This window comes from Pseudomonas sp. GV047 (assembly GCF_003058245.1).
GTDB lineage: Bacteria > Pseudomonadota > Gammaproteobacteria > Pseudomonadales > Pseudomonadaceae > Aquipseudomonas > Aquipseudomonas marginalis.
In genome coordinates, this window is record NZ_QCWA01000001.1 from 448,429 (window position 1) to 907,205 (window position 458,777).

The window sequence follows — 458,777 nt, forward strand, 5'->3', positions numbered from 1 at the left end:
CGTACGGCACGCGAGTTGGGGCTAGCACGCCGCACCCTGCTTTACCGCCTTGCACGCTTGAACATCCCTGGCGGCGATGTCCGAGGGGGACGCTGAATGGTGCACGTATGGCTTCCACTCTTCGCCGCCAGCCTTACTTTCATTGGAGATACCTGATGCCACTTCGTACTTGGAAATCCTTGGGGCTTGTCCTGTGCTTGTTGAGCGGCTGCAACGCCAATTACGTTTTTGATGACGCTGACTACCGTCCGCTGGGTGACCCCCAGGCGACACGTCGCAGCGATTGAACAGCGGAGCCTTGTCATGCAACTAGTGTTTGAGGTGTGCAATACCGGAAGCGGTGAGCCTGCATCCTGTAAGACATTCGACGGCGTCGGCGGCGTGATCGGCCGCGGGATCGGCTGTGACTGGGTCATCCCGGACGCGAGTCGCTTGCTCTCCAGTCATCATGGCCTGGTCAGTTACCGGGATGGCCAGTATTTTTTCACCGACATCAGCAGCAATGGCATTGGCGTGTCGGGCAGCGCGGAGCGCTTGTGCAAAGGGCAGGCACGACTGATCAGCGAGGGTGATGTCTACCAACTAGGGCCAGTGGATATCCGTGCACGACTTGTGGCGCCCGGGAGACAAAATGGCCGGCAGGTGTTTTTCGGCAACGATACGATTCCGGATGACGCGTTTTTGGTGCTTGACCCCTTGCGAGCACTCGATAGCGAGCAGGTGCATGGCAGCTCACCCGGGGATCCGGAGGCGCTGAAACTCTCGGCTGCGAGGGCGGCCTGCGCACTGTCCCACTGCCCCCTGGAACGGGATCACCTGATCGTGCCGAGATGGGCCGAGCCAGTAACGGAAGAGGCCTCGACTCAACCCGCCCAGGTGACTGCAGCCAGTCGTGCTCCATTCTGGTCGCAGTTCGCGGACGCGATGGGCGTGCCCCTGGATACGCTTGATACCCAGGCATGCGAAGCCCTGGCGATCAAGGTGGCTGGTCTGTTCAGGCAAACCATCGAAGGGCTGCAGCAGAGTCTGCGTACTCGCGATGAGCTGAACGGCGAGTTGAACCTCGGTTGGACCGTGCCTGCCATTAAGAGTCACAACCCCTTGAAGGATTGCACCGATACCCCGTCTGCCCTGGCCTCACTGTTGGGCCTCGGTGAGCCGGGCCCGCTGCCTGCAGAGGTAGCGGTCGCCCAGGCATTCCGGGAAATGCAAATCCACCAGCTGGCCTTGGTCGTGGCTTGCCGTGCTGCAATACGTGGCGCTGTGGAGGCATTTGCACCAAGCCATCTGTTGCTGTGCTTCGAGCGCCAGGACATGCCGGCCAGGTTCTCTACCGATGGAGCCCACTGGCGGGCCTACCAGCGCCATTACCGACACCTTATCGACGAGCAACCCTTGGGCGAGCAGCTGTTGCGTAACCAATTTTCCAAAGCCTACGCGGAGCAGGTGCGCCTGGTCGCCACGCTGCATGCGCCTTATCCGGGATGACTGTCATGTATCGAGCTGCCGTTCTGTCAATGCTGCTTGTACTCGGCCTGCTGACCGGGTGTGCCAGCGTGTCACCGTATTCAACCCTGACCAAGCTGGACCTGGCGTTGAGCGCCAGCGACGGCGTCAACCGCGACCTTCACGGTCGCCCGTCTCCCATCGTGGTGCGCCTGCTGGAGCTGCGGCACGCGGTGGCGTTCGAAAACGCTGATTTCTTCACCCTCTATAGCCGCGCAGAGCAGGCGCTGCCCAAGGACTGGGTCAACAGCGAGGAGTTGGAGCTGCGCCCCGGTGAGCGGCTGGCGCTGAAGCTCAGTGTCGAACCACAGAGTCGTTATGTCGGGGTGGTGGCTGCCTATCGGGACCTGCCCCATGTGCAATGGCGGCTTGTGCTGCCCGTCGCCCGGCAGCGCCTGACGCGTGTCGAGCTGATGCTCGACGAGTCCGGGGTTCGCGTCGTTACCCCTCAAGCCCGGAGGTCGGAGGATAGACATGCAGGTTCATAAAGTCGTGTGGCAGGAGGGCATGCTGCTGCGCCCCCAACACTTGCAGCACAACGACCGTTACTACCACCAGCAACTCAACCGTACCCGTTTGCTGGGCATTGATGGTTGGGGGTTCCTGACCCTTGATGTCGATATGCAGTACCTCAATCTGGGGAAGCTGGTCGTCAACCAGGCCAGCGGTGTATTTCCCGATGGCAGCTTGTTCGAGCTGAGCAGCGTGATGGAGCCACTGGCGTTGCAGGTTCCTGCCCACACCAGTGGGCAAGCCATTTACCTGGCGTTGCCGTTGGCCATCGGCAATCAGGTGGAAGTGCGCCAGCAGGAGCACAGTGATGTGCTGGCGCGCTACGTAAGCTGCGAAGCGGAGATCACTGATTCAAACGCTGGCTTTGATTCCCGTTGCCGGATCAACTGCGCACGCCCGGACCTGCGATTGCTGTTAGGGGAGCAAACCAGTGACACGTTGCAGGTGAAACTCCAGGTTGCCCGGGTGCTGGATTCGACCCGCGAGGGCGGCGTGCGGCTGGACGCGGATTTCGTACCGGCGTTTATCTATGTGCAGGGCTCAGGCTATGTCGCGTCATGTATCAAGGAAGTGCTGAGTCTGCTGGGCACCCGAGGCGATGCGATTGCCGCGAGGATCCGGGGAGGTGGCGGGGCGGAGGGGGCCCAGGTCGGCGATTTCCTGATGCTGCAACTGATCAATCGAACCGAGCTGGTGTTGCGTCACTTCCTGAGTCAGAGCCAGGTACGTCCGGAGGTGTTGTACAGGCAGTTGTTGTCGATCCTCGGCGAGTTGTCGACGTTCGCCACCGACAACAAACGCGCGCAACTGGAGACTCGTTACCAGCATGGTGAGCAGGGGGCGAGTTTTCGTGGGTTGATGGAAGGCATTCGCACCGTGCTGTCGTTGGTGCTGGAACAACACGCCACTGAGCTCCCGTTGGAGCCGCGACAGTATGGTGTGCTGGTCTGTCCGGTGAGTGATCTCAAACTGCTGGGTAGCGCAACATTCATTCTGGCGGCAACTGCCCAATGCGATTCGGAGGAGCTGCGCCACCGCCTTCCGGCGCACTTGAAAATCGGCTCCGTGGAACGCATCCGCGAGCTCGTCAATCTGCATCTGGCCGGCATCAAGGTCAAGCCACTGCCGGTGGCGCCCCGACAGATCCCGTTCCATGCCGGCAAGACCTATTTCATGCTCGAACTCAGTGCCCGTGATATCACGCAGCTGGAACAATCGGGCGGTTTTGCCTTCCACGCCAGTGGCGAGTTTGCCGAACTCAAACTCAATTTCTGGGCCATCAGGAACTGAATGCCATGACAATGGACAGCGAATACCCGCAGGACGAAAAAACTATCCTGCTTGACCTCGATGGTCGCGCGCCCGCAGGGGCGCCGGTGACGGACTTCCCATCGCCACCGCGCTTCGAACGGTTGGAAGACCGGATGATCTACACCGCCAGCCTGCAAGGGGCACAGAGTTTCAAGATCGGGCCCAACATCCTGGTGGCCGCCGCCTGGGAACTCCTGTCGCAGGTCGTTCGACTCAAGCGCAGTTCCGGCCGGGAAAGCTTGCAGGCCCTCAATGACCGGTTGTCGTCGGGGATCACGGCGTTTGAAGCGTATGCCTTGCACCAGGGTGCAGAGGACAGGCAGGTCATGTCGGCGCGCTATGTGCTGTGCAGCGTTATTGACGAAGCCGTGGTCACTACCCCGTGGGGCAGTCGCAGTGACTGGTCGAAATCCAGCCTGTTGAGCCGCTTTCACAACGAAACCTTCGGTGGCGAAAAATTCTTCCAACTGCTGGAGCGTTTATCCCGCGACCCCGTCAAGCACCTGGCAATGCTGGAGTTGATGTACCTGTGCCTGTCGCTGGGGTTTGAAGGTAAATACCGCGTCATGGAGCGGGGCGGGCCGCAGTTGGAAGCGGTACGCGATGGCTTGTATCGACAGATCCGGCATGTGCGCGGTGAGCGCCCGCCGATGCCTGTACCCGCTGCCGCAGCACAGGCACCGGGTGCCGGGATGCACATCTTTTCCCCTGCCGGGGTCGTCGTCTTCACGCTCGCCTGTTTGCTGGCCATGTACCTGGGTTTTGCCTGGGCATTGGGCAATGAACGCATGGCGGTGCTGCAACCTTTTCAATCTTTGGCGTCGGATCAGACACGGTCGCCGTTGTAACGCTGGGAGCAATGAATGAACGCATTCTTCAAGGGCGTGGGCACGGCGCTGCGCAAGACTTGGGTCTGGAGCCTGTTTGTGGTGTTCGCCAGCGCGTTGCTGGTGTGGTTTTTCGGGCCATTGCTGGCGGTGGACGACCACCGTTTCTGGCAGGGCGCTCCAGCTCGTCTGTTGACCATAAGCGGGTTATTCCTGCTGTGGGGGTTAGCGATGGTCATGGTCGACTCACGCCGTACCGCACGATTGAATCGGCGCCAGCACCAGGAGCGCCACCAACGCAAGGGGTTGATTGACGAAGAGCGGAGGCAGGTGCGGGGGCGTTTCAAGGAGGCGTTGCACACACTGAAAACCTCCCGTCGTTATGGCGAGCGCAATGAGCGTTGGCGCAACGACTTGCCGTGGTATCTGTTGCTCGGCCAGCAGGGCAGCGGCAGAACCCGTCTGCTGGTCGCCTGCGGATCGCAGTTCCCACTTGATCGGGAGGAAGCGATGGCACCGGGCGCAACCCAGTATTTTGATTGGTATCTCGCCGACGAAGCTGTCCTTGTCGAGAGCGCAGGGCGCTACCTGGCCCAACCTGACAGTGCCGTGGATGGGGCCGGTTGGGCGACGTTTCTGGAGCAGCTCAGATTGCGGCGCAGGGCTCGCCCCCTCAATGGCGTGGTGGTGACGCTGGCGGTGGAGACGCTGCTTGGCAGCAATGATCGCGACCTGGACATGCATGCGCGCCACGTGCACACCCGGTTGCAGGACGTACAGCAGATGCTGCATGTGGATGTGCCGATCTATCTGGTATTGACCCAGGCTGACCGGTTGCCGGGCTTTGTCGAGTTCTTCGATGCGTCCCAGGGCGACGGCGCCGAAGCCCTGCTCGGAGAACCCGTGGCAACAGGTCCGGCCGGTACCGCGATCACCCAGGTTCGCGAAGCGTTTGAGGCGTTTCTGCAACGCCTTGGAGCAGAGCTGATTGCGCGTTTGCATCAGGAACGCAATATCGAACGTCGCGGGCTGATGCTCGATTTTCCTCGGCAGGCTGCGCAAATCGGTGAACGTTTGTGCCTGTTTGTGGAGTCTGCGTTCTCCTCTCATCGCTTTCAGCGTATTAACGGATTGCGTGGCTTTTACCTGACGAGTGCGCAGACTGCCGACAGGCGTTCCTACTTCGTCCAGGGCCTGTTCAAGCGGGTGATTTTTGCCGAGGCCAATCTCGCCGGGCTGCAGACTCCGGAACGACAGCGTATCCGTCGACACCAAGGGTTGCTGGCGTTGGCCGCCTCCCTGGTCATTGTCGCGGCGGGGTGGCTGTGGGCACACAGTTATTCGATCAATCACCAGCGGCTGGTGCAACTGGCGCAACTGCTCAAGCCACAGCCGCCCGCGTCACCCGGTCTGGACGATACCCTGGTGCTCCTGCGTCTGCTGGACGACCGCCTGGCTGCGACCCAAGTGTTTCCAGCGTTGGCGGAGGCCCGTGCGGTGGAGCGGGGCGGCTTGTATCAAGGGGAGGCGAGTCGGCCACTGTTGGTCAGTGCCTATGAAGACTTGCTGCACCAGCAGTTGTTGCCGCTGGTATCTACGATGCTTGAAGAACAGGTACGGGCCAGCCTTGGCGACCGCGAGGGGCTTTTGGACATCCTGCGGGCTTACCTGATGCTCAGTCTTCGCGAGCGTCGCGATAAGGTTTGGCTGGCGCAGCGCGTGGCCGTTCATTGGGCTGTGCGCTATGCCGGGGATGCTTCGGTGCAGAAACGATTGAATGCACATTTTGCACGGCTGCTTGAGCGCCCCTTCGCGATGCCCTTGAACGTTGAGCTGCTCGCCGAGGCCCGCCAGGAACTGCGCGGCGAGTCGTTGGCGGGCGTGGTCTATCGGGTGCTGCGTGACCAGGCGCGTGACCTTGAGCCCTTGCGCCTGGCCGAGGGGAGGGGGTTCGCAGCGGTCGAGCAGCCCATCCCCGGCTTCTATACCCGGCGGTATGTGCAGTACTTCGAAAGGCAGGGCTCTCGGCTGGTGAATGCCATTGTTCAGGACAACTGGGTACTTGGGGAGGACGCAGACCTCAGCAGCCTGGATTTGCGCCAGTTGATGCTGGAGCTCGAGCAACGTTATTTCAGTGAGTACGCCGACACCTGGAGCCAAGCCATTGGCCAGGTGCGCCTGCAGGAAAGTGACAGCCTGAGCCAGCATGCTGACGGGCTTGCCAGCCTGGCGTCAGCGCAGTCGCCGTTGATGCAGCTGTTGCGACAGGTTCGGGAAAACACACGCCTGCTGTCGACCAACGATCCCCTTGAGGATTTCAGCCCGCCCTCCGGCGAGTTCGGGACCAGCGCTTCCAGCGTGCTGCCCAGCCAGCTGCATGGGCAGGCAAAGCCTGATTCTGCCCGGCGTGCACTGCAGCGTCGGTTCGAGCACCTGCATCAATTGCTGGACGCGGATCAGAACCCTGGAGCTGAACTGACGCAGGCGTTGCGGCTGCTCGATGAATGGCATCTGCAACTGGCGGCCCTTAACCGCGAAGCTACCCCAGGGCAGGCGGCATTCATGATGGCCAGGCAACGAATGGAAGGGCAGCAGCCATTGCTGGGGAATCTGCGGGATGCTGCCGGGCGCCTGCCGTTGCCGGTCAAGGGGTGGTTTGAAGGCATTGCCGATGACAGTTGGCGGCTGCTGCTCGATGATGCGTATGTGTATATAAATCAGCGTTACCAAAGTGAGGTCTATGGCTTTTACGCCAAGGCGATCCAGCGTCGGTACCCATTCAACCCACGGTCCGAGAGTGATGTTGCCCTTGGCGATTTCCAGGACTTTTTCAAGCCGCGGGGTGGCATGGCGCGCTTTTATGAAAGCTACCTGCGGGCCTTTGTCAGTGCCGAGTCCGGTCGCTATCGTCTACGCGGCCTGGATGGCCGTAGCCTGGCGCTGTCGCGCTCATTGCTGGACCAGCTGACGAAGGCCCAGGTGATTCGCCAGGGGTTTTTTACCGAGGACCAGGGTGAGTGGGCGGTTCGCTTCACGCTGGCGCCCTATAGCCTGGACCAGGCGGTCAGCCGAGCGATCCTGAGCATTGGTGATCAACACCTTGAATACCGCCATGGCCCGATCGTGCCCATGGCTTTCCAGTGGCCAGGCGAGGCGGACGATGGCCGTAGCAGCCTGGTGCTGGAGCGGGGGGCGGAGCGGCCGCTGGGCATGGAAAAAAACGCTGGTCCCTGGTCGTTGTTCCGGTTTTTCGAGCTGATGCAAAGTGAGCCTGGGAGCGGCCGGGGTTCTCGGCTGCTCAAGGCTGAGCTCGCTGGCACGCATGCCACCTTCCTGCTCAACAGCCATCGCAACCCTGGTCCTTTTCAGATGGCGAACTGGCGCACCTTCCGTTTGCCGGAGCAACTGTGAGGCAGGTGCATGCCGATGGGTGCAGCGCCGGGCGAACGGCGCGAGGCAAGACGCGCGCGCGTAATGAGGATGCGTTCCTCGACTGCCCCCGGCGCGGTTGTTGGGCGGTAGCGGACGGAATGGGTGGGCATCTGGCTGGGGATGTGGCCAGCCACTGGGTCATCAGCAGCCTGGCTTCGTTGCCCGACCAGGGCAGCTTTGACGAACGGATCGATGCCATACGATGCTGCTTGCGACGGCTCGACCGTCAAATGGGGCAAGCCACCACGGAACAAGCTGCCGACGGCATCATGGGCAGCACCGTGGTTGCGTTGCTGCTGGAGGGTAATCGCGCAGCCTGCATCTGGGTCGGGGACAGCCGTTGCTATCTTTGGCGGGGACGACGTTTGTACCAACTGTCGCGGGACCATTCCCTGTGGCAGCAACTGATGGACAAGCAGCAATTGAGCCTGGAGCAGGCCCTGGCGCATCCGGATGCCAGGGCCTTGACCCGTGCCATCGGTGGGCGGCAGCCATTGAGCCTGGCGGTGCTGGAGTTCATTACCCAACCTGGGGATGTGTTTTTATTGTGCAGCGATGGTTTGTATCAGGGGCTCAGCCATGGCGAGTTGGGCAGCACCCTGAGTGTGGGGCCGCCCCGCCAGGTAGTGGATCGGTTGTTTTCCGACGTGCTACGGGGGGCGGCCCAGGATGACCTGACGGCCGTGGTAGTCCAGCCATGAGCGAGGTCGCCGGCCCGCCGAAACTGCTTGCGGGACGCTATCAGCTGGATCGGTTATTGGGCAGCGGTGGCATGGGAGTGGTCTACCGAGCCCGGGATATGCTGCACGAGGCGTTCGGCGAGCCCGACGCGTGGGTGGCACTCAAGTTGTTGAGCGATACGCTTGCCGAATCTTCCGACGGCCATGTATTGCTGTACAGCGAGTTCGCCCTGACCCGGAGCCTGCGGCATGATCACGTGGTCAGAACGTACGCTTTCGAGGTCGATACTCCGCGTCAGGTGGCGCTCTTCACCATGGAACTGCTGCAGGGCAGGACCCTTGACCGCATCCTCTCGGAGTGCCCGGATGGATTGCCGTGGCGGGAGTTGCAACCCATCGCCCTGCAACTGTTGGATGCACTGGCTTATGCCCACAGGCGGGGCGTTCTCCATGGCGATGTGAAACCGGCCAATATCATGCTGGGCGAGCAGGGAGTGCGGCTGTTCGATTTCGGCCTGGGCCATGCCGAGGCGGAGCAGGCTGCGGGGCTGCCCACTTTGAGTCGCAGTCGCTTTAAGGCTTGGACGCCCGGGTATGCGGCGCCGGAACTGGTGGCCGGGGGGAACATCTCCGCCAGGGCCGACTTGTATGGCGCCGCCTGCGTAATCTATGAGCTCGCCCAGGGACGGCGCCCCGGCGAGCATCAGTCGGATCAGCCATTGTCCAGGCCTCGGCAATTACCTCGGCGGTGCTGGCCGGCATTGCGTTCTGCGCTGGCCCTGGACCCTGAGTGCCGAACCATTGCCATCGAGGAGTTGGGCGAAGCGATGAATAGACGACGGCGCTACTGGTTTGTGTAGTGGGGGTGTCAATCAGCCAAATCATGCAGTTGGCAGTATTCGGTCCAACTCAAGCCGGCCATCTGGGCAACTTCCTTGTGTACTTCCAGGCGCCGCGCCTCGAAGTCAGCAGGGGATTGGCTGGTCAGCCTGAGGGTCAGCTCCCAGGCAAACAAACCCAGGCGTTCTGCTTCCGCCTCGAAGGCTTCATGCAGCCGTTCGGCGCGGTACTGTGCCAGGGTTTCACCCTTGGCCTGAGCGGCCAGTGGGTTCAGGGTGTTCAGTTCGGCAGCCACATCGGGATGTTCGTTCAGGAATCGATCCAGCGCGAGCTGGTGGTTATCGCCGGGAGGTGACAAGGGCGTGCTCCAAATCAGGTGGGACCAGGCCTCGGTTTCTGGCCCGGGGCAAGCCGTGTGTGCACAAGCAACACGGATAACGGGTATTGAAGCAGATTCCAGGACCGGTCCAGACCAGAAAATTAAACTATTGGAGATACCCGGCTTTGACTGTCACTCATTGCTGGAAATTCACCGATACCCATGGCAAAGGACTTTCGCTCCCGGTGCCAGGACGTGTAGCGTTAGCCCCGGTGCTTCCGACCCTGCTTTCCAAGGGCAGCGGGCGATGGGCAGAGGGATGGGTCATGGCGCAAACGCTGTTCAAACTTTTCTTTACCCAGCGCCTGGCCGCTTTGGCCAGTGCCGATTCGTTGCGAGCGATCCGCGAAGGGCTGCTGTGGATCTTGCCGTGCCTGCTGGTGTCTGCGGCCTTTCTGATCCTGTCCGAATGCGCTCGGGTGTTGGGCTGCAGCCCGCAGGTGGTAAGCTTCCTGGCGGGGTTGCACAATCAGATCAGTTCGGTGATCCCGTGTCTGGTGGCCGCCTCCATTGGCTACATGCTGGCGATCCAGCACCGCCTGCCGCAATTGCCGGTGGCGTTCCTGTGCCTGGCCCATGTGGTCTTGGCGACGTTTATCCTGCGGGAATATCCCCGGGCATCGGCCACCTTCCTGCTGTTTATTGCTATTGCCTCGCCGCTGCTGAATGTACCGGCCTTGGCCTGGCTGCACCGTTTTCGCTGGACGCGCCTGGTTAATGAAGACCTGGTGGGGTACAACCTGCGAGGCACGATCAATATGGTAGTGCCAGGGGCTATTACCGCCCTGGCGCTGGTGGCTGCGCTGTCCTTGTTGTTGCAGATACCCTATGTGGCGCAGCTGCAGGGCCCCCAGGTGCTCGATGCGCTGGAGTCGCCCTACGGCAGCGGTTTGTTTGTCACCGTGATGAACTCGCTGTTGTGGTTTTTCGGGGTTCACGGCGTCTATGCCATGCAACCGCTGTTTGATGTGCTGGACCAGGCCGTGGTGCTCAACGGCGCCGCGTTGGCAGCGGGCGAGCCAATCAGGTATGTGCTGAACGGCGGCCTGTTGGGCAGCTTTGCCTTTATCGGTGGTTCGGGCGGTGCGTTGTGTTTGTTGATCGCAATCCTGCTGTTTTCCAAGAGCCAGTCCATGCGCCTGGTGGCCGTGGCGAGTTTGCCGCTCTCGCTGTTCAACGTCAGTGAGGTCCTGCTGTTCGGCCTGCCGATCATCCTCAACCCGCGTCTGTTCATTCCGTTTCTGCTGGTGCCTGCGTTGAACGCAATGGTGGCGCTTACCGTGGTGCAACTGGGCTGGGTATCCCCGGCGGTGGCCAGCGTCCCGTTTACCGCACCGGTGTTGCTCAATGCCTACCTGAGTACTCATGGCGACCTGGCGGCCGTCGCGCTGCAAGTGACGCTCCTGGGCCTGGGCACGCTGGTGTATGCACCCTATGTGCGCGCGATTCATCGCCAGGCTGCCGAAGGTGGCACGGTGTACCTCAAGTCCCTGGACATGACCTTCCGCGGCCTGGAAGAAAAAGGCCGGCTGCGCGAACTGGACCCGGTCCTGGCTTCCCACAAGGCGCTGGCGCGCCAGGCCAATGAACTGAATCGCATCCAGCAGATCAGCGATTATGAGTTCTACCTTGAATACCAGCCCCAGGTCTCGACCCGCACCGGGCTGTGTACTGGCTGCGAAGCGCTGATGCGCGCCCGCGATGCCCAGGGTACGGTGCATTCACCCTGGGAGTTCCTGCAATGGCTGGCCCAGGCGCGGTTGATGCCGGACGTGGATATGTGGGTGGCATCCCAGGCGATTCGCCAGTACCAGAAATGGCAGAAACTCGGCTTTACCCTGCCGATGACCATCAATATTTCCAGCGCCACCCTGACCGACGCCGCCCACGGCGAGCGCCTGGTGGAGATCCTCGCCCAGGCCCATGGCCAGGTATCGGTGGAGATCACCGAAGACGCGCTGGTCAGCGATATCCCTGCCACGCGCCAGAACATCCAGAAACTGCAGGGCATCGGCGCCAAGGTCTATATCGATGATTTCGGCACCGGGTTTTCGGCCTTGAGTTACCTGCACCAGTTCCCGGTGGACTTCATCAAGATCGATCGCAGTTTCGTGGTGGCGCAGCACGATCCCAAGGGCGCCCAGGTCCTGACCGGCATGCTGCGTTTCTGCGAAGCGCTGAACCTGGGCGTGGTGGTGGAGGGCGTGGAGACCGCCGAGCAGTTGGCCTTCTTGAACACCGGCGCCGAGCTGATTATCCAGGGCTGGTATTTCAGCAAGGCGTTGCCCGGAGATCAGTTGGAGGGCTTTGTGCGCCAGCGTGCGGCCATGGCGCAGGTCTAGTAGCCGCGCTGGGTCTGTTCGATCTCCTCGACCAAGCGATCGATACCCGCCAGGCGTGCACGGTTGTCGTGATCCCAGGGGTGAAAGCCGGGTTTGAAGTAGTGCAACCACGGCCTCAGCATGCGTGGGAAGACGCCCTTGGGGCCATAAAGAAATTTCAACATGCGCCAGAAGCCTTTGAGGTGCCCACCCGCCTTGCGGTCGGCAATCAACAGACGCACATGAAAATCCAGCACCACCAGCCAGAAAAACACCGTAGTTGTCAGCATGGTCCCGGTGCGCAGCAGGTAACGCTTGGGCCCGGGTTTGATCACCGTGTTCCACACATCAAAGGCCACGGCCTTGTGTTCGGTCTCTTCCAGGGCGTGCCAATACCACATCTGCTGGTAGCCCTTGAGCGAATCGCCAAAGCGCGACGGGTCACTCAGGAGGATTTCCGCGAGCATCGCCGTGTAGTGCTCAAGGGCAATGGTGATCGCCAGGTTGAACGACGGTGCGAAGTGTTTCTTCTGCAGATCGAGAATGAATTTAAGCCGACGGTCCAGGGTGTGCGCCGGAAGCCCGGCTGCTTGCATCAGGTCGTTATAGGCCACATGTTCGCGGCTGTGCATGGCCTCCTGGCCGATAAATCCCTGGATCTGTTTCTTTAGCGCCGGATCGTCGACGCGTTTGCGGTAGTGACGCACGCTGTCCATGAAAAACAGTTCGCCCTGGGGGAACAGCAGCGACAAGGCATTGAAGAAATGCGTGATGAACGGGCCCTGTTCGTGCCAGTCGGTGATGCGTTCGGCGGGCAGGGCAAAATGGAGGTCGCGGCGGATCGGCAACATGATTCGTGCTCCTGTTCAGAGACGGGGCTCGTCGTTGGTTTCAAACACTGGCCTGCGTTGCTTGGGGGCCATGCGCTTGCTGGCCAGCACCACCAGCGCTTGATAGGCCGCCGGCAGGCAACGGGCGAGCAGGTCGAGGAAATACGCGTCGCGGCCAATCAGCACGCGACGCTTGTTGTTGCGCACGCCTTGCAGGATCACCTTGGCGGCCTGGTCGGCATCGGTGATGAAGAGTTTTTCGAAGTCGGCGCGGGCCTGCTGTTCGCTGTGGATCAGGAAGCCGGTCATGTTCGCGTCGATGCGGCTGCTGCGGCAGATATCGGTGCGGATGCCGCCGGGGTGCACGCAGGTGGCCGAGACGCCGCAGCGTTGCAGGTCCAGCTCCTGGCGCAGGGCTTCGGTAAAGCCGCGCACGGCGAATTTGGTCGCGTTGTAACCGCTCATGCCGGGCTGGGCAAACAGGCCGAACACGCTGGACGTGTTGATCACATGGCCGTCGCCACTGGCCTTGAGGTACGGCAGGAACGCCTTGGTGCCGTGGACCACACCCCAGAAGTTGATGCCGACGATCCACTCCAGGTCGGCGTAGTCCACGCCTTCGACCGTACTCGACAGGGCCACGCCGGCGTTGTTGAACACCAGGTTGACCTGGCCATGCTCGGCCACGCAGCGCGCCGCCCAAGCCTCCATGGCCTGGCGGTCGGACACATCCAGCACCTGGGTGGTAATCGTCACCGGCGCCAGGGTTGAGGTCTTGATCAGTGCCAGGGTCTGCTCCAGGCCCTGGGCGTTTTTGTCCGCCAGTGCCAGGTGGCAACCTTCGCGCGCGAGTGCCAGGGCCAATGCGCGGCCCATGCCGGATGCCGCGCCGGTAATCGCCGCCACGCGGCCGTTGAATGACTTCATGAGAAACTGCCTTCTGCGGTGGAGTGGGGCGCCGTGGCCGGGCGGGTGGGAACAGTGAGGGGCAACAGGTCGACCGCATAGTCCTTGAGTGCGAACTGCCGGGTGACCCGCTTGAAGCGCCATGTCGAAGCGGGCCACAGGGTGGTGTTCTTGCCGGTACGCGGGTCGAGGTACCAGCTCTGGCAACCGCCGGTGTTCCAGATGGTGCGCTTGAGTTGGTCTTGCAATTGACGGTTGTAGGCCTGTTCCACCATCGGTTTGACGTCCACCGTGGCGATGCGATGGCGCTGCATCTGCCTGAGCGCGTCGAGGATGTAGGTCACCTGTGCCTCGATCATCAGGATCATCGAGTTATGGCCCAGGCCGGTGTTCGGCCCGATGATCAGAAACAGGTTGGGATAGCCCGGCACCGTGGTGCCCTTATAGGCGTGTGCACCGTCGCGCCAGGTGTCCATCAGGTCCACACCGTCGCGACCGATGATGCAGCCCCGGGGCAGCGGGTCGGTGGCCTGGAAGCCGGTGCCGAAAATCAGGCAGTCGGCCGGGTGCTTGATACCGTCGGCGGTGATCACACCGTCGGCTTCGATGCGCAGGATTTTGTCGGTCACCACCTCGACATTGCTGCGCGACAGCGCCGGGTAGTAGTCATTGGAGATCAGCACACGCTTGCAGCCGATGGTGTAGTCCGGCGTCAGGGCCTTGCGCAGGGAAGGGCGCGCCACTTGTTTGCGAAGGTGGCGCAGGGCGACTTTCTGCACCATTTTCATCAGCCGTGGGTGCAGCGCAAAGCCCAGCACGCGGCCTTCCAGTGCCCAGTAGAAGGCGCCACGCACCAGACGCTGGGTAACAGGCAGGTGCCTGAACAGCCAGCGTTCGAACGCTGAAATCCCGCGGTCGGGCTTGGGCATGATCCACGGTGGCGTGCGTTGGAACAGATCCAGGTGCGCCACCTGCGGCGCAATCTGCGGCACGAACTGGATGGCACTGGCCCCCGTGCCGATCACCGCCACGCGCTTGCCCTTCAAGGCGTATGCGTGATCCCACTGCTGGGAGTGGAAGCGCTTGCCCTTGAAGGTGTCCAGCCCCGGAATCTCCGGCAGCGCCGGGCGTGCCAGGGCGCCCATGCCCGACACCAGCACCCGCGCACTGACGTGGCGGCCATCGCTGAAACTCAACTGCCAGCGTTGTAGCTGTTCATCGAACACCGCGCGCTTCAGGCCCATGCCGAAACGCAGGTAGGGCGCCAATCCGAAGCGCACCGCGCAGTGTTCCAGGTAGGCGCGGATTTCCGCTTGCGGCGCGAACTGTCGAGTCCAGTCCGGGTTGGGTGCAAAGGAAAACGAATACACGTGGGACTGCACATCGCAGGCGCAACCTGGGTAACGGTTGTCCCGCCAGGTGCCGCCGAGGGTGTCGGCCTGCTCGGCGATAAAGAAGTCGGTGAACCCCGCTTCCTTGAGTTTGATGGCCATGCACAGGCCGGCAAAACCCGAACCGATGATGGCGATGTCGATGGAATCACTGTGGGCATTCATAGGCGGTCCTTCATGGGCATCGGATGTGCTCCTGTTTTTTGTTGTGTCTTTTAGATAGAACACCATTGCAAAGAAAAATTGAATTAATTATTTTAAAAAAGATTTTAAATAATCTACCTGAAAATAGCGCCTACGCTAGGACCTTGTGCCTTATGTGCGACTTGTCCGACGGACGAGCGTGGTACGCACGCCGTTCAGGTCCAGGGTGTGGACGTTGGCCGAGGCCTTGATCAATTCCGGTCAGGTCGCCGGTCACAGGGAAGCCGAGGACGAGCTATGGCTGTGCAATGGGTGACTGCTGCAGGTGTGCTGGTGGGGGCAAGTGCGGTGCTATGGGGTTTCAGCGCCTGGATGACACGGCGCATCGAAGCCGCTGTTCCAATCAACGGGCGCTTCGTGGAGGTGGATGGCGAGCGCTTTCATTATGTGGAAGAGGGCAAGGGCCCACCGCTGGTGATGATTCACGGGCTGATGGGCAGCAGTCGCAACCTGACCTATGCCTTGTCCGGCCAGCTGCGTGAGCACTTTCGGGTGATCACCCTCGACCGTCCCGGGTCAGGGTATTCCACGCGGCATAAAGGTACCGCTGCGGACTTGCCGGCCCAGGCGCGGCAAGTCGCGGCCTTCATCAACCAGCTTGGCCTGGACAAACCCCTGGTGCTCGGGCATTCCCTCGGCGGCGCGATTTCCCTGGCCCTGGCCCTCGATCATCCTCAGGCTGTATCGGGCCTGGTGTTGGTGGCACCGTTGACCCATCCCCAACCCAGGTTGCCGCTGGTGTTCTGGTCGCTGGCGGTGCGACCGGCCTGGTTGCGACGCTTTGTGGCCAATACCCTCACCGTGCCCATGGGCCTGTTGACTCGACGTTCGGTGGTCAAGGGCGTGTTTGCGCCGGACGCCGCTCCCGAGGACTTCGCCACCCGGGGCGGCGGCTTGCTGGGGATGCGCCCCGACAACTTTTACGCTGCCTCCAGCGAGATTGCGCTGGTCAACGACTGCCTGCCCGGGATGGTCAAGCGCTACCCCCAACTGACCCTGCCCATCGGCCTGATCTATGGCACGCGGGACAAGGTGCTGGACTTTCGCCGGCATGGCCAGGCCCTCGCCGATAAAGTGCCCGGCCTCAAGCTGCAAGTGGTGGAAGGGCGTGGCCACATGCTGCCGATCACCGCCACGGCGCGGGTGGTCGAGGCCGTGCTGCACGTGGCCAAGCGCGTGCGCCCGGTGGAAACGGCCACGGTCCTGCATCCGCCCTTTGCCTTGGCGAACAAATAATCGTGGCCCTCATTGTCGGGTCGAACGTCGCAAATGCCTGCCCTAGAGACCTGACCAAACAGCTGAAAAACAGACTGTCCAGTCACGTAAAAAAGGCCTCGAAAAAGTAGTTGACGACCTAACGATTCCGCGCTATTTATTTAAAAAAATATTTCAATATTTATTTTGAAATGATTTTTGAAATGCCTAAGAGCGAATAAAAATGAAAAAAACGTCTTTTATCGCATGGTTGATTTCCCGGAGCACCCAGCGCTCCCTGAACCTGTTTTCCGCCTGCCTGCCAAGGAGGCTGCCATGAACCGGACTCTGGCAGCGCCAAGCATTTGGACCGACGGCAAGCGCCACCTGTGGTGGCTGGGCATCCTGCCATTGGCTACTCCTCTGTTGTCCGGCGCCCTCGCCATTGCCACTGGCATCCAGCAACTGTGGTGGGTCGGTGTACTGGTGATCTTTGGCCTGATCCCCCTGATCGACGGGCTGCTCGGCGAAGACATCAGCAACCCGCCCGAATCCGCCGTCAACCACCTGGAATCCCAACGCTACTACCGCTGGATCGTCTACACCGGTGTGCTGTTCGTCATCGCGTCGGTGGTGATTACCGGATGGCTGGCCGCCGGCGGCATCGACTGGATCATCCGGGGCGGCCTGCTGCACGCCACCGCCAACCTTGAGCCTTCCAGCTGGCTGGCCCACGCCGCCGGTTACATCACTGAGCGTGCGCAACTGCATGGCCAACCAAGCTGGTTTACCTACCTGGGCATGGCCATGTCGACCGGCGCCGCCACCGGTATCGCGATCAACACGGCCCATGAACTGGGGCACAAGCCTAATGCCCTGGAAGTGTTCCTCGCCAAGGTCACCCTGGCGCCGACCTTCTATGGGCACTTCTACACCGAGCACAACCGTGGCCATCACGTGCGCGTCGCCACGCCGGAAGACCCGGCCAGCTCGCGGCTGGGTGAAAGTTTCTGGGCCTTCCTGCCGCGCTCGGTGTGGTTCAGCGCACACTCGGCCTGGAACCTGGAGCGCGAGCGCCTGCGCAAACTCGGCCTGCCGGCCTGGCATTGGAAAAACGCTGTGCTCAGTGCCTGGATGTACAGCGTGGTGTTGTGGGGCGCGATGATTGCCTGGCTGGGGGCTGCGGTGATTCCGTTCCTGGTTATCCAGGGCATCTACGGCTTCTCGTTGCTGGAAGTGGTGAACTATGTGGAGCACTACGGCCTTAAACGCCAGAAGTTGCCCAACGGTCGTTATGAACGGTGTTCGCCTCGGCACTCCTGGAACAGTAATCGGATTGTCACCAATATCTTTCTGTTCCAACTGCAGCGGCACTCCGATCACCACGCCAACCCGACGCGCAGTTATCAGTCGTTGCGCCACTTCGATGAGTCGCCGCAACTGCCTTATGGTTACGCGAGCATGATTGTCTGGGCCTATGTACCGTACTTGTGGCGGCGGCGCATGGATCATCGAGTCCTTAATCATTATGCCGGGAATATCACCCTGACCAATCTTCAACCTTCACAGCGTTTGAAGTACCTGGAGAAGTACAGCGGCAGTGCCAAGCCGTTTTGATCTGAAGTAACACTTAGTGTTGTCGTGTACTCGGGGCCTGATTGCCGCGCAGGATTTTATCGCCCCGAGAAAGTGCTTTGACCCGAACAACAATAATTAAAGGGAAGGACATACACCATGCAAACACCTGCCAAGTTCACCACCCATATCGTATTGGCCGTGCTGGGCCTGATCGCCTATCACCAGGCCCAGGCCGCGCGTATCGAACCGGCGGGCAGCGCCTTTACCGCCCAGGGCCCGATCAGCTTCTCCAAAGGCGCGCTGATCAGCGCCGATTGCACCATCAAGGTGGCCGGCAAGGTCGCTGCGGACGGTTCCTCGGTCAATGTCGACAAAGTCGAATTCGACGGCGGCCTCAAGTGCAGTCGCGTCGAAGCCATCAACTTGCCGTGGATCCTGGTCGCCAAAGATACCAGGAGCGGTTCCATGTCGAAGATCAGTGTGGATGTTCACGCCTTCGGCCTGGGCGGCAAGTGCGGGCCTTCTACCGCCGATGGCACCTGGGATAACGCCACCGGCAAGTTGGAAGCCGCCAATGTACCGATTGGCGAAGACTGCAAGATCAAGACGGTGTCGATCAAGATGCCGCCGAACTTCAAAGTTGTTGAATAGCGTGCTGCGGTAATTGAATTGAAATTTGGCTGGAAAGGGAAGTTCTGCAGTTTCACCGTGACCTCTCGTTCATGGCCATTACCCCCTGGCGAAATGACTCGCCATAACATGTGAGGAAAAACAATGAAAAGCTTGAAAACCCTCGTATCGTTGTCTGCTTTGGCTGTTTGCATGGGTGCTGCTTCGATGGCCAATGCCTATAGCATCACCCCGGTGAACTCGAGCTTCACTGCGCCAGGCACCATTTCGGTGAAGTCGCCATCCTCGTTCCAGGCCACTGTTAACTGCGGCGCAACTTTTACCGGGAACGTCGATGCCAGCGGTGTGGCAAAAATCACCGGTGTGGCGGTGACCGGCGGTGGTCTTTGTGCGCTGCCGAAAATCACCGGTCTGCCATGGACCTTGACCGCCACCGGTGCCGCTGCGGGCTCGGTCAGCAACGTTGGTTACACCATCGCCGCGTCGGTTCTGTATCCGGCGTCCAATTGCGGTCCATCCACCATCACCGTGGGCTACAGCGGGGGTGTGCTGACCGCCTCCAACCAGACCTTGAGCGGCAGCTGCACCGTGGTGAGCCTCAGCGTTACCCCAAGCCCGACATTTACCATCGTGCCTTGATGGGTAACTGACACACCGGGCTGATCACCTGTTGAAAGACTGGCGCCTCGATCGGGCGCCAGTTTGTGAACTGCCGGAAGCAAAACGAACCGGTGGGGCCGGCTCAGAGAAATAACAATAAGGAGTGCCGCATGAATAATAAGAAACAACACGTGCAGGTTTTGCTGGGGCTGGCACTGATAGGCGGGGCGATGGTGAACGCGCCTGCACAGGCCGGCGGTTTTTCAACTCCGACCTACGGTGCACCCGGTTGGGGCCGGGCATTTGCCGGTGGCTCGTTGTTCAAGAACGATCCCAGTTCCGCATACAACAACCCGGCGGCCATGGCGTTTGTCGAACACAACGTGGCGCAATTTACCGTCGACTACGCCCGCATCAAGATCAAATACAAAGGTGACGCCTCTGATTATGCAGGCAACCCGATTTCCAATACGCCCTTGGACGCCAATGGTTTTCCCGACGTCGCAGCGACCACGGTGAATAGCAACGACGGCGGTCAAGGCGGGTTCACTGCCTGGTTGCCAACCGGTTTCATGGTCATGCCCCTGGGGGATCGGTTTGCTTTCGGCCTGAGCCAGGTTGTGCCGCAAGGTATGCGCTCCACTTGGGATCAGGACTCGAAACTGCGCGACTTTGCAGTGGACACCAAAATTGAAACCGTAGGATTGACCGGATCCCTGTCCTTTAAGGTGAATGATCAATTTTCTATCGGCGGTGGCGTGATCGTGCAACACAGCAAGGGCTTCGTCAGCCAAAACGTGGACTTGTTGTCTGCCGCCGCGGTGTCCGATTCCGTGCTGGGCGGGATCAATTTTCCATCTGATGTCGGCAATGCCTTGATGCGTGTGAAGGTCGACAACATTTCAGCGGGCTGGTTTACCGGCATTGTTTGGAAACCCACGGAGCGAGACACCCTTGGCTTGAATTACCACGCCAAGATCAAGAACAAGATGACCGGCAAATACAATATTTACGCCGATCAGTTTTCCTACAACCTGATGACCCAGCCAAGTCCGTTTGGCGGTAGCGGTACGTTGGTGAATACCGCTTATCCAGGGTTAGAGCTGGCACCGGACGGCGCCCATGCCAGTGTCCAACTGGACATTCCTGCCACGGCCGGCCTGGACTGGGTGCACCAGTTCAACGATCGCTTCACGATGGGGGCCAGTGTGACCTGGACTGAGTGGTCCTCTTTCAAAGACCTGACGCTCGAGTCCGGTGGCACCACCATTGTGTCCATTCCCTACAACTACAAGAACACCTGGATGTACTCCCTCGGCGGTGACTACCGCTTGACCGATGAGTTGACCTTGCGTGCAGGTGTAGCCCTTGACCAGACACCTACACGCAATTCGACCCGCGACCCACGAATCCCGGATGGCGACCGTACATTCCTGTCGTTGGGGGCTGGTTACGATGTGAAAGCAATCAAGGGCCTCAGTCTTGACTTGGCCTATTCCCACCAGTTCGTGCAAGAGGTCAAGCTCAAGACTCAAAACGTCGATCGCCTGGGTGGCGCAAGCCTGAATGGCAAGGCGGAGTCGTCGGGCGATGTGGTGAGCGTGTCGGCCACCTACGCGTTCTGATATTTCATAGAGGGTGATGGAAAAGGCACCAGGCGCATCTTGATGCCTTCACCCTCATTCCACGTCAACAGTTCCTTGAGTATTGGCATTCCAGGCTGATTCATTCAGCCGCTATTTTTTCGCCCAGGCATTAAATAAAAATTTCAAAACAAAATTTGAATTTGTCTTTCCAAGTTTGTAGTGTGGCTTTACGCCGCAGGTCGATCCGACCTTTCGCACGTAAACCACGCCCTGAATCGAGTAGAGGTATCCCCATGGTTATCTGGTTATTGGTGGGTGTCGCAGCCGCGATTGCCCTGGCGTATCGACAAGCTGCCGCCACCCTGTGGCTGGGCGCTGGCCTGATCTGGCTGACAGCGGGTTACCTGTTCAATGGGGTGGCGGCTTTCGGCGCCACCGTCGCGGCCGTGCTGGTGGTATTGCCGGCGTTGTTGATGAGCCTCAAACCGCTGCGCCGCGCGCTGTTGACCGGCAAGGCCCTCAATCTGTTTCGCACGATCATGCCGGCGATGTCCGACACCGAACGCGCCGCCATCGAGTCCGGCACCGTGTGGTGGGACGCCGAGCTGTTCAGCGGCAAGCCCGACTGGCAGCGCCTGCTGCAAGCGGCCCCGGCGAGCCTCAGCGCCGAGGAGCAAGCCTTTCTCGACAATGAAGTGGAAACCCTGTGCGACATCGCCAACGACTGGGAAACCACCCAGGTCTGGCAGGACATGTCCCCCGAAGGCTGGCAGTACACCAAGGACGCCGGCTTCCTTGGCATGATCATTCCCAAGCAGTACGGCGGCAAAGGCTTCTCCCACTATGCCCATTCCCAAGTGGTGATGAAACTGTCGACGCGCTGCTCGGCGGCGGCGATTTCGGTGATGGTGCCCAACTCCCTGGGCCCGGCCGAACTGCTGCTGCATTACGGCACCGATGCCCAGCGCAATTACTACCTGCCACGCCTGGCCCGGGGCGAAGACATCCCGTGCTTTGCCCTGACCAGCCCGTACGCCGGCTCCGATGCCGGGGCGATTCCCGATCTGGGCATCGTCTGTAAAGGCACCCATGAAGGCCAGGAGGTACTGGGGTTTCGTGTGACCTGGGACAAGCGCTATATCACCCTCGGGCCGATCGCCACGGTGCTCGGTCTGGCGTTTCGCGCGGAAGATCCGGACGGATTGCTAGGGCCGAAGGGCTCTCTCGGCATCACCTGTGCCCTGATCCCCACCTCCCATCCCGGCGTAAACAGTGGTCGCCGGCACTGGCCGCTCAACGCGGTATTCCAGAACGGCCCGACCACCGGCAAGGATGTGTTCATCCCGCTGGAGTGGGTGATCGGTGGCCGCGAACAGGTCGGCAACGGCTGGCGCATGTTGATGGAGTGCCTGGCCGCCGGCCGCGCGATTTCCCTGCCGTCGGCCAACGTCGGCCTGGGCAAGGTCGCGGTGCGTGGTACCACGGCCTACGCGGCGATGCGCAAACAGTTCGGCTTGCCCATCGGCAAGTTCGAAGGGGTGCAGGCGCCGCTGGCGCGCATGGCCGGGCATCTGTATGCCTGCGATGCGGTGCGCAAGGTCTCGGTGGCTTCATTGGATGCCGGTGAGAAGCCCTCGGTGATCTCGGCCATCGCCAAGTACCACGTCACCGAACGCGCGCGGATGATCGTCAACGACGGCATGGACATTGTTGCCGGCAAGGGCATCTGCATGGGCCCGAATAACTTCCTGGCCCGTGCCTATCAGCAAAGCCCCATCGCCATCACGGTGGAAGGCGCGAACATCATGACGCGCTGCCTGATCATCTTTGGCCAGGGCCTGATTCGTTGCCATCCCTATGTGTTCCGCGAAATGGAAGCGGCGCGCAACCCGGACCGGCGCCAGGCGCTGGAAGACTTTGATAGCGCGATGTTCGGCCATGTGAGCTTTGTATTGGCCAACACCGTACGTGCGGCGGTGCATGCCCTGACCGGCGGGCGCCTGATTTCCGTACCGGCCAAGACCGACCCGGCGCTGGCGTCCTACTATCGCCAGGCCAATCGCCTGTCGGTGGTGCTGGCGCTGATCTCGGATATTTCCATGGGCGTGCTGGGCGGTGCCCTCAAGCGCAAGGAAAGTATCACCGGGCGTTTGGGCGATATTCTGTCGCAGCTGTACATCCTGTCCTGCGTGCTCAAGCGCTTCGAGGATGACGGCCGGCCCCAGGCAGACCTGCCGCTGGTGCATTGGGCGGCACAGGACGCATTGCTGCGTGCCCATGAAGCCCTTGCCGAAGTGCTGGACAACTACCCCTCCACAGCGGCGGCGGCGGTGCTGCGTGGCTTGACGTTCCCGTTCGGTATTGCGTTGCGCAAACCTTCGGATCAGCTGCTGGCCCAGGTGGCCGATGTGGTGCAGATCCCCGGCGAAACCCGCGACCGCCTGCTGGCCAATTCCTACATTCCGCGTCCGGAAATCGACAAGCTGGCCTACGGCGAGTTGGGCTTCCGCCTGCTGCCGCAAGTCGAGCTGATCGACGCCCGGCTCAAGCCGGCCATCAGGCAAGGCCTGCTCGAACCGATGCCGATTGCCGCCACGGCCTTTACCGCCTGGCGCGTCAAGGCGCGGGCGCTGGACCTGATCAGCGACGACGAAGACGCCTTGCTGGCGCGCTATGTGGAATACGCCGACCACGCTATCCAGGTGGATGACTTCCCCCAGGACTTCGGTTTGCTGGAGGCGTTGCAGCAGCGCAGGCAGGCGTTGGAACCGGCGCCCAAACGCCGAGCCGCCCAAGGTGAAAACGCCCCGGTCAACTGATGTGGGAGGGGGCTTGCCCCCGATAGCGATTTGTCTATACCCATCCTGTGGTCTGACACACCGCTATCGGGGGCAAGCCCCCTCCCACACAGACCGGGTTTACACGGCAAGTTTGTGTGGTGAGTGGATCTATCTATGAGTGACAGCTACCTATCGTTCGTCAATTCCCCCTGGGGCCGTCGCCTGGCCCAGGTGGTGGGCTTGCCCCAGCCCGTGCCGTTGCAGCGCCATCGCAGCGGTCAGCCAGGCCTGGCCAATCCGGTGATTGTCGCCGGGGCAGGGCGCCTGGCTGCGCAGGTGCAACAGGTGTTCAGCGCCACCGACACGGTCACCGCCACCCCGGCGACGCTCAAGGCGCCGTCCACGGTCAAGGTGCAGGGCGCAGTGTTCGATGCCAGCGGCATAACCGGCCTGCAGCAACTGGACGAGCTCTATGAGTTCTTCCACGCCAACGCCAGACGCCTGGGCCAACACGGCCGCGTTGTGGTGCTGGGCACCGCGCCGGAACACTGCACCGAGTTGCCCCAGGCCATCGCCCAGCGTGCGCTCGAAGGCCTGGTACGTTCATTGGCCAAGGAGTTGCGCCGGGCGATCACCGTGCAGTTGTTGTACGTGGCGCCGGGAGCGGAAGACGCACTGGACAGCAGCCTGCGTTTCTTCCTGTCGCGGCGTTCGGCCTATGTGTCGGGGCAGGTGGTGCGCCTGGAAAAACCGGTGGATGGGCCGGTCGCCGTCAATTGGGACAAACCCTTCGCCGGCCGACGCGCGCTGGTCACCGGCGCTTCCCGAGGCATTGGCCTGGCCATCGCCCAGGTCCTGGCCCGCGAGGGCGCCCATGTGGTCTGCGTGGACGTGCCCCAGGCCCAGGACTCGCTGCAACAGGCGGCCGCGAGTGTGGACGGTTCGGCGCTGCCGTTGGACATCACGGCAGCGGACGCCGCTGCCCAGTTGCATGCCCATGTCAGCCAATACGGTGCCTTCGATGTGGTGGTGCACAACGCCGGGATCACCCGCGACAAGACCATCGCCAAGATGCCTGAAGCGGCCTGGCGCAGCGTGCTGGCGGTCAACCTCGAAGCACCATTGCAGCTGAGCAACGCCTTGTTGGACAGCCAGGGCCTGAATCCGGGGGGGCGTATCGTGTGCGTGTCGTCGATCTCCGGCATTGCCGGCAACCTCGGGCAAAGCAACTACGCCACCTCCAAGGCCGGCGTGATCGGCCTGGTGCAAGGCCTGGCCCCGCGTGCGGCGGCGCAACAGGTGACGGTGAATGCGGTAGCACCTGGATTTATCGAGACCCAGATGACCGCCAAGATCCCGCTGATGATTCGCGAGGCCGGGCGGCGCATGAACTCGATGTCCCAGGGCGGGCAGCCGATCGATGTGGCCGAAACCATTGCCTGGCTGGCGCACCCGGCGTCGGGCGGGATCAACGGCCAGGTCGTGCGCGTGTGCGGCCAAAGCCTGCTGGGAGCCTGAGCCATGGACTACGTGACGCAGATCATCGACCCACCGCCATCACGCGCGCGCCTGTTGCTGGACGGCGTACGTGCCCTGCGCAAACCCAAGCTCGACGGCGCACCGCTGTTGCCCAGGGAGCGCCTGGTGCGCTCGGCGGCGGAATTGTCCGCTGCGGACATAGCGGCTTACGGCCGTGCCTGTGGCTTTCGCCGCGAACAGGGCGTGCCGCTGTCGTACCCCCATGTGCTGGCGTTCCCCCTGCACCTGATGCTGCTGACCCGTCCGAGTTTCCCGTATCCGGCCAGCGGCATGGTGCACCTGGCCAACCGCATTCGGCAGCACCAGCGCCTGCAGGAAGGCCAGGCACTGCGCCTGGAAGTCTTTTGCGAACGCTGGGTGGCCCATGCCAAGGGCCAGGCGCTGAGCATCGCCACCCGTGCCTACAGCAGCGGCAGCCTGGTGTGGGAAAGCGACAGCCTGTACCTGCGCCGCGAGGTGAAAGGTCCCGTCGGCGAGCCATGGGAGGACGCGCTGGCGTTGCAGGAGGAGGGCCTGTTACGCACCCAGCGCTGGATACTGCCTGCGGACCTGGGCCGGCGCTTCGCCAAGGTCTCGGGGGATTTCAACCCGATCCACACCTCGCTGATCGGCGCCAGGCTCTTCGGCTTTCGCCGCGCCATCGCCCATGGCATGTGGACCCTCGGCCGCGCATTGGCCGCTCAACAACCCCCCGGGGGCCTGGGTCAGGCCGAAGCCCATTGCGACTTCAAGCTGCCGATCTTTCTGCCCGGCCAGGTCGCCCTGTGGCAACACCCCGTGAGCGGCCCGCGGCGCGAATTCGAAGTGCGCAATTTCGCCGGCGACAAACCGCATATGCGCGGGCTATTTGTCTGGAATGAGAGCCCTACATGAGTGACTACAGCTTCAACCCGGCCCCGACCCGCCGCGTGGCGATCATCGGCGGCAACCGCATCCCGTTTGCCCGTTCCAACACGGTGTACGCCCACGACAGCAACCAGGACCTGCTGGTGGCGGCGCTGCAAGGCCTGGTCGACCGTTACAACCTGCACGGCCAGCGCCTGGGCGAGTTTGCCGCCGGCGCGGTGATCAAGCATTCGCGGGATTTCAACCTGGCGCGTGAATCGCTGCTGTCGACCACCTTGTCCCCGCAGACCCCGGCCTACGATGTGCAGCAAGCCTGCGGCACCGGCCTGGAAGCGGCCTTGCTGGTGGCGAATAAGATCGCCCTCGGCCAGATCGACGTGGGCATCGCCGGTGGCGCCGACACCACCTCCGACGCGCCCATCGGCATCAATGAATCCCTGCGCCACACCTTGCTCGCGGCCAACCGCGCCAAGGGCATGGGCGACAAGGTGAAGGCACTGCTGAAGGTGCGTCCGTCGATGTTGTTCAAGCCGCTGTTGCCGCGTAATGGCGAGCCGCGTACCGGTTTGTCCATGGGCGAACATTGCGAAGCAATGGCCCAACGCTGGCAGATCAAGCGCCTGGCCCAGGACGAGTTGGCCCTCACCAGCCACCAGCGCCTGGATGCCGCGTATCAGCGCGGTTTCTTCGACGACCTGATCAGCCCCCATCGCGGCCTGGCGCGGGACAACAACCTGCGCGCCGACGCCAGCCTGGAGAAACTCGCCGGCCTGTCCCCGGCCTACGACCGCCAGCACGGTACCCTCACGGCGGGCAACTCCACGCCACTGACGGATGGCGCCTCGGTGGTGCTGCTGGCCAGCGAAGAGTGGGCGGTGGCCCATGGCTGGCCGGTGTTGGCCTACCTGCGCACGGGCGAGACGGCGGCGGTGAATTTTGTCGACGGCAGCGAAGGCCTGCTGATGGCGCCGGCCTACGCCGTACCGCGCATGCTCAAGCGCGAAGGGCTGAGTTTCGCCGACTTCGATTTCTTCGAGATCCACGAAGCCTTTGCCGCCCAGGTGCTGTGCACGCTCAAGGCCTGGGAAGACGCCGACTACTGCCGCGAACGGCTCGGCCTGGAGGCGCCGCTGGGGGCCATCGACCGCGCCAAAATGAACGTCAACGGCGGTTCCCTCGGCTGCGGCCACCCGTTTGCCGCCACCGGTGGCCGGCAATTGGCGGCGCTGGCCAAGGCCATTCACGAGCGGGGCGGCGGTCGCGGCCTGATTTCCATCTGCGCGGCGGGCGGGCTGGGCATTACCGCTATCGTCGAAAAGTAGCCCCATCAATAACAACAATAAGGAGACTGCCATGAACGCTATCAGCCTGGAACATACCGAACGGGTCTGGTTGAACGCTTACCTGCCCGGCGTCCCGGCGGACATCGATGCCGGTATCGAGGACTACCCGTCGTTGCGCGAGGTGTTCCTGGAGCACCTGGAGAAATTTCGCGAGCGGGTCGCCTACGTCAGCATCGGCACCGAAATGACCTACGCCGACTGGCAGGTGCAAGGCATTGCGTTTGCCGCCTGGCTGCAGGGCCAGGGCGTACAGAAGGGCGACCGCGTGGCGCTGATGATGCCCAACTGCTTGCAGTACCCGATCTGCCTGCTGGGCACGATCCTGGCCGGTGCGGTGGTGGTCAACGTCAACCCGTTGTACACCGCCCATGAGCTCAAGCACTTGCTCAAGGACAGCGGCGCTGAAACCGTGGTGATCTTCGAAAACTTCGCCCATACCCTGGAAAAAGTCATCGCCGGCAGCCGCGTCAAGCGCGTGGTGGTGGCCGCCATCGGTGATCTTCTTGGCAGCTTCAAGGGCGCGGCGATGAACTTCATCCTGCGTCGCGTGCAAAAGCAGGTGCCGGCGTTCAACCTGAGGGGCTCGGTGCGTTTCAACCAGGTGCTGAAACAGGGCCGCGCGCTCAACCACTTCCCGGTGGACATGCACCTCGACGACCTGGCCTTCCTGCAATACACCGGCGGCACCACCGGGGATGCCAAGGGCGTGATGCTCAGCCATCGCAATATCATCGCCAACCTGTTGCAGGCCAAAGCCTGGGTCGGCGACCAGCTGGACCAGGACAAGCAGGAAACCAACGTCACCCTGCTGCCGCTGTATCACATCTTTTCCCTGACGGTGAACTGCCTGATGTTCATGTGCCTGGGCGGGCGCAACATCCTCATCGCCAATCCGCGGGACGTGAAGCGGGTGCAGATGATCCTGCGCAAGGAGCGCTTCAATGGCATTGCCGGGGTCAATACGCTGTTCAACGGCCTGCTGGAGAACAAGGAGTTCTGCGCCCGGGACTTCTCCGACCTGCGCATGGTGATCGCCGGCGGCATGGCCACGCACACGGCGGTGGCCAAGCGCTGGAAGGACGTCACCGGCCTGCCGATCATCGAAGGCTACGGCCTCACCGAATGCTCGCCGGTGGTGAGCATCAGCCCGATCGACATTGCGCGCATGCGCGAAATGGAATTCACCGGCAGCATCGGCGTCCCGCTGCCGTCGACCTGGGTACGGTTTATGCGTGAAGACGGCGAGCTGGCCGATATCGGCGAGCAGGGCGAACTGCAAGTGCGCGGCCCGCAGGTGATGCAGGGATACTGGAAACGTCCGGACGCCACCGCCGAAGTGCTCGACGCCGAGGGATGGTTGTCGACCGGTGATATCGGGGTGATGGATGAACGCGGCTATATCCGCCTGGTGGACCGCAAGAAAGACATGATCCTGGTCTCGGGCTTCAACGTGTACCCCAATGAAATCGAAGACGTGGTGGCGCTGCACCCGGGCGTCGGCGAAGTGGCGGCCATCGGCGTGGAAGACGGCGTGACGGGGGAAAAGGTCAAGATCATCGTGGTGCGCAAGGACCCGAACCTGACCCAGGAACAGCTCCTCGCCCATTGCCGGGAATACCTGACGGGCTACAAGGTGCCCAGGTATGTGGAGTTTCGCACTACCGAGTTGCCTAAAACGACGGTGGGCAAAGTGTTGCGTCGAGCCTTGCGCTAGAAAGGCAGGAACTGATTCGGACAGGCTTGCCACATAAGGACTACTTGCAACCCAGCGTTATCGCTGTGTATCTGCGTCCTGGTGCGACGCTGGACAGGCAGGTGAACACTTTTTGGCCAAACCGGACTGGAGACATCAAACGATGTTGGCGCCTGCTCTTGATAAACCTGTTACTTCCTCACGCCTGGACCCGGAGGTGGATCAGGGCAATAGCTCTTCCCCAAAACCAACGGCGAATGCGTCCGCCACTCCGCAAAAGAGCGCCTCAATCAGCTTTCAGTCGAGTGACACCCCGCGGTCGGCGGCGTTTTACGCGAACGCGGGTACCGCCGGCTTCGAGGCGCGTGACCGTGCACAGCAGATCAAAGCAGGTTATTGGCCGGCGGGGGTTATGAGCAATTTCAAGCAGTTCGTCCGTCACTGCTTTGGCGCCCATCGCCCTCCAAGGCCCGACCCGTTCCCCTGCAAGCCCTGCTACGGTTTTGGTAGCAAGAGCAATGCGGACCTATCACGCATGCTGCTCGACAGGTTCGATGACTTCAAGGCACCCCATGGGATCATCACCAAGGACGGCCTGAAGAATATGGCCGGCAAACCGCTGACCGGCGATTATGACAAAGACCAGAATATCCGCCTGGCACGGGAACTGATGAGGCGTGGAGACCTGGTCGACGATATGGACCGTCACCATATCACCGGCGGGCTGGATAGCCTGATCGATCGAAACAACCTCAACATCACGATGTTTAAAAACCAGAATGACAAAGAGTTGGCCCGAGAGCTGATGCGTGATTTCGATCTGTTCAAGGACCCGCAGTGGCCCATCCACCTCAGCCTCGAAAAACTGCATGAAGTTGCCAACTGGACCGTTACCAGGCATCCCTACTTCGGTCGCCAGGCCTGGCTGGCGAAGGAACTCCTCAGGCGTCCCGACATGCTCGACAGGCTTCACTTCCGCTGATTGAGAGGTGTGCAGGTGATCTGAAAGTTGGGAGGGGGCTTGCCCCTCCCACAAGGGTTTTGCATTGCGCTTCAGAGCGAGTTTAGGTTGACCCAGCGCTCTTCACGGGCCGCCACACGAATCGCCGTCGCCAGCCGTTCCACCTCCCACGCCGCGTCAAAGTCGGTGCCATCCGCGCCCTGGCCGGCCAGCGCCATGATCAACTCCTGCACCTCCAGGGTCTTCAGCTCGTTGTACCCCAGTTGATGCCCCGCAGCCGGGCTGAACGCCGCGTAGCCGGGCAGGGCAGGGCCTGCCAGCAAACGCTGGAAACCGTCCTGGCCGACACGGCACAGGCGCAGTTCATTCAAGCGTTCCTGATCGAACGCCAAGGTGCCCTTGGTGCCGCTGATCTCGAAACTCAGGTGGTTCTTGTAACCGTGCTTGAGCCAACTGCTGCTCACCGTGCCGCGCGCACCGTTGGCGAAGCGCAGCAGGGCGTGCACCTGGTCATCCACGGCGATGGCTTTCTGCTCGGCGCTGCCTTTGACGGCCGGGCGTTGGGCGTGGACGGTCTGGGTGTCGGCACACACGCCGGTCACATCGCCCACCAGGTAACGCGCCATCGACAGCAAGTGGCTGCCCAGGTCCGCCAGGGCGCCACCGGCATGCCCCACTTCACAGCGCCACGACCACGGTGACGCCGGGTCGGCCATGAAGTCTTCGCTGAACTCGCCCTGGAAGCTGATGATGTCGCCGAGGTCACCCTCGGCAATCAGTTGCCGCGCCAGGCCGATCATCGGGTTGTGCTGGTAGTTGTAGCCGACCCGCGTCACCACCCCGGCTTCGCGGGCGGCCTGGCGCATGGCATCGGCCTGCTCCAGGCTGACCGCCAGGGGTTTTTCGCAGTACACCGCCTTGCCCGCTGCAATGGCCGCCATCGCCATGGGAAAGTGCAGGTGGTTCGGCGTGGTGATGGCCACCACATCCACGGCGGGGTCGTCGATCAGCGCCTGCCAGTCGCCGTGGGCCTGGGCAAACCCCCAGGCCGTGGCGCAGCGCTGGGCGCGCTCGGTGTCGGCATCGGCCAGGGCGGCCAGCTTGAGGTGTACCGGCAGTTCAAATACCGTCCGGGCATTGTTGAATGCCAGGGCGTGGGCGCGGCCCATGAAGCCTGTGCCGATCAAGCCGATTCCGAGTTCACGCATAGCCGTGGTCCTTTGGATTATTGTTTTCAGGAAGGCTATTAATGGAATAAAAATTCCTAAATTTCAATAGATGGAATAAAAATTCATTAATCAGCCTGGTTGATACCCGCCTATTCAGGCATGGCCAAACGCCGTCAGTTAACAAAAGATAACGTAGCACCGATTGTCAGACGATTCGAAAGCCCGATAGGATGGCCCCTGCTTCCTCCAGGCGCTCTAGATTGCAGGTTTCAGGGCCCGGGAAGGCGAGACGACCTAACAATAATAAATGGGAGAAAGGTCTATGAGTGAGCCTGTCATGGGTTGGGTTGTTTGCCGCCCACGCGCCGCACGCAGGGTTGCGTTGCTGGCCGCAGCGCTCTCGCTGTTTGGGACTGTCGCGTTGCCGACCGTTGTCCAGGCCGCCAGCGATAGCTCTTTTGCGATTGAATCCCCCAAGGCCGCCAAGGGCCTGATGATCGATGTCGTGCATGCCGGCAAGCGCCTGGTGGCGGTCGGTGATCGTGGGCACATCCTCTATTCCGATGACCAGGGCAGCACCTGGACCCAAGCCAAGGTTCCCACCCGGCAACTGCTCACGGCGGTGTATTTCGTCGATGACAAGCAGGGCTGGGCAGTCGGCCATGATGCGCAAATCCTCGCCAGCACCGACGGCGGTGCCACCTGGACCCAGCAGTATCAAGACCTCAAGCGTGAAGCGCCGTTGCTCGACGTGTGGTTCAACGATGCCCACCACGGCCTGGCCGTGGGCGCCTATGGGGCGCTGATCGAAACCACCGACGGCGGCAAGACCTGGGAAGACGTCAGCGACCGCCTCGACAATGAAGACCAGTTTCACCTCAACGCCATCGCCCGGATCAAGGACGCCGGCCTGTTTATCGTCGGCGAGCAGGGCAGCATGTTCCGCTCCAGCGACGACGGCCAGACCTGGGAAAAACTCGAAGGCCCCTACGAGGGCTCGCTGTTTGGCGTGATCAGCACCGCACAACCCCAAACCCTGCTGGCCTACGGCTTGCGCGGCAATCTTTACCGCTCCACGGATTTCGGCAGCACCTGGGAACAAGTCGAACTCAATGCCGCACGCGGGGCCCTGGAGTTCGGCCTGTCGGGGGCCACCTTGCTCGAAGACGGTTCGCTGGTGGTGGTCGGCAACGGCGGCAGCGTGGTGGTCAGCCATGACGACGGCCGGACCTTCAGCGTGTTCAATCGCCCCGATCGTATTTCATTGTCGGCCGTCACGGCGGCAGGCAACGGCAACTTGATTCTGGTCGGGCAGGGTGGTGTTCGCGTCGCCACACCCACTGGCGCCGAACCGACAAAACAATAAGAAGGCGGGGAACGCATGAGCAGTCATCACAACGATAAAGCGACCTTTCTTGAGCGCCTGATCTTCAATAACCGCCCGGCAGTCATCGTGATCTGCCTGCTGGTGAGCATTTTCCTGTTCTGGCAGGCGACGTTGATTCGCCCGTCCACCAGCTTTGAAAAGATGATCCCCCTCAAGCACCCCTTCATCGAAAAGATGATGGAACACCGCAACGACCTGGCCAACCTGGGCAACACGGTGCGTATCTCGGTGGAGGCCAAGGACGGTGACATCTTCACCAAGGAATACATGGAGACCCTGCGCCAGATCAACGACGAGGTGTTCTACATCTCCGGCGTCGACCGCTCGGGCCTTAAATCGCTGTGGAGCCCCAGCGTACGCTGGACCGAAGTCACCGAAGAAGGCTTCGCCGGCGGTGAAGTGATCCCGCAGAGCTACAACGGCTCGACGCAAAGCCTCGATCAACTGCGCAATAACGTGCTTAAGTCCGGCCAGGTCGGACGGCTGGTGGCCAACGATTTCAAGTCGAGTATCGTCGACATCCCGCTGCTGGAGTCCTACCCGGACCCGCAGGACCAGGGCAAGCTGCTGGCCCTGGATTACCGCAAGTTCTCCCATGAACTCGAAGACAAGATCCGCGACAAGTTCGAAGCCCAGAACCCCAACGTCAAGATCCACATCGTCGGCTTCGCCAAGAAGGTCGGCGACCTGATCGACGGCCTGGTGATGGTGGTGCTGTTCTTCGGCGTTGCCTTCGTCATCACCCTGGTTCTATTGCTGTGGTTCACCAACTGCCTGCGCAGCACCATCGCCGTGTTGAGCACCACACTGGTGGCGGTGGTCTGGCAACTGGGCCTGATGCACTTCTTCGGCTTCGGGCTGGACCCGTACTCGATGCTGGTGCCGTTCCTGATCTTCGCCATCGGGATTTCCCACGGTGTGCAGAAGATCAACGGTATCGCCCTGCAATCCAGCGAGGCGGACAACGCCTTGACGGCCGCGCGGCGCACCTTCCGGCAACTGTTCCTGCCGGGGATGATCGCGATCCTGGCGGATGCGGTGGGTTTCATTACCCTGCTGATTATCGATATCGGCGTGATCCGCGAACTGGCCATCGGCGCGTCCATCGGCGTGGCGGTGATCGTGTTCACCAACCTGATCCTGCTGCCGGTGGCGATTTCCTATGCGGGTATCAGCAAGCGGGCCATCGCCCGGAGCAAGAAGGACGCGCACCGAGAACATCCGTTCTGGCGCCTGCTGTCGAAATTCGCCAGCCCCAAAGTCGCGCCGGTCTCGGTCCTGCTCGCGCTGGTCGCCTTTGGCGGCGGCCTCTGGTACAGCCAGAACCTGAAGATCGGCGACCTCGACCAGGGCGCGCCGGAGCTGCGCCCGGACTCGCGCTACAACAAGGACAACAACTTCATCATCAGCAACTACTCCACCAGCTCCGACGTGCTGGTGGTGATGGTCAAGACCAAGGCCGAAGGTTGCTCGCGCTATGAAGCCATGGCGCCCATCGACCAGTTGATGTGGAAGATGCAGAACACCGAGGGCGTGCAGTCGGCCATCTCGCTGGTGACCGTGTCCAAGCAGATGATCAAGGGCATGAACGAGGGCAACCTGAAATGGGAAACCCTGTCGCGCAACCCCGACGTGTTGAACAACTCCATCGCCCGCGCCGACGGCCTGTACAACAACAATTGCTCCCTGGCGCCGGTGCTGGTGTTCCTCAATGACCACAAGGCCGAGACCCTCGACCGCGCGGTGCATGCGGTACAGGACTTCGCCAAGGAGAACAACAAGGACGGCCTGGAATTCATCCTTGCTGCCGGTAACGCCGGGATCGAGGCGGCCACCAACGAGGTGATCAAGGAATCGGAGCTGACCATCCTGATCCTGGTGTACCTGTGCGTGGCGACCATGTGCATGATCACCTTCCGCTCCTGGGCGGCGACCCTGTGCATCGTGCTGCCGCTGGTGCTGACCTCGGTGCTGGGCAACGCGCTGATGGCGTTCATGGGCATCGGCGTCAAGGTCGCGACCTTGCCGGTGGTGGCCCTGGGGGTGGGGATCGGCGTGGACTACGGCATCTACATCTACAGCCGCCTGGAAAGTTTCCTGCGTGCCGGTTTGCCGTTGCAGGAAGCCTATTACCAGACGCTCAAGTCCACCGGCAAGGCCGTGCTGTTTACCGGCCTGTGCCTGGCCATCGGCGTGTGCACCTGGATCTTCTCGGCGATCAAGTTCCAGGCCGACATGGGCCTGATGCTGACCTTCATGCTGCTGTGGAACATGTTCGGTGCGTTGTGGCTGCTGCCGGCGCTGGCACGCTTCCTGATCAAGCCCGAGAAGCTGGCGGGGCAGAAGGGTAACTCGTTGTTTGCCCACTGAGCCTGGCTAAAGAGCAGCGAGCGAACTGTGGTGGCGAGGGAGCTTGCTCCCGCTGGGCCGCGAAGCGGCCCCAACAATGGGACTGCTGCGCAGTCCAACGGGAGCAAGCGCCCTCGCTACGGTCCTGTCAGCGGGCCAGCGGCAGGAACCAGCGCTGCGCCAGCGCCTTGCCGATCAAGCCACGATGCACATCCACCACGGCCTGTGGGCTTTGGGCCCTGGCCAGTTGCGAGTAGTAACTGACCCGGCGCTGTTCGCGGGTCTTCAGGTGGGCGGCGGTGTAGGCCTGCTTGGGCGTGTCGGCTGCCGGGTAGTGGAAGTGGGCGTACCACAAGGGGTAGCCACCCTGGTCGTTGATTGCGTATTCCTGGACAAAGTCCCGGCGGTCGCCGATCAGTTGAATGCGTTCGCCCAGCAGCGCCATGTTCGCGCGCTTTTGCTCGATCAGGAATTCCAGGTTGCCGTGGGTGGGGGGGAGCTCCAGGCACAGTTGAATACGCAGGGCTAGGCCGCGCTCGCTCAGGCGTGCCGCCGCCTGGCGCATGTCACGCTCCAGGTTCTGGTCCGCGAGCGTGCGGGCCTCGGCCGATTGGGCCTGGATGGCCTGATGCAGTTCGGTCGCCAACTTGTCGTAGCGCACCGACTCATACTGCAGCACCTCCTGGACCTCTTCCGGATGCCTGGAGATTTTCTTGTATTGATCGCCGCGTTTCAGGTGCTCTTCCAGCATGCCCAGCAGTTTGCGCGCTTCCCCCTTGACCAGGCTCAGGCTGCGGGGAGCCGGCGCGGTAGGTGAGGGCGGCGACTCCTTGAACTCGATCCATTGTTCGCCCCGTTGCGAGTAGGTGCCCAGCACCTCGCCCGTGACTTCCGAGCGAACCTCCACGGTTTCCAGCGTGCCCAGCGGTTTGACCTCGCCGATAAAGGTGCCTTTTTTCGAGGTGCGGATGACCTTTTTCTGCGGTCTCCCCACCGCCGTCGGGCTGCGCCGGCTCGGGCGCGGGGCGGGCAGGGCAAGCGGCTTGATTTCGCTGGCCAACTGACTGGCGGCCTCCTCGTACAGCGCCTGCACCAGCTTGACCAGCTTGGCGAAATAGTCGACATCGAACTCATCGGCGTTGACGATGCCAACCCCCTGCAACGAGTCCAGCCCCCGGCCATAGTGCTCCACCAGGCTTTCCAGCACGTTGACGCGTTCCTCTGCCGACAGTTCCAGGTCGTTCAGGTCGGCCTGGGTACGCAAGTGTTCCTGGAGCGGCTCAAGGATATCGATCAGCACCTCCACCAAGGGATGACCAGGGTGTTTATGGGTCATCAGTTCGTAGTTGCGCATCAGCAGGTCCTTGACGGCCAGCACGCTGATTTCCTGGGGGCGTTCCGCGGTCAGGCGAATGTAGTCTTCCGCGCTGGCAGTGCCGAGGTTGAACAGCTGCTCGAGGTAGCGATCGCGCAGTTCGAGCCAGCGCACCGAGCGCTCATTGATGGCAATCATTGCGCGAATGAACTGGCGGTAGGCCGGGAAATCGGTCAGCACCGCTTCGGCCAGGCGGCCGCCCTTGGTAGTGAAGTGAGGGTGGCTGCGGTAGAGCGCCGCGCGGTCTTTTTCGGCCACCACCACGTGTTTGCGCACGTTGTTGATGACATTTTCCAACAGGCTCGCCACCGACCGGGGCGGCAGGGCAATCCCCAGCCTGCTGCGTTCCGGCAGGCTGTCCAGTTGCTGCTGGTAGCCCTGGGTCTGTTCCTGCAGTGCGGTATCGAATCGTTGGCGACTGTCGGCGTGTTGCGCTTCGCTGAAGCGCGAGTCTTCGGCGGTTCTGGTCATCACCGCCAGGATCACGTCGAGCCGTCCCTGCATGGCCACCTGGCCCTGGATGAACTGTTCGAAACTCTTCTTCAGTTCGCTGATGCGTTGCGCCTGGCGCTGGCGTTCGGCGGCAATCCGTTTCGGCGGCATGCCGCCACGCAGTCGCAGGCGGGTGTCTACCGACCACTCCCCGTGGCCGTCGCTGCGCAAGTACGGGCCGTTGAGGCTGGCGTCGCCAGGCATCACCACGCGGATATCGCCTTCCGGCTCCAGGGCAACTTGCAGCCACTGGTTGTCCACCAGGGCATGCCAGCGGTTTTCGACGGGGTAAAGCCCCCGGCGCGGCCCGTTCAACACCGGTTGGGGCAGGGGCGTCGGGCGTGGGGTGCTGAAGCTGGCCAGGCGGCGGCGCTGGATCGTGGTCAGGCGCGGGCGAGCCTGGGTAAAACTCAAGTCCAGTACGGTGTTGTCCACCCGCTCCAGCGCACCGGGCAGGATAACCGCGCCTTCGCGGATGGCGGGCGGGGGCGGTTGCGGCCACTGCTCGGCGACCCACGGGGCCAGGGGCGGGGGCAACGCTTGGTCCTTGAGCCCCGCCGCCAGCGCGGGGGGCGCGGCGGTGATCGCGGGCACGGCTTCGAACAACAGCAACCCCAGGTTGAGCAGCAGGTCGACGCTGGCCAGTTCGCGCGCTTGCGGGTCTTCGGAGGCCAGTGCCGGAATGTCCTCGCCCAGGCTGGCCATCAGGCCCCACAGCCAGCCGGTCAGCATGGCCGGCCCACGCAGCAGCGGAAGCAACAGGTTGCCGAACAACAGGCTGCTGCCTTCGCGCAGCACCTGCCAGCGGCTTTCGCTGTTGGACACCGATTCGCGGTTGGCCTGTTCGATCAGGGCCCGGGCGTGATCACTGTACAGGTACGTCATCAGGCGCCCGGTCACCAGGCACTGCTGCAACTCGTCATTGATGCCATCGGCGGCCAGGGTGGCCGGCGCTGGCCTGTGCAAGGGGGCAAACTCGTCGCCCTGGCCAAAGCGCAATGAGTGGGGCTCGCGGAACCCGCCATTGGCGTAGATCGGCCGGGCCCTGTCACTCAGCCAGGTCAATACGCTGTCCTGCAGCGGCCCGGTTTCGGCGATGGCCTCCAGCAGCGCCTCACGGCTGGCAAATTCCTGCAGCGCCTCGGCGTACAGCGGGCGATACAACACATGGGGGCCGCCGCCGATGTCCTGCGGCTCGATCAGGTACATGGCGCTGACCGTGTCCGGATGGGCGCCGGGTGCCGACAGCAGGGCCAGGTGACGGATCACCACCGGCTGCTGGTCGACCTTCTGGTTGGCGGCTTCGGGCTCCATCAGTGCCGCCACCAGGCGTGCGCCCCGGGCGCTCAGGCCGGCTTGCTGCTTGAGGGCCAATTCCAGGGCCAGCAACGGCAACTGCACGGCCTGTTGTTGGGCGAACAGGGTTTCGCGCCGGAGTGCCTCGGGGCTTTCCCCCAGCCAGTGGGCCTCCAGCAGCCGCGGGTAGTGCTGGCCGATGTCCACGCGCGCCACCGGGCCGTCGGCTCCCATCAGGTAGTCGGCGGTCAGCCAGGCCGGCAGGGGCAGGCCGTGGCGGTGGGTGAGGGTCACGCTGCCGCTGGGACGGCTGGACAAGTTGTCGATGGCCAGGTCGGTCAGGCTCATGCGTTCATGGCGAATGATCCCTGACGTACCTGGGTAGCCGGCGGCAATGGTGAAGGTCAGTTGCAGGTCATCGGGGTGCAAGGCGCCGACGGAAGGCAATGCGAGGGCCGAGCTGCCCAGGGTCACGGCATCCTGCTGCAAGGCCTGCAACAACGCCTTGACGGTGTAGGTGCGCAGGTCATCGATCTGGCTGAAGGCCGTACGCCCCGCCGCGCGCCGTTTGGCGCCGGCCATGGCGAGGGCGTAGCGCCGGTACGTGGCCTGGTCGTCGGCATCGGCGTCGCGCAGCCAGGCCGGCAGGTGCTGGCGCAGGGTGTCCAGGGTCTGGGGCGGGGCGGTTGGCGTGTCGCGGAAAAACCGCCCCGGGTCGGTGATCTCGGCGTACAGCGCCTGCCAGGTACTGAACGGCTGGCCGGTGGGCAGGCGCAGGTTGCCGAGGTCTTCGAGCTGGCGATCGAGGATCATCGACGCCTGGTGCTCGAAGATATCGCCATCGGGCTCGTAGCGTTGAATCAGGATGTCGTCGACCTGGTACTGGCGGCCCAGTCGCTGGCCACAGGCCTGGATCAGGGCGTCCATGCTCGGGAAAACCTCGGCGGTGTGCTGCGGGTCACACAGCACCACCGAGACCTTGCTGTTGACGGCACGAATCAATGCCAGCTGCGGCCCCATCCGTGTGACCGAGCGTTCGGCGTGGGTGAGGGTGGCTTGCAGGGCGTAGGCAAACACCGCATTCACCCCATGCCGCGCAAGGCGGGCCTCGCGGTCAGGGCAGTCGATCAATTGTTCCAGGGTTTCCCTGGCGGGTTGGTCCAGGCCGGCCTGGCCCAGGGCGCCGATGCGCAGGGTGTCCCGCAAGACGCCGGCCAGCCAGTGCCAGGGGCCGGTGTCCCAATACGCCGCCAGCGCATTCTGCAGGGCGATGGGCAGCGTTTGCGGCAGTTCGCCGACCTGCTTCGCGATGACCTGCATGTCGAGTTTTTCCTCGGTCAGGCCGGGCAGTTTCAGGCGTTTGGGTGGCTCGTCCGAAAGGTACCAGGGCGAGCCGTTGACCTCGCTGAAATCCAATGGCGCACCACTGGCCAGGGCATCGTGGACCACCGGCATAAAGGGTTGCAGCAGCCAGCCGCGGCGTTGTGGCCGGGCCAGGCGGGTGCGGCGCAGGTCCAGGCTGAGGCTGGGGTACGTGGCGCCGATGGCCGTGGCGAGTTGCTCGCGAATCACGGTTTCCAGCGCCGGGCGCTGGGTGAAGCGTGCGCTGACGGCGTGGGCAATAGGGTCAGGTAGTTGCATAAAAATCCTTTTCAGGCGATGCCATGCATGGCGGGGGTTCAGGCGGGCAGCAGGCTCAGGAACAGACGCTGATCCAGCGGTGCCGTGATCGGGTTGTACAGGTCGCGCACGATGCTTCGGTTATCTGCCCCGGCCTGGGCGATCAGGTCCCGGAGGGTGACAAAACGCTGTTCGGGGCGCTTGAGGTGGGCCGCCGTATAAGCGCCCGGCGGGCTGTCGGCCTGGCTGTAGTGAAAGTGCGCATACCACAGCACCGTGAGGCGGTTTTTCTCGCGCACGGCGAACTCCGACACATAGTCCTTGGCGGCGGTGCGTTGCGGGCCGTGGACCAGGCCGATGTCGACGGCGGCATGGGCGCGCAGGAATTCGATGTTTTCCTGGCGCGGGCGCTGGGCCTTGTAACCCTCGATGCAATGCTGGCGGCCTTGGGTGCGCAAATCCTCGGCGCGCAGGCGCAGGCGCTCGACGGTTTGGAGCACGTCCGGCTTGTCGGCCGCGTGGCTGGACAATTCTGTCGCGACGCTGTCGAGGCGCTCGGCCTGGTGCGCGAGCATGTCGTGCCAGTCACGCGGGTTGAGGTCATCGCGACGCGTCGGGTCGCTGAGTTTGCGTTTCTGGAAGTCGATGGAGCGCTCGATGGCCGGCACTTCTTCCTGCAACCGTTGCGCCTGGGCGCGCAGTGTGGACAGCGCCGGTGCCTGGGGTGGCTCGGCGGGACGGCTGGGCCTGGCCTCGACAATTTCCACCCAACCCTCGTTGGGGTGCTCCATAAAGCGCCCGCTGACCTGCTGGGTAATGGGGTTGCGGGTCACGATGGTGGGGAAGGGCTGGTCACGCTGCGCCGGTTCCAGGTCACCCACCAGGGGGCCCTTGTCCCGCGACTTGAACACCCGTTTGGTTCTTGACGGAGCCTGTACCGGTTTGAAGGCCCCCGGTTGCGGCGGCAGGAATTCATCTTCGCGCAGCAGCGCCGCCAGGTCGGCCTCGGCGCTGTCGCGCACGGTGTTCAACCGCTCGATCAGCAGCGGCATGTAGCGCGGGTGCGCCAGGGGCGAATCGAGTTCCAGCAGGCTCTGGTAAATCTGCAGGCGCCGGTTGTAGTGCCTGACCAGGTTGGTCAGCACCTCCTTGCGTTCGGTCGTGGTGAAACCTTCGGTGGTCAGCAGGTCCAGGTGGGAGTCTTCCAGGGCAGACAGGGAGGATTGCAGGTGCCCATGGCGCGCGAGGAAATAGTGCTCCTGCGGGGTGCTGGCCGGGATCGTCCGGTCGATGCTCAACTCGGTGAGCACATCCAGGGATTCGAGGGTGGCATTGAGGCGGTTGTAGAACCGGCGCTTGGGATGCCCGTTGAGGTAATTCAGGCGCTGGGCCGCGCCGGTTTTCAAGCGTGCGGCCATCGCCTCCAGGGTGTCCTCGATGGCAATCATCGCCTGGGCATGGCGCTCGGACACGGCAAAGTTGGTTTCCAGCAGGTCGTTGACATAGCGCAGCGCCTGCACATCCTGGGCGCTGTCTTGCAGCTCGATCAGCGATTCGCCCTGCTCGGACACAAACGTGGCCAGGTACAGGGACGACAACTGGCTGACGCGAATTTCATCGGTGGCCAGGATCGACTGATATTGCTCCACACATTGCCCTTCGTAGTCGAAGCGGCTGTCCACGGCTTTCATCCGCCCGTAGGCCTCGATCAAGGCGCGCCGTTGTTGCAGCAACTCGGCGGCGGCCGCATCGAAGCGCTCCTGAAACACCTGGAACCCGGCCCTGGCCCGGGAGCGCTGGGCGACGCTGGCGAGGTGCTCGGCCACCCGCGCCGGGTCGTCGGGTGCGCTGCGCAAGCGGATGCGGGCCAGACCCAGGGCGTTATGGGCCTGCTCGAACTTCTGCCGGGCGGCATCCAGCACCTGGTCGATAGGCTGCAGGCGTTTGATCAGGCCGCTGACCTCATCACTGATGCGATTGATCTCCTCCGACGCTTGGGTGCGCTGCTGGTCGATGTGGGCCAGCTTGGCCTTGAGGCGGTTTTTCGGCCCGCCGCCGCGCAGTTTAAGACCCAGGTCCAGGCCCCATTGGCCCTGGGCATTGCGCACCAGCACGAAGCCTGGATGCTGCGGTTTCTGCGGATGGATCAGCCACACCTCACCCAGGTCCGCGGCGATGTTTACCCGAAACAGCAGGCCGCCCACCGAGGCATGCCATTGCTGGTCGATGCGATACAGCCCTTTGAACATGCCGGCGTCCAGCGGCTCGGGGGCCGGCACCGGCCATGGCACATGCAGTTCGCGCAGGGCTTCGAGCAGGCGCCGGCGGCTGGCGTCGCGGGCGTTGGAATGGACAAAGTCGACCAGGGTGCGGTCGCCGGCCGGCGGCTCTGCGGGCAGGCCCACCGGGCCCAGTTCCACAGGTGTGGCCGGACGGGGCGCAAGGCCTGGCGGGCGCTGCAGGGCCGCGAGGGTGGCCGGTAAGGCGGGCTCCGAGGGTAACTCGAGGGTCGGGTGTTGCCGGGGGGCCATGTGCAGCAGGATCAGGCCGATGTTGAGCAGCACGTCGACCCAGGCCAGTTCGCGGGCGGCGGCGTCGTCGCCGTGCAGGGCGGCCATATCGTGCCGCAGGCTGACCGCCAGTTGCACCATCCAGCCTGCAACCAGCGCCGGCCCGCGCAGCAGCGGCAAGAGCAGGGCGTTGAACAGCAGCCAGCCACCTTCGAGCAACACCGCCCAACGGCTTTCGGCATTGGACACCGCGTCGCGATCCGCCAGGTCCACCAGCGCCCGGGCGTTGCTGCCGTAGAGGTACTGGGTCAGGTTGCCGGTGGCCAGGCATTGCGCCAGGGAACCCTCGACTTCGCTGCCATTGAACTCCTGTACCAACTGCGCGGGCGGCGGCGCCGGCCACTGCACCGTGTCGTCGCCCTGGCCGAAGCGCAGGATATGCGGGCTGCGGAAGCCGCCGTGGCTGTAGATCGGCCGGGCCTTGTCGCTCATCCAGGCCAGCACGCTGTCTTGCAGTGCACCGGGCTGGGCGATGGCGTCGAACAGGGCCGCGCGGCTGGCGAATTGCTGCAACGCGTCAGAGTACAGCGGGCGATAGAGAATCGACGGCCCGGCGTCGATGTCACGGGGTTCGATGATAAACATGTTGCCGACGATATCCGGCACGGCAGCGGGCTTGCGGGCGAAGGCCAGCGGGCGCATCACGATGTCGAGGGTGTCGACCACGCGCCCCGCCGCGCTGGCGTGCAGCACCGCCTTGACGTAGCGATACCCCAGGAAGCTGAAGCCCTGTTGCCCGCGAATCGCCAGTTCCAGGGCCTGGTGCGGCAGTTGCACGGTCAGCGCCTGGCCGAACAGCGCCTCACGCCGGCGTACCTGCGGGTTGTCGCCCAGCAGCAGGTCGCGCAGCTGTTGCGGGTAGCGCCGGCCGATATCCACTTGGCGGATCAGGCCGGGCGTGCTGTGGAACAGGCCTTTTTCCCCGAGGATATAGTCCTCGGTCAGCCAGGCCGGGAGGGCGGCCCCGGACGTGTCCTGCAGGGTCATGCGGCCGTGCGGCGCGGCGGCGAGGTTCTTGATCGCCAGCTCGGTCAGGTCCAGGGTCACCGGTGCCAGGTAACCGCTGTGCAGGTCACCCACCGGGACGTGGAAGGTCAGCCGCAGGTTGTCCGGTTCCACGCTGGCGCCAGGGTGGTCGCGGCGCATCTGCTCGCGCAGGGTGCGGGAGGCAAAGGCCGGCAGGCTCTCGACCCCGTCCAGGAACGACGCCCCGGCCTGCAGGCGTTGCAGGCGGGCCTGTTCCAACAGCCCTTGGCGATAGGCGAAACGCTGCTGGGCATTGGCGCTCTGCAGCCAGGCGGGCAACGCCGTCTGGATGGCGTCCTGATGTGTCGGGTCGGGTGCCGGCGCAGCGACAAAGGCGGCGCTGGGGTCTGTCGCCAGGGCAAAACGCTGCTCCAGGCTGCGCACGCCGTCGGAGGCGGGCAGGGCGATGGCTTCGAGGTCATCCAGTTGCTGGTTGAGCAACAGGGCGGCCTGGGTATCGAAGAGATTGCCATCGGGCTCGTAGCGCCTGACCACCACCTTGTCGACCTGCAACCGCTGGCTCAGGCGCTGGCCCCAGGCCTGGGTGAAGACCTCCAGTGAGGCGAATGGCTCGACGCTGCCCGACGCCTGGCACAGCAAGGCCTGGTGGCCTTGCACCAACAGCAGGTCGCTGCTCAGCAGGCGGGCTTCACGGCCGTGCCGGATCACACAGGCTTCCAGGCAGTAAGCATGCACAAATCCGTTGGGCCCGGCCTGGCGTTCGCGCCGGTCAGGCTGGCGGGTCACGCTCTCCAGCATGTCTCGCGGCGTGCCGGCGCTTAGCAGGCTGGCGCTGCTTTTGAGGGTGTCCGCCAGTAGATCGCCAAGCCATTGCCAGCGGCTGCTGCCGGTGTCGGCAGCGCCGTTCCAATAGGTGGCCAGGGTTTGCTGAAAAGCGATGGGCAGGGTGAAGGCCAGGTCCAGGATCAGCCGTTCGATCACCGCCATGTCCGGCTCGCGGGGGCCATTGGCCTCATAGGTCAAGCGTGAGGGCGGGCGCTGGGACAGGAAGCAGCGGCGTTGGTCGACCACCTGCGTCAGGTTCAGGGCCGTACCATTGCCCAGGTGCTCGAGGACCACATCGGTCAAGCGCCTGAGGTCCCAGCCGCGCCGCTGGTTGGGGGTGGCCAGCTTGAGGGTGGCCAGGTCCAGGGGCAGCGCCGGGAACTGTTCCTGCAGGCGCTCGTGCAGGTGCCGTTCGACCACCTGGCGTAACGTCGGGCGTGTGGCGAACTGCTGGGCGACCGCCAGGGCCGGGGTGTTGCTGCGGTGGGCGAAGTGCAGCGGCCCCGCCGGCGGGGCGTTTGAAGTGTCTGGCATAGGAGATTCCATTCTGTGGGGAGTTCGCCCCCAGAATGGCAAGCGCCGGCCGCTGCCGTGCGGTAGCCCGCTATCGCGACACGACGGCGTGGCCGGATTGGCCTATCATCAGCGTTTTTTCCAGCGATGAATGAGCCTGATGACTGCCGCTTCCCTGCTTACTGAACTCCACACCAGCGACATGCTCGAAATCGATGGGCTGCATGCCTTTGATTTCAGCCTCGACGATCAACAGTTGCTGATCAAGAGCATGGACGGCCGGGCCGAGAAACGTTGGTCCTTCAGCCTGGTGCAGGTGCAGGCCGCAACCTTCGATGACGCCTTGCAAAGCTGGACCCTCACCGGTGATTCGGGCGAGCACCGCCTGGTGTGCATGGCCGCCTTCACCGGCAACAATAACGACGAGGAAGACGAGCATGATGATGCGTAAATTCTGGCCGCTGCTGATGGCCGGCAGTGTGGGTGCGATGTCGGTGCAGGCTGCACCGGCGGACACCTATGAGTTGCTGGTGGGCAGCTACACCGCCGGCTCCAGCGAAGGCATTTATCGCCTGCAATTCGACAGCCGCACCGGGCAGTTCCAAGGCAAGCCGGTACTGGCGGCGAAGTCCGCCAACCCTTCGTGGCTGACGGTCTCCAAAGACCAGAAGCACCTGTTTGTGGTCAATGAAAACGGCCCGGGCCAGCAAGACCCGGTCGGCCGCGTCAGCAGCTACCGCATCGACCCGAAGAATCATCAGCTCACCCTGGTCAATCAGGTGCAGAGCCTGGGCAACGAGCCGACCCATTCCAGCGTCGCGGCGGATGGGCGCTACCTGTTCGTCGCCAACTATTCGGTGCTGGAAGATCCGGGCGGCAGCCTGGCGGTGCTGCCGGTGGATGCCGAGGGCAAGCTGTCGGCACCGGTGCAGTTGAGTGCACACCCGGCCAGTCGCGTGAACCCTGAGCGCCAGGCCTCCAACCATGTGCATTCGGTGGTGTCGTCGCCGGATGGCAAGTACGTGTTTGTGCAGGACCTGGGGGCGGACAAGCTGTTCGCCTATCGCTACGACCCCAAGGCCAACCACGAGCTGCCGCTGACCCCGGCCGATCCGGCCTTTGTGCCACTGCCACCGGGCAGCGGCCCGCGTCACCTGTTGTTCAGCGCCGATGGCAAGCATGCCTGGCTGACCACCGAGATGAGCGCCCAGGTTGCGGTCTTCGATTACACCGATGGCAAGCTCAGCCAGACCCAACTGGTGGACTTCGCCGCCGGCCAACCGGTATCCGACAAGGCCGGCGCCGCACTGCACGCCTCCAGCGATGGCAAGTTCCTGTACGTGAGCAATCGCGGCACCGCCAACCAGATCATCGTATTTGGCGTGGACCCGGCCACCGCCCACCTCACGGAGCTGCAGCGCCGCAGCGTCGAAGGCGACCACCCGCGGGAGTTCAGCCTCGATCCGAGCGGCAAGTTCCTGCTGATCGCCAACCAGAAGAGCAACGAAATCGTGGTGGTCGAACGTGACCCCAAGACCGGCCTGCTGGGTAAAACCGTGCAGAAACTGCCGATCGATGCCCCCAGCGACCTCAAGTTCCTGGTGCGTCAATAAGCCACAGGCCCCGCCATGCGGGGCCTGACCCTTAGTATTAATTGTATTAATAGCGGCTACTGTTTCAAAGCATTTCTAAGGTTCAATCCTCGGGCGTAAGTTGGGTTCCAAGGCCTTCCCCGGCCATCCAACCGAACGAACACAAGGGTTACCGACATGAACTTGAATCTCTTCTCCGTCATCGCCGCCTCCGCCGTTTCCGCCACCGTCGCCCTGCCTGCCGCCGCCAGCGTGGAAGTCAGCGGCAAAAAATCCAGCACCAGCGCCTACACCCAGAAATACCTGCAACAAAGCGCCAACTTCTACGCCGCCCTGGATCACAAGACCCAGCAATGAGCGCTGATTGACCCTGCACACAAGCAGACGCCAAACCACTGGAACGTAAACGCGCGTTCGAGTGGTTTGGCGTTTGTGCAGCTGTCGAAGAAAAAAATGAGGTAATGGCGCATTGCCATGTGTTTAAATTGACGCTTAAATATTGACGCGCTCTTTCATGGAATCGACAGCATGGCACTTCGACTCGCCGCACTTATCCTCGCCCTTTATTCCACCCCGATCCTGTCATCCGTGCAGTTGACGGACGGCGAACCGGAGATCGCTCGCGAGCGGTTGTTGAGTCTGATCGAAGGCTAAGTCTTCGCCATCACGCCGATAAACAGGGGCGATTGCAGGAATTCTTCCAACCAGCGTTGCAACGCTTTGTACGGCGTACCGGCAAACCATTCGCGGTCCACGTGGGCAAACTGCCGTATAAACGGCGCGAGCGCCATGTCCGCCAGGCCAGGGTGGTCGGCCAGCAGATAGGCGCGCTGGGCCAGCAACCCCTCGAGCTTCTGCAAGAACACCTCGCCTTCGGCTCGATAGTGTTCCACCGGCTGCTCGGGATAGCGTTCGGGGTACTTGTATCGATTCAAGTGATGTTTAAAGGTTGAATCGTTCTCGGCGATCAGCTCAAGTACCGCCGGATCCCCCTGCAATAACCAGTTATCCGGATCATGCCGGGCCAAGGCCCATTGCATGATCGCCAGGCTCTCGTCGATCACCACGCCATCCACCACCAGCACCGGCACCGTGCCCTTGGGCGACAGTGCCAGCATCTCCGCCGGCTTGGCCTTGAGGCTCACCTCGACAATCCGCACCGCCACCCCCGAGTAGCGCAGCGCCAGGCGTGCGCGCATCGCATAGGGGCAGCGCCGGAACGAATACAGCAACGCCTCGCTCACTTGACCTCCAGGGTGCTCAGGCCATTGCCCTGGCGCTTGACCTGGATCTGCACCGGGATGCGCTCGTGCATTTCCTGCACGTGGGAGATCACCGCCACCTTGCGCCCCTGGGCCTGCAAGCCGTCGAGGGCGTCCATAGCCAATTGCAGGGACTCGGGGTCGAGGCTGCCAAAGCCCTCGTCGATAAACAGCGATTCGATCTTCAAGGTGCTGGACGCCATCGACGCCAGGCCCAAGGCCAAGGCCAGGGACACCAGGAACGTCTCGCCGCCGGACAACGAATGCACCGAGCGCAGTTCATCGCCCATTTCCGTGTCCATCACCAGCAGGCCCAACATGCTGCCGCCGCGCTTGAGACGGTAGCGGCGCACCAATTGGCGCAGTTGCACGTTGGCATGGTGCACCAGCAGGTCGAGGTTGTAGGCCTGGGCGATCTTGCGGAAGGTATCGCCGGTGGCCGAGCCGATCAGTGCGTTCAGGCGTGCCCAGCGTTGCCACTCGTCATAGGCCTTGGCGATCTGTTCGGCCAGGGCACTGTTGGCGTTCTGGCGACGCTGGTCTTCGGACTGGCGCGCGCGCAGTTCGGCGCAGTGTTTTTCGCCGTCGGCCAAGTGTTGATTGAGCGCAGCGAGGGCGCCGTCGAGTTGTTCGGCGTCCAGGTTGCCGTTGTGCAGGGCCTGGTGTTCGGCGAGGCGTTGTTCGCGTTCCTGCAGCAATACCTTGGCTTGCTCGACGGCTTTTTCGCTGCTGTGCAGATGTTCGCGCAGCGTGGCGATGTGTGTGTCATCAAACGCCAGCAGACGCGCCAGGCCCTCGTCATCCAGCTCGGGGTGCAGGGCGCGCCATTCGGTGGTGCGGGCATCGAGGCTGTGCTGTTCGGCTTCGAAAGCTTGCTCGCGCTCCTGCCGGGCCTTGAGGTCGGCGGCCAGTTGGATCAGTTGGTTGCGGATGTCCTGCAACTGCTGGTTGGCGTCCGTCTCGCTCTGGCGTGCCTGCTCCACGGCCTGTTCCAGTTGCTGTTGCCAGTGTTCGGCGCTGGCGTGCTCGCCCAGCAAGGCCCCGAGTTTTTCCTGGGCGGCCTGTTGCTGCGCGACCAGCTCGGTAAATTGCTGGTTGAGGGCCTCGAGTTGCTGTTGGCGATGCTGCTGGTGCGTGTGCTCTTTCTCGATGGCCTGCTGGCGTTCCTGCTGCTCGGCCAGCTCATCCTTCTGATGGCCCAGTTGTTCAAGGCGTTGGCTGACCTGCTGGTCCAACTGCATAAAGGTCGCGGCCGGGTCGCTGCGCAGGCCTTCCAGGGTGTCGGCGGGGAGCAGGCTGGCGAAGGCGTTGAGTTCTTCGTCGAGGCGCTCGCGGTCGTTGGACAGCTCGCGCTGCTGGTCCACCAGCAATTGGCGCGCCTGCTGGCTCGCGTCCTGGGCGGCTTGCAGTTGTTGCTGCAAGCGCCCGGCGTTTTGCTGCAGGTTGAGCAGGGCGCCCTGGCGCTGTTCGTCCTGGGTGATGCTTTGGCTCAGTTGGCTGAGTTGCTGGGCCAACCAATGGCTGCGTTTGGCTGCGTCCTGATTGAACAGCGAGGCTGCCAGTGGGTGCGCGTCCAGGCTGGGCTGGAGCGCCTGCTGTTGGGTGACCAGCTGTTCCTGTTGTTGCAGGAATTCTTTTTGCTGGGCGATCAGGCCGCCGACTTCACCGCGCAGTTCGGTGAGTTTTTCCTTGAGGGTATCGACCGTTTTCTGCGCCGTGGCCTCTTCGTTGTCGTCGTGGCGCCCGAGACTGTGCAGCAGGGCTTCGGGCTGGTGATACGGGTGCTCGTGGCTGCCGCACACCGGGCAGGGCTGGCCGTCCTGCAGCTGCTCGCGCAATTCCTCGACGCTGGCACTGCGGGCCAGGCGCTGGCGCTCCAAGAGTTGCTTGGTCACCGTCAGGGTCTGTTCAGCCACGGCCAGCTCGGCCTTGGTTTGCAGGCCGGTCTGGTTCAGTTGGTCGCGTTGCCGGGCGGCATCGGCGAGCTTTTGCGTGAGGGCGACCGCTTGCTGCTCCAGCTGCTGCTGGCTGTCCCACAGGCGTGACAGGTCTTCGAAGGCGCGCTGCTGCTTGCGATTGTCCTGCAACAGGCTGGCCAGCAGTTGCACCTGTTCGGCCACGGCATGGGGTTCGGCGCCGGCTTCTTGATACAGCAGGTCAAGGGCTTCGCGTTGCTGGGCAAATTTTTCTGCGGCGCTGGTAGCACGCTGTTCAAGGTCTGGCAGTTCGGCCTGGCCTTTTTTCAGGCGATTACCGATCAGCATCAACTGTTGCAAGCGATCGCGGTAGGCGTTCCAGGCATCGCCCAGCGGTGCGAGGGCACTGCTGCGCTCCAGTTCGGCGGCGAGGCGTTGCAGGCGCTCGTCGACTTGTTTTTGCTTGTCGAGCAAGCCATTCAAGTTGGCTTGACCTTCAGTGCAGGCGGTTTGCGCCAACTGTTTTTCAGACGCAAATTTGCCCAGGCTCTCGGTCAGGTGGGCGAGGGTGTTTTGCGCATCGAAGGCTTGGCGTAGCAGGGGCGCGGCGGCAGTTTGTTGCTGCTGTGCGTCAACCAGCGCCGTCTGGGCCGCGGTCTGCTGTTGTTGCAGTTGCGCCTGGCGGGTCTGCAGTTCAGCCTGTTGCTCGGTGTACTGCTGAATCTGCGCGGCCAGTGGCGTCAGCAAGGTGAGCAGTTCAGCCCTGCGCGCAAACTGATGGCGCTGCGGTGCCAGTTGGTCGAGGCGGCTCAGGTCCTGGCGCTGCGTGGCCTGGTTGTCCCACTCCGCTTGCGCACGCTGGAGCTGCTCGGTGGCACTGCGCTGGCGGTCCTGCCATTCGCGCAGTTCCTTGAGCCAGGTGTGCTGTAACTCCAATTGCTTGAGTTGGGCCTGTTGGGTCTTGAGCTGTTGCTGGGCCGCGTCGAATTGCCGGTCCAGTTCGGCGCGCGCCTCGGGGGCCAGGGGCACCACGCCGGTGGCCTGGTCCTGCAGGTGTTTGTGCGCGTCCTTGGCGTCCTTGGCCTTGTCGAACGCACGGCGGCCGAGCTGGGTGTACAGCGCGGTGTCGGTGAGCTTTTCCAGCAGTTCGCTGCGTTCGTTGTCGTTGGCCTTGAGGAAGGCGCTGAACTCACTCTGGGCCAGCAGCACGGCGCGGGTGAACTGCTCGAAGTTCAGGCCCAGGGCCAATTCCAGCTGGGTCTTGTATTCGGTCTTCTGGCTCGCCAGCAGTTGGTCGCTGTCCAGGTCGATCAGGCTCTGCCGACTGTTCTGCAATTTGCCGCTGGCCTTGTCGCGGGCGCGATTGGCTTCCCAGCGCGCCCGGTAGCGACGGCCGCTGACACCGACAAAGTCCACTTCGGCGTAGCCGCCACCGGTGCCGCGCCGGATCAGGGTGCGTGGATCGCCGATGGAGATATCGCTGTCGGCATCCGGCATCTTGGCCTGGCCGGTATCGCCCAGGCGTGGCACGGCGCCAAACAGCGCCAGGCACAGGGCATCGAGCAGGGTGCTTTTACCGGCGCCGGTCGGCCCGGTAATCGCGAACAGCCCGGCACTGGCCAGGGGCTCGGCGGTAAAGTCGATCTCGAATGGCCCGGCCAGGGAGGCGAGGTTTTTCAGGCGAATGGCAAGAATCTTCATGGCTGTTCACCTGCCTGTTGCACTTCCTGGAGCAGCACGGCGAAATCCTTCAAGGTCTGTTCATCCACTTCACTGCCGTAGCTGTCCTGCCAGGCACGGCTGAACAATTCCTGGGGCGTGAGCTGGTCGAGTTCGATCAGTGCGTCTTCGTTGCTGTCGTCGCGGCGGCCTTGGCCGGCGTATTCGGCGGCGATGCGCACCAGGCGTACGGCCTTGCCTTGCAGGGCGGTTTCGATTTGCTGGCGCAGGTCCGGTTGCGGTTCGTCGAGGCGTACGCGCACTTCCAGCCAGGGGTGGCGCTGGGTTTCGGCGAGCAGGTCGATGTCGGGCAGCGCCTCCAGGGCCTTGAGGATGTCCGCCAGGGGCGCGGCTTCCAGGCGTTGCAGGTTGACCGAGCGGGGAATCAGCAGCGGTTCGACGCTGACCAGTCGTTCGCCCTGGAACGTCACATCGAGGATCTGGTGCTTATAGCCAATTTCGGAAAAGGACAGCGGTATCGGCGAGCCGCTGTAGCGAATGCGCTCCTCGCCATTGACCTTTTGCGGCTTGTGCAAATGCCCGAGGGCAACATAGCCGACACTTTTGTCGAACAGTTTGGCCGGCAGCGCCTCGGCATTGCCGATGATCAGGCTGCGCTCGGAATCTTCCGACACCGAACCGCCGGCCATGTGCGCATGGCTGATGGCAATCAACGCCTGGCCTTTCTTGCGTTTGGCGTTGGCCGCCGCGATCAGCCATTCATGGACCTGGCCGATACCCTGCAGGTAGTCGTCACCCAGGTGGGCACCGGTGACTTCCGCCGGGCGCAGGAACGGCAGCGCCAGGCACCACGCGGCGACCTTGCCCTTGGCATCCGGCAGGGGAATCAGCAGGCGTTCGGCGTCCAGCTGGCCGTCGTCCAGCCACAGCACGCGGCCCAGCGCATGGGTGCGCAGGCGCCGCATCAACGGCGCGGGCAGCTCGATCCGCGAGCCGGAGTCGTGGTTGCCGGCGATCATCACAATGGTCAGCTTGGGGTTTTGTTCGTGGGCGCTGATGATGAAATCGTACAGGCGCTCCTGGGCCTTGAGCGGCGGGTTGACCGTGTCGAAGATATCGCCGGCGATCAACAGCACATCGGGTTGCTGGGCCGCGATCTGGCGCAGCAGCCACTCGAGGAAGCAGGCGTGTTCGAAGTCGCGTTCCTGGCCGTGGAGGTTTTGGCCCAGGTGCCAGTCGGAGGTGTGGAACAGACGCAAGGCGAACTCCGTAGAGGAAAAGAGGATGAATGGCCGCCGAAAACAAAGCAGGGCGATAAAGCCGGAGAGTTTACCTGTAAATACCCTGTTACCAGGCGCGCTTGGAACTGACCGCTGATGAACATGCACTCAAAACAGGTCCCAGCTGAAGGTGGGATACCTATGAACTGTTTGAAGGATAAATTGAATATGATTGAAACTAATCCCGGTGGTGATCACCTTCGTTACTCGTTCACCTTACCTCCCCTACATCATCAGACGCCGGAAAGAAAAAGCGAGTCAAAGGAAAAGCCAATGACTCCCAGGGAAGTGCTTGAAAGTGTGACCAATGGAAAGCGCGATCAAAAACTGGCTGAGGCTGGCGCTGATTACGCGCGGTTTATGGTCAACTGGTTCGATTCCGGAAAACCCACATCATAAGGAGCCGATGCAGGAGTGCTCATCGGCATTGTCTGCCAATCAGTAGGGCCTGCTTTAACGCCTTCGTGAACCTTTAGACGGTGGATGTCCTTTGATTGATTATTTCCACGCCCCACGCGGGAATATTCAAAGGAGGGTGTCCACCCTGGATGCGGCCCGCCGCTCCGTCGGCGAGGGTGGTGGCGTTGCTGATCAAATGCACGTCCTGCAATTTTAACGGGCTCTGGATTGCTGGCCTTTAACAATGCAGGTCCCCAGGCAGCACGAGTCAAATCTGGGAGGGCTTATTTGGGATACAGCGGCGGCAAACTGGTGGTGTCCGTCGCCGGGTCCTGCTCGCGCTCGGCCATGGGGATGGCCTTGACCGCACGCCACAGCTCTTCGCCCAGCCAGTATTGACCGCTTTCGCTGTACAGCGCGCCATTGAGCCCATCCAATGCATCCGACAACGGCACGAACCGTGCCGCCATATCCGCCAACGTTTCCGGCTGTTGCCGCGCCCAGGCATCCAGCGCCTGGCGGGTGGCCTGGGGGTCGTTGGCCTGGGTGGCACGCTTGAGGTCGTCGAGCAGGGTGCGCGGGCTCGGGCCGGTTTGCGTGGCGCGCAGTACCGCCGGTTGCCGACGGGCCCGCCACCACAGGCCGAAGCCCAGCAGGGTGGTGCAGGCCAGGAGCAGGGTGCTGAGTTGCCACAGCCACAGGCGGCTGTCGTCCGGTGCGGTGATGATGGTTGGGGTGGCCGGCGTGTCCACCGCCAGGCTGGGGTTGTTGGCCACTTGCAGGGTGCGGGCCGGCAGGCTGGTGCGTTCCAGATGGTCCTCGTGGGTGTTCCACCACACCACCTCGACGGCAGGCAGTTCCAGGGCGCCGACCCGGTTGGGCACCAGGGCCTCACGGTCCTCGCGACTGCCGATCAGGCCACGGTCACTGGTCTGGTTGCCGAGCACCGGCTGGTCCGGGTAGCGGCGCAGGCCGTTGATGTCGGTGCTGGGCAGGGCCGGCAGTTGGGCGCTGGACAGGCCCTCGGCCTTGACGGTCAGGCTGCGGGTCAGGGAGTCGCCGACTTGTACATGTTCCGGCTCCGGGTTCCAGCTCTCGGTGAGCGTGAGGCTGCGGGCCGGCAGCCAGGGGGCATCGACGGGGTACAGCGCGGGCTTGGGCTTGACCGCCAGTGGCAGCGCCGCCGAACTCACATGGATCAGCTTGCCGGGCTTGGTGCCCTGCAGCGTGTTTTCCTGGGGTGGACGCGACTCCACCAGCGTGGCGCTGAACGTCTGCGACGGAATCTCCAGGGTGCCGCTGTGCTGCGGGTAGATCGCGTAGCGGGTTTCGATCACGCCATGGCGGATGCTGTTGATGACCTTTTCGTAGGTGCGCGACTCGCCCAACTGTTCGACACGGGCATCGGGGATCTGCAACGGCGTGAGACTGCTGTCGTCATACAGCGACACCGAGTGGTACACGCGCACGGTCAACAATGCCTGGGCCTGCACATAGACGCTGGTCTGGTCGAGGTTGGCTTCGACAAACACCGGGGCCAGCTCGGCGTTGGTGTCCTGGCTGGTGGTTTCCAGCACTTGCAGGCTGATCGGCTGGGTCGTGTACTCACCCACTTGCAGTGGCGGAATCACCACCGTGCCGTTCTGCTTGGGCAGCAGGGTAATGATCCAGCGCGTGGTCGCATGGTTATCGCCACCCAGTGTCGTGAGTTGGTTGAGCTGGCGCGTGCCGCTGACTTCGAATTGCGCATCCAGGGGCGACAGGTCGGGCTTGCCGAACTGGGTGACATCGCTGGATTCCACCGTCAGTTCCACCGTTTCCCCGGAATTGAGACGGTTGCGGTCGACGCTGGCGACCAGGCTGGCCGCCTGGGCGTGGCCTGCCGACAACGCGAGCAGAAGCAGAAGGGTGGTGCGGCGGCTCATCGAGTCTTGTCCTGATGCTGTTGCTGTTCGTACCAGAATTTGCGTCGCAGCAGTTCGCCGGGATTGTCCGGGATCTCCTGCAGCCATTGTTCCAGGGCCTGGCGGTGTTCACCGTCGAGGTTGGCGTCGGCAGCAAGCAGCGGCGGGGTGGTGGTGTGCTCATCGCCCAACTCGCTGCCCGGCACGTCGTTGCCAGCGGCTGGCGGCGGGGTGCCGGCCTGGGTATCGCCGCTGCCGGCTTCGCCCTGGCCCTGGGACGACTGCTCGCCACCTGTGGCATTTTGCCCAGTGGCGCCCGGTTGCGCAGTTTGGCCGGGTTGGGTGGTTTCGTCATCCTCGTTTTTTGCCTGCGTTTGCGGCTCGGGTTCTGCCTGTTCCTGGATCAGGGCTTCTACCAGGGCCTTGTTTTTCAGTGCCGGTTGCAGGTCGGGCTGGGCTTCCAGGGCTTGTTCGTAGGCGTCGATGGCCGCTTCGAGTTCACCGGACCTGGCCAGGGCGTTGCCGCGATTGTAGTGGGAATAGGCGTCATTACCCTCGGCAAACCGCTTGATGGCCTCGGCATAGTTGCCGGCCTCGTACAGGGCGACGCCTTGCCATTGGGCATCCTCGAAATGTTCGGCGGCTTCGGCGGGGCGTTTCTGCTTGAGCAGGTATTGGCCTTGCTGGTCCGGACGCAGCCACAGATCCTGGAATTCAAAGGCATAGCTGGGTTGGGGCGAGCCCAACAGCAGCAGCGGTAGAAAGAACAACCAGCCGCGCCGCCCGGCGCAGGCGGCCAGCAGCAACAGCGGCAGCAGCAGCCAGTAACCCTGGTCGGCCCAGGTGTCGAGGTGCAGCAACTGGCCGTCATTGCGCAGGGCTTGGGGCGGGTCCAGCACGCCGAGCTGGCGCAGGTCTTTATCGTCCAGGCGTGCGGCCCGGTAGCGTCCGCCCATTTCGCTGGCGAAGGCCTTGAGCGTCGGGCTGTCGAGGCGCGGTACCAGGATTGCGCCTTGTTCGTCCTTGAGGAATTCGCCGCTTTCCTGGGTCACCGGCGTGCCTTCACGGCTGCCGATGCCCAGGATCGACAGGCTCGGCGCCTGGTTGCCCTGCAGCAGCAGGCGAATGCCCTGGCGTTCCTGTTTGGACAGCGATGAGCCGACCAGCAGCAGGCGACCCTGGCCCAGGCCGCCATGCTTGAGCAGGTCCAGCGCTTTCTCCACGGCCAGGTCGGCGCGGTGGCCGGACTCCGGCATGATCGAGGGGCGCAGGGCCTCGAGCAGGTTGCGGCTGGTGGCCAGGTCGTCCGACAGCGGCACCAGGGTGTGGGCGCTGCCGGCATAGACGACGATGGCGGTTTGCGCATCGCTGCGCGCCTGCAACAAGTCGTAGAGTTTGCGCCGTGCCTGTTCGAGGCGGTTGGGCGGGCTGTCGGTGGCGAGCATTTCCGGGGTCAGTTCGAGCAGCACCACCAACGGGTCGGAGGGTTTCTGGCTGGTTTGTTCAACCCGTTGCCAGCTGGGACCCAGCAACGCCAGCACCGCCAACAGCCAGGCGAGGCCCAGCAACACCCATGGCGATTTGCTTTCGCGCCCGCTGCCACCGCTGAGCAGTACGGCGTGGAAGGCCGGCGGCAGGATCATCTGCCAGCGCCCGGCGCGCTTTTGCCGGTGCCACAGCTGCCACAGCAACCAGCCAAGCAGCGGCAGCAGCAACAGCCACCAAGGGCGGAACCAATGCGGCCACAGGGCGATCATCGACGCCTCCGCAGACGCAGGCGTTTAAGGCGCTGGCGCCATTCCGGATGCTGTTGCAGGAAGATCCCCTTGCTCGACAGTTTGTTGAACCCGCGTTGCAGAGCGTTGTTCGGCCAGCGTTCGTGGATCACCAGCAACATGCTCAGGATCAGCGCCAGGGCCAGCGGTCCGCTGTACAGCGCCTGCGCCGGGCGCGCCTGGGTGGGTTGCTGTTCGACGGGCTCGAGCTTGTCCAGTGTCTGCTTGATCGCTTCCAGCTCCTGGCCATCGCGGGCACGGAAGTATTGGCCGCCGGTGGCTTCGGCAATCGCCCTGAGTGCCGGCTCGTCGAGGTCCAGGCTCGGGTTGACGCCAAGGATGCCCAGGGAACCGGTTTGCTCGGGGTCGGCACCGATGCCGATGGGGTAGATCTTCACCCCTTCTTCGGCCGCCAGGCGCGCGGCGGTCAGTGGGTTGATCTGCCCGGCGTTGTTGGCACCATCGGTGACCAGGATCAATACGCGGCTTTGCGCAGGCCGCTGGCGCAGGCGTTTCAACGCCAGGCCAATGGCATCGCCAATGGCGGTGTTCTTGCCGGCGATGCCGATGCGCGCTTCATCCAGCCAGGTGCGCACGGTGCGGCGGTCAAAGGTCAGCGGCGCCTGGAGATAGGCCTGGCTGCCGAACAGGATCAGGCCCACGCGGTCGCCTTCGCGGCCTTCAAGGAAGTCGCCGAGCAGGTGCTTGACCAGGTTCAGGCGGCTGACGTCTTCGTCCTGCCAGTGCATGTCGGGGAAGTCCATGGAGCCGGACACGTCCACCGCCACCAGCAAATCGCGGCCGCTGGCGGCAATCGGCAGTGGTTCGCCCAGCCATTCCGGGCGCGCAGCGGCGGTCAGCAGCAGCAGCCACAGCACCACGAAGGGCGCCTGTTGGCGCCAGCCCGGCAGGTTCACCCGCGCACGGCGGCGGGCCAGGCTTTCGAGATCGCCGAGGTAGCTGACTTTAAGGGCGGGCTCGCCGCTGTCGGCCGCCGGCAGGATGAACCGCATCACCCAGGGCAAGGGCAACAGGACGAAGATCCACGGCCAGGCGAACTCAAACATGTTTGCGAATCCAGGTGTCGACCGCTTGGGTCAGGCCGGCGATGGCCTTGTCGTCGAGTTTACATTCGGGTTTGTAGGCTCCCTCCACCAGCACCATCCAGCGCGTGAGGCCGGCGGCGGGGCAACGGTTGTCGAGGAATGCCAGCCATTTGCGGCCGTTGAGGGTATGGCTCTGGCTATAGGGATAGTCGTTGCGGCACAGGCGCTTGAGCAGGCCATTGAGCTGTTGCAGCCAGGCACCGGCGGGCGCGCCATCGTAGGGTTTGGGCATCAGCGCCAATTCCGCCAGGGCGGCGATGCGCAGCGGGTCCAGCGGTTGTTCGGCGCGGGCCAGGGGGCGTCGAGTCGGCAAGAAGCGGCGCAGCGACCACACCCCCCAACCCAGCAGCGGGATGACCAGCAGCAACAGCCACCAGCCCGGCGCGGGCGGCCAGAAGCCGATGGGCGGCGGGGCGATCAGCGGTTGCAGTTGGTCGAGGCTGCTCATTGCTTTTTAACCGGGCGTTGCGGGTTGAGGTATTCGCGCAGTTGTTCGACCATTTCGCTCTGGGTGCTCAGGGGCATCAACAGGATTCGCAGTTTCTGCGCGAGCAGTTCCCAGCGGGCGATGCGCGCTTCGGCCTGGGCCTTGTAGGCCTGGCGCAAATCGAAGTTCAGGGTATCCAGTTCCAATTGCGCCCCGCGCTGCGCAAAACGCAGCAGCCCGGCGGCAGGGAGCGCGTGGTCCAGCGGGTCGGAGATCGGCAACAGCAGCAAGTCGCAATGGCGTGACAGCAGGCTCAATTGCTGCTCGGCGCCCTCGGTGAGGGCACGTTCGTCGCAGATCACGATTACCAGGCTGCCGGGACGCAGCACTTCGCGGCCACGGCGCAGGGCCATGCCCAGGGCGTCGGCCTCCGGGCGGCTTTCGGTGTCCAGGCTCTGGTTGACGCGCACCAGGCGGTTGAGCAATTGCAGCAGGCTTTGCTTGCTGCGGCGCGGCTTGATTTCGTAGTGCTCGTTGTCGCCGAACACTAGCCCGCCGACGCGGTCGTTGTGCCCCAGCGCGGCCCAGCCGATCAGGCTGGCGGCTTGAGCGGCGAGCACCGATTTGAACATTTGCCCCGAGCCGAAAAACAGCCGGCAGCTTTGCTCCACCATGATGAAAATCGGTCGTTCGCGTTCTTCGTGGAACAGCTTGGTGTGCGGCTCCTGGGTGCGCGCGGTGACGCGCCAGTCGATGGTGCGCACGTCGTCGCCGGCCTGGTACACGCGCACCTGGTCGAAGTCGACACCGCGCCCGCGCAGCTTGGAGTGGTGCAGGCCGATCAGCGGGCTGCGCTGGCTTGGCGTGGAAAACAGCTGCACTTCGCGCACGCGGTGGCGCATCTCGATCAGCTCGCTGAGCGTGACGCGCACCCCATCGCTTGCGTTCATCGACTTCAAGCGACGGCAACGACGTCGAGAATGCGTTGCACCACACGGTCCTGGTCAATCCCGGCCGCTTCGGCTTCGAACGACAGGATGATGCGATGACGCAGCACATCGAACAGCACCGCCTGGATGTCTTCCGGGCTGACAAAGTCGCGACCGGCCAGCCAGGCATGGGCGCGCGCGCAGCGATCGAGGGCGATGGAGCCACGGGGGCTGGCGCCGTAGGCGATCCACTCGGCCATCTCGGGATCGAACTTGGCCGGGGTGCGCGTGGCCATGACCAGTTGCACCAGGTATTCCTCCACCGCATCGGCCATGTACAGGCCGAGGATTTCCTTGCGCGCGGCAAAGATCGCCTGCTGGCTGACACGGCGCTCGGGCTTGGTTTCGCCGTTGAGGGCTTCGCCACGGGCCTGTTGCAGGATGCGCCGTTCGACGGCCGCGTCGGGGAAGCCGATCTTGACGTGCATCAGGAAGCGGTCGAGCTGGGCTTCGGGCAGCGGGTAGGTGCCTTCCTGCTCGATGGGGTTCTGCGTGGCCATCACCAGAAACAGCGGGGACAGGTCGTAGGTACTGCGCCCGACGCTGACCTGGCGCTCGGCCATGGCCTCCAGCAGCGCCGATTGCACCTTGGCCGGGGCGCGGTTGATCTCGTCCGCCAGTACCAGGTTGTGGAAGATCGGCCCTTGCTGGAACACGAAGCTGCCGGTTTCCGGGCGATAGATCTCGGTGCCGGTGATGTCGGCGGGCAACAGGTCGGGGGTGAACTGGATACGATGGAACTGCGCTTCGATGCCTTCGGCCAGCTCTTTGATCGCCTTGGTCTTGGCCAGGCCCGGCGCGCCTTCCACCAGCATATGGCCGTCGGCGAGCAGGGCGATCAGCAGGCGATCGATGAGTTTTTCCTGGCCGAGAATCTGCGTAGAAAGAAAGGTTCGCAGCGCGAGCAGCGCTTCACGATGTTCCATCGATGACGGTTCCTGGAGAGATGAGCCTGTGCGTCATGTAACAAACGACAGCCTGGGGCGCCTACTTTAATGCATGGCAGGGGGTGGCGACTAACGGCACGCGGGGTATTTTTAGCAAAACTTGTAGGAAAATTGTGTGAGAGGCACAAAGGGCGGTGAGCAGGCGTGCCCGCTCACCGCCTCTGCTTCAACGGCAGGGCACCCCGGGATGCCAAGGCTGGCTGTGCACGGCAGAGTTGAGATCCGGGCGTTTACCGAGGCTGTAGAAGTTCTGTTTGTAGACCATGCCGTTGTACGCCACCGCCTCTGCGTAGGTTGAATACACCTTGGTGGGCGACCACGCCGGAATATCGCCACAACTGCCCGAAGGTGGCGGGGCCTTGACGGTGATCGGTTTTTCCAGTCGCAGCGTACCGCCGCGTCCGTCACTGACCACGACACTGACGATGACGCGGGTATCGCCGCTGACGGCAGGGGCGGTGAGGGTGACGCTGCGGGTATTGCCGATGGTGCCGGTGAAGCCGGTCGGGCGCGTCCAGGTGTAGCTCATCGGGTCGCCGTCAGGGTCGCTGGCGTTGGCGATGAAGCTCACGACCTGGCCCGAATCGACCGTTTCGCTGCCCTGCAGGCTGCCGACGGGTGGGCGGTTGGCGGGGGTGCCGGTGGTCACCGTGAGGGTGTGGCTGGCGGTTGCGCGGCGCTCGCGTTCATCGGTGACGGTCAGGGTGATGACGCGTGTTCCCGCCGTATTCGGGGCAATGAAGCTGCTGGACGCTTGCGCCGAAGAATCCGGGTTGAAGCCAGTGGCCGCCCAGGCGAAGCGCAAGCCTTGGCCCGTGGAGGAAGCCCCCGATAGCAGCACCGCCTTGCCGGCTTCAATACTGGAGGGGCCGGTGATCCTGGCGACCGGCAGCGCGCTGCCGCAGGTGCCCAGGCGCCGCCAGGGTTTGGCGGAGCCGGTTTCAACAAAGTTCAGATCGGGACGAGCGTTTTGCGTCCAGTGCGCCACTTGGTAGTTGTAACCGCTGTAGGAGACTTTTTCGCCGACCACGGCATACACCTTGCTCGCAATCCAGGGGGCGGCGCAGTCGCCGACCGGAGGCGCGTCAGGGGCCTTGATGGTGATGTTTTCCCTCAGGTTGAGGGTGTGGGTGCCGTCGGACACCGCCACGGAAATCGAGGTCAGGGTATCGGCGGTTACGGGCGGTGCGGTCAATGACAAGGTCGGCCCATCCCCGTCCGGTGGGGTAAACCCGTCGGCATTCCAGCGATAGGTCAGCGGTTTTTGCGTGGGCGATTGCGCATAGACATGGCCGTTGAACGTCTCTCCCGATTTGGCTTGCTCGGGGATGGCCAGCCGGCCCGTGGGCGGTTGGCCGGCGCCGTCGGCAAGCAGTTTGCGGATGGCGGCCTCCAGGTCCGGCTGCACGCCAATCTCGGTGCGGTTGCCGTTGGCTTGTGGATAGCCGGTTTCTACCAGGATCCTGCGCAGCTCCTTGGGTGCGAGGTTGCCCAGGCCATTGGCCCGCGCCACACCTTGCAGCGATGCCATCACCCCGGCAATGATCGGGTTGGCGGAGGAGGTGCCGCTGTAGGTGTGGGTATAGGCGCTGGTGGGGTTGGCGGTGGTCCAGGTCGTCGTGGTGACGGAGCCGCCCCAACTGAACAGGTCGACGCGTCGGCCGTATTGGGAGTAATAGGCTCTCAAACCGCTCGTGGGGTACACGGCGCCCGCGTAGATGCTGCCGGAATCGAATCTGTTGCGATCAAAGTAGCCGTTGAAGTAGGGGTGGTCCAGGTTGATATTGCCGTTTGCCGCAGCCAGTACGACATGCACACCTTTTTCCATGGTCAGGTAGGTAATGATGTCGCGTACCGTTCGGTTGTATTCCACGGGCATGTAGCAGTTCTGGCTGCAACCGACTGCTGGAAAGGGCGTGTAATTCATATGCACGCCCAATTGCACCACATCGCCGGGGCTCAGCAGTTCGGCGGTTTGCAGCAATCGGCTGGGGCCATATTGCGAATAACCCAGTTGTGCATGGGGCACGATGCCGGTGGTGCCGAAGCCATTGTCCCTGGAGCCGATGGTGCCGACGCTGGCCGTGTCGTGGTAGCCGGTGATGGCCCCTGCATCGACTTCCAGAAAAGGCTTGGGCAGGTCCACGTGGTTGTAGGCCCAATGATCGATCTCCGAAGAGATCACCCGCATGTTGTTGCCCTTGCCACCGGGTACGGTCCAGGCCTTCACCGCGTTTACACCGCCGATGTTGTAGGGCGGTACGGCTTGTCGGCCGAGCAGGTAGTACTGGCGTCCGGTATGGTCCGGTATGCCGCTGCGCGCACTGCCCGCGATGGGGTCGGCCTTGTCCTCGTGCATGCCCTCCACCACGGGTTCAAAGTCGACGTCTTCTATGACCGGGTCTTGCTTGAGTTGCTGGCGCAGTGCGTCAGCCTGCCTGTGGCTCAAGTGGCGGGTGTCGACGATGTAGTAGCGGTCCAGTCGATGCCGGCGCAGGGCTTCTACATCCGCCAGCGTGCGGGCCTTGCTCGGCGTTACCAGCGGCTTGATGTTGGGCACGCGGTGCTGGAAGGTGCTGGAGGGGTCGACGAGGTCCTGAAGATTTCGCGACCTGGATCCGTCATCTTTGATCAGCAGGATCAAATGTGAGTAGTCAATGTTGGCTGCGGATGCCGCCAGCGCTGATGAAGCCGTGGTCAAAAGGCCAATAGCCAGAAACTTGCTGATGGATTTCATCGAGGCACCCGTGCAGTCACCGTTGCTTTGCTCAGCTAAGGCCGGAAACACGGGGCCGGGTACTGTTAGAAATAACAGTACCGACCAACGGTCAAGGGCATCGGTGAAGGCTGCGCCAGTGCGATTCAGGCGCGGATGTAGGTGCCGGTGCCCTTGAGAATGTTCTGCAGGGTCTGTTCCACTTCTGCCATCTCCGCTGCGGCGGTGGCGTGGGTTATCTCCAATTGGTCCTTGCCGCCCAGTGCATCGGCATCGCCCGCCGCCAGCTCTACCCGCAATGTCGTATCGCTGAGGGTGACTTTCAGCCCATCCAGGGTCGACGGCTCGTAGTCCCAGGTCAGTTCCACTTCGTCTTCGTCGGGGTAGCGGGTGAGCATGAACATCTCGCCGTTCCTGCCGTGGCAGCAGAGCATGGCCATGTTGTCTTCTTCGTCGTCGCACGGGGTGGCCATCAGGGCGTCGGTTTTCAGTTGCAGCATGGGGAATCCTGTCTGGGGTAGGGCGTTGCGTAGGCAATTGTGCCATTGCGGCGAATTTTGTGCTGCTTCCTGTGTCAGACCCAGTGCATGACCTGTCGGGCTCTACCAGTCATTTTCGGTACTCGGTGGCGGAAAAATAGCCGGTTTTTCTACCGGAAATTCCGGGTTGCCCAAGTCGCAACCCCAAGCCTGCGTACCGATGACCGAATATGTCGCAGCACCGCAAGCACCCGGCTTCCCACACTCGTTAAGCTGCGCAACGGATGTGCACGTGCCAGGCGCCTGACCTGCCCGTCGTACCGTCACCCGGCAAGGTGCGCATCTTATGGAAGTTGTATGTGACCTCATTGTCTTGTCCAGCTTCACCCACCTGTCACCCTGATTCGTTTATGGTGCTTAACTCGTTACCTGCGAACAGAGCTGACGGTCTCCCCACCAGGGGATAACACGCGACGCTTCCATCAATAACAAGCCCAAGCGGAGTACCACAGATGGCGTTCTTCACCGCAGCCAGCAAGGCCGACTTCCAGCATCAACTGCAAGCGGCACTGGCGCAGCACATCAGTGAACAGGCACTGCCACAAGTGGCGCTGTTCGCTGAACAATTCTTCGGCATCATTTCCCTGGACGAACTGACCCAGCGTCGCCTTTCCGACCTGGCCGGTTGCACCCTGTCTGCCTGGCGCCTGCTTGAGCGCTTTGATCACACCCAACCGCAAGTGCGGGTCTACAACCCCGATTACGAACGTCATGGCTGGCAATCGACCCACACCGCGGTCGAAGTGCTGCACCATGACCTGCCATTCCTGGTGGACTCGGTACGCACCGAGCTGAACCGCCGTGGCTACAGCATCCACACCCTGCAGACCACCGTGCTCAGCGTGCGCCGTGGCACCAAGGGCGAGTTGCTGGAAATCCTGCCCAAGGGCACCCAGGGCGAAGGCATCGAGCAAGAATCGCTGATGTACCTGGAAATCGACCGCTGCGCCAACGCCGCCGAACTCAACGTGCTGAGCAAAGAGCTTGAGCAGGTACTGGGCGAAGTGCGCGTGGCCGTGGCCGATTTCGAACCGATGAAGGCCAAGGTCCAGGAGCTGCTCGACGGTATCGACGCCAGCCCGTTCGGCATCGATGGCGAAGAAAAAGCCGAGATCAAGAACTTCCTGGAATGGCTGGTGGGCAACCACTTCACCTTCCTCGGCTATGAAGAGTTCGTGGTACGTGACGAGGCGGACGGCGGTCATATCGAATATGACGCCAACTCGTTCCTCGGTCTGACCAAGCTGCTGCGCGCCGGCCTCACCGCCGACGACCTGCGCATCGAAGACTACGCCGTGTCGTACCTGCGCGAGCCGACCGTGCTGTCGTTCGCCAAGGCCGCGCACCCGAGCCGTGTACACCGCCCGGCTTACCCGGACTACGTGTCGATCCGCCAGATCGATGCCGACGGCAAGGTGATCAAGGAGTGCCGCTTCATGGGCCTCTACACCTCGTCGGTGTACGGCGAAAGCGTACGCGTCATCCCGTATATCCGCCGCAAGGTCGCGGAAATCGAGCGTCGCTCGGGCTTCCAGGCCAAGGCGCACCTGGGCAAGGAGCTTGCTCAAGTCGTTGAAGTGCTGCCCCGTGACGACCTGTTCCAGACCCCGGTCGACGAGCTGTTCAGCACCGTGATGTCGATCGTGCAGATCCAGGAACGCAACAAGATCCGCGTGTTCCTGCGCAAAGACCCGTACGGTCGTTTCTGCTACTGCCTGGCCTACGTGCCGCGCGACATCTACTCCACCGAAGTGCGCCAGAAGATCCAGCAAGTGCTGATGGATCGCCTGAAAGCCTCGGACTGCGAGTTCTGGACCTTCTTCTCCGAATCCGTGCTGGCGCGCGTGCAGCTGATTCTGCGGGTCGACCCGAAGAACCGCCTGGACATCGACCCGTTGCAACTGGAAAAAGAAGTGGTGCAGGCCTGCCGCAGCTGGCAGGACGACTACTCCAGCCTCGTTGTGGAAAGCTTCGGCGAAGCCCACGGCACCAACGTGCTGGCGGATTTCCCGAAAGGCTTCCCGGCCGGCTACCGCGAGCGTTTCGCTGCGCATTCGGCTGTGGTCGACATGCAGCACCTGCTCAGCCTCACCGAAGCCAACCCGCTGGTGATGAGCTTCTATCAGCCGCTGGGCCAGGTGTCCGGCCAGCGCGAGCTGCATTGCAAGCTGTATCACGCCGATACCCCGCTGGCGCTGTCCGACGTATTGCCGATCCTGGAAAACCTCGGCCTGCGCGTGCTGGGTGAGTTCCCGTACCGCCTGCGTCATGCCAACGGCCGCGAGTTCTGGATCCACGATTTTGCGTTCATCGCCGCCGAAGGCGTGAACCTGGACATCCAGCAGCTCAACGACACCCTGCAGGACGCGTTCGTGCACATCGTGCATGGCGATGCCGAGAACGATGCGTTCAACCGCCTGGTACTCACCGCCGGCCTGCCATGGCGCGACGTCGCGCTGCTGCGTGCCTACGCCCGTTACCTGAAGCAGATCCGCCTGGGCTTCGACCTCGGCTACATCGCCAGCACCCTGAACAACCACACCGACATCGCCCGCGAGTTGACCCGGTTGTTCAAGACCCGCTTCTACCTGGCGCGCAAGCTCACCGCCGATGACCTGGAAGACAAGCAGCAGCGCCTGGAACAAGCGATCCTCACCGCCCTGGACGACGTCCAGGTGCTCAACGAAGACCGCATCCTGCGTCGCTACCTGGACCTGATCAAGGCCACCCTGCGCACCAACTTCTACCAGACCGACGCCAACGGCCAGAACAAGTCGTACTTCAGCTTCAAGTTCGACCCGCGCGCGATCCCTGAGCTGCCCAAGCCGGTGCCGAAGTTTGAAATCTTCGTCTACTCGCCCCGCGTCGAAGGCGTGCACCTGCGCTTTGGCAACGTGGCCCGTGGCGGCCTGCGCTGGTCCGACCGTGAAGAAGACTTCCGTACCGAAGTGCTTGGCCTGGTCAAAGCCCAGCAAGTGAAGAACTCGGTGATCGTGCCGGTGGGCGCCAAGGGCGGCTTCCTGCCGCGTCGCCTGCCACTGGGCGGCAGCCGTGACGAGATCGCGGCCGAGGGCATCGCCTGCTACCGCATCTTCATTTCCGGCCTGTTGGACATCACCGACAACCTCAAGGATGGCGCCCTGGTGCCGCCGGCCAACGTCGTGCGCCATGACGACGATGACCCGTACCTGGTGGTAGCCGCGGACAAGGGCACCGCGACCTTCTCCGACATCGCCAACGGCATCGCCATCGACTACGGCTTCTGGCTGGGCGATGCGTTCGCCTCCGGTGGTTCCGCCGGTTACGACCACAAGAAAATGGGCATCACCGCCAAGGGCGCGTGGGTCGGTGTGCAGCGTCACTTCCGTGAGCGCGGCATCAATGTGCAGGAAGACAGCATCACCGTGGTGGGCGTCGGCGATATGGCCGGTGACGTGTTCGGTAACGGCCTGTTGATGTCCGACAAGCTGCAACTGGTCGCGGCCTTCAACCACCTGCATATCTTCATCGACCCGAACCCGAACCCGGCCACCAGCTTCGTCGAGCGCCAGCGCATGTTCGAGCTGCCGCGTTCGGCCTGGACCGACTACGACACCAGCATCATGTCCGAAGGCGGCGGTATCTTCTCGCGCAGCGCGAAGAGCATTGCTATCTCGCCACAGATGAAGGAACGCTTCGACATTTCGGCCGACAAGCTGACCCCGACCGAACTGCTGAACGCCTTGCTCAAGGCGCCGGTGGACCTGTTGTGGAACGGCGGTATCGGTACCTACGTCAAGGCCAGCACCGAAAGCCACGCCGATGTAGGCGACAAGGCCAACGACGCGCTGCGCGTCAACGGCAACGAGCTGCGCTGCAAGGTGGTGGGCGAGGGCGGTAACCTCGGCATGACCCAGCTGGGCCGTGTGGAGTTCGGCCTCAATGGCGGCGGCTCCAACACCGACTTCATCGACAATGCCGGTGGTGTGGACTGCTCCGACCACGAAGTGAACATCAAGATCCTGCTCAACGAAGTGGTGCAGGCCGGCGACATGACCGACAAGCAACGCAACCAGTTGCTGGCGAGCATGACCGACGAAGTCGGCAGCCTGGTGTTGGGCAACAACTACAAGCAGACCCAGGCCCTGTCCCTGGCTGCGCGCCGTGCCTACGAGCGTGCCGCCGAGTACAAGCGCCTGATGAGCGACCTGGAAAGCCGTGGCAAGCTGGACCGCGCCATCGAGTACCTGCCGACCGAAGAGCAGCTCACCGAGCGCGCTTCTACCGGCAAGGGCCTGACCCGTCCGGAACTGTCGGTGCTGATCTCCTACAGCAAGATCGACCTCAAGGAAGCGCTGCTCAAGTCGCTGGTCCCGGATGACGACTACCTGACCCGCGACATGGAAACCGCGTTCCCACCGAGCCTGGTGGCCAAGTTCGGCGAAGCCATGCGTCGCCACCGTCTGAAGCGCGAGATCGTCAGCACCCAGATCGCCAACGACCTGGTCAACCACATGGGCATCACCTTTGTGCAGCGACTCAAGGAGTCGACCGGCATGAGCCCGGCGAACGTGGCCGGTGCCTACGTGATCGTGCGCGACATCTTCCACCTCCCGCACTGGTTCCGCCAGATCGAAGCCCTGGACCACCAGGTCTCCGCTGACGTGCAATTGCAGTTGATGGATGAGCTGATGCGCTTGGGCCGTCGTGCCACGCGCTGGTTCCTGCGCAGCCGTCGCAACGAGCAGGACGCCGGCCGTGACACCGCGCACTTCGGTCCGCACCTGGCCGCGTTGGGCCTCAAGCTCGACGAACTGCTGGAAGGTCCGACCCGCGAAGGCTGGCAGACCCGCTACCAGGCCTACACCGAAGCCGGCGTGCCGGAGTTGCTGGCGCGCATGGTTGCAGGCACGACCCACCTGTACACCTTGCTGCCGATCATCGAAGCCGCTGATGTGACCGGGCATGACGCCGCCGAAGTGGCCAAGGCCTACTTCGCCGTCGGCAGCGCCCTGGACCTGCCGTGGTACCTGCAGCAGATCAGCGATCTGCCCGTGGCCAACAACTGGCAGGCCCAGGCCCGCGAAGCGTTCCGCGACGATGTGGACTGGCAGCAGCGGGCGATCACCATTTCCGTCCTGCAAATGGCCGACGCGCCACAGGACATGGAAGCCCGCGTGGCCCTGTGGCTTGAGCAGCACAAGGACATGGCTGATCGTTGGGTCGCAATGATGGTGGAAATCCGTGCTGCGGTCGGCACGGACTACGCCATGTACGCGGTGGCCAACCGTGAACTGCTGGACCTGGCGTTGAGTGGTCAGTCGGTGCTGCAACCGGCTTGATGCCTGGGTGAAACCAATGTGGGAGGGGCTTGCCCCCGATAGCGGTGGGTCAGTCATGTATGTGTTGACTGACACTCTGCTATCGGGGGCAAGTCGAATCGTCGCACCGCCCCTCCCACATTTGGATCTTTATTTATCTGGTGGTCAGTGGTGTTTGAGTAATTTGCTTTCCAGGTGATCCAGGTGCCGGGTCATCAAGCCCACCGCAGCAGTCACATCCCGCTGCTCAATCGCATCCACAATCGCCACATGCTCCTGCCACGCGCAATACGTGCAGGCTTTCGCTTCGTACTGGGCAATGATCAGCGACGTCAATGGCACCAGGCTGTTGAGAAACTGCGCCAACGGCGCGTTGCCCGCCATCTGCGCCAATTGCAGGTGAAACTCCCCTGACAACCGAATCGCCGGCCCACGCTGGTTGCGTTCCATACCGTCGCGTTCCCGTGCTATCAGCTCGCGCAGCTGGCGTATCTGCGTGGGCGTGGCCTGGGCGCAGGCCAATTGCACCACCGTGATTTCGGTCATGCGCCGCGCTTCGAGGATCTGCCGCGTCTGCTGGGCATCCGGCGCTGCGACCTGGGCGCGCTGGTTGGGGCGCAGGATGACCACTTGCTGGTGGGACAGCTTGGCCAGTACCCGGCGAATCACGCTGCGGCTGACGCCAAAGGTTTCGCCCAGGCCTTCTTCGGTAAAGCGGCTGGACGGGGCGATGCGCTGTTCGAGGATGGCGTCGAACAACCGTGGGTAGATGTCGTCCACCGAAGGCTTTTTACCGGCCACCAGGCGCAGGGCAGGAATGATCGGATCGCGTTGCAGGGCGTGGGCGGTCATGGCCTGTCTCCAAAAAATCAGTTGCCGAGATGGTCGTCCGGAATGTTCAAGTGAATGCCCATGCGCAGGCCTTCCTGGAGGATGTGCCGACGCATCTCGGCACTGGCCAGGGCGCTGTTCTTGTTGCGGATGGCGCGTACCACTGCTTCATTTTCCTGCAGGCGTTCCGCCAGGTGCTCGGGGGAATTGCGCAGTACCTGGGCGCTTTGCTTGAGGGCGGTGCTGGTTTGCTGCACCACGTTCTGGAAGATCGGGTTGGCGGTGAGCGCGAACAGTTCCTCATGAAAGTCGAGGTAAGCGTTCATGCCGGCTTCGGCGTCACCGGCATCCAGGGCTTCGCGCATGTCCATCAGGGTCAGGCGCAATTGGCCGACTTCCTTGCTGCTGATGGACTGGGCCACCAGGCCGACGATAAAGGGTTCGAGGGTGTAGCGCAGTTGCAGGATGTCTTCGAGGCTGGCATCGGCCACGGCGTCGCTCGATTGTGGTTCGCTGACGCTGGTTTCCAGCACGACCACACCTTTGCCGGGCATGGAGCGCACCAGGCCGAGGGTTTCGAGCACGATCACCGCTTCGCGCAGGCTGGGGCGGCTGATACCCAGCTGTTCGGCCAGTTCGCGCTGGCCCGGGAGCATTTCGCCCCGGCGCCACTGACCCTGCTTGAGTGCGGCGCGGAGTTTTTCTACGACTGAATTGACGACGGTTGAGGTGCTGATCACGTCGATGGTTCCTTGATGGGGCGAATCCAGTGTGGGAGGGGGCTTGCCCCCGATAGCGGTGGATCAGTTACAGATAGATCAACTGACCGTCCTCATCGGGGGCAAGCCCCCTCCCACATTAGCCAGTGTTGCCCATGAGACAGCATTAGAATTCCTGGTGGACCGGCACTACCGGCTTCCTGGCCTGGAAGGCATAGCCTTGCTGGCCGTCGAGCACCTTGTTGGCGCGTTGGATATCGATGTCTTTTTCCCAGCGGGCGATGGCCACGGTGGCGACGCAGTTGCCGATCAGGTTGGTCAAGGCGCGACCGATACCCATGAACCAGTCCACCGCCAACACCAGCACCAGGCCGACCACCGGAATCGCCGGGATCGCCGTGAGCGTCGCCGCCAGGATCACCAGGGCCGAGCCGGGAATCCCGTGGGCGCCCTTGGAGGTGATCAGCGACACCAGCAGGATGGTCAGCAGATCGGTCATTGACAGCGGCGTGCCGGTGGCATTGGCGATAAACACGATGGCCAGGGTCAGGTAGATCGAGAAACCGTCGAGGTTGAACGAGTACCCGGTGGGAATCACTAGGCCCACGGTGGAGCTGCCGATGCCCAGGTGTTCGAGTTTGCGCATGACCTGCGGCAGCACCGCGTCGGAGGAAGCGGTGCCCATCACGATCAGCAGTTCTTCACGCAGGTACTTGAGCAGCGGCAGCATGCGCAGGCCCGACAGGCGCATCACCACGCCGAGGATCAGCGCGACGAAGGCAAGGCAGGTCAGGTAGAACAGGCCCACCAGGCTGCCCAGGTGTTGCAGGGAGTCCAGCCCGTAGGTGCTGGTGGTGAAGGCGATCGCACCAAACACGCCGATGGGCGCCAGGCGCACGATCATGCCCATGATGCGGAAAATCACATGGCTCAGTTCATTGATCAGCCGAGTGATACCGGAGGCCGCTTCGCCCACCAGGTTCAACGCGCTGCCGAACAGCACCGAAAACAGCAGCACTTGCAGGACATTGTTGTCGGCAAAGGCGCCGATCACCGAGTTGGGGATCAGGTCCATCAGGAACTGGCTGGTGCCCTTGATGTGCTGGCCCTTGTCGGCCAGTTCATTGAGACCGGCGGAGGAGAGCTGTTCCAGATGGATATTGGCGCCGGTGCCGATCCCGGTGCTGAAGGCCATGACCAGGCCGATCACCAGGGCGATGGTGGTGAGCACTTCAAAGTAGATCACCGACTTGAGGCCGATGCGCCCGACCTTCTTCAAGTCGCCGGCCCCGGAAATACCACTGACCACCACGCAGAACACGATCAGGCCGATCAGCATCTTGATCAGCTTGATAAAGCCGTCACCCAGGGGTTTGAGTTGCGAGGAGAATTCGGGAAGGGCCAGGCCGCACACGATGCCGAGCATCAGGCCAATCACGACTTGCAGGAAAATCGAACGCGAGCACCATCTGAGCATGGGAGGGATCTCTATTCGGTGCCCCGGTGGTTCCAGGGCTTAATTGTTGTGGTCATACCGGTAAGTCCAGTGCGTCGCCAGTCTAGGCCAGGTATTTTTGAAATCACAAGTAAAAATTCGGCGGTTGGCAGGTCCCGGTCTGACCAGTTGGTCGCGAAGGTTGATGCTTGAGCGGTTGGCGGGGCGCAAATTTTTTCGCTTATCATCCGCCGCCTGGCACATGAGGTGATGGATGGACAAATCAGGACTGACCACCGACGAAGCAGGGCTGACCCACTGCACCTGGCGTACGACCGCACCGGAATACCCCCGTTATCACGACCACGAGTGGGGCGTACCGGTGGCGGATGATGTTCAGCTGTACGAGAAGATCTGCCTGGAAGGCTTCCAGGCCGGCATGGCCTGGATCACCATCCTGCGCAAGCGCGAGCCGTTCAGGGCGGCATTCGACGGTTTTGATTTTCGCCGGGTGGCGCAGTACGGCGAGGCAGATATCGCGCGGTTGATGCAGGATCCGGGCATCGTGCGTAATCGGGCGAAGATCGTTTCCACCATCAACAACGCCCGCCGGGCGTGCGAGCTGGTGGCTGAAACCGGCTCGCTGGCGCAGTGGTTATGGGCGTTCGAACCCGGCCCTGAAGAGCGCCCGGCAGTGGTGGACCTGGCTTACTGGACGGGCAATCCCATCTCGCCGGCCTCGGTGCGCCTGTCCAAGGCCTTGAAGAAACGCGGCTGGACGTTCGTCGGGCCGACCACGATGTATGCGCTGATGCAAGCGATGGGGATGGTCAATGATCACCTTGATGGGTGCGTGTGCCGCCCAAAGATCGAAGAACTGCGTCGCCAGTTCAAGCGCCCGTGAGCCGCTGACGGTGGGAGGGGGCTTCACCCATGCTGCTGATTGGTGATGAGGCCAATCCCATCAATGGTCGAACGCAAGCCGGCTCGCCAGGTTTGCCGAGGCCAGCTCGATAAAGCCTTGCAGGGCCGGCAGCCCGAAGTGTGCGTTGAGCGGTTCGGCACCGGCCCAGCAGCCATTGACGGTCCAGAGGTCGGGGTCCACCGGGCTGCGCTGTACGGCGTAATCGAGGCAGCCTGGGGTGGCGCGCACGAGCTCGGCGATCTGCCGCAGGCGCTCGCCCAGTTCCCTGGAGCGCCCGGCAGCCGCGCGGACATGAACAGTGTTGAAGGCACGGTCGGGCATGGCGATGGTCTCCGAGGTCGGGTGTCAGCGCACAGGCTAGAGCCTCGACGCGCCAGGACCAATGACCAATCCCTCGGAAAACCCCCTAGCCAATCTGCTGGAGAATATCGCACACCTTGTCCAGCGCCGGGTCGATGTCGAGGGTCTCGATGGCCCCAAACCCGATGATCAGGCCTGGGCGCACCGGCGTGTCGTGGAAGAACACGTCCAGCGGGTACAGGCCGACTTCCACCTGGCGTGCCAATTCCATCAGCAACGGGATATTCACCGGTACTTTGCACAACGCCGCCATATGGAACCCGGCGACGGTGGGCACCGCTTCGAACCATGGTGACAGGTCGCCCGCCAGGCGCTGCAAAATGCGCTCGCGGCGCCCGGCGTACACGGTGTGGCAGCGGCGAATATGCTTGAGCAAATAACCTTCGCTGATGAACTTGGCCAGTGCCCATTGCGGCAACGTGGAGCTGTGCTGGTCGGTCAATTGCTTGGCCTTGAGCACCGCGCCGTAGATCGCCGGCGGCAGCACCGCATAGCCCAGGCGCAGTTCGGGCAACAGGGTCTTGGAGAACGTCCCGACGTAGGTGACCACGCCACGGCTGTCCATGCTTTGCAGTGAGTCGGTGGGCCGGCCTTCGTAGCGGAACTCGCTGTCGTAGTCGTCCTCTATGATGATCGCACCCAGCTCGAAGGCCCGCGCCAGCAGCGCTTCCCGACGTGACAGGCTCATGGGCATGCCGAGGGGGAACTGGTGGGAGGGCGTGACGTAGATCAGCCGTGCGCCATCGGGGATCCGGTCGACCTGGATGCCTTGCTCATCGACGGGAACACCGATGACCCGCGCGCCCATCGCCATGAATAACTGGCGCGCAGGGCTGTAGCCGGGGTCTTCCATGGCGACGATGCTGCCCGGTTCCAGCACCACGCGGGCGATGAGGTCCAGGGCCTGCTGCGCGCCGTTGGTGACGACGATGTCGCTGTCGCGGCATTGGACCCCACGGGAAAACGCGATATGCCCGGCGATCGCGCTGCGCAGGGCCGGCAACCCTTCCGGCTGGCTGTAGAACCCGCTGTCCCGGGCGATGCGCCGCAACGCGTCCTGGGTGCAGCGCCGCCATTCATCCTGGGGGAACTGGTTGCGGCTGGTGGCGCCGCCGATAAATTCGTAGCGCAACGTGCTGTCGCGAGTGGGGTGGCGCATGGGCGAGGGCAGTGACTGCCACTTCGCCAGGTTGGCGGCGCAGGCCAGGTCGGTAGCAGTTTGCAGGCGCCCGGTCTGCGGCGTACGGGCGTTGACGAAGGTGCCGCGGCCGGTCTTGCCGACCAGCAGGCCTTCGTAGGTCAGGGTCGCGTAGGTGTCGGATACGGTCTTGCGGGATACCCCCAGTTGTTCGGCCAGCAAGCGGCTGGGCGGCAGTTGCGCACCGGCGGCCAGGCGCCCGGAGCCAATGGCCTCGCGCAACTGCTGGTACAGCTGTTCGGCCAGATCCTTGCGGCCATTGATGACGACGTGCAGTTCCATGTTTTATCCCGGGGTCTTCGCTCTGCGCCAAGGTTACTCGCTCGCGAGGTGCGCTCAAAATGGTCCCTGGGTAAACCGTCGGATTGGCTATAGGGCTGACACCGTGAGAGTTCTAGGCTGAACGGTCATTGCCCCGAGAGCTGCCCATGGAATCCCGTCTGGACTACTACACCGCGTCACCGCAAGCGCTCAAGGGCATGTTGCTGCTGGAGGCGAACACCTTTGGCCTGTCCATCGAGCGGCCGCTGCTGGAACTCATCAAGATCCGCGTTTCGCAGCTCAACCACTGCGGCTTTTGCACCGATATGCATTCGATGGCGGCGCGTCAGCGCGGCGAAACGGAGCGACGCTTGTTCGCGCTATGCGTATGGCGTGACTCGCCGTTCTTTACGCCGCGGGAGAAGGCGGCATTGGCCTGGTGCGAATCGGTGGCGATGCTGCCGACTTCCAGTGTTTCGGACGAACTTTTCAGCGCCGTGCGCGAGGAATTCAGCGAACAGGAACTGGTGGACCTGACCATGGCGGTCTCCAGCATCAGTGGCTGGAACCGCCTGGCGGTGAGTTTTCGCCAGCAACCGCCGAATGCTTGAGCGGGATATTCACCCGCGCTCTACCTATGCACCCCAGGTTCATCCCTCAACACTTCAGTATCGACGCAGTGCGCACACAGGGTGTTCGCGTTGATAACGACGAAGCGTGCTTCGTCAGTGACTGGAGTGCCGTAATGGAAGAGTTGCAGGACGACGGCGCGTCGGTCTTACCGCTGCGTCAACAGACCTTGATGGATCTGGATACCGCATGGGGCCCGATGGGTATCGGTGAGACTTCGGTTGGCCGCGTGGCCCTGGATAGCATGGGCGCGCGCCTGGAGGGCGCGGAACTTGATGTGGAGCGGTATCGCGTCAAGGAAGCTGATCAGGCATTGATCGATCAGATCACGTTTTCTGCCGTGCACCTTAAAGCGTATATGACGTCCGCCAGCGGTGAAAGCTGTGACCAGGCCACTGCCGCACTGTTTGAACTGGCGTCATTGCGTTCGGAGTGGGCGCCCGGCATGTTGAGCCCGCCGGATGCTTCGGACGAGGCGATTGTCAAACTCGATCGATTGCTGCGGCGGGTACAGAGCGTCAACCTCAACGACGTGAGTGCCATGGAAAGCCTGCCCGGCTGGGCCGATAAGCTCAGGAGCGGGAGTGCGCAAACCTTGGGAGTCGGGCTGCAGCTCTACGGTTTTTACAGTGCCATTCGAGGCATAGGCGAAGCGCTCAGAACGGGGGATACGGGCGAGCTGTTGTTCGAGGGCGGCGCCTTTTCCGCAGAAGTGGCGTCCCTCGGTGTGGAGTTGGCGTTGGAGCGTATCGGCCAGAAAATGATGAGCGCCGGCCATACGGTTTATCGCGGGTTCTGCGCATCACGCGCGGGGTTGCTGTTGCGCCGTGGTGCCGGATTGATCGCCTCGGTATTGACCGTGCCTTTTGATATTGCCCAGGCGCTCATTGCGCTTTCAAACGCGCTGAAAGCAAAAGGCAAACAGGCGCAGGATCTCTACGTCGAGGCCGGTTTCAGTCTCGTCAGCGCAACCCTCAGTCTTGCACTGGGCGTCTCGGCGTTGGCGGGCTTCGGCGCGGCCGGGCCCGTAGGCCTTATCGCCGCAGCGGTGCTGATTGTCGGCGCGCGGATTTATGCCGCGTGTCGAGTGGTGGATGAGATCGATGATTACATCGAGCTGAGCACCCTCGAGCGCCTGCGCACTGGCTGGTTCGCGTTTGCGGGCGTGGAGTTGGATGACAGCGTACTCGATCGCTACAAGACCAGCCGCGCGCGCACTGCCTACGCAGAAAGCCTCAAGGCCCAAGCCCGGGCATTGCTTGGCGCAGAGATGAAGAACAGTGTGCAGGCCATCGTCAATGGCAGGTTCGAGGTCCGCCTGCAGACGATACGGCACTGGAAACATCAATGGGATGAGCAGGCGGGTGAGGCGCCTCACACGCTGGTGCGTGAACCGGTCATCCATGAGGTGGATGACTACTTCGACGCGAGCAAGGAGGGGGCCGTCGATTTATTGCCCGAAGCCACCTGGGGGGCGAAGGGACCCGAAAAAGGTGTGCTCTGGCTGCTGGGTGGCGGGGATGACTCGGTGTTGGGCGTGCCGAATCGCCCGAACCACTTTCGCTATGGCGGTGGTCGCAAGCACCTGGTGGGCGGCAGCCAGGACGACGAATTCATGTTCGAGGTACCGCCGGATACTTTTTCTGGTGCAGAAGGGCGGGTGCCGATCTCGGTGTTGGTGGGCGGTACCGGGGCTGACACCCTGAGCTTTCTCGGCGAGACGCCGGGGCCGCGTGCGGCAGGCTTCAATGTCAATCTGGGGGCGGGCAGCGTGACGTTGATGACCGACAATGGCCGCGACGGTCTCAAGTGCATGGGGTTGTGGAGTATTGAAAATGTTGCGTCCCTTGCCGGCGCTTCCAGCGTGATTACCGGCAGTAACGAGGCCAACCGTATTGTCCTGAAGGGGGAGTACGACCAGGCCCACGCAATGGCCGGAGACGACCAGTTGTTGATACAGCGTGGCAGCGCCAGGGTGAATGGCGGGCCAGGTGCCGATTACTTCGAGATTCTTGAGAGCGCCAAGGACGTGGTTATCGAGGAGGACGGCCAGCAGCGCAGCCTCATCATGCTCAACTGGCCCTTCAGCCGGATTCAACGCTGGTGGATCTCGGGCAACGCTCTGAAGGTGGCGTCCACCCTGGGGCTGGACGGTGAACTGCCGGGCCCTTGTGTCGAGATCGAAAATGTCTACACGCTACGCGAGGGTAAACGGCACCTGGCCAACGCGCTTTTCAGCTTTCTGACCCAGGACGGCTATCGAATAGCGCCCTTGCTGCCTGAAACGTTGGACCCGACCGGGGAGCCGCAGGTGAGCATGGAAGTGCTGGCGCCTCCCGGCCCCAGGATCTCCCCGATTATTCTGGGGCCCGGTCAGTCGGTTGCCTTGGCGGCAGGCACGTCCAGTTACTTTGTCAGCCGCGGCCACGGGATGACGGTCATTGATGCACATGCAAGCCAGGAGCAGGGCCGATGCTGTGTGTATGTGGACTATGACAGCCAGGAATTGGCAGGGGTGTATACGACCTATCATGTGGTCACGCGACGCCGGAGCCACTTCGACTACCTGGATTACACGGGCGCGAAGATAAAGTTTGAGTGGGCTGATGGCCGCACGCTGTATCTCGACGAATACGCAGCGCAACCCTCAGCGACGTGGACGAGCGTGGGCGGTTCATTGCAGGCGTCAGCCTTGAAGTTGAAGGCTGAATTTGTCGTGGTGATGCGTGACGGTGTTTCGTACCGGCTATTACCGCCGGTGCAGTCTTACGTCAGTGATTTCGCCAGCCCGGGTTACAAAATCAAGGACGCAATGGCTTCGCTGAACCTGAGGTACGGGCACTACCCGTTCTTGAGGCCGCGCAGGCCTAAAAGCCTGAATCTGACCGCTCACTCACAACGGGTGCACCTGGGCGCGGCCCCTCACCTGGCAACCTGTGTGTTATGCGGACGGGGCGGGGTGTACGAAATCTATCTGACGTCCTGGGCGATCGTTGAGCTGTCAACACCGCAGGCGCTGAATAAAGAGTCCGATGCATCGACCTGGGACTTCTTTTGTACAGCGCTGGCGGAAGATATCCGGCTCGACAGCATTGTTGTCAGCCCCGGTCACATCAAGGTGGGCAGCGTGTCGATTCGGGTCCCCCGGTATGACGACCCCGACGTGCCCTTGGAAAACATCCGGATTCATTCAAAGGACGGCGGGCGTTTCGACGTCAGGCTGGACCTTGGCAAGGTGTATCTCGCCAGGGTCGCTGCCTCGGGCAATAGTTCGATTGCGCAACTGTTGAAGTCCTTGCGTCACCACCGGCAAAGAGCCGCCGTGTTTACGCCAACCATCAACGTGACCGGCATCGGCATGGCCGATGGGACAACGGGCACCGTTTACTACGACGTCATGGCGGATTGCTGGAGGCTGGAGGCTGACAGGCATCGGCGGCTATCCAGTGAGGAGCTGGCTGTTTCAACCTGAACCCATCAGCAGCCGAGGTGGTTCTGACGGGTGGCTGAACAACATAGTCCAAGGACATTCTATGAAGCAATTTACTTCCCCTTCCGTGCCACCGGTTACAGGGCGTCCGGTCGATCGCCCCAGCGGCGCAGCACCCAGTGCGCGTACCGCGTTTCCTGTGGTTGATTTTGCCGGCGGGCCCCTGCCGCCTGAAGCGATACCCGTGCGCAACACGCCATCCGCAGCGGTTCCGAGCGCGACTTATCAGCGCATGACTGATCTGCCCACGCCCCCCGCCGTCACCCGAGACGCCATTTTCGCCGCCCTGGGTGACCCCATACCGGCGCCTGATCCCGCTACGGGGTTGCGTGAATATGATTCGCGCACTTACCTGAACCTGGACGACGGCACCACCGTCCTGGCGGTGCGCGATCCGCAGACCGGGGAATGGCGTGAAAGACTGCCGGATTCGCGTTTGCCACAAGGCCCGGCACTGCACCGGGTGCCGCAGACGAACACCTGGCGCAGTCACTCTGCGGCCAGTTCGTCCTCGTCTTCCCCGAGCCTGAGTCATAGCTCATCGGCGTCGTCACTGAGCCACAGTGCTTCGTCTTCCTCGCTGACCGCCCCACTGAGCAGTGTGAGCTTGTCGGCGACCCAGCGTATTGATCCGGTATGGGACCTGGGGCTTTACACGTTGCCGGTGAGTCCGGCCCCCACCAACACCCTGGCGTTCCCGGGCAAGAGAGCCTTCATGATCGGGGCTGAGCAATATTTTATGGATGCCAATTATGGCAACCCATCAGGTGCCGTGCCGAATGCGCTACCCCATCTGTTTGCTGTGGGGGCGGGAGGCAATCTGGTAAACGCCGGGCGTATCGAACCGGATGGCCTGTTCAGGTTAAACGACAACCGACATTATTTGCCGGTGGACACCGGCTTTTGCTCCGTGAGCTTCGATAGTGCAAGGCTGCGTTGGAAGGTGATGGAGGCGGGCGGGCATGGCGGGGCAGGGATTTTTATTGAAATGGGTGGCGCGCCCGATAGCTGGGTGCCGATGCTGGCTGTCGATCAACTCTCGAATCTTTTTCAAGCGGCGCGGAATATCAAAGGTTATGCCGGGCGTGTGGGGGCAGTCGATCTGCCCAATAGCAGTATCGACCAGCGGGTTTATCACTACATGCAGGGCTACTTGCGGCAAATAGTCGGGTTTTGCGAGCCGACTGTCCGCAGTGCGCCAACCGCGCAAAAAGGCCGGCTGATCGATGCCTATATCTGGCGCAATGGTTACCCGTATGACTGTCTGGCTTCCATCTGCAGCGCCTTGGAAAGCCGACGCCCATTGCCGCCGGGGATGCCGATATACGACGGGTTTCAAGGTTTGGGCACGGTCAGTTGCTCAAAAGACGGTAACTTCAATGTGGCGCGTATCAGCCGAACGATGCAACTGCACTATCCCGACAGAAGACGGTCGGTGGCCGAAGAGAAATTACTTGAGACGTGGCGGGAAAAAGACGCTGCCCGGGACAACAAGCGCAAGGGCGAAGTGAACGAAGCGATGTATGAGGCCCGGTTGACGGAAGATGGCTATACGGTACTTCCCGGCGGAACCTACGGAGGTGGGCAGAATGGCTTCGATCGTGTGTTTGAAGGCCCGGCAGGCGATATCTACATTCTGGAAGCCAAGCATGTCAGTCATACCTCCGCCGGCGAGCTTGCCAACGTCAGCCTGGGAGGGACGACAAACTCACGTCAAATGACCGACAGTTGGGTGCGGCAAGTGCTGGCGTTATCCCAGCCCGATACGCCGGCGGCCAGGCGCGTTTCCGACGCGTTGTGGCGTGGCCAGTTATTCAAGTTATTAGGCGCGACGTCCAAGGACGGCAAACTTGTCATGTTCAAGATTGACATGAGCCCCGTGGACTTCTAGCCGTGCCGGTATGCCTGGGAGCAAGCGCCCTTGCTCCCAGGCACGTGTTCAGGACAGGAAGCCGCCATCCACATTCAGCGACACACCGGTGGTGTAGCTCGACGCATCGCTGGCCAGGTACAGCACCGCACCGGCCATCTCGCTCGGGTCGGCCACGCGCTTGAGCGGGATCTGCGCCAGGGCCATTTTCAGGATCGCGTCGTTCTTCACCAGCGCCGAGGCGAACTTGGTGTCGGTCAGGCCCGGCAACAGGGCGTTGCAACGAATGCCGAACTCGGCGCATTCCTTGGCGAACACCTTGGTCATGTTGATCACGGCGGCCTTGGTCACCGAGTAGATGCCCTGGAACACGCCCGGCGAAATGCCGTTGATCGACGCCACGTTGATGATGCTGCCGCCGCCGTTCTCGCGCATCAGCTTGCCGGCTTCCACCGACATGAAGAAGTAGCCGCGAATGTTCACGTCAACGGTCTTCTGGAAGGCGCCGAGGTCGGTGTCCAGCACGTTGCAGAACTGCGGGTTGGTCGCGGCATTGTTGACCAGGATATCCAGGCGGCCGAACTGTTCGCGGATGCCGGCAAACACCTGGGTAATCTGCTCCATTTCACCGATATGGCAGGCAATCGCCGTGGCCTTGCCGCCGTCGGCGATGATCGCGTCCGCCACGTGCTGGCAGCCTTCGAGCTTGCGGCTCGAGACGATCACGTGGGCGCCTTGCTGGGCCAGCAGCTTGGCGATGGCTTCACCGATGCCACGGCTGGCGCCGGACACAAAGGCAATCTTGCCGTCGAGGTCGAACAGGTGGGTCTTGGACATTAGCGATTCCTTAGAGGGCTGATTTACCGATGACATTCAGGCTCATCTGCTCCAGCAGCTTGTTCATGTGGATGAACTGTGCAAAGCGTTTGTCCTGGGTCTGGCCGTGGAAGAAACGGTAGTAGATCTGCTGCACGATGCCGGCCAGGCGGAACAGGCCGTAGGTGTAGTAGAAGTCGAAATTGTCGATCTGGATCCCGGCGCGCTCAGCGTAGTAATCCACGAACTGGCGGCGGGTGAGCATGCCGGGGGCATTGCTCGGCTGGCGGCGCATCAGTTGCACCGGCGCCGGGTCGTCGGCTTCGATCCAGTAGGCGAGGGTGTTGCCCAGGTCCATCAGCGGGTCGCCGAGGGTGGTCAGTTCCCAATCCAGCACGCCGATGATCTGCATCGGGTTATGCGGGTCGAGGATCACGTTATCGAAGCGGTAGTCGTTATGCACGATGCTCGAGGTGGGATGGTCGGCGGGCATCTTGTCGTTGAGCCAGGCACGTACCTTTTCCCAGTTGGGGGCGTCGGGGGTCAGGGCTTTTTCGTAGCGGTCGCTCCAGCCACCGATCTGGCGTGCCACATAACCTTCAGGCTTGCCCAGGTCGGCCAGGCCGCAGGCGCGATAGTCGACCTGGTGCAGTTCGACGAACTTGTCGATAAAGCTCTTGCACAACGCCTCGGTCCGGGTGGCATCCAGGCCCAGTTCGGCGGGCAGGTCGGAACGCAGGATGATGCCGTTGACCCGTTCCATCACATAGAACTCGGCGCCGATCACCGACGCGTCGGTGCAGTGCACATAGGCCTTGGGGCAATACGGGAAACCATCCTTGAGCCGGTTGAGAATGCGGTATTCGCGGCCCATGTCGTGGGCGGACTTGGCCTTGTGGCCAAAGGGCGGGCGGCGCAGCACGAATTCCTGGCCGGGGTATTCCAGCAGGTAGGTGAGGTTGGATGCGCCACCGGGGAACTGGCTGATCGTGGGCGTGCCGCTCAGGCCAGGGATATGGGCCTTGAGGTAGGGATCGATCAGGTTGGCATCAAGTTCTTCGCCTGGGCGAATCTGGGTCGATTGGTCGTTAAGCGCCATGCTTATCCCTTCTGCTTATTCTAAAGGCGTCGGACTATTTCCTAATCTAATGCGCACCACCGCCCAGCGACAAGGTCGGGGCGGCTTAATAGGTTAGCGTGTTGAAGGGTGATCAGCCTGCCTGATCGGTCATTTTTCGGGCGCGGGCAGTACGACCGGGGTAAGCACCGGACGGCCGGCGAAGTACTCCACCAGGTTGTCAGCCACGCGCTGCACGGTGTCGTGGGCGGCTTCCGGTGACAGCCCGGCTACATGGGACGTGAGCACGGTATTGCTCAAGCGCTTGAGGGCATCCGGCACCTTGGGTTCATCGTCGAACACGTCCAGCGCCGCGCCCCCGATACGGCGTTGTTCAAGGGCGGTGACCAGGTCGGCGGTGACCAGCACGCTGCCACGGCCGATATTCACCAGGTAACCGTTCGGGCCGAGGGCGTCCAGGGCGTGGCGGTCGATCAAGTGGCGCGTGCCGGCGCCGCCGGGCGTGGCCAGGATCAGGAAATCCGAGCTGCGCGCCAGCTCCACGGCCGTGGCGCAGTAGGTGTAGTCCACATCATCGCGCGGCTGGCGGTTGTGATAGCTCACTTCCATGCCAAAGCCCAGGGCCGCGCGCTTGGCGATTTCCAGGCCCACCGCGCCGAGCCCGAGGATGCCCAATTGCTTGCCGCCCAGGGACGGGCGCATGACCTTGGGCCATTCGCTGCGGCGTACCGCTGCGTCCGTCTGGGGAATGCCGCGCACCAGCGACAACAGCAGCGCCATGGCGTGGTCGGCCACCGACGGCGCATTCACCCCGGCGCCATTGGTGACCACGATGCCGCGATTGCTCGCCGCCTGCAGGTCGACATGCTCATAACCGGCGCCGATCACGCAGATGATCTCCAGCAGTGGCAGGGCGGCGATTTCCTCGGCATACAGGCCCAACGGGCCACGGGTCAGTACGGCCTTGATCTGGCCGCCGTGGGTTTTGATCGCCTGGGCGCGCTCGCTGGGTGTGGGCGCCAGGATCACATGAAAGTCGTTGCTCTCGATGATTTGCAGGTATTCATTGATGGTTTCAACCAGAACCAGAACAGTGGTGGTCATCGGAAGGCTCTTCCTGAAGGTTTTGAGGGCATCAGTATGCGGGATTTGCAGCAGGGCGCGTTTTGCCCGGGTAGAAAAAATCTACGACTGCAGGCGCAAGCACGCTTGCTCCTACAGTCTGTACCCGTCAGAACCGGACGTCAGCGGCTTTCACACTCAGCCCGAACGCCCCCGCCAGCGTGGCATTGTGATGCGCGATGATCGCCTCGGCCTTCAGCGCCGGGGTGTCCATGCAGGTATGGGCGTCTTCAGGCACGATCACCGAGAAGCCCAGCTCTACCGCCACGCGGCAGGTAGTGTCGATGCAGTACTGGGTTTTCATCCCGACGATCACCAGTCGATTAACTTCCAGGGCCCGCAGTCGTCGGGCCAGGTCGGTACCCAGGAAGCAACTGGGGCGGGTTTTGTCGAAGAGATGGTCGTGAGTCTCGTCTACCTGCAGCCCTTGCCACAGTTGCCAATTCGGACTGCCCGCAGCTATCGGCGAGCCCGCCGGGCCGGTATGGCGGGCGACCAGGATCGGCGCGCCGGCTTCACGGGCGCGGCCGATCAACGAGTTGATGGTGCCCAGCACGCGCTCCCGTTCAAAGGGTTTGTCGGGGCCATCGTACAGGCCGGTTTGCATATCGATGATCAACAGGGCGTCAGCCATGGTATTGCTCCTTGTGAGTGCCAGTCGACGGAGCAATAAAAAGGCCCCGTCCATTGCTGGCGGGGCCTTGGGTTGAATCTGGGTGGTGTCTAGCTCGAGCACCCACGGCAACCGCACGACCCGCCTGGAGCGGTCGTGGTGGTGGTGCGGGTGAGGAGCTGCTGGAAAAAGGTCATGCCTCGATCATGCTGGGACAGGGGCGAGGCTGTCAAATGCATCAGGTGCCGAAAAAGTTGCGCCCCAGCTGGAACAGGGGCGCTGCTGCCAGCAGGAGATCACTGCGGGGGGCTAAGTCGTGCCTTTTCCTGCTCGGCCTGAGCGATGGGCATGAAATTGTAGGTGGGGAAGAATTCCGTGGTGTAGACCCCCCATGCGGTGTTTTCAATCGCCAGGTTGACTTCCGCCAGGCGCGACGCTGGCAGGCGCAACACGACGACCTGCCCGATACCCATGGTGATGTTCCAACTCAGCACTTCCACCCCGGCAGGCGGGAACACCTTGTGAAATTCCTGCTTGGCCAGTTGTTGTTTCAATTCGCTCAAGGGGCGTGATTGATCGTGTTTAAGAAATACGGTCAACATGACGGCGTTGTCCGCTGTGGCAGCAGCGTTTTCTGCAGGAAGGGCTGTTGAAGTGTGTGCAATCGCTGCACCGGGTAACAGTGTCGCGGCCAGCAGTGCGGGTATTAACCGTTTGCGCATATTCATTATCAGGTGCCTTGTTTATTATTCGGTTTTATCACTAAACATGAGTGTTTAATCAGTTCGACATGACTGTCTTTATGGGGCCGGTGTAGGGGGCGTGTACCACATAAATTCGAACGGGCGGGTTAGTGCTGACCATGTCGCGCGACACTTCGCGGGAATAAGTGAATTCGCTGCTGTCGAGTTTTTCGAGTCTTCTGACAATGGTTCTGGTCGGGCCAAGGTCAGGGACCAGGATATGGGTCTTTTTATCGCCGGTGACCAGGAAGTAACCGCCGCCGCCATCGGCGTATTTCGAGCGGCCGGTATCGGTGTAGAAGAACTCATAGCGATTGCGCTGCGGGTCCCACATCGATATGCCTACCACCCCAGGGTAGCTGGCCTTGACGTCGGTGTCCGGCTCGCCTTCGATATAAACCCTGGTGGTCAGCCATTGAGGCGAGGACGCCAGTGCGTGAACGTCAGTGGCGTAACTTTCGGACGAACAGAGTAGGCCCGTGATCAATAATCCAGCAAAAACAACAGTAGGTCTTCGCATATTGGAGTCCTTGTTATTTTAAATAAGCATGTTGTTCTTCGGTTGGAACGGGGCGATGTTAGTTGGGTTTTTGGCGATTGCTCAATGGCTATGTAGGGTTGTGTAACAATTGCAAAGGCGTCGTGGTTAAACTTTTAACTGGATACGAGAGATTTCTTTTTTTGCTGTAGGTGACTTCTCTAAAAGTATGGAGAGTCTATTGACTAGAGTCATGGATCGCTCTCGTCAATGGCGCCTGGCAGCCACTCGAGAAACCCGCGGCGGCTCCCCGAAACGACTGCCCAGGGCCGCGCTTGAGCCTCTGCACCGCATAACCGTTCCTCAGCTAAGTCTTTGCTTATTCACGAGAATCCCGGACAATCCGGCCCCTTCTATGGTCGGGGCGCTGCCTGTCAGGTTTTTCTGACTCGTCCCGGCCGTGTAAATGCGGAGATCCGACCGGATGAATGATCAGGCCAATAGCGTCGACGAACGCTATGCAACGACACCTGCAACCCTCTCAAGCTGGAGCCGCCAGGACACCACCTGGATGCTTGGCCTGTTCGGCACCGCCATTGGCGCCGGTACCTTGTTCCTGCCGATCAACGCCGGCCTGGGCGGCTTCTGGCCCTTGGTGATCCTGGCAGTGCTGGCGTTCCCGATGACGTTCTTTGCCCACCGTGGCCTGACCCGTTTCGTACTCTCCGGTCGTGCGGGTTCCGACATCACCGATGTGGTCGAAGAGCATTTCGGCGTCAAGGCCGGTGCGTTGATCACGCTGCTGTACTTCTTCGCAATCTTCCCGATCCTGCTGATCTACAGCGTGGCCCTGACCAACACGGTCAGCAGCTTCATGGAACACCAGTTGCACATCATGCCGCCGCCACGGGCGTTGCTGGCGTTTGTGCTGATCCTCGGCCTGCTGGCGGTGGTGCGTTGCGGTGAGCAGGTGATCGTCAAGGCCATGAGCCTGATGGTGTACCCGTTTATCGTCGCCTTGCTGTTCCTCGCGGTGTACCTGATCCCCCATTGGAACGGCGGCATCCTCAGCACCGCCAGTGTGGTGCCGGCGCCGTCGGCGTTGCTCAACACCTTGTGGCTGGCGATTCCGGTGATGGTGTTTTCGTTCAACCACTCGCCGATCATCTCGGCGTTTGCGGTCGACCAGAAGCGCCAGTACGGCGAACACGCCGATGAGCGCAGTTCGCAGATCCTGTCCCGCGCGCACCTGTTGATGGTGGTGATGGTGCTGTTCTTCGTGTTCAGTTGCGTGTTGACCCTGTCGCCGGCGCAACTGGCTGAAGCCAAACAGCAGAACCTGTCGATCCTGTCGTACCTGGCTAACCACTTCAACAACCCGACCATCGCGTTTGCCGCGCCGTTGATCGCGTTCGTGGCGATTGCCAAGTCGTTCCTTGGTCACTACATCGGCGCCAGCGAAGGCCTCAAGGGCCTGGTGCTCAAAAGCGGTCGCCGTCCGGCCGCCAAGACTCTCGACCGCATGACCGCCGCCTTCATGCTGGTGGTGTGCTGGATCGTTGCCACGCTGAACCCGAGCATCCTCGGCATGATCGAGACTCTGGGCGGGCCGATCATCGCGTCGATCCTGTTCCTGATGCCGATGTACGCGATCCGCAAGGTGCCGGCCATGGCCAGGTACCGTGGGCAGGCGTCCAACGTGTTTGTCACGGCAGTGGGCCTGGTGGCGATTACCGCATTGATTTACTCGCTGCTGTCCTGACCCCGGGGCTCACGCCCGCAAGCCGATTCGCGTCCACCGCGAATCGGCTTTTTTGCCTGCGCAAAAGCTGACGTGGCGCAACCGCAGTCGGGCAATGAGGGCTAAGCTTACCCACGCTTTTTGCCAGGATGGGTTGGGCCGATTGAAGACTGAAACCGATGCACCCGTTGCCGTACCGTCGAACCGCATCCAAGACCTGTTGGCCGGCTTATCCATTGCCGGTTTGCTGCTGCCTGAGGCCGTGGCCTATTCCAGTATTGCCGCGCTGCCGCCCCAGGCCGGGGTGATCGCCTTGTTTGCCGGGCTGGTGTGCTACGGCCTGTTCGGCAGCAGCCGTTTTGCGATTGTCTCGGCCACTTCGTCGTCGGCGGCCGTGCTGGCGGCGGCCACGGCGAGCCTGGCGGGTGACGACCCGGCGCTGAGGCTGTCCCTGGCCTTCGGGCTGGTGTTGCTCACCGGGGTGTTTTTCCTGTTGGCCGGGCTGTTCAAGCTCGGCGGTGTCACCTCGTTTATCGCCAAGCCGGTGTTGCGTGGCTTCGCCTTCGGCCTGGCGCTGACCATCATCCTCAAGCAATTGGCCGGTGTGGTGGGTGTGCACCTCACCGATAACAACCTGATCCGTTTTCTGCCGCAGTTGCTGGAACAGCTGCCGCGCTGGAACTGGCCTGCGGCACTGGTGGCGGGGCTGGCATTGCTGGTGCTGTGGCTGTGCGCACGCCTCCCGCGCCTGCCCGGTGGCCTGGTGGTCGTGGTGCTCGGCATCGTTGCCGGGCAGTACCTGGACCTGCAGGCCTATGGGGTGGCGCAGATTGGCATGATCGACCTGCGCCTGGAGCTGGGGCATTTGCCGGTGCTGCCGTTTGCCGACTGGCTGCGCCTGGGGGAATTGGCGTTTGCGCTGGTGATGATCCTGTACGCGGAGTCCTACGGCTCTATCAGTTCGTTCGCGCTCAAGCATGGCGACCGGGTGTCATCCAACCGTGACCTGCTGGCGCTGGGCGCGGCCAACCTGGTTTCCGGGTTGTTCCACGGCATGCCGGCCGGTGCCGGGTATTCGGCGACGTCGGCCAACGAGGCGGCCGGCGCCTATTCGCGCCTGGCGGGGATTGTCGCGGCGCTGGTGATCCTGCTGATTGTGCTGACGGTGCTGCCCTATGTCGCGCTCACGCCGGAGCCGGTGCTGGCCGCCGTCGTCATCTATGCCCTGGGGCGAGGCTTGAGCGTGCAGCCGCTCGGGCGTTATTTCCTGTGGCGGCGCGATCGCGTGCTGGTGATCTGTGCGGTAACGGCAGTGCTGGTGCTGGGTGTGCTGGATGGTTTGCTGCTCGCGGTCGCGATCAGTGTGATGTTGATGTTGCGCCAGATGTCCTCAGCCGACATCCAGGTGCTGGGGCGCCTGGGTGACAGTCATGACTTTGTCGATCGCCAGCACCATGCCGATGCCCTGGCCGTGCCGGGGGTATTGATCGTGCGGCCCAGCGAAGCGCTATTTTTTGCCAATGCCGAGCGCATCCTTGGCGCGGCCTTGCGCCTGATGCGCCAGTCGCCGGTCGAGGCGGTGGTGTTGAGCCTGGAAGAATCCCCGGACCTGGACGGCACCAGCATCGAAGCCCTGGCGGCGTTTTTTGCCCAGGTGCGCGGGGAGGGCAAGCGCCTGGTACTGGCCCGTGTGCGGCATGACGCCCGCGAGGTGTTGCAGGGGCTGCCCGAAGCGCTCGCGCCCCATGTGCTGCTCAGTGGCTTGAGCGTCGATGGCGCGGTGCAGCTGGCGCTTGAGGTGGGTAAAGCGTGACGCGTGAGGCTTGCTCCAGATAGCGGTGGGTCAGTGGCAGATGCGTCAACTGACACTCCCTCATCGGGGGCAAGCCCCTCCCACATTTGGAGCGATGTACATCAGTCGGCTCATTCTCAGGCTCAGGATCAGACGGTGGTGCAGCTGAAGGTATAAGGTCGCCTGGCGCGGTCGAAACTGTGGGAGGGGGCTTGCTCCCGATGGCGGTGGGTCAGTGGCAGATGCATCAACTGACACTCCCTCATCGGGGGCAAGCCCCCTCCCACATTTGGATCGGTGTGCATCAGTCAGCTCATTCTCAGGCTCAGGATCAGACGGTGGTGTGGTTGAGGGTATAAGGTCGCCTGGCGCGGTCGAAACTGTGGGAGGGGGCTTGCTCCCGATGGCGGTGGGTCAGTGGCAGATGCATCAACTGACACTCCCTCATCGGGGGCAAGCCCCCTCCCACATTTGGAGCGATGTACATCAGTCGGCTCATTCTCAGGCTCAGGATCAGACGGTGGCGCAGCTGAAGGTATAAGGTCATCGGGGTGTAGCCCCCTCCCACATTTGGATCGGTGTGCATCAGTCAGCTCATTCTCAGGATCAGACGGTGGTGTGGTTGAGGGTATAAGGTCGCCTGGCGCGGTCAAAACTGTGGGAGGGGGCTTGCTCCCGATGGCGGTGGGTCATTAGCAAAGGGATCAACTGAATGTGTTGGTATTCCAGGCATAAAAAAACGCCGCGTACCTTGCGATACGCGGCGTCCTTCACATCAACACACCGTTAAGCCTGGATCACCGGGATGTTGGCGCTTGCTGCGATTTTGCGGAACTCGGCGATCTGGTCGAAGTTCAGGTAGCGGTAGACGTCACTGGCCATGGTGTCCAGTTTCGCTGCGTAGCCCATGTACTCTTCGACGGTCGGCAGGCGACCCAGGGTGGACGCGACTGCCGCCAGCTCAGCCGAAGCCAGGTAGACGTTCGCGCCGTCACCCAAGCGGTTCGGGAAGTTACGGGTCGACGTCGATACCACGGTCGAGTTCGGCTCTACACGTGCCTGGTTACCCATGCACAGCGAGCAGCCCGGCATTTCCATGCGCGCGCCAGCCTTGCCGTAGATGCCGTAGTAGCCTTCTTCGGTCAACTGGTGAGCGTCCATCTTGGTCGGCGGCGACAGCCACAGACGAGTTGGCAACTGACCCTTGACCTGCTCCAGCAACTTACCGGCAGCACGGAAGTGACCGATATTGGTCATGCACGAACCGATGAACACTTCGTCGATCTTCTCGCCGGCAACACTGGACAACAGACGGGCATCGTCCGGGTCGTTCGGTGCGCAGAGGATCGGCTCGTTGATTTCGGCCAGGTCGATCTCGATGACTTCGGCGTATTCCGCGTCGGCATCGGCTTCCATCAGTTCCGGGTTGGCGACCCAGGCTTCCATCGCTTGAGCACGACGTTCCAGGGTACGGGCATCGCCGTAGCCTTCGCCGATCATCCAGCGCAGCAGGGTGATGTTGGAGTTCAGGTACTCGGTGACGGATTCTTTCGACAGCTTGATGGTGCAACCGGCAGCCGAACGTTCGGCCGAGGCGTCGGAGAGCTCGAAAGCCTGCTCCAGCGTCAGGTCGTTCAGGCCTTCGATTTCCAGGATGCGGCCGGAGAAGGCGTTTTTCTTGCCTTTCTTCTCTACGGTCAGCAGGCCAGCCTGGATCGCGTAGTAAGGAATGGCATGAACCAGGTCACGCAGGGTGATGCCAGGTTTCATCTTGCCTTTGAAGCGCACCAGGATCGATTCCGGCATGTCCAGCGGCATGACGCCAGTGGCGGCGGCGAAGGCGACCAGACCGGAACCGGCCGGGAACGAGATGCCCATCGGGAAACGGGTGTGGGAGTCACCACCGGTACCGACGGTATCCGGCAGCAGCATGCGGTTCAGCCAGCTGTGGATGATGCCGTCGCCTGGACGCAGCGATACACCGCCACGGGTCATGATGAAGTCAGGCAGGGTGTGGTGGGTGGTCACGTCGATCGGCTTCGGATAGGCCGCGGTGTGGCAGAAGGACTGCATCACCAGGTCGGTCGAGAAGCCCAGGCACGCCAGGTCTTTCAGTTCGTCACGGGTCATCGGACCGGTGGTGTCCTGGGAACCCACGGTGGTCATCTTCGGTTCGCAGTAGGTACCTGGACGAACGCCTTTGCCTTCCGGCAGGCCACACGCCTTGCCGACCATCTTCTGGGCCAGGGTGAAACCCTTGCCAGTGTCGACCGGTGCTTCAGGCAGCTTGAACAGGTCGGTAGGGCCCAGGCCCAGCTCGGCGCGCGCCTTGTCGGTCAGGCCACGGCCGATGATCAGCGGGATACGGCCGCCGGCGCGAACTTCGTCGAGCAGGACCGGGGTCTTCATTTCGAAGGTGGTCAGGACTTCGTCGGTGCCGTGTTTGCAGACTTTGCCAGCATGAGGGTACAGGTCGATCACGTCGCCCATGTTCATGTTGGTCACGTCGAATTCGATCGGCAGCGCGCCGGCATCTTCCATGGTGTTGTAGAAGATGGGAGCGATCTTGCTGCCGAAGCAGAAGCCGCCGGCGCGCTTGTTCGGCACGTAGGGAACGTCGTCGCCGAAGAACCACAGCACCGAGTTGGTCGCGGATTTACGCGAAGAGCCGGTACCGACCACGTCACCGACGTAGGCGATCGGGAAGCCTTGGCCGCGCATTTCTTCGATCTGCTTCATCGGGCCGGTCTTGCCTTGCTCGTCCGGCACGATGCCTTCACGTGCCATTTTCAGCATGGCCAGGGCGTGCAGCGGGATGTCAGGGCGGGACCAGGCGTCCGGGGCAGGGGACAGGTCGTCGGTGTTGGTTTCGCCGGTGACCTTGAACACGCGCAGGCTGATCTTGTCGGCCAGGGTCGGACGGTTGCGGAACCACTCGCCGTCAGCCCAGGACTGGATCACGGCTTTGGCGTGCGCGTTGCCGTTGCGGGCTTTTTCGGCGACGTCGTGGAACGCATCGAACATCAGCAGGGTGTGCTTGAGTTGGGCTGCCGCGACAGGCGCCAGCTCGGCGTCGTCCAGCAGCTCGACCAACGTCACGATGTTGTAGCCGCCCTGCATGGTGCCGAGCAGTTCAACCGCGCGTTTCTTGTCGATCAGGGGGGAAGTGGCTTCGCCCTTGGCCAGGGCAGACAGGAAACCGGCCTTGACGTAGGCAGCTTCGTCAACGCCCGGTGGAATGCGATTGGTGATCAGGTCAACGAGGAATTCTTCTTCGCCAGCCGGAGGATTCTTCAGCAGCTCAACCAGGCCTGCGGTTTGTTCGGCATTAAGCGGCTGGGGAACGATACCCAGTGCTGCACGCTCTTCGATATGTTTGCGGTAGGCTTCAAGCACAGTTATTACCCTCATCAGTGGTCCCACGGGACGCTCATCCAGAAATGAACGGCACGCATGCGCTCGGGGGCTTTTTGGGCCGCAAAGCCAGCGCTGCCGGCATTCCTTACAGAAGCTGCTTTCAAAGTTTTACGCCTGCAGAACGGAGCTGATGAGGGTTGGCGCTGATCATTACCTACCGGGTAATAACCATCGCCAACACCGTTCTGAAGGAACGACTGTGCTCGTGACGCTTTGAAAACAGCTTCCAGCGGATTATTGGCGCCTTACAAGGCCGGATGATTCTACGGCAAAAAATTTCGAAAGGTAAGTTGCATCACCAAGTTTGCTGGGTGATCAACCTTAGACAAAGGGCTAACATGGCGCACTGTTTCGCTGATTTGCGTGTCGTTGCCCATGTCCAACCAAACCATCAAGACCCCCTGCGTCGGCCTGTGCTCCACGGTCTACGGCGATCTCGTGTGCCGTGGCTGCAAGCGTTTCCACCACGAAGTGATCCAGTGGAATGGCTATAACGAGGAAGAAAAACGTGCGGTCTGGCTGCGGCTGGAGCAACTGTTGGTGCAGGTGATGGCCGGCAAGCTCGAGATTTTCGACCCCAAGACCCTGCGCGGCCAACTGGAGCAACGCAAGATCCGTTTCGTGCCGCACCAGTCCGAGTACTGCTGGGCGTACCAGCTGATTGCCCGCGGCGCGCGGGTGATCAATAACCTGGAGGCGTACGGCATGGTGCTGTTGCCGGAGTTTCGCGACTGGGCCTTGCCGGAACTGCGCGATGCCATCGACCGTGAGTTCTTTATCCTCTCCGAGGCGCATTACCAGCGCTATATCGCCCCGGGGTTCCTGAAAGACGCGCTCGCTGACTGACGACACACATCCAACTGTGGGAGGGGGATCGGCGTCAGGCCTTGGTCGCCAGTTCTTCCAGGTGATCCATCAACGTCTGCGGCTTGAGCACCAGTACATCACTGTCCACCGCATCCAGGATCACCTCCGCCGTATTGCCGATCAACGTCCCGGAAATGCCGGTGCGCCCCACGGTGCCGATGATGGTCACGGCCGCTTTCAATGTGTGGGCCAGGTGGGGGATCAATACATCCGCCGGGCCTTCCTCGACATGCAGGTGCGCGTCGTCCACATCGAATTCCGCCTGGAACGCCTTGCACTGCTCGCGATAACGCGCCTCGATGGTTTCCTTGAGCTGGAACGTCGGGTCCGCCGCCGACAACATCGGCGACGGATGGGCGCTGATCACATGCAACTGCGCCTTGGCCAGGCTGGCGATGTCGAAGCCATGGTCGATGATCGCGTGATGCAGCTCGCGGTGTTCCCCGTCGTTGTTGCCCACATCGATCGCCGCCAGAATCACCCCGCCCGCCCAAGGCGTGGACGTCTTGACCAGCAACACCGGCGTCGGGCACAAGCGCAACAGCTTCCAGTCCGCCGGCGTCAGCAGCGCCTTTTTGAGCGGGCTGTCGGGAAAGTGCTGCTTGATCACCAACCCACAGCCTTCGGCCTGCTGCACGTCGATAATGGTGTCATGCAGGCTTTCATTCCACGCCTGTTCGGTGGTCACGCTGTAACCGTCCTCCTGCAAACCGGCCTTGAGCAGGCTCAACAGCGCCGAATGCTCGTGTTTCTTGTCGCAGACCAGCAAGTGCAGGTGCGCGCCGGTGACCCCTGCGATCAGCTTGGCGCGCTTGAGGGCCAGGCTTTCCGAGTGCGCGGGCTCGATGACCACCAGGATGCTGCGAATGGCTTGCATGATCGGATCTCCAAAAGGGTGGGCGTGGAACAACTATAGTTGCTGCCCGCCAGACGTCATGTTGATGCACATCAAGGCCGGTGGCTGGTGGTCTGCGGTGCGGTGGGTATAATCGGCGGCCTTTTGTGATCCTTTGCCCGTGAGCCCGATGAACCTGCCCGAAATCCACGAATTCCTCGGTTGCCGAACCCCCGACGCCTGGGTGCAGGCCGCATTGGCCGATCAGGACACCCTGTTGATCGACCACAAGAACTGCGAATTCAAAGCGGCCAGCACCGCCCTGAGCCTGATCGCCAAGTACCACGCCCACGTTGACCTGATCAATATGATGTCGCGACTGGCCCGGGAAGAGCTGGTGCACCATGAGCAGGTCATGCGCCTGATCAAGAAGCGCAAGGTGGAATTGCGCCAACTGCACGCCGGGCGCTATGCCTCCGGTTTGCGCAAGGTGGTGCGCAGCCACGAACCGGTCAAGCTGGTGGATACCCTGGTGGTCGGCGCCTTTATCGAAGCCCGCAGTTGCGAGCGTTTCGAAGCCCTGGTGCCGCATTTGGACGAAGAACTCGGCAAGTTCTACTTCGGCCTGCTGAAAAGCGAGGCGCGGCACTTCCAGGGTTACCTGAAGCTGGCCTACCAGTACGGCGACGCCAAGGACATCGCCCAGGTGATCGAGCGGGTGAGGGCGGCCGAGCAGGAGCTGATCGAATCACCCGATATCGAGTTCCGCTTTCACAGTGGCGTGCCAGCCTGAGGCCACGGCCACGCCGATCAAGGCGGTGATCCCGGTCAGCAGCAGGATCACCGCTTGCGTGCCCAAGGGCGCCGCCAGCAGTGCAATCACCAGGCCGGCCAGCGGCTGGGGCAGGTTGTTGAGCAAGGTGATCACGCCCACGGTCTTGCCGAAGTCCTGCACCGGAATGACCCGCTGGCGGGTGCTGCGCAGGTAAACGTTAAACATCTTGTCGAAGCCGGTGACCAGCAGGAAGCCCAGGGTGTATGCCCACAGGTTGGGACTGAGCGCCATGATCAACGCGCCGGCGCCGATCATCGAGTAAGACAGTCCGCCCAGCACTTTCAGGGGCAGGGTGGAGCGTGCCAGGTAAAACAGAATCGCAATGGTCACCCCCGCGCCGGCCGCCTGCAGCAGGGCATAGGTGTCCTTGTCGGCGGCGTACAGCCCGGTGACCATGGCGGCGGAGGTGGCCAGCGTCACCCCGATGATCAGGTTCACACCGACCGCCAGGGTAATGATCCGCTTCAGTTCCGCCAGGTGACGGATATGCCCGAAGGCGATGCGCAGCGGCTGCAGCCAGATATCCCGGTGCTGCCGATGGGTGTCCAGGCTTGCCGTGGTTTTACGCTGCCAGGCCAGCATCGCCAGGTCCGCCAGCACAAACAGCCCGGCAATCCCCAGCACCACCCAGTGCCAGGCCCACACCGCCAGCATCAGCGCGGCCACCAGCGGCCCCAGCACCAGGCCGCTCTGGTCGGCGATCTGCGAGTAGGAGAGGGTCTTGGCATAGCTGTACTGCTGGAAGACATGGGGCATCAGTACTTCGCGGGCCATGATGCCCTGGGTCGTCAGTACCCCGCATAACGCCGACAGCAGCACCAGCCAGTAGATACCGTCGAACATCCCATACAACGCCACCGCCACCACACAGGCCAGTGCCCGGTAAACCTGGCTGATATGCAGGATGCGCACCGGCGAATACTTGTCGCACAACGCCCCGCATACCGGAAACGCGAGATAGCGCGGCAGTGATTCGACGAAAAACGCCAGCCCGGCCCAGGACACGCTGTGGGTGGTCTGGAACACGATCAGTGGCACGATAAACAACAGGATCTGGTCCGCCAGCCGCGACAGGAACAGCGAAACGAAGAACGCCAGGTAATCCTTGCGCATACAACTCCCTGTAGATGGCGTTAAAAAGTGCAGGCTATTTGTTAAAAACTCTTAAAAGCATGAAGCTTCGTCGGCACCAACTGGCCAGTTGCTTTAGTTGCCCAGCTTGCCACCTATAATGCCCGCTCTTCAATCCGCCTTTGCACACTGAGAACTTATGGAAAACCTGGGTCTGGGCAAGGTCCTGCTCGTTGAGGACGACGAGAAGCTGGCAGGGCTGATCGCGCATTTTCTGTCACAGCATGGCTTTGAGGTGCGCGTGGTGCACCGTGGCGATGAAGCCCTGGCGGCGTTCCTCGACTTCAAACCCAAGATTGTCGTGCTCGACCTGATGCTGCCTGGCCAAAGTGGCCTGCATGTGTGTCGCGAAATCCGCACGGTGTCCGATACCCCCATTGTGATCCTCACAGCCAAGGAAGACGACCTGGACCACATCCTCGGCCTGGAGTCGGGTGCCGACGACTATGTGATCAAGCCGATCAAGCCGCCGGTACTGCTTGCACGCCTGCGCGCCCTGCAACGTCGCCAGGCGCCCGAGCCGACGGTGCGCGGCGCCCTCGCGTTCGGCCGGTTGGCGATTGACCGCAGTTGCCGGGTGGTCAGCCTGGGGGACGAGCAGATCGACCTCACCACCATGGAGTTCGAACTGCTGTGGTTGCTGGCCAGCAGCGCGGGCAAGATTCTTTCCCGCGACGACATCCTCAACCGCATGCGCGGCATTGCTTTCGACGGCCTTAACCGCAGCGTCGACGTGTACATCAGCAAATTGCGCGGCAAGCTCAACGACAACCCCCGTGAGCCGGTGTGCATCAAGACCATCTGGGGCAAGGGTTATCTGTTCAATCCGTTTGCGTGGGAGGTCTAGATGCTGCGCCTGTTTCTGCGCCTGTATGTGATTCTGGCAATCGGCCTGGCGGGGGCGATCTGGCTGGTCAACTACACCTTCGACGAACTGCTCCCCGAAGCCAACGAGACCTATAACCGCGAAGCCATGCGTGGCCCGGCATACGGCTTGGTGGAGCAACTGCGGCCGTTGCCCGTGGAACAGCGCGCTGCACGGCTGGCCGAGTTGCAGTCCCACTACGGACTGCGCCTGAAGCTGGTGCAAAAGGATGCCCAGGCCCTCACCGAGCGCGAACAGAAGCTTCTGGAGCAGGGCTTGCTGGTGGTGCGCGGCGACTTCATGGAGTTTCTCACGGGCATCGACGGTGGCACGCAACTGCTGGAAATCAAACTGCCGGAAGAGCCCAAGTGGTTATACCTGTGGGCCTACGGTTTTCTCGGGCTGTGCCTGGCCATCGTCCTGTATTTCTGGGTGCGCCCGCACTGGCGCGACCTGGAACATATCCGCCTGGCCGCGCAGCGCTTCGGCGACAACGACCTCGGCTCACGCATCCTGCTGCCGCGCAGCTCCACCGTGCGTGCGCTGGCCGGGCACTTCAACCAGATGGCCGAGCGCATCGAAAGCCTGATCGCCAACCAGCGCGAACTCACCAATGCGGTGTCCCACGAGCTGCGTACGCCGATTGCACGGTTATCGTTCGAACTCGACCAACTCAAGCAACAGGCCGACCCGCACCAGCGGGGCGAATTGATCGCCGATATGTACGCCGACCTCGGCGAGCTGGAGGAGATGGTGTCCGAACTGCTCACCTACGCCAGCCTGGAGCGCGGCGCCACCCAGGTCACCCGCGAGCGCATCGAGGCCCACAGCTGGCTCGACAGCGTGATCGGCAGCGTCGCGCTGGAAGCGGAGGCGGCCGGCATCCAGTTGTCGTTGCGCACCTGCGAGGTCGACGTTATCCAGATCGAACCGCGCTTCATGGCCCGCGCCGTGATCAACCTGCTGCGCAATGCCATCCGTTATGCCGAGCGCCGGGTCGAGGTGTCGCTGGTGAAATTCGGCGAGGGCTACGAAGTGCGTGTGTGTGACGACGGCCCCGGCGTGCCTGAGGAAGGCCGGGCCAGGATCTTCCAGCCCTTCATGCGCCTGGATGCCAGTCGCGACCGCCGCACCGGCGGCTTCGGCCTCGGCCTGGCGCTGGTGCAACGGGTGTCGCAGTGGCATGGCGGGCACGTGCACGTGATGGATTCGGAGTGGGGCGGGGCGTCGTTTCGCATGACGTGGGCGTCTGCCGAATAAGTATCCGGAGAACAGTGGGAGGCAAATGTGGGAGGGGGCAAGCCCTCTCCCACATTTTCTGACGGGCTTACCCGGTCAAAAGGTGTATTCCAACACCCCCATCACCGAGGTCTGCAAGCGCCGCTCCACAATCGGGCTCTTGCCCGCGTCATCCGCCAGGTATTGCACATCCAGCAGGGTCGAGAACTGGATGTGCTCGCTGATCGGCAGGCTCCACACCAGATTCATGCCATTGCTGATGTTGCCCGCACCGGCCTTGTAGGCCTTGAAGCGACTTTGCGCGGCCTGGTCGGTGGTCACGCCGTACCAGGTCTGCAGGTAATTGCGGTCACCAAAGTGACTGTTGAGGCTGGCATCGACCGATCCGTAGCGGCCGTCGTAGAGCGTGGTGCCCAGGCTCAGCTCCAGGTGGGTGAACGCCTTGCCGCTGTCTTTGTGGTCATCTTCCTTGAGCGCGTGTTCCAGGGTCGCGCCGGCAATCACGCCACCCAAGTTATAGCTGGCACTCACCCCCACCTGCGGGCGGGCCTTGATCTCGCCCATGCCCTTGAGCCGCTTCGAGCCGGCGTGCAGGCTTTGATTCTTGTCCTTGCGTGAATGGCTGGCACCGATATAGGTGCTGAAGCTCAAGGCGTTGCCTTCATAGCCCCAGCCCAGGCCTTTGTCGGTGTCGAGGAAGATCCCCCAGGGGCTGACGACTTTGCCGCCCAGCACCGGCGCGGTCATGCGTTCATCGCTGCCGCTGTAGCGGGGCACGTTGGCCATGCCGGCCTTGAGGCTGTATTGCCAGTCTTCGGCAATTGCGCGGTCGGCAGCGGCCAGCAGGCACAGTGAGGAGAGCGACAGGTACAGGGGGGTTGAGCGCATAAAGGGTTCCATATGGGGGTTAGAAGGCCAAGGGTTTATAAGGGGCTCGAGTGCGTTTGAAGGCGTAGCCCGAAGCGCTGAGACCGTTGATCTGCCGGCTCACCGTATCGCCCAGGCCGTAGCCGTTACCGGCGAGGACGGCATGGGCGTTGTCGATCGGCAGCAGGATGTAGTCGGTCAGCGGTTCGTCGTGCAGTTGGCCGCGAATCACCAGGAAGCCGTCTTCCAGGCGCACGCTGATGCCGCTCAGGGGCGCGTCGGGCTCATGGGTGTTGAGCACTTGATAGGTGCCGATGGTGTCGGCCCAGGCCGAGGGCAAGGGCGGCGGTTCGATGCGCTCACCGATAGCCACGCGCTGGCCGTGGCTGCGGGCGGTGAGCATCTGGCGGCCTTGCACGCTGATCACGTCCAGTTGCACGCGGCCCAGTTCGCCGAGGTCCTTGAACCAGAAGCCGAGCACTTTCTTCTGCGCGCGCAACCAGCCATCGTCGTCGCGCAATAATTCGAAGGTGTAGCCGGCCAACTCGCCCGACAGCCGCTGATCGTCATCCTTGATCCGGAACACGCCCCAGGCGGTGGCGTAGAAGCCGGCCAGGCGCTTGCGGTCAATGGCGGCCGGTACGTGGCGCAGTTTCAGGCCGTGGCTGGGCGCCTGGCAGTCGTCGGCGCAGACCGCGTGGCCGGTTTGCGCCTGGAGCAGCAGGCGCAGGGTGTCGGTGGCCAGGCCGGCCACCAGGTCTTCGGCGTTGCTGTCATTGGCCATGATGATCACGGCCAGTTGCTGGTCGGGCAGCAGGCTCAACTGCGCGGCAAAATCGTCGCCACCACCGCTGTGCTGGTAAGTGCGTATACCGGGGCCGACGGGTTCGTCACCGCATGGGGCGAGGAACCAGCCCAGGCCCATCTGGCAATCGAAGTCCAGCGCATTGCCGGTGTTCTGCTGGGTGAACATCGCGTCAATCGAAGCGCTGCCCAGCACGCGGTTGCCTTTGTAGACGCCTTGGGCGAAGAGCATGTGCACGTAATGCGCGAGGTCTTTCGGGCTGGCCCACAGGCCGCTGGCGGCGAGGTCGCGCACCGGGGCATCGGTACTGGCAACGCCGTCCGTGTAGCCCAGGGCGCGGAACGCCTGCTGGCTGGCGGTGCCGACAAAACTCGACTGGTTCATTTCCAGCGGCTTGAGCAGGCTGTTTTGCAACTGGGCTTCAAAGCTTTTGCCGCTGCTGCGCTCGATGGCCGCGCCCACCAGGGCATAACCGAGGTTGGAATACGCCACCTGCGAGCCTGGCGGGCTGCTCAGCCAAACCCCCGACACGCGCATCGGCATCTGCCCCATGGCGTAGGTGCTGCGCAGGTCACGCAAGTGTTCGCTGGGCAGGCCGGACTGGTGGCTGAGTAAACGCCGCAGGGTGACAGCGCGGTCGGCAGCGGCCTGGTCGTCATGAAAGCGCGAGCGCACATAAAACTCGCGCAAGGTCTGCTGGATCGGCGCATCCAGCGCCAGCCGCTGTTGTTCCACACATTGCAGCGCGGCCGTGGCGGTGAGCAGCTTGGAAATGCCACCGGCACGGAATGCGGTGTTGGGCGTGACCGGCACGCCCCGGGCCTTGTCGGCCAGGCCGAAGCCCTGGGCCCAGATCAGCTCCTGGCCATTGACCAGGGCAATCGACAGGCCGGCGATATGCTCTTGGGCGATCGCTCGGGGAATGCGGGCTTGCAGGTAGCGGATGATGGCGCCGTAGTCACCCTTCTGAATGGGCGGCGGTGCCGGCGGCTGCCCATGGCAACCGAGGCTGCCCAGCAGGCAACCCAGCAGCGGAATACCGCGCAATCTGCGAAACATGAGGAGCACCCGAATGGCTGTTTGGATGCTCGAATGCTAGGGAAGGGCCGTCCAACAATCTTTGCGAGCTTTGTCGGGAAACTGTCAAAGACTGTTAACGGCTTAGCCCATGGCGTTCATGCCACTGCGCGATGGATTCTTCGGGGTATTCCTCAAACTGCAGGTCGCCCTTGCGCACGCTGACCTCGACCCACGGCGCCTTTGAGCCCAGCATCAGGTGCGTATGCTCCGGCGGCACCGGCAACGGCGTGTCGATGGCCGAGGCAAACGGGTGGATCAGCTCCGGCCACTCCGGGCTGAACAGCCATAGCGCAGTGCCGCACTGCGAACAGAAATGCCGCTCGGCGCTACTCGCATGGGCACGGCTGGCGCCCTCGGGTTTGAGCCGGGCGTGGTAGATCGAAATCTGTTTGCGTCCGCGCACTTGCAAGCTGTTGGCATCCCCGGCCAGGTTGATCGCATAACCACCGCCGCCTTGGGTCTTGCGGCAGATCGAGCAATAGCAACGCTGGTAAGGGTACGGGTGGGCGCTGGTGAGGCTGAACGTCACGGCGCCGCAGTGGCAGGATCCCTCAAGCTGCATCGGGGCTGACTCCTCTTGGGTTTATGTAACAACGCTTTGCTAATACCTTAGCCTCAGGCAAGATTCCTTGCTTTGGTTTCAGGGAAGACACCCATGATTGCTCAGTTGCACAGCGCTGCCGCGCAAATTCGCCATGCCGTGCGTGCGGCCACCGAAGGCCTGGTCGGACGCGAGCAACTGGCCGAGCTGATTGTATTGGCCGCCGTGGCCCAGGAACACATCCTGGTCATCGGGCCACCTGGCACCGCCAAGAGTGCCGTGGTGCGGCGTGTGGCGCAGTCCATGGGCGGGCGTTATTTCGAGTACCTGCTGGGGCGCTTTACCGAACCCTCGGAATTGTTTGGTGCGGTGGACTTGAAGAAACTGCGCGAAGGCACCGTCGAAACCGACGTCAGCGGCATGCTGCCGGAAGCCGATATCGTCTTTCTCGATGAGGTCTTCCTCGGTTCGACCGCCATCCTCAACACCCTGCTGGGCGTGCTTAACGAACGCCGCTTTCGCCGTGGACACACCCAGATCCAATGCCCGCTGCGCGTGTGTGTCGGTGCTGCCAACGGCCTGCCGGACGACGAAGCGCTGGCGGCGTTCGGCGATCGTTTCCTGTTGCACCTGTTTGTCGAGTCGGTGCCGGATAACCAGTTGGAGGCCATGCTCGCGGGTGGCTGGCAGTCGGAACAGCGGCCGGTGCAGCAGTTGCTCGGTTTGACCCAGTTGGACACCCTTGGCCATGCGCTGAAAAGCGTCGATCTAAACACCGTACGTCCGTTACTGGCCCAGGCTATCCGCCGCCTGCGTGAAGCCGGCATTCAGTTATCGGACCGGCGCATCGTCAAGTCTCAACGGCTGATCGCAGCGGCTGCCTTGCTGGGCGGGCGCCTGGAAGCCAGCGATGCCGACCTGTGGCCGCTGCTGTACGTGCTGCCGACCCAGGAAACCCAGCAGCACGGTCGTGAAGTGCTGCGCGACCTGTTTGCCGCCTCCAGCAACCGTCATTTGTTCAGTGCGGTGGAGGAAGCCACCTTGCAGCCGATGTCACGACTCAATCGCCTGTTGGAAACCGCCGAAGATTACCTGGCACGCACCGAACCACCGGCGAGCCCGGCGCTGGAAGGCCTGCTGCGCGAGATTGACGCCAACTTCAACAGCCAGACCCTGCCTGAGCCGTTGCGACAGGTACGCGGGCAATTGGCGCGACTGCTGACGCCCACGCCATGAGTGCAGCGTTGCAGCGATGGACCTGGCGCCCACGGCAGGTGCCGACCGAGCCGCAGGCCGCTGTCGCCTGGGGTGACGCTGCTCGGCTTCTGCACGCGCGCTTGTTACAGCTGCCGGACGAACAGGCTGCGCGACTGCAAGCCACGGCCAGCGGTGAAGTGCTGGTGGTTACCGGCGCCGGTGTTGACCTGCCCTGGGTCGACGGGGTGGCCTACGCCGCACCGGGAGATGTCGCGCCAGGGCTGTGGTTGCCCACCAGTTGGGAGCCGACAGCTGCGGTAGATGTGCTGGGCCAGGCCCTGGCGGCACGCTTCAAACGTTCGCCGTTATTGCTGTGGCGTGAACCGCAGGCCGTGGTGCCGCTGGATCGCTTGCTGCCCGTCAGCCCCGATCATTTGCGGCGAATCGCTGCTCACTGGGGGATGCCCGATGCAACTGCCTGATGCCCTGCAACCCTGGCGGCAGTGGCTGGAATGGTTTGCGCCCCAGCACCTGCCGGTGTTCGCCGATCTGCTGGGCCGTCTCAACCCGCTGCTCGGCCCACTGCGGGGCAGGCAACAAGGCGGTGTGCCGGAGCCTGATGGCCTGGGCGACCTGCAACGCCGTGGCCCCTATGAGCGTCTGCTCTCCAGTGAATGGTTGCTGGCAGAGGAGGTACCCGATGAGTTTCTTCGCCGTGCGGTCGGGGGCGAGCATATGTTCCTCGCGCCCCAGTACCGTGCCCGTGAGGCCAACCGCCTGATAGTGGTGCTGTTCGACGCCGGTCCCTTGCAGTTGGGGGCCGCACGCCTGGTGCATATCGCATTGCTGATGCTGTTGGCGCGGCGTGCCGAAGAGGCGGGCGCCGAGCTGCGTTGGGGGCTGCTGCAAGGTCCGCCGGTGTTGCATGAACTGGATTCGCCTGCACAGATCAAACGTCTGCTTAACGCCCGCACCTATGAAGGGGTGAGCGACAGCCATTGGTATGCCTGGCGCGACTGGATGGCCGCGCAGGATCGTCCTGTGGGTGAATGCTGGATGGTCGGGCAACGCTTGCCGGTCGCCGACGCCAGGCATTGCAGCCACCGGGTCCAGGTCAAGCGCAGCCTGGATGGGCGTAGCCTGTCGTTTGAGCTGCAGGCAAGCCAGACGCGACGGGTGTTGCTGCCGATGCCGCAAGCGCAGCACGCGGTGCAATTGCTCAAAGGGCAGTTCGATCACGAGGTCAAGGCACCGCCCGCCAGCAAGACTGGTGTGGTGCCGCGCGTGGTCCTGACCTTGCCGCCGGTGATCTCAGGCTCCGGCAGCCATGTCGCCCTGCGCATGCTGGACGAAACCGGAATGGTGGTGATCAAGCTGCCGTCGAGGAACCAGAAAAAATCCCTCGAGGTGCGTCGGCGCCTGTGGTCAAGCCACCAACGCGCGTTGAGCATGAGCTTTCACTACCGCAGCCTGGGCGCGGTGCTCAGCAGTGACAACACCTTGAGCTTCTGGAACATACCGGGCATTGCCCCGATCGACAAACCGCCCGCCGAACGACTGCACCTTCCTCCAGGCACCGCGACGTTCCTGCCCTCGGTGTGGTTGCGCAGTCAGAAAAGCGAACGGCTCTACCTGCTGGACAGCAAGGGCCGGCTCGCCTGCTGGCAAGGCGCGGTGCTCCGCGCCCCGGCGCGTGAGGGCTGCGACATCACCGACAATGTCATCGGCCTGGCCCAGGTCGACACCTTGACCCTGGCCTACGCCCGCAGTGAAGGCGGGCAAGTCGTCGTGTATGCGGCTACGGGCGATGGGCTGAGGTCCGGTGGTTACGCGGTGGGTACGGCCAATGGCGTGAGCCAGGTACTGTTTGCAGGCACCGCCTATTGGCGGCAGTACTTTGGCGGCTGTGCACTGCTGACCGATAATCTTGGCAGCCAACGTTGGCGCGTGGTCACCCACGACAGCTTCCCCTCGAAAAAAGCCCAGATCGACCTGGCCCCCGGCTGGAAGGCCATCGGCCTGCACCATGAGGTTGGCCCCCAGGAACTGCACGCACTGGTACTGCTGGGCCCGAACCAGTACACCGTCGGTTTGTATATCGAAGGGCAGCAGCGTGTGCTGTTCACCACCTCGGCAGCGATTGCGCGGGCAACGTTCTGCCCGATGAGTGGCCTGGTCGCCGTTATCACCAGCGCCCGTGAACTGTTGGTGTATTCGGTGCCCGAGCGTGCCATGCGCCTGCAAGTGCTGTGTAACCAGGTCGCGTTGTTAACTCATGAGCGTGAGCATGCTTGAACAGGACGGAATGCTGATCAGGCGCCCGCTGCTGACGGGGCATCAACACATTGATGGGCTGTGGTTTTCCAGCGACCGCTTGGATTTGCACGAGCGCGCCGGCTTGATCCTCGAATACTGGCAGCCCGGCGCCCGTGCCTACCGCTTTGCCGACGGCGATGTGTTGCAGTTCGCGCGGCCTGAATCGGTGTTGTGCGAAACCCTGGTCGGTTGGCCGCTGGTGCGCCAGGGCCGTGGTTTGTCCTCCGCGTTGCTCGACCCGCAGGAGCTGCGGGCCTTGCCGGCTGCCGACCTGTGGCTGGTGCGTGGCAGCCAGGTGCAGGCCTTGCAGTTGCGCGATGCGCAGTTGCTGGCGCCTGGGCAGTGGCTGGATATCAGCGCCTGCACACTGTTGGATACCTTCGACTGCCATGCACCGGTACTGGAACCGGTGCCGCCGCTGCGGGTCACCGATGTGCGTGAGATTCTCGGCGGGGCACTGGGACCCGTCAGCCCGGAGCGGGAAGGGGTGATGCAGGCGCTGATCGAACGTCAGCGCCATGCGCCGAAGAGCCCGCCGGCCAAAGCGACCGCGCCTGGCAACAGCGAGTGGGGCTCACGCGAGCCTGCCGCGTTCCCGGCACTCAAGCTTGGCGCGACCTTGGCGCTGGTGACTGCTGTGCTGTGGATGGCCAACCAGGGTCAGCACGCGCCCTTGACACCCATGCCGACGCTGAGCAGCGACCAGGTTTTTGCGGTGGTCGGCTTGACGTTGGTCGGTGGGCTGTTCTTGACCGGCTTTTTATGGGGCCTGAACCGAGCGCTGCGGCGTGGGCGCACGCCAGTCGCCGGCACGCCAACAGCACCGGTCGCCCCAGGCATCGCTGCGCGCAGCGAACCGCGCCAGCACAAACCCGCCGCATGGCGCCGCTGGCTGACCCGCCTGACCCTGCATTCGCGTTTGTCCACGTTGTATGGCAAGCGTCAGGCTGCTTATGTGCGGCGGATGCTTGAGATGTTCGAGGACGGCAATTTCGAAGAAGCCTTGCGCCATGCCATTCCCTTGAATGGTGAGCAGTCCGGTGACGAGCAGAGCTTTGGAACGCCCCAACGCCGCCAGGACCTGGCCCTGGACCGGCAGAACGGGGCAAGCCGTTCGATGTTCTTCGAAGAGGGGATGACCGAGCACCTGCGCCAGGTCTACCGCCAGACCTATGAGCGCCTGGACCGCGCCGGGCGCATTGAAGAAGCGGTGTTTATCCTCGCCGAGTTGCTCAAGGAGCGTCAGCAGGCCCTCGATTACCTGGAAAAACACGCGCGCTATCAACAAGCCGCCGACCTCGCCCTGGCCTGGGATATGCCACCTGGGGTGATCGTACGCCTGTTGTGCCTGGCCGAGAACTGGCAGCGCGCCTTGCTGGTGGCGCGCCGTGACGATGCCTTCGGCGATGCGGTGTTGATGCTCCAGGCCAAATCACCGGAAACCGCCGACCGCCTGCGCCTGGAGTGGGCCGAAGCGTTGATCGCCAAGGGATTGTGGCTGCAAGCGGTCGATGTGATCTGGAGTCTGTCGGCTGAACGCCCACGCGCCGCGCAATGGCTGCTCAATGCCGAAGCGGCCGGTGGGCGACTGGCCATTGGCGCGTTGGTCAAGCGCGCCATCCTGCTGCCGGACACCCTGGAGGCGTACGGCGAATGGGTCGAAGACGTGCGTGACGACCCCGCGCGCGGCAGCGAGCGCGCCGCCCTGGCCGAGGCATTGCTGGAACATAAAGCCCAATCCTCGGCCCTGGCCTGGCTGGCAGGCGCTACCGTGCACGCGATTCTTGCCGACCAGTTCAGTGGGCACGGGCGTCTGAACTTCAATCAGTTGCAGGCGCTGGTCAAAATGAGTCGGGATAAATTGCTTCAGGCGGACCTGCCGGGCCAGGCGCTGAAACGTCCAGCCGTTTTGTCGCTGGACCGCGTGGGCAGCACGCTGGAGTGGTCCGCACCGGCGGCGGGCAATCGGCCGATCCTGGATGCCGTGCCCCTGCACGATGAGCGTTACCTGTTGGGGCTGGGCGAGGCCGGCGCGATGGTGGTGGATGCGCAGGGCAAGACGCTGTTTCATTTTGCGGTGCCGGCGCAGCAGATTGTCATCGGCCGCAGCCGCCAAGTGGCCTTGGCGCTGACGCGTCGAGACCGGCTGTGGCGTATCAGCAAGCTGGACCTGGTAAGCCGCACGGCCACGGACCTTGGTGTCTTGGCGCTGGACGTATTTGCCAAGGTGTTTGACGGCACTGCCTGGACCGTCGGCCGTGACCGGGAACTGCGGGTGGTGGACGTCGATCGTGGGTTTGAAACGTTATGGCACGTGGGCGATCTACCGGCACGGGTGCATGCCCTCGAGACGGATCAGCACAACGAATACCTCTGGCTGTTGGAAATGGGCGGGATCCTGGCGCTCTGGCATTATCGTTTGCCGGAGCGTCGCTTGATCAGTCGCGACCCTGGAATCGATGTCATAGAAGCGGATTTCGGGCTACCCAGTGCAACCGGTCAGGCGGCGCAATACTTAATCAAGTACGACAGCGAAGGGCCGCCGATCCTCGTCCTGAAGCAGGGTGGGGCGCGCAAGGGCTATCGTTTGCCCGGCAACCTGCGGGAGGAGGAGTGGGATCAAACGGTCTGGCCATTCCTGTTCGAGGACTGGCTGCTGATCCGCTATGGCGTGGAGGAAGAAGAGACCCGTTGGCATTTCATTCATCGCGCCAGCGACCGGCTCTGCGTCAGCCTGCACTGGCCACAAGCGCAAGTCCAGGCGCGGCGCCTGGGGGCGGACTGGCTGTTATTCGATGATCAAGGCCGCTTGAGCCACATCAACCTCGACCACGCCAGCCAGCACAACCTCACCCTGCATTGACCGTTTCCGGCATCAACGTGGCAATCAATGCCCGTATGGTGCCGGGCAGTGCCTCAAGCTCCCTGACCAGAATACTGCGCTCGCGAATCGCCCACGGCTCATCCAGCGTCACCGCCACCAGTTGCATGGTGCGGCTGTGCCGTACGGCGGCGGACTCGGGGATGATGCCGATGCCCACGCCCGCTTCGACCATCCGGCAAATCGCCTCGAAGCTCGACACCTGGATACGCAGGGACAACTGCTTGCCCAGCCGCTCGACGTGTTCACGCAGGAAGCTGAGCAAGGTGCTGCCTTCATGCAGGCCGATATGCTGATAGGCCAGGGTCTGCTCCAGGGTGACCGAGGCTTGACCGGCCAAGGCGTGGCCGACGGGCACCATCAGCACCAGTGTGTCGGTGCTGAAGTGCAGCACCTGCAAACCCGCCGCCTCCACGGGGCCGGCGATGATGCCCATGTCACTGGTGCCATCCAGCACGCCGCGCACGATATCGCGGGATAAGCGCTCCTGCAGGTCGACGGTCACGCCAGGGCGCTGGGACAGGAAGCCGGCCAGCACCTCCGGGAGGAACTCGGTGACCGCCGTGGTGTTGGCGAAGATGCGGATATGCCCGGCGGAATCCACGCCGTATTGGGTGAACTCACTCTTGAGGTAATCCACCTGGCGCATGATCAACCGCGCATGGTGCAGCAGCCGTTCACCCGCCGGGGTGATCTCTACGCCACGGCTGTCGCGGTACAGCAGGCGCGTGTCGAGTTGGCCTTCCAGCGCCTTGATCCGCGCACTCGCGGCGGCCGGCGAGAGGAACGCGCGCCTGGCGCCCTGGGTCAGGCTGGGGGATTCGGCGATATGGATAAACAGGCGCAGGTCGGCCAGGTCGAAGTGCATGCAAAACTCCAGGCTTGCGAAGACCTGTGGCGAGGGAGCTTGCTCCCGTTGGGGCGCGAAGCGGCCGCAAAAAACCAGGCCTGCTGCGCAGTCCAGCGGGAGCAAGCGCCCTCGCCACAAACGGTACGGGTTGGAATGCGGCGTTCAGCATAACCGAACGCTGGTTTATTGAAATGCAAATTCTCAGAACGGGCCCGCGCTTGCATGATCCGGGGCAGACACTCACTGCCCGAGGACCTGTACCCGATGAGCGCCACTGACTGGATCGGCCAAAGCGAAACCGCCCACGACCACCTGAGCCATAACCTGCTCAAACGCATTGCCGCCACCTTTGGCGAAGCCGTCCCCGAGCAGGGCGCGGACCTGCCGCCGCTGTGGCAGTGGTGCTTCTTCCAGGACCCGCTGCCGGAAAGCGCCCTGGGCGGCGACGGCCACCCGGCCCGTGGCGGCTTCCTGCCGCCGGCGGATAACCGCAATCGCATGTGGGCGGGCGGGCGTATCGAGTTCCTGCACCCGCTGCGGGCCGGCGAGGCGGCCACCCGCGTGTCGACCATCACCCAGGTCGAAGAAAAGACCGGCCGCAGCGGCTCGCTGTTGTTTGTCACCGTGCGTCATGACTATGCCCAGGACGGTCGCCTGGCGATCCGCGAAGAACAGGACATCGTCTACCGCGAGCCGACGCCGCCCAAGCCGGGCAGCGGCGAGGCCCCGGCCCAGGGCGAGTGGCAGGAAACCATCGACCCCACGCCGACCCTGCTGTTTCGCTACAGCGCCGTGACCTTCAACGGTCACCGCATTCACTACGACTACCCCTATGTCACCGGCACCGAAGGCTACGCCGGGCTGGTGGTGCATGGCCCGCTGATCGCGACCTTGAGCCTGCGCGCGTTTTGCCGCGCCCATCCCGAAGCCAGCGTGCGGCGCTTTGCCTATCGCGGCGTGCGCCCGTTGATTGCGCCGCAGCCGTTTGCAGTGGGCGGTCGCATCAGTGACACCGGGGTGGCAGCGTTGTGGGCCGGGAATACCGATGGCCTGGCGCAAACCGCTGAAGTGCATTTCGAATAAGCCAAGAACAACAGGCGGAGAGCCATGAGATGAACCCGAATGACAACGAAGCACTCAATGCCATCCGCGACGGCGTGCGCGCCTTGTGCGCCGCATTCGACGCGGCCTACTGGCGCCGGATCGACGAAGAAAAGGGCTTCCCCGAAGCCTTCGTCAAGGCGCTGACCGACGCCGGCTGGCTGTCGGCGATGATTCCCGAGGAGTACGGCGGCTCCGGCCTGGGCCTGGCCGAAGCCTCGGTGATCCTCGAGGAGGTGAACCGCTGCGGCGGTAACTCCGGCACCGTGCATGGGCAGATGTACAACATGTTCACCCTGTTGCGTCACGGCAGCGAGGCGCAAAAACGCTTCTACCTGCCCAAGCTCGCCAGTGGCGAATTGCGCCTGCAATCCATGGCCGTCACCGAGCCCACCACCGGCACCGACACCACCAAGATCAAGACCACCGCGATCAAGCGTGGCGACCAATACGTGATCAACGGCCAGAAAGTCTGGATCTCGCGGGTGCAGCATTCCGACCTGATGATCCTGCTGGCGCGCACCACGCCGTTGGCCGAGGTGAAGAAAAAGTCCGAAGGCATGTCGATCTTCCTGGTCGATCTGCGTGAGGCCATCGGCAACGGCCTGACCGTGCAGCCCATCGCGAACATGGTCAACCACGAGACCAATGAGTTGTTCTTCGACAACCTTGAACTGCCCCTCGATAGCTTGATCGGCGAGGAGGGCAAGGGCTTCAAATACATCCTCGACGGCCTCAATGCCGAACGCACCCTGATCGCCGCCGAATGCATCGGCGACGGCCGCTGGTTTATCGACAAGGCCAGCGCCTACGCCCGCGACCGCGTGGTGTTCGGCCGGCCCATCGGGCAGAACCAGGGCGTGCAGTTTCCGATCGCCGAAGCCCATATCGAAGTCGAAGCGGCCGACCTGATGCGCTGGCGCGCCTGTGCGGAATACGACAGCGGCGCGAATGCCGGCGCCAGCGCGAACATGGCCAAGTACCTGGCGGCCAAGGCGTCCTGGGAAGCGGCCAATGCCTGCCTGCAGACCCACGGCGGCTTTGGCTTTGCCTGTGAGTACGACGTGGAGCGCAAATTCCGCGAGACGCGCCTGTACCAGGTGGCGCCGATCTCCACCAACCTGATCCTGTCCTACGTGGCCGAGCACCTGCTCGAGCTGCCACGCAGCTTCTGAGGGCCTGCCCATGAGCCATACCCAAGCCCTGTGTCGGTTCCTGGCCGACCTGGCCTACGAGCAGTTGCCCGAACCCGTGCTGGCGCGCACCGAAGACCTGTACCTGGATTGGCTGGCGTCCGCGTTGGCCAGCCAGGGCGCGCACCCGATCCCATTGTTCGAGCGCTATGCCCAGAGGATGGGCCCGAGCAGCGGCCCGGCCCAGGTGATCGTCAATGGCACCGGCAGCAGCGCGTATTTCGCCGCGCTGGTCAACGGCGCCTCGTCCCACCTGGTGGAACAGGATGACCTGCACAACAGCTCGGTGCTGCACCCGGCCACCGTGGTGTTTCCCGCTGCCTTGGCCGCCGCCCAGGACCTCGGTAAATCCGGCCGTGACTTGTTGCTGGCCTCGGTGGCCGGCTACGAGGCCGGGATCCGCATCGGCGAATTCATGGGGCGCTCCCACTACCGCATCTTCCACACCACGGCCACGGTGGGCACCCTGGCGGCGGCCGTGGCGGTGGGCAAGTTGCTGGGTTTCAATCAGGACCAGTTCACCCATCTGCTTGGCAGCGCCGGCACCCAGGCCGCCGGGCTGTGGGAATTCCTGCGCGATGCCGCCGACTCCAAGCAACTGCACACGGCCAAGGCGGCCGCGGACGGTTTGCTCGCCGCGTACCTGACAGCGGATGGCCTGACCGGTGCGCGCAATATCCTCGAAGGCGACCAGGGCCTGGCGGCGGGCATGTCCACGGATGCCGAGCCGAGCAAGTTGTCGGCTGGCCTTGGCAGCCGTTGGGCGCTGCTGGAGACCTCGTTCAAGTTCCACGCGTCGTGCCGCCATACCCATCCGGCCGCCGATGCGTTGCTGGCGTTGATGCAACGCGAAGGCCTGGAGGCCGTCGATGTCGCCGGTGTGGAAACCCGTGTGCACCAAGGCGCCATCGATGTGCTGGGGCGGGTAAGCGTGCCGACCAGCGTGCATCAGGCCAAGTTCTCCATGGGCACCGTGCTGGGGTTGATCGCCGTGCATGGCAAGGCCGGGCTCACCGAGTTCCATGAGTACGCGTTGACCGATCCCGCCGTCGCCGCCTTTCGCGACAGGGTCAGCATGACCCTCGACCCCGAGGTCGATGGCGCCTACCCGCAGCGCTGGCTCGGCCGCGTCACCGTCACCACGGTTGACGGCCGCACCCTGCACGGCGCCATCGACGAGCCCAAGGGCGACCCGGGGAACAGCCTGAGCCGTGCAGAGCTGGCGGATAAATTCCAGCGCCTCGCCCGGTTCAGTAGCGCCCGCACACCGGCCCAGGCCGACACATTGATCGCCAAGGTCTGGGATGTGCGCAACGCCGCGTCCATGGCCCACTGGCTCTGAGGAACTGTCATGACTGACCCACGACCGCTGGACGGCATCACCGTTGTCAGCCTGGAACACGCGATCGCCGCGCCCTTTTGCACCCGTCAACTGGCCGACCTCGGCGCCCGCGTGATCAAGATCGAACGCCCCGGTGCCGGTGACTTCGCCCGTGGCTACGATGAGCGCGTGCGTGGCCTGGCCTCGCATTTCGTGTGGACCAACCGCTCCAAGGAAAGCCTCACCCTGGACCTCAAGCAGGACGAAGCCGACGCCATCCTCGACAGCCTGCTGGCGGAGGCCGATGTGCTGGTGCAGAACCTTGCACCGGGCGCGGCGGCGCGCATGGGCCTGTCGTTCGAGGCGCTGCATGCACGCTTTCCACGGCTGATCGTCTGCGACATTTCCGGCTATGGCGAAGGCGGGCCCTACGAGAAAAAGAAAGCCTATGACCTGCTGATCCAGAGCGAGGGCGGCTTTCTGTCGGTGACCGGTGGCCCGGGTGACGAGCAGATGGCCAAGGCCGGTTGCTCCATCGCCGACATCTCCGCCGGCATGTACGCCTACAGCGGCATCCTTTCCGCGCTGCTGCTGCGCGGCAAGACGGGGCAGGGCAGCCGCATCGACGTGAGCATGCTCGAAAGCCTGGTGGAATGGATGGGCTACCCGATGTACTACGCCTTCGACGGTGCGCCGCCGCCGCCGCGTGCCGGCGCGGCGCATTCGACCATCTACCCCTACGGGCCGTTTCCCACCGGCGATGGCGGCACGGTGATGCTCGGTTTGCAGAATGAGCGCGAATGGGCGGCGTTCTGCGACAAGGTCCTGCTCACGCCTGGGCTGGCGACGGATGAGCGCTTCAGCGCCAACTTCAAGCGCTCGGCCAACCGCGAGGCGCTGCGCCAGATCATCGTCGACAGCTTTGCCCAACTGGATGCCGAGGCCGTGATCCAGCGCCTGGAGGACGCGCAGATCGCCAGCGCCCGCGTCAACGATATGCAAGGCGTGTGGGACCACCCGCAGCTCAAGGCCCGCGACAGTTGGCGTGAAGTCGCAAGCCCTGCCGGCCCGCTGCCGTCGCTGCTGCCGCCGGCGCGCAACGGGGCGTTTACCCCGCGCATGGACGCCGTACCGGCGCTGGGGCAGCACAGCCAGGGCATCCTCGAGCAGCTCGGTTACTCCGGCGATGCCATCGACAGCCTGCGTGCGCGCGGCGTTATCTAATAAGGAAGTCCGTTATGCCAAATCCTCTTGTGCGCTCTGCGCTGTTTGTTCCCGGCAGCCGACCGGAACGCTTTGCCAAGGCGCTGGCCAGTGGCGCCGACGCCGTGATCGTGGATTTCGAAGACGCGGTGGAAGAGCCGCTCAAGCGCCAGGCGCGGGATAACCTCGGGGCGTTCCTGCAAAGTCACCCGCAGGCCCGGGTGTGGGTGCGCATCAATGCGCCGGAACATGCCGGGCATTTCGACGATGTGGCGTTTTGCAAAGCCTACGCCAACGTGGCGGGTGTACTCCTGCCGAAAGTGGAAAGTGCGGCCCAGGTGGCGGTGGTCGCCACGGCGGGCAAGCTGATCTGGCCGATTATCGAAAGCGCCCGCGGCTTGCTGGCGCTGGCCGACATCGCCCAGGCGCCGCAGGTCGAACGTCTGTCATTCGGCGGCCTGGACCTGGCGCTGGACCTCAACCTGAGCAGCAACTCCCCGGCCGCGCAGTTCGCCCTCGACCAGGCACGCCTGGCGCTGATCGTGCACTCCCGCGCGGCTGGCCTGGTGGCGCCACTGGATGGCGTGCACCCGGCCATCGACGACCCCGACGGCCTGCGCCGTTCGATCCGGCATGCCTATGAAATGGGCTTTGCCGGCGCGTTGTGTATCCATCCCAGGCAGGTGGCGGTGATCCATGAAGCGTTGGCGCCCAGCGCCGCAGACCTGGCCTGGGCGCAGCGGGTGGTGGACGCCGGGGCGCACGGGGCGGGGGCTTACCAGATTGATGGGCAGATGGTGGATGCGCCGGTGTTGTTGCGGGCGCAGCGGTTGCTCGCACAGTCATAGCTGACGGAGCCGAATCAAATGTGGCCGGGGGAACTGCATTTTTCTTGAGGTTGGTGTTCGGCGTGGCCGAACGCAGGTATCAAAAATTCGAAATTCACTACACGCGTCATATCAGGCACCTTGCCCTAACCACAACAATAAGAAGGTGATTTCCATGCTCAAGCTTTCTCGGGCGCTGTTCTGCGCCGCCACCTTGTTTGCCGCAGGCCTGGCCCAGGCGGCGGACCCGATCGTGATCAAGTTCGCCCACGTGGTCGCTGAAAACACCCCCAAGGGCCAGGGCGCGTTGCTGTTCAAGAAGCTCGCCGAAGAACGCTTGCCGGGCAAGGTCAAGGTCGAGGTGTACCCCAACTCGTCACTGTTCGGTGACGGCAAGGAAATGGAAGCGCTGCTGCTGGGCGACGTGCAGATGCTGGCGCCATCCCTGGCCAAGTTCGAGCAATACACCCGGCAAGTGCAGATCTATGACCTGCCGTTCCTGTTCAACGACCTGGCCGCCGTCGACCGCTTCCAGGCCGCCGAGGGCAAGCAACTGCTGACCTCGATGCAGAACAAGAACATCCTCGGCCTGGCTTATTGGCACAACGGCCTCAAGCAACTCTCCGCCAACAAGGCGCTGCATGAACCCAAGGACGCCCGTGGCCTGAAATTCCGCGTGCAGGCCTCCAGCGTGCTGGAGGAACAGTTCAAGGCGATCCGCGCCAACCCGCGCAAGATGAGCTTTGCCGAGGTGTACCAGGGCTTGCAGACCGGCACCGTGAATGGCACCGAGAACACCTGGTCGAACTATGAAAGCCAGAAGGTCAACGAAGTGCAGAAGTACTTCACCGAATCCAACCATGGCCTGATCGACTACATGGTCATCACCAATGCCACCTTCTGGAACGGCCTGCCGCCGGACATCCGCGGCACCCTGGAGCAGGTCATGGTCGAGGTCACCGTCGAGGTGAACAAACAGGCCGAAGCCCTGAACCAGTCGGCCAGGCAGAAGATCATCGACGCCAGGACCAGCGAAATCATCGAGCTGACCCCCGAGCAACGCCAGCTGTGGCGCGACGCGATGCGCCCGGTATGGCAGAAGTTCGAAGGGGACATCGGGGCTGATCTGATCAAGGCGGCGGATGCCGCCAACCACTAAGGCCGGTTTCCGCCCTGACATCTCATTTTGCTTTCGCGAGGTTTTGCCATGCAAACGCTAAGGCGCGTCTGGGAGCACCTGGAGGAAGGCTTTATTGCCTTCCTGCTGGCGGCCATGACCCTTGTGACATTCGTCTACGTCATGCTCAACAACATCTACACGCTGTTCTTTGCCCTGGCCGACAAGTGGGCCTTCAGCAGCAACTTCTTCAGCGCCCTGGGCGACGGCACCATGACCTGGGCCCAGGACATGACCTGGAGCGTGGCGCTGACCAAGGCCATGTTCGGCTGGCTGATTTTCTTCGGCATTTCCTATGGGGTGCGCACCGCCGGGCACCTGGGGGTGGACGCGCTGGTCAAGCTGACCCGGCGTCCGGTGCAACGCGTGCTGGGCATGCTCGCCTGCCTGTGCTGCCTGGCCTATGCCGGGCTGTTCATGGTCGCCAGCTACAAGTGGGTCAGCGCGGTGATGACCGCCCATATCGGCGCCGAAGACCTCGATAAGTTCGGCATCGACGTGGGTGACATCGTGATCATCGTGCCCATCGGTTTTGCCCTGGTGTTTATCCGCTACCTGGAAATTTTCTACCGCATCTTTACCCGCCGTCAGGTCGGGTTGGGGCTGGCCGACGAGGCCGGTGAGGCCAGCAAGTTGGCCGGCAGCCATGGGGAGCGTCACTGATGGCCGTGCTCTGTCTGTTCCTGCTGTTGTTCGTGTTCATGTTCCTCGGCGTGCCGATTGCCATCGCGCTGGGTTTGTCGGGCGCGGTGTCGATCCTGATGTTCAGCCCGGACTCGGTCAGTTCCCTGGCGATCAAGCTGTTCGAAACCTCCGACGCCTATACCTTCCTGGCGATCCCGTTCTTCCTGCTCTCTGGTGCGTTCATGACCACCGGCGGCGTGGCGCAGCGGCTGATCGACTTTGCCAACGCCTGTGTCGGGCATATCCGTGGCGGCCTGGCGATTGCGGCGGTACTGGCGTGCATGCTGTTTGCGGCGCTGTCCGGCTCATCCCCGGCGACGGTGGCGGCGGTGGGTTCGATTGCGGTGGCGGGCATGGTGCGCTCCGGTTACCCGAAGGAATTCGGCGCGGGGATCATCTGCAACGCCGGCACCCTGGGCATCCTGATTCCGCCGTCGATCGTGATGGTGGTGTACTCGGCGGCGACGGAAACCTCGGTGGGCAAGCTGTTCATGGCCGGGGTGATCCCGGGCTTGCTGCTGGGCCTGATGCTGATGGTGGCGATCTACATTGTCGCGCGCATCAAGAAGCTGCCGGCCCAGCCACGGGCGACGTTTCGTGAGTGGCTGAGCTGTGCGCGCCGCGCCTTCTGGGGCCTGTTGCTGCTGGTGATCATCCTCGGCGGCATCTACAGCGGCATGTTCACCCCCACCGAAGCGGCGGCGGTGGCGGCCGTGTACTCGGCCTTTGTGGCGTTGTTCGTCTACAAGGACATGAAGCTGCGCGACTGCCCCAAGGTGCTGCTGGAGTCCGGGCGCCTGGCGATCATGCTGATGTTTATCATCGCCAATGCCATGCTCTTCGCCCATGTGCTGACCACCGAGCAGATCCCCCAGGAAATCACCGCCTGGGTGCTGTCCGAGGGCCTCACGCCGATTGGCTTTTTGATCATGGTCAACGTGGTGCTGCTGATCGCCGGCAGTTTCATGGAGCCTTCGGCCATCGTGCTGATCCTGGCGCCGATCTTCTTCCCGATCGCCATGAAGCTGGGCATCGACCCGATTCACCTGGGCATCGTGATGGTGGTCAATATGGAAATCGGCCTGGTGCACCCACCGGTGGGGCTGAATCTGTTCGTGACCTCGGCGGTGACCGGGTTGACGCTGGGGCAGACCATTCGTGCGGCGTTGCCGTGGCTGATGATCCTGTTGGTGTTCCTGATCATGGTCACGTACTTGCCGTTTATCTCGCTGGCCTTGCCGCATTGGCTGGGGATGTAGCGCGGGTCAACAGGTGGGAGGGGGCCAGTCGAATCGTCGCACCGGCCCCTCCACCGTTAGTGGTCCAGCGCACTCAAGATTGCATGGGCGACCTTTACCCGTTCGGCATTCGGGTAGTTCTTGTTCGCCAATATCACCACGCCCACTCCCTTGCTCGGCACGTACGCCACGTAGGCGCCAAACCCATTGGTGGAGCCGGTCTTGTTCACCAGGGTGTCGGCGTGGGGCGCCTGGGGCGGGGTCAGCCAGTTGACCGTGTGCGGTTCCATTGCCATGGGTGTGGAGTTGCCGGCCATCAACCTATCGAGCGGGATGGGGTAGGGGTACATTTCCCAGCCCAGGCCCTGGGTCATGCCCTCCACGTTGTAGTAACCCGTGTGAGTCACGCTGATCGCCTGCTGCAGGGTTTTATCCAGCGTTGCCGGGCGCATGTTCGCGTCAACGTACTTCAACAAGTCCGCAGCGCTTGTCTTGATGCCGTAGGCCTCGCTGTCCAGGGCGCCGGGGCCGACGCGTACCGGTTTGCCATCTTTGCCATAGCCCTGGGCGTACAGGCTCATCTGGCTCTGCGGCACCTTGATGAAGGTGTGCTTGAGCCCGAGCGCGGGCAACAGGGTCTTTTCCATCGCCTGAGCGAACGGCTGCTTGAGGCTCTGCGCCGCCAGGTAGCCGAACAACCCCAGGCTCGGGTTGGAATACAGGCGCTGGGTGCCAGGGGCGAAGTCGGGTTGCCAATGCTGGAAGTAGCTGATCATGCGCTGGCTGTTATCCGCGTTGGCGGGGAATTGCAGGGGCAAGCCGCCGGCGGTGTAGGTGCCGAGGTTGAGCACGCTGATGTGGTCGAACGTGCCGCCGCCCAGTGCCGGCAGGTAATGGCTGGCCGGGTCGGAAAGCGTGAGTTTGCCGCTGGCTACCGCGTAACCGGCCAGGGTCGCGGTGAAGGTCTTGCTCACTGAGCCCACTTCGAACAGGGTGTTTTCGCTGACCGGCTGGCGAGTGTCGGTGGCGGCGACGCCGTAGTTAAAGTATTGCGCCTTGCCGGCCCGCACCACGCCGACCACCAGGCCGTTAATTGACTGCTGCTGCATCAGCGGTTTTACATTGGCATCCACCACCGCCTGCAGGTCGGTGGCCGCCAGGCAGTTGCCGGCGGCGATAAACACCGCGAGGGCGGTGAAATTACGCACGCCAGACAGTAAATGTTGGGGCATGATAACGCTTCCATGAGAATGATCGATTGAATGAAGGGCCTGCGCGGGCGAGGCAAATGTAGGCCGTTCGCCGGTCCTGGGCAAACGATGATATCTCGCAGCAGTCATTAGAAATATTGGGGTCAATATGCTCCGCTCCCACTTACCGTTGAACGCCTTGCGCGCCTTCGAAGCGGCCGCCCGGCATCTGAGCTTTACCCGCGCTGCCATCGAGTTATGCGTGACCCAGGCGGCGGTCAGCCATCAGGTCAAGAGCCTGGAGGCGCAGCTCACTGTCACCTTGTTCAAGCGCCTGCCCCGCGGGTTGATGCTCACCCGCGAGGGCGAAACCCTGCTGCCGGTGGTGCGCGAGTCGTTCGACCGTATTGCCCACACCTTGGGTCAGTTCGAGGGCGGGCATTACCGCGAGGTACTCACCGTGGGCGCGGTCGGCACCTTTGCCGTCGGCTGGCTGCTGCCACGTCTGCCGGACTTCCAGAGCCGCTACCCGTTCATCGACCTGCGCCTGTCCACCCACAACAACCGCGTCGACGTGGCTGCCGAAGGCCTGGATTACGCGATCCGTTTCGGTGCCGGTGCCTGGCACGGCACGGATGCGCTGGAGTTGCTGGAAGCGCCGCTGACCGTACTGTGTGTGCCGTCACTCGCCGCGCAGTTGCACACGCCGGCCGACCTGTTGAAACACACGCTATTGCGCTCCTACCGCGCGGATGAGTGGAGCCTGTGGCTTCAGGCCGCCGGGCTGCCCGCCGACACCCTGGTACCGCGCAGCATCGTGTTCGACTCGTCGCTGGCGATGATGGAGGCTGCGCTGCAAGGCAGCGGCGTGGCGCTGGCGCCGGCGATGATGTTCTCGCGGCAACTCGAGAGTGATGTGATTCGCCAGCCCTTCGACGTCGGCATCAGCACCGGCAGCTACTGGCTGACGCGCCTGCAGTCGCGGGCCGAAACCTCGGCCATGCAGGCCTTCAAGGCATGGTTGCTGGAGGAGAGTGGGCGGGTCTGAGTTTATTTTTGAAACATAATGAAACATTTGCTTAGGGCCGGCGTTCTACCGCTACACCTGCACTGAGTTATTCCATGAAAACACCGCGCCCCTCCGCTCGCATGCCACACCTCACCCAACTGCGCAATTTGAAGATGGCACGCTCCGCCCACGCGTATGTGCGCGGCAGCACCGTGCAATTCTACGAGTGGCTGCACAGCCAGATGGGCAGGCGTCTGCCTCAAGGCCCGGCGATCTGGATCTGCGGCGACTGCCACGCGGGCAACCTGGGGCCTACCGGCGACAACAAGGGCCGCATCGATATGCATATCCGCGACCTTGACCAGGCCGTGATCGGCAACCCGGCCCACGACCTGGTGCGCCTGGCGCTGTCCCTGGCCACCGCCGCGCGCGGTTCGGACCTGCCGGGCGTGACCACCGCGCGCATGCTTGAAGAAATGATGGTGGGCTATGAACAGGCGTTCAAGGACAAGCCCGACGAGGTACCGCCGCGTCCGTCCCAGGTCAAGGCGGGGATGCGCAGCGCCGTCGAGCGCACCTGGAAAAGCCTGGCCCGTGAGCGCATCGACAACGTGCGGCCGACGATCCCGCTGGGCAAGCATTTCTGGTCGCTGTCGCGGGCAGAAAAAAGTGCGCTGGAAAGCGTCTGCGCGTCGGATGACATCCATCAGTTGGTCACCTCGCTCAAGGGCCGCCCCAAGGACGCCAAGGTCCAACTGCTGGATTCGGCTTACTGGGTCAAGGGCTGCAGCTCCCTCGGCCTGCTGCGCTACGCCGTCTTGCTGGGGGTGGGCGACAAGGACGATGAGGAATACTGCCTGATCGATATCAAGGAAGCCGTCGGCGCCGCCGCACCGCGCGCGGCACGGGCGAAGATGCCCAGGGACAACGGCCGCCGAGTGGTGGAGGGCGCCCGCCAGCTGTCGCCGGGCCTGGGTGAACGCATGGTGGCGACACGGTTTCTGGACCATGGCTTTTTCATCCGCGAACTGTTGCCCCAGGACATGAAGCTGGAACTGGACGAACTGAGTGAACTCGATGCCATGCACGCCGCCGGTTACCTGGCGCGGGTGGTCGGTATCGCCCATGCCCGGCAGATGGACCGGGCGACGCGCAAGGGCTGGATGGCGGTGCTGCAGGAAAACCGCACCAGGCAATTGGATGCGCCGTCGTGGTTATGGACCAGCGTGGTGCAGTTGGTGGGCAGTCATGAGCAGGGCTACCTCAACCATTGCCGCCGGTATGCGCTGGAACACTGATCTGGAATGTGGTGATGGTCAATGTGGGAGGGGGCTTGCCCCCGATAGCGGCGGGTCAGTCACCTCAATGGTTGCTGATACACCGCAATCGGGGGCAAGCCCCCTCCCACATTTGGACTGCACTTAGGCCAGGTATTTGTGGAACCAACCGAGTGTCCTTTCCCATGCCAGATTCGCCGCGGCCTCGTCATAACGCGGTGTCGAATCGTTATGGAAGCCATGGTTGGCGCCCTTGTAGATGTACGCTTCATAAGTCGTGCCGGCGGCCTTCAGGGCCTTTTCATACGCCGGCCACCCCTCGTTGATCCGCGTATCCAGCTCGCCGTAATGCAGCATGATCGGTGCCTTGATGCGCGGCACGTCCTTGGCTTCCGGCTGGCGCCCATAGAACGACACCGCCGCGCCCAGTTCCGGGTAAGCCACCGCCGCCGCATTGGTCACGCCGCCGCCATAGCAGAAGCCGGTGATGCCGACCTTGCCGGTGCTGCTGTCGTGGTGCATCAGCCATTCGATGGCGGCGAAGAAGTCGTTCATCAGCTTGGTCGGGTCGACTGTCTGTTGCAGCGCCACGCCTTTTTCATCGTTGCCGGGATAGCCGCCCACCGAGGTCAGGCCGTCCGGCGCGAGGGCGATAAACCCGGCTTTGGCCAGGCGCCGGGCGACGTCTTCGATGTAGGGGTTGAGGCCACGGTTTTCGTGGACCACCACCACGGCCGGCAGCTTGCCGGTGGCCTTGGCCGGGCGCACCAGGTAGCCACGCACGGTGCCGTTGCCCTTGGGCGAGGGGTAGGTGATGTAGTCGGCAACGATGTCCGGGTCGGTGAATTTCACCTGTTCGGCCAGGGCATAGTTGGGGCTCAGGGCCGCCAGCAGGGCCGAGGCGGTCAGGCCGCCAAAGGTGAACAGCGCCGCGCGGTCGAGAAATTCGCGGCGGTTGAGCTTGCCGTGGGCGTAGCCGTCGTAGAGTTCCAGCAGTTCGGGGGCAAAGTCTTTCGCGGTGAGACGAGTCATCGGTTCGGTCCTCGATTAGCGGTGCCAGTCAATGTAGACCAGGATCAGCCGTCACGGCCATGGGCGGCCGCAGCCAGTTCGCGGGTGTCGACGCGCACGAACAGCGAATCGCCGATGGCCGTGAGCACCTCGCCGGCGTACACCTCGCAGACCACGCGGCTTTTGCGACCCACGTCGCCCTCGACCCGCGCACGCAAGGTGAGCGGCACGCCCATGGGGGTCGGCTTGATGAATTTGATCGCCAGGTTGCCGGTGACGCAGTCGATGCGCGGCAGGCTGCCGGGTTCGCGCTGTTCGGCACGGTAGTGGTAGGCCATGGCGGTCCAGTTGGAATGGCAGTCCACCAGCATGGCGATCAGGCCGCCGTAGACCAGATCGGGCCAGCCGCTGTATTTTGCCTCGGGGCGATGTTCGGCGATGAGATGGACACCATCGGCATCCCAGCGGCTCTTGATATGCAAGCCATGGGGGTTACTGCCGCCGCAGCCGTAGCAGATGCCTTCCGGCGCGGTGATGTCCTGTAGAGAAGGGGTGGGCATGCAGCGTCCTTATTGTTGTGAGCGGCTAATCTGTTTAGCAGGACAGGCACCTGATGGGAATACATCCTTTTTTTGCGGAGCGTGGCATGAAGCGTCGAATTCTCCCGTTGGTCCTGGTCCTGGGTGCTATCGGCTGTTCCCAGGCGGCGGAGTACACCGACGTCAATCGCACCGCCAGCCAGATCAGTTTTACCTATAAGCAGTTGGGGCAGCGGGTGTATGGCACCTTCGGCGACTTCGAAGGCACGCTGAGCTTTGACACGCAAAAGCCCGAAAGCGGACATGCCTTGCTCAAGATCCAGCTGGCGAGTATCGATGCCGGCAGCCCCGATGCCAACGACGAGCTGCAACGGGCCTCGTGGTTCGATACCGCGACCTATCCGGTGGGCGTGTATGAGTCCACCGCTGTCAAGGCCCTGGGGGATAACCGCTTCAACATCAGCGGCAACCTGACGATCAAGGGCACCACGCGCCCGGTAGCGGTCAAGGTGGTGCTCAAGGAGCTGGATGGCATTGGCGTGTTCGACGGTGAGTTCATCCTCAGGCGCGGCGACTTCAGGATCGGCGAAGGCGAATGGGCCGGCAACAGCGTGGTGTCCGACGACATCAACATCAAGTTCAAGATGGTCGCGCCCCAGCGTTAGCGCGCGAAGCGCTTGGCCCCGGCCACGCAGCCGATCACCGCGACCGTCACCAGCAGCATGCCCAGGCTGACCTGTTCATGCAGCAAGCCCGCTGCCAGCGCCAGGCCGAAGAACGGTTGCAGCAGTTGCAATTGGCCGACGGCGGCGATGCCGCCCTGGGCCAGGCCGCGATACCAGAACACAAAGCCGATCAGCATGCTGAACAGCGACACATAGCCCAGGCTCAGCCAGGCCGGCAGGCTGATGCCGCTGACGCTCGACGGCGCCAGCACCAGGCTCAACGGCACCACCACCGGCAACGACATCACCAGCGCCCAACAGATCACCTGCCAGCCGCCCAGGCTGCGCGACAGTTTGGCGCCTTCGGCATACCCCAGGCCGCACACCAGCACCGCCAGCAGCATCAGTACGTCACCCGCCGGTGCGGCGCTCAAGCCCTGGGCGAAGGCGTATCCCATCACCAGCAGACTGCCGAGGATCGAAAACAGCCAGAACACCGGGCGTGGACGCTCGCCGCCACGCAGTACAGCAAACACGGCGGTCGCCAGCGGCAGCAGGCCGATGAAGACGATGGAGTGCGCGGAGGTCACGTATTGCAGGGCCAGCGCGGTGAGTAACGGAAAGCCGATCACCACGCCGAGGGCGACGATGGCCAGGGGCATCCATTGCTGGCGCGCGGGGCGTTTCTCCTTGAACAGCCCCAGCAAGGCCAGCCCCAGCAGCGCGGCAATGGCGGCGCGGATCATGGTCAGGAACACCGGGTCGAATTCCATCACCGCCAGGCGCGTGGCCGGCAGCGAGCCGCTGAAGATCACCACGCCGATAAAACCGTTGATCCAGCCTTGGGTGCGGGTGTCGAGGTTGCTGAGGGGAGCTGTACGTTCCATAAGGGGCGTCCGAAAGGAGGAGTTGCGTGGCAGGCATCCTAGGGTTGAAGATAAAGACAATCAAAAAATTGTCATGGATACATCGCTTATGCCCCGTGCCCGCTACAAGTCGTTGGTCGACAGCTTCGCCGAGGCCATTCGCTCAGGCAGCATGCCCCCCGGCACGCGACTGCCGACGCACCGCCAACTGGCCGCCGAGCATGGCCTGGCGTTGGTCACCGCGAGCCGGGTGTACGCCGAGTTGGAGGCCATGGGCCTGGTCAGTGGCGAAACGGGCCGCGGCACCTTTGTGCGCGAAATCTCGCTGCCGCCGGGGCAGGGCAGCGGGCAGATGAGTGTGGCGGCGGGCATGCTCGATCTGAACTTCAACTACCCGTCCTTGCCGGGCCAGGCCGACTTGCTGCGCACCGCATTGCGCCAGTTGGCACTGTCCGGCGACCTCGACGCGCTGCTGCGTTACCAGCCCCACGCCGGTCGCCTGCATGAGCGCGCGGCTGTCGCGCGGCACCTGTTGAGCCGAGGGCTGACGGTCGAGGCCGAACAGGTGCTGGTGGTCAGCGGCGCCCAGCACGGGTTGGCCGTGACCATGATGGCCTTGCTCAAGCCCGGTGATGTGATCGCCGTCGACGCCTTGACGTATTCGGGGTTCAAGGTGCTGGCCGAGACCCTGCACCTGGAAATTGTCGCCATTCCGGTCACCGCCGACGGCCCGGACCTGGACCACCTGCACAGCCTGTGTCGCAAGCGTCCGGTGCGTGCCGTGTACAGCATGCCGACCCTGCATAACCCGTTGGGCTGGGTGCTGAGCCTGGCGCAGCGCGAGCAGTTGGTGGCGATTGCCCGTGAGCACAACCTGATGATCATCGAGGACGCGGCCTACGCGTTCCTGGCCGAGGACGCGCCGCTGCCCGTGGCCAGATTGGCGCCGGAGCGCACGGTCTACGTGGGCGGGCTGTCGAAAAGTGTCGCGACCGGCCTGCGCGTGGGGTTTATCGCTGCCCCGTCGGGTTGGGTCAAAGCACTGGAGCGCACCATCATGGCCACCACCTGGAACGTCCCGGGGGTGATGAGTGCGATTGCGGTGGCCTGGCTCGAGGATGGCACGGTGGCGCAACTTGAAGCACAAAAGCGCCAGGATGCGCAGGCGCGGCAAGCCTTGGCCGCGCAGGTGCTCAAGGGGCTTGCCTACACCAGCCACCCGTCATCGTATTTCTTGTGGCTACCCCTGGCGGAAGAGGCCCGCGCCGATCAAGTCGCCATGACCTTGCAGCGCGACGGTATTTCCGTCTCCACCGCCGAGCCCTTCGCCGTTTCGGCCCACGTGCCCCATGCGTTGCGCCTGGCCTTGGGCTCGGTGGACATGCCGGCGCTGCGCGAGGCGTTGCTGAAGGTGCGCAAGGTGGTGCAGTGGTGAGCCCGATGGCCCACCGCTAGCCATCAGAATTTAAACGCCTGGCGCCCGATCAGCAGCCAGTGGCCTTTCTGTTTTTGCCAGATCTGGAAGTTCTCGATTTCGGTGGGCACTTCCTTGCCGCTGTTCACCGCCAGGGCGGAGAAGTGGTTGCGTACCAGGGCGGTATCGCCACTCAGGGTGATGGTCTGTTTCTGCATTTCCAGGGTCTTGAAGCCGCTGCGTCCGGTCTCGATGTCGGCGATGAATTCCTGCTTGTTCTGGATCTTGCCGCTGGAGTGGCCGTAGGTGAGGTTCTCGGCGGTCAGGCTCTGGAGCTGCTTGAGGTCTTTATGCAGCATGGCCTGGGTGAGGTGGTCGACCGCTTGGGCGACGTCTTTGTCGGCGGCAGGGGCGGCGGCCACATAGCCGCTGAACAGGCACAGAAAACCGATCAGCACTTTGACGTTTTGCATGGATGTTTCCTTATTGTTGTTGGGGGCGGATATGACTCGTCAAGTCATCGTACAACCATGCAATATTTTCCCCAGGGAAGGAAAGAAAAATTTGAAATATCTCGAAAGGATTGGTGTTTCAAGGGGTGTGGACATCTGGGTTTCTTATACGATGTCTCAACACCTCGTTTGGCTTAAACCTCGCTTCCGGTGCAAGTAGCACATCGCTATGCTACTGCCCGACCCCCAGATCTCCGGAGAGACAAAATGGATGTTGACTGGCACAGCGAACCCATCACCCGCGCCACTCCCGTGACCCCACACTATAAAAATACCCAGAACGTGCGCCGCTTCATGCTTGAACACTGTGGGCCGGGGTTCAAGTTCGACCGGCCTTTCATGGCGTGGATTCGCAACGCAACACCCAAGACGATGGGCGACGTGGTGGATGAGTGGCAACGACGCAACGAGGAAGCACGCCCATGACGCCCGATGAAAAATACCAAGCCGTGCAAAAACGCCTCGGCTATCAATTGGATGAATTCAAAGTCGGCGGCAACTACACGCCGCTGGTGCGCGACGGTAACCAGCTGTACATCAGCGGGCAGATCCCTCGCGTCGGCGACACGATCATGCTGCCGGGTAAAGTCGGTGACACCCTGACCCTGGCCCAGGCCCAGATCGCCGCCGGCATCAGTGCATTGCGCTGCCTGGGCCTGCTCAAGCAGGCGCTCGGTTCGCTGGACCGGGTCAAGGCTATCCCGCGTATCACCGTGTATGTACGCAGCGCCGAGGACTTCGATCAGCAGAGTGAAGTGGCCAACGGCGCCTCGGACCTGTTGCACGAGATCCTCGGCGGTGCCGGGGTGCATTCGCGCACGTCGGTGGGGGTGATGCAACTGCCGAAGTCGGCGGCGGTGGAGATCGACATGGTCGCGGTCGCGCACGACTGATGGTCAGCCAAGGTCTGGTCGTCCTGCTCAACTATGGCCTGCACCTGGCGCCGGGCTTGCTGCTGTTTGGCCTGTGGTTCGGGTTGACGCCCACGTCGTTGCCGGCCATGCGCATCCTGATTCTGCTCGCGGCGTTCGTGCTGATGCGCGATGCGATGACGCCCCTGGGCATGTGGGCGCTCAGTGACGAGGTGCAAATCGCCTTCACCGCGAATGCCTTTGTCTTGGCGGCGCTGGGTGGCCTGTCGGTGCTGCTGGTCGTAGGGTTGGCCCGGGTGGCGCCGGAGTTGTGGCGTCTGGTGGTATGGACCAGGGGCCACCGCGCCCTGGGCCTGGCGGTGGGGCTTGCGGTCGGTTGCCTGATCGGTGTGCCGTTGCGGCTCTATCAAGGGATAGAGCCGCACGCGATCCCCGGCTACTGGGTATGGCTGCCGGGCATGGTGGTGTTGGCCTATGGCGCCAATGCGCTGGAGGAAGTGTTGTTTCGCGGGTTTTTGCAGGGCTACCTTGAACAGCAGGTGACACCGCTGCGAGCGGCGCTGATCAGTGGCGTGGCGTTTGCCGCCTGCCATGCCTTCCTGGCCTTGAGCGTGACTCAACTGGGCTGGCCGGTGTTGCTGTTTACCCTGATCGAAGGGCTGGCCTGCGCACTGGTGCGCATGCGTCATGGCGTGTTGGCGGCGACGGCCTGCCATGGCACGGCAATCCTGCTGATTGCCGTGCCCTACATGGCCTGACTTGAAATGCGGTTAGAACGGTGGGAGGGGGCTTGCTCCCGATTGCAGTGGGTCAGCCACCGATGCATCAACTGACACTCCCTCATCGGGGGCAAGCCCCCTCCCACATTTTTTACCGAGTACACCAGCCCAACTCCAGTTGGCTCCAAGGCCGAAAAAGCCAGAGTAAAAGCAGACCGAGATCTACCTGATATATGCAGTTCCAAATGTAAGAGGGGGCTTGCTCCCGATTGCAGTGGGTCAGCCACAGATGCATCAACTGACACTCCCTCATCGGGAGCAAGCCCCCTCCCACAGTGAATCAGTTAGTTTGTCGCCAGCGGCGGCGTGCGCGGCGGGATCAGGCGTTTGCTGCCGGTGGCTTCATACGCCGCCGCAAAGCGCAGCAATGCCGAATCATCGTAGGCGCGCCCGGCAAAGGTCAGCCCGACCGGCATGCCGATGTCCGCCATCACGCCCATGGGCACGGTAACGGTGGGCACGCCCAGGTGGCGGATGGCGAGGTTGCCGTTGGCCACCCACACACCATTGCTCCAGGCGATATCGGCACTGGCTTCGTTCACGTCGGCATCCGCCGGGCCCACATCGGCCACGGTCGGGAACAGCACAGCGTGGAGGCCGAGCTTATCCATCCAGTCTTCCAGGTCGATCCGCCGGGTTTGCTCCAGGCCGCGCAGGCCATCGGGCACGGTGCTGATCTCGTTCCACGGGGTGATGCCGCGCTCGGCCATGCGCACGTATTCGTCCATGCCGGCGGCCAGGTCGTCTTCACGGTTGGGCAAGGTGCCGGGGTCGTGGGGGAAGATCTTCGGCCCGTCCACATCGGCCAGGCGGTTCAGGGCCGGGTCGTTGTTGGCGCGCAGGAAATCATCGAAGGCCCAGGCCGACAGTTCCCACAGTTCATCGTGCAGGAATTCCCTGGACACCAGGCCACGGGTAAACACGGTCGGCGCGCCGGGGCGGTCGCCTTCGCAGTTGGACACCAGTGGGAAATCCACCTCGATGACTTCTGCACCGGCCGCTTCAAGGGCCTGGCGTGCGTCCTTCCATAAGTCGATCACGCTGGCGCGGGTGTTGATCTTCTGCCCGGTGGGGCCGCCGATGCCGGGCTTCTCGCTGGTGCCGGCCTCGGGGTCGGCGTTGATGTACATGCGCGGCACGCCGAAGCGTTTGCCGGCCAGGGATTCGGCTGTAGCCGCCAATTCGGGGTAAGACGCCGGGCGTACCGAGGCGACGCTGGGGATCGGCACCCACGGCTGCAGGCGCCACAGGTCGCCACGGGTGTGCGGGTCTTCAGCCACTACCACGTCGAGCACTTCCAGCAGGTCGGCCATGGTGCGGGCGTAGGGCACCACCACGTCCATGGTCGGGGTCAACGGCCAGTTGCCGCGCACCGAAATCACCCCGCGGGACGGGGTATAGGCGCACAGGCCATTGTTGGACGCCGGGCCACGCCCGCTGGACCAGGTTTCTTCCGCCAGGCCGAAGGCGGCAAAGCTGGCGGCGGTGGCGGTGCCGGCCCCGTTGGATGAACCGGAGGCGAAAGGCGCGGTGAGGTAGTCGGCGTTATACGGGCTTTCCGCGCGGCCATACACGCCGCGCTGCATGCCGCCATTGGCCATCGGCGGCATGTTGGTCTTGCCCAGGCAGATGGCGCCGCCGGCGCGCAGGCGCTCGATGGTGAACGCATCGCGCTGGGCGACCAGCTTGGCGAAGGCCGGGCTGCCGGAGGCGGCGGTCAGCCCCTTGACCAGGTAGCTGTCCTTGGCGGTGTAGGGAATGCCATCCAGTGGCCCCAGGGTTTCACCCTTGGCCCGGCGTGCATCGGAGGCCTCGGCTTCCTTCAGGGCGTCGGGGTTGCGCACGACGACGGCGTTGAGTGCGGTAGCGGTCTGCGGACCGTCGTAGGCATCGATCCGCGCGAGGTAAGCCTGCACCAGTTCAACGGCCGTGGTCTGGCCGGATTCGAGCGCCGCGCGCAATTGGGCAATGGAGACTTCGGTAACTTGCATGACGTTTTCTTCGCCGCCTTAAGTTGAGGTATGGCGGCAGTCTACGTACAGATATTTCACAAAACCAGTGCGGCATTTTCCCCATGGGCGGCACGCATCACCTGCCAGGTGGCGTCGTCTGCGGGAATCAGATGCTCGATACGCAGGGAGGCGAGGGTGATGTCCTGGGGCATGCCGAAGGTGGTGAAGGTGGACAGAAAGCTCAGCTCGCCCCGGCTGGTATGCACGCGGGTCAACACCAGTGGCGGCATTTCAGGCGGCGGCGTGGTGTGGGCGGGGGCGGGCAGGCTCGCCAGGAGAGCGGCCAGCGCAGGGTTGTCCAGCGCCTCGCGGCTTGCCCGTTGCCAGGCCAGGGTGCGGATTTCTTCGGCGTTGACCAGGTGGTCGCCCAGGCCGCCGGGTTGCAGCAGGGTGGTCAGCAGGTTCAGGCCTTCCAGCGGCGGTGTGACTCCCGCCAGTGCCAACAGCACGCCGGTACTCGCATTCGCCGCCAGCACTTCCCAGTGGCTGCCCAGCAGGATCGCCGGGGCCGGGTTGTTGGCGTGCAGGACATGGCTGACCGCCTCGCGAATTGCGGCCATGGCCGGTGACGCGAGCGGGGTAGCGGCGTAACGCGGGGCAAAACCGGCGGCGAGGAACACGCGGTTGCACTGCTCCAGGGGTGTTTCCAGGGCGCTGAGCAGGTTGTGCAGGGTGCCTGGGCTCGGCTTGGCACGGCCGGTTTCGAGGCAACTGAGATGGCGCTGGGAAATGCCGGTGATCAAGGCCAGGTCGAGCTGGCTCAATTTGGCGTGTCGACGCAGTTGGCGCAAGTGTTCGCCGGCAGTAGCGGGGTTATCCATGGCGTGACTATGACCTCCGAGGTCATTGCGAGGAGGGCAACCTTATCACTAGGGTGAGCCTCGATCACGTCAAGGAGCCGACCATGCACAAACCTTACCTGGCCCTCGCCGCTCTGCTGGGCTTTTCGCTGTACACCCTGTTCACGCTGCTCACGGCCGAGCAATCGCTGCTGGCCTTCGGACGAGAGTTGATATCGCGCCCGGACACCGCGCAGGTCGTCATCGACCTGTACCTGATGGCCGTGCTGGCCTGTGTGTGGATGTACCGGGATGCACGGTCGCGGGGGCGGTCGCTGGCGTCGGTGCTGCCGTACTTCTTGCTGACGGCGGTGTTCGTGTCGGTGGGGCCGTTGCTCTACATCGTCGTGAAGGGCGCGCGGGATGAATGAGCTGTTGCACATCTACGCCCTGTGCGTGCTGGTGCTGTGCCTGAAGATGTTCGGCATTTCCTGCTATCAGGGATTTTTCCGGCTTCGCGGGCTGGCGTTCACCAACCGCGAAGATGCGGCGGTCTTCAAGCGTGCTGCGCATCCCGTGGAGTTATCCCAGGTGAGTCGGGCGGCCAGGGCCTGGGCCAATGACCTGGAGAATATCCCGCTGTTCTTCGTGCTCGGTGGGTTGTGTGTGGCGCTGGGCACTGCCGGTGCGACCACTGCCTGGTTGTTCATTGGTTTCACCCTGGCGCGGATGGCCCATACGCTGATGTATCTGGCGGGATGGCAGCCGTGGCGCACGCTGGCGTATGGGCTGGGGGTGGCGTGCCTGTTCGGGCTGGGTGCAATGGTGCTTTACGCATTGCGATGAGCCGCAGCGACACCCCCGGTTTTTGTGGCAAGCCCTAACGTCGTTCAGTTAAGCGAAGGTGATTCACTGACTGGCATTAGGACAACCGTTTATGGGTTGAGGAATGCCTGGTAGTTGTCCTTGGTGATCTGCTGGTAAGGAATGGTCAGCTCGGCGTCATACGGCTGTTTCTTGACCATCTTCACCGCCAGGTCAATGGAGCCGACTGCCTGCCCTTTGTTGTCCTGATACGCCGTCACCAGCAACTGGCCTTTCTTCACCGCATCCAGCCCGGCCGCGCCGCCATCGCTGCCGGCCACCAGAATATCCTTGCCGGGCTGCATGCCGGCCTGGCTGATCGCCATGGCCGCGCCAATCGCCATTTCATCGGCATTCGCCGCCACGGCGTCGATTTTGCGCCCGGACACGATCCAGTTGTTCATCAGGTCAATCGCCTTGCTGCGCTGCCATTCGGCACTCTGCTCCTCGACGATCTTGATACCCGGATAGTCCTTGAGCACGTTCTTGACCCCCTGCGTGCGGTTGTGGGTGGCGTTGTTGGACAGCAGCCCGAGCATGATCGCCAGGTTGCCTTTGCCGCCCATTTTCTCGGCCAGGTAGCGCATCTGGATTTCACCGGCCTTGATCTCATCCGAACCGACATACCCCACCCCCGGCGGCACCTCCTTGAATTCGGGACGGCGGTTGACGTACACCAATGGGATCTTGGCCTGCTGGGCATTGACCGTCATTTTCTGGGTGGCGGCGGTGTCTACGGCGTTGACGATGATCGCGTCCATGCCCTGGGCGGTGAAGTTCTGCACCTGGTTAAGCTGGCGCACCACGTCGCCCTGGGCGTCTTCGAATTGCAGGGTCACGCCGGGCAGTTCCTTGGCGTGGGCGGCCATGTAGTCACGCATTTGCGCGAGAAACACGTCGTCGACCTGGGCGATGCTCACGCCGATCCGTATATCGGCCAGCGCCCAGGGGGTGATGGCGAGGGTCAAGAGTGCCGCAAGGAGTTGCTTCTTCATGGTTGTGCTCCGTTGTTTTTGTTGTTGTTAAAGCATCACGCCTGGCGCTTGGCCCGCAGTTGCGCCACGGCCGCGGCGAAGTCCTCATGCGCCCAGCGTTCGTCGAGGGCTTGCAGCATGAGTTGTTGCCCGGTTTGCGGGGCCAGGCCCTGCAAAGGTGGGTCGGTGTCGAGGTTGGTGGGGAAGGCATAGCCGTCGGCGGTACAGGCCACCACCGCTGCAATTGCCTGGGCATCCAGGGCCGTGTTGGCCAGCAGGGCCGGGTACACCGCCAGCATCATGCGGTCGCGGTCGAGGGCTTCCATGGGCTTGCCGAAGGCCGAGGAGATTTGCAGCAGGTTGGCCATGCGCTGGTGGCCGGTCGTGCGGTTGGTGCCGGCGGCGTGGAACAACGCCGGGTTGAAAAACAGCAGGTCGCCCTTGTCCAGCGCCAGTTGCACGGCGTGCTGCTGGAAGTGCTCGATAAATTCGGGGCGCCGCCAGGCCAGGTAACCCAGGGCGTATTGCTGGGAAAACGGCAGCAGCTGGGTGGGGCCGCTTTCCAGCGGCATCGCCGAGTGGGCCACGGCGCCCTGCAACGTCAGGTACTGGGACAGCACATGCAAGGGCAGGGGAAAGCGTTCCACCACCTCGGTGGTCTGGAAGCCCAGGTGATAGTCGCGGTGTGGCTGTTGCGCCTGGCCGCCGGGGTGCACCACGTTCACTTGCGCCGTCACCTGATAGCTCGGGCCCAGCCACGCCTCGGCGATCAGCCCCAGCAGCGGGTTGGCGTAATACTCCACAAAGGATTGCGGCGACTGCAGCGCCGCCTTCTGCAATGAATTCCAGATACGCCCGTTACTGCCGGCCTTGGCAAAATGGTCGGCGGCCACGCCTTGGGCGGCCTCCTGGGCGAAGATCGCCTCGAACACCTGGCTGTGGCGATCCACCACTTCCAGGTCCTCATAGGCGCGGCGCACCACCATCACGCCCGGTCCATCGCGAAACAAGCGGTGCAGCTCATTCATCACCGTGTGACGGTCGCTGTTGCGCAAGCTGCGGGCCTGATAGACCGGCACGTTGCCGAGCACTTCCGCAGCCAGGGGATAGTCCTCGGCACGCGCCTGTTGCGCGCAAATCCGCTTGAAATCCTCAATGCGCACATCCTGCAGTGTCACGAATGCCGACATTACTCACCTCCCAGGCTCAGGGCCTTGAAGGGCTGCGGGCTGCCGCTGTCGGTGCAGCCGACCACGCCTTGCTCCAGGTCGATCACCGCGCCGGTCATCATCCCCGACTCGCGCGACAGCAGGAACGCCACGCTTTGCGCCACCTCTTCGGGCTTGAGCAGGCGACCGAACGGCTGCGCGCGTTCAGCCTCAGCCAGCCAACCGTCCTGGGCGCCGTGGTACTGGCGCTGGATCTGATCCTCATGGGGCGTGTCCATCCAGCCGATGTTCAGGCCGTTGACGCGGATCCGGTTGCGCAGCGCACTGAACGCCACGTTCCTGGTCAGGATCGCCAGCGCACCTTTGGACGCCGCATAGGCACTGAGGAACGATTGCCCGCCATGCCCGGTGATGCTCTGGATGTTCACCACGGCGCCTTCCACACCCTGGCTGATCATCAATTTCAACGCGTCCTGCATCAGGAAAAACGGCGCGCGCACATTCACCGCCATCAGCCGATCGAACAGCTCCGGCGAGGTGTCGACAATGGTGCCGCGGTCCGACATCCCGGCGCAGTTCACCAGGCCATGCAAGGTGCCGAAGTGGGTGCGCGCGGCGTCGATGATCGCGCGGCAATCCTCGACCTGTTCAAGGTCGGCCTCGACAAAAAACGCCTGGCAATCCAGCTGCGCCAACTGCCGCACCTGTTCTTCGCCCTGGGCGCGGCGCCGCCCGCAAATGATCAGCCCGGCGGCGCCGCGTCGCGCCAGGGTGTGGGCCACGGCGGCGCCCAGGCCCTGGGTGCTGCCGGTGACGACAAAATATTGGCCGTTGAAGGTACTGGCGAGGTCGGCTCGAGGCATGGGGTTCTCCTGGATTGTTGTTGTTTTGATTGCCCGGCTCGACGCCGGACAAAACTGAGACTAGCATTGCAAAACCTCAGTAACGCCTAAAAAAGACCTCATAAACACCTCAGGCGAAACCCATGCTCGAACGCGCCAAACACTTCTCCATCAAGCAGCTCGCGACCCAGGCGGGCGTGAGCAAGGCCACGGTCGACCGCGTGCTGCACCAGCGCGGCAGCGTGCACGCCCAGACTCGCCGACGTATCGAGCAGGCGCTGGATGAACTGGAATCCCAGGAGAAAAACGGCCTGGCGGTAGGGCGCACCTTCCATGTCGACGTGATCATGCACACCCCTCAGCGTTTCAGCGCCGCAGTGCAGGCGGCGATCACCGCGCAACTGGCCAGCCTCGCGCCGTTTCGCATCGCCCCGCGTTTTCACCTGTTCGAAGAAATCGAACCCCAGGCCATGCACGATCAGTTGCTGCGCTGCCTCGACACCGGCAGCCAGGGCGTGGTGCTCAAGGCCGCCGACGAACCGGCGGTGAACCAGGCCGTCAAGCACCTGATCGCGGCGGGCATCCCGGTGGTGACCTTGGTGACGGACCTGCCGCAAAGCGAACGCATCGGCTACGTCGGCATGGACAACCGCACCGCCGGCCAGACCGCCGCCTACCTGATGTCGCGCTGGCTGCCGGCGTTGCCCCAGGACGTGGCGGTGGTGATCGGCAGCGAGTTGTTCCGGGGCGAGGAGGAGCGCGAGATGGGCTTTCGCGCCTGGCTGCGCGGGCGAGCCCCTCACCTGCGGGTGCTGGACGTCAGCGGCGGCTATGGCGTGTACCCGCGCACCTTCGAGCGGGTCACCCAGGCGCTGCAACAGCATCCCGGCCTCAAGGCGGTGTACAGCGTCGGCGGCGGCAACCGTGCGATTGTCGACGCCTTCGCCGCCCTGGGTCGCCCGCTGGAAGTGTTTATCGGCCACGACCTCGACGAAGAAAACCGCCAACTGCTGCTGGACGAAAAAATCGCCGCGATCATCGACCACAACCTGCAGATCGATGCCCGCCACGTGTTCCTGCACATCCTGCATTACCACCGGTTGTGGAAGGCCGGGCCGATTGCGCCGTCACAGGTGCAGATCGTCACCCCGTTCAACCTGCCGGACTGAGTACTCCCTCCAACAACAACATCAGGAGTTCAACCATGCTACGTATCGCTGTTCTAGGTGCCGGGCGCATCGCCAGGATCCACGCCGCCAACGTCGCCGCCCACCCGAATGCCACGCTGGTGCTGGTGGCCGACCCCTGGCGCGAAGGCGTCGATGCCCTCAGCCGCCAACTGGGCTGCGAGGCGGCCTACGATTGTGCCGCCGCCCTCACGCGCAAAGACATCGACGCCGTGGTCATCGGCACCCCCACCGACACCCATATCGACCTGCTGTTGGCCGCCGTCGCCGAGGGCAAGGCGGTACTCTGCGAGAAGCCCATCGACCTCGATATCGCCAAGGCCCGCAGCGCCGCCCAGGCCGTGGAGCGCCAGGGCGGCAAGGTGATGCTCGGCTTCAATCGCCGTTTCGACCCCGACATGCTGCGCCTGCGCCAGGCCCTGGATGCCGGCCAGATCGGCGCGGTGCGCCAGGTGATCATCACCAGCCGCGACCCAGGCCTGGCGCCGCGGGATTACCTGGAACACTCCGGCGGCATCCTGCGCGACATGACCATCCACGACTTCGACACCGCCCGCCACCTGCTCGGCGAGGAACCGGTGGAAGTCAGCGCCATTGCCAGCCGCCTGGTGGACCCGAGCCTGGAACAGATCGACGACTACGACAGCGTGATGGTCCTGCTGCGTACCGCCTCCGGCAAGCAATGCCATATCAACTGCTGCCGCCAGGCGGTGTACGGCTACGACCAGCGGGTGGAAGTCTCCGGCGCCCTTGGCGTGCTGCTCACCGACAACCATCGCCCCAGCACCCTGCGCCACTGGAGCGCCGACCACACCGAAGCGCTGGAACCGTTGCAGCATTTCTTCCTGGAGCGTTACGCCGATGCCTATCGCAATGAGCTGACCCGGTTTATCGATGCGCTGAACAGCGGCCAGGCACTGCCCACCAGTGTGCGCGACGGGTTGTATGCGCTGCATCTGGCCGATTGTGCGTTGGAGTCGGTGAGGACGGGGAGGTGTGTAGCGGTCAGTTACGACCTGTAGGCCCCGGTCCGATCAACCAGCCGAATGCTGTCCCGTCCGCCACGCTTGGATTCATACAGCGTGGTATCGCCCTGTTCGATCAGCGCCGCCAGGCTGGCCGGCGGCTGGTCGAACAGGGTGGCGCCGATGCTCAGGGTCACCGGCGCGGGCGTGGCGAAGGTTTGTGCGGCCAGTTGCTGGAACTGCTCGCGCAGGCTGCTGCCCAGTTCGACGATCTGCTCGGTCGAGGCCGGGTTGAGCAGGATCACAAACTCATCACCGCCCAAACGTGCGGCCAGCGCGCCTCGGGGCACGACGGCGCGAATCATCTCGCTCAAGGCGATCAGCACGCGGTCGCCGGCGGTATGGCCGTGGAGGTCGTTGACCGACTTGAAGTTGTCGATATCGATCAGCAGCAGGGCGCCTGGTTGTTGCGCCGACACCTGGGCCAGCAGGCGCGGCGCGCGCAGGTCGAGGGCGCGGCGGTTGTAGAGGGCGGTGAGTGGGTCGCGGGCGGCGAGGCGGGCGATCTGCTGTTCGCGGCGGTAGCGCTCCGAGCCGGTCATTGACAGCGCAATCAGCATGATCGCCATGGCGCCTTCCACCAGGGACACCTGGATGATCTCGCCCTTGAACGCCGCAAGGTCGATCAAGGTGCCGGGGATCACCACCGACAGCGCCTTGGCCACGTAGAACATGCCGTGGACCAGCAGCACATAACGCAGTTGCACCGCGCCGATGCTCAATGATCGGCCGTGGGGCCGCAGCAGGAAACTGGCGCGCAGGGTCGGCAGTGCGACCAGCAGCGACTGCACGCCCAACATGGCTTTGGACCACGGCAGGTCGGTCGGGAGCATCAGCATGCCCAGCCACACGGCCAGCAGCAGCCACCATCGCGGCGACAGGCGTACCTGGGTAAAGCGCGCGACCCCGAGCAAGAACAGGCAGTGCGCGGCCACCAGCAAGCCGTTGGCAAACCAGATGCCGATGAGCAGGTAGCCATTGATGCGCAGCAGGGCCAGGGTGGAGCCGACGGTGATGGTGGCGAAACCGGCGCTCCAGAACAGCAGCGAAGGTTCGCGTACGCTGCGCCATTCTATGGCCAGGTACAGGGCAGCAGCAGCGGCCAGGGCAACGGTGAGTGCCAAAATCGTAGGAGGGTCGAGCGTCATTTCGTGCCGGGTCTGCCTGGGTGTGCGTTGAGGCTGGGGATTGTAAGCGCACACGCAGGTTTTTCAGAGCCCAAAGGATAATGGCATACAGCCATCCGATGATCGGCGGTCTAGACGCCTTTGGTCGACGGCAGCAGTATCGTCAGGATGCCCACCAGTGGCAGGAACGAGCACAGTGTGTAGACGTACTCGATGCCGTGGCTGTCGGCGAGCAGTCCGAGCAAGGCCGCGCCGATCCCGCTGAAGCCGAACATCAGGCCGAAAAAGATCCCGGCGATCATGCCGACATTGCCCGGCACCAGTTCTTGGGCAAACACCACGATGGCCGAGAACGCCGAGGCGAGGATAAAGCCGATCACCACGCTGAGCACGGCGGTCCAGAACAGGTCGACGTAGGGCAGGGCGAGGGTGAACGGCGCGGCACCGAGGATCGAGAACCAGATGACTTTCTTACGCCCGATCCGGTCGCCGATCGGCCCGCCCGCGAAGGTGCCCACGGCCACCGCACCGAGGAACAGGAACAGGTACATCTGGGAACTCGATACCGACAGGTGGAATTTTTCAATCAGGTAGAACGTGAAGTAGCTGGTCAGGCTGGTCATGTAGAAGTACTTGGAGAACACCAGCACCGCCAGCACCACCAGGGCAAACGTCACGCGGCCCTTGGACAAGCCGTGGGTGGCCTTGCCGCCTTGCTTGAGCTTGAACAGGTTGAGGTGGTTGCGGTACCAGCGGCTCAAGCCATACAGCACCAGGATCGCGAACACGGCAAACAGCCCGAACCAGGCGATGTTGCCCTGGCCGTAAGGAATGATGATCGCCGCCGCGAGCAACGGCCCCAACGCGCTGCCGGTGTTGCCGCCGACCTGGAAGGTCGATTGCGCCAGGCCATAGCGCCCGCCGGAGGCCAGGCGTGCGACGCGCGAGGTTTCCGGGTGGAAGGTCGACGAGCCGACGCCCACCAGGCCTGCCGCCAGCAGGATCGCCGGGAAGCTGCCGACAAACGCCAGCATCAGGATGCCGACCAGGGTGCAGACCATGCCCGCCGGCAGCAGCCACGGTTTGGGATGCCGGTCGGTGTGGTAGCCGATCCAGGGTTGCAGCAGCGAGGCGGTCAGCTGGAACGTCAGGGTGATCAGGCCGACCTGGGTAAACGTCAGGCCATAGTTGGCCTTGAGCATCGGGTAGATCGACGGCAATACGGCCTGGATCAGGTCATTGATCAGGTGCGCCAGGGCACAGGCGCCGAGGATACGCAGGACTAACGGGCTTACGTGGGGCGGACTCGAGGTGGCGGCAGGTGATGCGGTCAGGGTCGACATGCAGGCATTCCATACAAGGCAGCGAACAGGGGCAGCGAGTACTTGAGCAGGCTGCCCATTTCAATTTGTTTCAGAGCTTATGCTAGATTCGCCAGGAATGCCTGTCTCGCGTAATTCGGGAGGCAACCATCGTAAAAAGGGCGAAATGATCAAATCACTGGATAAATTTTTGCAGGAAATCGATGAGGGCGACTGGGCTGTCATCAGTTCGGCCACCGATTATCCGGAAAACTGGGTGATCCCCGACCACAGTCACGAAAAGCATCAATTACTCTACGCCACCGAAGGCGTGATGGTGGTGCATTCGGCGCACAACCAATGGACGGTGCCGCCCCATCGCGGCTTCTGGATGCCCTGCGGGCACGTGCACTCCCTGCGCTGCGTGGGCGCCCTGAAAATGCGCAGCGTGTTCGTGCGCCCCGACAGTTTCCCCAACCTGCCGACCGAGACCAAGGCGGTGAGTATCTCGCCGTTGCTCAGCGAGCTGATCAAGGCCTCCGTGAGCTTGAAACCGCCCTATGCCGAAGACTCCCGCGATGCGCGGATCATGCACTTGATCCTCGACGAGCTGGCGCTGTTGCCGGCCTTGCCGCTGTCGCTGCCGCAGCCCGCCGATCTGCGGATCCAGCAGATCTGCCTGGCGTGGCAGGAGGACCCGGGCGATGCCTCCACCGTGGCGGATTGGAGCGAGCGCCTGGCCCTCGACCAGAAAACCATCCAGCGCCTGTTCCGCAAGGACACCGGCATGACCTTCGGCCAATGGCGCCAGCAGGCGCGGCTGCTGCTGGCACTGGAGCGTATCGCGGTGGGGCAGAAGATTATCGACGTGGCCCTGGAGCTGGGCTACGAAAGCCCCAGCGCATTTACCAGCATGTTCAAGAAACAGTTTGGCAAGACCCCGAGTCATTTTTTCCGCTGACGTCGGCGCAGTAGTCGTCCAGCAAACCGTTGAATGCGTCGATATCCAGCGGTCGGCTGAGGAAGTAGCCCTGGCCTTCTTCACACGCCACGCTTTTGAGCATGGCCAGGTGCTCAGCGGTCTCAATGCCTTCGGCCGTGACCGTCAGGGCAAGGGCACGGCCCAAGCCGACAATGGCTTGGATAATCGCCTTGTCATCCTCGCTTTCCTCCAGGCGGGTGAGGAAGCTGCGGTCGATTTTCAGGCCATCGAACGGGAACGCCCGCAGGTAGCTGAGGGACGAATAGCCGGTGCCGAAGTCATCCATGGCAATGCGGATGCCCAGTTGCTTGAGCGTGCGCATCACCTCAAGTGCGCCGACGGCGTCCTCGAGCATGACGCTTTCGGTCATTTCCACCTCAAGGCGCGCAGGGTCGATACCCGAGGCGTCCAGGGCGTGGCGCACGCGCTCCACCAGGTTGCCGCGCTTGAACTCGGTGGGTGACAGGTTCACCGAGACGAACAGCGTGTCGGGCCACTGCGCCGCGCACGCACACGCGGTGGCCAGTACCCAGTCACTCAGCGCCAGGATCAGCCCCGATTCTTCGGCAATCGGAATAAAGGTGTCCGGGGCGATCAGCCCGCGTACCGGGTGCTGCCAGCGCACCAGGGCTTCGGCCCCGACCATCTGCCCATCGGCGATGCGATAGCGCGGCTGGAAGTGCAGGCGCAGTTCGGCGTGCTTGATCGCAAAGCGCAGATCGCTCTCCAGGCGCCGCCGCTCGATGATCCGCGTATTCATGTCCCCGGAGTAAAAGCGCCAGGTATTGCGCCCGGCGGCCTTGGCCTCATACAGCGCGATATCGGCGTAGCGCAGCAGTTCGGTGGCATCGCGGGCATCGGTGGGCGCCAGGGCAATGCCGATACTGGCACTGATAAACACCTCTTGTTCGTCGATTTTGATCGCCTGCTCGATGGACTCGATCAAGCGCAGGCACAGGCTTTCGACTTCATCCTGGCTGCCGGCGTCGCTGAGGATCAACACAAACTCATCGCCGCCGACGCGAGCCACCAGGTCACCATGGCGCACGCAAGCAGCCAGGCGGGCGGACACTTGATTAAGCACCCGGTCACCGGCGGCGTGGCCGAGCAGGTCATTGACCGGCTTGAAGCGGTCCAGGTCGAGGCTGAGCATCACCAGCGGCTGCTCGGCGCTGGGCAGGGCCTTGAGTTTGCCGTCCAGGAATGCCTGCAGGCGCGTGCGGTTGGGCAGCCCGGTCAGGGCGTCGTGTTGAGACAGGTACTCGATGCGCCGACGTGCTTCGACTTCTTCGGTGACGTCGGTGGCCGTCCCGCGAAACCCGCCACAGGGCATTTCCCGGGCCGACAGCCGGGTTGTGCGCTCCTGTCCCTGGGCATCGATATAGCGGCATTGCACACTGATGTCCACGCGCCGGCCCGGAGTGCTCAGCCACTGCGACAGCAGGTCGGCCTCGGTGTCCAGCAGGTCGCTCATGGCCGCCCCGAGCCAGGCTTGCCGGGTCAGGCCGGTGACGCTTTCGAAACGCTCCGACAGGTAGGTAAAACGCCAGCCGACATCGATTTCCCAGACCCAGTCCGAGCTGGCCTCCACCACGTCACGAAAGCGCGCCTCGCTGGTGGCCAGGGCGGCCTGGCTGTCCAGCAGGGAGGTGTGGCTGGCATCCAGGGCGAGGGCGGCGGCGGTGGTGCGGCGCAGTATCACCCAGGTCATCAGGCACACCAGCAACGCGGCCAGGCCCAGCAGCGGCAGGCCTACGCCCATCAAGCGCAGGCCGGGCCGGGCCGGTTCCCAGTGCAGGCTGCCGGCGGCGCCGTTGTCGCCCAGGGGGAAAACCAGGGTCTGGCCGATGTCATCGGGCGTGGCCACATGCAGCTTGCCCACGCCGAACTCATCGCCGATTGCGTGCAACTTGGCGCTGTTGAGGACATCGACAAAGATCAATACCGAGGCCGGCCGGCCATCGGGCACTACCGTGGGGTCGGTGCCGGGTGTGATCGCGGCGGCGGCCACCAGTGCCGGGCTGCCGCGTACATTGATGAACGCCGTGACCGGTGTTTCGTTTTCAGCCCCGGCACGCGCCTGCTCGATAATTTCGGTCAAGGGCTGGTCGAGCCACTGCGAGAGCTCGACGCTTTGCAGCTCGCCCTTGATCACCGAGTAGACCGTGCGATTGTCGTTATCGGCCACAAACAGGCCTTGGAAACCGAAGTCCTGATACAGCGTGGCGCCGACGTTGCCGCGCGCGTAGGCCCAGTCGCTGTCGACGGTCATGTGCAGGTGCTTGTAGGCATCGCTCCAGAAGGCGTAGTCCTTGACGGTCACCCGCAGGGACTTCTCCAGGGATTGCACGGCTTTACGCGTATAAAACGCGCTTTCCTGCTGTTCGGAGTGATCCAGTTCGTGCGCAAGGTAAACCAGGGAGTAGGCGGCGGCGGCAAAGACCAAGGCCAGCAACGCCACGAAATTGAACAGCGACGTGCGCGCCAGCGACAGGCTGCTGCGGTCGGACAAGGTGCGGACGATAGGGGCGAGAGAGTTCGGCATGGTTTCCCGCAGGACGTCGCTGCAAGTCATTGGTATGACGGGTTATCGGCGGTGCGGGTAAAAAACTTAGCGCTTCGGTGTTGGCGGGCGTTGAAGCGCGGTGCGCCCTCGGGATGGCGGCTTCACCGGCAGGCTGTCGCCGTATTCAGCCCACCACGCCATCAGCGCCTGCAGGGTCGGCGCGAGCGCGCGGGCTTTGGCGGTTATTTCATATTCGACCGGGGCGGTACTTCGGCGAACACCGTGCGGGTCACCAGGCCATCGTCTTCCAGCTCGCGAAGTTGGGCCGTGAGCATATGTTGGGTAATGCCGCCGATGGTCTTGCGCAGCTCGCCGAACCGATAGACCCGCTGGTTCAACAGCCACATGATTTCCAGTTTCCACTTGCCGCTGAGCAGTGAAAATGCACGCCGCATTTCTTCATGCATATTCAGCTTTTCAACGCTTTTAGTCTGGTTTTCCATACTGACTGCCACTTTTTCATCCTACTTGTGCGAATTCATCTCCGCGGGGATCTTAGCTGAAATTCATCCCTCACAGACTGGAGAAAACACATGTCCCGACTCAACGCAAAAGTCGCCATTGTCACCGGTGCCGGACGTGGTATCGGCCGCGCCACGGCCAAGCTGTTCGCGGCCCAGGGCGCCAAGGTCGCCGTGGTGTCGCGCACCCCGGAAAACGTCGCGCGCGTGGTGGCCGATATCCAGGCCGCAGGCGGCACGGCGCTCGGCGTGGTGTGCGACCTGGCTGATGCGGCGCAGGTCAGCGCAGCGGTGGCGAACGTCGTCGCCACCTATGGCGGCATCGACATTCTGGTCAATAACGCATTCGACCCGTCCGTGGTGTTTTCCTCGGTGCTCGAGTTGCCGGTCGAACAACTGCAACGCAACCTGGACATGGGCCCGATCGCCTACCTGCGCACCATGCAAGCCTGCTACCCGTACCTCAAGGCCAGCGGCGCAGGGCGGGTGATCAACTTCGGTTCGCTGGCCGGCATCATCGGCATGCAAGGCTACGCGCCCTACAACATGGCCAAGGAAGCGGTGCGCGCGCTGACCCGCTCGGCCGCGCGGGAATGGGGCGTGGATAACATCACCGTCAATAACCTGCTGCCGGTGGCCGATACCTGGGGTGATAGTTATGATGCGCCGGCACCCTCCAATGTGCTCGGGCGTTATGGCTCGCCGGAAGACGACATCGCGCCGGTGGCGCTGTTCCTGGCCAGCCAGGATGCGCAGTTCATCACCGGCTACAGCCTGACACCGGATGGCGGGCAGATCATCGACAGTGCGCGTTGACTGACCCGCGCAGCGGCCCAGGCGAGTATCGCCGCCATGCACAGTAGTGCGGCGCTCAAGGCAAACGTCACCTGGTAGCCGCACAGGTCAAACACCACACCGCCCAGCGTTGCCCCGGCGGCGATTGCCAGTTGGATGATGGCAACCATCAAGCCGCCCCCTGCCTCGGCATCCTCAGGCAGGTTTTTTGCCAGCCAGGTCCACCAGCCCACCGGCGCGGCGGTGGCTACCAGGCCCCACACACCGAGGAGCGCGGCGGTAATAACGGGCGAACTGCCGAATGCGACCAATGCCAGGGCGATCACCGCCATCAATACGGGAATGGCGATCAGCGTGGGGTACAGGCCGTTCTTCAGCACACGCTCGATCAGCAGCGTGCCGGCCAAACCGGCCAGGCCGAGCACCAGCAGCATCAACGACAGCAGCGATACACCCACCTGGGTAACACCTTCCAGAAACGGCCGCAGGTAGGTGAACAGCATGAACTGGCCCATGAAAAACACGCTGACGGCCAGCATGCCCAGGGCCACCGGGGCGCGCTTGATCAAGCGCAACAGGTGGCCGTTGCCGGCCTGGCGACGGGGTTTGATCGACGGCAGGCTCAGCAGCAGCCACAGCACCGCAACCACGGCCACCGGCACCACGCAGAAAAACGCGCCACGCCAGCCGATCAAACCACCGAGGAAACTGCCCAACGGTGCTGCGATCACGGTTGCCAGTGCGTTACCGCCATTGACGATAGCCAAGGCGCGCGGCACCTGGCCCTCGGGCACCAGGCCCATGGCGGTGGCTGCCGACAGCGACCAGAAGCCGCCGATGGCCACGCCGATGAGGGCGCGGCCGAGCATGAAGATCAGGTAGTTCGGCGCGAGCGCTACCACGCTGCCGGACACGATCATCAGCAAGGTCAGCGCGACCAGCAGGCGCTTGCGATCCATGCGCGCCGCCACTCGGGCGATCACCAGGCTGGTGAGCAAGGCAAACAGGCCTGACACCGAAATACCCTGGCCGGCCTGGCCTTGGCTGATGCCCAGGTCGGCGGCCAGCGGGGTCAACAGGCTCACCGGCATGAACTCCGAGGCCACCAGGGCAAAGGCCGCCAGGGACAGGGCGAAGACGGCGCCCCAGCGGGGCGCGTGAGGGTTTATCGAGATCACTTCAAGTGACTGTTAAAGAAGCTGGTGAGCTTGGCGAAGGGGATCAGGTTGACCCGGTCGTAGAGGTCCACATGGCCGGCGTTGGGGATGATCACCAGTTCCTTGGGCTCGGCGGCACGGTTGTAGGCGTCTTCGCTGAACTCGCGGGAGTGGGCGTCGGCACCGGCAATCAGCAACAGCGGGCGAGGCGAAATGGTCTCGATGTCGTTGAACGGATAGAAGTTCATGAACTTCACGTTGCTGGTCAGCGTCGGCATGGTGGTGGTCTGCGGCGACGCGCCGGCCGGTGTGACTTCACCGCGCGGTGTGCGGTAGAAATCGAAAAACTCATCGCCAATCGGGTTGCCGCTCCGCTTGAGCGGCGTGCCGCTGGTGTAGAGGGTCTCGCCGCCCTGGAATTCCACGTAACGCTGGTTGGCCGCCTGCACCAGCACCTGCCGGCGTTGTTCCGCTGTCATGCCGTGCTTGAGACCGTTGCGGTTGGCGGCGCCCATGTCGTACATGCTGACCGTGGCAATGGCCTTGAGGCGTGGGTCGATCTTGGCCGCCGCGATGGCAAAGCTGCCGCTGCCGCAGATGCCGATCACGCCGATGCGCTCACGATCGACCAGCGGCCGGGTGCCGAGGAAGTCCACGGCGGCGCTGAAGTCTTCGGCGTAGAGGTCGGGCAGCACCGCATTGCGTGGTGTGCCTGCGCTTTCGCCCCAGAACGACAGGTCCAGCGACAAGGTGACAAAGCCCTGTTCGGCCATTTTGGTGGCGTAGAGGTTGGCGCTCTGTTCCTTGACGGCACCCATCGGGTGGCCGACGATCAGCGCGGCATTTTTCGAGGCCGGGGCGAGCTGTTTGGGCACGAACAGGTTGCCCGCCACCGGCATGCCGTATTGATTGTTGAAGGTGACTTTTTCGACGGTCACCTTGTCGCTTGTGTAGAAGTTGTTTGCACCGTTGGACATGTCGGCTCCCAGAGAAGAGAACGAAATCACCAGCAGACTCAGGGTGAGCAAGAGGCTTTTCATGGATGGATCCTTGAGAAGGGGGTCGGCACATTTTCCCGGCGTGGCTGAGGGTTCTGTAGTGCGTTCCACTGGATTACTTGCCTGATCCTCTGAGTCTGGCGGGTTGCCGGGGACGTAAGCGGGCCGGTCGGGGTAAAGTCCAACGATCAGAGCGAAGGGCCCTTTATGAAGATCAATCAAATGCCCCTGGACGTGCTGGTCCACGCGATCGGCTCAAGGGTCTGCATACCCGGCGACTACCCCATGCCCATCCCCGGCCTGGGCTTTTATCGGCGTGAGCAGCCCGCGACACCCGTGGTGTGCATGGTCGAGCCGAGCATCGTGCTGGTTGCCCAGGGTGAGAAGCGGCTGTGGGTCGGCGGCGAGGGGTACCCGTATGACACGGCACGATTTCTGCTCACGTCGCTGGATATACCGGCCAACTCCGAAGTGCTGGTCGCCAGCCCGACCCGCCCGTGCCTGGGCCTGACCTTCAAGCTCGACCTGCGCATCCTGGCCGAGCTGATCGCCCAGGGGGCGTTGCCGCCAACGCGTGAGCGGGCGGTGATGAAAGGCGTGGGGATTGGTGTCGTGACCGGCGCCATGCTCGCCTCCTTTGCGCGCCTGGTTGAATTGCTTGATGAGCCCGAAGCGATACCGGTGCTCGCACCCTTGATCCAGCGCGAGATTCACTTCCGGCTATTGCAGAGCGACCATGCCGGCCGACTGCGCCAGATCTGTTCCGTGGACGGGCAGGGTTATCGGATTGCGCGGGCGATCGATTGGCTCAAGCTCAATTACGACGTGCCGTTGCGCGTGGACGAACTGGCCGCGCGTGTGCAGATGAGCGCGGCGACCTTTCACCATCACTTTCGCCAACTGACGGCGATGAGCCCGCTGCAGTATCAGAAATGGCTGCGCCTCAACGAAGCGCGGCGCTTAATGTTGAACGAGCACCGGGACGTGTCCAGTGCGGCGTTCAAGGTCGGCTATGAAAGCCCGTCGCAGTTCAGCCGCGAGTACAGCCGGCTTTTTGGTGTGCCGCCCAAGCGCGATATGGCCATGCTGCGCGGCAAAGCGCCGGTCAGCGATCCGCTGGCGTCAAGTTAGCGTAGAAGATGCAGCCGATCAGCCGCGCAAACAGGCTGAGGGTTTCCGGCAGGTTGGGGTCGTCAAACAGCATCGCCCGGGAATCCAGCGCACACAGTGCACCGAACAGGCGGCCATCCGGGAGGAAGATCGGCGCCCCGGCGTAGCTCTCGATGGCGTATTGCTTGACCACCGGGCGCGTGGCAAAGCGGCCATTGGCGCTGACCTGCGGGATGAACAGGGTCTGCGGGTTGATGCAGAACTCGCTGCACAGGGTGGTTTCCAGGTCGAGCACGTCATCGGCATGAATGCCCATGTCGAAGGGGTCGTGCGCTGAACAGACAATCCATTCCAGGTCAGTGAACTTGGCGATGCCGGCAAAGCGCATGCCCGTCAGGCGGGTGACCAATTGCAGGATGCTGGTGGTGGCTTCGATTTCGGCGATGGCAGCGCGTTCGTCGGCGCTGAGTAACGCGTGTGCGGCGGTGAAGCTTGGAAGCATGGTTGAACACTCCACTGGCGTGGCGGCCCTTGCCACCACGCTTGGTCAGGTCTTAATTGATACGCGGATGCTGCTGCACCAGGTTCTGGCGCTTGGCTTCCAGTTCGGCAATCTCGGCGTCGATGTCTTCGATTTTCTGCTCGATATTGTCGTGATGCTCCTGCAGCAACTCCTTCGCTTCTTCCATGTCCGACGCAGCCGGTGCGGCGCCGCGCAGGGGTTTGTTGGCGGTTTCCTTCATGGTCAGGCCGGTGATCAGGCCGACCACCGCAAACACCATCAGGTAGTAGGCGGGCATGTACAGGTCGTTGGTGCTTTCCACCAGCCAGGCCACCGCGGTAGGGGTGACGCCGGCGATCAATACGGAGACGTTGAACGCACTGGCCAAGGCACTGTAGCGCAGGTGCGTGGGGAACATCGCCGGCAGCGTGGACGCCATGACGCCGATAAAGAAGTTAAGCACGACGGCCAGGATCAGCAAGCCGGCGAAGATCAGGCCGGTCTTGCCGCTGGTAATCAGCATAAAGGCCGGAATGGCCAGGAACAGCAGGCCGATGCTGCCGGCGATGATGAAGGGCTTGCGGCCGATCTTGTCGCTGACAAAACCGATGAACGGCTGCACGAACAGCATGCCGACCATGATCGCGATGATGATCAGCACGCCGCTGTTTTCGGAGTAGTGCAGGTTATGGGACAGGTAGCTCGGCATGTACGTGAGCAGCATATAGTACGTCACGTTGGTGGCCGCGACGATGCCGATGCAAGTCAGCAGGCTGCGCCAGTGCTTGGTGGCGATCTCCTTGAATGACACTTTCGGGCCATGGGTCAGGCCTTCGCGGTCACCCTGTTCGAGCTTGTCGACATGCTGTTGGAACGCCGGGGTTTCTTCCAGCGCATGGCGCAGGTACAGGCCGATCATGCCCAGGGGCAGGGCCAGGAAGAACGGCAGGCGCCAGCCCCAGGCCTCGAAGTCGGCTTCGCCCAGCACGCTGGAGATCAGCACCACGACACCGGCACCGAGGACGAAACCGGCGATGGAGCCGAAGTCCAGCCAGCTGCCGAGGAAACCGCGCTTGCGGTCCGGCGCATATTCGGCAACGAAGATCGAGGCGCCGGTGTATTCACCGCCCACCGAGAAGCCCTGGGCCATTTTGCACAGCAGCAGCAGGATCGGCGCCCAGATGCCGATGGAGGCGTACCCGGGAATCAGGCCGATGGCGAAGGTGCTCAGCGACATGATCACAATGGTCGCGGCGAGGACTTTCTGGCGTCCGTATTTATCGCCCAGCGCGCCGAAGAACAGGCCGCCCAGGGGACGAATCAGGAACGGCACGGAGAACGTCGCCAGTGCCGCGATCATTTGTACGCTGGGGGAGGCGTCGGGGAAGAACACCTTGCCCAATACATAGGCGACAAACCCGTAGACACCAAAGTCGAACCACTCCATGGCGTTACCCAGTGCGGCGGCGGTGATCGCCTTGCGCATCTTGGCGTCGTCAACAATGGTGATGTCTTTCAAACCGATGGGCTTGACGCTTTTCTTACGTAATTTCATGCGGACCACTCTAAAACAGAACAGGGGAGGTGCCATCGTTGCAATGGCACCGCTCTGTCAGTTCAGATACAAGCGGACATGAAATAATTCACCGCTATTTGCGTTTTTTTGCCTGGGGCGCAATTTGCGTGCAATTGCCTGGGTTTTCGGGGTGAGCACCTACCCTGGGGCAAACCCGTTCGCCACAGTTGTAAAGAGGACTTATCCCGATGCCTGCCACCGTTTCCCGCCTTGTCTATCGTCCGCCACAGCTTGGGGATGTGCAGCGATTATTCGCGATCGTCGGTGACCCGCTGACCAATCTCTTCAATCCCTCCGGGCCCATGCCCAGCCTGTCCGCGGCCCAACGCCTGCTCGATCACTGGCTCCAGCAGTGGGCCGACAACGGCTATGGCTGGTGGGCGGTTGCCCGTATTGACGCGCCGGACTTCATCATCGGCTTTGGTGGAGTCGCCCCGCTTAACTACCTCACGCAACCGCGCGTCAACCTGGGCTACCGCTTTGCCGTGGAAGCCTGGGGGCAGGGCTACGCCACTGAGCTGGCACGCGATGCCCTGGCGTTGGCGTTTGACACCCTCCGTCTGCAGGAAGTGTTCGGCCTGGTGCGGCCCGATCACGCGGCGTCGATCCGTGTGCTGGAGAAGGTCGGCATGCAGCCGTTCGGTGTGCTCGACGATGTGCCCGGCAAGGCGCCGAGCCGGGTCATGCGCATTTGTCGTCCTACAACCTAGCCGCGCCTGACACTTTTCACACCCGTGAGATAGCCCGCAAAAGCCGTAATCTTTCAGATTGACAGCGGGTAGGTAGCCCGATATAAAAGCCACAGTTGTACGACGACATATGACGTTACATATGTCCTACCTAACAAAAATAAAAAGTGATGCCATGAACTTGATCGAGCCCATCAACGCCCAGCGCGTTGGCCAAGCTGTAGGCAACTATCGCTGGACCATCTGCGCGATGTTGTTTTTCGCGACCACCGTCAACTACCTCGACCGCCAGGTGCTCAGCCTGCTTGCGCCGCAGTTGTCGACGCAATTTGGCTGGAGCAACACCGATTACGCCAATATCGCGGCGGTGTTCCAGTTTGTGTATGCGATTTCCATGCTGTTTGCCGGGCGGTTTGTCGACAAGATCGGCACCAAGGCCGCCTACGTGATCGCGATTGCGGTCTGGTCCACCGGCGCCATCATGCATGCGTTCTCGGTGCCGATGGGCGAGGGCATCGCCGCGGTCAGCGCCGCGTTCGGCCTGGCGGTGATCCCCGTGTCCATCGCCGGCTTCATGCTGTCCCGGGCCGTGCTGGCGATTGGCGAGGCGGGTAACTTCCCGATTGCGATCAAGGCCACCGCCGAATATTTCCCCAAGAAAGAACGCTCGCTGGCCACCGGGATCTTCAACTCCGGCGCCAACGTCGGCGCGATCCTGGCGCCGATCTGCGTGCCCCTGATCGCCGGGATGTGGGGCTGGGAAGCGGCCTTTATGGTTATCGGCATGCTGGGCTTTGTGTGGGTGGCGGTTTGGGCGGCGGTGTATGAGAAGCCGGAGCAGCAGAAACGCCTGTCGGCCGAAGAGCTGGCCTATATCCGCAGCGACCAGGCGCAGCAGCCCTCTATCCCGCCGGTTGCAGGCGCGGTACAGAAAAAAGTCTCGTGGTTCAAGTTGCTCACCTACCGCCAGACCTGGGCGTTTGCCTTCGGCAAGTTCATGACCGATGGCGTGTGGTGGTTCTTCCTGTTCTGGCTGCCTACCTACCTGTCGGCGCAATACGGCATGAAAGGCGCCGATATCGTCATGCCGCTGGCCGTGCTGTACAGCATGACCATGGTCGGCAGCATCGGCGGCGGCTGGTTCCCCAGCTACTTCATGGCCCGTGGCGATGCCCCCTACGACGGCCGCATGAAAGCCATGCTGGTAATCGCGCTGTTCCCGTTGGTGGTGTTGCTGGCACAACCGTTGGGCTACATCAGCTTCTGGGTCCCGGTATTGCTGATCGGCGTCGGCGCCTCGGCGCACCAGGCGTGGTCGTGCAACATCTTCACCACCGTGTCCGACATGTTCCCGCAGAAAACCGTGGCCTCGGTGGTCGGCATCGGCGGCATGGCCGGCGGCATCGGCGGTGTGGTGATGACCAAGATCGGCGGCTGGGTGTTCGACTACTACAAGTCCATCAATGACATCCACACCGGCTACATGATCATGTTCGCGATCTGTGCGCTGGCGTACCTGGTGGCGTGGAGCGTGATGAAGACCCTGGTGCCGCGCCACAAGGAAATCACGGACCTGTAAACCCAGACCCGCTACCTCTGTGGTGAGCGGGCTTGTCGAATCGTCGCACCGCCCGCGTTGGGGTGCGAAGCGCCCCTAATAAAGACGGATGCGTTGTATCAGGCACTCCGCTGCGCCTGGTTTAGGGGCTGCTGCGCAGCCCAACGCGGGACAAGCCCGCTCGCCACAGGTCCGTCGAATCACCCATAACGTTGTGTCGAGCCCCATTCCTTCAAACGTCTTTTCTACAACGCGCGCGCCCAGGTCTGGCTGACCAGCTGCTTGCCGAAACTCAAGGTGGGCTCCTCTTCCACCAACTCGAAACCGGCTTTCTGGTAGAGCTTGCGCGCATCGGTCAGGGCGCTCATGGTCCACAGCATCATGCGGGTGTAGCCGGCATCGCGGGCAAAGCGCAGGCATTCGTCCACCAGGCGCTGGCCGATGCCCAGGCCCCGCGCACTCGCATCCACGTAGAGCATGCGCAGCTTGGCGGTTGTATCGTCATGGCGCACGACGAACACCGAACCCACCACCTCGCCATCCTTCTCCGCGATCCAGCAGTGCTCCCGCGCCGGGTCGAACTCGCGCAGGTACTTGGCGACGATCTCCGCCACCAGCGCTTCAAACTCCCAGTTCCAATGGTATTCGCGGGCATACAGCGCGGCTTGCCGCTGCACCACCAGGCCCATATCCCCGGGGCGTGGATCGCGCAGCAGGTAGCTCGACGGGCTGCCTTGCAACAGGGCCTGGATGCGTTGCATGGCGTCGGTCAATTGCTGCTGCTGGGGTTCGGGCAGGCTCTCGAGCAGGGCGATGACTTCATCCTGGGTCTGCTGTTCCAGCGGCGCCAGGACCGCGCGACCGAGATCGGTGAGGTGCAATTGCACCGCGCGCGCATCGGTGGCGCAGCGGACTTTCTGGATCAGGCCGTTTTTCTCGAAGCCACTGGTCAGGCGACTCAGGTAACCCGCGTCGAGGCTGAGCATCTGGCACAGGTCGGCGCTGGTGAGGTCGCCACGGGAGGACAGCTCGTACATCACCCGAATTTCAGTCAGGGAATAGTCGCTGTGCAGCAGGTGTTCCTGCAGCACGCCGATCTGGTGGGTGTAGAAGCGATTGAAGCCGCGCACGATGCCGGCGCGTTCCACAAGCAGGGGAGTGGACATGGCGGATGCTCGAATGGTTGCCTTAGGCAATTATATTGTTGCCTCAGGCAAGCATGTCAATGGCTTTGCTCGACGGTCACCGTCCTCCCTGCACTGGCCGTCGCCTGGGGGCTCGTCAATATGATTCGAATCGCCATGACCACGCCGATCAGCACCGCGCCCAGGCCCGCGGCTTCCATGAGTGTGGGCCAGCGCCCGTGGAACCCCAGGCCAAGCAGGGTGGCGAAGAGGGATTCGAGGGCGATCAATTGGCCGCTGAGCACCATCGGCAGGCGTCGGGTCGCGGCGTTCCAGGCCCAGGCGCCGACGAGGGTCGACATCACCGCAATGATCAGGGCCCAGGCATAGAGCGGGCCTGCCTGGGAAAGGCCGAAGCCGAGCGTCGGCAGCGTGAACAAGCCAAGTGCCTGGATGAACGGCAGCAGGCACAACGTGGCGACACCGGCGCCCACCATCATCAGTGCGGTCCAGAGGCCGGTTGCCTGCGCCGCGAGGTGCGTCAGTTGCCGTTGGTTGATCACGCTGAACCACAACCAGAGGGCGACCGCACTCAGGGAAAAAAACAGCCCCGCCAACCAGGCGCTTGTATCCAATGCAGGTTGATGAAAGCTGCTGATGTTCGACAGCACGAGGCCCGTCGTGAGGCATGCCAGGGGGGCTGCCAGTCGGCGCCATGGGACTGTCCGGGTGCTGGCGTTACCCACCAGGGCCAACAATACCGGCACCGTGCCGATAAACGCCGGGGTCATGACCGGGCCGCCGAACATCACGCCGGCAGCGATGCACAGGCCGTAGCCCAGGCAACCCACCGCCCCGAGGGTGGCAGCGAGGCATCGCTGGGCGGGCCTGAGCGTGCGCAGTTGTGCCCGGCATAGCAGCACACCCGTGCCGCCCAGCACGCCTGCGATCAAAAACCGCACGGCCATCAGGTCATAAAGGCTGTAGCCGCCAGTGACGTAGGGCGCGATGAAGTTCAGCGCCCAGCCCAGTGTGGCAACAATCGCGAGCAGCACGCCGACGGCAATGGAGGTCTGTGCAGCGTTCATCCGGGGCATCCATTGAGGTAATGGATCCATGGTGCCCAGTCATGCGGGTGTGCTACAAACGAGTTCTCGGCCGTGGATGTATAACCTCAGATTATGAATACACTTGGCAAGACCCTGCCGCCCCTGGCCAGCCTGTTGCCGTTTGAAGCGGCGGCACGCCTGGGCAGTTTCTCCAAGGCAGCCGATGAGCTGCACATCACCCAGGCCGCCATCAGCCGCCAGATTCGCGGGCTGGAAGACAACCTGGGGGTGAAGCTGTTCAGCCGGCGCAACCGGGCGGTGTTCCTCACCCAAGAGGGGCGGGAACTGGGCCGGGTGGTCGGCGAGGCGCTGCGCAGCATCAGTGAGAGTGCCACCAGCCTGCGGGGGTCAACCCACAGTCATCGCGTGGTGTTGCTGTGCCAGTTGTGCGAAGCGTTTTATTGGCTGATGCCGCGCCTGTCGACGTTCCACCAGCAATACCCGCACATCGAAATCCAGGTGGTGACCTCCACCCGGCCCCTGACGGAGTTCACCAGTCACTTCGACGTGGCCTTGCAAAGTACCGGGCGCGCGAGTGGCAGCCATCCGCTGATGTTCACCGCCGCCGACGAAGTGTTCCCGGTGTGCAGCCCCGGCTATCTGGACAGCAAACCACCGCTGTCGCTCGCCGGGTTGCAGTCGCGCACCTTGTTGCACCACAGCTCCCATCCTCCGCACCTGATGGAGTGGGACAGCTGGTTGCAGGTGTTCGGCCAGGCCTTGGGCGGGGAGGTGCGCGGTGCGACCTTCGATAGCTACCCGCTGATGTTGCAGGCGGCGGTGGAGGGGCATGGGATCGCCATGGGCTGGCGGCGTACGGCGAGCCGGTTGATTGACAGCGGGGCGCTGGTAAGGCCCTGTGTCGAGAGTGTGCATTTGCCCCAGGCGCTATCGATTTATCGGCAGCAGGGAGAGGACATCCGCGCTGAAGTCATGGCGTTGCTCGACTGGCTGGAGGTGCAATTGCAGGATGAAGTCTGACAGGGGCGCCGCCGCCCCTGTCATATGCCGCTATGGCTTGCGCGTCACCCGCCACACGGTATTGGCCAGGTCGTCGGCGATGATCAGCGCGCCTTTCGGGTCCACCGTCACCCCCACCGGGCGCCCACGGGTCTTGCCGTCGTCACCGCGAAAGCCGGTGGCGAAATCAATCGGCTCACCCGATGGCTTGCCATTGCTGAACGGCACGAAGATCACCTTGTAGCCCACCGGGTTGTCGCGGTTCCAGCTGCCGTGCTCGCCGACGAATACGCCGTCGGCAAATTGCTCGCCCATGGCCGGGATGGAAAAGTCCACGCCGAGTGCGGCCACGTGGGAGCCCAGGCTGTAGTCGGGCTTGATCGCGGCGGCGACTTTGGCCGGGTTCTGCGGTTGCGCGCGCGGGTCGACGTTCTGGCCCCAATAGCTGTAGGGCCAGCCGTAGAACGCGCCTTCTTTCACCGAGGTCAGGTAGTCGGGCACCAGGTCGGGGCCGAGTTCGTCGCGTTCGTTGACCACCGTCCACAGTTGCCCGGAGTCGGGTTGGATGGTCAGCGCCGTCGGGTTGCGCAGGCCGGTGGCGTATGGTTTGTGCGCGCCGGTCGCTGCATCGATCTGCCAGACCATGGCGCGGTCGATTTCCACTTCCATGCCACGTTCGGTCACGTTGCTGTTGGAGCCGATCCCCACATACAACTGGCGTCCATCGGCACTCACCGCCAGGGACTTGGTCCAGTGATGGTTGATCTGCGCCGGCAGGTCGGTGACTTTCACCGGTGCGCCGCTGGCCTTGGTCTGGCCATCGGTGTAGTCGAAGCGCACCAGCGCATCCTGGTTGGCCACGTAGAGCTTGCCATCGGCAAACGCCAGGCCGTAGGGCGCGTTGAGGTTGTCGGCGAACACCGTCTTCAACTCATAGGTGCCGTCACCGTCGGCATCGCGCAGCAGCGTCAGGCGGTTACCGCCTTTTACCTTGGTGTTGCCCTGGGCCTTGATCACGCTGGCGATCACATCCTTGGGCTTGAGCTTGGCCGCACTGCCGCCACGGCCTTCGGCGATCAGGATGTCACCGTTGGGCAGCACCAACGTCTGGCGCGGGATGGCCAGGTCGGTGGCGATGGCCGTGACGCTGTAGCCGTCGGGCACCTTGGGTTTCTGATCGCCCCAGGGGGTGGGCTCGGCGATCTTCATGCTCGGCAACAGGCTGCTTTGTTGCTCCGGCAACGTGGGGTCGGGGCCACGGGCCTGGGTCTTGTCGCCTTCGCCGCCGCAGGCGCTCAGCAACAGCGCGGCGCTCAATACGCTCAGTGTGTGGGGCGTTTTCATTTGGCACCTCCCGAGCGCAGGCCGGTCCAGGTGGCCGCCAGTGTCAGCAGCAAGACGACGGCGGACATGATCAGCCCGGCAGGCATTGAGGCGTAGGCATCCTTGGCATGTTGAAAGGCATTGACCAGCCCTAATACCCAGGTGGCTAACAGCAGCAGGACATACCGCGTGGGTTGCCCCGCCTTGCGCTCGGCGCGAAGCAGGTTGACCAGCGCAAACAGGAACGCGAACCCACAGAACACCAGAGCACCGGCAATCAACCAGGACGCAAAGTTGGCCCATTGGATCTGGTAGGTCTGGGTGTAGGCAATGTCGCTGAGCAAGGCCCCGAGAAACAGCGGCACGGTGCCGGCCAGCAAGGTCGCATGCAGCGGCCCCGGCGTGTATCGGTAGGCGGGAAGGGTTGTCATGGTAAGGCGGCTCCTTGTTGTACAACGCCCCTGGTCGGGGCTGCGCATAGGAAATGAACGCCTTACGTATCAGATAGTTCAGCATAATTCGTGTCGAAATATTAAGAACCAGCCGGAAAGCTGGCATGCTCAAGGCTTCACATAAGGAGCCGTCCCCATGCCAACCCTGCACCTGCTGTGCGGCAAGATCGCCTCGGGCAAGTCGACACTGGCCAAGACCCTGGTGGCCGAACACGCCGCCATCCTGCTCAGCGAAGACACCTGGCTCGCCCAGTTGTACCCCGGTGAAATCCTCTCGATCGCCGACTACCTGCGCTGTGCCCAGCGTATTCGCGGGGTGTTGGGCCCGTTGGTGATCAACCTGCTTGAGTCCGGCGTCAACGTGGTGCTGGATTTTCCCGCCAATACCCTGGCCAATCGCGAATGGCTGCTGGGGTTGGCGCAGGCCGCCAAGGTGCCGCACCGCCTGCATTACCTCGAGCTGGACGACGCCACCTGCCGCGCAAGGCTGCATGCGCGCAATGCCCGGGGCGATCATGATTTCGCGGCGACGGATGCCGAGTTCGAGCTGATCACCCGGCATTTCTGCGTGCCGAGTGAGGCGGAAGGGCTGGTGATCGAGGTGCATCGCCCATGAGTCCGCCTTCTGCGGGCATCGACGCGGACGGTTTTATCCTCACCGTCCCCGACACCGCCGTGCAGCTTGAATACCAGCCGTTGCTGGCGGATGTCTGCGCGTCGCTCTCGAGGGACGACCTGGGCCTGGACGGCCTCTATCTCTACGGCAGTGTCGCAAGGGGCGACGCCATTCCCGGCGTTTCCGACCTCGACCTCACCTTGGTGCTGCACGAGCCGGCAACCGCGGAGCTATTGGCCCGGCTGGAGGCAGTCCGGCGTGCGCTGGAGCAGCGGCACCCCCTTGTCACCAAGGTGGATTTCGATATCGGCCACCGCGCGCAAGTACTGGCGGCGGAAAACCGCAACAGGTGGGGCTTCTGGCTCAAACACCAGTGCCGCTGCCTGTGGGGCAATGATCTGTCAGTGCATTTCGAACGGTTTCGGCCATCCCGTGACATCGCGCTGGCGGTAAATGGTGATTTTCACGCCGTATTGAGCACGTACCTCACGCGCATCGCGTGCGCCGACACCGAGGTGCAGCGACTTCGCTTGCAGCGCGAGGCTTCACGCAAGCTGATCAGGTCCACCCATGTATTGCTTTCGGAAGATGCGTCGACATGGCCCCTCACCCTCGAAGAGCATGTGGCGATGTTCGTCCGGGGGTATCCGCAGCGGGTCACTCACCTTGCGTTCTTTCTCTTTGAGGCCAGGAACCCTGGCGCCACGATGGAAAACTTCACCGCGCGGCTTCGGGCTTTTCTGGATTGGATGGATTCACCCACCGTCCTTCCTACGTACGTAGCGGATTAAAAATGTGGAGCTGTGCTTGCGCCATAAGGCTTATCCAAAGATGATAGGTTTATTAGCGTTAAACCTGACCTTTCATACGTCAAGCCTATGGAACTCCCATGATCAACTTCCGCCTTATTCGCCACCTCTGGCTGTTCCTCGCCGTGGCCGAAGAACAGAACTTCGGCCGTGCCGCCAAGCGCCTGGGCATGTCGCAGCCGCCGTTGAGCGAGCAGATCCAGGTGCTGGAGCAGGCGCTCAAGGTCACGTTGTTCGAGCGTTCGCGGCGGGGCGCCAAGTTGACGCCGGTGGGTGCGGCGATCCTGCCGGCGGTGCGCAAGTTCGCCGAACAGTTGGAGCGCCTGGAGCTGGCGGTGGAGGAGGCGGTGGCGGGGCAGTCGGGCATGCTCACCATTGGCGCGATTTCCACGGCGATGTTTGATGTGTTGCCTGGCTTGATCGACCTGCTCAAGCAGCGATACCCCCAGCTCACCGTATCGGTGCGCGAGATCGACAGCGTGGAGGCGGTACCGGCGCTGGAGGCGGGGGATATCGACCTGGCGTTTGCGCGATTGGACGGCGACCTCGGCCCGGCGATCCAGTCCTTGCCGTTGCGCGAGGACCGCCTGATGGTGGCGCTGCCCGGCGATCACCCGCTGGCGTCGCGCACGCGCATCAGCCTGTCGAGCCTGGCCAGCGAGCCTTTGGTGATGTTTTCGCGCAAGGTCAGCCCGGTGTACTTCGACAACCTGATCGCCACGTGCCGCGCCAGCGGGTTCTCGCCGCGGGTGCTGCATGAGGTGCGTTCGGTGGCCTCGCAGATTGCCTTTGTCAGCTGCGGCCAGGGCATCGCGCTGGTGCCGGCCTCGTTGAAAAAACTCGCCCCGGATAACGTGGTGCTGCGGGCCTTGACCCAGAAGCTCAACGTCGTGACGACGGCGGTCGCCTGGAACTCGCAAAGGCCAAACCCGTTAGTCACAGAACTGGTCGCACAATTCCAGGCTCATACGATTGGCGTATGAAAACGTTCTGCAATCGGTCATTTACACGCGCAGGGAAACCCTTGAAATTGGCCGCCTTTGTGTTCAAGGAGCCCTCGCCATGTCGTTCACTCACACCCGTCTGCCGCTGACGGTAGATGGCGTATCGCTGGATATCGCCGCCCTGCATCGCTCCGGTGAGCACGCGCCGATCCTGTTCCTGCACGGCTTTGGCTCCACCAAGGAAGACTACGCCGATATCGTCCTGCACCCGGCTTTCGACGGGTATCCCTTTGTTGCGTATGACGCGCCCGGCTGTGGCGAAAGTGAATGCGCCGACCTGGGGGCAATCAGCATCCCGTTCCTGCTCGAAACCGCCTTGCAGGTGCTGGAGCACTTCCAGATCGAACGTTTCCACCTGGTCGGCCACTCCATGGGCGGGTTGACGGCCTTGCTGCTGGCGCACCGTTTCCCTGGCCGTGTCCTGAGTTTCACCGATATCGAAGGCAATATCGCCGCGCAAGACTGCTTTCTCAGTCGCCAGATCGTCGACTACCCGGCGGATGACCCGGAGGTGTTCTTCAGCGCCTTGATCGAACGCACCCGCCAGGCGCCGGCGTATGCCAGCGCCCTGTATTCAGCGAGCTTGCGCCACAAGGTCCGCGCCGGCGCGGTGCGCGGGATTTTCCAATCGATGGTGACGCTTTCCGATAACGCCGACCTGATGGACAAGTTCCTCGGCCTGCCATGCCCGAAGCTGTTCATGTACGGCGCGCAGAACGCCGGGCTGTCCTACCTGCCGCACATCCAGGCTAACGGTGTGCGCCTGGCGCCCATTGCGACGTGCGGGCACTTCCCGATGTATTCCAACCCACAGGCGATGTGGCAACAGATCGCGGCATTCATCAGGACTTGAAGCGCCCCACCAGGCCATTCAGCTCATCCGACAGGTTCGACAGGCGCCCCGAGTCGTCCTGCGCCGAGTTGGCCAGGCTTTCCACCAGGCGTGCCTCGTCGTAGATCTGCTGGATATGCCGGTTGATCTCTTCGGCCACGCTGTGTTGTTCCTCCGCGGCGGCGGAGATTTGCAGGTTCTGGTCGCGGATTTCGTTGACCGACAGCTGGATGCCTTCAAAGCTGTCCCGCGCGCTTTCGATGGACGACACACTGGCCCGTGACAGGTCCAGGCAACTGCCCATTTTTTGCGTGACTTCCTGGGTCTTGTTTTCCAGGGTGCCGAGCAGGTGCTCGATCTCGCCGGTGGAGTCGGAGGTGCGCTTGGCCAACGCGCGCACCTCGTCGGCGACCACGGCAAAGCCACGGCCCTGGTCACCGGCACGGGCAGCCTCGATGGCGGCATTGAGGGCCAGCAGGTTGGTCTGTTCGGCAATCGCACGGATGGTGCCGATGATCTGGTTGATGCTGCGGCTGCCGGCTTCCAGTTCGACCATGGCGTCGGACGACTCGGTCAGGCGGCGGCCCAGGCGGTTGACGTTATCGGTGGTGACTTCGATCTGCTGCTTGCCCTCGGCCACGCGGCGATGGCCGTTCTCCGCCGACTCTGCCGCACTGCTGCAGGAGCGGGCGACTTCGTTGGCGGTGGCGACCATTTCGTTGAACGCGGTGGACACCAGTTCCACCGCCTCGCGCTGGCGCCCGGCGGCTTCGTTCATGTTATGTGCGACTTCGCTGTTGACCTTGGAGGCGTTGTGCAAATTGGCCGACGCCGCGCCGATGTGCTGGATCAATTGGCGAATCGCGGCGAGGAACTTGTTGAACCAGCCGGCCAGTTCGGCGGTTTCATCCTTGCCCTGCACCTGCAGTGCGTGGCGCAGGTCGCCTTCACCCTCGGCAATCGACTGCAAGCCGCTGCTGACCTGGCCGATGGGCTTGACGATCACCTTGGAAAACGCCGCCGCAAGCACGCCGAAGATCAGCACCAGCACGCCGACGATGACCGCTGTGAGGTAGGTCATGCGCGTGGCTTCGGCCATCACTTCGCGGTGCTCGATCAGGCCGATATAGCGCCAGCCCAGGCCGGGAGAGGTCCACACGTTGGCCATGTAGCGCACGCCGTCGATTTCCACCTCGGTAGAACCCTGGGACGTCTCGGCCAGGTGCGCATAGGCGGCGCCCAGGTCCTTGAGCGGCTTGAAGCTGTGGGCGGCGTCGCGCGGGTCGACCAGCACCACGCCGTCTTCGATCAGCATCACGTAGCCGCTTTCGCCGAGCTTGATGCTCTTGACCAGTTCGGTGAGGTTCTTCAGCGACACGCTGACCACGAACACGCCCTTGGCCTTGCCGGCGTTATCCAGCAGCGCCCGGGCAGTGCCCACCAGCGCCACGTCGTCTTTGTCGTAGTAGTAAGCCGGCGTGCGCACGGTCTTGCCGGGGCTGGCCATCGCGGCCTTGTACCAGGGGCGCGTGCGTGGATCGTACTTGGCCAACTGCGGGTCATCCGGCCATTTGGCGTAGGTACCGTCTTCCAGGCCGATGGACAGGATCGCGGCGGCCGGGTGCGTGGCGCCGAAGCGTGCAAAGCGCTTGATCACATCCTGCGCCGCCGCCGGCATCGGCTGGCTGGCTGCATCGGCAGGCTGGTAATTCTTCAGAGAGTCCACGGCGGTGTATACAGGATCGGTGGCCATTTGATCGACGTTCTGCAGTGTGCCGTCGAAGAACTGGCGGATATTGCCGTCGATCTGGCGGATTTCCCGGGTGCTGCCATCGATGAACTGATCCACCGCCTGGGTCCGTGTGTTCATCACGGAGATCACGGCCACCAGGCTTACCGGAATAAACGCCACAGAGACAAATGCCAGCACCAGCTTATTTTTTATTTTCATCGAGACGACCATCAGCGCAGAGGGTGGTCAAATCGTCCGCTCAGGAAAAACAGCGCGGCGATTTGCTATCACTGCTGTTTCGGCCCGGTGCCGGTAAATCTTTAGGGTTTTTTGTACACAATACAAAGTGCTTATTGTTCTGTATCCAATCAGTAGACATCACGCAGGTAACGCTTCTGTTCGCTCAACTGGCGCCAGTACTCCACTGCGCCCTCAACGCCAAGCCCGCCGTGGGTTTGCGCGACCTGGCGCAGCGCCTGGTCGACATCCTTGGCCATATGGCTGGCATCCCCGCAGATATACAGCCTGGCGCCGTCCTGCAACCAGCGCCACAGCTCGGCACCCTGTTCGTGGATGCGGTCCTGTACGTAGATCTTTTGCGCCTGGTCGCGGGAGAACGCCAGGCTCAGGTGGGTGAGCAGGCCGTCGCGCTGCATGCCTTGCAGTTCATCCTGGTAATAGAAGTCGCTGGCCGCGTGCTGCTCGCCGAAGAACAGCCAGTTGCGGCCCTGGTGCCCCTGGGCCCGACGTTCCTGCAAAAACGCGCGGAACGGCGCCACACCGGTGCCGGGGCCGATCATGATCATCGGTACGTCGCCGTCGGCCGGTGTGCGGAAGTGCTTGGACGGCTGCACGAACAACGGCACCTCGCTGTCTGCGGCGCGGTCGGCGAGGAAGGTCGAGGACACGCCCTTGCGCTTGCCATAACGCACGGCGGCCACGGTGAGGTGCACTTCCTGTGGGTAGGCCTTGGCGCTGGAGGCGATTGAATACAAACGTGGTTGCAGGCGCTTGAGGGTGCCGAGCAGTTCGTCCGCCGAGCAATCGATGGGGTACTCGTGCAGCACATCCACCAGTTGCCGGCCCCACAGCCAAGCCTGCAGTTCGGTCTTGTGCTCGGGGCTCAGCAGGCGCTTAAGGCCTGGGTTGGCACTGCGCTCGGCGATAAAGGCGAGGGTGTCGCTGCTGGGGCGGGCGATTTCGAAACGCTGGGTCAATGCCTGGTGCAGCGGTACATCGCCGAAGGTGTCGATGTTCACGCAGGCACTGGCATCCAGGCGCGTCAGGTCGAGCAGTTCGTTGACCAGTTCCGGGCAGTTGCGCGGCATCACTCCCAAGGCATCACCGGCTTCATAGCTCAGCCCGGAGTCGGTCAGGTCCAGGGCGAACTGGCGGGTTTCCTTGTGGGTGCTCTGCGGGTTCAGGTGCCGGTTGAGCAGCAGCCGTGAGCCATGCAGCTTGGTTTTGCCGGCCGGTGTGGCGGGTGTTACCGGGGCTACGGGCTTTGCCGGGTGGAGGGTCTGTTGGAATTGGGCCAGCCACGCATCGGCGCGCTCTTCGAATTCGGTGTCGCAATCCACGCGCTCCAGCAGGCGGGTCGCGCCCAGCTCCAGCAGGCGCTGGTCAAGGCGTTTGCCGTGCTTGCAGAACTGGTCGTAATTCGGATCGCCCAGGGCCAGTACCGCAAAGCGCAGCGACTCCAGGCGCATCTCGGCGGTGCTGAGGCTGTGCCAGAAGCCTTCGCCATTGTCCGGCGGGTCGCCGTCGCCGAAGGTACTGCTGATCAGCGCCAGGTTTTGTGTGCTCGCCAGTTTGCTGGCCGGGAAATCCGCCATCGCGCTGAGCTCGACGCTGATACCGGCGTCGCGCAGGCGCTTGGCGAATCGCTCGGCGAGGGCTTCGGCGTTGCCGGTCTGGGAGGCCCATAACAGGGTGACGGCCGGGGAGGGCGTTGCGGCGATGGCGCTGACGTCTGCGCGGCTGAACAATCCGCCGAGCAAACCGTCCAGCCACAGTCGGGAATCCTTGGTCAGCGGCGCATGGGTTGGCATCACCGGCACACCCGCTGCCAGGCGCCCGGCCTCGGAGCGCAGACCGCTGAGGAAACCTGCCAGGTAAGTACGCTCGCTGTCGCTCAGTGTCGGCGCCGGCACGTTACGGAGGCCGGCAATATCGGCGAAGGCGTCGAGGCGCGACAGGGTGAGGTCCTCTACTAAGGGGGGCAAGTCTTGCGAGACCGGCCCATCGAGAAACTGGTGATCGATCAACTCGACCCGGGCCAGGGCGACGGCACAGAACTTGAACTCGGGTTGCAGGGAAATCGGATCGACCGCGTCGTTGGTCACCGCGTTGATCGCCAGGTTTTCGCCAAATACATCGTTCCAGTGGAAAGGCGCAAAACAGTTGCCCGGCCGCACGCGGTCGGTGACCACCGCAGGCAGTACGGCACGCCCGCGGGAGGAGCGCACCTCCACGCGGTCCTTGTCCTGGATGCCCAGGCTGGCGGCGTCTTCGGGGTGCAGTTCGACGAAGGGGCCGGGGTTGAGTTTGTTCAGGGTGGCGACCTTGCCGGTCTTGGTCAGGGTGTGCCACTGGTGCTGCAAACGCCCGGTGTTGAGCACGAAAGGGAAGGCCTCATCCGGCATCTCCGCCGGCGGCATATGCGGACGCGCCAGGAACTGGCCCTTGCCGTTCTCGGTGGCGAATCTGAGCGTGCCTGTATTCAGGTAGCGGATCGGGTTGCGGTCCGCGCCGGCGTCTGAAGCGCAGGGCCATTGCAGCGGTTGCGCGCGCAGCCGTTGATGGCTGGCGCCGCGAATGTCATAGCCGGTCTTGGGGTTCCAGGCGCGCTTGATCTCGTCGAAGACCTCGGCGGCGCTGGCATAGGTGAAGGCTTCGGCAAAGCCCATCTCGCAAGCGACCCTGGCGATGATCTGCCAATCGGGCAAGGTCTGGCCCGGTGGTTCGACGGCTTTTTGCATCAGGGTCAGGTTGCGCTCGGAGTTGATCATCACCCCTTCGGCCTCGGCCCACAGCGCGCCGGGCAGCAGGATGTCGGCGTAGCGGTTGGTCTCGGTGTCGAGGAAGGCGTCCTGGGTGATCACCAGGTCGGCGGCTTGCAGGCCTTCGATGACCTTGCGGCGATTGGGCGCGCTGGCCACCGGGTTGGTGCAGATGATCCAGCAGGCCTTGATCTGCCCGGCGCTCATCTGCTCGAACAGCGCCACGGTGCCGCCGCCGACCTGGCGCGGCAGGCTGCCTGGGGGGATCTGCCAGAGGTCTTCGATAAATGCGCGGTCGGCTTCCACCAGCACCGAGCGCTGCCCCGGCAGGCCCGGGCCCATGTAGCCCATCTCACGGCCGCCCATGGCATTGGGTTGGCCGGTGAGGGAAAACGGCCCGCTGCCGGGGCGGCAGATGGCGCCGGTGGCCAGGTGCAGGTTGCACAGGGCGTTGGTGTTCCAGGTGCCGTGGGTGCTTTGGTTGAGGCCCATGGTCCAGCAGCTCATCCACTCGGCGGCGGCGCCTATCCAGTCGGCGGCCTGGCGGATATCCGCTTCCGCCAGGCCGGTGATCTCGGCGACCGTGTGCGGCGGGTAGTCCTCGAGAAAGCCGGGCATGGCCTCCCAGCCCTCGGTGAACGCGGCAATGAACGCGGGGTCGGTGTGGCCGTTCTTGACCAGCAGGTGCAACAGGCCATTGAGCAGGGCGAGGTCGGTGCCGGGTTTGATCGGCAGGTACAGGCCGGCCTTGTCCGCCGTGGCGCTGCGCCGTGGGTCGACCACGATCAGCTTCGCCCCGGCCTTGATCCGGTCCATCATGCGCAGGAACAGGATCGGGTGACAGTCGGCCATATTGGCGCCGATCACGAAGAACAGGTCGGCGCGGTCGAAGTCTTCATAGGAGCCCGGCGGCCCGTCGGAGCCCAGGGACAGCTTGTAGCCGCTGCCGGCGCTGGCCATGCACAGGCGCGAGTTGGACTCGACGTTGTTGGTGCGCACAAAGCCCTTGGCCAGCTTATTGATCAGGTACTGGGCCTCCAGGGACATTTGCCCGGAGACGTAAAAGGACAGGGCATCCGGCCCGTGACTGTCGAGGATGCCGCGCAGGCGCCCGGCGGTTTCGCTGATGGCGGTGTCCATGGCGATGCGCACCGGGTCGTGGTCACGCTTCTCGCGCAGGTAGGCGTTTTCCATCCGCCCGGACTCGGCGATGGCCTGCCCGCAGGTGGTGCCTTTGGTGCACAGGCGGCCGAAGTTGGTGGGGTGGGCCTTATCACCGATGACCTTGACCACCTTATTGTGCTCGACCTGCATGATGATGCCGCAGCCCACACCACAATAGGGACACACACTGCGTACGCTTTGGTTTGCCATCCGTCACCCTCGAAACTTTTTCTGCCCGCCAACAAAAAAGCGCCCTGCAACCCTCCGTTGGAAACGGGGATTGCACGGCGCCTTTGTCGTGAATGGGCAATCAGCGTTGACTGCTCTGTGTGTGTTCCTAGCAAGTCACGCGCCAATTTCTTAAGCACGGGCAAATTGTGGCAAGCCAGCTTGTTGTGGTGAGCGGGATTACTGTGGTGAGCGGGCTTGCCCCGCGCTGGGTGGCGAAGCCGCCCCATCACTGCCGCTGCTTACTTCCTGTAAGGACTGAGGTGCCTGGGTTTAGGGCTGCTGCGCAGCCCAGCGCGGGGCAAGCCCGCTCACCACAGCAAGCCCGCTCTTCTGTGACCCTTTGATTTTTATCCGGGAATGCACTTTTTTGTCGCGGGATGCACCAGTTGGAGGCGCTGAAGTGTGCATTCAGTCTCGATGAGTACCGCCAGAAGGCGTCGCAGTAAGGCTCGCGACCAATTGGCACAGACCCTGCAAGCTTCCCCTCAACCCACCTCGGTCAACGACGATCGACAACAGGGGCATAAAGCGGTAGATCCGGCGCAGTCGCCGATCCGATCCCGCATAAGAACAGGCAAAGGCGCCTGGAACCGCAAGGTTTCAGGCGTTTTTTTTTGCTTTTTAAACCGTGATGAACGTTGTCGGGTGCTTGCTATGAACAAACAGATGAAAACCCTGATCGTCGTCGGCAATGGCATGGTCGGCCACCATTGCGTGGAGCAATTGATCGAACGCGGCGCGCTGGATCACTACCGGTTGCACGTGTTCAGCGAAGAGCCGATGCGTGCCTATGACCGCGTGCATCTTTCGGAGTACTTCACCGGCCGCGATGCCGAGTCCCTGGCGTTGTCGGACGCCGCGTTGTACCAGACGCCGGGTGTCACCCTGCACCTGGGTGTACCGGTGCTGGAGATCGATCGCGAACGCTGTGAAGTGATCACCGCCCAGGGTTGCGTGGGCTACGACAAGCTGGTGCTGGCCACCGGTTCCTATCCGTTCGTACCGCCGATCGAGGGCGCCGAAGGCGACTCGCGCCTGGTGTATCGCACCCTCGAAGACCTCGACGCCATCCGTGCCGCAGCCGCCAATGCCCGCCGTGGTGTGGTGGTGGGCGGTGGCCTGCTCGGCCTGGAAGCCGCCAACGCCCTGAAAAGCCTGGGCCTGGAAGCCCATGTGGTGGAATTCGCGCCGCGCTTGATGCCGGTACAGCTGGATGATTTTGGCGGCCTGGCCCTCAAGGCCCAGATCGAGCGGCTGGGCGTCGGTGTGCATCTGTCCCGCGCCACCCAGTCGATCAGCGCCGGCGAGCAGTACCGCTATCGCATGAACTTTGCCAATGACGAGTTCCTTGAGACTGACCTGATTGTGTTCTCCGCCGGGATCCGCGCCCAGGATGCCCTGGCTCGCCAGGCCGGCCTGGACATTGGCCCGCGCGGCGGCGTGGTGATCAACGACGAGTGCTTGAGCTGCGACCCCAACATCTATGCGATTGGCGAATGCGCTTCCTGGAACGGCAGCCTGTTCGGCCTGGTTGCGCCGGGTTACCAAATGGCCCGTGGCGTCGCCGCGCTGTTGTGCGAGCACAGCGCCGAGCCGTTTGTCGGCGCCGACATGTCCACCAAGCTCAAGTTGCTGGGCGTGGACGTGGGCTCCATCGGCGACGCCCACGCCCATACGCCGGGTGCGCGCAGCTACCAGTTCATCGACGAGGCGACCTCCAGCTATCGGCGCCTGGTGGTGGATGCGAGCGGCAAACACGTGATCGGCGCGGTGCTGGTCGGCGACAACAGCTACTACGACACCTTGCTGCAATACATGCAGAACAGCATCGCGCTGCCGGCCGAACCGGCCAGCCTGATCCTGCCATCGTCCAGCGGCGCACCGACCCTCGGCCCAGGCGCCTTGCCGGACTCTGCCACGGTGTGCTCGTGCCATAACGTCAACAAGGGCGCGATCTGCTCGGCCATCGACGGCGGTTGCAGCGACCTTGGCCTGCTCAAGTCGCAGACCAAGGCCTGCACCGGTTGCGGTGGGTGTGCCGGGTTGCTCAAGCAGGTGTTCGAGCACGAGCTGATTGCCCGTGGCGTCAGCGTCGACAAGAGCCTGTGCGAACACTTTGCCTATACCCGCCAGGAGTTGTATGCCCTGGTGCGCGTGGAAGGGGTGACCACCTTCGAAGAACTGCTGGCCAGACACGGCCGTGGCCACACCGGCTGCGATGTGTGCAAACCGGCGGTGGGGTCGATCCTGGCCTCGTGCTGGAACCAGCCGATCATGGACGCGTCCCTGGTGCCGTTGCAGGACACCAACGACACCTTCATGGCCAACATGCAGAAGAACGGCACCTACTCGGTGGTGCCGCGTATTCCGGGCGGCGAGATCTCTGCCGACAAGCTGATCGTGATTGGCGAAGTGGCGAAGAAATACGACCTCTACACCAAGATCACCGGCGGCCAGCGCATCGACCTGTTTGGCGCGCAACTGCACGAGCTGCCGGACATCTGGGCCGAGCTGATCGCGGCCGGGTTTGAAACCGGCCACGCCTACGGCAAATCCACGCGCACGGTGAAGTCCTGCGTGGGCAGCACCTGGTGCCGCTACGGTGTGCAGGACAGCGTGAAAATGGCGCTGCTGATCGAGGACCGCTACAAGGGCCTGCGTTCGCCGCACAAGCTCAAGTTCGCGGTATCCGGCTGCACCCGCGAATGCGCCGAAGCCCAGAGCAAGGACGTGGGCGTGATCGCCACCGAGAAGGGCTGGAACCTCTACATCGCCGGCAACGGCGGCATGCGCCCACGCCACGCCGAACTGTTCGCCACCGACCTGGATGACGCCACGCTGATCCAGTACATCGACCGCTTCCTGATGTTCTACATCCGCACCGCCGACAAATTGCAACGCACCTCGGTCTGGCGCGAAAGCCTGGAAGGCGGCCTGGATTTCCTCAAGGACGTGATCCTGCACGACAGCCTGGGCCTGGGCGCCGAGCTCGAAGCGCAGATGCAACTGGTGGTCGACCGCTATGAATGCGAGTGGGCCAACGCCCTCAAGGACCCGGAAAAACTCAAGCGCTTCCGCACCTTCGTCAACGACAAACGCCCCGACCCGGACATCCACTTTGTCCAGGAACGCGGCCAGCGTCGGCCGATCATGGCCGCCGAACTCAACCTGATTGCCGTCACCGAGGAGCTTGCCTGATGAGCCAGTCCAACACGCAGCGCAACCTTGCCACCTGGAAAAGCGTGTGCAACGAGACCGACCTGGTGAGTAATTCCGGCGTCGTAGTGTGGCTGGACGGCGCCCAAGTCGCGCTGTTCTACCTGCCCGGCGCCCGGGACCAGAAACTGTACGCCATCGACAACCACGACCCGGAATCCGGCGCGAATGTGATCGGACGCGGGCTGGTCGGCAGCATCAAGGGCGACCTGGTGGTGGCCGCGCCGATCTACAAGCAGCATTACCGTTTGGAAGACGGCCAGTGCCTGGAGGCACCGCACCAGCGTTTGCGGGTATGGCCGGTGCGGCTGAGCGGTGGGGTGGTGGAGTTGGGAGTGGACTGATGCAGCGCTGCAGGTGAGTGGCCAAGCCGCTCTCCTGCAGCACCCTGGCGCCTACTTGCCGGCTTTGCGGCTGGCCGGCCTGAACAGCAGGCTCAAGAGGAACACAGCCGTCTTGATATCAAGCAGGCGCAAGGCTGCACGTGCTTCTTCCGGTCGCACCCTGGCCAGCATGGGCATGGCGCCGAAGATCTTACCCTTGAGTACCAGGTCGTCACCGCTGCGCTCTATGGCGCTCACGGTCATCAGCTCGCTGTTGTCGCTGCCGAATATTTTCATGATCAGTTCCTTGTCACACGGTCGAAATCGATGCCCAGGTCATCGAATATTTTGATTGCGGTGCCCCGGCCGGCGCCGAATACGCCGCCGCCCGGGTGCATGAAAGGACCCACCAGGTACAGGTTGTCCAGCCCGGGTACGCTCAAGCGGCCGAGGTCGGGCGTAGGGCGGTGGGCGAAACTCTGGTAGAAGTAGGGGGCGACGCCGTGTACATCGCCCTTGACCATGGAGTTGGGCGAACTGCGTTCCAGGTCCAGCGGCGAGCACACCTTGCGGGCGATGATGTTATCCGGCGTAAGGTTCTTGACGAACTTGCGGTACGCCTGGAGGCTCAGATCGCCGAATTCCTCCTTGTACTCGTCCCAGCGCGCGGCACCGCCTTCGGCGAGGTCATAGGGTGCGAACGTCATACCGTGGAACATGCCCTTGCCTGGCGGCACGCGGGTCGGGTCGTTGATGCTCTCGTCGCCACCGGCCACCAGCCTGCGCCTGGACACCCGCCCACGGCGCAACTCGTCGAAGTCGTCGAGCATGTCGCTCAGGCGGTCGCAGCTCATCATGGTCAGCATCGTGGCGCGACCGACATCAGCGCCGGCATGAAACTCGGCCTGCCGGTGCAAGTCGTAGTGGCTCACGAACAGGCTGAATGGGGCCAGCGTGGCGCGTTCGGCGCGTGCGGTCACCCCAGGATCAAGCCCGTCGACGAAGCGTTTGATGACATGGGGGTGCAAGGCGCCGACCACCGCGTCTCGGGCCAGAACTCGCTCACCGTCGGCCAGCTCCACACCGTTGGCGCGCCCGCCTTCGACGATCACCTTGCGCACTTCGCTGTTACAACGGATCTCGCCGCCGTGGTGCTCGATGCAGCGCACCAGGGCTTCTGAAAGCTTGCCACTGCCACCCACCGGTTGCGACACGCCGTAGGTGTGCATGATGCCGACGAACACATACACACCCATACCTGTACCCAACTCGTCCGGGGCTTGCAGGTTTTCGGCGATCACCCGCAACAGGTGGATCTTGACCTTGTCGTGCTCAAACAGGTTGTCGACGATGTCCAGGGTACTGCGCTGCATGGCGTCGAACATCTCGCGGCCTTCCTGGCTCTGGTCAAGCATGGCGACCATGGCCCCCATGGGCGGCGGGGGCGAATAGAAACCGGAGAGGAACATCGGCAGCAGCCCGGCGGCCTTGGTCGCCAGCTTGCGATAGGTCTCTGCGTCGCGAGGCGACACGCTGGCGATGGATTCGCAGGCCTTGTCCAGGTCGCGGTAGGTAATCAGTGCGCTGCCGTCTTCGAAGACGGTCGCATGGGGCACATCGGAGTAGTTGTACTTGAGGCCGAACCGGCTGAACAGACCGAGCTCGTCGCGGGTGATCATGGGGTTGCCCTGGATCATGATATGCACGCTGGAGTGCTCGTCATGCCAGAAGCCTGGAGTGTTAAGCTGGCGCGTTGTCACGCCACCGCCCACATAGTCCTTGCGTTCCAGCACGAGGACTTTTTTGCCGGCCTTGGCCAGATAGGCTGCGGCCACGAGGCCATTGTGCCCGCCGCCGATGGCGACGATATCGTAATGATTCATAGGATCTTCCGCTTCTGTTGTTTTTGTTGTCGGCGTACTGCCCGGGGGCAGGGCGCCGCTGTGCCGAATACTGGGGCAACGGGCCGGCAGGCGGAAGACGGCACTTTAATGTAGGTCGGTTACCTGAATGTACGTACCCCCCAGGGGCTGGCAGGGAGAGAGGGATGCACAAAGGTGAAGGCTCGATGCATGTGGTCGACAAGATTCAGCGCCAGGCGCTGGATGATCTGAAAGCGCGGGTGCTGCGCGGCGGCAATGATCCCCATGGGCCTGTGCGTGAATCCCTGGCTCGGCTTGGCGACCGCTGGACCCCGTTGCTGTTGCTGGTGCTGCACACCGGTACGCTGCGTTTTACCGAACTGCAACGGCAGGTCAACGATATGGCGGAGGGTAGCTTGTCGCAGCGCATTCTCACCCTCAAGCTGCGTGCGCTGGAACGTGACGGCATGCTCGAACGTCGTGTGATCGCTACCATTCCGCCGCAGGTGGAATACAGCCTCAAGCCATTGGGCGTTTCATTGGTCACCCAGTTTGAGGCGCTGCTGGTGTGGCTCGAACAACAGGCCCCGGTCATCGAGGCCGCCCGCCAGGCCTACGATGCCTGATCGGGATCCATCGAGGCGGCGGTCTCGATGATCAGGTTGCGCAACCAGGCCAGCCCGGGGTCGAGCTGCTGGTATTTGTTCCACTGCATGGACATGGTCAGCGGCGGCGCGGTCCAGGGGGCGGACACGATCCGCAGCGGCAAGTATTGTGCCCATCTCTCCGCCAGGCGACGGTGCATGGTGGCGACCCGCAGGGTACCGATCAGAAACGGCGGCACACTGTTGAAGGTGTTGGTGGTCACTTCCACCCGGCGTGTGAACCCGAAACTGCGCGCAAACCACTCATCAGCCATCGGGGCGCGATGTTCGCCGCCCCAGCGCACCAGCACGTGCCCCAGCGCCTTGTAGTCATCCATGGACAAAGGCCCATTGGCCGCCGGATGGTCCTTGCACATCACGCACACGTATTCATCGCTGAACAGCGCCACACAGGGGTGTTCCTTGAGGATGTTCTTGTCCGGCAGCACCAGGAAGTCCACGTGCCCACGCTCGATCTCAAGGGCGGCCTCATCCGTGGGCAGGAACTGTTCGATGGAGCATGACGGTGCCAGGGTGTTCAGCCTGCGACTGACCTCGGGCAGCAGCACCATGCCCACATAATCCGACGCCATCAGCGTGAAGTTTCGGCGTGCCAGGTCCGGCTGGAATCGGCTGCGGTTTTCCAAGGTGGAGCGCATCTGGATCAGCAAATCACGAATCGGCTGGGCCAGGGTTTCGGCCATCGGTGTACGGACCATCCTGCGACCGACCTGTACCAGTAAATCATCTTCGAAATAGTCGCGCAGGCGTGACAACGCCGCACTGGTGGCCGGCTGGCTGAGGTGCAGGCGCTCACCGGTACGGGTGATGTTCTGCTCCGCCAGCAGCATGTCCAGCACCACGAGGAGGTTCAAATCCAGACCGTGAAAGCGCATGGCGTTACTCCGTTTTTTATGATTGTGCTTACGGGCATCCAGGCTTGTTATACCTGCCTGGCAAAGGATTTGAAACGCAAATAGCGGTGGCTGTTGGGCTATCCATCTGATGGATGGGACCTATCCGAACAAACAATTTCCGGCATACCTGAGGGGTGAGTAAGGTTGGCCCATGTTCAGCCAGCCCCCTGTGAGGCCGGCCATAACAACAATAAATATGGAGAACAGTCCTGTGCCCCACCTCACGCTTCCAAGCCTGTGTGCCCACTTCACTCTGCATCCAAGAGGAGTGCGTTGATGAGCGCCATCAAGCATGTGCTGATCATCGGCGGTGGCATCGGCGGCCTCAGTGCCGCCATCGCCCTGCGCAAGTCCGGCGTAGTGGTCGATATTGTCGAAATCAGCCCCCAGGCCAAGGTGTATCACGTGGGTATCGTGGTCCAGGCCAACTGCATTCGCGCCATGGCGCAACTGGGTATTGCCGACGCGGCCGTGGCCGCGGGTTTCCCTTACAAGGGCCTGCGCATCTGCAACCAGCAGGGGGAGGTAAAAGCCGAACTCAGTGGTGCACGGCTGGCCGGCGAGCAGTATCCCGCGAACCTCGGACTGACCCGTCCGGCGTTGCATCAGGTATTGCTTGATGCGGTGGCCGCCAGTGGCGCCAACCTGCGTCTGGGCCTGACCTTCAGTGATATTTCTCAACATGAACACGGCGTCAGCGTGGGGTTTACCGACGGCAGTCGGGGTGATTATGACCTGGTGGTGGGGGCCGACGGTGTGTACTCCAAAGTGCGTACGACGGTATTCGGCGAGCAGTACACGCCGCAATTCACGGGGCAGGGCGTGTGGCGCTACAACCTGCCACGGCCCAAGGACCTGCTCTGGTCGCACATGTTTGAGGGCAAGCCGGGCGGCAAGGCTGGCTACACGCCATTGACCGAAGACAGCCTGTACATCCTGTCGGTGTTCGAAGAACCCGGCAACCCGTTCTTCGACCCGGACACGCTGGCCGCCGAGTTCCGCCGACGTCTTGAAGGCTACGGCGGCCTGGTGCCGGAGCTGAGCGCCCAGATCACCGACAACACCCAAGTGGTCTACCGCCCACTCGAAGCCCTGTTGATGCCGGCCCCCTGGTACCGCGGGCGCGTGTTGTTGATTGGCGATGCCGCGCACGCCACCACGCCGCACATGGGCCAGGGCGCCGCGCAGGCGGTGGAGGATGCCGTGGTGCTGGGTGAACTGTGTGGCGCCGAGCTGAGTCTGGCCGAGGTGCTCGAAGGTTTCATGCAGCGTCGCTACGAGCGTTGCAAATTCATCAACCAAGGGTCCGTGCAGATCGGCGAGTGGGAGCAGCGGCCGACACCGGATGCCAACTTCGCCGGTTTGATGAAACAGATGATCGATGTGGTCGCCCAGCCTATCTGACCCAAGGACATGCTCATGCAACGTAATCCGCTCAAAGGCTGGCAGGTCGACCGCGACGCTATCGGTTTCGTCGGCCACGATCTGCAACGCCCCGAATGCATCATCGCCCAGCCCGACGGTAGCCTGTGGTCCGCCGACGCACGTGGCGGGGTGATGCATATTACCGCCAATGGCGAGCAGACCTTGTTGGCGCCCACGCAGGTGGAGGCGCAGGCGGCGTCCTTCGAATCGCGCTATGTGCAGTCCCAGGGCGCGTCGCTGCCCAATGGCCTGGCGCTGACGGAGCAGGGCGACTTCATCATCTGCAACTGGGGCCTGGACCGTATCGAGAAGCTCGACCGCCAGGGACATGTCCAGGTGCTGTTTGACCAGCTCGACGGCAAGCCCCTGGGCAAGACCAACTTCCCTCTACGGGATCGCAAGGGGCGTATCTGGTTCACGGTGACGACCACGATGCAACCGTGGACCGACTCGATCAATTCCGGCGTGCTGGATGGCTACATCGGCGTGATCGACGCCCAGGGCATTCGCATCGTCGCCGAAGGGTTTGGCGGCACCAACGAAATCCGCTTCGACGACAACGAAGAATGGTTGTACGTGGTGGAAAGCAATGTGCGGCGAATCTCCCGCCTGCGCCAGCAGGCCGACGGCTCGCTAGGGGAACGTGAAGTGTTTGGCCCGGCGGAGCTGGAGGGCTTTCCCGACGGTTTTGCCTTCGACAGCTTCGGCAACCTGTGGGTGACCTTGGTGATGAGCGACAAGCTGATTGCCCTGACCCCCGATGGCGAAGTACTCAACCTGCTTGATGACGGTAACCCGGTCGCCACAGCGTTGCTGAACCAGCACTACCGCGCCAAAACCCTCACCCCGCAGATCATGCAGGCTGCCCACGGCACACTGGCACCGTGGATGGCCAGCCTGACGTTTGGCGGGCCCGATTTGAAAACCGTGTACCTGGGCAGTCTGCAGGGCACACGCATTCCGTTTTTCCGGGCGCCACTGGCGGGCCAACCGCTGATCCACTGGCGCTGAATACCGAATAACAAGACAGGAACCGGCTCATGATTCGTTATCTGAAAAAAGGCAAACCGGCGGAGCACAAGGCGGCACTCAACGCCCAGGTGCGCGACACGGTCGAACAGATTATCCATGCGATCGATCAGCGCGGTGAAGCGGCTGTGCGGGAGTACTCGCAACAGTTCGACGGCTGGAACCCGCCGAGCCTGCGGCTGAGCCAGGAGCAGATCCAGGCGTGCATAGACAGCCTGTCGCCCCAGGCCATTGAGGACATCACCTTCGCCCAGGCCCAGATCCGTCGCTTCGCCCAAATCCAGTTGCTGTCGATGCGCGACGTGGAGGTCGAAACCCTGCCGGGCGTGGTGCTCGGGCACAAGCACATCCCGGTGAGTTCGGTAGGCTGTTACATCCCTGGCGGCAAGTACCCGCTGCTGGCCTCGGCGCACATGAGCGTGCTTACCGCCAAAGTGGCCGGTGTGAAACGCGTGATCGCCTGTGCACCGCCATTCGATGGCCAGCCGTCGCCGGAGATCATCGCCGCGATGGCCATGGCGGGGGCTGATGAAATCTATGTGATGGGTGGCGTGCAAGGTGTCGCTGCCATGGCCCTGGGCACCGAACACATCGAGAAGGTCGACATGATCGTCGGTCCGGGCAATGCCTACGTGGCCGAAGCCAAGCGTCAACTGTACGGTCGCGTTGGTATTGACCTGTTCGCCGGGCCTACGGAAACCATGGTCATCTGCGATGACACGGTGGATGCCGAACTGGTGGCGGTCGACCTGCTGGGCCAGGCCGAACATGGGCCGACTTCACCGGCGTTTTGCGTGACCACCAGCCGCCGTATTGCCGAAGAATTGCCGGCGGCCATCGAGCAGGTGCTCGCGCGCCTGGACACCGCTCCGGTGGCCAGTGTGGCCTGGCGCGACTATGGCGAGATCATCTTGTGTGACAGCGACGAAGAGATGCTCGCCGAATCCGAGCGCATCTGCTCTGAACACGTGCAGGTGATGACCCGCGACCCGGACTGGTTCCTGGCGCGCATGACTCACTATGGCGGCCTGTTCCTGGGGCATCGCACCAATGTGTCCTACGGCGACAAAGTGATCGGCACCAATCACACGCTGCCGACCATGGGCGCCGGGCGTTACACCGGCGGGCTCTGGGTGGGCAAGTTCATCAAGACTCATACCTACCAGCGGGTGCTCACAGACGAAGCCAGCGTGGCCATCGGTGAAGTCTGCTCGCGGTTGTGTGCACTGGAGCATTTCTCCGGCCACAAGGAACAGGCGGATATCCGTGTGCGTCGCCTGAAGAAGGCCTCCTGATGGGCCGCCTGGAAGGCAAGGTCGCCGTCGTTACCGGAGCCACCGGCGGGTTGGGGGTGGTGATCTGCCATGCCCTGGCCCGCGCGGGTGCCAGCGTAGTGGCGGGGTACAACCGCTCCAGCGATGCCGCCCATACCCTGGTGACTGACCTGCCGACTGTTGCCGGTGGCCACCTCGCCGTGGCGGCACCTGTCACCGACAGCGCCATGCTCGAGCGACTGGCCACTCAGGTACAGAGGCACTTTGGGCGTTGCGACATTCTGGTCAATTGCGCCGGCACGACGCGGTTTGTCGAACATGCCGACCTTGAGGGTCTGGATGACGGGCTGATCGACAATATCCTGGCCATCAACGTGCGCGGTCCGATCGCCTGTATCCGGGCCTTGGCACCGCTGCTCAAGGCCGGCGGCGATGGGCTGGTGGTGAACATCAGCTCGATTGCCGCGCGTACGGCGATGGGCAGCAATATTGCCTACTGCGCGAGCAAGGCGGCGGTGGACAACCTGACCCGGTCCCTGGCCCGTGCCCTGGCGCCTCAGGTAAGGGTGGTGTCGGTGGCGCCGGGGTTGGCCGATACGGAGTTCGTCCAGGGCCTGGCCCAGGGCTGGCGTGACGAGCAAGCCGCACGTACCCCGTTGGGTCGCCTGGCCTTGCCCGAAGAGGTCGCCCAGGCGGTGTTGGCCCTGGCCTGCCACCTGACATTTACCACCGGCGCGGTCATCCCAGTGGATGGCGGTCGGGCACTGAACTGAGGAAGGCTGCCATGTTTGCGATCAAACCCCACCACGGCGGGATCAGCGTCCCCGACCTGGAGGCGTCCATCGGCTGGTACCGGCGGATGCTCGGTTTCGAGCTGGAAAGCCGCGCCTACATTGACCGGATCCCGGCGCATATCGCCTTTATCCGCTGCGGCGACTACCGCATCGAGCTGTTCCAGCTGGACCAAGCGCACCCGTTACCGAGTGACCGTCGCGAGCCGCACCTGGACCTCAAGACCCACGGCCACAAGCACTTGTGCTTTGCCGTGCAGGATGCCGCGACTGCCTTCCACGCGTTGCGCGGCAAAGGTGCCGACATCGTTTTTGAGACGGTCATCGAAGGCAGCCCCATGGGCTTTGTGCGCGACAACAGCGGCAATCTGCTGGAACTCATTGAATGCCCGGCCCTGTGGTCCGGGCCAGGAGCACACCGATGAAACTTGCAACCCTGAAGGATCACACCCGCGATGGGCGCTTGGTGGTTGTCAGTCGCGACCTGGGCCGCGCGGTGCTGGCCAGTGGAATCGCCGGCACCCTGCAGGCTGCGCTGGAAGAATGGCCCCGCTGCGAACCGGCATTGCAGCAGTTGTCCGCCGCACTTAACGCAGGCCGGGCACCCCAGGCGTTCGATTTTGACCCGCGCGCGGCCATGGCACCGCTGCCCCGTGCCTACCAATGGGCCGATGCCTCGTCGTTCCTCAACCACGGCAGCCTGATGGAGCGTGCGTACAATCTGGACATCAAGAAAGATCCCGGCGTGCCTATCATCTACCAGGGCGCCGGGGACGATTTCTTCGGTGCCTGCGACGATTACCCGGTGCCCGGCGAGGACCACCAGATCGATTTCGAGGGCGAGGTGGCAGTAGTGCTTGATGATGTGCCCATGGGCGTTCAGCCAACGGCAGCGGCGGGGCATATCAAGCTGCTGATGCTGCTCAACGACGTGAGCCTGCGCGCGCATCTGTTCAAGGAGGTGAGTATCGGTTTCGGTCCACTGCGGGCCAAACCCAGTACGGTGTTTGCGCCGGTGGCGGTCACCCCGGATGAACTGGGCGAAGCCTGGCACGACGGCCGCGTCAAGCTGCCGCTGCATGTGCAGTGCAACGGCCAGCGTTTCGGCGAACCCAACGGCGATGAAATGGACTTCAGCTTCCCGGAACTGGTAATGCACCTGGCTCGTACCCGCAACTTGCGCGCCGGTACGGTGCTGGGCTCGGGCACCTTCTCCAACCGTGACTACGCCGCCAAAGGCTCGGCCTGCCTGGCCGAGCGACGTGCAATAGAAGTGATCGAGCAGGGTGAGGCGAACACGCCTTTCCTGAAATTCGGCGACCGTTTGCGCTTTGAAATCTTTGGCCTGGACGGGCAAAGCCTGTTCGGCGCCATCGATCACCGGTTTGTTCCAGCCCCCGTGCAGGAGCACTGACATGCATGTATTGATCACCGGCGCCAATGGTTTTGTGGGCGCCACCCTGGTACGTCGCTTACTGGCCGATCCCTATGCACTGCCGGGCTGGACACGTTTGACCCTGCTGGACCTGGCGTTTCCTCAGATACCGCCGGACCCCCGCGTGCGCTGCCTTGCCGGCAGTATCGCCGACCTGCGGTTGCTGGCCGATGCCCTGGAAACGCCGGTCGATATCGCCTTCCATTTGGCGAGCATCCCCGGTGGGGCCGCCGAGCGCGACTACAGCCTGGGCCGTCGAGTCAACCTGGACGCCACGTTGGCGTTGCTGGAAGGGCTCAAGGATCAACCCAACCCGGCGCGGGTAGTGTTCGCCAGCACCATTGCGGTGTATGGCTCGCCCTTGCCGACCGCGGTAGACGACCATACGCCCCTGCACCCGCAATTGAGTTACGCCACCCAGAAATTGATGGGTGAGTTGCTGATCGATGATTTCAGCCGCCGTGGCTGGATCGATGGCATCAGCCTGCGCTTACCGGGCATTGTGGCCCGCCCGCCGCAACCTTCCGGGTTGTTGTCGGCCTTCATGAGCGAGGTGTTCTGGGCGCTGGCGGCGGGCACGCGTTTCGAGTGCCCGGTATCGCCGCAGGCGCAGGCCTGGTGGATGTCGGCGGCACGCTGTGTCGATAACCTGCTGCACGCCGCTACGCTGGCGCCCGAGCGACTGGTGGCGCGGCGAGTGTTCGCGCTGCCGGTGTTGCACCTGAGTATGGCGCAGTTGGTCGACGGGCTGTGCAGGCGTTTCGGCGAAGACCGCCGTGCACAGGTGGAGTACCAGCCTGATGAACACCTGGAGGCGAATTTCGGCCGCTATCCGCCCTTGCATGCCGAGGCATCCGAAGCCCTGGGCTTGCGCCATGATGGAGGCATCGAGCAACTGATCGAGCGAACCCTGCAGTTGTAATACCCAAGCGTGCGTTTCACCCTTTAATAATAACAATCCGGAGAGGCCATGAACGCTCCTACCCGCGTCACCCAGTCAAAGGCGACCCTCGCTACGTACCTGTTGTTGTTGATCAACTGTCTGTCACCGATGGCGGCCATCGTGGTAGCGCCGAGCCTGCCACAGATGCAGGCGCATTTTTCCGACGTGCCTAACGTCGAGTTCCTGATCCCGGTGGCACTGACTATTCCCGGCTTGCTGGTGGCGTTGCTCAGCCCGCTGGTGGGCGTGTTGGCCGATCGGTATGGGCGCAAGCAATTGCTGGTGGCGTCGATTGTCGGCTACGGCGTGTTCGGCCTGATGCCGATGTTTCTCGACTCGCTCTACGCAATCATCGTCAGTCGTATCGCCCTGGGCTGCGTGGAGGCGGTGGTGGTGACCATCAGCACCATGCTGATCGGCGACTACTACAGCGGTGCGCAACGCCAGAAGTACCTGGCGCTGCAAACCACCTTTGCGTCGTCGTCGGCGATCCTGTTCTTCATGGTAGGCGGCGCCTTGGGTGAACTTGGCTGGCGCATGCCCTATGTAGTCTACGCGGTGCCCCTGGCACTGGCGCTATTGAGCAAGGTCATGCTGTGGGAACCGCGCGCAGCCAGCATGGCGTCGGACGAAGAGCAGGCGCGCAACAACGTGAGCTTTCGGCCGTTGCTGATGCTGGGGATTTGTGTGGTGACCTTCATCGGCGCGGTCATGTTCATGATCCTGCAGATCCAGATGGCCTACCTGCTCGGGGACATCGGCGAACCGTCGCCGCAGACCGCTGGCCTCGTCGCGTCGGCGTGCAGCGTGATGATCGTGCTGGGTACTCTTAGCGTGCACCTGCTGACTCGCCTGGGCCTGCGTACCCCCCATTGCCTGGCCCTGGCCTTTGGCCTGATCGCTACCAGCTTTCTGTTGATTCCGGCGATGCACACCTGGCAGGCAATCATGGTTGTTGCACTGATCAACGGCCTGGGCTGCGGCCTGATGTTGCCCACCCTGGCCATCTGGAACATGCGTGAACTGCCGTGGCAGCGCCGCGGGTTGGGCACTGGCATGTGGTACGGCAGCTACTGCCTGGGCATGTTTTTCAGTCCGATCCTGGTCGTGGCCGTTGGCAAGGTCAGCGGAAGCCTGGCCACCACCATTGGCTGGGCCGGCTGGCTCTGCCTGCCGGTGGTACTGCTGGCACTCGGCGCCAGCCTGGTGAAGTGCCGGGCGGCACGCAACCTGCGCCTGACCGGCGTCAATCTCGAAGACGCCTGACCCTGGAATGACCGAACACTCCGGTGCCCTGGTACCGGAGCAGGCCCCCTTATCTCATAAAAACAACAAAAGAGACTGAACATGACGATTCGAATGGTGGTTGGTTGTGCATTGATCATCGTGACGGCAGGCCCCGCCCTGGCTGCCGACGCGCCGAGCGACGAGTACCCGAATGAAAAAGTCGGTCCGCGCGTATTGAATGTGGAGCCCAATGTGCCACCCAAAAGTGGCAAGCTTCTTGAGGCGCAGGGCAAGTGGCTCAACGACCATGGTGTGAGCCCGCACCTGTCGATGACTGAGATTTACCTGCGCAACCCCAGCGCCGGCCTGTACACCGGTAACCACGAGTCACTGACCATCTTTGCCATCGGCGCCGACTTCAACCTCGACAAGCTCATTGGCCTGCCCGGTGGGACGATCCACTTCGAGCAGCTGTACGTGCCCTGGACCAGCAACCTGGACTACGGTCGGCAGGTGGGTGATGTGATTGCCGGTAAACCGGGCCCTTACATTCCGAATGTCAGCCACCTGAGCCTGTTCACCTACGAGCAGAAATTGCTCGACGACAAGCTGTCCATCGAAGCGGGCAAGAGCAACGCCGGCAACTACTTTGCGCTGCCGCTGTGCAACGTGCCGCTGGGATGCGTGAACGCGATCCTGCAGGACACGGCCGGTATCAACCCGCCGCCCTACGCCAACTGGGGCGCGCGCGTCGGCTACGATTTCAGCCCCGCCGTGCGCGCGCAGGTCGGTGCGTGGCGCAGCAACAATGCCTATCCCTTCACCAATGGCTGGGAGCGCGACGTCGGCGAAAGTGGCGGCACCTTGAGTACGGTGTACCTGGCGAACCTGGCCTATCGCACCGACTACCGCATGCAAGCCTACCCGCAAACGTTCGAGGTGCTGGGCTTTCACAATAACGGGCAACAGACCGACCCCTATTTCACGGTCAACGGCACCTCGAAAGTCACTGACACAACTGCCGCTGCCGATACCCGCAAGGGCGTGACAGGTTTCTACCTGGGCGCCAAGAAAACCGTCTGGCGCCAGGACGGCGGCGCCACCCAAGACCTCAACCCAACGGCGGTAGCGGCCTATGCCAGCTTGACCCACACACTTGATGAAGGCACCACCAATGGCGTCGGCACCCAAGGCAACGCAGGGCTGATTCTTTCCGCACCCTTTCGCAGCCGACCGTTCGACAGCTATTCGGTGAACGTCAACTGGGCACAACTGACCAGTCGCGAGCAACGCTTCCTTGAAGAGGCCCACGCGGCATCGGGCGGTGGCAGTTACCGCCCCGGGCGCAACGAGTATGCGGTCGCGCTGGACGCCAACTTCATCCTCACCGACAGCATCGTCCTCAGCCCCTTCGTGCTGCGTACGTGGGGAGCCAGCAGTTGGTTGAACCCCTACACCGGCGTCAACCCGCGCGATGGTTATGCCGCCGGGCTGCTGTTGCATGTGCAATTCGACGAGATGCTGGGTTTGAACAGCCGTCACTGATTCGCCGCACTCCATGGCGGGCGCCTGAAGCCATCCACGCCATGGATAGAACCCATGTCGACAAACGATTAGTCGGCATGGGCCGGGCTTCTTACTCTGGCCTTAGACCCCTGTTTGACGAGGACACAACCATGCAGCGCAATTTCACTTTCCAGGAGACCTGAGATGGCGATCATCGGCATCGACACCCTGTTGTATGGCGTCGAGGACCTGGCCCTGGCCTCGCGCTTCTTTGATGATTTCGGCCTGGTGCGCCTCAGTGCCAACGATCAGGAAAGCCTGTATCGACTGGAGGAAGGCTCGACCATTATCGTGCGCGAAATGCATCACCCCTCTATTCCGGCGTCGCGCTACGAAGGCTTCGGTGTGAAGGAGACCATCTGGGGCGTGGACAACGCTGAAAACCTGGCGCGGCTGGTCGCCGACTTGTCCAGCGACCGTGAGGTTCTCCTGGGCGATGATGATGCCTGGCACTTTCTCAGCGATTGCGGCCAGGCCTTGGGGCTTCGCGTGTTCAACCGCAGGAAAGTCACTTACGCCCCCGACCCGGTCAACGCTGCCGGCAACGTCAACCGTCTCAACCAGCACCGCAAATGGCGCACGCGGGCTCGACCTAAAACCATCAACCACGTGGTGTTTGCCGTGGATGACTATTGGCAGAGCTTTGCGTTCTTTCGCGACCGTCTGAACTTTCGCCTGTCCGACCATCAGAAAGGCGTGGGTACCTACCTGCGCGCCGACGGTGCCAATGAGCACCACAACACCTTCCTGCTCAATAACAAGGCACCGGGGGCGGGCGGGGTGCCGCGTTTTCATCACACCTGCTTCGGGGTCGAGGACTTCGACGAGGTGATGGTCGGCTCCAATTACATGACCCGACGCGGTTGGCAGCATGGCTTTCTCGGTACCGGCCGCCACCGCATCGCTTCGGCAATCTTCTGCTACTTCAACTCACCCACCGGTGGTGAGGCCGAGTACGGCGCCGACACCGATTACCTCGACGACAGTTGGGTACCGCGCGAATGGGAGTTTCGCTTCGGCACGGCCCAGTGGATGGGCAACCCGCCTGCGTTCATGCAGGACGACATTCCCTGGGACGTGACCTTTTACCAGGGCGAATTCCCGGCTATGCGCCGCTGATTTTCACAAGGATTGACCCATGAGCATGTTCCAGTATTTCGAAACCAATTATGTGTGGAGCCTGGCAGTTGCGGCAGCCATCGAGATGGGCGGCAAGATCGGCGAGATCGACACCATGTGCCGGCCGCTGCTGGAGGTAGCCCGCCAGGGTGACGATGCGGGCACCCAGGCGTTTATGGCCGCCTGGGAGGCTGGAGGCGACAACCTGGTGGCCTTGGCGCAGGAAGACAAGGCGGCCCGCAGGTGGCTCAGCGCCGGTGACAAGTTGAACCGCGCGGCGGTGTATTTCATCACTGCCGAGCGTATGCAGGCTCACGGTCATGCGCCTCGCAAAGCGTTGTACGCCAAGTTTCTGCGCACCTTCGCCGAAGGCGTCGAACTGTCTGGCGAAAATACCCGGCGGTTTGAAATTCCCTACGACGGTGCCCATCTCGCCGGGCTGTTCACCCCGGCTGAGGGCGTAACTGACGCGGCGCCGTGTCTGGTGGTGATCAATGGCCTGGACAGCACCAAGGAGATGGTCCATCGCGCCGGGCTGTTCCCGCAATTGCTTGCCAAACGCGGCATCTCCAGCCTGTTCATCGACCAGCCCGGCACCGGCGAAGCCCTGCGCCTGCATGGCATGACCGCAGTCGTCAACACCGAACTGTGGGCCAGCCCGCTGATGGACTACCTGCAAACCCGCCGCGAAATCGACCCGCTGCGTATCGGCTTGCTGGGGGTGTCCCTGGGTGGGTATTACTGCCCGCGCGCTGTAGCGTTCGAACCGCGCTTCGCCCTGGGCGCAGTGTGGGGGGCGAACCATAACTGGGGCGAAATGCAGAAGCGCCGCCTGGCCCGCGAAGGTGAACGACCGGTGCCGCACTACTGGGAGCACGTGTGCTGGGTGTGGGGTGCGAGCAGCATGGAGGCGTTCATGACGCTCGCCGAGCAGGTGCACCTCAACGGGGTAATGGAGCGTATCAAGGTGCCGTTCCTGGTGAGTCATGGCGAGGCCGACCGGCAGATTCCGCTGGCGTACGCGCATCAGTCCTATGACCAACTCACCAACAGCCCGGATCGCGAATTGAAGGTGTTCACCCCGCGTGAAGGCGGTATCCACCACAGCAGCCTGGACAACACCTCGAACGCCGGCGCCTGGATTGCCGATTGGGTTGCTGAGCGCCTGGGCGGTACTACCCACTCCGGGTGAGCGCTCAACAACGGTCTATTTCGGGCTTACTGCTCTTTGCTGCAATCCCGCGGCGTGATGCCTTTCTCCTTGGCGTACTGCGCCGCCGAGGCTTCGATGATCGGCCGCAGCAAGGCGCGGTCGGCCTGTACCCAGTCGCTGATCAGGTTCCAGCGTTGGCCATCCCATTGCTGGAAGCGCACGGCGCCGCCGCCTTCGTGGTCGGCGCAGGACAGTTTCAGCGGTTGCACCAGGCCCTTGGCGCCCAGGGCCTGCAGGCGTGCGTCGTCGAGGTTCAGGTGTTCGAAGCCCCAGCGTACCTGCTCGCCGGTCAGTGGTTTTTGCCCGTATTTTTCCTGGGCCAGGCGCAGGGCTTCGACGTTGAGAATGCCGTTGACCACGCCCAGGTTGTAATACACGGTGCCGAAACGCTTGGGGTCGGCCAGGTTGCCCTTGCCGGCGTCTACCACGCTTTGCTGGATGCCTTGCAGCACCGGGAAGTCGGTGCCCGACGGGTGGGTGGTGATCGAGATAAAGCCTTTGGCGGCGGCGCCGGCCGGTACCACGTCTTCTTCGGAGTTGCTCCAGATATTGCCGATGATGTGATCGGCCGGGTAGCCGACTTTCTGCGCGGACTTGAGCGCCACCGGGTTCATCACGCCCCAGCCACGCAGGATCACCCAGTCGGGCTTGAGGCGCCGGATGTTCAGCCACTGCGATTGCTGCTCGTTGCCGGGGTGCGGCACTTCCAGCAGGGTCAGTTCGAAGCCGGCGTTTTTCGCCAGGGTTTCGAGCACGCCATTGGTTTCCTTGCCGTAGGGCGAGCCGTGGTAGAGCACGGCGATTTTCTTGCCCTTGAGCTTGTCGGCGCCGCCTTCGCGTTGGCCGATGTAGTTGATGATCGCCGAGACTTCCGAATACGGGTTGAGCTGCAGCGGGAACACGTAGGGGAACACGCTGCCGTCGGTGGAATCGGTGCGGCCATGGTTGATGGTGATCAGCGGCAGTTTGTCGGCGGTGGAGCGGTCCAGGGTGGCATAGGCGATGCCGACTGACAGCGGGTTGGTGGCGGCGGCCGGTGCACCGTTGAGCCCACCCTTGAGGCGCTCATAGCATTCAACGCCTTTTTCCACCACGTACTCGGTCTCGCATTCGCTCCAGGTCAGCTTGACGCCGTTCACCCCGCCCTTGGCATTGATGTATTGCAGGTAGTCGATAAAGCCGCCGAAAAAACCGGTGCCACCGGCCGCGTACGGGCCGACCCGGTAGCTCTGCAACGGGAAGTATTGTTCGTTGGCAGCCTGGGCGCCGGCCGTGAGCCCGGCGGTGATCAGGGCCAGGCCCAAGGCCAGGCGGCGCAGCGATAAGCGATGTGTCATGGAGGTGATTCCTGGGGGGTTATTGAGTTCAGTAACGCAGCGGCCAGACCCTGGCCCGTTGACGAAAGCGCTGCCACAGACGGGCCAGCCCCTCCGGTTCCTTGATCAAAAACGCGATGATCAGCGCGCCAAACAGCATCTTCTGGATGTTTTCCAGCTGTCCGGCATCCATCAGTCCAGCGGGCAACAGCGCGAAGAGATTGGCCAGCAGAATCGGGAACAACACGATGAATGCCGCGCCAAGGACGTTGCCGAGCACGCTGCCCAGGCCGCCGATAATGATGATGAACAGCACCTGGAACGAGCGGCTCAGGTCAAAGCCGTGGGGCTCGACCGTGCCCAGGTAGGCGAACGCCCACAGTGAACCGGCGATGCCCAGGTAGAAGCCGCTGATGGCAAACGCCAGCAGCTTGGCCTTCAACAGGCGAATGCCGATGACCGCAGCGGCGGTGTCCATGTCGCGCACCGCCATCCAGTTGCGGCCCAGTTCGCTGCGCACCAGGTTCTTGCCCAGCCAGAACAGCGTCACCACTACGGCCAGCGTCAGCACGTAGCGGCCGCGCGGTGAGCTGAAATCCAGCCCGGCAATCAGCAGTGGCGGTGAGGTGATCACGCCCGAGGCGTTGTCGTTGGTAAACCAGCTGAAGCGGGTGAGCACCCACTCCACCACGAACTGCGCGGCCAGGGTCGCCACCAGCAGGTAAAAGCCCTTGATGCGCAGGCTCGGCAAGCCGAAGAACACCGCCACCGCGGCGGCGATCACGCCACCCAGGGCAAAGCTCACCAGCAGCGGCAGGCCGGGCACCCGCAACTGCAGGTTGTAGGTGGCAAACGCGCCCACCGCCATGAACGCCGCCGAGCCGAGTGAAAGTTGCCCGGCGTAGCCCGTCAGCAGGTTGAGCCCAAGCCCGGCCAGCGACAGCACCAGCAGCGGCACCAGGATCGCGCTGAACCAGTAGTCATTGCCCAGCCAGGGCACCGCAAAGAACGCCACGCCCAGCAGCAGCCACAGCGCGACGCGGTCCTGGCGCAGGCGAAAGGTGCGGCGCTCGGCCGCGTAGGAGGTGCTGATTTGACCGACTTCTTGATACAACATGCAGGCATTTCCCCAAGGACAATCAAACCCGTTCGATGGCGCGCTCGCCGAACAACCCGGCAGGCCGCACCAGCAGGAACAGCAACGCGAGGACGTAGGGCACCCAGTTCTCGATGCCGCTGCCGATGATCGGGCCGAGGTAGATCTCGGCGACTTTCTCCGCCGCCCCGATGATCAGGCCGCCGACAATCGCCCCGCCGATGGACGAGAACCCGCCGATGATCAGCACCGGCAGCGCCTTGAGCACCACCAGCGAGAGCGAGAACTGCACCCCCAGGCGTGCGCCCCAGAGCAACCCGGCCACCAGCCCGACGAACCCGGCCACCGCCCACACCAACGCCCAGATGCGCTGCAGGCGAATACCGATGGCCATGGACGCCAGCGGGTCATCGGCCACCGCCCGCAACGACAAGCCCACCCGGGTTTTGTTGAACAACAGCGACAGCACGATCACCAGGGCGGCGGCGGTGCCGGCGGCAAACAGGTCGAATTGCGAAAGCAACATGCCGCGGATTTCCAGCGGCTCGTCGGCGATGCCGAGGTCCAGCCCGTGCACCTGCGCGCCCCACAGGAACTGCGCGAAACCTTCGATCAGGTAGGACAGCCCGAGGGTGGCCATGAAGAGGATGATCGGTGGGCGATTGACCAAGGGCCGCAGCACCACTTTTTCGATCAGCAGCGCCAGCACCACCATGCTCGCCAGGGTGATCAGGAACGCCCAGGCAAACGGGAAGCCGCGCTCCAACAGGCTGACAAACGTCAGCGCGGCGAACAGCACCATGGCGCCCTGGGCAAAATTGAACACGCCGGAGGCCTTGTAGATCAGCACAAAACCAATCGCCACCAGGGCATACATCACGCCCGCCAGCAGCCCGCCGATCAGCACTTCGAAGAAAAATTCCATGCTCAGGTCCCCAGGTAGGCGGCGATGACATCGGGGTTGGCGCGCACCTGTTGCGGGGTGCCGTCGCCGATCTTGCGACCGTAGTCGAGGACCACCACGTGGTCGCACAAGCCCATGACCACGCCGATGTCGTGCTCGATCAACACCACGGTGGTGCCGAACTCGCGGTTGATGTCGCGGATGAACTGGCTCATCTGGGCTTTCTCCTGGGCGTTCATGCCGGCCATGGGTTCATCCAGCAACAGCAGGGTCGGTTCGGCGGCCAGGGCGCGGGCCAGTTCGACACGTTTTTGCAGGCCATAGGGCAGGGTGCCGACCAGCACGTGGCGCCAGGGATGGATCTGCAGGAAGGCAATCACCTTTTCCGCGTGCAGGCGGTGGGCGTCGTCGTCCCGTGGCGCACGGCCCAGGCGCAGCATCTGCTCCAGCCAACTGCTGCGGCGCTTGAGGTTGCGCCCGGTGAGCACGTTGTCGAGCACGCTCATGCCCTTGAACAGCGCAATATTCTGGAAAGTCCGCGCAATCCCGCCTTCGGCCGCCTGGTGCGCACGCATGCGCCGCCGGGTCTGGCCGGCGTAGCGGATGCTGCCGCCCTGGGGGTGGTAGACCCCGTTGATCACATTGAGCAGCGAACTTTTGCCCGCGCCGTTGGGGCCGATCAGGCCACAGATGTCACCGGCCTTGACCTCGAAACTGATGGAAGTGATGGCTTTGATCCCCTTGAACGACAGGGAGATGTCATCGAGCCGCAGTAATACCGCTTCAGTGGGTGTGGGCATGGAAGGCTCGTCAGGCAGATTGAGGCAGCAAGTGGTCGCTGGGTTCGTTGCGGGTGGACGGCTCTTGCCAATGGCCGGGACGAATGCCCAGGGCCGCAAAGAAGGCGGCACTTTCCGGATGCAGCGGCGGCCCGACCAGCAAGGGCACGCGCAGGCGGCTCATGCCCAGTACATCCAGCAACGGGCGACGCACCAGCCAATGGCCCAGCCAGCGGCGCACGGGGGAGGGGGTCGGCTGCATGGCCCAGTGGTATAAACGATGGCTGAAGCTGCCCGGCAGTGGCAGGCGTTCACGCACCCATTGCTCCAGGCGCCCATAGGATTCGCGGGTGCCCAGCACCAGGGTCGGGCCCAGCTCGCGGCGGTCGGTGTCGCGGGTGGCCAGGGCCTCGGGGAAGTTCAGCCGAAAGCCGGCGTGCAGCCAGGGCGCGAGCAGGTAGCGTGCCTGTCCGCTGGCGGCAAACACCCGTGCGGCGAGGGCTTCGTCGTCGGCGCCGAGGTGTTCGCGGTCGATCAGCGTCCGCGCGCCCGCGAGCAGTTGCGCGTGGGTCAAGTGCAGGGAGGTGTCGGCATGAAAGACGAAGGCGGTGTCGCTCGGCTGCGGGGCGTGGGCGGGTGGCGGTGCATCGGCACGCAGCTCGGCATAGTCGATCAAATCGGCGTCTGCGAACTGGCTCAGGCCACGCCCGTCAAGAAACACCACCACCCCGCGTTCACCGAGTTGTTGCAGCGCTTCCAGGTCTTGCACGAGCACGAAGCGCGGTCGCAGCCCGGCCAGCAGCGCCCGGTTGTCGCGGTCCGGGTCCAGCAGCGTGACGCTGGCGCCCAGCCATTGCGCGGCCAGCGCCAGCAGCAACGCTTCGGGGCGCGCCTGGCTGAGGATCAACAGGTTATCGTCAGGCCCGAAGCGGCGCTGATGCAAGGCGGCAGCGAGCTGGCTGACCTCGTGCGCCACCGCGCTCCAGCTGCGCTCATGCCAGATACCCAGGCGCTTGAAGCGCAAGGCAATCGCCGACCCTCGGGTGTGGGCTTGGCGCAACAGCGCCTGGGGCAGTGTCTGGGGCATGGGGGTATTCCTTCGTCAGTATGCGAAGGCGATTGCACGCGCCATGCCAGAGGATTAAATGCTTTTATTTCAAGGGGATATGTGGATTTTTGGGGGAGGAGGCGTGTGTTGATTCAGCACAAGCTGTCCAAGCAGTGTTGTTGGGCCAACAGCGATGGGGCCATTGCTGGAGCGCTACCTGTCGCCGGCAGGGCTCCAGCTTGTCACGCCGGGATAAGCCCCGCGTCCCGATAACTCTGGACCAGTTCGTCGTACAAACCGAGATCGGCCCGGGTGCGGGCAATCAACTGCGCGCCGGCAATGGCGGTGTAGATGGCACGCGCGCGACGCTCGCATGCCTCTGTATTGCCGGGTTCGATCTCGGCAAGCAACGCCCCCAGCCAGGCTACGTTGATATTGGCAAACGTCAGTATCTCTTCCTTCACCGGCTCCGGCAGGTCCTGATATTCGGCCGCCATAAAACTGGACAGGCACAAGCGGTTGCCGTCTTCGAGTGATTTTCGAAAGATGCTCGGATAAGCACGCAGGCATTGCAGCGGCTCCGGGTTCTCGCTGCGTATCGCCGCGAGGGCGCTGGCGGCGTCTTCCCAATAGCGCCTGGCAACGGCTGCGCCGAGATCGGCTTTGCTCGGGAAGTGGTAATAGATACTGGCGTTCTTGATCCCCACCGTTTCGCCGATGCTGCGGAAGTTGATGCCACTGTAGCCGTAGTGCTGAGCGGCGAGTCTGGCGGCTTCCAGAATCGCTTCGCGGGCATTTTCACTCACGGGTGGATTGCTCTTAAATGTGGGGAGGGGCGAATTCTACGCTGATAAGGGTTTACCTGCCAACTGGTAGGTAATGCTTGACGGCCTGGAATAATACCTTCAGTCTCTACCTACCATTTGACAGGTAGGCGAGCAGATCATGACGTTCCAACAACCACAACCCCACTTATGCCAACCGCCGTTGATGAAGATTTATGATTGGTACAACGGCCCTTATCCAGCGCGTGTTCGTATTGCGCTGGCCGAGAAAGATCTGTTACCGCGCGTTGAGTTCGTGTCGGTCAACCTATGGAAAGGGGAGCACAAACAGCCTGAGTTCCGGGCCCTCAACTACTCCGGCACCCTGCCAGTGCTGCAACTGCACGACGGCACATTCATCGCTGAATGCACGGCTATCACCCAATACCTGGACACGCTCGATGGCAACCCGACCCTCACCGGCAGGACGCCGACCGAGCAAGGCCTGATCCATATGATGACCAAGCGCGCAGAGATTGAATTGATGGATGCGGTCAGCGTGTATTTCCATCATGCCACCCCTGGGCTTGGGCCTGAGGTCGAGCTTTATCAGAACGCCGAATGGGGCATGCGCATGCGGGACAAGGCGGTCAGGGGGATGCACTATTTCGATAACGTGCTCAAGACCCGCGCCTTTGTGGCAGGCGATGCCTTCTCAATGGCCGATATCGCGTTACTCGGCGGCATGATCTTCGCGGACCTGGTGCAATTGCCCGTGCCGCAGACGTGTGAAGCCCTGCGCGCCTGGCAGGCCAGGGTCAACGAGCGAGCTAGCGTTCAGGCCTGGCGTGCAATGGTTGCACAACCGCACTGAGGGCAACGGCCCGCATAGCTGCCGCCAGCCCGGCCGCTGCGCTGGTGAGGGGCAGCGGGCCGGCCGTTACCTGCACGGCGGCCGCGCTCATCGACGCCTGGCCCAGCGCAACCCGTGTCATTCCATCCCTATAGGCGGCATCGGCAGCTTTGGCGATTGTCGCCAGGTAGCCGTCGATGTCACCCGCCTTGAACAAGCGCCATGCCCCCGGAACCAGCCGCACTTCGACGACGGCGTTCGATTGCAGCGCGGCCTTGTGAAACAGCCGCGCGGTCGGTTCGAGGGTGGTTTCCACCGCGCACAGCACCGCAATTTTTCCGCCCGCCTGCACCGCCGAGGCGGCCAGCGCTTCGTCTGTCCTCAGGATCGGGACACTGCTGGAGATACCTTCAACGACCGGACCCAGGGTCGAGCAGGTGAGCACCACGGCGTCGGCCTGTTCAGCCAGTGCAAGCAGGGCTGATGCGGTGGATGCGCAGATGTCGGCGCTCAGATGACCGGCGTTTTCGGCAGCAGCCAACAGGTCGGCGCGCACTTCATGGCGTAGCACATCAGCGCCGATACCCAGTGCTTTCGCGGCGGTTTCAAACACGCTGATATTGCTGGCTGCGGTATGAAGGCAGGCGATGCGCATGGGCTGTTTCCAGTGCTGAAAATGTCGACGATGGTTAAGATGCAGCCCGCACTTGCCTATAGCAAGGGCGCGAGTTGACATGCTGGTGCAAGCCGGCGTGTTCAGCGCATAGCGCCGAGAATCCCGGCCGTTTCGACCACCCTGGCGTAGTCCATGGCCAGGTTGCTCAGCGACAGCGCGTGCACGTCCTCCGCTGGCCACAGGCGTCCGGATCCATCGGTTTGATCGAAGGTGTAGCAGGCGTCTGCGGCGACGAGCACGTCAAAGCCCAGGTTGCCGCCTGTGCGTGCCGTTGCTTCGACGGAATTGTTGGTGATCACCCCGGCGATCACCAGTTGCTTGATCGATCGCGCGTGCAGCCAGCGGTCCAGCCCGGTGGCGATAAAGGCACAGGGTACGTTCTTTTCCACCACGTGTTCGTGGGCCAGTGGTTGCAGCGCAGGCTGAAATTCGCAGCCCGGCTGGCCCGGCCAGAATACCGAGCCGGGGGTACGGGAGATGTGCCTGACGTGCACCACAGGCCGCCCCGACTGCCGCCAGGCGCCGAGCAATTGCTGCAACTGTTGCTCGGCCTGCGGGTTGTTGCGGCGCCCGAGCTTCGGGTCATTCATGCCCTGCTGCATGTCGATGATCACCAGTGCAGCGTTGGTGGCTAACGGTTCCATGGCACATCCTTTGGCTCGTGAGGCACAAAACATAGCAGCCATTGAGTGCGCCTAAACAGCGATTTGTTCGATGCCTTTGCCATTTGCCTTTACACTGCCGCCCCCGAATTTCAGCAAGGATGCGTTGGATGCGTACGCGACTCAGCGGTGTACTCCTCTCCCTGGCCCTGGCCGCTCCCGTCATGGCCGAGCCCCGTTCGTTCTCGGTCAATGACCCCAGCGGTCAATACCTGGTCGAGGTGTTGTTCCCGGACGTGCCGCAGGACTTACAGCACCTGGCGCCGGCGCTCATCACCCTGCGCGACAAACGCTCCCTCGAAATCCTTCAGCAATTGCAGACCCCGGATGCCCAGGTGCCGCTGGATCAGCAAGGCAGAACCGTGGACTGGCGCCTGATGGGGGAGAACGGCGTGGTGTACTTCGCCGATATCAACCAGGATGGCCGCCAGGACCTGGCGATCCGCAATGGCACCGGTGCGGACAAGGACTTCCAGTCCAGTTACGACGTGTATCTGCAAGACCCGCACACGTCCCACTGGGTGCTGAATGGCCCCTTGACCGACCTGGCCAACGAGACCTCCGGCGGGATGTTTTCGATCAATCCCAAGGACGGCATTATCCATTCGCAGACCGACCGGGGTTGCTGCTGGACCCGCGCCAGCCGCTATCAGATGCGCGACGGCAAACTGGTGCGACTCAGCGCGTACACCCAGGCGGAAGTGCCGGCGACGGACGATGACGCCAACAACAGCATGCCCAGCGGCTACATGCTGCGCACCACCGGTGAGTGGAAGGACGGCCAGTGGCTGGAAACGCCCAGACTGGAAGGACCGGTCAACGAAGACCCCGAGTTCCTGGCCGGCACCCTCAACGGCAAGATCCCGGTGCAGCTCTGGTACCAGCAACAGGGCGCGGTGCTGATCGGTGAGTTGCGCTATACCAAAAGCGGCAGCGGCAAGCCGATCAAACTGGTGGGGGATCAGGGTGAATACGGCGACCAGTCGTTTATCTACCTGCACGAATACGCCGATGATGGCCGTCAAACCGGCATCTGGCGCATCACGCGGGAAACCGTCGAACCTTATGCCTACGCGGGCACCTGGGTCAGTGGCGCCAAGGGCGACCAGCCCGAGCTGCAGATTCAACTGCACAGGCAGGACCGGGCGCCTGAGTACGACAAACTCGGCGACGTGGCCCGCGACCAGCGCGATGGCCATTACCAGATGCGCGATGACTTTCTCGGCCGCGACGGTGACCTGGACCTGAAAATCCTTCCCGAACGCGATGCCCAGGGCCGGGAAGTGGCGGAACTCAGCGTGACGCTCAAAGACACCGGCACCGACAAGATCATCATCACTACGCACCAACGCGTGCCGATGGAAACCGCAAACCTGATCATCGTGCGCGCGCCCCAGGCGCCCCCTCGGGCCGGGCCGTATCACATCCAACTGGTGAAGGGTTTTGCCGTGATCGAGCACAACTCGGCGCCGGACAGCCAGGACTACCTGACCGGGTTTTATCGTAAGCAGCCCTGAGGCTTGGGAGCAATGCTGCCTGAATGCCGATCCTGGCTCAGGCGATTAAGCAAATCGGGTATCTTTAGCCGTTTCAGCTGCTGGCCTGCCTCAGGCCCCGCGCACAATTGATTGATCAGGGAAGCATGCAATGGCACTCAGGGTGATGGTGATCGGCGGCTACGGCAACTTTGGCAGCATCATTTGCCGGCACCTGGCGGGCGCGCCGGGCATTGAACTGGTGGTCTCGGGCCGCAACTCACACAAGTTGCAGGGCAAAGTCGACGGGTTGAAAACGTCCTCGGGCCGCGAGTGCGAAAGCTGGTGCGGCGATGCCATGGCGGCCGGGTTCGCTGGCGTCTTGCAGTCGATGGACATCCAGTTGGTGATCCACACCGGCGGCCCGTTCCAGGGGCAGTCCTATGCCGTCGCCCAGCACTGCATCGACGCGGGCGTGAACTACTGCGACCTGTCGGATTGCCGGACCTTCGTAAATGGCGTCGGCGTGCTGGATGCGAAAGCCCGGCAGGCGGGCGTGGCCGTCCTCAGCGGTTGCAGCTCTGTACCGACGTTGTCGTCCGCCCTCATCGATCAGTACCGCGATCGCTTCATGCGCATCGACACCATCGAGCATGGCATTTCCTCTTCGGCGAAGATGCCGGGGCTGTCGACCATCGAAGGCGTGCTTGCCTACGCGGGCAAACCGATCAAGCAACTCAAGCAGGGCCAGGTGCACGAGGTGCTGGGCTGGCAGGACCTGACCCTGCGCAGGATGCCCCAGCTCGGCACGCGGGTGCTGGCCAATGTGGACGTGCCCGACATGGATATATTCGCTGGCCGTTATGGCGCCCATACCCTGCGCTTCAAGGCCGGTGCGGGGCTCAAGCTGGGCGGTGTCGCCAATTATCTGCTGGCGCAAGCGCTACGCATGGGCATTGTGCGCGACCACCTCGTGTGGGCCGCCAGGCTGCATCGCCTGGGCACCTGGTTCGAACGATTTGGCGATGGCAAAAGCGCGATGTACATCGACGTGCAGGGGCTGGGCATGCAAGGCCAGCCGCTGTCCCTGGCGGTGCAACTCACGGCCCTGGACGACAAGGGACCGGAAATCCCCAGCTGTGCAGCCGTCGCCCTTGCCATCAAAATGGCCCACGGTTACGTGCCCGAACCCGGTGCCCGCCCGTGCGTAGGTGAAATCAGCGTCGACGAATACATGGCCGCCATCAACGAACCGACGAAGCTCAGCCTGACGGTGCGCTTCTCTGACGGGCAGGCCTGACCGATGCTCTACCTGTGCCTGAAGTACCTGCACATCATCGCGGCGATTTTCCTGTTCGGCTTCGGCATGGGCTCGTACCTCTACCTGATCGCCGCCAGTCGCACGGCCAACCCGCAAGTGATCGCCCAAGTGGCGCGCATGGTCGTGCGGTTTGATACCTGGATTACCACGCCGGCGGGCGTCATTCAGATCATCACGGGCTTGCTGCTGATCCAGCTTGCCGGGCTGCCTGTGACCACGGAATGGGTACTGACCGCGTTGATCATCTTCCTCGGCGTGGGCTCGCTGTGGCTGCCGGTGCTGGTACTGCAGAAGCGCATGCAGCAGATGGCCTCGCGGGCGGTCGAGACCGACACGGTGCTGGATGATGGATACCGTGGTGTGTACCGGCAATGGTTCTGGCTGGGCGTCTTCGGCTTCCTGGGGATGTTTGTGATCGTGATGATCATGGTGACGAAGATGACGCCGTGGCAGTTGGTCGGGCTGTTGGCGGCGGGCTGAGTGCCCGCTCAAGGCTTGGCATCCCAAACCGGTGCAACGATGCATAGCGCTGTGTTCATAGCGGCCCCCTCAAAAAGCGCTGCTCATGCGTCGGCCGCTGCTACGGTTTGGACGGTGTGGGTGCTTAACGCGAGAGCAGCGGCGCCGGGCTTTTGTCCTCTGCGCCCACGTCGTGCAGGGAAATCCTCGACGTCTCCGGCAATGCCAGTCCGCCCGCCAACGCCAGCAATGCCACGGCAATCAGGTAGAACGCCGGTGACAGGTTGCTGCCGGTGGTGCTGATCAACCACGTGGCCATCAGCGGCGCGGTGCCGCCGAAGATCGTATACGCCATGTTGTAGGTAATCGCCGAAGCGGTATAACGCGTGCGGGTCGGAAAGGTCTCCGACAGCAACGCCGCCGTCACCACACCACACAGTACTGCGCCGACCGCCAGCAACATCACCCCGACAATTGACGCCGTGAACGAACCGGAACTGGCCATCAGGAACGACGGATACACCACCACCATCAACAACACGCACGCCGTCATCACCGTGACCCGACGCCCCACGCGATCCGAATACAGCCCCGCCAGCGGGCAAATCGCCGCGGCGAAGATCAACGCGATCAGCGACACCAGCAACGCCATCGCCCGACTCAGCCCACCGGCCACTTGCAGGTACGTGGCGAAGTAGGTGGTGAACATATAAAACGACAGCGCCGTCAGTGACACAAAAGCGCCCAGGCAGCAGATCGCCGCACCATGGTTGCGCAAGGTTTCCTTGAGTGGTGAGTGGGCCACCGCGTGCTCCTGCTTCACGGCCTGGAAGGCGGGCGTCTCATCCAGCTTCCAGCGCAGGTAAAGGCCCACCAGGCCCAGCGGCGCGGCGATCAGGAACGGCAGGCGCCAGCCCCAACTGCCCATCGCCTCGGCGGACAACGACGCTTCGAGTGCGTACGCCACCACGGCGGCGGCGGCGAAGGCAGAGAACGTCGACACCGGCACGAAGCTGCCGTACCAGGCGCGTTTGTCCCGGGGCGCGTGCTCCATCAGGTAGGCACAGGCGCCGGCGTATTCGCCGCCGGCGGAGAAGCCCTGGGCGCAGCGGATCAGCGATAACAGGATCGGCGCCGTGACGCCGATGGCGGCGTAGGTGGGCAGCAGGCCGATCAAGGTGGTGGCGCCGGCCATCAGCAGGATGGTCATGGCCAGGGTGCGCTTGCGCCCGATACGGTCGCCGAGCATGCCGAAGAAAATCCCGCCCAGGGGCCGGAAGGCGAAGGCGACGGCGAACACCGCGAAGGTTTTGAGCAAGGCCGCGCTGGCATCGCCGCTGGGGAAGAACTGTTGGGCGATGGTGGTAGCGAGGAAACCGTACACGGCGAAGTCAAACCATTCGACGAAGTTACCGATGCCGGCGGCGATGATGACCTTGCGCAGGGTTTGGGGGCTTACCTGTTCGGTGGAGGGGCTCGTCATGGGGAAGGCCTCGGAAGGGGGTCGGAGATGCTGGATTATCCGGGGAGGGTGTTGGGCGGCCGGGCTCAAAAGAGTCGTCCGCGTAGTCAGTAGCGACCGGGTGGGATGAGGGAGGCAGGAATTGGGCCAGGTCAGGCGGGGATTTATCGTTACCGGGCAGACGTGCGATAGGTCAGCAGCACAATCCCGGTCACCACGATGACGCCGCCGACTATCTGGCCGGCGCTGAGCATTTGATCGAGCACGACCCAGCCCATCAACAGCGTGGCCAGCGGCTCAATGTTCATGACCGGCGCATTGCGCGGCATGTCCAGGCGCGGGACCGACATGAACAGCACGATAAAACCGGTGCCGTACAGCACCACCAACGTTGCGAGTGCCAGCCAGCCGGTACCCGTGGCCGGCGGGTTCAGGCCGCCGGGGAGGGCGCCGCTGAGGCCGGCGAGGTTGACACTGCTGAATACGATGAAGATGGTCAGCAGGCTGCGCACGGAGCCGCGCACCTGGGACAACTTGTGGTCGGTGATCCACAGCGCGCAGGCGAACACGAACGCGGCGCAGAGGGCCAGGCCGACGCCGAGCAGCCAGTGCGGGCCGATATCGGCATGGCCTGAGAGGCGGCCGGGTACGTCCAGCACAAACACCAGGCCCACCAGAATCAACCCCATCAGCAAGGCGGTGCGCGCCGTCGGACGTGGGCCGCCGAATGCCCAGGTGAGCAGGGCGAGCAGAATCGGGAACACGTTGCCCACCAGCAGCGCCAGCGCCACCGGCACACGGGCGACGGCGGAGTAGAGGCACAGGCTCTGGGTAGCGATAAGCAGGCCCAGCAGCACTTGCCAGCGCCATGCACCTGCGGGCAGGCGCAGGCTTTGGCGTTGCCACAGTACCAGCACCGCCAGCACCAGCAAGGTGCCACCCGAGCGCAGCAGAATGGCCAACAGCACACCGGCACCATCATCGAAGGCGACCCGAGCGGCGATGTGATTGCCGGCGAAGGCACAGCCCATGCAGAGCAGAATCAACACGGCAATGGGGCGGGAGAACAGGGCGGGGGCAGTTTGCGTCGGGGCAGGCGGAGTCATGCTGGGGCTCGGGCGGTTGGCGCCATCGTCGGGGATGGCGATTTATTTTTAGGTTGTCGTACAACTTCGCGACGGGGTGATTTGTAGCGTGTTTGCGCCGAGGGAGCAAGGAGGGATTTGGTCTGGAAAAAAACTCAGCGCCTGCTGAGCGCGAGTTTTGCGGCAAACAGCAAGAAGATCACACCGGTGGTGCGATCCATCCACTGGATGACCTTTTCGCGGCGCAGGAACCCGGACAGCGACTGCGTGGCGCCGATCAATACCAGCGACCACAGCAGCCCGAGCAGCACATGGATGCTCACCAGGCCGAAGGTCCAGGCAATCAGCGAATGCCCTTGGGGGATAAATTGCGGCAGGAACGACACGTAGAAAATCCCCACCTTGGGGTTCAGCACATTGCCCAGCATGCCCTTGATAAACCAGTTGCCGCCGGGCTTGCGGTCGTCTGCGGCCGGTGCCAGTGAGCGACGCGGACGCACCAGCATGTTCAGCCCCAGCCAGGCCAGGTAAGCCGCGCCGCAGTACTTGAGCAGGTTGAACGCCATCTCCGACACCGCGATCAACGCGCCCAGGCCAAACGCAACCGCGGCGCCCCACACCAGGCAACCCGCGTTGATGCCCAGCGTGGCCTGCAGCGCCTGGCGCTTGCCTTCCACCGTGGCGGTGCGCAGGACCAGGGCGGTGTCGAGCCCCGGCGTGAGGGTCAGCAGAGTGGCGGCGAAGGTGAAGGCGATGAGGTTGTCGGCGATGGACATGAGCGGGCTTCATGCAGAGGGATGAGTGGGCGTTAACCCAAGCTTGGCATGAGTGGTTATCTTGTGGCGAGCGGGCTTGTTGTGGCAGCCGGCTTGTAGTGGTGAGCAGGCTTACTATGGTGAGCGGGCCTGTTGTGAGTGACCGGGCTTGTTGTGGTGAGCGGGCTTGCCCCGCGCTGGGCTGCGAAGCAGCCCCAAAACCAGGCACTGCGGTTTGTCTGATGGAACGCAGTGATCTTGATCGGGGCCGCTTCGCAGCCCAGCGCGGGGCAAGCCCGCTCACCACAACAAGCCCGCTCACCACAGTAAGCGGGCTTACTAGAGAAGCTTGTCTGCCTTCAGCGGTTGAAGCGTTCAACCAGCGCGTATTGGGTGGACGCGGTATTGGTCAGTTCCTTGCTCAGGTCCGTGGATTGATGGGCTTGTATCGAGGTCTGGTCGGCCAGTTCGGCGATGGTGGTGATGTTGCGGCTGATCTCCTCGGCGACGGCGCTTTGTTCTTCGGTGGCGGCGGCGATCTGGGTGGTCATGTCGGTGATATGCGACACCGCTTCGCTGATCCCCACCAGAGCCTGGTCCGCTTCCAGCACCCAGGCCACGCCTTCCTGGGCCTGGCGCTGGCCGTTTTCCATGCTTTGCACCGCGTTGCTGGAGGATGCCTGGAGCTTGGTGATCAGCCCATGGATCTGGGTGGTCGATTGTGACGTGCGCTGGGCCAGTTGGCGCACTTCGTCGGCTACCACGGCAAAGCCTCGGCCTTGCTCGCCGGCCCGTGCCGCTTCGATTGCGGCGTTGAGGGCGAGCAGGTTGGTTTGGTCGGCGATGCCTTTGATCACATCCACCACGCTGCCGATTTCGTCGCTGTCCCTGGCCAGTTGCGCCACGGTCACCCCGGTCTCGCCGACCATGGTGGACAGACGCTCGATGGCTTCACGGGTATCGCGCGCCACTTCGCGGCCGCGCCCGGTCAGCACGTTGGCCTGTTGGGTGGCGTCGGCGGTGCGTTGTACATGGCTGGCGACTTCCTGGGTGGTCGCGGCCATCTGGTTGACGGCCGCCGAGACCTGTTCGGTTTCCACGCGCTGGCGGTTCAGGCCTTTGGCACTGGCGGCAGCCAACTGATCGGATTGCCCCGCCAGGGTACTCAGTTGTTCGGCGCTGTCCTGCAGGCGGGTGAGGCAGGTTTTCAGGCGTGCGGTCTGGCTGAGGAACGCGGTTTCCAAACGCGACTGTGGGCCGCGTGCGTCACTGTACATCTGCGCGATCAAGGCATCCGACGTCGAGGGTTCGACCCCCTCCAATAGACGCAGGGTACTGCCCTGGCGCCAGCGCGAGCACAGCAGGCCCACCGGCAGCGCGACCGCCACGGCCACTGCGACGGCCACCGGTGCACTGAGGAACAGCCCGGCGACGCTGCCCGCCACACCGGTGGCCATGTACGGCACGCAACTCACTGCCGCCGGCAGCCAGGCATCCTGGCGCGGCACGCCCGGCTTGCCTTGGCTCAGACGCCGGTAGAGGGCCTGGGCGCGGCGGATTTCATCGGCCGAGGGCTTGACCCGCACCGACTCGAAGCCAACGACACGGCTGCCGTCGAAGATCGGCGTGACGTAGGCATTGACCCAATAGTGGTCGCCGTTTTTCGAGCGGTTCTTGACGATGCCCATCCACGGCAGGCCTTGCTTGAGCGCGCTCCACATGTGGGCGAAAACGGCGGGTGGCACGTCGGGGTGACGCACGATGTTCTGGGGCGCGCCGATCAGGTCGGCGCGTTCAAAACCGCTGATATCGACGAAGGCGTCGTTGCAGTAAGTGATCATCCCTTGAACATCGGTGGCGGAGATGAGTTTTTGCGAAGGCGCGAGTGAAATCTCGCGCTGTGTTACAGGCTGGTTGTTGCGCATTCCGACTACTCCCTGAATTGCCATAAGTTCATCGGCATCACACGGAATAAGTTGATGGCGATTGTTTGATATAAACCGAGACGTGACGAATGGCGTTCAGGAGGGCCTAAATGGCGAATTGTCCTGGTGCGATACGAAAACAGTTTTTGCCTGCGCGCTTGGCTTCATATAACGCACCATCCGCATGGGCAATCACTGTTTGTGCACAGGTATGTGACGTACTGTCGGCGCCTTCAAAGAGGGCAATGCCGATGCTGGCTTGCAAGGCATAGGGAAGAGCGCAACGCTCAGAGGCCTGTCGCAATGTGTCTATAATTCGTTGCGCTGCCAGGGTGGCAGAGGTCATGCCGGAATTATTCATCAGCAGAATAAATTCGTCTCCGCCCAAGCGGCCGGCACAATCCTGGTTTAGCCTGACAATCGATTTAAGTGTTGCGCCAAATTCGGCTAACGCCTTGTCACCTTCGGCATGTCCGTGGTTATCGTTGATGCCCTTGAAACCATCCAGATCTATATAGAGCACCGCAAAGTGTTTATCGGCATGCCGGCTGCGGGCCAGGGTGTTTTCAATCAGTTCGAGTATCCCCATACGGTTGTACAGGCCCGTGAGGGGGTCATGGGTCGCGCGGATTTGGTTTTTGGCCTCGGCCAGTAACGCGCGCACCAGGTTATCGTTCAACGTGTTGAGCAGTAGCCACATGCCCGTCAAGTACAGCGGGGCCTGGAGCAGGAATATCCTGAGCAGCGGTTCCGGCTGAAACAAGGTGGCGAGCTTCATGGGCACATCCGTCAGCAATATTTGAGTGAATGCGTAGCGCGGTACGCCTTGGTTGCGCATGGCGATCGCGGCATTCACGCTGACCATTGACGTGCACCCGAGAACTTGAAGAATCGCATCGCCGCTGATCAGGCAACCAGCGGTACCCAGGCCCAGCTCCGCCGCCCAGACCAGGCCCAGTAATAACGATAGATCAATGACATAAGGATATTTTTGGCCGCCGTATGTATTGATCCAATACAGCAGCGCTAACCGTGAGACCCAGATCATCGAATCAATGATGAGCCAGGCAATGAAGAATTGGCTCGGGCGCAGTGTAACCACGACTGTGCATATCACCAGGCTGTTAAACCAGCCGACCCACAGCACCCCCTTCGAAGAAAAAGGCCCGGCTATAAGTTCGCTGCGTATGCGTGTGTCATACGGCGCGTCTGCATTTGTCAGCCATCTCATCGCCTTTGTTGCAGGGAGTTGATATTCCATATTGACCCTCACCTGAAGCGCTGAAATTAAATAGTGGCACATAGCCATGCTGGCACTGTTCCAGCGGCTTTTCAAATGCTATGAGATAAAGAATCGCGCCGGCAGAACCGCTATCCATCACCCCGCATGATTGAAAAGCCTGAAACTTCCCGATGAAAAACCTCATAATGGCGGCCATTTTTGTTTAGCCCGTTATTCTGGTGTGCCCCCATGGAAATCAAGGTCAACTTTCTCGACAACCTCCGGCTTGAAGCCAAGTTCGATGACTTCACGGTGATTGCCGACCAGCCTATTCGCTATAAAGGCGATGGCTCGGCACCGGGGCCGTTCGATTATTTCCTGGCCTCGTCGGCGTTGTGCGCGGCGTACTTCGTCAAGTTGTACTGCAGCACGCGCAACATCCCCACGGACAATATTCGCCTGTCGCAGAACAATATTGTCGATCCGGAAAACCGCTATAACCAGATCTTCAAGATCCAGGTCGAGTTGCCGGCCGATATTTCCGATAAGGACCGCCAGGGCATCCTGCGTTCCATCGACCGTTGCACCGTGAAGAAAGTGGTGCAGGCCGGGCCGCAATTCGTGATCGAAGAAGTGGACAACCTCGACGCCGATGCCCAGGCCCTGTTGATGCCGGGCGCGGGCAGCGAGGCGGGCACTTATATTGCCGGCAAGGACCTGCCGCTGGAGCAGACCATCGCCAACATGTCCGGGATCCTTGCCGGCCTGGGCATGAAGATCGAGATTGCCTCGTGGCGCAATATCGTGCCAAACGTGTGGTCGCTGCATATCCGCGACGCCCATTCACCGATGTGCTTTACCAACGGCAAGGGCGCGACCAAGGAGGGCGCCCTGGCGTCGGCGTTGGGCGAGTTCATCGAGCGGCTCAACTGCAACTTCTTCTACAACGACCAGTTCTGGGGTGAGGAACTGGCCAATGCGCCGTTCGTGCATTACCCGGACGAGCGCTGGTTCCAGCCGGGCCCGAATGACGAGCTGCCCGGCGAAATCCTCGATGCCTACTGCCTGAAGGTCTACAACCGCGACGGCGAGCTGCGCGGCTCGCACCTGTTCGACACCAACTCCGGCAACGAAGCGCGCGGCATCGTTTCGCTGCCGTTCGTGCGCCAGTCGGATGGCGAGGTGGTGTATTTCCCGTCCAACCTGATCGAGAACCTCTACCTCAGCAACGGCATGAGCGCGGGCAACACCCTGGCCGAGGCCCAGGTGCAGTGCCTGTCGGAGATTTTCGAACGGGCGGTGAAGCGCGAAATCATCGAGGGCGAATTTGCCCTGCCGGACGTGCCGGCTGACGTGCTCGCGAAGTACCCGAGCATCCTGGCGGGTATTGCAGGCCTGGAAGCCCAGGGTTTCCCGGTGCTGGTCAAGGACGCGTCCCTGGGCGGCGAATTCCCGGTGATGTGCGTGACCTTGATGAACCCGCGTACCGGCGGCGTGTTCGCCTCGTTCGGTGCACACCCGAGCCTGGAAGTGGCGCTGGAACGCAGCCTTACCGAACTGCTGCAAGGCCGCAGCTTCGAAGGCTTGAACGACCTGCCGCAGCCGACCTTCGAAGCCCAGGCGGTGACCGAGCCGAACAACTTCGTCGAGCACTTTATCGACTCCAGCGGTGTGGTGTCGTGGCGCTTCTTCAGCGCCCAATCGGACTACGAATTTGTCGAGTGGGACTTCTCAGGCGAAGGTGAAGACTCCAACGCCCAAGAGGCCGCGACCTTGTTCGGCATCCTCGAAGGCATGGGCAAGGAAGCCTATATGGCGGTATACGAACACCTCGGCGCAACCGCCTGCCGCATCCTGGTGCCGGATTACTCGGAAATCTACCCGGTGGACGACCTGATCTGGGACAACACCAACAAGGCGCTGTTCTTCCGCGAGGACATCCTCAACCTGCACCGCCTGGACGAAGCGGAATTGCAGGGGTTGGTCGAGCGCCTGATCGAAAGCGAGCTGGACGACTACACCGACATCACCACCCTGATCGGCATCGAGTTCGACGACAACACGGCCTGGGGCCAACTGACCATCCTCGAATTGAAGCTGCTGATCTTCCTCGCCTTGCAACAGTACGAAGAGGCCAAGGAGTGCGTGGAGATGTTCCTGCAGTACAACGACAACACCGCCGAGCGTGGCCTGTTCTACCAGGCGTTGAATGCGGTGCTGGAGATGGAACTGGACGACGACCTGGAACTGGCGGACTACGAAGCCAACTTCCGCCGCATGTTCGGCAATGAGCGGATGGACGCGGTGATCGGTTCGGTCAATGGCAGTGTGCGCTTCCATGGGTTGACGCCGACCAGCATGAAGCTGGAAGGGCTGGACCGGCATTTGCGCTTGATCGAGAGCTACAAGAAGCTGCATTCGGCGCGTGCCAACATCGTCCAGGGGTGACGCATACCCAATGTGGGAGGGAGCAAGCCCCCTCCCACAGTTGATCTTTGTTTTCTGGGGGGATTTATATCCGGGCCAAGGCCTGGGCGAGGTCTGCCCGTAGATCCTCCACGTCCTCAACCCCCACCGACAACCGCACCAGCCCGTCGCCAATCCCCAACTGCGCGCGGGTCGCCGCCGGGATGCTGGCGTGGGTCATGATCGCCGGGTGTTCGATCAGGCTTTCCACACCGCCCAGGCTCTCGGCCAGGGCGAAGAGCTTGACGGTTTCCAGGAAGCGCGTGGCGCCGTTCAGGTCGCTGTTCAAGTCCACCGAGATCATCCCGCCAAACCCGCGCATCTGCCTGCGCGCCAGTTCGTGCTGCGGGTGGGACGCCAGGCCTGGGTAATAGACCCGTGATACCTGCGGTTGCTGCTCCAGCCAGGTCGCCAGGTCGAGGGCGTTGCTGCAATGGCGCTCCATGCGCAGGGCCAGGGTTTTCACGCCGCGCAGGGTGAGGAAGGCGTCGAACGGGCCGGCGATGGCCCCAACCGAGTTTTGCAAAAAGCCCACGCGCTCGGCCAACTCGGGGTTGTCACCGACGATGGCGATGCCGCCGATCACATCGGAGTGGCCATTGAGGTACTTGGTGCTGGAGTGCACCACGATGTCGACACCCAACTCCAGCGGACGCTGGATCCACGGGCTGGCGAAGGTGTTGTCGGCCACGCAGAGAATGCCGCGGCTGCGGCAGATCCGGGCGATGGCGGCGAGGTCGGTGAGGCTCAGCAGCGGGTTGCTCGGGGTTTCGACCCAGACCATGCGTGTATCGTCCTGCAAGGACGCTTCGAACGCCGCCACATCACTCAGGTCGACAAAGCTGAAACGGTGCCCGGCACTGCGCTGGCGCACCTTGTCGAACAGGCGGAAGGTGCCGCCGTAGAGGTCGTTGCCGGACACGATATGGGCGCCGGCATCCAGCAACTCCAGCACCGTGGAGATTGCCGCCAGCCCGGACGCGAAGGCAAACGCCTGGCTGCCGCCTTCGAGGTCGGCCACGCAGCGCTCCAGGGCAAACCGCGTGGGGTTGTGGGAGCGGCCGTAGTCGAAGCCCTTGTGCACGCCGGGGCTGTCCTGCAGGTAGGTGGAGTTGGCGTAGATCGGCGGCATCAGCGCGCCCGTGGTCGGGTCGGGTGACTGCCCGGCGTGGATCACACGGGTGGCAAACGCGCTTTTATCGGGCTGGCTCATGCAAGGGATCTCCGCAGGTGGTTGAGCAGGTCGACGCGGGTGATCAGGCCGTGAAAGCCCGCCGCGTCGGCAATGATGGCGACCAGGCCGCGGTCCAGTTCGGCCTGCAATTCGGCCAGGCTGGCGCCAGGGGCCAGGGTGTGGACTTTGTCGCTCATGGCGCTGGCGACCATCATGGAGAAGTCCGCCGCGTCATGGTGCAGGCCCAGCAGGATGTCGGACTCATCGATCACCCCCACCAGTTCGCGGCCGTCCACCAGCACCGGCAGTTGCGACACGTCCGCCAGGCGCATGCGCTGGAAGGCGGTGAGCAGGGTGTCGTCGGGGCTTACGCTGATCACGCGGCCATCTTCGAAGCGCCGCGCGATCAAGTCGCGCAGGTCGCCGTAGTGCTTGTAGTGCAGCAGGCCCGCATCGGTCATCCATTGGTCGTTGTAGACCTTCGACAGGTAGCGGGTACCGGTGTCGCAAACAAAGGTGACCACGCGCTTGGGCATGGTTTGTTCGCGGCAATAGCGCAGCGCGGCCGCGAACAGGGTGCCGGTGGAGGAACCGCCGAGAATGCCCTCGGCCTTGAGCAGCTGGCGGGCGTGGTCGAAGCTGTCTTCATCGCTGATGGAGTAGGCGTGGCGCACGCTGGACAGGTCGGCAATCGACGGGATGAAGTCCTCGCCGATGCCTTCCACCGCCCACGAGCCAGGTGTTTCCAGCTTTCCGCTGCGGCTGTATTCGGCCATCACCGAACCCACCGGGTCGGCGAGGACCATTTCCAGCTCGGGCTGCACCCGTTTGAAGAAGCGCGTCAGGCCGGTGAGGGTGCCGGCCGAGCCGACACCCACCACGATCGCGTCCACATCGTGTTGGGTCTGTGCCCAGATCTCCGGCGCGGTGCTGGTCTCGTGGGCCAGGGGGTTGGCCGGGTTGTTGAATTGGTCGGCGAAGAAACAGCCGTCAATTTCCTTGGCCAGCCGCGCGGCCATGTCCTGGTAATACTCGGGATGGCCCTTGCCCACATCGGAGCGGGTGATATGCACCTCGGCGCCCATGGCCTTGAGGTGCAGCACTTTTTCCGTGGACATCTTGTCGGGCACCACCAGCACCACCCGATAACCTTTCGCCCGGCCCACCAGCGCCAGGCCCAGGCCGGTGTTGCCGGCGGTGGCTTCAATGATGGTGCCGCCGGGGCGCAGGCGGCCGTCGCGTTCGGCGGCGTCGATCATGGCCAGGCCGATGCGGTCCTTGATGGAACCGCCGGGGTTTTGGGATTCAAGCTTGAGGAACAGCGTGCAGGGGCCGGTATCGAAACGGCTGACCCGAACCAGCGGCGTGTTGCCGATCAGCTCGAGTACGGCAGGGCGGGGGAGCGTGGGCATGTCGTCACCTGAAGGCTTAGGGTGGGGGACAGCAAATGGCAGAGCATGGTCTGGAACAGTAGGTCGGTATCGGGTCGGTCGCAACCGAGGGGTCGATTGAATGTCTTTTTTTGGCGCATGGACGATGCCCGGGTGCGCTATCTAAGCGCACGTTGTGCGGCGATACCTGCGTAATCACTGGCAGAGTGACCTGGCGTGGGCTTTGCTTTAGAGAAATCCAAACTTGGATACAAGATGGAGTTTCCCATGCACAACGTTTTTGGCTGGACCCTCGGTGAATGGCAGGCTGCTTACCGCAGCGGCGCGATCACGCCGGACATTTTGCTCACCCTGGCCGCGCAATACCCCCCCGAGGACAGCGCCTGGATCGCCCGCGCCCAGCCGTCGTCATTGGCCGAGCAACTGGCACAGTTGAGCGAACGGCTGGCAGCGCTGGGCGGTGATATGACCCAGCTGCCGTTGTATGGCGTGCCGTTTGCGATCAAGGACAACATCGACGCGGCCGGCTGGGACACCACTGCCGCCTGCCCAGAATTTGCCTACCGCGCGACCCGGGATGCCTCGGTCGTGCAGAAGCTGCGCGCCACCGGCGCGATCCTGATGGGCAAGACCAACCTCGATCAGTTCGCCACCGGCCTGGTGGGCACCCGCTCGCCGTATGGCGCGGTGGGCAACAGTTTCAATGGCGATTACGTCAGCGGCGGCTCCAGCTCCGGTTCTGCATCGGTGGTCGCCCGTGGGCTGGTGGCGTTTTCCCTGGGCACCGACACGGCGGGCTCCGGGCGCGTACCAGCGGGGTTCAACAATATCGTCGGGTTGAAGCCGACCAAGGGGCGTTTGTCCAATACTGGCCTGGTGCCGGCTTGCCGCACGGTGGATTGCGTCTCGGTGTTTGCCTTGACCGTGGAAGATGCCGAGACCGTGGCGCACGTTGCGGCGGGATACGACGCCAGCGATGCCTATTCCCGCGCCAACCCCAACACGGCGCCAGTGGCGGTGGGCGCTTCGATCAAGCTGGCCATCCCGGCGGCCCTGGAGTTTTTCGGCGATACCCAGAACCAGGCTGTGTTCGAACACGCGGTCGAACACTTCAAGGCGTTGGGCGCAGTGATCACCCCGGTGGATTTCACTGCGTTCAAGGAACTGGCGGACCAGCTGTACTTCGGCCCCTGGGTCGCCGAACGCACCGTGGCCCTGGAAAGCATGCTGGAAAACCAGCCCGAGGCAATCAACCCGGTGGTGCGCGGCATTGTCGAGAATGGCCGCCAGTACAGCGCCTGCGACGCCTACAAAGCCGAATACCTGCGAGCCGAACTGAGCCGCTGCATCAATGACAGCCTGGCCGGTTTCGATGCCTTGCTGGTGCCGACTTCGCCAACCCTGCGCACCATGGCCGAGATGGCGGAAGAGCCGGTGCGCTACAACTCGCAGTTCGGCTACTACACCAACTTCACCAACCTGGCCGACCTCTCGGCCCTGGCGCTGCCGGCCGGTATCCGCGCCGATGGCTTGCCCAGCGGCATTACCTTGCTCGCACCGGCCTGGCATGACACGGCGCTGGCGCACCTGGGCAAGCGCTGGCAAGCCAGCCTGGAGCTGCCTTTGGGCGCCACCCAGCGTTATCTGCCGTCACCGTCCGCACCCGCCCAAGCCCCCGGCTGCGTGCGCGTGGCGGTGGTGGGCGCGCACCTCACCGGCATGCCACTGAATGTCCAGCTGACGACGCGTAACGCGGTGCTGGTGGAGCAAACCCTGACGGCCGACACTTACCGCCTGTACGCGCTGCCGGGCACGGTGCCGCCCAAGCCAGGGCTGGCCAAGGCGGACAGCGGTCGGGCGATCATCGTCGAGCTGTGGGACATGCCCCTCGCACGCTTCGGCGAGTTCGTCGCCGAGATCCCCGCACCGCTGGGGATCGGCAACCTGCTGCTGGCGGATGGGCGCAGCGTCAAAGGCTTCATCTGCGAGCCCTGGGCACTGGCCGATGCCCTCGACATTACCGAGTTCGGTGGCTGGCGCGCCTTTATTGCGAGCCGGGGCTGAGCATGGGGGCCAAGACACGCCCCGACAGCCTGGCCGAGCAGGTCTACGCGCAGCTCAAGGCGGATATCTTCGACTTCCGCCTGCTGCCGGGCGATCGCTTCAGCGAAGGCGAGGTGGCCGAACGCATGCACGCCAGCCGTACGCCGGTGCGTCAGGCGCTGTATCGCTTGGAACGGGAAGGGTATGTGGAGGTGTATTTTCGCAGCGGCTGGCAGGTGAAGCCGTTCGATTTCGCCTACTTCGAAGAGCTCTACGACGTGCGCATCGTGTTGGAACTGGCGGCTGTCGGCCGGTTATGTGCGATGGATGAACCGAACCCGATGCTGCAAGCGTTGCAGGCCACCTGGCAGGTGCAGGAGGGCGAGCGCCTGGAGGACGCCCAGGCCGTATCGGCGCTGGATGAGCGTTTTCATTGCGCGTTGGTGGAAGCCACCGGCAACCGTGAAATGGCGCGCATGCACTACGCCATCACGGAGCAGATCCGCATCATCCGGCGGCTCGACTTTACCCAGGCGCCCCGCATTGCGGCGACGTACGAAGAGCATGGGCAAATACTTGCGGCCATCGTGCAACGCCAGGCTGACCAGGCGCAGCACCTGCTGAAGCGGCACATCGAACTGAGCAAGCAGGCGGTGCGCGAGATCACGTTGCACCGGTTGCATACGGCCCGGCAGGTGGGGGGGCAGATTTCCTGATGCCCTGAGCTTCTGTGGTGAGCGGGCTTGTTGTGATGAGCGGGCTTGCTGTGGTGAGCGGGCTTGTTGTGGTGAGCGGGCTTGTCCCGCGCCGGGCTGCGCAGCAGCCCCAATCAGGCTCCCTGTGTTCTGTCAGGTAAACCGCAGCGCCTGGTTTTGGGTCTGCTTCGCAGCCCAGCGCGGGGCAAGCCCGCTCACCACAGGTTACGAGTAGTCCTCAGATCACGTGGGGCGTGGAGGTGCAATGGGTGAGCCTGCGCAAGCTTATTGTGATGAGCGGGCTTGCTGTGGTGAGCGGGCTTGTTGTGGTGAGCGGGCTTGCCCCGCGCCGGGCTGCGCAGCAGCCCCAATCAGGCTCCCTGTGTTCTGTCAGGTAAACCGCAGCGCCTGGTTTTGGGTCTGCTTCGCAGCCCAACGCGGGGCAAGCCCGCTCACCACAAGTTACGAGTAGTCCTCAGATCACGTGGGGTGTGGAGGTGCAATCTCGAATGCGTTATCGGGTGAGCCTGCGCAAGCTTATTGTGATGAGCGGGCTTGCTGTGGTGAGCGGGCTTGTCCCGCGCTGGGCTGCGCAGCAGCCCCAATCAGGCTCCCTGTGTTCTGTCAGGTAAACCGCAGCGCCTGGTTTTGGGTCTGCTTCGCAGCCCAGCGCGGGGCAAGCCCGCTCACCACAAGTTACGAGTAGTCCTCAGATCACGTGGGGTGTGGAGGTGCGCTCTCGAATGCGTTATTGGTTGAGCCTGCGCAAGCTTATTGTGATGAGCGGGCAAGCTCGCTCACCACAGGTTATTGGGCCTTGCGTGAAAGCCTTTGCAGCTTTGCGATGACCGCCTGGGTTGCCCGCTGCATCGGCGCCCGCAACTCACTCTCGATCAAGCCCTCCAGCGCCAGTGCGGCTTTCACCGGCGCCGGGTTGGGCTCCATGAACAGTGTGTTGATCAACGGCACCAAGCCAAGGAACGTCGCCCGCGCCTCAGCCAACTGGTTGTCCCTTACCTGTTGCCACAGCGCCACAAACTGTTCGGTGCACACATGGGCCGACGCGGCAATCGCACCGCTGGCACCCAGGCACAGCGCATTGAAGATCTGCAGGTCCTCGCCACACAACACATCGGCCTCACCGCTGGCCAACACCGCCAGGGTATTGCCCAGGTTGCCGCCGCAGTCCTTGATCGCCACGATCTGCGGGTGCGCGACGATGTTCAGCAAGGTCGCCTGCTCGAAGGTCACGCCGGTACGGTAGGGAATGTCGTAGAGAATGATCGGCACGCTGGACGCATCGGCCACCGTGCGAAAGAACGCTTCAAGGCCGGCCTGGGAAGGGCGGATGTAACTCGGCGCGGGCACCAGCAAACCCGCCAGCGGGCGCTTGAGCACCTCGGCCTGGAATTGCAGCAGCTCAATCTGGTTGTTGCCCGCCAGACCCATCACCACACGGTGGGCGGGCACCTGTTGCAATACCGCATCCAGCACCGCCAATTGTTCCTGGCGGCTGAGCGATGCAGCTTCGCCGGTGGTGGTGCACACCATGATCCCGGCCACGTGCTTGTCCAGCAGGTGGCTGACCAGGCGGCGCAGGCCGACAAAATCGATGGCGCCGTCCTGGAACGGCGTGACCACGGGAACCCAGATACCTTGAAACGATGACATGCACTTTCTCCTGATGATTGACCGTTTGAGTCACCGTCAGAAAGGCATGGGCAATTGTGCAAGGGGGAGGGAGTCCGCGCTCAATGTCCTGTCAGCTCATCTGACGGGACAGCGCGCCCCGGTCACATGAGCGACTGTTTCTTCGATTTGAGGGCGTGCGCCACGCAACCTTGCGCCTTGGCAATCAAGCCAATGACGGAAAGGTTAACCACTGAGGTTGCGGACATAAGCTGACACACCCATGAAGACTGGGGCTATCTTCATGGAATATTACGAGGTGTGTCAACTTCCCCCGTGGCTTGAATGCGCCGGTGCAGGTGGATCAGCCTTTTATCGCGGCTTCAATCGCCGCAATGTCGATTTTGGTCATGGTCATCATCGCGTCGAAAGCACGTTTGGCTATTGTCGGGTCAGGGTTGGCCACCGCATCGGTCAACACCCGAGGCGTGATCTGCCACGACAATCCCCATTTATCCTTGCACCATCCGCAGGCGCTGGCCTGGCCGCCGTTGTCAATAATAGCGTTCCAGTAGCGATCGGTTTCGCCCTGGTCATCGGTGGCGACCTGGAAGGAAAACGCTTCGCTGTGGGGGAATATCGGGCCGCCATTGAGGCCGATGCACGGGATGCCCATCACGGTGAATTCCACCGTGAGCACATCGCCCTGTTTGCCGGACGGGTAGTCACCGGGGGCCAGGTGCACGGCGTCGAGCGTGCTGTCGGGGAAGGTGTTGGCGTAGAAGCGCGCAGCCTCCTCGGCGGTGCCGTTGTACCAGAGGCAGAGGGTGTTCTTGGGTTTCATGATCGGTCTCCACGGACAATGGGTCCATGGAGTTTAGACGGCCAACTGCCGTTCGATCGCCGCCTTGTCGATCACCGACCAGACCTGGGCGATTTTGCCGTCGACGAACGTGTAGAAAACGTTCTCCGAGAACGCCACCTGGCGACCATTGATCGCCAGCCCGAAAAACTCGCCCCGGGGCGTAACATTGAAGTTCAGCCGGCTGGCGACGGTGGGCGGGTCGGCGATCAGCAACTGGATGTGGAACACCAGGTCGGGGATCTCGCGAAAGTCGCGCTCCAGCATCGCGCGGTAGCCCTCCAGGCCGACTACCTTGGCGTTATAGGCCACCTCAGGGTGGACGAAGTCGCCCAGGCGGTTCCAATCCTGCCGGTTCAGGCAGTCGATGTAGCCGAGGTAAAGGTCGGCAAGTTGGTTGCGGGTCATGTTTTTTTCCTCAAGCCCTACGTGCGGTCAACAACACCGTCGCCGCCGCCGACAACAACCCCGCACAGCAGCGGTTGAATATCCGCTTGCCACGCGGCTCGGCAAACCAGCGGCGCATGTGCAGGCCCATATAGGCGTAGAGGCTGATGGCGATCCATTCCAACACCAGGAACAGCGCGCCCAGCACGGCGAATTGCGGCGTGATCGGCTGGCCTGGCACCACGAACTGCGGCAGGAACGCGGTGAAGATCAGGATGGCCTTGGGGTTGCCTGACGCCACCAGAAACTCCTGTCGCGCCAGTGCCCACAAACCCACCTTCGCGCCTGCCGATTGCGCCTCAGCCTGCTGATCAGCCCGCCACAGCTGGAACGCCAGATAAAACAGATACGCCGCGCCCACAATCTTGATCGCGTAGAACAACAACTCCGACGTCTGCAGCACCACCGCCAAGCCTGCGGAGGCGAGGGCGATCATCCCGGCAAAGGCCAGCAGGCGACCGACACCGGCCAGGCACGAGGTGCGGTAGCCGTAGCGCGTGGCGTTGCTGACGGACAGCAGGTTGTTCGGGCCGGGCGCCATGTTCAGGGCGAAGCAGGCGGGGAGGAACAGCGCGAGGGTGGCGAGGTCCATGGCGGCTCCGGTTTTGGACGGACGGGGACCGTCGAGGATAAGGGGAGTGGAGGTGGTTGGACAATGTGCGCGTTGCTTTCGACCAACAGTGGACTCAGCGGCTCGTCTACTTGTCATGCCCAAAACCCTTCTCACGCGCATGTGGCGCATTATGCGAGTCGCTTGGCACCATCCGCTAGTGCTGCGAACCGGCATAGCAGGCAAGCTGAGGGTAAATCTGAGCCAGGAGCCTGATATGCATATCGACAAAACCAAACCTGTAATGGTCACTGGAGCTACGGGCTATGTGGCCGGTTGGCTGGTCAGCCGCCTGCTGCAAGAAGGTTTGACGGTGCACGCTGCCGTCCGTGACCCGGATGATGCATCGAAACTGCACCCTCTGGCTGCGCTGGCTGAAAGCATGCCGGGCACTATCCACTTCTTCGCGGCAGATCTGCTTGCGCCGGGCTCTTACCAGAAGGCGATGCAAGGCTGCGAAGTCGTGTTCCATACCGCCTCGCCCTTCACCCTGGATATTCAGGACCCGGTCAAAGAACTGATAGAGCCGGCTCAACTCGGCACGCGCAATGTTCTGGAGTCTGCCAATGGGACGCCTTCGGTAAAGCGCGTTGTGGTGACTAGCAGCTGCGCCGCCATCTATGGCGACAATGCCGACCTGGCCAAGACCCCAGAAGGGCTGTTCACTGAAGAAATCTGGAACACCAGCTCCTCGGTCGATCATCAGGCCTATTCCTATTCGAAGCTGCTGGCGGAAAAAGAGGCTTGGTCCATTGCAAAGAAACAGGATCGCTGGCACCTGGTAACCATCAACCCTTCGCTGGTGATCGGGCCAGGAGTGAACCCCAACGGTACCTCCGAAAGCTTCAACCTCATTCGTCAGATGGGCGACGGCACCCTGAAGATGGGCGTGCCTGACATCGGCTTCGGTGTCGTCGATGTCAGGGATCTTGCGGAGGCCCACTTCCGGGGCGGTTTTGTCCCAGAGGCCAAAGGGCGCTTCATCGTATCAGGGCATAACACCAGCTTCCTGAAGATGGCTGAGACGCTGCTGGAACGCTATGGTGCGCGCTATCCAATCCCTCGTCGCAAGCTGCCCAAGTGGCTGGTCTGGACGGTCGGGCCACTTATGAACAAGGGACTCACGCGCAAAATGATCAGCCTGAATGTTGACCTGCCATGGCGAGCGGACAATCGTCGCAGCCGTGAGATATTGGGTGTGAGCTATCGTCCGATGCAGGACTCCATGAATGATTTCTTCGCGCAGCTGATAGAAAGTGGCCGCATAAAGGCACGTTGATCACATTATGGAACGATTCTCCGTCTCGTCAGGCTGGAAGGTACTGCTCGCAGACCTGGGCGTCCCGGTCCGCGAGTTCTTGGCTATGGCGCAACTGCCTAAAGACCTGTTCGAACGACGCGATGCCAGCCTGGCGAGCGCGGATTACTTTCGGCTATGGGAAACGCTGACAATATTGCTCGGTGATGCGCAGTTACCGCTGCGCATACTGCGTAATTTTTCAGCAGAAATGTTCGATCCGGCGACTTTCGCGGCATTTTGCAGCCCCAACCTGATTGTCGCATCCCAGCGTATTCAGCAATTCAAACCCCTGATCGGTCCAATGCACCTGGACATCGAGGTACACCCGGAGCGGCTGCGCCTGGGCATCCACTTCCGCGCGACCAGCGAGCAGCCCGCCACCGCGTTGATCGCTGTGGAACTGGGTTATTTCGTCCAGATTGCACGCATGGCGACGCGACAGGTTGTCGTGCCGCTGCGTGTCATTTCCCCCAGGACGCTCGAACCGAAACTGGCATACGAACAGTTCTTTGGTTGTACCCTGGAGTTAGGTGACAGCATTGGCCTGGAGTTTTCCCGCGCCGACGCCGAGCGCCCGTTTATTACAGAAAACCAGGCCATGTGGGCACTGTTCGAGCCGAAGCTGCAGGAGCGGCTGGCCGAGCTGACCAGAGACTCATCCATAGCCAGCCAAGTGCGTAGTGTTCTGCTTGAGCTGGTGCCAAGTGGGATTACAGGTGCTGATGAGGTCGCACGCAAACTTGCAGTCAGTCGGCGCACCTTGCAACGACGACTCGCCGAGGAGAAAACAAGCTTTTCGCAAGTTCTGCACGGACTACGTGAAGAGTTGGCCCGCCATTACATCCGCAATTCAGAGCTGCCTTACACGCAGATTTCATTCTTGCTGGGTTACGACGACCCCAACTCTTTCTTTCGCGCCTTTCACGGCTGGACCGGGACAACACCGGAACGCTTGCGCCATGAGAACAAGCATTGATCCGAAAAAAAGCTCCACTTTAGTCGCTGGTTGTTGCAGGCATCCCAGGCATTGAATCTGGGGCAGGCGTACAGCAAATAGTTCCCTTGCATCCAACCCTCAAAAGACAGCCCCACAGTGGCCACCATCGATTGCTATGTCATCGCTATCGAATTCGCCTGCGCCACTGCGGGCAAGCTAAGCCACCTGATTCGCAAACCTGCCCACCGCGTCGACCACCCGCTTGGCGCCGTCCTGAATTTCCACAATGACCTGGCCTGCCTGCGTGGCGAGTTCAAGACCTTGCTCTGCCTGGGATTTGCTGTTGGCCATTTCGGCGACGGTCTCATCCACCAGTTTCTGGTTCTGCAGCACCACCGAGGCGATTTCTTCCGTCGCCGTGCTGGTGCGCCCGGCCAGTTGCCGCACTTCATCAGCCACCACCGCAAAGCCTCGGCCTTGCTCGCCTGCACGGGCGGCTTCAATCGCGGCATTCAATGCCAGCAGGTTGGTTTGCTGGGCAATGCTGCTGATGGTCTGAATGATCGAACTGATCAGCAGTGACTGTTTTCCGAGGGCTTCGACTCCGCCGGCAGCCGCCTGCATATCAGCGGCGATTTTATGCATGGTATGCATCGTGTCGTTGACCACCACGGCTCCGCGCTCGGCACTGACATCGGTCTGCCGGGAAATTTCAAATGCGGTTTGCGCCGCGCCACTGACTTCCTGTTCCCGGGCAACCTGGTCGGAGACCACTGTGGCGAACTTGACCACCTTGCACAGTGCGCCTTCAGTGTCGTACACCGGGTTGTAGGTTGCTTCCAGCCACACGGTCTGGCCGCGGCTGTCAACGCGTTCAAATCGGCCGGCTACAAACTCGCCCCTGTTCAGGGTTGCCCAGAAATCCTTGTAGTGCTGCGACGAGGTTTCCTCCGGCTTGCAGAAAATCCGGTGGTGGCTGCCTTTGGCTTGCTCCAGGCTGTAGCCCATGGCGTGCAGGAACTGTTCATTGGCGGTGATGACATGCCCGGAGAGGTCGAACTCGATCACCGCCGTCGAGCGCAGCAATGCCTGGATGAAAGAGGTGTTTTCCGAGGCTTTTTCTACCCGGGCGGTAATGTTCGTTGCATAGCAGGTGACATGACTCAGCTGGCCGCTCGCATCCGTAATCGGCTGCCAATGTGCATGCAGCCATATCAATGAGCCGTCGGCATGCAGGTAGCGGTAATCGTCGGTAATGGACTTGCCAGCGGCGACCGCCGCTCGAAAATTATGAAAGCAGGGCAGCTTGGAGACGTACTGCGGCACGATCTCGGCCATGGCACGGCCTCGAAGTTGCTCCGGGGTGTAGCCCAACGACTTGGCAAAGTTGTCGTTGCATGCGGTGATCTTGAATGTCGAGTCGATGCTCAACGTCAGCATTTCACGGTTCAGGCCATCGCGCAGTTGGCGCAGTTCCAACAGCTCGGCTGCCTGGGCGTGAAGCTGGTTCTTGGCTTTTGTATTGAACATGGGAAACCGCCTCCTTGGGTTACATCCAGCCTATCGGCACGTCATTCTGCAAATTTAGACCGTTCGACGGGTAAAGCTTCATCAGCCAACCGGGATCCCCGCTGATGTGTTGCGGTCCGCCGCATGTACCGCGCTGGCGGCGAGCCCAGTGTCTTGCGAAACATACTGATGAACGAACTGACCGACTCGTACCCGAGGGCTTCGGCGGTGCGTTGCACGGATTCGCCCTCGGCCAGGCTCTGCAAGGCCACGATGATTTGCCATTGCTTGCGCCATTGGCCAAAGGTTAGCCCAGTTTCGCTTTTAACCAAGCGCGCCAGGGAGCGCTCGCTCATGGCGACCTGGCGTGCCCATTGGGCCATGGTGCAGCGATTTGACGGGTCCTGGGCCAACCCCCGTGCGATGAAACGCAGCTGCGTTGTGGCCGGAAGCGGCAGGTACAGCTGTTCCGAGGGAGCCAGTTCCAACTGTTCGAGGAGCACGCTCGCCACGCGTGCATTGGCAGACGCCGGCGGATAGTCCTGGGCTTGGGCGCTCAGGTGCAGGATCAATTCCAGGACCAGCGGTGACAGCACCAGCGTGCAGCATGTGTGCGGTAGCGCGGCCGCACCGGGCTCTACGAACAGATAGCCGATCTTGCCGTTGGCGGTCACCCGGTTGCTGTGGGCAATACCGCCCGGGATCCATACGCCGAACCCCGACGGCACCATCCACACGCCATCCTCTACGGTGCATACGATGCCGCCGTGATACGCCACTACCAGTTGGCCTTTGCGGTGGGTATGGACGGGGAATTCGGTGTCGTTTCGCTGACTCCCCAGCATCAACGCCACTGCGGGCTGGTCGAAACTGTCCAGTTCGAATTGATCCACCCCGTAGAGATGTGTCTCGTCCACGTCGCGCCACCTCGATTGTCTGAATTTGATTATATCTTGGCAGCATACTCAATATCGGCACGGCCTTGCAGTCCCTACCATCGTCAGAAAGGCCATTGCCGACTGCGAGATTCAACGATGCTGAGCGAAATCACGATTGCCCACCTCTACCTGCCGCCTTTCTTGCTCTACCTGGGCGTTACCGCCGTGGTTTACGCACTGCTGGAGCGGATCATGCGGCCCTGGCTGGGCTGGGCCTGGCACCCGAGCATGGCGCGTTTCTGCATGTCGTTGATCGTTCTCTCGATCCTTGTGCTGAAGTTTTGAGGCGCGGGCGATGACGATCAAACACCTGCTCAAGACCCTCGTCACCCTGGTGCTCGGCTTGACCGCACTGCTGCTGTGTACGCAGTTGTGGCGCGCCTATGAGTTGGCCCCCTGGACACGGGACGGGCGGGTCAGTGCGCAAGTCATCCGCATTGCCCCCGAAGTGTCCGGCCAGGTTGAACAACTGCTGATCGAGGACAACCAGTGGGTCGCCAAGGGCGCGTTGTTGTATCAGATCGACCGCAGCGCCTATCTGCTGGCCCGGCAACAGCGAACGGCCGAGCTTGCCGAGGCGCGCAGTGTGTTCGAACAGCGCCGCTCACAGCTCAGCCGTCGCCAGCAACTCGGCGATGCCATTGCGCGGGAGGAGACCGACAATGCGGCCCGGGACCTGGCGGTGGCCAGGGCGCGGGTGGACGCGGCCCAGAGCCAGTTGGCCCACGCGCAGCTGGATCTGCAGCGTACGACGGTTCGTTCACCGGTCGACGGGTATGTGACCCAGCTGCGGCTGCAGCCGGGTGACTACGCGGCGGCGGGCGATACCAATATCTTTGTGGTCGACAGCCATAGCTTCTGGGTCACCGCTTACTTCGAGGAGACCAAGCTGCCGGGTGTTCGCGTGGGGGCCGCGGCGTCCATCAAGCTCATGGGCTTCGCACCGCTGCTTGAAGGGCATGTGGCGAGCCTCGGCAGAGGCATTGCCGACGGCAACGAGCTGCGCAGTAACAGCGGCTTGCCCCAGGTGGCTCCTACCTTCAGCTGGATACGCCTGGCCCAGCGTGTGCCGGTTCGGATTGAGCTGGACAAGGTGCCACCGGGCGTGGAGCTGGCGGCGGGAATGACCGCGAGTATCGAGGTCGCCGAGGCGGGGGCCGCCCCCCATTGGCGGCTTACCCAGTGGCTGCAGGATTTCATGTGATGGCCCGCGCACTGCGAATGCTCGGGGCATGGTCGCCCGAGACCTCGGGGTATGTGCTGCGCAGTCTTGCGGCGGCGACATTGGCCCTGTGGCTGGGCTTCCAATTGCACCTGGAGGCGCCGTTCTCGGCGGCTTCGACCGTGTTGCTGCTGATCCATCCGCTGCAGGGCGCGGTGGTCGGCAAGGGCTTCAATCGCGTTCTGGGAACCCTGGCGGGGTTGCTCGCCGCCCTGGTCCTGACCGGCCTGTTCGCGCAAAAAATGCTGCTGTTCATCCTCGGGATCGGGGTGTGGCTCGGCCTTTGTGTCGGTGCCATGACCGTGCTTCGGCACTACCAGGCCACGGCGGCAGTGGTCGCAGGCTATACGGTTTGCCTTGCCCTGGGCCCGGCCATTGTCGCCCCGCAGCAAGGTTTCGAGCATATCGTGGCGCGCGGCACGGCCGTGGTCCTTGGGGTGTTGAGCCTGAGTCTGGTGGCGACGTTGTTCAGCCGCAAGACCGTCGAGTCCAAACTGAACAAGGCACTTGAGGACATCGCCGCCCGTACCTTGGGATTGCTGGCTTTGCGAATTGAGGGGGAGCAGGGCGCGCAACTGGCTATTGCGCAGGGCCAGTTGGCCATCGATGTGGGTAAGGTGGACGAGCTTCTTGGGATCGGCCGAGGTGAGTCGCGCCTGATCCGTTCCAGGCTTGCGACCCTGCAGGCAGGGCTTGCGTATGTGCATGGGGTGATCCTGGACGAGTCACCGCTCAACCACGGTGGCTTGCCTTCCCTCGTTCGAATGGGCGCGCAACTGCAACAGCTGGCCGACGCAAAGCCGGGTTTTTCCGTGGCAGCCGAGCATGTCCGGGAGATGCAGCACCGCCTCGCCCAGGCCCATGAAAACCGTCAAAGCCAGCAGTGCTTGAGTGAACAATTGGCAGACCTGTCCAGCGCCTTGCTGAGCTTTGCCTGCCTTGAGCGCGCGCCCCGGACGCCGGCCCGCGCCGTGGGGTTCCACCGCCATTACGGCGACGCGCTGCGCAACGGTCTACGCGCCCTGGCGGCCACGCTTGCAACCGCTGCGGTCTGGTACCTGAGCGCCTGGGACCAGGGGCCAACCTTGCTGGCAGTGTTGGGCCCGTGCTGCACCTTGCTGGCCACCAGCCCGGCGCCCGCTCAAGGCATCGGCCGTTTCTTCGAGGGAACGCTGTACGGCATCGTAACGGCAGCGGCGTGCAAGTTCCTGGTGTTGCCGCACATCAGCGGGTTCGCGTTGCTCAGCGTCGTGCTGATCGCCTTCTGGACCGTCGGCATTCATGCCACCACCCGGCCGCGCCACGCCTTGCAGGGCATTGCCTACCTGATCGCGTTCAACACCCTCGTCGGCACCGGCGGCACGGCCCAGTACGACTTCACGGACTTCGCCAATCAAGCGCTCGCCTGGCTGGTAGCACTTGCCATCTGCCTGCTGGCCTTCCAGCTACTGCCGGGGCAATCCGCCCGCCATGTACACGTCCTGACCCAGGCGCTGCACAGGGACACCCGGCGCTTACTCCGGCACGGGCGCCGCATGGACCTGCTCAAGTGGCAGGCCCGGCAACAGCACCGATTGGTTGCCTTGCAGGCACTCTTGGGCGCTGGTCACCAACCGGCGGGCGGCGCCGGCTCTGTGTCCCTTCAATTGAGCCGCCGGCTGCTGACTTTGCAACGCCAGACACGGGAGCTGGAACCTGACTCAGCAATCGCCAAATGTGCGCAAAGGGGCGAGCGGCGTATTTCACGGTATGCCTCCACTCCCGCGATCAGCGCGGCTCAGGCACGTCGGACGTCGAGATCATTGACCCGGCTGGGGGCTCACGCTCTGGCGGCTGGCTACCAGGATTTAGCCGGGCTGCTCGACACCTATTCAAGCATTACCAACGCGGATATCCGCATCCATTCCAGTTCAAACAACCAAGGTGAGATGAAATGAAGCAACTCCTTATCTGGACGCTTTTCGGCATGATCGCGTCGACGCCATGGGCCGTGCAGGCATCGGACGGGGCTGAGGCGCTGGCGCGCTGGCAGCAGCAATTCAAGCAGGAGCAAAAACAGCGGGCTGAACGCCCGAGGGGGGATCAGGGCTCCAGGTCCAAGGCCGCAATGATCGGGAAAGGGAAAACCTGATCATTGCGGCCGGGGCAGGGACATTCATCGGGCGAGGGCTTGATTGAACAGGTTCTGCAGAAGCCCCTCACCCCGCCGCAGAGTCAGAAGCTCTCAAGACGCACGTGGATTCCCGCTCGTCCAGCCAGCTCGATAACGTCTTCGAGTCGATCCGTGTCAACAATGAAACCGTCGTAATTTTCACCTCCGGAATCCAGGTGAAGAAACCGTTTACCGAACCGGGCGAGCCACTGATCAAAGTTATCGAGAACCTGTGGCATGGAGGTAGCGTTTTCCCGTACATAGGCGTAGGGCGTCTTCAAGCCACTGGCGCTGACCAGAAAGGGCGCTAGATACTCAAACACGTCATAGCCCCTCCAATCCACGCTGAGGAGTACAAGGTGTTCGAGTTTTTGCCCCTTGGCGTCATTCAGGAAACCTTCGGTGAGGGCACTGCAGGGGTCATCTCCCATCGCGTATCTGCGCATAACGCGGCGGACAAGTCTGGCGCCTTCTTTTTCCGCCGTGGTCGCCACCAGCGCCTGGGCAAAGGCTTCGAGGGCTTTTTTCTGGGAGGGGTCGCTGCGCTCGGGCCGCAGCTCTTTCATGATCGCTGAAGCGCTGAGGTTGGTTTCCTCGGGAGGAGGCATGGTAAAGCGTCCACCAAACAATCGATCCAAAATGCCCATGTCTGTCCCTGTATGAGTGTGAGGAAAACCATTGAGTCAAATGCAACTGCCGTTCAACAACTGCCCAGGGGCGATCAAGGCAAGGGCGCTGGGGTCACGGTGTACCAGCCCGACGGTGTTTTGGCACACACCTGCGGTCTCAGCGGCGTTTCTACGGTGGTGTCGGCCTGGGTGGAGAGCTGGCGGACGGCAATCACGCAGCCGGCCTTGAACGTGCTGATTTTCATCATTTGAAGTTCCATTTCATAGTCTTTACCGGGCTCGGGGATAAGCGTGACGGGCGCGGGAAAGCAGGATAGCTGCGAGCCCCCCATGGCGAACCCTGCAATAAACGGTTTACCGGCCGGGATGACATGTTCGTCAAACACCTTGGGCGATTGATTGATGGCTTTGCTCGCCTTGCTGGCAGGCATGCCAATCACGCTGTTCTGGCGGTCTGTCGCCCGGAAAGGGTAGAGCCCCGCCGAGTCGACATGGGCTGTTTGCCATCCGGCTTCTTCGGGGGTTTTGGTCAGCAGGGACTCGTTGTAGAACATCTCGCAGGTCTGGCCACTGATAAAGCCGGCGTGGGTGGTGTCACCGGTGATCAGGCGGACACGCGCGGTAGTGGTCGGGTCATATCGGCTGATGTGTGCTTCGTTGCGAACGTCGGTCTTGGTGGTGGCGCAGCCGATCAGCGTCAAGCTGACGGCCAGGGGAAACAGTAAACGCATGGGTAACCTTCATATCCTGTGAGGGTTGGGGGCCGCAACCATACTATGGCGGGGATATGTTCGCCCACTTGCGATACACAGGGGAAGGGACAGGGAGGGGACGTTCATGGCGGCTGTACATTGACGTAACATAGCCGCATAACACTCAGCCTCGGATGTTATCGGGAATGAAAATTGGCCCACTGGACGGGATGAAAATTGCCTATCACATCACCAGCCCACACGTTGCGTACACTGTCGGAGCTCGATTACTACCACATTAGGTCGGTTCAGCTCCCCGTTGAAATCACCATGCTTGACGCGTGGAACATCACAACGGCTGAGCCGGGGCTGGCCATGCGGCTGGCTTTCCGAATAAGGGACGCAATCTCTTCGTTATTCGGTGTGAGGCGAATCGGCGGGTTCTCCGGCGTTGCGCGAAAAACGGTACACGCAGGCGAACACCTGGATTTCTTTCTGGTGGAGCACAGCGCCTCCGATATCCTGGTTCTTACCGAGCGCGACAGGCATCTGGATGTCATGATCTGCCTTTCGATAACAGATCGTGTGCTCACCATCACATCATCGGTCGTCACGCATAACCTCTATGGACGCATCTACATGTTACCGGTAGGGCTCGCCCATAAAGTGATCGTCAGTAGTCATCTGCGCCGACTGAAGAGAAGCCTTGAAAGGCCGTAGAGGTTGGTTGTTCAGGTCGATCAGCGAACCCATACACGCGTCCATCAGCACCCATCCTGTCGCCCACTGACAGGCGCATGCACGGCCAGCAACTCAGCCACCCATTCGATAAACACGCGCAGCTTCAGGCTGATATGCCGGTTCGGCGGAAAGGCCACGTAAAGCGGCATCGGATCAAGGTGCCAGTCCTTGAACAAGGGCACTAACTCGCCCCGGTCCTCGAAGGCTTTCGACATGTAGCTGGGCAACCACAGCACGCCAAGTCGGCAGCCATGCAGACGGCTCGCCCGAGCCCGATCTGGAGGATCAGGTCCGTCTGGCGTTCAACAACCTGAATGCGATCCTGGGGTCTGCCGGCTGCACCTTTGACGATGTGATCGATGTGACGGTGTTTATCGTCGATCCCGAATCCAGGTTCGAGACGATCTGGAAGGTGGTGCCGGAGTTCTGGGGCGAGGCGCCGCACCCGACGCTGACTGGCGTGGGGGTTACGTGGCTGTATGGGTACCAGTTCGAGATCAAGGTGATTGCCAGGCTTGCTTTGTGAATCCGTGCTGGCACATCCACCTCAGCAAGCACGGCTAGGCGCAGGCTGTCGGTATAGTCGATCCTATCGTCCAACGCCTATCCCGGAGCTTGCAACCCGTGTCTGACTTGCCAGGCAACGCCGCCTACACACAGCGCTTCGACGCCGTACTCGCTTATATCGACGCGAATCTTGAAGGTGACTTGTCGGTGAAGGCGCTGAGCGAGGTGGCGCATTTTTCGGTGTTTCACTTCCATCGGCAATTCACCGCGTTCGTGGGCATGCCGGTTGCGCGCTATGTGCAACTGATGCGCCTGCGCCGCGCGGCACATGACTTGTCTTCCCGCGCTGATTATTCGGTGCTGGAGGCGGCGCTGGGGGCCGGCTTCGAAAGTCCTGAAGCCTTTGCCAGGGCGTTCAGGCGAGCGTTCGGCATGGCGCCGAGCGCATTCCGGAAACGACCGGATTGGCAGCTCTGGCGCGCGGTATTCAGCGTCCCTTACTTTTCCAGGAGCATCATCATGCAGGTACGAATTGTGGAGTTTCCTGCGGTCAAGGTGGCCGCATTCGAGCACCGCGGCGCCCCAGGGCGCGTGAATGAAAGCGTGCAGACATTCATTGCGTGGCGCATGCACAGCGGGCAGTCGCCGGTGGCTTCAAGTCGCAGCTTCGGTATTCCCTTCGACAATCCTGATACGACCCCGGCCGATGAGTTCCGGTTTGCCATTTGCGGCGAGATTCACCAGGCGTTGGCCGCGAATGAGTTCGGCGTCACTGAACGCGTCATCCCCGGCGGGCGCTGTGTGGTGGTGCGTCATGTGGGTTCGCCGGATCACATCGCAGAGTCGATCTATCCGATCTACCGCGACTGGCTGCCTGGCAGCGGCGAGGAGCTTCGGGACCAGCCGTTGTTTTTCGAATACCTGAGCATTTTCCCCGAGACACCGCAGGATCAATGGCAGACCGATATTTATGTGCCGTTGCAATAGCGGCGCTCGCCAGCCTGTGGGAGCGCGACTGCGCTTCCACGCCAGGTGTTGCGGCCAGCTACGGCTGAGCGGTCCACACCGCCAGTTCATAACCATCCGGGTCAATGAAGTGAAACCTGCTGCCACCGGGGAACGAAAAGGTCTCGCGGCTGATAACGGCGCCTGCGGATTTGAGCCGCTGCTGCGTGCCTTCAAGATCATCCGCGTACAGGATCACCAGCGGGCCACCCGGTCGAACGGGCTCTGCGGTCGTGAACCCGCCGGTCAGCCTGCCATCGCTGAACTCGGTGTAGGTGGGGCCGTAGTCGACGAATGCCCAGCCGAACACCGCGCCGTAGAAGGCTTTGCTGCGGGCGATGTCGCCCACGTTGAACTCGATATTGTCGATCTGTCGGTCTTGACCGCGAACGCTCATGGTTGCCTCCTTGGCGGATGGTTGAGGGGCGAGTGTAGCGGTTTACACCCAGGACTGGGTTACCATGCCGGCGCGAAATTCCCGCCGAACCCTCTGGCCACTTATGTCCTCCAACGCGCTGTACACCGACCTGTCCATCTACTACGACCTAATGTGCGCCGACATCGACTACCGCGCGCAGAGCCACAGCGTGCGCCGCCTGCACCAGTTGTTCGGCAATGAGGGGCGCCGCCATCTGGACCTTGCCTGCGGCACCGGGCCCCATGTGCGGCACTTCCTCGACTTCGGCTACCGCAGCACCGGCCTGGACATCAGCCAACCGATGCTGGACCTCGCCCAACTGCGTTGCCCCGAGGCACGGTTCAGCCGCCAGGACATGGCCGGCTTCCAGGTGGACGAACCGCAAGACCTGATCACCTGTTTCCTGTACTCGACCCACTACAACCCCGGGCTGGCCCAACTGCGCGCCTGCCTCGCCAGCGTGCACGACGCACTCGCCGACAACGGCGTGTTCTGCTTCAACGCGGTGGACAAACTGCATATCGACAACCGCTTGCTGGTACGCCATAGCGTGGAGTTTGAAGGCAGTCATTTCACCTTTGGCTCCGGCTGGCATTACCGCGGAGAAGGGGAGCAGCAGGCGCTGCGCCTGAGTATCGAGAAGACCACGGCGGGTGTGACCCAGGCCTGGCAGGATGAGCACACCATGGTGGCGCTGAGTTTCACGGAGTTGCAGGGGCTGTTACAGCCGTACTTTGAGGTGCAGGTGTTCGAGCATGACTATGAACGGATCACGCCCTGGGCGGGCGTGACCGGCAATGCGTTGTTTGTGTGTGTGAAACGTTAATAAACTGCCGCTCCTTCATATGCCTGAAAAAGGCCCAGGCAGATCAACCGTCGCCTCCACCTCCGCAAGCAATCAGTTCAATAAGTCCCATTTGGTACCACTTATTCTGGCAACTCCATCCATGTTCAAAAGTAAAGGCGCTGGCCGTACCGCTGAACGCAAGGCCTGCTGAGAGAGCCAATGCTAATGCGATGGTCGAACGTACTTTCTTCATATTGTCTTTCATAAAAACTCCCTCTATCACTTGATCGCTGTGTGGCCCGAGTCGGTCAAGGTGGCGCGGTTGTCAAAACCAACCGCCCGTCTTTCGGCTGGGACACTCCTTACGCTTAATTGAACGGTATCTGAATCAAGGCAGCGGAGGATCGGCCTGCGCTGAAACAACGTTGATTCAGCGCAGCACGTTCCTCAGGCGCATTGGATAACGGGGAGCCAGCGACATCAATACGACAAGTGACCTATTACCTCGCCGCAAACCGACAGGCGAATGGCAAGCCGCGCTAATGATAGGCGTGCATTCCACACACCGCCGCACCCGGATATATCCGGGCATGGACATCCTCCAGCTAACTCATTTCCCTGGCGAAATGCTTGGTCAGTTCGAGCAGGGTCGTTCGCAATTCAGGCGGACGCACGGGCTTGGACAGGATGGAGATATTCATGTGGATCAATGTGCTGCGGATACGCTCGATTTCATGGCCGGTCATGATCATGGCCGGTACTTCCCAGCCACGCTGTTCGCGAATCGCGGCGATACACTCGGCGCCTGAAATCCTAGGGCCCAGGTCGAAGTCGGCAATGATGATGTCGCATTCCGTGGTCACGTTCAGTCCATCGCTATGACTTTCTACCTCGCATCCCCATTTTTCCAGCAAGGCCGAGGTCGCCATCAGTACGTTGGAATCGTCTTCCACCAGGCATACCCGCAGACCCTGTAGACGGCTTTGCGTGGGCGCTGGCCGTTGTGTCTCGGTGCCCGGCGCGACGCTTTCCAGGCGTTGGATAGTGGCGCGGGTGCCTTGGCCGAGTCGGGAGTCCAACTGGATATCCAGATTGAGCAACTGGCTGATGCGCTTGACGATGGACAAGCCCAACCCCAGGCCCTCGACATCCTTGTCGCGTGCGTGGCGCACCCGGTAAAACTCCTTGAATACGTCCGGCAGATGTTCAGCGGCGATGCCGCGTCCCTTGTCGTAGATAACAATGGCCAAGCCCTTGCCTCTGGGACGCACACCGATCAAGACCGGTTGGCCGGACGCGTATTTGAGTGTATTTGACACCAGGTTCTGCACCATGGTGGTCAACAGCCCCGCATTGACATTCACCCAGTGCTCGCAAGGGCGCAGGCGCAGTTGAACCCCGGCCCAGCGCGCGGCCTCGGTGTTCTGTTTGACGACGTCCCGCAGCAGCGCGCCCAGGTTCACCGGCTCCGCTTGTGGCTCCAGCTTTCCGTTGTCGAGGGTGTAGATATCCAGGATCGAACGGAACAGTTGAGAGACGGTATGCAGCGAGCGGTCGATGTTGTCTACCAGGCGCAGTTCTTCGCCGCCCAAATTCGCGTCCCGCAGGCACGCGGTGAACAGGCCGATGGAGTGGATGGGCTGGCGCAGGTCGTGGCTGGCCTGGGCGAGAAAGCGTGATTTCTCCTGATTGGCGGCGATTGCCTCTTCCGATGCTATGCGAGTGCGCTTGAGCAGAATATGCGCATAGGCCGGCACTACGATGGTGGTCACGATCAGCATCAGGAACATGTAGGGCTGTGCGCGCCAGAAGGGGGTAAGCATGAAGATCATGACCAGCATGCTCAGCGCGATGAGTGTCGCGGCGGTCAAGTAGCGCGAGCCAAAGCGCATGCCATTGCCCAATGTGACCCAGAGCAACGCGGCATAAACCGGCAACGCGCCTTCTCCACCCACGATCATGGCGAAAGCGATGCCGGTATAGTCATGGGCCATGGCGAACAATCGGCGCCAGAAAAAGTGCCCTGGCCAGCGCTTGATCGCCATGCGCAGGGGGACTGCCACGCTGATGAAAAACGCCATGTACCACATGATCGGTACATAGGTGGCGAAGTCACTTGAAGGAAGGAGGGCCACCACAAAGATGTACAGCGAAGCACAGGTGCTGACCGTCAACCGCAACGTGGCCTGGTCCAGTTCACTGTTCTTTTCCGTCATGTTCATTGCGATTCTCCAGGGTAAGAAGTCGCTTAAAAGTTGAAACCTGGCGTTACAGTTTGCGTTACGATGCGCCGGACCTGAGGTGAGATGGACCTTGACATGACGCACAGAATCATAGTGGCAGATGACCATCCTCTGTTTCGCGAAGGTATGCTGAGAACCATAGAACGGCTTATGCCGACAGCGATGATAGAGCAGGCGGGCAATCTGGATGAAGTACTGGCGCTGGCGCGTGCGGGCGCAGAAGTTGATTCGTTGATTCTGGACCTGCGCTTTCCCGGTATCACGTCTATGCAGGTCATAGGCCAGCTGCGCAACGAGTTCAAGCGCACCTCGATCATTGTGGTGTCGATGGTCGATGACCTGGACATTATTTCCCAGGTCATCGCCCAAGGTGCTGATGGCTTTATCGGCAAAAACGTTGATCCGGCAGGCATTGCCGAAGCCATCCTGGCGATTCGGGAAGGGGAGGTCGTGGTGAAGTACAACCCCGAAAATCCCCTGCTGGACCCAAGCCTTGCCTCACTCACCGCCCGCCAGCGGCAAGTGCTCGGCCTGGTTGCGGCGGGCAAGACCAATAAGGAAATAGCCAAGCAACTGGGTATCTCCCCGTTCACCGTACGCATCCATGTTTCCACTCTGCTTAAATCCCTGGGTGTGCCCACCCGTGCGGCGGCGGCGGCTCAATTCAGTAACTTTCCCGGTGCCAGTGGGTGGCCGGGCAAGCTCGATACGTGAATCAAGACGGTGCAGTGACCATTAGAGCGTGGGTTGGGGCACGGGGGTGTTACCGGGGATCAACTTGGCGCCTTTAGGCCTTTTTGGACAGTCGCCAGATGAATACCAGCGGGTCACCACGCCCTTTTCAATCATGAACCGCTGTTCGCAACGGGCGTAATCAGGCACATAACCCCATTCCATCGAATGGCTGCCGTTTGTAAGCCATACGTAGTCGTAGCCGATGATTTTCGAGTTGCCATCACTGAGGCCATGGCTGTTTTTCGGCGCCCCCCATGACGTCACCAACTCATCTTCGGATGCACCTACCCATGAAGCAGTAATGTCCGATGTCGTTTGATAACGCTGGTTCATGACCAGATTACTCAAGGGAGAACCCGCACACCCGGACAGCATCAGAATGGATAAGACGGTGATCCATGATTTCATATTTCGACTCCATTCATGCGGCTTCAATAATCGGGCATTACATCAACTGGCGAGCAATTCATTACATTGATTCAAGCCATTAATGTCCATCTGGCTATGCTAGACAAGTCCCTGTTGGTCGCCTATAGCACACTTGTACTATGGCGTCAGCTCACGCGCCCTCATAAGCTGTACACGCTCGAAAAAGTCTTAAAGGCTTTGAGCCCGAGCGCACACCGGAATGCACTTTAACTTCAGCGTTGAAGTGTTCCAGTGTGTTTGCCCGCCTGTGAATCCAAAGGCTCGATTAGTTGCACTACGTTGTGTCAACTTCACCGTGCATCCGGTCGAAATGGAATGGTATTAATCACAACTCAAGGTAAGTCTATGTGCTTGAAATATGGAAAACTACTTAGAATCGGATTCACGCTGTGCATACTGACCGCAGGCCTGGGAGGCTGTGCTAACACTGGGGATTTGATGAATTCCTTAAATCCGGGAGCACAAAAGTACGATGTTGCTTACCTGAAGAAAACCATCATCCCGGGAAAAACTACAAAGACTCAGGTGACGCAATTGTTCGGCGCTCCAGCCGAAGAGGAACTTGATTCAACGAGCAGAAGCAATGGGTCCAACTGGACCTATGATAAAAACCAGGAGGGCCTGGAAAAGTACATGACCCTGGCCCACAAATATGTCTCGACCGAGACAAGCCTGAAGATGTACGACGCCTCGTCGCAAGTGTCCAAGGCTCAGGGTGTCGCCAATGATGTCGGCAGTGTGACGGGCACGAAAAAAGCTCAAAGCCAGACCAAGGGAACGAGGTTGATAATCTACTTCGTGGATGACGTGGTGGATTACTACAGGCTTTACTGACACGTTCCACTTCTGATACGACACGCTGTGTCGTTTGATGCCTTAACACGCCAACCTACGCCTTATTGTTCTCAAGGGGGCGGCATCCAGCGATGCATCCCCCATGGTCCATGAGGTTGAACGCGTGGAAAAGAACAGCGAACTCAATCAGGCCACGTTACGCCTGACCGTCAGCGCCTGTGCGCTGCTGTACATCATCGTACTGAGCGGGCTGCGCCCCAGCGATACCGCAGCCTACACGCCCATCATCGTGTATATCTCGACATTCATCGTGGTGTCGATATTCCTGCGCATGGCGATCAAGCGCTGGCCAGGACACTTTTTTTGGCGGCGCTTGCTCTCCATGCTTCATGACTACACCGGTATCGCTTTCGCCATGGTGCTGGGAGGCGAAGGTGCATTGCCTATCTATGCCGCGCTGCTCTGGGTAACCCTGGGTAATGGCATGCGTTTCGGCTCACACTATCTGGCCCTGGCAACCGTGATCGCGTTGTCCACCCTTATCGTTATTTTCTTGTTCAACCCCTTCTGGCGCGCACAGCCCTACATGTTCCTGATGCTGATCGTGACCACCATCGTAGTACCGGCCTATGCGCACATTCTGCTCAAGCGCACGCGTATCGCATCGGAAGAGGCAATCGCCGCCAATCAGGAGAAATCACGCTTTCTCGCCCAGGCCAGCCACGACCTGCGCCAGCCCATCCACTCCATCGGCCTGTTCACCGCGTGCCTGCGTGACGCGAATTTGGGCGGCGAAGAACTGCGCCTGGTAGACAACATCGACCGCTCGCTGCATACCGTCTCTCAACTGTTCCGTTCGATCCTGGATATCTACACCCTCGACAACGGAAAGCTGGAGCCGCGAGCGGAACCGGTGAACCTGGGCGCGCTGTTGCAGGAGGTCGTCAAACAGAACACCGAGGCCGCGCGCTGGGCCGGGATTGAACTGCGCCTGCGCCCTTGCGAGCACTGGGTGAATGTCAATGCGGGGCTGTTGACCACCATGGTGCAGAACCTGGTGTCCAATGCGATCAAGTACGCATCGGGAGAGCCCGTGCTGATCGGTGTCAGACGCCAGGCAAAGGGCTTGGCCGTGGTGGTTTACGATAAGGGCTGCGGTATCGCCGCCGAACATCTGCCGGACGTATTCAAAGAGTTTTACCGGGTGCGCCACGCACGCGACAAGGATGTCGAGGGCCTGGGGTTGGGCTTGTCCATCGTCAAGCGCATCAGCCAGTTGCTCAATGTCGATGTACATATTCGCTCCACGCCCGGGCGCGGCACCCAGGTTGCAATCAGCGGATTGAAACATGCCGCCCCCAAGGTCATCGCGCCTCGGATGAAAAGCACCCATGAGCGCCTGAACGGACTACGGATATGCCTGATTGAAGACGACGCCAATGTGTTGCTGGCCACCAAGGCCCTGCTGGAGAAATGGGGCTGCGTCGTCGAGACCCACAGTGATGCGGATACCCTGGCCAGCGATTGCGACATCATCATTGCCGACTTCGACCTGGGCACAAAGGTCTCGGGGGCCGAATGTATCGCGGCAATACGCGAGTTCCGGGGTCAAGAGATACCGGCATTGGTCATCACCGGGCACGAAATCGAGCGCATCCGTCAATCACTGCACGCATTCAATATCTCGGTACTGGCCAAACCCGTGCGACCGCCGGAACTGCGTAACGTATTGCTTGAACAGGTCAAGTCAATGAAGTGTGAGTTACCCGTAGATCCATCAAGGGACTAGCAGGTGTAGCGCCCCGCGAAACGCGCGGCGGCTACTGCTCTATTGGGTACGTTCAAGGCACGTATCAGCGAAGACACGTGAATACGCACGGTATAGGGAGAGATTTCCAGTTCAGCGGCAATTTCCTTGTTGGTTTTACCTTGTGCGATCAAATGCCAGACTTCCCGCTGCCGCGACGTCAGTTTGCCCATCGCGTGATCACTCTCAAATGATGGCGATTCGGCCGGTTCGTATTTGACCACTACTTGGCCGTTCCGAATATCGTTGATGGCGTTACGTACCTCTTCGGCTGAAATGTTCTTGCCAATAAAACCATTGGCGCCGGCCTCCATCACTCGGGTAATGACCACGCTGTCATCGACTGTCGAAACAACAACGACTGCAGTAGTGCCTCTTTCCTCGCACAGTTTTGCAAGCTCTTTCAAGGAGCAAAGCCCTGGCAAATATACTTCGATAAACAGCATGGCGACAGGTTGCCAGCGATTCAGGAGAGCCCAGACTTCCTCCAGGTTTCCTGCCTGTTTTATTTTTGCTCCAGGTATTAAGCACTCCAGTAATCCTGTCATGCCCTCTCGATAAAGTGGATGTTCGTCCGCCACCACAATTCGGCAACTCATATCAGCAAGCACAACCCGTCCAGATCAATGAAAACACGCTTTGATCATGTCCGACTCATGCAACTTATGATATAGAACAGCTGAACTAGTACACCTGTACTAGTTACTAAAGGCCATTAAGCAATTAAGTACATTTTGCTTGATGCAATTTCGGCACAAACAGCGTGCTTGAACCCGTTGCCAGGAAGGGCAGTGCTATCCTCCTTCTCAGCGCCTGGGCATAAAGCTACCTAGTTGGCTCGCGTCTCATATCGCATCTTGACCACTTCAACGAGCCGCTCCTGTCCACCATTCGTTCCGGAGAGACTGGTCGACCTGATTGATTGCCCACGGTAGGGCCCTTCGGCAGCAAACCAATTCTGCACCACGACCTTCTGGGTCGGTTGTTGACCGGACGTTGATCCAGTGGAAATTTCATTGGTGAAGCGACAGGTCTCGAATGTCCCGAGTGCTGTTTTGATCGTCTCGCGGCCATGGTAGGTCAGCTTTTCTGATACCTCAAACTCAAGCGTGGTGCCGCCGCTGACGACCTGGTTCTTGTAACTGACGGCGACTGTCTGCCCGGGTTGTAAATCCAGCGGCGTGGTGGGAGGAGGGGTGTAAAGGGTCGTGGTCAACGAAGGCCCGGCACCGTGCCGATCACCATAGCGAATCAACTGGCCGTCCTTGATTTGCGCAAAGGTGGTCGTTAAATACACCGGCGAATTGCTTATGAACGTGGTGTGTAATGACGCCACCGGGTTGGCCCCGGCGAAGTCTTCATGGCCCAGCGTTTCGGTTTTACTACGATTGGTTACTGCAGAGGTGTTGTCGCGACTTTCAGACTCCACAACGGTGCCGGCCTGGAAATCCGCTTCATTGGTACACGGTGCCGAGGAGGCCGTTGCACCAACGGCTGCCTCGGTCCAGGTAGCGCTGGTGGTTAACAGCGAGATCAAGGCCATCGCCAGCGCAGCGTTCATTTCAATTTTTCTGGTGGTTATAGGTTTCAAAAAAAGCATCCCTGTTCAATACGATCGGCAGCGTCGAATAGCGTAGAAAAGACCTATTAGAGCGCGAACAACTGTGATCCAGCGCCAAAGCGCGATGCAATAGGGCAGCTGTGCTATTGAGTTATCTCGATAGCCCCGGTTTTATAAGCAGCCAACTACAGCAGCACCCTTTATCCGCTCGACCATCACCCTGGGTGCTAAGGATTTGCGGGAATAACATGACGTTAGTGAAAAAAACAGCAGCGACTACCCTGGTTTTAATCGTCACCCTGGGGCTGAGCATTCAAGCCTCGTCATTCGAGAGCGGAGCAGACAACAAGGTATTCGATGCCGCGAGTCTTGAGGTGTCGAACGTGCCGTTGGGCGCCTTTCCCTACATCGCCCTTCCCGACGGATATGTCATCGCCACCGCGCCCGATGTCTCCGACTTTGATCAGGTACCCTTCTGGACCGGTGATCGCCTGGCAGTAGTAGAAGGCAAGGTCTGGTCAGCCCATATCGACGCCGCGCAGGGCAAGGCGTTCTCCGACCTGGAATTGCAGCGCAACCTCGAGTCCGTCGTGTCCTCGTTGGGCGGCAGCAAGATCTTCGATGGCAGGATTCCGGAAGACCCCGGCCAGAAGATCAAAGAATGGCCGCGGGACTTCGCGCTCAAATACAACAGTGGCCTGGGGGACATTTGGAATAACGCCGCGCAGGTGTTTGTTATCCATCGCGCCGACCGCGATATCTGGATTCATTTGTGCAGCTACGCGTTCGGCGGCGGCCTGCTGATTGCCGAAACCAAACCGCTGCAAATAACGGCCAGCCTGTTGCCGGCCAGTGAACTGAAAGCGCAGATAGATAAAACCGGCAAGGTGGCATTGCACATCAACTTTGCGACTGACCAGACCCGCATCCTTCCGGGTTCACAGCCACAGATCGAGCAAGTGTTGTTGTTACTCAAGCAAAATACATCGTTGAAACTGGCCATTAACGGCTACACCGATCACACCGGTGACCCCGCGCACAACAAGACACTGTCATACGGCCGCGCCAAGGCCGTCGAGGCCGCCATCACCGCCAAGGGCATCGACGCGGCGAGGTTATCTGCGGCCGGGTTTGGCGAGGCTGACCCGGTGGCCGACAACACCACCGAGGCAGGCAAAGCTGAAAACCGCAGGGTCGAGCTGGTCAAGCAAGACTAAGCGAACGCTCAGGACCAGGGGCGGCCCGGGCCGTCAAGACGAGACCCGTGATGGCTTCCGGCCGATGGCGAGCCCCAAACTATCACGGGTGAAACCGCCGCCCCAACGCATCCAACCGCACCGCAATCGGCGGCAACTGCTCGCTGCTCCTGGCCAACATCTCCACGTCGTCAGCGGTGTTTTGAGCAATGCTCTGCACCGATTGCAAGCGCCCGACAATCTCCTGATTCGCCGAGGTCTGTTCGCGTGTGGTGGAGACAATCCGCCCATTCAGCGCATCGATCTGGGTAATGTCATTGCCCACCGCTCGCAGCATTTCCACTGCCAGCTGACTGTCCTCCACACACCGTTCCACGCCCTGGCGGCTGTCGTGCATGGCTTCCACGGCCTGGCGGCTGCCTTGCTGCAGGCCCTCGATGATGGTTTTGATTTCCTGGGTGGAAACGGCGGTGCGTTGCGCCAGGCTGCGCACTTCGTCGGCGACGACGGCGAAGCCGCGGCCTTGTTCGCCGGCGCGGGCGGCTTCGATGGCGGCGTTGAGGGCAAGGAGGTTGGTCTGGTTGGCGATGCTGCTGATGACTTCCAGTACCGAGCCGATTTGTTCGGCCTGGACCGCCAGGCCTTGCACGGTGTGGTTGGTGCCTTCCAGGCGTGTGGCCAGTTGGGTGATTTCGTGTTGGGCGCGGCCGACGCTTTCCTGGCCACGCAGGATTTGTTGGCTGGCGACGCCCGCGTGCTCAACCGCTTCTTCGACGTGCACCGTAATGTGGCCCATGGCGTCTTCCATGCGCTGCATGGAGTCGGTCATTTGCGCGATTTCGGCCAGTTGGTGGCGAGCACCTTTTTCCAGGGTGCCGCTGGCGTGGGCCAGTTCCTGGCCGAGTTGGCCGAGACCGTGGGAGTCGCGGGCGACGCCGTCGATGAGGTGGGTGATTTGTTGCAGGAAATGGTCGAAGCGCTTGGCAAGAGAGACGTGCACCTTACCTTCACCTCTGGCGCTGTCCACGGTGAATTGGGTGGTGACGGCGAGCATTTTTTCCAGCATTTCCTCGCTTTCCACCGCCTCGGCCTGGCTGTTTACCGCGAGGTAGAGCAGGGCGATGGTTTCCATCACGACGTAGAAGGCGTGGACAAACACCATGGTCCAACCGCCGTGATGCGCCATCACGAACACCGGGAAGCCTTGATGCTGCAACGCATGGAACACCACGTGGTGCACGGCAATCGTCAGGGCGGCCACCAGGATCGGCAGCCAGTCTCGATAGAACGTCAGTACCGCCAGCAGCGCGAAAATCCCGAAGTGCGCTTCGATCACGCCCTGGGCCTGGTTGATGTGCAGCGCCGCCATGACCATCAAGCCCGCGCCCAGTGCACAACGCATCACCCGCGTGCCGCCGATGGCGCGGTAGAGCGCGGTGAGCACCGTGCTGGTGCCTCCTCCCACGACAATTGCCTGGGTCAGGGTGTCGTGCCAGAACGCGAGCCCGACGGAGAACAGCGTCATCAGCCAGATCAACGCCAGCATGATGCGGTCGGCCTTGCGGTAGTGCTCCAGGAAACGTGCGCGTGCGGGCATTCACTCTTACTCCATGTGGTCTGGCAAGGATCAAAGCATGCGGCGTGCCACTAAGGCCCGCATTCAGGCACTTTGCGGGTGCAGGGAAACCAAAAAGTTTATCGGCATCGGGGGAGGGGACTTTAAGCGCGAACGCGTTCGGAGGGGGCAGAACACATTCCTGGTGGCAAGCGGGGTGCAATGTGGGAGGGAGCAAGCTCGCTCCCACATTTAGGACCCCCGTTCGCCAGGTGGATCAGAAGCTGTACTTGGCCGTCAGCATCATGTTGCGTGGGGTGCCGTAGGCGTCGCCGCCATAGCTCACGGAGTTGGCGATGGTGGAGTAGTAGCGGCGGTCGAAGATGTTGTTGGCGTTGAGCTGCAGGTCGAGGTGGTCGTTGACCTTGTAGCCGGCCATCAGGTCGGTGACGGCGTAGGCGCCCTGTTGGAGGCGGTAGGTGCTGCCGTCAGCCAGCTTGACGTCATTGTACAGGCGGCTTTGCCAGGAGATGTTGCCGCCCACGCGCAGTTTCTCCAGCGGGCCCTGGAAGTTGTAGCGGGTGGTCAGCTTGAACAGGTGCTCCGGAACGTCCGTGTCGTACTGCTTGTTGACCTTCTGCGGGTTGGCTTCATCCTTGATGGTGTGGGTACGCGCGTAGGTGTAGCCACCGCCGACCTGCCAGTTCTCGGTCAGCGCGCCTTGCAGTTCGAAGTCGATCCCCTGGCTGCGAATCTCGCCGGAGGCCTCATAGCACTCCGTCTGTGGGCAGTTTTGCACGGTCACCTGGGTGGCGCGGTTTTCCTGGTCGACACGGAATAGCGCCACGCTCGCATTCAGCGCGCCACCCAGGTACTCGCCCTTGATGCCGACCTCGTAGTTCTTGCCGACAATCGGCTTGACCGGAGTGCCGGAGGTGTCCTTGGCGCTCTGCGGCGTGAAGATGTCGCTGTAGCTGACGTACACCGAGTGGTGATCGTCCAGCTCGTAGATCAGCCCCGCGTAGCGGGTGAGGTTGCGGGTGACGTGATAGTCGCCGTCGTTGCTGCCATGGGCATCGTAGTCATACCAGTCCAGGCGCCCGCCGAGGATCAGCTTCAACGGGTCCGCCAGGCTCAGGCGCGTGGTCACGTAGACACCGTCCTGGGTGGTGACCTCGCGATCGTTGGTGGTGTGGACGAAGTCCGGTTTGCCTGCGGTGAGGGGCCAGTTGGTGTTGTAGGGGCTGTAGTTGTGGGTGGTCATGTCGTAGATGCGTCGGCTGGCGCCCACCACCAGTTCATGGGTGCGCCCGAATGCCTGGAACGGGCCGCTGGCAAAGGCGTCGACGCCGGCCTGGTTTTCATCGTAGGCGGCCTGGTAGACCGTGCGCGCCAGGGTGTTGTTGACCCAGCGCGACTGGTAGGAGCCGGAAAACAACGCGTTCTGTTCAGCGTAGTTGGCGTTGACCTGAAGCTTCCAGTCATTGGCCAGGCGCTGGCGCAGTTCGGCGAAGACCGTGTTGATTTCCTGATCCTTGTTCTCCCAGTCGGTACCGGGATTGTAGGAGCGCGGCAGGTCCAGGTGATGGCCGTCCTGGCCGATCATCGACGAGCCCCAGAAGTAGTTGGTCTTGTCCTTCTGGTTCGAGAAGCCGAGGGTGAGGGTGGTGTCTTCGCTCAGGTCGGCCTCGGTGACGGCATAGAACAGGCCGTGATAGGACTCGGCGTTGTCGATGAAGCTGTTGGCGTCGCGGTAGGAGGTGACCACCCGGCCGCGCCAGGTGCCGCTGTCATTGAGCGGGCTGGAGGCGTCGAGCTCGCCACGGTAGTCATCCCAGCTGCCGGCGGCGCCGGTGAGGGTGACTTTCTGTTCGTCCAGCGGCCGCTTGCGGACCAGGTTGATGGCCGCCGACGGGTTGCCCGCACCGGTCACCAGGCCGGTGGCGCCACGCACGACCTCGACACGGTCGAACATCGCCAGGTTCGGCTGGGCGCCTACGGAAACGCCGTTGTAGCCGCTGGGAATGCCGTCGTACATCAGGTTGTCGATGTCGAAACCGCGTGAGGTGTAGGACTGCCGGCCCGGGCCGTTGGAATAATTGAGGAATAGCCCAGGCGTGGCATTGACCACGTCGTTGATGCTGGTCATCCCCTGGTCATCCATGCGCTGGCGTGTGATGACGGTGACGGCCTGCGGGGTTTCACGCAGGGTGAGGGGCAGTTTGGTCGCGGTTTTCATCGCGCCGGTGGTGTAGGACTGCGTACCCTCGGTGGTTTCGCCCAGTTGCTGCTCGCCGGAGATCTGGGTCGCACCCAGTTCCAAGGTGGTTGCCGGCGTTTCAGCGTCGGCGGCGAAGGCCGCGTGCGAAGTGGCGAGACACACCGCCAAAGCAATCAGACTGGGTGTAAAACCTTTACCGCCGTGTTGTTGCACAGACATGGAACGGACTCTCCCCTAAGTGCCGTCCTTGGCGAATAATAAATCTGTTGATAATTATTCGCATTAGTTTGGCAGATTAAACCTGTCGGAAAAAGCCTTTGGGGAGAATTAGTTAACGAATTTTTCACATCTGCAGGGCAGGCTTTTGGCCATTACCTGCCGTCGGCGAGTGCTTTTTTTGCGTGTTCAATCGCGCTTCGGAATCGCCATCCGACTCGTCGCCTTCACCTCGCGCAGCGCCAGGCTCGACTGGATCGACGCAATCCCCAGCTGCCGTCGCAGCACGCTTTCCACAAACTCGCTGTAGCTGTCCAGATCCTCCGCCAGCACCTGCAAGAGGTAATCCGCGTCGCCGGTGATCTTGTGGCACGCCAGCACCTGAGGAAGCTCCTTCACCACTGCTTCGAACGCATCCGGCGCGTGGTCGGTGTGGATCGCAAAACGCACATGCACAAACGCCATGATGTCCAGGCCGAGCAGCTTGCGATCGAGGTTGGCCTGGTAGTCCTTGATCACGCCTTCTTCCTCCAGGCGTTTGCGCCGACGCCAGCAGGGGGTAAGGCTCAGGGCCAGGCGCTCGCTCAGTTGGGCGTTGGAAATACTCGCGTCTTCCTGCAGCAGGGCGAGGATGGCGAGATCGGTGTCGTCCAGAACGACCTGTTTGGTTTTATTTTTCATATTTGGCTGTAACCAGGGTAAAAACACCCGATAAAGCTATCAGTGTAAGAAGTAAAAGCAAAGAAAGCCCTGCGCAGCCAGAACAAAATAGACCCTGTCTTTTTCTGGCGGATGTATCCAAATGCTGACTGTTTTTAGTGATGACCACCGTTTGCACCACGGCACCGAACTCAAGGACGGCGTGCTCAAGCCCTCATTCGAACAACCCAGCCGCGCCGACACCGTGCGTGACCGCGTCCGACACGTCGGGCTGGGCGATATCATCGTGCCGCGCCGCTTCGAGCGCGCCTGCTACGTCAACGCCCACAGCGAGCGCTACGTCAGCTTCCTCGAAACCGCCTGGGCCGAGTGGACCGCCATCGGCCGCCGCCATGACGCGCTGCCGCTGGTGTGGCCGGTACGCGACCTGGCCAATGAGCAGGTGCCGGATTTTATCGACGGCAAACTGGGCTTCTTTGCCATGGACGCCGGCTCGCCGATCACCGCCACCACCTGGCAGGCGGTCAAGACCAGCGCGGACATCGCGCTCACCGGCCTGGCGCTGATCGACGAAGGCCATCACAGCGCCTTCGCCCTGTGCCGCCCACCGGGGCACCACGCGGCCCGCGAATACATGGGCGGTTATTGCTACCTCAACAATGCCGCGATTGCCGCGCAACAGGCCATCACCCAAGGTGCCAGGCGCGTGGCGGTGCTGGATGTGGATTTCCACCACGGTAACGGCACGCAGAATATTTTCTACGACCGCGCGGATGTGCTGTTCATTTCCCTGCACGGCGACCCGTCGGTGTCCTATCCGTACTTTTCCGGCGCCGACAGCGAACGCGGCGCAGGTACGGGGGAGGGCTTCAACCTGAACTACCCCTTGCCGAAAAACACCACGTGGGACCATTACAAAACCGCGCTGAACCACGCCTGTCAGCAACTCAAACACTTCGCCCCCGAGGTGCTGGTGATCTCCCTCGGCGTCGACACCTTCAAGGACGACCCCATCAGCCACTTCCTCCTCGACAGCCAGGACTTCCTCAGCATGGGCGAGATCATCGCCGGGGTCGGCGTGCCGACGCTGTTCGTGATGGAAGGCGGCTACATGGTCGACGAGATCGGCATCAACGCCGTCAACGTCCTGCACGGCTTCGAAAGCAAGACTGCCTGACCTGATAACAACACTCGCTCGATTTTTTTTCTGCCAAAACTCAAAAACATAACAAGAGGTTTTGTGATGAAAACAACCACGTCCGGGCTGTGTGAAAAGCCTGCGTTGCAACGCACCCTGAGCAACCGCCACATCCAGCTGATGGCCATGGGCGGTGCGATCGGCACCGGCCTGTTCATGGGCTCCGGCAAGATCATCGCGTTGTCCGGCACCTCGATCATCCTGATCTACATGATCATCGGGCTGTTCGTGTACTTCGTGATGCGCGCCATGGGTGAGCTGCTGCTGTCCAACCTCAACTTCAAGAGCTTCGCCGACTTTGCCGGCGCGTACCTGGGCCCGCGTGCGGCGTTCTTTCTCGGCTGGTCGTACTGGCTGAGCTGGAGCGTGGCGGTGGTGGGGGACGCGGTGGTGGTCGGCGGGTTTTTCCAGTACTGGTTCCCGCATGTGCCGGCATGGATGCCGGCGGTGGGCATGCTGTTGACGCTGTTCGCGTTGAACGTGCTGACGGTCAGGCTGTTCGGCGAAGTGGAGTTCTGGTTCGCGATCATCAAGATCATCGCGGTGCTGACCCTGATCGGCGTGAGCGTGGTGCTGATTGCCAGCTCGTTTGTCTCGCCCACCGGGGTCACGGCCTCCGTGAGCCACTTGCTGGACAAACAGGCGGCGTTTCCCAATGGCCTGTTCGGTTTTTTCGCCGGCTTCCAGATGGCGATCTTTTCCTTTGCCGGCACCGAACTGATCGGCACCGCAGCCGCCGAAACCCGAGCACCGGAGAGGACCTTGCCCAAGGCGATCAACTCGATTCCGCTGCGCATCATCCTGTTCTACGTGTTGGCCCTGGCGTGCATCATCGCGGTCACTTCGTGGCAACAGGTGTCGCCGAGCAAGAGCCCGTTCGTGGAACTGTTCCTGGTGGCGGGCTTTCCAGCGGCGGCGGGGGTCGTCAATTTCGTGGTGCTGACCTCGGCGGCCTCGTCGGCCAACAGCGGGGTGTTCTCCGCCAGCCGCATGTTGTTCGGCCTGGCTGACCTGGGGGACGCCCCGGGTATCTTTGGACGCTTGTCGAAAAGCAGCGTGCCGTTTATCAGCCTGGCCTTCACCACCTTGCTGATGCTGCTGGGCCTGGTGTTGCTGTTTGTGGTGCCGGAGGTGATGACCGCCTTCACGATTGTGTCGACGGTGTCGGCGATCCTGGTGATTTTCACCTGGTCGACCATCCTCGGGTCCTACATTGCCTACCGCAAAAAACGCCCGGACCTGCACGCCAGATCCCTCTACAAGATGCCTGGCGGTGTGCCGATGGCCTGGTTTTCCCTGGCCTTCATGGCCTTCGTCCTCGGCCTGCTGGCGTTGAGGCCGGATACACGCCTGGCGCTGTACGTGATGCCGGCCTGGTTTATCTGGCTGGGCATTGCCTTTCAGTTTTCACGCTTCAAGGCGGCCGGTGTGGTCAATCCCGGTCATAGGTGATTCACGGGTTCCCTAGAACTCCATTCTCAGGCCGACCGTGCCCTGGCGGCCGTTGAAGGTGTTGCTGTCCAGGTTGCGGTTGTAGCCCACCTCGCCGTACAGGCTGATGCCCGTGGCCACCTTCAGCGTGGCGCCGGCGCTCAGGTCCAGGGTGGTGGACTTCTGCTCGGTGTCGATGGCTGTCACACCGTTGAAGGTGACGGTGTTCTGCCCGGCACTGGTGTGCCAGACATTCGCCCGTACGTAGGGTTGAAGCGGCATGCTGCGGACCTGATAGTCACCGCGCAGGCGCACCCCGAGGCGGCTGGTGACGTTAGTGTCGGCGTCATAGGAAACGTCGGAGATCCCGTCGTTTTGCTTATCCAGTCTGGTCTTGCCGACGATCAGTTGCGCCTGGGGTTCAACCACCCAGTTACCCATCCCGGCAAACGGCCAGCCGACTTCGGCGGACGCCGTGACATTGTGCCCCCGGGTGTCCATCTTCACGCCACGATCCGACTCGTTATTGCCGTCGAAGCGGGTGCCCATCAATACCAGGTCGAGGTAGGCCTGGTTGGCGCCGATCAGCGTCCAGTAGACCCCCAGGCTGTCCCCGCGCAAGGTGGTCTTGCCGGCGTCCTTGTCCTGCCAGCCGCCGTTGAAGCCCTTGATGTTGCCTTTGAGGGTGCTGTGGCCGACGAAGAACCCGCTGCGTTGGGTCAGGCCATTGTCGTAGGTGCTGGCGTACAGGTCGGTACCCACCTGGAAGCCGGTCACCGAACTGTCGAGCGACGGGCTGACCGTCCCGGTAAAGCTCTGGCGCGTGCTGTTGCCGTAGGTCCGCCCCCAGCCCGAAGTGAACGGGCCGGTGTGCAACTGCTGGCTTTGGTCGCCCATGCGTTGGTGAAAGGTGCCGAGCATGCCCTGCACGAGTTGCTGTGCGGCGGGAAACAACGCAGCGTAGATCGGCACTTCCGGACGATAAATAGGGATCGGTTCGGTCCCGGGATTGGGCGGCAGCGGTGGTTCACCGGGAACCGGGGTGGGTAACGGCACGATAATCACCGGGCCAGGCGGCACCACGGGGATCGTCGAGCGCAGGTAGTAGTTCTCCGCCGTACCGGCCGTGACACCGCCTTTGAACAGGTAGTAGTCGAACGCGCCGGCAGGTACCGGGCCCGCCAGTGTAAATGCGCTGCCACTGCCAGACGCGCCGTTGAGGGCCTGCACCACCTGGATGCCGTCCTGCAGGGTGGCCGCGCCCGCGCCGCCGAGGTTGGTGACGCTGATGGCGGTGGTACCGGCGAGGGTGCCCTGGTTGATGATCAGTTTGTCGCTGGGGGAATCATCCGCGCCCAGGGCGCTTTGCAGTAAAAGCCGTCCATTGTCGCCGGTGTAATTGCCATTGATGGTCAAGGTGTCGCTGGTGCGGGTGTTGCCGGTGGTCATGTTGAGGGTGCCGCTGTTGGTGACGTTCACCCGTTGGCCGGCCGTAAACGGGTCGATCACCCCGGTGCCGATCAACAGTTCACTGGTCCCGTCGATGCTCAGGCTGCCCGTGCCGGTGTCGCTGTCACCCAGTTTCAGCGTTCCGCCCAGGATCAGCTGCGACTGGTTGTCCAGCCGAATGCTCTCCCAGTTGGAAAACAGGCCCGGATCGCCTGCCTTGGTATTGTCCAGTGTGAGCGTGTCGACACCCAGGCCAGCGTCGATCAACTGCGCCGCGGCCAGTTGGGTATTGACCAGGTTTTGCAGCACCGCCGTGTCGTCACCGGCGCCCAGCAGTACGAACGAATGCAGGTTGCCACCGGTCCATTCGAAGTGATCGTCGCCAAAGCTGAGGAGTATCTGGCCGTTGACGTCACCACCGGACACCGCCACGTGATCGTTGCCCCCGCTGACACTGATATTGCCGCCGACGAAGGCCGTGCCCGAGATCAGGATGGTGTCGTCGCCGAAGCCGGTTACCAGGTTGGCGATGATGCTTCCACCCGACATATCGAACAGGTTGTTGTCGAGTTTCATGTCGACTCGGCCAATGCGGCCGCCGCTCATCTTGGCCCGGTCGCCATCCTCGAAAGCACCGTCGATGATGCCGCCGCTCATGTTGAAGTCGTCCAGCCCATCGCCCTGGGCCAGTGACGCAATCCTGCCGCCGCTCTGGGCGTAGCTGTCGACGCCTGCGCCCTGGCTGACGGCGCCGGCCTGGCCGCCGCTGATCTGCGCCACATCCGCGCCCGAGCCCTGGCTGACGCTGCCGGTGATGTTGCCCAGGTTGAGCCGGAAAATATTACTGCCATCGCCCTGGTTGAGGTTGCCATCAATCCCGGCACTGGGCCCGTTCACATCCACCAGATCGTTGCCGGCGCCATAGGTGACATTCCCGGTAATCCGCCCCGTGGCGCTGAGGTTCAGGGTGTTATTGCCGGCACTGTCGGTAAAGCCTGGTGCCGTGCCGCTGTCGCAGGAAGAGAGGTCGTCGCCGGCGGTGTTGCTGATGGTGCACGCCCCGTAAGAGGCGCTCGGCAGTGTCGCCAGGGCAATCAGGTACAACAGGGTCGGAGTCCGTGAGCGCATGATCCATCCTCGTGCGAGGGGAAAGTTGCCCCGGCACCGGCAAAGGCCGGTGCAGGCCAGACCATGACAACGTGACACGCGATACGGAGCAGGGAGTGCGGGTTACCTGTTCGAAAACACCGGCCAATGCAAGGAGTTGGCATGGCTTTCTCGACTGCACCTCAACGGGTGCAGCGCTGTTTGCACCCTAGCCATACATCGTGCAGGGCGCTACTGTCAGAGTTGACAGGTATAGACGAGCTGCCGGTCTTACGAAAACACAATCTCGTAAGGCTCGCGCATACGCTCCAGCAGCACCTGGGCCAATATCGGCGCCAGGCCGATCTGCGGGTCGCCCGCCAACTGGCTGGCATACGCATGGACGGCGTGGAGTTTGCGCGCCACGGTCCAGGTGTCCAGGCGTACCTTGCGCGCCCGCTGCCAGGGGATCGTCGCACCCTCGCGGGCGGGGCAGTGCCAGGCCCAGATCGGCAGTTCATAGAGCTGCGCGCCCACCAGCCTGCAGGCGTTGGCGCTGGCACGGCCGACGGCCTCATGGTCGTCATTGCCGTCGTTGCGCCAGGTGGAAAACACCACATCGCCCGGTTGCAGGTAGCGCGCGATAAATTGGCTCAGTTGCGGTTCGCGGGCGGCGAGGGCGTTGTCGCAGAAACCGCCGCGAATCCACTTCAGGCTGTGCAAGGGCATGCCCAGGCGGCGCAGCGCCTCGGCGCTTTCCTGGGGCCGCACCACACTCAGGCGGCTGGCCGGCCACACGTGGGACCCCGGGTGGCTGGCACTGCCGTCCGTGATGGAGATCATTTGCAGGGGGTGTTCCAGGGTGCTGAGCAATTGCAGTAGACCGCCGCAGGCCACCACCTCGTCGCCGGGATGTGGCGCGATGATCACCACGCGCGCGCCAGCGGGCACCAGGGAGGTGGTAGAGATAGGCGGGATTTGCGCCAGCTGCGGTGCGCTGTTCCAGATTTGCGCGGGGCCGCGACGGCCTTCACTGAGGGAGGCAGGCTTCATGGGCGTTACGTCCTTGTCGATTGATGCTGGGTCGTGCCCCGTTGACGGGACGACTCTATTTATTCACCACAGACTCCGCCGTGGTGCACGCGTGGTAATCCAACCCTGAATTACCAGCAAGGCGTCATCAGCATAGACAAGGATTGGTCGCTTTTACATTTTGCAATGTCGTTTTTTTCAAGACGCGCACATCAGGCTCTTCAAATAATCGCCGAACCCGCCCTGGGCACGGGCCTCCAGGCGCGCGCTGGTGATGACTTGCGGGGCGTGGCTCCAGGCGATGGACGCCCCGCAGCGCTCGAGGTCGCGCACCAATTGCACATCTTCGTGACAGGGCAGCGGTTCGAACCCTCCGGCCCGCACATAGGCCCCGGCACTGATGCCCAGGTTGGCGCCATGGATATGCCGGTGGCCGTCACGGGCGTGGTACGCCGCCTGGTAACGGATCTGCGCCGCCGGGTCGAACCCTTCGCTCCAGGCGTCGACGGTCACGGTGCCGCACACCGCGTCGGCGCCCAGTGCTAACTGGGCCACCAGCCAATCGGGGGCCACGCGGCTGTCGGCGTCGGTGCATGAGATCCAGCGCGCACCCTGGTTGAGCAGGTGTCGCGCACCCACCCCGCGCACATGGCCCACATTGCGTGCCTGCACCTCCAGGCGCTGCACCGGGAACCCCTCGGCAATCGCCGCACTGGCATCGCTGCAACTGTCGAGCAGCACCAGGATCTGCACCGCTTCACCCAGCAGGCCTGGATGACGGGCAGCCACCAATGCGGCCTCCAGACACTCGCCGAGCAGCGCCTCTTCGTTATGTACCGGGATCAGAATACCGATCATCGCAGGCCCTCAAGGGTGGCAACCGAAGTGCCGTCACGGCTCCACAGGTCGAGTAGAAAGTCGGGTTCGTGGTGGGTGGCGACCAGGGGCATCCCCAGCCGCTCATGGAGCAGGGCATGCACCTGTTCGGCGGTCTGCGGGCACCCGTCGATCGTCGGGCGCCAGTGGCAGGCCAACACCTGGCCGCTGGCGGTGAGGCTGCCGAGGGCGCGATCGATCAAGCGGCACAGGTCATCGCGGTCGAGGTAGTAGCACAGCTCGCTCAAGACGATCAGATCGAATTCGCCGGTCGGCCATTGCGCGGGCAGGCGGCTCTGCTCCACCCGGGCATGGGCAAAGCCCAGCAAGCGGCTGCGTGCCAGGGCGACGGCGGCCGAGGCGGTGTCGCAACACAAAAGGTGATCACAGCGCGGGGCCAGCTCGAAGCTCAATTCGCCATTGGCGCAACCGGGCTCGAACACCGAGGCATAGCGCGGCCGGGTCAGGAGTGCCAGGGTCAGCGCCCGTTTGCGACGCTCGTACCAGCGTTGGCGAAAGGCCCAGGGGTCGTCGTTACCGGCAAACAGTTGATCGAAATACGGTGTCGCCACACTCATACGAATACCACTTCAAAAGGTTGTAGCAGACGTTCCACCACATAGGGCGCCAGCACCGGCGGCAGGCCGATCTGCGGGTCACCCTCCAGCTGGCTGGCGAACGCATGGATGGCGTGGCGCTTGCGCGCGACGGCTTCACAGCTCAGGGGGATTTTGCGGGCACGGTGCCAGGGCACCAGGCTGTTCTCGGGAGACGCCCAGTGCCAGGTCCACACCGGCAGCTCATAAAGGGTCGCACCCACCGCGTGCGCCGCCCTGGCGCTCGCTCGACCCACGGCCTCATGGTCGCAATGGCCGTCTTCGCGCCAGGTGGTAAACACCACATCCGTGGGTTTGAGGTGGCGCTGGATAAAGGCGCTGAGCTGCTCTTCCCGCGCCGCGACCTGGCTGTCGCTGAAGCCGGCCCGCAACCATTTCAGGCTGTGCAACGGCACACCCAGGCGATGCAGGGCCTGGGCCGACTCCTGGGGGCGCACCACGCTCAAGCGCTCCACCGACCAGTGGGTGGAGCCGGGGTGACTGGCGCTGCCATCGGTGACCGAAATCAATTGAATGGGCCGGCCCAGTTCGGCCAAGCCTTGCAACAGGCCGCCACAGCCCAGCACTTCGTCATCCGGGTGCGGGGCGATGACCACCGCGCGGTGGCCCTCGGGCACCAATTGTTCGACGCTGATCTGCGGCAGTTCGGCCATCAGCGGCGAGTCCTGCCAGCGCTGCAGGGGCGTGCCCTGGCCGACGATCGGGTTGGGTTTCATAACTGCCACCTCCCTGTGGGTTCCCCGGCGACCAGTTCGCCGAGGCCGGCCAGGTCGCGTTCGGCATGGCTCTGGCGGACATACACCGGCAGGTCCGCCATCAACTGGGCGAAGTGCGGATCCTTGCAGTACGGACCCGCGCCCACGGCTCTGCCCACATGGCGCATGACCTGCTCGACGGTGTCCTCGATGCACGCGCGCACCTGCTGGGCCAGGTGCCGGGCATTGGCCCTGGGGTAGCGATCGATCTGTTCCGCGCTGGCCCGCAGCACACAGGCCGCGCTGTTCAAGGCGCTGTCGACCGCGCCCAGGTGGGCGAGGGCGTGGGGCTCCGAGCGCTTGCTGCAGTGATCGCGCAACACTTCGGCCAGGCGTTGTGCGGCACCGTACCAGCAGGCGGCGATACCGATGCCGCCTTGCCAGAACCCGGGGCGCGCGAGGTAGTCGCCGGGGCCGCCCACGGCAAGGCCATGGGCGCCGTCAAAGACGACCTCGACGCTGCCGGTGGCGGCCATGCCCACGGCATTCCAACCGTCGTGGGTGACCGTGATGCCCGGTTGATCCATCTGCACCGCGACCAATTGCTGGCCGCCTTGTTCATCCCACGCCGTCAACAAACCATGGCTGAGCACCGCCGCCCCGGAACACCAGGCTTTACGCCCGTCCAGACGCAGGCGATGACCCTCGCAGCGCACCTGCACCTTGGCATTCGGCGGTTCTGCGGCCCACATGCCCCACAGACTGCCCAAAGGCGGCGCCGGGCTGCGCAGCTCTGCAATGATCGCCAACGCATCGGTGTGGCCTTCGAACAGCTTGCACAAGCGCAGGTCATGGCCAGCCACCTGCGCCAGGCGACTGAACCGCCCGAGGGTGTCGCCGCTGCCAGGCAGCGGCAACTGATCGAGGCCTTCCTCCTGAAGTGCCCTCAAGGCCTTGGCCAGGGCCTGCGTGTCCGCATAGCCCTGGAAGCCTTGAAGGAATCCATGCAGTGCCATGTCACACCTCGTCGTCACGCTGCAGTTCGAACAGCAGCAGCGAGCGGCCGGTCACGCCGTACTCGTGGTCGAACTCGAAGCGTTCCTGGCCACGTACCGCCGGCTCGTTGGTGTCGAGCATGCAGGTCCAGAACTCACCCTCCGGCACCGGCGGCAGGCGGAAATTGACCACGTCGTGGTGGGCGTTCACCACCAGCAACAAGGTGGCGTCGGCACCGGCGCGGCGAATCCCGGTTTCCTGGGCGCGGCCATCCATCAGCATGCCCAGGCAACGGCCGTGGCTGTCTTCCCATTGCTCGGTGGTCATCTCGGTGCCGGCCGGCGACAGCCAGGTGACGTCCTTGACGCCGATGTCCTCGTTGTAGTCGCCCACCAGGAAGCGCCCACGACGCAGGATCGGGTAGGCCAGGCGCAGCTTGATCAGGCGCTTGACGAACTTGAGCAACGCCTTGCCGTCCTCGTCCAGGTCCCAGTTGACCCAGCCGATCTCGCTGTCCTGGCAGTAGGCATTGTTGTTGCCGTGCTGGGTCCGCGCGAACTCGTCACCGGCCACGATCATCGGCGTGCCCTGGGCCAGCAGCAGCGTGGCGAAGAAGTTGCGCATCTGGCGCAGGCGCAGTGCGTTGATTTCCGGGTCGTCGGTGGGGCCCTCGACGCCGTGGTTCCAGGACAGGTTGTTATTGCTGCCGTCCTGGTTGTTTTCGTCGTTGGCTTCGTTGTGCTTGTCGTTGTACGACACCAGGTCATGCAGGGTGAAACCGTCATGGGCGGTGATGAAGTTCACCGAACTGTACGGGCGGCGGCCACGGTGGTTGAACATCTCGCCCGAGGCGGTCATGCGCCCGGCGAAGTCCGCCAGTTGGCCGTCATCGCCTTTCCAGAACGCGCGAACGGTGTCGCGGAAACGGTCGTTCCATTCAACCCAGCCGGGCGGGAAGTTGCCCACCTGGTAGCCACCGGGGCCGCAGTCCCAGGGCTCGGCAATCAGTTTGAGCTGGCGCAGCACCGGGTCCTGGCGGCAGGCCACGAGGAAGCTGTGGCGTTCATCGAAGCCATCGCGGTAGCGGCCGAGGATGGTCGCCAGGTCGAAGCGGAAGCCGTCGACGTGCATCTCGTTGGCCCAGTAACGCAGGGAGTCGGTGACCATCTGCAGTACGCACGGGTGGCTCAGGTCCAGGGTGTTGCCGGTGCCGGAGTCGTTGATGTAGAAGCGCTTGTCATCGGGCATCAGCCGGTAGTACGAGGCGTTGTCGATGCCGCGCATGGACAGGGTCGGGCCGCGTTCGTTGCCTTCGGCGGTGTGGTTGTAGACCACGTCGAGGATCACTTCCAGCTTCTGCTCGTGCAGGTGCGCGACCATCTCCTTGAACTCGGCGATCTTGCCGCTGGCCAGGTAGCGCGGGTCGGGGGCGAAGAAGGCAATGCTGTTGTAGCCCCAGTAGTTGGTCATGCCTTTTTCCAGCAGGTGCTGGTCGTTGACGAAGGCGTGCACCGGCAGCAATTCCACCGACGAGATACCCAACTGGCGGATGTGCTTGAGCACATCATCTTCCATCAACCCGGCACAGGTACCGCGCACGTCTTCGCCCACCGAAGGGTGGCGCATGCTGATGCCGCGCAGGTGGGTTTCGTAGATGATCGTACGGTCCCACGGCACCCGCACCGGCTGGTCGTTGCCCCAGGTGTGCGCCGGGTCGATGACCTTGCACTTGGGCACGAAGGGCGCACTGTCACGCTCGTCGAAACTGAGGTCGTCGTCCGGGTGGCCGATGGTGTAGCCGAACAGCGCTTCGGACCATTTGAGTTCGCCCACCAGTTGCTTGGCGTAGGGGTCGATCAGCAATTTGTGGTGGTTGAAGCGATGACCATTGGCCGGATCATACGGCCCGTACACGCGGTAGCCGTAGATCAGCCCAGGGTGGGCGTCGGGCAAGTAACCGTGGAAAATTTCGTCGGTGTATTCGGGCAATTCGATGCGCTCGAGTTCCACTTCGCCGGTGTCGTCGAACAGGCATAGTTCGACTTTCTCGGCGTTGGCCGAGAACAGCGCAAAGTTGACACCCAGGCCATCCCAGGTCGCGCCGAGGGGGAAGGGCAAACCTTCACGAATCCGCGACGGCTCGCTGCCCGGCGTCGAAGGGGTCTTATGGGGTTTGCTCATTGAGTTGCTCCTGCAAGGCTGTTTTTTCGGGCCGAACGCGGCCGTGCTGACGAGTTTTCAGCGGATGATAAGAAGAGTGAAATCACCTTTTGCCGACCGCGCCGGCAAAAGGTCGATGGCGCCGTGCGCGTTAAGCCTTGGGCTTTTTCGGCGCGGGGGGCTTCTTGGCCGCCGGCGGCGCCGGCTTGCTCGCGGCTGGCTTGGCTTTCGCCGCAGGCTTGGGGGCGGTCTTGGGCTTGGCGGCGGGCTTGGGTTTGCTCGGCGTCAGCGCTTCGGCTTCGGCCAGCTTGCGCGCCATCTCCCAGTGGCGCGCGTCTTCCCCGTGGGGTTTGCCTTCAGACTCCCAGATCTGATGCGCCAGTTCGCGTATGCGTTTGTCTTCAGTACTCATCACAATGCTCCTCACAGAAAATTTTCAGCTTTCTTGATCATCAGGATTGATAAAGACATTGACCGGGAAATCCCCCAGGGCAGTGCTGATCAACAGCTCCTTGTCTGGTGTGACTGCGCCTGTATGAAAAAGTCCCTTCCAGTTTTGCGTTGGTGCGGCGAACGGTAATTTCACCCGTGTATCGCCCCAAACCTGCGCATTGATCTGGGGATGCACACCGTTTTCAAGCAGTTCATGGGACCAGCGTGGCACCACTACCAGCACGCGTTTGCCCTGGTGTTCGCGGCAGAATGCGACCACCCGCCCGGCGTGTTGGCCGACCACTTCCAACGCTGTATAGCGGCCGCTGCGGAACACCTGCGGATGGGCCTTGCGCAAGGCCAGTACCTGGGCAATCAAGGTTTGCTTGATACGCCCGTCACGCCAGTTGAACAACAGTTCGCCGATATCCGGCGGGGTATTGAGTGCCTGTTGCCGCGCGGTGAAATCCACCGGGCGACGGTTGTCCGGGTCCACCAGGCTGAAGTCCCAGAACTCATCGCCCTGGTACAGGTCCGGCACACCCGGCACGGTAAGGCGAAGCAAGGTTTGCGCCAGCCCATTCAGTGCGCCGGCGGGGGCGATGGCCTGGGCGGCGTTATTGATCGCACTGCGCAGGGGCCGACCTTCCTCCGTGAGCAGCAGGCGGGTGAGAAAAGCCTCGACACCCTGTTCATAGGCCTCATTGGGCGCACTCCAGCTGCTCTGCAACTTGGCTTCGCGCAGGGCTTTTTGTTGCCACTGCCACAGGCGCTGGTGATAGCCTTCGAAGTCCTCGGCCTGGTCCAGCGGCCAACTGCCCAGCAATACCTGGTACAGGATCAGTTCATCGCCGGCCGACGGTGTGGTCGCGTCGTCGCGCAACGGCGCCGCCAGGGTGCGCCAATGCTCCACTTGCTCGACATACCACGGCGCGCACTCGCTGAGCACGGCCAGGCGCGCCCGGGTGTCTTCGCCGCGCTTGTGGTCATGGGTAGCGGTGGCCAGCAGGTTGTCGGGGAAGGCCTGCAAGCGCTGTTGGTTGATGGCATGAAACTCGGCTAACGGCGCGCTGAACTGCTCGGTACTGAAGCCCACATCGTTGCGCGACAGCAGCACGGCCGAGCGATAGAACGCGGTGTCTTCCACGGCCTTGGCCGCTGCCGGCGAGGTCAGTTGCTGGAAGCGCACACAGGCATGCTTGAGCATCTTGCGCTCGCGGCCCACCGGGCGATTGCGCCAGGGTTGGCCGCCGAGCCAATTTTCCAGATGCTCGAGCACCGGCCAGTCGCCCTCGCCAAGGGTCGTGCGGGCGCCGTCCATGGCCTGCTGGAACACCTTGTCGTCATCTGCGCTGCGACCGCGAGCACTGATATAGGTGCGGTACACCGGGAAGTGCACGATCAGTTCCTGCAGCGCGCGGCGGATTGCGCCGAGGGTCAGGTCGCGGGTCATCACGTCGTCGCGGGCCACTTGCAACAGGGCCTGGGCCACGCTTTCAAAGTCGCCGCCCAGGGAGCCGTTGAGGATTTGCTGGCGGGCCAGCCGCGCCTCTTCGATAAACGCCGAGGGACGTTCGCTGTGACGCGTCCATAAGTCCGCCAGCGGCGCAAAGCCCTCGGGATGGTGTTGCAGCAGCGACAGTTGGTTCATGAATTCGTAGCCGGTGGTGCCGTCCACTTGCCAGTCTTCGCGAAGGGTTTCCCCCTCGCCGAGGATTTTTTCGACGAAGATCGGCAAGTGCCGTTCGGGCGACAGCGTATCCACCCGACGGCGCAGCTTGCGGCAGTAACCGCGCGGGTCGGCCAGGCCGTCGATGTGGTCGATGCGCAGACCATCCACCAGGCCTTCGCTGATCAATTCGAAGATCTTGCCGTGGGTGGCTTCGAACACTGCGGTGCGCTCCACGCGCAGCCCGCCCAGTTCGTTGACGTCGAAGAAGCGCCGCCAGTTGATATCGTCCGCCGCCGTGCGCCAGCTGGCCAGGCGGTAGGCCTGTTGCTCGAGCAACTGGTGCAGGCGCTTAAAGCCCTCGGGCGTGCGTCCGTCGAACTCGGTCAGCCGGCGTTCGATAAGCTCGAGGACTTCGGTGGCGCGCTCGGCCAATGCCTGCTTGAGCCAGGCGGCTTCGGCGTAGGCGTCATCCTGATAGGCCAGGGCGCTGAAGCGGTCGGCCAGGGGTTTGAGCAGCTCGTCGGTGCCGAGGATCGCCGCGTAATCCCGTGGGCAGATCGGGAAGCGGTGTTCGTAATGCTCAACATGAAACGCGCCGTGGGCGGCATCGAAATGCAGCGTCAGCGTGCCGCTCTGCAAGGCTTCGCCGTAGTCGCTGCCGAGAAAGGGCATGAGCAATTGGCCCTTGAGCAGCGGGTCGGGGGAGTGCCACTGGATATCGAAGAATTCGCTGTAGGGACTCAGCCGGCCCCATTCCAAAAGGTCCAGCCACCAAGGGTTGTCAGCGCCGCCCACGGCCATATGATTGGAGACGATATCGAGGATCAGCCCCATATCGTGCTCGCGCAGGGCCGCGACCAACCGGCGCAAGGCGGCTTCGCCACCCAGCTCGGGATTGACGCTGGTGGGGTCGACCACATCGTAGCCGTGCATCGAGCCGGCGCGGGCACTCAGCAGTGGCGAGGCATATAGATGGCTGATGCCGAGCTGGGCGAAGTACGGCACCAGTGGCACAGCATCGTCCAGGGTAAAACCTTTGTGGAATTGCAGGCGCTGGGTAGCGCGCAGGGGCAGGGCTTTCATCGGTCACGCTCGTAGGCTTGGTTGCGCGCGACGGCCAGCAGTTCAAGGCGGCGCGCGGCACCGGCGTTGTCGAGCAGGCTGGAGGCCTCGCCCGGCAGACGGCGGCGCCAATTGGGGTGGGTGTCGGTGGTGCCGGGCAGGTTGGCCTGTTCTTCCAGGCCCAGGGCATCTTCCAGCGGCAACAGCACCAGCGGCGCACGGGTGTGGCCGAGGTAGCGCACGCTGGCGTCGATCATATGGTCGGTTTCATTGCGGATCTCATCGACGAAGTTCTGCGGGTCCTGGCTCAAGGCCTGGCGCAGCGCCTGGCGTTCACGCAGGCGGTGCTCGCTCCATTGCTCCACGGTGGGCGCATCGATCAGGCCCAACTGGACGTTCCAGTCGATATCGCGGCTGTGCCACCAACCGTTGAGGGTCGGCAAGTCGTGGGTGCTGGTGGTGGCCAGGGCGTTGTCCGGCCAGTCGAGGATCGGCTTGAACTGGCCATCGTGGCCCTGTTCGAACAACAGCACGCGCATGCCGAGGATCGAGCGGGCGATGAGTTTTTCGCGCAGCCCATCGGGCACTGTGCCGAGGTCTTCACCGAGCACGATCGCCTGGTGGCGGTGGGATTCCAGCGCCAGCAGGCGCAACAGGTCGTCCACCGGGTAATACAGGTAAGCGCCCTCACGCGGCGAGGCGTCCATGGGGATCACCCACAGGCGTTGCAGGCCCATTACATGGTCGATGCGCAAGCCGCCGGCATGGGCGAAGTTGGCCCGCAGCATCTCGATAAACGCGCGGAAACCGTTGCGCTTGAGACCTTCGGGCGAGAACGCGGAAATGCCCCAGCCCTGGCCGGCACGGTTCAGGATGTCGGGTGGCGCGCCCACGGTCAGGTCGGCCAGCAACTCATCCTGGCGGCTCCAGGCCTGGCTGCCACCGCCGTCGGCACCGACGGCCAGGTCAGCGATCAAGCCGACGCCCATGCCGCTGCCTTTGGCGGCTTGTTGGGCGCGCTCCAGGCAACGGGCGATCAGCCATTGGCCAAAGGCGTAGAAGCCGATCTCGGCGTGGTGCTCTTCGGCGAACGCAACCAGCGCAGGGCTTTGCGGCGAGCGCCACTCTTCAGGCCAGTGGCGCCAGTCAAGGTCCTCGCCTGCAGCGGCGCGCACTGCCTGCACGGCTTCGAAGCGACAATGGTTTTCCAGCGCCTCGCCACCGGCCTGGCGAAAGCTCAGGAAGTCGGCATGCTGCGGGTGATGGCCGTGACGGAAGTCTTCATACAGAACGCGCAACAGCCGCTGTTTGGCTCGCGCAGCGGCCGGCCAGTCGATCAGGCTGTGCTGTTCCAGCGCGCGCAGCTCTTCTTCCAGGCCAAGGGCTTCAATCGCATTGCGCACCTCACGTTCGCCGAGAATGCAGGCGGGCGAGGCATACAGGCTGTTGAGGAACAGGCGGCTGGACGGCGAGTACGGGCTGTAGCGCTCGGTATCGGCGCTGAACATCGCGTGCATCGGGCTGATCGCCAGGGCATCGGCGCCGCGTTCGGCGGCGGAACGGACCAGGTGTTCCAGGGCCAGGGTGTCGCCGAAACCGCCATCGCCCAGGCGGCGCAGTGAATACAGCTGGGCGCTCAGGCCCCAGGCGCGGGCGGGGCGGTTGTCCACCGCTTCGGCCACGCTGTAGCAATGGGTGGGCGCGACCGCCAGGGTAAAGCTCTGGTTGTCGATCTGCACCTGGTGGTAGCCCAGGGCGATAACCCCGGGAAGCACGGCATCGCCGTCGAGGCGCAGTTCCAGGCTTTCGCCGTCTTCGAGGTTGACCCGGCACAGGGTGTCGGGTTCGAAGTAGCGCGCCAGGTCGAGGCCTTCGCCGCTGTCGACGGTCATCAGGGGCGGCAGGTGCTTGCCTTGTTGCACCCGCTCCAATTCAAGCAGGCTGGCGTTGATGTCGGCATCGTTGTCGGCCGGGTGGCCCAGGCCTTTGAGAACCGCGCGCAGGGCGTCGGGTGTCACTCGTTGCGGGCGGCCGTTTGCGTCGATCCAATCGACGGCCAGGCCCGCGCGGCTGGCGAGGATTTCCAGGTTCGCTTCGCTCAAGGGTGCTCTCCAACAGGGGATAAAGTGACGCGGGCGCTGAAGGGCGGCAGTTGCGCACCTTGCAGGGCCGGCGTTTCGAACAGGACCGGCGCGGTGGCCGGGTGATCCAGCGGCGTGGCGCTCAGGTTCAGGTCGATCTGCAACAGGCTGCCGTTGCCCAGGCGCCAGCGCGCACTGACGGCGGCGTAGGCCAGCACCTGCGCGCCCAATGCCACGGCGCCAGGCAGGTGCGGCACGATATGGCGATGGCGCAGGCCCAGCAGTTGGCGGTAGAGCTCGGCGTGTGGGGTGTCGGCGATCACCGGGGCCGATTGCGCGAATGTCGACAGTGCGTTGGGATCCGGGATGCGTTCACGGCGCTCGGGGTCATGGAACGCGGCGAAGTCGGCAAATTCATTGCGTCGGCCTTCGCGTACCGCTTCAGCCAGTTCACCGTGGTGGTCGGTAAAAAACAGGAACGGCTCGCTCGCGTTCGCCTCATCCCCCATGAACATCAGCGGAATCATCGGCGACAACAGCAGCAGGACGGTTGCAGCCTTGAGCGCCTGGGGCGAGCAGAGCTGGTGCAGGCGCTCGCCCAGGGCGCGGTTGCCTATCTGGTCGTGGTTCTGCAGGAACGCGACGAAGGCCGTGGGCGGCAAGTCAGCGCTCGGTTCGCCGCGCTCGTGGCCATGGCGGGTGGTGTGGCCCTGGTAGATAAACCCTTCGCCCAGGCAACGGGCGAGTTTGGTGGTGGGATCCTGGGCAAAGTCGCTGTAATAGGCATCGGTCTCGCCGGTCAGCAACACGTGCAGCACGTTATGGAAGTCATCATTCCATTGCGCGTCGAAATCCTCCTTGAGCAGGCTGGCCTGGTTCAGCTCGTTTTCCAGCACCAGCCACACCTGCCGACCGGTATCCACCTGCTGGCGTACCCGATGCGCGAGTTCCTGGAGGAAACCGGGGTTGTCGATGGCGTGCACCGCGTCCAGGCGCAGGCCGTCGAAGCGGTACTCAAGCAGCCACATCAGCGCGTTATCGAGGAAGAAATTCCGCACCTCACGGCGCTCGAAGTCGATCCCGGCGCCCCATGGGGTGTGCACGTCTTCCTGGAAGAAGCCCTTGGCATACTGGCCCAGGTAATTGCCGTCAGGGCCGAAGTGGTTGTAGACCACGTCGAGAATCACGGCGAGGCCGTGTTCGTGGGCGCTGTCGACCAGGTGCTTGAGTTGCTCGGGCGAGCCGTAGGAAGACTGCGGTGCGTAGGGCAGTACACCGTCGTAACCCCAATTGCGCTCACCGGGAAATTGCGCCAGTGGCATCAATTCAATCGCGGTGACGCCCAGCTCGGCCAGGCGTGGCAGGTGCTTTTCGACTTCGGCGTAGCCCCCCATCGCGCCGACGTGCAATTCGTAGATCACGGCTTCGTGCCAGGGGCGGCCTTGCCAGTTGGCGTGACGCCAGGTGTAGGCGAGCGGGTCGACCACCAGGCTCCAGCCATGCACGTCCGAGGCCTGGGCCCGGGACGCGGGGTCGGGAACGTCCATTTCCCCATCGATGTTGTAGCGATAGCGCGTGCCCGCCGGGCATTTCACTTCAGTCTCGAACCAGCCATCTGCCTGGGGCAGCATGGCGATGGATTTACCGTTTTCCAATTCAACGCTGACATAAAACGCGTCTGGCGCCCACAAGGCAAAACGCGTGTGTTGCGCGTCCAGCATGATTGCGCCGTGGGGCCAGGTTTCCAAAGTCCGTAACGGCATCTATGAAGACCTCCCTTGATTATTTAGTCGATTTCCCCAAGGCCTTGGCCACCAGTTGTTCATACAGCTCGGCGTAGGGTTCCACCGCCTGGCACCAGTTGAAGGGTTGGGTCATGGCGCGGCTGCGCATGGCGTTGAGCAGGCCTTTATTGGCGAAGACCCGGAACGCGCGGCTCAGGGCTTCTTCGTAGCTTTCTACGGTGGATTCATTGAATAGGAAGCCGGTGACGCCATTCTCGATGGTGTCCGCCAGCCCGCCGGTGTTGCGAGCCACGGGCAGTGAGCCGAAGCGCTGGGCATACATCTGGCTCAGGCCGCAGGGTTCGTAGCGCGATGGCATCAGCAGGAAGTCGCTGCCGGCGAACATGCGCCGCGCGTCGGTCTCGTTGAAGCCGATGCGCACACCGACCTGGCCCGGGAAGCGCAGCGCCAGTTCACGCATGGCCTGTTCTTCTTCCGGCTCGCCGCGCCCGATAATGGCGATCTGCCCGCCGTTCTCGACGATAAAGCTCGCCACCGCTTCGGTGAGGTCGAGGCCTTTCTGGTAGACCAGGCGCGAGACCACCGCGAACAGTGGGCCGGTGGAATCATGCAGGCCGAACAGCTCGCGCACGTGGTCGGCGTTGATGGCCTTGCCTTCCCAGTCACCGATATTGAAGTTGTGGGTCAGGTGCGTGTCGGTGGAGGTTTCCCAACTTTCATCGATACCGTTGGGGATGCCACTGAGCAGGCCCTGCTGGGTCTTGGCGGCGAGGAAACCGTCGAGGCCGCAGCCGAATTCCGGGGTGGTGATTTCCTGGGCGTAGGTCGCACTCACGGTGGTGATGTGGCTGGAATACGCCATGCCCGCCTTGAGGAACGACATCTTGCCGTAGAACTCCATGCCTTCCTGCTGCAAGGCGTGAGGCGGGATACCCAGCTCCGGCGTCGAGGCCAGGCTGACCACGCCTTGATAGGCGAGGTTATGGATGGTGAACAGTGTGGGTGTACGTGACCCACGCCAGTGCATATAGGCGGGGGCCAGGCCGGCGGGCCAGTCATGGGCGTGCACCAGGTCCGGGCACCAGTGGATCTGGGCCAGGTTGGCGGCCATGTCGGCGGCGGCCAGGCCCAGGCGGGCGAAGCGAATATGGTTGTCCGGCCAGTCGCGGCCGTTGTTGGCGCCGTAGGGCGTGCCTTCGCGCTCGTAGAGCTCGGGGCAGATCAGCACATAGATGACCAGGCCGTCCTTGAGGTCCATGCGCCCGATCTTGCACGGCGGCAGCGCGGCGTGGCCACCCAGCTCACCGATGATATGGATCGGGTTGTCGCTTTCCATCACCTGCGGGTAACCGGGGATCAGGACGCGCACATCATGCAAGTGGGCCATGGCGCGGGGCAGGGCCGCGGACACGTCGCCCAGGCCACCGGTTTTCACCAGGTCGGCGAACTCGGAGGTGACGAACAATACCTTCTTGCGATTGGGATTATTACTCACGATCGGCCGCACAGTGTTGGGCAGGTCGGCCAGTGACGTTGGCCCCTCTGCCGCCTTACTAAAACGCTCTCCCTGAGTATCTACAGCGGCACTGATCATAGTTCTCTCCCAATGTTGGTTGGCTAATGGCCCGCTGCCACTAGCTCCGAAGACCGCATCCTGCGGCCAGGCGCACAAGCGCTATACAAGCTGGCAAGGCTTATGCCAGTTGCACGGTCGGCTTAAATAGATTGGATGGACGGGCATCGGGTGTGAACCGCGTGCACTCGCCCTACCTTAAAACTGGACCTACGGCAGAGTTCGAAAGTTTAGATTTTTTGCGGGGTTTTTGTTTTGGAAGGGACCCATCGGTCATCAGTCTAGGACAGATTCCAGAGCCTGTAGGGTTTGTGCGGGAATTTTGTAGGACAAAAAACTTGTAACCATATGCAATTGAGGAAGGCGAGAGGTTGTAGTGAGCAGGCTTGCCCTGCGCTGGAGTGCGAAGCGCTCCCAAACAATTTGGCGGCCTGCCACCCCGTTGCCGGTTTTCAGGGCCGCTTCGCGCCCCAGCGCAGGGCAAGCCTGCTCACCACGAAGATTAAGCTCACACCCTTAGTGCGGGTCGCACCTGATTGGTGCGTCAGCCAAGCACCCGAATGGGCGCGCCCTTGGCCCAGGCCTGGATATCTTCAATCATCTGCTCATAGAACTGCCGGTAGTTCTGCTCACTCACGTAGCCCACATGGGGCGTGGCGAGTACGTTGGGCAAGTGGCGAAACGGGTGATCCACCGGCAGCGGCTCTTCGGCGTACACATCCAGCGCCGCGCCCGCCAGGCGACCAGTGGTCAATGCCTGCACCAGCGCCTGCTCATCCACAATCGGCCCGCGCGCGGTATTCACCAACCGGGCCGTCGGCTTCATCCAACTCAATGCCTCGGCGTCGACCAGGCCACGGCTGCGGTCGCTGAGTACCAAATGAATCGTGAGAATGTCGGCCTGCTCAAACAGCTCGCGCTTGCTGACCCAGGTCGCCCCGGCCTGCACGGCGCGCTCCGGCGTGAGGTTTTCACTCCAGGCAATCACCCGCATGCCGAATACGTGGGCAAACTGCGCGACCCTCTGGCCAATACTGCCCAGGCCGAGAATGCCCAGGGTCTTGCCATGCAGGTCGCCGCCCAGGCCCGCCTGCCAGCCACCCGCGCGCAGTGAGTTGGCTTCGGCCAGCAGATTGCGGGTAGACGCCATGATCAGTGCCCAGGTCAGCTCCGGCGCCGCCTGCTTGTAGCTGTCGGTGCCGCACACCTGGATGCCCAGGGCCTTGGCGGCGGCAATATCGATGGCGGCATTGCGCATGCCGCCGGTCACCAACAACTTGAGGTTGGGCAAACCCTGCAACAGCGCTTGGTCGAAGGTCGAGCGTTCGCGCATGACGCAAATGACCGTGAACGCCTTTAAACGCTCAATCATCGTGGCGGTATCGGCCGGATAGTCGTGCAGGAAGTGCACCCGCCCCACGGCCTCCAGCGGCGACCAATCCACCACGCCACGGGCGACATTCTGCCAATCATCAATGACTGCGATCTGTACCGACATGCACGCGTGCCTCGAAAAAAGTTGGATTAAAGGGCGTTCAAGCCCTGCAACAGCGCCTGGTGAAACTTCGCCGGCTCTTCCATCTGCGGCGCATGGCCCAGGCCTGGAAACTCCACCAGTGTGGCGTGGGGAATCAGCTTGGCCACTTGCTTGCCCAATACCGCGTAGTTGCCGATCCTGGCCTTGACCGCCGGCGGCGCAATGTCTTTGCCAATGGCGGTGGTGTCGGCGGTCCCGATCAGCAACAGGGTAGGCATCTGCAGATGCTTGAACTCGTAGTACACCGGTTGGGTGAAGATCATGTCGTAAATCAATGCCGAGTTCCATGCGACCAGCGTATGCCCTGGGCCATTGCTCAGGCCCGCATACATGTCTACCCAACGCTCGTACTCCGGCTTCCAGCGTCCGACGTAATAGGTATTGAGTTGGTACTTGCGAATCCCCTCGGCACTGACTTTCTGCTCCCGCGCATACCATTGGTCGACGCTTAGCGTGGGCACGCCCAGGGCTTTCCAGTCTTCCAGGCCGATGGGATTGACCAGCCCGAGCTGCTCGGTCTGCTCGGGGTACATCAGCGCATAACGGGTGGCGAGCATGCCGCCGGTGGAATGGCCGAGCAGCGTGGCCTTCTGAATGCCGAGTTTTTCCAGCAGTTGGTGGGTGTTGAGGGCCAATTGCTGGAAGCTGTACTGGTAGTGGTCGGGCTTGCTGGAACTGCAGAAGCCGATCTGGTCCGGTGCAATCACCCGGTAACCGGCGTCGCTCAAGGCCTTGATCGTGCTTTCCCAGGTGGCGCCGCAAAAGTTCTTGCCATGCATCAGCACTACGCTGCGACCGTTGGGTTGCCCCTTGGCCGGCACGTCCATGTAGCCCATTTGCAGGGATTTACCTTGGGATTGGAATTGGAAATGTTCGAGGGGATAGGGGTATTGGAAGCCTTGCAGCTCAGGGCCATAGCTGGCGGCGAACGCCGGGGCGATGCTGGCCGTCAGCAGGCCGGCGATGCAAAAGGCACGGGATAGAGGCATGGGCGGGGCTCCGAACAGGGTGCTCGGATGCTGTTTGCGGGGGATTAACGGGGGATTAACACCCACTGCAAGGTCACGGCGGCGAGCACCGCGTATCGCAGGCCCTTGGCCAGGGTCACCAGCAGCAGGAACCGCCACAACGGCTCACGCATCACCCCGGCCACCAACGTCAGCGGGTCGCCAATGACCGGCAGCCAACTGAGCAGCAGCGTCCAATGCCCCCAGCGCTGGTAATGATGGCGGGCCTTTTCCAGCTGCTTGTCGCTGACCGGAAACCAGCGACGCTGCTTGAAGTGCTCCACCCAGCGCCCCAGCCACCAATTGACCAGCGAGCCGAGGACGTTGCCCAGGGTGGCGATACCCAGCAGCAGCCACAGGCTGTAATGCCCGCTGATCAACAGGCCAACCAGCACCGCTTCCGATTGCAGGGGCAGTAACGTCGCCGCGCCAAATGCGGCGAGAAACAGCCCCAGGTAACCCATCGGCACCGATCAGTGCGCCGGGTAGTCCGCCACCACCACATCCTGGCCGTCGCGGGTCAGGCCGATGACTTGATAGGCCTCGGCATGGCCGTCCATTTCCATGCCGGGCGAACCCATGGGCATGCCCGGTGCGGCGATACCCTGCAGGTCGTCGCGCTTGCGCAAGGCCAGTACCTGCTCGGCGGGCACATGGCCTTCGACGAACTTGCCGTCGATCACGGCGGTATGGCACGAGCCCAGGCGCGGGGCCACGCCCAGCCGCTGCTTGACCGCGCTCATGTCGGCTTCGACATGGTCATTGACCTTGAAGCCGTTGCTTTCCAGGTGGCTGATCCACTTTTTGCAGCAGCCACAATGGGCGTCGCGGTGCACATCGATGGGGATCAGGTCGGCGGCCTGGGCCAGGGTGGTGGTGAACAGCGCTGAAAGCAGGGCCAATCGCAATGGGGTTTTCATTGGGGTCTCGTCCAATACCGGGCAGTAAGCCGGGCATTCTCCCTGCTTTTATCCGTGGGACGTCGGGTTAATGTTTCAAAATTATACGGAGAGCGAGTTTTCCATCCGTTGCTTGAGCCGGTCCAGTGCAATCGCCGACAGCTCGATCATGCGTTCATGGAGGCTGGCCAACTGCAATTCGGTTTCATAGGTCAGCACGCGCTTGAACAGGGTGCCGTCGCGAAAGGGCTGCAAAAAGTAATGGATCGAACCGTCGACGGCCAGTGAGGTGAACACTGTCTTGAACTCGTCGGGACGCCGGGCGATCTGTACGCGGTAGCTCATGGGCACGCGTACTCCGAGCAGGTCGATCATTTCGGTAAAACGTGCGCCGGCGGGGAGGGGGCCGCTGGTGCCGGTGTCGGCACCGAGGGAGGTGGGGTGCCATTCGTGCCAGCGATCCGGTTGGGTCACATAGTCGTAGACGGCATCGATAGGGGCCTGGATAAAACGTTCCTGACTGATCCGTTCCAAGCGGACCGACTGCTCGACAGCGCGCATGGCACACCTCCTGTGTGGCTGTGAACTGTCAGAATAGTCCCACTCCCGCACATTGCACGGGAGTGTTTCAGCCATTTATCAGCGCACCTTGAACCGGCCCATCAACGCAATCACCCGGCCATTGGCGTCCAGCAGGCTTTGTGTATTGGTTTGCGTGGCATGGCCGCTTTGCACCAGCTCTTCGACCATATGTCGGATATGCACCATGCTGCGGTTGATCTCCTCGGTCACCGCGCTTTGCTGCTCGGCAGCGGTGGCGATCTGGGTGCTGAGGTCATTGATATGGCTGACCGAACCGGCCATCTCGTCGAGCCCGGTGTTCACCCGTGCCGTGGCATCCGCCGCCGACTGGCAGCTGGCCTGGGTGTTTTCCATGGCCGCCACCGACGAACTGACACCGGTGGTCAGGCGTGCGAGCATTTCATTGATCTGCGAAGTGCTGGCCTGGGTACGCGCCGCCAGGGCGCGGACTTCGTCGGCCACCACCGCAAAACCACGACCCTGCTCGCCGGCCCGCGCGGCTTCAATCGCGGCGTTGAGGGCCAGCAGGTTGGTCTGGCCGGCAATCGCGCCGATCACGCCGAGGGTTTCGGTGATGCGCGCGGCGTCCTGGCGCATGTTCTCGACGGTGTGAGTGGCACTGGCGACTTCGCCGATCAGCGCACTGACGCTGGTGGACGCTTCACCCACCACCACGCGGGAGCGGTCGGCGTGTTCGTTGGCGCGCTGGGTGAACGAAGCGGTTTGCGCCGCGTTCTGCGCCACCGTATCGGCGGTGGAACTCATCTCGGTGATGGCGGTAACGGTCTGGTCGGTCTCCGAGGCGTGGCGCACCAGGATGCTGTTGGTGTGCGCCGAGGTTTGCTGCAATTGCTCAAGGCCCGCTGACATGGCGCCAGTGGCCTGGGTCACTTCGCCGATCATGTCTTGCAGGTAGACGATAAAGCGGTTCACCGAATGGCCGATGGCGCCCAGTTCGTCTTCGGCGCGGATGGTGATGCGCCGCGTCAGGTCGGCATCGCCGGTGGACAGTGCGTCGATGTTGGTCTTCAGGATTTTCATGCGCTGCACCAATTGGCGGATCGCATACACCGCCAGCAGCACCAGCAGCAACACCATGGGGATCTGCAACAGGGCCAGGCTGCCGAGTACGTCATCGCGCTGGGCGGTGATCAGCGAGGTGGGCAGGGCGGTGGCGAGGAACCACGGCGTGCCTTCGATGGGGCGCATGTAGAAGGTACTGGCCACGCCCTGGTTGTCGAACTCGTTGCGCTGCAAGGCCTGGTCGCGATGGGCCAGGGCCTTGCTGACCTGGGCGGCAAAGGCCGAGGTCCCGGTCAGTTCACTGATGTTCTTCAACACCACCGGGCTGCTCAGGCGCGTGCTGTTGCTGATGATCTTGCCATCGCCTTCGACGATCAGCATTTGCCCGCCGATGTCCTTTTCCTTGCTGGCTACCAGTTCGTTGAAGAAACCCAGGGTCACGTCGATGGTGGCCACGCCGTACGCCGCGCCGTCACGCTGGATCGCCATGGCGCAGTTGGTGCGCGGCTCCTGGCTGGCGTCGTCCTTGTAGGCCGCGGCCCAGGCACATTGGCCACGTGGCGACGCGAGGCCGCCCTTGTACCAGCTCTGGTCGTAATAGTTGGGGGCAGGATCGCTGTTCCAGAAGGTGTTCACTGCCAGCTTGCCCGAGGCATCGCGGTGCCAGAAGGTGCTGTGCTTATTGCGCCCCGGCGTGCGCTGGTTGGGCAGCGGCCAGATACCGCCGCCGAAGACCTTCAGCTCACCATATTGGTCGACCAGGCCGGGCAGGACCTTGTCGATGGCATCGCTGTCGAGCAGGGGAATGGTCTGGGTGATGGTGCGTTGCTGGGACTGAACCTTGTTGAGTTCGCCCTGGATCTGCTCGGCCACCTCACTGATGCGGTTGAGCACCACCTGTTCCTCGGTATGGCGCAGCGTGGGCGCGACCAGTTGGCCGATGCCGACGACCGTCAACACGAACAACACCAGGACGAACAGCACCAGGAACAGGGTATAGCGAGCTTGGATGGAGCGCAGTGGGGGCATGGGGGTCGTCCTTACGAAGCGTTTATTATCGACGCGGCTGTTTTGGAGCTTCGTAGGGCTATCGGCTTGGCGAGGAAGAGCTTTAGGTACGGGGGTGCCAAATCAGGTTTTTAACATGGCGAGGCCAGCAGCTGCCTCGCCATGGGGATTACCGCTTATCGAATCAATGCCTGGCCTGCCGGCGCTGCATTAGTTCCCGCGACCTTGAGGGCTGGGTGTCCATAAGTAGGACTGCCTCAAGGGTTTGCCCATTTCTGCATTCAGGGCGTTCTCAGTGAAGTGTTTCGGATTGGTTACACGCGCTGATGTCGAGGGAGGGGTGCCGTCCTGAGAAGGTTCTTCAACGTAGGGTAAACCGATGACTTGACGTTTGTTGTTCTCGACAAGGCCTTCCTCCCCCGGCTCTTCGCGGGTGTACCCATGCTCGGATGTACCGGTTGCGTAGGTGTAGGCTTGGTTTATCTCATGGGCGAGACCGGTTACGGGCACCATTGTATTGGTACGCTCGGCGTTTTCGATAATAGATGGCGGTTCATAGCGAATGATGCCGCGAGTGACGCGGAAACCGGGAACGCCATCCGTGATATGCCCGTAGGTTCCGGCTTCTGCGCTTTCGCGCTCCTCGGGCGTCAATTCATCCAGTTCACTACCGCCAGGAATGTAGTCGGTACCGCCGTTCCCGATTGGCTCAATGGTGACCTTGCCGCCATTTGTTACCGCGAGCTCATCCATTTGTTTGAGTGCTTGTTGCCCTATGGGTGAACTGCGCAGAAATTCAAAATCGTCGGCGACGCGCTGCTTGAAAGCCTGTGCGTCCTCCTCCGGGGTCTGAGGGGGAGTTTCTACACTGAATCCCAGGTTGCCGGCATTGCTTGGCTTCACTTCGGTGAAAGTCGAACCTCTGGTGCGGTCGAAACCATCCGTGGCCTTGGCATAGATAAGGTCCTTGCGCTGGTTGTTCCAGATAGTGTCGTTTCCTTTGCCGGTGTAGAAGGTCGTGCGCTCGTACCCTGCAAGGACGTCGTCGCCATTGCCCCCATGTGCAACGGTATGTCCGCTGCCTGAGAGGAGTACATCGTTGTCGTCGCCACCGTCCAGATAGGTCTGCCTGGTGGAGGGGCCAAAGCCTGCAATGAGCAGGTCCTTGCCTTTATTGCCGTACATTACGCCATTGCCGGGACCTCCCATGATTGTGTCATCGCCGTCGTTGCCCTCGGCATAACCCAGTCCGCTGCCCAACTGCAGGATATCGTTGCCAGCCCCTCCGAAAAGCCTGCTGCGACCTCCGCCCGCCTGGAGATAATCGTTGCCGTCGCCGCCTTGCACGCTCACGCGAAGCTTGACGTCATCGTCGATGATGACCGTGTCGTCACCGCCGTGGCTTTCGATGAATAGCTCGTGCTCGCTTCTTTCGTTTGTATTGATATCGACTAAATGCGGTTTATCGTTGATGAAGATCTGCAGCTTGTCCACCGACCAACTGCGCACGTGGATACGGTCGGCGGCATTACCGGTTTGCAGGTGCAGATAACTGGTCAGGATCTCCGGTTTTTCGGGGTCAGATGGGTCCCAGTCAACGACCCTGCTGATTTTGGTGTCACCGTCTACAAGCAGCGTGTGGGTGCGGCGGTTCACGATGCCTGGCGTCAGGTCGGTGGGAGGGGTGAAGTGCGAAACGTTTGTTTCAGCGAAAGGCCGGGGGAGTTGGGCGTAGAGTCCGGATGTCAAGGAGTGGGCAAGTGCAGATAACATCGGTATGTCCTCTGGGGTGGCGTGTAAGGGCATCCTGATTACGTATCAGGGTTGCTATTACGTGGAACTCCGACTGAGAAGGTTCCCCGCCCCCGGAGGGGCTTTAGTGCTAAACGTGTTGGCGTCGGAGCACCGCAAACCGGGTGCCCCTTGAGCTTGGCCGTCAGATATCCAGCATGGCCATCACCTCTGCGGGATAGCGCAGGCCGGCACTTGCATCGGCCGGAAAGATCCTCTCCAGTGCCGCCAGTTCAGCCGCGCCGAGGCGGATTGACACGGCCTCCACGTTCTCCTGCAGGTACTTGCGCTGCTTGGTGCCAGGAATCGGAATAATGAAGTCGCCTTGTGCCAACACCCACGCCAGCGCCAGTTGCCCGGCGGTGACGCCTTTGTCGGCTGCGAGGGTTTGAACCTGCTTGACCAGTTGCAGGTTCTTCGCGAAGTTCTCGCCCTGGAAGCGTGGGTTGGTGCGACGGTAGTCATCGGCATCGAAATCCGCCGGGCTTTTCAGGGCGCCCGTCAGAAAGCCTCGGCCCAGCGGGCTGTAAGGCACAAACGCGATGCCCAGGCGTTGGCAGGCCGCGAGGCAGCCGTTGCTTTCCTGGTCGCGGCTCCACAGGGAATATTCGCTTTGCAGGGCGCTGATCGGGTGCACCTTATGGGCGCGCTCCAGCGTGGCGGCGGATGCCTCGCTCAGCCCCAGGTAACGCACCTTGCCTTGCTGCACCAAGTCGGCCATGGCTCCGACGGTTTCTTCGATGGCCACCTGCGGGTCGATTCGGTGCTGGTAGTACAGGTCCAGGGTGTCCACGCCCAGGCGCTGCAAGGTGCCGTTGATGGCATCGCGAATGTACTCGGGGCGACCGTTCACTCCACGCACCGCCGGATTGGCCGGTTCACGCACAATGCCGAACTTGCTCGCCAGGAACACCTGGTCACGTTTGCCGGCAATGGCTTTGCCGATCAGTTGCTCATTGGTGTGGGGGCCGTACATATCGGCGGTATCAAGGAAATTGACGCCCAACTCCAAGGCGCGATGCAGCGTGGCAGTGGCCTCCGAGGTGTCGGTGCCGGGGGCGTAGAAATCACTCATGCCCATGCAGCCGAGGCCGATGGCACTGACGTGGGGACCGTTCTTACCGAGTTGACGAGTGTGCATGGGTGCAGCTCCTGATGAGGTAGGACGCCATTGTTGCCCTCGACAAAACCGGGATAAACCGGCTAAAAGCACTATCACTATTGATAATTTCTAAATAATCCTCCTGGAGTCGGCCCTTGGATCGTTTTAACGCCATGCGGGTGTTTACCCGGATTGTCGAGTTGGGTGGATTTGCCAAGGCCGCCGACAGCCTGCAACTGCCGCGCGCGTCGGTGACCATCCTGATCAAGCAACTGGAGGCGCACCTGGGCGTGCAGTTGCTGCAGCGCACCACGCGCCAGGTCAGCCCGACCCTGGACGGCGCGGCGTATTACCAGCGCTGCGTACAGCTGCTCACTGACCTAGAGGAAACCGAGGCGGTGTTCTCCACCCGCCGCCAGAACCCACGCGGCACCCTGAGCGTGGATATGCCCTCGGGGATCGGGCGCCTGATTGTGATTCCCGCGTTGCCGGCGTTCACCGCGCGCTATCCGCAGATCGAATTGGACATCGGCCTGAACGACCGCCCGGTGGACCTGATCCGCGAAGGTGTGGATTGCGTGCTGCGCGGCGGTCCGGCGCTGGATGAGTCGCTGGTGGCCAGGCCTTTGGCAATGATGGACCAGCTGACCCTGGCGAGCCCCGGGTACCTGGAGCGCATGGGCATACCGGCGGGCCTCGACGACCTGGCCAATCACCAGATGGTCGAGTATGTCTCCACGGCCAGTGGCAAGCGGTTCGGCCTGGAGTTCCTGGTCGACAACGCCGTGCACTCGATCCAGTTGCCCAAGCGCGTGGCGGTCAACAGCTCCGATGGTTATTTCGCTGCGTGCGAAGCCGGCTACGGCCTGATTCAGGCGCCGCACTATCATGCGATGCGGCAACTGGCCGAGGGCCGCCTGGTGCCCGTGCTGGCGCAGTTGCCCGTGCCGACAATGGCGCTGACGGCGCTGTATCCGCCCCATCGCCAGTTGTCACAGCGGGTGAGGGTGTTCGTGGACTGGCTGGTTGAGCTGTGCCGACAGCCGGGCACCGGTTTGCACCGCTAGGCCTGGGCCTTGCGGTAAGCGCCGGGTTGCTGCCCGGTCACTTTGTGGAAGGCGCGGGTAAACGCCGCCACGGACTGATAACCCACCGCCACTGCGACATCCGCGACGGTCTGGTCCTGCTTGAACAATTGGCAGGCGTGGCGCATGCGCATCATCAGCAGCACCTGGCCGGGCGACTGCCCGCACAATTCAGTGAAGCGCTTGAAAAACGCCGAGCGCGACAAGCCGGTGCAGGCCGCCATGCTTTCCAGGGTCCAGGCGTCTGCCGGGCGGGCGATCAAGTGTTCCAGCAGGTTCGCGAACGCCGGCTGGCGCCCCAGCGCGGCCAGGCCACCGAGTGCGTGGTTATCCAGCACTTGCTGGCGCAGTACATACAGGAACAGCAGGTGGCACAGGCGCTCGAGCAAGGCCGCGGACGGCGCCGGGTCGCGCTGGCACTCCTGCAGGATCAGCTCGAACAGGTTGCGGGCGGCCGTCAGCGAGGGGTCGCCGGCCCGCAGGACGATCCACGCGGGCAGGGTGTCGACGATCATCGCCGACAAGCCCGACTGGAAGTGAAAGAACCCGCACACCAGCCCCACGCCGTCGCTGGCGCCGTTGTCCAGGGGCAGCATCGGGCGTCGCGGACATTCCTGCGCGCCAGCCGCCGTGGCTGCCCCGGACAACCGATATTCCAGGTCACGGAGCAGGAACACCGCGTCGCCGTTGTTCAACGCTACGGCGGTGGGTTCGCCGGCGATGTGCAGCCAGCACTCGCCTTGCACGATCAGGTGGAAACTCGCACGCGCCAGGCCGTGGGTGCTGGCATGCCAATCGCCGCAATAGCGCCCGACATGGAACAGGCTGGTGTTGAGTTCGAGGCTGTCTAATAACCAATCGACAAGGGCACTGGAAGAATTCATCTAATGGAAAGACTCAAGAGCAAGTAATCGCTACTTTAGCCTATTGAGAGGATTTCTTATAACCAACAGACTGGATACACGAACCCTCAGGAGACCGCTCCATGTCCCGTGTACCGCTGCTCACCCCGCAAACCGCGCCACCCGCCGCCAAGCCGCTGCTGGAAAATGCGCTGAAAGCCTCGGGCTTCATCCCCAATCTGCTGGCCGTGCTGGCCAATGCCCCGGCGGCGCTGGAAACCTACATCACCGTCTCGGGCCTGAACGCCAAGGCCGAGCTGAGCCTGGCCGATCGCGAAGTGGTGCAGTTGATTGCCGCCACCACCCACGGCTGCGATTTCTGCGTCGCCGGCCACACCGCCGTGGCGCGCAACAAGGCCAAGCTGCCGGAAGAGGTGATCGACGCCCTGCGCCAGCGCGGCGAATTGCCCAATGCCCGGTATGAGACACTCGCTGCCTTTACCCGGGAAGTCATTGCCACCCGTGGCGATGTCAGCGATGCCGGTTTTGACGCGTTCCGCGCCGCCGGTTATACCGAAGGCCAGGCCCTGGAAGTTATTTTGGGGGTGAGCCTGGCAACCCTGTGCAACTTCGCTAACGTGTTTGCCCGTACCCCGCTGAACCCGGAGCTGGCGCAATACCGTTGGGAAAAACCGGCCAGCTGAATGGCTGATGGTCCCGCTGCTTTGACAAGGAGAAACATGAATGCTTGACCCGATCTTGAGCCGTTGGCTCGATGTTCAAGCGCAGGCCCTGGATGTGGGCAGTTGCGATCCCCAGGAAGTGCTGCCCCGGCTGGCAGAGGCCAACGTACTGCGTATCGGTGTGCCAAAAGCCTTCGGCGGCCTGGGCGGCGATGTGGCCGGCGCTGTCGAGGCCATCGCCCATGTCGCCAGCCATTCGTTGGCGGCGGCGTTTGTGTGCTGGGGCCAGCGCTCGTTTATCGAGTATTTGCTGCAGAGCCCGAATGAGCGGCTGCGCGAGCAATTGCTGCCGGACCTGCTCAGCGGCAGGCTGGCGGGGGCCACCGGTTTGTCGAATGCCATGAAGTTCCTGTCGGGCATCGAGACGCTGCAGATCAGCGCCGAGCCCACCGATCACGGCTGGACCCTCAACGGTCGCCTGCACTGGGTGACCAACCTGCGCAAGAACGGCTTTGTCGCGGCGGCGGCGGTCGAGCATGCCGGCGGCGGCGCGCCGTTTATCCTGGCGATCCCGGATTCGGTGGCTGGCCTGCAACGTTCCGGCGACCTGGAACTGCTCGGCCTGCAATCGAGCAACACCGCAGCCCTGGGCCTGGAAGGTGTCGAGCTGAGTCGCGAGTGGTTGCTGCATGAGGATGCACGCAAGTTCCTGCCGGCCGTGCGCCCGGCGTTCCTGGGCTTGCAGTGCGGTATGTCGATCGGCCTGGCCCGGCGTTCGCTGGCGGAAGTCGCCCATCACCTGGGCGCGGCCCGCACGGTGTTGCGCGAAGAACTCGAAGGGTTGCGCGGGACCTTGGATCACCTGGTGACCGAGCTGCAGAATGGCCTGCTCGCCGGGCGCTTCGCCGCCGAGCCGGTGGCGCTGTTCAAGTTGCGCATCGGCCTGGCCGAAACCGCCGCCAGCGCGGTGCAGCTGGAACTGCAGGCCAGTGGCGGCAAGGCTTACCTCACGGCCCATGGCAGTGGGTTTGCGCGGCGCTGGCGGGAGTCGGCATTTGTGCCGATCGTCACGCCCAGCCTGGTGCAATTGCGCACCGAGTTGCAACGCCAGGCCAACCTGTGAGCCCGGTGGTATTGAGTGCCCGGGGCATTGGCCTGGGGTACGCCGGCGGCCCGGTGCTGCAAGGCTTCGACCTGCAATTGCAGCGCGGTGAAGTGGTGTCGATCCTGGGCCCCAGCGGGGTCGGCAAGTCCAGCCTGTTGCGGGTGCTCGCCGGTTTGCAGACGCCCCAGGAAGGCAAGGTGCAGGTGTTGGGCGAGCCGTTGAGCGGCCCCCATCCACGTGTCGCCGTAGCGTTCCAGGACCCCAGCCTGTTGCCGTGGTTGAGCCTGGAAAAGAACGTCGCGTTCGGCCTGGATTTCGCCCGCCAGCCGCACCTGGGTGCTGATGAGCGCCGCCGGCGCGTCGACCACGCCATCGCGGCGGTTGGCCTGGAGCACGCCCGCCAGCAATTTCCGGCGCAGCTGTCCGGCGGCATGGCCCAGCGCACCGCGTTGGCCCGTTGCCTGGCACGCCAGCCCCAGGTGCTGTTGCTGGATGAGCCCTTCGGTGCGCTGGATGAAGTGACCCGTGCCGATATGCAGCACCTGTTGCTCAAGGTCAACCGTGAGCAGGGTTCGGCGGCGGTGTTGATCACCCATGACATCGACGAAGCGCTGCTGTTGTCCGACCGCATCCTGCTGCTGGGCAACCGCCCGGCGCGGACGCTGGGCGAATGGCGCATCGACCTGCCGCAACCGCGGGAAGAACAGGTGGAAGCGATCGGCGCGCTGCGCATCGAGATTCTTAAAACCCTACGGCAGGCGAGCCGCCCTCAACCCCAACCCCTTGACCTGCCGGAGCCCAGCCATGTGCCTGGATGACCTGACCCACTCGCGCCGTGACTTTCTCAAACTTTCCGCGGTACTCAGTGCCGCCGGCGCCTTGCCGCTGCTGAGCAGCCTGCAGGCCCGCGCCGCCAGCGAGCCGGATGCGCCGGTGCGCATCGGCTACCTGCCGATCACCGACGCGACGCCCTTGTTGGTGGCGCATAACAACGGCCTGTTCGAAGCCGAAGGCATCAAGGCCGAGCGCCCGGTGTTGCTGCGCAGTTGGGCGCAGGTGATCGAGGCGTTTATCTCCGGGCAGGTCAACGTGATCCACCTGCTGTCGCCGATGACCGTGTGGGCGCGCTATGGCAGCCAGGTGCCGGCCAAGGTGGTGGCGTGGAACCATGTGGGCGGTTCGGGGCTCACCGTGGCACCGGGTATTACCGAGGTGAAGCAACTGGGCGGCAAGTCGGTGGCGATCCCGTTCTGGTATTCGATCCATAACGTGGTGGTGCAGCAACTGTTCCGCGACAACGGCCTGACCCCGGTGGCGCGTGCCGCCGGCAGTGCGATCGGCGCCAATGAAGTCAACCTGATCGTGCTGCCGCCTTCGGACATGCCGCCGGCCCTGGCCAGCCAGCGCATCGACGGCTATATCGTCGCCGAGCCGTTCAACGCCCTGGCGGAGAACCTCAAGGTCGGGCGTGTGCAGCGGTTTACCGGCGACGTGTGGCGCAATCACGCGTGCTGCGTGGTGTTCATGCACGAACACGACCTGAACAATCGCCCGGAGTGGTCGCAGAAAGTCGTGAATGCGATCGTCAAGGCCCAGGTGTGGACCCGTGATAACCGCGCAGAGGCGGTGAAACTGCTGTCCAAGGACGGCCCGAACCGCTACACGCCACATGCCGAGCCGGTGTTGAGCAAAGTCCTGGCGCCAGCCGCTGCCGACCGCGCGGCCTACCTAGCCGATGGCGCGATCCGGCATGCCGACTGGGACGAGCACCGCATCGACTTCCAGCCCTATCCATTCCCCAGCTACACCGAGGAATTGGTGCGACGCTTGAAGGACACGCTGATCGAGGGGGACAAGAAATTCCTCGCCGACCTGGACCCGGCCTTTGTCGCCAAGGATCTGGTGGATGACCGTTTTGTGCGCAACGCCATCCAAGCGGTGGGCGGCATGGGCATCTTCGGTTTGCCCGAGGGCTTTGAGCGGACCGAGGAGATTGGCGTTTGAACAACCGCAGAGTCCCGGGCTGGTTGCTCGGGTTGAGTGGCCTGGCCGGCCTGTTGTTGCTGTGGTGGCTGGGGGTGAAGGTGTGGGGCGATGGGGGCGGCCTGGCGGCGCGCTTTTCGCTGGCCGCCACCTTCAGCAGCCTGTGGGAATTGCTGGGGCGCGGTGAGCTGTATCTGCATATTGTCGTGAGCCTCAAGCGTATCTTCGTCGGGCTGTTCCTGGCCTTGCTGGTGGGGGTGCCGCTGGGGCTGCTGGTGGGCAGTTCGCGCAACCTGGAAGCGGCGACCACGCCGGCCTTCCAGTTTCTGCGGATGATCTCACCGCTGTCCTGGATGCCCATCGTGGTGATGCTGATGGGGGTAGGGGACCAACCGATCTACTTCCTGCTGGCGTTTGCCGCAGTGTGGCCGATCATGCTCAACACCGCCGCCGGCGTGCGCCAACTCGACCCGCGCTGGCTGCAGTTGAGCAGCAGCCTGAGCGCCACGCGCTGGGAAACCTTGCGCCGGGTGATCATCCCTGGCGTGGTGGGCCACGTGCTGACCGGCGTACGGCTGGCCATCGGGATCCTGTGGATCGTGCTGGTGCCGTGCGAAATGCTCGGGGTCAGCGCGGGGCTCGGCTACTACATCCTGGATACCCGTGATCGCCTGGCCTATTCGGAACTGATGGCGATGGTGTTGCTGATCGGGCTGTTGGGGTTTGCCCTGGATGCGCTTGCACGCGGGTTGCATCAGCGCTGGGCGCATGGGGGGAGCCAGTGACGGCATGGCCTGAGCCCGGCGGCCCGCCGTCGTCGGGGTGAGCGGCACACCGGAGGAGCCAAAGCTTTTCATCACCTGTAACATAAGACCCCGTCGACCCCGTGCATCCCGTCGCCGGGTATGTGCCTGGCGTGTTCGGCGATACACAGTGAATACATTCTTCCGGTTCAGGAACCCGTCATGACCCAAAAGCAACGCTTGAAATACTCGATCCTGATCGCCCTGGCGGTATTGGCGACGATGTTTGGCCTGTCCTACCTGCAGAACATCGGGTTTATCAGTGAGAAGACGTTCCAGACCATCGCCATCGCCGTCGCGGTCGTCGTGGTGGTGATCAACGGCATCATGCGCCGCAAGGTCAAGCTTTAAGGTCCGCCTCAGCTTCGAGCGTCGAGTACCTTGGCAGCCTCTTCATGGAGGCTGTAGCTTTTATCTGCGTTAAGGGTGATCACGCCTTCGCTGCACAGGCGCTTGAGCACCTCGCGCACACTCAGGAACGACAACGGGATCCCCAGCTCCAGCAAATGGCTGTGCACGCCACGTACCCCCAGGGTGCGCTGGTTGTCGGCGGCGGTGAGCAGGGCGTCGATGACCTTCAGCCGGATCAGGCTGGTGCGCAGGCCGAAACACTTGAGCAGGTGGCGAATACGCTGGTTGCCTTGCTGTTCGGGGGGGTTGCCGAACGCTTGGGCGCCGTTGCCAAATTGGCTGTCGGCTGCGGGTGGATGTCCGTCCGTGGGCACTTGCGGGTTGTACATGCAAAAACTCCTTATCAGAGCCTGATCAGGAAAATGATGGCGCTCTTAGTTAATAAGACGAACGAGCGTGCTAAATCATGAAGGGCGTGATGTAGAAAATTTGTCGGTATCGGCTTTGTCACATCTGCAGCGCCTCGGATAAACCTGCTCCAGGGTTAAATTTCTCCCGGTTTTTTGCGTCCTTACGGTGGGGTGGTTACCCCTGTGAGGGTGTTCAATTTGACTGCGGAGTCTGTGTGATTATTTCCAATGGGTTGGCCAGGGTGTGCGTGACGGGGCTGTTGCTGGGGGTGAGCCTGGCTGCAACGGCACGGGAGTCGACAACGCAGGCGTCGGCGGATATCCGCCGCACCAGTTTCGGCGTGCCGCATATTCGCGCCAATGACGAGCGTGGCCTGGGCTTCGGGATCGGTTATGCCTATGCCCAGGACAACCTATGCCTGCTGGCCAATGAAGTGGTTACCGTGAACGGCGAGCGGGCCCGGTACTTCGGCCCCGAGCAGTCGACCCTGGAAGAGCGCAACAACCTGGCCAGCGATGTGTTTTTCACCTGGCTGAATACTCCGGGCGCGGTGGCGGCTTTCTGGAAGGCGCAAAGCCCGCAGATCCAACAGCGCATGCAAGGCTACGTGGCCGGCTACAACCGCTATCTGAAAGAACAGGGCGCACCCGCCCAGTGCCAGGCGGCCTGGGTGCGGCCGCTGGTGGTTGAAGACCTGGTGAAATTGACCCGCAGGTTGTTGGTGGAGGGCGGTGTCGGCCAGTTCGCCGAAGCCCTGGTCGGCGCCGCGCCGCCTCAGGCCTCCGCGAGTGTGCAACCCAGCGCCAAGGCATTCGAATTGGCCGCCGCCAATCAACAGCGCTTCAGCCTGGATCGCGGCAGCAATGCCGTGGCGGTGGGCCGCGACCGTTCGTTCAATGGCCGTGGCATGGTGCTGGCCAACCCGCATTTCCCGTGGGTGGGCGGCATGCGCTTTTATGAAATGCACCTGACCATCCCCGGCCAGTTGGATGTGATGGGCGCCGCGCTGCCCGGCCTGCCGGTGATCAATATCGGCTTCAACCAGCATGTGGCGTGGACGCACACGGTGGATACGTCCAAGCACTTCACCCTGTTTCGCCTGACGTTGGATCCCAAGGACTCCACGCGCTATATGCTGGATGGAAAATCCATCCCCCTGGAGAAAACCTCGGTGACGGTGCAGGTCAGGCAAGCGGACGGCAGCGTGAAGCCGGTGACCCATCCGGTCTATAGCTCGCAGTTCGGCCCCGTGGTGCAATGGCCCGGCAAGTTGGATTGGGACAGTCACCACGCCTTCAGCCTGCGCGATGCCAACCTGGGCAACGACCGCGTCCTGCAACAGTGGTACGCCATGAACCGTGCCACGAGCCTCAAGGACCTGCAAACCTCGGTGCACACCCTGCAAGGCATCCCGTGGGTCAATACCCTGGCCGCCGATGACCAGGGCCAGAGCCTGTACATGAACCTGTCGGTGGTGCCCAACGTCAGTGCGGCCAAACTGGCGCAATGCAGCGACCCGCGTGCCGGCCTGCAGATGATCATGCTCGACGGCGCCCGCAGTGCCTGCGCCTGGGACGTCGACCCGCGCGCCGCCCAGGCCGGCATCTTCCCCGCCGACCAGTTGCCGCAGCTGGAGCGTAGCGACTACGTGCAGCACTCTAACGATTCGGCGTGGCTGGCCAACCCCAAGGCGCCGTTGACCGGCTTCTCCCCGGTGATCAGCCAGGACCACATCGGCCTCGGCCCGCGCGCACGCTTCGCCCTGCAACGCCTGCAATCCCTGGAGACGCAACCGATCAGCGTCGCCGATCTGCAAAACATGGTCATGGACAACGAGGTGTACCTGGCCGGCCAGGTCATGCCCGACCTGCTGGAATTCTGCGCTAAACACCTCGGCACCGACGCGACTGCGCTGAAGTCGCTGTGCACCAGCCTCAACGACTGGGACCGACGCGCCAACCTCGACAGCGGCCTGGGCCTGGTGCACTTCATCAATTTGGTTGAAGACCTGCAGCAACTCCCCGATGCCTGGCGCGTCGCGTTCGACCCGGCCCAACCCCTGACCACCCCACGGGGCCTGGCCATCGAGCGCGCCCCCGTGGCCAAGGCCCTGCGCGAAGCCATGCTGGCCTCCACCGCAGCCGTGGCCAAACTCGGCCTCAACGCCGACAGCAAATGGGGCGATATCCAGGTCAGCGGCCAAACCCCGATCCACGGCGGCCCGCAAGCGCTGGGGATCTACAACGCCATGCAAACCGTGCCCCGGGTCGACGGCAAGCGCGAAGTGGTCAGCGGCAGCAGCTACCTGCAGATCGTCACCTTCGACGACCAGGGGCCACACGCCCAAGGCCTGCTGGCATTCTCCCTGTCCAGCAACCCGGCATCGAAATACTCGAAGGACCAGACCCAAGCGTTCTCCGAGAAAAAACTGCGCCCACTGCCGTTCACCGACGCCCAGATCAAGGCCGACCCGCAGTACCAGCAGCACCTCATCAAGGAGTAGGGCAGGCGCGCAACTCCTTGATGCCAATACGAAATATTTTTGAAATCAAGGGGTTGCAGGCAAAAGCAAATGAGTACATAATGGCGCCCATCGAACGCAACGAAGCATTAAAAACTTCAATGTATTCAATGAGTTAGAGTAGAGGCAGGGCTCTATGGCCCACTCAAGTTTTTATGCGGTGAATGCCAGCGGCAAGGGCGTTGATCGTTTGAGGCCGAGTAGCAAAATGGTTATGCAGCGGATTGCAAATCCGCCTACGCCGGTTCGATTCCGACCTCGGCCTCCACTCTTAAAACCCCGTAGATCAATGGTCTACGGGGTTTTTTATTGCCTGCGATTTGGTAATCGCTTCCGCAACTTTTCGGATCGCTTCCGCAACCCTACCTTTTTTGGGAAGCTCAAGAGGCCGTTATCGGTATGGCTCTCCTCGATTGAACGTGTGATTGTGCTCGAGACCAAGGAGCCTAAACGTCCACTCACGGCCAGAAGTAGTCAGTCGACGGGTTTGATAAAGATGATTAAACAGTTGGTATTTGGTAAACAACCGAGTCGTACTTGGCTGATGTGCGCATCTCGAGGATGATCCCACCAAGAGCCTCGGCAATACGTCGACTCGCATGGTTGTCCGTCGCAACGGGGTAGATGAAACTTTTTGCTACCACTCGCTGGCTGGCCCACTGAACAACCGCTTGGACCGCTTCACCTCCAAAGCCTAGCCCGTGTTTATCTTCACGAATCCAGATACCCAGCTCCGGCGTTTCACCGTGGGTATCGTGCAGGCCGACAAGGCCAGTAAAACGAGCATCGTCGAGTTGTCTAATTGCGAACACAAAGTCGCTGCCATCTGCGATTGAAGGCAGCCAGTGCCGCCAGACGTTTGCGTAGTCCTCAAGAGAAGCAGGTGGCTCCCACGACATGTAACGAGTCAACGAGGCAGTTATACAAGCGAAGGATTCAATGGCGTCCTGCGCGCAGAATGGCTGAATACTAAGGCGTGGCGACTGAATGCAGATTTCGCGGGTATCGACGAGCATCGTAATTTCCTTACAAGAGGTGCAGTACTCCGTGTGTGTCAAGGAAAAGTAACACGCTGACCATTTCTTCAGCGAATCGGACGTCTGCGTCTCTTGGCCGGCAGCTGACTATCGCCGCAGTTGACATCAATCCAAAGCGTTCACACTCCATCTCCGCGCAGGTCCATTTCCAGCATTCCTCTTGATATCCCCCTCAGTAGCCTCCTAATCAGTTAATTCAGTATGTTCAAGCCCAATGGCAAAGGCTGCGGCGGCACATTTATCCTCATGACGAGATAGAAAATCATCGGTGACAGAGAGATCTGGACCAATTTTGGTAAAGGCGCCACATTTTCCAATCGCGGCGATATATTGCCTTTGCGCTAATAGTGCGAGTGCTTCTAAGTAGTATTAAATGCCAGGCATTTTAAATGCCGTATTTGTTAAAGATGCCCACAGAAATTCATTAGCTATCCGCGAGCGGGGTGCGGCTTGCTAACTGGCTAGTGGTGTCTTGAAGCTTACGCAATTCGAGGGCAACTCGTGGCTGTATAGCTGTCGTGACAATTATTGATCCGTCTTTAGGGAATTTTGCATGATTATCAATATTAGTAATTCGATTCCAGAAAAAATCGCTCCAGGCGCTATTCGTCAAGAAACCGATAGCAAAGCTGAGGGTTCATCAAAGATATCTATGGACGAATCCGCGGTCAGCCCAGGAGATGGACTTAGAGGTGTGCTCGACGAGAAAGATGTGAGTTCCTCGAAAGCTCCGGATATTGTCGAAACGTTGAAGAGACAACTTGAAGAGTTACAAAAACAACTTCAAGAAGAACTCCGAAATCTTCAAAAGACTCAATCCGGAAAACAAAGTGAAGAAGCTAAAGCGGCAGCTGCGCTTGCGGCTCAAGCGCGTATAGGTGCCCTTAATGCATCAATATCGACACTGACGGCCGCCTTGTTGAATGCACTGATATCTCAAGGTGGCAGTAGTTCAGGGTCGCTGGTAGAAACTACCGCCTGAGTTTTGGGTAGTCGCTATCGCTGGCCGGGGCGACGGCGCCAAACTCACCATCCTTATTTGTAAGGTCTCGCGGCCGCGTCGACCATATTGTAAACGCTGTTTGTAATCTCCAGCTGAGTAAGTCACAGAAGGAGGCTAGCATTGCCAATATCGATGGTTTTCGATACCAGCGGCACTCGCTTAGTATTCACGCTTCATACAAAAGAAGGGCATGTCCAGTGGCAGCAACCAAGAACTTAAGCAATCTCCAGGTAGATGGAGTGCTTTGTATAAGTTTGAGAAACCGGCAAGATCGCAGAAATTTAATAAAAAATGAATTTGCACAGTCTGGTCTGGTTATAGAATTCATCTTAGTCGATGCTGATGTGGAAAACCCGGAACGCGGGTGCTTCAACTCCCACATCAAATGTGCAACGTTAGCCGTTGAGCGGCGTTATAAAGCCGTATTGATTTTGGAAGACGATGCAACGCTTTCTAGCTTCTCGCCCTCGCAAATTTTGCGAATCAATCGCTTCATGACAATGCGAACGCCCAAGCTTCTTTACCTCGGTGCAACCCTGGGCAAGCTGTGGCTGACCTGGAACCGAGGAATAGCACGGGTTAGAGCCAAAGGGACGTTTGCCTATATTCTGTCGAATGAAGGCTGTAGAGAACTGATCAAGTTATCGCCTTACACAGGTACTCCCATCGACAAACTTTTTACAAAGTCTTTCAAGGCTTACTGCTCACTCCCGCTTATCTGCAACCATCAACCCGAATGTTTAGCCAAGAGCGATATATCTACGTGTCGAATAGCGGACGGCTCCTCAGCCGACGAAAAGTTTTGGCAGCGTAACTGGCGACGTCAATATACACAAGTGCTTAAAAATATCGGAAAAACCATTGTCCGACGGGACATTTAATCGAATATTTTTTTGCGTATTTCGCGGCACTCTACATATTAGAATAAAGCAGATAGGAAATGATCTGTGACATCCGGGGTGATTTTTCTATTTTCCATAATTGTCTAGGCTAGCAAAAGCCTGGCTCCGTTATTAGATGATCCATCATCGAGAGTAATTGCATTCTGCCTTACATGCCAAGCGATGCGCTTTGAGGCGCGCGTGACTCTGCTGCTTAGGGCATATTTAGGGCATGGCACGGGCCGCAGTAGGCCGCCAAAGCCTGCTAAGGTTCGCTCGTTTTTCCACTATTGCTGGCCTATACCGGTATACGCGAAAACAAGAACGGGTTCGAATCCCTGTCCGGACGGTTGATTGGACGGCTTGATAGAACGAGAGGAGGGATACCCGACTGTAGGCGATGAAGCATAGAAAATCCATTCCGCAACGGAAATAGAACCTCCCGATTTCAGAGGGCTCCAGCGAGGAAGAAATATTGACGATGCGGAATTTATGTTGCTATAAGTAATTGAAAATAAACAATATATTTGTGGATTGCAAATCCGCCTACGCCGGTTCGATTCCGACCTCGGCCTCCACTCTTGAAAACCCCGTAGATTAACGTCTACGGGGTTTTTTATTGGGCGGAAGAAAAGGCCCGGGTGCCAACCTCTCGAGCAGGCCGATCTACCTCCCTCCGCATCCGCCTGTGCAGGCGCCATTCCCTTCCCGTTGTGTACAGCGTTGTGCCTTGTTCCTCCCGCGCTCGAAGGGTTTTTCGACGAGTGACGTGTCTAGATCAAGGGTCAGGAGGCTTTTAAGGTTGTCATGGCCCGTGTTGGCGACTACCCTGAAAATGTTCGTATTGTTACGAATAATTTCGGTTGTGGCTGTTTTCAAGTCACGCTACTTCAGGATGAGGAACGAAAATGTTTTCACACGAAGGTCCCGCAATAGAGCTGTTGCTATTCATTTTTGGTCTGGCGATGCTACTTTTGGTCGTTTGGTTTTTTCATCATCAATACGAGCGAAAGACGGGGAAGGGTGTTAAAAAACTACATGATCTCGACGACAAACGCTCAACCTGACGCTGCTGTCGAATGACTTGATCGAGTCGGCTCCCGCTGGCTCGCACTGTTCACTGACGTAAAGATTGAGGGCTGGCTACGATTTCCGAGTCGAGGCCCTCATTCTTGAGCGTACTGAACTCTATCTTCAGCGCCAGTCTCTGACCTGCTGATGCGCTGCGCCTTCACTTCACCCGCGTACCTGGCGATTTTCTCCCGCTGAGTTGCCAGCAACGTGCAGATCTTCACTAGCGCCAACGCCTCACTCGGCGTCCTGCTGCTGTTTGCCAGGGCTGTCAGTTCAACCACGGACCAGCCAATGACTGCAGTTGCATCTTCCAGGTCATAAAACAATTCCTGCTGGGCGGTTCTGGGTCCATCGAGGCCCTGTATCAACTCTTTCATCGACTTCTCCCTTTGGTGCTGATCAGGTATCAAAATTGGCTTTACTCGCATCAACGAATGACGTGTATCCACCCCAACACAAACCCTACCAAGACGTTACACGAAACCCATGACGGACTTCATTTAACGCGGTCTTACTTGACGTACACCCAACCTTGTAAAGCAGAGAGCGTTGTCATGAAGTTGAATTACCTAACCAAGGCGGCTGTTGTTGTCGCGCTGTTGTCGACCTTGTCAGGCTGCTGGATATTCATGCCGCCGGGCGGTGGTGGGGGTGGTGGCCATGGCGGTGGTGGTCATGGTCAAGGCGGCGGCCCTGGTGGCGGGCCGCGCTGACAGTCAGTCAACGGGAGGCAGGCCATGAACAATGGCCTGCCTCTTTTTTGCCCCGGATAAATCCCAGGCAAAGAAAAGCCCGCGATGGGGAGCACGGGCTAAAAGGGATGTTCATTAGGAGCTGGGTTCACCATAAGGGGGCGTCTGTGAAAGCTTTGTGAAAACGCCGGAGCCATCTGAACCTGAAGTGTATGCCTCGATCCGTGCCTGGCTGTACGAGGCGCCGGGCGGCATAACCCACTACTGTCGCAGGCCTACCACACCGCTCGGATGCCGCACCATGTCCATGTCTACCAGCCTGCTGTCGGCTTTTGTGCTGTTCGCCTTCGTGTCCTCGATCACCCCAGGTCCGAACAACACCCTGTTGCTTGCCTCGGGGGTGAACTTCGGGTTTCGCCGCTCGATGCCCCATGCGCTGGGGATCAGTCTCGGCTTCATGCTGCTGGTGATTGCGGTCGGCCTGGGCCTGGGCGAAGTGTTCAAGGTATTCCCGTGGGCCTACACGGTGTTGCGCTATGTGGGCGCGGCGTACTTGCTGTACCTGGCCTGGAAGATCGCCACGGCGGGCGGCATGTCCGATAGCAATGAGGAACACGGCAAGCCCATGACCTTCCTCGGCGCGGCGGCGTTTCAGTGGGTGAACCCCAAGGCGTGGATCATGGCGCTCGGGGCCATCACCACCTATACGCCGGCTGAGGGCTATGTCACCAACGTGCTGGTGATCGCGCTGGTCTTTGCCGTGGTCAACCTGCCCAGTGTGTGCGTGTGGGTCGGGTGTGGCAGCGGCTTGCGCAATGTGCTGCGCGAACCGCGCTGGGTGAGGCTGTTCAACTGGTCAATGGCCGGGCTGTTGGTGCTGTCGCTGTACCCGATGTTGTTTGCCGGCTAGGCGTCAGACCGGCGAGATGGTTGCCAGCAGCCCGATGCCGATGGTCAGCACTAAAAAACCGAACAGGAAAATCGCCATCTTGGTCATAAGGCCTCCGAAGGAAAGGGGGTAAGGATGGGGGCCATTGTCCGCCCAGGCGGCGTTTCAATACAGGCGCAGATAGCAAAGAAAAAACCGTATCAGATGCGCCGGCGAGGGTTCTGCCACGGGCTTTTGGCGCCTGTGGTTTTTTCAAGATCAGTGCCTGAGACAGCCAGCGTTTTTCCCCCTAAGATGGCGCCCATTGCATCAACAATAAAAGTGGGCCAACCCTCGATGGAAAGACGCCAGTTCAGCGGTGGCATGAAAGGCAAGAACCTGCGCTACCTCAATGAAACCTCCCAGCCGGCATCGGTCACCCGCCTCGGCTTCCTGCTGCTCGAGCATTTTTCCCTGCCGGCATTCACCCAGACCCTCGATACCGTGGTCACCGCCAACCTGCTGCGACCTGATCTGTTCGCCACGCGGACCTTCGGGTGTGACGACGGGGAAGTCATCAGCGACCTGGGCCTGGTGATCCGCCCCGACGCGCGTCTCGATGCGCCCGCGCTGCAAGGCCTGGATCTGCTGGTGATCTGCGGGGGCTTTCGCACCGAACTCAAGGCTGACGATCCCTTTATCCAGCTGCTGCGCACGGCCGCCGAGCAGGGTGTGAGCCTCGCGGGGTTGTGGAACGGCGCATGGTTCCTCGGCCGCGCCGGCCTGCTGCAGGGCTACCGCTGCGCCATCCACCCCGAACACCGCCCGGCCCTGGCGGAAGTGTCCAAGGCCACCCACGTTACCAGCGAGCCCTACGTGATCGACCGCGACCGCCTCACCGCGTCGAGCCCCTCCGGCGCCTTCCACATGGCCCTGGACTGGATCAAAAGCTTGCACGACAAAGCCCTGGTCGAAGGTATCGAGGACATCCTGGCCTTCGAAGAATCGCGTTACCGGCGGATCAAACCCACCGAAAACGTCAGCGTCAGTGCGCCCCTGCGCGAAGTGGTCAAGCTGATGGACGCCAACCTCGAAGAACCGCTGGAACTCGACCAACTTGCCGTCTACGCCGGCCGCTCGCGCCGCCAACTGGAGCGCCTGTTCAAGGAACAACTGGGCACCACGCCGCAGCGCTACTACATGGAACTGCGCGTCACCGAAGCACGCCGGCTGTTGCAGCACACCGAACTGTCACAGGTGGAGGTGCTGGTGGCGTGCGGGTTTGTCTCGCCGAGCCATTTCAGCAAATGCTACAGCTCGTATTTCGGATATCGCCCCTCCAAGGAGAAGCGGTTGGTCAAGTAAGGTGACTGTCGCTCTATGCGCGCCGGCATGATTTTTCAAGGAGGACCCATGTCTCTTACACGTTTGGATCGTTATCGCGGCAGTTTGCTGGGCTTGGCCTGTGGCGATGCAGTCGGTACCACGGTGGAGTTCATGCCCCGTGGCACATTTACTCCGCTCACCGATATGGTGGGAGGAGGGCCGTTCAACCTCAAGCCCGGCCAGTGGACTGACGATACTTCAATGGCGCTGTGCCTGGCCGAAAGTTTGTTGCGCCAAGAGGGTTTTGACGCGGCGGATCAGATGGGTCGCTATCTGAATTGGTGGAAATGGGGCTATTTGAGTTCCACCGGCGACTGTTTCGATATTGGCCTGACCGTGAGTATGGCGCTAACGGCGTATCAAGACAGTGCAAACCCCTTTGCAGGCTCTACGGACCCGTATTCCGCCGGAAATGGTTCGATGATGCGCCTTGCACCGGTGGTGTTGTTTTACTTTCCGGACCTTCAACGTATCCGCCATTACGCCGCCGAAAGCTCGCGCACCACCCACGCTGCTCTGGAAGCAATCGAGTGCTGCCTGGTGCTGGCCCAGGCAATCAGCAATGCGCTTGAGGGGGTTTCAAAGGATCAGGTATTGCAGTTGGCGCACATGGACCTCGCGGCGGCCAAAGTCGCCGCACTTGCGCAGGGCAATTACCTGGAGAAGTCCCGTGATGACATCGTCGGCACCGGCTACGCCGTGGCGTCCCTTGAGGCCGCGCTCTGGTGCTTCCACCATACCGACAGCTTTGCGGCGGCAGTGCTGATGGCGGCCAATCTGGGCGATGACGCAGACACTACCGCAGCCATCGTTGGCCAACTGGCCGGTGCATATTATGGCGCCCAAGCGATTCCTGGCGACTGGTTGGAAAAGCTGTGGATGCGCGAAGAAATCCAAGGCATGGCGGATGCCCTGTTGGCAGCTTCGACCGGTAATCTCGTGCAGTGAAGCGAGCACCGTCTGCAAAACCATGAAGATCAAATGTGGGAGTTGTCGAGCTTCAGCGAGGCTGCGATGGCGGCAGTACGGTCAACATCTTTAGCGCCTGACGCTCCGCTATCGCGGCCGCGCTGAATTGTGGTGAGCGGGCTTGTCCCGCGTTGGGCTGCGCAGCAGCCCCAAAACCAGGCGCAGAGGAGTGCCTGAGACTCGGCATTCGTCTTGATCAGGGGCGCTTCGCCCCCCACGCAGGGCAAGCCCGCTCACCACATGAAATAGCGTGTGCAAGTTGCTGTGCTTGGAGGTGGCGGTTCTTCTCAAAACCGCCCCAGTCGATACGGCCCTAGCGCCGGCAACCCCGAAAACGCAGGCGCCCCCGACGCCAATTGCCCCACCATCTCCGCCGTCACCGCCGCCTGGGTCAGCCCCAAATGCTGATGCCCGAACGCAAGCAGCACCTTCCCGTCACACACCCGATCAATAATCGGCAGCGAATCCGGCAGCGACGGTCTGAAGCCCATCCACGGCGTCGCGTCCTCTGCACTCAGATCCTCACGAAACAACCCCTGGCTCAACCGATGCAACTGCCACGCCCGCGCCATGTTCGGCGGGCGGTCGAGGCCGGCGAATTCCACGGTGCCGGCCAGGCGCAGGCCGCCTGTCATGGGCGTCATGATGAACTTGCGCTCCAGGGACGTGACGGCAAACGGCAGGCGCTGCTGTTCATGGGGCAGCATCAGGTGATAGCCCCGTTCGGTGTCCAGCGGGACTTTTTTGCCGGTCAGGGCGGCGGTGAGTCTGGCCGAGTGGGCGCCACAGGCGATCAGCACCTGGCGGGCGGCAAAGGTGCCTTGATCGGTGCTCACGGTGATGCCATCGCCTTCAATCCGCGCATCCAGCACCTGGCGTTGGAGGAACTGCACGCCACTGGCCTTGGCCGCCTCCACCAATTCGCAGACCAATCGGTAAGGGTCGAGGAAGTGCCCTGTTCGCGGGAAAAACAGGCCGCCCTGGATCTGCGCGGCCAATTGCGGGGCAATCTCATGTATGGCATCCCCCGACCAGAACTCCACCGGCACGTTTTGCGCTTGCATGCGCCGTTGCAAGCCATCGATGGCCGCGCGGGAGTCTGAACGTTCGAACACCAGCAGCGAGCCATCTTCGCGCAACAGCTCCGGGCGCTGAATACTGGCCAGCAACCGTTGCCAGGCGCCAAGGCTCGCTTCATTGAGCGCGCGCAGACCCGTCACCGTGCGCTGGTAACTCGCCGGGCGCAGGTTCAGCAGCAGGCGGATGAACCAGGGCAGGGCGCGTGGCAGGTATTTCCAGTCCAGGCGCAGCGGGCCCATGGGGTCCGTGAGCATGGCGGGCAAGCGCTTGAGGATCGACAGGTCGGCGATCGGGAACACTTGCTCGGTCGCCAGGTGCCCGGCGTTGCCGTAGGAGGCGCCCATGCCGGGCGCCAGCTGGTCGATCACCCGCACTTTCCGCCCCTGGCGCGCCAGCTGCAGGGCGCAGGCAACGCCAATGATGCCGGCTCCGATTACGGCGATATCCGCAGGGTCAGGGTCGTGCATCCGCTACGCCTCTCTCGACCAGTTGGCATACCACTGGCGAAACAGCGCGTACTGGGTTTCGGCGTAACGCCGCTGGGCATCGCTGAGCACATCGGTCTCGTTGAAGTGCAGGGCGTAGCCCATATCGCCGTTAAGCACCATCAGATGCTTGTAATACAGCACCAGGTCGCAGCCTTCATCGAAGGACGACAACACCGCCAATGCCGCTTCCAGTTCCCGGGCCAGGCGCCGGGCCTTGGCATCACCCTTGGCGGCTTGCTTGCTCAGGGCCACCAGGTGCAGCACTTCGCGGGGCAAGGCATTGCCGACGCCGGTGATCGCGCCCGTGGCGTTGCAGTTGACGAAACCGTGCACCACCTGGGTATCGACGCCCACCATCAGGGTCACGCTGTCGTCCTGGGAGGTGATGTGCTCGGCGGCATAGCGCAGGTCGGCAGCGCCACCGAACTCCTTGAAGCCGATCAGGTTCGGGTGTTCGCGGCGCAGCTCGAAGAACAACTCCGCGCGGGTGGCAAAGCCGTAGTAAGGGCTGTTGTAGATCACCGCCGGCAGGTTGGGCGCGGCCTTGAGGATTGCCGAAAAGTGCGCCTTTTGCGCGGTGGCGGACGCACCTCGGGACAGCACGCGCGGAATCACCATCAAGCCCTGGGCGCCGACCTTGGCCGCGTGGGCGGCGTGGGCCACCGCCTCGCGGCTGTTCACCGCACCGGTACCGACAATGGTCGGCACGCCGGCCGCCACCAGGCGCGCCACGCCTTCCTGGCGCTCGGTTTCGGTGAGCAACGGCCAGTCGCCCATGGACCCGCAATACACCACGGCGCTCATGCCGATATCGATCAACTCGCGGCCCTTGGCGACCAGCGCGTCGAAGTCCGGCTTGCGCGCGGCGGTGCATGGGGTCATCAGTGCGGGGACGCAACCGGTGAAGATGTTGTCGCTCATTGTCCTGGCTCCTTGCAGCGTTCAATCAAAGGGGGTGGGCTCAGATGCCCCAGGCAAACGGGTCTTGCTCGTCGATCAGCAAGGTGCTGTCGGCGGTCATGTAGGCGCGGCCGGTGATGAAGGGGATGACACGTGTGCCGTCCCATTCATATCGGCCTTCGAAGCGGCTGCCGGTGATGCTGGCTTGTACCCAGGTTTCACCGGGGTTGAGTTTCCCATCGGCGGCCAGGCACGCCAGCTTGGCGCTGGTGCCGGTGCCGCAGGGGGAGCGGTCGTAGGCTTTGCCAGGGCACATGACGAAGTTGCGGCTGTCGGCGTGGGCGTCGTCGGCGAACAGTTCGATATGGTCGATCAGGGCGCCGTCTGCGCCGTGGATGCCCTGGGCCTCGAGGGCCTTGAGCATCGCCCAGGTGTAGTCGGTGAGGGCGTCGACGTTGCTCATCTCCAACGCCATGCCATGCTCGCAGACCAGGAAGAACCAGTTGCCGCCCCAGGCAATATCGCCCTGGACTGCGCCATGGCCCGGTACATCCACCGTCACCTGCTGGCGATAGCGATAGGCAGGCACGTTGCGCAGGGTCACGGCGCCGTCGTCGTGCAAGGTCGCGGCCACCGGCCCCACCGGGGTGTCGAGGGTGTGCACGCCCGGCTGGATACGCCCCAAGTGGTGCAGGGACGCCACCAGGCCGATGGTGCCGTGGCCGCACATGCCCAGGTAACCGGCGTTGTTGAAGAAGATCACCCCGCAGGTGGCGCCCGGGGTGACGGGCGCGCAGTACAGCGCGCCGACCAGTACGTCATTGCCACGGGGTTCCAGCAGGCAGGCGCGGCGCCATGGGTCGTGCTCCGTGCGCAGGTTTTCCAACTGGTCGGCGATGCTCGCGCCCTTGAGCGCGGGGAAGCCGGTCATCACCAGGCGCGTGGGTTCGCCGCCGGTGTGGGAGTCGATCACATGCAGTCGCTTCATAACGCGCTCCATCAATAAGAGCTTTGGGCTGCCTTCTTGTGAGTGTAGGGATAGGCATGCAGTGGCCCTATCGTGAACGCGCAAGCGGGCCGGCGATTGATGTTTTTTGCCGGCATCGATGACGAAATCAGCACAGTTCGCCCTGCTCGACAGCACCCCGGGCATGGGGCAATCTGCTTGCCATCAAGGTGACAGCCGGGGAGAGACACTCATGCTTCAACGCGCGTTTGCGAGCCTTTGCCAAGGAGCAAGTCCTCCCCACAGCATCGAGCAACTATTGGCCGGCGTAGCGCAATTGCTGCCGATGCTGGACGTGATCCCCAATGCCGCCATCTTCATCAAGGACCTGGAGGCCCGTTACGTCCTCGCCAACCGCACCCTGGTGCAGCGCTGCGGCCTCAAGCAGTTGCAACCGTTGCTGGGCAAGACCAGCGCCGACGTCTTTCCCGCACCATTGGGGCCGGGCTATACCGAGCAGGACCGGCGCGTGCTGCAGCAGGGTTTTGTGCTGGAAGACCAACTCGAACTGCACCTCTACGGCAGCCGCGAACCCGGTTGGTGCCTGACCCACAAATGGCCGCTGTACAACCACGAAGGCCGCATCATCGGCCTGGCCGGGATATCGGTCGACCTGCAATCGGCCAGCCAGACCCACCCGGCCTACCAACGCCTGGCCGCTGTGGACGAGCACATCCGCACGCACTTCAACCGCCGCGTCACCCTCGGCGAACTGACGCGCATCGCCGGGATTTCCGTGGCGCAACTGGAGCGCTACTGCAAGCGCGTGTTCCACCTGACACCCCGGCAGATGATCCAGAAAGTACGCTTGGAACACGCCCATCGGTTGCTGCACAGCGACATGCCGATTACCGAAGTCGCGCTGCAGTGCGGCTATACCGACCACAGCGCGTTCACCCGGCAGTTCAAGGCATCGACGGGGTTTACGCCGAGGCAGTATCGGGAAACCTGCTGAGCGCCCGAGCCCCCGTTCAGGCACGCCACATTGCAATGCAACGAATGGCCCACCGAGCCCTCATATGTTCACGAGTAATGTTTAACCACGACAGGTACCAAGCTTATGACCGCGGCTGAAAACAACCATGTGAACTGGCTGGTGGAACAATCGATGCTGCACGCGGCACGCCAGCGCGCCAAGCTCTATTCGGGCCAGGGCCGGTTGTGGCAGCAGCCGTACGCGCAGACCCGGCCCCGTGATGCCTCGGCCTTGTCGTCGGTGTGGTTTACCGCCTACCCGGCGTCGATTGTGACGCGTGAGGGCGGTACGGTGCTGGAGGCGCTGGGGGATGAGACGCTGTGGCATGCGCTGTCGAAGATCGGCATCCAGGGCATCCATAACGGCCCGCTGAAGAAATCCGGTGGCCTGACCGGCACCCGGCACACGCCGACCATCGACGGCAATTTCGACCGCATCAGCTTCGAGATCGACCCGCAGTTGGGCACCGAGGCGCAGTTGCAGGCGTTGACGCGCATGGCGGCGGCGCACAATGCGGTGATCATCGACGACGTGATTCCGTCCCACACCGGCAAGGGCGCGGACTTTCGCCTGGCGGAGATGGCCTACGAGGATTACCCCGGCCTTTACCATATGGTGGAGATCCGCGAGGAAGACTGGCCGTTGCTGCCCGAGGTAGCCGAGGGTCGCGACGCGCAGAACCTCAGCCCGGCCCAGGTGGACGCCCTGCGCGACAAGCACTATATCGTCGGCCAGTTACAGCGGGTGATCTTCTTCGAGCCCGGCGTCAAGGAAACCGACTGGAGCACCACGCCGGTGGTCATTGGCGTGGATGGCAAGCCGCGTCGCTGGGTGTACCTGCATTACTTCAAGGAAGGCCAGCCGTCGCTGAACTGGCTCGACCCGACCTTCGCCGCGCAGCAGATGATCATCGGCGACGCCTTGCACGCCATCGACGTGATGGGCGCGAAAATCCTGCGCCTGGACGCCAATGGTTTCCTCGGCGTGGAACGCACCCTCGATGGCACGGCCTGGTCCGAGAGCCATCCGCTGTCGATCACCGGCAACCAGTTGCTGGGCGGGGCGATTCGCAAGGCCGGCGGTTTCAGCTTCCAGGAGTTGAACCTCACGGTGGATGACATTGCGTCGATGTCCCATGGCGGCGCCGACCTGTCCTATGACTTCATCACCCGCCCGGCGTACCAGCACGCGCTGTTGATGGGCGATGCCGAATTCCTGCGCCTGATGCTGCGCGAAATGCACCGCCAGGGCATCGACCCCGGCTCGCTGATCCACGCGTTGCAGAACCACGATGAGCTGACCCTGGAGCTGGTGCACTTCTGGACCCTGCATGCCCACGACACCTTCCTTTACCAGGGGCAGACATTCCCCGGCAATATCCTGCGCGAGCACATCCGCGAGCAGATGTACGAACGCCTGGCCGGCGAGCATGCGCCGTATAACCTCAAGTTCGTGACCAATGGCGTGTCCTGCACCACCGCCAGCATCATCACGGCGGCGCTGGGCATTCGCGACCTGGAGGCAATCAGTGCCGCCGACATTCAACAGATTCGCCAGATCCATTTACTGCTGGTGATGTACAACGCCATGCAGCCCGGGGTGTTCGCCTTGTCCGGCTGGGACCTGGTAGGCGCGCTGCCGTTGGCCGCCGAGGAAGTCGCGCACTTGATGCAGGATGGCGATACCCGCTGGATTCATCGCGGCGCGTACGACCTGGTGGATCTGAACCCTGACGCAGAATTGTCGGCCGGCCAGATGCCACGCTCGAAAAGCCTCTACGGCAGCCTCAACAGCCAGTTGCAGGACCCGGACTCGTTCGCCTCGCAACTGCAAAAGATCCTCGCCGTGCGCCGCGCCTACGACATCGCCGCCAGCCGCCAGATACTGGTGCCCGACGTGCAGAACCCCGGCCTGTTGATCATGGTCCACGACTTGCCGGCCGGCAGAGGCACGCAAATCACCGCGCTGAACTTCGGCGCCACGCCGATCACCGAAACCCTGAACCTGCCGGATATCGCGGCGGGGATGGTGGTGGACATCATCAACGAACGGGTGGAGGGCGACCTGACGGCGGAGGGCGAGTTCACCATTACCCTGGATGCGTACGAGGGGTTGGCGCTGCGGGTTATCAGCAGCACGCCGATGTAACCTCAATCTTCCAAGCACCGAAGAACCCAATGTGGGAAGGGGTGTTGTCAGGCCTGTGGCTGCTTTTCAGCCAACTGAAACCGATACCCCACCCCATACAACGACTCAATCGGGGTTTCCCCCGGGCATACCTGTTCCAGCTTGCGCCGCAGGTTGCGGATATGGCTGTCCACCGTGCGGTCGGTGACCACGCGGTGGTCGGAGTAGAGGTGATCCAGCAACTGGTCGCGGGAAAACACGCGGCCGGCGGCGCGGGCGAAGGTGTTGAGCAGGCGCAGTTCCAGGGGCGTGAGGTCCAGCGCGATGCCGTCCAGCGAGGCCTGGTAGCGGGCTTCGTCGATCAGCAGGCGCGGCGCGCCGGTGCCGAGCAGCTGCGGGCTGCGGCGCAGGATGGCCTTGACCCGGGCCACCACTTCACGGGGGCTGAAGGGTTTGCAGATGTAGTCGTCGGCGCCCAGTTCCAGGCCGAGCAGGCGGTCCACTTCTTCGACGCGGGCGGTGATCATGATGATCGGCACCGCGCTGAAACCGCGCAGGTCCTGGCACAGCTGCATGCCGTCACGGCCGGGCAGCATCAGGTCGAGCAGGATCAACCTGGGCTCGTGGGCACGCACGGCGGGCACCACGTGCAGGCCATTGTCCAGGCACCGGGTGGTATAGCCGGCGGCCTCCAGGTAGTCGCGCATCAGGGCGGCGAGCTTGGGTTCGTCTTCGACGATCAGGATCGGCGGTTCATCGTGCATGGTTCACAGGCTCCGGGGCAGGCGCAGGGTCAGCCACAGGCCGCCGTAGGGCGAGTGGTCGGCAACCAGGCTGCCATCGTGGGCGTTGGCGATGCTGCGGCAGATTGCCAGGCCCAGGCCGGCGCCGCCATGCTCGCGGTTGCGCGATGACTCGCCGCGGTAGAACCGCTCGAACAAGCGTGGCAACTGGCTTGCGGACACGCCCGGCCCGGAGTCGAGAAAGTCGATACGCACCGTGTCGCGGTCGACCCCCACACTGAGGCGCAACCTGCCGTTGACGTCGGTGTAGCGCAGCGAATTTTCCAGCAGGTTGGAAAACAATTGCTGCAGGCGACTGGCATCCGCCAGCAGCTCCACGGGCTCGCGCGGCAGCTCCAGATCGAGCTGCAACTGGCGGGCAGCGAAGCGTTCCCGGTACATCGCCAGGCTGTTTTCGAGCACGTCGTTGAGCATGCATGGGGCCTTCCGGTAGGTCAGCGCACCGATATCCGCCAGGGACAACTCATACAGGTCATCCACCAGCTTGCTGAGCATGCCGACTTCGCCGAGCAGGGATTTCATCGTATTCGGGTCCAGGCTGCGCACACCGTCCTCGATCGCCTCCAGCTCGCCGCGCAGCACCGACAGCGGCGTGCGCAGTTCGTGGGAGACATCAGCCATGAACTCCCGGCGCATTTTTTCGTTGCGCTCCAGGGTATAGGCCAACTGGTTGAAGTCGCGGGCCAGTTGGCCGACTTCGTCGTTGGAGGCCACGGCCACGCGGCTGCTGTAGTCGCCGCTGGCCAGGCGGTGGGTGGCGGCGGCCACGCGCTTGACCGGCTCCAGTAGCGTGCGGGCGATCCACCAGGCAATCAGCATCGCCAGCAGCAGCGAGAACACGCCCATCACCAGGCTGGTGCGCAGCTGGTATTGCTGGAAGCGTTCGCCACCGGCTTCGGTCACGCTCTGGAACGGGGTCACGGCCAGCCAGCCCACGGTTTCGCCCGCGACCACAATGGGGCTCACCAGCGCATCCTCACCAATCGCGGTGTAGCCGGTGACGCGCTTGCGGTCCTTGTCGAGCAGGGCGATGCGAAACAGCGCACCGGTCAAGTCCGAGGCCAGCGGTGTACGTAGGTCATTGGTGACCCGTTCTTCGTCGGGGTCTGGGCGCATGATGTCGAACCAGCGATCCGGGCGGTTGCGCATGAACGCCCAATTGCCTTCGCGCGCATAAGCACTGGCCAGGCGCGGCACCACCGTGGCCATGCGCTCCAGCGCCTGTTCATTGATATAGCCAAGGAACCCGCGGCCAAAACTCCAACTGGTGGCCAGGCCCATGCTGAGGATGACCAGCAGCACGCCGGCCGATACGGCGACAAACAGTTTGGTGGAGATACTCAACTTCATGAACAAGGGCCGTAAAAGAGTGGACCCGCCCATTTAGGGCCCCAGGGAGGAAAGATTCAACCCGGGCGGGCAATCTTCAATTTTCCTGCACATTTGCCCAGCAGCATGACGGTAAGGCTTGCACCACCCCGTCTTGCAGAGGCAACTATGTCGACCAAACTTTTCGCCAAATACCTGGTAACCGCCGCGGTACTCCTGTCGTTCATCATTCTGGTGCTGCTCGGCGGCTGCTCGTCTGGCGACCCCGCGCCCGCAGTCGCCACCCCCAAGGTCTCGGTGATCACTGTGCAGCCCAAGCGCCAGGTCATGACCACTGAACTGGCCGGGCGCACCCAGGCGTTTATGGTCGCCGAGATTCGCCCGCAGGTCGGCGGTATCGTGCAGCAGCGCCTGTTTGTCGAAGGCGCCGAGGTCAAGGCCGGGCAGGCGCTGTACCAACTGGATGCGGCACCCTACAAGGCGGCATTGGCTGAGGCCCAGGCGAGCCTGGCCAAGGCGCGCGCCACCTTGAAGTCGGCACAGACCACCGCCGCGCGTAACGCCCGGTTGGTGAAGATCGACGCCATCAGCCAGCAAACCAACGAAGATTCCCAGGCCACCCTGCTGACCGCCGCCGCTGACGTCCAGGTGGCCCAGGCCGACCTCGACACTGCCCGCATCAACCTGGCCTACACCCGCATCAGCTCGCCGGTGGCCGGGCGTATCGAGACGTCCACGGTCACCCCCGGCGCACTGGTGGTGGCCAACCAGGACACCGCACTCACTACCGTGCAGCAACTCGACCCGATCTATGTGGATGTGACCCAGTCCACCACTGAATTGCTCGCCCTCAAGCGCGACCTGGCCCGTGGCGTGTTGCAGGCCAACGGCGACGGCGAGGCGCGCATCAGCCTCAAACTGGATGACGGCAGCACCTACAACCACGACGGCCGCCTCAAGTTCAGCGGGGTCAGCGTCAACCAGGGCACCGGCACCGTGACCTTGCGTGCGGTGTTCGACAACCCCGAGCATGTGCTGCTGCCCGGCATGTACGTGCGTGGGGTGTTGGAGCAGGCCCGGGATGACCAGGCGATCCTGATCCCGCAAAAAGCCGTAAGCCGCAGCGCCAGCGGCGTGACCTCGGTGTTGCTGGTGGTTGACGGCAAGGTCGAGCAACGCGTGCTCAGCGTTGACCGCGCCGTGGGCAACCGGTGGTGGGTGACGGCGGGTTTGCAGGCCGGTGACCAGGTGATCGTCGAAGGTGGCCAGAAAGTCCGCATCGGCGCCATGGTCCAGACCCAGGCCGCCGATGCCGGCGCCCTGGCGCAGGAGGGTTGAACATGGCGCGTTTCTTTATCGATCGACCGATTTTCGCCTGGGTCATCGCCATCGTGATCATGCTCGGCGGCGCGTTATCCATCAGCCAGTTGCCGCTGGAGCAGTACCCGGACATCGCGCCGCCCACCGTGCGTATTTCCGCCACCTACACCGGCGCTTCGGCCAAGACCGTCGAAGACTCGGTGACCCAGGTCATCGAGCAACAGATGAAAGGCCTGGACAACCTGACCTATATGTCGGCCTCCAGCAGTTCGGCGGGCAGCGCCAGTATCAGCCTGACCTTTGGCGCCGGCACCGACCCCGATGTAGCGCAGATGCAGGTGCAGAACAAGCTGCAACAGGCCGAGTCGCGCTTGCCGCAGTCGGTGCAGAGCGAAGGCCTGACCGTGACCAAGGGCGGCTCGGACTTCCTGATGATTGCCGCCCTGGCCTCGGACAACCCCAGCGTCACCGGCACCCAGATCGGTGACTACATCTCCAGCACCTTGCTCGACTCCATCAGCCGTATCGACGGCGTGGGCGACGTACAGACCCTCGGTTCGGGCTACGCCATGCGCATCTGGCTGGACCCCGCGCTGCTGGAAAAATACGCGCTGATGCCGTCGGATGTGAGCACCGCGCTGGAGGCGCAGAACACCGAAGTGTCAGCCGGCCAACTCGGCGCATTGCCGGCGGTGAAGGGCCAGCAACTCAATGCCACCATCAGCGCGCGCAGCAAACTGCAGACGGCCGAGGAGTTCCGCAACGTGGTGGTCAAGTCGAGCAGCGACGGCGCGGTCGTGCTGCTCGGTGATGTGGCAAGCGTGGAGTTGGGCAGCGAGAGCTATGACATCAACTCGGCCCTCAACGGCAAGCCGGCCGCCGCCATGGGCGTGCAACTGGCGGCGGGCGCCAATGCGCTGGAGGTGGGCGAGGCGGTCAAGGCCAAGCTCAAGGAACTGGCGCCGTTTTACCCCACCGAAATGCAATTGAAGAACGTGATCGCCTACGACACCACGCCCTTTGTCAGCCTGTCCATCGAGGAAGTGGTCAAGTCCCTGGGCGAGGCCATCGTGCTGGTGGTGCTGATCATGTTCCTGTTCCTGCAAAACCTGCGGGCCACGCTGATCCCGGCGATCACCGTGCCGGTGGTGTTGCTGGGCACGTTTGGCGTGTTGGCGTTGTTCGGTTACTCGATCAATACCCTGACCATGTTTGCCATGGTCCTGGCCATTGGCTTGCTGGTCGACGATGCGATTGTGGTGGTGGAAAACGTCGAACGGGTGATGAGCGAGCAGGGCTTGTCGGCCCTGGCGGCCACGCGTCAATCGATGGATGAAATCACCAGTGCACTGGTCGGCATCGCCCTGGTGCTGAGCGCGGTGTTTATTCCCATGGCGTTTTTTGGCGGTTCCACCGGGATCATCTATCGGCAGTTCTCGGTGACCATCGTCTCGGCCATGGTGCTGTCGGTGGTGGTGGCGATGACCCTCACGCCGGCACTGTGCGCCACGCTGCTCAAGCCGGGGCATGCGGTTCAACGGGGCTTCTTCGGTTGGTTCAACCGTTCCTTCGAACGCTGTTCCAGCGCCTATGAAGCGTTGGTCGGCGCTGTCCTGCAACGCTCACGGCGCAGCCTGGTGGTGTATGTGCTGATCGCCGCAGCCATGGCGGCGGGTTATGCCAGCTTGCCTACTTCGTTTCTGCCGGATGAGGACCAGGGCATTCTCATGGCGCAAATCCAGCTGCCGGTGGGCGCTACCGACAGCCGCACCCAGGCGGTGTTGCAGCAGTTCGAGACGTACATGCTCAAGCAGCCGGAAGTCGAGGCGATGATCAGCATCAGCGGCCTGGGCATGGGCGGCAACAGCCAGAACACTGCACGGGCGTTCATTCGCTTGAAGGACTGGAGTGAGCGCTCGGACGATGCCGCCACGATTGCCCAACGTGCCACGTTGGCCCTGGCAAGCATCGGCGATGCCGATGTATTCGTGATGCAACCGCCCGCCGTGCGTGGCCTGGGCCAGAGCTCGGGGTTTGATTTGCAGCTCAAGGACCTCGCCGGTCTTGGCCACGACGCATTGGTGGCGGCGCGCGAGCAGTTCATCGCGCTGGCCAGGCAAGACCCGCGCCTGCTGGGCGTGCGCAGCAATGGCCTGGACGATGCACCGCAACTCAAAATCAGCATCGATGACCACAAGGCCGGGGCCCTGAGCCTGAGCACCAGCGACATCAACAGCACCTTGTCCACGGCGTTGGGCGGTACCTATGTGAACGACTTCCTCAACCAGGGCCGCGTGAAGAAGGTCTACGTGCAGGGTGAAGCCGGCACGCGGATGCAAGCGGCCGATCTGGACCACTGGTTCGTGCGCAACAGCAACGATGAAATGGTGCCGTTTTCGTCATTTGCCAGCAGTGCCTGGAGCTATGGCTCGCCGTTGCTGGAGCGCTACAACGGCACATCCTCCCTGGAAGTGGTCGGCGACCCGGCGCCCGGTGTGAGCTCCGGCGCGGCGATGGACGCGGTGGAGGCGATTGCCCGGCAACTGCCCGATGGCATCGGCTACGAGTGGACCGGCCAGTCGTACCAGTTGCGTCTTTCCGGGTCCCAGGCGCCGTTGCTGTATGCGGTGTCCATCCTGTTTGTGTTCCTGTGCCTGGCCGCGCTGTACGAGAGCTGGTCGGTGCCGTTCTCGGTGATCCTGGTAGTGCCCCTGGGTATCGTCGGCGCGGTGTGGGCCACTCGCTTTACGGGGTTGAGCAATGACGTGTACTTCCAGGTCGGCCTGCTGACCACCGTAGGGCTGGCAGCGAAGAACGCGATCCTGATCGTCGAGTTTGCCAAGCACCTGCAGGAGCAGGGCAACAGCCTGCGCGAGGCGACGCTGATCGCCGTGCGCCAGCGCCTGCGGCCGATCCTGATGACGTCCCTGGCCTTCATGTTCGGCGTGCTGCCCCTGGCCGTGAGCAGTGGCGCAGGTTCCGCCGGGCGCCGGGCCATCGGCACCGGTGTGCTGGGCGGCATGTTCAGCGCCACGGTGCTGGGGATCTTCTTTGTACCGCTGTTTTTTGTGTTGATCCGTCGCCGCTTTGGCCGTGTCAGCACGACGCCCATTGTCGAAAAAGGTGACGCATGACCCGCTTTCTCTTCCCGTTAGTGGCCGCAGTGGTCTTGAGTGGCTGCATCAACCTGGCGCCACACTACCAGCAACCCGAGGCACCGGTGCCTGGCGAATGGCAAGCGGGTGTGCAGGGTGAGGTGCCGGCCGACATCCAGTGGCAGCAGTTCTTTACCGACCGCCGCCTGGCACACCTGCAAACCCTGGCCCTGGCCAATAACCGCGACCTGCGCCTGGCCAGCCTGAATATCGAGAAGGCCCAGGCGCAATACCGCATCCAGCGCGCAGCGGCGTTCCCGACCCTCGACGCCAGCGTCAGCGGTACCCACAGCCGCACGCCGGGCTCGCTGTCCAGCGGCGGCACGGCCGTCACCAGCCACGACTACAGCGCGCAATTGGGCCTGAGCAGCTATGAGGTCGACGTGTTCGGCCGCGTGCAGAACCTGCAGGACGAAGCGCTGGAAGACTACCTGGCGCTGACCGAAACCCGGCGCAGCACGCAAATCAGCCTGGTGGCAGAAGTGGCCACCGCCTGGCTGACCCTGGCCGCCGACAACGAGCACCTGCAACTGGCCGAAGAGACCCTGGCCAGTCAGCAGTCCACCTACGAACTGACCCAGCGCAGCCACGCCCTGGGTGGCTCCACGGCGTTGGCCGTGGCCCAGGCGCAAACCACCGTCGAATCGGCGCGGGTCGATGTGGCCGAGTATCAGAGCCAGATCCTCCAGGACCGCAACGCCCTGCGCCTGCTGGTCGGCAGCGACATCCCCGATGCCTTGTTGCCCGACGCCCACCTGCGATCGGCAGCGGCGTTGGTGCAGGTGCCGGCCGAGCTGCCGTCGAGCCTGTTGCAGCGGCGCCCCGACGTACTGGCGGCGGAGCACAGCCTCAAGTCCGCGAACATCGACATTGGCGCGGCCCGCGCGGCGTTTTTCCCCAGCATTAGCCTCACCGCGAATGCGGGCTCCGCCAGTGCGTCACTGTCCAGCCTGTTCAAGGCCGGCAGCGGCGCGTGGACCTTCGCCCCGAGCATCAGCCTGCCGATCTTCGATGCCGGCAGTAACCGCGCGACCCTGGATGCGGCCAAGGTCGAGAAAGAGATCCAGGTGCAGACCTACCAGCAAACCCTGCAAACCGCATTCAAGGAAGTCGCCGACGCCCTGGCCGTGCGCAGCACCCTGGACCAGCGCCTCACCGCCCAGCGAGCGTTGACCGAGGCGAGCCAGAAGAGCTACGACCTGTCCGACGCGCTCTACCGCGCCGGCTCGCAAAGCTACCTCGAAGCCCTGGATTCCCAACGCTCGCTGTACAGCGCCCAGCAGGACCTGATCACCCTGCGCCTGGCGGAGCAGAGTAATCGGGTGAGTTTGTATAAGGTGATGGGGGGAGGGTGGCAGTAAATATGGCGAAGTCTGTACAGCAGTTCAGCGTCGAACGGTTTTGGAAGCGCGTTATGGATTTGCTAGCGAGATGAACTTCATTGTCTTGTCACTCAGCACTGACAGATCATCAGCCGTGATGCGTATACGAAGGTTGCTGTCTACACCGCTGGAGATTTCACAACACCCAAACAACGCAATTGATGCGGGTTTGCCCTTGGATATCCAGTAATCAAACAACGCAGCGTACAGACACTCGGACAGCTCGTCGAACTCAAGCCGTTTTTTGACGAATAGGAACAATTGCTCAAGATTTCGGAGATCGTCTTTCTTGTTGTTGAAGTCTTTACAGGCGAGGGTCAAGGTGTTCGCAAAAAAGAGGTTCGTGCAACGTCCTGTTTGGCTGCCAAAGGCCGATAAATGCCGGGTAAATTTTGCAAGGCAAATTTGCTCGATAGACAGTACAGCTATACCTTCACGAATTAGCTGCAGGTTTTGGGCAAGCATCCACACCACGCCGTCATCGTCACTGAGTAGCGGGCAGAGAGTGAAAAGTTTTTCGCAGTTGCCGAGAAAACCCTCGCAGTCGCGTGCTGCCAGCGTGAGGCTGAGGCTTCGTCCCCATAGTGACAAGTGCGCCTGGCCTGCTTCATTCGAATAAGACACGTTGAATACCACTTGGATTTGACTCGCCAGGGCTAAAGCGCTTCGTAGGTCATTTTCAAGCAGTCGCGCAGTCTGCGCGTTGAATACCGCTTTGGCCTCCATGGCGATTGCGACTGCCGGGTCGCTGACCCGTGCGACGTAGCGTTCTATTTCAGGATGCAGTTCGAGTACCTTTGCTGGCGTTTTTAGTTTCGCGTATGCGTACATGATATTGACCAATGCCCAAGTTGAACTGACGTGGAAAGGCTGGTCCAGGTTTCCTTGTTCAATGCCCTGTCCCACCTGTGGTGCCAGCAAAGGAAGGCAGCGTTTGGCCAGCGGGATCAGTTGGCTACTTAGCGAGTAAGTATCGCCCAAGGGCTCACTAAGGTACTTGGCGACTTCTTTGTAAAGACGCGCCAGGAGTGTGTTCAGCTCAGAGGAAGCGCCAAAATTCGTTTGGAGGATTTGGGCAGAAACCAGCGCCTCAGCCAGCATCTCTTCATGGTGGTTTTGTATAGCTGCCATGGCAACGTTCACAATAGCGTCCCCCCAGAAGAGCTCAAACTTGTCGTCTGGATGTTCTATGACTTCGGTGACGAACTGCCTGGCTTCCAGATTGACTGCGCGCGCACGCGCTACGTCGACTTGTTTCTTGACTGGGTCAACGATCAGGTGCATAAGCGCTTTGAGCTGCCGGTACGCCACTTCTCGATCGGCGGGGAAGTGTTGTGCCAGCCTGGATAATAGCTCGCAAGTACGATTGATTTGCGCCGCAGACGGTTTTTGCGTGCCGAGTTTGATCATCGCGTTATAAAGCAGCCGTGCGAGTAGGCTCAGCGCAAACTTATGAGTTGTCGGCACCTTACAGGCGACCGCCGTCAGCATGTCGAGTAGACGCAGATATCCTGGGAGGCAGATCGTGGTTTTTTTCAACGCATCCAGGGTTTCGAGCAGGTTGTAAGGGTGGAGAGTCCATGCCGAACTCAAGATAGCCTCAAGCGAGGCGTCGGTTAGAGTCGGCAGTGCGGTAGCGGGCGCGAACTGCATTTGAGGGCGCCACAATTCATCGATAAAGAACTCGCCGATCAGGTCGGGCTGCAGGATGCCTCTCGGAGGGCAGACCTCTAAGGCTGCTTTGGTAGTCGGCGCTAACTGTGTTGCAGGAATCAGCTGCGCAAGGTCATCCCAGAGTTGTTGCTGTTGTGTGCTCAACAGTTCGAAGATGTGCTCATGCTGTCTCAAGTCTTCGACGGTGGGGATCCGATATGTCTGGGTCTTGGGGTCTTTGACCAGCAGGTAGTCCGACTCATCATCGCCGGTTCGAACAAGTACCCGGTGATCCTCCTGGAGGATATCCAGGCCGCGAATAAGAGTGGCCACTGCGAGCAACTGCACGAGCCTTGGAAACAGACCTGTGTCATTGCATCTGGTTTTCCAGCGCTGCGCCTCACGTTGCAGCACCGGCAGCAGCAACTCGCGCAAGGCGGGCACGTGAGTATCATTTGGCGCTCGGCTGAACGCCCCTGCAATCAGCGCAATCAACAAAGGACGGCCTTCGCTGACGTGCATGACCTGCGTCCAGAACGGTGAGGACGGCGGTGGCAGTTGCTCCACGACCGCTGGTGCTCCGGCTTCTAGCCAGGCCCGTAATATCTCGCCAGCCTGTGCACTCAGCGCGGTCAGTTCGCGCGGCGCCTGGTACTGATTGTTTCTAATCAATGTCGCGGTGGTGCTTTCAGTGAGGACCAGCTCTTTCCACCAGTCTGCGTTTTCATTTGCTTCTCGCTCAAGCAGTAACACACGCAACTTCGAACTCAGGCTATCGCCCAGTGCGCAGCACATTCTTAACAATGCCTTGAGCGCTTCAGAGTCCCGTGCCGCATAATCGAACACCAGCAGAGTGGGGCGTTGCAATTGTTGAAGTTGCTCGACGGTCGGTAGGTTTTTCGCGTCGGTGAAGCCGCAATACCAGTTATCTTTGTACTTGAGCTCAAGTTCATGGGCCAAGCGCGTCTTGCCAATTCCCGCGGGACCACACAGCGTCCACCAACTGAATGGCGACGGGCTTTCCATGAAGTCCGCCAGTACGTCCAAGTCACCGCCACGCCCCAGCAGCGGAATCTTACGTTCGGCGAAAAACAACCAGCGGGGAGTGAACGGCGGGATTTCCTCTTGGGAGACTTCAGTCCTGAGCAACCAAACGGGACGGTGCGCGGGGTCTTCAGCATGGCGATAACTTTTAAGTATCTTCCACACCACCAGAAGCGGTTCTGGCGTTAGCTTGGCAGCCTTTTTCAGCAGGTCGGTGTAGTCGAGAATATCCGTCTTGGCATTGAATGCCAGCCGGCTTCCCACCACTTCATCAATAGCCTTTTGAAAATAGCTTTGCTGTTTATTGGTCAGCACATAGACGATGACCCGTGTGTAGGTTTTGTCCAGGTCGTGGTTCAAGAACTTTGCCAGTGTGTTCTTTACTTTTGTCAGGGTGGTGGTGCCAGATATTTGGATGCCGATCTGTTTGACCTCATCCCCCAGGTCGATGGCTGGGTAGTCCTCTTTCTCTTCGTTGAGGTTACGCAGGTCCGGCCAGCCCATGATGGTTTGGAATAGGGGCAGAACGACTTTTTCTGAGATCCTGTGGACGTCGAACAGACCCATTGCCGTGCTGGCTTCGACATTCTTCACCAACCAGATGAATTCGTCTTTGACTTCAAGCAGCAACTTCTGGTGATCCATAGAACGCCTTCATCCTTGAAAAATAGGGTGTGTTTCGACTCTGTAAGCGAGGCGAATCTACCGTTATCACACGTTGCTCTCAAGTCGTAGGACGAAGGGGGCTGGAAAAAGCCGCCCAAGGCGGCTTTTTCCAAGAGGTTGGATACCCGGGCGTTGAACTATGGCCGCCGCTGATCCTGCGCCGCCTGTAACACCCGCAGCAGATTCCCGCTCCAGATATTCGCCACCTGCTGCTCGCTATACCCGGCATCCAGCAACCGCTGGGTAATCACCGGCAACTGGCTCACATCGTCCAGCCCGCTTACGCCACCGCCGCCGTCCCAGTCGGCGCCGATACCGACGTGGTCCGGGCCGGCCACTTCCAGCAGGTGCAACAGGTGCTTCATGAACACATCGAGGCTGGCCTTGGGTTGGGCGAAACGCAGGTTGAGGCTGTCGCGTTCCTGATAGAGCGCCTTGACCTGTTCCGGGCTGAGGGCGGCAAGGTTGTGGAAGCGTGCGCCGAGCGCGGCCATGGCTTTGTTGCGATCCGGGTTGGGCGTGAGGGGGATCAGGTAGTCGCTGTAGGCGTTGACCTGGATCACCCCGCCCTTGGCCGCCAGTTGGCGCACGCGGTTGTCGTCGAGGTTGCGTGGGTGCGGGTTGACCGCGCGGCTGCTGGAGTGGGAGGCGATGAGCGGGGCGCTGGACAACGCCAGCATCTGGTCGAACACCGCGTCGCTGGCGTGGGACACGTCGAGCAGGATGCCCAGGCGGTTGGCTCGTTGCACCAGGTCGCGGCCCTTGGGGCTCAGGCCTTTCCATTCCGGCAGCGCGGTGGCCGAGTCGGCCAGGTCGTTGTTCATGAAATGCACCAGGCCGAGCATGCGCAGGCCTTGGCGGTAGTAGGTGTCGAGCAACTCGGGATCGGAGCTGAGTGGATCGGCGTTTTCCATGCTGATAAACACCACGCGCTTGCCTTGGGCCGCGATACGCCGGGCGTCGGCGGCGGTCAGGGCCAGGGCGAAGCTGTCGGGGTTGCGGTCGATCACATCACGGATGCGGGTGAGGGTGGCCAGGCCATAGGCGCTGGCGTAGGCGCGGCCTTCCTCGGTGCGTGGGCCCTGGGGGGTGTAGACGGCGAAGAAACCCCCATCCAGGCCGCCTTCGCGCATGCGCGGCAGGTCGACCTGGCTGCCGTCCTGGCGATAGTCGTGGCGCTCGAGGATGTTCCAGCCGGGGCGCGTCAGGGTCAGCGGTGTATCCAGGTGGCTGTCCAGCACCAGCAAGCGCTGGTGCAAGGCCAGGGTGGTGGGACTGACGGCGGTGTCGGCGTGGGCCAGCAGTGGCAGCAGGGCGAGCAGCAGCAGGCGCTTGTTCATGCTCAGAACTCCATGCTCAAGGTGCTTTGGAAGGTGCGCGGCGAACCCGGGCGGAACACGGCGGGGCCACTGGTGCTGGTGAGGATGTAGCCCAGGTAATCCTTGTCGAACAGGTTGTCGACATTGAACCGTAACTTCACATTCTTCAGTGGGCCGTAGTGCAGGCGCTCGCCCCCCAGATCCAGGTAGGCGTTGTACAGGGTGTAGCCGGGCACCGATTCACTGTTGGTGAAGTTGCTGTAGCGCTCGCCGATATAGCGTGCCGAAAAGTTCAGCAGTGCCCATGGCGCCAGTTCATAGGTAACCCCGGCCTGGGCCAGCCAGCGCGGGCTGTCGGGCACCTCGTTGCCTTTGATCGAAAGGCCGCCGGCGTCGTTCCGAAACGTGGAGGTGTTGTAGGTCAGGTTGCCGTTGAGCACCACCTTGTCGGCCAGGATCGGGGGTTTCCATTGCCCGCTCAGCTCGCTGCCGTAGGCCTGCACCTTGCCGACGTTCTGGTAGTAGGTTTCCACCTGGCTGCTGCCGGGCACGGCTGAGGCGAAGGCTTGCAGGCGGTTATCGAAGTCGGTGCGGTACAGCGCCCAGGCCGCGTTGAAGGTCGGCCGGTTGATGCGATAGCCCACCTCGTAGTTCTTCGCCCGCTCCGCCTCCGGTGGCGGCGCGCTGGGGCTGGCCGCGCGGAAGATGTCGTCGGCGCCACGGGGCAGGGCCATGTTTTCCGAATAGGAAGCAAATACCTGGGTGTCATCGGTGAGGTTGTAGACCAGCCCGGCCTGGGGCAGGAAGGCGTCGTTCCACTGGGTGGCCAGGCGCGGCTGGCGGTCGTTGACATAGTCGCCGGCGTTGCGATAGCCCTCGATGCGGTACTTGAGGTGCAGGCTCTTGAAACCGAACTGCAGGCGCAGGCGGTCGTCGAGCAGGGTCCAGGTGTCCTTGAGGTGGTACTGCAACGAATTGCGCGTGGAGCTGAAATCCCCTTGCAGGTGCACCGGCTCATTGAACAGCGGCTCGCCGGCCGGGCTGCCGTCGGTGAGGTTGTAGCGCGCCTGCTGGCGGTTGAACACATCGGTCTCGGCCCACATACCGGTGTCGATCTGGTGCTGGCCGATGTCCCATTGCAGCCCGGTGCGCCCGCCGAAGCGATGGCCGCTGAGGGACGACAAACCGTATTGCACGCCTCGTGGGGCAAACAGGCCATCCACGTTGCTTTCGGCGTTGTGCAGCGCCAGGGAAGTGGCGTAGGCCTCGGGGGACACGCCAAAGCCTTTCTTGGCCTCGTAGTAGAGGGTGGTGTAGTTGAGCAGGTCCGGGCGGATCTCGAACTGGCCGCCCAGGCTGTACAAGGTGTCGCGGCGCTGGTTCACCGCCTGTTTGTAGAACTGGTTGTAGTGGGTGTTGCTGTAGCGCACGCCGGGCACGCTCTCGGGTAAGTCGGGCAGGCTGCCGAGGTAGGCGAAGTAACGGCCCGAGCGACCGAACGGGTCATTGGCGCTGCCGTCGTACTGGGCGCTGCTGACGTAGGGCGAGTCGTAGTCGTAGAACGCGTTATGCACGGCGCGCAACCACACTTCGTCACGCTCGCCGAAGCGGTAGCGCACCTTGGCCTCCAGGTGTTCACGGTCGATGGTGCCGGGGCCGCGCCACAGGTCGCCGTCGATTTTCGAGCGGCTGAAATACGCCGACAGGCCCTGGTATTCGCCGCTTTGCAGCTTGACGAAACTGCGCCGCAGGCTGTCGCTGCCGAGGGTGTAGGACAGGCTGGCGCCCGGCTCGAGGGTGGGGTTGCTGGTCTGGTAATCCACATATGGGCCCAGGGACGCATAGCCCGATTGCGACACGTCGCCCGCGCCGGTGGAGGCGGTGACCCGCTCGGTGTTTTCATTGTCGACGTAGCGATAGATCGGGCTGCCGCCGAACTGATCGGTACGGCCCAGTGGCACACCGTCGATGGAAAAGCCGATCTGCTGCAGGTTGAAGGCGCGCACGAACACCGAGTTGCCGAACTCATACAGGCCCAGCGCATCGTTGACCTGCACGTTGAAACCGGGCAGCGCCTCGAGCATTTTCAGCCCCGAAGTGCCGGCCGGCGCCGACAGCAAAGCCTGGTGCGAGATGCTCAGGGTATTGCTGATCTTGTCTTCGCCAATGGCGGCGCTGGCTTCGGTCACGCGGGCACCGACCACCTCGACTTTGCTCAGTTGCGGTTCGGTGGAATCGGCGGCCTGCGCCGCCCAGCTTGAATCGGCGACCAGCAGGCTGGCCAGCAGGGTCTTGCGGTACTGAGCAATCATTGTCTGTCCTTGGCAAAGGTGTAGCGTTAAAGCCCGGCGTGGGCTTGGGCGAGAAACTCGGGCTGGGCCCACTCGTGCACGCTGAAGTCGTTCTGCAGGAAGCCGCGTTGCACCAGGAAGTCCTTCTTCAGCTCCAGGGCCGCCAGGTTCTGCGGCGCCAGGTTCGGTACAAAATCCAGCTCGGCGATGGCACGGCGGATAAACCCGGCGTCCGGCAGGAAGGTCACGCGGGTGAACAGCTCGGCGGCGGCATCGCGGTGCTGGTTGATCCAGCGCCCGGCGCGGATCGCGGCGCGCAGGAACGCCACGACCACCTGGGGATGCTCTTCGGCAAAGGCACGGTTGACGGTGGTGGCGTAGGGGCCGTTGTGGTTTTTCAGGGTCCAGTCCGGGTAGCGTTCCAGGTCTTCGATTACCGTGAATTCACCGCTGGCGAGCAGCGCCGGCACATGCCCGGCCGCGACATGCAGCGCATCCACACGGCCTTCGGCCAGGGCCTGCACCTCATGCCCGGGTTGGCCATGCAGCCCATGCAGTTGCGACCAGAACGCCGAAGGCCGCACGGCCGGCAGCAAGGTCTGCGGGTCGCCTTCGTCCTCCAGCTCGATCAGGCGTACTTGCGACGGCTCCAGCCCGGCCAGTTGCAGGGCATTGAACAGGCCATGCTCGGCCAGCGCCTTGAGCACATCGACCCGCGCCGTGTTGCGGCTCACCGGTACGCCGATGCGCTTGCCGAACAGGTCGGCGACCTGGCGGATACGCCCCTCGGCACGCACCAGGATCTGCCCGGCGCGTTGGGTGGCGGTGCTGGCCACCAGCAACGTATCGGCCTGGTCGGCGCGCGCCCACAAGGCCGGCACCGCGCCGCCGTCGCGAATCAAGCGGGCTTCGCCATGGGTGAAGTGCGGCAGCCAACCGAGGTTGTCGGGCAGTGAGCGCAGGTAGATCGCGTCGGCGCCGACGCGTTGGTATTCCTCGTCCAGCCAACCGAGTTCAACGGCAATATTGGACGCAACCAGCAGCGGGCAAATGCTGTAGTGGGTGGGCAGTGCTTGGCTCATGGCAGACTCCTTGGGGAATGTGGGGTGGCGCTCAGGCGTTCGAGGCCTTGTTGCAGGTCGGCGAGCAGGTCCTCGACGGCTTCAAGGCCCACGTGCAGGCGCAGCAACACGCCTGGTTCAATCAGTGCTGAAGGGTGGCGCTGCTGTTGGCGAATCAGGCTCTCGAAACCGCCCCAGCTGGCGCCCATGGCGAACAACTGCAGGCTTTCCAGGAAGGCCTTGGTTTGGGGCTCGAAGCGCGGCTTGAGAACCACGCCGAACAGCCCGGTGGAGCCGAGGAAGTCACGCTTGAACAGGTCGTGCCCGATGGCCCCCGGCAGCGCCGGGTGCAGCACCTGGGCCACTTCGGGACGCTGTTGCAGCCACTGCGCGACGGTGAGCGCCGAGCGCTGGTGCTGGCGCAGGCGTACACCCAGGGTGCGCAGGCCACGCAGGCCCAGGTAGGCGTCGTCGGCGCTGGCGATATAGCCCAGTTGGCGGACGGTCTCGCGCACCGTCGAATACAGGGTTTCAGTGGTGACGATCACGCCGAGCATGGCGTCGCTATGGCCCACCAGGTACTTGGTGGCGGCATGAATCGAGATGTCCACGCCATGGGCGAACGCCTTGAAGAACAGCGGCGTGGCCCAGGTGTTGTCGAGCATCAGCAGTGCGCCGTGGGCATGGGCGGCAGCGGCCAGGGCGGGAATGTCCTGGACCTCGAAGGTGCTGGAACCGGGTGCTTCGGCGTACACCAGGCGCGTATTCGGGCGCAGCAAGCCGGCGATGTCGGCACCGAGCATCGGCGCGAAGTACGTGGCCTCAATGCCATAGCGCGGCAGGATCTGGTCGAACACCTTGCGCGCATGCCAATAGCAATTGTCGGTCACCAGGATATGGTCGCCGGCCCGCGCCACCGCCAGCACCGCGCCGACAATCGCCGCCAGGCCGCTGGGCATGATCAGCCCGCGAAAGCCGCCTTCCAGCTGCGCCACGGCGTCTTCGAAGGCGGCGGTGGTGGGGTTGCCGTTACGGCCGTAGATATGCCCGCGATAGTGCGGGTCGGCGGCCTGTTGCAGGTGGTTTTCGAGGGTGCCGGTGTCGGGCCAGATAAAGGTCGAGCTGCGATACACCGGGGTGTTGACGCTGCCTTCGTGGCTGGCGGGGTCGCGTCCCAACTGGGTCAGCAGGGTATCGTCATGCATGGGGTTAGTGCTCATGTGCGCTCCAGCCGTTTGGCCAGGCGGGAGAGGGGGTAGATGTAGACAAAGAAGGCGATGAACACCAAGCCGTAGGCGGGCAGCAGTAGGTCGTTGCGCAGTTGCGTGGACAGGTGCGATTGCACGGTGGTCATCAGCTCTTCCACCCCCAGCAGGTTGGCCAGGGAGGTGGACATGGTCACCGCGCAATACAGGTTCATCCACGGCGCCACCAGGCTGGGCAGGGTCTGCGGGATGATCACGTGGCGCAGCGCCTGGCCGTGATGCATGCCCAGGGCCTGGGCGGCTTCCCACTGCCCCAGCGGCACCGCGCGTACGGCACCGCGCACGATCTCCGAGACATAGCCGACAGCGGGCAGCGCCAGGCCCAGTGCGACCTTGAGCCAATCCGGCAATTGCCACCAGCGCCCGGCCCAGTGCACTTCATAGGGCAACAGGTAGGCCACATAGAACATCACCACCAGCCACGGCAGGTTGCGCAGCAGGCGGCTCAGGTGCCCGGCACCACGACGCAGGCGCGGCCGGGCGCTGACCTGCAGGCTGCCGAGCACGACACCGGCCAGCGTGGCCACCAGCATCGCGGTGACGCCCATGAGGATATTCAGGCCGAAGCCTTGCAGCAGCGCCGGCGCCCACTGCCACAACAGTGCGGGCCAGGACGGTTCAGGCAGCATCGGGCAACTCCTGGCCTGGCAGGCGCAAGTGGTTTTCCAGGCGGCGCAGCAGCCAACTGCTGGTGCCGATCAGCAGCAACCAGACCAGCAGCAACACCTGCATCATCTCGGCGACGTTGAAGTTGTCCGACCAGATCCGATTGCTCGCATAGAGCAATTCCGGCACCGCAATCGCGTAGGCAATCGAGGTCGACTTGATGGTTTGCACCACCGTATTGCCCATGGCCGGCAGGCTGTTGCGCAGCGCCAGCGGCAGTACGATATGGCGCAGTACCGTGGTGCCCTGCATGCCGAGGGCGGCGGCCGCGTCGAGGGTGGCGCGGGGCACGGCATCGATCCCGGCGCGCAGGTTCTCGGCCTGGAACGCGCCGCTGTGCAGGGCGATCACGATGATCGCCCATTGCGTGCCGTTGAGCAGCCGCACACTGGTGTCGTCCGCCAGCGGCAGCCAGGCGCCGACGCCGAAGTAGAAAAAGAACAGCTGCACCAACAGTGGCGTGTTGCGAAACAACGCGACGTACCCCGCGCTCAACCGGCGCCACAGCGAGCGGCGCGAACCCAGGCCGGCGGCCCCCCACACACCGATCACCAGGGACAGGGCAATACTTGCCACCGACAGCAACAGTGTCAGGCCCAGGCCGAGCAGGAAGCGCTGGCGGTCCATCGTGTCCCACAGGATGCTCAGCGACAGGCCATGCTGTTCCAGCCACAGGCGCAGGTTGGCCTCACTCATGGCTGGCCCGCGCATGCTGCTGCGCTACCCAGGCATTCGGCGCCAGGCCGTAGCGCTGTTCCAGGCCGATGATCACGCCCTGGGCATGCCAGCCTTCGACGATGCTCGACAGCGCCGCCAACAACGCCGGCTGGCCCTTGCGCAAGGCGATGCCCCACGGCGCCGGATCCTGGCCCGGCAGCTTGACCTCGTAGTCGGCCCATTCCGGCTGGCGCGCCAGGGCGCTGTACAACGCATCGTCACCCATCGCCCCCAGGCAACGGCTGTCGGCCACCGCCTTGCGCACTTCGGCCGTGCCGTTGAACGAGGCGAACTGCACGCCGTAGCGCGTTTCAAACGGGCGCACCCACACACTGGTGGCGGGCGCACACAGGGTCTTGCCGCGCAGGCTTTGCCAGTCCGGCACGGCGGTGCTTTTCGGCGCAAACACGGTGGCGGCCGAGCTGTAGAAACCGGGGCTGGCAAAATCCACTTCGCGCCGCCGTGCGGGAGTGTCGAGCAGGGACGTGACCAGCACCTCGCAACGGCCCTGTTCGAGGAACAGCAAGCGGTTGAGCGGATTGACTGGCACAAGTTGCAGCTTGAGCGGCTGGCCGACCTTGGCAGACAGCTGCTGTTGCAGGTCGACGATCAGGTCCAGGATCAACCCGCCGGGCTTGCCTTGGGCATCGAAGGTCTTGAAGGGGGGGAATTCGTCGCTGGTGCAGACGTTGAGGGTGCCACGGGATTGGGCGCGTTCCAGCAGGGGTTCGGCGTGGGCGTGGAGTGCGCCGAATGCAAAAATAACCAACAGCGCCCGCTGCCAAAGTGACCTGTCGTAAGGGCCGGAGGCAAGTCGAATCGTCGCACCGCCCCTTCCACTTTTATCAGGGCGATGGGCGAGCGCACTCATGTCGCACTCCAGCCCAGGCGCGACCGCTGTGCCGCGCCGCTGGGAAAGGGCTGCGGCGTACCGAGCTGCTGCGCCAGGAAGGTCAGGTAGGCCGCTTCTTCCAGGTTCACCAACAACCGTGTCGCGGCCAGCACGTCCCGTTCCGACCAGGCAAACGGCCCGTGATTGGCCAGCAACGCCGCCGGCGCACGCGGATGTTCACGTAACGCCGCCACCACCGGCTCCGGCGCATACCGCGGCCCCCATGCGGTCAGCGGCACCTCCTGATCTTCATCCAGAATCCCCAGCAACTGCGTGGCATGGGGGCGCAACGCTCGCCCGGCAATCGCGAAGGCGGTGAGATACGGCGAGTGCGTGTGAATCACCGCATTCACCAAGGGCCGCTCGCGGTAGATCGCCACGTGCAGCGCCGCCACTTCCTTGAGGTTGTCGGTGAGGCTGCCCTGGCTGTGTTGCAGGTCGAAATCGACAATCGCCGCCACGCCACTGTCGGCGCCGCTGAGCGAGGCGATCACCAGCCGTGCTTCGCCGGGAATACGCAGGCTGATATTGCCCGCCTCATTGCTCGACAACACCTGGTGCTTGATCAGCAGTTGCTTGGCCAGGGCAAAGTCGTGTTCGAACACTTGGGTAAAACGCACAGGATCAAAGCTCATGGGAACTCCTTGGTTGAGTCAGAAGCGGTAGTCGGCTTTCACGTAGTAGAAGGCGCCTTCGGCACCGGCCGGGGAGATGCTCTGGTAGGCCACGCGCCCGCCGACAAAGCGGTTGGCCACGTCGATCTTGTCCGGGTAGCTGTCGAAAATATTGTTGCCGCCCAGGGTCAGGGTGAGCGCCTGGCTGATGTCGTAGGACAGGCTGGCGTTGCTCACCCATTGCGCCGAAAAGGTCTGGTCGCGGGCTTCGCCAAGGTTGGAGTCGAGGGTGTAGGTGCCGTAGCGAATCGTGTTGACGCTCGCCTGCCAGGCGCCCTTGCGCCAGTCGGCACCGAGGATCAGCTTGCTGTTGGGCGAGGCGCTTTCCACATAGCTCAGGGCTTCGCGATTGATCAGGGTGATGCCGGTGCCGGCCAGTGGGCCGGGGTTGTCCTTGATGTCGGTGACCTGGGTCTTGCTGTAGTTGAAGGCGCCGTTGAGGGTCAGCTGGCTGGCGTCGGCCAGGTCCAGGCGATAGTGGGCGGCGAGGTCCACGCCGCTGGTCTTGGTGTCGAGTGCGTTGGTGAAAAAACTCACCCCGGAGTAGTTGCCATAGCCTTGGTTGGCGAGGATCTGGCTGACCTGGGCGCCGCTGAGGGTTTCCGACAGGGCAATGCGGTCCTTGATGCGGATGTGGTACGCATCGAGGCTGACACTTGCACGCTCGAGCGGCTGCCAGACCACGCCGAGGGACAGGCTGGTGGATTTTTCCGGCTTCAGGTCACTGGCGCCCAAGGCGCGGGCGACCGGGGTGTTCACGCTGACGGTGCCGACCTGGTAGGCGGTGGGGTCGCCGGCCTTGAACTCGGTCTGGGTCGCCGAGGTGCCGATCTGCCCCAGGGTGGGCGCGCGGTAGCCGCTGCTGAGGGTCGAGCGCAGGCCCCACTGCGGGGTGAAGTCGTAGCGCGCGGAGAACTTGCCGGTGCTGGTGGTGCCGAAATCGTCGTAGTGCTCGCTGCGCCCGGCCAGGCCCAGTTGCAGTTTGTCGGTGACTTGCTGCTCCAGGCCCAGGTAGCCGCCGAACACGTGGCGGGCATAACGGCCTTCGTCGCTGTCCTGGGTGCCGGGGAAGCCCTGGGCGCCGCCGGCACGGGCGGGCAGGGCGCTGCCGTGGGTCCAGGAGGCGAGGTCACCGGCGATCACTTCATAGGCTTCATTGCGCCACGCCAGGCCGCTGGAGAACACCAGCGGGCCCGCGCCCCAGCCGACCTTGAATTCCTTGATATGGTCGAGGCCGACGTTGGTTTGCTCATTGACCAGCGCCCCGGCATTGAAGCTCGTCGGGCTGGCGGCGCCGAGGCTGGCGTTGAGCGAATCGCTGAGGTGATAGTCGATGCGGTTGCGTCCGTAGTTGGCACTGAGGTCGAAGCTGCCGAGTTGCTCATCGCGGATCTTTACGCCGCCGGTGACCGAGGCATCCCGCGAGCGCACGTCGAGCAGTGGCAGGAAACCGTTGGGGTACACGGCCACCAGGTTGTTGGGGTCGATGGGCCGGCGAAAGGTTGCCTGGGATTCGCCGGTACGGTCCTGGTAGGTGGCGAAGCCGTACAGGTCGACCGTGTCGCTCAGGGACAGGCCGCTGTTCAGCGCCAGGTTCCAGTCCTCGAGGCCCGGCGAGCCGTAGCGCCAATGGCGGTCGGCATCCGCTTCACGGGCGTCGCCGCTGGGGTAGAACTGCCGGCCATCGGTGCCGCCGGTGGAGGTGCGTTCGCTGCGCAGGCCTTCGCCGCTGAGGGTGAGAAAGCCATCGCCGGGCAAGGTGAAACCGCTCCACCCCCCCACCGACCGGCGAAAGCCATCGCCCTTGGTGTACTGGCCGAAGGTGCTTTGCACGGCGCCGCCGTGGTCCTGCTCCTTGAGCACGATATTGACCACCCCGGCAATCGCATCCGAACCGTATTGGGCCGAGGCGCCATCGCGCAGCACTTCGATATGGTCGACGGCGCTGACGGGAATCGTCGACAAGTCCACCGCCTGTGAGCCACGCCCCAGGGTGGCCTTGGTGTTGACGAACGCCGAGGCATGCCGACGCTTGCCATTGACCAGCACCAGCACCTGGTCGGCCGCCAACCCGCGTAACGACACCGGCCGCTGCGACGACACGCCATCGGTGCCGTTGACCTGCGGGTAGTTCACTGACGGCACCAGGGTTTCCAGGGCCTTGGCCAGGTTATCGGTGCCGGCGCGCTGCAACTGCTCGCTGCTGATCACATCCACGGGCGCCGCGCTTTGCAGCGCGGTGACGTCGCTGCGCCGGGTGCCGATCACCTCCACGGATTTCAGGCGTGGCGCCAGCGGTTCGCTGTTGGCCGCCGCTGCCGGGCTGGCCAGTCGATGGATCAACACTGCACCGCTGGCCGTCTGGCTGAAGCCCAACGAGGAGCCGCCCAAGGCAATGCCCAGCGCCTGTTCCTGGCTCAGTCGGCCCTGGATCGCGCGGCTCCCACGGCCTTCCACCAGCGGCGGGTCGAAGGCGATAGGGTGGCCGCTTTGCTGGGAGATGCTCAGCAGCACCTCATCCAGGGGGCCTGCGGGGATATTGAAGTCAATCACCCGTTTTACCGACGCCGCGTCGTTTTGCGCCAACGCCAGGCTCGGCAGCGTCAGCCCGCCCATGGCCAATGCACACGCCAAAGGTGCCAGGGTGAATCCTGTTTTCAACATGCCAATCTGCTCCGGGTCGTGATGTTCTTTACGACCTTGAGCAACTTCGCGTGTGGATTTTCACTACTAAGTTAGAACGATTAGTTGGGTGTCTAGATGATTTAGTTGCGCTTATAAGCTTCGATCAAATGGGTCTAAGTGCGCAGTGAAAATATAAGGGACTATCTGCACAAGGGTACTGACAGCCAGAACGGGTTGTCCGCGCAAAGCATACAACGTTCACCGCGATGAACGTGTACGGCGGTCTGCACGCTTACGGAGAAGCTCATCAGGAGACAGATGCCCATGTCTGAAGTGCAAGTTCTACAGGTTCATGTCCAACGACCTAGCCGTTCGGTCAGTTGTGGCGAAAAAACGTTTCAGCTTAGCCTTCTCGCGGTAATCAAAGGAGGAGATTGCTATGTCTGAAGCCCTGGCTATTCGTTGCGAGAACACCGTGCCGCGCAGCATGGTGCACCGTGCCGCCGTCAGCGAAGTGTTCCTGACCGGCGCGGAACTGGTAAAGGAAGGACACTTTCGCTGCAGCGCCCAACTACCGCGTACCCACAGTTACTTCAGTGAACATACCCACCGCGCCGCACACTACGACATGCTGTTATTGCTGGAAGTATTCCGCCAGGCGTCAATTTATATCTCCCATGCGTTCCTCGACGTCAGCGCCCAGGACAAGTTTATCTACCTGGACAGTGTGACCCGCGTGACCGACCGGAGTTTATTGGTGGTGGGGGATCGTCCGGCATCCGCCGAGATCGATGTCTACGTGGTGGATGAATACCTGCGTCACGGCGAGCGCAGTGGCGTGACCCTGAACATGTCCCTGAGCATCAATGGCGAAGTGGCTGCACGCCACGAACGCATGAGCATTCGCTGGATGAGCGGCGCGGCCTGGAACAAGATGCGTGCCCGTGGCCTGGCGGCGATTCCCGCCAACGCCGACCCATTGGCACAGTTGCCGCCACCCTTGAGCCCATCCGCCGTAGGGCGTCACTGGCTGAACAATGTGGTGCTCGGCCGTGAACTGGAGCAGGGCGCCGTGACGCTGGTGGCGCCGCTGATCGTCGACCTGAACAACCCGGCGATCTTCGACCACCCCCTCGACCATATCCCCGGCATGCTGTTGCTCGAAGGCTTCCGCCAAGTGGCGCTGGTGGCGGCGGACCGGCAGTTGCAGGTGGGCCCGGAGCAGTTGCTGTTATCCCGCTGCCATGTGGTGTTCACTCGCTTCGGTGAGTTTGGTTTGTCAACCCAGGTGCGTGCGGACCTGACCTCCCTGGCCCGTGACGAACATGGTCGCATCACCCTGGCGCTGGAGGTCGAGCAGGGCGGCGCGGTGATTGCCACCGCGGAGCTCGAGTTGCTGCCGCTGGTCGCCAGCCAACCCTTGGCCCTGGTGGCGGGAGGTGTGCGATGAGCGACCTGCAATTTATCTGGTTCGATTTCGGTGGCGTGCTGTCGCCGCCGATTCCGGCGCTGTTCGAGCAATACCAGGTCAAGACCGGCCTGGCCCCGCACGTGCTGCAACAGGCCATGGGCGATGTGGCCGATGAGTTGGGCGTGCCCATGCTCGCGCCGGTGGAGAGTGCCTTGCTCACCGAGCGCGAGTGGGGCGAGCGCCTGGCGCAGGCCCTGCGCCGCCGTGACCCGCAGGTCGATTTATCCCGCGCTCACCTGCACACCTTCGGCGCGCAATGGTTCGCCGGGGTGCCGGCCAATGCGCCGCTGGTGGCCGCCGTGCGCGCACTCAAGCGTGCTGGTTTTCGCGTCGGCATCCTCACCAACAACGTGGTGGAGTGGGAGCGGCATTGGCGGGCGATGGTGGGCCTGGATGAGGTGGTGGACCTGATTGTCGATTCCAGCCAGGAGCGCAGCCGCAAGCCGGAGCCGGCGTTCTTCCAGGTGGCGACTGCGCGCTCGGGCGTCGCACCGCAGCACAGCCTGTTGATCGACGACGTCGCGGAAAACATCGAAGCCGCCGCCGCGCTCGGCTGGCAAGTGCTGCACTTCATCGACAACCACCAGGCGCTCGCCCAGCTGCAGCGCCTCACCGGTGTCAGCCTGTTGCAACCTGCCGTGGAGCCTGCCTGATGAATATCGCCGTGATCGCCAGACCCGAGGTCACCGTGGCGCGCATCCCGCAGTTGGATGCACCGCCGGCCTATCAACCCGCCAGCCCCGCCAATGGCCTGCCGAGGATTCTGCTGCCCAGCGGCCACCTGGCCTTTCACCTGACCCGTTACGAACACGTGCAGGCGTTGCTGCTGGATAACCGCGCGATACGCGCGCCGTGCAACGAAGAAGACGGCGCGAGCTTTTTGCCGACCATCACGCCGCCTGAACTGCTGCTCAACAACGACATCCCCGACCATGGTCGCCTGCGCAAGGTGGTGGCCCGGGACTTCAGCCCCAGTGGCGTGGCGTTGCTGCGCGACAAGGTGGAACACGCCACCCATGAACGCCTCGATGTACTGCAACGCCAGGCGCCCGGTGCCGATCTGTTTGCCCAGGTGCTTGACCACATCCCCGCCACCGTGGATTGCCAGTTGCTCGGCATCCCCTTGAGTGACCGTGAGTATTACCGGCCCCTCAGCCACACCGTGCAGGTGGCGTCGGACGCCGATGTGCCGGAACTGCTGAACCAGTTCTGGGGCGTGTACAACTACCTGACGGACCTGGTCACCGGTGCGCGGCCCACCGATCCCGATGGGCTGATCCAGCGCTTCGTCGCGACCCGTGCCGACAGCGAGCCGCCGCTCAACGACAAGGAGCTGGTGGGCATCCTCCTGGGGGTATTGATCGGCGGCGACCAGAACATCCTCACCGTGCTGACCAAATCGGTGTACGCCCTGTTGGCGGCCCCCGAGCTGTGGCAGCAATTGGTCGACGATCCGGGGCTGATCCCGGAGGCGGTCGAGGAGCTGCTGCGCCTGATTCCCCTGGGCACCATCTCGACCTTTCCGCGCCTGGCCAGCGTCGACCTGGAAGGGCCGTGGGGGCTGATTCCCGCAGGCAGCATCATTTACGCCGATGCGTTTGCCGCCAACCGTGATCCGGCGGCGTTCCCCGAGCCCCTGGCGATTCGCCTGGACCGCAAGGGCGCGCGGCATTTGCAGTTCGGCTACGGCATGCACAACTGCATGGGCGCCGCCCTGGCGCGCCTGGAAATCACCACGGTGCTGCAGATTCTCGTGCAGCGCTTTCCGAACCTGCGCCTGGCGGTGCCGGCGGACCAGGTGCCCTGGGTCGACGGCATCATCCTGCGCCGTCCTGCCCGCTTGCCGGTGCACGGCTTCACTTCAACCTGACCTTGGAAGGACCCATGAAAACGACCTTTGCCGATACGGCTCTACTGACCATCATCCTGCTGGCGATTTTCGTCGTGCCCAGTTCCATCTCGGGTACGGCGCTCGCGTTGCCGGCCATCGGCGCCGACATCCAGGCGCCGCTGACCAGCCTGCAATGGGTGGTCAATGCGTTCAACCTGGCGTTTGCCTGCTTCACCCTGGCGTGGGGCGCGCTGGCGGATCGGCTCGGGCGCAAACGCTGTTTTGTCGCCGGCGCTTCGCTGTACGTGGTGGCCTCGGTGCTGTCCGCCGTGGCCGAGAGCGCCTGGCTGCTGGATGCGGCGCGGGGGCTGGCGGGCATCGGGGCGGCGGCGATCTTTTCCTGCGGCATCGCGATTTTGTCCACCCACTTCAGCGGCCCGGCGCGGCTGCGCGCGTTTGCCCTGTTCGGCACCGTTGCCGGCCTGGGCGTGAGCCTGGGCCCGACCTTGTCCGGCCTGCTGCTGGACAGCGTCGGCTGGCGCGCGATTTTCTGGGCCCATGGGGTGACCCTGGTGATCGTGCTGCTGGGCAGCCCGTTGATTACCCGCGATGGCGTGTTGGCTGAACGCACCGCGCGCTTCGATGTGCCGGGGGCGACGCTGTTTGTGCTGGCATTGCTGGCGCTGATGGTGGCGATTGTGCAGGGCTCGCAATGGGGCTGGAGCAGCCGCGGTGTACTCGGTCTGGTGGCGGTCGCCGTGGTGCTGTTGGCGGTATTCACCTGGCAGGAGCGCCGCCACCTGCAGCCGATGCTCGACCTGTCGCTGTTGGCGCGCGGGCCCTTTGTCGGCCTGGCGCTGGTCACCGTGGCGGCGTCGTTCGGCTTTGTGACCTTGCTCACGTACCTGCCGAGCTACCTGTTCGGCGTGCTGCAATTGAGCGCGACCCATGCGGGCCTGGCGATGTTGCTGCTGACGGTGCCGATGCTGTTTTGCCCGATCCTGGCGGGCAAGTGGGCGGCACGCGGGGTGTCGGCGATCGGCATTCTCAAGGCCAGCCTGATTGCGTTGCTGGTCGGTGTGGTGGCGTTGGCGCTGGTCAGCCAAGTCGGTGTGGCGCTGTGGCAACTGGCAGTGCCGCTGTTGCTGGTGGGCATCGGCATGGGCCTGTCGGCCGGGCTGGTGGATGGCCTGGCGCTCAAGACCGTGCCGGAGCAGAAGGCCGGGATGGCGGCGGGCCTGCTCAACACCTTCCGCCTGGGCAGTGAAGCGATTGCTGTGGCCTTGTATGGCTCGCTGCTGGCGACCTTGCTCGACAGCCAGTTGCGCGGCACGCTGAGCCGCCTGGCGCCCGACCCGGCGACCCTGCAACGCTGGATCGACGACGTCGCCGCCGGCAACCTCACCGGGTCCCTGCAAACCCTGGGCGCGGAGCAAGCGGCGACGGTGCACAGCCTGTTTATCGGCGGCTATGACAGCGCCTTCCATGGTGTGCTCTGGGCGCTGGCGTTGATCTTGCTGGTGCTGACCGTGGTGGTCACCTGGCTGGTACGCCCATTGCGCGAACAGGAACGCAGCGAGGCGCAACTGGCCACGCACTGAGCCACGCGCCGTACCGCCTGCGACAGCCGCAGGCGGTGCTTTGGCGTGCCCGTAAAAGCGCCGAAGGTTATGCAAAAAATGCAGCTTGATGGCTTTTTTTATTCTTTTATCTGGTGAAGCCCCCTGGGGCAAACTGGACTCACCTGCCCGGACGCAGGTCTACCTCAAACCGACAGGCCCACCACCACTTGTCCGCTGGCGTGTGCAGTCCATGAAGATTATGGACCTATGGACCCGAATGCTTTGCTCAAGACCCGCCTTATCGGCCAGATTTTCCAGCAGCACTACAGCTGGTTGTGCGCGCGTTTGTCGTACCGCACCGGTTGCAGCCACAGCGCCGAGGACATCGCCGCCGAGACCTTCCTCAAGGTGTGGATGCTGCCCGACCCCACGGCCATTCGCGAACCGCGCGCGCTGCTGACCACCATCGCCCAGCGCCTGATGTACGAGAGCTGGCGCCGGCGCGACCTGGAAAAAGCTTACTTGCAGATCCTGGCCGACGTGCCCGAACACGTGCACCCATCGCCCCAGGAACAACTGATTCTGATCGAGAGCCTGCTGGCCATCGACCGACTGCTGGACGGCCTGTCGGGGCAAGCCAAGGCGGTGTTCGTGCACAGCCAGTTGGACGGCATGACCTACACGCAGATCAGTGAACGCCTGGGCCTGTCCCTGGGGCGCATCCACCAATTGATGACCCAGGCCCTGCGCGCCTGTTACCTGGGGTTGAGCGAGTGAGCAAACAGCCTTTGAACGACCCGGTGGCCGAGGAAGCCATCGGCTGGCTGGTGCAGATCCAGTCCGGCGACTTCAGCCCCGCCCAGCAGCAGGCGCTGGATGAATGGCGGGGCACCTCGGCCCATCATCGCCAGGTATACGCGCAACTGCTCGCCGGTCTCGATCAGCTCAAGGCCTCACCCTGGCGCGGGCGCTCCAGCGCGCAGTTGCTGCGCAGCCTGGAGCAACCCAACAGCCGTCGCGCATTCCTGCGTACCAGCCTGTGCGCGCTGGGACTGGCGGCCGGCGCGGGGTGGGGCTGGCGTTTTGAAGACGCAGGGCAGACCTACGCCACCGGTACCGCCGAGCGTCGCAGCTGGCAACTGGCCGATGGCAGCACCCTCAAGCTCAATGCCCGCAGCGAGGTGGTCTCGACGCAGGCCGGGGACGCGCACAGCCTTGAACTGCGCACCGGCGAAATGCTGGTGAACCTGCTGCGTCCGCTGCAGGTCAAGACCCGCGCCGCCCATATCAGTGCCACCACGGGCCGCCTGATGCTGAGTGAACAGGACGGCGCGATGCGCCTGGTCACCCTGGATGCCGATGCGGTGCTGCACTTCGACGGCGGTGCCCAGCAACGGGTGGCCATGCACCAGAGCACGCTGTTCGACCACCAGCGCATCCTCACCCAAGTGCCCATGGCCGCCACCGAAACCGCCTGGCTCGACGGCTGGCTGGTGGTGCGCAACCAGACACTGGCCAGCGTGGTGGAAGCGATCCGGCCCTACCGCAAGGGCATCGTGCGCCTGGATGCCGCGGTGGCGCAGCTGCGCGTGAGTGGCCGGTTCCCGCTGGATGATGCGCGCCAGACCCTGGAGGCCTTGGAGCAAAGCTTGCCGATCAGGGTGACGCAGTGGGGTGGGGTGCTGGTGTTGATCGGGGCGCGGGCTTAGGGGCCGGCCAGGCGCATGGGGGGGCTGAAGACCACTCCGCCACGCTGGCTGCCGGGGTTATTTCATGTCCCTTGCCTGCACCATTCATTCAGAGCATGCGGCGCAGCACGTCGTTGCGCGGATCGCGGTCGTAGAAGCGGTGCTTGAGGGCGCCTGCGACATGCAGCACGATCAGCACCAGCAGCGTGTAGGCGAGGACTTTGTGCAGCCACTGGAACACCGCGAACCAATCGTCATTCTTCGGCAACAGCTCCGGCAGGTTGACCCCGAAAAAGAACACCCCGTCGCTCATCGTAAAGGTGCTCGACATGGAGTAACCCATCAGCGGCACGATCACCAGCAGGACATACATGACGCGCTGCGTCAGGCGTGACAGGAAGCGTTCATATCCGGCCAGGGTTTCCAGTGGCTGCGGCAGCCTGGGGGTACGAAAGCGCACGGCAAGCTGAGTCAGCACCACCAGGAACGTCAACACCCCGAAGGACTTGTGCCACGGGTAATAGAGCTCGAATTTGCTCGCCACCTCATCATTCATGCCGGTCATATGCCAGCCTGCCCAGAGCAGGCCCAGCACCAGTACTGCCCGCAGCCAGTGCAACAGGCGCAGGGACGTCGGGTAGCGATCGATTGTCGGTTGATCCATTGGGTTCATATCAAGCTCTCCAGGGAGCGATGCACGGTGGAATGGCCACCCTCGACGTTGGAGAGTGGCTCGGTCAGGACAGCGCGTGTGCTCAGGCCGGCAGCAGCACGGTGATGACTTTCTCCTCGGTGTAGGCCAGCGCGCCGCTGAACCCGCCTTCACGCCCGATACCGCTGGTCTTGACGCCGCCCCAAGGCAGGTTGGCGTCCAGCGGGCTCCAGCAGTTGATACCGACGGCGCCGGCCTTTACCGCCGCCGCCACACGGTGCGCCCTGGCCAGGTCGCCGGTCCAGACCGTGGCCGCCAGGCCGTAGGTGCTGTCGTTGGCGAGGGCGATCGCTTCGTCTTCGCTGTCGAACGTGATCAGCGTGCCGACCGGCCCGAAAATCTCGTCCCGGGCGATGTCCATGTCGTTGCGGGCGTTGGCGAAGATCGTCGGGCGCACGAACCAGCCCTGCTCGGGCGTCGAGACGCCGCCGGCCAGCAGGGTTGCCCCCTGGTCGATGCCCCGCTGGATGTAGCGGTTGACGCGATCGAACTGGGCTTTCTTGGCCACCGGACCCATCTGTACCCCGGGCTCGCGCGGGTCGCCGACGTTCACTGTGTGTGCGGCCTCGGCCAGCGCGGCGCCGAAACGCTCGGCGAGGCTGCGCTGCACCAGGATCCGCGAGCCGGCGGCACACACCTGGCCCTGGTTGGCGAACAGGCCGAGTGCACAGCCGCGCAGGGCATCGTCGAAGGACGCATCGTCGAACACAATCTGCGGGCTCTTGCCGCCCAGTTCCAGGGCCACGCGCTTGAACAGCACGCCGGCCGTGCGCTGGATTTCACGCCCGGCCTCGGGGCTGCCGGTGAAGCTGATCTTGGCCACATCCGGGTGCTCGCACAGGGCGCGACCGACTTCGTTGCCGTAGCCGGTGACCACGTTGATCACGCCGTCCGGGAAGCCGGCTTCCTGCGCCAGCAGCGCCAGGTGCAGGGCCGACTGCGGGGTTTCCTCCGAAGGCTTGACCACCACGGTACAGCCCGCCGCCAGCAACGCGGCGAGCTTCCACACGGTGATCATCAGCGGCGAGTTCCAGGGCACGATGGCACCGACTACGCCGACGGGCTCGCGCACCGTGTACGACAGGGTTTTGGTGCCGAAGTAACCGCCGGTGGGAATGGTGCGACCTTCGAGCTGATTGGCCCAGCCGGCGGCGGCGCGCAGGTTGGCGATCGCGTTGGGCAGGTCCATCCGGCGCGGTTCGATGGGCGAGCGGCCGATGGCATTGGCGTCCAGATCGGCCAGCCGTTCGCTGTCGCGCTCGACCAGGTCGGCCAGTTTCGCCAACAGTCGGCCACGCTGGGCGCCGCCGAGTTGGCTCCAGTCGCCCCTTTCCAGTTGGTGGCGTGCCGCCGCCACGGCACGTTCCACGTCTTCGCGGGTGCCACGGGCGGAGCTGCCATACACCTGCTCGGTCACGGGGTTGACCAGGTCGAAACGGCGACGGTCGAAGGCTTCGCAGGGCGTACCTTCGATGAAATGATTCAAGTGCTCAGTCATGTTGCGGTCCTCGAGTAGTGGGCAGGCTCACGCCTTGAGGGACGCCAGGGCGTCGCCGAAGATGTCCAGGGCCTTGAAGAACAGTTCGCGGGAGATCGTCAGCGAGGGCATCACGCGCATCACGTTGCTGTAGCGGCCGCAGGGGATCATCAGCACGCCGTGGTTGAGCAGGTAGCCCATCAACTGGCCGATCTTTTCGCCCGCCAGGGGCGCCTTGGTGAGCGGATCCTCGACCAGTTCGATACCGATCATCAGGCCGCGCCCGCGCACTTCGCCGACCAGCGGGCTGTTGAAGCCGCGAATATGCGCCTGGGCTTCCAGCCCCAACGTGTGGGCGCGGTTGAGCAGGTCGAGTTGTGGATCCTGCAGGATGCTGATGTTGGTCAACGCCACGGCCGCCGACAACGAGTTGGCGGCAAAGGTGTTGGGCATCGAGCCGTCGGGAATCTTGGCCGCCAGGTCCGAACGCATGATCAGCCCGGCCATGGGCAGGTCGCTGCCGATGCCCTTGCCGAAGGTGAGCATGTCGGGCTTCACGCCGGAATGTTCGACCGCCCACATCTTGCCGGTGCGTCCTGCACCGGATTGCACTTCATCGACAATCAGCAATGTGCCGCTGCGGTCGCAGGCCTGGCGCAGCAATTGCAGGAATTCCGGCGAGGGTGGCACGTAGCCGCCTTCGCCCTGCACCGGCTCCACGATCACGGCCGCCACGTCATCGGCGGCGGTATAGGGGGTGTTCAACAGGTAGTCGATGTACTCGCCGGCGATCTGCTCGGCGCTTTTGTGGGTGGTGTCGAAGGGGAAACGGTAGGCGTACGGGTAGGGTGCGTGGATCACGCCCCCCATCTGGGCACCGAAGCCCTTGCGGTAGGCGGTGCCGGTGGTCAGCGCGCCCGAGGCATGCCACACGCCGTGGTAGCCGCCATGGAAGGCGATGATCTGGTGGCGTCCGGTAATGCGCCGGGCAAACTTGATCGCGGCCTCCAGCGCATCGCTGCCGCTCTGGGTGAAGAAGGTCACGCAGTCGCCACGCAAGCCATCGGGGGCGATCTCGGAGAGCTTGGCCGCCAATTCGGTGCGCCGCGTGCTGTTGATTTCCAGGGCGTGCATCAGCACTTCGGACTGTTCGCGAATCGCCTGCACCACTTTGGGGTGGCAGCGGCCGACGCTGCTGACACCGACGCCGGCGGACAGGTCGATGTAGGTGTTGCCGTCGGGGTCTTTGAAGGTCGCACCGAAGGCGCGGTCCATGGCCACCGGCATGCGGCCGCCGCCGCGTGCCATCGACTCGGTGCGCGCCGACAGCGCCAGGGCCTCGCAGGTCTTGGGGCCGGGCAGTGTGCCGGAGACAATGTGCGGGGCATCCGCGAAGTGCAGGGCTTGAAAGTTGGCTTCACTCATGACGGTCTCTCTGGAATGTCGATTTAAGTGTGCCGATCATCTCCGCCGCGGGTTCCCGGCCGGTAGCCCGAATCGGCACATGAGACGCGGGCATTCCAGCGCATAAACAATTTGCAGGATGTGACCGATGTGCGAGTATCAAAGGCATCGGCGATCTAAAAACAAGAATGTTGGTAGAGGCACACCCCCCAATGAAAAACCAGACGATCAGCCATTTCCGCGATATCCACGTCCACGCAGCCACCATCCAACAGTGGAGCCAGGACTACAGCCAGCTCACCGCCGGTTCGGCCGAGAGTTCGCTGATGCAACTGACGACGACCGGTTGCCACCTGTTCCTCGAGCAGATCAACCAGCGTGTGGTGCAGAACGGCGTGGCGCCTCGCGACAAGATGTGCTTTGCGGTGCCGATCAATGTGCCCGGCTCGGTTCGCATGCAGGGCCGCGAGGTGGATGACAGCAGCCTGTTCTTCCTCCACGGTGGAGAGGAGTTCATGTTCCATATGCCGATGGGCATGGAGCTTTTGTCCATTACCTTTGAGCGTGAATTGTTCGAAGAGGCGCTGGAACAGACGGCGTCGGCGAAAGAACTCAATCGGTTGCTGCGCCAACCGGTGATAAAGGTGTCTCCCCAGCGTTTCGTCCAGGCCCGGCGTCGATTGCTGGCATTGTTCTCCGAGGCCCTGGTAAACGATGACCTCGACTACACGCGCGAGCGTGAGTCGGCGCTGGAACAGGCCATGCTCGGCGAGCTGCTGCAACTGATGACCGACCCGGCCTGTGACAAGCAGCAGCGCAGCCCCAGTTCCACGCGCAGCTTTATCGTCGAGAAATGTCATCGCCTGGCCACGACCGAAATGATCGACGTGCCCAGCGTGATCGATTTGTGCCAGCGTCTCCAGGTGAGTCGGCGCACGGTGCAGAACAGCTTCCGCTCGGTCGCCGAGACCACACCGCTGAATTACCTGCGCTCAGTGAGGCTCAACGGCGTACGCCGAACCTTGATGTCTACCCGGGCATCCGAGCTGTCGATTGGGGATGCCGCCGCCCAGTGGGGCTTCTATCACCTGAGCCATTTTGCCGCGGAGTACCAGGAGCTGTTCGCGCAGTTGCCGTCCCACACGACCCGCGCCGCCATTACCGGCAACGTGCGCGCCTGAACCCAAGCCTTTAGCAAGATCTGAATCAGCCTGCGTCGTCCGCTCGGGATGTGCAGGTGTTTCGCCGTGGGCGCTTGCGTTACCGATTTGGGATACCGGCACGCTGTCGGGCAGGCATAGGATCGATGCCAGCGTGCAACAACAACGACAAGCTATTCGGTACCGGTCGACAGCCGGCTGCACCGATCCTACAGCGACTGCCTCATACAATAAGGTCAACAGCATGAGTGTATCCAACTCGATCAACAGCTCCACGGAGCTCAAGCGTGGCGCCCTGGGTGTGGGCTTTATCATCTTCTTCGTGGTATCGGCGGCAAGCCCGCTGAGTGTGATCGCCGGCGGCTTCCCCATCGGCATCATGCTGGGTAACGGCGCGGGCACCCCGGCGTTGCTGATCCTGGCCTTGCTGGTACTGCTGGCGTTCTCGGTGGGTTACACCACCATGGCGCGCCACCTGACCAATGCCGGCGGTTTCTACGCGTTCACCGCCCGTGGGCTGGGCGGCCTGGCCGGTGGCGCGGCCGGGGTGCTGGCGATGTTTGCCTATAACATCCTGCAGGTCGGCTTGTACGGCATGTTCGGCGGGGTAGTCAGCGGCACCATGGAAGCCGCCTTCGGCCTGGTGCTGCCGTGGTGGTCCTATTCGCTGATGGCGATGGCAAGCATCGCGATCCTGGGGTATCGCAAGATCGACCTGTCCGCGCGGGTATTGTCGGTGATGGTGATCGCCGAGTACCTGGCGATCCTGGTCCTGGATTTCGCCATTCTCAAGTCCGGTGGCGACAGCGGCATCAACCTGGATTCGTTCAGCAGCCGCCATGTGTTCAGCGGCACGCCGTCAATCGGCCTGCTGTTCTGCTTCGCCGCCTTTATCGGCTTCGAGGCCACCACCATCTACGGTGAAGAAGCCCGGGACCCGCAGCGCACCATTCCGATTGCGACCTACTGCTCGGTGTTGCTGATCGGCGGTTTCTACGCGTTGTCGGTGTGGTCGATGGTGGTGGGCGTGGGTGCGGACAAGATCGTGCCGATGCTGCAGGCCTTGCAGGACCCGACCACGTTTATCTATGGCATGTCCGACCACTTTGTCGGCCCGCAACTGACCCAGGTTATCCGCGTGCTGTTCATGGTCAGCATCTATGCCGGCCTGCTGGCCTTTCACAACGCCGCCGCCCGTTACTTCTACGCCATCGGCCGTGACGGCCTGTTGCACAGCCAGTTGGGCACCACCCATCGGGTGCACCAGAGCCCGCATATGGGCTCGGTCTTGCAGAGCCTGATCTCGGCCGTGGTGGTGTTGATTTTCGCAGCGCTGGATGCCGATCCGATTCTGCAGCTGTTTGCCTGGCTGTCCAACCTGGCCACGCTGTGCGTGATCCTGCTGATGGCGCTGACCTCGGCCGCGGTGCTGGTGTTCTTCCGGCGCCATCCGCAGCTCAAGGTCGGGCTCTGGCGTGGGCAGATCCTCCCCGGTTTCTCGTGCCTGGCGCTCGTGGCCGTGCTGGTGCTGGCGGTGGTGCATTTCGATGTGCTGACCGGTGCCAGCCAACTGCTGTCCTACGGCCTCTGCGCGATCATTCCCCTGGCGTTGCTGGGCGGTGTATTCCTCGCGGCGCGGCTGCGCAAGGCGTCGCCGCAGCGGTTCCTGGCCTTGGGCAGCCACAAGCTTTAAGGCGTGGGCGGCGGTGTCTGCCTGCTCAGCCTGACCAGCAGCGCGTGGTCAAGGCTGTCGAAGGGTCAACCAGGCTGGAATGACCACGCCTGCCGAGTAGGCCCCGCTGGAAATACTCCCGAGGATCAGCCAGCGGCGTGGATAAATCATGGGGGAATTCAATGTTGGAGAGTTGAAAGGCGGCCACCGCAGCTCAGTCAGGCGGCACGCCATTACACGCGGAAATGCCCGACCAGCTGTTGTTGGTGATTGGCCATCTGATGCAATGCGTCACTGGCCTGCGACGCCTCGTGCATGCGCCCGGCGAGTGTTTCGCTGATACCGCGGATGTCGCTGACGCGATGGCTGATATCGTCCACCACGCTGCTCTGCTCCAGGGCCGCACTGGCGATCTGCTGATTCATTTGTTCGATCACATCCACGGCCTGGGAAATATGCCCCAGCGCAACCCGGGTCTGTTGCACCTGGAGCACGCTGCCGCCCGCTTGCTCGCGGCTCAGTTGGGTACTGTGCACCACCGCCTGGCTCAGCTGTTGCAACGTTTCGATCACCGTGCGTACCTGTTCGACCGAACTCTGGGTGTTGCTGGCCAGGTGCCTGACTTCATCGGCCACCACCGCAAAACCGCGACCCTGCTCGCCGGCACGGGCCGCTTCGATAGCCGCATTCAACGCCAGCAGGTTGGTCTGTTGCGCGATGGCGCTGATCACGTCCAGTACCTGACCGATCTGGTTGCTGCTGTCGGCCAGGGCGTTGACTTGCTGGAGGGTGGTTTCAAGGCGTTGGTCGAGGGCCTCGATGCTGCGTTCGGCGGTGGAGAACACCGCCTGGCCTGAGCGGCTCGCGTTTTCGGCGGCGGTGGCGGCGTCGGCGGCGCTGTGGGAGTGACGGGCCACTTCCTGGGCACTGGCGCTCATTTCGTGCAGCGCGGTGGCGGCCAGCTCCACTTCGCGGTATTGGCGCTGCATACCGGCACTGACTTCGCGGGCAATGCCGGACGAGGTGTCGGCGCTGTCGCGGGTGTCCAGGGACGCGGTCTGGATGGCGCGAATAATCGGCTGCAAGGTGTCGAGGAAACGGTTGAAACCATTGGCCAGGCGGCCCAGCTCGTCGCGTCGCCCGAGGGGCAGGCGCTGGGTCAGGTCCCCGTCGCCTTCGACAATGGCATCGAGCAGCTCGGCCATCTTCAGCAATGGGCGAGTCACGCCGTAGGCCGCCAGCCAGATCAGCAACATCCCCAGGCTGCTGGCCAGGATGCCCAGGCCAAGGTTGAGCCAGTTGGACTCACGGCTTTTGTCGTCCAGTTCGCTCTGCATCTGCCGGGCGGACGCCTGCACCCGTGCCTGCGGGACCTTGATCTGCAGTTGCCAGGCTGGGGTGCCCGCTGCCGTTTGCACGGATTGGCGGATGTCCAGGGTTTCCCCCGCGACATCGCCGCTGCGTCCCGCCACTTGACCCGAAGCCGACACCAGGGTGACCTGGCTGTCGCCCTGGTAGAGGTCCTGGCTGAGGTTGGCGGCCAGTTTCTGCAAGGTGTCGAGGCTGATGTCCATGCCCACCACGCCGAGCACGTTGCCGTCGACGATCAGGGGGATGGAAATGCTGCTCATCAGGGCTTTGTGGCCTTCCACTTCGATGGTGTACGGCTCGACCACACACACCTGTCGTTGCGCCTGAGGGCAAGCGTACCAGGCGTTTGCCGGTGCGCTGCCGGGGGGCGCTGTGTTGGCGGCGATTTGTGCCTCGCTCAACACCTCCTGCACCAGTTGCCCCGGCTGGCTCTGGGACCAGTACAGCGCAAAGCGCCCGGTTTCATTGCCGGCCAGGGCGCGTTGGTCGCGCCAGTCGGCGTCGCTGCCGGCCAGTGCATCGGGCAGCATGATCACGTACAGGCCGAGGACTTTTTCGCGCTGCCTGAGGGCTTCTCGGGCGATGCCGACCAGGGCTTGACGCAATTGCACGACCGTCAGGCGTCCATTGAGGGTTTGCTCGCGCAGTTGCAGAACCTGCTGGGCGAACCCTTCGCCATACAGCGCGGTTTCATTGAAAAACCGCTCCACCTGTTGGCCATGAGCCACGGCCTGGGCCTGCAAGCGTTCCAGCGCGGCCTGTGTCAGCAACGCGCTGCTTTGCTCCTTGAGCAGCTTTGCACTGGTTTGATTCTGGTAGGCGCTGGCGCCAATCAGCGCGCCCACGACTGCCAGCAGGCAAAGTCCGCTCAGCAGGGTGATACGCCATTGGAGGGTGAGATGGGCTGGACGCATGGCTGGGGCTTCCTACGGGGGCGTTGGCGGTGATGGGCACGTTCTTATTCTTGTTGCCGGCATCCGCGCATAGCACGGGTGAGGCTAGGGTGCGGGCATGACAGGCCGGGCGGCTATCCCGAATCGGCAACAGCGCGAGGAGGGATCGGGCGGCCCCGACCTGTTTTGGGGCGGGGCTTTGGATGCTACCGATTTGGGATAGCGAGCCGTTCCAGGGCGGGCATAGGATCAAATTCAGCGCGCAACTAAAACAAAACGCTAACCGGTGCCGATGCGGTGTGGTCGGGCCAACCCAAAAGCGACTGCCTCATACAATAAGGTCAACAACATGAGTGTATCTATCCCGGTCAACAGCTCTACGGAGCTCAAGCGTGGTGCCCTGGGTGTGGGCTTCATCATCTTCTTCGTGATATCGGCGGCAAGCCCGCTGAGTGTGATCGCCGGCGGCTTCCCGATCGGCATCATGCTGGGCAACGGTGCCGGTACCCCGGCTTTGCTGATCCTGGCCTTGCTGGTGCTGCTGGCGTTCTCGGTGGGTTACACCACCATGTCGCGCCACGTGACCAATGCCGGTGGCTTTTACGCGTTCACGTCCCGTGGCCTGGGTGGCCTGGCGGGCGGTGCCGCTGGGGTGCTGGCGATGTTTGCCTATAACATCCTGCAGGTCGGGTTGTACGGGATGTTCGGTGGTGTGGTCAGTGGCACCATGGAAACCGCCTTCGGCCTGGTGCTGCCCTGGTGGGCCTACTCGCTGATGGCGATGGTGAGCATCGCGATCCTGGGCTATCGCAAGATTGACCTGTCGGCGCGGGTGCTGTCGGTGGTGGTGATCGCCGAGTACCTGGCGATCCTGGTCCTGGACTTTGCCATCCTCAAGTCCGGCGGCGACAGCGGCATCAACCTGGACTCGTTCAGCAGCCGTCATGTGTTCAGTGGTACGCCGTCAATCGGCTTGCTGTTCTGCTTTGCCGCCTTTATCGGCTTCGAGGCCACCACTATCTACGGCGAAGAGGCCAGGAACCCCAAGCGCAGTATCCCGATTGCCACCTACTGTTCGGTGTTGCTGATCGGTGGTTTCTACGCGTTGTCGGTGTGGTCGATGGTGGTGGGCGTGGGGGCGGACAAAATCGTGCCGCTGCTGCAGTCCCTGCAGGACCCGACCACCTTTATCTATGGCATGTCCGACCACTTTGTCGGCCCGCAGCTGACCCAGATCATCCGCGTGCTGTTCATGGTCAGTATCTATGCCGGGCTGTTGGCCTTTCACAACGCCGCCGCGCGTTACTTCTACGCCATCGGCCGCGACGGCCTGTTGCACAGCCTGCTGGGCACCACCCATCGCGTGCACCAGAGCCCGCATATGGGCTCGGCGTTGCAAAGCCTGATCGCTGCGGTCGTGGTGCTGATATTTGCCGCGATGGATGCCGATCCGATCCTGCAACTGTTTGCCTGGCTGTCCAACCTGGCCACGTTGTGCGTGATCCTGTTGATGGCGCTGACCTCGGTGTCGGTGTGCGTCTACTTCCATCGGCATCCCGAGCTGAAGGTCGGGCTCTTGCGTGGACGGATCCTGCCCGGTATTTCGTGCCTGGCGCTGGTGATGGTGCTGGTGTTGGCGGTGGTGCATTTCGATGTGCTGACCGGTGCCAGCCAACTGCTGTCCTACAGCCTCTGCGCGATTATTCCGGCGGCCTTGATCATCGGCATCGTGCTCGCCGCGCGACTGCGCAACAGCTCGCCGCAACGCTTCCTGGCCTTGGGCAGCCACAAGCTTTAAGGCCCCCGCGTTTTTATCGCTCGACTAACCAGACAATCGCAGCCTGCCGTTGCTCGGCATGGCGCGCCAGCGTGTGAAAGGAAGGTTTCAAATGCACAACTATAAAATGCTCATCGATGGGATCCAGGTGGCCGGTGAAGAAGGCCGGTTCGATGTGATCAACCCGGCCACCGGGGCCGTGTTCGCCCAATGCCCGGCCGGTTCCCTGGGGCAACTCGACCAGGCGGTGAACGCCGCGCAGTTGGCCTTCAAGAGCTGGCGCCACAGCAGCCACCCTGATCGCTGTGAACGTTTGTTGGCGATTGCCGCCGATATCGAGCAGGAGGCCCCATCACTGGCCCGGCTGATTGTGCTGGAACAGGGCAAGCCATTGGAGCTGGCCTTTTCCGAGGTCATGGGCGCCGCCGCCTGGACCCGCTACGCGGCCGGGCAGGAAATTGCGGTGGAACGGGTGGAAGAAACGCCCACCCAGCGCATTGAGCTGCACCGCAAACCCTTGGGCGTGGTGGCGTCGATCACCCCCTGGAACTGGCCGTTCATGATCGCCGTCTGGCACATCATGCCGGCGCTGCGTGCCGGCAACTGCGTGATCAGCAAACCGTCGAGCCTGACGCCGCTGAGCACCCTGGGCCTGGCCGAGATCATTGCCCGGCATGTGCCCCGTGGCGTGATCAACTGCGTGACCGGCGAGCAGGGCTTCGGCAGTGCGATCACCTCGCACCCGGGGATCCAGAAGATCGTGTTCACCGGTTCCACGGCCACCGGGCAAAGCGTGATGCGCGGTGCCGCCAGCAACCTCAAGCGCCTGACCCTGGAACTGGGCGGTAACGACGCCGCCATCGTGTTGCCCGGCACGCCGGTGGAGGCGGTGGCCGAGGCGATCTTCCAGGCGGCCTTTCTCAACATGGGCCAGACCTGTGCTGCGCTCAAACGCCTGTATATCCATGAGTCGCAGTACGAGGCTTTTGCCGACGCGCTGATGCACATTGCGGCGCGCCAGGTCGTGGGCGACGGCCTGGACGCCGGTGTCACCTTCGGGCCGGTGCAGAACCTTGAGCAACTGGAACTGGTGGAAGCCCTGGTCGATGACGCACGGGCCAACGGTGCGCGGGTGTTGTGCGGCGGTGCGCGTCTGGACCACCCCGGGTTTTTCTATCCACCCACCCTGGTGGCGGACGTGACCGACGGCCATCGCCTGGTGGACGAAGAACAGTTCGGCCCGGTGTTGCCGTTGATTGCCTACCGGGATGTCGAGGATGTCCTGAAGCGCGCCAATGCCGGTGACATGGGCCTCGGCGGCTCGGTCTGGGGGCCGGATGTCGAGCAGGCCCAGGCCTTGGCCAGTCGCCTGGAGAGTGGTGTGGCGTGGGTCAACTGCCACGCCCAGATCCAGCCGAACACGCCGTTTGGCGGCAGCAAGATGTCGGGGTTCGGTGTCGAGTTCGGTCTGGAGGGGCTGCTGGAGTTCACGGGGCAGCAACTGTTGTTTGTGCGCAAGCAGGCTGTCGAAGAAGGAGTTTGAGCCATGCGTTATCTATCCCGTCATCCCGTATTCGGTTGCACGCTTGTGTGCACCCTGGCGCTCGGCGCTATCAGTCAGGTGCACGCTTATGAGCTGTACAGCGATGAGAGCCGTCACCTCAACGCCGACATGACCGCGGTGTTCGGTCAGTTCAACAGTCGCAAGAACTACGATGGCACGCCGGGCGGCTCCAGTTGGCGTGAAGGCTTTATCAAGTATGGCTTGAGTGGCGACCAGGCACTCGGCGGCATTGGCCGCGCCTACGGGGCATTTGCCCTGGTCAGCTCCGCCACGTGGGGCGATGGCGATCCGGGTGGCAACAGCCTCGGCACCGAGCGCACCACGAAGATTGAAGACGCCTACCTGGGCTGGCGCTCCGGCGATCTGTTCCCGGCGCTCGGTCAAGACGGCGTGGATATTTCCGGCGGGCGCCAGGTGGTCAAGGTCGGCCGAGGGTTCCTGATCAACGACGATGGGCTGAACCCGGGCAAGGGCCCGGCGGATGGCACCTTGAACCGTGGGGGCGCCTACTACCTGGCGGCCCGGCACGCGTTCGACCAAACCGCGGTGGTGCGCCTGGGGGGGCAGGATGGCCTGCACGGCAGTGTGCTGTGGCTCAAGTCCGATAACCGTATCCAGGCCGAAACCGAACTGGCCGCCGCGACCCTGGACTACACCGCCCGGCCGGGGACGCTCGGCTTGACCTGGGTGCACGGCCTGGACGTGAACGATCAATGGGCCAGCGACTTTCAACGCCAGCGCAAGGGCATGAATGTCTACAGCGTGCGCGGTGAGGGCGATGCGGGCATCCCCAACGTCAGCCTGGCCTTCGAGTACGCCTGGCAGGACAAGGACGCGGGGCCAGAAAAAGCCTGGTACGGCGAAGCGGGCTACACCTTCGCCGATATCGCCTGGGCGCCCAAGGTGACGTATCGCTACACCCGCTATTCGCAGAACTGGGATGCACTGTTCACCGGCCAGAGCACGGGCTACGGCACCTGGTTCCAGGGCGAAGTGGCCGGCAACTACGCCGGGCCGTTCAACACCAATACCCGCATCCACCATGTCGGGCTGAAGGCAACCCCACTGGAAAACCTGAGCCTGGGCGCGCTGTATTTCGACTACGCCACCGTGCGCAAAAGCAACGCGTTGAACCTCGATGGCCGTGAGTTGGATGTGTACGCCGAGTGGGCGGTCAACCCGCACTTGATCATCACCCCGCTGGTGGGGCTGTACACACCCAGGCAGGACGCGACCACCGGGGGCAATCAGGTCGGCGGCAACGGCACCAACCTGTACAGCCAGTTGACGCTGGCCGTGCCGTTCTGAGCATGACGCCTAGGGGGCGGTGTGGCTCGGCGGGTTGCGCATGTTTTCGGCAATCCGCTGGGTGGTGTCCATGACCATTTCGATCACGGTTTCCTGGCGCAGCAGCTTGAAGTTCTGGGTGGTGCCGACGGCCGACAGGCTGCCGACCACCTCGTCGAGGTCCGCCTGGATGATCGGCGCAGCGATACCGGTCAGGCCCAGGTTGAGTTCGTCGTGGGTCAGGCAGTAGCCGTCCTTGCGGATTTTTTTCGCGGCCCTGGAGAAGCCCGCCCAGTCATACGGGCTGTCCGGGTCGTTGGCCATGTGCTCGTCGAACAGGCGTTGCAGGCGGCGTCCTTTCTGGAAGGCGATCAAGACCTTCGATTGTGCCCCGCGGAAAAACGGCAGCGGTTGCCCGCGCCCGAACGCGAAGTGATAGGTGTCGGTGGGTTCGGCGATGTAGGTGTTGATGATGCGCCCGTCGTAAAACACGCTGGCGAACACCGCCAGGCCCGTTTGCGCCGACAGCTCGTGCATCAGCTCGCGCCCGGCGAGAAGGATCGGGTCGTACTGGCGCATCATCCAGTCCAGCTCGATGACCCGCGGGCCCAGGCCGTAGCTGCCGGCGTCCACGCGGGTCAGCAGGCCGGCGTCACACAAATCCTTGACGTAGCGGTACACGGTCGCCCGTGACAGGCCCATGCGCTCGGCAATGGTGTCGGGGTCGATCTTTAGCATTTGCGGACCGAACAGGTCGAGGATGCTCAGCAATTTGCTCAGGCTGCTCATTGTGTTCCTAAAAGAAAGGGAAGGGCGCTTGTGGCGTCCCCACGGGGAGCCGGTTGCCCAAGCGCTGGCGCAACACTACCGCAGTGAGAGAAAAACGCAATCGCGGGTTAGATTTTAAGGGTGTTTAAGTCGCATAAATCTCACTTAATGAGAAAAACAAACATAAAATGCTTGTTGGTTGCGGATTTGTATGTGATAAATCTCATCACTGCAAATGCTCAAGCAAGAGGGCTGAAAATGAATGGTGCGCAACTGATAGTGAATGCGGCAGCGGCAAGCGGTATCGAGTACTGCTTCGCCAACCCCGGGACCACCGAGATTCCCCTGGTGGCCGCCATGGCCAGCGCACCTGCTCTCAAGCCGGTGTTGTCGCTGTTCGAAGGGGTCTGCACGGGGGCTGCGGACGGCTATGGCCGGATCGCCGGCAAGCCGGCCATGACCCTGACCCACCTGGGGCCGGGCTTTGCCAATGGCATCGCCAACCTGCACAACGCGCGTCGGGCCAATACGCCGATCGTCAACGTCATCGGCGATCACGCCTCCTGGCATGTCAACTACGATCCGCCCTTGGCCAGCGACATCCAGGCCCTGGCCGGTGCCGTTTCCGGTTGGGTGCGCACCTCGCGCACCGCTGCCGGTATCGGTGAGGATCTGCAGGAAGCCGTGCGTGCGGCCTGGCAGGCCAAAGGCCAGATCGCCAGCCTGATCCTGCCCATGGACCTGCAGGCCCACGCAGTGACCCATAACGGTGTATTCGCCCCTCTGCGCGCACCGGTTCGTCGGTTTGCCGGTGACCGGGTCGAAACCGTGGCGCAGGCATTGCGTGACGGCCAGCGGCTGGTGTTTATCGTCGGCGATGAGGGCTTGTCGGTCGCGGGCCTGGAAGCGGCGGGACGCCTGGCGCAACTGCCCGGCGTGCGCCTGTTTGCCGAGACCTTTCCGCGCCTGAGCTACCGTGGCGGTGGCTTGCCCGACCTGGATCGCCTGCCGTATTTCCCGGAAGTGGCGATTGAAATCCTTGAGCAGTACGACCTGGTCATCTGTGCAGGCGTGCCGGAGCCCATCAGTTACTTTGGCTACGAAGGCATCCCGTCGCGCCTCGCCGAGCGTGAGCGCCTGCTGAGCCTGGCCGAGGTCGGTGACGATGTCGCCGGCGCGTTGACGGCGCTGGCCGATGCCCTGGCTGCACCGGCCTACGTGCCGACGCCGGAGGGCATCGAACTGCCGCCCGGCCATGCCGAACTGACACCGCAGTCGATCGGCCAAGTGCTCGCTGCGTCACTGCCCCACGACAGCATTGTCTCGGTCGAGGGCGGCACCTGCGGCTACCCGTTCTTTACCGCCTCCGCCCGCGCCGCGCGGCATCGGGTATTGACCAATACCGGTGGCGCGATCGGCCAGGGGATTCCGGTGGGCTTCGGCGCCGCTTTGGCGGAACGCGGCAATAGCGTGTTCTGCCTGCAATCCGACGGCAGTGCCCAGTACACCATCCAGACCCTGTGGAGCATCGCACGCGAGCAGTTGCCGGTGGTGATCCTGATTGCCGCCAACCATCGCTACGCGATTTTGCAGAACGAGCTGCGCCGTTTCGGCATGACCGAAATGGACCCCCAGGCCCTGCGCCTGACCGTGCTCGACAACCCGCGTATCGACTGGAAGGCCCTGGCCAAAGGCTACGGAGTACCGGCCTGCACGGTCCAGACCAATGCCGAACTGCAACGGGCCCTGGCCAATGCCAAGGCCGACCGTGGCCCTTGCCTGATCGAAATGGCGCTGTGAAGGAGTCGACTATGCATCCGCTCGAATTATTACCTGCCGTCCAGGCATTCCTGGCGCAGCCCGGTCGCCTGTTTATCGGCGGCACCTGGCAGGACGCCGTCGGCGGTCGTCGCTTTGCCGTGGAAAACCCGGCCACCGAACAGACCCTGGCCGAAGTCGCCCAAGGCGATGAACGCGATGTGAATGCGGCCGTTGCGGCCGCCCGCGCAGCCTTCACCGGCACGTGGGCCTTGCAGTCACCGGTGCAGCGCGGCCTGTTGCTGTTTCGCCTGGCCGATCTGTTGGATCAGCACCGCGAGGAACTGGCGCAACTGATCACCCTGGAGAACGGCAAACCTATCGCCAACGCGCGCGGTGAGGCGGCCAGCGCGGCAAACATCATTCGCTACTTCGCCGGCTGGCCCACCAAGATCGAAGGCAGCACGCTGCCCGTATCCCCGGCCAGCGGCGCGCCGATGCTCAACTACACGTTGCGCGAACCGGTGGGGGTCTGCGCGCTGATCGTGCCGTGGAACTTCCCGTTGACCATGTGCGTGTGGAAGCTCGGCCCGGCGTTGGCCACCGGTTGCGTGGCGGTGCTCAAGCCCGCCGAGCAGACCCCGCTGGTCGCGATCCGCCTGGTGCAACTGATCGAGGCCGCAGGTTTCCCCGCCGGCGTCGTCAACCTGATCACCGGCCTGGGTGCCGACACGGGTGCACCGCTGGCACAGCACCCCGACGTGGACAAGATCGCCTTTACCGGCTCGACCCAGGTCGGGCGGCTGATCGCCCAGGCGGCTACCCGCAACATGAAAAAGGTCTCACTGGAACTGGGCGGCAAGTCGCCGAACATCATCCTGCCCGACGCCGACATTGTGCGCGCCGCCAAGGGGGCCGCCGATGGGATTTTCTACAACCAGGGCCAGGTGTGCACGGCTGGCTCGCGCCTGTATGTGCACGCCAGTGTGCTCGACCAGGTGCTCGAAGAATTGCAGCGCCATGCCGCCGCCTATGTGCTGGGCAATGGCCTGGACCCGGCCAACAGCATGGGGCCGTTGGTGTCTGCGCGGCAGTTGAACACGGTCAAGGGGTACCTGCAGCGGGGCCGGGAGGAGGGTGCCGAACTGATCTGTGGCGGCGAGCGCCCCGCGCACCTGGAGCGTGGGCACTTCATTCAACCGAGCGTGTTCCTCGACCGTGCCGAGCGCGCCTGCGTGGCCCGCGAAGAAATCTTCGGCCCGGTACTGACCGTCATGAGCTGGACCGACATCGACGACCTGGTGCTGCGCGCCAACGATTCGCCGTATGGCCTCGCCGCCGGCCTGTGGACCCGCGACCTGCGTTCGGCGCACCGCGTGGCGGCACAGCTCAAGGCCGGTTCGGTATGGATCAACTGTTGGAACGTGGTGGATCCCTCTTCACCGTTCGGTGGCTACAAACAATCCGGCTGGGGCCGGGAAATGGGCAAGAACGTGATCGATGCCTACACCGAGACCAAAAGCGTGTTTGTCGATCTGGCCTGAACTGAATAATCACACGAGGTAATTGCTATGGATCTGGAATTGAAAGGCCGCGTGGCCATTGTCACCGGTGGCGGTATGGGCATCGGCAAGGAAGTCGCACGTTTTCTCTCCGAGGAAGGCTGCAAGGTGGTGATCTGCGCGCGGCGCATGGCGTTCCTGCAGCTGGCGGCCGAAGAGATCAGTGCACAGACCGGCAATGAAGTGCTGCCGCTGTTCTGCGACACCAATGACATGAAGGCCGTGTCGGAGATGGTCGAGGCGGCTCACAAGCATTTCGGCCGCATCGACATCCTGGTCAACGGGGCCGCGGCGCCATCGGGTGTGGTGCGCAATGACATCGAACACGCCGGCGACGATGAACTGCTGTCGGACCTCAACACCAAGGTGATCGGCTATTTCCGCTGCGCCAAGGCTGTGACCCCGCACATGAAGGCGGCCGGCTTCGGACGCATCATCAACATCGGCGGCCTCACCGGGCGCAGCAGCAAGGTGCTTTCGGGCATGCGCAACCTGGCGATCGCGCACATGACCAAGACCCTGTCCGACCAGCTCGGCCCGTCGGGGATCACGGTCAACCTGATCCACCCGGGCGTGGTGGATACCCCGCATATCCAGGAGCTGTACGACCGCGAAGCCGTCAAGCAAGGCAAGACCGCGCAGCAGGTCGAGCAGGCCTACATCGACGCGACACCGATTCGCCGCACCCTCGCACCGATTGAAATGGGCTGGCTGATCGGCTTCCTGGCATCGCCAAAAGCTGGCGCAGTGACGGGCGAATCCATCGGCATCGACGGTGGCTTGACCCGTGGCATCTATATCTGAGGAGCATTTGTGATGAGTAACGGAACCCTTTTGGTCGCCACCGTCGGGCAAGCGGTGATCCGCAGTGCCGACGATGGCCGTACCTGGCATCGCCTGGGCCTGGGGCAGGACCTGGAGTTCGATGCGATCACCCGATCCTTGAGCCTGCACCCCGACACGCCCGAGCGGATCTATGCCGGTACCGATGTGGGCTTGTGTGTGAGCCACGATACCGGTGGGCATTGGCGGCGCATCGATTCGCCTTTCAACGGGCAGACCGTGTGGAAAGTTGCGGTTGACCCGCAGGATGCACAACGCATTTTCGTCGGCACCGGCGCGCCTTCGCGTGCCGTGTTGTGGCGCACCCTGGACGGCGGCCTGAGCTGGGATCGCGCCCCGGTGGAAATCCCCGAGTTCTGCGACGGCGTCAGCCGCCCACGCCTGCTGGCCTTCGCCTATGACCCTACCGACCGCAACCAGCTGTGGTTCGGCCTGGAGGAGGGCGGGCTGTTCCATTCCCGCGACGGCGGCGACAGTTGGACCCGCGTCGACGACCGGCTGCTGTGGGACTACAACTCCGACGTCCACAACATCCTGGTGCTGCCCAACCACGGCGAGAAAGTCATTGTGGTGGTCTGCGTCAATGCGGTGTACCGCAGCCTGGACGAGGGGCTGACCTGGACCGGCATCATCGGTCGCGAAGCCTTCGGCCTGTACTACATCCGCGCCATGAACGCGCCGTTGGGCACGCAGAACGAGCTGTACCTGAGTATTTCCGATGGCACCCCCGGCACCACCAGCAAGATCCTGGTGTCCCGTGATGCCGCACTCACTTGGAACGTGCTGCCGCTGCCACAGCAGCCCAACTCCTGTGTCTGGGCGATTGCCTTCAACCCGGCCAACCCGCGACAGATCGTGGCGGGCACCAAGTACGGGCATTTGTTCACCTCCGACAATGGCGGTGACGGCTGGCAGAAGCATTGGCGGGAATTCAGCGAGATCGCTGATGTGCTCTGGACGCCTGCGGTTGCGCAGATCAAGTCCGGGCATCAATCCATCGTCAAAAAGCACTGAGGGATAACGCCATGAAGATCGAGATCCTGCGGACTCACTTATCGCTGTGGGTCAGTGACCCTGACGTGTCGGCACGCTGGTACGCCGACATCCTGGGCATGCACGAAAGTGCCCGGGGCGAGAGCTGGGTCATGATGGCATTTGGCGGCAAGCACCACGACATCGCCCTGATTCGCGCCGACCCCGGCGCCCATCAAGGCGGGTTGGGCCTGCAGCACTACGGCCTGGAAATCGCCGGGGACATGACCACCCTGCGCCAGCTCTACGGCATGTTGCTGGGCAAGGGCGTCGAGGTGGTGAAGATCACCGATCACGAGATCGGCCATGGCGTGTATTTCAACGACCCCGACGGCAATCGCATGGAGTTCTTCCTCGAGACCGAACACGACGATGCGCGCGGCAAGGCCCGGTTCAAGGCCGCCGGCGCGCCGAGCCGACATTTCAACCTGGATCCACTCGACCCACTTTGAGGCAACCCTGATGAAAACCGCGAATTTTGCTACGTATCACATCCGCAAATGGTACAGCTTTGTCGAAGAAACCCTGGCCAACGAAACCGGCCAGCTGGCCGATGGCGAGCCCCTGTTCAAGTACGCGATCGCCGCCGTGATCGCCAACCCCTATGCCGGTCGCTACAGCGAGTCGCTCGCCGAACTGGTCGACCCATCGCCGTTGCTGGGCGAAGAGTTTGGCCGGCGCATACAGGCACTGGCCGGTGCCCATGAGATTGTCAGCTATGGTAAGGCGATCCTGGTGGGCAGCGCGGGCGAATACGAGCACGGCAACGCGTTCCTGACCAACCCGGCCGCCGATCCGATTCGCGTCGCGCTGGGCGGTGGCAAGTCGTGGGTGCCTTCCACCGGCAAGCGCGGCGGCCCGGGTTCGACCATCGACGTACCCCTGGCGCACAAGGATGCGCTCTACGTACGTTCCCACTACGACAGCATGTCGCTGATGTTCGGCGACGGCCCCGCGCCGGACGAAGTCATCGTGATCTGGGCCTTCGCCACGCGCGGGCGCCTGCACGCACGGCTGGGTGGCCTGCGTGCCGAAGACATCCAGGGCGTTGACGGGCTGCACTGATGACACGCGTGCGGGCCTTGGCAACGCCGGTTTAAAACCACAACAAGAAAGCGGTGAACAGCGATGAAGCAGGAGAAGACCCAGGTTGTGATTGTCGGGGGCGGGCCCAATGGGATCACGGCCGCGCACTATATGGGGATGTACGGTATCGACTGCGTCGTCCTTGAGCTTGCCGACTGCATACTGCCTTACCCACGCGCGGTGGGCATGGATGATGAAGCGCTGCGCGTGTTGCAGGCGATCGGCATCGCCGAATTGGCAGTGCGTGACATGATCTGCGATGTGCCGCTGCGTTATTACAACGCGCGGGGCGTGTGTTTTGCCGAGGTCAAGCCAAGTGCCGCGCAGTACGGCTGGCCGATGCGCAACATTTTCATGCAGCAGTTGCTCGAAGGCACGCTGCGCGAAACCCTGGGGCAGCGCAGCACTGTGGTGTTGCGCCAGGGCCATGAAATGCTGGAGCTGGAACAGGATGGGGAGAGCGTGACCTTGCAGGTGCGCGATGCCCAGGGCGAGGTCTATCAGCTGCGCGCCGATTACGTGATCGGCGCCGATGGCGGGCGCTCCACCGTACGCAAAAAGCTCGGCGTCGAACTGCTGGGGCTGACCCATGCGCGCAAATGGGTGGTGGTCGATACCGCCAATGACACCCTGGATGCGCCTTACACCGCCCTGCACGCCGACCCGCAGCGGCCCTTCGTGTGCATCTACCTGCCGTACCAGCAGCGGCGCTGGGAATTCATGCTGATGGAGGGCGAGGACGAGGCGAAGATGTGTGACGAGAACACCATTCGCGACCTGATCCGTGGGCATATCGGCGACGCCGTGGACGCGCTGAATATCATCCGTATCCGCGCCTACACCCACCATTCGCGTGTGGCGGCGCGGTTTGTCCAGGGGCGTGTGGCACTGGTCGGCGATGCCGCGCATATATCGCCACCCTGGGCCGGGCAGGGCCTTAATTCCGGGTTGCGCGACGTGGCCAACGTGGCCTGGAAACTGGCCGCGATCATCCAGGGGCGTGCGGCCCATGGGATCCTCGCCAGCTACGACCAGGAACGTCGCGGGCACGCCACCGAACTGGTGGCCCTGGCCGACAATATGGGCACGGTACTGGGGCTGACCAACCCGTTGATGGCCGGCGTGCGCGACTGGTTGTTCCAGGCGGTGAACAGCGTCGATAACCTGCGTTCGCACCTGCTGGAGTTCAAGTTCAAACCCAAGGCCACCCTCACCAAAGGGCTGGTCTATCACGAACGTGCCGAACTGCGTGAAGACGACCTGGTGGGCCAGCTGTTTGTGCAGCCGTTTATCGAAGACGCCCAGGGCCAGCGTCGGCGCCTGGATGACGTGCTGGGCAATTCCTATGCGGTGCTGGGTTACCGGGTCAATCCCCGTGAGCCACTGAGCGAAGACATGGCAAGGTTCTGGGCGCGCTGGGACACGCGCTTTATCCAGGTCAATCGCTCGCGCAGCGGCCTGGGCCGCCACCAGCCCTTGACGGCCACGGACGCCATCAGCGTGGAGGATGTGGATAACCGCCTCGGCGAATGGTTCTCCAGGGTGCGTGACTGCGTCGTCGTGGTGCGTCCTGACCGGTTTGTCGCCGCCATTACCACGCCTGAGCGACTTGACGCGGTATTACGCAAGTTAGCGGGGCAGCTGTCATGAGCATCGATACGGGCGTATTGAATCAGTTAGACCAGGCCACGCGTGCGGTGCAAGCGATTGCGCCACTGGCCCCCGAGGCGTTGGACCTGCGCGGCGGCTACGCCCTGCAACGCCAGGCGCTGGATGCGCGCCTGGCGGCGGGCGAACAGTTCAGCGGTTGGAAGATCGCCTTCGCCGGCAGCGCCGCGCAACGGCGCTTCGGCATTGACGAACCGGTGTATGGCGGCCTGACCGACGCGATGTGCGTGCAGCCGAACACGGCGGTGGCGCTGTCGCGCTTGATCCAGCCCAAGCTGGAGATCGAAGTGGCGATTGTGCTGGGGCGCAGCCTCGCGCCCGGTGACTACAGCGATGAACAGATCCTGGACGCGATTGCCGAAGTGGCGCCGGCGTTCGAGATTGCCGACTGCCGTTGGCAGGGCTGGGCGTTCGGGGTCGGAGCCTTTCTTGCCGACAATGCGGCGGCGGGGCTGTATTGCCTGGGGCCACGAAGCGCGTTCGATGCCGTCGCGCACACCCACGTCGCCTATCGCCTGGAATGTGCCGGCGCGCTGTGCGGCGAAGGCGATACCGAGGGCCGGGAGGACTCGCCGCTGACCAACCTGTGCTGGCTGGTTCGCCGTCTGCTGGCCGACGGTCAGCCGGTGGAGGCCGGGCAGGTGGTGCTGTCCGGTGCGTTGTTGGCGCCCATGGATATCCAGCCCGCCACCTACCGCCTGCAGATGTTTGGCACGGAACTGGCTTTGCTTTTCACCGCGGACACCACCCCCGTGTAAGCGACAGCTGCCGTCATGGATGACTTGAGTCCCCTTCAGGCCGATGACAACAACGGGGCCCCCGAGGAACGACCACCATGCTTGCCGAAGTTCGAACCTTCAATGACCCTCAACTGCACGCCGGTTCCATCCAGGGCTGGCAGCAGGTGTATGACCAACTGGGGCGCGGCTGCCTGACCAGTGAGCTGCGCCAGCTGTCGGCCGAGCGCTTTCAGATCTTCCAGGAAGTATTGGACAAACGCGTGGTGCAGCGCGGCCATGCGCCCAAGGGACGGCTGTGCGCGGCCATGTCATTGGGCGGCGAGCCCGTCGTGCAGGGCCAGCAGGTGGGCACCCACAGTGTGGTGCTGTTGCGCGCTTGCGAGGAGTTTGTGCTGCATGCGCCGGAAGGCACGCACTTCTTCGCTTTCAACGTCGACACGGTGCGTTTCGCCAAACTCGCCGCCTTCGAGTTGTCCAGCGACCAGCTCAAGCGCTTGAGCACCCGCTCCCAGCTGTGCGTGGATGACGCGTTACTGCTGCGGATACGCCAGCGCATCTACCCGCTGTTTCGTCACCTTTTGCAACAACCCGAGGCCATCAGTGCAACCGCCGAGAACATGCTCGAAGACGAGTTGCTCAATGCGTTTCTCGACCTGTTCAGCAATGCCACCGATGAGGTGCGCTGCCGTCGCGGCAACTTCGCCGTGAGTGCGTACCTGGTCAAGCGTTGCCAGGAGTTGATCGATGCCAGCGGCGATACCCCGCTGAGCATCCTCGACCTGTGCGAACACCTGCGGGTCAGCCGGCGCACCCTGCAGAACAGTTTCCAGGCGGTGACCGGCATGCGTCCGCTGGAGTACCTGCGCAACCTGCGCCTGAATGCGGTGCGTCGACGCCTGATCGCAACGCCGGCCTGCAGCCAGAACGTCGGTGATGTGGCGGTGGCGATGGGCTTTTTCCACCTGAGCCACTTTGCCGCCCATTACCGCGAGTTGTTTGGCGAGTCGCCTTCGCACACCCGGCGGGCGATCGGCTGAATAGACGAAGGGTCAGGCCGCCGTGTCATCCAGTCCCGGGTCCACGCGTTTGCCGATGTCCTTGAGCCGGGCCAATTGGTCGACCACGCTGGGGGCTTCATCCAGGCAACTGACGAACGTCCACAGGTACGTCATCACCGCATAGATATGGCCGGCCTTCACCGCGGGCGCCAGCGCCAACTGGCTGATGGCGACCACGAACAGCAGGGCCGCAAGGATGCCGATGGTGAGGAAGGCAACCGCCTCACGGTCCGACAGCCCGATACGCAGCCGCGACAGCACCTGATAGTGGCGGCGCAGCGTGGGGGCGCCGACCTTTTCCACCAGGCTGATTTCCTTTTCCAGGCGGTTGTTCAGCCGCTCATGCAAGCGCTGGTTGCGCCGTGCAAAGCCAGGCACCACCACCAGGCACAGCCCCAGCGCCACCAGGCACGCCAGGCCGACCCAGGGTTCGATTACCAGCAACATGGCCGCCGCGCCGATGATCGAGACCAGCGCCGTCGCAATGGTGGGCACGTGTTTTTCGAAGAAATCGACGAACTCCCGTGCCAGCACCACCCGCGCGGCGGACGTTGAGGTGCTGTGGCGTTGCAGGCGCTGGTTAAGAATCACCGGCACGGCAAGGTCGGCGTAGATACGCGTAAAGGTGCGGGTGTCCAGGGCCCGTCGGGCGGCGCCCACCACCCAGAACCCGAGGACCACGGCGGCGTAGAGCAGGGCATTGCCGGTGTCGCCACGGATAATCGCGTCGACGGCAAACCCCGCAAACAACGGGTAGGCCAGCAGCAGCGCGTTTTCCAGCGCCACCAGCGACAGGGTGCCGGACAACTTGCCGGGGTAGGCCTTGGCGATCGCCTTGAGTGTCTGGCTGGCGGATTGTTGACCGATTTTGCGGCTCTGCTCGATCAGTAGTGGAGGTGTGACGGAGGGCATGGGCCACCTGGTTTACGCAAAGTAGGGGGGCGGGAACTCAGGGTCCCGGTATAAAGACCGCGGGTGAAGTCGAGCAGATAGCGCGTTTCCTCGGTCATCAGTAACAAGTCGATCTGCACTTCTTCGATCACGATTTCCAGGGTGATCAGCAGGCAAATCGCCGGCGCGGTAAATAACCAGTGGTAATAGGACTGGCTGAACAGCGATGCGACAACCCCCAGGACCCACAGTGACAACACCAGGCGTGGCGCCTGTTTCTGCAGGGGAATCCAGAAGCGCTGCAACCGCTTGAGCTTGGCGCTATAGAGCCGTACCGAGTCTTCAAGCAGTGCCACGTCAATCACGTTTCGATCACGATAGTTGAAAGGCATACAGGCAATTCCTGGCTGACTACACGAGGCGGGTGTGTGGCCTCTGGTCAAGGCGCGCGCAGGCAGCGCGCGGTTCAACCAGGCCAGGTTGATTTCGTTGACTTGCACCCATTCGCCGTTCTGTGGAATCCCTTCGCAGCTCTTGAAAGCAATGCAGCGTCCTTGTGCATCGAGCAAGGCAAAGTGGCGGTACCGATTGACCCTGAAAATACAGAGGCGCATGCCTTCACCTGGGGGCGGTTGGGGTTAGATGGCGACCAACTGGTCGGGCCAGCTCAGCTCGAACAAGGTGCCGCCGTTGTCGAGGTTCCGGCAGGTCGCGCGACCTCCATGGGACAGGGCAATCGCGCGTACGACGGCGAGCCCCAGGCCGCTGCCGCCCTGGGCGCGGGAGCGCGAGCTTTCGCCGCGCTGGAACGGCTCAAAGATGTGCGTTGCAAACGCTTCTGCGATCCCCGGGCCTTCGTCCGCGACACTCAAGGTATTCAGGCCATCCTGGTTGCCCAGGCGCACCGTGACGTTGCCGGGGGTTGCATGGCGTTTCAGGTTGTCGAGCATGGCCAGCAAGGCTTGGCGAATCCGCGCCGGATCACACTGCACAGGCCGTTCGAGCAGGTCCAGGTGCAGCACGAACCCGCAGGCCAGCAGGCCCGGTTCGAACAGGCAGGCGTCGGCCTTGATCTCCTCGGCCAGGTTGGCACTCTGGATCTGCACTTCGAGGTAGCCGTTGTCCGCCAGGCCTACGACCCGCAGGTCCTCGATCAGGCGCGTCAGGCCTTCCACCTGGCTCAGCAGACTGTAGAACTGCGCCTGGTCCGGGGTGAACACGCCTTCCGCCAACCCTTGCAGGCGGCCGCGCAGGATGGTCAGCGGGGTGCGCAGTTCATGTGCAATCGCGGCGTTCCAGAACGACTGCTCTTGCGCCATGCGTTTCAAGCGTTGGGCCATGCTGTTGAAGTCATCCACCAGCAAGGTGGCCTCTGCCAGTGAGCGGTCGGACGCCGTCGCCCGGGCATCGAGGTCACCATCGGCGAGCCGGCGAAGGCTGGCCGCGACCGAGTTCAAGGGCATCAGAATGCGCCGGGACAGTTTGATCGCCACCACGGCGCCCACCGCGAGGCTGATGCAGGTGATCAGCGCCATCCAGGCCCACTCCATGCCGGTGGGCAGCCATTCGTCCACGTCCAGATCCGACGGCGGCCAGAACGTCCAGAGCAACGCGTAAAACACGTAGGAGCCGACCACGGCCAGGGCGATCACGCAGAGCACCACGGCGGACATCGACACGATGATCTGCCGGCTCAAACTGTTGGCGGTCTTCATGGCTGGCTCCCGAACCGGTAGCCGACCCCACGGATGCTGGCTGGTACGCCCTGGAGGCCGAGGTCTTCGATTTTGCGCCGCAACTTGCTGATATGGCTGTCGACGGTGCGCTCCAGGCTGTCGCTCTCGGGGGAACACAGGGCCAGCAACTCGGCGCGACTGAATACGCGCTTGGGGGCCTTGGCCAGTTGCGCCAACAATCTGAACTCGGTCACCGTCAGGTTGAGCCTGCGCGTGTGTGCACCGACCTGCACGCTGACTTCATGGCTGTCGATGTCGATTTCAAAGGCATTCACCCGCAGCACGCGCTGGCGGGCGCCGTAGCCATGATCGAGGGAGCGACGCAGCACCGCCTGGGTCCTGGCGACGACCTCGGCGGGGTTGAACGGCTTGACGATGTAGTCGTCGGCACCGATGCGCAGGCCCATGAGTTTGTCCATGTCCTGGTCCTGGGCGGTCAGCATGATCACCGGTGTGGTGCCCCGGTGGCGGATCTCGGCCAGGACCATCCAGCCATCCAGCTGCGGCATCAGCACGTCCAGCAGTACCAGGTCGGGCTTGAGCGATTGATGCAGTTCAAGGGCACGGCGCCCATCCAGGGCATGGGCGGTCTGGAAGCCGCTGCGCTTGAGATAGGCCGCGAGGATATCGGCGATTTCCGGCTCGTCTTCGGCGATCAGTACCAACGCCTGGCGTGGGGACGCGAGGTCCGTCGGTGTCGATACAGGGTGTGATTCAGTCATGGTCGGCTCGGTCGTGCTGTTCGGTCATCGCAGTATGGCGAATTACCATGGGGCGACGAAGACTACTGTGCACCACGAGCATGCGCTTTCATGGGAGGTTTTATGGAGAAACGATGGAGACGCGGGTTTATTCGCAAACGGCGTGATCAGGCGTAGCTGATCCTGTCGGTGTAGGCGTTTTGCGTCATGGTGCGCTGGTAGTCGCAGGGGGTGGTGCTGACCAGTTTCTTGAAGTCGCGCAGGAAGTGGGATTGGTCGGCAAACCCCAGGTCGAGGGCCAACTGCGAAAACGATACATCGTGCTGGGTATTGAGGGTGTCCAGGGCCGCCTGGCAGCGGATGATCCGGCAAAACGCCTTGGGTGACATGCCGGTGTCCTGGTTGAACTGGCGGTGCAGGGTCCGGCTGGTGTAGCCGCTGAGGTCTTCGAGTTGCTGGATGCGGATATCACCGCGATGGTGCAGCGCCTGCTGGATGATCATGGCGGTGAGTCGCGACGTCTTGCCCATCAGGCGCGGGGTCAGGTAGTCGTTGAACAGCCGCATCTGGTCGCCCAGCAACGGGGCCTGGACGATGCTTTCGAAGAGGCGTTGGGCGAACTCGGAGACTTCCAGCAGATCGAGCTCCCGCTCGGTCAATTCTTCGGCCAGTACATTGACGAAACCGGGGATCACACCCGGCGAAAAGCGCACGCCGAAATAGTGGTGGTGCTGGTGCAGTTCGACCGCCTGGGCCACCAGCGGGGTGCCGCAGATGCGCGCAGTCGGTCGCGTCGCATCACAGTCGAACAGGATATCCACGCAGCCATCCGGCACGGCCAGCAGGTTGGACGATTGCGCCACATCGAAGGCATAGAAATGCGAGATCGCCGGGTGCGCGGACGGCATCACTGAATAGCGTGAAGAGTTGAGCACGAACCAGGGTTGTTCGTTCGCGGTGTGGAGCCGGGGAGTCGGCACACTCGGTTTGATCATGGTTGTTCCTTGGGCAGGCAGCGCCAGGGGAAAATCAACGCATTAATCGCGCCAACTATCGTCATGCCCGACTGAACGGTATGTCCGAAATTTACAATACCGCCGCCATCCCCCGCCCGATACTCGATCTCGACAGCGTGGAGCTGCGCCTACCGCAGCGATATCACCTTCAGCCCGAGAATAACTATGTCTGCAACTACAAAAATCGATTTTATCTACCTCTCCGAGCAGGACATGATCCGCGCGGGTGTGACCGACATGCTGGCCTGCGTGAACACCATGGAGGAAATGTTCGGCCTGCTGTATGCCGGTGACTACCGCATGGCCGGCCCGAACAATGATTCCCATGGCGCGATGGTGATTTTCCCGCAGGATTCGCCGTTCCCGAACATGCCCAAGCCCACGGCGGATCGGCGCATGATGGCCATGCCGGCCTACCTGGGCGGCAGCTTCTGCACCGCCGGGGTGAAATGGTACGGCTCCAATATCGCGAACCGCGAAAAAGGCCTGCCGCGTTCGATCCTGATGTTCACCCTGAACGACCCCGACACCGGCGCGCCGTTGGCCCATATGTCGGCCAACCTGCTGTCGGCGTACCGCACCGGTGCGATCCCCGGCGTGGGCGCACGCCACCTGGCGCGCAAGGACTCGAAAGTCGTCGGCCTGCTTGGCCCGGGCGTGATGGGCAAGACCACCCTGGCGGCCTTCATCGCGGTGTGCCCGCATATCGACACCCTGAAGATCAAGGGCCGTGGCCAGCAGAGCCTCGACAACTTTATCGCGTGGGTCGAACAGACGTATCCGCAGATCACCACGATAGACGTGGTCGACACCCTCGAAGCGGTGGTCCGCGACTCGGACCTTGTTACTTATTGTAGCTCCGGTGCCACGGGCGACCCCTCGATCTACCCAATTGTGCGGCGTGAGTGGGTCAAGCCAGGCGCTTTCCTCGCGATGCCGGCGTCTTGCTCCCTCGACGCGGGAATGGAGCAGCCCGACGTACGCAAGGTGCTCGACAACACCGGTCTGTACCAGGCCTGGTTCGAGGAATTGCCCAAGCCTGCGCATCACAACGTGCCGGTCATTGGCGTGCGCTTCATGGACATGATTGCCGAAGGCAAGATGCAGCTCGATGACGTCGAAGACATCGGCAAGATCATCGCCGGGGCCGCGCCTGGCCGCAGGAACGATGAGGAAATCATCATCATGTCGGTGGGCGGCATGCCCGTCGAAGACGTGGCCTGGGGCACGGTGGTGTACCGCAACGCCGTCAAGCACGGCATCGGCGTGACCTTGAACCTGTGGGAAACCCCGGAGCTGCGCTGAGCCGTAGCTTCATTCACTTTGACGAGGCATTCGACATGACAAAAATCACCAAGCTCAAGACCGGCTCACCGTTCGAAGACCAGGCCAGCTATTCGCGCCTGGTGTGCGTGGACAACTGGATCTACGTGTCCAACACCGCCGGCCGTAACCCCCAGACCAAGCTGATCCCGGAGGATGTCCTGGAACAGGCGCACCAGGTGTTCGCCAACATCGAATCGGCCCTCAAGGCTGTCGATTCGAGCCTGGCCGACGTGGTGTGTTCGCGGGTGTTCATCCAGGACCCCAAGGACGTGCCGGCGGTGATGGGCCTGATCGGCGAGAAGTTTCGCGGCGTCGACCCGGCCAGCACCGTGACCTGCCCACCACTGGGCTCGACGGTCTACAAGGTGGAGCTGGAAGTGACGGCGTATCGCAACGCGTCGAAGGCGCAGGTCGACCTCATTCGCCTGTCGCAATAATCGTCACGCGGCCATGCACAGGCCTGGCCGCCCTTATTCGTTTACCGAGTCCTGACCATGGCACCGACAATAGCGCCCGTGACAACCTCCACCGTGTTTCCCAGCGCGACTGCCGTCGTCATCATTGGCGGCGGGATCATCGGCCTCACGGCTGCGCTGACCTTGGCTGAGCGCAATATCGCCGTGGTGGTCCTGGAAAAAGGCCGGATCGCCGCCGAACAGTCGTCCCGCAACCTGGGCTGGGTGCGCAAGACCAGCCGCCACGCGGCCGACATCCCGCTGGCCCTGGCCGCCGACCGCTTGTGGGCGCAGATGCCCGAGCGGGTAGGGGCGGATGTGGGGTATCGCCAGGAAGGCATCATGTTTGTCGGGCGCACCCCGGCGCAAATGGCAATGCACGAGGGCTGGCTCAAGTCGGTGGAGCATTTGTCGCTGGATTCACGCCTGCTCAGCAAGCGTGAGATCGACGCGCTGGTGCCAGGCGGCACGGGTGACTGGGCCGGTGGCATCTTTACCCCTTCCGATGCGCGTGCCGAACCGACGCTGGCCAGCAGCGCGATTGCCAGGGCCGCCATGGACAGGGGCGTGGTGATCATCGAGCAGTGCGCGGTGCGTACGCTGCAGATGTCCGGCGGCGCGGTCAGCGGTGTGGTCACGGAAAAGGGCGAAATCCGTTGTGATCATGTGCTGCTGGCGGGGGGCATGTGGTCGAGGCGCTTTCTGGGCAACCTCGGTGTGGCGTTGCCGACCCTGCCCCTGACCTGCTCGGTACTGCGTACCCACCCCATGGAGGGGCCGACGCAGATCGCGGTCGGCGCGCCGGACTTTTCGTTTCGCAAGCACCAGGACGGCGGTTTCATCATTACCCAACGGGGCAAGTTGGATGCGTTCCTGACCCTCGACCATCTGCTGCTCGCCAAGCAATACATGCCGCAGTTCCGTGCGCAACGCAGTGTGCTGAACGTGTCGCTGGGCAAGCCGTTCATCAATGACCTGGCCCTGGCGCGGCGTTGGCGCGCCGACAGCGTCAGCCCGTTCGAGCGCGTCAGGGTGCAGGATCCGGCGGCCAACCCGCAGCTCAATAACGACGCGATGAACAACCTGATGGCCGCCTGGCCGGTGTTTGAACACGCACGGATCGCCCAGGCCTGGGCCGGCACTATCGACGTGACACCCGATTCCAACCCGGTCATCGGCCCGGTCGCGCAGATTCCGGGGCTGACCGTGGCCACCGGTTTCTCGGGTCACGGCTTCGGTACATCGCCGGCGGCGGGTCATCTCGCCGCGGACCTGGTCAGTGGGCATGCGCCGATCATTGACCCAAGCCCTTATCGCTTCGACCGTTTCTAAAGGAGCAAGCCCATGCCTGCAGACAGCTGTTTCTTCACCAACCGTTCGGGCCTGCGCCTGCATTATTTGCGCTGGGGCGCATCGAGTGGCGTGCCCCTGGTGCTGTTGCACGGCCTGCGCGCCTATGCCCAGACCTGGGAGTCGCTGGTGCAATCCCTGGGGGAGGGCTACTGCATCTATGCCCTCGACCAGCGTGGTCGTGGGTTGAGCGACTGGGCCGAGCCCTCCACGTATCACACCCAATCCTATGTCGAGGACCTTGAGGATCTGATCGCCCATGTCGGCCTGCAGCGCTTTGTCCTGCTCGGGCATTCATTGGGCGGCGCCAACGCCCTCGAGTATGCGCGGCAACATCCGGGACGCTTGCTGGGGTTGCTGATCGAGGACATCGGCCCCGGCTCTTCAACCCAGGGCGATGGCGCCGCACGTATCCGCCGCGAGATGGGCCAGACGCCGTTGCAGTTCGACAATTGGGACGCGGCCCGCACGTTCTGGAGGGCTTCGCGCCCGGGGTTGTCGGAGCAGGGCCTGGCGTCGAGGCTGGCGCATTCGATGCAGGAACGCGACGGTGTGATTGGCTGGCGCCATGATCAGCAGGGGATTGCCCAGGCCCGCCTGAGTATCGAGCCGACGGACCTGTGGCCAGCGGTGCGCGCGCTGGATTGCCCCAGCCTGTTCATTCGTGGTGGTCGCTCGGACTTCCTGCCGCCGGCGACGCTGCAGGCGATGAGGGCCAGCAACCCCCATGTGCGGACGGTGGAGGTCGCCGACGCGAGCCACTATGTGCACGACGATCAGGGCGCGGTGTTCAACGCGCTGATTGCAGGCTTTCTGGCGAACCTTGACCCGCCGAGGCAATGAGCGGCGGTTGCCCGCCAATGTCGATATCAGGCACCGGCGTGCCGCTATGAGGCTATTTTTGCGGCGCGCAGGCCGCGTACTGTGACCCGTCATTAAGAAATGATGATCGCCTGACCTTCCAGTCAGTACGTCTTAACGTCGATCACAGAGAATAAAAAACAACGATGAATAGCCTGATTTCCAAGGATTCCAACGGCCAGTTGGCGCAGGGCTTCAAGCCGCGTCATGTCACCATGCTCTCCATTGCAGGCATTATCGGCGCGGGGCTGTTTGTCGGCTCCGGGCACGCCATCGCGGCGGCGGGGCCGGCCGTGATGCTGGCGTATCTGTTTTCCGGCCTGTTGGTGGTGCTGGTCATGCGCATGCTGGGGGAGATGGCGGTGGCCAACCCCGACACCGGCTCATTCTCGACCTACGCCGACCAGGCCATCGGCCGCTGGGCCGGGTTTACGATCGGCTGGCTGTACTGGTGGTTCTGGGTGCTGGTGATTCCCATCGAAGCCCTGGCCGCCGGGCATATCCTCAACCAGTGGTTGCCGCAGATCGACGCTTGGCTGTTCGCCTTGTTGTCGATCTTTTTGTTGGTGGTCACCAATTTGTTCAGCGTCTCCAAGTACGGTGAATTCGAGTTCTGGTTTGCCATGGCCAAGGTGGTGGCGATCATCGGCTTCATCGGCCTGGGAGGCGCGGTGCTGATGGGCTGGATTCCCGAGCGGGAGGCCAGCGGCCTGAGTCGCCTGATGGAAGAACACGGTGGTTTCGCGCCTAACGGCCTGTCGGCGGTGGTCGGGGCATTCATCACCATCATGTTCAGCTTTATCGGCACGGAAGCCGTCACTATCGCGGCTGCCGAGTCCAATAACCCGGCGCAGAATATCGCCCGGGCCACGCGCTCGGTGATGTGGCGCATCGGCGTGTTCTACGTGTTGTCGATCTTCGTGGTGATTTCCGTGGTGCCGTGGAATGACCCGCTGTTGGCGTCGGTAGGTTCTTATCAGCGCGCCCTGGAGCTGATGAACATTCCCCACGCCAAGTTACTGGTGGACGTGGTGGTGTTGATTGCCGTGGCGAGCTGCATGAACTCGTCCATCTACATTGCTTCACGCATGCTGTATTCCCTGGGCAAGCGCGGGGATGCGCCCACGCTGATGAAAAAGACATCGGCAGCGAGTGTGCCGAGGGCCGCCGTGATCGCCAGCACGATCCTCGGGGCAGGCGTGACCTTGCTCAGTTACTTCATGCCCGCTGGATTGTTCCAGTTTCTGCTGGCCAGCTCGGGGGCCATCGCCTTGCTGGTGTACCTGGTGATCGCCGTGTCGCAACTGCGCATGCGCAAGGTCCTGCAACGCCGTAATGTCACCCTGACGTTCAAGATGTGGCTGTTTCCCTGGCTGACCTGGGTGGTCATCGTCTTCATCTGTTGCGCATTGGCGGTGATGCTGCTGACGCCCGAGCACCGCTTTGAGGTGTCGTCGACCATCGGCCTGGCCTTGCTGATTTCCCTGGTCGGCGTGATCACGGCGCGGCAGCCCGACCGCACCCAAAAACCGATCCCCCTGGCTTCGCGCCCATGAACCCCCGGCCGGTCACCTGTTTGGTATTCGTGCTGCTGGATCAGTTCACCCTGATCTCGTTGGCGTCGGCGGTAGAGCCGCTGCGCATGGCCAACCAACTGGCAGGCCAGGAGCTGTATCGTTGGCAGACCGCCAGTGTCGACGGTCATCCTGTGTGGGCCAGCGACGGCATGCCCATCACGCCGGACTGTTCCATAGCCGCTGCGCCCTCTGCGGATATCGTCGTGGTGTGCGGCGGCACGGGTATTCAACACACCCTGAGCGATGAATTGATGAAGTGGCTGCGGACCCAGGCGCGTTATTCCAGGCGCCTGGGTGGTATTTGTACCGGCAGTTGGGTATTGGCCCGGGCGGGGCTGCTCGACGGGTTTGAATGCAGCGTGCATTGGGAGTGGCTGGCGGCCATGCAGGAAGCTTTTCCACGGGTGAGCCTCAGCGCCAGCGTGTTCACCCTCGACCGCGATCGCCTGACCAGCTCGGGCGGCACCGCGCCCATGGACATGATGCTGCACCTGATCGGGCGTGAGCATGGGCATGAGTTGTCGGCGGCGATTTCGGACATGTTCGTGTACGAGCGCATGCGCAACGAGCAGGATCATCAGCGCGTGCCGCTCAAGCATATGCTCGGCACCCAGCAGCCGAAGCTGCAGGAAATCGTCGCGCTGATGGAGGCCAACCTGGAAGAACCGATCGACCTGGATGAATTGGCCGAGTACGTGGCCCTGTCACGCCGGCAGCTTGAACGCATGTTCCAGAAGTACCTGCACTGTTCGCCCTCGCGTTACTACCTGCGGTTGCGGCTGATCCGCGCGCGTCAGTTGCTCAAGCAAACCCCCATTTCCATCGTGGAGCTGGCCTTGCTCTGCGGGTTTGTGTCCACGCCGCACTTCTCCAAATGCTACCGCGAGTACTTTGGCGTGCCGCCCAGTGACGAGCGCCTGGTGACGGCAGGCGAGCGAGCCGTCATGTTGAAGCCGATGATTCGCGCCGTACCGGTGCCGATGCCAATGAGTGCCCTGGAGCAGGCGCGGGGGGAGTCGACCTTTGCCAGTGTCCGGCTCAAGGCCAGGCGCTGAGAGTACGGTGAGTGGCGCTGATCAGCGACGCTTGCGTTTCGAATTTCAGGCGCCACTCACGCCGGGTTCAAACCCGCATGAACGCCTTGATTCGCTCGCCGCACTGATCGGCACGAATCATCCCAGGCGCCGCATCCAGCGCAACCAGGCCGTCTTCCATGAAAATCACCCGGTCGGAAATGGACAGGGCGAAGTCCATCTCGTGGGTCACGATCAGCATGGTCATGCCTTCTTTGGCCAGGTCGCCGATGACCTTGAGCACGTCGCCCACCAGTTCCGGGTCAAGGGCAGACGTCGGCTCATCAAACAGCATGATATGTGGATCCATGGCCAATGCGCGGGCGATTGCCACGCGTTGTTGCTGCCCCCCAGACAACTGATGCGGATACTTGTGCGCGTGAGCCAGCAGTCCGACCTTGTCCAGCAGGGCGTAGGCGCGCTGCTCGCTGATGAGCTTGTCGCGGCCGTGATAGCGCGGCGCGAGGGTGACGTTGTCGAGAATGGTGCGATGGGGAAACAGGTTGAAGCCCTGGAACACCATGCCGATGTGCTGTACCCCACGGCGTACTTGTTGCGTGTTGGTGTTGTCACCGGCGTGGATATAGCTTTCGCCGAACAGAATGATCTCGCCTTGGTCGATGCTTTCCAGGGCGTTGACGGTGCGAATCAGCGAGGTTTTCCCCGAGCCCGATGGGCCGATGATGGAAATCACCTGGCCCACATTTACATCAAGGTTGATGCCCTTGAGCACAGCGTGCTGGCCGTAGCGCTTGTGAATGTCGACCAGTTGCAGGGCGGGTGCCGAGCCAGGCCCGGAGGCTTTCCGAGCGCTTGCCGAAGGAGGGGCGGGTTGTGATGCGCGTAGGCGCCCCATGCTGGTGTCATCCAGCGTCCGGGGTGTGCGGTTGTTGAGTTCCAGGTGGTGCTCCAGCCAATGAAACAGCCAGCCGAGCACGGTCACGATCAGCACGTAATACACCGCCACAGCCGACAGGGTTTCCATCACCAGGAAGTTTTGCGCGTAAAGGCGCTGGCCCACGGTCAACAGTTCGGTCAAGGAAATCACCGAGACCAGCGAGGTCAGTTTCACCACGGTGATGTATTCGTTGATCAGCGTCGGCAGGGAAATGCGGAACGCCTGGGGGATCACGATCAGGCGCTGCAAACCGATCAGGCCGATGCCCAGCGCGCGGCCGGCCTCTTTTTGACCTTTGGCCACGGATATCAAGCCACCACGGTGGATTTCCGCCATATAGGCCGCTTCGGTGACCACCAGGGCCAACAGGCCGGAATAGAACGGGTTGGACAGGACGCCACGGGTGACCGGGAACATCTGCGGCAGGTTATAGACGAACACCACGAGTACCAGCAGCGGCACGCTGCGAAAGAACCAGATATAAATCGACGCCGGCACGCTGATCCAACGCGCGGCCGAAAGCTTGGCCGAAGCCAGCAGGAAGCCCAGCAGCATGCCGATGAACCAGGCCAGCGTGCTGAGTTCCACCACCGTAATGCAGGCTTTCCAGAAGTCCGAGAGCGAAAACAGAGAAAAAAAGTAAGGCCATTCAAATTGCATGTGTCTCTCCAACTGCTGGCGTCGACACAGGCTTTACCTGGGCCGGGCAGTCAAGCGAAAGCCGCCGACTGTGGGAGCGGCTGCGCTCCCACAGGGCTGCACCGGGTCAGTTAGTCGGTTCTTCGAGGTTGTATTTCTTCAACAGGGCGGTGTATTCACCGGAGGCCTTGCTCGCCTCAAAGGCCTTGAGCAGTGCCTGATAGAGCGCGTCGTTGCCTTTCTTGACGTAAATCCCCAGCGTCTGCTGATAGATCGAGTGCTCGGTGCTCACCACGACGCGGCCCTTGGTGCGTTCTGCGATCATGCCGGCGGCGCCGTCGATCTCCACCTGAGCCTGCACATTGCCGGAGAGCAGCGCCTGGGTTACCTCCGGTGCGGACGGGAACTCGCTGACCATAATCGCGCCCTTGTTATTCGGAGTGCAGTAGTCGGTCGAGAGCGTGTTGAACTGCGTCACCCACGTGGTGCCTTTTTCCAGGCCGACTTTCAGGCCGCAGAGGTCTTCCGGTACTTTCGGTTTCAGCGGGCTGTCCTTCAGCACCATGATCGCTGCGCCGGTCTTGGCGTACGGGATGGTTTGCGCTTGCGTCTGCCGCTGGGGCGTGATGTACATGCCGGAGATGATCGCGTCGTAGTGGCCGGCGTTCAGGCTGAGGATCAGGTTGGAAAACTTGGTGTCGACGAAGTCGGCCTTGAGGTCCAGGTGCTTGGCGAGCAGGTGCGCCAGCTCGGGGTCGGAACCGACGACGTTTTTATGTTCGTCGTATGACTCGAAGGGCGGATAGGTGATTTCCATGCCGACCTTGAGTACGCCGGGTGTCACCGTCGTTGCTGCATGGGCGCCGGCCGCACCAAGGAGTGCGACGGCCAGCAGGGTCAAGCGGACAGCATGATTGATTGGATTGCGCATCATCGATGACTCCACGTCGGTAAAGTAGGGCTGGGCGGGTGGTTAAACAGGGCGGTGTGACCAGGCTGAGGGTTGCATCAGGACGCGTCCTGCGCCTGGCTCTTCAAGTGACCGAAGCTCGATGGCTTGCGTGCTTTCTCGTACAGCTTGAGTTCGCCCCGTTCGACTTTGCGGCGCAGGTACTGATAGGTCTGCAACGCTTGGCCGAACATGTGCTCACCGATGGTGATTTCCTCGTAATCCTTAGCGTCTTCAAGAAACTGTGGCAGTGGCTTGATCTGCGTATGGAAGTCGCACGCGTAGAAGAGTGGGAAGGCGTAGCGCTCTTCGCTGACGGTTCGCACTCGGTGAGCCGTAGCGACGAACGTACCCGCGGTCATGACCTCCAGCATGTCGCCGATGTTGACCACAAAGGCACCGTCCACGGGTGGCGCATCAATCCATTGGCCTTGATCGTTCATCACCTCGAGGCCTGGCTTGTCGGCAAGCAAAATGGTGAAGCACTCGTAGTCGGTATGTGCACCAATGCCGGGTGCGTCTTGGGCGGCCAGGTCAAAGGGGTAGTGAATCAGGCGCAGTTTCGACGGTGGGCGGGTAACCAGTGCCTCGAAATAGTCCTCTTCAAGGCCTAATGCGAGCGCGAAGCCCTTGAACAGGCGACGCCCCAGCGCAAACACCGCAGCGTAGTACGCTTCGACGGCGGGACGGAAACCCGGCAGGTCCGGCCATTCATTGGCCCCGATCAAGGGGGTTCCGGCCCTGACCAGCGGATCGTCTTCGCCCACTTCAAAACCGATATCGAACGCCTCCTTGTGGTCCGGTTTGCCTTTGGCATAGACCTCTTCGCCTTCAGGCACAAACCCCTTGTGGCTGCGGGAGGTGCCGATGTAATGCTGCATCTTGTACGCAAGGGATTGCGCAAACAGGTCCTTCGCCGCGTGGCGCAAGCCGTCGATCAGCGACGACTCGATGCCGTGGTTCTTGATGTACAGAAAACCCACTGCGCGGGCGGCGTTACCGAGTTCTTCGGCCACTGCCTGGCGCTGTGCGATGTCGTCGCTGTACAGCCCGGCGATGTCCACCAGCGGAATGCGATTGAAGTTGGCGGCCTTTGGCGTTTGGTCAGGCATGAAGTAACGCTCCTTATCGGGTTGAGGCACCGCTGAAGCGCCGGAAATGCTCGCGCTCGGTATTTGCCATCCACACATTCAGCGACCACAGGTCGGCCACCGGCACATTGGTGAAGGGCAGGTGATGCAGGTAGCCGTCGGCACCGAACTCCGGTGTCAGCGTGCTGACCTGATAGCCGCGACTTTCCTGGGATCGCCAGATGGCCTCCCAATGCTGCTGATGGAAGGCCAGCGCTTGGGTGTACTCGGGAGCGGCGGGGTGGGGAACCTGGGGCCCCTGGTCATAACCGACCCGGGCTTGAATGTGGTGAACGCGCTCGACGAAAGCGCTGAGGTCATCTTCCGGATCGTTGAGCAGGCGCTCGCAGGTGACCACCCAATGACTGATGTCGCTGGTGAAGCGCAGGTCCGGCAGTTGACGAATCAGCTCGAGGGTGACCCAAGGGTTGAACAACGAGCGCGCACGATGGGTTTCAAAGGCGCACACCTGGCCGTGCTTGCGCGCGACGTCCATTGCGCGGCCAAAGAAGTCGACTTGCTGTGCCAGTGGCCAGCGGTCGTTGCCAGCCAGCAGGTTGATGAAGCGCGGCGACAACTCAGCCGCCCAAGCGAATTTTTTATCGAGGTCCAGAAGGTGTTCGTCGACGCTCGCCGATTGTTGCGGCAGAACATCGTAGGCGCTGAAGACGGTACTGATATAGCTGACATGGTTGGCGCGTAGAAAGGCTGCGAACTCGGCGCGTTCGCTGGCGGTCATGGGCAGGCGGGCGTCCATGCCATCGAACCCGGCCTCAAGCAACTCTTCGAGCGCTTGTGCCTTGCTCGCGGTGTAGCCCCACAACGTCCGGAATACTTCCAACTTCATCGATCTGCTCCAAAGGTGCCTTCGCATGATTGACACAGCGGCGTTTCGGCGTGGACCGAAACGCACAAAAAACGGCAGTGACAATCAGAAAAGGCAATCTTCGGGCCCCATCTCTGTGGAAAGGCTCCTTTGTTGCCGCCAATAGTAGGGAGGGGCGCTTGGCGGAAAGAATAGGGAAGTGCAAATAGATAGTTCAGAGTTTTCTAAACTATTGTTCAGTGCGGCTCAGGGTGGCGTCATGGGTTAAAACTCGGTTATGACGGTTACCCCTGCCGTCTCGAAGCGGTCCATGTTCGTCAGCGCGTCGATGGACTGTTCCAGGCTGATGGTTTTACCCACGAGTTTTTCAGGCGCCAGCTTGCCTGAAGTGATCATCTCGATCATGGCGCCATAACGATGCGCCTGCATGCCGTGGCTACCGTAGATCTCAAGTTCATGGGCGATAACCTTGCCCATGGGGATGGCCGGCGTGGCGTGATCAGCGAGCATCAGCCCGACCTGGACGTGCTTGCCGCGACGGCGCAGGTTGTTGATGGAGTTGAAACAGGTGGTTGGGTGGCCCAAGGCGTCCAGCGAGACGTGGGCACCGCCCTGGGTGACTTCCAGTACGGCTTCGGTGACGTCCGCGACGCACTGGGCATTGATGGTGGCGACAGCGCCGAGCGCCCGTGCCAGATCGAGTTTTTCCTGGGAAATATCGATGGCGATCACGTTCGCGCCAATGGCCTGGGCGATCATCACCGCAGACAGGCCGACACCTCCGCAGCCGTGAACCGCGACCCACTGACCGGCGCTGACGTTGCCTTGGTCGACGACTGCACGGAACGAGGTGGCGAAGCGACAACCCAGGCTTGCGGCGGTTGCGAAGTCCATGCTCTCGGGCAGCGCGACCAGGTTCAGATCGGCCTGGTGGATGCCGACGTACTCGGCAAAAGAGCCCCAATGAGTGAAGCCCGGCTGGAATTGCGTGTGGCACACCTGCTGATTGCCGCTGTTGCACTGCGCACAGGCACCACAGCCACCCACGAACGGCACGGTCACCCGGTCGCCGACCTTCCACCGCGTGACGTCGTGGCCCACCTCGGCCACGATGCCCGCCAGCTCATGACCCGGTACATGGGGCAGTTCAATGTCGGGGTCATGACCTTTCCAGCCATGCCAGTCGCTGCGGCACACCCCGGTGCCAAGCACCTGGATCACCACGCCATGGCGTTCCGGGGATGGGTCTGCCACGTTCATCAGGCGCGGCGGCTTGGAAAAGGCTTCGTAGACGACTGCTTTCATTCAAATTACCTCGGCTTGGAGGGGCGATTCAGGCATTGCCATTATGAATGAGCGCCTTGAAATTACCTTTCAATTTGCAATTGACCGAACGCAAGAATTGAAATTAACCTTCATTTTTAGGCGAGAATTTGAAGGGGTATTTCATGATTGAGCAGCTCGACAAGGCGGACATTGCAATATCGGAGCGTTTGCAGCGGGACGGCAAGCTGTCGAATGTCAAGCTGGCCGAGCAGCTGTCCCTCAGCGAAGCGTCCTGTTGGCGCAAGCAAAGACGGCTGGAAGAATGCGGGGTTATCGAGGGATACCAGGCCATTCTCAATCGAAAGAAACTCGGGCTGGGCCTGAAGGCCTTTGTCCAGATCTCCTGCACGGATCACAGCGAAGAAGCCACGGCAACGTTTGAAAAGATTATCCAGGCGGCCCCGCAGGTATTGAGTTGCCATAACACAACGGGGGAGGCGGACTTTCTCCTTGAGGTGGTTGCACGGGACCTGGACAGCTATAGCCGCTTTGTCGAAACAGTGCTGAGGAAGCTCCCTGGGGTTTCCAGTATTCGCTCGAACCTCTCCCTGCGAGAGATGAAGACCACTCATCGACTGCCCGTCAGCGAGCTCTTGAGCATCTGAAGGCTGTCGGGCACGTCGAGAACCATCGTTCGTCCGGACAATCGAGCATTTCGGCACTGTTATCGAGCATTTCGGCACAGTCTCCCGGTTTTGTTCAACCTAGACTCGAGCTTCACTTTCAGACTCAGCTGGAGCCGCGATGAACATCAGATCAATCCTGCCTGCACTCTCCATGGGCGTCACACTCAGTGGCTACGCTGCGGATTTCTCACTGACCAGCCGGGATATTGCTGACAACCGCCCGTTGACCCGTCGCGAAGTGTTCCAGGGCTTCGGTTGCGAAGGTGGCAACACGTCTCCTGAGCTTTCGTGGAAAAACGCCCCGGCAGGGACCAAAAGCTACGCGATCACCGTTTACGATCCCGATGCCCCCACCGGCAGCGGTTGGTGGCATTGGACGGTGGTCAACCTGCCAGCCTCCACCCATAGTTTGCCCAGCGGAGCGGGGGCGAACCTGCCTGCGGGTGCAGTACAAGGGCGAACCGATTATGGCCAGCCGGGGTTCGGTGGCGCTTGCCCTCCTGTCGGCGATAAACCCCATCGCTATCAATTCACCGTGTGGGCCTTGAAAGTCGATAAGCTACCGCTCGACAACCAGGCCAGCGGAGCCTTGGTCGGTTACATGCTCAACGCCAACGTCCTGGCCAAAGCGACCATTACTTCCACTTACGGACGTTAAGAACCATGCGCCCTTGTGACGGCATACAGCACCGGGAAAATATTATCGATGCCTGTGTCATTCGGGCGCGACATGCCCTTACCTTGCCCAGGGTGCCGGTGTTCGTGACCACCTTGTGTCGAGTGCGGCAGGGGGAAAAACTGTTGCAATGGGATGACCGGGAAATGCGCGCAGGCACTCGGCATCTGATTCTGATGCCGGCCGGGCGCGAGCTGGGTATCTCAAACTTCCCCGGCCCTCAGGGTCACTACATCGCCGATGCGGTGACCTTTCCCGTCTCGACATTGCGTCAATTCAGCAGCCGATATAGCCAGCAGATCAAGAGTGGTCGCGGGGCACTGAAGAGCGATCTATGCGTTCCCCTGGACAGGCACACCACCCAGGCATGGGAGCAGTTGCTGGTCGCCATCCATGCAAACGCCCCGCAGGCACTCTGCACACATTATGGGGAAGCGGTGCTGCTGAGCCTATGCCTTGGCGGCCAGGCCGGACCTTTGCTGATGGGGCGCAACGATCCCTTGTGCGAGCGGGTGCAGCAACTGGTAATGGCCAGCCCGGAGAGAGACTGGACGGTTGCGAGCATCGCACAGCACATGAACCTGGGGGAGTCGACCTTGCGTCGCCAACTGGCGAACGAGGGGAATAGTTTCAGGAACATTCTGGAGGGCGTTCGACTGTCGACAGCATTACAACGGCTGCAGACAACGTCTCGCCCGATCGGTGAAATTGCCAGCGCCTGCGGCTACGCCTCCGCCTCCCGTTTTGCCGTGCGCTTTCGCTCACACTATGGCCTGTCACCCCGTGAATTGCGGGCTGCGATTTGAACCGTTGCGGCAGGGCTTCCCCCAGTCTGCCGGCCGGCAGTGCGAGCCAGGTGTTGACGTTTATCGGTGGGTACCGGACCAGACTGTCTGGCGATAGTGCTACTGTCTACGCAGTCCCCCCGGAGCCTGCTGGATGCCCCATCAAACTTCAGTTCACCCCATCGCAACGCCTCCAGCCGCGCCAGGCGCTGAAGAACCGCGCGCTCACCCACCTATGTGGCATGGCAATCCGGACTTACCCACCTTTGGCAGCACTGGGGCGGCCATATTGGGTTTCTGTTTTGTGCTGCTTATGTTCCTGCCGGTCATAGGGGTGATGGTGCTGATCCTTTTCGGTCTCGAAGCGATGCAAGGCGCATCGTCCAGCGATGGGGCGAGTCTCACCACGTCGCCTCTCATCCTGTTCATGCTTGGTTTTGTTGTGCTCATGGGGCTGGTTTTCGCGTGGATGTTCTCTGCGTCCAGAGTGCTGGCCTTCACCTTTGACGAGAACCGGCAACTGCTTACTCTCACCGTCACCCGTCGCGGCCGTAAACCCGCCGAAGTGCAGGTGCCCTTCAGCGATATCATTTGTATCAGCCCTTACTTGCTCGCCAGTTATGACCGCCATGGCCATTTCAGCGTCGTGTGTCAGGGGCCGAGGGGCAAGGAGTTCGAATATCGATTGGCTGAGGGGACTTCTCTGGAAGACATGGAATTTCATGCCGCATGGCTGCGCGCAATAATAGGCGAACGGATGCATGAACCAATGAATCTGGACAAATGAACGAAGCACCTCCGAGCACTATCACCTTTCAATCGCATCGATAATTGCGCCGCCGTCAGCGCCATCCAGTAAATACCCACGGCGCCGAATGGATCGAAACATGCACCGGCAGTGCCACCTTGTGCCAGTTTGGGCGCGTCCATTCGTCTGTTGCCCGGCACTCTGGTGGGCATGGCGTTTCTCAACCTTAAGCACGGATATCCCGAGCCCAAGAACGGAGAGCCAGCATGGAAATCAATGAGAATGCCCCGGGCAACATTTCACAGCAGGCTGTTACGCGCGGCACGGACAACGAGACAGGGCACGACCCGAAGCGTGATGAGGATAAGATCCCGCTGCCGCCGGACGACGATGCACCCCTTGAGGAGGATATGTCTGATGTGGACGCTGCCGATTCAGTGGCGAGCGAACACCCTGACAACTGAGGTGTTTCAGATCAACGAACCCGGCCAGGGTGTCGCAGATGGCTGGGAATCCGAAGGCGGCTGTAAAGCCGCCTTCTGGGCGATGGCTACCGGGCGTTCAGCCCGTCGAGAAACTCGGTGTGTTGCAACGTCCTGGAAAACATCGGCAGCGTGAAGCGTTCGGCTGCCTGTTGTTGTTCGTCGGTGAAGGTCGCGGTGCAATCGATCAGGGTCACCACGTTATAGCCCTTCTCATAACCTGATCGTACCGTGCCTTCGACACAGCAATTGGTCAGGAAGCCCGCCACCACCAGGGTCTGGATGCCGTTGTTGCGCAGCACCAGGTCCAGGCCCGTGGTGGCGAAACCGTCCAGCCCGCGTTTGCCCTCCACGAGGATGTCGCCGGCTTCCCGGGTAATCGCCTCGCTGATGTCGGCACCCCAGCTGCCGGCGCGGAAAGCGCTGCCATCGGCAACGCCCTTGAGAATCCCGTAGTCTCGGGTGGTCAGCTCCGGGTAGCCCTCGGCGAACTGGATCGGCAGGTGGATGATCTTCACGCCGAGCGTGCGCGCCTGTTCAACCGTGGTGGCGGTGTTCGCGAGCATATTGGACGTGTGCATGACGTCCTTGACGGCGTCATGGAACACGCCGCCTTGGGTGGTGAAGTCGTTCTGGTATTCGATCAGCACCAGGGCGGTGGTGTGTGGGTTCATGTCGGGTCTCCGATAAGTGGGTCGAGCAACAAGCGTAGAACAGCAGGCAGGGTTGGGTGGGGCGGCAGTCAAACACAAAACTATGGCTAAGAGCGCCGCATCCGTTTACAGACCGCAAGCAAAGCGGGCACTTTGATACTATGCTCATTGCCAATGCGAGCCATCTACGGGTTTCAATGTTCGGCCGCCAAGGGCTCCGACCCTGGCAAAGTCATTGACGTTGGCGACAGCCGGTGGGTGGTCTTCAGGCGTTTTCAACGGCTCACGCAACAACCCGCACGCGGCATACAGGGAAACGTTCAATGCCTGCCCCACACCTCACCTGCTTGAAAATCTCCAATGTGGGGGCCAACGGCTCCAACCAGAACACGCCGTCGATCCAGGCTGTAAGCCGGAGCGGGTGGATAACTGTTGGTAAATGCCAAGCACGATGGAGAACAGCATGAACACCCAGTCGATCCACACGATCTTGAGGCGCTTCGCCGGCTGCGTGGCGGGGCTGGCGATGGTTGCCGCCAATCCGGCCCAGGCTGCCGCCGAGGGCATCGCCAGCGGCCCTACCGCGAGCTACAGCATTGCCTTCAGCAATTCCTACGCAGGCAGCGATTTTCGCAAGGTGATGGTGCGCAACTGGCAGGAAATTGCGCTCCAGGCGCAAAAGGAGGGCTTGATCCGTGAGGCTCCCGTCGTCAGCGCCAATAACTCGGCTTCGGAACAGGCGGCCCATATCCAGGACATGATCGTCAAGGGCGTCGATGCCATCGTGATCCTCGCTGCCTCCGACACGGCCCTCAACGGGGTGATCCGCGATGCCTGCAACGCCGGCATCGTGGTGGTCGTCATGGCCAGCCTGGTCACCGAGCCCTGTGTCTATACCGTGGATTACAACTGGTCCGCCATGGGCCGTGTGGAAATGGACTACATCGCCGAGCGCCTGAAGGGCAACGGGACATTACTGGAGATCCGCGGCATCGCTGGCGATGCCACGGATAAAAACATCAGCGATGGCATTCGCAAGGCCGCCAGCGACTATCCGGGCCTGAAATTCGTCAAGACCGTTTACGGGAACTGGACGGCTTCTGTCGCCCGCAGGGAAGTGACGCTGGCGCTGCCGTCGCTGCCCACCATTGATGCCGTGGCTACCCAGGGTGGCGACGGATATGGTGCGGCCATGGCGTTCAAGGCGGCGGGACGCCCTTTGCCGATCATTGTGATGGGGAACCGTCAGGACGAACTTGCCCTGTGGAAACAGGAACGCGATGCCAATGGCTACGAGACCGTCTCTGTCTCTGCCTCCCCGAGCGTCTCCCAGATGGGGTTCTGGGTGGCCCAGCAGATACTGGCGGGCAAGCAGGTGCCGAAGTTCGTCGAAGTGCCGCTGGTACGTATTGATGCCAAAGACCTGGACGCCTGGCTTGCCACTATGCCGGTGGGCGGTGCCGCCAATCCGTTCTACGGCCAGGCTTCCGTTGCGGCGATGATCGATGCGGCCATCAACCATACGGCGCCGCCGGCGCCTTTGCCGGAGGTGACGAAACAGTAGCGGCGGGCTAGGAGGCGAGGCCCCATGTTGACATTCAAATCAGCCACGGCCAGGCCCATTGCCGTCAGGATCGGCCTGGCGGTTGCCGCACTGGTGTTGCTGATGCTGGCGGTATCGCTCGTGAACCTCTACGGCCTGCGAGGCATGGTACGTGCGGTGGATTCCGCCAGCCATTCCGCGGAAATTCTGGCCTCGGTCAACGGGGCTACCGGGCGGGTGGAAAACTTCATTGCCACCCGCGACCAGGACAGCGTGTCCCAGGCCGAGGGCTTGGTCGCGACCGCTATCAACGGCCTTAACGCCATCCCGGCGGCAGAGGCGCAATCGCTCAAGGGCAGCCTGGAGAGGCTCGCTGCGGCGATCGCGTCCTTGCGGGCGGCGACCCTGACCATGGATGGCGAAACCGAGAATATGACCGCCCATTACGCCCGGATGCGAGAGGCGACGGCCCTCGTTGAACTGGGTATCGCCGCTGGGCTGAAGGGCCTGGACTCCCGCGCCGCCGACCACCAGGCGCGGGTGAGCAACGCCCAGAGCGCCCATCGCATCCTGGATATCCTGCGCAACGGCGAACGCATCATTACCGCCAATGTGGCCCAGGTGCTGGTGAGCGGTGATGGTGCCGCCGCCACTGCGGCGCGCAACGCCTGTGCGGCGCTGCCACCTGTGGTCGAGCAATTGCGTGAGTTGATGGGGGCGCCGCAACAGGTGGCGACCCTGGAACAGTTGGCGACGGCGGTGGCAGCAGCCAGCCTGGCGCTCGAGCAGCTTGGCGAGGCTCCCAGGCTCCGGGGCGGCGAGGCTTTGCGGCATCTGGGGGCTGTTGGAGGCGTGGCAGAGCGCCTTGAAGTCATGTTGGCTGAAGTGGACGAGCACATTGCCCATGACGCCAGTGACATTCAGGCCGCCATCGGTTTGCTGCAAAACGCCGCCGCGTTGTCCAAGCGTTTCGCCGAACGTGTTGCCACCCTGGAAGCGCAGACCTTGTCGTTTCGCCTGGCGCCGTCGGCCGAGGTCGCCAGCTCTGTAGGCGTCATCCTCGATGAACTCTCCCGTCTCGCCCGGGTTCTGCCATCGTCTGTGGGGCAGCAGGCCAGCGCTACGCCCCTGACGGTCAGCGATCAGATTGCTGGCTACCGGGCGGCATTTGCCGGGTTCCATCAGGCGAGCAACGCCTTGGGCGACGCGCGCGACCAGGTTCGTATCGAGGCACGCAGCGCTGGCCTGTTGGTTGCGCGCTTCGCAGGCGAAGCGCGTTCAGACGCCTTGGTCCACAAGGATCGCGGCATGCTGGCGACAATAGTCGCTGGCGCCGTCGCCATCCTGCTGGCCGGAGCCATTGCCTGGAGCACCTCGCGGTTTGTCGCGCAGCCCATCGTCGCCCTGGCTTCGGCCATGCGCCGGCTCGCTGCCGGTGACTTGACCGCCGAAATCGCCAGTGCTGGACGCGGCGATGAGATTGGGATCATGACTCGCGCTGTCCGGGTGTTCCAGGAGAATGCCTTGCGCATCCGGGTGCTGGAGGCCGAGGCCGAAGCCGAAAGACGGCAGGTGCAGGCCTCTCTGGAGAGAATGGTCGCCGAGCGGACCGACACGCTGCACCGGCAGACCGAGGTGCTGGAGGCGCAGGCGGTTGCACTTATTCAGGCGCGCAACCAGGCCGAGACGGCCAACCAGGCAAAGAGTGATTTCGTCGCCACGGTCAGCCACGAACTGCGCACCCCTTTGACTCTTATTCTCGCCCCGTTGGAGCAGCTCTCGGTGGCGATCACGCCGCCGGCGGACTGGCGCGTGCAAATCGAGCGCGCACAACGAAACGCACTGCGCCTGATGAACCGCGTGAACGATATCCTTGACTTCTCCAAGGCCGAAGCAGGCAAGTTTGAGCTGTGTCCGGCGCCCGTTGATTTGAACAAGGCGGTGGGTGTGCTGGCCGAGGACGCCGCCATGGTGGCCAAGGGCAAAGGCTGCACGTTAACCTGCAGCATCGATCCTGCCCTCGGTACCGTGTTCCTGGACCCCCGACACTTCGAGAAGATTCTGCTCAACCTGGTGAGTAATGCCATCAAGTTCACCCCTGCTGGCGGTACGGTGCATCTGGCAGTCACTGCGCTTGATGACGAGCGATTTGAGCTCGCGGTGCAAGACTCGGGCATTGGCATCGCGCCTGACAAATTACCCCTGCTGTTCCAGCGTTTTTCCCAGATCGACAATTCCGCCACGCGGCATTACAGCGGTACCGGTATCGGCCTGGCCCTGGTCAAGGATCTGGTCGAACTGATGGGGGGCGAAGTCAGTGTCAACAGTGAGCCTGGAAAGGGCTCGTGCTTCCTTGTTCGATTTCCTCGGGGAACCGAGCAAGACACGGTGCCGACCGAAGCCGGTCATCTGCATGAGGGATCGTCACCCACCGCAATGATCACAACCGAGCAGCGCCACTTGCTGTTCGACGACGGCCGCCGTGGCAGTAGCAACGACCAGGCGTCCATGGCCGATGCAGACAACGAACGGCACCCGGAACGCACCTCGCAGTCCAGGGTCCTGGTGGTCGATGACAGCCCGGAAATGCTTGGCTACCTCAGCGAGCTTTTGCGCGACGACTACAGCGTCGTCACCGCCGCTGATGGAGAACAGGCCTGGGCCATGCTGCAGCGTCAACCGATCAATGTCGTTCTCTCGGATGTGATGATGCCGGAGCTTGACGGCTTTGGCCTGACCGCCAGAATCAAGGCGAGCGCCGGTTTTGCCCATCTGCCCGTCATCCTGTTGACCGCCCGCGGCGGCAGCGAAGCTTGCATCTCCGGGCTGGAGAGTGGCGCCGATGACTATATCGCCAAACCTTTCTCGCCATTGGAGCTCAAGGCTCGCGTACGCGCGGCGCTACGCATGAGCCAGGTGCAATCCGAGCTGAATGCGAAATCCCGTCAGGCGGGCATGGCCGAGATCGCCACGACGGTGCTGCACAATGTCGGCAACGTCCTCAACAGCGTGAACGTTTCGGCCGAGTTGGTCAGCAGCCAGATGCGCACCTCCAAGGCCCAGGGCCTGGGCAAGGTGGCGCAGATGATGAACGAACACATCCATGAGCTGAGCGATTTCTTCACCCAGGACCAGCGGGGAAAGATGCTGCCCGACTACCTGCTCAAGCTGGCGCAGGCGGTGGCGGCAGAACAGCAGGGCATCATCGAAGAGCTCGAGCAACTCACCAAAGGCATTGACCACATCAAGACCATTGTCGCTGCCCAGCAGTCCTATGCCGTTGCCGTCAGTGTCGTCGAGACAATACCGGTCTCGGAATTAATCGATGATGCCTGGCGCATGAGTGCCGGCTCACGGATGAATCAGGAGGTGACGGTGGTCAAGGACATTGCCGACTTGCCCCTGCTGTCGCTGGACCGGCACCGGGTGCTGCTGATTCTGGTAAACCTGATCAGAAACGCCAGGCAGGCGTTGGACGGCGTGGTCGATCGCAGCCCGTGCATCACGTTCAGCGCCTCCCTCATCGGTGACGGGGCAGTCTTGCGTATCACGGTGGCCGACAATGGCAACGGGATTACGCCAGAGCACCTGACGCGTATCTTTTCCCATGGCTTCACGACTCGCAAAGACGGTCACGGTTTCGGCCTGCACAGCTGCGCGCTCGCCGCGCAGGAAATGGGTGGCAGCTTGACCGTGCACAGCGACGGGGAAGGGCAGGGCGCAACCTTCATTCTCGAGACCCCTCTTGATGCGCCGCAGAGTAAGCGATGAGCATCGAACAAGCGCCCTATGGGCTGGGCCGTGGATAAAGTTCTATCAGGTTCGATTTTCAAGTCAGCTGTGCGCTCCCACTCAGTTCGAATCTCGCGGGCCGGTCTTATCAGCAACCATCATTTTTCCGTACTGGTCGTTTTCGCATCATTTGACGCCTCTTTTTGAAAGCGCAGCAGGGTATCGTGATACGTTTTTCTTCGACGATGGTCCGTGTCATAGCCGCCGTTAGCGGCGACAGTGCCGGCTTGAATATGGTCCAGGTAACTGAACAATCTTCGTGCTGACAGAAAGCTGATCGCATAACCCAGCTTGACCATCTTGTCTTGTAGCGCGTATCCCGGTACCCGGTTATCCATCATGAAGCGCAAGTTATGTTGTTTAATTACATCGCAGTTCCATAAGGTGCAAAAACTTTTCAAGTGGGTTTCTCTGAAAGGCTTGGGGTTTTTAGAGGGTAGCCCCACGTAACGCATGAGTGTTCGGTAGTGGTACTTCATCAGTCGAGTGCCGAACCGCCAGGCAGTTCTTAAAAAACCGCGATTGATCTGTTCTGTACAACCGACTGCCACTGTACGCGGCGTTGCAGTGCTTTGGCTCATCATCATACTGAACACATCGGTATCAAATACAAATGTGTCCGTATGAAGCAGGAATAAGTACGGAGTTTCAACATATCCCAAAATCAGATCAAGGGCTTTACCATGCGCGATATATCCGGCTTCTCGAGGGTGGGGGATCCTTTCTACCAAGTTGATCCAATCAAGTGTCCGCAAGTAGTGGATGCTTTCATCGGCGGAACCGTTATCCACTACCCAGACCGGAACTTGATGGTATATAGCGTAGTCGCGTAGCAATCCTAAGCAAAGGCGTGTCATGTGCAGCGTTTTATAATTAACCAGGGCAATACTGAACAAGGCATGTTTTGCCGAATGAGCGTTGTCGTCAGGCATTAGTGAAACACTCCAGAATGATATATCGGTCGTGCGCCGTTTGCGACCCGGCCGGCAGGCTCGATGGGTCGCCATCACCTCATGAGTTGTCGGGGCAGGAGAGGCGCATTAGCCAAGCTTAATAGGTTGTTCTGTTTGGTAGCGTTAATTTATGGTTAAGGTGGGTAAATAACAGAGTGGGAAGTAACTCGAAGCGCTCGTGGTATTTACCATAACCTTACCGACTTCTGACATTTTTCAGGCTGGGTACGTCGTAAGCTTGTTCGTGATAGTGCGCAGTAGTGCTGGCACTGCGTAACCGATAAAAGTGGAGGTGGTTATGTTGAGTAAGCAATTCGCCAATGGCCCATGTGTGTCTCGGCAGCTGGAAATATCTGGCTTGCACCAAGACAGTCTTCAGGATCAATTACGTAAGCTCCTCGGTCATGGTTTTAATTTGATGTTATTTTGCAGCGGCGGCCAATATGGTGGTCGATACTGCCATGTGCAAATACACCATGACAAAAGTGGGATTGAGCTTGAGTTGCATGGCGTATTCGACGAACGCTTCGTGCATGAGGCGTGCCTGGCCATAGAGGAAATAAAGAAGCAAGTGCGCTTGGCGATAGGACCACTTCGAGGTATACCAGCACCTGCTCGGAGAAAAGTACATACAGCCCATTATTGACGAATTACACGGGCTGGCGAAGTTACGCCGCACACGCCAACGGCGGAGCAATCAACGGTCCCAATAGCGCGCTGGTCATGGGCTGCCTGCACGTCAAGTCAATCATTGGTGCTTTCTTCATCCCTGAGTTGGCGGCTCATGGCATCGCAGCTCTGCGACCACGAGGCCAGCCATTCCGGCATCTCTGGCGACCGTTCGGGCAGTCCCAGTTCTCGAACAAACTCGCTTGGCGGAACAATACCTTTCGCTGAACGAAATAGACCTCGCATTACGACAACGCCGATCACTCTGCCTTTGCTCACAAATCGATGCTCCATGAAGCTCCACTTGTCGTCCCAGCCAAGCATCCTTGTGTGGATTTCAAACGCTTCAAACAGTCTAAGCTCACGACGAAATTTACCCCAAGTGTCTCCGACGATGGGCAGCGCCTTTGCTCTAATAGCTACTCGATAGGCGCCACTGCGCAAAACGAAATCCATGCGTCCGACATCGGCCAGGGTGAAATATCGGCCGTTGGTGACATGTCGATTGAAGTCGAGGTCCAGTGGCCAGACGCGCATTCGGATGACGGTTGATTCCAGCGCTTTTGCCGGTCTGCGCCAAGGTCGACGAAGCAGCATGAGGAGAAGTCGAAACCAGAGATTCATAAAGACGCCGATAGTTGAATGATTGGCGTACTTTAAAGTGCTGAGGGGTGAGCCAGGTAGGTCCCTAAATGACTTAATTCTGCGCAAAAGTACATTCCGATCACTCATTCTATGGTTTAAGTGTTTCTAGCGGGTTTCGCAGGCGTCTATCGCGCTATCTGCGGCCTGTGGGTTTCGCGACCTTTGTCCGCCCGTTCTCGGCGATTGCCCAAGGTGCACGGCGAGTCGCTGGGGGGCGTCCTCCCTCGACCCCCTCCAGCAAGCAAGCACCCGAAAAGCTGCAACTGGACGGCTTTTAATAAGTGCCATCTATCTCAGGTCCTCTGTTAGATTAAATATATATAGCTTGCCGAGTGCAAAGCTGTTGGAAGTCATAAGAGGGTTAAAAGGTCAGGCACTAAGCTGCCTTGTGCGAAAAAGTGTCATAAATAAAATTTCTTTTGATTCAATGGGTGAGAACGGGCAGTCAGTAACTTTAAGAAAGTCAATATGCGAAACCATGAAGTTTTATTCATGTTGGTGGCTGAGGAGCCCTGATTTGCGATGCTTGATATTGCTGCAACCCTTCAAGTACATTTCATTTAACTTCCAGTATCAACGCTCACCAACAGGAAGTTACCTTCTTCCCGCGCGCATCAAGATGGTATTGATGCGGTTACGGCGATAGGAGCAAACTGGGTAGGCATATTTTCTGGTATCAATGAAACGTCACATAAATATCGAATTAGAAAATCAAAAGCACAGATACAAGATCTCATTAACCGAGGTGTACTGTATGCAAAATCACTGGGCCTGAAAGTTCGCTACGCCGCCCGATTATCGGCGAGTACAGCTTCGTACATACGGCAAAGCTTCATGTGACCGCCGGCTCCCGAAATAGAAACTGCTATCACTGGATAGACCCGGTTTACTTGAGCGAGTAAGCCGTGCCATGAATCTTATGCGAGCACCTCAACATGATGGGGCATGAGTGGTTGACAGGCGTCGGTCTGATTTTCCTTGGAATAATAACGGGATTCGTCGGGACCAACACCGGTGGCAGTGTGTTTTTGACCGTTCCGGTGATGATCTGGCTGGGGATTGCACCTCAGTCGTCGATCGCCACTGCGCGCCTGGCCTCGGTAGGCACCATCGTTGCCGGACTGCGGCACTTCCATAACCAGGGAAAGGTCGATTATGCGCTGGCCTTTCCAGCTGCGGTACTGGGGTTGGTTGGGGCTCTGGCAGGCGCGAGCCTGCTTCTTCAAATAGATCCCGCGCTGCTGCACAAGGTAATTGGCGGGCTGACATTGCTGCTCGTCGCACTGTCTCTTATAAAAAAACCTCGTAGCGGCGAAACACCTCCCTCAGCGATCAGACGTCTGTTTGGCTATATCCTCTTTATCCCCGTGGGAATGATCGGCGGGCTATTTGGTGGGCAAGCCAAACTCTCGACGTATTTATTCATTATCTTTTTCAGAAAAACCATCAGCGAATCGGTGGGGACCCGCAAAGTCGGTGGGCTGGTTCTCTCCGTGGGTTCATTACTGATTTTCGGCGTCAGCCGCCTCATTGACTGGCAGTACGGATGTTGCCTGATTATTGGCACGCTATTGGGTGCAAATGCCGGCGCGAAGTTTGCCTTAAAGAAGGGCGACCAGTGGATGGAAGCAGTTTTCAATCTAGTCGTGGTCGCGTTGGCATTGAGGATGCTGTTCTGGTGACCAGATCGGATGGGGACTCGCAAATACGTAAATGGCCTCACCTGTTTGCCAAGCCTTCATCCACAAATGGTCATGTCCTGTCTTTCATGTATTCGATCTCACAGGCTGTAGGCGTAAGCTTTGGGTTTTGCTTGCCTGGCGGCGGTATCAGGGAGTGCCAACTAGTACATCACCCAAAATCGAACTCAGGATGTACTAGAAAAATGTTGGGGTGAGTGAGTGTGGGGGACAAATGTTGGCAACAAAAAACCTGCACAAGGCAGGTTCTATGTGGGTTTCAGCGACTTCTTGGGAGGTCGTGGAACGTAATGATGGTGCCCGAACCCGGAATCATAAAAAAAATAAGCTTTTGATATGTATAGAGTATTTGCGTTTTGTGTGCTGCTTCTATCCCTAAAAATATCCTAATTTTCCAGGTCTGCTGCGTGTTCGGATCCTGGTCATTTTGTGAAGTGATTTTAGTGAGTTTTTTATTGGAAAGTCCGAAAAAAGTTTGGCTGTAAGCGTCCGCCCGACACCCTCTTGCTGATCAGACCTTTGCCTGCTTCAACCTCTGATTGATCCACTCGCAGTCAAACGCCGTCGGATCGAACCCATCATCCCCATACCACTCCGACATTGCCTCATGCTCAGGGTGATTCGGATCCGCCAACGCTGCCAGAAAATCGTCATGCCCAGGTGCACCACCAATGTCTTCCAGCGGGCGGCACGCGAACGCAAAAACACCGTTGTCATCGCTGAAAGCCATTTCGTTTCCTGCTCACTGTTTAGTGCCCGATCGTGGCACGTAAGGCCGTATGACGTAGCAGAGCGATGCCAGTTGCGATTAGGGTATTCTTCATAAGTGAGAGTCCTGCCTCAGATTCAATCTATGCGCTTAACGATACCGAAGCGGCCGTTTTTAAAGTCGCTGGCACGGAGGACATCCGGGGCAGCTTGGTCGCAGCTGTAGGTCGAGTAGCTCACAGGGGGGATTACCAAATCGATCTGAGCTACGATTCGCGCAGCCTGAAGATGAGGCAACGATGTGTAGCGGCTTGGTTATCGCTTCATTTGAGACTTGGAGCCCCATGGAGAATCTGATATTCGCCTTGTGAGCAAAGTCATTCGCTTCGTCGTGGTAATTACCAGGAACGTCGCATAGCTGCTCCAGCTGACAAATCAATCCCCATGCTGACCGCAAATATAAGCGACACGCTGCGGCTGTGAACAACATATGGGCAAGTGAGCAGGCAAGTAAGCTAGGCTGTTCGCACGACAGTCCGTCGATATTCGATGGCCTGAAAATAAAGGCGCTATGAATGTCAAAGCATTTGCTGTTGGGCTGGACCCGTTCCTTGTGCGTGCTTGCTGCCTTGAGCGGCGCGGCCACCATGGCAGTTGCTGCCCCGCCTGAAAAAACCGCTACGGCGCCATCGGACACGCAATCGGTGTCCCTGGCAGGCGGCAAGCTGAAGTTCGTGCTGGAAGGCGTCGAGGCCCGTGCCTTGAACAGCGAGAACGGCGGCACGATGTACTTCGATCCGAAAAGCGAGCGGGCCATCATCGTTACCGAAGGTCCGGCGCCGACTGCGGGCACCACCCCGGACGCTGCGTTTCGCCTTGCCGTGGATACCTTGAAGGAAAAGCAGCAGGCCGCTTCACCCAACTTTCGCATGACCAGCGAGAAGACCATTCAGGTGAACGACTTGAAGATGTACCGCCTGGACGGCACCGACGATTTCAACGGCCTGAAACTACTGATGGCCTCGTTGATGGCGATGAACGATCAGACGATCACCATCATCGAAGTGATGTCCAGCGTAAACGACCCGGCCGGCCATACCGCTGCGTTGAAGAACATTCTGGGCAAGTAAACCGCAAGTTTCCGGATAGTAGGCTGTTGGCTTGCTACGGTCTGTCCATCACAAGGAACCCGTATGAGCTCGTGCGCAAAGCTTGCCCAACTCGGTCGTTCCATAGCTTTAGCGCAATATAAAACTCAATAAATAGCTTTGCCTGCACGCGCTGATCGGATTTCTGGTTCTAAAGGGAAACGCCACGATTTGGCTGCAGCACACTTGCGCTATAGCTTCGATACGAAGCTGCCTTCTAAACTGCGGACAGACTCCTGATACTTCTTGTTGGGTTGCCGCAGTGTGTGATGAATAGAGTGCTTATCCAAGGTTTCAAGGGCACTACATCAGATGTTCGGTCTTGCCGACCACGTAACGCCAATCGGCGCCGCCCAGATCGACGTCTTCCCACCGCATCTGCACTAATTCGCCAGGGCGGACCGGCAACATGACCAGCAGGCGCAACGCTGCCGTCGTTGCAGTCATCCAGACGCAGCGGAAACCTGCCCAGGTCGACTGGCCTTTCGATTGCCGGATTGCTGGTGACGATATGGCGGATCTTCAGCTCCTCGATGTTGCTGAGCGCCACGTTGCGCTCCACCCAGCCGCGGCCCTCGGCAACCCCAGGATGGCGCGGATGATGGTGCGCACGCGCCGGGCCATGGCCAGGGTGCGTTGACGACGCAACTCGGTGATGATCGTAGTGATGTGCTCCAGCTTGATCTCGCTGACCGGTTTTTTGCCAATGGCAGGCAAGATGTGGTTGTTCAGCGCTCCGGTCGACCCGAGATGGATTTGGTCACCAGTTCGGCAGGCTTGAATGCCAACCCTTGCTTGGCCACGTACGCGAAGGTGCGCTCTTCATTGAGCAACTTCGCCTCGATCTTGGCGGTCTTGGCCTTGAGCGGGACGATGTGATTAGCCACATCGCGGCGTGCGCCGCGGGCAATGTCGCGCGCCTCCTTGAGACCAATGTCGGGGTAAGCGCCGATGGAGAAGCGGTTTTCCTTGCCATGCAGGCGATACTTCAATCGCCCAACCTTGGAAGGAGATTTGTCGACCTTGCTCGACGCCCTTACCTCCAAGTAGAGCCCAGGGACTTCGCCATCGGCGTGTTTACCCGGTTCGGCCAGCGAGCGGATCAAGGCATCGCTGAGTTTTCGTTTGAAAACAACCGCAATATCTGGGGGCATCGGTGGGGGCATCCTTTTTAAGGAACCGAAATTTGCCCCCCATTGTGCCCCCAGTCACATGCGCTGCTCGAGCAATTGTGAATTCGCGCCCTAGCGGTGATCCACCGCAGTATTTGATCGGGCTCAGTGGTACAACCCCTTTGAAATTGGCAGGTTCGTCCACTTTGCAGATGCTTACTGACGGCCAGCCTGCTGCTATCTACTGATGCATCTCGGTCACGGACATAGTGAATACCAACTTGGATCTGCCAGCGTTGGAATAGGAATGGGGAACATCGGTTCTGGCCACTGCCGAACTCCCCGCAGGGATGACCAGCTCTGTTTCCCCTACCACGCATTTCAGCGTGCCTTTCTCCACATGAAACAGCTCAAGCGTGCCCTGAGGATGTCCCTGTGAAGCGAAAAATTCGCCTGGGTGCATTTCCCAACGCCACAGCTCGATCATATTAGGACCGGACGTTCCTGCCAGAAGCCGCGCCGTTCCTCCCAGGTCCCCGGTCCAGAGCGTGGGGATGTCTTGGCTGTCGATGATATGGGCGGATGGGGCTTCGGTCACGTTGACGATGTCTGCAACGGACAGGCCCAGCGCGGCGGCGATTTTGCAAAGGATGCCGATACTGGGGTTCGCCGTACATTTCTCTATTTCGACAACCATTCCTTTGCTCACCCCTGAGCGGCGAGAAAGCTCATCCAGCGTGATCTTCTGTGCTTTGCGCGCCTGTTTGAGCGTGCGCGCAACGGCCAGGCTGACGGCTTGAGCATCAGCGCCAGGGGTAATCGACAGGCTGGTATTCGTGGTCATTGATGAATGTCATGAAAAAAATGTAGTGGGATTCTCGGCCTTTACCAATTGCCCCGTCAATCTGCGCACGCGTTATAGTAGATGATATTGGTCATTATATTGACTTTATTGGTCGTCACTGACTAGCATGAAATGACATTTGGATTTCTGGAGGTTTTTGATGCTGTCCGTACTGCCGTTGATCGATCAAGCCGTTGCAGAATTGGCTCCGGAGTTCAGGGCCCTGAGCATTGTGGTGGACGCTGCGTCACTGACCCATCCTGAGGTTGCTCAGGCAGCCCTGGACCGTGCTTGCAAGGCTGTACAGGAAGGTGGGCCAAGCTGGGGAGAAGCTCACCTGGCCGCATGGGCGGAGACATTCCGAAAGTTCGGCGCCAAGCCGCAGCGTACGCCCTGTTCAGCTGAGGCGCTGCGTAAACGGGTTTTACGTGACGGAAGCTTGCCTAGCCTGGATCCCATCGTCGATCTCTACAACGCAATCAGTATTGAGTACGCCATCCCTGTTGGCGGGGAAAACATTGAAGCCTATGTGGGCTCCCCTCGGCTCGTAGTCGCTGATGGCACTGAGCCTTTTGACACGATGAAAGAAGGTGCTCCTGCTTTCGAATATCCAGACCCCGGCGAGGTTGTCTGGCGCGATGACAAAGGCGTGACCTGCCGTCGCTGGAATTGGCGGCAAGGTGTCAGGACCCGTCTCGGTGCTGACGCGAAGAGCATGTGGTTCATTCTGGAGAGTCTGCCGGCGATGCCGCTTGAAGCCTTGACGGAAGCGGGGGACAAACTCATCGAAGGGTTGCAGCAAATGATGCCAGGCGTCCAGATCGAAAGCTCACTGATTGGTCCTGGGGCCAAATAGTCCATAGACCACTGCAAGGAGTGATGACGATGTTTACCGGCCTTAGTGCATTTCCTCTGACGCCTATGGATGAGCAGGGTGTGGACGAAAATGCTTTTACTCGTCTTGTGCAGCAATTGGTGGCAGCCAAAGTAGATTCCATCGGGGCTCTAGGATCCACTGGGGGCTATGCGTATCTTTCTCGAGCCGAACGTTCTCGAGTTGCTCAGTTGGCAGTAGAGGCCGCGGAGGGCGTGCCAGTGATGGTGAGCATCGGTGCGCTGCGTACACGCGACGTTTTGCTGCTGGCCGAGGATGCGCAAGCCGTGGGAGTCAAAGCCTTGCTGCTGCCACCCGTGTCGTATCAAAAACTGACTCAGGACGATGTGTTTTCGATGTACGAAATGGTTTCGGCCAACGTCTCAATCCCGCTATGTGTCTATGACAATCCTGGTACCACCCATTTCGAATTTACCGATGAGTTACACGGGCGTATTGCAGAGCTACCCAATGTCAGCTCAATCAAAATCCCTGGCGTCCCCGAGGCGCCGCATCTGGCCAGGGAGCGCGTGGAGCGCCTGCGAAAATTGATTCCGAGTCACGTAACTATTGGAATAAGCGGCGATGCGTTTGCCGCTGTTGGAATGAACGCCGGCTGCGATGCCTGGTATTCGGTCATGGGCGGTTTGTTCCCCAATACGGCGCTCGCCATCACACGAGCAGCATTGTCAGGTGACGCCTTTGAGGCTACGCGCCTCTCCGAATCCTTGAAGCCGCTTTGGGCATTGTTCAGCCAATTTGGAGGTAGCTTTCGCGTGATAGCCACTGCAGCAGAGCTACGCGGCATGACTCACTCTCCGAGCCTGCCTTTGCCGCTTAGACCCATCGAAGGGGAAGGACGCAAGCAAATTGCAGCGGTGATAGACGCGCTTGAATTGAGCTGAGCACTGCGGTGAATACTCTGCCTCCTCATGGTTGAGGAGGCAGACATCCAACTGCCTACAGTTTTAAAAACGTTGTGAAATGATCTTGGTATCCCTCCAGGATTTCCCTGGGTAGGATCGTGCTAACACTTCCTCGATGCTGGAGCCCATGAGAAAGCACATGAGCAAGGATTTGCTCCTTGGTCATATTGCCCGGTTTGCCATCCTTGAAGAAAAATTCCACCGGTTCACACAGCTCTTTTGCAGTGACTGATTTTGTGTAGTCAACAAACCATTGATTTGCCTTTGTGAATGCCTCTTCCAACTGACGAATGTCTTGCTGCTGCTCAGTGACGACGTCGTCAAACTTCTCCGGTTTTCCCTGCAGTCTGGCGATGAATAGCTGGTCCACAATATTGATGTGCCTGAGCCAATAACAGGCCTTCTCCATCTCCACAGGGAAGGACTGTGCAACGGGCGCTTTCAAGCACCTGAGTAACACATCCTCAGACCATGCCTTGTACTGATAAAGCGAGTGCAGCAGATTCTTGGCACACATAGTGTTCTCCCATTTTTCAAGCATTGTCGGCCGTGGCACATCCCATGAGCTGGTGCAAAAGGGGGGCTCGTGTATCAGGAACGGAATACCGTTGGTGAGATATTATAGTCGATATATTGACTTTTTTGGTCGTTGGCTTGAAGCTGGATCAAAGGCGATTAACGCTACCGCATTGAATTCCGGCGAAGACCCAGCTTGCAGGTGGCCCGCTCGGGAATAGCTTGAGGGTGTCTTGGATCATGAAATACGTCAGCACACGGACCCCTGGTAGAACGTACGAATTCAGCGAGGTGCTGATGGGGGCGTACGCGCCTGACGGGGGCTTGTACGTGCCGCACAAGGTTCCCCGCTTCAAAAAGGAGGAGCTCTCAAAGCTCGAATGGTTGCCCTTCCATGAATTGGCTCGCTACGTAATCGAGCCCTTTCTGGGAGGTTGGATCGAGCGGGATCAGTTGTCTCGTATCCTTGAGAAGACTTTTGATTGTTTTAAAAGTAACGCAGTGACACCGCTTTACCAGACCGCGAGTAACGAGTGGATACTCGAATTGTTTCATGGGCCGTCAGGCGTCTATCAAGACGTCGGCCTTCAATTGATGGCTCGCTTTATCGATCATAATTTGCTGAGGTCTGGGAAGAAGGCGCTGGTTATAGGTTGTACCGGTGGAGATACTGGCGCTGCAGCAATAAAAGCATTTTCGGGAATGAAGGGCGTTACGCTGTTGGTATTGCATCCTTCCACGGGGTTGACGGCGGAGGACCGCCGACGCTTACTGAGTACGCACGAAGATAATGTTGTGAATGTTGAGATTGACGGAGACTATTCTGATTGTCATCGTTTGTGTGAGCAGTTCCTGAAAAAAAATAATGATGCGCAGCAGCATCTCATTTCGTTCAACTCAGTGCATTGGGTTCGCGTGCTTGCGCACCTGTCGTTCTATTTCTATTCTGCTCTTCAACTCGGTGCGCCTAAAAGAGAGATTGCTTTCAGTGTCCCGACTGGAAATTTTGGCGCCCTGTATGCTGGTTATATTGCCAAGCAAATGGGGCTGCCCATTCGACAGCTTATCGTTGCCACGAATGCTAACGCCGGACTGCATAATTTTCTCCAATCAAATTTTTACAGGCGAAATGAGATTCGTGCTACCAAAATCCCCACTATGAATGTTGCATTGGCCTCTAATTTTGAGCGCATACAGTGGAGCATCTTAAATCGATGCGGAGAAAAAGTAGCTCGTAATATGCAGCTGCTAGAAGGCGAGGGCACTATTCAGTTAGCGCAGGATGAATGGTTGGAGGCACGCAAACTGTTTGACTCACTGGCTGTGGACGATGCAGACGCATTCAGTTGTATTCATGAGGTCTTTGCAGAGAGTGGATATCTGGTCAGTCCCAATACCGCTATCGGCTTGCGCGCTGCACGTATAAACAGACGCAGCTTGATGATCCCCATGATTTGCCTGGCAACCACACATCCGTCGAAAGTTGGCACTGCAACCCAAAAGTCAGAGGTTGTTGGCCACATAAATACTGTTGGTGCTCCTGCAGTAGCCGAACAAGACTGTACTTCAATTCCCAACGACGTCAGGTCGCTGATCTCACTGGTCAGGGCCTTATCAAAAGACACGGAGTCTCACTCGTTATAAGTCCGGAGCCAGAGATGAAACGTGTTTTAGATAAGGTTGATGAAAAGATTTTGGAGGAGCTAACTCGCAATGCACGGTTGGCCCATAACGATATTGCCCTAAAAGTCAATTTGTCCAGGAACGCAGTCAGGCTGCGGATTGAGCGATTGGAGCGCGATGGGTATGTCCGAGGCTACACAATTATTAAAGGTATGCCTTCAGCTGATGCAGGACCCATTAATGCATTAATCTTCGTTTATCGTAAGGATCGTATGCGAGATTCAGAAGTTGTTCGCTCCGTTGGTGCAATGCCTGAAGTTATTTCCTGCAATGTGATGAGTGGCGACCTCGATATTGTACTGACGGTTCAGGCGATGAATGCAGATCGTATCCACAGGGTATGGAGTGAGATCTCGACGCTGCCGGGAGTCCTGAATACCATAACGTCTTTTGTTCTGTCGAGCACAAAATAGCAAGTTGCGCTGTTGCACGAGCATTTTGCTCGCAACAACGTTCTGTTTGCCATATTCGTAAAGTTAAGTTGGCGGCTTACTATCTCAGCACCACAACACAACAATGAGAACCCTGTCGTGACTGAATACAAAATTGCGTTGCTTGGATTTGGTGGCGTTAACCGCGCGCTGACCCAGCTTATTGCCGATAAGAATTCGCGTTGGGCCGATGAATTAGGTTTTACCTTGAAGATTGTCGGTGTCAGTGACCTTTACCTCGGTTCGATCATTAACAAAGACGGCCTGGACGCTCGTGAATTGGCAGCAGTGCCTGCTGCTAAAGGCAGTTTCAGGACCCTGGCCGGCGGGACTGCTGAGCCGGCAAACGAAACCGTTATCCGCTTCTCTGGCGCCGATATTGTCGCTGAGGCAACGTTCACCAATCCTGTGGATGGTGAACCGGCTACGACCTTCTGCCGCTGGGCTCTGGAAAAGGGCGTCAGTGTCGTGACCACCAACAAAGGGCCCGTGGCGCTGCATGCACAAAGCTTGAAGACGCTGGCCGATAGCACCGGCGCCCGCTTTGAATTTGAAGGTTCTGTCATGAGCGGGACCCCGGTTATCCGTTTGGCCAAGGAGTCACTGGCAGGCTCGGAAATCACCGGCTTCAAGGGGATCCTCAACGGCACGTCAAACTTTGTCCTCTCCAGCATGGAGACGGGGTTGGACTTCTCGAGTGCTGTCGCAAAAGCCCAGGAGTTGGGTTACGCCGAAGCCGATCCAACAGCGGATGTAGAAGGGCACGATGTGCGCTTGAAGGTCGTCATCCTCGCCAATGAACTACTGGGCGCAAAACTCAAACCAAGCGATGTCTTGTGCAAAGGGATCTCTGAAATCACGGCCAAGGATATTGCCGAGGCGACGAAAGCAAGTGCCCGCTGGAAGCTGATTGGCAGCGCAGAGAAACGGAGCGATGGTTCGATTTCGGCATCGGTGAGTCCCCAGCTCTTACCGGCGAACGACGCGCTCTCAGCCGTGAGCGGAGCCACCAACGCAATTACCTTCAACACGGCCATTCTCGGTCCCGTCACTGTAGTGGGGGCGGGGGCAGGTCGTTTTGAAACCGCCTTCGCATTGCTCGCCGACATCGTAAGCATCCACAACCACAAAACCACGTCAGGTAAGTAATCATGAATAGCTTGAGTCTCTCGCTCGCTGCTGATTATAAGGCCATTACGGTGCTCAGCCCGTTTGACGGCAGCAAAGTGGGTGAAGTGGCAGACATACCCGCATCCTCCGCTACCACGATAGTTGACACCGCCATTTTAGGCGCCTTGATTGCCAAGGATCTGCCACGCCATGAACGTGCGCGTATCTTGGAAAAGGCTGCAAGCTCAGTCGAGCGTGACAAAGACGCCTTTGCCAAACTGATCGTCGCGGAGTCGGGAAAAACGCTGAAGCAGGCGCGAAAGGAGGTATTGCGCTGCGTCAACACCTTGAAGTTGTCTGCCGAAGAAGCCAAGCGCAATGCCGGTGAAGTCATTCCTTTTGACGCCTATGTCGGGTCTGAATCCCGTCAGGGCTGGTTCACCCGTGAACCGTTGGGCGTCATCGTCGCCATCACCCCTTACAACGACCCGCTTAACCTGGTCGCGCATAAATTGGGGCCTGCCATTGCGGGAGGAAATGCAGTTGTTCTCAAGCCGTCTGAGCTCACACCGCTATCAGCGATCAAGCTGGTGGAATGCTTGATCGACGCGGGTCTGCCTCCGGTTGTTGTCACCGTCGCGACAGGCGGCGCCGCCCTGGGCAAGGCTCTTGTGGCCCACCGTGCAGTGCGCATGGTGTCTTTCACCGGCGGCTTTGTCACGGGTGAGCAGATCGCTCGTACAGCTGGCCTCAAGAAGCTGGCGATGGACCTTGGCGGTAACGCGCCGGTCATCGTGATGGCTGATTGTGACTTGGATGAAACCGTTGATTCATGCGTGTCGGGGGCTTTCTGGGCGGCCGGACAAAACTGCATCGGTACCCAACGGATCCTCATCGAAGCTTCACTCTATGAAGCCTTCAAAACGCGCTTTGTTGAACAGACCTCTAAGTTGATCGTCGGCAACCCTGCTGATGAGCCGACGGACGTAGGGCCGATGATTACCGAGGCGTCAGCCAAGCGTACCGAGGAAGTGGTCAATGACGCCATTGCCAAAGGCGCCACGTTGTTGGTTGGCAACACACGTAACGGCTCGCTCTATTCACCTACCGTGCTGGAAGGCGTCGACCGCCATTGCAAGTTGTGGTGCGAAGAAGTGTTCAGCCCGGTAGTCATCCTCCAGCGCGTCGGCTCCCTGGATGAAGCATTGGCGCTGGCTAACGAACCAGAATACAGCCTGCATGCCGGGATCTTCACCAGCAATCTGAAGGTTGCATTGACCGCCGCTAAACGACTGGAGGCGGGCGGGGTGATGATCAACGACTCTTCCGACTACCGCTTTGATGCAATGCCTTTCGGCGGTTTCAAGTACGGGAGCATGGGCCGTGAGGGCGTACGTTTCGCTTACGAAGACATGACCCAACCCAAGGTCGTTTGCATTAACGGTGTGAGTGGAAGCTAAGCAACTCACTCAACTCAAGAATGAAACACACAACAATAAAGAGGAAACGACATGCGCCCCGACAAGCACAATCTTTCGACATTATCTGCAGCGACGCTGGCTGTTCATGGCGGCAATGTCGCGGATGTCACCAGTGGCGCCGTCCGTACACCATTGGTCATGGCAAACTCCTATCTCTTGCCGGAAGATCCGGCGACCATGGACTGGTCGAGCCCGGACGGGCTCGTGTACACACGCAATCAAGGCCACAACCAGGTTTGCCTTGAGAAGAAACTCGCAGCCCTTGAAGGGTGTGAAGACGCGGTGGTATTCGCGACCGGTGTTGCCGCCTTGCACTCGGTATTTTTTTCATTCTTGAAAAGTGGTGATCACGTCATCGTCAGTGACATCACCTACCAGGCAGTCTGGCGGCTTTTCGCCGAACTACTGCCTGAACGTTACGGCATTGAGGCAACCTTCGTAGACGTCGGTGACCTGGAATCGGTACGTAACGCCATTCGCCCCAATACCAAGCTGATCCACACTGAAACGATTGCCAACCCCACCACGAAAGTTGCGGACATTGCCGCATTGGCTGAGATTGCACACGCCCATGGCGCGCTGATCTCTGTGGATGCCACATTCACGCCGCCTCCATTTTTTCGTGCAAGTCAACATGGTGTCGACTTCGTCATCCACTCATTGACCAAGTACATCAATGGCCATGGTGATGCCATGGGCGGGGTGGTGATCGGCTCCAATCCGTTGATCAACAAGATCAAGAATGATGCATTGGTTGACCTCGGCGCGACCATTTCGCCGTTCAACGCGTGGATGATCATGCGCGGTTCGGTCACGTTGCCACTGCGCTTGAAGCAATTGCTGAACACGGCCGAAAAGTTGGCCCAGTTTCTGGATGGCGACGATCGGATTGCCTATGTCTACTACCCCGGTTTGCCTTCCCACCCGCAGCATGAGTTGGCGCGTCGGCAATTTGCGGGCAAAGGCTATGGTGCTGTGATGGCGTTTGCCGTAGAGGGCGATCCTGACACCCAGAATCGCTTTGTCTCGAACCTGCGCATCATCACGTCGGCCGTTTCATTAGGGCATGACGAATCACTGATCGTGCACGTAGGGGCAGAGGGTCGAGGTGGCTTTGACAAGTACCCTGAAGAGTTCCGCGAGTATGGTCATTTGCGCTTTTCTGTCGGATTGGAAGATCCAGATGACTTGATCAAGGATATTGCGTTCGCGCTGGACGCAACATTCAAGTGATTTAGTTGATAGCGTCACGGAACTAGGGTTTGGTCAACCCGTCTTTACCCCCGTCGTCGCGGGGGTCTTTTTAATAACGTTGACGTTTTAATTGCGCCTGGCGCAGACAGTCTTTGCGTTTTTTATTGTTTGGGAGTTGCTCATGGCTTGGGTGAGTTTGATCATTGCAGGACTATTTGAAGTTGTGTGGGCTTTTTCGATGAAACAATCTGAAGGATTTACGCGGTTAGTGCCCACAGTCATTACATTTGTCACTGTGATTGCCAGTTTCGCGCTTTTATCCTTCTCGATGAAGAGCTTGCCGCTGGGTACGGCGTACACCATCTGGACGGGGATCGGCGCTGTGGGCGCTTTTGCGGCGGGTATTTTCTTCATGGGTGAACCCGCCACGCTGTTGCGTATCGTGGCGGCCGTATTGATTGTCAGTGGGTTGTTAATGATGAAGCTGGTGTCTGCTTGAAAGGCGAGCATTTTGCTCGTGATAACGTTCAATTTGCCATATTCGTAAAGTCGTCGTACTCAGGTAACGTTCAAGTCGAGACGCAGGTCTCGCTAAATAATAATGAGTGTCACGGTTAATGCTGACAGATGTTTACTGCCCTTAATCCAACTACAATATCTAGGGATGTAATTATGATTTCGCTAAAGAAACTGTATTTAGTAATGGGCTTGGCGTTGTGCACAAGTGCAGTGTCTGCCAAGGAATACTCCACCTTGCGTTTCGGCGTAGATGCCAACTACGCACCGTTTGAGTCCAAGGCCGCCGATGGCAGCCTCAAGGGATTTGATATTGACTTGGGCAACGCGATTTGCGCCAGGCTTTCAGTCAAATGCATCTGGGTGGAAAGCGATTTTGATGGCCTGATTCCGGGCCTCAGGGCCGGCAAGTTCGACGGCATCCTGTCATCCATGACCGTGACGGCCACTCGTGAAAAAGCCATTGATTTTTCAAACGAGCTTTTTTCCGGGTTCACGTCCTATGTGTTCAAGAAAGGTTCGGGCCTGAGCACAGATGTGGTGTCACTCAAAGGCAAAACGGTTGGCTATTTTCAAGGCAGTATCCAGGAAGCTTACGCCAAGGCCGTGCTGGACAAAGCCGGGGTAAAAATCCAGTCCTATCAGAACCAGGACCAGGTGTATTACGACCTGGTAGCGGGGCGGCTGGATGCATCCCTGCAGGACGCGCTTCAAGCTCAACTGGGTTTTATCAACTCACCCCAGGGCACTGATTACGAAATGAGCCCATCGGTAGAGAGCCCTTATCTTCCCTCCAAGACAGCCATCGGCATCGCCAAGGGCAATGCAGAGCTCAAGGCCCTGCTGGATAAAGCGATCCAGGCCCTTCACGACGATGGCACCTATGATTCGATCCAGAAGCAGCACTTTGGCGATCTGAATCTTTACAGCGGTAAATAACCACCCGGCGCTCGTCCGCTGGATGGGCGTTTTTCGCTATAGGTTGTTGATCATGTTCGAAACACTATTAGGCGCATTGGGGCTGTCTGCATTCAGCTTGCAAGGCTTCGGCCCACTGCTGCTCGAAGGCGCCTGGATGACCGTCAAGCTGTCCCTATCCGCCCTGGCGCTCAGCGTATTGCTCGGGCTGATTGGGGCCAGCGCCAAACTGTCCAGTCTTAGGCTGCTGCGCCTGCCAGCGCAGCTCTACACCACGCTGATTCGTGGGGTGCCCGATCTGGTACTGATGCTGTTGATTTTCTATAGCCTGCAAACCTGGCTGACGGTCATCACGGTGGCGTTGGGCTGGGAGTACATCGAAATCAATCCCTTCGTCGCAGGAATCATCACCCTTGGGTTTATCTACGGCGCCTATTTCACCGAAACTTTCCGCGGCGCCATGCTGGCGGTACCCCGTGGCCAGGTTGAAGCTGCTACCGCCTACGGGTTAAGTCGCACACAGCGTTTTCGCTTCGTGGTGTTCCCGCAAATGATGCGGTTTGCCTTACCGGGTCTTGGCAACAACTGGATGGTGATTCTCAAAGCCACCGCGTTGGTGTCGATCATTGGCCTCGCTGATTTGGTAAAGGCTGCCCAGGACGCAGGAAAAAGCACATACCAATTGTTCTTTTTCCTGGTACTGGCTGCACTGACCTACCTGATCATCACCAGCGCCTCCAATTTCATCCTGCGCTGTCTGGAAAAATACTACGCCGCCGGTTCACGGGAGGCGGTGCGATGATCGAACTACTGCAGGAGTACTGGAGGTCATTCGTCTACAGCGATGGCCAGCAAATCACTGGTCTGGCCATGACATTGTGGTTGCTCAGTGCATCGCTTTTCATCGGATTTATCGTGTCTATCCCACTGTCCATCGCACGCGTGTCGTCCAGGTTTTATGTGCGCTGGCCGGTGCAGTTTTATACCTACCTGTTCAGGGGTACACCGCTCTATATCCAGCTGCTGATCTGCTACACCGGGATCTATAGCCTGGCCGCAATACGTGCTCAGCCTGTGTTGGATGCATTCTTTCGCGATGCGATGAACTGCACCATTCTTGCCTTCGCGCTGAACACCTGCGCCTACACCACGGAGATATTTGCCGGGGCTATTCGCAACATCGCCCATGGGGAGGTCGAGGCTGCAAAAGCGTATGGCCTCTCTGGATGGAAGCTCTACGCGTTTGTGATTATGCCGTCAGCCTTGCGTCGGTCGCTGCCGTATTACAGCAACGAGGTGATCCTGATGCTGCACTCGACCACTGTGGCATTCACCGCCACGGTTCCGGACATTCTCAAAGTCGCCCGTGACGCTAACTCTGCGACCTTCTTGACCTTTCAATCGTTTGGTATTGCGGCGCTGATTTACCTGGCGGTGACCTTTGCGCTGGTCGGTTTGTTCCGAATTGCCGAACGTCATTGGTTGGCTTTCTTAGGGCCGACTCACTGAGTCCTGTGTCTGACAGGGCCGCTCCCGAACTGCTTAGAGGAAGATTGCGAACATGTACAAATTGACGGTTGACGGGCTACACAAAAGTTACGGTACCCATGAAGTACTCAAGGGTGTTTCCCTGCAAGCCAAAACGGGCGATGTCATCAGCCTGATCGGCGCCAGTGGCTCGGGGAAGAGCACGTTCCTGCGCTGTATCAATTTCCTCGAAACACCCAACGACGGCGCCATGAGTTTGGATGGCAAGCAGATCTGCATGGTTAAAAATCATGCAGGATTACGTGTGGCGGATGACCGCGAGCTGCAACGGCTGCGTACCCGCTTGGCCATGGTCTTCCAGCATTTCAACCTGTGGGGACACATGACCGTGTTGGAAAACATCACCATTGCCCCGCGGCGGGTGCTAGGCGTCAGCAAAAAAGACGCAGAAGATCGTGCCCGGCGGTACTTGGATAAAGTCGGCTTGCCTGCCCGTGTTGCCGATCAGTTCCCTGCGTTTCTTTCCGGAGGTCAACAGCAGCGGGTAGCGATTGCCCGTGCCCTTGCCATGGAGCCCGAGGTCATGCTGTTCGACGAACCCACCTCGGCGCTCGACCCAGAGGTGGTGGGCGAGGTGCTCAAAGTCATCCAGGGCCTTGCTGAAGAGGGGCGCACCATGATCATGGTGACCCATGAAATGGGGTTTGCACGCAAAGTGTCAAACCAGCTGCTGTTTCTTCACCAGGGACTGGTTGAAGAGCAGGGCGGACCTGAGATCCTGGATAATCCCAGAAGTGAACGCCTGCAGCAGTTTCTCTCCAACGGGCTGAAGTGAAATACCTTGGCTATGACCAGCGGAAGGAAGATCCACGGGCCCCCGGAGTGTTTGGGACGCATCGACGAGGCCATCGTCGATGTACTGCGCCGTAACGGGCGTATTACCTATAAAAAACTTGCCTCGCTGGTGCACTTGAGCGAGAGCCCTTGTCAGCAACGCGTTCGCAAGCTGGAGAGGCTGGGCGTCATCCGCGGCTACGGGGCATTCATTGACGAGCATAAGCTATCGCCCGGTTTGTCACTGGTGGTTCTAGTGACACTGGCAGACGACAGAGGATGCCGCACGCAAAAGATGTTTGAGGCGCTTGTCAGTGCTTGCCCGCAAGTCATTGAGTGTCACCTGGTGAGTGGTGCGCTTGATTACTGCCTGCGGATACGCTGCCGGGATATGGAGCATTTCCGATCAGTCACTGAGTCCTGGCTGGAGAGCACTGAACTGCACATCGAGAAACTGGTGGCCTATCCACAGTTGGCCGTCATCAAGCCGTCATCAACGCACCTCGGTATCGAATAACAATTACAACACCCCAAGCCTATGGATAAACCATGATGATTGCGAACCTGAAGTTCAGTCATAAGGTATTGCTTGCGGCATCATTCGTTGTTGTCGCAGCGTTTTCGCTTTTTACGCTTTACAACGACTCGATTCAACGCAAACCATCCGAACGAACCTTGAAAACCACCTCGAGGAAATGAGCAAGATCACTGCTGCAAGTGTTCAGTCCTGGCTCTCCGGGCGAATACTTCTGGTTGATCATGTCGCCCAGACGGTTGCCAATGATCCCGCGTCGCAACACATCACGCGGCTGCTGGAGCAGAAGTCGTTGCTCTCGACGTTCACCTTCACTTATCTAGGCAGTCGTGACGGCAGTTTCGTCATCAGGCCAGAGGACGATCTACCTGCTGATTACGATCCTCGCACCCGGCCTTGGTATACCGACGCAATGGCTGCCGGAGGGACAACGCTGACCGAACCTTACCTGGATGTGACGACAGGGCAACTGATGATGACCATTGCAACGCCGGTCAGTCACGATGGCCAGGCGCTTGGGGTGGTAGGCGGGGACCTGACACTTGAGACGCTGTCGACCATAGTCCGCTCGCTCGACCTGGGTGGAATGGGCTATGCCTTTCTGGTCAACGCAGATGGCAGGGTGCTGGTTCATCCCGAAAAAGAACGGGTGATGAAGCAATTGAACGATATTTACCCGCTGAACACGCCATCCCTTAGCTCTCATATCAGCGAGACGGAGCAGGACGGAAAACCTCAAGTTTTGATGTTCTCGCCGATCAAGGGACTGCCTTCGGTGAACTGGTATATCGGTTTGTGCATCGACAAAAGCAAAGCTTATGCGGCACTTGATGATTTTCGCACTTCCGCCATTTTATCGATGATTGTTGCCGTGGCGACCACGCTGCTTCTGCTGGGGCTGCTTATTCGCGTACTGATGCGGCCCCTGAGATTGATGGGTACAACCATGCGGGATATCGCCCAGGGAGAGGGCGACCTTACCCGCCGCTTGGGTGCACACTCGAAAGATGAGTTCGGAGAGTTGGCCGCAGACTTCAACCTTTTTGTGGAGCGAATCCAGCGCTCAATACGTGAGGTGTCTTCTGCCACCGAGCACGTCAATGAAGTGGTCAGGCACGTAACGCAGACCTCCAGTGCCTCCATGGCAAACTCGGACGACCAGGCCAATCGCACCAACAGTATTGCGGCCGCGATTAACCAACTCGGCGCGGCGGCCCAGGAAATCGCGCGTAACGCGGGTGATGCTTCCCTCCAGGCGTCGGATGCCCGGTGCCAGGCTGAAGATGGCCGCGAGGTAGTGACCCAAACGATAAATGCCATGGGTGCGCTCTCGGGGAAAATCCGCACGTCATGCAGCAACATAGAAGCGCTGAATGGTAAGACGGAAAATATCGGGCGGATTCTTGAAGTCATCAAAGGCATTTCCGAACAGACCAACCTGCTGGCACTTAATGCCGCGATCGAGGCCGCGCGGGCGGGTGAAGCCGGGCGTGGGTTTGCTGTTGTAGCGGACGAGGTCCGCAGCCTGGCTTACCGCACTCAGACCTCAGCCCAGGAGATCCATTCAATGATTGCAGAGCTTCAGATGGGCGCACGTGAGGCGGTACTCACCATGAACGAAAGCGAACGCTACAGTAAGGACGGTGTGATTATCGCCAACCAGGCCGGTGAGCGGCTGGGCAGTGTCAGTCAGCGCATCGGCGAGATTGACGGAATCAACCAGTCGGTAGCGACAGCAACGGAAGAGCAAACTTCAGTTATCGACTCACTGAACATGGACATCACCGAGATCAAAACCCTCAACCAGGAAGGGGTGGCAAACCTGCACGCCACACTGCTTGCCTGTGATGATCTTGAACGACAAGCCACACGACTCCAGCAGTTGGTGGATGGCTTTCGAACATAGGCCATCCCCCACAGAGGGAAGCGTTAAATCAGGTGCGGGAGAGTAGAAGCTTAAAACCTGCGGCGCCAAAGACCAACGCAAGGGTGCCTTCAATCCATCGACGCGCCCTGCGATAACCCCGAATCATCGGCGCCGTAGAGAAAACGATCGCATAACCGCAGAAAATAGAAATGCTCAACACGGCACAGCCAGCCAGGATGATCATAACTGTTTCAGGTGTCGCTTGTGGTCCCAGACCGAGCGTCATCGTGGCGATCCAACCCAGTAAAGCCTTTGGGTTGGTCAGGTGCATAAGCAAGCCCCGCCGATAGAGGCCAAAACCCGAGATAGGCGGTGCTGCGACCAGCGCTTTCTCAATTTTCTCGTCAGGTGTCAGGGCAGAACGTCCCGCTTTCAGGGCTAGGAACAACAAGTATGCTCCGCCGACGATCTTGAGTACGAAGAGTGCCTCTGCGAATTGAAGCAGAATGGCCGAGACGCCTGTGGCGGCCATTGATCCCCAAAAAAAAGAACCACTGATGACTCCGGCTGCAAGCATCAGCGCAGGTTTTCTGCCTTGGTGCATGGCAACGCCCATGATTCGCATGTTGCTGGGGCCAGGGCTGGCAGCTCCCACAATGTAGGCTGTGAATACCAGCAGTAAGTGGTGCAGATCAAATGACATTGTTAGCCTCTGGAAGAATGCATGGCAGCCAGCAGCTTAAGTGGTTCCAACGTGCACGTCATTCCATCAGTTGCCCAAATCTGACCCGTTCTCCTCTAGTTCTTCTCGGAAATTTTTTGTTCGGAACAGCCTTTTCAGGCATAACGCTTACCCCAAAACAGACTGTCGGTGTTCAAGGGGGATGATTCAGCCCCTGCAGTTTTAAATCCTATGATCAACCCTTGATCTGCACGCGCACAGCATGGGTAGAAATACCGTAGCGATCGTGTAACGTCGGAAGCGCACCAACATCGAGAAACGTGCCCTGCAACACTATTTGTCTGAACGTCGGCGTAACCTGGCGTTAAAGGCTCTCAGGGTCGCCGAAGAACATTTTGACAGGGCTCTAGGGCGGTGTTTTCAGGTCGATAAAGCTTTTTTGGCCCCATTCGCACCGAATGTGCGAGCGATCGCGGATGGCGATCTCCGACGGACTCCAGGATGGCAGTGGCTGGTATTCAGTGCGCCTTCGTATGCTGTTGAGCAACCCGTATCTGGCAAACGGAATCGTCCCGGATTCTTTAGATAACTTGCAAGCTTTTCCACCGTTGGCTTGCACTAAGAGAGAGACCTTCTCCATCAAAAAGGTTATAAGCGCGGTCTCGCGGTTTGGCTGTTCGAAAAGCTGCGTCAGGTAGAAGAGTTGTAGTGTGCGACATAAGGGTACTACCTATTATCGAACTGACCTGTACCCCAGATCTTCCCCTTAAAAATGCCGGAATCACTTGGAAACCGACGGAACGCCATAAACGAAAAAACCCGCCAAGTGGCGGGTTTTAAAGGGTTCCATGGACTTTACTGGCTGTCAGTGGAACTAGAGATGGTGCCCGAACCCGGAATCGAACCGGGACGCCCTTACGAGCGGGGGATTTTAAGTCCCATGCGTCTACCAGTTTCGCCATTCGGGCGGTAGCGCGTTGTTGCAGGGTTGGGAATATATAGATCCAGGCGCTTCGACGCAAGGTCGGGCTGCCGCTTTCTTGCATGGACGGCGTATGAAAAAGCTTGGCAGATCAGTGATCTACATCGGCTTTAACAGGCGAACCAGAGGATTCCTACTGCACGGGAACAAGCGGCATAAATGACAGTCATAGCGATATGCCATCCCGGCAGTCTGAAAAGGAATCAGTTGATGCTCAGTGTTCACAGGCGCTATTGGATGGTTATTGCAGGTGTCGTGGGATTGTTGGCCGGTACGGCACAGGCTGGGAGTGCGGTGAAGTGGGGGGATTTCAGCGCGTCAGGCGGTGACCGGTTGACGGGGGCTTCGCTGGAGGCGGGCAACCAGTATGTGTTGAAGGCGTCGAGCATTTCGGTGGGGGATATTGAACAGCTGCAGGCTGCGCAGAAACGTACCGAGAGTGAGGTACAAGGCCTGAAAGGCAAGCTGGAGGGGCAGGACCGCGCGTTTGATGAGTTCAAGCGCAGGGACGGTTCGAGCGCCAGTTCCAGTGACAGCCAGTTGGCGAGCCTCAAGCGCACAGTCGAGGATCAGAACAGCACGATCGAACGGCAGAAAAACGACATCGACGGTTTGAAGCGCAGCCTGGATGATCTCAAGCGCAGCCTGGATACCTTGAGCAGCAAGGTCAAGTAGCCTGGCCGCCGCGACATGCGGTCAGTCATGAGCCTGGATGCGGGTGTAAGGTAGGGCGTGCAACGCTGGGAAATCTCAGGAAAGCGAGGTGACTATGAGCGCTCCACTGCTGAAGAAGCTGCACCTGAATGGGTACGACATCGTGCAGGTCAATTTCGGGCCATGGCGGGTGTGTACGCCCCAGAATCGGCTGGCGTCCTTCAATTCCCGTGAACAGGCGCTGGCGTATGCCGCCACGTTGCCGGGTTACCAGGCACGCAACAGACCGGTGTCCAATGATGATTGATTGAAAACGAAGCCCCGGTTTGTCCGGGGCTTCTGCGTTTCTGGCTTATACGAAAGGCTGTGCGCCGAAGCCGCGGGGCAGGCGTTGTCGCCCTGGCAGGTCGGTCAGGCGCTGCGTCCAGGCACTGCGCCAGTCGGTGCTGGTGTGGGTCTTGGCCTGGCGCGAAGCACGGCGTGCGGCGTTGCGCTGGTTGCGGCGCGCTTCCTTGTAGGCATCGGTGTTGCGGCAGGTGCGGCACTTGACCCGATTCAGCTCGGTGCTGGAGGGCAGGCTATTGCCGTGATGGCCGCAGGCCAAATGCCCGGCAACCTTGAAGTGAATGACCATGTAAGCGTCTCCTTCTTATTGGGTACGCACATCGGTAAACCCACAATGCACGCGGGGAGGGCGAGGCTGAAAAGTCCCGGCACCTGAGGTTACGACCCCATGGGCGAAGCAGCGTTCGGTTTTGCCCCTGGACCTGTTCAACACCCCCGCCTCGGCGCTACCCTGCCACGCCACTGATCATGAAAAGGAGTGTGTGATGAGCGTCGAAACCCTGCCCCTGGAAGGCAGTTGCCGTTGTAACCGGGTGCGCTTCAGCGTGAGCCAGGCGCCGGTGATTACCATGGCGTGCCACTGCACCGGCTGCCAGAAGATGACCGCCAGTGCGTTCTCCCTCAGTGCGCTGGTTCTCGCCAGCGCGTTCACGGTGACCCAGGGCTGCCCGGTGGTCGGCGGCCTGCACGGGGTCGATCGTCACTATTGCTGCCCGCACTGCATGAGCTGGCTGTTTACCCGCCCCCATGGCATCGATGAGTTCGTCAACGTGCGTGCGACGTTGTTGGATAATGCCGCGGAGTACGTGCCCTTTATGGAAACCTGGACCCGCGAAAAACTGGCCTGGGCTACCACGCCGGCAGTCGAAAGCTTCGAGCAGTTGCCGCAACCCGAGGACTTTGCACGGTTGCTGCAGGCCTATGCCGAATTCAGCGCTCGCTGAGTTCAGTCAATCAAGGCGAGCAGGTCCGTATCGCCCACGTCCTGCCCGGCCTGGGTCAGCAGCGTGGTGGCCTGGCCTCGATGGTGGGTCTGGTGATTGAAAAAATGCACCAGCAGGGCGCCGAACGGCTTGCTGGCCGCCGCGCCGCGCATGTTGTGGTAGTGCAGGCGATGGTCGAGGTCGGGTTCGCGCAGGGTGTGCACCCAATCGATGATCAATTGGTCCAGCCAACGCCGCCGGGCGGCGAGTTCATCCAGGTCGGCGAACGCGAGTTGCTTGAGGTCCGACGGCGCGGCGATGCTGTTCAGCGGCGCCAGCGCCGCGTAGCCGGCGGGGTGCAGGGCAAAGCGTTTGAGCCAGACGGTGTCGCCCAACGTGAGATGGTTGAGCGTGCCGAAGACCGAACCGAAAAACGCTTGGCGGTCCACGCGCAACTCATCGTCCGTAAGCCTGGCAGCCGCGTCATAGACCTTGTGGTTCATCCACTGGTTGTAGGTCGCCAGCAGCGTCATTTGTTCGATACGGTCCACGTGCTTTACCCCTCGTTGGCAATGGTGCCGCCATCATAAGGCAATTACCTGGACAACCCGCCACGGCAACTGCACCGGGAGCAGCAGGCCAGGCCTAAAACCTGAGCGTCGCACCGGTGGTCAGCCATTGATTGCGTTCACCGCCCAGGTCGCGCCCGAGCACCAGGTCGACGTCGACAAATTCCCCGAGGTGCAGGCGCGGCCCTGCTTGCCAGGCCTGGTCACCGCCTTCCTGGCCGTAACGTTCAGCGATCAGCGTAAGGGCATCCATCAGTTGATACTCGACGCCGGTGCCCCAGGTCAGGCGCTGGGTTGGCTCGCCGTCGTTGTAGGCATGGGCCCAGCCGGCATTCAGGTTCAAGCGCAGGGGCGCCAGCGGTTGCCAGGTCAAGGGGAGGGTGAAGTCGGCGCCGTCGAACCCGTGTCGTCGATCAAGGGCAAGATGCGCCCCGGCGGAGATCGCCATTTCCAGCCCCAGGTCTTGCCGTGACAGCACCTGCGCCTTGAGTTGCGGACTCACCTGGGTCTCGCCCCGGCCTGCGCTGTCGGCCCGTGACAGCGCCGCGCCCCACTGCACCGAAGGCAGTGCGCTGAACGTGCACGCGGGAGACAGCGTTGCCGTGTGCGTGCTGCCGGCGTGCCGGTCGGCGCTGTACCAGGCGTCGAGATTGCAGGCACCCGGTGCGTTGATTGCGCCGTCATCGACCACATAGGCGCCACCGGCGGCATGGGCCTTGGACACCAGGGCGATTAACAGGATCGAACCCAGGGTGATACCGATAAACAGCAGGTTGCGCCGCAGCGCCCGCTGTTTTGCCGGCGGCAACAGCAGCAGGGTCTGGCGCGCGCCGCGATAGTGCCGCGCACGGTATTTGGCAAACCCGTCCGGGCGCTTCGGGGTGTGTTTGTTGTGCATGATGCACCTCGCTTGAATGTCAGTTCTCTACGGTCAGCACCGAAATGCCGCTGGCCCTGGCCTGGCAGACCAGCTCCGACGTGTCGTCACCACCTGGCAGCGCGATGACCACATCCGCGCGGCTGTCGGTCAGCATGAAATGGTTGCGCTGGCGCTCCGCCTGCTTGCCGTGGCGTTGCCAGTTGGGCGGGTAGCGCACCACGTCGATGCCGAGTTCCCGCGCCCAGTCCTCGATGGCGCTGCCGAGGAACTGGTTGCCGCCGTGAATCAGCACCTGCACCGGGCGCAGGCGGTGGTAAGCGTCCAGCACTTGGCGGGACTTTTTGCAGTCGGCGTAATGACGACCGGCACAGATCAAGACGCGCATGATCCTATTCCTTGTAATGCACGGTGGCGGCCGGGCGACCGCCACCGTTTAAACGGCGGGGGAACTCAGTACCACTGCTTGAAGCGGCGGATGTAGAGGGTTTTCATCAGTTGGGCCACGCAGCAATAGCTGAGCAGCGTGCCGACCAGCCACGGGAAGTACGCCAGCGGCAGCGGTTGCAGGCCTACCAGGGCGCCCAGGGGCGAGAACGGTACGTAGATGCCCAGCGCAATCACCACGCCGGTCATCATCAATACCGGCCATGCGGCCGTGCTCTGGAAGAACGGAATCTTGCGGGTGCGCAGCATATGCACCACCAGGGTTTGCGAAAGCAGGCCCTCGATAAACCAGCCGGACTGGAACAGGGTCTGCATTTCCACGCTGTTGGCGGCGAACACGTACCACATCAGGGCAAAGGTGGTGATGTCGAAGATCGACGAGGTCGGCCCGATCCAGATCATGAAGCGGCCGATGTTCCTGGCGTCCCACTTGCGTGGTTTGGCCAGGTACTCCTTGTCCATCTTGTCCCACGGCAGGGCCAGCTGGGAGATGTCGTACATCAGGTTCTGCAGCAGCAGATGGATCGACAGCATCGGCAGGAACGGGATGAATGCACTGGCCACCAGCACCGAAAACACGTTGCCGAAGTTGGAGCTGGCGGTCATGTTCAGGTACTTCATGATATTGCCGAAGGTTTCGCGGCCTTTGAGCACGCCTTCTTCCAGCACCATCAGGCTCTTTTCGAGCAGGATGATGTCGGCCGATTCCTTGGCGATGTCCGTGCCGCTGTCCACCGAGATACCCACGTCGGCATCCCGCAATGCCGGTGCATCGTTGATGCCGTCGCCGAGGAAGCCGACGGTGTGGTCGTTGGCTTGCAAGGCCTTGAGCACCCGGGATTTCTGCAGCGGCGTGAGCTTGGCAAATACCGTGCGCTCCTCCACATGGCGCGCCAGGGTGGCGTCGTCTATAAGCTCGATCTCCACCCCCAGCAGCGGCCGGCCTGGCTCGAGGCCGACCTGGCGGCAGATCTTGCTGGTGACCACGGCGTTGTCGCCGGTAAGGACTTTGACCGCCACGCCGATCTGCTGCAGGGCTGCAATCGCCGGGCCGGCGGTTTCCTTGGGCGGATCGAGGAAGGTCAGGAAGCCCTGGATCACCAGGTTGCGCTCATCGTCGGTGGTGTACTGCTGGCGGGCCAGGGCCTTGGGAATGTTGCGCGTGGCCACCACCAGCACGCGGAAGCCGTCTTCGTTGTAGTCATTGGCGATCGCCAGCAATTCCTCGCGGCGGCGCTCATCCAGAGGCACTGCACTGCCGGCCTCCATCACGTGGGTGGCAATGTCCAGCATCTCCTCGGCGGCGCCTTTGCACACCAGCAGGTGGTCGTGGGCAGCGTCCTTGACCACGATGGACAGGCGACGGCGTACAAAGTCGAACGGCAATTCATCGACCTTGCTGTAGGCAAACGGCACCTGGAACCTGGGGTTCTGCTCCGAGAACTGCACCACGGCCTGGTCCATCAGGTTTTTCATGCCGCTCTGGTGGTAGCTGTTGAGCCAGGCCAGGGACAGCACCGCATCATCGCGCTGGCCGAAGGCGTTGACGTGATGCTCGAGGATGATCTTGTCCTGGGTCAGGGTGCCGGTCTTGTCAGTGCACAGCACGTCCATCGAGCCGAAGTTCTGGATCGCGTTGAGGCGCTTGACCACTACTTTGCGCTTGGCCATCGCCGTGGCGCCCTTGGCCAGGTTGGCGCTGACGATCATCGGCAGCATTTCCGGGGTCAGGCCCACGGCGACCGCCAGGGCGAACAAAAATGCATCGCCCCAGTCGCCCTTGGAGAAGCCGTTGAGGAAGAACACGATCGGTACCATCACCAGCATGAAGCGGATCAGCAGCCAGCTGACGCTGTTCACCCCGCGATCGAATGCGGTCTGTACCCGGGAGCCGACAATCGCCTTGGCCAGGGAGCCAAAGTAGGTGCGCGGCCCGGTCGCCACCACCACGGCTTTGGCGCGGCCGCTGACCACATTGGTGCCCATGAAGCAGATGTTCGGCAGGTCCAGCAGGTTGCCCTGGTCGGCGGCTACCGGCCCGGCGGATTTTTGCGTGACGTCGCCGAGGGTGTCGTACTTCTCCACCGGCAAGGCTTCGCCGGTGAGCACCGCCTGGCTGATAAACAGGTCGCGGGACTCGATCAGGCGGATGTCGGCAGGGATCATGTCACCAGCCGACAACTGCACGATATCGCCGGCCACCAACTCGCGCATCGGCACTTCGCGCAGGGTGGGCTGGCTGCCCACTTGCTCACGGCGCAGCACCGTGGCAGTGGTGCGAACCATGGCTTTCAAGGCTTCGGCGGACTTGGCCGAACGGTGCTCCTGCCAGAAGCGCAGCAGGCTGCTGAGCAGGACCATGGTCATGATAATGACGACCTTGGTGGGGTCGGCTTCCTCGCCGTCCTGCATCGGCAGCCAGCAGTCGGTGAAAAAGCTGATGCCGCCCAGGGTCAGCAACACGTAGATGAACGGGTTGTTCAGGGCCTGCAGGAATTGCACGATGGCGTGAGGCGGCTTGTCATGAGCCACTTCGTTGTGGCCTTCCCGGTGCAGGCGGGCAGTGGCGTCCAGTTCGGTCAGGCCATCCTGGGTGGCGCGTACGTTGGCCAGGGTGGCCGACAGGCCGTTGTGGGCTTCGCGGGCGGCACGCATCGACAGTTTGGTGTCGCTGGCGGTGCCGGTTTTCTTTTGCAGTGGCGTGTTTTTTACGGCGCTCATTGTCTGTGCTCCTGTCGCCAATTCTCGACAAAACATACCCGGTACTTGCCTGAATACAGGCGAGCGAAAGCATGCCGAGTCGCTGACTTCGCGATCGGTTTAAATAAGATGCTTGGATAACTTCTACTGGCGCGTTAGTTATAAGGCGCGCAGCGAACTACAACTGGAAAGTTTCATAAAGAACTCCAGGGACTTGATCAGGAAGTTATTGTTTCAGCGGGATTGAACGGCGCGGGCGCTCTGCACTATCCCAGGCTGAAAAGCGGCGGTCTCTGCGGGTCTTTGGGGGAGGGGGCAACGCCGGGCGTGCGTCGTGGCAGAAAAACCACGCGGGCATGGCAACGCTTGGCTCGCAAGGCTGCGGCCAGTGTGGGTACATCGGGCAAAGCAAGGGTTGGGAAGGTCATAACACACCTCGGGACCGGACGGGCGACCGGCGAGGCAGTGACGGCGGAGCATCAAGCTCCAGCGCAGCTTACCGGACCGGGGAGGCGAGTCCTGTCATGTTCTGGATTGGGCGCCCGATGCCCGCCAGGGCGGTGCTCGGACAGCGACTGGATACTGTGTCCATTGGCTTCTTTTGTGAGGGTTAAAAAAGGCCCCAGTTGCGGGCAGGGGCAATCTACTCAGGCAGTTACAAAATGTCAACGTATGATTAATTAAATAGCCCGGTGTTCAGAGTTCATTCAGACAAGAGACACTCGAAAGTTACCCGATATATAACTTCATACGCCCTGTGCGGCGAGAACGGCCAGATAGATCAATACCAACCCGCAGGCGCCATAACTGATGCGTTGCCACATGGGCGATGCATTCTTGCGCAGCAGGTTCACCAGTGCGGCGATCAGAAAACATGACAGTACCGAAGCCAACATGAAGCCGGCGAAAAACATCAGCGTCTGCCCATGGCTGGGCGTAGCGCCGACGATGCCTGACAGCGCGCTGCCCAGTGCCCCCCAGTAGACGATGTTTTTCGGGTTGGCCAGGGAAATCGCCGCGCCCACGGCCAGCGCATTTTGCCGAGTACTGGCCGGCGCATCATCGGCTTCGGGCAAGTGCCAGGCGTCGATCAGGCTGCGTACGCCCAGCCACGCCAGGTACAGCGCGCAGATGATCGTCAGCGGCACGCGCACGGTGTCATGTTGGATCAACAGTGCGATGCCGGTGAGGCCGATCACCGCCCACACGGCATCGCCTACCAGCGAGCCAAACTGCACAAGCAGGGCTGGCGTAAACCCGTGCAGCAAGCCACGGCGCAAGGTCTCCGCCAGCACCGCGCCGGGGGAGAGGCAAAACACAAAACCGAATACCAGTGCGTAAAAAAAGATCGTCAGCATGCCCGCGTCCTTTCAGGAAAGTGCGAGAGCATACGCTGGCAGAGGGCTGGGAATCCATATCGCCGCAGCGGATCCATCCAGCCGTCAGGGTGTGTTCATGTCCAGCAGCGCTATGCGCTCGAGTTCGACCTTCAGCTCGCCAGGGCTGAGGCGGGCAAAGGGCAGGACGAAAAACGCCCGGCAACGGCTGGCGATGGTCTCCAGCGTGGCATCGAATGCCGCCTGGATGCTGGCCTGATCACCTTGAACGTCCGAGGGATCTGCCAAGCCCCAATGCGCCTTCACCGCCGGCCCGAAATACACCGGGCAGGCTTCCCCCGCCGCCTTGTCGCAGACGGTGATGACCACATCCGGCGGGCTGCCTTCAAACGCATCATTGCCCTTGCTGTACAAGCCTTCGGTGCGGATACCCGCTGCCTGCAACGTGCTCAGGCTGCGCGGCAGGACCTGGCCCTTGGGAAAGCTGCCGGAGCTGATCGCGGCAAAACCCTGGGGGGCCAGGTGGTTGAACATCGCCTCGGACAAGATGCTGCGACAGCTGTTGGCGGTGCACATGAACAGGACTTTCATTGCGGTTTCTCCGTTAGATGCTCAGGCGCAACGCGAGGGCGGCGAGGGTGATCAGCAGCACCGGCAAGGTCAGCACAATCCCGACCTTGAAGTAGTAGCCCCAGGTGATGGTGATGCCCTTGCGCGCCAGGATATGCAGCCACAACAGGGTGGCCAGGCTGCCGATGGGGGTGATTTTCGGGCCCAGGTCGCTGCCGATCACGTTGGCGTAGATCATCGCGTCCTTGACCACGCCCACGGCATGGCTGGATTCGATGGACAGCGCACCGATCAATACCGTCGGCAGGTTATTCATCGCCGAGGACAACAAGGCCGTCAGCACGCCGGTGCCCATGGCCGCACCCCATACGCCGTAAGTGGCAAAGGTATCGAGCCAGGTCGCCAGGTAGGTGGTGAGGCCGGCGTTACGCAAGCCGTAGACCACCAGGTACATCCCCAGGGAAAACACCACGATCTGCCACGGGGCTTCCTTCAGCACCTTGCGCGTGGAGATCTTGTGGCCCTTGGCGGCGATCACCAGCAGGAGCACGGCGCACACCGCGGAAATCGCGCTGATGGGAATGCCCAGGGGTTCCAGGGCAAAGCAGCCGATCAGCAGGATGCCGAGCACCCACCAACCGGCGCGGAAGGTGGCGCGGTCGTGGATCGCGCTGGCGGGGTCTGCCAGGTCGGCGGGGTCGTAGGCCTGGGGAATATCGCGGCGGAAGAACCACAGCAGCACCGCCAGGGTGGCGGCGACACTGACGACGTTGACCGGCACCATGACCGCGGCATATTCGTTGAAGCCGATCTTGAAATAGTCCGCCGAGACGATGTTCACCAGGTTCGACACCACCAGCGGCAGGCTCGCCGTGTCAGCGATAAACCCCGCGCCCATCACAAACGCCAGGGTCGCCGCCGGCGAAAAGCGCAGCGCCAGCAGCATCGACATCACGATGGGGGTGAGGATCAGCGCCGCGCCGTCGTTGGCAAACAGCGCCGACACCAGGGCGCCGAGCAGCACCATATAGGCAAACAAGCGCCGGCCACGCCCGCGCCCCCAGCGCGCCACATGCAGTGCCGTCCAGGCAAAGAACCCGGCTTCGTCCAGCAGCAGGCTGATGATGATCAGTGCGACAAACGTCCCGGTGGCATTCCAGATGATGTGCCAGACCGCCGGGATATCCGCCAGGCTGATCACGCCACAGGCCAGTGCCAGGATCGCGCCCATCGTGGCGCTCCAGCCCACTCCGAGACCCTTGGGCTGCCAGATGACCAGGACGATGGTGAAGATAAAAATGGCGACTGCGACAAGCATGAATTAACGCTCCGGTGGCTCAGCAGCAGGTGCTGTCTCGTTGTGGTCTGTCGCCCATGGCATCCAGACGCTGTGTGTCGTTGTGCAGCCATGGCTGGTTGGCTTGCAGGGTGACGTCCAGCACCTGGGTTACCCAATCGGGCAGTGCCGGGTTGACGCGGTAGTAGATCCATTGGCCCTGGCGACGATCCAGCAGCACACCGCAACTGCGCAGTTGCGCCAGGTGGCGGGAGATTTTTGGCTGGCTGTCGTCCAAGGCATGGATCAGTTCGCACACGCAAAGTTCGCCTTCACGCTGAATCAATAGCGTCAGGCGTGCGCGAGTGGCGTCGGCCAGGCATTTGAACAGGGTGGGCGGTGTAAGGGGGTCCGACATGACCATTGCCTACATACATATGGAAATTCGAATATACGTATATCCATATGTTCCGGTCAAATCCTGTTTCAATTGATATGGATCAAACCTCGGGAAAACTGCCACAAGTGATTGAAATTAAAATGAAACACGAATGTCCTAAAGTGCCTCCCCATTGCTGATGAAGGAAGACCCGCGTGACCCGTGCCACTCGCAACCTGCGCAAAACCCTGGATTCCGTCGCGGAAAATAACGAAACCGCGGCATTCGACCTGATGCGTGCCGTTGAAAAGCTCGGCGATGAAGTGCTGCGCCAGCGCTTGCTCAACACCATTCACCGGCTCAACCAGGACGCTCACGAACTGCGTGAAGCGCGGGACTCGGTGGAGCAGGTGTCGGTCAGGCTCGCCTGAGCAAGATCGTTCAAGACAAGCTCCATCTTGCGCTGGCATGCTTGTGGACTGTCTGTCGATGAGCCGTTTCCATGCCTGCTGCCTTACCTCATTACGCCTTCGCTCGCGGTGCAATCGCCGTCATTCCCCTGTCCCTGGCCTGTGCGCCCTGGGGGCTGCTGGCCGGTTCCATGGCCATCGATGCGCAATTCACGCCACTGCAAGCCCAGGGCTTGTCCGCCATTGTGTTTGCCGGCGCTGCGCAGTTGGTCGCCATTGGCATGGTCAAGAGCGGTGCGAGCCTGATTTCCATCGTGTTGACCACCTTGCTGCTGACCTCCCAGCACCTGCTGTATGGCATGCACCTGCGCCCGATTCTTTCGCCGCTCAAGACGCGCTGGCGCATGAGCCTGGGCTTTCTGCTGACCGATGAGTTCTTTGCGCTGGTCAACCACTATGACCGTGAAACCTTCAATCGCTGGTACGCCCTGGGCGTTGGCCTGACGTTTTACATCGCCTGGAACCTGTTCACCCTGGCCGGTATCGTGCTGGGCAAAAGCATCCCAGGCCTTGATCAGTTGGGCCTGGAGTTCTCCATCGCCGCCACCTTTATCGCGCTGATCACCCCGGTGGTACGCGATGTGCCGACGGTGGTCTGCGTGGCGGTGTCGTTGTTGTTTTCGGTATGGCTGAGCTTCCTGCACTGGGAGTCGGCGGTGGTGGTGTCGGGTGTGCTCGGCATGAGCGCAGGGTTTTTCTGCAAACGCCTGGGGGTTGGGCAGCGATGATTTACCTGATGATTGTGGCCATGGGCCTGGTGGTTTTTTTCAACCGTTATCTGTTTATCGAGCCGCGCCTGCCGGTGCGCCTCAGCCGTGGGGCACGGGAGTTTCTCGGGTTTGCGGTGCCGGGCATGCTCACGGCGATCTGCGGGCCGATTATTTTCCTGGCTGATCACCAGCTCAACCTGAGCCCGGCCAATCCGTACTTGCTGGCCGGTATCTGCGCCGTGGCGCTGATGTTCTGGACGCGCAACGTATTGATGACCGTGCTGCTGAGCATGGCGTTGTTCTACCTGTTTCGCTGGTGGCTCTGAAGCGCAGGCGAAAAAAAGCCCGCGGGAGGGCGGGCAGAAGGACACTTCTAAAAATGAGCCAGGCCACTATAGGCGGCATATTCTCCCTCCACAGTGAAACAAAATTCATGGGGGCGTCAGTCAGCCTTGCGGCAATGGTACAGTCGCGTTTTTTCCAACGAGGCAAGGGCATGCACAAGGTGGTAATGGGCGCATTGGTATTGACGGCACTGGCCGGTTGCGCGGGTTCGAAGATGAACGAGGCGCGCCTGGGGGCTCCCTACAAGGCCATGGCATCGGACAAGGCCACGCTGGTGGTTGCCGAGTGCATCCAGTTTGGCTGGCAGGATGAAAGCGTGTTTGGCGTCGACGCCGGTGGCTTCAAAGAGCCGAACGGGGCCGGTGGTTTCACCGTCTATACGACGGGTGGCGATTACTTCGTCGACGTGCAAAGCGCCGGTGCCGGTTCGTCCGTCAAGTACTACGCCGTTGAAGATACGATGCCGGCCAAGCGTCGCTTGGCTGCACTTGCGACCTGCCTGTAATCCGTTGCCTTAGTCATTTCAGGAAACGCCCGGCGGGACAGCCGCCGGACATTCGCTTATGATTCAATCCGCCCGCCCGACATAATGGCTCTTTACCAGTACACGGACGTCGAGGCCTTACCGTCGGGCGGGCACCTTTAGTCCTTATCGCGGCATAAAACCCAAATGCCAGCGCCGGGGAATCTTCAGCGACACCAGCCCCAACACGCCGGCCAATACACCGCTGACCACCAGCGCCCTCAGCCCCATGTGCTGCTCCAGCAGCGCGCCAATCACCGCGCCGACAAACATCCCCGCCCACGGAATCAGTTGCACCCGCCAACCGTTGCGGCGCTCCCCCAGCATCCAGCGTCCCAGCCCGCGCCCAAAGCGTGACAGTGCCCCGGTCACGTAGGTCAGCCCCACCGGCAAGCCGTTGACCTCTTCCACGGCTGCGTTGAGCATGCCCATCGCAATGATCGCCGCCAGCAGCGCCGGCAAGGTGTCAGCGAAGGGCAGCAAGGCTGCGCCGCAGAGCAAGGTGGCGATACACAGCAACAGGGGCAGGGCATGGCGCCGGCTGAGACGGCCGACCACTACACCCAAGGCGTTACCGGCGACAAATGTGGCGACCAGCAACAGCAGACGTGCGGTCAAGCCGAGATCCCCCACACTGATGGCCACTGCCAGGCGCGTGGTGTTGCCGCTCATGAACGAAACAAAGTCGCCGCTGGCCATGAAGCCGATGGCGTCAGTCATGCCCGCCAATACCGAAAGGCTGGCCACCAGCATCAGGCCGACGCGGCCGCGCCAGCGCTTTTGATGGGCCAGTGCGGCATTGGCATAAGGCTTGTTGGGCGAAGGCAGCATAGGGCCGGGTTCCTCGGTGAGATTATCCGGCCACTACCCTAGGACGCTTTGATTGCGCGCGCAATGACCTCAGACACACTCCAGTCGCCAACCCTCAGGTTGCCAGAGCAAACGGTGGGTTGGCCCGAACGCCTGGATGAACGCCTCATCATGGGATACAACCATCATTGCCCCGCTGAAACCCAGCAGCGCCTGTTCAAAGGCGATCACCGATTCCAGGTCCAGGTGGTTGGTGGGCTCATCAAGCAACAGCAGTTGCGCGGGTGTTTCACCCCACAGGGCAATCGCCATCGCGGCTTTCAACCGCTCGCCGCCGCTGAGCTGCGCGGTCGGTTGGGTGACCCGCCGGGCATCCAGTTGCAGCAAGGCCAGGCGCGTACGCAGTTCGGCTTCGGGCAGCGGTGTGTCGAGCAGATTGAGTTGGTCGACGAGGGAGCGTCGGTCATCCAGCAGCGCCTGGTGCTGGTTGATATACGCGCAGGGCACCGGCACCGTGCACTCACCGCTGGCGGGCTGCAATTGGCCGGCCAGTACCTTGAGCAGGGTGGATTTGCCGCAGCCGTTCGGTCCCTGCACGGCCACGCGCACCGGCCCTGTGAAGTTGAGTGTGAGGGCGGGATGCTCCAGCCAGGGCAACCGGACCTCCGTCAAGGCCACCACCTGTCGGCCATTGGGCACGACCGACCCCGGCAAGGCCAACAGGGTCGGCGTTTCATCTACCACGCGCTCGTAGGCTTGGCGCACCTGCTCATCCAGCGCGTGTTTGTACGCGTGATGGGCACTGCGCACGGTGCCGACGACTTCGGTGGCGGCGCTTTTCCAGCGCGCCTTGGTAAACCGGTCCACATTGGCCGTCTCGGCGTGCTTGCGGGAGCGCGCCGCCTGGCGTTGCAGGCTGTCATGGTCTTTCTGCACGCGCCGGCGTTCGCGGTTGCGCTCAAGGCGTGCGTGTTCCAGCGCCGCGACGGCGGCGTGCTGTTCGGTGTCGCGCTGCAGGCGATAGGCATCATAGTTGCCGCCGTAGACGTGAGGGCCGAGTGGGGACAGTTCAATGATGCGCCCGAGGGTGTTGAGTATTTGCCGGTCGTGGCTCACCACCACCAGGCCGCCGCGCCATTCCTGCAACAGGTGCAGCAGCCACCGGCGGCCGGCGCTGTCGAGGTGGTTGGTGGGTTCATCGAGCACCAGCAGTTGCGGTGCGGCCAGCACGGCGCCGATCAGCCTGAGCCGCGCCAGTTGCCCTCCACTGAGTTGATCGGCCGGCGTATCCACACCCAGCTGCGCAAGGCCTGCCGTATCCAGTGCGGCGCGCAAGCGTTCGGCAAGGTCCCAGCGGTTGTCGATCAACTCAAGGTCATCGACCTGCGCCGTCCCTGCCGCCATGCGTGCCAGTGCCGCCAGCACGGGCGTGGTGCCCGTCAGCTCAGCGACGGTGTCTTCCGCTGCAACCGCCATGTCCTGGGGGACATAGGCCACGCTGGCCGAGCGCTTGAGCGAGCCGGAGGAGGGGGGCAACACGCCGGCGATCAATTGGGCGAGGATACTTTTGCCCCGTCCATTGCGTCCCACAATCCCGATGGGCGTGTGGTCGATGGACAGGTTCAGGTCGTCCAGCAGGGTCTCGCCATTGGCGAACTGGAAGCACAGGTGTTGCAGGGAAACCAATACGGGCAGCCGGTTGACGTCAGTCATCAGCACCTCCAAAAAATGTCGGACAGGCCAACAAGCGCGCCAGGCGGCTCGTTGCAGGTACATTCTGGAAGGCTTAGTGATTCACGTCGGCGGTCGTCCCGGAAGTCAGAAGGGAGCCAGAGCCTAACCCGCCTTGGCATTGCCGGGCAAGTCGGCGGCCAGTTGTTCAAGGAACATCGCCAAGGCGACTTCCTCGGCCTTCAGGCCTTTGCGCACCCGCGGCTTGGGCAACCTGGACAATTCGCCCAGGCTGAAATGCTCGAGTACGGCCGGGTGGATATAACACTTGCGGCACACCGCAGGCGTATTGCCCAGTTGCCTGGCGACATCCTTGACCATCGCCACCACATGCCGCTTGGCGTCGGATTCCGGTTGCCATTCCAACTCCCGCAGCACCGCCAGCGCCATGGCGGTGCCGGCCCAGGTGCGGTAATCCTTGGCAGTGAAGTCGGCACCGGTAAGGTCGTGCAGGTAGGCGTTGACGTCATGGGAGCTGACGGTGTGCCGCTCGCCGTCTTCGTCCAGGTACTGGAACAGGTTCTGCCCCGGTAACTCCAGGCAGCGCTTGACCACCGTGGCCAGGCGCCGGTCCTTGACACTGACCTGGTGCTCCACGCCACTCTTGCCGCGAAACTGGAACTGGATCTCGCTGCCTTTGACATCCACATGGCGGTTGCGCAGGGTGGTCAGCCCGTAGGATTTGTTGTCTCGCGCATATTGGGTATTGCCGACGCGGATCAGCGTGGCGTCCAGCAGCAACACCACCGTGGCCAGGACTTTTTCGCGCGTGAAGCCGGGTTCGGCGATTTGCGCTTCGAGCTGCTTGCGCAGTTTCGGCAGGGCGTTGCCAAACTCCTGCAGCCGCGCGTACTTGTCGCTGTCACGCACCTCACGCCAGCGCGGGTGATAGCGGTATTGCTTGCGTCCACGGGCATCGCGGCCGGTGGCTTGCAGGTGCCCGCGCGGGTCGGCGCAGATCCACACATCGGTATACGCCGGAGGGACGGCGAGGGCGTTCAGGCGCTTGATCTCATCGGCATCCCGGATGCGCTCGCCCTTGGCGTCGAAGTACTGGAACTTGCCGCGCACTCGCTTGCGGTGGATGCCGGGCTGGGTGTCGTCAACGTAATGCAGGTCGCGGGGCAGGTCGGCGGGCAGCGCGGAGTCGGGCATGGTGCGGGTTCCTTTGGCAACGGATCAGGCCGGTATTCCTGATTGACCGCAGCCGTGTGCGGTCGTGCCAAAAGGTTTCTTATGCCAGCACGGCCACCGCCTTGATCTGCGCCCACAGCGCCTGGCCGGGCCGCAATTGCAACTGGTCGCGGGAGAACCGCGTGATCCGTGCCAGCAACGGCGTGCCATCCGCGTCCAGGCGCACCAGCACATGGGCGCTGTTATCCGCCGCGATCTCCTGGGTAACCGTCACCGGCAGGCGGTTGAGGATGCTGCTGTGCTCTTCGGCCTGCAGGCTGAGGCTGACGTCGCGCGCCTGTACCTTGACCCGCAACACCTTGCCCAACGCCAGCGGTGCATGGGCCACGCGCAGGTGCTGGGCGCTGTCGGGCAGTTGCAGCGTGAGCAGACGGTAGTGATCGTCATAGGCGCTGACGCTGCCATTGATCACCACGCCCGCGTCGTCCCCCAACGCCAGGGGCAGGTCGAGCCGTGCCAGGGTTTCGCCGATGGGACCACTGGCCAGGGCCTTGCCGTCGCTGAGCAAGACGATGTGATCGGCCAGGCGCGCCACCTCATCCTGGGCATGGCTGACGTACAGCACGGGGATGTCCAGTTCGTCGTGCAGGCGTTCCAGGTAGGGCAGGATTTCGCCTTTGCGCTTGCTGTCGAGGGCGGCCAGGGGCTCATCCATCAACAGGAGTCTTGGGCTGGTGAGCAGGGCACGGGCGATACCGATGCGCTGGCGTTCGCCGCCGGACAAGTGTTGGGGGTGACGCTCCAGCAGATGGCCGATCCCCAGCAACTCCGTGGCCTGGAGCATATCCACCCGGCGTTGCGAGCGCGGGATGCGCTTGAGGCCGAACTCCAGGTTGGCCCGCACCGACAGATGGGGGAACAGGCTGGGCTCCTGGAACACGTAGCCAAGCGCACGCTTGTGCGGCGGCACGAACAGACCGTTGCGGCTGTCTTGCCAGACTTCATCGTTGATCTGGATAAACCCATCTTCGGCCCGCTCCAGCCCGGCAATGCAGCGCAGGCAGGTGGTCTTGCCGGAGCCGGAATGCCCGTACAGCGCAGTCACCCCTCGGCCGGGCACATGCAGGTCCACGTCCAGGGCAAAGCCTGTGTACTTCAAGTTCAGGCGCACATTGATCATCGGCATCAACTCCAGCCCATCCTGGTTTTACGGCTGGAGTAGAGCGCCAGCAACACGAGGAACGCGAACACCACCATGGCGCCGGCCAGCCAATGGGCCTGGGCATACTCCATGGCTTCGACATGATCGTAGATCTGCACCGAGACCACGCGGGTCTTGTCGGGGATATTGCCGCCGATCATCAGCACTACGCCGAATTCTCCGACGGTATGGGCAAAACCCAGGATGGACGCGGTGATAAACCCCGGGCGCGCCAGGGGCAGGATCACCGTGAAGAAGGTATCCCACAGATTGGCGCGCAGGGTCGCGGCCACCTCCAATGGGCGTGTGCCGATGGCGGAAAAGGCGTTCTGCAACGGCTGCACCACGAACGGCATGGAATAGATCACCGAACCGATCACCAGCCCGGCGAAGCTGAAGGTGAGGGTGCCCAGGCCCAGCCATTGGGTGAACTGGCCGAAGTAGCCGTGGGGGCCCATGGTCAACAGCAGGTAGAAACCGATGACGGTGGGTGGCAGCACCAATGGCAAGGCCACCACCGCGCCAATGGGGCCGCGCCACCATGAACGGGTGCGCGACAGCCACAGGGCAATCGGAGTGCCGATGATCAGCAGGATCACGGTGGTCAGTGACGCCAGTTTGAGGGTCAACCAGATTGCGGAAAAATCGGCACTCGACAGGGGCATTTACTTGCTCAGCTCATAACCGTAGGACTTGATGACGGCAGCGGCTTTCGGCCCTTTGAGGTACTCGACCAGTGCCTTGGCTGCAGCGCTGTCCTTGCCCTTGTTGAGGATCACCGCGTCCTGCTTGATCGGGTCGTGCAGGGCGGCCGGGACGATCCAGGCCGAGCCGCTGGTGACTTTGCCGTCTTTATAGATCTGCGACAAGGCCACAAAACCCAACTCGGCGTTGCCGGTGGAAACGAACTGAAAGGCCTGGGTGATGTTCTGGCCTTCGACGAGCTTGTCCTTGACCTGCTCGGTCAACCCTTCCTTGGCCAATACCTGGGTGGCGGCGAGGCCGTAAGGCGCGGCTTTCGGGTTGGCGATGGACAGGTGCTTGAAGTCATTCTTCTTCAATACCTCGCCCTTGGCGTCTACATAACCTTCCTTGGCCGACCACAGCGCCAGGGTGCCCACGGCGTAGGTGAAGCGCGAGCCCTTGACCGTGTCGCCTTCGCTTTCGAGCTTTTGCGGGGTGGTGTCGTCGGCACTCAGGAACACTTCGAACGGCGCGCCGTTCTTGATCTGGGTGTAGAACTGCCCGGTGGCGCCGTAGGCTGCGACCAGTTTGTGGCCGGTGTCTTTTTCGAAGTCGGCGGCAATCGCCTGGATCGGTGCGGTGAAGTTGGCCGCTACGGCCACCTGGACTTCATCGGCGTGGGCCGCTGCGGTCGCGAGCAACGCAACCAATGCCGCCAGGCACGTGGGTACAAAGCGAGGGGTATTGAAAGTCATGAACGGCTCCGTTTGAGAAGGTGCAGAACCTGGTGCCGATTATAGGGACGGGCGCTGCCAGGCGCTGTATGTATAGGTATATAGCGTAAAAATGGCAAGCAGAAATCCATCTGCGGAATCAATGTCTGCGCGCGGTCGAGATTTCCTCCCGTCGATACCCCCATGGCTGACAGCCAGGCGCTGGTCGCAACGCGATAGTGAGCGGCGTATTGATCTGAAACGGAAGCACATCATGGGCAAGGAATACGCTTACATCGACGTGGGCGCGACAAACACCGAGAGCAGCGAGGCTTACACGCAGGCATGGATAGAGCGTGTAGTGGCTCAATCCACGCTGGAACCCCAGGCCAAGGCACTGATCCGGGCAGACGCCCTGATCCCCGTCGAATTCTCGATATTCGATTCCGATGACAGCCAGCGACAGCCGATCATCGTCGAGCACGATTCGTTGCCGCTGTGGCACATCCTCAACGATCGGTTTCCCTGGCAGGCATATGCAGGCAAACAGCAAAACACCGACAGCGTACAAACCAAAGTCCTGATGCCGTATTTCTATGGCGAGGTGGCACGGGAGCTGAATTTCACGCGATTTTTTCTCGGTCGCATCCACGTCGGTGGGCAGATCCACGCGGGCTTTTGGGTGCAGCATGAGTTAGTGATGCCGTACCAGGCGGTACTCAAGACCGAGGTGGTGGTGCTATCGGTGTGGAACACCTACGCCGAAATGATGGCGGAAATCTGGTTCGACCTGCCTCCCACATCCCGGGGGGCCAACCAATGGCCCAAGGCGATCAGCCTGGAGTGGCCGGGCATGCGCATTGGTGCGCAATCAGGCAGCCGCTTCGAGTATTCAGCCGATACGAGCCAGAACCGGCTGTGGCTCAAACCCTTCGAAGAGCCGGTGGGGGTTGCGATCTTGAGTATCCTTCCGCGGTGGACACTCAAGGACGTGCAGCTGCCAGACACTCACATAGAGCCCAATCAATTGCTCAAGGTGACCCTCGGCAATCTTCCCGGCGGTGCGCCGGCGCTGGAATACTCGATCACCGTCGCCCAGGAATATCGAGCGTCAGGACGCTGGCAATATTATCTTGCGGTTTATTTGAATCACCGTTGTCCTTGGGTGAACTGCGGGGTGATGGATGAAGAGGGCGTGATCCGCGCTCAAAGTGACCAGCAGAATTTCTGGTTCGTGCGCAGCGACGCCTCCCAGGCGTCTTTTTCGATACAGATACTGCCTGGGGACCTGGCACAGTGGCTGGAGGGCGTGCCGACGTCGACACAGCCGGTTACGCCCCCCAAGGCCTGGCAAAAATGGGACAACCTGCTGAACAGTGTGTGGAACGCCGAACTCTCCAAGGACTATATCCAGAACCTTATCGAGCGCTGCCTGAACAAGTCCGGGCTGCCGCAACGTACCCAGGATCGGTTCAGGGACGAAAAACGGTTTCGCTATAAATACCAGGTGGGCTACCCGGTCTATTCGGCGGGCATGACCGCCTATGCGCCACCGCGCTACAAGCATTTTTCTTTCCTGCAAGTGCTGACGGGCGAGCCGCAGCGCACAGCGTATTTCCAGGAAACCATCGCCAACATCCATGTCAGCGGGGAACCGCTGTCGAGCGTGGAAGTGCGCACCCTGGGCCGCTTGCGCGACATCCTGTATGAAACCTTTGTCGCCGATATCGACGAACTGGCGCGCAACACCGACTACAAACAACTGTTTGGCGAAACCTGCGAGGCCTTGGCCAAGGTCCGCGCGGCACAATTCCTGGTCGATGATGCTGAGCAGGATGTGTCCCTGCGTGAACTCGCCCATCGTTTTCTCAAAGGTGAAGTCAAGCCGCGCCTGCTGCTGTTCCGGGAAAAAGTGGTGCCCAATGCGTTGGTGCTCAAGCTCAGTTCACAGAAGGCGCTGCTCATCTCACTGAACATGGCAGAGCTCACTTGGGCGGTGTGGCAGCCCAGCGGCGTGTCGGGGCAACCCAGTGACGACTTGATGCGGTTTATCACGCACCACCTGCCATTTCCGGAAAAACTCAGCGTGGAGCGCTCGGATTTCTATCCGCAGAAAAAGCGCTACGGCTACCACTACCGCCGCGTACCGCCGCAGCCGGTGTCTTTCCGGGAGGTGACGAACATCAACGATGCGCTGTATGAGATCGGTATCAGCGAACTCAAGCACATGATGAATTACGCGGTATTTTCCTCCGATGAAGAGCGGCGCCTGGCGAAATGGGGCATGTTCAAGGTCGCTACCCGCGCGGTGTCCAGCCTGGTGATAGCGGCGGTCGGTCCCGCATCGGGCGTCGGGGCGTTGCTGTTGTCCGGCGGTGTTGGCCTGATCGCCAATGTCGCGGACGCAAGCTTCTCCTACCAACTGGCCCGCAGCATGGACCGACCCGAGGATTACGCCGCCTATGTGTATGAGTGCAAGTTGGGCGTCTTGCTGGGCGTGGTGGAGCTGGTTGCCGACGTTACCCTGGCCCGGGGGCAACTGCGCACGCTGTTGAAACGGTCGGCCCAGACCGGGAAGTTGCTGTTGCCGGCCTTGAGATCCCGTGAGCGCCCGGACCCCCCTGTTTCCCTGGAACAGGCAAGCGCCTCCACGTTGTTCCTGCCCACATCAGCGGATCTGCTGGGCATGCGCGGTCGTCTGGAAAAGCTGTATCGCGACGCCAATAAACTGGCCGAATTGGCGGGCGACTCCGAGGCTTCTACTACAGGCGGCTTCGTTGAGTCCAAGCGCTGTGCGGACTACCTGTCAAGCCAGTCCTGGGACGTCCAGGCTATCGGCGTCTTGCTGTTCGCCGAACCGGACGACCCGCGTCCCCAATGCCATTTTGCCCTGTCGGTTCGTAATGAAAGTGATGCGGCGGTGCTGGACACGGGGTTGGGGCGCCTGGACCCTTCGGCGCAGCAACTGGCCTATTTTGATTCCATCGCCGGCTGGGAGCAGCGCGTGCAGCAAGCACCGGCGTCGAGCGGCAAATTGGTGGTCTACAAGCTCTACGCCAATGTCATCGAGGCCAGTCTTGAGCTCAACACGGTGTTCCGGCTGGGAGTGAGTTGGGGGCGTTTCTTCAATACCGGCAGCTATTCGGTCCTCGCGTGTCCGCCGCGATTTATCACCGCTATCCAACGGCAACTGCCGAGGCTATGGGATGTACTTTCCCGGGAGCTGCCACGGGGCGCGTCGCAACTGACAACGGCGCTGCAAAGCACGCCGCAGCCGTTCGATCACGCCGGCCTGTTGTTGCAGGTCAGTAACCTGCGGGGCTTGATCGATGAGTCCGAGGATATGTTGCGCCGTACCGTTGGAGTGCCGGTCGTTGGCAACCTCAGGGCGCATCTGCTGGGGGCTTTCCGGAGCTGGCGCCACGAGTCGCTGGAAGAGTATGTGGAGCTGATGGACAGCGTTATCGCAGAAGAGGCGGAGTTGGTGCGCGGGGCATTGGCTCACCTGGATCAGTTGCAATCGGGCCTCGCCAGCCCGATTGCCACGGCGGAGAACGCCCTGGTCGATTGCGTCGACTGGATCGCACTGCGGGCCGGCCAGGAAGACGACGACTGGCGCAGTTTGCTGCGCAGCGAAATCGAACGCTATGTCACGGGGGATCGCGCCCGTGCGGACCTGTGTACAAGGTCGCAACTCGACTACCTGCACCAGACGCTGGCCGCCCATCGCGAAGTGCAGATACACCATGTACTGGGGGCCAGCTACGAACGACTCTCCATGAGCACCGGCCAGGCGCTGTTTGCTATCGGGTTGAAGTTGATCAACGCCATGGCCACCCATCGGCAGTCCGATTGCTTCTTCGCCCTGATCATGACCTGCCAGCCCTACGAGAACAGTAACGAGCACTTCGCCCGGATCATCTACGGTATCCACGCCCTGCGGCAAAAGCGCTTCATGGTACTGACCCAGGCCCACGAAAACCGCCTGAGCGGGCTGCGACCTGCGGAACCTGTACCGCTCTAGTCCGGCGTGCGGGTAAGCGTCTTGAGGGCTTGCGCGGCGAGCAGCGTGGTCAGTTCGCGCGTCGACAGTGCGTGCTTGAGCCCGACGGCCTGCCCGGCCCACTGACTGCCAAAACCGGCTTCCTCCCTGGCCTTCAATGGCATCAGCGCGCCGCCTGCCAGAGGAAAGGCCGGCGCCGCCGGGTTCACCGGGCCCAGCTCACGCATCAGGCGATTCAAGAGGCCACGGGCAGGGCGCCCGGTGAACAGATTGGTCAGCGCTGTGCCACTGGCCTGGGCCGTCAGCAAGGCCAGATGGTGGGCCCGGCTGAGCGTCGCCTCCGGGGTGAACAGGTACGCAGTGCCGATCTGCACCGCCGAGGCCCCGAGGGCGAAGGCCGCGACAATACCGCGCGCATCGCCGATTCCACCGGCGGCGATTACCGGGATGCGCACTGCGTCCACCACTTGCGGGACCAGGGCCAGCGTGCCGATCTGGCTGCTCAGGTCCGAAGCCAGGAACATTCCCCGATGCCCGCCGGCCTCATACCCCATGGCGATAATCGCGTCGCAGCCGTGCCGCTCCAACCAGATCGCTTCCTCGACCGTGGTGGCCGAGGACAGCACCTTGGCTCCGGTCGCCTTGACACGTTCCAGCAGGTTTTTTTCCGGCAGGCCGAAATGAAAGCTCACGACCTCGGGGCGGTGTTGCTCCACCACTTCGCAACTGGCCGCGTTGAACGGGGCGCGATTGGAGACCGGTGTCGGCGCATCAAAATCGGCGCCCAGTTCGCGGTAGTAGGGTTCCAGCAAGGCTTTCCAGTGGCGATTGCGCTCCTCGTCCGGCTCCGGCGGCTGGTGGCAGAAGAAATTGACGTTGATAGGCCCGCTGCTGGCATGGCGCACGGTGGCCAGGGTTTCGTGCAGTTGCTCGATGCTCAGCATCGCCGCAGGAATCGAACCCAGCGCGCCGGCCTGGTTGGCGGCAATCACCATGGCGGCGCTGGTCGCACCGGCCATCGGTGCCTGGATGATGGGCACGTCGATGCCCAGCAGGTCGAGAATACGGGTGTCTGGCCAGGTGCTCATGGGACGTGTCTCCAGTATCAGTGAGGCTTGTCGCTGTTTTAACAGGGCCCTTGGCACCCGGCCAGTCTGTTTTATTCACTGGACGAGGGACGTTTTTCGTGCGCGTCAGTGGTCTCTTTCCCGCTCCAGCAGCTGCCGCTTGCGTTCAACCCCCCAGCGATAGCCGGATAGATCGCCATTGCTGCGCACCACCCGATGACACGGAATCGCCACCGCCAGGCTGTTCGCCCCGCAGGCCTGGGCCACCGCGCGAAAGGCCTTGGGCGCGCCGATGCGTTGGGCGATCTGCCCATAGCTGGTCGTGCTGCCCACGGGAATCTCGCGCAGGGCCTGCCACACCCGCTCCTGGAACGCGGTGCCACGCAAGTCCAGTGGCAAGTCCAGGCCCAGGGCCGGCGCTTCGATAAAGCCCACCACGTGCGCGATCAATTGTTCGAAACGGCGGTCGGCGCCCATCAGGTTGGCCTTGGGGAATTGATCCTGCAGGTCGCGCACCAGTTTGTCCGGGTCATCCCCGAGCAGAATCGCACACACGCCACGGGCGCTCTGCGCCACCAGGATTGCCCCCAGCGAGCATTGCCCGACGGCGAACAGAATATCGTTGTTGGTGCCGCCGGCCTTGTAGTCGCTGGGCGTCATGCCGAGCCGTTGGTTGGCTGACTCATAGAAGCGGCTGTTGGAGTTGAAGCCGGCTTCATACAACGCATCGGTTACCGAATGCGCACCCTTGAGCCCCTCGCGAACCTTGCGTGAGCGATGGGCGCTGGCGTAACCCTTGGGCGTCAGGCCGGTCACGCCTTTGAACACCCGGTGGAAATGGAACGGGCTCAGGCCGGCCCGGCTCGCCAGCGTGCCGAGGCTGGGCGCGGTGTCGGCGTGTTCGATCTGCCGGCATGCGTCAGCCACCAATTGCGCATGCTGCGCAGCCAGTTGTGTCTGGTCACCGGCTGCGCGTTTGCTGGCGCGATAACCGGCGGCCTCGGCCTGTGCCGGGGTGTCGAAAAACTCGATATTTTCCGGGCGAGGCAATCGCGAGGCGCTGCTCGGGCGGCAATACACACCGGTGGTTTTCACGCCGTAGACGAACAGCCCATCGGCTTTCGGATCGCGGGCAAGAATCGCAGCCCAGCGCGGATCTTGTTCGGTAGTCATGGTTGGCACTCTTGACGGATCCTGGCCAGATTAGCCGTGCTGCAGTGACCTGGCACTCCGAAGCTTGCGGTCAAATCAGCCGGCGGTGCGAAAAGTGAGGTTGATACGTTGCGGGCCCATGATCGGGTGCACGCCTTCCTTGATCGGCATCACCCCATGAAAACGCAGCCGATCGACCCCGCCCCAGACCACCACGTCACCATGGAACAGCGAGACCTTGCGGGTCTTGTCGCTGCGGGCGTGGCCACCGAACAGGAAAACTGCCGGCAACCCAAGGGATATCGACACGACGGGCTCGCTGTAGCGACGTTCATTCCTGTCCTGGTGCAAGGACATTTTCGCGCCCGGAACATAACGGTTGATCAGGCAGGCGTCGGGGGCAAAGTCGACAAACCCGGCGTCTGCCGCGGCTTCTATGGCCAGTTGGCGCAAGGTGTCCGGCAGCGCTGGCCAGGGTTGCCGGGTGCGAGGGTCCAGGGGCGTGTAGCGGTAGCCGCTGGTGTCGCTGGTCCAGCCCAGCGCGCCGCAACTGCTCAAGGCCGCCGACATGGTAAAGCCACCGGGCGTAACCATTTGCCGAAACGGCGATTGCGCCAGCACACGGCGCAGTTCTGGAAGAAGGCGTTCAATCCAGGGTAGGGCATAGCCCCTTAGCACGTAGGACTGTTCGCCGATCTGCTCACGTGCTGCGGGTTGTTGCAGGGCGTCATCGGCGAACAGGTCATCAGTGGGGCCGGGCATTGCCTTACAGCGCCTTGCTCACGTTGATGTCGGTGATGACATCGCTGGCATCGTGGATTTTCGCCAAGGCCTGCAAGGCCTCTTCCACGCTATTGTTCGTCAGTTGGGCGAACTCGAAGCGGCGTTCGCCGTTGAGCTTGTACTTGATCACGTATTTGGTGGTAGCAGTCACGGTGATTTCCTCTGGCGTCTTCGAGTCAGCTCAGCTTGGTGCTGGTGCGACGTACGATGCGAATCTTGTGGGACAGCGCCGGCTTGCGGGTGACGCTGATCGCGCGACGTGTCACCACGTCCAGGGTGATGTTCCAGAACCCGGTACTGGGTGCGGTGATCTTGGCGGGGAACGTGTCGAAGGCGCCGCCGTGGTATGTGTGGCGACCGCCATTCTTGAAGCTGCGAAAGTTCGCGTCGCTCATCAGGCGAATATTGCAAGTCTGCGAGCATTCGATGACGACAATGTCTCCCTCGTTGAGGTGCTCGCGCTGGTGGATAAATTTCATGAGGGTGTCTCCAGAAGGGCTTTTTCTGCAAAATCAGAATGATACGTAGGTTAAGATAGAGTTTATCAGCCCCAGCGCGTTTATTATCGGCCCGTCTTCAATGGCGTCGACAATTTAAAACAGTTATTTACCGAGTTATCAGGGATAAATCCTACGTGGGCGGGAGAAAATTACCATCTCCGCTGTCGTAGGGTCTTTATTGGAGGTTTTGTATGAAGTGGAGTGTGTTGGTTCTGGCCTTGGCGATAGGTGGGTGTGCTTCGGTTGCAGATATCAAGCAGACCCCGCCGACGTTGGCCGTCATTTCCGGGAAAAAACCCCAGGAGTATGCCGCGTGTGTGGTAAGGAAACTGTCGGCTACTCGTCGGCCGCCGCAGATTGAACCGCATAAAGATGGTGTGCAGGTTATCGTGCCGCAGAAATTTTCCGCCGATCCTTCGGCTATTTTCGAAATTGAAGAGCGCTCCAGCGGTAGCAGCATCAAGCTCTACGAGAGCATGTCCAACGTGCCGATCCGCCCGGGTGATGTGAAAAAAGCCGGGGAAGAGTGCATTTCCGGTTGAGGCCGCTGGGGAAAGCCGATATGAAGCGTGAACACGTCAAGGCCCGCCATGCCGAGGGTGAAATCTCGGCCACCCATGTCATCCAGAACCCCGCCGACCTAGGCGAATGGATCGTCTTCTTCAAGAAAAGCGGCGGTCGCAGCTTTTTTCTGGTGGATGATCAGGATGAAGTCGAATCCTTTGCCAGTCTTGACGAGCTGAGCGAAATCCTTCGGGAACTGGGGATCAAATTCGCCGAGATCCACCTGTAACCCCCGGGGTTATTTGCAGACCACCACCACACTGCGACTTTTGTAGTTGCCCACATCCTGGCCCAGGGTCTTGTCGCTTTCCTTCAGTGATGGCGTGCCCTCGGTGCCGACAATGCGATAGCCGGTGCCTGCGCAGGAGGCATCGGCTTTTTCGTAGCAACTGGCCCAGGAGTTGGCTTCGCCTGAACAGTCGATGGTCAGGCCTTGCTCGCCGTTCTTGAGGTAGACATCGGAAGTGGTGGTGCAGCCGGCGAGTGCCAGTACCGCAGTCAGTGCCAGAAATTTGTTCATGTGTGTTCGTCGTCGAGGGTGTGGGAGGGGCGCTGACACTGTCGTGGGGCGTTTCTTGAAGATTATAGCGAACTGCCATCTAGGTACAGGCAAAACCAAAAAAGCCCCGTGAGTCGGGGCTTTTGGCGCAGGGCTGCAGGCTTACTTGCCCTTCGGCCTTTTGCTCGACGCGTGGCCCGCTTCGTCAACAAACACTTCGGCGACCGCGATCGCCATGCTTTCGGTCTCGAAAACGCCCGCGACGCTGTCTCCATGGAAATTGATCAGGTGCCAGCCGTCTGCTCGCTTGGTGATCAGGTAGCCGTTCACGCCTTTTGGTTCTGACATCTATTAACAATCTCGTGGTCTGATTCAAGGATGCAATGATAGCGCCAAATGTTCCAGGACCGCGCAAGTTATTCCAAGTCAGTGTTCTGGGCTGAAAAGCGTGTTAAAAGGGTTGCAACCCCCTTTAAACATGAGGGGACGGACTTTTTTAGCGTGCCGGCGGGGCTGCTCTTTGTGAGATCAGCGGAACTTACGCCGACATTTTTTCTCTATGATGACATCGCAACGCCAGCAGGACCCATTGTAAGGTGACTGCGGCCTGATTAGACTGCGCCGAATTCCGTACGCACAGCCCTTTGTAAGGACTTATATGATCAAGAAATGCTTGTTCCCAGCAGCCGGTTACGGCACTCGCTTCTTGCCAGCGACCAAGGCCATGCCCAAAGAGATGCTGCCGGTGGTAAACAAGCCACTGATTCAGTACGGCGTCGAAGAGGCATTGGATGCCGGTCTGAACGAAATCTCTATCGTCACCGGTCGCGGTAAGCGCGCACTGGAAGACCATTTCGACATCAGCTACGAGCTGGAAAACCAAATCAAGGGCACCGACAAGGAAAAATACCTGGTCGGCATCCGCAAGCTGCTGGACGAGTGCTCGTTCTCCTACACCCGCCAGACCCAGATGAAAGGCCTCGGCCACGCCATCCTGACCGGCCGCCCATTGATCGGTGACGAGCCGTTCGCCGTAGTACTCGCGGACGACCTGTGTGTGAACCTGGAAGGCGACGGCGTACTGACCCAGATGGTCAAGCTGTACCAGAAATACCGTTGCACCATCGTTGCGGTTCAAGAGGTCGATCCTCAAGAGACCAACAAGTACGGCGTGATTGCCGGTGACGACATTGGTGATGGCCTGATCCGCGTACGCGACATGGTCGAGAAGCCGGCGCCTGAAGATGCACCGTCGAACCTGGCGATCATCGGTCGTTACATTCTGACCCCGGACATCTTCAAGCTGATCGAAGAAACCGAGCCAGGCAAGGGTGGCGAGATCCAGATCACCGACGCCCTGTTGAAGCAGGCCAAAGACGGCTGCGTGATCGCCTACAAGTTCAAGGGTCGTCGTTTTGACTGCGGTGGCGCCGAAGGCTACATCGAAGCCACCAACTTCTGCTACGAGCACTTCTACAAGACCGGCAAGGCTTACTGATTCACGCAGGCCTGCCTTTGAAAAAGCCACCTTCGGGTGGCTTTTTCGTTTTTCAGTCCCATGTAAGTCGGTATGCTGATGTCCTGCCGAGGAGAATGAAATGGCCTACGATTTTGACCTGTATGTAATTGGCGCCGGTTCCGGCGGTGTTCGCGCGGCGCGCTTTGCTGCGGGCTTTGGGGCCAAGGTGGCCGTGGCGGAAAGTCGCTACCTGGGTGGTACCTGCGTAAACGTTGGCTGCGTGCCGAAGAAACTGTTGGTGTACGGCGCACATTTTGCCGAAGACTTCGAGCAAGCCAGTGGCTTTGGCTGGTCCCTGGGTGAAGCGAGTTTTGATTGGGCGACCCTGATCGCCAACAAGGATCGCGAGATCAATCGCCTCAATGGCATCTACCGCAACCTGCTGGTCAACAGCGGCGTGACCCTGCATGAGGGGCATGCGCGCCTGGTTGATCCGCACCAGGTGGAAATCAATGGCGAGCGCTTTACGGCCAGGCACATCCTGATCGCTACCGGGGGCTGGCCGCAGATTCCGGATATTCCGGGACGTGAGCACGCCATAGGCTCCAATGAGGCGTTCTTTCTCAAAGAGTTGCCCAGGCGTGTGCTGGTGGTAGGTGGCGGCTATATCGCGGTTGAGTTCGCCGGGATTTTCCATGGCCTGGGCGCGCAGACGTCATTGCTGTATCGCGGCGACCTGTTCCTGCGTGGCTTTGATGGTTCAGTGCGCACACACCTTAAGGAAGAGTTGACCAAGCGCGGCCTCGACCTGCAATTCAATGCGGACATCGAACGCATTGAAAAGCAAGCCGATGGCAGCCTCAAGGCGACCTTGAAAGACGGTCGCGTGCTGGAGGCCGATTGCGTGTTCTATGCCACCGGCCGGCGTCCGATGCTGGATAACCTGGGCTTGGAAAATACCGGCGTGAAACTGGATGAGCGCGGTTTCGTCCAGGTGAACGACCAGTACGAGACTACTGAAGCTTCGATCCTGGCAATTGGTGACGTGATCGGCCGTGTGCAGCTGACGCCGGTAGCCCTCGCCGAGGGCATGGCCGTAGCGCGTCGCTTGTTCAAGCCCGAGCACTACCGCCCGGTGGATTACGCGATGATTCCGACAGCGGTATTCAGTCTGCCGAATATCGGTACGGTCGGCCTGACGGAGGAGGAGGCGAAGAAGAACGGACACAGGGTGCAGATCTTCGAAAGCCGGTTCCGCCCGATGAAGCTGACCTTGACCGAGTGCCAGGAAAAAACCTTGATGAAACTGGTGGTCGACGCCGACACCGACAAGGTGTTGGGCTGCCACATGGTCGGTCCGGACGCAGGCGAGATCGTCCAGGGCCTGGCGATCGCGCTCAAGGCCGGCGCGACCAAGCAGCACTTCGATGAAACCATCGGCGTGCATCCCACGGCGGCGGAAGAGTTCGTCACCATGCGCACGCCTGTGGCTGACTGATCAGGCTGGCGGTGTTGCCTCTGGCGCCGTCGCAACGGCGGCGGCCAGGCGCAACGCTTCGATAGTGGCGTGGGCCTTCATAAGCTCCAGTTCCAGGCGCTTGTTGGTGTGCCCGTGCTCAGCCAGCGCTTGTTGGCGTGACTCACTTTCAAGCAAGGCCACCCGCAGGCGCTCCTGAAGGAGAGTGCGCTCGCTGTCGATCTGGCTCACGTGTTCGCTCAGTTTCAGTTGCTGGGCCTGACCTTTGCGGGTTTCCTCCTGCAGCGCAGCCAATTCCTTTGCCGTCACTCGGTGCTCGATCAGCAGGCGCTCGTTGTCGCGGTGCAACTGGGTAATTTCGTCCTGGCGAACCATTGCACTTTGCTGGGCTTGGCGCAGCTCTGCCTGTACTTGCTGCAGCTGGCCTTCGTGGCGCCGTTGCTCCTGCTCGCGCTGCTCCTTGATCGCATTGCGATAGTGCTCCAGTGCCTCGCGGGCATGCAGGTGCTTTTCTTCCAGCGAGCGAATCTGCTCATCCTTGTCATTGATCCGCAGTTCGTAATCACTGCAGGCCTGGCTGAGGCCGGCGTTGCGCGTTTGTTCAGTTTGCAGGCTGGTACTGGTGGTTTGCAGGGCAGCGCTTTCTTCTGCCAGTGCAGCCGCCTGAATATCGAATTGTTGCTTGAGTTCGCCGTGAGCTTCTTCAAGCGCCTCGATCTGGGCGAGCAGGGCGGTTTTTTGCTGTTCGAACTGCGCCAGGGCCAGGTCAATCGGCTCTTGAGCCTTGTCCTTCAAGCGCTGCGCCAGGCGTGCAACCAGTTCGCCCAATTCGTCGTCAATCGGCGCTTCGGTGATGGTCAGGCGGGCTTCGCTGTCGTCCAGCTCCTTCAAATAGCGGTGGATGGTGGTTTTCGAGCCGGTATTGCCCATCTCGATGCGTACCGCGTCGATGCTGGGGTTCTCGCCACGGGCGAGGATCGCCAGGCGTGCCGTTTGAACTACTGCTTTATTAATGCCGCCGCGAGCCATGGGGTCTCCGTCGATTTAGTACTGTAGTATGTATTATGTATATACATAATATATCACGAATAAAAAACTGTTCAAATTCATGATTTAACAGATGGGATATTGGCGTATTATCCCGTGTCATAAGCGACTGGAGCGCTTACATCTCTGCCAGCAGTACAAATAGGCCTCCCATGAGCGATCTGGACCTTTACCTCAACGCAGCCACCCGCGATAACACGCGCCGCAGCTATCGTGCGGCGATCGAACACTTCGAAGTCAGTTGGGGCGGATTTCTGCCGGCCACCAGCGATAGCGTGGCGCGTTACCTGGTGGCGCATGCCGGCGTGTTGGCAGTCAACACCTTGAAGTTGCGGCTCTCGGCATTGGCGCAATGGCATACCAGCCAGGGCTTTCCCGATCCGACGAAAGCGCCGGTGGTGCGCAAGGTGCTCAAGGGCATTCGTGCCGTGCACCCGGCGCAGGAGAAGCAGGCCGAGCCGTTGCAGCTCAGGCATCTGGAGCAGGTCGTGGCCTCCCTCGAGGCTGAAGCGCGAGAGGCCGTTGAGGCACATGACCAGCCGCGATTGCTGCGGGCCCGGCGTGACACTGCACTCATTCTGCTGGGCTTCTGGCGTGGTTTTCGCAGCGATGAGTTGTGTCGCTTGAGCATCGAACATGTACAGGCCACACCCGGTGCAGGCATCCGCCTGTACCTGCCGCGCAGCAAAAGTGACCGCGACAACCTCGGCAAGACCTATCACACGCCGGCGCTGCTGCGCCTCTGCCCGGTGCAGGCCTACAGCGAATGGCTCAGCGCCTCGGCCCTGGTGCGCGGTCCGGTATTTCGCGGTATCGATCGCTGGGGAAACCTGGGGGAGGGGGGCTTGCACCCCAACAGCGTGATACCGCTGCTGCGCCAGGCGCTTGAGCGTGCGGGCATCGCCGCCGAGCAGTACACCAGTCACTCGCTGCGCCGGGGCTTTGCCACCTGGGCCCATTCCAGCGGGTGGGACTTGAAGTCGTTGATGAGTTACGTCGGCTGGAGCGACATGAAATCCGCCATGCGCTATGTTGAAGCGACGCCCTTTCTCGGCATGACATTGGCTACTCAACCGCTGCTTTGAGATTTCTTCTATTAATACCGTCACCTGATAGGGAAAACCAATCGTCAGCATCAGGTTTGCCAATGAGCCATCCGCCGGGAGAGTGGGTAGGATTCACCTCATCAACTTCTTAACCCCTGACGGAGAGTCAACGATGCCTATCATCAACAGCCAAGTAAAACCGTTCAAAGCAACTGCATACAAAAACGGCAACTTCGTAGATGTGACCGACGCTGACCTGAAAGGCAAATGGTCGGTCGTGTTCTTCTACCCAGCCGACTTCACCTTCGTTTGCCCAACCGAGCTGGAAGACCTGGCTGACAACTACGCCGAATTCCAGAAACTGGGCGTGGAAATCTACAGCGTGTCCACCGACACCCACTTTGCCCACGCTGCCTGGCACAACACTTCGCCAGCCATCGGCAAAATCCAGTACACCATGATCGGCGACCCGACCCTGACCATCTCCCGCAACTTCGACGTGCTGATCGAAGAAGCTGGCCTGGCTGACCGCGGTACCTTCGTGATCAACCCGGAAGGTCAGATCAAGATCGTTGAGTTGAACGACGGCGGTGTTGGCCGTGACGCTTCCGAGCTGCTGCGCAAGATCAAGGCCGCTCAATACGTGGCTGCCCACCCAGGCGAAGTCTGCCCAGCCAAGTGGAAAGAAGGCGAGGCCACTCTGGCGCCGTCCCTGGACCTGGTCGGCAAGATCTAAGTCTGTGAAGACGTATCAAGGGCGGAACTCCGCACTTAAGTAAGCTGCATCCGCCCTCAAAACGCCCGGGCGATAGTCGCTCGGGCGTTTTTTTGTCTGCAATAAACCGAATTAATAGGAAATCGCCCGTATGTTGGACGCCAATCTTAAAGCTCAGTTGAAGTCATACCTGGAACGGGTCACCCAGCCGATCGAGATCGTCGCCTCCCTCGACGACGGCGCGAAATCCCAGGAAATGCTCGCCCTTCTGCAGGACGTAACCAGCCTCACCACGCTGATTACCCTGAAGACCGATGGCGATGATGCGCGTAAGCCATCGTTCTCCATCAACCGCCCGGGTGCCGATATCAGCCTGCGTTTCGCCGGCATCCCCATGGGCCATGAATTCACTTCGTTGGTGCTGGCCCTGCTGCAAGTCGGTGGCCACCCGTCGAAGGCCAGTGTCGAAGTGATTGAACAGATCCGCGCCCTTAAAGGCGAGTTCAGCTTCGAGACTTACTTCTCGCTGTCCTGCCAGAACTGCCCGGACGTGGTCCAGGCGCTGAACCTGATGGCCGTGCTCAACCCGAATATCCGCCACGTCGCCATCGACGGCGCGCTGTTCCAGGCTGAAGTCGACGAGCGTCAGATCATGGCGGTGCCGAGCGTCTACTTGAATGGTGTGAACTTCGGCCAGGGCCGCATGGGCCTGGAAGAAATCCTCGCCAAGCTCGACACCAGCGGCATTGAAAAAGCCGCCGAGAAAATCAGCGCCAAGGAGGCTTTTGATGTGCTGGTCGTCGGCGGTGGCCCAGCCGGTTCCGCAGCCGCCATCTACGCCGCACGTAAAGGCATCCGCACCGGTGTTGCCGCCGAACGCTTTGGCGGCCAGGTGCTGGACACCATGTCCATCGAGAACTTTATCTCGGTGCAGGAAACCGAAGGGCCGAAACTGGCCAGCGCCCTGGAAGCCCACGTGCGTCAGTACGACGTGGACATCATGAACCTGCAGCGCGCCAGCAGCCTGGTGCCGGCGAAGAATCCCGGTGACCTGCACGAAATTCGCTTTGAAAGCGGTGCGACCCTCAAGTCCAAGACCGTGATCCTGGCCACCGGCGCCCGCTGGCGCGAAATGGGGGTGCCGGGCGAGCAGGAATACAAGGCCAAGGGCGTGTGCTTCTGCCCGCACTGCGATGGTCCGTTGTTCAAGGGCAAGCGTGTGGCGGTGATCGGCGGCGGTAATTCCGGTGTTGAAGCAGCCATCGACCTGGCCGGTATCGTCAGCCATGTGACCTTGCTGGAGTTTGACAGCAAGCTGCGCGCCGATGCGGTATTGCAGCGCAAGCTGTACAGCCTGCCTAACGTTGACGTGATCACCAGCGCGCTGACCAGTGAAGTCAAAGGTGATGGCCAGAAAGTGACAGGCCTGGCCTACAAGGACCGCGATACCGGTGAGTTCAAGACCCTCGACCTGGAAGGCATCTTTGTACAGATCGGCTTGCTGCCCAACACCGACTGGCTTAAAGGCACTGTGGAACTGACCCCCCGTGGCGAGATCATTGTCGATGCCCGTGGCGAAACTTCACTGCCAGGGGTATTCGCCGCCGGTGACGTGACGACCGTGCCGTACAAGCAGATCGTGATTGCAGTAGGCGAGGGCGCGAAGGCTTCCCTGAGTGCTTTCGATCACTTGATCCGTACCTCCGCTCCGGCCTAAGCCCAGGTCCTGAAACGAAAAACCCCATGAGTGATCATGGGGTTTTTCGTTGTGCGTTAGAAACTTACAGCGGTGCTGGCTGAATAATCTCAACCCAGTACCCATCCGGGTCCTTGATGAACGCCAGGCTTTTCATGCGGCCATCGCTCAGGCGTTTCTGGAAATCGCAGCCCAATGCTTCGAAGCGTTCGCATGCGGCGACAATATCGGGCACCGAGATGCAGATATGGCCGAAGCCCCGTGGATCGGTGTTGCCGTTGTGGTAGGCGAAGTCGGCATCGTTTTCGGTGCCGTGGTTGTGGGTCAGTTCCAGGATGCCCGGGATCGACTTCATCCATTGGGTGCGCGCGGCGGCGTCGGCCGGGATCTGGGATTTGTCCACCAGGGCCAGGAAGTACAGGCTGAATTCGGCTTCCGGGAAGTCGCGCTTTTCAACCAGGGAAAAACCCAGGACGCGGGTGTAGAAGTCCAGGGACTTGGTGATGTCCTTGACCCGCAGCATGGTGTGGTTGAACACGAAGTTCGAGGTGGCGGTGTCAGGTTGGGCGGTGACGCCCGGGAAGGTGTTCAGTTCGTGCAGGCTCATGGGCCCTCCAGAAAAAAATGGGGCAAACGCGGCTCCAGGTGCGAGGAGCGTTCCCTTGGCTTGCGGCTGGCGTCCGTGCAGCCGGGCCATGATACGCAAGGCCCGCTTGCTGCGCCAAATGAAAAAGCGCGCGCAGGTCTTGCGACCGGCCGGTGGCGGGGCTCACACTTTGTCGCTTGAACCTTGGGTGTCTTTTGCAATGATCGAATGTCGTATACCGCTGTTGAGCGCTCTGTGTTTGCTGTTGGCCAGCCCCTGGGTGTGGGCGGGCGACCCGGAAATTCACTGGCCCAGCGGCTGGCAGGTCGAGGAAGTGGTGCCCGACGGCGCCGCGCCAGCCACCCCGCAGCCGGTCTCGCGGCAGCGTGCGATCAAGAACGACGAAAATGGCAACACATTGATGGTGATGGAGTTGACGGGGACGCCGATCGAGGCCGGGCATAACGTTAATCTTCAGGGCGTATTGCTGGAGATGCGCAAGTCCATCCAGAAAGATTTTGCCCAGGGCGGTTATCAAAGTGTGTGCAGCAAGATGCACTCGACAACACTGAGTCGCCTTGAGGCCGTGGAAACTACCTGTGTGATTACCGAGAATGGACGGCACGTGCTTTCACAAACATTGGTGGGGGCTGTTGATACCGATAAAGCGTATGTTTTTTCATACGCGGGTCAAGCCGACGCTTACGAAGCCAGCAAGGATGAAGTCAGTTCGGTGCGCGCCAGCCTCAAACTTTAAGTGCGTTTCGCCCGTCGATTCTCAACAAGGTGAAATGTTATTTAAGTTCGGTTTCGAGCCCTTGAATAAAAAAGCCCCGCATGTGCGGGGCTCTTTGTTAGTGCGCTGCGATCAGCCGCGAAGCCAGGAGTCTACAGTGGCCGCGCCATACTGTTCTTTCCAGGCCTTGAGGCCACGGTGGTTACCGCCCTTGGTTTCGATCAGTTCACCAGTGTGCGGGTTGTGGTAAACCTTGACCACGCGCGCACGGCGCTGTTTGGGTGCGCTGGCGGCGGCAGCGCTGGTCTTGCCCGGGTTTGGATCAAGGATCAGGATAATGTCGCGCAGGCCTTTGCCGTAGGTTTTCATCAGTCCTTGAAGCTTTTCTTCGAATTCGATTTCTTTCTTCAGGCCGGCGTCGTTCTTCAGGGACTCCAGCTGGGCGAGCTGCTCTTGAAGGGCTTTTTCTGCTGCGCGAAATTCGGCGAGTCTGGACAAAATCTATACTCCAATAGTGTATTTGGCTGATGTCAACTACAGACAAAGCTATAAGCCAATAGCGTTAAGGCGACTCACAGAAGAAGTCGTCCTGCGAGTTCTGCACAGGCAAGAAAAATTGTAGTAGTTAATCCGTCACGAGTAAATCACGTCTTTTGTCGTATTAACAATATTTCAACGCCGCTAGTGCGTGCCTATTGAATGGCTGGCCAGGTTTTTAATGAAATCATCGCAAGGTAAAGGCCTTCCAAACAGGTAACCCTGGAGGAAATCCACACCATGAGCGGCCAAATATTCGCACTGCTCGGCAGTCTCTACACCCTCGGCAACGATGCCCAGGTCCAGCTTGCCGGACAATTCGATGATGCTGTCCAGAATATGCCGCGATAGTGCATCGGCACCGATCATGGCGACAAAACTCTGGTCGATCTTCAAGTAGTCCACATTGAAGTTACGTAAATAACCCAGGCTGGAGTGACCGGTACCAAAGTCATCGATGGCAATCATCACGCCCAGTTGATGCAGGGCGTCGAACAGTCGACGGGTAATATCCGTGGGCTCGATCAACTCGCGCTCGGTCAGCTCCAGCACCAAGGTCACCTGGCCTGGCGCAAAGGCGGCGAGAAATTCACGGCAATCCTCCACCAGTGCAAGGTCGTGGCAATGGCGCGCGGTGATATTCACGCCGATATGGAAGCCCGGGGTGAACTGCGTCGCATGGGGCGCCAGTTGGGCGGCGGTCTGGCGCAGCAGGGCGCGGGTCATCGGTACGATCAGGCCGGAATGTTCGGCCAGCGGGATAAACAGATCGGGCCGGACCAGGCCTTCCTTGGGGTGCTGCCAGCGCATCAGCACTTCGCAGCCGGCCCATTCGCGGGTGTCACCGCGCACCACCGGCTGGAAGTACGGGATGAACTCATTGGCCCCCAGCGCCCGCTGAAGCTCATGGGTGGGCGCCGAGGAGCGCTTTTGCAGCCAGTGCGCAAGCAGGCCCGCGAGCACGCCAAAGAACACCACCAGGCTGAACAGCGCCGGGTAACGTGCCTGCATATAGCGCCACACCTCACCGGCCGGCATGCCGGCGTCGACGCTGTAGCGATAGCGCTCGGACGCCAGGTGATGATGGGCCACGGCAAATACCGGGACGGCGGTGTCGTGCACGTTGCCATCGGCGCCGAGCCAGTGAGGCCCGACTTGCAGCACAAGCTGGGCATAGCGGCTGATCAGGCGCAGGGCGTTGGTCAGGTGATAGCCGTCGATCGAGGCAAACGCCGCTTTGTCCCCGTCGACCAGGCGGTAGACCAGCAGCGCGGTATCCGGCGTAACCGGGTTGCCGTTCATCAGCCACAGGCGGCCATCGACGTAGTCATCCGGGTTTACCGGTGACTCGTAGTTGCTGCCGAACAGGGAGCTGCAATAGATGTTTTTCTGCCAGGACAAGGTCGTCGCCCGCACGAACGGCCGGCGCGTGACCTGTTCACGCAACGCCAGTTGCGCGCCACTGTCACACGGTTGTCCGGCCAGGGGCAGCAAGGCCTGGGCGGCGAGGGCGGTATTGTCGAGCATCAGGTCGAATTGACGTACGGCTTCCTGGGCGGTTTGCGCCGTGCTTTGTTCGAGGGTGCGTTCGGCTTGCCAATACAGGATGGCCGCACCCAGCAGGATCGGCAGCACACCCGCCAACAGGCTGATCGCATAGCGGGTAAGAAGTCTTCGCGGGCCTTTGACAGTGAGGGGCATGGGTTCAGGCCTGTTGCGCAGGGAGAGGGCTTTACCGGCAGGCCGGCGGGGAATGTTCCGATGATAGATGGCCCGCTTGGAATTTGCTCGCCCTGACAAGGCCTTGCGCAATCTCGATAAAGGCCAGGGTGGCCGGTGACGACTGCCGACGATCCAGCACCGCCAGGCCGATCTGGCGCGGCACACGGGGCGAGAGCGGTCGCTTCACATAGCGCAGATCAAGTGCCTGGGGCAGCGACGCTTCGGCGACGATGCTCAGGCCATCGCCACGGCTGACCGCTTCCAGGGTGCTCAGCAGTTGTGCGCAGCGATAACGAATCCTTGGTCGCAGTTGTCCGGCGTCGAACAGGCGGGTGACCAGTTCCGAGGAGCCGGCTTCGGTCAGGATAAAGGCATCGTCGCACAAGTCCTGCAGGGCCAGGGTGTCCCGCGCAGCCAATGGATGATCTGCCGGCAGCAGCGCCACCATCTGGTCCTCGAACACGGCAAAGGTGTCGTAGCGCTCCTGTTCCAGCACCACAAAGCCCACATCGATCCGTCGCTCATCCAGCCACTGCAGCACCTGGCGGTCGGGGCCTTCGTCCACATGCACCTCAATCCCCGGATGGGCGCTGCGAAACTGGCTGAGGATGGCGGGCAGCAGGCGAATCGACGCGGTCGGCCCGAACGAGCCGATGCGCAAGGTACCGCGCCGCATGCCCCGGGCATCGGCCGCTTCTTGTTGCAGGGTGTTGGCCAGGCCGAGCATGGCACGGGCACGTCCGAGTAATTGCCGGCCGATGTCGCTGAGTTCTACCTGCGACTGGTGGCGGCGAAACAGCTCCACACCGAGCTCCTGCTCCAGGGCCTTGATGGCATGGGACACCGCCGACTGGCTGATGCCCAGGCGGTGGGCGGCACTGGTGAAGCCCTGCAGCTCGGCGACCAGCGAGAAGATTTCCAATTGGGTCAGGGTCATGAGTGAAAGCTCATTTTACGATGATCAGATATTAGCTGAAGAATACGCCAATTCTCTCCGTACCTAGAGCCATCCCCATGCATCCCGCCTCCGATTACCTGACTTATTGCAAACTCGCCGTCGTCACCATGATCTGGGGCGGCACCTTTGTCGCCGGGCGCTTCCTGGCCGACCACCTCAATCCGCTGCTGGCCGCCAGCCTGCGTTTTATCCTCGCCAGCCTGGCGTTGTTGCTGTTCATGGCCTGCGCGCGTATTCGTCTGTTACGCCCGAACCTTCGGCAGTTTGCGCAACTGGCGGTACTGGGCTTCTGCGGGATTTTTTTCTACAACCTGTGCTTCTTCTATGGCTTGCAGTACATCAATGCGTCGCGGGCTTCGTTGATCGTGGCGTTGAACCCGGCGGTGATCGGCCTGGCGAGCTGGCTGTTATTCAAGGAGCGGCTGAGTCGGATCAAGCTGCTGGGGATCCTGTTGTGCCTGGTCGGTGCCGGGACGGTCATTGTCAGCCGTAACACGCAGGTGTTGCAGGCCACCGCCGATGCCTGGATCGGCGACCTGCTGATCCTCGGCTGTGTGGCAGGGTGGGGCGTTTATTCGCTGTGTGCCCGTGGGCTCAACCAAAGCCTGGGGCCATTGCAGACGGTCACCTGGTCGGTGCTGCTGGGCACGTTGATGTTGACCAGTACCGCGTTTGTCACCGCAAGCGTCAGCGTAGAAGCGCTCGGCCGCTTGCAGCTCACCCAGTGGTTCAGCCTGGCCTACCTCGGCGTGTTGGGCTCGGCGCTGGCGTATATCGGTTACTACGACGGCATCCGGCGCATTGGCGCGACGCGCTCCGGCGTGTTTATCGCACTCAACCCACTGACGGCGGTGATCTGCGGTGCCTTGCTGCTGGGGGAGCAACTGACGGCGCCCATGCTGGCGGGCGGGGCCGTCATCCTGCTGGGCATCTACCTGTGCAACAAACCCCTTGCACAGCCCAGGGCAATGGGGATTTGATAAGAGTACGGACAAATGCATTTACGCTGTGTAGAATCGATTTACGCATACAAGAATATGGACTTGCGCTCACGCAAGCCTCGGCCGTCAGAGACTGATGTAACCATGAAGCTACTCGGCTCCCCCCTCATCTTTGGTGACTTCCTCGCCCGCAGTGTGCGAGGCCTTTCCTGCGCGCCGCCCTCCGACCTCATCCTTGCTCGCACATAACCAATTGCTACCCACAAGAATGATGAGGCGCCGGCCATGACCGACCACTATGAAAACCCAATGGGCCTGATGGGTTTTGAATTTATCGAATTCGCATCGCCGACCCCGGGCACCCTGGAGCCGATCTTCGAGATCATGGGCTTCACCAAAGTCGCGAATCACCGCTCCAAGAACGTCCAACTGTTCCGCCAGGGCGAGATCAACCTGATCCTCAACAACGAGCCCAACAGCATCGCCTCCTACTTCGCCGCCGAGCATGGCCCGTCGGTGTGCGGCATGGCGTTCCGCGTCAAGGACTCGCAAAAAGCCTACAACCGCGCCCTGGAACTGGGGGCCCAGCCCATCCATATCGAAACCGGCCCGATGGAGCTGAACCTGCCGGCCATCAAGGGCATCGGCGGCGCGCCGCTGTACCTGATCGACCGTTTCGGTGAGGGCAGCTCGATCTATGACATCGACTTCGTCTACCTCGACGGCGTCGAGCGCAACCCCCAAGGCGCCGGCCTCAAGGTCATCGACCACCTGACCCACAACGTCTATCGCGGGCGCATGGCCTACTGGGCCGGCTTCTACGAGAAACTGTTCAACTTCCGTGAAGCGCGCTACTTCGATATCAAGGGCGAATACACCGGCCTGACGTCCAAGGCCATGAGCGCCCCGGACGGCATGATCCGCATCCCGCTGAACGAAGAGTCGTCCAAGGGCGCCGGGCAGATCGAAGAGTTCCTGATGCAGTTCAATGGCGAGGGCATCCAGCACGTCGCGTTCCTCACCGACGACCTGGTCAAGACCTGGGACGCACTCAAGAAGATCGGCATGCGCTTCATGACCGCACCGCCGGACACCTACTACGAAATGCTCGAAGGTCGCCTGCCGAACCACGGCGAACCGGTGGATCAGCTGCAGGCGCGGGGCATCCTGCTGGACGGCTCGTCCATCGAAGGCGACAAGCGCCTGTTGCTGCAGATCTTCTCGGAAACCCTGATGGGCCCGGTGTTCTTCGAGTTCATCCAGCGCAAGGGCGATGATGGGTTTGGCGAGGGCAACTTCAAGGCGCTGTTCGAGTCCATCGAGCGGGACCAGGTACGTCGTGGTGTGTTGACCGCCGACTGATCCATGTGGGGCCTGGCAGGCTGCCCAGGTGCTTGACGAACATGCTCCGTATCCCAAGGTACGGAGCATTTTTTTTGCCTGCCAATTCAGAACGAGCTTGAAACAAACGACTTTTCCAGGCCTGGGAACCCGATTGATCGCGATATCCACACATGGGGGGCGCAAGAGCTGATGTTCTCCTGTGTCGCAACCGTGCATTCCGCGAACCCAACTTTAAGGAAAGACTGACTATGACAAAACAAACTCTGGCGGCTGCAGTGCTGGCCTTTTGCGGCTTTGCCGCCAGCTCCGCTTATGCGGCAGACGGTACCATCACGATCACGGGCTCGGTCAGTGGCACCACCTGCACCATCAGTGGCGGTACCGGGGCCTCGCCAGGTTCGGGCGCCAACTTCCCGGTAGTGCTTGACCGAGTGCAAACCTCGGCCCTCAAGGCCGCAGGCGATACGGCCGGCGCCAAGCGCTACTTTGTCTATGTCGGCGGCTCGGGCGGATGCCCGAACGGTACCAAGGTCGCCGTACGTTATGAGCCGACCAGCCCTGGCATCAACCCGGCAACCGGCAACCTGCGTAACACGGCCACGGCAACGCCGGCCTCGCGGGTTGAGGTACAAATCCTCGATGGTGCGACCTCCACGCCGATGGACTTGCGCACCGGCAACAACTCGACCGTTGCCACCGTTACCAATGGCCTGGCGACCTTGCCGTTCTACGCACGCTATATCGCCAACGGTGGCGCGGCGGGCGCGGGTAATGTCACCAGCAGTGTGCAGTACTCGGTCACCTTTCCTTGATGCAGCCACGCAGATGACCATCGCCTGAGATCCTCGCTCGACCCGGCGGTCGGGCGCAGGACAACTGTTATCAAGGATTACCCGATGCAGGATTTACTGATGATCTTAAGTCGTCGAGCGATGTGCGTGGCGCTGAGCCTGTCCTTGGGGATGGCCTCGCACATGGCGCACGCGGGCGTGGTTATCGACGGTACGCGACAGATTTACCCCGAGCAGCGACGCGAGGTCACCCTACGAGTGACCAATGATGACAAACATGCACCCCGCCTGGTCCAGGCATGGCTGGACGCCGGTGACCCAGAGGCAGCGCCGTCGCTGAGCGATGTGCCTTTCGTGCTGTCTCCGCCGGTATTTCGCCTGGACTCAGGCAAAAGCCAGTCCATGCGCCTGTCCTACACCAAGGCACCGCTGCCTGCGGATAGAGAGTCGCTGTTCTGGTTGAATGTACTTGAGGTCCCTGGTGCGACCAGTGAGTTTGATCCCACACTTGAAGACGATCAGCGGAACCACTTCAAGTTCGCGTTCCGTATCCGCACCAAAGTGTTTTTTCGTCCGGCGCAGTTATCCGGAACACCCGAGGAGGCGCCCGGGCTGTTGCGCTGGTCCCTGGCGCGGGTCGCCCAGGGCAACGAGATACAGGTGCATAACCCATCGGCGTATCACGTCACCTTCAACGACATTGCCCTGCTCATGGGCGCCGATCCAAACGCGAAAAAACTGATCCTGCCGGAAGGGATGGTGGAACCAGGAGGCACGTTGAAGGTACCGGTGCCGAAAGCCGCGAAGGCAATACCTGCCGATGCACGGGTGAGTTTCACCTACATCAACGATTTCGGCGGCTTTTCATCGGCGCAGCCTGCTGTGTTGCATCGCTGAACGCGTCTCCGGAGCGTTGATGAGGGCAAGCAAACGTACATTTCCCAGCGTCCACTGAAGTCATAACTATGCCTAGTCACATCCAGGTAAGGGTGCATCGTTGCGCCCCGATTTTGCCATTCCAGCCTCGCACGATGATGTTGGGTGGTTTGATGAGTGCGGCCGTGATGGCAAGCGATGCCGCGCTTGCGTCTGAGTTGAGCTTTGATCTGAACGCATTCTCCAGTGGCCTGGCGTCGTCGGTCGACACGTCACGGTTCAACACCGGCAACCCGATGAGCCCCGGCCTGTACCGCGTAGATATCGTGGTCAACGGCCAGGCATTGGGGCGCAGGGAGGTGGAGTTCGTCGCAGCCCAGGCAAAGGCCGGCGCGCAGCCATGCTTGAGTCGCGAAGTGTTGGAAAAGATCGGTATCGCGATGGATAAAGTCGATACCGAGGCCCATGGGCGCGAGGTCGGCAACCCTGCCGCAGCCGGCCAGTACTGCGGCGATCTGGGGCAGTGGATTCCGATGGCATCCAGCACTTTCGACCCGGGTGCGCTCGAGTTGGCCGCCAGCGTGCCGCAGGCCTATATGAAGCGTTCCATGCGTGGCTACATTGACCCCGAGTCGCTGGATGAGGGGATTGCCGCAGGGTTACTCAATTACAACTTCAGCACCAGCGCAGTCACCGCCGGTGAAGGTGACGGTCGTACTTACCTGGGCCTCAATGCGGGGATCAATCTGGGCGCCTGGCGCTTGCGGCACCAGGGCGCCCAGGCCTGGAGCAATCGCACAGGCTTCGAGACTTATCAGAACACGTCCACGTATGTGCAGCGCAGTATCATCCCCTGGCAGTCACAACTGACCCTGGGAGACACCTTCAGCAACGGACAGATCGTCGACGGGGTCCGCCTGCGGGGCGTGACCCTGGCCACCGATGACCGCATGCGCCCGCAGACGCAGCAAGGCTATGCACCGCAGGTACGGGGTGTCGCCGACAGTAATGCAACGGTCACGGTCAGCCAGAACGGCTACACCATTTATGAGACCACGGTGGCGCCTGGCCCCTTTGTCATCAGTGACCTGCATGCCACCGGATACGGCGGTGACTTGATCGTCAATGTGACCGAAGTCGACGGGCGTCGGAACACCTTCGTCGTGCCGTATTCAGTGGCCCCGCAGCTGCTGCGGGCCGACACGACGAAATACAGCGCCACCCTGGGTGAGGTGCAGCAAAAGGGCATCGATGCCAAAGGTGCGAACGTCTTTCAAGGCACTCTGCAACGCGGCTTGACCGATGACCTGACGGTGTATGGCGGCGGCAGTCTTTCCAAAGGCTATGAGCAGGGAAAGGTCGGTGTTGCGTTGAATACGCCCGTCGGCGCCTTTTCGCTGGACACCGCCACCTCACGTACCGCGGTGCCAGAGCATGGACGCCTGACCGGGCAAAGCCTCGGGCTTGGCTACAACAAAAGCCTGCCGGCCTCGGGGACGCATTTTGCGCTGGGCGCGTATCGATTCTCCACGGAGGGATACCTGAACCTTCCGGATGCCCTGAATGTGCGTGAGATCGCGAGCCGCTCCGGTGATGTCAACGGCTATGCCCGGCAAAAAAGCCGGCTCGACCTGACCATCAGCCAGCAACTGGGCATCGGCACCCTGAGCCTGTACGGCAGCTCTGTCGACTATTGGGGCGAGAACGAGGGCCGCCAGGTTTCATTCACCGCCAGCTACGGCTCGACCTGGAACAAGCTCAACTGGAACCTTTCGGCGCAACGTTCGAGGGTCCAGGACACGCGACAACTGACCCAAAGCGAACTCAGTGACGATGTGTTCTTCGGGCGTATCGGTCAACCCGGGCGCATTGATAACCGCTACATGCTCACGCTATCGATGCCCCTGGGGAGTGAGTCGAGGTCGCCGACGATCAATACTTCGCTGTCCCGGGATACCGGCGATACACGGGGCAGCCAGCAGCAGGTGGGCATCAACGGCTTCCTGGGCGAGAACGCCGAGGTCAACTACGGTGTTTCCGCCCACCGTGCGACCAGTGATAGCACGCGCTCCAGCCAGTTCAACACCTATGCGGGTTATCGCACCGATGCCACCCACCTGCGCGCCGGATATGGCCAGAGCCGCGATAGCTCGCAGCTTTCGTTCGGCGCCGACGGCGGAGTAGTCGTGCACGCCGACGGTGTGGCGTTCTCGCAAAGCCTGGGCGAAGCCTCGGCGCTGGTCCATGTGCCGGGAGCCGAAGGCGCCCGGCTTGGCGGTGGCGGCGGTACACGGGTCAACAGCAAGGGATACGCCGTCGTGCCCAATCTGACGGCGTTCCAGAACAATACGGTGGAGATCGATCCGGAAGGCATGTCGCTGGATGTGGAGCTTCAGGAATCGACCCGCAACGTCGTACCGACCTCGGGTGCGGTATCGCTGGTCAAGTTCGACACCGTCAACGGCCGGGCAGTGGTGGTCAAGGGCGTTCGCGAGAATGGCAGCCCGCTGCCATTTGCCGCACAGGTATTCGATGGGCAAGGGCGTGAGGTCGGTGTGGTGGGGCAGGCCAGCAAAGCCTTCGTCCGGGATATCCCCCAGGAGGGCCGCCTGACCGTCAAGTGGGGCAGCAAAATCGCCGAGCAGTGCGATATCCACTACCACATGCCGCCGGCCACCGCCGGCCAGCGACAGGTCACTACCGACTTCATGCAAGGGGTATGCGTGGCGAGCCAGGCTCGCCAGGTGGCGGGCCAGCCATGAGCGAGCGCCGATTCATGATTGATGCGATGCAAGACTTATCCGATATGACAGAGGTGTTGTTTTCATGACTAGGTATTCGCTTGCCGGCGTGGTGCTGGGAGGATGGATGGTGGCGCTGGAGGCTCAAGCGATCACCTGCGCCCCCGGCCCGTCGGTGAATATTACTATTCCCCCGATCACCGTTGCGGCCGGGCAACAGGTAGGACAAGTGATAGGGTCCGCCAGCGGCTATCGCTTTGACAGCCCTCCAGGATCTGCGCTTCGGTGTACCACTGGCATTGCTTTTGGGGCACAGGCCAGGCTGGCGCTGGTCAATAGCCCGCCGACGGGCCAGACATTTTCCGCCAACGGGCTTTCAATGCCGGTGCACGCCACCAATGTGCCTGGGGTCGGGTTTGCCATGATGGCGAGGGACCCGAATCGGCCGTTCATGCCTATCAACACGGCGGGTGTCACACTGATTGTTGGAGATATCAGGGCAAGGCCCATCGTCCTCGGGCTTGATACCCGTATCTACTTTGTAGCCACGGGCCCCATCACCGGCGGCACGATCGCCGCCAGGAACCTTGCAAGGTATACGATCACCGGCACGCCCATCAGCGGGGCCGGCTATTACGCGGTGAACTTTTCCAATATCACGATCAATGCGCCCCGCAAACCCACCTGCAGCGTCACCACGCCTTCGGTTGCAATGCCCATGCCGGCCGTGGCTGCACGTGACTTTCGCGGGGTGGGCAGCTTCGCCGGCAGCGTGACCCGTAACATCACACTGTCATGTACGGGCGGCACCAGCGGTGCTACGCGTGACGTATTTATAACGGTGACAGACCAGACCACGCCGGCCAATCGCAGCGATGTGTTATCCCTGACCCCGACCTCCGTGGCCAGCGGCGTCGCACTGCAACTACTGCGGGGGAGCACACTGGTGCGTTACGGCGCCGACTCCACGACCATTGGCAACCCGAACCAGTGGCTGGTCGGCACAACCGGCAATGCAACCGTGCAGATTCCTTTGACTGCACGTTATATCCAGACGGGCTCATCGATCCGGCCCGGCAGCGCGAACGGGTTGGCGTCCTTCACAATGAGCTACCGATGAGCATCGCGCTGTGGAGCAGGGGCCTTGGCGTGCTGATGAGCCTGCAGGCGATCGTCGCGCAGGGTGAAATCGTGATTGACCGCACACGTGTCATCTATCCGGGCGCCGCGCGCGCGGTGGTGATCAACCTGCACAACGAGGCTGACAGTCCGCGCCTGGTGCAGGCGTGGATCGATGACGGCGATGCGGCGGCGGCGCCCGAAAACAGTGATGTGCCGTTCACGATTACGCCACCCATCGTTCGCATGAATGCAAGCACCGGACGCGCCTTGCGGATCATGCATTATCAAACGCCGAAGCCGATGGCTGACCGGGAGTCGGTGTACTGGCTGAACGTGCTGGCAATCAGGCCGAGTGTTGAGGCCTCGGCTGAAACCAACGTCCTGCAATTTGCCTTTCGTACGCGGATCAAGCTTTTCCTCCGGCCCGCCGAACTGCCGGGGCAGGTGCAGGACGCGGCTCACGCGCTGCAATGGTCCGTAAGCGGTGGAGGCGAGGCGGGGTTGGAGGTGCTTAACCCCACGCCCTATCACGTGACCTTGTCCGGGGTGGTACTGACACTCCGCGCAGTGGAGCATCGCAGCGAAGATCCGCCGATGGTCGCGCCCTATGGGACTGCACGGATTGCGATGCCCGGGCTGCCTCACGAGGGCCTGACCGGCACGCCAGTAGAATTCACCACCCTGGACGATGAGGGTGCCACTCAACATCATCAGGCGCTGTTGCGGCCTGTCGCCTGTTCGTCGCTCAAGCCCTGCGCTGACGCACCAGGTGCTTGACCCCTTCGAACACAAGGACCATGACCGCGATCCAGATCGGGATGTAGGTCAACCATTCGCCTGCCTTGATGCCTTCACCCAGCAGCAGCGCCACCACCAGCAACAGCACCGGCTCGACATAACTGAGCAGTCCGAACAGGCTGAACGCCAGCAGACGGCTGGCGATGATATAGCTCACCAGCGCCGAGGCGCTGATCAGGCCCAGTATCGGGATCAACCCGTACAGCTTGGGGTGGGCATCCATCACCGCAAAGCCCTGTTCGCCGCTTTGCACAAACCACCAGGCCACCGGCAGCATCAGTGCCATGTCCAGCCACAGTCCGCCCAGGTGGTCGGTCTTGAGGTATCTGCGCGCAATGAAATACAGCGGGTAACCGATGATCACCACCAGCGTCGCCCAGGAGAACCCGCCGGCCTGGAACAACTCGTTGAGTACCCCGAGGCCGGCAAAAAACACCGCGATCTTTTGCAGGTAGGACAACTGTTCGCCCCATACCAGGCGCCCGGTCAGCACCATGGTCAGCGGCAGCAGGAAGTAACCCACCGATACATCCAGGCTGCGCCCATTCAGCGGCGCCCACATGAACAACCACAACTGCACGCCCAGCAACGCCGACGACAGCACCACACCGCCGATCAGCCGAGGCTTGGCCGCCAGCACTCGCAGCAATTCCCAGACCCGCCGCCATTCTCCGCTGACGATCATGAACACCGTCATGCACGGCACGGTCAGCAACATGCGCCAGCCGAAAATTTCCAGCCCGCTCAATGGCGTCAGCAATGACGTGAAGTAATACATCACGGCAAACAACACCGAGGCCGACACCGATAACACAACACCTTTAGACACGCTGTCCTCGCGAAAACCGATTTCAAACAAGTAGGGGGAATTTCAACAGGGGATTATGGTGCTTTTGAAGCGAGAGGGTTGCGCTGTTTTGGGGCGTTTTTCAGGAAAATGTCTCGCTGCCGCCGCTTGGGTCTGCCTGGCAGGGGCAGTCGGGGTGTTGTTGTTGTGGTTGTTGTTGTGGTTGTTGTGGTTGTTGTGGTTGTTGTGGTTGTTGTGGTTGTTGTGGTGAGCGGGCTTGCCCCGCGCTGGGCTGCGAAGCAGCCCCAATAACTGGCGACGAGGTTTTCCTGGAAAAACGCGACGGCTTTAAAGGGCTGCTGCGCAGCCCAGCGCGGGGCAAGCCCGCTCACCACAGCAAGCCCGCTCACCACAACAAGCCCGCTCGCCGCAGTAAGGCCGCTGCGCAACCCTTAATTGGTCAATCAGCCTACGCGCGCGCCACTCGGCCCGAGACAAAATGGCCCACATCATTGAACCCCGGCGTAGAGGAATGCCCCGGCGTTACCAACGAATCAATGAACGCTTCATCCTCAGCCGTGATCTTCACGTCCAGCGCGCCGGTGTAGGCATCCCACTGCGCCTCGGTGCGCGGCCCTACGATCGCCGAGCTCACCGCCGCGTTGTTCAGCACCCAGGCGATGGCAAACTCGACAATGCCCACGCCACGGCCCTGGGTGTATTGCTGGATCTGCTGGGCGATGCGCAACGACTCCACGCGCCATTCGGTTTCCAGGATGCGCTTGTCCTGGCGTGCCGCACGGCTGCCGGCTTCGGGTGTCACGTCCGGTGCGTACTTGCCGCTGAGCACGCCGCGGGCCAGTGGGCTGTAAGGCACGACGCCCAGGCCGTACGCGGCAGCGGCGGTGATCTGTTCGACTTCAGCCTGGCGGTTGACGATGTTGTACAACGGCTGGCTGATCACCGGTTTGTCCACGCCCAGGCGTTCGGCGACGCGGATCACCTCGGCAATTCGCCAGCCGCGATAGTTGGACAGGCCCCAGTAGCGGATCTTGCCCTGGCGAATCAGGTCGCCGATGGCTGATACCGTCACCTCCAGCGGGGTGTCGTGATCTTCGCGGTGCAGGTAGTAGATGTCGAGGTAGTCGGTATCGAGGCGGGTGAGGCTGGCTTCCAGCGCGTTGAAGATGCGCTTGCGGCTCAGGCCACTGCGGTTGGGCAGGCCCTCGGTGGGGCCAATGGCGACTTTCGACGCCACCACCCAATCCTGACGATGGCGAGCGATGGCCTCGCCGACGATTTCCTCGGAGCGCCCGCCGGTGTAAACATCCGCCGTGTCGATAAAATTGATGCCCTGGTCCCAGGCCTTGTCGATGATGCGCAGCGAGTCCTCGGTGTGGGTCTGTTCGCCAAACATCATGGTGCCCAGGGTCAAGGCGCTGACCTTCAAACCGGACTGGCCCAATGTGCGGTAAATCATGCAAAGCTCCTTGCGGCAGTGAGACGTGCCCTATGCAATACCAGACTCGCAGGCTCTGGAACAAGCCCTGGGGGCGTTTCTTCATGCACTCAGCAAGGCCTGGCAACGCCCTTGCAGAAATCGGTGCAGCGCTTTCACCCGCTCCGACACTTGCAGGCGGTGCGGGCACATCAGGTTGAACGGGGTGGGTTCGCCCTGCCAGTCCGGCAACAGGTGCACCAGCCGTCCGGCCTTGAGGTCCCGGGCGATGTCGAGGTTGGCCTTATAGGCAATGCCGTGGCCGGCCAGTGCCCAGCGCCGCACAATCTCGCCGTCATCGCTCAGGTAGTCGCCCGTCACTTCGACTTCCTGCAACGTGGTGCCCTGGCGAAAGTACCAGGTGCTGTTGGCCCGGCCCTGGCGCATGTACCGCAGCGTATTGTGCTGCGCCAACTCCGCCGGGGTGCACGGCGTGCCGTGTCGCGCCAGGTAGTCGGGGCTGGCGCAGGGCAGGCGTTGGTGATTGGGCACCACCGGCAGCGCCACCAGGCTGGAGTCCCGTGGGACGCCGAAGCGCAGGGCGATGTCGACGGTGTCGCGGAACAGGTCGGCATTGCTGTCGTTGAGCAGTAGTTGCAGGCGGATGTGCGGGTGTTCCAGCTTGAACTCATCCAGCCAGCCCAGTACCACATTGCGGCCGAAATCCGAGGGTGCGGCCAACTGCAACAAGCCGGTCAGGCCCTGGCTCTGCTGCTTGAGCGCTTGCTCGCCTTCGGCCAAGGCGGCCAGGGCCTCGCGCACGCTGTCGAGGTAACGCCGGCCTTCTTCGGTCAGGCGCATGCTGCGGGTGGAGCGTGCCAGCAGGCGGGTACCCAGGCGGGTTTCCAGGCGCTTGAGGGCAATGCTGGCCGCTGCGGGGGTCAGGCCGAGCCCGCGTGCGGCGGCAGACAGGCTGCCGGTGTCGGCGGTGCGTGCGAACACTTCGAGGTCGAGGATTGAGCTCATTTGTAAAAATCCTTTAAAGATCCTGTCGTTTTACCGGGATTTTTCGTTGATTGCCAAGCTGGGATGATGAACGCTCACTTTCTGACCCAGGACACTTCCCCATGAATTCCTCACTCAACGGCAAAACGGTGATCGTCATCGGCGGCAGCAGCGGCATCGGTGCAGCCGTGGCCAAGGCCGCAGCCGCACGCGGTGCCCAGGTGGTGCTGGCGGGGCGGCGCCTATCGTCTGGCCGCGATAACGGCCTGCGCAGCGAACCGGTGGACGTCACCGACGCCGCGTCCCTGCAACGGTTGTTCGAAACCGTCGGGCGGTTTGACCATCTGGTGTACACCTCCGGCCCCTCGGTACGCGCCAAGGCCCTGGCCGAAACCGACCTGGGCGAGGCCCAGGACAACTTCAACGTGAAACTCTGGGGTGCCTTGCGGGCGATCCAGCACGCGCTGCCTTTCCTCGATGAGCACGGCAGCATCAGCCTGACCTCCGGGCAACTGGGGCGCAAATTGGCACCGGGGCAGTTCATCAAAGTCGGTATCAACGCCGCCACTGAAGCCCTGGGCAAGCAGTTGGCCAAGGAGTTGGCGCCGCGTCGCGTCAACGTGGTGAGTCCCGGTGTGATTGATACCCCGGCGTATGCGGGGTTGGCCGAGGACCAGCGCCTGGCGATGTTTGCCAAGGCAGGTGGCGCGTTGCCGGTGGGACGTGTGGGGCAGGCCGAGGAAGTGGCGGCGGGGTATGTGCTGGCCATGGAAAATGGCTACATGACCGGTGCTGTCATTGATATCGACGGCGGTGGCCTGCTGTAAACGCAGGCTAAATGTGGGAGGGGGCAAGTCGAATCGTCGCACCGCTCCTCCCACATGGACCGCGTTATACCTTCAAGGTCCGCGTCATCCGCAACGCCAGCACACTGCCCGCCACAATCACCGCCGCCAACAGGTACAGCGCCATATCCGTGGACCCGGTGGCGTCCTTCACAAAACCGACGATATACGGACTGAGGAAACCGGCCATCTGGCCCATGGAGTTGATCAGCGCCAGGCCGCCAGCGGCTGCGCCCGCGCTGAGCATGGCGGTCGGTACCGGCCAGAACATCGGCAGGCCGGTGAGGGCGCCCATGGTGGCGATGGTCAGGCCGAGGATGGCGATGGCTGGGGTGGTGGCGAAATTCACCGCGATCACCAGGCCGATGGCGCCCATCAGCATCGGCACCACCAAGTGCCAGCGACGCTCCTTGCGCAAGTCCGCCGAGCGGCCCACCAGCAACATGAACACCGCTGCCAGCAGATACGGAATCGCACTGAGCCAACCTATTACCAGGTTATCGCTGAAACCCAGGTTCTTGATGATCGACGGCAGCCAGAAGTTGATGGCGTATACGCCACTCTGAATGCAGAAGTAGATCAGGCCGAACGCCCAGATCGCCGGGTTCTTGAACACTTCGGCGAGTGAATCGGTGGTGGTTTTCGGCTTGTTGGCCAGGTCGGTGGCCTGGTCGGCTTCCAGCACGGCGCGTTCGTGGGGCTTGAGCCACTTGGCATGGGCAAAGCTGTCGCTGAGCAGGAAGTAGGCGAGGGCGCCGAGGATCACGGTCGGGATGCCTTGCAGCAGGAACATCCACTGCCAGCCCGCCAGGCCGCCCTGGCCGGCGGCGAAGTGGTTGAGGATCCAGCCGGAAAACGGGCTGCCGAGCAAACCGGACACCGGGATCGCCGACATGAACAGCGCCATGATCCGCCCACGGCGGAACGTCGGGAACCACTGCGAGAGGTACAGCACCACACCGGGGAAGAAGCCGGCTTCAGCCGCACCGGTAAACAGGCGCAAGGTGTAGAAATGCGTCGGCGTGGTGACGAACAGCAGGCAGGTGGACAGTGTGCCCCAGACGATCATCATCAAGGCAATCCAGCGCCGTGGACCGAACCTGGTCAGCGCCAGGTTGCTCGGCACGCCGCACAGCACGTAGCCGATAAAGAAGATCCCGGCACCCAGGCCGTACACGGTTTCGCTGAATTCCAGCGCATCGAGCATCTGCAACTTGGCAAAGCCAACGTTGACCCGGTCGAGGTAGTTGAACAGATAGCAGATGAAAATGAAGGGGATCAGGCGCAGGGTAATGCGCTTGTAGATGGCGTTTTTATCGTCATCGGTGGCCAGTGTGACAGCGGCGCTCTGTGACATGGGAGTCTCTCTTTATTATGATTTTTCGCGATGCGAAGGTAACGTTGATCGCCCAATGAGTCTCGGCCAGGTGGCGGGGTGCTGTCTTTGTGCTTGCGCACAGTGATGCATGCTTTGCGCTGTGCCGATGAACAACCACGCTTTCAAGGACTTTCTTTCAAGGAGATGGCCGCATGTTCGAGCTGGATCATGACCTGGCGCAGGATATCGTCAATCGCACCATGGCGATCCTGCCCTATAACGTCAACGTCATGGACAGCCAGGGCCTGATCCTCGGCAGCGGCGAACCCGAGCGCATCAACACCCGCCACGAAGGTGCACAATTGGTGCTGGCCAACGGTCGCGTGGTCGAGATCGACGGGCAGACTGCCAAGCACCTCAAGGGCGTGCAGCCGGGCATCAACCTGCCGCTGATGCACGATCAGCGCCTGATTGGCGTACTGGGCATCACCGGCGAGCCCGAGCTGTTGCGCACCTATGCCGAATTGGTGCGCATGACCGCCGAAATGCTCGTCAGCCATCGTCATCAGCAAGCCGAGCAGCAATGGCGACGCCAGCGTTGCGATGATCTGTTGGCGTTGCTCCTCGCCGACAGCGGCGACTCACCACGCCTGGTCGACGAAGCCCAGCAATTGGGCCTCAAGCCGCAGCTGGCACGCACGCCGTACCTGTTCGAACTGGGGGCGGGCCAATCGGCGGAGGCCTTGAACACCTGGCTGACCTCGCGCTACCCGGACAGTTGGTGCGTGAGCTCGGCGCAATTCTCGCTGCTGTGGTGCCGACCGGCGGCGCAGCAGGTGGACAATCCACGGTTGCTGGAAAAGCTCCAGGGCCTGGGCTGGAACATCCTGCGGGTGGCCGTCGGCGGCCAGGCGGATGGCCTGGCCGGATTGCGCCGTTGCTATCGTCGCGTCGGCGATTTGCTGGCCTACGGTCGCGATGTACTGCCGCACTCGCGGCTGTTGACCCTCAACCGCTACCGCCTGCCCGTGATGCTCTGGCGTCATCGCAACGACGATGCCCTGGACGAACTGCTCAACCCCTTGCGCAAGGTGCTGGCCAAGGACAGCAACGGCCAACTCCTGGCCACGCTGCGCAGTTGGTGCGAACACGATGGGCAAAGCCAGGCCTGTGCCGACGCCCTCGGCATTCACCGCAACAGCCTGCGCTACCGCATGGAGCGCATCGCCGAACTCAGCGGCGTCGACCCGTTGACCCTGGATGGCATGCTGGCGCTGTACCTCGGCGTGCAGCTGCTGCCCCAGGCTTTGTCGGAATGAACAACAAACCTTACCCGTACTTGTGCATCGGACCGGCGTCAGCGGCGGTGCCAACTGGCAGCATGGGCGTGATAAAAACCGGAGAAAGCCCATGAAAATCATCATCGCCCCCGACTCGTTCAAGGACAGCCTGAGTGCCGAGGGCGTCGCCCAGGCCATTGCCGCAGGGTTGGCGCAAGTCTGGCCGGACGCACAGCTGATCCAGTGCCCGATGGCGGACGGTGGTGAAGGTACGGTGGACGCGGTGCTCGCCGCCTGTAACGGCCAATTGCGCCGCCAGGCGGTACGTGGCCCGCTGGGCGGTACGGTTGAAGCACGTTGGGGCTGGTTGGCCGACAGCCACACCGCGATCATCGAAATGGCCGAAGCCAGCGGCCTGCAATTGGTAGCGCCAGGCCAGCGCGATGCGTGCACCAGCAGCACCTACGGCACCGGCGAGCTGATTCGCGCGGCCCTGGACCTGGGGGCCCGGCGCATCATCCTGGCGATTGGCGGCAGCGCCACCAACGACGCCGGCGCGGGGGCGATGCAAGCCCTGGGTGTGCAACTGTTCGACGCTGCGGAACAGGCCTTGCCACCCGGAGGCCTGGCCTTGTCACGGCTGGCACGTATCAACCTGGAAAAACTCGACCCGCGCCTGGCCCAGGTACGCTTTGAAATCGCCGCCGATGTGAACAACCCGCTGTGCGGCCCCCACGGCGCCTCGGCGATATTCGGCCCGCAAAAAGGCGCCAACCCCGAGCAGGTGCAACAACTGGACGCCGCCCTCGGCCACTTCGCCGATCACTGCGCTAACGTCCTGCCCAAGGACGTGCGCGACGAGCCCGGCAGCGGCGCCGCCGGCGGCCTGGGTTTTGCCGCCAAGGCGTTCCTCGGCGCGCAGTTCCGCGCGGGAGTGGAAGTCGTTGCCGAACTGGTGGGCCTTGACGACGCCGTACGCGGCGCCGACCTGGTCATCACCGGCGAAGGCCGCTTCGATGCCCAGACCCTGCGCGGCAAAACCCCCTTCGGCGTGGCCCGCATCGCCCGGCAACATGGCGTTCCGGTGATCGTCATCGCCGGCACCCTGGGCGACGGCTACGAGCAGATGTATGCCCATGGCGTGGAGGCGGCGTTTGCCTTGCCAAGCGGCCCGATGAGCCTGGAGCAGGCCTGCAGTGAGGCACCGCGTTTGCTGCGCGAGCGCGCGGCTGATATTGCGCGGGTGTGGCGTGTGGCTGCGCAGGGCTGATAGAGGCAGCCCTTGGCGTCGTGACAGATCTGTCGATAATTACTATGATCCGTGCTTACTTTGAAGACTGGCTGACCTGGCCGGGCACGTTGGAAGCCGATCATGCAGATCAAGCGTTTTACTCTCGTCAATTTTCGCGGCATCGAGCACATGGAACTCGACTTCGAGGGTAAGAAGACTGTCGCTTTGGTGGGCGTCAATGGGGTGGGCAAGTCTTCGATTCTGGATGCGTTGGCGATTACGCTTTCGAATTTGACGGCACGTATGGTTGGTCAACCTTCTAAATCAAGAACGATCTCGAAAGACGACATCAAAGTTGGGGCCGAATACACACGCTTGCACGTCGAGACAAAGCTGTTTGAAAACTACGATGTAGATTGGGCAATTGCCCTGAATCGAAAAGCCGGCAAACATCCACGTGAGCGCAGCAGTGATTTGTTTCGGTTGAATGACGCTGCTGATGGCGTTGAATATGGCATCAATCAGCGCGAGTTTGAGGGTGGCGGACCAATAGAATTGCCTTTGGCCGTTTACTATGACGTTCATCGAGCGGTGCTAGACGTACCCTTACGCGTCCGCGAACGTCTGGAGAATGCTATTGCTGAAGGTTATGACGACGCGCTAGGGCATGGCGGCGCCGACTTCAAACGGTTCTTTATCTGGTTCCGCAATCAAGAAGACTTGGAGAATGAAAACAGCCGGGATACCCCGGGCTATCGAGACCCTGCGCTTTCCGTTGTTCGCCGGGCCATTGAAACCTTTACTGGATTCAAGGATGTCCGGATTCGCCGCAAGCCAGCATTGAGAATGACCGTCCTAAAAGGCAACCTTGAATTCAACGTGTTGCAGCTTTCGGATGGAGAGAAATGTCTCTTGGCATTGGTCGGAGACCTTGCCCGCCGACTTACATTGCTTAATTGTGAAGTACTTGACCCTTTAGAGGGAAAGGGTGTTGTCCTTATCGACGAACTGGACCTTCACCTTCACCCGGGTTGGCAACGCACCGTCGTCGCCAACCTGGAAAAAACCTTTCCCAACTGCCAATTCATTATCACCACTCACTCTCCGCAAATATTGGGTGAACTTCCTGCTGAGGCGGTGATGCTGCTCAAGGAAGGCAAGTATATCGGTCATCCGGAGCGCTCACTGGGCCTCCGAAGTGGTGAGGTCATAGAGGAACTGATGGGGGAATTGGCCCAAAACCAAAACGTCAGCCAGCAACTCAGAACAATCTACCGTGACCTCGACGACGACAATCTTGAATCCGCCCAGGCTAAACTCGCGAAATTGCGCGAGCAGGTCGGCAAAATCCCTGATGTCCTTGAAGCCCAAGCCAGTATTGACTCTCTGAGGTCGCTAGAAGAGGGCGGCGCGTGAGGTCTATCAAAAAAGGCGCCGAGCCACGGGCGCTGATTGAATGGAAAAGAGAAAACCGCAATACGCCGCATAACCTTTACTACGGCAAGGGAAGCAGCTTTCCGAGCGAGTCCGTTCGCCAGGCGCTCTTGAAGGAGCAGTTCCATTTATGCGCCTACACCTTGCGGCGGTTGCCCACTGCGACCGAATGCCAGGCAAAGGGACAGGGCACACAATTCAGCTGCCACATTGAGCATGTCCTTGCACAAACGCATCACGAGGCTGACAGCATCGCCTACGACAATTTGGTGGCGTGTTACCCCTCCAGCCAAACCAAGATGGCTTGTGGTTATGGTGCCGTGGAAAAAGCCGACTACGACGTGGCCCGAAAGCCCTTCGTTTCTCCGTTGTCAGCCAATGTCGAGCGCCAGTTTCGATATTCCAGTGATGGCTACGTAGAAGGTCTGACGCCTGACGCTGTTGCCACCGTCGAGGTCCTTAAACTCAACCATCCAACGCTGGTAAACGATAGGGCCGCCGTTATCAGAGGCCGATTGCGACCACGCGGCACTCCGATCACTGCCGCTGCTGCCCGGCGCCTGGCAGACGAAGTCGACTCACCCGATGCCCAGCATTGCCTCCCCGAATACTGCCAGGCACTCAAGCAACAGGCCGAACGTCACGCACAACGTCTCGAAAAGTACGCAGCCCGTGTTCGCGGCCAAGCCAGGCCCTGAGTACTACCGTCTTAAATAGTGAACATGGGACAATCCGCGTCATTTTTCGACACGGAGAGTCCCCATGCTGCGCCCCGTACTCCTGGCCCTGCTGCTGACCGGCAGCGCCACCCAGGCCTTCGCTCAACCGCCCGCTGAAACCGTACCGCTGCTGCGGGAAATCAAGAACTGGGTCACCGGGTGCGACAACCTGCGCAATTGCCATGCCCTCAGCGCGCCCAGTGGCGTCGATGAAGAAGACTACAGCTCCCTGACCTTGCATATCTGGCATCAGGCCGGTTCCGAAGGGTATCTGCGCCTGCGCTTCGACCACCGTGGCGAAGCGCTGGACCTGTCGACCTTGCTGTTGGACGGTCAGCCGCTGGGCCTGGAGCTGACCCGGGATCTGCATGTGGAACTGGACGATCAGGGCGGCGATCCCGAGGTGCAGTCTTACGGTGTGATCGAGGACGCTGCGGCGCGTCGCTGGTTGCAGCGTTTGCGCAATGGCCAGCGCCTGCAATTGCCGGGCGACGAACAGGCCCATGTGTCGCTGAGCGGCCTGAGCGCTTCGCTGCTGTTGATGGATGCGGTGCAGGGGCGGGTGGATAACGTGACGGCCCTGGCACGCCCCGGAAAAGCGCCGGCCCGTGAGGTGCCGCCACGTTTGCCGACGCCGGTGTTGCGCAAGTTCCCTGCGCCGCCGACGTTGACCGCGCAGGAACAGGCCGGGCTGGTGGCCGCTGCAGTGCAGGCCGTGACCTCGGAGGAGGGTGAGCCCGAGGCAAAGGCCGGGGCGCTGACGGCGCAACAGGCAATGACGGTGGTGCGTTACGACTGCGCGGCCTACAACTGTGAGTTCGACGTGGTCAGCCGCCAGCGTCAGGCGCCCTATGCGCAAACGCCCCTGGAGATTGAGCCCTTGCCGTTGGACGGTGCTGCGCTGCAAGGCTCGGTGGGCTATGACGAAGCCACCGGCACCTTGAGTTATTTCTACAAGCAGCGCGGCATCGGTGACTGTGGCGGCGGTGGTGTCTGGGTGTTTGACGGCAAGGCGTTCCAGCTCAGTGAGTTTCATAGCATGCCGCGCTGCACCGGTGTCGGTTACGGCGACTGGCCGTCGTTATGGACGACCGTGCCGGCGCCCTAGCCAGGGAGCAGGCATGGCCTCTACACTGGCCGGCCACGTGTCTTTCAAAGGATGAAACCCCATGCACGCACCTGAGCCCCATATCGTGATCCAGCGCTTTACCGAGGCCCACCTTGAAGGTGTGGCGGCGCTCTATAACGAACCGGCCGTGTGCCGGCAGGTGCTGCAGATGCCGTTCCAGTCGGTGGATGTCTGGCGCAAACGCCTGGTCACCGACAACGAGCGGCGCCTGCAACTGGTGGCGGTGCACGGCGGCGAGGTGATCGGCCAACTGGGCCTGGAACAGTACCTGCGCGTACGCCAGGCCCATGTCGGTTCGTTCGGCATGGGCGTGGCGACGGCCTGGCAGGGCAAGGGCGTAGGCTCGCGGCTGTTGACGGCCGCGCTGGACGTGGCCGACAACTGGATGAACCTGCACCGGGTGGAACTCACGGTGTACGCCGACAACGAAGCCGCGCACCACCTGTACCGCAAGTTCGGCTTCGAGATCGAAGGGCGCTTGCGTGACTACGCCCTGCGCGATGGGGTGTTTGTCGACACCCTGAGCATGGCACGCCTGCGCCAGTCGGCTTGACCCTCCAGCGCAAACGCCACCGCAGCCTGCGCATGCAGCTCGGTGGTGTCCAGCAGCGGCAGGTCGCTGTGTTCGGGCTTGACCAGCAGGCTGATTTCCGTGCAGCCGAGGATGACCGCCTGGGCACCCCGTGCGGCCAGGGACTCGATGACCCGCAGGTAAACCTGGCGTGATGCATCGCTGATCACGCCGACGCACAACTCCTCATAGATGATCCGGTGCACGGCGCGGCGCTCCTCCGCGTCCGGCACCAGCACGGTGAGGCCCTGGGCGGCCAGGCGCGACGTGAGAAAATCCTGCTCCATGGTGAACGCGGTGCCGAGCAAGCCGACGGTCAGGGTGCCGGCTGCCACCGCCGCCGCAGCGGCCGCATCGGCGATATGCAGGAACGGAATCGACACCGCCGCCTCGATACGCGGCGCCACCAAATGCATGGTGTTGGTACACAGCACCACACACTCGGCGCCGCCGGCCTGCAAACGGCGCGCGGCGTCTTCCAGGATCAGCGCGGTGTCATCCCAGCGCCCGGCGTGCTGGGCCTGTTCCACCGGGCCGAAGTCCACGCTGTACATCAACACCTGGGCCGAGCGCAGCGGGCCGAGCTGGTCACGCACGCGCTGATTGATGATGCGGTAGTACTCGGCGCTGGACTCCCAGCTCATGCCGCCGATAAGGCCGATGGTGCGCATGCGATGCTCCTGACAGGGAAAGTCGCTTCACCTTACCCATCGGCCGCTGAATAGTCATACGCAGTTACCCGCCAAATGACCGGAGCAGTTTCACATGTCCAGGTTGACCCATCCCGGCCGGGGTTGCTCCGCGGCAATGGCGTGGATGGGTTTACCCGTGGCCTGCTCCACGCGCCGCGCCACCTCCGGGTCGTCGGCGAACGGCAACATGCTGGCTTCGTCCAGGCTCGTCTCGGTCTGCCCGCGCAGGCAATACTCCACCGCAGCGTACAGGCACACCACGATCAGCACGCTCCACATATCAGGCGATCCGCGCATCGAGCCGGGCCACGCTCAAGTCTGCGACCCGCACCGTGCGCCACGTGTTGTAGGCCATCAGCAACATGCCCGTGAGGAAAAACACGCCGCCGGCAAACCGCACCACAAACCCCGGATGGCTGGCCTGCAAGGCTTCGACAAACGAGTAGGTGAGGGTGCCGTCGTCGTTCACCGCTCGCCACATCAGGCCTTGGGTAATGCCGTTGACCCACATCGAGGCGATGTACAGCACCGTGCCGATGGTCGCCAGCCAGAAGTGCAGGTTGATCAGCGCCACGCTGTGCATCTGCTCGCGGCCGAAGACCTTGGGGATCATGTGGTACAGCGAGCCAAAGGTGATCATCGCCACCCAGCCCAGGGCGCCGGCGTGTACGTGGCCGATGGTCCAGTCGGTGTAGTGGGAGAGGGCGTTGACGGTCTTGATCGCCATCATCGGGCCTTCGAAGGTCGACATGCCATAGAACGCCAGGGACAGCACCAGGAAACGCAGGATCGGGTCGGTGCGCAACTGATGCCAGGCCCCCGACAAGGTCATCATGCCGTTGATCATGCCGCCCCAGCTCGGGGCCAGCAGGATCAGCGACATCGCCATGCCCAGTGACTGCGCCCAATCGGGCAAGGCGGTGTAGTGCAAATGGTGCGGGCCGGCCCAGATGTACAGGGTGATCAGCGCCCAGAAGTGCACGATGGACAGGCGATAGGAGTACACCGGCCGGCCCACCTGCTTGGGCACGAAGTAATACATCATCCCCAGGAAACCGGTGGTCAGGAAAAAGCCCACGGCGTTATGCCCGTACCACCACTGCACCATGGCATCGGTCGCGCCGGAATACACCGGGTAGGACTTGAACCAATCCACCGGGATCGCCAGGTGATTGACCACGTGCAACATGGCGATCACCAGGATAAACGCGCCGAAAAACCAGTTGCCCACGTAGATATGTTGGGTCTTGCGCCTTACCACCGTGGTGAAGAACACAATGGCGTAGGCCACCCACACCACGGTCATCCACACCGCGCCGGAAAACTCGATCTCGGCGTATTCCTTGGTGGTGGTGTAGCCCAGGGGCAGGCTGACCAGCATGATCACGATCACCGACTGCCAGCCCCAGAAGGTAAACGCAGCCAGGCGGTCGGAAAACAGGCGCACCTGGCAGGTCCTTTGCACCGCATAGTAACTGGCGGCAAATTGCGCACTGCCGGCGAAGCCAAAGATCACCAGGCTGGTGTGCAAAGGCCGCAACCGGCCGAACGTGGTCCAGGGCAGGTCCAGGTTCATCTGCGGCCAGACCAGTTGCGAGGCGATCCACACGCCCATGGCCATGCCCACCACGCCCCACACAAGGGTGGCGATCACGAATTGACGGACGACTTTATAGTTATAGGCCTGCCCGGTTGTTGCTGTGCTCATGCTCAGTCCTCCCACGGTTCCAAGTGGCGGGCACTGTAGGAAACGCGGGAAAAACAAAACAGGCTCAGAAAAAGCTCATTACAGCGGATCAGTCGACAGGCACGCCCACAGGCCTGTCAGCGTTAATCGTACGGTGAGTGGCCGCATCTGCCATGATCCGGCATCGCAACCTGGCACACCCAAGGAAATCCGCAATGGACGATGTACAGCAACTGGGCGAGATGCTTCGTCATTACGCCGATAGCGAAGCGCACAAGAAGCAACAGTTCGATGTGCAGTCGGCGCGCTGGACGCACAAGCTCGACGAGCTGTTCGGGCAGATCGAGCAATGGCTGGAGCCGGTCAAGACTGTCGGCCTGCTGGAGGTGCACCGTGAAGCCTATGTCGCCAGCGGGCCGGGCGTGCCGGTGGAGACCTCGACCTTCAAGACCGAAAAGCTGCTGGTGCAGATCACCGGCAAGACCGTGGAGTTCGTGCCTGAAGTCATGGGCGTGGGCGGCGTGATCTCGCTCTCGGTGATGGGCTTGACCGCTGCCCGCCACGGCAGCGTGTCGCTGGTGCTGCCGGCCGACAAAAACGACTGGCTGTGGAAGAAAACCAATGGCCTCAAAGACCCGGACACCTTTGGCTTCGACGCCAATTTCCTGGCCTCGCAGTTGCAGAGTCTGATTCCGCGCGAACGCGGCTGAGGGGCTCCCGCTTCGCGCAACGTCGATGGGGGACGCCGGTGTGTCAAACACTGGGTGGAAATACGCATTTTTTGCCCAGGATTGGCTATACCTACAGCTCCATGTTTCGATGATGATCGCCAGGGAGTTCAATGATGAAACTAAGGCTAATGATCAGTACGCTGTGCGTGGCCTCCATCGCAATGGCCGGCTGCGCCAGCAAGGTCACCCAACCGGACGAGTATTCAGGCTTTCTGTCCGACTACAGCCAACTCAAGGAAGCCAAGTCGCCTTCGGGGGTCGAGGTGATGCGCTGGGTAGACCCCCAACTCGACCTGAGCCGCTATACCGCGGTGTATATCGAACCGACGCAGTTCTACCCCAAGCCCCAGGCCACCACGAAAATCCCCGAAAGCACCCTCAATGGTATCAACACCTACTTCAACCAGGCGCTCAAGCGTGAGCTGGGCAAATCACTGCCCCTGGCCAACGGGCCCGGTCCCGGTGTGATGGTGGTACGTGCGGCGATCACCGCCGTCAGCAGCAA

399 protein-coding genes, 2 tRNA genes and 11 pseudogenes (2 of these 412 only partly in view) are annotated in these 458,777 nt (G+C 61.9%); 213 read left to right on the forward strand and 199 right to left on the reverse strand.

The features are described 5' to 3' along the window. The 9 genes in view from C8K58_RS02180 to C8K58_RS02220 are tightly spaced (at most 59 nt apart) and all read left to right on the forward strand, a layout consistent with a single transcriptional unit that may run on beyond the window. On the forward strand, positions 1–96 hold the final stretch of the coding sequence (locus tag C8K58_RS02180; protein WP_108572858.1) for a sigma-54-dependent Fis family transcriptional regulator. Its footprint begins 1,437 nt before the window's first position; 96 of the gene's 1,533 nt are visible here — the last part of the coding sequence; the start codon falls outside the window, past its left edge; its stop codon occupies positions 94–96. Positions 97–155: 59 nt separating this feature from the next. Next, positions 156–287, forward strand: coding sequence for a type VI secretion protein (locus C8K58_RS32605; RefSeq protein WP_081744502.1), 132 nt, complete (start codon positions 156–158; stop codon positions 285–287). A gap of 16 nt (positions 288–303) precedes the next feature. After that, complete coding sequence (gene tagH, locus C8K58_RS02190; RefSeq protein ID WP_027608606.1) at positions 304–1,488, forward strand: type VI secretion system-associated FHA domain protein TagH; 1,185 nt, start codon at positions 304–306, stop codon at positions 1,486–1,488. A 5-nt stretch (positions 1,489–1,493) separates the two neighbouring features. Beyond that, entirely contained in the window at positions 1,494–1,994 is a 501-nt protein-coding gene (gene tssJ / locus C8K58_RS02195) for a type VI secretion system lipoprotein TssJ (protein ID WP_027608605.1), read from the forward strand. Beyond that, positions 1,981–3,309, forward strand: a complete 1,329-nt coding sequence (gene tssK / locus C8K58_RS02200) for a type VI secretion system baseplate subunit TssK (RefSeq protein WP_092356780.1) — start codon at positions 1,981–1,983, stop codon at positions 3,307–3,309. Before tssJ ends, tssK begins: the two co-directional genes overlap by 14 nt. Before the next feature lie 5 nt (positions 3,310–3,314). Beyond that, the gene (icmH, locus tag C8K58_RS02205) at positions 3,315–4,178 is read left to right on the forward strand and encodes a type IVB secretion system protein IcmH/DotU (protein ID WP_092356783.1); all 864 of its coding nucleotides are present in this window, start codon (positions 3,315–3,317) and stop codon (positions 4,176–4,178) included. A 15-nt stretch (positions 4,179–4,193) separates the two neighbouring features. Beyond that, positions 4,194–7,568: a type VI secretion system membrane subunit TssM gene (tssM, locus tag C8K58_RS02210; protein WP_108572860.1), complete on the forward strand. Its 3,375-nt coding sequence runs from the start codon at positions 4,194–4,196 to the stop codon at positions 7,566–7,568. A 5-nt stretch (positions 7,569–7,573) separates the two neighbouring features. Next, positions 7,574–8,290, forward strand: a complete 717-nt coding sequence (locus C8K58_RS02215) for a PP2C family serine/threonine-protein phosphatase (RefSeq protein WP_108573313.1) — start codon at positions 7,574–7,576, stop codon at positions 8,288–8,290. Further along, on the forward strand, positions 8,287–9,129 hold the full coding sequence (locus C8K58_RS02220) for a serine/threonine-protein kinase (protein ID WP_108572862.1): 843 nt from the start codon (positions 8,287–8,289) through the stop codon (positions 9,127–9,129). The genes C8K58_RS02215 and C8K58_RS02220 overlap by 4 nt, the downstream gene beginning before the upstream one ends. Positions 9,130–9,137: 8 nt before the next feature. Here the strand turns inward: C8K58_RS02220 and C8K58_RS02225 are convergent, their stop codons facing one another. Continuing rightward, entirely contained in the window at positions 9,138–9,467 is a 330-nt protein-coding gene (locus C8K58_RS02225; protein ID WP_027608599.1) for a DUF6388 family protein, read from the reverse strand. A gap of 287 nt (positions 9,468–9,754) precedes the next feature. On the opposite strand from C8K58_RS02225, the gene C8K58_RS02230 reads away from it, so the two are divergent. Next, positions 9,755–11,830, forward strand: coding sequence for an EAL domain-containing protein (locus C8K58_RS02230; protein ID WP_098479301.1), 2,076 nt, complete (start codon positions 9,755–9,757; stop codon positions 11,828–11,830). Here the strand turns inward: C8K58_RS02230 and C8K58_RS02235 are convergent. The 3 genes from C8K58_RS02235 to C8K58_RS02245 are packed head-to-tail and all read right to left on the reverse strand — an operon-like array spanning position 11,827 to position 15,101. Beyond that, positions 11,827–12,660 (reverse strand): metal-dependent hydrolase, encoded by an 834-nt coding sequence (locus C8K58_RS02235; protein WP_027608597.1) that lies wholly within the window; start codon positions 12,658–12,660, stop codon positions 11,827–11,829. The two genes, C8K58_RS02230 and C8K58_RS02235, sit on opposite strands and share 4 nt — an antisense overlap. A gap of 15 nt (positions 12,661–12,675) precedes the next feature. Beyond that, positions 12,676–13,566 (reverse strand): SDR family oxidoreductase, encoded by an 891-nt coding sequence (locus C8K58_RS02240; protein ID WP_098479302.1) that lies wholly within the window; start codon positions 13,564–13,566, stop codon positions 12,676–12,678. Further along, on the reverse strand, positions 13,563–15,101 hold the full coding sequence (locus C8K58_RS02245; protein WP_108572864.1) for an NAD(P)/FAD-dependent oxidoreductase: 1,539 nt from the start codon (positions 15,099–15,101) through the stop codon (positions 13,563–13,565). Before C8K58_RS02245 ends, C8K58_RS02240 begins: the two co-directional genes overlap by 4 nt. Positions 15,102–15,377: 276 nt before the next feature. On the opposite strand from C8K58_RS02245, the gene C8K58_RS02250 reads away from it, so the two are divergent. From C8K58_RS02250 to C8K58_RS32205, 11 genes are all read left to right on the forward strand, one after another. Continuing rightward, positions 15,378–16,376 carry an alpha/beta fold hydrolase gene (locus C8K58_RS02250; protein WP_092356797.1) on the forward strand — a complete coding sequence of 333 codons (999 nt, stop codon included), beginning with the start codon at positions 15,378–15,380 and terminating at the stop codon, positions 16,374–16,376. A gap of 294 nt (positions 16,377–16,670) precedes the next feature. Beyond that, on the forward strand, positions 16,671–17,951 hold the full coding sequence (locus tag C8K58_RS02255) for an alkane 1-monooxygenase (RefSeq protein WP_108572866.1): 1,281 nt from the start codon (positions 16,671–16,673) through the stop codon (positions 17,949–17,951). 117 nt (positions 17,952–18,068) lie between these two features. Continuing rightward, entirely contained in the window at positions 18,069–18,563 is a 495-nt protein-coding gene (praA, locus tag C8K58_RS02260) for an alkane oxidation protein activator PraA (RefSeq protein WP_027608592.1), read from the forward strand. 123 nt (positions 18,564–18,686) lie between these two features. Next, positions 18,687–19,181, forward strand: a complete 495-nt coding sequence (gene praB, locus C8K58_RS02265; RefSeq protein WP_027608591.1) for an alkane oxidation protein activator PraB — start codon at positions 18,687–18,689, stop codon at positions 19,179–19,181. A 131-nt stretch (positions 19,182–19,312) separates the two neighbouring features. After that, positions 19,313–20,767, forward strand: a complete 1,455-nt coding sequence (locus C8K58_RS02270; protein WP_027608590.1) for an outer membrane protein transport protein — start codon at positions 19,313–19,315, stop codon at positions 20,765–20,767. A 254-nt stretch (positions 20,768–21,021) separates the two neighbouring features. Continuing rightward, on the forward strand, positions 21,022–23,547 hold the full coding sequence (locus C8K58_RS02275; RefSeq protein ID WP_108572869.1) for an acyl-CoA dehydrogenase: 2,526 nt from the start codon (positions 21,022–21,024) through the stop codon (positions 23,545–23,547). 135 nt (positions 23,548–23,682) lie between these two features. Continuing rightward, positions 23,683–25,026, forward strand: coding sequence for a 3-oxoacyl-ACP reductase (locus C8K58_RS02280; RefSeq protein WP_108572871.1), 1,344 nt, complete (start codon positions 23,683–23,685; stop codon positions 25,024–25,026). A 3-nt stretch (positions 25,027–25,029) separates the two neighbouring features. Then, positions 25,030–25,920, forward strand: a complete 891-nt coding sequence (locus C8K58_RS02285) for a MaoC/PaaZ C-terminal domain-containing protein (RefSeq protein ID WP_108572872.1) — start codon at positions 25,030–25,032, stop codon at positions 25,918–25,920. Next, a complete protein-coding gene (locus C8K58_RS02290; RefSeq protein ID WP_027608586.1) occupies positions 25,917–27,215 on the forward strand; it encodes an acetyl-CoA C-acetyltransferase in 1,299 nt (432 codons plus the stop codon). The genes C8K58_RS02285 and C8K58_RS02290 overlap by 4 nt, the downstream gene beginning before the upstream one ends. Positions 27,216–27,246: 31 nt before the next feature. Continuing rightward, positions 27,247–28,950: an AMP-binding protein gene (locus C8K58_RS02295; protein WP_108572874.1), complete on the forward strand. Its 1,704-nt coding sequence runs from the start codon at positions 27,247–27,249 to the stop codon at positions 28,948–28,950. A 142-nt stretch (positions 28,951–29,092) separates the two neighbouring features. Then, entirely contained in the window at positions 29,093–29,911 is an 819-nt protein-coding gene (locus tag C8K58_RS32205) for a hypothetical protein (protein ID WP_133822097.1), read from the forward strand. Positions 29,912–29,982: 71 nt separating this feature from the next. Here C8K58_RS32205 and C8K58_RS02305 read toward each other — a convergent pair whose 3' ends face one another. Beyond that, positions 29,983–31,098: a Gfo/Idh/MocA family protein gene (locus C8K58_RS02305; RefSeq protein ID WP_108572876.1), complete on the reverse strand. Its 1,116-nt coding sequence runs from the start codon at positions 31,096–31,098 to the stop codon at positions 29,983–29,985. A gap of 298 nt (positions 31,099–31,396) precedes the next feature. Between C8K58_RS02305 and C8K58_RS02310 the strand changes: the two genes are divergently transcribed. Together C8K58_RS02310 and C8K58_RS02315 are read left to right on the forward strand one after the other, a co-directional pair. Next, positions 31,397–32,425, forward strand: a complete 1,029-nt coding sequence (locus C8K58_RS02310) for a YCF48-related protein (RefSeq protein ID WP_178087829.1) — start codon at positions 31,397–31,399, stop codon at positions 32,423–32,425. A gap of 15 nt (positions 32,426–32,440) precedes the next feature. Further along, on the forward strand, positions 32,441–34,816 hold the full coding sequence (locus C8K58_RS02315) for an RND family transporter (RefSeq protein ID WP_027608582.1): 2,376 nt from the start codon (positions 32,441–32,443) through the stop codon (positions 34,814–34,816). 127 nt (positions 34,817–34,943) lie between these two features. Here the strand turns inward: C8K58_RS02315 and C8K58_RS02320 are convergent, their stop codons facing one another. Further along, a complete protein-coding gene (locus C8K58_RS02320; protein WP_108572880.1) occupies positions 34,944–39,599 on the reverse strand; it encodes a hypothetical protein in 4,656 nt (1,551 codons plus the stop codon). 38 nt (positions 39,600–39,637) lie between these two features. Next, positions 39,638–44,494, reverse strand: a complete 4,857-nt coding sequence (locus tag C8K58_RS02325; RefSeq protein ID WP_108572882.1) for a hypothetical protein — start codon at positions 44,492–44,494, stop codon at positions 39,638–39,640. Between the two features lie 139 nt (positions 44,495–44,633). On the opposite strand from C8K58_RS02325, the gene C8K58_RS02330 reads away from it, so the two are divergent. The 4 genes from C8K58_RS02330 to C8K58_RS32610 all read left to right on the forward strand — a co-directional run bounded on the left by C8K58_RS02330 (position 44,634) and on the right by C8K58_RS32610 (position 46,719). Beyond that, on the forward strand, positions 44,634–44,924 hold the full coding sequence (locus tag C8K58_RS02330) for a DUF5629 family protein (protein WP_027608579.1): 291 nt from the start codon (positions 44,634–44,636) through the stop codon (positions 44,922–44,924). After that, positions 44,911–46,086: a lactonase family protein gene (locus C8K58_RS02335; RefSeq protein WP_027608578.1), complete on the forward strand. Its 1,176-nt coding sequence runs from the start codon at positions 44,911–44,913 to the stop codon at positions 46,084–46,086. The genes C8K58_RS02330 and C8K58_RS02335 overlap by 14 nt, the downstream gene beginning before the upstream one ends. A gap of 156 nt (positions 46,087–46,242) precedes the next feature. Then, positions 46,243–46,422 (forward strand): hypothetical protein, encoded by a 180-nt coding sequence (locus C8K58_RS02340; RefSeq protein WP_027608577.1) that lies wholly within the window; start codon positions 46,243–46,245, stop codon positions 46,420–46,422. Between the two features lie 171 nt (positions 46,423–46,593). After that, positions 46,594–46,719, forward strand: coding sequence for a hypothetical protein (locus C8K58_RS32610; RefSeq protein WP_256097795.1), 126 nt, complete (start codon positions 46,594–46,596; stop codon positions 46,717–46,719). Here C8K58_RS32610 and C8K58_RS02345 read toward each other — a convergent pair. From C8K58_RS02345 to C8K58_RS02355, 3 genes are read right to left on the reverse strand one after another with little or no spacing between them, the layout of a single operon-like run. Beyond that, positions 46,716–47,309: a glutathione S-transferase gene (locus C8K58_RS02345; protein WP_098479314.1), complete on the reverse strand. Its 594-nt coding sequence runs from the start codon at positions 47,307–47,309 to the stop codon at positions 46,716–46,718. The two genes, C8K58_RS32610 and C8K58_RS02345, sit on opposite strands and share 4 nt — an antisense overlap. Beyond that, positions 47,306–50,944: an SbcC/MukB-like Walker B domain-containing protein gene (locus C8K58_RS02350; protein WP_108572884.1), complete on the reverse strand. Its 3,639-nt coding sequence runs from the start codon at positions 50,942–50,944 to the stop codon at positions 47,306–47,308. The genes C8K58_RS02345 and C8K58_RS02350 overlap by 4 nt, the downstream gene beginning before the upstream one ends. After that, positions 50,941–52,182, reverse strand: coding sequence for an exonuclease SbcCD subunit D C-terminal domain-containing protein (locus tag C8K58_RS02355; RefSeq protein ID WP_092356830.1), 1,242 nt, complete (start codon positions 52,180–52,182; stop codon positions 50,941–50,943). The genes C8K58_RS02350 and C8K58_RS02355 overlap by 4 nt, the downstream gene beginning before the upstream one ends. Positions 52,183–52,371: 189 nt before the next feature. Between C8K58_RS02355 and C8K58_RS32210 the strand changes: the two genes are divergently transcribed. Beyond that, entirely contained in the window at positions 52,372–52,602 is a 231-nt protein-coding gene (locus C8K58_RS32210; protein ID WP_133822098.1) for a hypothetical protein, read from the forward strand. 284 nt (positions 52,603–52,886) lie between these two features. On the opposite strand, the gene C8K58_RS02360 is transcribed toward C8K58_RS32210, so the two are convergent. From C8K58_RS02360 to C8K58_RS02395, 8 genes are all read right to left on the reverse strand, one after another. Further along, complete coding sequence (locus tag C8K58_RS02360) at positions 52,887–54,527, reverse strand: BatD family protein (RefSeq protein WP_027608573.1); 1,641 nt, start codon at positions 54,525–54,527, stop codon at positions 52,887–52,889. Next, the gene (locus C8K58_RS02365) at positions 54,524–56,263 is read right to left on the reverse strand and encodes a tetratricopeptide repeat protein (protein ID WP_027608572.1); all 1,740 of its coding nucleotides are present in this window, start codon (positions 56,261–56,263) and stop codon (positions 54,524–54,526) included. Before C8K58_RS02365 ends, C8K58_RS02360 begins: the two co-directional genes overlap by 4 nt. Continuing rightward, a complete protein-coding gene (locus tag C8K58_RS02370) occupies positions 56,260–57,348 on the reverse strand; it encodes a VWA domain-containing protein (protein WP_027608571.1) in 1,089 nt (362 codons plus the stop codon). Before C8K58_RS02370 ends, C8K58_RS02365 begins: the two co-directional genes overlap by 4 nt. Further along, positions 57,341–57,835, reverse strand: coding sequence for a DUF4381 domain-containing protein (locus tag C8K58_RS02375; protein ID WP_027608570.1), 495 nt, complete (start codon positions 57,833–57,835; stop codon positions 57,341–57,343). Before C8K58_RS02375 ends, C8K58_RS02370 begins: the two co-directional genes overlap by 8 nt. After that, the gene (locus C8K58_RS02380) at positions 57,832–58,764 is read right to left on the reverse strand and encodes a DUF58 domain-containing protein (RefSeq protein ID WP_027608569.1); all 933 of its coding nucleotides are present in this window, start codon (positions 58,762–58,764) and stop codon (positions 57,832–57,834) included. The genes C8K58_RS02375 and C8K58_RS02380 overlap by 4 nt, the downstream gene beginning before the upstream one ends. A gap of 5 nt (positions 58,765–58,769) precedes the next feature. Further along, entirely contained in the window at positions 58,770–59,729 is a 960-nt protein-coding gene (locus C8K58_RS02385; RefSeq protein ID WP_003174327.1) for a MoxR family ATPase, read from the reverse strand. A 187-nt stretch (positions 59,730–59,916) separates the two neighbouring features. Continuing rightward, entirely contained in the window at positions 59,917–62,487 is a 2,571-nt protein-coding gene (locus C8K58_RS02390; RefSeq protein WP_092356833.1) for a S8 family serine peptidase, read from the reverse strand. 125 nt (positions 62,488–62,612) lie between these two features. After that, on the reverse strand, positions 62,613–62,966 hold the full coding sequence (locus C8K58_RS02395) for a hypothetical protein (RefSeq protein WP_065927991.1): 354 nt from the start codon (positions 62,964–62,966) through the stop codon (positions 62,613–62,615). 491 nt (positions 62,967–63,457) lie between these two features. Between C8K58_RS02395 and C8K58_RS02400 the strand changes: the two genes are divergently transcribed. Continuing rightward, positions 63,458–68,326 carry an NAD-glutamate dehydrogenase gene (locus tag C8K58_RS02400; RefSeq protein ID WP_092356836.1) on the forward strand — a complete coding sequence of 1,623 codons (4,869 nt, stop codon included), beginning with the start codon at positions 63,458–63,460 and terminating at the stop codon, positions 68,324–68,326. Between the two features lie 144 nt (positions 68,327–68,470). On the opposite strand, the gene C8K58_RS02405 is transcribed toward C8K58_RS02400, so the two are convergent. The 3 genes from C8K58_RS02405 to C8K58_RS02415 all read right to left on the reverse strand — a co-directional run bounded on the left by C8K58_RS02405 (position 68,471) and on the right by C8K58_RS02415 (position 71,347). After that, positions 68,471–69,157 (reverse strand): GntR family transcriptional regulator, encoded by a 687-nt coding sequence (locus C8K58_RS02405; RefSeq protein ID WP_065942031.1) that lies wholly within the window; start codon positions 69,155–69,157, stop codon positions 68,471–68,473. A gap of 17 nt (positions 69,158–69,174) precedes the next feature. Further along, positions 69,175–69,876, reverse strand: coding sequence for a FadR/GntR family transcriptional regulator (locus C8K58_RS02410; protein WP_027608565.1), 702 nt, complete (start codon positions 69,874–69,876; stop codon positions 69,175–69,177). Between the two features lie 145 nt (positions 69,877–70,021). Next, positions 70,022–71,347, reverse strand: coding sequence for a C4-dicarboxylate transporter DctA (locus tag C8K58_RS02415; protein WP_169899436.1), 1,326 nt, complete (start codon positions 71,345–71,347; stop codon positions 70,022–70,024). A 217-nt stretch (positions 71,348–71,564) separates the two neighbouring features. On the opposite strand from C8K58_RS02415, the gene C8K58_RS02420 reads away from it, so the two are divergent. Then, complete coding sequence (locus tag C8K58_RS02420) at positions 71,565–72,194, forward strand: DNA-3-methyladenine glycosylase I (protein ID WP_092356839.1); 630 nt, start codon at positions 71,565–71,567, stop codon at positions 72,192–72,194. 60 nt (positions 72,195–72,254) lie between these two features. On the opposite strand, the gene C8K58_RS02425 is transcribed toward C8K58_RS02420, so the two are convergent. Next, entirely contained in the window at positions 72,255–72,536 is a 282-nt protein-coding gene (locus tag C8K58_RS02425; protein WP_092356842.1) for a putative quinol monooxygenase, read from the reverse strand. Between the two features lie 85 nt (positions 72,537–72,621). Continuing rightward, complete coding sequence (locus C8K58_RS02430) at positions 72,622–74,055, reverse strand: PLP-dependent aminotransferase family protein (protein ID WP_027608561.1); 1,434 nt, start codon at positions 74,053–74,055, stop codon at positions 72,622–72,624. Between the two features lie 146 nt (positions 74,056–74,201). Between C8K58_RS02430 and C8K58_RS02435 the strand changes: the two genes are divergently transcribed. The 3 genes from C8K58_RS02435 to C8K58_RS02445 all read left to right on the forward strand — a co-directional run bounded on the left by C8K58_RS02435 (position 74,202) and on the right by C8K58_RS02445 (position 80,045). Next, positions 74,202–74,645 (forward strand): carboxymuconolactone decarboxylase family protein, encoded by a 444-nt coding sequence (locus C8K58_RS02435; protein WP_027608560.1) that lies wholly within the window; start codon positions 74,202–74,204, stop codon positions 74,643–74,645. A 134-nt stretch (positions 74,646–74,779) separates the two neighbouring features. Continuing rightward, on the forward strand, positions 74,780–78,136 hold the full coding sequence (locus C8K58_RS02440; RefSeq protein WP_133822099.1) for a calcium-binding protein: 3,357 nt from the start codon (positions 74,780–74,782) through the stop codon (positions 78,134–78,136). A 61-nt stretch (positions 78,137–78,197) separates the two neighbouring features. Beyond that, a complete protein-coding gene (locus C8K58_RS02445) occupies positions 78,198–80,045 on the forward strand; it encodes a hypothetical protein (protein ID WP_133822100.1) in 1,848 nt (615 codons plus the stop codon). A gap of 48 nt (positions 80,046–80,093) precedes the next feature. Here the strand turns inward: C8K58_RS02445 and C8K58_RS02450 are convergent, their stop codons facing one another. The 6 genes from C8K58_RS02450 to C8K58_RS02475 all read right to left on the reverse strand — a co-directional run bounded on the left by C8K58_RS02450 (position 80,094) and on the right by C8K58_RS02475 (position 84,916). Next, positions 80,094–80,861 (reverse strand): SDR family oxidoreductase, encoded by a 768-nt coding sequence (locus tag C8K58_RS02450; protein ID WP_027608558.1) that lies wholly within the window; start codon positions 80,859–80,861, stop codon positions 80,094–80,096. Between the two features lie 10 nt (positions 80,862–80,871). After that, entirely contained in the window at positions 80,872–81,939 is a 1,068-nt protein-coding gene (locus C8K58_RS02455; protein WP_108572886.1) for a phosphotransferase family protein, read from the reverse strand. Between the two features lie 129 nt (positions 81,940–82,068). After that, positions 82,069–83,022: a 2-hydroxyacid dehydrogenase gene (locus C8K58_RS02460; RefSeq protein ID WP_098479322.1), complete on the reverse strand. Its 954-nt coding sequence runs from the start codon at positions 83,020–83,022 to the stop codon at positions 82,069–82,071. A gap of 127 nt (positions 83,023–83,149) precedes the next feature. Further along, on the reverse strand, positions 83,150–83,674 hold the full coding sequence (locus C8K58_RS02465; protein ID WP_027608555.1) for a cysteine hydrolase family protein: 525 nt from the start codon (positions 83,672–83,674) through the stop codon (positions 83,150–83,152). A 275-nt stretch (positions 83,675–83,949) separates the two neighbouring features. Then, complete coding sequence (locus C8K58_RS02470) at positions 83,950–84,381, reverse strand: hypothetical protein (RefSeq protein ID WP_371263391.1); 432 nt, start codon at positions 84,379–84,381, stop codon at positions 83,950–83,952. 52 nt (positions 84,382–84,433) lie between these two features. Next, complete coding sequence (locus C8K58_RS02475; RefSeq protein ID WP_027608553.1) at positions 84,434–84,916, reverse strand: DUF4822 domain-containing protein; 483 nt, start codon at positions 84,914–84,916, stop codon at positions 84,434–84,436. A 442-nt stretch (positions 84,917–85,358) separates the two neighbouring features. On the opposite strand from C8K58_RS02475, the gene C8K58_RS02480 reads away from it, so the two are divergent. Together C8K58_RS02480 and C8K58_RS02485 are read left to right on the forward strand one after the other, a co-directional pair. After that, positions 85,359–86,636, forward strand: coding sequence for a serine/threonine transporter (locus tag C8K58_RS02480; protein ID WP_027608552.1), 1,278 nt, complete (start codon positions 85,359–85,361; stop codon positions 86,634–86,636). A 142-nt stretch (positions 86,637–86,778) separates the two neighbouring features. After that, positions 86,779–88,428: a SulP family inorganic anion transporter gene (locus C8K58_RS02485; protein WP_027608551.1), complete on the forward strand. Its 1,650-nt coding sequence runs from the start codon at positions 86,779–86,781 to the stop codon at positions 88,426–88,428. 765 nt (positions 88,429–89,193) lie between these two features. Here the strand turns inward: C8K58_RS02485 and acnB are convergent. Continuing rightward, on the reverse strand, positions 89,194–91,803 hold the full coding sequence (gene acnB / locus C8K58_RS02495) for a bifunctional aconitate hydratase 2/2-methylisocitrate dehydratase (protein WP_027608550.1): 2,610 nt from the start codon (positions 91,801–91,803) through the stop codon (positions 89,194–89,196). A 396-nt stretch (positions 91,804–92,199) separates the two neighbouring features. Here acnB and C8K58_RS02500 point away from each other — a divergent pair, with 396 nt between their 5' ends. Beyond that, positions 92,200–92,670 (forward strand): DUF1289 domain-containing protein, encoded by a 471-nt coding sequence (locus tag C8K58_RS02500; protein ID WP_027608549.1) that lies wholly within the window; start codon positions 92,200–92,202, stop codon positions 92,668–92,670. Between the two features lie 34 nt (positions 92,671–92,704). Here the strand turns inward: C8K58_RS02500 and C8K58_RS02505 are convergent, their stop codons facing one another. Continuing rightward, complete coding sequence (locus C8K58_RS02505; RefSeq protein WP_108572889.1) at positions 92,705–93,568, reverse strand: universal stress protein; 864 nt, start codon at positions 93,566–93,568, stop codon at positions 92,705–92,707. Positions 93,569–93,716: 148 nt separating this feature from the next. Between C8K58_RS02505 and C8K58_RS02510 the strand changes: the two genes are divergently transcribed. Next, positions 93,717–94,319 (forward strand): tRNA-(ms[2]io[6]A)-hydroxylase, encoded by a 603-nt coding sequence (locus tag C8K58_RS02510; RefSeq protein ID WP_027608547.1) that lies wholly within the window; start codon positions 93,717–93,719, stop codon positions 94,317–94,319. Here C8K58_RS02510 and C8K58_RS02515 read toward each other — a convergent pair. Continuing rightward, complete coding sequence (locus C8K58_RS02515) at positions 94,275–95,474, reverse strand: MFS transporter (protein ID WP_027608546.1); 1,200 nt, start codon at positions 95,472–95,474, stop codon at positions 94,275–94,277. The two genes, C8K58_RS02510 and C8K58_RS02515, sit on opposite strands and share 45 nt — an antisense overlap. Positions 95,475–95,631: 157 nt before the next feature. Between C8K58_RS02515 and C8K58_RS02520 the strand changes: the two genes are divergently transcribed. Then, positions 95,632–96,339, forward strand: coding sequence for a response regulator (locus C8K58_RS02520; protein ID WP_065928008.1), 708 nt, complete (start codon positions 95,632–95,634; stop codon positions 96,337–96,339). Beyond that, complete coding sequence (locus C8K58_RS02525; protein WP_027608544.1) at positions 96,340–97,617, forward strand: ATP-binding protein; 1,278 nt, start codon at positions 96,340–96,342, stop codon at positions 97,615–97,617. Positions 97,618–97,692: 75 nt separating this feature from the next. Here the strand turns inward: C8K58_RS02525 and C8K58_RS02530 are convergent, their stop codons facing one another. From C8K58_RS02530 to C8K58_RS02540, 3 genes are all read right to left on the reverse strand, one after another. After that, a complete protein-coding gene (locus C8K58_RS02530; RefSeq protein WP_108572891.1) occupies positions 97,693–98,484 on the reverse strand; it encodes a MipA/OmpV family protein in 792 nt (263 codons plus the stop codon). Positions 98,485–98,503: 19 nt separating this feature from the next. Further along, positions 98,504–100,327, reverse strand: coding sequence for a serine hydrolase (locus tag C8K58_RS02535; protein ID WP_108572893.1), 1,824 nt, complete (start codon positions 100,325–100,327; stop codon positions 98,504–98,506). A gap of 94 nt (positions 100,328–100,421) precedes the next feature. Next, entirely contained in the window at positions 100,422–100,910 is a 489-nt protein-coding gene (locus C8K58_RS02540) for a GFA family protein (RefSeq protein WP_027608541.1), read from the reverse strand. Between the two features lie 93 nt (positions 100,911–101,003). Between C8K58_RS02540 and C8K58_RS02545 the strand changes: the two genes are divergently transcribed. From C8K58_RS02545 to C8K58_RS02560, 4 genes are read left to right on the forward strand one after another with little or no spacing between them, the layout of a single operon-like run. Next, positions 101,004–102,125 (forward strand): AAA family ATPase, encoded by a 1,122-nt coding sequence (locus C8K58_RS02545; RefSeq protein ID WP_027608540.1) that lies wholly within the window; start codon positions 101,004–101,006, stop codon positions 102,123–102,125. Beyond that, on the forward strand, positions 102,122–102,568 hold the full coding sequence (locus C8K58_RS02550; RefSeq protein ID WP_027608539.1) for a hypothetical protein: 447 nt from the start codon (positions 102,122–102,124) through the stop codon (positions 102,566–102,568). The genes C8K58_RS02545 and C8K58_RS02550 overlap by 4 nt, the downstream gene beginning before the upstream one ends. Beyond that, a complete protein-coding gene (locus tag C8K58_RS02555) occupies positions 102,555–104,381 on the forward strand; it encodes a hypothetical protein (protein WP_027608538.1) in 1,827 nt (608 codons plus the stop codon). The genes C8K58_RS02550 and C8K58_RS02555 overlap by 14 nt, the downstream gene beginning before the upstream one ends. Further along, complete coding sequence (locus C8K58_RS02560) at positions 104,374–107,265, forward strand: bpX6 domain-containing protein (RefSeq protein WP_108572895.1); 2,892 nt, start codon at positions 104,374–104,376, stop codon at positions 107,263–107,265. Before C8K58_RS02555 ends, C8K58_RS02560 begins: the two co-directional genes overlap by 8 nt. Here C8K58_RS02560 and C8K58_RS02565 read toward each other — a convergent pair. Continuing rightward, positions 107,252–108,151: a LysR family transcriptional regulator gene (locus C8K58_RS02565; RefSeq protein ID WP_108572897.1), complete on the reverse strand. Its 900-nt coding sequence runs from the start codon at positions 108,149–108,151 to the stop codon at positions 107,252–107,254. The two genes, C8K58_RS02560 and C8K58_RS02565, sit on opposite strands and share 14 nt — an antisense overlap. Positions 108,152–108,397: 246 nt before the next feature. Here C8K58_RS02565 and C8K58_RS02575 point away from each other — a divergent pair, with 246 nt between their 5' ends. The 8 genes from C8K58_RS02575 (at position 108,398) to dctM (ending at position 116,898) form a co-directional block, all read left to right on the forward strand. Then, positions 108,398–109,216 carry a MaoC family dehydratase N-terminal domain-containing protein gene (locus C8K58_RS02575; RefSeq protein ID WP_092356872.1) on the forward strand — a complete coding sequence of 273 codons (819 nt, stop codon included), beginning with the start codon at positions 108,398–108,400 and terminating at the stop codon, positions 109,214–109,216. Positions 109,217–109,245: 29 nt separating this feature from the next. After that, on the forward strand, positions 109,246–110,409 hold the full coding sequence (locus tag C8K58_RS02580; protein ID WP_108572901.1) for an acyl-CoA dehydrogenase family protein: 1,164 nt from the start codon (positions 109,246–109,248) through the stop codon (positions 110,407–110,409). Positions 110,410–110,419: 10 nt separating this feature from the next. Further along, positions 110,420–111,769: an MmgE/PrpD family protein gene (locus C8K58_RS02585; RefSeq protein WP_108572903.1), complete on the forward strand. Its 1,350-nt coding sequence runs from the start codon at positions 110,420–110,422 to the stop codon at positions 111,767–111,769. A 9-nt stretch (positions 111,770–111,778) separates the two neighbouring features. Continuing rightward, a complete protein-coding gene (locus C8K58_RS02590; protein ID WP_108572905.1) occupies positions 111,779–112,972 on the forward strand; it encodes a CaiB/BaiF CoA-transferase family protein in 1,194 nt (397 codons plus the stop codon). Positions 112,973–112,986: 14 nt separating this feature from the next. After that, positions 112,987–113,799, forward strand: a complete 813-nt coding sequence (locus tag C8K58_RS02595) for a CoA ester lyase (protein WP_027608531.1) — start codon at positions 112,987–112,989, stop codon at positions 113,797–113,799. A gap of 154 nt (positions 113,800–113,953) precedes the next feature. After that, the gene (locus C8K58_RS02600; protein WP_027608530.1) at positions 113,954–114,937 is read left to right on the forward strand and encodes a TRAP transporter substrate-binding protein; all 984 of its coding nucleotides are present in this window, start codon (positions 113,954–113,956) and stop codon (positions 114,935–114,937) included. Between the two features lie 48 nt (positions 114,938–114,985). Then, on the forward strand, positions 114,986–115,618 hold the full coding sequence (locus tag C8K58_RS02605) for a TRAP transporter small permease (RefSeq protein WP_027608529.1): 633 nt from the start codon (positions 114,986–114,988) through the stop codon (positions 115,616–115,618). Continuing rightward, complete coding sequence (dctM, locus tag C8K58_RS02610) at positions 115,618–116,898, forward strand: C4-dicarboxylate TRAP transporter large permease protein DctM (RefSeq protein ID WP_027608528.1); 1,281 nt, start codon at positions 115,618–115,620, stop codon at positions 116,896–116,898. Before C8K58_RS02605 ends, dctM begins: the two co-directional genes overlap by 1 nt. Positions 116,899–116,954: 56 nt before the next feature. Here the strand turns inward: dctM and ampC are convergent, their stop codons facing one another. Continuing rightward, entirely contained in the window at positions 116,955–118,109 is a 1,155-nt protein-coding gene (ampC, locus tag C8K58_RS02615; protein ID WP_108572907.1) for a class C beta-lactamase, read from the reverse strand. A 127-nt stretch (positions 118,110–118,236) separates the two neighbouring features. Here ampC and C8K58_RS02620 point away from each other — a divergent pair, with 127 nt between their 5' ends. Together C8K58_RS02620 and C8K58_RS02625 are read left to right on the forward strand one after the other, a co-directional pair. Next, a complete protein-coding gene (locus C8K58_RS02620) occupies positions 118,237–119,115 on the forward strand; it encodes a LysR family transcriptional regulator (protein WP_092356884.1) in 879 nt (292 codons plus the stop codon). 74 nt (positions 119,116–119,189) lie between these two features. After that, positions 119,190–120,374, forward strand: coding sequence for a DUF2252 family protein (locus tag C8K58_RS02625; protein ID WP_108572909.1), 1,185 nt, complete (start codon positions 119,190–119,192; stop codon positions 120,372–120,374). Between the two features lie 123 nt (positions 120,375–120,497). On the opposite strand, the gene yghX is transcribed toward C8K58_RS02625, so the two are convergent. Together yghX and C8K58_RS02635 are read right to left on the reverse strand one after the other, a co-directional pair. Next, positions 120,498–121,385: a YghX family hydrolase gene (gene yghX / locus C8K58_RS02630; protein WP_098479335.1), complete on the reverse strand. Its 888-nt coding sequence runs from the start codon at positions 121,383–121,385 to the stop codon at positions 120,498–120,500. 44 nt (positions 121,386–121,429) lie between these two features. Next, a complete protein-coding gene (locus C8K58_RS02635) occupies positions 121,430–121,924 on the reverse strand; it encodes a PaaI family thioesterase (RefSeq protein ID WP_027608523.1) in 495 nt (164 codons plus the stop codon). A gap of 86 nt (positions 121,925–122,010) precedes the next feature. Between C8K58_RS02635 and C8K58_RS02640 the strand changes: the two genes are divergently transcribed. Beyond that, positions 122,011–122,568, forward strand: a complete 558-nt coding sequence (locus tag C8K58_RS02640) for a YceI family protein (protein WP_108572911.1) — start codon at positions 122,011–122,013, stop codon at positions 122,566–122,568. Here the strand turns inward: C8K58_RS02640 and C8K58_RS02645 are convergent. Continuing rightward, positions 122,565–123,455, reverse strand: a complete 891-nt coding sequence (locus C8K58_RS02645) for a DMT family transporter (protein ID WP_108572913.1) — start codon at positions 123,453–123,455, stop codon at positions 122,565–122,567. The two genes, C8K58_RS02640 and C8K58_RS02645, sit on opposite strands and share 4 nt — an antisense overlap. Before the next feature lie 88 nt (positions 123,456–123,543). Between C8K58_RS02645 and C8K58_RS02650 the strand changes: the two genes are divergently transcribed. Further along, positions 123,544–124,869: a PLP-dependent aminotransferase family protein gene (locus C8K58_RS02650; RefSeq protein WP_108572915.1), complete on the forward strand. Its 1,326-nt coding sequence runs from the start codon at positions 123,544–123,546 to the stop codon at positions 124,867–124,869. Positions 124,870–124,892: 23 nt separating this feature from the next. On the opposite strand, the gene C8K58_RS02655 is transcribed toward C8K58_RS02650, so the two are convergent. Continuing rightward, the gene (locus C8K58_RS02655) at positions 124,893–125,321 is read right to left on the reverse strand and encodes a nuclear transport factor 2 family protein (protein WP_024075865.1); all 429 of its coding nucleotides are present in this window, start codon (positions 125,319–125,321) and stop codon (positions 124,893–124,895) included. A gap of 246 nt (positions 125,322–125,567) precedes the next feature. Between C8K58_RS02655 and C8K58_RS02660 the strand changes: the two genes are divergently transcribed. The 3 genes from C8K58_RS02660 to C8K58_RS02670 are packed head-to-tail and all read left to right on the forward strand — an operon-like array spanning position 125,568 to position 126,990. Then, a complete protein-coding gene (locus tag C8K58_RS02660; protein WP_098479339.1) occupies positions 125,568–125,786 on the forward strand; it encodes a DUF6434 domain-containing protein in 219 nt (72 codons plus the stop codon). Beyond that, positions 125,783–126,253: a RidA family protein gene (locus C8K58_RS02665; RefSeq protein WP_098479340.1), complete on the forward strand. Its 471-nt coding sequence runs from the start codon at positions 125,783–125,785 to the stop codon at positions 126,251–126,253. Before C8K58_RS02660 ends, C8K58_RS02665 begins: the two co-directional genes overlap by 4 nt. After that, positions 126,253–126,990: a CPBP family intramembrane glutamic endopeptidase gene (locus C8K58_RS02670; protein ID WP_027608517.1), complete on the forward strand. Its 738-nt coding sequence runs from the start codon at positions 126,253–126,255 to the stop codon at positions 126,988–126,990. The genes C8K58_RS02665 and C8K58_RS02670 overlap by 1 nt, the downstream gene beginning before the upstream one ends. A 305-nt stretch (positions 126,991–127,295) precedes the next feature. On the opposite strand, the gene C8K58_RS02675 is transcribed toward C8K58_RS02670, so the two are convergent. Together C8K58_RS02675 and C8K58_RS02680 are read right to left on the reverse strand one after the other, a co-directional pair. After that, complete coding sequence (locus tag C8K58_RS02675) at positions 127,296–129,002, reverse strand: amidase (RefSeq protein WP_092356905.1); 1,707 nt, start codon at positions 129,000–129,002, stop codon at positions 127,296–127,298. 56 nt (positions 129,003–129,058) lie between these two features. After that, positions 129,059–129,844 carry a helix-turn-helix domain-containing protein gene (locus C8K58_RS02680; RefSeq protein WP_092356908.1) on the reverse strand — a complete coding sequence of 262 codons (786 nt, stop codon included), beginning with the start codon at positions 129,842–129,844 and terminating at the stop codon, positions 129,059–129,061. 83 nt (positions 129,845–129,927) lie between these two features. Between C8K58_RS02680 and C8K58_RS02685 the strand changes: the two genes are divergently transcribed. Together C8K58_RS02685 and C8K58_RS02690 are read left to right on the forward strand one after the other, a co-directional pair. Further along, positions 129,928–130,233 carry a DUF2834 domain-containing protein gene (locus C8K58_RS02685; protein ID WP_092356911.1) on the forward strand — a complete coding sequence of 102 codons (306 nt, stop codon included), beginning with the start codon at positions 129,928–129,930 and terminating at the stop codon, positions 130,231–130,233. Then, entirely contained in the window at positions 130,226–130,648 is a 423-nt protein-coding gene (locus tag C8K58_RS02690) for an MAPEG family protein (protein ID WP_092356914.1), read from the forward strand. Before C8K58_RS02685 ends, C8K58_RS02690 begins: the two co-directional genes overlap by 8 nt. A gap of 89 nt (positions 130,649–130,737) precedes the next feature. On the opposite strand, the gene C8K58_RS02695 is transcribed toward C8K58_RS02690, so the two are convergent. The 3 genes from C8K58_RS02695 to C8K58_RS02705 are packed head-to-tail and all read right to left on the reverse strand — an operon-like array spanning position 130,738 to position 133,672. Continuing rightward, entirely contained in the window at positions 130,738–131,661 is a 924-nt protein-coding gene (locus tag C8K58_RS02695; RefSeq protein WP_108572917.1) for a sugar ABC transporter substrate-binding protein, read from the reverse strand. A 35-nt stretch (positions 131,662–131,696) separates the two neighbouring features. Then, on the reverse strand, positions 131,697–132,830 hold the full coding sequence (locus tag C8K58_RS02700; RefSeq protein WP_108572919.1) for a phytanoyl-CoA dioxygenase family protein: 1,134 nt from the start codon (positions 132,828–132,830) through the stop codon (positions 131,697–131,699). After that, positions 132,830–133,672: an SDR family oxidoreductase gene (locus C8K58_RS02705; protein ID WP_108572921.1), complete on the reverse strand. Its 843-nt coding sequence runs from the start codon at positions 133,670–133,672 to the stop codon at positions 132,830–132,832. Before C8K58_RS02705 ends, C8K58_RS02700 begins: the two co-directional genes overlap by 1 nt. Before the next feature lie 122 nt (positions 133,673–133,794). On the opposite strand from C8K58_RS02705, the gene C8K58_RS02710 reads away from it, so the two are divergent. Further along, positions 133,795–134,820, forward strand: coding sequence for a LacI family DNA-binding transcriptional regulator (locus C8K58_RS02710; protein WP_027608509.1), 1,026 nt, complete (start codon positions 133,795–133,797; stop codon positions 134,818–134,820). 35 nt (positions 134,821–134,855) lie between these two features. Beyond that, positions 134,856–135,860 carry an inositol 2-dehydrogenase gene (gene iolG, locus C8K58_RS02715; RefSeq protein ID WP_108572923.1) on the forward strand — a complete coding sequence of 335 codons (1,005 nt, stop codon included), beginning with the start codon at positions 134,856–134,858 and terminating at the stop codon, positions 135,858–135,860. Here the strand turns inward: iolG and C8K58_RS02720 are convergent. Then, complete coding sequence (locus tag C8K58_RS02720; RefSeq protein ID WP_027608507.1) at positions 135,848–137,011, reverse strand: GGDEF domain-containing protein; 1,164 nt, start codon at positions 137,009–137,011, stop codon at positions 135,848–135,850. The genes iolG and C8K58_RS02720 overlap by 13 nt on opposite strands. Before the next feature lie 110 nt (positions 137,012–137,121). Beyond that, positions 137,122–138,333, reverse strand: a complete 1,212-nt coding sequence (locus tag C8K58_RS02725; protein ID WP_065942074.1) for an MFS transporter — start codon at positions 138,331–138,333, stop codon at positions 137,122–137,124. 97 nt (positions 138,334–138,430) lie between these two features. Here C8K58_RS02725 and C8K58_RS02730 point away from each other — a divergent pair, with 97 nt between their 5' ends. Continuing rightward, positions 138,431–139,252, forward strand: coding sequence for a helix-turn-helix domain-containing protein (locus C8K58_RS02730; protein ID WP_027608505.1), 822 nt, complete (start codon positions 138,431–138,433; stop codon positions 139,250–139,252). On the opposite strand, the gene C8K58_RS02735 is transcribed toward C8K58_RS02730, so the two are convergent. Together C8K58_RS02735 and C8K58_RS32880 are read right to left on the reverse strand one after the other, a co-directional pair. After that, positions 139,209–141,818 (reverse strand): EAL domain-containing protein, encoded by a 2,610-nt coding sequence (locus C8K58_RS02735; RefSeq protein ID WP_108572924.1) that lies wholly within the window; start codon positions 141,816–141,818, stop codon positions 139,209–139,211. The two genes, C8K58_RS02730 and C8K58_RS02735, sit on opposite strands and share 44 nt — an antisense overlap. A 203-nt stretch (positions 141,819–142,021) precedes the next feature. After that, positions 142,022–142,294 (reverse strand): helix-turn-helix domain-containing protein, encoded by a 273-nt coding sequence (locus C8K58_RS32880; RefSeq protein ID WP_305890655.1) that lies wholly within the window; start codon positions 142,292–142,294, stop codon positions 142,022–142,024. 78 nt (positions 142,295–142,372) lie between these two features. On the opposite strand from C8K58_RS32880, the gene C8K58_RS02745 reads away from it, so the two are divergent. Further along, positions 142,373–143,116, forward strand: a complete 744-nt coding sequence (locus C8K58_RS02745) for an SDR family NAD(P)-dependent oxidoreductase (RefSeq protein ID WP_027608503.1) — start codon at positions 142,373–142,375, stop codon at positions 143,114–143,116. On the opposite strand, the gene C8K58_RS02750 is transcribed toward C8K58_RS02745, so the two are convergent. Next, complete coding sequence (locus C8K58_RS02750; protein ID WP_108572926.1) at positions 143,068–144,273, reverse strand: MFS transporter; 1,206 nt, start codon at positions 144,271–144,273, stop codon at positions 143,068–143,070. The two genes, C8K58_RS02745 and C8K58_RS02750, sit on opposite strands and share 49 nt — an antisense overlap. Beyond that, positions 144,270–145,292 carry an alpha/beta hydrolase gene (locus tag C8K58_RS02755; protein WP_108572929.1) on the reverse strand — a complete coding sequence of 341 codons (1,023 nt, stop codon included), beginning with the start codon at positions 145,290–145,292 and terminating at the stop codon, positions 144,270–144,272. The genes C8K58_RS02750 and C8K58_RS02755 overlap by 4 nt, the downstream gene beginning before the upstream one ends. Positions 145,293–145,457: 165 nt before the next feature. Here C8K58_RS02755 and C8K58_RS02760 point away from each other — a divergent pair, with 165 nt between their 5' ends. Beyond that, positions 145,458–146,381: an AraC family transcriptional regulator gene (locus C8K58_RS02760; protein ID WP_108572931.1), complete on the forward strand. Its 924-nt coding sequence runs from the start codon at positions 145,458–145,460 to the stop codon at positions 146,379–146,381. Here the strand turns inward: C8K58_RS02760 and C8K58_RS02765 are convergent. After that, positions 146,356–146,862: a GAF domain-containing protein gene (locus C8K58_RS02765; RefSeq protein ID WP_027608500.1), complete on the reverse strand. Its 507-nt coding sequence runs from the start codon at positions 146,860–146,862 to the stop codon at positions 146,356–146,358. The genes C8K58_RS02760 and C8K58_RS02765 overlap by 26 nt on opposite strands. 52 nt (positions 146,863–146,914) lie before the next feature. Then, positions 146,915–148,417 (reverse strand): glycine betaine/L-proline transporter ProP, encoded by a 1,503-nt coding sequence (proP, locus tag C8K58_RS02770; RefSeq protein WP_027608499.1) that lies wholly within the window; start codon positions 148,415–148,417, stop codon positions 146,915–146,917. Between the two features lie 209 nt (positions 148,418–148,626). Here proP and C8K58_RS02775 point away from each other — a divergent pair, with 209 nt between their 5' ends. After that, positions 148,627–149,148, forward strand: a complete 522-nt coding sequence (locus tag C8K58_RS02775; protein ID WP_108572933.1) for a GNAT family N-acetyltransferase — start codon at positions 148,627–148,629, stop codon at positions 149,146–149,148. Between the two features lie 154 nt (positions 149,149–149,302). Beyond that, a complete protein-coding gene (locus C8K58_RS02780; RefSeq protein ID WP_098479347.1) occupies positions 149,303–150,706 on the forward strand; it encodes an MFS transporter in 1,404 nt (467 codons plus the stop codon). A 224-nt stretch (positions 150,707–150,930) separates the two neighbouring features. On the opposite strand, the gene C8K58_RS02785 is transcribed toward C8K58_RS02780, so the two are convergent. Both C8K58_RS02785 and C8K58_RS02790 read right to left on the reverse strand, forming a co-directional pair. Then, a complete protein-coding gene (locus tag C8K58_RS02785) occupies positions 150,931–151,851 on the reverse strand; it encodes a helix-turn-helix domain-containing GNAT family N-acetyltransferase (protein WP_108572934.1) in 921 nt (306 codons plus the stop codon). Between the two features lie 56 nt (positions 151,852–151,907). Further along, positions 151,908–152,897: a DMT family transporter gene (locus tag C8K58_RS02790; protein WP_108572936.1), complete on the reverse strand. Its 990-nt coding sequence runs from the start codon at positions 152,895–152,897 to the stop codon at positions 151,908–151,910. A gap of 93 nt (positions 152,898–152,990) precedes the next feature. On the opposite strand from C8K58_RS02790, the gene C8K58_RS02795 reads away from it, so the two are divergent. After that, the gene (locus C8K58_RS02795) at positions 152,991–153,899 is read left to right on the forward strand and encodes a LysR substrate-binding domain-containing protein (RefSeq protein ID WP_098479349.1); all 909 of its coding nucleotides are present in this window, start codon (positions 152,991–152,993) and stop codon (positions 153,897–153,899) included. A 30-nt stretch (positions 153,900–153,929) separates the two neighbouring features. On the opposite strand, the gene C8K58_RS02800 is transcribed toward C8K58_RS02795, so the two are convergent. Beyond that, positions 153,930–155,222 (reverse strand): sorbosone dehydrogenase family protein, encoded by a 1,293-nt coding sequence (locus tag C8K58_RS02800; protein WP_092356946.1) that lies wholly within the window; start codon positions 155,220–155,222, stop codon positions 153,930–153,932. Then, positions 155,219–155,632: a DUF2231 domain-containing protein gene (locus C8K58_RS02805; RefSeq protein ID WP_065942086.1), complete on the reverse strand. Its 414-nt coding sequence runs from the start codon at positions 155,630–155,632 to the stop codon at positions 155,219–155,221. Before C8K58_RS02805 ends, C8K58_RS02800 begins: the two co-directional genes overlap by 4 nt. Before the next feature lie 157 nt (positions 155,633–155,789). Here C8K58_RS02805 and C8K58_RS02810 point away from each other — a divergent pair, with 157 nt between their 5' ends. The 4 genes from C8K58_RS02810 (at position 155,790) to C8K58_RS02825 (ending at position 158,935) form a co-directional block, all read left to right on the forward strand. Continuing rightward, positions 155,790–156,269 carry an ATP-binding protein gene (locus tag C8K58_RS02810; RefSeq protein WP_108572938.1) on the forward strand — a complete coding sequence of 160 codons (480 nt, stop codon included), beginning with the start codon at positions 155,790–155,792 and terminating at the stop codon, positions 156,267–156,269. Continuing rightward, positions 156,266–157,060 carry a nucleotidyltransferase domain-containing protein gene (locus tag C8K58_RS02815; protein WP_108572940.1) on the forward strand — a complete coding sequence of 265 codons (795 nt, stop codon included), beginning with the start codon at positions 156,266–156,268 and terminating at the stop codon, positions 157,058–157,060. The genes C8K58_RS02810 and C8K58_RS02815 overlap by 4 nt, the downstream gene beginning before the upstream one ends. Positions 157,061–157,158: 98 nt before the next feature. Then, positions 157,159–158,061: a LysR family transcriptional regulator gene (locus C8K58_RS02820; protein WP_027608490.1), complete on the forward strand. Its 903-nt coding sequence runs from the start codon at positions 157,159–157,161 to the stop codon at positions 158,059–158,061. A gap of 79 nt (positions 158,062–158,140) precedes the next feature. Further along, on the forward strand, positions 158,141–158,935 hold the full coding sequence (locus C8K58_RS02825; protein ID WP_108572942.1) for an alpha/beta fold hydrolase: 795 nt from the start codon (positions 158,141–158,143) through the stop codon (positions 158,933–158,935). Here the strand turns inward: C8K58_RS02825 and C8K58_RS32925 are convergent. The 3 genes and pseudogenes from C8K58_RS32925 to C8K58_RS02835 form a co-directional block, all read right to left on the reverse strand. After that, a complete protein-coding gene (locus C8K58_RS32925) occupies positions 158,925–159,692 on the reverse strand; it encodes a methyl-accepting chemotaxis protein (protein WP_370737674.1) in 768 nt (255 codons plus the stop codon). The genes C8K58_RS02825 and C8K58_RS32925 overlap by 11 nt on opposite strands. An 87-nt stretch (positions 159,693–159,779) precedes the next feature. After that, a pseudogene (locus tag C8K58_RS32930) lies at positions 159,780–160,877 on the reverse strand (cache domain-containing protein); the annotation flags it as partial. Positions 160,878–161,014: 137 nt separating this feature from the next. Further along, entirely contained in the window at positions 161,015–165,022 is a 4,008-nt protein-coding gene (locus tag C8K58_RS02835) for a bifunctional nitrate reductase/sulfite reductase flavoprotein subunit alpha (RefSeq protein WP_108572944.1), read from the reverse strand. Between the two features lie 675 nt (positions 165,023–165,697). Here C8K58_RS02835 and nirB point away from each other — a divergent pair. Further along, positions 165,698–168,241 carry a nitrite reductase large subunit NirB gene (gene nirB, locus C8K58_RS02840; RefSeq protein ID WP_108572946.1) on the forward strand — a complete coding sequence of 848 codons (2,544 nt, stop codon included), beginning with the start codon at positions 165,698–165,700 and terminating at the stop codon, positions 168,239–168,241. After that, positions 168,241–168,603, forward strand: a complete 363-nt coding sequence (nirD, locus tag C8K58_RS02845; RefSeq protein WP_108572948.1) for a nitrite reductase small subunit NirD — start codon at positions 168,241–168,243, stop codon at positions 168,601–168,603. Before nirB ends, nirD begins: the two co-directional genes overlap by 1 nt. Positions 168,604–168,654: 51 nt before the next feature. On the opposite strand, the gene C8K58_RS02850 is transcribed toward nirD, so the two are convergent. Continuing rightward, positions 168,655–168,879 (reverse strand): hypothetical protein, encoded by a 225-nt coding sequence (locus tag C8K58_RS02850; protein WP_027608484.1) that lies wholly within the window; start codon positions 168,877–168,879, stop codon positions 168,655–168,657. Positions 168,880–168,881: 2 nt separating this feature from the next. Further along, a complete protein-coding gene (locus tag C8K58_RS02855) occupies positions 168,882–170,465 on the reverse strand; it encodes an NAD(P)/FAD-dependent oxidoreductase (RefSeq protein WP_108572950.1) in 1,584 nt (527 codons plus the stop codon). A 164-nt stretch (positions 170,466–170,629) separates the two neighbouring features. Between C8K58_RS02855 and C8K58_RS02860 the strand changes: the two genes are divergently transcribed. Next, entirely contained in the window at positions 170,630–171,070 is a 441-nt protein-coding gene (locus C8K58_RS02860) for a helix-turn-helix domain-containing protein (RefSeq protein WP_027608482.1), read from the forward strand. On the opposite strand, the gene C8K58_RS02865 is transcribed toward C8K58_RS02860, so the two are convergent. Beyond that, positions 171,058–171,984 carry a LysR family transcriptional regulator gene (locus tag C8K58_RS02865; RefSeq protein ID WP_027608481.1) on the reverse strand — a complete coding sequence of 309 codons (927 nt, stop codon included), beginning with the start codon at positions 171,982–171,984 and terminating at the stop codon, positions 171,058–171,060. The two genes, C8K58_RS02860 and C8K58_RS02865, sit on opposite strands and share 13 nt — an antisense overlap. Before the next feature lie 297 nt (positions 171,985–172,281). On the opposite strand from C8K58_RS02865, the gene C8K58_RS02870 reads away from it, so the two are divergent. The 11 genes from C8K58_RS02870 (at position 172,282) to C8K58_RS02920 (ending at position 184,006) form a co-directional block, all read left to right on the forward strand. Continuing rightward, on the forward strand, positions 172,282–173,409 hold the full coding sequence (locus C8K58_RS02870; protein ID WP_092356970.1) for an FAD-dependent oxidoreductase: 1,128 nt from the start codon (positions 172,282–172,284) through the stop codon (positions 173,407–173,409). A gap of 15 nt (positions 173,410–173,424) precedes the next feature. Then, complete coding sequence (locus C8K58_RS02875) at positions 173,425–174,441, forward strand: SMP-30/gluconolactonase/LRE family protein (protein WP_027608479.1); 1,017 nt, start codon at positions 173,425–173,427, stop codon at positions 174,439–174,441. Positions 174,442–174,470: 29 nt separating this feature from the next. Continuing rightward, positions 174,471–175,754: a histidinol dehydrogenase gene (gene hisD / locus C8K58_RS02880; RefSeq protein ID WP_027608478.1), complete on the forward strand. Its 1,284-nt coding sequence runs from the start codon at positions 174,471–174,473 to the stop codon at positions 175,752–175,754. Beyond that, entirely contained in the window at positions 175,754–176,506 is a 753-nt protein-coding gene (locus C8K58_RS02885) for an SDR family NAD(P)-dependent oxidoreductase (RefSeq protein ID WP_092356973.1), read from the forward strand. Before hisD ends, C8K58_RS02885 begins: the two co-directional genes overlap by 1 nt. Positions 176,507–176,517: 11 nt before the next feature. Continuing rightward, the gene (locus C8K58_RS02890; protein WP_027608476.1) at positions 176,518–176,949 is read left to right on the forward strand and encodes a VOC family protein; all 432 of its coding nucleotides are present in this window, start codon (positions 176,518–176,520) and stop codon (positions 176,947–176,949) included. Beyond that, the gene (locus C8K58_RS02895) at positions 176,946–177,938 is read left to right on the forward strand and encodes a fumarylacetoacetate hydrolase family protein (protein WP_108572952.1); all 993 of its coding nucleotides are present in this window, start codon (positions 176,946–176,948) and stop codon (positions 177,936–177,938) included. Before C8K58_RS02890 ends, C8K58_RS02895 begins: the two co-directional genes overlap by 4 nt. A gap of 1 nt (position 177,939) precedes the next feature. Continuing rightward, a complete protein-coding gene (locus C8K58_RS02900) occupies positions 177,940–178,881 on the forward strand; it encodes an NAD-dependent epimerase/dehydratase family protein (protein ID WP_027608474.1) in 942 nt (313 codons plus the stop codon). A 48-nt stretch (positions 178,882–178,929) separates the two neighbouring features. After that, a complete protein-coding gene (locus tag C8K58_RS02905; protein ID WP_027608473.1) occupies positions 178,930–180,168 on the forward strand; it encodes an MFS transporter in 1,239 nt (412 codons plus the stop codon). A gap of 81 nt (positions 180,169–180,249) precedes the next feature. Next, complete coding sequence (locus C8K58_RS02910; protein ID WP_027608472.1) at positions 180,250–181,674, forward strand: carbohydrate porin; 1,425 nt, start codon at positions 180,250–180,252, stop codon at positions 181,672–181,674. A gap of 165 nt (positions 181,675–181,839) precedes the next feature. Then, a complete protein-coding gene (locus tag C8K58_RS02915) occupies positions 181,840–182,814 on the forward strand; it encodes a VOC family protein (protein ID WP_027608471.1) in 975 nt (324 codons plus the stop codon). Between the two features lie 25 nt (positions 182,815–182,839). Continuing rightward, on the forward strand, positions 182,840–184,006 hold the full coding sequence (locus C8K58_RS02920; protein WP_108573315.1) for a S9 family peptidase: 1,167 nt from the start codon (positions 182,840–182,842) through the stop codon (positions 184,004–184,006). Positions 184,007–184,032: 26 nt separating this feature from the next. Here the strand turns inward: C8K58_RS02920 and C8K58_RS02925 are convergent, their stop codons facing one another. The 6 genes from C8K58_RS02925 to C8K58_RS02950 all read right to left on the reverse strand — a co-directional run bounded on the left by C8K58_RS02925 (position 184,033) and on the right by C8K58_RS02950 (position 189,976). Further along, positions 184,033–185,364 carry an ABC transporter substrate-binding protein gene (locus C8K58_RS02925; protein WP_092485010.1) on the reverse strand — a complete coding sequence of 444 codons (1,332 nt, stop codon included), beginning with the start codon at positions 185,362–185,364 and terminating at the stop codon, positions 184,033–184,035. 28 nt (positions 185,365–185,392) lie between these two features. Further along, complete coding sequence (locus C8K58_RS02930; RefSeq protein ID WP_108572954.1) at positions 185,393–186,460, reverse strand: branched-chain amino acid ABC transporter permease; 1,068 nt, start codon at positions 186,458–186,460, stop codon at positions 185,393–185,395. A 22-nt stretch (positions 186,461–186,482) separates the two neighbouring features. Continuing rightward, positions 186,483–187,364, reverse strand: a complete 882-nt coding sequence (locus tag C8K58_RS02935) for a branched-chain amino acid ABC transporter permease (RefSeq protein ID WP_108572956.1) — start codon at positions 187,362–187,364, stop codon at positions 186,483–186,485. 2 nt (positions 187,365–187,366) lie between these two features. After that, a complete protein-coding gene (locus tag C8K58_RS02940; protein WP_108572957.1) occupies positions 187,367–188,143 on the reverse strand; it encodes an ABC transporter ATP-binding protein in 777 nt (258 codons plus the stop codon). 10 nt (positions 188,144–188,153) lie between these two features. Then, positions 188,154–189,209, reverse strand: coding sequence for an AMP-binding protein (locus tag C8K58_RS02945; protein WP_027608465.1), 1,056 nt, complete (start codon positions 189,207–189,209; stop codon positions 188,154–188,156). Positions 189,210–189,412: 203 nt separating this feature from the next. Next, positions 189,413–189,976, reverse strand: coding sequence for a TetR/AcrR family transcriptional regulator (locus tag C8K58_RS02950; RefSeq protein ID WP_027608464.1), 564 nt, complete (start codon positions 189,974–189,976; stop codon positions 189,413–189,415). A 139-nt stretch (positions 189,977–190,115) separates the two neighbouring features. Between C8K58_RS02950 and C8K58_RS02955 the strand changes: the two genes are divergently transcribed. Beyond that, positions 190,116–190,808 (forward strand): glutathione S-transferase, encoded by a 693-nt coding sequence (locus C8K58_RS02955; protein WP_027608463.1) that lies wholly within the window; start codon positions 190,116–190,118, stop codon positions 190,806–190,808. Here the strand turns inward: C8K58_RS02955 and C8K58_RS02960 are convergent. Both C8K58_RS02960 and C8K58_RS02965 read right to left on the reverse strand, forming a co-directional pair. After that, on the reverse strand, positions 190,765–191,442 hold the full coding sequence (locus C8K58_RS02960) for an aspartate/glutamate racemase family protein (RefSeq protein ID WP_027608462.1): 678 nt from the start codon (positions 191,440–191,442) through the stop codon (positions 190,765–190,767). The genes C8K58_RS02955 and C8K58_RS02960 overlap by 44 nt on opposite strands. Before the next feature lie 101 nt (positions 191,443–191,543). Then, positions 191,544–192,107 carry a cysteine hydrolase family protein gene (locus tag C8K58_RS02965; protein WP_027608461.1) on the reverse strand — a complete coding sequence of 188 codons (564 nt, stop codon included), beginning with the start codon at positions 192,105–192,107 and terminating at the stop codon, positions 191,544–191,546. 128 nt (positions 192,108–192,235) lie between these two features. Here C8K58_RS02965 and C8K58_RS02970 point away from each other — a divergent pair, with 128 nt between their 5' ends. From C8K58_RS02970 to C8K58_RS02980, 3 genes are all read left to right on the forward strand, one after another. Next, a complete protein-coding gene (locus C8K58_RS02970) occupies positions 192,236–193,642 on the forward strand; it encodes a hypothetical protein (protein ID WP_027608460.1) in 1,407 nt (468 codons plus the stop codon). 130 nt (positions 193,643–193,772) lie between these two features. Continuing rightward, positions 193,773–194,900 (forward strand): saccharopine dehydrogenase family protein, encoded by a 1,128-nt coding sequence (locus C8K58_RS02975; protein WP_027608459.1) that lies wholly within the window; start codon positions 193,773–193,775, stop codon positions 194,898–194,900. A gap of 3 nt (positions 194,901–194,903) precedes the next feature. Continuing rightward, positions 194,904–195,401 (forward strand): DUF2269 domain-containing protein, encoded by a 498-nt coding sequence (locus tag C8K58_RS02980; RefSeq protein ID WP_027608458.1) that lies wholly within the window; start codon positions 194,904–194,906, stop codon positions 195,399–195,401. A 124-nt stretch (positions 195,402–195,525) separates the two neighbouring features. On the opposite strand, the gene C8K58_RS02985 is transcribed toward C8K58_RS02980, so the two are convergent. The 5 genes from C8K58_RS02985 to C8K58_RS03005 form a co-directional block, all read right to left on the reverse strand. Further along, positions 195,526–196,863, reverse strand: a complete 1,338-nt coding sequence (locus C8K58_RS02985) for an MFS transporter (RefSeq protein ID WP_092356996.1) — start codon at positions 196,861–196,863, stop codon at positions 195,526–195,528. 149 nt (positions 196,864–197,012) lie between these two features. Further along, positions 197,013–197,948 (reverse strand): DMT family transporter, encoded by a 936-nt coding sequence (locus tag C8K58_RS02990; RefSeq protein ID WP_027608456.1) that lies wholly within the window; start codon positions 197,946–197,948, stop codon positions 197,013–197,015. Between the two features lie 134 nt (positions 197,949–198,082). Further along, on the reverse strand, positions 198,083–198,703 hold the full coding sequence (locus C8K58_RS02995; protein WP_027608455.1) for a LysE family translocator: 621 nt from the start codon (positions 198,701–198,703) through the stop codon (positions 198,083–198,085). A 338-nt stretch (positions 198,704–199,041) separates the two neighbouring features. After that, entirely contained in the window at positions 199,042–200,523 is a 1,482-nt protein-coding gene (locus C8K58_RS03000; RefSeq protein ID WP_371921646.1) for a PAS domain-containing methyl-accepting chemotaxis protein, read from the reverse strand. A gap of 190 nt (positions 200,524–200,713) precedes the next feature. Beyond that, entirely contained in the window at positions 200,714–201,868 is a 1,155-nt protein-coding gene (locus C8K58_RS03005; RefSeq protein ID WP_043293903.1) for a GGDEF domain-containing protein, read from the reverse strand. A gap of 210 nt (positions 201,869–202,078) precedes the next feature. On the opposite strand from C8K58_RS03005, the gene C8K58_RS03010 reads away from it, so the two are divergent. Beyond that, entirely contained in the window at positions 202,079–204,277 is a 2,199-nt protein-coding gene (locus C8K58_RS03010; RefSeq protein ID WP_108572961.1) for an OsmC domain/YcaO domain-containing protein, read from the forward strand. A gap of 64 nt (positions 204,278–204,341) precedes the next feature. Here the strand turns inward: C8K58_RS03010 and C8K58_RS03015 are convergent, their stop codons facing one another. Together C8K58_RS03015 and C8K58_RS03020 are read right to left on the reverse strand one after the other, a co-directional pair. Further along, on the reverse strand, positions 204,342–205,508 hold the full coding sequence (locus C8K58_RS03015) for a cystathionine gamma-synthase (protein ID WP_108572963.1): 1,167 nt from the start codon (positions 205,506–205,508) through the stop codon (positions 204,342–204,344). Further along, on the reverse strand, positions 205,505–206,881 hold the full coding sequence (locus C8K58_RS03020; protein WP_108572965.1) for a pyridoxal-phosphate dependent enzyme: 1,377 nt from the start codon (positions 206,879–206,881) through the stop codon (positions 205,505–205,507). Before C8K58_RS03020 ends, C8K58_RS03015 begins: the two co-directional genes overlap by 4 nt. A 246-nt stretch (positions 206,882–207,127) precedes the next feature. On the opposite strand from C8K58_RS03020, the gene atzF reads away from it, so the two are divergent. Continuing rightward, on the forward strand, positions 207,128–208,924 hold the full coding sequence (gene atzF / locus C8K58_RS03025; RefSeq protein ID WP_108572967.1) for an allophanate hydrolase: 1,797 nt from the start codon (positions 207,128–207,130) through the stop codon (positions 208,922–208,924). A gap of 2 nt (positions 208,925–208,926) precedes the next feature. Next, the gene (locus C8K58_RS03030) at positions 208,927–209,619 is read left to right on the forward strand and encodes a GntR family transcriptional regulator (RefSeq protein ID WP_043293882.1); all 693 of its coding nucleotides are present in this window, start codon (positions 208,927–208,929) and stop codon (positions 209,617–209,619) included. A gap of 786 nt (positions 209,620–210,405) precedes the next feature. On the opposite strand, the gene dapA is transcribed toward C8K58_RS03030, so the two are convergent. From dapA to C8K58_RS03050, 4 genes are all read right to left on the reverse strand, one after another. Then, the gene (gene dapA / locus C8K58_RS03035; protein ID WP_108572969.1) at positions 210,406–211,269 is read right to left on the reverse strand and encodes a 4-hydroxy-tetrahydrodipicolinate synthase; all 864 of its coding nucleotides are present in this window, start codon (positions 211,267–211,269) and stop codon (positions 210,406–210,408) included. 322 nt (positions 211,270–211,591) lie between these two features. After that, the gene (locus C8K58_RS03040; protein ID WP_108572971.1) at positions 211,592–212,071 is read right to left on the reverse strand and encodes a VOC family protein; all 480 of its coding nucleotides are present in this window, start codon (positions 212,069–212,071) and stop codon (positions 211,592–211,594) included. Positions 212,072–212,104: 33 nt separating this feature from the next. Next, positions 212,105–212,497 (reverse strand): ester cyclase, encoded by a 393-nt coding sequence (locus C8K58_RS03045; RefSeq protein WP_108572973.1) that lies wholly within the window; start codon positions 212,495–212,497, stop codon positions 212,105–212,107. A gap of 10 nt (positions 212,498–212,507) precedes the next feature. Then, positions 212,508–213,128, reverse strand: coding sequence for a LysE family translocator (locus C8K58_RS03050; RefSeq protein WP_108572975.1), 621 nt, complete (start codon positions 213,126–213,128; stop codon positions 212,508–212,510). Between the two features lie 235 nt (positions 213,129–213,363). Between C8K58_RS03050 and C8K58_RS03055 the strand changes: the two genes are divergently transcribed. Both C8K58_RS03055 and C8K58_RS03060 read left to right on the forward strand, forming a co-directional pair. Further along, entirely contained in the window at positions 213,364–214,425 is a 1,062-nt protein-coding gene (locus tag C8K58_RS03055; protein WP_027608443.1) for an NAD-dependent epimerase/dehydratase family protein, read from the forward strand. A 7-nt stretch (positions 214,426–214,432) separates the two neighbouring features. Continuing rightward, complete coding sequence (locus C8K58_RS03060) at positions 214,433–215,422, forward strand: AraC family transcriptional regulator (protein ID WP_108572977.1); 990 nt, start codon at positions 214,433–214,435, stop codon at positions 215,420–215,422. 177 nt (positions 215,423–215,599) lie between these two features. On the opposite strand, the gene C8K58_RS32935 is transcribed toward C8K58_RS03060, so the two are convergent. The 3 genes and pseudogenes from C8K58_RS32935 to C8K58_RS03070 all read right to left on the reverse strand — a co-directional run bounded on the left by C8K58_RS32935 (position 215,600) and on the right by C8K58_RS03070 (position 217,809). After that, positions 215,600–216,037 carry a methyl-accepting chemotaxis protein gene (locus tag C8K58_RS32935; RefSeq protein ID WP_370671255.1) on the reverse strand — a complete coding sequence of 146 codons (438 nt, stop codon included), beginning with the start codon at positions 216,035–216,037 and terminating at the stop codon, positions 215,600–215,602. Positions 216,038–216,139: 102 nt separating this feature from the next. Next, positions 216,140–216,913, reverse strand: a pseudogene (locus tag C8K58_RS32940) (PAS domain-containing protein); the annotation flags it as partial. A 41-nt stretch (positions 216,914–216,954) separates the two neighbouring features. After that, positions 216,955–217,809 (reverse strand): helix-turn-helix domain-containing protein, encoded by an 855-nt coding sequence (locus C8K58_RS03070; protein WP_092357020.1) that lies wholly within the window; start codon positions 217,807–217,809, stop codon positions 216,955–216,957. Between the two features lie 117 nt (positions 217,810–217,926). Here C8K58_RS03070 and C8K58_RS03075 point away from each other — a divergent pair, with 117 nt between their 5' ends. The 4 genes from C8K58_RS03075 to C8K58_RS03090 are packed head-to-tail and all read left to right on the forward strand — an operon-like array spanning position 217,927 to position 221,183. Beyond that, on the forward strand, positions 217,927–218,115 hold the full coding sequence (locus C8K58_RS03075; RefSeq protein WP_166655288.1) for a DUF1656 domain-containing protein: 189 nt from the start codon (positions 217,927–217,929) through the stop codon (positions 218,113–218,115). Between the two features lie 10 nt (positions 218,116–218,125). Then, positions 218,126–219,034, forward strand: a complete 909-nt coding sequence (locus tag C8K58_RS03080) for an HlyD family secretion protein (RefSeq protein WP_027608438.1) — start codon at positions 218,126–218,128, stop codon at positions 219,032–219,034. Then, the gene (locus C8K58_RS03085) at positions 219,034–220,989 is read left to right on the forward strand and encodes an FUSC family protein (RefSeq protein ID WP_092357023.1); all 1,956 of its coding nucleotides are present in this window, start codon (positions 219,034–219,036) and stop codon (positions 220,987–220,989) included. The genes C8K58_RS03080 and C8K58_RS03085 overlap by 1 nt, the downstream gene beginning before the upstream one ends. Further along, on the forward strand, positions 220,986–221,183 hold the full coding sequence (locus C8K58_RS03090; protein ID WP_027608437.1) for a hypothetical protein: 198 nt from the start codon (positions 220,986–220,988) through the stop codon (positions 221,181–221,183). The genes C8K58_RS03085 and C8K58_RS03090 overlap by 4 nt, the downstream gene beginning before the upstream one ends. A gap of 83 nt (positions 221,184–221,266) precedes the next feature. Here C8K58_RS03090 and C8K58_RS03095 read toward each other — a convergent pair whose 3' ends face one another. Beyond that, a complete protein-coding gene (locus C8K58_RS03095; protein WP_027608436.1) occupies positions 221,267–221,851 on the reverse strand; it encodes a hypothetical protein in 585 nt (194 codons plus the stop codon). Between the two features lie 74 nt (positions 221,852–221,925). Further along, positions 221,926–222,564 carry a hypothetical protein gene (locus C8K58_RS03100; protein WP_027608435.1) on the reverse strand — a complete coding sequence of 213 codons (639 nt, stop codon included), beginning with the start codon at positions 222,562–222,564 and terminating at the stop codon, positions 221,926–221,928. Positions 222,565–222,762: 198 nt separating this feature from the next. Between C8K58_RS03100 and C8K58_RS03105 the strand changes: the two genes are divergently transcribed. Next, positions 222,763–223,245 (forward strand): DUF2867 domain-containing protein, encoded by a 483-nt coding sequence (locus tag C8K58_RS03105; RefSeq protein ID WP_108572979.1) that lies wholly within the window; start codon positions 222,763–222,765, stop codon positions 223,243–223,245. Positions 223,246–223,289: 44 nt separating this feature from the next. On the opposite strand, the pseudogene C8K58_RS03110 reads toward C8K58_RS03105, so the two are convergent. Beyond that, positions 223,290–223,508 (reverse strand): annotated as a pseudogene (locus tag C8K58_RS03110) (LysR substrate-binding domain-containing protein); the annotation flags it as partial. Here C8K58_RS03110 and C8K58_RS03115 point away from each other — a divergent pair. Together C8K58_RS03115 and C8K58_RS03120 are read left to right on the forward strand one after the other, a co-directional pair. After that, positions 223,505–223,792: pseudogene (locus C8K58_RS03115) on the forward strand (Rid family hydrolase); the annotation flags it as partial. The pseudogenes C8K58_RS03110 and C8K58_RS03115 sit on opposite strands and share 4 nt — an antisense overlap. 98 nt (positions 223,793–223,890) lie before the next feature. Further along, positions 223,891–224,760, forward strand: coding sequence for a GyrI-like domain-containing protein (locus C8K58_RS03120; protein WP_098479377.1), 870 nt, complete (start codon positions 223,891–223,893; stop codon positions 224,758–224,760). 58 nt (positions 224,761–224,818) lie between these two features. On the opposite strand, the gene C8K58_RS03125 is transcribed toward C8K58_RS03120, so the two are convergent. Beyond that, the gene (locus tag C8K58_RS03125; RefSeq protein WP_092357032.1) at positions 224,819–225,175 is read right to left on the reverse strand and encodes a VOC family protein; all 357 of its coding nucleotides are present in this window, start codon (positions 225,173–225,175) and stop codon (positions 224,819–224,821) included. 103 nt (positions 225,176–225,278) lie between these two features. Here C8K58_RS03125 and C8K58_RS03130 point away from each other — a divergent pair, with 103 nt between their 5' ends. Further along, positions 225,279–226,022: a class I SAM-dependent methyltransferase gene (locus tag C8K58_RS03130; RefSeq protein ID WP_027608431.1), complete on the forward strand. Its 744-nt coding sequence runs from the start codon at positions 225,279–225,281 to the stop codon at positions 226,020–226,022. Between the two features lie 43 nt (positions 226,023–226,065). On the opposite strand, the gene C8K58_RS03135 is transcribed toward C8K58_RS03130, so the two are convergent. Together C8K58_RS03135 and C8K58_RS03140 are read right to left on the reverse strand one after the other, a co-directional pair. Next, a complete protein-coding gene (locus tag C8K58_RS03135) occupies positions 226,066–226,248 on the reverse strand; it encodes a hypothetical protein (RefSeq protein WP_081744500.1) in 183 nt (60 codons plus the stop codon). A 340-nt stretch (positions 226,249–226,588) separates the two neighbouring features. Further along, on the reverse strand, positions 226,589–228,205 hold the full coding sequence (locus tag C8K58_RS03140) for a hybrid sensor histidine kinase/response regulator (RefSeq protein WP_371921645.1): 1,617 nt from the start codon (positions 228,203–228,205) through the stop codon (positions 226,589–226,591). 96 nt (positions 228,206–228,301) lie between these two features. Between C8K58_RS03140 and C8K58_RS03145 the strand changes: the two genes are divergently transcribed. Next, a complete protein-coding gene (locus C8K58_RS03145) occupies positions 228,302–228,940 on the forward strand; it encodes a response regulator transcription factor (RefSeq protein ID WP_027608115.1) in 639 nt (212 codons plus the stop codon). Positions 228,941–228,961: 21 nt separating this feature from the next. Here the strand turns inward: C8K58_RS03145 and C8K58_RS03150 are convergent, their stop codons facing one another. Continuing rightward, the gene (locus tag C8K58_RS03150; protein WP_027608114.1) at positions 228,962–229,369 is read right to left on the reverse strand and encodes a hypothetical protein; all 408 of its coding nucleotides are present in this window, start codon (positions 229,367–229,369) and stop codon (positions 228,962–228,964) included. A gap of 459 nt (positions 229,370–229,828) precedes the next feature. On the opposite strand from C8K58_RS03150, the gene C8K58_RS03155 reads away from it, so the two are divergent. Both C8K58_RS03155 and C8K58_RS03160 read left to right on the forward strand, forming a co-directional pair. Next, the gene (locus C8K58_RS03155) at positions 229,829–230,224 is read left to right on the forward strand and encodes a hypothetical protein (RefSeq protein WP_027608113.1); all 396 of its coding nucleotides are present in this window, start codon (positions 229,829–229,831) and stop codon (positions 230,222–230,224) included. 103 nt (positions 230,225–230,327) lie between these two features. Further along, positions 230,328–231,974, forward strand: a complete 1,647-nt coding sequence (locus tag C8K58_RS03160) for a hybrid sensor histidine kinase/response regulator (protein WP_166655289.1) — start codon at positions 230,328–230,330, stop codon at positions 231,972–231,974. On the opposite strand, the gene C8K58_RS03165 is transcribed toward C8K58_RS03160, so the two are convergent. Together C8K58_RS03165 and C8K58_RS03170 are read right to left on the reverse strand one after the other, a co-directional pair. Beyond that, positions 231,971–232,591 carry a response regulator transcription factor gene (locus C8K58_RS03165; protein WP_027606758.1) on the reverse strand — a complete coding sequence of 207 codons (621 nt, stop codon included), beginning with the start codon at positions 232,589–232,591 and terminating at the stop codon, positions 231,971–231,973. The two genes, C8K58_RS03160 and C8K58_RS03165, sit on opposite strands and share 4 nt — an antisense overlap. Before the next feature lie 230 nt (positions 232,592–232,821). Continuing rightward, on the reverse strand, positions 232,822–233,535 hold the full coding sequence (locus C8K58_RS03170) for a hypothetical protein (protein ID WP_027606757.1): 714 nt from the start codon (positions 233,533–233,535) through the stop codon (positions 232,822–232,824). Between the two features lie 266 nt (positions 233,536–233,801). On the opposite strand from C8K58_RS03170, the gene C8K58_RS03175 reads away from it, so the two are divergent. Continuing rightward, the gene (locus C8K58_RS03175) at positions 233,802–234,770 is read left to right on the forward strand and encodes an OmpA family protein (RefSeq protein WP_098479380.1); all 969 of its coding nucleotides are present in this window, start codon (positions 233,802–233,804) and stop codon (positions 234,768–234,770) included. Positions 234,771–234,852: 82 nt separating this feature from the next. On the opposite strand, the gene C8K58_RS32885 is transcribed toward C8K58_RS03175, so the two are convergent. The 3 genes from C8K58_RS32885 to C8K58_RS03190 form a co-directional block, all read right to left on the reverse strand. Continuing rightward, on the reverse strand, positions 234,853–236,346 hold the full coding sequence (locus C8K58_RS32885; RefSeq protein WP_108572984.1) for a methyl-accepting chemotaxis protein: 1,494 nt from the start codon (positions 236,344–236,346) through the stop codon (positions 234,853–234,855). Between the two features lie 235 nt (positions 236,347–236,581). After that, positions 236,582–238,744 (reverse strand): TonB-dependent siderophore receptor, encoded by a 2,163-nt coding sequence (locus C8K58_RS03185; protein ID WP_092357038.1) that lies wholly within the window; start codon positions 238,742–238,744, stop codon positions 236,582–236,584. 186 nt (positions 238,745–238,930) lie between these two features. Beyond that, positions 238,931–239,422 carry an Lrp/AsnC family transcriptional regulator gene (locus C8K58_RS03190; RefSeq protein WP_027606753.1) on the reverse strand — a complete coding sequence of 164 codons (492 nt, stop codon included), beginning with the start codon at positions 239,420–239,422 and terminating at the stop codon, positions 238,931–238,933. A gap of 121 nt (positions 239,423–239,543) precedes the next feature. On the opposite strand from C8K58_RS03190, the gene C8K58_RS03195 reads away from it, so the two are divergent. Next, positions 239,544–240,578 (forward strand): histone deacetylase family protein, encoded by a 1,035-nt coding sequence (locus tag C8K58_RS03195; protein ID WP_027606752.1) that lies wholly within the window; start codon positions 239,544–239,546, stop codon positions 240,576–240,578. A 66-nt stretch (positions 240,579–240,644) separates the two neighbouring features. Continuing rightward, entirely contained in the window at positions 240,645–242,051 is a 1,407-nt protein-coding gene (locus tag C8K58_RS03200) for an amino acid permease (protein ID WP_092357041.1), read from the forward strand. Between the two features lie 12 nt (positions 242,052–242,063). On the opposite strand, the gene C8K58_RS03205 is transcribed toward C8K58_RS03200, so the two are convergent. The 20 genes from C8K58_RS03205 to C8K58_RS03300 all read right to left on the reverse strand — a co-directional run bounded on the left by C8K58_RS03205 (position 242,064) and on the right by C8K58_RS03300 (position 268,494). Further along, entirely contained in the window at positions 242,064–244,607 is a 2,544-nt protein-coding gene (locus tag C8K58_RS03205) for an autotransporter outer membrane beta-barrel domain-containing protein (protein ID WP_108572986.1), read from the reverse strand. Between the two features lie 249 nt (positions 244,608–244,856). Beyond that, positions 244,857–245,618: a PIG-L deacetylase family protein gene (locus tag C8K58_RS03210; RefSeq protein WP_027606749.1), complete on the reverse strand. Its 762-nt coding sequence runs from the start codon at positions 245,616–245,618 to the stop codon at positions 244,857–244,859. A gap of 177 nt (positions 245,619–245,795) precedes the next feature. After that, positions 245,796–246,455 (reverse strand): glycosyltransferase family 2 protein, encoded by a 660-nt coding sequence (locus C8K58_RS03215; RefSeq protein WP_108572988.1) that lies wholly within the window; start codon positions 246,453–246,455, stop codon positions 245,796–245,798. Next, positions 246,452–247,051 (reverse strand): SAM-dependent methyltransferase, encoded by a 600-nt coding sequence (locus C8K58_RS03220; protein WP_092484874.1) that lies wholly within the window; start codon positions 247,049–247,051, stop codon positions 246,452–246,454. The genes C8K58_RS03215 and C8K58_RS03220 overlap by 4 nt, the downstream gene beginning before the upstream one ends. Further along, positions 247,048–247,806 (reverse strand): PIG-L deacetylase family protein, encoded by a 759-nt coding sequence (locus tag C8K58_RS03225; RefSeq protein ID WP_108572990.1) that lies wholly within the window; start codon positions 247,804–247,806, stop codon positions 247,048–247,050. The genes C8K58_RS03220 and C8K58_RS03225 overlap by 4 nt, the downstream gene beginning before the upstream one ends. Then, positions 247,803–248,801, reverse strand: a complete 999-nt coding sequence (locus C8K58_RS03230; RefSeq protein WP_108572992.1) for an acyl-CoA dehydrogenase family protein — start codon at positions 248,799–248,801, stop codon at positions 247,803–247,805. The genes C8K58_RS03225 and C8K58_RS03230 overlap by 4 nt, the downstream gene beginning before the upstream one ends. Before the next feature lies 1 nt (position 248,802). Beyond that, entirely contained in the window at positions 248,803–250,962 is a 2,160-nt protein-coding gene (gene glgX / locus C8K58_RS03235; protein WP_098479386.1) for a glycogen debranching protein GlgX, read from the reverse strand. A 130-nt stretch (positions 250,963–251,092) separates the two neighbouring features. Beyond that, positions 251,093–251,353: a DUF2934 domain-containing protein gene (locus tag C8K58_RS03240; RefSeq protein WP_027606743.1), complete on the reverse strand. Its 261-nt coding sequence runs from the start codon at positions 251,351–251,353 to the stop codon at positions 251,093–251,095. A 24-nt stretch (positions 251,354–251,377) separates the two neighbouring features. Further along, entirely contained in the window at positions 251,378–254,128 is a 2,751-nt protein-coding gene (locus tag C8K58_RS03245; protein ID WP_108572994.1) for a malto-oligosyltrehalose synthase, read from the reverse strand. Next, positions 254,125–256,209, reverse strand: a complete 2,085-nt coding sequence (gene malQ, locus C8K58_RS03250) for a 4-alpha-glucanotransferase (RefSeq protein WP_108572996.1) — start codon at positions 256,207–256,209, stop codon at positions 254,125–254,127. Before malQ ends, C8K58_RS03245 begins: the two co-directional genes overlap by 4 nt. Beyond that, on the reverse strand, positions 256,206–257,951 hold the full coding sequence (gene treZ / locus C8K58_RS03255; RefSeq protein ID WP_108572998.1) for a malto-oligosyltrehalose trehalohydrolase: 1,746 nt from the start codon (positions 257,949–257,951) through the stop codon (positions 256,206–256,208). Before treZ ends, malQ begins: the two co-directional genes overlap by 4 nt. 19 nt (positions 257,952–257,970) lie before the next feature. Beyond that, a complete protein-coding gene (glgA, locus tag C8K58_RS03260; protein WP_074846904.1) occupies positions 257,971–259,527 on the reverse strand; it encodes a glycogen synthase GlgA in 1,557 nt (518 codons plus the stop codon). Between the two features lie 523 nt (positions 259,528–260,050). Next, positions 260,051–261,004, reverse strand: coding sequence for a D-2-hydroxyacid dehydrogenase family protein (locus C8K58_RS03265; RefSeq protein WP_108573000.1), 954 nt, complete (start codon positions 261,002–261,004; stop codon positions 260,051–260,053). 26 nt (positions 261,005–261,030) lie between these two features. Then, complete coding sequence (locus C8K58_RS03270) at positions 261,031–262,032, reverse strand: alpha/beta fold hydrolase (protein WP_027606737.1); 1,002 nt, start codon at positions 262,030–262,032, stop codon at positions 261,031–261,033. A gap of 44 nt (positions 262,033–262,076) precedes the next feature. Continuing rightward, on the reverse strand, positions 262,077–262,514 hold the full coding sequence (locus tag C8K58_RS03275; RefSeq protein ID WP_027606736.1) for a YqaA family protein: 438 nt from the start codon (positions 262,512–262,514) through the stop codon (positions 262,077–262,079). Between the two features lie 9 nt (positions 262,515–262,523). Further along, the gene (locus tag C8K58_RS03280; protein WP_027606735.1) at positions 262,524–262,970 is read right to left on the reverse strand and encodes a DUF411 domain-containing protein; all 447 of its coding nucleotides are present in this window, start codon (positions 262,968–262,970) and stop codon (positions 262,524–262,526) included. 81 nt (positions 262,971–263,051) lie between these two features. Next, positions 263,052–263,510, reverse strand: coding sequence for an SRPBCC family protein (locus C8K58_RS03285; RefSeq protein WP_027606734.1), 459 nt, complete (start codon positions 263,508–263,510; stop codon positions 263,052–263,054). 78 nt (positions 263,511–263,588) lie between these two features. Next, positions 263,589–265,583, reverse strand: a complete 1,995-nt coding sequence (locus C8K58_RS03290; RefSeq protein WP_092357067.1) for a methyl-accepting chemotaxis protein — start codon at positions 265,581–265,583, stop codon at positions 263,589–263,591. A gap of 189 nt (positions 265,584–265,772) precedes the next feature. Next, positions 265,773–267,335 (reverse strand): M91 family zinc metallopeptidase, encoded by a 1,563-nt coding sequence (locus C8K58_RS03295; protein ID WP_092357071.1) that lies wholly within the window; start codon positions 267,333–267,335, stop codon positions 265,773–265,775. Between the two features lie 163 nt (positions 267,336–267,498). Beyond that, positions 267,499–268,494: an aldo/keto reductase gene (locus C8K58_RS03300; protein ID WP_027606732.1), complete on the reverse strand. Its 996-nt coding sequence runs from the start codon at positions 268,492–268,494 to the stop codon at positions 267,499–267,501. 116 nt (positions 268,495–268,610) lie between these two features. On the opposite strand from C8K58_RS03300, the gene C8K58_RS03305 reads away from it, so the two are divergent. Then, the gene (locus C8K58_RS03305) at positions 268,611–269,522 is read left to right on the forward strand and encodes a LysR family transcriptional regulator (RefSeq protein ID WP_108573002.1); all 912 of its coding nucleotides are present in this window, start codon (positions 268,611–268,613) and stop codon (positions 269,520–269,522) included. Here C8K58_RS03305 and C8K58_RS03310 read toward each other — a convergent pair. Further along, positions 269,519–270,424, reverse strand: coding sequence for an AraC family transcriptional regulator (locus tag C8K58_RS03310; RefSeq protein ID WP_092357080.1), 906 nt, complete (start codon positions 270,422–270,424; stop codon positions 269,519–269,521). The genes C8K58_RS03305 and C8K58_RS03310 overlap by 4 nt on opposite strands. 101 nt (positions 270,425–270,525) lie before the next feature. Between C8K58_RS03310 and C8K58_RS03315 the strand changes: the two genes are divergently transcribed. The 6 genes from C8K58_RS03315 to C8K58_RS03340 all read left to right on the forward strand — a co-directional run bounded on the left by C8K58_RS03315 (position 270,526) and on the right by C8K58_RS03340 (position 275,307). Continuing rightward, entirely contained in the window at positions 270,526–271,086 is a 561-nt protein-coding gene (locus C8K58_RS03315) for a carboxymuconolactone decarboxylase family protein (protein WP_027606729.1), read from the forward strand. A 40-nt stretch (positions 271,087–271,126) separates the two neighbouring features. Further along, positions 271,127–272,188 carry an acyl-CoA dehydrogenase family protein gene (locus C8K58_RS03320; RefSeq protein WP_027606728.1) on the forward strand — a complete coding sequence of 354 codons (1,062 nt, stop codon included), beginning with the start codon at positions 271,127–271,129 and terminating at the stop codon, positions 272,186–272,188. Next, entirely contained in the window at positions 272,185–272,988 is an 804-nt protein-coding gene (locus tag C8K58_RS03325) for an ABC transporter ATP-binding protein (RefSeq protein ID WP_108573004.1), read from the forward strand. Before C8K58_RS03320 ends, C8K58_RS03325 begins: the two co-directional genes overlap by 4 nt. Next, positions 272,975–274,174 (forward strand): ABC transporter substrate-binding protein, encoded by a 1,200-nt coding sequence (locus tag C8K58_RS03330; protein ID WP_092357083.1) that lies wholly within the window; start codon positions 272,975–272,977, stop codon positions 274,172–274,174. Before C8K58_RS03325 ends, C8K58_RS03330 begins: the two co-directional genes overlap by 14 nt. Further along, on the forward strand, positions 274,171–274,938 hold the full coding sequence (locus C8K58_RS03335) for an ABC transporter permease (protein WP_092357086.1): 768 nt from the start codon (positions 274,171–274,173) through the stop codon (positions 274,936–274,938). The genes C8K58_RS03330 and C8K58_RS03335 overlap by 4 nt, the downstream gene beginning before the upstream one ends. A gap of 180 nt (positions 274,939–275,118) precedes the next feature. Beyond that, positions 275,119–275,307, forward strand: coding sequence for a hypothetical protein (locus tag C8K58_RS03340; protein ID WP_027606724.1), 189 nt, complete (start codon positions 275,119–275,121; stop codon positions 275,305–275,307). Between the two features lie 8 nt (positions 275,308–275,315). On the opposite strand, the gene C8K58_RS03345 is transcribed toward C8K58_RS03340, so the two are convergent. Beyond that, complete coding sequence (locus tag C8K58_RS03345) at positions 275,316–275,696, reverse strand: fe2+ zn2+ uptake regulation protein (protein WP_027606723.1); 381 nt, start codon at positions 275,694–275,696, stop codon at positions 275,316–275,318. Positions 275,697–275,932: 236 nt separating this feature from the next. Here C8K58_RS03345 and C8K58_RS03350 point away from each other — a divergent pair, with 236 nt between their 5' ends. Both C8K58_RS03350 and C8K58_RS03355 read left to right on the forward strand, forming a co-directional pair. Further along, entirely contained in the window at positions 275,933–278,221 is a 2,289-nt protein-coding gene (locus C8K58_RS03350; RefSeq protein ID WP_092357089.1) for an acylase, read from the forward strand. 212 nt (positions 278,222–278,433) lie between these two features. After that, a tRNA-Cys gene (locus C8K58_RS03355) sits at positions 278,434–278,507 on the forward strand. Positions 278,508–278,739: 232 nt separating this feature from the next. On the opposite strand, the gene C8K58_RS03360 is transcribed toward C8K58_RS03355, so the two are convergent. Beyond that, positions 278,740–279,255, reverse strand: a complete 516-nt coding sequence (locus tag C8K58_RS03360; RefSeq protein WP_108573006.1) for a GNAT family N-acetyltransferase — start codon at positions 279,253–279,255, stop codon at positions 278,740–278,742. Between the two features lie 574 nt (positions 279,256–279,829). Between C8K58_RS03360 and C8K58_RS32215 the strand changes: the two genes are divergently transcribed. Together C8K58_RS32215 and C8K58_RS03365 are read left to right on the forward strand one after the other, a co-directional pair. Beyond that, positions 279,830–280,258, forward strand: a complete 429-nt coding sequence (locus C8K58_RS32215) for a hypothetical protein (protein ID WP_133822102.1) — start codon at positions 279,830–279,832, stop codon at positions 280,256–280,258. Between the two features lie 218 nt (positions 280,259–280,476). Continuing rightward, positions 280,477–281,160, forward strand: a complete 684-nt coding sequence (locus tag C8K58_RS03365; protein ID WP_158277067.1) for a glycosyltransferase family 25 protein — start codon at positions 280,477–280,479, stop codon at positions 281,158–281,160. 1,166 nt (positions 281,161–282,326) lie between these two features. Here the strand turns inward: C8K58_RS03365 and C8K58_RS03370 are convergent. After that, positions 282,327–282,611, reverse strand: coding sequence for a hypothetical protein (locus C8K58_RS03370; protein WP_108573011.1), 285 nt, complete (start codon positions 282,609–282,611; stop codon positions 282,327–282,329). Between the two features lie 616 nt (positions 282,612–283,227). Here C8K58_RS03370 and C8K58_RS03375 point away from each other — a divergent pair. From C8K58_RS03375 to C8K58_RS03385, 3 genes are all read left to right on the forward strand, one after another. Continuing rightward, a complete protein-coding gene (locus C8K58_RS03375) occupies positions 283,228–283,836 on the forward strand; it encodes a LysE family translocator (RefSeq protein ID WP_092357092.1) in 609 nt (202 codons plus the stop codon). A gap of 315 nt (positions 283,837–284,151) precedes the next feature. Then, positions 284,152–285,159 (forward strand): GlxA family transcriptional regulator, encoded by a 1,008-nt coding sequence (locus C8K58_RS03380; protein WP_108573013.1) that lies wholly within the window; start codon positions 284,152–284,154, stop codon positions 285,157–285,159. A gap of 48 nt (positions 285,160–285,207) precedes the next feature. Then, on the forward strand, positions 285,208–286,128 hold the full coding sequence (locus C8K58_RS03385) for an ADP-ribosylglycohydrolase family protein (protein WP_108573016.1): 921 nt from the start codon (positions 285,208–285,210) through the stop codon (positions 286,126–286,128). A gap of 308 nt (positions 286,129–286,436) precedes the next feature. Here the strand turns inward: C8K58_RS03385 and C8K58_RS03390 are convergent, their stop codons facing one another. Genes C8K58_RS03390 through C8K58_RS03400 form a run of 3 tightly spaced genes read right to left on the reverse strand, consistent with a single transcriptional unit; the run spans position 286,437 to position 289,605 of the window. Then, positions 286,437–287,696 (reverse strand): FAD-binding oxidoreductase, encoded by a 1,260-nt coding sequence (locus C8K58_RS03390; protein ID WP_027606715.1) that lies wholly within the window; start codon positions 287,694–287,696, stop codon positions 286,437–286,439. Positions 287,697–287,699: 3 nt separating this feature from the next. Then, positions 287,700–288,638 carry a dihydrodipicolinate synthase family protein gene (locus C8K58_RS03395; protein ID WP_108573018.1) on the reverse strand — a complete coding sequence of 313 codons (939 nt, stop codon included), beginning with the start codon at positions 288,636–288,638 and terminating at the stop codon, positions 287,700–287,702. A 40-nt stretch (positions 288,639–288,678) separates the two neighbouring features. After that, positions 288,679–289,605: a 4-hydroxyproline epimerase gene (locus C8K58_RS03400; protein WP_092357101.1), complete on the reverse strand. Its 927-nt coding sequence runs from the start codon at positions 289,603–289,605 to the stop codon at positions 288,679–288,681. Between the two features lie 211 nt (positions 289,606–289,816). Here C8K58_RS03400 and C8K58_RS03405 point away from each other — a divergent pair, with 211 nt between their 5' ends. Next, on the forward strand, positions 289,817–290,578 hold the full coding sequence (locus C8K58_RS03405; protein ID WP_027606712.1) for an AraC family transcriptional regulator: 762 nt from the start codon (positions 289,817–289,819) through the stop codon (positions 290,576–290,578). Between the two features lie 105 nt (positions 290,579–290,683). Further along, the gene (gene treS / locus C8K58_RS03410; RefSeq protein ID WP_108573020.1) at positions 290,684–292,747 is read left to right on the forward strand and encodes a maltose alpha-D-glucosyltransferase; all 2,064 of its coding nucleotides are present in this window, start codon (positions 290,684–290,686) and stop codon (positions 292,745–292,747) included. A 47-nt stretch (positions 292,748–292,794) separates the two neighbouring features. Here the strand turns inward: treS and C8K58_RS03415 are convergent, their stop codons facing one another. Together C8K58_RS03415 and C8K58_RS03420 are read right to left on the reverse strand one after the other, a co-directional pair. Then, positions 292,795–293,490 carry a response regulator gene (locus tag C8K58_RS03415; RefSeq protein WP_027606710.1) on the reverse strand — a complete coding sequence of 232 codons (696 nt, stop codon included), beginning with the start codon at positions 293,488–293,490 and terminating at the stop codon, positions 292,795–292,797. Between the two features lie 3 nt (positions 293,491–293,493). Then, positions 293,494–294,879, reverse strand: coding sequence for an ATP-binding protein (locus C8K58_RS03420; RefSeq protein ID WP_108573022.1), 1,386 nt, complete (start codon positions 294,877–294,879; stop codon positions 293,494–293,496). Positions 294,880–295,026: 147 nt separating this feature from the next. Here C8K58_RS03420 and C8K58_RS03425 point away from each other — a divergent pair, with 147 nt between their 5' ends. The 3 genes from C8K58_RS03425 to C8K58_RS03435 are packed head-to-tail and all read left to right on the forward strand — an operon-like array spanning position 295,027 to position 300,694. Continuing rightward, on the forward strand, positions 295,027–296,196 hold the full coding sequence (locus C8K58_RS03425; protein ID WP_108573024.1) for an efflux RND transporter periplasmic adaptor subunit: 1,170 nt from the start codon (positions 295,027–295,029) through the stop codon (positions 296,194–296,196). A 2-nt stretch (positions 296,197–296,198) separates the two neighbouring features. Further along, on the forward strand, positions 296,199–299,312 hold the full coding sequence (locus C8K58_RS03430; RefSeq protein ID WP_108573026.1) for an efflux RND transporter permease subunit: 3,114 nt from the start codon (positions 296,199–296,201) through the stop codon (positions 299,310–299,312). Beyond that, positions 299,309–300,694, forward strand: coding sequence for an efflux transporter outer membrane subunit (locus C8K58_RS03435; RefSeq protein WP_108573028.1), 1,386 nt, complete (start codon positions 299,309–299,311; stop codon positions 300,692–300,694). Before C8K58_RS03430 ends, C8K58_RS03435 begins: the two co-directional genes overlap by 4 nt. Positions 300,695–300,745: 51 nt before the next feature. On the opposite strand, the gene C8K58_RS03440 is transcribed toward C8K58_RS03435, so the two are convergent. From C8K58_RS03440 to C8K58_RS03485, 10 genes are all read right to left on the reverse strand, one after another. Next, positions 300,746–304,057 carry an SMEK domain-containing protein gene (locus C8K58_RS03440; RefSeq protein ID WP_027606705.1) on the reverse strand — a complete coding sequence of 1,104 codons (3,312 nt, stop codon included), beginning with the start codon at positions 304,055–304,057 and terminating at the stop codon, positions 300,746–300,748. Positions 304,058–304,215: 158 nt separating this feature from the next. Continuing rightward, positions 304,216–305,418, reverse strand: a complete 1,203-nt coding sequence (locus C8K58_RS03445; RefSeq protein WP_108573030.1) for a dipeptidase — start codon at positions 305,416–305,418, stop codon at positions 304,216–304,218. 2 nt (positions 305,419–305,420) lie between these two features. Further along, positions 305,421–307,709: a TonB-dependent receptor gene (locus tag C8K58_RS03450; protein ID WP_108573032.1), complete on the reverse strand. Its 2,289-nt coding sequence runs from the start codon at positions 307,707–307,709 to the stop codon at positions 305,421–305,423. 26 nt (positions 307,710–307,735) lie between these two features. Further along, entirely contained in the window at positions 307,736–308,770 is a 1,035-nt protein-coding gene (locus C8K58_RS03455; protein WP_108573034.1) for an ABC transporter substrate-binding protein, read from the reverse strand. Continuing rightward, the gene (gene metC / locus C8K58_RS03460) at positions 308,767–309,969 is read right to left on the reverse strand and encodes a cystathionine beta-lyase (protein ID WP_108573036.1); all 1,203 of its coding nucleotides are present in this window, start codon (positions 309,967–309,969) and stop codon (positions 308,767–308,769) included. Before metC ends, C8K58_RS03455 begins: the two co-directional genes overlap by 4 nt. Then, a complete protein-coding gene (locus C8K58_RS03465; RefSeq protein ID WP_092357127.1) occupies positions 309,966–310,643 on the reverse strand; it encodes an amino acid ABC transporter permease in 678 nt (225 codons plus the stop codon). Before C8K58_RS03465 ends, metC begins: the two co-directional genes overlap by 4 nt. After that, complete coding sequence (locus tag C8K58_RS03470; protein ID WP_108573038.1) at positions 310,633–311,376, reverse strand: amino acid ABC transporter permease; 744 nt, start codon at positions 311,374–311,376, stop codon at positions 310,633–310,635. The genes C8K58_RS03465 and C8K58_RS03470 overlap by 11 nt, the downstream gene beginning before the upstream one ends. Beyond that, on the reverse strand, positions 311,369–312,268 hold the full coding sequence (locus tag C8K58_RS03475; protein WP_108573041.1) for a transporter substrate-binding domain-containing protein: 900 nt from the start codon (positions 312,266–312,268) through the stop codon (positions 311,369–311,371). The genes C8K58_RS03470 and C8K58_RS03475 overlap by 8 nt, the downstream gene beginning before the upstream one ends. Next, positions 312,265–312,924 (reverse strand): class II aldolase/adducin family protein, encoded by a 660-nt coding sequence (locus C8K58_RS03480; protein ID WP_027606698.1) that lies wholly within the window; start codon positions 312,922–312,924, stop codon positions 312,265–312,267. Before C8K58_RS03480 ends, C8K58_RS03475 begins: the two co-directional genes overlap by 4 nt. 18 nt (positions 312,925–312,942) lie before the next feature. Next, entirely contained in the window at positions 312,943–315,627 is a 2,685-nt protein-coding gene (locus tag C8K58_RS03485) for a TonB-dependent receptor (protein WP_108573043.1), read from the reverse strand. A gap of 400 nt (positions 315,628–316,027) precedes the next feature. Here C8K58_RS03485 and C8K58_RS03490 point away from each other — a divergent pair, with 400 nt between their 5' ends. From C8K58_RS03490 to C8K58_RS03515, 6 genes are all read left to right on the forward strand, one after another. Next, positions 316,028–317,038 (forward strand): ScbA/BarX family gamma-butyrolactone biosynthesis protein, encoded by a 1,011-nt coding sequence (locus C8K58_RS03490; RefSeq protein WP_108573045.1) that lies wholly within the window; start codon positions 316,028–316,030, stop codon positions 317,036–317,038. Further along, positions 317,035–317,712: an HAD family phosphatase gene (locus C8K58_RS03495; protein WP_065941656.1), complete on the forward strand. Its 678-nt coding sequence runs from the start codon at positions 317,035–317,037 to the stop codon at positions 317,710–317,712. Before C8K58_RS03490 ends, C8K58_RS03495 begins: the two co-directional genes overlap by 4 nt. Then, positions 317,712–318,929: a cytochrome P450 gene (locus C8K58_RS03500; RefSeq protein ID WP_108573047.1), complete on the forward strand. Its 1,218-nt coding sequence runs from the start codon at positions 317,712–317,714 to the stop codon at positions 318,927–318,929. Before C8K58_RS03495 ends, C8K58_RS03500 begins: the two co-directional genes overlap by 1 nt. A 14-nt stretch (positions 318,930–318,943) precedes the next feature. Beyond that, positions 318,944–320,491 (forward strand): MFS transporter, encoded by a 1,548-nt coding sequence (locus C8K58_RS03505; protein ID WP_027606693.1) that lies wholly within the window; start codon positions 318,944–318,946, stop codon positions 320,489–320,491. A gap of 228 nt (positions 320,492–320,719) precedes the next feature. After that, positions 320,720–321,229 carry a sigma-70 family RNA polymerase sigma factor gene (locus tag C8K58_RS03510; RefSeq protein WP_065927404.1) on the forward strand — a complete coding sequence of 170 codons (510 nt, stop codon included), beginning with the start codon at positions 320,720–320,722 and terminating at the stop codon, positions 321,227–321,229. Then, the gene (locus C8K58_RS03515; RefSeq protein ID WP_051429377.1) at positions 321,226–322,161 is read left to right on the forward strand and encodes a DUF4880 domain-containing protein; all 936 of its coding nucleotides are present in this window, start codon (positions 321,226–321,228) and stop codon (positions 322,159–322,161) included. Before C8K58_RS03510 ends, C8K58_RS03515 begins: the two co-directional genes overlap by 4 nt. Positions 322,162–322,249: 88 nt before the next feature. On the opposite strand, the gene C8K58_RS03520 is transcribed toward C8K58_RS03515, so the two are convergent. From C8K58_RS03520 to C8K58_RS03530, 3 genes are all read right to left on the reverse strand, one after another. Beyond that, positions 322,250–322,813, reverse strand: a complete 564-nt coding sequence (locus C8K58_RS03520; RefSeq protein WP_027606691.1) for a cytochrome b — start codon at positions 322,811–322,813, stop codon at positions 322,250–322,252. An 82-nt stretch (positions 322,814–322,895) separates the two neighbouring features. Then, on the reverse strand, positions 322,896–324,350 hold the full coding sequence (locus tag C8K58_RS03525) for an aldehyde dehydrogenase (RefSeq protein WP_027606690.1): 1,455 nt from the start codon (positions 324,348–324,350) through the stop codon (positions 322,896–322,898). Positions 324,351–324,377: 27 nt separating this feature from the next. After that, complete coding sequence (locus tag C8K58_RS03530) at positions 324,378–325,754, reverse strand: aspartate aminotransferase family protein (protein WP_027606689.1); 1,377 nt, start codon at positions 325,752–325,754, stop codon at positions 324,378–324,380. A 191-nt stretch (positions 325,755–325,945) separates the two neighbouring features. On the opposite strand from C8K58_RS03530, the gene C8K58_RS03535 reads away from it, so the two are divergent. Both C8K58_RS03535 and C8K58_RS03540 read left to right on the forward strand, forming a co-directional pair. Next, on the forward strand, positions 325,946–326,914 hold the full coding sequence (locus C8K58_RS03535) for a helix-turn-helix domain-containing protein (protein WP_027606688.1): 969 nt from the start codon (positions 325,946–325,948) through the stop codon (positions 326,912–326,914). A 223-nt stretch (positions 326,915–327,137) separates the two neighbouring features. Continuing rightward, positions 327,138–328,586 (forward strand): APC family permease, encoded by a 1,449-nt coding sequence (locus tag C8K58_RS03540; RefSeq protein WP_027606687.1) that lies wholly within the window; start codon positions 327,138–327,140, stop codon positions 328,584–328,586. Positions 328,587–328,798: 212 nt separating this feature from the next. Here C8K58_RS03540 and C8K58_RS32945 read toward each other — a convergent pair whose 3' ends face one another. Together C8K58_RS32945 and C8K58_RS32950 are read right to left on the reverse strand one after the other, a co-directional pair. Next, complete coding sequence (locus tag C8K58_RS32945; RefSeq protein WP_370671276.1) at positions 328,799–329,554, reverse strand: methyl-accepting chemotaxis protein; 756 nt, start codon at positions 329,552–329,554, stop codon at positions 328,799–328,801. Between the two features lie 102 nt (positions 329,555–329,656). Next, a pseudogene (locus C8K58_RS32950) lies at positions 329,657–330,850 on the reverse strand (HAMP domain-containing protein); the annotation flags it as partial. Between the two features lie 328 nt (positions 330,851–331,178). On the opposite strand from C8K58_RS32950, the gene C8K58_RS03550 reads away from it, so the two are divergent. The 3 genes from C8K58_RS03550 to C8K58_RS03560 all read left to right on the forward strand — a co-directional run bounded on the left by C8K58_RS03550 (position 331,179) and on the right by C8K58_RS03560 (position 335,478). Further along, positions 331,179–332,627, forward strand: coding sequence for an APC family permease (locus tag C8K58_RS03550; RefSeq protein ID WP_027606685.1), 1,449 nt, complete (start codon positions 331,179–331,181; stop codon positions 332,625–332,627). Positions 332,628–332,718: 91 nt separating this feature from the next. Beyond that, the gene (locus C8K58_RS03555) at positions 332,719–334,149 is read left to right on the forward strand and encodes an aldehyde dehydrogenase family protein (protein ID WP_027606684.1); all 1,431 of its coding nucleotides are present in this window, start codon (positions 332,719–332,721) and stop codon (positions 334,147–334,149) included. Between the two features lie 3 nt (positions 334,150–334,152). Continuing rightward, entirely contained in the window at positions 334,153–335,478 is a 1,326-nt protein-coding gene (locus C8K58_RS03560) for a hypothetical protein (protein WP_027606683.1), read from the forward strand. Positions 335,479–335,487: 9 nt separating this feature from the next. On the opposite strand, the gene C8K58_RS03565 is transcribed toward C8K58_RS03560, so the two are convergent. Continuing rightward, positions 335,488–336,246 carry an IclR family transcriptional regulator gene (locus tag C8K58_RS03565; protein WP_027606682.1) on the reverse strand — a complete coding sequence of 253 codons (759 nt, stop codon included), beginning with the start codon at positions 336,244–336,246 and terminating at the stop codon, positions 335,488–335,490. 237 nt (positions 336,247–336,483) lie between these two features. Between C8K58_RS03565 and C8K58_RS03570 the strand changes: the two genes are divergently transcribed. From C8K58_RS03570 to C8K58_RS03610, 9 genes are all read left to right on the forward strand, one after another. Next, positions 336,484–338,025 (forward strand): acetolactate synthase large subunit, encoded by a 1,542-nt coding sequence (locus tag C8K58_RS03570; RefSeq protein ID WP_027606681.1) that lies wholly within the window; start codon positions 336,484–336,486, stop codon positions 338,023–338,025. An 11-nt stretch (positions 338,026–338,036) separates the two neighbouring features. Beyond that, positions 338,037–339,527: an aldehyde dehydrogenase family protein gene (locus C8K58_RS03575; RefSeq protein ID WP_027606680.1), complete on the forward strand. Its 1,491-nt coding sequence runs from the start codon at positions 338,037–338,039 to the stop codon at positions 339,525–339,527. Positions 339,528–339,554: 27 nt separating this feature from the next. After that, positions 339,555–340,349 carry an SDR family NAD(P)-dependent oxidoreductase gene (locus C8K58_RS03580; protein ID WP_027606679.1) on the forward strand — a complete coding sequence of 265 codons (795 nt, stop codon included), beginning with the start codon at positions 339,555–339,557 and terminating at the stop codon, positions 340,347–340,349. Positions 340,350–340,361: 12 nt separating this feature from the next. Beyond that, positions 340,362–341,402: a YCF48-related protein gene (locus tag C8K58_RS03585; RefSeq protein WP_027606678.1), complete on the forward strand. Its 1,041-nt coding sequence runs from the start codon at positions 340,362–340,364 to the stop codon at positions 341,400–341,402. An 11-nt stretch (positions 341,403–341,413) separates the two neighbouring features. Further along, positions 341,414–341,872, forward strand: coding sequence for a VOC family protein (locus tag C8K58_RS03590; protein WP_012724261.1), 459 nt, complete (start codon positions 341,414–341,416; stop codon positions 341,870–341,872). A 10-nt stretch (positions 341,873–341,882) separates the two neighbouring features. After that, the gene (locus C8K58_RS03595; protein WP_027606677.1) at positions 341,883–342,485 is read left to right on the forward strand and encodes an amino acid synthesis family protein; all 603 of its coding nucleotides are present in this window, start codon (positions 341,883–341,885) and stop codon (positions 342,483–342,485) included. Positions 342,486–342,548: 63 nt separating this feature from the next. Continuing rightward, complete coding sequence (locus tag C8K58_RS03600) at positions 342,549–344,156, forward strand: bifunctional 3-(3-hydroxy-phenyl)propionate/3-hydroxycinnamic acid hydroxylase (protein WP_027606676.1); 1,608 nt, start codon at positions 342,549–342,551, stop codon at positions 344,154–344,156. After that, positions 344,153–344,932, forward strand: coding sequence for a 2-keto-4-pentenoate hydratase (locus tag C8K58_RS03605; RefSeq protein WP_027606675.1), 780 nt, complete (start codon positions 344,153–344,155; stop codon positions 344,930–344,932). Before C8K58_RS03600 ends, C8K58_RS03605 begins: the two co-directional genes overlap by 4 nt. Positions 344,933–345,009: 77 nt before the next feature. Next, positions 345,010–345,951, forward strand: a complete 942-nt coding sequence (locus C8K58_RS03610) for a helix-turn-helix domain-containing protein (protein ID WP_027606674.1) — start codon at positions 345,010–345,012, stop codon at positions 345,949–345,951. 12 nt (positions 345,952–345,963) lie between these two features. Here C8K58_RS03610 and C8K58_RS03615 read toward each other — a convergent pair whose 3' ends face one another. The 5 genes from C8K58_RS03615 to C8K58_RS03635 all read right to left on the reverse strand — a co-directional run bounded on the left by C8K58_RS03615 (position 345,964) and on the right by C8K58_RS03635 (position 350,295). Continuing rightward, positions 345,964–346,884 (reverse strand): ABC transporter six-transmembrane domain-containing protein, encoded by a 921-nt coding sequence (locus C8K58_RS03615; RefSeq protein ID WP_027606673.1) that lies wholly within the window; start codon positions 346,882–346,884, stop codon positions 345,964–345,966. Continuing rightward, a complete protein-coding gene (locus C8K58_RS32955) occupies positions 346,857–347,477 on the reverse strand; it encodes a hypothetical protein (RefSeq protein ID WP_315898995.1) in 621 nt (206 codons plus the stop codon). The genes C8K58_RS03615 and C8K58_RS32955 overlap by 28 nt, the downstream gene beginning before the upstream one ends. 24 nt (positions 347,478–347,501) lie before the next feature. Then, positions 347,502–348,578: an ATP-binding protein gene (locus C8K58_RS03625; RefSeq protein ID WP_027606672.1), complete on the reverse strand. Its 1,077-nt coding sequence runs from the start codon at positions 348,576–348,578 to the stop codon at positions 347,502–347,504. Beyond that, a complete protein-coding gene (locus tag C8K58_RS03630) occupies positions 348,575–349,321 on the reverse strand; it encodes a response regulator (RefSeq protein WP_027606671.1) in 747 nt (248 codons plus the stop codon). Before C8K58_RS03630 ends, C8K58_RS03625 begins: the two co-directional genes overlap by 4 nt. Positions 349,322–349,467: 146 nt before the next feature. Further along, a complete protein-coding gene (locus C8K58_RS03635) occupies positions 349,468–350,295 on the reverse strand; it encodes an AraC family transcriptional regulator (RefSeq protein ID WP_027606670.1) in 828 nt (275 codons plus the stop codon). A 186-nt stretch (positions 350,296–350,481) separates the two neighbouring features. On the opposite strand from C8K58_RS03635, the gene C8K58_RS03640 reads away from it, so the two are divergent. The 6 genes from C8K58_RS03640 to C8K58_RS03665 all read left to right on the forward strand — a co-directional run bounded on the left by C8K58_RS03640 (position 350,482) and on the right by C8K58_RS03665 (position 356,940). Continuing rightward, positions 350,482–351,621: a tyramine oxidase subunit B gene (locus tag C8K58_RS03640; RefSeq protein WP_027606669.1), complete on the forward strand. Its 1,140-nt coding sequence runs from the start codon at positions 350,482–350,484 to the stop codon at positions 351,619–351,621. 35 nt (positions 351,622–351,656) lie between these two features. Further along, positions 351,657–352,079, forward strand: coding sequence for a RidA family protein (locus C8K58_RS03645; RefSeq protein WP_027606668.1), 423 nt, complete (start codon positions 351,657–351,659; stop codon positions 352,077–352,079). 57 nt (positions 352,080–352,136) lie between these two features. Then, a complete protein-coding gene (locus tag C8K58_RS03650) occupies positions 352,137–353,429 on the forward strand; it encodes an FAD-binding oxidoreductase (RefSeq protein WP_027606667.1) in 1,293 nt (430 codons plus the stop codon). Positions 353,430–353,441: 12 nt separating this feature from the next. After that, a complete protein-coding gene (locus C8K58_RS03655) occupies positions 353,442–354,290 on the forward strand; it encodes an alpha/beta fold hydrolase (RefSeq protein WP_027606666.1) in 849 nt (282 codons plus the stop codon). A 164-nt stretch (positions 354,291–354,454) separates the two neighbouring features. After that, complete coding sequence (gene gabP, locus C8K58_RS03660) at positions 354,455–355,864, forward strand: GABA permease (protein ID WP_027606665.1); 1,410 nt, start codon at positions 354,455–354,457, stop codon at positions 355,862–355,864. Beyond that, entirely contained in the window at positions 355,861–356,940 is a 1,080-nt protein-coding gene (locus C8K58_RS03665; RefSeq protein ID WP_027606664.1) for a GlxA family transcriptional regulator, read from the forward strand. Before gabP ends, C8K58_RS03665 begins: the two co-directional genes overlap by 4 nt. A 67-nt stretch (positions 356,941–357,007) precedes the next feature. Here the strand turns inward: C8K58_RS03665 and C8K58_RS03670 are convergent, their stop codons facing one another. The 5 genes from C8K58_RS03670 to C8K58_RS03690 form a co-directional block, all read right to left on the reverse strand. Continuing rightward, the gene (locus C8K58_RS03670) at positions 357,008–358,516 is read right to left on the reverse strand and encodes an amino acid ABC transporter permease/ATP-binding protein (protein ID WP_092484541.1); all 1,509 of its coding nucleotides are present in this window, start codon (positions 358,514–358,516) and stop codon (positions 357,008–357,010) included. Positions 358,517–358,622: 106 nt separating this feature from the next. After that, a complete protein-coding gene (locus C8K58_RS03675; protein ID WP_027606662.1) occupies positions 358,623–359,426 on the reverse strand; it encodes an ABC transporter substrate-binding protein in 804 nt (267 codons plus the stop codon). A 77-nt stretch (positions 359,427–359,503) separates the two neighbouring features. Continuing rightward, positions 359,504–360,556 (reverse strand): isopenicillin N synthase family oxygenase, encoded by a 1,053-nt coding sequence (locus C8K58_RS03680; RefSeq protein ID WP_027606661.1) that lies wholly within the window; start codon positions 360,554–360,556, stop codon positions 359,504–359,506. A gap of 13 nt (positions 360,557–360,569) precedes the next feature. Further along, the gene (locus C8K58_RS03685; RefSeq protein ID WP_027606660.1) at positions 360,570–361,421 is read right to left on the reverse strand and encodes a sugar phosphate isomerase/epimerase; all 852 of its coding nucleotides are present in this window, start codon (positions 361,419–361,421) and stop codon (positions 360,570–360,572) included. A 243-nt stretch (positions 361,422–361,664) separates the two neighbouring features. Then, entirely contained in the window at positions 361,665–362,705 is a 1,041-nt protein-coding gene (locus C8K58_RS03690; RefSeq protein ID WP_098479436.1) for a zinc-dependent alcohol dehydrogenase family protein, read from the reverse strand. A 143-nt stretch (positions 362,706–362,848) separates the two neighbouring features. On the opposite strand from C8K58_RS03690, the gene C8K58_RS03695 reads away from it, so the two are divergent. From C8K58_RS03695 to C8K58_RS03715, 5 genes are all read left to right on the forward strand, one after another. Further along, a complete protein-coding gene (locus C8K58_RS03695; protein WP_065941773.1) occupies positions 362,849–363,331 on the forward strand; it encodes an Lrp/AsnC family transcriptional regulator in 483 nt (160 codons plus the stop codon). A 139-nt stretch (positions 363,332–363,470) separates the two neighbouring features. Beyond that, a complete protein-coding gene (locus tag C8K58_RS03700; RefSeq protein ID WP_108573049.1) occupies positions 363,471–364,010 on the forward strand; it encodes a kinase inhibitor in 540 nt (179 codons plus the stop codon). A 5-nt stretch (positions 364,011–364,015) separates the two neighbouring features. Then, positions 364,016–364,834, forward strand: a complete 819-nt coding sequence (locus C8K58_RS03705) for a helix-turn-helix transcriptional regulator (RefSeq protein WP_108573051.1) — start codon at positions 364,016–364,018, stop codon at positions 364,832–364,834. 133 nt (positions 364,835–364,967) lie between these two features. Continuing rightward, positions 364,968–365,600 carry a hypothetical protein gene (locus C8K58_RS03710; RefSeq protein ID WP_043293638.1) on the forward strand — a complete coding sequence of 211 codons (633 nt, stop codon included), beginning with the start codon at positions 364,968–364,970 and terminating at the stop codon, positions 365,598–365,600. A 227-nt stretch (positions 365,601–365,827) separates the two neighbouring features. After that, on the forward strand, positions 365,828–366,025 hold the full coding sequence (locus tag C8K58_RS03715; protein WP_027606646.1) for a hypothetical protein: 198 nt from the start codon (positions 365,828–365,830) through the stop codon (positions 366,023–366,025). A gap of 86 nt (positions 366,026–366,111) precedes the next feature. Here C8K58_RS03715 and C8K58_RS03720 read toward each other — a convergent pair whose 3' ends face one another. Then, positions 366,112–366,717 carry a cysteine hydrolase gene (locus C8K58_RS03720; RefSeq protein WP_027606645.1) on the reverse strand — a complete coding sequence of 202 codons (606 nt, stop codon included), beginning with the start codon at positions 366,715–366,717 and terminating at the stop codon, positions 366,112–366,114. A 442-nt stretch (positions 366,718–367,159) separates the two neighbouring features. On the opposite strand from C8K58_RS03720, the gene C8K58_RS03725 reads away from it, so the two are divergent. The 4 genes and pseudogenes from C8K58_RS03725 to C8K58_RS32970 form a co-directional block, all read left to right on the forward strand. Beyond that, positions 367,160–368,260, forward strand: a complete 1,101-nt coding sequence (locus C8K58_RS03725) for an ABC transporter substrate-binding protein (RefSeq protein ID WP_027606644.1) — start codon at positions 367,160–367,162, stop codon at positions 368,258–368,260. Positions 368,261–369,547: 1,287 nt separating this feature from the next. After that, a pseudogene (locus C8K58_RS32960) lies at positions 369,548–370,597 on the forward strand (sensor histidine kinase); the annotation flags it as partial. 213 nt (positions 370,598–370,810) lie between these two features. Then, a pseudogene (locus C8K58_RS32965) lies at positions 370,811–371,146 on the forward strand (response regulator transcription factor); the annotation flags it as partial. Positions 371,147–371,665: 519 nt separating this feature from the next. Next, positions 371,666–372,010, forward strand: a pseudogene (locus C8K58_RS32970) (ATP-binding protein); the annotation flags it as partial. A gap of 119 nt (positions 372,011–372,129) precedes the next feature. Here the strand turns inward: C8K58_RS32970 and C8K58_RS03735 are convergent. Together C8K58_RS03735 and C8K58_RS03745 are read right to left on the reverse strand one after the other, a co-directional pair. Continuing rightward, the gene (locus tag C8K58_RS03735; protein ID WP_098479440.1) at positions 372,130–372,963 is read right to left on the reverse strand and encodes a glycosyltransferase family 2 protein; all 834 of its coding nucleotides are present in this window, start codon (positions 372,961–372,963) and stop codon (positions 372,130–372,132) included. 765 nt (positions 372,964–373,728) lie between these two features. Next, entirely contained in the window at positions 373,729–374,277 is a 549-nt protein-coding gene (locus C8K58_RS03745; protein ID WP_092484520.1) for a thioesterase family protein, read from the reverse strand. 956 nt (positions 374,278–375,233) lie between these two features. Between C8K58_RS03745 and C8K58_RS03750 the strand changes: the two genes are divergently transcribed. Then, positions 375,234–375,980, forward strand: a complete 747-nt coding sequence (locus C8K58_RS03750; protein ID WP_027606638.1) for a sulfite exporter TauE/SafE family protein — start codon at positions 375,234–375,236, stop codon at positions 375,978–375,980. 529 nt (positions 375,981–376,509) lie between these two features. On the opposite strand, the gene C8K58_RS03755 is transcribed toward C8K58_RS03750, so the two are convergent. Beyond that, complete coding sequence (locus tag C8K58_RS03755) at positions 376,510–376,728, reverse strand: hypothetical protein (RefSeq protein WP_027606637.1); 219 nt, start codon at positions 376,726–376,728, stop codon at positions 376,510–376,512. A 553-nt stretch (positions 376,729–377,281) separates the two neighbouring features. Between C8K58_RS03755 and C8K58_RS03760 the strand changes: the two genes are divergently transcribed. After that, the gene (locus C8K58_RS03760; RefSeq protein WP_108573055.1) at positions 377,282–377,836 is read left to right on the forward strand and encodes a hypothetical protein; all 555 of its coding nucleotides are present in this window, start codon (positions 377,282–377,284) and stop codon (positions 377,834–377,836) included. Between the two features lie 321 nt (positions 377,837–378,157). On the opposite strand, the gene C8K58_RS32975 is transcribed toward C8K58_RS03760, so the two are convergent. Next, complete coding sequence (locus C8K58_RS32975; protein WP_283810731.1) at positions 378,158–378,280, reverse strand: hypothetical protein; 123 nt, start codon at positions 378,278–378,280, stop codon at positions 378,158–378,160. Here C8K58_RS32975 and C8K58_RS32620 point away from each other — a divergent pair. Further along, positions 378,264–378,494, forward strand: coding sequence for a hypothetical protein (locus C8K58_RS32620; protein ID WP_027606635.1), 231 nt, complete (start codon positions 378,264–378,266; stop codon positions 378,492–378,494). The two genes, C8K58_RS32975 and C8K58_RS32620, sit on opposite strands and share 17 nt — an antisense overlap. A 2-nt stretch (positions 378,495–378,496) precedes the next feature. On the opposite strand, the pseudogene C8K58_RS32980 reads toward C8K58_RS32620, so the two are convergent. From C8K58_RS32980 to C8K58_RS03775, 3 genes and pseudogenes are all read right to left on the reverse strand, one after another. Then, a pseudogene (locus C8K58_RS32980) lies at positions 378,497–378,571 on the reverse strand (hypothetical protein); the annotation flags it as partial. Between the two features lie 11 nt (positions 378,572–378,582). Beyond that, entirely contained in the window at positions 378,583–379,008 is a 426-nt protein-coding gene (locus C8K58_RS03770) for an Arm DNA-binding domain-containing protein (protein ID WP_092357196.1), read from the reverse strand. A gap of 199 nt (positions 379,009–379,207) precedes the next feature. Next, the gene (locus tag C8K58_RS03775; protein ID WP_027606634.1) at positions 379,208–379,810 is read right to left on the reverse strand and encodes a helix-turn-helix domain-containing protein; all 603 of its coding nucleotides are present in this window, start codon (positions 379,808–379,810) and stop codon (positions 379,208–379,210) included. Positions 379,811–379,970: 160 nt separating this feature from the next. Here C8K58_RS03775 and C8K58_RS03780 point away from each other — a divergent pair, with 160 nt between their 5' ends. Both C8K58_RS03780 and C8K58_RS03785 read left to right on the forward strand, forming a co-directional pair. After that, positions 379,971–380,666 carry a B3/4 domain-containing protein gene (locus tag C8K58_RS03780; RefSeq protein ID WP_092357200.1) on the forward strand — a complete coding sequence of 232 codons (696 nt, stop codon included), beginning with the start codon at positions 379,971–379,973 and terminating at the stop codon, positions 380,664–380,666. Positions 380,667–380,695: 29 nt separating this feature from the next. Beyond that, complete coding sequence (locus tag C8K58_RS03785) at positions 380,696–381,589, forward strand: dihydrodipicolinate synthase family protein (protein ID WP_027606632.1); 894 nt, start codon at positions 380,696–380,698, stop codon at positions 381,587–381,589. Positions 381,590–381,644: 55 nt separating this feature from the next. Here C8K58_RS03785 and C8K58_RS03790 read toward each other — a convergent pair whose 3' ends face one another. Then, positions 381,645–382,127 (reverse strand): DinB family protein, encoded by a 483-nt coding sequence (locus tag C8K58_RS03790; RefSeq protein WP_027606631.1) that lies wholly within the window; start codon positions 382,125–382,127, stop codon positions 381,645–381,647. A gap of 239 nt (positions 382,128–382,366) precedes the next feature. Here C8K58_RS03790 and thrC point away from each other — a divergent pair, with 239 nt between their 5' ends. The 13 genes and pseudogenes from thrC (at position 382,367) to C8K58_RS32990 (ending at position 394,222) form a co-directional block, all read left to right on the forward strand. Then, the gene (thrC, locus tag C8K58_RS03795) at positions 382,367–383,770 is read left to right on the forward strand and encodes a threonine synthase (RefSeq protein ID WP_108573060.1); all 1,404 of its coding nucleotides are present in this window, start codon (positions 382,367–382,369) and stop codon (positions 383,768–383,770) included. 14 nt (positions 383,771–383,784) lie between these two features. After that, on the forward strand, positions 383,785–384,222 hold the full coding sequence (locus C8K58_RS03800; RefSeq protein WP_108573062.1) for an Lrp/AsnC family transcriptional regulator: 438 nt from the start codon (positions 383,785–383,787) through the stop codon (positions 384,220–384,222). Positions 384,223–384,339: 117 nt separating this feature from the next. Then, complete coding sequence (locus C8K58_RS03805) at positions 384,340–385,389, forward strand: homoserine dehydrogenase (protein ID WP_027606628.1); 1,050 nt, start codon at positions 384,340–384,342, stop codon at positions 385,387–385,389. A gap of 2 nt (positions 385,390–385,391) precedes the next feature. Beyond that, a complete protein-coding gene (locus C8K58_RS03810; protein ID WP_027606627.1) occupies positions 385,392–386,810 on the forward strand; it encodes an aldehyde dehydrogenase family protein in 1,419 nt (472 codons plus the stop codon). 51 nt (positions 386,811–386,861) lie between these two features. Next, complete coding sequence (locus tag C8K58_RS03815; protein WP_027606626.1) at positions 386,862–388,064, forward strand: PLP-dependent aspartate aminotransferase family protein; 1,203 nt, start codon at positions 386,862–386,864, stop codon at positions 388,062–388,064. 142 nt (positions 388,065–388,206) lie between these two features. Further along, positions 388,207–388,524, forward strand: coding sequence for a multidrug efflux SMR transporter (locus tag C8K58_RS03820; RefSeq protein ID WP_027606625.1), 318 nt, complete (start codon positions 388,207–388,209; stop codon positions 388,522–388,524). Positions 388,525–388,697: 173 nt separating this feature from the next. After that, entirely contained in the window at positions 388,698–389,480 is a 783-nt protein-coding gene (locus C8K58_RS03825) for a transporter substrate-binding domain-containing protein (RefSeq protein ID WP_027606624.1), read from the forward strand. A 52-nt stretch (positions 389,481–389,532) separates the two neighbouring features. After that, complete coding sequence (locus tag C8K58_RS03830; RefSeq protein ID WP_027606623.1) at positions 389,533–390,261, forward strand: ABC transporter permease; 729 nt, start codon at positions 389,533–389,535, stop codon at positions 390,259–390,261. After that, positions 390,258–390,968, forward strand: coding sequence for an ABC transporter permease (locus tag C8K58_RS03835; RefSeq protein ID WP_027606622.1), 711 nt, complete (start codon positions 390,258–390,260; stop codon positions 390,966–390,968). Before C8K58_RS03830 ends, C8K58_RS03835 begins: the two co-directional genes overlap by 4 nt. A 52-nt stretch (positions 390,969–391,020) precedes the next feature. Next, entirely contained in the window at positions 391,021–391,782 is a 762-nt protein-coding gene (locus tag C8K58_RS03840) for an ABC transporter ATP-binding protein (RefSeq protein ID WP_027606621.1), read from the forward strand. Between the two features lie 12 nt (positions 391,783–391,794). After that, positions 391,795–392,298 carry an Lrp/AsnC family transcriptional regulator gene (locus C8K58_RS03845; protein WP_051429374.1) on the forward strand — a complete coding sequence of 168 codons (504 nt, stop codon included), beginning with the start codon at positions 391,795–391,797 and terminating at the stop codon, positions 392,296–392,298. Between the two features lie 178 nt (positions 392,299–392,476). Continuing rightward, positions 392,477–393,316: pseudogene (locus tag C8K58_RS32985) on the forward strand (cache domain-containing protein); the annotation flags it as partial. A gap of 141 nt (positions 393,317–393,457) precedes the next feature. Then, positions 393,458–394,222, forward strand: a complete 765-nt coding sequence (locus C8K58_RS32990; RefSeq protein ID WP_371263382.1) for a methyl-accepting chemotaxis protein — start codon at positions 393,458–393,460, stop codon at positions 394,220–394,222. 28 nt (positions 394,223–394,250) lie between these two features. Here C8K58_RS32990 and C8K58_RS03855 read toward each other — a convergent pair whose 3' ends face one another. From C8K58_RS03855 to C8K58_RS03865, 3 genes and pseudogenes are all read right to left on the reverse strand, one after another. Beyond that, positions 394,251–394,886, reverse strand: a complete 636-nt coding sequence (locus C8K58_RS03855) for a LysE family translocator (protein ID WP_108573064.1) — start codon at positions 394,884–394,886, stop codon at positions 394,251–394,253. A 214-nt stretch (positions 394,887–395,100) separates the two neighbouring features. Next, positions 395,101–395,223, reverse strand: a pseudogene (locus C8K58_RS32625) (transketolase family protein); the annotation flags it as partial. Positions 395,224–395,746: 523 nt separating this feature from the next. Further along, a tRNA-Leu gene (locus tag C8K58_RS03865) sits at positions 395,747–395,833 on the reverse strand. A 251-nt stretch (positions 395,834–396,084) separates the two neighbouring features. Between C8K58_RS03865 and C8K58_RS03870 the strand changes: the two genes are divergently transcribed. Together C8K58_RS03870 and C8K58_RS03875 are read left to right on the forward strand one after the other, a co-directional pair. Further along, the gene (locus C8K58_RS03870) at positions 396,085–396,522 is read left to right on the forward strand and encodes a hypothetical protein (protein ID WP_223841591.1); all 438 of its coding nucleotides are present in this window, start codon (positions 396,085–396,087) and stop codon (positions 396,520–396,522) included. A 94-nt stretch (positions 396,523–396,616) separates the two neighbouring features. Further along, complete coding sequence (locus tag C8K58_RS03875; RefSeq protein WP_098479456.1) at positions 396,617–396,808, forward strand: DUF2188 domain-containing protein; 192 nt, start codon at positions 396,617–396,619, stop codon at positions 396,806–396,808. A gap of 45 nt (positions 396,809–396,853) precedes the next feature. On the opposite strand, the gene C8K58_RS03880 is transcribed toward C8K58_RS03875, so the two are convergent. Then, positions 396,854–397,135 (reverse strand): hypothetical protein, encoded by a 282-nt coding sequence (locus C8K58_RS03880; RefSeq protein ID WP_027606616.1) that lies wholly within the window; start codon positions 397,133–397,135, stop codon positions 396,854–396,856. A 196-nt stretch (positions 397,136–397,331) separates the two neighbouring features. Between C8K58_RS03880 and C8K58_RS03885 the strand changes: the two genes are divergently transcribed. Further along, a complete protein-coding gene (locus tag C8K58_RS03885; protein WP_108573066.1) occupies positions 397,332–397,790 on the forward strand; it encodes a GFA family protein in 459 nt (152 codons plus the stop codon). A 2-nt stretch (positions 397,791–397,792) separates the two neighbouring features. Here C8K58_RS03885 and C8K58_RS03890 read toward each other — a convergent pair whose 3' ends face one another. The 8 genes from C8K58_RS03890 to C8K58_RS03925 all read right to left on the reverse strand — a co-directional run bounded on the left by C8K58_RS03890 (position 397,793) and on the right by C8K58_RS03925 (position 405,963). After that, positions 397,793–398,320 (reverse strand): DinB family protein, encoded by a 528-nt coding sequence (locus C8K58_RS03890; RefSeq protein ID WP_108573068.1) that lies wholly within the window; start codon positions 398,318–398,320, stop codon positions 397,793–397,795. A 94-nt stretch (positions 398,321–398,414) separates the two neighbouring features. Continuing rightward, on the reverse strand, positions 398,415–399,236 hold the full coding sequence (locus C8K58_RS03895) for a hypothetical protein (RefSeq protein WP_108573070.1): 822 nt from the start codon (positions 399,234–399,236) through the stop codon (positions 398,415–398,417). Between the two features lie 19 nt (positions 399,237–399,255). After that, entirely contained in the window at positions 399,256–399,603 is a 348-nt protein-coding gene (locus tag C8K58_RS03900; RefSeq protein ID WP_065927468.1) for a DUF2493 domain-containing protein, read from the reverse strand. Between the two features lie 65 nt (positions 399,604–399,668). Next, positions 399,669–402,383 (reverse strand): magnesium-translocating P-type ATPase, encoded by a 2,715-nt coding sequence (gene mgtA, locus C8K58_RS03905; RefSeq protein ID WP_108573072.1) that lies wholly within the window; start codon positions 402,381–402,383, stop codon positions 399,669–399,671. Positions 402,384–403,108: 725 nt separating this feature from the next. Continuing rightward, the gene (locus tag C8K58_RS03910; protein ID WP_092357932.1) at positions 403,109–403,720 is read right to left on the reverse strand and encodes a LysE family transporter; all 612 of its coding nucleotides are present in this window, start codon (positions 403,718–403,720) and stop codon (positions 403,109–403,111) included. 84 nt (positions 403,721–403,804) lie between these two features. After that, positions 403,805–404,290, reverse strand: coding sequence for an arsenate reductase ArsC (locus C8K58_RS03915; RefSeq protein ID WP_108573074.1), 486 nt, complete (start codon positions 404,288–404,290; stop codon positions 403,805–403,807). A 13-nt stretch (positions 404,291–404,303) separates the two neighbouring features. Beyond that, positions 404,304–405,587: an arsenic transporter gene (locus tag C8K58_RS03920; RefSeq protein ID WP_027606608.1), complete on the reverse strand. Its 1,284-nt coding sequence runs from the start codon at positions 405,585–405,587 to the stop codon at positions 404,304–404,306. A 19-nt stretch (positions 405,588–405,606) separates the two neighbouring features. Beyond that, on the reverse strand, positions 405,607–405,963 hold the full coding sequence (locus C8K58_RS03925) for a metalloregulator ArsR/SmtB family transcription factor (RefSeq protein ID WP_108573076.1): 357 nt from the start codon (positions 405,961–405,963) through the stop codon (positions 405,607–405,609). A gap of 176 nt (positions 405,964–406,139) precedes the next feature. On the opposite strand from C8K58_RS03925, the gene C8K58_RS03930 reads away from it, so the two are divergent. From C8K58_RS03930 to C8K58_RS03945, 4 genes are all read left to right on the forward strand, one after another. After that, entirely contained in the window at positions 406,140–406,355 is a 216-nt protein-coding gene (locus C8K58_RS03930; RefSeq protein ID WP_025856028.1) for a hypothetical protein, read from the forward strand. 71 nt (positions 406,356–406,426) lie between these two features. Next, the gene (locus C8K58_RS03935) at positions 406,427–407,122 is read left to right on the forward strand and encodes an AzlC family ABC transporter permease (RefSeq protein ID WP_027606606.1); all 696 of its coding nucleotides are present in this window, start codon (positions 406,427–406,429) and stop codon (positions 407,120–407,122) included. Beyond that, entirely contained in the window at positions 407,119–407,430 is a 312-nt protein-coding gene (locus C8K58_RS03940; protein ID WP_027606605.1) for an AzlD domain-containing protein, read from the forward strand. Before C8K58_RS03935 ends, C8K58_RS03940 begins: the two co-directional genes overlap by 4 nt. A 170-nt stretch (positions 407,431–407,600) precedes the next feature. After that, positions 407,601–407,954: a hypothetical protein gene (locus tag C8K58_RS03945; RefSeq protein WP_027606604.1), complete on the forward strand. Its 354-nt coding sequence runs from the start codon at positions 407,601–407,603 to the stop codon at positions 407,952–407,954. Between the two features lie 144 nt (positions 407,955–408,098). On the opposite strand, the gene C8K58_RS03950 is transcribed toward C8K58_RS03945, so the two are convergent. The 6 genes from C8K58_RS03950 to modA all read right to left on the reverse strand — a co-directional run bounded on the left by C8K58_RS03950 (position 408,099) and on the right by modA (position 414,287). Beyond that, on the reverse strand, positions 408,099–408,803 hold the full coding sequence (locus tag C8K58_RS03950) for a YoaK family protein (protein ID WP_027606603.1): 705 nt from the start codon (positions 408,801–408,803) through the stop codon (positions 408,099–408,101). A 69-nt stretch (positions 408,804–408,872) separates the two neighbouring features. Continuing rightward, positions 408,873–410,495 (reverse strand): ABC-F family ATP-binding cassette domain-containing protein, encoded by a 1,623-nt coding sequence (locus C8K58_RS03955; protein ID WP_108573078.1) that lies wholly within the window; start codon positions 410,493–410,495, stop codon positions 408,873–408,875. Positions 410,496–410,618: 123 nt separating this feature from the next. Then, positions 410,619–411,668 (reverse strand): DNA topoisomerase IB, encoded by a 1,050-nt coding sequence (locus tag C8K58_RS03960; protein WP_108573080.1) that lies wholly within the window; start codon positions 411,666–411,668, stop codon positions 410,619–410,621. Between the two features lie 79 nt (positions 411,669–411,747). Next, positions 411,748–412,827 carry a molybdenum ABC transporter ATP-binding protein gene (modC, locus tag C8K58_RS03965; protein WP_027606600.1) on the reverse strand — a complete coding sequence of 360 codons (1,080 nt, stop codon included), beginning with the start codon at positions 412,825–412,827 and terminating at the stop codon, positions 411,748–411,750. 5 nt (positions 412,828–412,832) lie between these two features. Then, entirely contained in the window at positions 412,833–413,513 is a 681-nt protein-coding gene (gene modB, locus C8K58_RS03970) for a molybdate ABC transporter permease subunit (RefSeq protein WP_108573082.1), read from the reverse strand. Beyond that, positions 413,514–414,287, reverse strand: a complete 774-nt coding sequence (gene modA / locus C8K58_RS03975; protein ID WP_027606598.1) for a molybdate ABC transporter substrate-binding protein — start codon at positions 414,285–414,287, stop codon at positions 413,514–413,516. It abuts the gene before it with no gap. Positions 414,288–414,519: 232 nt separating this feature from the next. Here modA and C8K58_RS03980 point away from each other — a divergent pair, with 232 nt between their 5' ends. Next, on the forward strand, positions 414,520–418,269 hold the full coding sequence (locus C8K58_RS03980; protein WP_108573084.1) for a hypothetical protein: 3,750 nt from the start codon (positions 414,520–414,522) through the stop codon (positions 418,267–418,269). On the opposite strand, the gene C8K58_RS03985 is transcribed toward C8K58_RS03980, so the two are convergent. The 5 genes from C8K58_RS03985 to C8K58_RS04000 all read right to left on the reverse strand — a co-directional run bounded on the left by C8K58_RS03985 (position 418,266) and on the right by C8K58_RS04000 (position 421,729). Further along, positions 418,266–419,336, reverse strand: coding sequence for a nitronate monooxygenase family protein (locus tag C8K58_RS03985; RefSeq protein WP_108573086.1), 1,071 nt, complete (start codon positions 419,334–419,336; stop codon positions 418,266–418,268). The two genes, C8K58_RS03980 and C8K58_RS03985, sit on opposite strands and share 4 nt — an antisense overlap. Before the next feature lie 105 nt (positions 419,337–419,441). Then, the gene (ada, locus tag C8K58_RS03990; RefSeq protein ID WP_108573089.1) at positions 419,442–420,488 is read right to left on the reverse strand and encodes a bifunctional DNA-binding transcriptional regulator/O6-methylguanine-DNA methyltransferase Ada; all 1,047 of its coding nucleotides are present in this window, start codon (positions 420,486–420,488) and stop codon (positions 419,442–419,444) included. Between the two features lie 75 nt (positions 420,489–420,563). Beyond that, complete coding sequence (alkB, locus tag C8K58_RS03995) at positions 420,564–421,229, reverse strand: DNA oxidative demethylase AlkB (protein ID WP_027606594.1); 666 nt, start codon at positions 421,227–421,229, stop codon at positions 420,564–420,566. Positions 421,230–421,233: 4 nt separating this feature from the next. Then, positions 421,234–421,401, reverse strand: coding sequence for a hypothetical protein (locus C8K58_RS32490; RefSeq protein WP_092357951.1), 168 nt, complete (start codon positions 421,399–421,401; stop codon positions 421,234–421,236). Positions 421,402–421,426: 25 nt separating this feature from the next. Further along, on the reverse strand, positions 421,427–421,729 hold the full coding sequence (locus C8K58_RS04000) for a DUF1883 domain-containing protein (protein ID WP_027606593.1): 303 nt from the start codon (positions 421,727–421,729) through the stop codon (positions 421,427–421,429). 212 nt (positions 421,730–421,941) lie between these two features. Here C8K58_RS04000 and C8K58_RS04005 point away from each other — a divergent pair, with 212 nt between their 5' ends. Together C8K58_RS04005 and C8K58_RS04010 are read left to right on the forward strand one after the other, a co-directional pair. Next, a complete protein-coding gene (locus C8K58_RS04005; RefSeq protein ID WP_027606592.1) occupies positions 421,942–422,292 on the forward strand; it encodes a hypothetical protein in 351 nt (116 codons plus the stop codon). 20 nt (positions 422,293–422,312) lie between these two features. Next, a complete protein-coding gene (locus tag C8K58_RS04010; RefSeq protein ID WP_027606591.1) occupies positions 422,313–422,543 on the forward strand; it encodes a hypothetical protein in 231 nt (76 codons plus the stop codon). Positions 422,544–422,552: 9 nt separating this feature from the next. Here C8K58_RS04010 and C8K58_RS04015 read toward each other — a convergent pair whose 3' ends face one another. Together C8K58_RS04015 and C8K58_RS04020 are read right to left on the reverse strand one after the other, a co-directional pair. Next, complete coding sequence (locus C8K58_RS04015) at positions 422,553–422,834, reverse strand: hypothetical protein (RefSeq protein WP_027606590.1); 282 nt, start codon at positions 422,832–422,834, stop codon at positions 422,553–422,555. A 141-nt stretch (positions 422,835–422,975) separates the two neighbouring features. Beyond that, positions 422,976–423,161: a hypothetical protein gene (locus C8K58_RS04020; RefSeq protein ID WP_017528082.1), complete on the reverse strand. Its 186-nt coding sequence runs from the start codon at positions 423,159–423,161 to the stop codon at positions 422,976–422,978. A gap of 310 nt (positions 423,162–423,471) precedes the next feature. On the opposite strand from C8K58_RS04020, the gene galU reads away from it, so the two are divergent. Together galU and gorA are read left to right on the forward strand one after the other, a co-directional pair. Continuing rightward, the gene (gene galU, locus C8K58_RS04030; RefSeq protein ID WP_003212579.1) at positions 423,472–424,311 is read left to right on the forward strand and encodes a UTP--glucose-1-phosphate uridylyltransferase GalU; all 840 of its coding nucleotides are present in this window, start codon (positions 423,472–423,474) and stop codon (positions 424,309–424,311) included. A 100-nt stretch (positions 424,312–424,411) separates the two neighbouring features. Next, the gene (gene gorA / locus C8K58_RS04035) at positions 424,412–425,770 is read left to right on the forward strand and encodes a glutathione-disulfide reductase (protein WP_027606589.1); all 1,359 of its coding nucleotides are present in this window, start codon (positions 424,412–424,414) and stop codon (positions 425,768–425,770) included. Here the strand turns inward: gorA and C8K58_RS04040 are convergent, their stop codons facing one another. After that, positions 425,771–426,778, reverse strand: coding sequence for a DNA-binding protein (locus C8K58_RS04040; RefSeq protein WP_027606588.1), 1,008 nt, complete (start codon positions 426,776–426,778; stop codon positions 425,771–425,773). A 170-nt stretch (positions 426,779–426,948) separates the two neighbouring features. On the opposite strand from C8K58_RS04040, the gene C8K58_RS04045 reads away from it, so the two are divergent. The 3 genes from C8K58_RS04045 to ahpF all read left to right on the forward strand — a co-directional run bounded on the left by C8K58_RS04045 (position 426,949) and on the right by ahpF (position 430,274). After that, positions 426,949–427,881, forward strand: coding sequence for a site-specific integrase (locus C8K58_RS04045; protein ID WP_027606587.1), 933 nt, complete (start codon positions 426,949–426,951; stop codon positions 427,879–427,881). Between the two features lie 133 nt (positions 427,882–428,014). Continuing rightward, positions 428,015–428,578 carry an alkyl hydroperoxide reductase subunit C gene (gene ahpC / locus C8K58_RS04050; RefSeq protein ID WP_003173835.1) on the forward strand — a complete coding sequence of 188 codons (564 nt, stop codon included), beginning with the start codon at positions 428,015–428,017 and terminating at the stop codon, positions 428,576–428,578. Between the two features lie 130 nt (positions 428,579–428,708). Further along, the gene (gene ahpF, locus C8K58_RS04055; RefSeq protein ID WP_027606586.1) at positions 428,709–430,274 is read left to right on the forward strand and encodes an alkyl hydroperoxide reductase subunit F; all 1,566 of its coding nucleotides are present in this window, start codon (positions 428,709–428,711) and stop codon (positions 430,272–430,274) included. Positions 430,275–430,338: 64 nt separating this feature from the next. Here ahpF and gloA read toward each other — a convergent pair whose 3' ends face one another. Beyond that, complete coding sequence (gloA, locus tag C8K58_RS04060) at positions 430,339–430,860, reverse strand: lactoylglutathione lyase (protein WP_027606585.1); 522 nt, start codon at positions 430,858–430,860, stop codon at positions 430,339–430,341. A gap of 199 nt (positions 430,861–431,059) precedes the next feature. Between gloA and C8K58_RS04065 the strand changes: the two genes are divergently transcribed. Then, positions 431,060–431,596, forward strand: a complete 537-nt coding sequence (locus tag C8K58_RS04065) for a DUF4946 domain-containing protein (RefSeq protein WP_092357960.1) — start codon at positions 431,060–431,062, stop codon at positions 431,594–431,596. 111 nt (positions 431,597–431,707) lie between these two features. Here the strand turns inward: C8K58_RS04065 and C8K58_RS04070 are convergent, their stop codons facing one another. The 3 genes from C8K58_RS04070 to C8K58_RS04080 all read right to left on the reverse strand — a co-directional run bounded on the left by C8K58_RS04070 (position 431,708) and on the right by C8K58_RS04080 (position 434,771). Continuing rightward, complete coding sequence (locus tag C8K58_RS04070) at positions 431,708–432,073, reverse strand: histone-like nucleoid-structuring protein, MvaT/MvaU family (RefSeq protein WP_027606583.1); 366 nt, start codon at positions 432,071–432,073, stop codon at positions 431,708–431,710. Positions 432,074–432,256: 183 nt separating this feature from the next. After that, on the reverse strand, positions 432,257–433,813 hold the full coding sequence (locus C8K58_RS04075) for an EAL domain-containing protein (RefSeq protein ID WP_108573093.1): 1,557 nt from the start codon (positions 433,811–433,813) through the stop codon (positions 432,257–432,259). Between the two features lie 31 nt (positions 433,814–433,844). Next, positions 433,845–434,771 carry a LysR family transcriptional regulator gene (locus tag C8K58_RS04080; RefSeq protein WP_108573095.1) on the reverse strand — a complete coding sequence of 309 codons (927 nt, stop codon included), beginning with the start codon at positions 434,769–434,771 and terminating at the stop codon, positions 433,845–433,847. Between the two features lie 77 nt (positions 434,772–434,848). On the opposite strand from C8K58_RS04080, the gene C8K58_RS04085 reads away from it, so the two are divergent. From C8K58_RS04085 to C8K58_RS04120, 7 genes are all read left to right on the forward strand, one after another. Then, positions 434,849–435,772, forward strand: a complete 924-nt coding sequence (locus C8K58_RS04085; RefSeq protein WP_108573097.1) for a DMT family transporter — start codon at positions 434,849–434,851, stop codon at positions 435,770–435,772. Positions 435,773–436,018: 246 nt separating this feature from the next. Further along, positions 436,019–437,095, forward strand: a complete 1,077-nt coding sequence (hppD, locus tag C8K58_RS04095; RefSeq protein ID WP_027606579.1) for a 4-hydroxyphenylpyruvate dioxygenase — start codon at positions 436,019–436,021, stop codon at positions 437,093–437,095. A 230-nt stretch (positions 437,096–437,325) separates the two neighbouring features. Continuing rightward, positions 437,326–437,889 (forward strand): fimbrial protein, encoded by a 564-nt coding sequence (locus tag C8K58_RS04100; RefSeq protein ID WP_027606578.1) that lies wholly within the window; start codon positions 437,326–437,328, stop codon positions 437,887–437,889. An 84-nt stretch (positions 437,890–437,973) separates the two neighbouring features. Beyond that, on the forward strand, positions 437,974–438,765 hold the full coding sequence (locus tag C8K58_RS04105) for a molecular chaperone (RefSeq protein ID WP_256568868.1): 792 nt from the start codon (positions 437,974–437,976) through the stop codon (positions 438,763–438,765). Positions 438,766–438,932: 167 nt separating this feature from the next. After that, positions 438,933–441,506: a fimbria/pilus outer membrane usher protein gene (locus tag C8K58_RS04110; protein ID WP_256592516.1), complete on the forward strand. Its 2,574-nt coding sequence runs from the start codon at positions 438,933–438,935 to the stop codon at positions 441,504–441,506. A gap of 64 nt (positions 441,507–441,570) precedes the next feature. After that, positions 441,571–442,605: a fimbrial protein gene (locus C8K58_RS32220; RefSeq protein ID WP_133822103.1), complete on the forward strand. Its 1,035-nt coding sequence runs from the start codon at positions 441,571–441,573 to the stop codon at positions 442,603–442,605. Next, positions 442,602–443,384 carry a molecular chaperone gene (locus tag C8K58_RS04120; RefSeq protein WP_051429372.1) on the forward strand — a complete coding sequence of 261 codons (783 nt, stop codon included), beginning with the start codon at positions 442,602–442,604 and terminating at the stop codon, positions 443,382–443,384. The genes C8K58_RS32220 and C8K58_RS04120 overlap by 4 nt, the downstream gene beginning before the upstream one ends. Here C8K58_RS04120 and rarD read toward each other — a convergent pair. The 3 genes from rarD to C8K58_RS04135 form a co-directional block, all read right to left on the reverse strand. Then, positions 443,353–444,234 (reverse strand): EamA family transporter RarD, encoded by an 882-nt coding sequence (gene rarD, locus C8K58_RS04125; protein WP_027606575.1) that lies wholly within the window; start codon positions 444,232–444,234, stop codon positions 443,353–443,355. The two genes, C8K58_RS04120 and rarD, sit on opposite strands and share 32 nt — an antisense overlap. Positions 444,235–444,661: 427 nt before the next feature. Then, positions 444,662–445,672 carry an aldo/keto reductase gene (locus C8K58_RS04130; RefSeq protein ID WP_065927494.1) on the reverse strand — a complete coding sequence of 337 codons (1,011 nt, stop codon included), beginning with the start codon at positions 445,670–445,672 and terminating at the stop codon, positions 444,662–444,664. 81 nt (positions 445,673–445,753) lie between these two features. Next, entirely contained in the window at positions 445,754–446,656 is a 903-nt protein-coding gene (locus tag C8K58_RS04135) for a LysR family transcriptional regulator (RefSeq protein WP_092357974.1), read from the reverse strand. A gap of 101 nt (positions 446,657–446,757) precedes the next feature. Between C8K58_RS04135 and C8K58_RS04140 the strand changes: the two genes are divergently transcribed. Beyond that, a complete protein-coding gene (locus C8K58_RS04140; protein WP_027606572.1) occupies positions 446,758–447,462 on the forward strand; it encodes an SDR family oxidoreductase in 705 nt (234 codons plus the stop codon). Positions 447,463–447,526: 64 nt separating this feature from the next. On the opposite strand, the gene C8K58_RS04145 is transcribed toward C8K58_RS04140, so the two are convergent. Next, positions 447,527–448,837, reverse strand: coding sequence for an MFS transporter (locus C8K58_RS04145; RefSeq protein ID WP_027606571.1), 1,311 nt, complete (start codon positions 448,835–448,837; stop codon positions 447,527–447,529). Positions 448,838–449,010: 173 nt separating this feature from the next. On the opposite strand from C8K58_RS04145, the gene C8K58_RS04150 reads away from it, so the two are divergent. The 6 genes from C8K58_RS04150 (at position 449,011) to C8K58_RS04175 (ending at position 455,144) form a co-directional block, all read left to right on the forward strand. Beyond that, on the forward strand, positions 449,011–450,117 hold the full coding sequence (locus C8K58_RS04150) for a sugar diacid recognition domain-containing protein (protein ID WP_092357976.1): 1,107 nt from the start codon (positions 449,011–449,013) through the stop codon (positions 450,115–450,117). A 91-nt stretch (positions 450,118–450,208) separates the two neighbouring features. After that, a complete protein-coding gene (locus C8K58_RS04155) occupies positions 450,209–451,348 on the forward strand; it encodes a glycerate kinase (protein WP_108573103.1) in 1,140 nt (379 codons plus the stop codon). A 102-nt stretch (positions 451,349–451,450) separates the two neighbouring features. Beyond that, a complete protein-coding gene (locus tag C8K58_RS04160; protein ID WP_092357980.1) occupies positions 451,451–452,725 on the forward strand; it encodes an AAA family ATPase in 1,275 nt (424 codons plus the stop codon). Continuing rightward, positions 452,722–453,441 (forward strand): hypothetical protein, encoded by a 720-nt coding sequence (locus C8K58_RS04165; protein WP_092357982.1) that lies wholly within the window; start codon positions 452,722–452,724, stop codon positions 453,439–453,441. Before C8K58_RS04160 ends, C8K58_RS04165 begins: the two co-directional genes overlap by 4 nt. A gap of 64 nt (positions 453,442–453,505) precedes the next feature. After that, complete coding sequence (locus tag C8K58_RS04170; RefSeq protein WP_027606566.1) at positions 453,506–454,570, forward strand: DUF1176 domain-containing protein; 1,065 nt, start codon at positions 453,506–453,508, stop codon at positions 454,568–454,570. Positions 454,571–454,631: 61 nt separating this feature from the next. Beyond that, positions 454,632–455,144, forward strand: coding sequence for a GNAT family N-acetyltransferase (locus C8K58_RS04175; RefSeq protein ID WP_027606565.1), 513 nt, complete (start codon positions 454,632–454,634; stop codon positions 455,142–455,144). Here the strand turns inward: C8K58_RS04175 and C8K58_RS04180 are convergent. The 3 genes from C8K58_RS04180 to ccoN all read right to left on the reverse strand — a co-directional run bounded on the left by C8K58_RS04180 (position 455,078) and on the right by ccoN (position 457,562). Continuing rightward, entirely contained in the window at positions 455,078–455,833 is a 756-nt protein-coding gene (locus tag C8K58_RS04180; protein ID WP_223841589.1) for an aspartate/glutamate racemase family protein, read from the reverse strand. The two genes, C8K58_RS04175 and C8K58_RS04180, sit on opposite strands and share 67 nt — an antisense overlap. Positions 455,834–455,923: 90 nt before the next feature. Beyond that, the gene (locus C8K58_RS04185) at positions 455,924–456,133 is read right to left on the reverse strand and encodes a hypothetical protein (RefSeq protein WP_027606564.1); all 210 of its coding nucleotides are present in this window, start codon (positions 456,131–456,133) and stop codon (positions 455,924–455,926) included. Position 456,134: 1 nt separating this feature from the next. Next, positions 456,135–457,562: a cytochrome-c oxidase, cbb3-type subunit I gene (gene ccoN, locus C8K58_RS04190; protein ID WP_027606563.1), complete on the reverse strand. Its 1,428-nt coding sequence runs from the start codon at positions 457,560–457,562 to the stop codon at positions 456,135–456,137. 194 nt (positions 457,563–457,756) lie between these two features. On the opposite strand from ccoN, the gene C8K58_RS04195 reads away from it, so the two are divergent. Beyond that, on the forward strand, positions 457,757–458,251 hold the full coding sequence (locus C8K58_RS04195) for a hypothetical protein (protein WP_027606562.1): 495 nt from the start codon (positions 457,757–457,759) through the stop codon (positions 458,249–458,251). 134 nt (positions 458,252–458,385) lie between these two features. Beyond that, positions 458,386–458,777, forward strand: the 5' portion of a protein-coding gene (locus C8K58_RS04200; RefSeq protein WP_092357984.1) for a DUF3313 domain-containing protein. The gene runs 280 nt beyond the window's last position; only the first 392 of its 672 coding nucleotides appear in the window; it begins with the start codon at positions 458,386–458,388; its stop codon lies beyond the right edge, outside the window.

Bases quoted from the DNA above. Each gene is read 5' to 3' on its own strand.
- C8K58_RS32605 (WP_081744502.1), top strand. From the start codon at position 156: ATGCCACTTCGTACTTGGAAATCCTTGGGGCTTGTCCTGTGCTTGTTG.
- tagH (WP_027608606.1), top strand. From the start codon at position 304: ATGCAACTAGTGTTTGAGGTGTGCAATACCGGAAGCGGTGAGCCTGCA.
- tssJ (WP_027608605.1), top strand. From the start codon at position 1,494: ATGTATCGAGCTGCCGTTCTGTCAATGCTGCTTGTACTCGGCCTGCTG.
- tssK (WP_092356780.1), top strand. From the start codon at position 1,981: ATGCAGGTTCATAAAGTCGTGTGGCAGGAGGGCATGCTGCTGCGCCCC.
- icmH (WP_092356783.1), top strand. From the start codon at position 3,315: ATGACAATGGACAGCGAATACCCGCAGGACGAAAAAACTATCCTGCTT.
- tssM (WP_108572860.1), top strand. From the start codon at position 4,194: ATGAACGCATTCTTCAAGGGCGTGGGCACGGCGCTGCGCAAGACTTGG.
- C8K58_RS02220 (WP_108572862.1), top strand. From the start codon at position 8,287: ATGAGCGAGGTCGCCGGCCCGCCGAAACTGCTTGCGGGACGCTATCAG.
- C8K58_RS02230 (WP_098479301.1), top strand. From the start codon at position 9,755: ATGGCGCAAACGCTGTTCAAACTTTTCTTTACCCAGCGCCTGGCCGCT.
- C8K58_RS02235 (WP_027608597.1), bottom strand. From the start codon at position 12,660: ATGTTGCCGATCCGCCGCGACCTCCATTTTGCCCTGCCCGCCGAACGC.
- C8K58_RS02240 (WP_098479302.1), bottom strand. From the start codon at position 13,566: ATGAAGTCATTCAACGGCCGCGTGGCGGCGATTACCGGCGCGGCATCC.
- C8K58_RS02245 (WP_108572864.1), bottom strand. From the start codon at position 15,101: ATGAATGCCCACAGTGATTCCATCGACATCGCCATCATCGGTTCGGGT.
- C8K58_RS02250 (WP_092356797.1), top strand. From the start codon at position 15,378: ATGGCTGTGCAATGGGTGACTGCTGCAGGTGTGCTGGTGGGGGCAAGT.
- C8K58_RS02255 (WP_108572866.1), top strand. From the start codon at position 16,671: ATGAACCGGACTCTGGCAGCGCCAAGCATTTGGACCGACGGCAAGCGC.
- praA (WP_027608592.1), top strand. From the start codon at position 18,069: ATGCAAACACCTGCCAAGTTCACCACCCATATCGTATTGGCCGTGCTG.
- praB (WP_027608591.1), top strand. From the start codon at position 18,687: ATGAAAAGCTTGAAAACCCTCGTATCGTTGTCTGCTTTGGCTGTTTGC.
- C8K58_RS02270 (WP_027608590.1), top strand. From the start codon at position 19,313: ATGAATAATAAGAAACAACACGTGCAGGTTTTGCTGGGGCTGGCACTG.
- C8K58_RS02275 (WP_108572869.1), top strand. From the start codon at position 21,022: ATGGTTATCTGGTTATTGGTGGGTGTCGCAGCCGCGATTGCCCTGGCG.
- C8K58_RS02280 (WP_108572871.1), top strand. From the start codon at position 23,683: ATGAGTGACAGCTACCTATCGTTCGTCAATTCCCCCTGGGGCCGTCGC.
- C8K58_RS02285 (WP_108572872.1), top strand. From the start codon at position 25,030: ATGGACTACGTGACGCAGATCATCGACCCACCGCCATCACGCGCGCGC.
- C8K58_RS02290 (WP_027608586.1), top strand. From the start codon at position 25,917: ATGAGTGACTACAGCTTCAACCCGGCCCCGACCCGCCGCGTGGCGATC.
- C8K58_RS02295 (WP_108572874.1), top strand. From the start codon at position 27,247: ATGAACGCTATCAGCCTGGAACATACCGAACGGGTCTGGTTGAACGCT.
- C8K58_RS32205 (WP_133822097.1), top strand. From the start codon at position 29,093: ATGTTGGCGCCTGCTCTTGATAAACCTGTTACTTCCTCACGCCTGGAC.
- C8K58_RS02305 (WP_108572876.1), bottom strand. From the start codon at position 31,098: ATGCGTGAACTCGGAATCGGCTTGATCGGCACAGGCTTCATGGGCCGC.
- C8K58_RS02310 (WP_178087829.1), top strand. From the start codon at position 31,397: ATGGGTTGGGTTGTTTGCCGCCCACGCGCCGCACGCAGGGTTGCGTTG.
- C8K58_RS02315 (WP_027608582.1), top strand. From the start codon at position 32,441: ATGAGCAGTCATCACAACGATAAAGCGACCTTTCTTGAGCGCCTGATC.
- C8K58_RS02320 (WP_108572880.1), bottom strand. From the start codon at position 39,599: ATGCAACTACCTGACCCTATTGCCCACGCCGTCAGCGCACGCTTCACC.
- C8K58_RS02325 (WP_108572882.1), bottom strand. From the start codon at position 44,494: ATGCCAGACACTTCAAACGCCCCGCCGGCGGGGCCGCTGCACTTCGCC.
- C8K58_RS02330 (WP_027608579.1), top strand. From the start codon at position 44,634: ATGACTGCCGCTTCCCTGCTTACTGAACTCCACACCAGCGACATGCTC.
- C8K58_RS02335 (WP_027608578.1), top strand. From the start codon at position 44,911: ATGATGATGCGTAAATTCTGGCCGCTGCTGATGGCCGGCAGTGTGGGT.
- C8K58_RS02340 (WP_027608577.1), top strand. From the start codon at position 46,243: ATGAACTTGAATCTCTTCTCCGTCATCGCCGCCTCCGCCGTTTCCGCC.
- C8K58_RS32610 (WP_256097795.1), top strand. From the start codon at position 46,594: ATGGCACTTCGACTCGCCGCACTTATCCTCGCCCTTTATTCCACCCCG.
- C8K58_RS02350 (WP_108572884.1), bottom strand. From the start codon at position 50,944: ATGAAGATTCTTGCCATTCGCCTGAAAAACCTCGCCTCCCTGGCCGGG.
- C8K58_RS32210 (WP_133822098.1), top strand. From the start codon at position 52,372: ATGATTGAAACTAATCCCGGTGGTGATCACCTTCGTTACTCGTTCACC.
- C8K58_RS02360 (WP_027608573.1), bottom strand. From the start codon at position 54,527: ATGAGCCGCCGCACCACCCTTCTGCTTCTGCTCGCGTTGTCGGCAGGC.
- C8K58_RS02365 (WP_027608572.1), bottom strand. From the start codon at position 56,263: ATGATCGCCCTGTGGCCGCATTGGTTCCGCCCTTGGTGGCTGTTGCTG.
- C8K58_RS02370 (WP_027608571.1), bottom strand. From the start codon at position 57,348: ATGTTTGAGTTCGCCTGGCCGTGGATCTTCGTCCTGTTGCCCTTGCCC.
- C8K58_RS02375 (WP_027608570.1), bottom strand. From the start codon at position 57,835: ATGAGCAGCCTCGACCAACTGCAACCGCTGATCGCCCCGCCGCCCATC.
- C8K58_RS02380 (WP_027608569.1), bottom strand. From the start codon at position 58,764: ATGAACGCAAGCGATGGGGTGCGCGTCACGCTCAGCGAGCTGATCGAG.
- C8K58_RS02385 (WP_003174327.1), bottom strand. From the start codon at position 59,729: ATGGAACATCGTGAAGCGCTGCTCGCGCTGCGAACCTTTCTTTCTACG.
- C8K58_RS02390 (WP_092356833.1), bottom strand. From the start codon at position 62,487: ATGAAATCCATCAGCAAGTTTCTGGCTATTGGCCTTTTGACCACGGCT.
- C8K58_RS02395 (WP_065927991.1), bottom strand. From the start codon at position 62,966: ATGCTGCAACTGAAAACCGACGCCCTGATGGCCACCCCGTGCGACGAC.
- C8K58_RS02400 (WP_092356836.1), top strand. From the start codon at position 63,458: ATGGCGTTCTTCACCGCAGCCAGCAAGGCCGACTTCCAGCATCAACTG.
- C8K58_RS02405 (WP_065942031.1), bottom strand. From the start codon at position 69,157: ATGACCGCCCACGCCCTGCAACGCGATCCGATCATTCCTGCCCTGCGC.
- C8K58_RS02420 (WP_092356839.1), top strand. From the start codon at position 71,565: ATGGACAAATCAGGACTGACCACCGACGAAGCAGGGCTGACCCACTGC.
- C8K58_RS02425 (WP_092356842.1), bottom strand. From the start codon at position 72,536: ATGCCCGACCGTGCCTTCAACACTGTTCATGTCCGCGCGGCTGCCGGG.
- C8K58_RS02430 (WP_027608561.1), bottom strand. From the start codon at position 74,055: ATGGAACTGCACGTCGTCATCAATGGCCGCAAGGATCTGGCCGAACAG.
- C8K58_RS02435 (WP_027608560.1), top strand. From the start codon at position 74,202: ATGGAATCCCGTCTGGACTACTACACCGCGTCACCGCAAGCGCTCAAG.
- C8K58_RS02440 (WP_133822099.1), top strand. From the start codon at position 74,780: ATGGAAGAGTTGCAGGACGACGGCGCGTCGGTCTTACCGCTGCGTCAA.
- C8K58_RS02445 (WP_133822100.1), top strand. From the start codon at position 78,198: ATGAAGCAATTTACTTCCCCTTCCGTGCCACCGGTTACAGGGCGTCCG.
- C8K58_RS02450 (WP_027608558.1), bottom strand. From the start codon at position 80,861: ATGTCCAAGACCCACCTGTTCGACCTCGACGGCAAGATTGCCTTTGTG.
- C8K58_RS02455 (WP_108572886.1), bottom strand. From the start codon at position 81,939: ATGGCGCTTAACGACCAATCGACCCAGATTCGCCCAGGCGAAGAACTT.
- C8K58_RS02460 (WP_098479322.1), bottom strand. From the start codon at position 83,022: ATGACCACCACTGTTCTGGTTCTGGTTGAAACCATCAATGAATACCTG.
- C8K58_RS02465 (WP_027608555.1), bottom strand. From the start codon at position 83,674: ATGGCTGACGCCCTGTTGATCATCGATATGCAAACCGGCCTGTACGAT.
- C8K58_RS02470 (WP_371263391.1), bottom strand. From the start codon at position 84,381: ATGAATATGCGCAAACGGTTAATACCCGCACTGCTGGCCGCGACACTG.
- C8K58_RS02475 (WP_027608553.1), bottom strand. From the start codon at position 84,916: ATGCGAAGACCTACTGTTGTTTTTGCTGGATTATTGATCACGGGCCTA.
- C8K58_RS02480 (WP_027608552.1), top strand. From the start codon at position 85,359: ATGAATGATCAGGCCAATAGCGTCGACGAACGCTATGCAACGACACCT.
- C8K58_RS02500 (WP_027608549.1), top strand. From the start codon at position 92,200: ATGTCCAACCAAACCATCAAGACCCCCTGCGTCGGCCTGTGCTCCACG.
- C8K58_RS02505 (WP_108572889.1), bottom strand. From the start codon at position 93,568: ATGCAAGCCATTCGCAGCATCCTGGTGGTCATCGAGCCCGCGCACTCG.
- C8K58_RS02510 (WP_027608547.1), top strand. From the start codon at position 93,717: ATGAACCTGCCCGAAATCCACGAATTCCTCGGTTGCCGAACCCCCGAC.
- C8K58_RS02515 (WP_027608546.1), bottom strand. From the start codon at position 95,474: ATGCGCAAGGATTACCTGGCGTTCTTCGTTTCGCTGTTCCTGTCGCGG.
- C8K58_RS02520 (WP_065928008.1), top strand. From the start codon at position 95,632: ATGGAAAACCTGGGTCTGGGCAAGGTCCTGCTCGTTGAGGACGACGAG.
- C8K58_RS02525 (WP_027608544.1), top strand. From the start codon at position 96,340: ATGCTGCGCCTGTTTCTGCGCCTGTATGTGATTCTGGCAATCGGCCTG.
- C8K58_RS02530 (WP_108572891.1), bottom strand. From the start codon at position 98,484: ATGCGCTCAACCCCCCTGTACCTGTCGCTCTCCTCACTGTGCCTGCTG.
- C8K58_RS02535 (WP_108572893.1), bottom strand. From the start codon at position 100,327: ATGTTTCGCAGATTGCGCGGTATTCCGCTGCTGGGTTGCCTGCTGGGC.
- C8K58_RS02540 (WP_027608541.1), bottom strand. From the start codon at position 100,910: ATGCAGCTTGAGGGATCCTGCCACTGCGGCGCCGTGACGTTCAGCCTC.
- C8K58_RS02545 (WP_027608540.1), top strand. From the start codon at position 101,004: ATGATTGCTCAGTTGCACAGCGCTGCCGCGCAAATTCGCCATGCCGTG.
- C8K58_RS02550 (WP_027608539.1), top strand. From the start codon at position 102,122: ATGAGTGCAGCGTTGCAGCGATGGACCTGGCGCCCACGGCAGGTGCCG.
- C8K58_RS02555 (WP_027608538.1), top strand. From the start codon at position 102,555: ATGCAACTGCCTGATGCCCTGCAACCCTGGCGGCAGTGGCTGGAATGG.
- C8K58_RS02560 (WP_108572895.1), top strand. From the start codon at position 104,374: ATGCTTGAACAGGACGGAATGCTGATCAGGCGCCCGCTGCTGACGGGG.
- C8K58_RS02565 (WP_108572897.1), bottom strand. From the start codon at position 108,151: ATGCACTTCGACCTGGCCGACCTGCGCCTGTTTATCCATATCGCCGAA.
- C8K58_RS02575 (WP_092356872.1), top strand. From the start codon at position 108,398: ATGAGCGCCACTGACTGGATCGGCCAAAGCGAAACCGCCCACGACCAC.
- C8K58_RS02580 (WP_108572901.1), top strand. From the start codon at position 109,246: ATGAACCCGAATGACAACGAAGCACTCAATGCCATCCGCGACGGCGTG.
- C8K58_RS02585 (WP_108572903.1), top strand. From the start codon at position 110,420: ATGAGCCATACCCAAGCCCTGTGTCGGTTCCTGGCCGACCTGGCCTAC.
- C8K58_RS02590 (WP_108572905.1), top strand. From the start codon at position 111,779: ATGACTGACCCACGACCGCTGGACGGCATCACCGTTGTCAGCCTGGAA.
- C8K58_RS02595 (WP_027608531.1), top strand. From the start codon at position 112,987: ATGCCAAATCCTCTTGTGCGCTCTGCGCTGTTTGTTCCCGGCAGCCGA.
- C8K58_RS02600 (WP_027608530.1), top strand. From the start codon at position 113,954: ATGCTCAAGCTTTCTCGGGCGCTGTTCTGCGCCGCCACCTTGTTTGCC.
- C8K58_RS02605 (WP_027608529.1), top strand. From the start codon at position 114,986: ATGCAAACGCTAAGGCGCGTCTGGGAGCACCTGGAGGAAGGCTTTATT.
- dctM (WP_027608528.1), top strand. From the start codon at position 115,618: ATGGCCGTGCTCTGTCTGTTCCTGCTGTTGTTCGTGTTCATGTTCCTC.
- ampC (WP_108572907.1), bottom strand. From the start codon at position 118,109: ATGCCCCAACATTTACTGTCTGGCGTGCGTAATTTCACCGCCCTCGCG.
- C8K58_RS02620 (WP_092356884.1), top strand. From the start codon at position 118,237: ATGCTCCGCTCCCACTTACCGTTGAACGCCTTGCGCGCCTTCGAAGCG.
- C8K58_RS02625 (WP_108572909.1), top strand. From the start codon at position 119,190: ATGAAAACACCGCGCCCCTCCGCTCGCATGCCACACCTCACCCAACTG.
- yghX (WP_098479335.1), bottom strand. From the start codon at position 121,385: ATGACTCGTCTCACCGCGAAAGACTTTGCCCCCGAACTGCTGGAACTC.
- C8K58_RS02635 (WP_027608523.1), bottom strand. From the start codon at position 121,924: ATGCCCACCCCTTCTCTACAGGACATCACCGCGCCGGAAGGCATCTGC.
- C8K58_RS02640 (WP_108572911.1), top strand. From the start codon at position 122,011: ATGAAGCGTCGAATTCTCCCGTTGGTCCTGGTCCTGGGTGCTATCGGC.
- C8K58_RS02645 (WP_108572913.1), bottom strand. From the start codon at position 123,455: ATGGAACGTACAGCTCCCCTCAGCAACCTCGACACCCGCACCCAAGGC.
- C8K58_RS02650 (WP_108572915.1), top strand. From the start codon at position 123,544: ATGCCCCGTGCCCGCTACAAGTCGTTGGTCGACAGCTTCGCCGAGGCC.
- C8K58_RS02655 (WP_024075865.1), bottom strand. From the start codon at position 125,321: ATGCAAAACGTCAAAGTGCTGATCGGTTTTCTGTGCCTGTTCAGCGGC.
- C8K58_RS02660 (WP_098479339.1), top strand. From the start codon at position 125,568: ATGGATGTTGACTGGCACAGCGAACCCATCACCCGCGCCACTCCCGTG.
- C8K58_RS02665 (WP_098479340.1), top strand. From the start codon at position 125,783: ATGACGCCCGATGAAAAATACCAAGCCGTGCAAAAACGCCTCGGCTAT.
- C8K58_RS02670 (WP_027608517.1), top strand. From the start codon at position 126,253: ATGGTCAGCCAAGGTCTGGTCGTCCTGCTCAACTATGGCCTGCACCTG.
- C8K58_RS02675 (WP_092356905.1), bottom strand. From the start codon at position 129,002: ATGCAAGTTACCGAAGTCTCCATTGCCCAATTGCGCGCGGCGCTCGAA.
- C8K58_RS02680 (WP_092356908.1), bottom strand. From the start codon at position 129,844: ATGGATAACCCCGCTACTGCCGGCGAACACTTGCGCCAACTGCGTCGA.
- C8K58_RS02685 (WP_092356911.1), top strand. From the start codon at position 129,928: ATGCACAAACCTTACCTGGCCCTCGCCGCTCTGCTGGGCTTTTCGCTG.
- C8K58_RS02690 (WP_092356914.1), top strand. From the start codon at position 130,226: ATGAATGAGCTGTTGCACATCTACGCCCTGTGCGTGCTGGTGCTGTGC.
- C8K58_RS02695 (WP_108572917.1), bottom strand. From the start codon at position 131,661: ATGAAGAAGCAACTCCTTGCGGCACTCTTGACCCTCGCCATCACCCCC.
- C8K58_RS02700 (WP_108572919.1), bottom strand. From the start codon at position 132,830: ATGTCGGCATTCGTGACACTGCAGGATGTGCGCATTGAGGATTTCAAG.
- C8K58_RS02705 (WP_108572921.1), bottom strand. From the start codon at position 133,672: ATGCCTCGAGCCGACCTCGCCAGTACCTTCAACGGCCAATATTTTGTC.
- C8K58_RS02710 (WP_027608509.1), top strand. From the start codon at position 133,795: ATGCTCGAACGCGCCAAACACTTCTCCATCAAGCAGCTCGCGACCCAG.
- iolG (WP_108572923.1), top strand. From the start codon at position 134,856: ATGCTACGTATCGCTGTTCTAGGTGCCGGGCGCATCGCCAGGATCCAC.
- C8K58_RS02720 (WP_027608507.1), bottom strand. From the start codon at position 137,011: ATGACGCTCGACCCTCCTACGATTTTGGCACTCACCGTTGCCCTGGCC.
- C8K58_RS02725 (WP_065942074.1), bottom strand. From the start codon at position 138,333: ATGTCGACCCTGACCGCATCACCTGCCGCCACCTCGAGTCCGCCCCAC.
- C8K58_RS02730 (WP_027608505.1), top strand. From the start codon at position 138,431: ATGCCTGTCTCGCGTAATTCGGGAGGCAACCATCGTAAAAAGGGCGAA.
- C8K58_RS02735 (WP_108572924.1), bottom strand. From the start codon at position 141,818: ATGCCGAACTCTCTCGCCCCTATCGTCCGCACCTTGTCCGACCGCAGC.
- C8K58_RS02745 (WP_027608503.1), top strand. From the start codon at position 142,373: ATGTCCCGACTCAACGCAAAAGTCGCCATTGTCACCGGTGCCGGACGT.
- C8K58_RS02755 (WP_108572929.1), bottom strand. From the start codon at position 145,292: ATGAAAAGCCTCTTGCTCACCCTGAGTCTGCTGGTGATTTCGTTCTCT.
- C8K58_RS02760 (WP_108572931.1), top strand. From the start codon at position 145,458: ATGAAGATCAATCAAATGCCCCTGGACGTGCTGGTCCACGCGATCGGC.
- C8K58_RS02765 (WP_027608500.1), bottom strand. From the start codon at position 146,862: ATGCTTCCAAGCTTCACCGCCGCACACGCGTTACTCAGCGCCGACGAA.
- proP (WP_027608499.1), bottom strand. From the start codon at position 148,417: ATGAAATTACGTAAGAAAAGCGTCAAGCCCATCGGTTTGAAAGACATC.
- C8K58_RS02775 (WP_108572933.1), top strand. From the start codon at position 148,627: ATGCCTGCCACCGTTTCCCGCCTTGTCTATCGTCCGCCACAGCTTGGG.
- C8K58_RS02780 (WP_098479347.1), top strand. From the start codon at position 149,303: ATGAACTTGATCGAGCCCATCAACGCCCAGCGCGTTGGCCAAGCTGTA.
- C8K58_RS02785 (WP_108572934.1), bottom strand. From the start codon at position 151,851: ATGTCCACTCCCCTGCTTGTGGAACGCGCCGGCATCGTGCGCGGCTTC.
- C8K58_RS02790 (WP_108572936.1), bottom strand. From the start codon at position 152,897: ATGAACGCTGCACAGACCTCCATTGCCGTCGGCGTGCTGCTCGCGATT.
- C8K58_RS02795 (WP_098479349.1), top strand. From the start codon at position 152,991: ATGAATACACTTGGCAAGACCCTGCCGCCCCTGGCCAGCCTGTTGCCG.
- C8K58_RS02800 (WP_092356946.1), bottom strand. From the start codon at position 155,222: ATGAAAACGCCCCACACACTGAGCGTATTGAGCGCCGCGCTGTTGCTG.
- C8K58_RS02805 (WP_065942086.1), bottom strand. From the start codon at position 155,632: ATGACAACCCTTCCCGCCTACCGATACACGCCGGGGCCGCTGCATGCG.
- C8K58_RS02810 (WP_108572938.1), top strand. From the start codon at position 155,790: ATGCCAACCCTGCACCTGCTGTGCGGCAAGATCGCCTCGGGCAAGTCG.
- C8K58_RS02815 (WP_108572940.1), top strand. From the start codon at position 156,266: ATGAGTCCGCCTTCTGCGGGCATCGACGCGGACGGTTTTATCCTCACC.
- C8K58_RS02820 (WP_027608490.1), top strand. From the start codon at position 157,159: ATGATCAACTTCCGCCTTATTCGCCACCTCTGGCTGTTCCTCGCCGTG.
- C8K58_RS02825 (WP_108572942.1), top strand. From the start codon at position 158,141: ATGTCGTTCACTCACACCCGTCTGCCGCTGACGGTAGATGGCGTATCG.
- C8K58_RS32925 (WP_370737674.1), bottom strand. From the start codon at position 159,692: ATGAACGAAGCCGCCGGGCGCCAGCGCGAGGCGGTGGAACTGGTGTCC.
- C8K58_RS02835 (WP_108572944.1), bottom strand. From the start codon at position 165,022: ATGGCAAACCAAAGCGTACGCAGTGTGTGTCCCTATTGTGGTGTGGGC.
- nirB (WP_108572946.1), top strand. From the start codon at position 165,698: ATGAACAAACAGATGAAAACCCTGATCGTCGTCGGCAATGGCATGGTC.
- nirD (WP_108572948.1), top strand. From the start codon at position 168,241: ATGAGCCAGTCCAACACGCAGCGCAACCTTGCCACCTGGAAAAGCGTG.
- C8K58_RS02850 (WP_027608484.1), bottom strand. From the start codon at position 168,879: ATGAAAATATTCGGCAGCGACAACAGCGAGCTGATGACCGTGAGCGCC.
- C8K58_RS02855 (WP_108572950.1), bottom strand. From the start codon at position 170,465: ATGAATCATTACGATATCGTCGCCATCGGCGGCGGGCACAATGGCCTC.
- C8K58_RS02860 (WP_027608482.1), top strand. From the start codon at position 170,630: ATGCACAAAGGTGAAGGCTCGATGCATGTGGTCGACAAGATTCAGCGC.
- C8K58_RS02865 (WP_027608481.1), bottom strand. From the start codon at position 171,984: ATGCGCTTTCACGGTCTGGATTTGAACCTCCTCGTGGTGCTGGACATG.
- C8K58_RS02870 (WP_092356970.1), top strand. From the start codon at position 172,282: ATGAGCGCCATCAAGCATGTGCTGATCATCGGCGGTGGCATCGGCGGC.
- C8K58_RS02875 (WP_027608479.1), top strand. From the start codon at position 173,425: ATGCAACGTAATCCGCTCAAAGGCTGGCAGGTCGACCGCGACGCTATC.
- hisD (WP_027608478.1), top strand. From the start codon at position 174,471: ATGATTCGTTATCTGAAAAAAGGCAAACCGGCGGAGCACAAGGCGGCA.
- C8K58_RS02885 (WP_092356973.1), top strand. From the start codon at position 175,754: ATGGGCCGCCTGGAAGGCAAGGTCGCCGTCGTTACCGGAGCCACCGGC.
- C8K58_RS02890 (WP_027608476.1), top strand. From the start codon at position 176,518: ATGTTTGCGATCAAACCCCACCACGGCGGGATCAGCGTCCCCGACCTG.
- C8K58_RS02895 (WP_108572952.1), top strand. From the start codon at position 176,946: ATGAAACTTGCAACCCTGAAGGATCACACCCGCGATGGGCGCTTGGTG.
- C8K58_RS02900 (WP_027608474.1), top strand. From the start codon at position 177,940: ATGCATGTATTGATCACCGGCGCCAATGGTTTTGTGGGCGCCACCCTG.
- C8K58_RS02905 (WP_027608473.1), top strand. From the start codon at position 178,930: ATGAACGCTCCTACCCGCGTCACCCAGTCAAAGGCGACCCTCGCTACG.
- C8K58_RS02910 (WP_027608472.1), top strand. From the start codon at position 180,250: ATGACGATTCGAATGGTGGTTGGTTGTGCATTGATCATCGTGACGGCA.
- C8K58_RS02915 (WP_027608471.1), top strand. From the start codon at position 181,840: ATGGCGATCATCGGCATCGACACCCTGTTGTATGGCGTCGAGGACCTG.
- C8K58_RS02920 (WP_108573315.1), top strand. From the start codon at position 182,840: ATGTTCCAGTATTTCGAAACCAATTATGTGTGGAGCCTGGCAGTTGCG.
- C8K58_RS02925 (WP_092485010.1), bottom strand. From the start codon at position 185,364: ATGACACATCGCTTATCGCTGCGCCGCCTGGCCTTGGGCCTGGCCCTG.
- C8K58_RS02930 (WP_108572954.1), bottom strand. From the start codon at position 186,460: ATGTTGTATCAAGAAGTCGGTCAAATCAGCACCTCCTACGCGGCCGAG.
- C8K58_RS02935 (WP_108572956.1), bottom strand. From the start codon at position 187,364: ATGGAATTTTTCTTCGAAGTGCTGATCGGCGGGCTGCTGGCGGGCGTG.
- C8K58_RS02940 (WP_108572957.1), bottom strand. From the start codon at position 188,143: ATGCCCACACCCACTGAAGCGGTATTACTGCGGCTCGATGACATCTCC.
- C8K58_RS02945 (WP_027608465.1), bottom strand. From the start codon at position 189,209: ATGCCCCAGACACTGCCCCAGGCGCTGTTGCGCCAAGCCCACACCCGA.
- C8K58_RS02955 (WP_027608463.1), top strand. From the start codon at position 190,116: ATGACGTTCCAACAACCACAACCCCACTTATGCCAACCGCCGTTGATG.
- C8K58_RS02960 (WP_027608462.1), bottom strand. From the start codon at position 191,442: ATGCGCATCGCCTGCCTTCATACCGCAGCCAGCAATATCAGCGTGTTT.
- C8K58_RS02965 (WP_027608461.1), bottom strand. From the start codon at position 192,107: ATGGAACCGTTAGCCACCAACGCTGCACTGGTGATCATCGACATGCAG.
- C8K58_RS02970 (WP_027608460.1), top strand. From the start codon at position 192,236: ATGCGTACGCGACTCAGCGGTGTACTCCTCTCCCTGGCCCTGGCCGCT.
- C8K58_RS02975 (WP_027608459.1), top strand. From the start codon at position 193,773: ATGGCACTCAGGGTGATGGTGATCGGCGGCTACGGCAACTTTGGCAGC.
- C8K58_RS02980 (WP_027608458.1), top strand. From the start codon at position 194,904: ATGCTCTACCTGTGCCTGAAGTACCTGCACATCATCGCGGCGATTTTC.
- C8K58_RS02985 (WP_092356996.1), bottom strand. From the start codon at position 196,863: ATGACGAGCCCCTCCACCGAACAGGTAAGCCCCCAAACCCTGCGCAAG.
- C8K58_RS02990 (WP_027608456.1), bottom strand. From the start codon at position 197,948: ATGACTCCGCCTGCCCCGACGCAAACTGCCCCCGCCCTGTTCTCCCGC.
- C8K58_RS02995 (WP_027608455.1), bottom strand. From the start codon at position 198,703: ATGTCCATCGCCGACAACCTCATCGCCTTCACCTTCGCCGCCACTCTG.
- C8K58_RS03000 (WP_371921646.1), bottom strand. From the start codon at position 200,523: ATGATCACTTACTGCAACGACGCCTTCGTCGATATCAGCGGTTTTGAA.
- C8K58_RS03005 (WP_043293903.1), bottom strand. From the start codon at position 201,868: ATGGAATATCAACTCCCTGCAACAAAGGCGATGAGATGGCTGACAAAT.
- C8K58_RS03010 (WP_108572961.1), top strand. From the start codon at position 202,079: ATGGAAATCAAGGTCAACTTTCTCGACAACCTCCGGCTTGAAGCCAAG.
- C8K58_RS03015 (WP_108572963.1), bottom strand. From the start codon at position 205,508: ATGAGCCAGCCCGATAAAAGCGCGTTTGCCACCCGTGTGATCCACGCC.
- C8K58_RS03020 (WP_108572965.1), bottom strand. From the start codon at position 206,881: ATGCCCACGCTCCCCCGCCCTGCCGTACTCGAGCTGATCGGCAACACG.
- atzF (WP_108572967.1), top strand. From the start codon at position 207,128: ATGCACAACGTTTTTGGCTGGACCCTCGGTGAATGGCAGGCTGCTTAC.
- C8K58_RS03030 (WP_043293882.1), top strand. From the start codon at position 208,927: ATGGGGGCCAAGACACGCCCCGACAGCCTGGCCGAGCAGGTCTACGCG.
- dapA (WP_108572969.1), bottom strand. From the start codon at position 211,269: ATGTCATCGTTTCAAGGTATCTGGGTTCCCGTGGTCACGCCGTTCCAG.
- C8K58_RS03040 (WP_108572971.1), bottom strand. From the start codon at position 212,071: ATGAAACCCAAGAACACCCTCTGCCTCTGGTACAACGGCACCGCCGAG.
- C8K58_RS03045 (WP_108572973.1), bottom strand. From the start codon at position 212,497: ATGACCCGCAACCAACTTGCCGACCTTTACCTCGGCTACATCGACTGC.
- C8K58_RS03050 (WP_108572975.1), bottom strand. From the start codon at position 213,128: ATGGACCTCGCCACCCTCGCGCTGTTCCTCCCCGCCTGCTTCGCCCTG.
- C8K58_RS03055 (WP_027608443.1), top strand. From the start codon at position 213,364: ATGCATATCGACAAAACCAAACCTGTAATGGTCACTGGAGCTACGGGC.
- C8K58_RS03060 (WP_108572977.1), top strand. From the start codon at position 214,433: ATGGAACGATTCTCCGTCTCGTCAGGCTGGAAGGTACTGCTCGCAGAC.
- C8K58_RS32935 (WP_370671255.1), bottom strand. From the start codon at position 216,037: ATGCATACCATGCATAAAATCGCCGCTGATATGCAGGCGGCTGCCGGC.
- C8K58_RS03075 (WP_166655288.1), top strand. From the start codon at position 217,927: ATGCTGAGCGAAATCACGATTGCCCACCTCTACCTGCCGCCTTTCTTG.
- C8K58_RS03080 (WP_027608438.1), top strand. From the start codon at position 218,126: ATGACGATCAAACACCTGCTCAAGACCCTCGTCACCCTGGTGCTCGGC.
- C8K58_RS03085 (WP_092357023.1), top strand. From the start codon at position 219,034: ATGGCCCGCGCACTGCGAATGCTCGGGGCATGGTCGCCCGAGACCTCG.
- C8K58_RS03090 (WP_027608437.1), top strand. From the start codon at position 220,986: ATGAAGCAACTCCTTATCTGGACGCTTTTCGGCATGATCGCGTCGACG.
- C8K58_RS03095 (WP_027608436.1), bottom strand. From the start codon at position 221,851: ATGGGCATTTTGGATCGATTGTTTGGTGGACGCTTTACCATGCCTCCT.
- C8K58_RS03100 (WP_027608435.1), bottom strand. From the start codon at position 222,564: ATGCGTTTACTGTTTCCCCTGGCCGTCAGCTTGACGCTGATCGGCTGC.
- C8K58_RS03125 (WP_092357032.1), bottom strand. From the start codon at position 225,175: ATGAGCGTTCGCGGTCAAGACCGACAGATCGACAATATCGAGTTCAAC.
- C8K58_RS03130 (WP_027608431.1), top strand. From the start codon at position 225,279: ATGTCCTCCAACGCGCTGTACACCGACCTGTCCATCTACTACGACCTA.
- C8K58_RS03135 (WP_081744500.1), bottom strand. From the start codon at position 226,248: ATGAAAGACAATATGAAGAAAGTACGTTCGACCATCGCATTAGCATTG.
- C8K58_RS03140 (WP_371921645.1), bottom strand. From the start codon at position 228,205: ATGAACATGACGGAAAAGAACAGTGAACTGGACCAGGCCACGTTGCGG.
- C8K58_RS03145 (WP_027608115.1), top strand. From the start codon at position 228,302: ATGACGCACAGAATCATAGTGGCAGATGACCATCCTCTGTTTCGCGAA.
- C8K58_RS03150 (WP_027608114.1), bottom strand. From the start codon at position 229,369: ATGAAATCATGGATCACCGTCTTATCCATTCTGATGCTGTCCGGGTGT.
- C8K58_RS03155 (WP_027608113.1), top strand. From the start codon at position 229,829: ATGAATTCCTTAAATCCGGGAGCACAAAAGTACGATGTTGCTTACCTG.
- C8K58_RS03160 (WP_166655289.1), top strand. From the start codon at position 230,328: ATGGTCCATGAGGTTGAACGCGTGGAAAAGAACAGCGAACTCAATCAG.
- C8K58_RS03165 (WP_027606758.1), bottom strand. From the start codon at position 232,591: ATGAGTTGCCGAATTGTGGTGGCGGACGAACATCCACTTTATCGAGAG.
- C8K58_RS03170 (WP_027606757.1), bottom strand. From the start codon at position 233,535: ATGGCCTTGATCTCGCTGTTAACCACCAGCGCTACCTGGACCGAGGCA.
- C8K58_RS03175 (WP_098479380.1), top strand. From the start codon at position 233,802: ATGACGTTAGTGAAAAAAACAGCAGCGACTACCCTGGTTTTAATCGTC.
- C8K58_RS32885 (WP_108572984.1), bottom strand. From the start codon at position 236,346: ATGCCCGCACGCGCACGTTTCCTGGAGCACTACCGCAAGGCCGACCGC.
- C8K58_RS03185 (WP_092357038.1), bottom strand. From the start codon at position 238,744: ATGTCTGTGCAACAACACGGCGGTAAAGGTTTTACACCCAGTCTGATT.
- C8K58_RS03190 (WP_027606753.1), bottom strand. From the start codon at position 239,422: ATGAAAAATAAAACCAAACAGGTCGTTCTGGACGACACCGATCTCGCC.
- C8K58_RS03195 (WP_027606752.1), top strand. From the start codon at position 239,544: ATGCTGACTGTTTTTAGTGATGACCACCGTTTGCACCACGGCACCGAA.
- C8K58_RS03200 (WP_092357041.1), top strand. From the start codon at position 240,645: ATGAAAACAACCACGTCCGGGCTGTGTGAAAAGCCTGCGTTGCAACGC.
- C8K58_RS03205 (WP_108572986.1), bottom strand. From the start codon at position 244,607: ATGCGCTCACGGACTCCGACCCTGTTGTACCTGATTGCCCTGGCGACA.
- C8K58_RS03210 (WP_027606749.1), bottom strand. From the start codon at position 245,618: ATGAAGCCTGCCTCCCTCAGTGAAGGCCGTCGCGGCCCCGCGCAAATC.
- C8K58_RS03215 (WP_108572988.1), bottom strand. From the start codon at position 246,455: ATGATCGGTATTCTGATCCCGGTACATAACGAAGAGGCGCTGCTCGGC.
- C8K58_RS03220 (WP_092484874.1), bottom strand. From the start codon at position 247,051: ATGAGTGTGGCGACACCGTATTTCGATCAACTGTTTGCCGGTAACGAC.
- C8K58_RS03225 (WP_108572990.1), bottom strand. From the start codon at position 247,806: ATGAAACCCAACCCGATCGTCGGCCAGGGCACGCCCCTGCAGCGCTGG.
- C8K58_RS03230 (WP_108572992.1), bottom strand. From the start codon at position 248,801: ATGGCACTGCATGGATTCCTTCAAGGCTTCCAGGGCTATGCGGACACG.
- glgX (WP_098479386.1), bottom strand. From the start codon at position 250,962: ATGAGCAAACCCCATAAGACCCCTTCGACGCCGGGCAGCGAGCCGTCG.
- C8K58_RS03240 (WP_027606743.1), bottom strand. From the start codon at position 251,353: ATGAGTACTGAAGACAAACGCATACGCGAACTGGCGCATCAGATCTGG.
- C8K58_RS03245 (WP_108572994.1), bottom strand. From the start codon at position 254,128: ATGAAAGCCCTGCCCCTGCGCGCTACCCAGCGCCTGCAATTCCACAAA.
- treZ (WP_108572998.1), bottom strand. From the start codon at position 257,951: ATGCCGTTACGGACTTTGGAAACCTGGCCCCACGGCGCAATCATGCTG.
- glgA (WP_074846904.1), bottom strand. From the start codon at position 259,527: ATGATCAGTGCCGCTGTAGATACTCAGGGAGAGCGTTTTAGTAAGGCG.
- C8K58_RS03265 (WP_108573000.1), bottom strand. From the start codon at position 261,004: ATGTCGGTACAGATCGCAGTCATTGATGATTGGCAGAATGTCGCCCGT.
- C8K58_RS03270 (WP_027606737.1), bottom strand. From the start codon at position 262,032: ATGCCTCTATCCCGTGCCTTTTGCATCGCCGGCCTGCTGACGGCCAGC.
- C8K58_RS03275 (WP_027606736.1), bottom strand. From the start codon at position 262,514: ATGGGTTACCTGGGGCTGTTTCTCGCCGCATTTGGCGCGGCGACGTTA.
- C8K58_RS03280 (WP_027606735.1), bottom strand. From the start codon at position 262,970: ATGAAAACCCCATTGCGATTGGCCCTGCTTTCAGCGCTGTTCACCACC.
- C8K58_RS03285 (WP_027606734.1), bottom strand. From the start codon at position 263,510: ATGCGCGCTGTCGAGCAGTCGGTCCGCTTGGAACGGATCAGTCAGGAA.
- C8K58_RS03290 (WP_092357067.1), bottom strand. From the start codon at position 265,583: ATGCCCCCACTGCGCTCCATCCAAGCTCGCTATACCCTGTTCCTGGTG.
- C8K58_RS03295 (WP_092357071.1), bottom strand. From the start codon at position 267,335: ATGTTATCTGCACTTGCCCACTCCTTGACATCCGGACTCTACGCCCAA.
- C8K58_RS03300 (WP_027606732.1), bottom strand. From the start codon at position 268,494: ATGCACACTCGTCAACTCGGTAAGAACGGTCCCCACGTCAGTGCCATC.
- C8K58_RS03310 (WP_092357080.1), bottom strand. From the start codon at position 270,424: ATGAATTCTTCCAGTGCCCTTGTCGATTGGTTATTAGACAGCCTCGAA.
- C8K58_RS03315 (WP_027606729.1), top strand. From the start codon at position 270,526: ATGTCCCGTGTACCGCTGCTCACCCCGCAAACCGCGCCACCCGCCGCC.
- C8K58_RS03320 (WP_027606728.1), top strand. From the start codon at position 271,127: ATGCTTGACCCGATCTTGAGCCGTTGGCTCGATGTTCAAGCGCAGGCC.
- C8K58_RS03330 (WP_092357083.1), top strand. From the start codon at position 272,975: ATGTGCCTGGATGACCTGACCCACTCGCGCCGTGACTTTCTCAAACTT.
- C8K58_RS03340 (WP_027606724.1), top strand. From the start codon at position 275,119: ATGACCCAAAAGCAACGCTTGAAATACTCGATCCTGATCGCCCTGGCG.
- C8K58_RS03345 (WP_027606723.1), bottom strand. From the start codon at position 275,696: ATGTACAACCCGCAAGTGCCCACGGACGGACATCCACCCGCAGCCGAC.
- C8K58_RS03360 (WP_108573006.1), bottom strand. From the start codon at position 279,255: ATGCTCGTCGATACCCGCGAAATCTGCATTCAGTCGCCACGCCTTAGT.
- C8K58_RS32215 (WP_133822102.1), top strand. From the start codon at position 279,830: ATGATTATCAATATTAGTAATTCGATTCCAGAAAAAATCGCTCCAGGC.
- C8K58_RS03370 (WP_108573011.1), bottom strand. From the start codon at position 282,611: ATGAAAGAGTTGATACAGGGCCTCGATGGACCCAGAACCGCCCAGCAG.
- C8K58_RS03375 (WP_092357092.1), top strand. From the start codon at position 283,228: ATGTCCATGTCTACCAGCCTGCTGTCGGCTTTTGTGCTGTTCGCCTTC.
- C8K58_RS03380 (WP_108573013.1), top strand. From the start codon at position 284,152: ATGGAAAGACGCCAGTTCAGCGGTGGCATGAAAGGCAAGAACCTGCGC.
- C8K58_RS03385 (WP_108573016.1), top strand. From the start codon at position 285,208: ATGTCTCTTACACGTTTGGATCGTTATCGCGGCAGTTTGCTGGGCTTG.
- C8K58_RS03390 (WP_027606715.1), bottom strand. From the start codon at position 287,696: ATGCACGACCCTGACCCTGCGGATATCGCCGTAATCGGAGCCGGCATC.
- C8K58_RS03395 (WP_108573018.1), bottom strand. From the start codon at position 288,638: ATGAGCGACAACATCTTCACCGGTTGCGTCCCCGCACTGATGACCCCA.
- C8K58_RS03400 (WP_092357101.1), bottom strand. From the start codon at position 289,605: ATGAAGCGACTGCATGTGATCGACTCCCACACCGGCGGCGAACCCACG.
- C8K58_RS03405 (WP_027606712.1), top strand. From the start codon at position 289,817: ATGCTTCAACGCGCGTTTGCGAGCCTTTGCCAAGGAGCAAGTCCTCCC.
- treS (WP_108573020.1), top strand. From the start codon at position 290,684: ATGACCGCGGCTGAAAACAACCATGTGAACTGGCTGGTGGAACAATCG.
- C8K58_RS03415 (WP_027606710.1), bottom strand. From the start codon at position 293,490: ATGCACGATGAACCGCCGATCCTGATCGTCGAAGACGAACCCAAGCTC.
- C8K58_RS03420 (WP_108573022.1), bottom strand. From the start codon at position 294,879: ATGAAGTTGAGTATCTCCACCAAACTGTTTGTCGCCGTATCGGCCGGC.
- C8K58_RS03425 (WP_108573024.1), top strand. From the start codon at position 295,027: ATGTCGACCAAACTTTTCGCCAAATACCTGGTAACCGCCGCGGTACTC.
- C8K58_RS03430 (WP_108573026.1), top strand. From the start codon at position 296,199: ATGGCGCGTTTCTTTATCGATCGACCGATTTTCGCCTGGGTCATCGCC.
- C8K58_RS03435 (WP_108573028.1), top strand. From the start codon at position 299,309: ATGACCCGCTTTCTCTTCCCGTTAGTGGCCGCAGTGGTCTTGAGTGGC.
- C8K58_RS03440 (WP_027606705.1), bottom strand. From the start codon at position 304,057: ATGGATCACCAGAAGTTGCTGCTTGAAGTCAAAGACGAATTCATCTGG.
- C8K58_RS03445 (WP_108573030.1), bottom strand. From the start codon at position 305,418: ATGAACAAGCGCCTGCTGCTGCTCGCCCTGCTGCCACTGCTGGCCCAC.
- C8K58_RS03450 (WP_108573032.1), bottom strand. From the start codon at position 307,709: ATGATTGCTCAGTACCGCAAGACCCTGCTGGCCAGCCTGCTGGTCGCC.
- C8K58_RS03455 (WP_108573034.1), bottom strand. From the start codon at position 308,770: ATGAGCCAAGCACTGCCCACCCACTACAGCATTTGCCCGCTGCTGGTT.
- metC (WP_108573036.1), bottom strand. From the start codon at position 309,969: ATGAGCACTAACCCCATGCATGACGATACCCTGCTGACCCAGTTGGGA.
- C8K58_RS03465 (WP_092357127.1), bottom strand. From the start codon at position 310,643: ATGCTGCCTGAACCGTCCTGGCCCGCACTGTTGTGGCAGTGGGCGCCG.
- C8K58_RS03470 (WP_108573038.1), bottom strand. From the start codon at position 311,376: ATGAGTGAGGCCAACCTGCGCCTGTGGCTGGAACAGCATGGCCTGTCG.
- C8K58_RS03475 (WP_108573041.1), bottom strand. From the start codon at position 312,268: ATGAGTGCGCTCGCCCATCGCCCTGATAAAAGTGGAAGGGGCGGTGCG.
- C8K58_RS03480 (WP_027606698.1), bottom strand. From the start codon at position 312,924: ATGAGCTTTGATCCTGTGCGTTTTACCCAAGTGTTCGAACACGACTTT.
- C8K58_RS03485 (WP_108573043.1), bottom strand. From the start codon at position 315,627: ATGTTGAAAACAGGATTCACCCTGGCACCTTTGGCGTGTGCATTGGCC.
- C8K58_RS03490 (WP_108573045.1), top strand. From the start codon at position 316,028: ATGTCTGAAGCCCTGGCTATTCGTTGCGAGAACACCGTGCCGCGCAGC.
- C8K58_RS03495 (WP_065941656.1), top strand. From the start codon at position 317,035: ATGAGCGACCTGCAATTTATCTGGTTCGATTTCGGTGGCGTGCTGTCG.
- C8K58_RS03500 (WP_108573047.1), top strand. From the start codon at position 317,712: ATGAATATCGCCGTGATCGCCAGACCCGAGGTCACCGTGGCGCGCATC.
- C8K58_RS03505 (WP_027606693.1), top strand. From the start codon at position 318,944: ATGAAAACGACCTTTGCCGATACGGCTCTACTGACCATCATCCTGCTG.
- C8K58_RS03510 (WP_065927404.1), top strand. From the start codon at position 320,720: ATGGACCCGAATGCTTTGCTCAAGACCCGCCTTATCGGCCAGATTTTC.
- C8K58_RS03520 (WP_027606691.1), bottom strand. From the start codon at position 322,813: ATGAACCCAATGGATCAACCGACAATCGATCGCTACCCGACGTCCCTG.
- C8K58_RS03525 (WP_027606690.1), bottom strand. From the start codon at position 324,350: ATGACTGAGCACTTGAATCATTTCATCGAAGGTACGCCCTGCGAAGCC.
- C8K58_RS03530 (WP_027606689.1), bottom strand. From the start codon at position 325,754: ATGAGTGAAGCCAACTTTCAAGCCCTGCACTTCGCGGATGCCCCGCAC.
- C8K58_RS03535 (WP_027606688.1), top strand. From the start codon at position 325,946: ATGAAAAACCAGACGATCAGCCATTTCCGCGATATCCACGTCCACGCA.
- C8K58_RS03540 (WP_027606687.1), top strand. From the start codon at position 327,138: ATGAGTGTATCCAACTCGATCAACAGCTCCACGGAGCTCAAGCGTGGC.
- C8K58_RS32945 (WP_370671276.1), bottom strand. From the start codon at position 329,554: ATGCAGCGCCAATACCGCGAAGTGGAGCTGGCCGCCACCGCGCTGCAC.
- C8K58_RS03550 (WP_027606685.1), top strand. From the start codon at position 331,179: ATGAGTGTATCTATCCCGGTCAACAGCTCTACGGAGCTCAAGCGTGGT.
- C8K58_RS03555 (WP_027606684.1), top strand. From the start codon at position 332,719: ATGCACAACTATAAAATGCTCATCGATGGGATCCAGGTGGCCGGTGAA.
- C8K58_RS03560 (WP_027606683.1), top strand. From the start codon at position 334,153: ATGCGTTATCTATCCCGTCATCCCGTATTCGGTTGCACGCTTGTGTGC.
- C8K58_RS03565 (WP_027606682.1), bottom strand. From the start codon at position 336,246: ATGAGCAGCCTGAGCAAATTGCTGAGCATCCTCGACCTGTTCGGTCCG.
- C8K58_RS03570 (WP_027606681.1), top strand. From the start codon at position 336,484: ATGAATGGTGCGCAACTGATAGTGAATGCGGCAGCGGCAAGCGGTATC.
- C8K58_RS03575 (WP_027606680.1), top strand. From the start codon at position 338,037: ATGCATCCGCTCGAATTATTACCTGCCGTCCAGGCATTCCTGGCGCAG.
- C8K58_RS03580 (WP_027606679.1), top strand. From the start codon at position 339,555: ATGGATCTGGAATTGAAAGGCCGCGTGGCCATTGTCACCGGTGGCGGT.
- C8K58_RS03585 (WP_027606678.1), top strand. From the start codon at position 340,362: ATGAGTAACGGAACCCTTTTGGTCGCCACCGTCGGGCAAGCGGTGATC.
- C8K58_RS03590 (WP_012724261.1), top strand. From the start codon at position 341,414: ATGAAGATCGAGATCCTGCGGACTCACTTATCGCTGTGGGTCAGTGAC.
- C8K58_RS03595 (WP_027606677.1), top strand. From the start codon at position 341,883: ATGAAAACCGCGAATTTTGCTACGTATCACATCCGCAAATGGTACAGC.
- C8K58_RS03600 (WP_027606676.1), top strand. From the start codon at position 342,549: ATGAAGCAGGAGAAGACCCAGGTTGTGATTGTCGGGGGCGGGCCCAAT.
- C8K58_RS03605 (WP_027606675.1), top strand. From the start codon at position 344,153: ATGAGCATCGATACGGGCGTATTGAATCAGTTAGACCAGGCCACGCGT.
- C8K58_RS03610 (WP_027606674.1), top strand. From the start codon at position 345,010: ATGCTTGCCGAAGTTCGAACCTTCAATGACCCTCAACTGCACGCCGGT.
- C8K58_RS03615 (WP_027606673.1), bottom strand. From the start codon at position 346,884: ATGCCCTCCGTCACACCTCCACTACTGATCGAGCAGAGCCGCAAAATC.
- C8K58_RS32955 (WP_315898995.1), bottom strand. From the start codon at position 347,477: ATGCGCCTCTGTATTTTCAGGGTCAATCGGTACCGCCACTTTGCCTTG.
- C8K58_RS03625 (WP_027606672.1), bottom strand. From the start codon at position 348,578: ATGAAGACCGCCAACAGTTTGAGCCGGCAGATCATCGTGTCGATGTCC.
- C8K58_RS03630 (WP_027606671.1), bottom strand. From the start codon at position 349,321: ATGACTGAATCACACCCTGTATCGACACCGACGGACCTCGCGTCCCCA.
- C8K58_RS03635 (WP_027606670.1), bottom strand. From the start codon at position 350,295: ATGATCAAACCGAGTGTGCCGACTCCCCGGCTCCACACCGCGAACGAA.
- C8K58_RS03640 (WP_027606669.1), top strand. From the start codon at position 350,482: ATGTCTGCAACTACAAAAATCGATTTTATCTACCTCTCCGAGCAGGAC.
- C8K58_RS03645 (WP_027606668.1), top strand. From the start codon at position 351,657: ATGACAAAAATCACCAAGCTCAAGACCGGCTCACCGTTCGAAGACCAG.
- C8K58_RS03650 (WP_027606667.1), top strand. From the start codon at position 352,137: ATGGCACCGACAATAGCGCCCGTGACAACCTCCACCGTGTTTCCCAGC.
- C8K58_RS03655 (WP_027606666.1), top strand. From the start codon at position 353,442: ATGCCTGCAGACAGCTGTTTCTTCACCAACCGTTCGGGCCTGCGCCTG.
- gabP (WP_027606665.1), top strand. From the start codon at position 354,455: ATGAATAGCCTGATTTCCAAGGATTCCAACGGCCAGTTGGCGCAGGGC.
- C8K58_RS03665 (WP_027606664.1), top strand. From the start codon at position 355,861: ATGAACCCCCGGCCGGTCACCTGTTTGGTATTCGTGCTGCTGGATCAG.
- C8K58_RS03670 (WP_092484541.1), bottom strand. From the start codon at position 358,516: ATGCAATTTGAATGGCCTTACTTTTTTTCTCTGTTTTCGCTCTCGGAC.
- C8K58_RS03675 (WP_027606662.1), bottom strand. From the start codon at position 359,426: ATGCGCAATCCAATCAATCATGCTGTCCGCTTGACCCTGCTGGCCGTC.
- C8K58_RS03680 (WP_027606661.1), bottom strand. From the start codon at position 360,556: ATGCCTGACCAAACGCCAAAGGCCGCCAACTTCAATCGCATTCCGCTG.
- C8K58_RS03685 (WP_027606660.1), bottom strand. From the start codon at position 361,421: ATGAAGTTGGAAGTATTCCGGACGTTGTGGGGCTACACCGCGAGCAAG.
- C8K58_RS03690 (WP_098479436.1), bottom strand. From the start codon at position 362,705: ATGAAAGCAGTCGTCTACGAAGCCTTTTCCAAGCCGCCGCGCCTGATG.
- C8K58_RS03695 (WP_065941773.1), top strand. From the start codon at position 362,849: ATGATTGAGCAGCTCGACAAGGCGGACATTGCAATATCGGAGCGTTTG.
- C8K58_RS03700 (WP_108573049.1), top strand. From the start codon at position 363,471: ATGAACATCAGATCAATCCTGCCTGCACTCTCCATGGGCGTCACACTC.
- C8K58_RS03705 (WP_108573051.1), top strand. From the start codon at position 364,016: ATGCGCCCTTGTGACGGCATACAGCACCGGGAAAATATTATCGATGCC.
- C8K58_RS03710 (WP_043293638.1), top strand. From the start codon at position 364,968: ATGCCCCATCAAACTTCAGTTCACCCCATCGCAACGCCTCCAGCCGCG.
- C8K58_RS03715 (WP_027606646.1), top strand. From the start codon at position 365,828: ATGGAAATCAATGAGAATGCCCCGGGCAACATTTCACAGCAGGCTGTT.
- C8K58_RS03720 (WP_027606645.1), bottom strand. From the start codon at position 366,717: ATGAACCCACACACCACCGCCCTGGTGCTGATCGAATACCAGAACGAC.
- C8K58_RS03725 (WP_027606644.1), top strand. From the start codon at position 367,160: ATGAACACCCAGTCGATCCACACGATCTTGAGGCGCTTCGCCGGCTGC.
- C8K58_RS03735 (WP_098479440.1), bottom strand. From the start codon at position 372,963: ATGCCTGACGACAACGCTCATTCGGCAAAACATGCCTTGTTCAGTATT.
- C8K58_RS03745 (WP_092484520.1), bottom strand. From the start codon at position 374,277: ATGAATCTCTGGTTTCGACTTCTCCTCATGCTGCTTCGTCGACCTTGG.
- C8K58_RS03750 (WP_027606638.1), top strand. From the start codon at position 375,234: ATGATGGGGCATGAGTGGTTGACAGGCGTCGGTCTGATTTTCCTTGGA.
- C8K58_RS03755 (WP_027606637.1), bottom strand. From the start codon at position 376,728: ATGGCTTTCAGCGATGACAACGGTGTTTTTGCGTTCGCGTGCCGCCCG.
- C8K58_RS03760 (WP_108573055.1), top strand. From the start codon at position 377,282: ATGTCAAAGCATTTGCTGTTGGGCTGGACCCGTTCCTTGTGCGTGCTT.
- C8K58_RS32620 (WP_027606635.1), top strand. From the start codon at position 378,264: ATGACCAGCAGGCGCAACGCTGCCGTCGTTGCAGTCATCCAGACGCAG.
- C8K58_RS03770 (WP_092357196.1), bottom strand. From the start codon at position 379,008: ATGCCCCCAGATATTGCGGTTGTTTTCAAACGAAAACTCAGCGATGCC.
- C8K58_RS03775 (WP_027606634.1), bottom strand. From the start codon at position 379,810: ATGACCACGAATACCAGCCTGTCGATTACCCCTGGCGCTGATGCTCAA.
- C8K58_RS03780 (WP_092357200.1), top strand. From the start codon at position 379,971: ATGCTGTCCGTACTGCCGTTGATCGATCAAGCCGTTGCAGAATTGGCT.
- C8K58_RS03785 (WP_027606632.1), top strand. From the start codon at position 380,696: ATGTTTACCGGCCTTAGTGCATTTCCTCTGACGCCTATGGATGAGCAG.
- C8K58_RS03790 (WP_027606631.1), bottom strand. From the start codon at position 382,127: ATGTGTGCCAAGAATCTGCTGCACTCGCTTTATCAGTACAAGGCATGG.
- thrC (WP_108573060.1), top strand. From the start codon at position 382,367: ATGAAATACGTCAGCACACGGACCCCTGGTAGAACGTACGAATTCAGC.
- C8K58_RS03800 (WP_108573062.1), top strand. From the start codon at position 383,785: ATGAAACGTGTTTTAGATAAGGTTGATGAAAAGATTTTGGAGGAGCTA.
- C8K58_RS03810 (WP_027606627.1), top strand. From the start codon at position 385,392: ATGAATAGCTTGAGTCTCTCGCTCGCTGCTGATTATAAGGCCATTACG.
- C8K58_RS03815 (WP_027606626.1), top strand. From the start codon at position 386,862: ATGCGCCCCGACAAGCACAATCTTTCGACATTATCTGCAGCGACGCTG.
- C8K58_RS03820 (WP_027606625.1), top strand. From the start codon at position 388,207: ATGGCTTGGGTGAGTTTGATCATTGCAGGACTATTTGAAGTTGTGTGG.
- C8K58_RS03825 (WP_027606624.1), top strand. From the start codon at position 388,698: ATGATTTCGCTAAAGAAACTGTATTTAGTAATGGGCTTGGCGTTGTGC.
- C8K58_RS03830 (WP_027606623.1), top strand. From the start codon at position 389,533: ATGTTCGAAACACTATTAGGCGCATTGGGGCTGTCTGCATTCAGCTTG.
- C8K58_RS03835 (WP_027606622.1), top strand. From the start codon at position 390,258: ATGATCGAACTACTGCAGGAGTACTGGAGGTCATTCGTCTACAGCGAT.
- C8K58_RS03840 (WP_027606621.1), top strand. From the start codon at position 391,021: ATGTACAAATTGACGGTTGACGGGCTACACAAAAGTTACGGTACCCAT.
- C8K58_RS03845 (WP_051429374.1), top strand. From the start codon at position 391,795: ATGACCAGCGGAAGGAAGATCCACGGGCCCCCGGAGTGTTTGGGACGC.
- C8K58_RS32990 (WP_371263382.1), top strand. From the start codon at position 393,458: ATGGCAAACTCGGACGACCAGGCCAATCGCACCAACAGTATTGCGGCC.
- C8K58_RS03855 (WP_108573064.1), bottom strand. From the start codon at position 394,886: ATGTCATTTGATCTGCACCACTTACTGCTGGTATTCACAGCCTACATT.
- C8K58_RS03870 (WP_223841591.1), top strand. From the start codon at position 396,085: ATGGTTATTGCAGGTGTCGTGGGATTGTTGGCCGGTACGGCACAGGCT.
- C8K58_RS03875 (WP_098479456.1), top strand. From the start codon at position 396,617: ATGAGCGCTCCACTGCTGAAGAAGCTGCACCTGAATGGGTACGACATC.
- C8K58_RS03880 (WP_027606616.1), bottom strand. From the start codon at position 397,135: ATGGTCATTCACTTCAAGGTTGCCGGGCATTTGGCCTGCGGCCATCAC.
- C8K58_RS03885 (WP_108573066.1), top strand. From the start codon at position 397,332: ATGAGCGTCGAAACCCTGCCCCTGGAAGGCAGTTGCCGTTGTAACCGG.
- C8K58_RS03895 (WP_108573070.1), bottom strand. From the start codon at position 399,236: ATGCACAACAAACACACCCCGAAGCGCCCGGACGGGTTTGCCAAATAC.
- C8K58_RS03900 (WP_065927468.1), bottom strand. From the start codon at position 399,603: ATGCGCGTCTTGATCTGTGCCGGTCGTCATTACGCCGACTGCAAAAAG.
- mgtA (WP_108573072.1), bottom strand. From the start codon at position 402,383: ATGAGCGCCGTAAAAAACACGCCACTGCAAAAGAAAACCGGCACCGCC.
- C8K58_RS03910 (WP_092357932.1), bottom strand. From the start codon at position 403,720: ATGCTGACGATCTTTTTTTACGCACTGGTATTCGGTTTTGTGTTTTGC.
- C8K58_RS03915 (WP_108573074.1), bottom strand. From the start codon at position 404,290: ATGAAAGTCCTGTTCATGTGCACCGCCAACAGCTGTCGCAGCATCTTG.
- C8K58_RS03920 (WP_027606608.1), bottom strand. From the start codon at position 405,587: ATGCTTGTCGCAGTCGCCATTTTTATCTTCACCATCGTCCTGGTCATC.
- C8K58_RS03925 (WP_108573076.1), bottom strand. From the start codon at position 405,963: ATGTCGGACCCCCTTACACCGCCCACCCTGTTCAAATGCCTGGCCGAC.
- C8K58_RS03935 (WP_027606606.1), top strand. From the start codon at position 406,427: ATGCCTGCTGCCTTACCTCATTACGCCTTCGCTCGCGGTGCAATCGCC.
- C8K58_RS03940 (WP_027606605.1), top strand. From the start codon at position 407,119: ATGATTTACCTGATGATTGTGGCCATGGGCCTGGTGGTTTTTTTCAAC.
- C8K58_RS03945 (WP_027606604.1), top strand. From the start codon at position 407,601: ATGCACAAGGTGGTAATGGGCGCATTGGTATTGACGGCACTGGCCGGT.
- C8K58_RS03950 (WP_027606603.1), bottom strand. From the start codon at position 408,803: ATGCTGCCTTCGCCCAACAAGCCTTATGCCAATGCCGCACTGGCCCAT.
- C8K58_RS03955 (WP_108573078.1), bottom strand. From the start codon at position 410,495: ATGACTGACGTCAACCGGCTGCCCGTATTGGTTTCCCTGCAACACCTG.
- C8K58_RS03960 (WP_108573080.1), bottom strand. From the start codon at position 411,668: ATGCCCGACTCCGCGCTGCCCGCCGACCTGCCCCGCGACCTGCATTAC.
- modC (WP_027606600.1), bottom strand. From the start codon at position 412,827: ATGATCAATGTGCGCCTGAACTTGAAGTACACAGGCTTTGCCCTGGAC.
- modB (WP_108573082.1), bottom strand. From the start codon at position 413,513: ATGCCCCTGTCGAGTGCCGATTTTTCCGCAATCTGGTTGACCCTCAAA.
- modA (WP_027606598.1), bottom strand. From the start codon at position 414,287: ATGACTTTCAATACCCCTCGCTTTGTACCCACGTGCCTGGCGGCATTG.
- C8K58_RS03980 (WP_108573084.1), top strand. From the start codon at position 414,520: ATGGGCAAGGAATACGCTTACATCGACGTGGGCGCGACAAACACCGAG.
- C8K58_RS03985 (WP_108573086.1), bottom strand. From the start codon at position 419,336: ATGAGCACCTGGCCAGACACCCGTATTCTCGACCTGCTGGGCATCGAC.
- ada (WP_108573089.1), bottom strand. From the start codon at position 420,488: ATGACTACCGAACAAGATCCGCGCTGGGCTGCGATTCTTGCCCGCGAT.
- alkB (WP_027606594.1), bottom strand. From the start codon at position 421,229: ATGCCCGGCCCCACTGATGACCTGTTCGCCGATGACGCCCTGCAACAA.
- C8K58_RS04000 (WP_027606593.1), bottom strand. From the start codon at position 421,729: ATGAAATTTATCCACCAGCGCGAGCACCTCAACGAGGGAGACATTGTC.
- C8K58_RS04005 (WP_027606592.1), top strand. From the start codon at position 421,942: ATGAAGTGGAGTGTGTTGGTTCTGGCCTTGGCGATAGGTGGGTGTGCT.
- C8K58_RS04010 (WP_027606591.1), top strand. From the start codon at position 422,313: ATGAAGCGTGAACACGTCAAGGCCCGCCATGCCGAGGGTGAAATCTCG.
- C8K58_RS04015 (WP_027606590.1), bottom strand. From the start codon at position 422,834: ATGAACAAATTTCTGGCACTGACTGCGGTACTGGCACTCGCCGGCTGC.
- C8K58_RS04020 (WP_017528082.1), bottom strand. From the start codon at position 423,161: ATGTCAGAACCAAAAGGCGTGAACGGCTACCTGATCACCAAGCGAGCA.
- galU (WP_003212579.1), top strand. From the start codon at position 423,472: ATGATCAAGAAATGCTTGTTCCCAGCAGCCGGTTACGGCACTCGCTTC.
- gorA (WP_027606589.1), top strand. From the start codon at position 424,412: ATGGCCTACGATTTTGACCTGTATGTAATTGGCGCCGGTTCCGGCGGT.
- C8K58_RS04040 (WP_027606588.1), bottom strand. From the start codon at position 426,778: ATGGCTCGCGGCGGCATTAATAAAGCAGTAGTTCAAACGGCACGCCTG.
- C8K58_RS04045 (WP_027606587.1), top strand. From the start codon at position 426,949: ATGAGCGATCTGGACCTTTACCTCAACGCAGCCACCCGCGATAACACG.
- ahpC (WP_003173835.1), top strand. From the start codon at position 428,015: ATGCCTATCATCAACAGCCAAGTAAAACCGTTCAAAGCAACTGCATAC.
- ahpF (WP_027606586.1), top strand. From the start codon at position 428,709: ATGTTGGACGCCAATCTTAAAGCTCAGTTGAAGTCATACCTGGAACGG.
- gloA (WP_027606585.1), bottom strand. From the start codon at position 430,860: ATGAGCCTGCACGAACTGAACACCTTCCCGGGCGTCACCGCCCAACCT.
- C8K58_RS04065 (WP_092357960.1), top strand. From the start codon at position 431,060: ATGATCGAATGTCGTATACCGCTGTTGAGCGCTCTGTGTTTGCTGTTG.
- C8K58_RS04075 (WP_108573093.1), bottom strand. From the start codon at position 433,813: ATGCCCCTCACTGTCAAAGGCCCGCGAAGACTTCTTACCCGCTATGCG.
- C8K58_RS04080 (WP_108573095.1), bottom strand. From the start codon at position 434,771: ATGACCCTGACCCAATTGGAAATCTTCTCGCTGGTCGCCGAGCTGCAG.
- C8K58_RS04085 (WP_108573097.1), top strand. From the start codon at position 434,849: ATGCATCCCGCCTCCGATTACCTGACTTATTGCAAACTCGCCGTCGTC.
- hppD (WP_027606579.1), top strand. From the start codon at position 436,019: ATGACCGACCACTATGAAAACCCAATGGGCCTGATGGGTTTTGAATTT.
- C8K58_RS04100 (WP_027606578.1), top strand. From the start codon at position 437,326: ATGACAAAACAAACTCTGGCGGCTGCAGTGCTGGCCTTTTGCGGCTTT.
- C8K58_RS04105 (WP_256568868.1), top strand. From the start codon at position 437,974: ATGCAGGATTTACTGATGATCTTAAGTCGTCGAGCGATGTGCGTGGCG.
- C8K58_RS04110 (WP_256592516.1), top strand. From the start codon at position 438,933: ATGGCAAGCGATGCCGCGCTTGCGTCTGAGTTGAGCTTTGATCTGAAC.
- C8K58_RS32220 (WP_133822103.1), top strand. From the start codon at position 441,571: ATGACTAGGTATTCGCTTGCCGGCGTGGTGCTGGGAGGATGGATGGTG.
- C8K58_RS04120 (WP_051429372.1), top strand. From the start codon at position 442,602: ATGAGCATCGCGCTGTGGAGCAGGGGCCTTGGCGTGCTGATGAGCCTG.
- C8K58_RS04130 (WP_065927494.1), bottom strand. From the start codon at position 445,672: ATGATTTACCGCACATTGGGCCAGTCCGGTTTGAAGGTCAGCGCCTTG.
- C8K58_RS04135 (WP_092357974.1), bottom strand. From the start codon at position 446,656: ATGAGCTCAATCCTCGACCTCGAAGTGTTCGCACGCACCGCCGACACC.
- C8K58_RS04140 (WP_027606572.1), top strand. From the start codon at position 446,758: ATGAATTCCTCACTCAACGGCAAAACGGTGATCGTCATCGGCGGCAGC.
- C8K58_RS04145 (WP_027606571.1), bottom strand. From the start codon at position 448,837: ATGTCACAGAGCGCCGCTGTCACACTGGCCACCGATGACGATAAAAAC.
- C8K58_RS04150 (WP_092357976.1), top strand. From the start codon at position 449,011: ATGTTCGAGCTGGATCATGACCTGGCGCAGGATATCGTCAATCGCACC.
- C8K58_RS04155 (WP_108573103.1), top strand. From the start codon at position 450,209: ATGAAAATCATCATCGCCCCCGACTCGTTCAAGGACAGCCTGAGTGCC.
- C8K58_RS04160 (WP_092357980.1), top strand. From the start codon at position 451,451: ATGCAGATCAAGCGTTTTACTCTCGTCAATTTTCGCGGCATCGAGCAC.
- C8K58_RS04170 (WP_027606566.1), top strand. From the start codon at position 453,506: ATGCTGCGCCCCGTACTCCTGGCCCTGCTGCTGACCGGCAGCGCCACC.
- C8K58_RS04175 (WP_027606565.1), top strand. From the start codon at position 454,632: ATGCACGCACCTGAGCCCCATATCGTGATCCAGCGCTTTACCGAGGCC.
- C8K58_RS04180 (WP_223841589.1), bottom strand. From the start codon at position 455,833: ATGCGCACCATCGGCCTTATCGGCGGCATGAGCTGGGAGTCCAGCGCC.
- C8K58_RS04185 (WP_027606564.1), bottom strand. From the start codon at position 456,133: ATGTGGAGCGTGCTGATCGTGGTGTGCCTGTACGCTGCGGTGGAGTAT.
- ccoN (WP_027606563.1), bottom strand. From the start codon at position 457,562: ATGAGCACAGCAACAACCGGGCAGGCCTATAACTATAAAGTCGTCCGT.
- C8K58_RS04195 (WP_027606562.1), top strand. From the start codon at position 457,757: ATGGACGATGTACAGCAACTGGGCGAGATGCTTCGTCATTACGCCGAT.